380 protein-coding genes, 2 tRNA genes, 3 rRNA genes and 3 pseudogenes (2 of these 388 only partly in view) are annotated in these 461373 nt (G+C 68.7%); 185 read left to right on the top strand and 203 right to left on the bottom strand.

Annotation, left to right across the window (positions count from 1 at the left end):
- A protein-coding gene (locus tag CYFUS_RS02410) for a CheR family methyltransferase (protein WP_095983748.1) crosses the window boundary here: on the bottom strand, positions 1-81 show its start. The gene continues 744 nt to the left of window position 1, outside the view; the window shows 81 of its 825 coding nt (coding positions 1-81); its start codon is at positions 79-81; the stop codon falls past the left edge of the window.
- Positions 82-305: 224 nt separating this feature from the next.
- Between CYFUS_RS02410 and CYFUS_RS02405 the strand changes: the two genes are divergently transcribed.
- A complete protein-coding gene (locus tag CYFUS_RS02405; RefSeq protein ID WP_232537309.1) occupies positions 306-881 on the top strand; it encodes a CAP domain-containing protein in 576 nt (191 codons plus the stop codon).
- Between the two features lie 81 nt (positions 882-962).
- Here CYFUS_RS02405 and CYFUS_RS02400 read toward each other — a convergent pair whose 3' ends face one another.
- Complete coding sequence (locus CYFUS_RS02400) at positions 963-1739, bottom strand: FKBP-type peptidyl-prolyl cis-trans isomerase (protein ID WP_095983746.1); 777 nt, start codon at positions 1737-1739, stop codon at positions 963-965.
- A 305-nt stretch (positions 1740-2044) separates the two neighbouring features.
- On the opposite strand from CYFUS_RS02400, the gene CYFUS_RS02395 reads away from it, so the two are divergent.
- From CYFUS_RS02395 to CYFUS_RS02380, 4 genes are read left to right on the top strand one after another with little or no spacing between them, the layout of a single operon-like run.
- Entirely contained in the window at positions 2045-3283 is a 1239-nt protein-coding gene (locus CYFUS_RS02395) for a hybrid sensor histidine kinase/response regulator (protein ID WP_095983745.1), read from the top strand.
- Positions 3273-4841, top strand: coding sequence for a sensor histidine kinase (locus CYFUS_RS02390; protein ID WP_095983744.1), 1569 nt, complete (start codon positions 3273-3275; stop codon positions 4839-4841). Before CYFUS_RS02395 ends, CYFUS_RS02390 begins: the two co-directional genes overlap by 11 nt.
- Before the next feature lie 26 nt (positions 4842-4867).
- On the top strand, positions 4868-5974 hold the full coding sequence (locus CYFUS_RS02385; RefSeq protein WP_232537308.1) for a GNAT family N-acetyltransferase: 1107 nt from the start codon (positions 4868-4870) through the stop codon (positions 5972-5974).
- A gap of 44 nt (positions 5975-6018) precedes the next feature.
- Positions 6019-7233, top strand: a complete 1215-nt coding sequence (locus CYFUS_RS02380) for a tetratricopeptide repeat protein (RefSeq protein ID WP_095983742.1) — start codon at positions 6019-6021, stop codon at positions 7231-7233.
- 4 nt (positions 7234-7237) lie between these two features.
- On the opposite strand, the gene CYFUS_RS02375 is transcribed toward CYFUS_RS02380, so the two are convergent.
- Positions 7238-8872 carry a sensor histidine kinase gene (locus tag CYFUS_RS02375; RefSeq protein WP_095983741.1) on the bottom strand — a complete coding sequence of 545 codons (1635 nt, stop codon included), beginning with the start codon at positions 8870-8872 and terminating at the stop codon, positions 7238-7240.
- A gap of 167 nt (positions 8873-9039) precedes the next feature.
- Positions 9040-10347 (bottom strand): MFS transporter, encoded by a 1308-nt coding sequence (locus CYFUS_RS02370; protein ID WP_095983740.1) that lies wholly within the window; start codon positions 10345-10347, stop codon positions 9040-9042.
- 134 nt (positions 10348-10481) lie between these two features.
- Here CYFUS_RS02370 and CYFUS_RS02365 point away from each other — a divergent pair, with 134 nt between their 5' ends.
- The gene (locus CYFUS_RS02365; protein ID WP_157758193.1) at positions 10482-11120 is read left to right on the top strand and encodes an AbfB domain-containing protein; all 639 of its coding nucleotides are present in this window, start codon (positions 10482-10484) and stop codon (positions 11118-11120) included.
- 11 nt (positions 11121-11131) lie between these two features.
- Here the strand turns inward: CYFUS_RS02365 and CYFUS_RS02360 are convergent, their stop codons facing one another.
- From CYFUS_RS02360 to CYFUS_RS02315, 11 genes are all read right to left on the bottom strand, one after another.
- On the bottom strand, positions 11132-12064 hold the full coding sequence (locus CYFUS_RS02360; protein WP_095983738.1) for an alpha/beta fold hydrolase: 933 nt from the start codon (positions 12062-12064) through the stop codon (positions 11132-11134).
- 1 nt (position 12065) lies between these two features.
- Positions 12066-12455: a MerR family transcriptional regulator gene (locus CYFUS_RS02355; protein WP_095983737.1), complete on the bottom strand. Its 390-nt coding sequence runs from the start codon at positions 12453-12455 to the stop codon at positions 12066-12068.
- Positions 12456-12503: 48 nt separating this feature from the next.
- Positions 12504-12686 (bottom strand): SDR family oxidoreductase, encoded by a 183-nt coding sequence (locus CYFUS_RS02350; RefSeq protein WP_269770201.1) that lies wholly within the window; start codon positions 12684-12686, stop codon positions 12504-12506.
- A 406-nt stretch (positions 12687-13092) separates the two neighbouring features.
- Complete coding sequence (locus CYFUS_RS50260; protein ID WP_157758192.1) at positions 13093-13644, bottom strand: hypothetical protein; 552 nt, start codon at positions 13642-13644, stop codon at positions 13093-13095.
- Positions 13645-13655: 11 nt separating this feature from the next.
- A complete protein-coding gene (locus tag CYFUS_RS02345) occupies positions 13656-17681 on the bottom strand; it encodes a DUF6531 domain-containing protein (RefSeq protein ID WP_095983735.1) in 4026 nt (1341 codons plus the stop codon).
- A gap of 6 nt (positions 17682-17687) precedes the next feature.
- A complete protein-coding gene (locus CYFUS_RS02340; RefSeq protein WP_095983734.1) occupies positions 17688-19061 on the bottom strand; it encodes a hypothetical protein in 1374 nt (457 codons plus the stop codon).
- 83 nt (positions 19062-19144) lie between these two features.
- Complete coding sequence (locus CYFUS_RS02335; RefSeq protein WP_157758191.1) at positions 19145-21601, bottom strand: type VI secretion system Vgr family protein; 2457 nt, start codon at positions 21599-21601, stop codon at positions 19145-19147.
- A 65-nt stretch (positions 21602-21666) separates the two neighbouring features.
- Complete coding sequence (locus CYFUS_RS02330) at positions 21667-22854, bottom strand: aromatic ring-hydroxylating oxygenase subunit alpha (protein ID WP_095983732.1); 1188 nt, start codon at positions 22852-22854, stop codon at positions 21667-21669.
- Complete coding sequence (locus CYFUS_RS02325) at positions 22851-24500, bottom strand: GH3 auxin-responsive promoter family protein (RefSeq protein ID WP_095983731.1); 1650 nt, start codon at positions 24498-24500, stop codon at positions 22851-22853. Before CYFUS_RS02325 ends, CYFUS_RS02330 begins: the two co-directional genes overlap by 4 nt.
- Positions 24497-25267 carry a hypothetical protein gene (locus CYFUS_RS02320; protein ID WP_095983730.1) on the bottom strand — a complete coding sequence of 257 codons (771 nt, stop codon included), beginning with the start codon at positions 25265-25267 and terminating at the stop codon, positions 24497-24499. The genes CYFUS_RS02325 and CYFUS_RS02320 overlap by 4 nt, the downstream gene beginning before the upstream one ends.
- A gap of 10 nt (positions 25268-25277) precedes the next feature.
- Positions 25278-28118: an FG-GAP-like repeat-containing protein gene (locus tag CYFUS_RS02315; RefSeq protein ID WP_095983729.1), complete on the bottom strand. Its 2841-nt coding sequence runs from the start codon at positions 28116-28118 to the stop codon at positions 25278-25280.
- A gap of 102 nt (positions 28119-28220) precedes the next feature.
- On the opposite strand from CYFUS_RS02315, the gene CYFUS_RS02310 reads away from it, so the two are divergent.
- From CYFUS_RS02310 to CYFUS_RS02305, 3 genes are all read left to right on the top strand, one after another.
- Positions 28221-28856, top strand: coding sequence for a hypothetical protein (locus CYFUS_RS02310; protein ID WP_095983728.1), 636 nt, complete (start codon positions 28221-28223; stop codon positions 28854-28856).
- A 215-nt stretch (positions 28857-29071) separates the two neighbouring features.
- Positions 29072-29206: a hypothetical protein gene (locus CYFUS_RS53760; protein ID WP_269770200.1), complete on the top strand. Its 135-nt coding sequence runs from the start codon at positions 29072-29074 to the stop codon at positions 29204-29206.
- 236 nt (positions 29207-29442) lie between these two features.
- Positions 29443-30999, top strand: coding sequence for a S8 family peptidase (locus tag CYFUS_RS02305; protein ID WP_095983727.1), 1557 nt, complete (start codon positions 29443-29445; stop codon positions 30997-30999).
- 7 nt (positions 31000-31006) lie between these two features.
- On the opposite strand, the gene CYFUS_RS02300 is transcribed toward CYFUS_RS02305, so the two are convergent.
- Positions 31007-31225: a DUF3185 family protein gene (locus CYFUS_RS02300; protein WP_095991751.1), complete on the bottom strand. Its 219-nt coding sequence runs from the start codon at positions 31223-31225 to the stop codon at positions 31007-31009.
- Positions 31226-31422: 197 nt separating this feature from the next.
- Between CYFUS_RS02300 and CYFUS_RS02295 the strand changes: the two genes are divergently transcribed.
- Together CYFUS_RS02295 and CYFUS_RS02290 are read left to right on the top strand one after the other, a co-directional pair.
- Positions 31423-32946, top strand: coding sequence for an ATPase domain-containing protein (locus CYFUS_RS02295; protein WP_095983726.1), 1524 nt, complete (start codon positions 31423-31425; stop codon positions 32944-32946).
- Positions 32943-33299, top strand: coding sequence for a response regulator (locus CYFUS_RS02290; RefSeq protein WP_095983725.1), 357 nt, complete (start codon positions 32943-32945; stop codon positions 33297-33299). Before CYFUS_RS02295 ends, CYFUS_RS02290 begins: the two co-directional genes overlap by 4 nt.
- A gap of 38 nt (positions 33300-33337) precedes the next feature.
- On the opposite strand, the gene orn is transcribed toward CYFUS_RS02290, so the two are convergent.
- A complete protein-coding gene (gene orn / locus CYFUS_RS02285) occupies positions 33338-33916 on the bottom strand; it encodes an oligoribonuclease (protein WP_095983724.1) in 579 nt (192 codons plus the stop codon).
- 51 nt (positions 33917-33967) lie between these two features.
- On the opposite strand from orn, the gene CYFUS_RS02280 reads away from it, so the two are divergent.
- From CYFUS_RS02280 to CYFUS_RS02270, 3 genes are all read left to right on the top strand, one after another.
- The gene (locus CYFUS_RS02280) at positions 33968-34882 is read left to right on the top strand and encodes a ribose-phosphate diphosphokinase (protein ID WP_095983723.1); all 915 of its coding nucleotides are present in this window, start codon (positions 33968-33970) and stop codon (positions 34880-34882) included.
- A gap of 66 nt (positions 34883-34948) precedes the next feature.
- Positions 34949-35698 (top strand): enoyl-CoA hydratase, encoded by a 750-nt coding sequence (locus CYFUS_RS02275; protein ID WP_095983722.1) that lies wholly within the window; start codon positions 34949-34951, stop codon positions 35696-35698.
- Positions 35699-35981: 283 nt separating this feature from the next.
- Positions 35982-38276, top strand: coding sequence for a PAS domain S-box protein (locus tag CYFUS_RS02270; RefSeq protein WP_095983721.1), 2295 nt, complete (start codon positions 35982-35984; stop codon positions 38274-38276).
- 8 nt (positions 38277-38284) lie between these two features.
- On the opposite strand, the gene CYFUS_RS02265 is transcribed toward CYFUS_RS02270, so the two are convergent.
- The 3 genes from CYFUS_RS02265 to CYFUS_RS02255 all read right to left on the bottom strand — a co-directional run bounded on the left by CYFUS_RS02265 (position 38285) and on the right by CYFUS_RS02255 (position 43002).
- Positions 38285-38506 carry a hypothetical protein gene (locus tag CYFUS_RS02265; RefSeq protein WP_157758190.1) on the bottom strand — a complete coding sequence of 74 codons (222 nt, stop codon included), beginning with the start codon at positions 38504-38506 and terminating at the stop codon, positions 38285-38287.
- Positions 38507-38720: 214 nt separating this feature from the next.
- Positions 38721-40220: an AAA family ATPase gene (locus CYFUS_RS02260; RefSeq protein ID WP_095983719.1), complete on the bottom strand. Its 1500-nt coding sequence runs from the start codon at positions 40218-40220 to the stop codon at positions 38721-38723.
- Positions 40221-40275: 55 nt separating this feature from the next.
- On the bottom strand, positions 40276-43002 hold the full coding sequence (locus CYFUS_RS02255; protein WP_232537307.1) for a M1 family metallopeptidase: 2727 nt from the start codon (positions 43000-43002) through the stop codon (positions 40276-40278).
- A 93-nt stretch (positions 43003-43095) separates the two neighbouring features.
- Between CYFUS_RS02255 and CYFUS_RS02250 the strand changes: the two genes are divergently transcribed.
- The 3 genes from CYFUS_RS02250 (at position 43096) to CYFUS_RS02240 (ending at position 45299) form a co-directional block, all read left to right on the top strand.
- Entirely contained in the window at positions 43096-44088 is a 993-nt protein-coding gene (locus CYFUS_RS02250; RefSeq protein WP_095983718.1) for a lysophospholipid acyltransferase family protein, read from the top strand.
- Complete coding sequence (locus tag CYFUS_RS02245; RefSeq protein WP_095991749.1) at positions 44088-44750, top strand: metallophosphoesterase; 663 nt, start codon at positions 44088-44090, stop codon at positions 44748-44750. The genes CYFUS_RS02250 and CYFUS_RS02245 overlap by 1 nt, the downstream gene beginning before the upstream one ends.
- Before the next feature lie 99 nt (positions 44751-44849).
- A complete protein-coding gene (locus tag CYFUS_RS02240; protein ID WP_095983717.1) occupies positions 44850-45299 on the top strand; it encodes a thioredoxin family protein in 450 nt (149 codons plus the stop codon).
- A gap of 3 nt (positions 45300-45302) precedes the next feature.
- Here the strand turns inward: CYFUS_RS02240 and CYFUS_RS02235 are convergent, their stop codons facing one another.
- The 5 genes from CYFUS_RS02235 to CYFUS_RS02215 all read right to left on the bottom strand — a co-directional run bounded on the left by CYFUS_RS02235 (position 45303) and on the right by CYFUS_RS02215 (position 50945).
- Positions 45303-46418, bottom strand: a complete 1116-nt coding sequence (locus tag CYFUS_RS02235) for an isoaspartyl peptidase/L-asparaginase family protein (protein WP_095983716.1) — start codon at positions 46416-46418, stop codon at positions 45303-45305.
- A 91-nt stretch (positions 46419-46509) separates the two neighbouring features.
- A complete protein-coding gene (locus CYFUS_RS52250; RefSeq protein ID WP_095983715.1) occupies positions 46510-47313 on the bottom strand; it encodes a hypothetical protein in 804 nt (267 codons plus the stop codon).
- A 120-nt stretch (positions 47314-47433) separates the two neighbouring features.
- Positions 47434-48903 carry a HAMP domain-containing sensor histidine kinase gene (locus CYFUS_RS02225; protein ID WP_095983714.1) on the bottom strand — a complete coding sequence of 490 codons (1470 nt, stop codon included), beginning with the start codon at positions 48901-48903 and terminating at the stop codon, positions 47434-47436.
- A gap of 147 nt (positions 48904-49050) precedes the next feature.
- On the bottom strand, positions 49051-49830 hold the full coding sequence (locus CYFUS_RS02220; RefSeq protein ID WP_095983713.1) for a hypothetical protein: 780 nt from the start codon (positions 49828-49830) through the stop codon (positions 49051-49053).
- A 44-nt stretch (positions 49831-49874) separates the two neighbouring features.
- Entirely contained in the window at positions 49875-50945 is a 1071-nt protein-coding gene (locus tag CYFUS_RS02215) for a nicotinamidase (RefSeq protein ID WP_095983712.1), read from the bottom strand.
- Positions 50946-51192: 247 nt separating this feature from the next.
- Between CYFUS_RS02215 and CYFUS_RS50255 the strand changes: the two genes are divergently transcribed.
- The gene (locus tag CYFUS_RS50255; protein WP_157758189.1) at positions 51193-51777 is read left to right on the top strand and encodes a head protein; all 585 of its coding nucleotides are present in this window, start codon (positions 51193-51195) and stop codon (positions 51775-51777) included.
- A 36-nt stretch (positions 51778-51813) separates the two neighbouring features.
- Here the strand turns inward: CYFUS_RS50255 and CYFUS_RS02205 are convergent, their stop codons facing one another.
- From CYFUS_RS02205 to CYFUS_RS02190, 4 genes are all read right to left on the bottom strand, one after another.
- Positions 51814-53682, bottom strand: coding sequence for a hypothetical protein (locus CYFUS_RS02205; protein WP_095983710.1), 1869 nt, complete (start codon positions 53680-53682; stop codon positions 51814-51816).
- A gap of 4 nt (positions 53683-53686) precedes the next feature.
- The gene (locus CYFUS_RS02200) at positions 53687-54493 is read right to left on the bottom strand and encodes a protein phosphatase 2C domain-containing protein (RefSeq protein WP_095983709.1); all 807 of its coding nucleotides are present in this window, start codon (positions 54491-54493) and stop codon (positions 53687-53689) included.
- 77 nt (positions 54494-54570) lie between these two features.
- Positions 54571-55260, bottom strand: a complete 690-nt coding sequence (locus tag CYFUS_RS02195; protein ID WP_095983708.1) for an NUDIX hydrolase — start codon at positions 55258-55260, stop codon at positions 54571-54573.
- A gap of 73 nt (positions 55261-55333) precedes the next feature.
- Entirely contained in the window at positions 55334-56347 is a 1014-nt protein-coding gene (locus tag CYFUS_RS02190) for a diacylglycerol/lipid kinase family protein (RefSeq protein ID WP_095983707.1), read from the bottom strand.
- Positions 56348-56740: 393 nt separating this feature from the next.
- Here CYFUS_RS02190 and CYFUS_RS02185 point away from each other — a divergent pair, with 393 nt between their 5' ends.
- The 3 genes from CYFUS_RS02185 to CYFUS_RS02175 all read left to right on the top strand — a co-directional run bounded on the left by CYFUS_RS02185 (position 56741) and on the right by CYFUS_RS02175 (position 60240).
- On the top strand, positions 56741-58228 hold the full coding sequence (locus CYFUS_RS02185; RefSeq protein ID WP_095983706.1) for a PEGA domain-containing protein: 1488 nt from the start codon (positions 56741-56743) through the stop codon (positions 58226-58228).
- Between the two features lie 28 nt (positions 58229-58256).
- The gene (locus CYFUS_RS02180) at positions 58257-59675 is read left to right on the top strand and encodes an IgA Peptidase M64 (protein WP_095983705.1); all 1419 of its coding nucleotides are present in this window, start codon (positions 58257-58259) and stop codon (positions 59673-59675) included.
- 112 nt (positions 59676-59787) lie between these two features.
- Positions 59788-60240 (top strand): DUF2267 domain-containing protein, encoded by a 453-nt coding sequence (locus tag CYFUS_RS02175; RefSeq protein ID WP_095983704.1) that lies wholly within the window; start codon positions 59788-59790, stop codon positions 60238-60240.
- Between the two features lie 73 nt (positions 60241-60313).
- Here the strand turns inward: CYFUS_RS02175 and CYFUS_RS02170 are convergent, their stop codons facing one another.
- From CYFUS_RS02170 to CYFUS_RS02115, 12 genes are all read right to left on the bottom strand, one after another.
- On the bottom strand, positions 60314-61060 hold the full coding sequence (locus CYFUS_RS02170) for an SIMPL domain-containing protein (RefSeq protein ID WP_095983703.1): 747 nt from the start codon (positions 61058-61060) through the stop codon (positions 60314-60316).
- Positions 61061-61204: 144 nt separating this feature from the next.
- Positions 61205-61636 carry a response regulator gene (locus tag CYFUS_RS02165; protein ID WP_095983702.1) on the bottom strand — a complete coding sequence of 144 codons (432 nt, stop codon included), beginning with the start codon at positions 61634-61636 and terminating at the stop codon, positions 61205-61207.
- A 454-nt stretch (positions 61637-62090) separates the two neighbouring features.
- Positions 62091-62441, bottom strand: coding sequence for a hypothetical protein (locus CYFUS_RS02160; RefSeq protein ID WP_095983701.1), 351 nt, complete (start codon positions 62439-62441; stop codon positions 62091-62093).
- Positions 62442-62490: 49 nt separating this feature from the next.
- Positions 62491-63201, bottom strand: coding sequence for a YecA family protein (locus CYFUS_RS52245; RefSeq protein WP_232537306.1), 711 nt, complete (start codon positions 63199-63201; stop codon positions 62491-62493).
- Positions 63188-64351, bottom strand: coding sequence for a hypothetical protein (locus CYFUS_RS02150; protein ID WP_095983700.1), 1164 nt, complete (start codon positions 64349-64351; stop codon positions 63188-63190). Before CYFUS_RS02150 ends, CYFUS_RS52245 begins: the two co-directional genes overlap by 14 nt.
- Before the next feature lie 87 nt (positions 64352-64438).
- Positions 64439-65581, bottom strand: a complete 1143-nt coding sequence (locus tag CYFUS_RS02145; RefSeq protein WP_095983699.1) for a B-box zinc finger protein — start codon at positions 65579-65581, stop codon at positions 64439-64441.
- Positions 65582-65588: 7 nt separating this feature from the next.
- Complete coding sequence (locus CYFUS_RS02140; RefSeq protein ID WP_095983698.1) at positions 65589-66629, bottom strand: chemotaxis protein CheB; 1041 nt, start codon at positions 66627-66629, stop codon at positions 65589-65591.
- Entirely contained in the window at positions 66610-68739 is a 2130-nt protein-coding gene (locus CYFUS_RS02135) for a hybrid sensor histidine kinase/response regulator (protein ID WP_198316433.1), read from the bottom strand. Before CYFUS_RS02135 ends, CYFUS_RS02140 begins: the two co-directional genes overlap by 20 nt.
- A gap of 51 nt (positions 68740-68790) precedes the next feature.
- Complete coding sequence (locus CYFUS_RS02130; protein ID WP_198316432.1) at positions 68791-70209, bottom strand: globin-coupled sensor protein; 1419 nt, start codon at positions 70207-70209, stop codon at positions 68791-68793.
- Between the two features lie 26 nt (positions 70210-70235).
- Positions 70236-70742 (bottom strand): chemotaxis protein CheW, encoded by a 507-nt coding sequence (locus tag CYFUS_RS02125; RefSeq protein ID WP_095983695.1) that lies wholly within the window; start codon positions 70740-70742, stop codon positions 70236-70238.
- The gene (locus tag CYFUS_RS02120) at positions 70732-71133 is read right to left on the bottom strand and encodes a chemotaxis protein CheW (RefSeq protein WP_095983694.1); all 402 of its coding nucleotides are present in this window, start codon (positions 71131-71133) and stop codon (positions 70732-70734) included. The genes CYFUS_RS02125 and CYFUS_RS02120 overlap by 11 nt, the downstream gene beginning before the upstream one ends.
- A complete protein-coding gene (locus tag CYFUS_RS02115; protein WP_095983693.1) occupies positions 71130-71510 on the bottom strand; it encodes a response regulator in 381 nt (126 codons plus the stop codon). Before CYFUS_RS02115 ends, CYFUS_RS02120 begins: the two co-directional genes overlap by 4 nt.
- 245 nt (positions 71511-71755) lie before the next feature.
- Here CYFUS_RS02115 and CYFUS_RS02110 point away from each other — a divergent pair, with 245 nt between their 5' ends.
- On the top strand, positions 71756-72667 hold the full coding sequence (locus CYFUS_RS02110) for a flagellar motor protein MotB (RefSeq protein ID WP_095983692.1): 912 nt from the start codon (positions 71756-71758) through the stop codon (positions 72665-72667).
- Between the two features lie 26 nt (positions 72668-72693).
- On the opposite strand, the gene CYFUS_RS02105 is transcribed toward CYFUS_RS02110, so the two are convergent.
- The 3 genes from CYFUS_RS02105 to CYFUS_RS02095 all read right to left on the bottom strand — a co-directional run bounded on the left by CYFUS_RS02105 (position 72694) and on the right by CYFUS_RS02095 (position 77286).
- Positions 72694-74070 (bottom strand): NAD(P)/FAD-dependent oxidoreductase, encoded by a 1377-nt coding sequence (locus tag CYFUS_RS02105; RefSeq protein ID WP_095983691.1) that lies wholly within the window; start codon positions 74068-74070, stop codon positions 72694-72696.
- A gap of 115 nt (positions 74071-74185) precedes the next feature.
- Entirely contained in the window at positions 74186-75577 is a 1392-nt protein-coding gene (locus CYFUS_RS02100; RefSeq protein WP_095983690.1) for a M24 family metallopeptidase, read from the bottom strand.
- A gap of 38 nt (positions 75578-75615) precedes the next feature.
- Entirely contained in the window at positions 75616-77286 is a 1671-nt protein-coding gene (locus CYFUS_RS02095) for a Kelch repeat-containing protein (RefSeq protein WP_095983689.1), read from the bottom strand.
- Positions 77287-77629: 343 nt separating this feature from the next.
- On the opposite strand from CYFUS_RS02095, the gene CYFUS_RS02090 reads away from it, so the two are divergent.
- The 8 genes from CYFUS_RS02090 to CYFUS_RS02055 all read left to right on the top strand — a co-directional run bounded on the left by CYFUS_RS02090 (position 77630) and on the right by CYFUS_RS02055 (position 89063).
- Positions 77630-79849, top strand: coding sequence for a PhnD/SsuA/transferrin family substrate-binding protein (locus CYFUS_RS02090; RefSeq protein ID WP_095983688.1), 2220 nt, complete (start codon positions 77630-77632; stop codon positions 79847-79849).
- A 31-nt stretch (positions 79850-79880) separates the two neighbouring features.
- The gene (locus CYFUS_RS02085; protein ID WP_095983687.1) at positions 79881-80561 is read left to right on the top strand and encodes a Fe2+-dependent dioxygenase; all 681 of its coding nucleotides are present in this window, start codon (positions 79881-79883) and stop codon (positions 80559-80561) included.
- Positions 80562-80651: 90 nt separating this feature from the next.
- On the top strand, positions 80652-81515 hold the full coding sequence (locus CYFUS_RS02080; RefSeq protein WP_232537305.1) for a TonB family protein: 864 nt from the start codon (positions 80652-80654) through the stop codon (positions 81513-81515).
- 45 nt (positions 81516-81560) lie between these two features.
- Complete coding sequence (locus CYFUS_RS02075) at positions 81561-82844, top strand: PepSY-associated TM helix domain-containing protein (RefSeq protein ID WP_095983686.1); 1284 nt, start codon at positions 81561-81563, stop codon at positions 82842-82844.
- Between the two features lie 116 nt (positions 82845-82960).
- Complete coding sequence (locus CYFUS_RS02070; protein ID WP_095983685.1) at positions 82961-85252, top strand: TonB-dependent receptor; 2292 nt, start codon at positions 82961-82963, stop codon at positions 85250-85252.
- Between the two features lie 714 nt (positions 85253-85966).
- The gene (locus CYFUS_RS02065; RefSeq protein ID WP_095983684.1) at positions 85967-87373 is read left to right on the top strand and encodes an AAA family ATPase; all 1407 of its coding nucleotides are present in this window, start codon (positions 85967-85969) and stop codon (positions 87371-87373) included.
- Positions 87370-88110 carry a hypothetical protein gene (locus tag CYFUS_RS02060; protein ID WP_157758188.1) on the top strand — a complete coding sequence of 247 codons (741 nt, stop codon included), beginning with the start codon at positions 87370-87372 and terminating at the stop codon, positions 88108-88110. Before CYFUS_RS02065 ends, CYFUS_RS02060 begins: the two co-directional genes overlap by 4 nt.
- Before the next feature lie 164 nt (positions 88111-88274).
- A complete protein-coding gene (locus CYFUS_RS02055) occupies positions 88275-89063 on the top strand; it encodes a hypothetical protein (protein WP_095983682.1) in 789 nt (262 codons plus the stop codon).
- A 111-nt stretch (positions 89064-89174) separates the two neighbouring features.
- Here the strand turns inward: CYFUS_RS02055 and CYFUS_RS02050 are convergent, their stop codons facing one another.
- Complete coding sequence (locus tag CYFUS_RS02050; RefSeq protein WP_095983681.1) at positions 89175-89720, bottom strand: hypothetical protein; 546 nt, start codon at positions 89718-89720, stop codon at positions 89175-89177.
- A 308-nt stretch (positions 89721-90028) separates the two neighbouring features.
- Positions 90029-91273 carry a YncE family protein gene (locus CYFUS_RS02045; protein ID WP_095983680.1) on the bottom strand — a complete coding sequence of 415 codons (1245 nt, stop codon included), beginning with the start codon at positions 91271-91273 and terminating at the stop codon, positions 90029-90031.
- 205 nt (positions 91274-91478) lie between these two features.
- On the opposite strand from CYFUS_RS02045, the gene CYFUS_RS02040 reads away from it, so the two are divergent.
- Positions 91479-93341, top strand: a complete 1863-nt coding sequence (locus CYFUS_RS02040) for a glycoside hydrolase family 71/99-like protein (RefSeq protein ID WP_232537304.1) — start codon at positions 91479-91481, stop codon at positions 93339-93341.
- A 97-nt stretch (positions 93342-93438) separates the two neighbouring features.
- Here the strand turns inward: CYFUS_RS02040 and CYFUS_RS02035 are convergent, their stop codons facing one another.
- Positions 93439-94386: a hypothetical protein gene (locus CYFUS_RS02035; RefSeq protein ID WP_095983678.1), complete on the bottom strand. Its 948-nt coding sequence runs from the start codon at positions 94384-94386 to the stop codon at positions 93439-93441.
- 355 nt (positions 94387-94741) lie between these two features.
- A complete protein-coding gene (locus CYFUS_RS02030) occupies positions 94742-95368 on the bottom strand; it encodes a DUF2267 domain-containing protein (RefSeq protein WP_157758187.1) in 627 nt (208 codons plus the stop codon).
- A 237-nt stretch (positions 95369-95605) separates the two neighbouring features.
- On the opposite strand from CYFUS_RS02030, the gene CYFUS_RS02025 reads away from it, so the two are divergent.
- From CYFUS_RS02025 to CYFUS_RS02000, 6 genes are all read left to right on the top strand, one after another.
- On the top strand, positions 95606-96166 hold the full coding sequence (locus CYFUS_RS02025; protein ID WP_095983676.1) for a Uma2 family endonuclease: 561 nt from the start codon (positions 95606-95608) through the stop codon (positions 96164-96166).
- Positions 96167-96231: 65 nt separating this feature from the next.
- Positions 96232-97080 carry an aldo/keto reductase gene (locus tag CYFUS_RS02020; protein ID WP_095983675.1) on the top strand — a complete coding sequence of 283 codons (849 nt, stop codon included), beginning with the start codon at positions 96232-96234 and terminating at the stop codon, positions 97078-97080.
- A 49-nt stretch (positions 97081-97129) separates the two neighbouring features.
- Complete coding sequence (locus tag CYFUS_RS02015; RefSeq protein ID WP_095991746.1) at positions 97130-98134, top strand: cysteine synthase A; 1005 nt, start codon at positions 97130-97132, stop codon at positions 98132-98134.
- Between the two features lie 194 nt (positions 98135-98328).
- Entirely contained in the window at positions 98329-98769 is a 441-nt protein-coding gene (locus CYFUS_RS02010; RefSeq protein ID WP_095991745.1) for a response regulator, read from the top strand.
- Positions 98766-102560, top strand: coding sequence for a bifunctional serine/threonine-protein kinase/formylglycine-generating enzyme family protein (locus CYFUS_RS02005; RefSeq protein WP_095983674.1), 3795 nt, complete (start codon positions 98766-98768; stop codon positions 102558-102560). Before CYFUS_RS02010 ends, CYFUS_RS02005 begins: the two co-directional genes overlap by 4 nt.
- Positions 102561-102678: 118 nt before the next feature.
- Complete coding sequence (locus CYFUS_RS02000) at positions 102679-103668, top strand: ADYC domain-containing protein (protein ID WP_157758186.1); 990 nt, start codon at positions 102679-102681, stop codon at positions 103666-103668.
- 21 nt (positions 103669-103689) lie between these two features.
- Here CYFUS_RS02000 and CYFUS_RS53755 read toward each other — a convergent pair whose 3' ends face one another.
- The 3 genes from CYFUS_RS53755 to CYFUS_RS01990 form a co-directional block, all read right to left on the bottom strand.
- Positions 103690-103812, bottom strand: a complete 123-nt coding sequence (locus tag CYFUS_RS53755; RefSeq protein WP_269770197.1) for a hypothetical protein — start codon at positions 103810-103812, stop codon at positions 103690-103692.
- A gap of 129 nt (positions 103813-103941) precedes the next feature.
- Positions 103942-104928: a ParA family protein gene (locus tag CYFUS_RS01995; protein ID WP_157758184.1), complete on the bottom strand. Its 987-nt coding sequence runs from the start codon at positions 104926-104928 to the stop codon at positions 103942-103944.
- Positions 104925-106112, bottom strand: a complete 1188-nt coding sequence (locus tag CYFUS_RS01990; RefSeq protein WP_095983671.1) for an RNA-binding domain-containing protein — start codon at positions 106110-106112, stop codon at positions 104925-104927. Before CYFUS_RS01990 ends, CYFUS_RS01995 begins: the two co-directional genes overlap by 4 nt.
- Positions 106113-106372: 260 nt before the next feature.
- On the opposite strand from CYFUS_RS01990, the gene CYFUS_RS01985 reads away from it, so the two are divergent.
- The 3 genes from CYFUS_RS01985 to CYFUS_RS01975 are packed head-to-tail and all read left to right on the top strand — an operon-like array spanning position 106373 to position 113182.
- On the top strand, positions 106373-110188 hold the full coding sequence (locus CYFUS_RS01985) for a serine/threonine-protein kinase PknK (RefSeq protein WP_232537303.1): 3816 nt from the start codon (positions 106373-106375) through the stop codon (positions 110186-110188).
- Between the two features lie 46 nt (positions 110189-110234).
- Complete coding sequence (locus CYFUS_RS01980) at positions 110235-111725, top strand: hypothetical protein (protein WP_095983670.1); 1491 nt, start codon at positions 110235-110237, stop codon at positions 111723-111725.
- A 17-nt stretch (positions 111726-111742) separates the two neighbouring features.
- Complete coding sequence (locus tag CYFUS_RS01975; RefSeq protein WP_095983669.1) at positions 111743-113182, top strand: serine/threonine-protein kinase; 1440 nt, start codon at positions 111743-111745, stop codon at positions 113180-113182.
- A gap of 8 nt (positions 113183-113190) precedes the next feature.
- Here the strand turns inward: CYFUS_RS01975 and CYFUS_RS01970 are convergent, their stop codons facing one another.
- Together CYFUS_RS01970 and CYFUS_RS52240 are read right to left on the bottom strand one after the other, a co-directional pair.
- Positions 113191-113961, bottom strand: a complete 771-nt coding sequence (locus CYFUS_RS01970) for a hypothetical protein (RefSeq protein WP_095983668.1) — start codon at positions 113959-113961, stop codon at positions 113191-113193.
- A complete protein-coding gene (locus CYFUS_RS52240; RefSeq protein ID WP_232537302.1) occupies positions 113958-114566 on the bottom strand; it encodes a hypothetical protein in 609 nt (202 codons plus the stop codon). Before CYFUS_RS52240 ends, CYFUS_RS01970 begins: the two co-directional genes overlap by 4 nt.
- Positions 114567-114724: 158 nt before the next feature.
- On the opposite strand from CYFUS_RS52240, the gene CYFUS_RS01960 reads away from it, so the two are divergent.
- The 6 genes from CYFUS_RS01960 to CYFUS_RS01935 all read left to right on the top strand — a co-directional run bounded on the left by CYFUS_RS01960 (position 114725) and on the right by CYFUS_RS01935 (position 124178).
- The gene (locus CYFUS_RS01960) at positions 114725-115438 is read left to right on the top strand and encodes an SDR family NAD(P)-dependent oxidoreductase (RefSeq protein ID WP_095983667.1); all 714 of its coding nucleotides are present in this window, start codon (positions 114725-114727) and stop codon (positions 115436-115438) included.
- 47 nt (positions 115439-115485) lie between these two features.
- Positions 115486-116085 (top strand): TetR/AcrR family transcriptional regulator, encoded by a 600-nt coding sequence (locus CYFUS_RS01955; protein ID WP_095983666.1) that lies wholly within the window; start codon positions 115486-115488, stop codon positions 116083-116085.
- A gap of 77 nt (positions 116086-116162) precedes the next feature.
- On the top strand, positions 116163-117203 hold the full coding sequence (locus CYFUS_RS01950) for a hypothetical protein (RefSeq protein ID WP_095983665.1): 1041 nt from the start codon (positions 116163-116165) through the stop codon (positions 117201-117203).
- A 5-nt stretch (positions 117204-117208) separates the two neighbouring features.
- Positions 117209-117679: a hypothetical protein gene (locus CYFUS_RS01945; RefSeq protein WP_095991742.1), complete on the top strand. Its 471-nt coding sequence runs from the start codon at positions 117209-117211 to the stop codon at positions 117677-117679.
- Positions 117680-117712: 33 nt separating this feature from the next.
- Positions 117713-118240, top strand: a complete 528-nt coding sequence (locus tag CYFUS_RS01940) for an RBBP9/YdeN family alpha/beta hydrolase (protein ID WP_095983664.1) — start codon at positions 117713-117715, stop codon at positions 118238-118240.
- A 226-nt stretch (positions 118241-118466) separates the two neighbouring features.
- Positions 118467-124178, top strand: coding sequence for an AAA family ATPase (locus CYFUS_RS01935; protein WP_232537301.1), 5712 nt, complete (start codon positions 118467-118469; stop codon positions 124176-124178).
- A gap of 74 nt (positions 124179-124252) precedes the next feature.
- On the opposite strand, the gene CYFUS_RS01930 is transcribed toward CYFUS_RS01935, so the two are convergent.
- From CYFUS_RS01930 to CYFUS_RS01905, 6 genes are all read right to left on the bottom strand, one after another.
- Complete coding sequence (locus CYFUS_RS01930) at positions 124253-124750, bottom strand: type II TA system antitoxin MqsA family protein (protein WP_095983662.1); 498 nt, start codon at positions 124748-124750, stop codon at positions 124253-124255.
- Positions 124751-124782: 32 nt separating this feature from the next.
- A complete protein-coding gene (locus tag CYFUS_RS01925) occupies positions 124783-125058 on the bottom strand; it encodes a DUF4258 domain-containing protein (protein WP_157758183.1) in 276 nt (91 codons plus the stop codon).
- A 215-nt stretch (positions 125059-125273) separates the two neighbouring features.
- Positions 125274-125996: a copper homeostasis protein CutC gene (locus CYFUS_RS01920; protein ID WP_095983660.1), complete on the bottom strand. Its 723-nt coding sequence runs from the start codon at positions 125994-125996 to the stop codon at positions 125274-125276.
- Positions 125997-126000: 4 nt separating this feature from the next.
- Complete coding sequence (locus CYFUS_RS01915) at positions 126001-128409, bottom strand: GH92 family glycosyl hydrolase (protein WP_095983659.1); 2409 nt, start codon at positions 128407-128409, stop codon at positions 126001-126003.
- 235 nt (positions 128410-128644) lie between these two features.
- On the bottom strand, positions 128645-129241 hold the full coding sequence (locus CYFUS_RS50245; RefSeq protein WP_157758182.1) for a hypothetical protein: 597 nt from the start codon (positions 129239-129241) through the stop codon (positions 128645-128647).
- Positions 129242-129708: 467 nt separating this feature from the next.
- Positions 129709-131472, bottom strand: a complete 1764-nt coding sequence (locus tag CYFUS_RS01905) for a DEAD/DEAH box helicase (RefSeq protein WP_095983657.1) — start codon at positions 131470-131472, stop codon at positions 129709-129711.
- Between the two features lie 369 nt (positions 131473-131841).
- Between CYFUS_RS01905 and CYFUS_RS01900 the strand changes: the two genes are divergently transcribed.
- Positions 131842-132675 carry an AAA family ATPase gene (locus CYFUS_RS01900; RefSeq protein WP_157758181.1) on the top strand — a complete coding sequence of 278 codons (834 nt, stop codon included), beginning with the start codon at positions 131842-131844 and terminating at the stop codon, positions 132673-132675.
- A 296-nt stretch (positions 132676-132971) separates the two neighbouring features.
- Here the strand turns inward: CYFUS_RS01900 and CYFUS_RS01895 are convergent, their stop codons facing one another.
- Positions 132972-133475, bottom strand: coding sequence for a cupin domain-containing protein (locus CYFUS_RS01895; protein WP_198316431.1), 504 nt, complete (start codon positions 133473-133475; stop codon positions 132972-132974).
- Between the two features lie 209 nt (positions 133476-133684).
- Positions 133685-135052: a hypothetical protein gene (locus CYFUS_RS01890; protein ID WP_157758180.1), complete on the bottom strand. Its 1368-nt coding sequence runs from the start codon at positions 135050-135052 to the stop codon at positions 133685-133687.
- Between the two features lie 67 nt (positions 135053-135119).
- Here CYFUS_RS01890 and CYFUS_RS01885 point away from each other — a divergent pair, with 67 nt between their 5' ends.
- On the top strand, positions 135120-135947 hold the full coding sequence (locus CYFUS_RS01885; RefSeq protein WP_157758179.1) for a hypothetical protein: 828 nt from the start codon (positions 135120-135122) through the stop codon (positions 135945-135947).
- Between the two features lie 6 nt (positions 135948-135953).
- A complete protein-coding gene (locus CYFUS_RS01880; protein WP_095983653.1) occupies positions 135954-136865 on the top strand; it encodes a type VI immunity family protein in 912 nt (303 codons plus the stop codon).
- 25 nt (positions 136866-136890) lie between these two features.
- On the opposite strand, the gene CYFUS_RS01875 is transcribed toward CYFUS_RS01880, so the two are convergent.
- The 3 genes from CYFUS_RS01875 to CYFUS_RS01865 form a co-directional block, all read right to left on the bottom strand.
- Positions 136891-137358 (bottom strand): MarR family winged helix-turn-helix transcriptional regulator, encoded by a 468-nt coding sequence (locus tag CYFUS_RS01875; protein ID WP_095983652.1) that lies wholly within the window; start codon positions 137356-137358, stop codon positions 136891-136893.
- A gap of 76 nt (positions 137359-137434) precedes the next feature.
- Positions 137435-138301: an SDR family oxidoreductase gene (locus tag CYFUS_RS01870; RefSeq protein ID WP_095983651.1), complete on the bottom strand. Its 867-nt coding sequence runs from the start codon at positions 138299-138301 to the stop codon at positions 137435-137437.
- Positions 138302-138473: 172 nt separating this feature from the next.
- Entirely contained in the window at positions 138474-139880 is a 1407-nt protein-coding gene (locus CYFUS_RS01865; RefSeq protein ID WP_095983650.1) for a sigma 54-interacting transcriptional regulator, read from the bottom strand.
- Between the two features lie 94 nt (positions 139881-139974).
- Between CYFUS_RS01865 and CYFUS_RS01860 the strand changes: the two genes are divergently transcribed.
- On the top strand, positions 139975-140310 hold the full coding sequence (locus tag CYFUS_RS01860) for a TerB family tellurite resistance protein (protein ID WP_095983649.1): 336 nt from the start codon (positions 139975-139977) through the stop codon (positions 140308-140310).
- Positions 140311-140322: 12 nt separating this feature from the next.
- Here CYFUS_RS01860 and CYFUS_RS01855 read toward each other — a convergent pair whose 3' ends face one another.
- Entirely contained in the window at positions 140323-141486 is a 1164-nt protein-coding gene (locus tag CYFUS_RS01855) for a hypothetical protein (protein WP_198316430.1), read from the bottom strand.
- A 70-nt stretch (positions 141487-141556) separates the two neighbouring features.
- Positions 141557-142216: a DUF4476 domain-containing protein gene (locus CYFUS_RS01850; protein ID WP_157758178.1), complete on the bottom strand. Its 660-nt coding sequence runs from the start codon at positions 142214-142216 to the stop codon at positions 141557-141559.
- Between the two features lie 339 nt (positions 142217-142555).
- Between CYFUS_RS01850 and CYFUS_RS01845 the strand changes: the two genes are divergently transcribed.
- From CYFUS_RS01845 to CYFUS_RS01825, 5 genes are all read left to right on the top strand, one after another.
- A complete protein-coding gene (locus CYFUS_RS01845) occupies positions 142556-142759 on the top strand; it encodes a cold-shock protein (RefSeq protein ID WP_002629483.1) in 204 nt (67 codons plus the stop codon).
- Positions 142760-142848: 89 nt separating this feature from the next.
- Positions 142849-143031, top strand: a complete 183-nt coding sequence (locus tag CYFUS_RS01840; protein WP_095983647.1) for a hypothetical protein — start codon at positions 142849-142851, stop codon at positions 143029-143031.
- A gap of 483 nt (positions 143032-143514) precedes the next feature.
- Positions 143515-143970: a response regulator gene (locus CYFUS_RS01835; RefSeq protein WP_095991739.1), complete on the top strand. Its 456-nt coding sequence runs from the start codon at positions 143515-143517 to the stop codon at positions 143968-143970.
- 134 nt (positions 143971-144104) lie between these two features.
- Positions 144105-144665 carry a hypothetical protein gene (locus CYFUS_RS01830; protein ID WP_095983646.1) on the top strand — a complete coding sequence of 187 codons (561 nt, stop codon included), beginning with the start codon at positions 144105-144107 and terminating at the stop codon, positions 144663-144665.
- Between the two features lie 158 nt (positions 144666-144823).
- Positions 144824-146164, top strand: coding sequence for an SGNH/GDSL hydrolase family protein (locus CYFUS_RS01825; protein WP_095983645.1), 1341 nt, complete (start codon positions 144824-144826; stop codon positions 146162-146164).
- 6 nt (positions 146165-146170) lie between these two features.
- Here the strand turns inward: CYFUS_RS01825 and CYFUS_RS01820 are convergent, their stop codons facing one another.
- A complete protein-coding gene (locus tag CYFUS_RS01820) occupies positions 146171-147580 on the bottom strand; it encodes a deoxyribodipyrimidine photo-lyase (protein ID WP_095983644.1) in 1410 nt (469 codons plus the stop codon).
- A gap of 83 nt (positions 147581-147663) precedes the next feature.
- Here CYFUS_RS01820 and CYFUS_RS01815 point away from each other — a divergent pair, with 83 nt between their 5' ends.
- The 7 genes and pseudogenes from CYFUS_RS01815 (at position 147664) to CYFUS_RS01785 (ending at position 158658) form a co-directional block, all read left to right on the top strand.
- Positions 147664-148107 (top strand): hypothetical protein, encoded by a 444-nt coding sequence (locus CYFUS_RS01815; RefSeq protein WP_020918301.1) that lies wholly within the window; start codon positions 147664-147666, stop codon positions 148105-148107.
- An 88-nt stretch (positions 148108-148195) separates the two neighbouring features.
- Positions 148196-149539: a GDSL-type esterase/lipase family protein gene (locus CYFUS_RS01810; RefSeq protein ID WP_095983643.1), complete on the top strand. Its 1344-nt coding sequence runs from the start codon at positions 148196-148198 to the stop codon at positions 149537-149539.
- Positions 149536-151500, top strand: a complete 1965-nt coding sequence (locus CYFUS_RS01805) for a serine hydrolase domain-containing protein (RefSeq protein ID WP_095983642.1) — start codon at positions 149536-149538, stop codon at positions 151498-151500. The genes CYFUS_RS01810 and CYFUS_RS01805 overlap by 4 nt, the downstream gene beginning before the upstream one ends.
- 84 nt (positions 151501-151584) lie before the next feature.
- A pseudogene (locus CYFUS_RS52235) lies at positions 151585-152490 on the top strand (serine/threonine protein kinase); the annotation flags it as partial.
- A gap of 641 nt (positions 152491-153131) precedes the next feature.
- On the top strand, positions 153132-153704 hold the full coding sequence (locus tag CYFUS_RS01795) for an imm11 family protein (RefSeq protein ID WP_095983640.1): 573 nt from the start codon (positions 153132-153134) through the stop codon (positions 153702-153704).
- Between the two features lie 227 nt (positions 153705-153931).
- Entirely contained in the window at positions 153932-156394 is a 2463-nt protein-coding gene (locus tag CYFUS_RS01790; RefSeq protein WP_095983639.1) for an acylase, read from the top strand.
- A 269-nt stretch (positions 156395-156663) separates the two neighbouring features.
- On the top strand, positions 156664-158658 hold the full coding sequence (locus CYFUS_RS01785; protein ID WP_095983638.1) for a serine/threonine-protein kinase: 1995 nt from the start codon (positions 156664-156666) through the stop codon (positions 158656-158658).
- Between the two features lie 69 nt (positions 158659-158727).
- Here CYFUS_RS01785 and CYFUS_RS01780 read toward each other — a convergent pair whose 3' ends face one another.
- From CYFUS_RS01780 to CYFUS_RS01760, 5 genes are all read right to left on the bottom strand, one after another.
- The gene (locus CYFUS_RS01780; protein WP_095983637.1) at positions 158728-159354 is read right to left on the bottom strand and encodes a hypothetical protein; all 627 of its coding nucleotides are present in this window, start codon (positions 159352-159354) and stop codon (positions 158728-158730) included.
- A gap of 146 nt (positions 159355-159500) precedes the next feature.
- Complete coding sequence (locus tag CYFUS_RS01775; protein WP_157758177.1) at positions 159501-160964, bottom strand: RCC1 domain-containing protein; 1464 nt, start codon at positions 160962-160964, stop codon at positions 159501-159503.
- Entirely contained in the window at positions 160961-161935 is a 975-nt protein-coding gene (locus tag CYFUS_RS01770) for a hypothetical protein (RefSeq protein WP_157758176.1), read from the bottom strand. Before CYFUS_RS01770 ends, CYFUS_RS01775 begins: the two co-directional genes overlap by 4 nt.
- Positions 161936-162014: 79 nt before the next feature.
- A complete protein-coding gene (locus CYFUS_RS01765; RefSeq protein ID WP_198316429.1) occupies positions 162015-162524 on the bottom strand; it encodes a hypothetical protein in 510 nt (169 codons plus the stop codon).
- A 311-nt stretch (positions 162525-162835) separates the two neighbouring features.
- The gene (locus CYFUS_RS01760; RefSeq protein ID WP_157758175.1) at positions 162836-163660 is read right to left on the bottom strand and encodes a hypothetical protein; all 825 of its coding nucleotides are present in this window, start codon (positions 163658-163660) and stop codon (positions 162836-162838) included.
- Between the two features lie 111 nt (positions 163661-163771).
- Between CYFUS_RS01760 and CYFUS_RS01755 the strand changes: the two genes are divergently transcribed.
- The 4 genes from CYFUS_RS01755 (at position 163772) to CYFUS_RS01740 (ending at position 171698) form a co-directional block, all read left to right on the top strand.
- A complete protein-coding gene (locus CYFUS_RS01755) occupies positions 163772-164182 on the top strand; it encodes a VOC family protein (RefSeq protein ID WP_095983632.1) in 411 nt (136 codons plus the stop codon).
- A gap of 79 nt (positions 164183-164261) precedes the next feature.
- Positions 164262-165353 carry a glycoside hydrolase family 3 N-terminal domain-containing protein gene (locus tag CYFUS_RS01750; RefSeq protein ID WP_095983631.1) on the top strand — a complete coding sequence of 364 codons (1092 nt, stop codon included), beginning with the start codon at positions 164262-164264 and terminating at the stop codon, positions 165351-165353.
- 54 nt (positions 165354-165407) lie between these two features.
- Complete coding sequence (locus CYFUS_RS53750; RefSeq protein WP_095983630.1) at positions 165408-171236, top strand: DUF3320 domain-containing protein; 5829 nt, start codon at positions 165408-165410, stop codon at positions 171234-171236.
- Between the two features lie 18 nt (positions 171237-171254).
- A complete protein-coding gene (locus tag CYFUS_RS01740; protein WP_095983629.1) occupies positions 171255-171698 on the top strand; it encodes a hypothetical protein in 444 nt (147 codons plus the stop codon).
- A 191-nt stretch (positions 171699-171889) separates the two neighbouring features.
- Here CYFUS_RS01740 and CYFUS_RS01735 read toward each other — a convergent pair whose 3' ends face one another.
- The 4 genes from CYFUS_RS01735 to CYFUS_RS53745 form a co-directional block, all read right to left on the bottom strand.
- Complete coding sequence (locus CYFUS_RS01735; protein WP_095983628.1) at positions 171890-172393, bottom strand: hypothetical protein; 504 nt, start codon at positions 172391-172393, stop codon at positions 171890-171892.
- 21 nt (positions 172394-172414) lie between these two features.
- Positions 172415-173347 (bottom strand): hypothetical protein, encoded by a 933-nt coding sequence (locus tag CYFUS_RS01730; RefSeq protein WP_095983627.1) that lies wholly within the window; start codon positions 173345-173347, stop codon positions 172415-172417.
- Between the two features lie 175 nt (positions 173348-173522).
- Positions 173523-174197, bottom strand: coding sequence for a hypothetical protein (locus CYFUS_RS01725; RefSeq protein ID WP_157758174.1), 675 nt, complete (start codon positions 174195-174197; stop codon positions 173523-173525).
- Between the two features lie 51 nt (positions 174198-174248).
- Positions 174249-175127 carry a hypothetical protein gene (locus CYFUS_RS53745; RefSeq protein ID WP_095983625.1) on the bottom strand — a complete coding sequence of 293 codons (879 nt, stop codon included), beginning with the start codon at positions 175125-175127 and terminating at the stop codon, positions 174249-174251.
- Positions 175128-175341: 214 nt separating this feature from the next.
- On the opposite strand from CYFUS_RS53745, the gene CYFUS_RS01715 reads away from it, so the two are divergent.
- A complete protein-coding gene (locus CYFUS_RS01715) occupies positions 175342-175938 on the top strand; it encodes an RNA polymerase sigma factor (RefSeq protein ID WP_095983624.1) in 597 nt (198 codons plus the stop codon).
- A complete protein-coding gene (locus CYFUS_RS01710) occupies positions 175935-176408 on the top strand; it encodes an anti-sigma factor family protein (protein ID WP_095983623.1) in 474 nt (157 codons plus the stop codon). The genes CYFUS_RS01715 and CYFUS_RS01710 overlap by 4 nt, the downstream gene beginning before the upstream one ends.
- Before the next feature lie 10 nt (positions 176409-176418).
- Here the strand turns inward: CYFUS_RS01710 and CYFUS_RS01705 are convergent, their stop codons facing one another.
- Together CYFUS_RS01705 and CYFUS_RS01700 are read right to left on the bottom strand one after the other, a co-directional pair.
- Complete coding sequence (locus tag CYFUS_RS01705) at positions 176419-178269, bottom strand: S8 family serine peptidase (protein WP_095983622.1); 1851 nt, start codon at positions 178267-178269, stop codon at positions 176419-176421.
- A 172-nt stretch (positions 178270-178441) separates the two neighbouring features.
- A complete protein-coding gene (locus CYFUS_RS01700; protein ID WP_232537300.1) occupies positions 178442-180181 on the bottom strand; it encodes a glycerol-3-phosphate dehydrogenase/oxidase in 1740 nt (579 codons plus the stop codon).
- A gap of 231 nt (positions 180182-180412) precedes the next feature.
- Here CYFUS_RS01700 and CYFUS_RS01695 point away from each other — a divergent pair, with 231 nt between their 5' ends.
- The 3 genes from CYFUS_RS01695 to CYFUS_RS01685 all read left to right on the top strand — a co-directional run bounded on the left by CYFUS_RS01695 (position 180413) and on the right by CYFUS_RS01685 (position 182400).
- Positions 180413-180838 (top strand): hypothetical protein, encoded by a 426-nt coding sequence (locus CYFUS_RS01695; protein WP_095983621.1) that lies wholly within the window; start codon positions 180413-180415, stop codon positions 180836-180838.
- A gap of 158 nt (positions 180839-180996) precedes the next feature.
- Positions 180997-181344, top strand: coding sequence for a hypothetical protein (locus CYFUS_RS01690; protein WP_095983620.1), 348 nt, complete (start codon positions 180997-180999; stop codon positions 181342-181344).
- Positions 181345-181488: 144 nt separating this feature from the next.
- Positions 181489-182400 (top strand): tetratricopeptide repeat protein, encoded by a 912-nt coding sequence (locus CYFUS_RS01685; RefSeq protein WP_095991737.1) that lies wholly within the window; start codon positions 181489-181491, stop codon positions 182398-182400.
- Positions 182401-182412: 12 nt separating this feature from the next.
- Here CYFUS_RS01685 and CYFUS_RS01680 read toward each other — a convergent pair whose 3' ends face one another.
- Positions 182413-182709, bottom strand: a complete 297-nt coding sequence (locus CYFUS_RS01680; RefSeq protein WP_095983619.1) for a hypothetical protein — start codon at positions 182707-182709, stop codon at positions 182413-182415.
- A 64-nt stretch (positions 182710-182773) separates the two neighbouring features.
- Between CYFUS_RS01680 and CYFUS_RS01675 the strand changes: the two genes are divergently transcribed.
- The gene (locus tag CYFUS_RS01675; RefSeq protein ID WP_095983618.1) at positions 182774-182977 is read left to right on the top strand and encodes a SlyX family protein; all 204 of its coding nucleotides are present in this window, start codon (positions 182774-182776) and stop codon (positions 182975-182977) included.
- Between the two features lie 27 nt (positions 182978-183004).
- Here the strand turns inward: CYFUS_RS01675 and CYFUS_RS01670 are convergent, their stop codons facing one another.
- The 6 genes from CYFUS_RS01670 to CYFUS_RS01645 form a co-directional block, all read right to left on the bottom strand.
- Positions 183005-183454, bottom strand: a complete 450-nt coding sequence (locus CYFUS_RS01670; protein WP_095983617.1) for a hypothetical protein — start codon at positions 183452-183454, stop codon at positions 183005-183007.
- Between the two features lie 195 nt (positions 183455-183649).
- Positions 183650-183766 (bottom strand): 5S ribosomal RNA (gene rrf / locus CYFUS_RS01665).
- A 168-nt stretch (positions 183767-183934) separates the two neighbouring features.
- Positions 183935-186901 (bottom strand): 23S ribosomal RNA (locus CYFUS_RS01660).
- 249 nt (positions 186902-187150) lie between these two features.
- A tRNA-Ala gene (locus CYFUS_RS01655) sits at positions 187151-187223 on the bottom strand.
- A gap of 65 nt (positions 187224-187288) precedes the next feature.
- A tRNA-Ile gene (locus CYFUS_RS01650) sits at positions 187289-187365 on the bottom strand.
- A 177-nt stretch (positions 187366-187542) separates the two neighbouring features.
- Positions 187543-189078: ribosomal RNA gene (locus CYFUS_RS01645) — 16S ribosomal RNA — on the bottom strand.
- The 16S, 23S and 5S rRNA genes sit together here with 2 tRNA genes alongside, the layout of an rRNA operon.
- A 1208-nt stretch (positions 189079-190286) precedes the next feature.
- Here CYFUS_RS01645 and CYFUS_RS01640 point away from each other — a divergent pair.
- The 3 genes from CYFUS_RS01640 to CYFUS_RS01630 all read left to right on the top strand — a co-directional run bounded on the left by CYFUS_RS01640 (position 190287) and on the right by CYFUS_RS01630 (position 193698).
- Positions 190287-191222: a LysR family transcriptional regulator gene (locus tag CYFUS_RS01640; protein ID WP_095983616.1), complete on the top strand. Its 936-nt coding sequence runs from the start codon at positions 190287-190289 to the stop codon at positions 191220-191222.
- Between the two features lie 71 nt (positions 191223-191293).
- Positions 191294-192865: an aromatic amino acid hydroxylase gene (locus CYFUS_RS01635; protein WP_095983615.1), complete on the top strand. Its 1572-nt coding sequence runs from the start codon at positions 191294-191296 to the stop codon at positions 192863-192865.
- A 152-nt stretch (positions 192866-193017) separates the two neighbouring features.
- On the top strand, positions 193018-193698 hold the full coding sequence (locus tag CYFUS_RS01630; protein ID WP_157758173.1) for a TetR/AcrR family transcriptional regulator: 681 nt from the start codon (positions 193018-193020) through the stop codon (positions 193696-193698).
- Here the strand turns inward: CYFUS_RS01630 and CYFUS_RS01625 are convergent.
- From CYFUS_RS01625 to dnaN, 4 genes are all read right to left on the bottom strand, one after another.
- Positions 193686-194570, bottom strand: coding sequence for a hypothetical protein (locus CYFUS_RS01625; RefSeq protein WP_095983613.1), 885 nt, complete (start codon positions 194568-194570; stop codon positions 193686-193688). The genes CYFUS_RS01630 and CYFUS_RS01625 overlap by 13 nt on opposite strands.
- A gap of 124 nt (positions 194571-194694) precedes the next feature.
- Positions 194695-197820 (bottom strand): sensor histidine kinase, encoded by a 3126-nt coding sequence (locus tag CYFUS_RS01620; protein WP_095983612.1) that lies wholly within the window; start codon positions 197818-197820, stop codon positions 194695-194697.
- Between the two features lie 66 nt (positions 197821-197886).
- Positions 197887-199005 (bottom strand): acyltransferase family protein, encoded by a 1119-nt coding sequence (locus CYFUS_RS01615; protein WP_095983611.1) that lies wholly within the window; start codon positions 199003-199005, stop codon positions 197887-197889.
- Between the two features lie 26 nt (positions 199006-199031).
- Positions 199032-200138, bottom strand: a complete 1107-nt coding sequence (gene dnaN / locus CYFUS_RS01610; protein WP_095983610.1) for a DNA polymerase III subunit beta — start codon at positions 200136-200138, stop codon at positions 199032-199034.
- A gap of 292 nt (positions 200139-200430) precedes the next feature.
- Here dnaN and CYFUS_RS01605 point away from each other — a divergent pair, with 292 nt between their 5' ends.
- Positions 200431-200736, top strand: coding sequence for a DUF6748 domain-containing protein (locus CYFUS_RS01605; protein WP_095983609.1), 306 nt, complete (start codon positions 200431-200433; stop codon positions 200734-200736).
- 73 nt (positions 200737-200809) lie between these two features.
- On the top strand, positions 200810-201310 hold the full coding sequence (locus CYFUS_RS01600; protein WP_095983608.1) for a DUF6748 domain-containing protein: 501 nt from the start codon (positions 200810-200812) through the stop codon (positions 201308-201310).
- Positions 201311-201838: 528 nt separating this feature from the next.
- Here CYFUS_RS01600 and CYFUS_RS01595 read toward each other — a convergent pair.
- Both CYFUS_RS01595 and CYFUS_RS50240 read right to left on the bottom strand, forming a co-directional pair.
- Complete coding sequence (locus CYFUS_RS01595) at positions 201839-203029, bottom strand: cytochrome P450 (RefSeq protein WP_095983607.1); 1191 nt, start codon at positions 203027-203029, stop codon at positions 201839-201841.
- A gap of 99 nt (positions 203030-203128) precedes the next feature.
- Positions 203129-203503, bottom strand: a complete 375-nt coding sequence (locus CYFUS_RS50240) for a transglycosylase domain-containing protein (protein ID WP_157758172.1) — start codon at positions 203501-203503, stop codon at positions 203129-203131.
- 460 nt (positions 203504-203963) lie between these two features.
- On the opposite strand from CYFUS_RS50240, the gene CYFUS_RS01585 reads away from it, so the two are divergent.
- Positions 203964-204731 carry a protein kinase gene (locus CYFUS_RS01585; RefSeq protein ID WP_095983605.1) on the top strand — a complete coding sequence of 256 codons (768 nt, stop codon included), beginning with the start codon at positions 203964-203966 and terminating at the stop codon, positions 204729-204731.
- A 167-nt stretch (positions 204732-204898) separates the two neighbouring features.
- On the opposite strand, the gene CYFUS_RS01580 is transcribed toward CYFUS_RS01585, so the two are convergent.
- From CYFUS_RS01580 to CYFUS_RS01565, 4 genes are all read right to left on the bottom strand, one after another.
- The gene (locus CYFUS_RS01580) at positions 204899-205168 is read right to left on the bottom strand and encodes a hypothetical protein (RefSeq protein ID WP_157758171.1); all 270 of its coding nucleotides are present in this window, start codon (positions 205166-205168) and stop codon (positions 204899-204901) included.
- A gap of 176 nt (positions 205169-205344) precedes the next feature.
- Positions 205345-205659 carry a hypothetical protein gene (locus CYFUS_RS50235; RefSeq protein ID WP_157758170.1) on the bottom strand — a complete coding sequence of 105 codons (315 nt, stop codon included), beginning with the start codon at positions 205657-205659 and terminating at the stop codon, positions 205345-205347.
- A gap of 180 nt (positions 205660-205839) precedes the next feature.
- The gene (locus CYFUS_RS01570) at positions 205840-206871 is read right to left on the bottom strand and encodes a synaptic vesicle VAT-1 family membrane protein (RefSeq protein ID WP_095983602.1); all 1032 of its coding nucleotides are present in this window, start codon (positions 206869-206871) and stop codon (positions 205840-205842) included.
- A gap of 17 nt (positions 206872-206888) precedes the next feature.
- Entirely contained in the window at positions 206889-207986 is a 1098-nt protein-coding gene (locus CYFUS_RS01565) for a hypothetical protein (protein ID WP_095983601.1), read from the bottom strand.
- Between the two features lie 183 nt (positions 207987-208169).
- Here CYFUS_RS01565 and alr point away from each other — a divergent pair, with 183 nt between their 5' ends.
- The 3 genes from alr (at position 208170) to CYFUS_RS01550 (ending at position 212612) form a co-directional block, all read left to right on the top strand.
- Positions 208170-209375, top strand: coding sequence for an alanine racemase (gene alr, locus CYFUS_RS01560; protein WP_095983600.1), 1206 nt, complete (start codon positions 208170-208172; stop codon positions 209373-209375).
- A 177-nt stretch (positions 209376-209552) separates the two neighbouring features.
- Positions 209553-210605 carry an alpha/beta hydrolase gene (locus CYFUS_RS01555; protein ID WP_095983599.1) on the top strand — a complete coding sequence of 351 codons (1053 nt, stop codon included), beginning with the start codon at positions 209553-209555 and terminating at the stop codon, positions 210603-210605.
- Between the two features lie 63 nt (positions 210606-210668).
- Positions 210669-212612: an esterase/lipase family protein gene (locus CYFUS_RS01550; RefSeq protein WP_095983598.1), complete on the top strand. Its 1944-nt coding sequence runs from the start codon at positions 210669-210671 to the stop codon at positions 212610-212612.
- Between the two features lie 81 nt (positions 212613-212693).
- Here the strand turns inward: CYFUS_RS01550 and CYFUS_RS01545 are convergent, their stop codons facing one another.
- From CYFUS_RS01545 to CYFUS_RS01535, 3 genes are read right to left on the bottom strand one after another with little or no spacing between them, the layout of a single operon-like run.
- On the bottom strand, positions 212694-214241 hold the full coding sequence (locus CYFUS_RS01545; protein ID WP_095983597.1) for a class I adenylate-forming enzyme family protein: 1548 nt from the start codon (positions 214239-214241) through the stop codon (positions 212694-212696).
- 31 nt (positions 214242-214272) lie between these two features.
- Complete coding sequence (locus CYFUS_RS01540; RefSeq protein ID WP_095983596.1) at positions 214273-215268, bottom strand: 3-oxoacyl-ACP synthase III family protein; 996 nt, start codon at positions 215266-215268, stop codon at positions 214273-214275.
- Entirely contained in the window at positions 215265-215948 is a 684-nt protein-coding gene (locus CYFUS_RS01535) for a TetR/AcrR family transcriptional regulator (RefSeq protein ID WP_095983595.1), read from the bottom strand. Before CYFUS_RS01535 ends, CYFUS_RS01540 begins: the two co-directional genes overlap by 4 nt.
- A 114-nt stretch (positions 215949-216062) precedes the next feature.
- On the opposite strand from CYFUS_RS01535, the gene CYFUS_RS01530 reads away from it, so the two are divergent.
- Complete coding sequence (locus tag CYFUS_RS01530; RefSeq protein WP_095983594.1) at positions 216063-216809, top strand: SDR family oxidoreductase; 747 nt, start codon at positions 216063-216065, stop codon at positions 216807-216809.
- 461 nt (positions 216810-217270) lie between these two features.
- On the opposite strand, the gene CYFUS_RS01525 is transcribed toward CYFUS_RS01530, so the two are convergent.
- Positions 217271-217561: a hypothetical protein gene (locus CYFUS_RS01525; protein WP_232537299.1), complete on the bottom strand. Its 291-nt coding sequence runs from the start codon at positions 217559-217561 to the stop codon at positions 217271-217273.
- A 170-nt stretch (positions 217562-217731) separates the two neighbouring features.
- Complete coding sequence (locus CYFUS_RS01520) at positions 217732-219153, bottom strand: S8 family peptidase (protein WP_095983592.1); 1422 nt, start codon at positions 219151-219153, stop codon at positions 217732-217734.
- 423 nt (positions 219154-219576) lie between these two features.
- Between CYFUS_RS01520 and CYFUS_RS01515 the strand changes: the two genes are divergently transcribed.
- On the top strand, positions 219577-220395 hold the full coding sequence (locus tag CYFUS_RS01515; RefSeq protein ID WP_095991736.1) for a prolipoprotein diacylglyceryl transferase: 819 nt from the start codon (positions 219577-219579) through the stop codon (positions 220393-220395).
- Between the two features lie 43 nt (positions 220396-220438).
- Here the strand turns inward: CYFUS_RS01515 and CYFUS_RS01510 are convergent, their stop codons facing one another.
- A complete protein-coding gene (locus tag CYFUS_RS01510) occupies positions 220439-220720 on the bottom strand; it encodes a rhodanese-like domain-containing protein (protein ID WP_095983591.1) in 282 nt (93 codons plus the stop codon).
- A gap of 64 nt (positions 220721-220784) precedes the next feature.
- Between CYFUS_RS01510 and CYFUS_RS01505 the strand changes: the two genes are divergently transcribed.
- The 6 genes from CYFUS_RS01505 (at position 220785) to CYFUS_RS01480 (ending at position 230646) form a co-directional block, all read left to right on the top strand.
- Positions 220785-221303, top strand: a complete 519-nt coding sequence (locus tag CYFUS_RS01505) for a GreA/GreB family elongation factor (RefSeq protein WP_095983590.1) — start codon at positions 220785-220787, stop codon at positions 221301-221303.
- 130 nt (positions 221304-221433) lie between these two features.
- Complete coding sequence (locus CYFUS_RS01500; RefSeq protein ID WP_095983589.1) at positions 221434-223974, top strand: sensor histidine kinase; 2541 nt, start codon at positions 221434-221436, stop codon at positions 223972-223974.
- Between the two features lie 127 nt (positions 223975-224101).
- Entirely contained in the window at positions 224102-226936 is a 2835-nt protein-coding gene (locus tag CYFUS_RS01495) for a PAS domain S-box protein (RefSeq protein ID WP_095983588.1), read from the top strand.
- A gap of 106 nt (positions 226937-227042) precedes the next feature.
- On the top strand, positions 227043-228428 hold the full coding sequence (locus CYFUS_RS01490; protein WP_095983587.1) for a vWA domain-containing protein: 1386 nt from the start codon (positions 227043-227045) through the stop codon (positions 228426-228428).
- A gap of 12 nt (positions 228429-228440) precedes the next feature.
- Positions 228441-229523, top strand: coding sequence for a hypothetical protein (locus tag CYFUS_RS53740; RefSeq protein WP_095983586.1), 1083 nt, complete (start codon positions 228441-228443; stop codon positions 229521-229523).
- Between the two features lie 223 nt (positions 229524-229746).
- Complete coding sequence (locus CYFUS_RS01480) at positions 229747-230646, top strand: Virginiamycin B lyase (RefSeq protein ID WP_095983585.1); 900 nt, start codon at positions 229747-229749, stop codon at positions 230644-230646.
- 12 nt (positions 230647-230658) lie between these two features.
- Here the strand turns inward: CYFUS_RS01480 and CYFUS_RS01475 are convergent, their stop codons facing one another.
- The 6 genes from CYFUS_RS01475 to CYFUS_RS01450 all read right to left on the bottom strand — a co-directional run bounded on the left by CYFUS_RS01475 (position 230659) and on the right by CYFUS_RS01450 (position 237027).
- Positions 230659-231783 (bottom strand): FAD-dependent oxidoreductase, encoded by a 1125-nt coding sequence (locus tag CYFUS_RS01475; RefSeq protein WP_095983584.1) that lies wholly within the window; start codon positions 231781-231783, stop codon positions 230659-230661.
- Between the two features lie 75 nt (positions 231784-231858).
- On the bottom strand, positions 231859-233247 hold the full coding sequence (locus tag CYFUS_RS01470; protein ID WP_095983583.1) for an MFS transporter: 1389 nt from the start codon (positions 233245-233247) through the stop codon (positions 231859-231861).
- Between the two features lie 128 nt (positions 233248-233375).
- Positions 233376-234500 carry an FAD-dependent oxidoreductase gene (locus tag CYFUS_RS01465; RefSeq protein WP_095983582.1) on the bottom strand — a complete coding sequence of 375 codons (1125 nt, stop codon included), beginning with the start codon at positions 234498-234500 and terminating at the stop codon, positions 233376-233378.
- 21 nt (positions 234501-234521) lie between these two features.
- Positions 234522-234878: a Rieske (2Fe-2S) protein gene (locus CYFUS_RS01460; protein WP_232537297.1), complete on the bottom strand. Its 357-nt coding sequence runs from the start codon at positions 234876-234878 to the stop codon at positions 234522-234524.
- Positions 234879-234889: 11 nt separating this feature from the next.
- Positions 234890-235843: a VOC family protein gene (locus CYFUS_RS01455; RefSeq protein WP_095983580.1), complete on the bottom strand. Its 954-nt coding sequence runs from the start codon at positions 235841-235843 to the stop codon at positions 234890-234892.
- A gap of 26 nt (positions 235844-235869) precedes the next feature.
- Positions 235870-237027: an alpha/beta hydrolase family protein gene (locus tag CYFUS_RS01450; RefSeq protein WP_095983579.1), complete on the bottom strand. Its 1158-nt coding sequence runs from the start codon at positions 237025-237027 to the stop codon at positions 235870-235872.
- Positions 237028-237137: 110 nt separating this feature from the next.
- Here CYFUS_RS01450 and CYFUS_RS01445 point away from each other — a divergent pair, with 110 nt between their 5' ends.
- Entirely contained in the window at positions 237138-238058 is a 921-nt protein-coding gene (locus CYFUS_RS01445) for a LysR family transcriptional regulator (RefSeq protein WP_095991735.1), read from the top strand.
- An 11-nt stretch (positions 238059-238069) separates the two neighbouring features.
- Here the strand turns inward: CYFUS_RS01445 and CYFUS_RS01440 are convergent, their stop codons facing one another.
- On the bottom strand, positions 238070-239059 hold the full coding sequence (locus CYFUS_RS01440) for a fumarylacetoacetate hydrolase family protein (protein ID WP_095983578.1): 990 nt from the start codon (positions 239057-239059) through the stop codon (positions 238070-238072).
- 176 nt (positions 239060-239235) lie between these two features.
- On the opposite strand from CYFUS_RS01440, the gene CYFUS_RS01435 reads away from it, so the two are divergent.
- The gene (locus CYFUS_RS01435) at positions 239236-240027 is read left to right on the top strand and encodes a cyclase family protein (protein WP_095983577.1); all 792 of its coding nucleotides are present in this window, start codon (positions 239236-239238) and stop codon (positions 240025-240027) included.
- A gap of 7 nt (positions 240028-240034) precedes the next feature.
- Here the strand turns inward: CYFUS_RS01435 and CYFUS_RS01430 are convergent, their stop codons facing one another.
- Positions 240035-241228, bottom strand: a complete 1194-nt coding sequence (locus CYFUS_RS01430; protein ID WP_095983576.1) for a glycosyltransferase — start codon at positions 241226-241228, stop codon at positions 240035-240037.
- Between the two features lie 228 nt (positions 241229-241456).
- Between CYFUS_RS01430 and CYFUS_RS01425 the strand changes: the two genes are divergently transcribed.
- The 3 genes from CYFUS_RS01425 (at position 241457) to CYFUS_RS01410 (ending at position 245302) form a co-directional block, all read left to right on the top strand.
- A complete protein-coding gene (locus tag CYFUS_RS01425) occupies positions 241457-243160 on the top strand; it encodes a lamin tail domain-containing protein (protein ID WP_232537296.1) in 1704 nt (567 codons plus the stop codon).
- 728 nt (positions 243161-243888) lie between these two features.
- A complete protein-coding gene (locus tag CYFUS_RS01415) occupies positions 243889-244269 on the top strand; it encodes a DUSAM domain-containing protein (RefSeq protein WP_095983574.1) in 381 nt (126 codons plus the stop codon).
- Between the two features lie 133 nt (positions 244270-244402).
- Positions 244403-245302 carry a hypothetical protein gene (locus CYFUS_RS01410; RefSeq protein WP_157758169.1) on the top strand — a complete coding sequence of 300 codons (900 nt, stop codon included), beginning with the start codon at positions 244403-244405 and terminating at the stop codon, positions 245300-245302.
- Between the two features lie 4 nt (positions 245303-245306).
- Here CYFUS_RS01410 and CYFUS_RS01405 read toward each other — a convergent pair whose 3' ends face one another.
- The gene (locus tag CYFUS_RS01405) at positions 245307-245663 is read right to left on the bottom strand and encodes a hypothetical protein (RefSeq protein WP_157758168.1); all 357 of its coding nucleotides are present in this window, start codon (positions 245661-245663) and stop codon (positions 245307-245309) included.
- A gap of 283 nt (positions 245664-245946) precedes the next feature.
- Here CYFUS_RS01405 and CYFUS_RS01400 point away from each other — a divergent pair, with 283 nt between their 5' ends.
- The 3 genes from CYFUS_RS01400 (at position 245947) to CYFUS_RS01390 (ending at position 251522) form a co-directional block, all read left to right on the top strand.
- Positions 245947-248640 (top strand): AsmA family protein, encoded by a 2694-nt coding sequence (locus tag CYFUS_RS01400; protein ID WP_095983571.1) that lies wholly within the window; start codon positions 245947-245949, stop codon positions 248638-248640.
- 147 nt (positions 248641-248787) lie between these two features.
- A complete protein-coding gene (locus CYFUS_RS01395; RefSeq protein WP_095983570.1) occupies positions 248788-250851 on the top strand; it encodes an AAA family ATPase in 2064 nt (687 codons plus the stop codon).
- On the top strand, positions 250848-251522 hold the full coding sequence (locus tag CYFUS_RS01390) for a hypothetical protein (RefSeq protein WP_095983569.1): 675 nt from the start codon (positions 250848-250850) through the stop codon (positions 251520-251522). The genes CYFUS_RS01395 and CYFUS_RS01390 overlap by 4 nt, the downstream gene beginning before the upstream one ends.
- 8 nt (positions 251523-251530) lie before the next feature.
- On the opposite strand, the gene CYFUS_RS01385 is transcribed toward CYFUS_RS01390, so the two are convergent.
- Positions 251531-253090 (bottom strand): methyl-accepting chemotaxis protein, encoded by a 1560-nt coding sequence (locus CYFUS_RS01385; RefSeq protein ID WP_095983568.1) that lies wholly within the window; start codon positions 253088-253090, stop codon positions 251531-251533.
- Between the two features lie 229 nt (positions 253091-253319).
- Between CYFUS_RS01385 and CYFUS_RS01380 the strand changes: the two genes are divergently transcribed.
- A complete protein-coding gene (locus CYFUS_RS01380; protein ID WP_095983567.1) occupies positions 253320-254057 on the top strand; it encodes a GNAT family N-acetyltransferase in 738 nt (245 codons plus the stop codon).
- A 133-nt stretch (positions 254058-254190) separates the two neighbouring features.
- Here CYFUS_RS01380 and CYFUS_RS01375 read toward each other — a convergent pair whose 3' ends face one another.
- Positions 254191-256089 (bottom strand): D-arabinono-1,4-lactone oxidase, encoded by a 1899-nt coding sequence (locus tag CYFUS_RS01375; protein WP_095983566.1) that lies wholly within the window; start codon positions 256087-256089, stop codon positions 254191-254193.
- 212 nt (positions 256090-256301) lie between these two features.
- Here CYFUS_RS01375 and CYFUS_RS01370 point away from each other — a divergent pair, with 212 nt between their 5' ends.
- A complete protein-coding gene (locus tag CYFUS_RS01370; protein ID WP_095983565.1) occupies positions 256302-257684 on the top strand; it encodes a sigma-54-dependent transcriptional regulator in 1383 nt (460 codons plus the stop codon).
- 94 nt (positions 257685-257778) lie between these two features.
- On the opposite strand, the gene CYFUS_RS01365 is transcribed toward CYFUS_RS01370, so the two are convergent.
- The 11 genes from CYFUS_RS01365 to CYFUS_RS01315 form a co-directional block, all read right to left on the bottom strand.
- Positions 257779-259107 (bottom strand): hypothetical protein, encoded by a 1329-nt coding sequence (locus tag CYFUS_RS01365; protein WP_095983564.1) that lies wholly within the window; start codon positions 259105-259107, stop codon positions 257779-257781.
- Positions 259108-259226: 119 nt separating this feature from the next.
- A complete protein-coding gene (gene mgtA, locus CYFUS_RS01360) occupies positions 259227-261776 on the bottom strand; it encodes a magnesium-translocating P-type ATPase (protein WP_095983563.1) in 2550 nt (849 codons plus the stop codon).
- Positions 261777-261912: 136 nt separating this feature from the next.
- Positions 261913-262323 carry a hypothetical protein gene (locus CYFUS_RS01355; protein ID WP_420042677.1) on the bottom strand — a complete coding sequence of 137 codons (411 nt, stop codon included), beginning with the start codon at positions 262321-262323 and terminating at the stop codon, positions 261913-261915.
- Positions 262324-262653: 330 nt separating this feature from the next.
- Positions 262654-264498, bottom strand: coding sequence for a HAMP domain-containing sensor histidine kinase (locus tag CYFUS_RS01350; protein WP_095983561.1), 1845 nt, complete (start codon positions 264496-264498; stop codon positions 262654-262656).
- Positions 264495-265649 carry a sensor protein KdpD gene (locus CYFUS_RS01345; RefSeq protein WP_095983560.1) on the bottom strand — a complete coding sequence of 385 codons (1155 nt, stop codon included), beginning with the start codon at positions 265647-265649 and terminating at the stop codon, positions 264495-264497. Before CYFUS_RS01345 ends, CYFUS_RS01350 begins: the two co-directional genes overlap by 4 nt.
- Complete coding sequence (gene kdpC / locus CYFUS_RS01340) at positions 265649-266248, bottom strand: potassium-transporting ATPase subunit KdpC (RefSeq protein ID WP_095983559.1); 600 nt, start codon at positions 266246-266248, stop codon at positions 265649-265651. Before kdpC ends, CYFUS_RS01345 begins: the two co-directional genes overlap by 1 nt.
- Before the next feature lie 14 nt (positions 266249-266262).
- On the bottom strand, positions 266263-268302 hold the full coding sequence (kdpB, locus tag CYFUS_RS01335) for a potassium-transporting ATPase subunit KdpB (protein ID WP_095983558.1): 2040 nt from the start codon (positions 268300-268302) through the stop codon (positions 266263-266265).
- Between the two features lies 1 nt (position 268303).
- Positions 268304-270022 (bottom strand): potassium-transporting ATPase subunit KdpA, encoded by a 1719-nt coding sequence (kdpA, locus tag CYFUS_RS01330; RefSeq protein WP_095983557.1) that lies wholly within the window; start codon positions 270020-270022, stop codon positions 268304-268306.
- An 11-nt stretch (positions 270023-270033) separates the two neighbouring features.
- Entirely contained in the window at positions 270034-270123 is a 90-nt protein-coding gene (gene kdpF / locus CYFUS_RS01325) for a K(+)-transporting ATPase subunit F (RefSeq protein WP_071898131.1), read from the bottom strand.
- A 106-nt stretch (positions 270124-270229) separates the two neighbouring features.
- Positions 270230-271291 (bottom strand): porin, encoded by a 1062-nt coding sequence (locus CYFUS_RS01320; protein ID WP_095983556.1) that lies wholly within the window; start codon positions 271289-271291, stop codon positions 270230-270232.
- Between the two features lie 164 nt (positions 271292-271455).
- Positions 271456-272157, bottom strand: a complete 702-nt coding sequence (locus tag CYFUS_RS01315) for a DJ-1/PfpI family protein (protein ID WP_095983555.1) — start codon at positions 272155-272157, stop codon at positions 271456-271458.
- A gap of 533 nt (positions 272158-272690) precedes the next feature.
- On the opposite strand from CYFUS_RS01315, the gene CYFUS_RS01310 reads away from it, so the two are divergent.
- From CYFUS_RS01310 to CYFUS_RS01300, 3 genes are all read left to right on the top strand, one after another.
- Complete coding sequence (locus CYFUS_RS01310; RefSeq protein ID WP_232537295.1) at positions 272691-273152, top strand: Wall-associated protein precursor; 462 nt, start codon at positions 272691-272693, stop codon at positions 273150-273152.
- Positions 273142-273822, top strand: a complete 681-nt coding sequence (locus tag CYFUS_RS52205; protein WP_232537294.1) for a hypothetical protein — start codon at positions 273142-273144, stop codon at positions 273820-273822. Before CYFUS_RS01310 ends, CYFUS_RS52205 begins: the two co-directional genes overlap by 11 nt.
- A 109-nt stretch (positions 273823-273931) precedes the next feature.
- Positions 273932-275383, top strand: coding sequence for a tetratricopeptide repeat protein (locus CYFUS_RS01300; protein ID WP_157758167.1), 1452 nt, complete (start codon positions 273932-273934; stop codon positions 275381-275383).
- A gap of 12 nt (positions 275384-275395) precedes the next feature.
- On the opposite strand, the gene CYFUS_RS01295 is transcribed toward CYFUS_RS01300, so the two are convergent.
- Complete coding sequence (locus CYFUS_RS01295) at positions 275396-276049, bottom strand: hypothetical protein (RefSeq protein WP_157758166.1); 654 nt, start codon at positions 276047-276049, stop codon at positions 275396-275398.
- Between the two features lie 102 nt (positions 276050-276151).
- On the opposite strand from CYFUS_RS01295, the gene CYFUS_RS01290 reads away from it, so the two are divergent.
- The 4 genes from CYFUS_RS01290 to CYFUS_RS01275 all read left to right on the top strand — a co-directional run bounded on the left by CYFUS_RS01290 (position 276152) and on the right by CYFUS_RS01275 (position 278358).
- Positions 276152-276733, top strand: coding sequence for a GNAT family N-acetyltransferase (locus tag CYFUS_RS01290; RefSeq protein ID WP_095983551.1), 582 nt, complete (start codon positions 276152-276154; stop codon positions 276731-276733).
- 40 nt (positions 276734-276773) lie between these two features.
- Positions 276774-277034, top strand: coding sequence for an acyl-CoA-binding protein (locus tag CYFUS_RS01285; RefSeq protein WP_095983550.1), 261 nt, complete (start codon positions 276774-276776; stop codon positions 277032-277034).
- Positions 277035-277134: 100 nt separating this feature from the next.
- Positions 277135-277815 carry a hypothetical protein gene (locus tag CYFUS_RS50230; RefSeq protein WP_157758165.1) on the top strand — a complete coding sequence of 227 codons (681 nt, stop codon included), beginning with the start codon at positions 277135-277137 and terminating at the stop codon, positions 277813-277815.
- Positions 277816-277887: 72 nt separating this feature from the next.
- On the top strand, positions 277888-278358 hold the full coding sequence (locus CYFUS_RS01275) for an NUDIX hydrolase (protein WP_095983548.1): 471 nt from the start codon (positions 277888-277890) through the stop codon (positions 278356-278358).
- A gap of 14 nt (positions 278359-278372) precedes the next feature.
- Here the strand turns inward: CYFUS_RS01275 and CYFUS_RS52200 are convergent, their stop codons facing one another.
- Positions 278373-278636, bottom strand: coding sequence for a hypothetical protein (locus CYFUS_RS52200; RefSeq protein ID WP_232537293.1), 264 nt, complete (start codon positions 278634-278636; stop codon positions 278373-278375).
- 504 nt (positions 278637-279140) lie between these two features.
- Here CYFUS_RS52200 and CYFUS_RS01265 point away from each other — a divergent pair.
- Both CYFUS_RS01265 and CYFUS_RS50225 read left to right on the top strand, forming a co-directional pair.
- On the top strand, positions 279141-279884 hold the full coding sequence (locus CYFUS_RS01265) for a PP2C family protein-serine/threonine phosphatase (protein WP_095983547.1): 744 nt from the start codon (positions 279141-279143) through the stop codon (positions 279882-279884).
- A gap of 39 nt (positions 279885-279923) precedes the next feature.
- Entirely contained in the window at positions 279924-280082 is a 159-nt protein-coding gene (locus CYFUS_RS50225; RefSeq protein WP_157758164.1) for a hypothetical protein, read from the top strand.
- Positions 280083-280098: 16 nt separating this feature from the next.
- Here the strand turns inward: CYFUS_RS50225 and CYFUS_RS01260 are convergent, their stop codons facing one another.
- Both CYFUS_RS01260 and CYFUS_RS01255 read right to left on the bottom strand, forming a co-directional pair.
- The gene (locus CYFUS_RS01260; protein WP_095991732.1) at positions 280099-281142 is read right to left on the bottom strand and encodes an Rpn family recombination-promoting nuclease/putative transposase; all 1044 of its coding nucleotides are present in this window, start codon (positions 281140-281142) and stop codon (positions 280099-280101) included.
- A 148-nt stretch (positions 281143-281290) separates the two neighbouring features.
- A complete protein-coding gene (locus tag CYFUS_RS01255) occupies positions 281291-282625 on the bottom strand; it encodes a sigma 54-interacting transcriptional regulator (protein ID WP_095983546.1) in 1335 nt (444 codons plus the stop codon).
- A gap of 44 nt (positions 282626-282669) precedes the next feature.
- On the opposite strand from CYFUS_RS01255, the gene CYFUS_RS01250 reads away from it, so the two are divergent.
- Together CYFUS_RS01250 and CYFUS_RS01245 are read left to right on the top strand one after the other, a co-directional pair.
- Positions 282670-283587 carry a serine/threonine-protein kinase gene (locus CYFUS_RS01250; protein WP_095983545.1) on the top strand — a complete coding sequence of 306 codons (918 nt, stop codon included), beginning with the start codon at positions 282670-282672 and terminating at the stop codon, positions 283585-283587.
- 154 nt (positions 283588-283741) lie between these two features.
- Positions 283742-285490 carry a hypothetical protein gene (locus CYFUS_RS01245; protein ID WP_157758163.1) on the top strand — a complete coding sequence of 583 codons (1749 nt, stop codon included), beginning with the start codon at positions 283742-283744 and terminating at the stop codon, positions 285488-285490.
- A gap of 45 nt (positions 285491-285535) precedes the next feature.
- Here CYFUS_RS01245 and CYFUS_RS01240 read toward each other — a convergent pair whose 3' ends face one another.
- Entirely contained in the window at positions 285536-286792 is a 1257-nt protein-coding gene (locus CYFUS_RS01240) for a glycosyltransferase (RefSeq protein WP_198316428.1), read from the bottom strand.
- 223 nt (positions 286793-287015) lie between these two features.
- On the opposite strand from CYFUS_RS01240, the gene CYFUS_RS01235 reads away from it, so the two are divergent.
- Entirely contained in the window at positions 287016-288047 is a 1032-nt protein-coding gene (locus CYFUS_RS01235) for a hypothetical protein (protein ID WP_232537292.1), read from the top strand.
- 46 nt (positions 288048-288093) lie between these two features.
- Entirely contained in the window at positions 288094-290364 is a 2271-nt protein-coding gene (bglX, locus tag CYFUS_RS01230) for a beta-glucosidase BglX (protein ID WP_232537291.1), read from the top strand.
- 84 nt (positions 290365-290448) lie between these two features.
- Here the strand turns inward: bglX and CYFUS_RS01225 are convergent.
- Together CYFUS_RS01225 and CYFUS_RS01220 are read right to left on the bottom strand one after the other, a co-directional pair.
- A pseudogene (locus CYFUS_RS01225) lies at positions 290449-291645 on the bottom strand (serpin family protein); the annotation flags it as partial.
- 125 nt (positions 291646-291770) lie between these two features.
- A complete protein-coding gene (locus CYFUS_RS01220; RefSeq protein WP_095983542.1) occupies positions 291771-292535 on the bottom strand; it encodes an RNase H family protein in 765 nt (254 codons plus the stop codon).
- A 201-nt stretch (positions 292536-292736) separates the two neighbouring features.
- Between CYFUS_RS01220 and CYFUS_RS01215 the strand changes: the two genes are divergently transcribed.
- Complete coding sequence (locus CYFUS_RS01215) at positions 292737-293159, top strand: hypothetical protein (protein ID WP_095983541.1); 423 nt, start codon at positions 292737-292739, stop codon at positions 293157-293159.
- Positions 293160-293182: 23 nt separating this feature from the next.
- On the opposite strand, the gene CYFUS_RS01210 is transcribed toward CYFUS_RS01215, so the two are convergent.
- Positions 293183-293998, bottom strand: a complete 816-nt coding sequence (locus tag CYFUS_RS01210; RefSeq protein WP_095983540.1) for a TIGR02452 family protein — start codon at positions 293996-293998, stop codon at positions 293183-293185.
- A gap of 234 nt (positions 293999-294232) precedes the next feature.
- On the opposite strand from CYFUS_RS01210, the gene CYFUS_RS53735 reads away from it, so the two are divergent.
- Entirely contained in the window at positions 294233-294355 is a 123-nt protein-coding gene (locus CYFUS_RS53735) for a hypothetical protein (RefSeq protein WP_269770196.1), read from the top strand.
- A 214-nt stretch (positions 294356-294569) separates the two neighbouring features.
- Positions 294570-295631 (top strand): ADP-ribosylglycohydrolase family protein, encoded by a 1062-nt coding sequence (locus tag CYFUS_RS01205; protein ID WP_095983539.1) that lies wholly within the window; start codon positions 294570-294572, stop codon positions 295629-295631.
- Positions 295632-295688: 57 nt separating this feature from the next.
- Here CYFUS_RS01205 and CYFUS_RS01200 read toward each other — a convergent pair whose 3' ends face one another.
- Together CYFUS_RS01200 and CYFUS_RS01195 are read right to left on the bottom strand one after the other, a co-directional pair.
- Positions 295689-296126 carry a hypothetical protein gene (locus CYFUS_RS01200; RefSeq protein WP_095983538.1) on the bottom strand — a complete coding sequence of 146 codons (438 nt, stop codon included), beginning with the start codon at positions 296124-296126 and terminating at the stop codon, positions 295689-295691.
- Between the two features lie 182 nt (positions 296127-296308).
- Entirely contained in the window at positions 296309-297238 is a 930-nt protein-coding gene (locus CYFUS_RS01195) for a pirin family protein (RefSeq protein WP_095983537.1), read from the bottom strand.
- Between the two features lie 215 nt (positions 297239-297453).
- On the opposite strand from CYFUS_RS01195, the gene CYFUS_RS01190 reads away from it, so the two are divergent.
- Positions 297454-297867, top strand: a complete 414-nt coding sequence (locus CYFUS_RS01190) for an OsmC family protein (RefSeq protein WP_095983536.1) — start codon at positions 297454-297456, stop codon at positions 297865-297867.
- Positions 297868-297880: 13 nt separating this feature from the next.
- Here CYFUS_RS01190 and CYFUS_RS01185 read toward each other — a convergent pair whose 3' ends face one another.
- The 3 genes from CYFUS_RS01185 to CYFUS_RS01175 all read right to left on the bottom strand — a co-directional run bounded on the left by CYFUS_RS01185 (position 297881) and on the right by CYFUS_RS01175 (position 299522).
- Positions 297881-298387, bottom strand: coding sequence for a PTS sugar transporter subunit IIA (locus tag CYFUS_RS01185; protein WP_157758162.1), 507 nt, complete (start codon positions 298385-298387; stop codon positions 297881-297883).
- Positions 298388-298641: 254 nt separating this feature from the next.
- Positions 298642-299166 carry a DUF6232 family protein gene (locus tag CYFUS_RS01180; protein ID WP_157758161.1) on the bottom strand — a complete coding sequence of 175 codons (525 nt, stop codon included), beginning with the start codon at positions 299164-299166 and terminating at the stop codon, positions 298642-298644.
- Positions 299163-299522 (bottom strand): DNA-binding response regulator, encoded by a 360-nt coding sequence (locus CYFUS_RS01175; RefSeq protein ID WP_232537290.1) that lies wholly within the window; start codon positions 299520-299522, stop codon positions 299163-299165. The genes CYFUS_RS01180 and CYFUS_RS01175 overlap by 4 nt, the downstream gene beginning before the upstream one ends.
- A gap of 370 nt (positions 299523-299892) precedes the next feature.
- On the opposite strand from CYFUS_RS01175, the gene CYFUS_RS01170 reads away from it, so the two are divergent.
- The gene (locus CYFUS_RS01170; RefSeq protein WP_420042676.1) at positions 299893-301866 is read left to right on the top strand and encodes a potassium transporter Kup; all 1974 of its coding nucleotides are present in this window, start codon (positions 299893-299895) and stop codon (positions 301864-301866) included.
- Positions 301867-301876: 10 nt separating this feature from the next.
- Here CYFUS_RS01170 and CYFUS_RS01165 read toward each other — a convergent pair whose 3' ends face one another.
- On the bottom strand, positions 301877-303214 hold the full coding sequence (locus CYFUS_RS01165; RefSeq protein WP_157758160.1) for an FG-GAP repeat domain-containing protein: 1338 nt from the start codon (positions 303212-303214) through the stop codon (positions 301877-301879).
- A gap of 312 nt (positions 303215-303526) precedes the next feature.
- Between CYFUS_RS01165 and CYFUS_RS01160 the strand changes: the two genes are divergently transcribed.
- Together CYFUS_RS01160 and CYFUS_RS01155 are read left to right on the top strand one after the other, a co-directional pair.
- A complete protein-coding gene (locus CYFUS_RS01160) occupies positions 303527-304018 on the top strand; it encodes a hypothetical protein (protein WP_157758159.1) in 492 nt (163 codons plus the stop codon).
- Between the two features lie 2 nt (positions 304019-304020).
- Positions 304021-304761 (top strand): hypothetical protein, encoded by a 741-nt coding sequence (locus CYFUS_RS01155; protein WP_095983531.1) that lies wholly within the window; start codon positions 304021-304023, stop codon positions 304759-304761.
- A 9-nt stretch (positions 304762-304770) separates the two neighbouring features.
- On the opposite strand, the gene CYFUS_RS01150 is transcribed toward CYFUS_RS01155, so the two are convergent.
- The 4 genes from CYFUS_RS01150 to CYFUS_RS53730 are packed head-to-tail and all read right to left on the bottom strand — an operon-like array spanning position 304771 to position 309123.
- A complete protein-coding gene (locus CYFUS_RS01150; protein ID WP_095983530.1) occupies positions 304771-306132 on the bottom strand; it encodes a sigma-54-dependent transcriptional regulator in 1362 nt (453 codons plus the stop codon).
- Positions 306122-308239: a two-component system sensor histidine kinase NtrB gene (locus tag CYFUS_RS01145; protein WP_095983529.1), complete on the bottom strand. Its 2118-nt coding sequence runs from the start codon at positions 308237-308239 to the stop codon at positions 306122-306124. Before CYFUS_RS01145 ends, CYFUS_RS01150 begins: the two co-directional genes overlap by 11 nt.
- 39 nt (positions 308240-308278) lie before the next feature.
- Entirely contained in the window at positions 308279-308671 is a 393-nt protein-coding gene (locus tag CYFUS_RS01140) for a hypothetical protein (protein WP_095983528.1), read from the bottom strand.
- Entirely contained in the window at positions 308668-309123 is a 456-nt protein-coding gene (locus CYFUS_RS53730) for a helix-turn-helix transcriptional regulator (protein ID WP_198316427.1), read from the bottom strand. The genes CYFUS_RS01140 and CYFUS_RS53730 overlap by 4 nt, the downstream gene beginning before the upstream one ends.
- 265 nt (positions 309124-309388) lie before the next feature.
- Here CYFUS_RS53730 and CYFUS_RS01130 point away from each other — a divergent pair, with 265 nt between their 5' ends.
- Complete coding sequence (locus CYFUS_RS01130) at positions 309389-313486, top strand: ELWxxDGT repeat protein (RefSeq protein ID WP_198316426.1); 4098 nt, start codon at positions 309389-309391, stop codon at positions 313484-313486.
- Between the two features lie 56 nt (positions 313487-313542).
- Here CYFUS_RS01130 and CYFUS_RS01125 read toward each other — a convergent pair whose 3' ends face one another.
- The 3 genes from CYFUS_RS01125 to CYFUS_RS01115 all read right to left on the bottom strand — a co-directional run bounded on the left by CYFUS_RS01125 (position 313543) and on the right by CYFUS_RS01115 (position 319176).
- Positions 313543-317217, bottom strand: a complete 3675-nt coding sequence (locus CYFUS_RS01125; protein ID WP_157758158.1) for an FG-GAP-like repeat-containing protein — start codon at positions 317215-317217, stop codon at positions 313543-313545.
- A 253-nt stretch (positions 317218-317470) separates the two neighbouring features.
- Entirely contained in the window at positions 317471-318112 is a 642-nt protein-coding gene (locus CYFUS_RS01120) for an HAD family hydrolase (protein ID WP_095983524.1), read from the bottom strand.
- 26 nt (positions 318113-318138) lie between these two features.
- Entirely contained in the window at positions 318139-319176 is a 1038-nt protein-coding gene (locus CYFUS_RS01115; RefSeq protein WP_095983523.1) for a Gfo/Idh/MocA family protein, read from the bottom strand.
- Between the two features lie 226 nt (positions 319177-319402).
- Between CYFUS_RS01115 and CYFUS_RS01110 the strand changes: the two genes are divergently transcribed.
- Together CYFUS_RS01110 and CYFUS_RS01105 are read left to right on the top strand one after the other, a co-directional pair.
- On the top strand, positions 319403-321760 hold the full coding sequence (locus CYFUS_RS01110; protein WP_095983522.1) for a glycogen debranching protein: 2358 nt from the start codon (positions 319403-319405) through the stop codon (positions 321758-321760).
- A gap of 156 nt (positions 321761-321916) precedes the next feature.
- Positions 321917-323113 (top strand): suppressor of fused domain protein, encoded by a 1197-nt coding sequence (locus CYFUS_RS01105; RefSeq protein WP_095983521.1) that lies wholly within the window; start codon positions 321917-321919, stop codon positions 323111-323113.
- Between the two features lie 1247 nt (positions 323114-324360).
- On the opposite strand, the gene CYFUS_RS01095 is transcribed toward CYFUS_RS01105, so the two are convergent.
- The gene (locus CYFUS_RS01095) at positions 324361-324561 is read right to left on the bottom strand and encodes a hypothetical protein (protein ID WP_095983519.1); all 201 of its coding nucleotides are present in this window, start codon (positions 324559-324561) and stop codon (positions 324361-324363) included.
- 422 nt (positions 324562-324983) lie between these two features.
- Here CYFUS_RS01095 and CYFUS_RS01085 point away from each other — a divergent pair, with 422 nt between their 5' ends.
- A complete protein-coding gene (locus CYFUS_RS01085) occupies positions 324984-325748 on the top strand; it encodes a hypothetical protein (RefSeq protein ID WP_095983517.1) in 765 nt (254 codons plus the stop codon).
- 22 nt (positions 325749-325770) lie between these two features.
- On the opposite strand, the gene CYFUS_RS01080 is transcribed toward CYFUS_RS01085, so the two are convergent.
- From CYFUS_RS01080 to CYFUS_RS01065, 4 genes are all read right to left on the bottom strand, one after another.
- Entirely contained in the window at positions 325771-326670 is a 900-nt protein-coding gene (locus CYFUS_RS01080) for a DUF2381 family protein (RefSeq protein WP_095983516.1), read from the bottom strand.
- Positions 326671-326754: 84 nt separating this feature from the next.
- The gene (locus CYFUS_RS01075) at positions 326755-328593 is read right to left on the bottom strand and encodes a serine/threonine protein kinase (RefSeq protein ID WP_095983515.1); all 1839 of its coding nucleotides are present in this window, start codon (positions 328591-328593) and stop codon (positions 326755-326757) included.
- Positions 328590-329744: a serine/threonine protein kinase gene (locus CYFUS_RS01070; RefSeq protein ID WP_157758156.1), complete on the bottom strand. Its 1155-nt coding sequence runs from the start codon at positions 329742-329744 to the stop codon at positions 328590-328592. The genes CYFUS_RS01075 and CYFUS_RS01070 overlap by 4 nt, the downstream gene beginning before the upstream one ends.
- 108 nt (positions 329745-329852) lie before the next feature.
- On the bottom strand, positions 329853-331046 hold the full coding sequence (locus tag CYFUS_RS01065; protein ID WP_095983513.1) for an XdhC family protein: 1194 nt from the start codon (positions 331044-331046) through the stop codon (positions 329853-329855).
- Positions 331047-331224: 178 nt separating this feature from the next.
- Between CYFUS_RS01065 and CYFUS_RS01060 the strand changes: the two genes are divergently transcribed.
- Entirely contained in the window at positions 331225-331803 is a 579-nt protein-coding gene (locus CYFUS_RS01060; protein ID WP_095983512.1) for a nucleotidyltransferase family protein, read from the top strand.
- Between the two features lie 19 nt (positions 331804-331822).
- Here CYFUS_RS01060 and CYFUS_RS01055 read toward each other — a convergent pair whose 3' ends face one another.
- Complete coding sequence (locus CYFUS_RS01055) at positions 331823-333142, bottom strand: DUF4032 domain-containing protein (protein ID WP_420042675.1); 1320 nt, start codon at positions 333140-333142, stop codon at positions 331823-331825.
- 66 nt (positions 333143-333208) lie between these two features.
- On the opposite strand from CYFUS_RS01055, the gene CYFUS_RS01050 reads away from it, so the two are divergent.
- From CYFUS_RS01050 to CYFUS_RS01020, 7 genes are all read left to right on the top strand, one after another.
- Positions 333209-333970: an SDR family oxidoreductase gene (locus CYFUS_RS01050; protein ID WP_095983511.1), complete on the top strand. Its 762-nt coding sequence runs from the start codon at positions 333209-333211 to the stop codon at positions 333968-333970.
- A 4-nt stretch (positions 333971-333974) separates the two neighbouring features.
- Positions 333975-334697, top strand: coding sequence for an SAM-dependent methyltransferase (locus CYFUS_RS01045; RefSeq protein ID WP_095983510.1), 723 nt, complete (start codon positions 333975-333977; stop codon positions 334695-334697).
- A gap of 52 nt (positions 334698-334749) precedes the next feature.
- On the top strand, positions 334750-335145 hold the full coding sequence (locus CYFUS_RS53725) for a universal stress protein (RefSeq protein WP_095983509.1): 396 nt from the start codon (positions 334750-334752) through the stop codon (positions 335143-335145).
- 345 nt (positions 335146-335490) lie between these two features.
- Positions 335491-336159, top strand: coding sequence for an Abi family protein (locus CYFUS_RS01035; protein WP_157758155.1), 669 nt, complete (start codon positions 335491-335493; stop codon positions 336157-336159).
- Positions 336160-336175: 16 nt separating this feature from the next.
- The gene (locus CYFUS_RS01030) at positions 336176-336817 is read left to right on the top strand and encodes a restriction endonuclease subunit S (protein ID WP_232537910.1); all 642 of its coding nucleotides are present in this window, start codon (positions 336176-336178) and stop codon (positions 336815-336817) included.
- Complete coding sequence (locus CYFUS_RS01025) at positions 336798-338255, top strand: HsdM family class I SAM-dependent methyltransferase (protein WP_095983506.1); 1458 nt, start codon at positions 336798-336800, stop codon at positions 338253-338255. Before CYFUS_RS01030 ends, CYFUS_RS01025 begins: the two co-directional genes overlap by 20 nt.
- Positions 338256-338588: 333 nt before the next feature.
- A complete protein-coding gene (locus CYFUS_RS01020; RefSeq protein WP_095991727.1) occupies positions 338589-339392 on the top strand; it encodes a hypothetical protein in 804 nt (267 codons plus the stop codon).
- Between the two features lie 88 nt (positions 339393-339480).
- Here CYFUS_RS01020 and CYFUS_RS01015 read toward each other — a convergent pair whose 3' ends face one another.
- Entirely contained in the window at positions 339481-340476 is a 996-nt protein-coding gene (locus CYFUS_RS01015) for a YopT-type cysteine protease domain-containing protein (RefSeq protein WP_157758154.1), read from the bottom strand.
- A gap of 202 nt (positions 340477-340678) precedes the next feature.
- Between CYFUS_RS01015 and CYFUS_RS01010 the strand changes: the two genes are divergently transcribed.
- Entirely contained in the window at positions 340679-342571 is a 1893-nt protein-coding gene (locus CYFUS_RS01010) for a glycoside hydrolase family 5 protein (protein ID WP_095983504.1), read from the top strand.
- A 94-nt stretch (positions 342572-342665) separates the two neighbouring features.
- On the opposite strand, the gene CYFUS_RS01005 is transcribed toward CYFUS_RS01010, so the two are convergent.
- Positions 342666-343274 carry a DUF6891 domain-containing protein gene (locus CYFUS_RS01005; RefSeq protein WP_095983503.1) on the bottom strand — a complete coding sequence of 203 codons (609 nt, stop codon included), beginning with the start codon at positions 343272-343274 and terminating at the stop codon, positions 342666-342668.
- Between the two features lie 58 nt (positions 343275-343332).
- Complete coding sequence (locus CYFUS_RS01000) at positions 343333-344040, bottom strand: DJ-1/PfpI family protein (protein WP_095983502.1); 708 nt, start codon at positions 344038-344040, stop codon at positions 343333-343335.
- Between the two features lie 285 nt (positions 344041-344325).
- On the opposite strand from CYFUS_RS01000, the gene CYFUS_RS00995 reads away from it, so the two are divergent.
- The 3 genes from CYFUS_RS00995 (at position 344326) to CYFUS_RS00985 (ending at position 347744) form a co-directional block, all read left to right on the top strand.
- A complete protein-coding gene (locus CYFUS_RS00995; RefSeq protein ID WP_095983501.1) occupies positions 344326-345324 on the top strand; it encodes a hypothetical protein in 999 nt (332 codons plus the stop codon).
- Between the two features lie 201 nt (positions 345325-345525).
- On the top strand, positions 345526-345975 hold the full coding sequence (locus CYFUS_RS00990) for a GFA family protein (protein ID WP_095983500.1): 450 nt from the start codon (positions 345526-345528) through the stop codon (positions 345973-345975).
- 434 nt (positions 345976-346409) lie between these two features.
- A complete protein-coding gene (locus CYFUS_RS00985) occupies positions 346410-347744 on the top strand; it encodes a replication-associated recombination protein A (protein ID WP_095983499.1) in 1335 nt (444 codons plus the stop codon).
- A gap of 5 nt (positions 347745-347749) precedes the next feature.
- Here CYFUS_RS00985 and CYFUS_RS00980 read toward each other — a convergent pair whose 3' ends face one another.
- A complete protein-coding gene (locus CYFUS_RS00980; protein WP_095983498.1) occupies positions 347750-349246 on the bottom strand; it encodes an RluA family pseudouridine synthase in 1497 nt (498 codons plus the stop codon).
- A gap of 758 nt (positions 349247-350004) precedes the next feature.
- Between CYFUS_RS00980 and CYFUS_RS50215 the strand changes: the two genes are divergently transcribed.
- The 8 genes from CYFUS_RS50215 (at position 350005) to nadE (ending at position 357119) form a co-directional block, all read left to right on the top strand.
- A complete protein-coding gene (locus CYFUS_RS50215; protein WP_157758152.1) occupies positions 350005-350154 on the top strand; it encodes a hypothetical protein in 150 nt (49 codons plus the stop codon).
- Between the two features lie 203 nt (positions 350155-350357).
- Positions 350358-351101: a hypothetical protein gene (locus CYFUS_RS00975; RefSeq protein WP_232537288.1), complete on the top strand. Its 744-nt coding sequence runs from the start codon at positions 350358-350360 to the stop codon at positions 351099-351101.
- Positions 351102-351105: 4 nt separating this feature from the next.
- Entirely contained in the window at positions 351106-351648 is a 543-nt protein-coding gene (locus CYFUS_RS00970) for an acyltransferase (RefSeq protein WP_095983496.1), read from the top strand.
- Positions 351645-352295 carry an acyltransferase gene (locus CYFUS_RS00965; RefSeq protein WP_095983495.1) on the top strand — a complete coding sequence of 217 codons (651 nt, stop codon included), beginning with the start codon at positions 351645-351647 and terminating at the stop codon, positions 352293-352295. Before CYFUS_RS00970 ends, CYFUS_RS00965 begins: the two co-directional genes overlap by 4 nt.
- Entirely contained in the window at positions 352292-352543 is a 252-nt protein-coding gene (locus CYFUS_RS00960) for an acyl carrier protein (protein WP_095983494.1), read from the top strand. The genes CYFUS_RS00965 and CYFUS_RS00960 overlap by 4 nt, the downstream gene beginning before the upstream one ends.
- A 6-nt stretch (positions 352544-352549) precedes the next feature.
- Positions 352550-354529, top strand: coding sequence for an asparagine synthase (glutamine-hydrolyzing) (asnB, locus tag CYFUS_RS00955; protein ID WP_095983493.1), 1980 nt, complete (start codon positions 352550-352552; stop codon positions 354527-354529).
- Entirely contained in the window at positions 354526-356127 is a 1602-nt protein-coding gene (locus CYFUS_RS00950; protein ID WP_095983492.1) for a class I adenylate-forming enzyme family protein, read from the top strand. Before asnB ends, CYFUS_RS00950 begins: the two co-directional genes overlap by 4 nt.
- Positions 356124-357119 (top strand): NAD(+) synthase, encoded by a 996-nt coding sequence (nadE, locus tag CYFUS_RS00945; protein ID WP_095983491.1) that lies wholly within the window; start codon positions 356124-356126, stop codon positions 357117-357119. Before CYFUS_RS00950 ends, nadE begins: the two co-directional genes overlap by 4 nt.
- Before the next feature lie 79 nt (positions 357120-357198).
- Here nadE and CYFUS_RS00940 read toward each other — a convergent pair whose 3' ends face one another.
- Both CYFUS_RS00940 and CYFUS_RS00935 read right to left on the bottom strand, forming a co-directional pair.
- Positions 357199-358419, bottom strand: coding sequence for a tyrosine-type recombinase/integrase (locus CYFUS_RS00940; RefSeq protein ID WP_095983490.1), 1221 nt, complete (start codon positions 358417-358419; stop codon positions 357199-357201).
- Complete coding sequence (locus CYFUS_RS00935; RefSeq protein WP_071905296.1) at positions 358416-358640, bottom strand: helix-turn-helix domain-containing protein; 225 nt, start codon at positions 358638-358640, stop codon at positions 358416-358418. Before CYFUS_RS00935 ends, CYFUS_RS00940 begins: the two co-directional genes overlap by 4 nt.
- A gap of 1302 nt (positions 358641-359942) precedes the next feature.
- Between CYFUS_RS00935 and CYFUS_RS00930 the strand changes: the two genes are divergently transcribed.
- The 8 genes from CYFUS_RS00930 (at position 359943) to CYFUS_RS00895 (ending at position 369638) form a co-directional block, all read left to right on the top strand.
- On the top strand, positions 359943-361085 hold the full coding sequence (locus tag CYFUS_RS00930) for a serine/threonine protein kinase (protein ID WP_095983489.1): 1143 nt from the start codon (positions 359943-359945) through the stop codon (positions 361083-361085).
- Positions 361082-361540, top strand: a complete 459-nt coding sequence (locus CYFUS_RS00925; protein ID WP_095983488.1) for a helix-turn-helix domain-containing protein — start codon at positions 361082-361084, stop codon at positions 361538-361540. The genes CYFUS_RS00930 and CYFUS_RS00925 overlap by 4 nt, the downstream gene beginning before the upstream one ends.
- 12 nt (positions 361541-361552) lie before the next feature.
- Entirely contained in the window at positions 361553-361915 is a 363-nt protein-coding gene (locus CYFUS_RS00920; RefSeq protein WP_095983487.1) for a helix-turn-helix domain-containing protein, read from the top strand.
- Positions 361916-362072: 157 nt separating this feature from the next.
- Positions 362073-364181, top strand: a complete 2109-nt coding sequence (locus CYFUS_RS00915) for a serine/threonine protein kinase (protein WP_095983486.1) — start codon at positions 362073-362075, stop codon at positions 364179-364181.
- Between the two features lie 32 nt (positions 364182-364213).
- A complete protein-coding gene (locus CYFUS_RS00910) occupies positions 364214-365170 on the top strand; it encodes a DUF2381 family protein (protein ID WP_095983485.1) in 957 nt (318 codons plus the stop codon).
- A 387-nt stretch (positions 365171-365557) separates the two neighbouring features.
- The gene (locus CYFUS_RS00905) at positions 365558-366763 is read left to right on the top strand and encodes a DUF4297 domain-containing protein (protein ID WP_095983484.1); all 1206 of its coding nucleotides are present in this window, start codon (positions 365558-365560) and stop codon (positions 366761-366763) included.
- Complete coding sequence (locus CYFUS_RS00900; RefSeq protein WP_095983483.1) at positions 366760-368463, top strand: hypothetical protein; 1704 nt, start codon at positions 366760-366762, stop codon at positions 368461-368463. The genes CYFUS_RS00905 and CYFUS_RS00900 overlap by 4 nt, the downstream gene beginning before the upstream one ends.
- A gap of 161 nt (positions 368464-368624) precedes the next feature.
- Positions 368625-369638, top strand: a complete 1014-nt coding sequence (locus CYFUS_RS00895) for a PIN domain-containing protein (RefSeq protein WP_095983482.1) — start codon at positions 368625-368627, stop codon at positions 369636-369638.
- A 594-nt stretch (positions 369639-370232) separates the two neighbouring features.
- Here CYFUS_RS00895 and CYFUS_RS00890 read toward each other — a convergent pair.
- The 7 genes from CYFUS_RS00890 to CYFUS_RS00860 all read right to left on the bottom strand — a co-directional run bounded on the left by CYFUS_RS00890 (position 370233) and on the right by CYFUS_RS00860 (position 375956).
- The gene (locus CYFUS_RS00890) at positions 370233-371465 is read right to left on the bottom strand and encodes an MSMEG_0569 family flavin-dependent oxidoreductase (RefSeq protein ID WP_095983481.1); all 1233 of its coding nucleotides are present in this window, start codon (positions 371463-371465) and stop codon (positions 370233-370235) included.
- A gap of 37 nt (positions 371466-371502) precedes the next feature.
- A complete protein-coding gene (locus CYFUS_RS00885; RefSeq protein WP_095983480.1) occupies positions 371503-371805 on the bottom strand; it encodes an MSMEG_0570 family nitrogen starvation response protein in 303 nt (100 codons plus the stop codon).
- Between the two features lies 1 nt (position 371806).
- The gene (locus CYFUS_RS00880; RefSeq protein ID WP_095983479.1) at positions 371807-372799 is read right to left on the bottom strand and encodes a sll0787 family AIR synthase-like protein; all 993 of its coding nucleotides are present in this window, start codon (positions 372797-372799) and stop codon (positions 371807-371809) included.
- The gene (locus tag CYFUS_RS00875; RefSeq protein WP_232537287.1) at positions 372792-373349 is read right to left on the bottom strand and encodes an MSMEG_0567/Sll0786 family nitrogen starvation N-acetyltransferase; all 558 of its coding nucleotides are present in this window, start codon (positions 373347-373349) and stop codon (positions 372792-372794) included. Before CYFUS_RS00875 ends, CYFUS_RS00880 begins: the two co-directional genes overlap by 8 nt.
- Positions 373349-374461 carry an MSMEG_0568 family radical SAM protein gene (locus CYFUS_RS00870; RefSeq protein ID WP_198316425.1) on the bottom strand — a complete coding sequence of 371 codons (1113 nt, stop codon included), beginning with the start codon at positions 374459-374461 and terminating at the stop codon, positions 373349-373351. The genes CYFUS_RS00875 and CYFUS_RS00870 overlap by 1 nt, the downstream gene beginning before the upstream one ends.
- A complete protein-coding gene (locus CYFUS_RS00865) occupies positions 374448-375410 on the bottom strand; it encodes a Nit6803 family nitrilase (RefSeq protein ID WP_095983477.1) in 963 nt (320 codons plus the stop codon). Before CYFUS_RS00865 ends, CYFUS_RS00870 begins: the two co-directional genes overlap by 14 nt.
- A 63-nt stretch (positions 375411-375473) precedes the next feature.
- Entirely contained in the window at positions 375474-375956 is a 483-nt protein-coding gene (locus CYFUS_RS00860; protein ID WP_095983476.1) for an MSMEG_0572/Sll0783 family nitrogen starvation response protein, read from the bottom strand.
- A 235-nt stretch (positions 375957-376191) separates the two neighbouring features.
- On the opposite strand from CYFUS_RS00860, the gene CYFUS_RS00855 reads away from it, so the two are divergent.
- The gene (locus CYFUS_RS00855; RefSeq protein WP_095983475.1) at positions 376192-378084 is read left to right on the top strand and encodes a sigma 54-interacting transcriptional regulator; all 1893 of its coding nucleotides are present in this window, start codon (positions 376192-376194) and stop codon (positions 378082-378084) included.
- Positions 378085-378815: 731 nt separating this feature from the next.
- On the opposite strand, the gene CYFUS_RS51550 is transcribed toward CYFUS_RS00855, so the two are convergent.
- Positions 378816-378977 carry a hypothetical protein gene (locus CYFUS_RS51550; RefSeq protein WP_198316424.1) on the bottom strand — a complete coding sequence of 54 codons (162 nt, stop codon included), beginning with the start codon at positions 378975-378977 and terminating at the stop codon, positions 378816-378818.
- Between the two features lie 73 nt (positions 378978-379050).
- On the opposite strand from CYFUS_RS51550, the gene CYFUS_RS00845 reads away from it, so the two are divergent.
- A complete protein-coding gene (locus CYFUS_RS00845) occupies positions 379051-379830 on the top strand; it encodes an AAC(3) family N-acetyltransferase (protein WP_095983473.1) in 780 nt (259 codons plus the stop codon).
- Positions 379831-379849: 19 nt separating this feature from the next.
- On the opposite strand, the gene CYFUS_RS00840 is transcribed toward CYFUS_RS00845, so the two are convergent.
- The gene (locus tag CYFUS_RS00840; protein WP_232537286.1) at positions 379850-380956 is read right to left on the bottom strand and encodes an alpha/beta fold hydrolase; all 1107 of its coding nucleotides are present in this window, start codon (positions 380954-380956) and stop codon (positions 379850-379852) included.
- A 239-nt stretch (positions 380957-381195) separates the two neighbouring features.
- On the opposite strand from CYFUS_RS00840, the gene CYFUS_RS00835 reads away from it, so the two are divergent.
- Positions 381196-382299: an AAA family ATPase gene (locus CYFUS_RS00835; protein WP_157758151.1), complete on the top strand. Its 1104-nt coding sequence runs from the start codon at positions 381196-381198 to the stop codon at positions 382297-382299.
- Positions 382300-382441: 142 nt separating this feature from the next.
- On the top strand, positions 382442-382891 hold the full coding sequence (locus tag CYFUS_RS00830; protein ID WP_157758150.1) for a hypothetical protein: 450 nt from the start codon (positions 382442-382444) through the stop codon (positions 382889-382891).
- Here the strand turns inward: CYFUS_RS00830 and CYFUS_RS00825 are convergent.
- A complete protein-coding gene (locus CYFUS_RS00825) occupies positions 382886-383638 on the bottom strand; it encodes a DUF5953 family protein (protein WP_095983469.1) in 753 nt (250 codons plus the stop codon). The two genes, CYFUS_RS00830 and CYFUS_RS00825, sit on opposite strands and share 6 nt — an antisense overlap.
- A gap of 117 nt (positions 383639-383755) precedes the next feature.
- Between CYFUS_RS00825 and CYFUS_RS00820 the strand changes: the two genes are divergently transcribed.
- On the top strand, positions 383756-385093 hold the full coding sequence (locus tag CYFUS_RS00820) for a cytochrome P450 (protein WP_095983468.1): 1338 nt from the start codon (positions 383756-383758) through the stop codon (positions 385091-385093).
- Positions 385090-385719, top strand: coding sequence for a TetR/AcrR family transcriptional regulator (locus tag CYFUS_RS00815; RefSeq protein WP_095983467.1), 630 nt, complete (start codon positions 385090-385092; stop codon positions 385717-385719). Before CYFUS_RS00820 ends, CYFUS_RS00815 begins: the two co-directional genes overlap by 4 nt.
- A gap of 29 nt (positions 385720-385748) precedes the next feature.
- Here the strand turns inward: CYFUS_RS00815 and CYFUS_RS00810 are convergent, their stop codons facing one another.
- On the bottom strand, positions 385749-386573 hold the full coding sequence (locus CYFUS_RS00810) for a class I SAM-dependent methyltransferase (RefSeq protein WP_095983466.1): 825 nt from the start codon (positions 386571-386573) through the stop codon (positions 385749-385751).
- 689 nt (positions 386574-387262) lie between these two features.
- Here CYFUS_RS00810 and CYFUS_RS00800 point away from each other — a divergent pair.
- Positions 387263-387895 carry an aminotransferase class I/II-fold pyridoxal phosphate-dependent enzyme gene (locus CYFUS_RS00800; RefSeq protein ID WP_095983465.1) on the top strand — a complete coding sequence of 211 codons (633 nt, stop codon included), beginning with the start codon at positions 387263-387265 and terminating at the stop codon, positions 387893-387895.
- 153 nt (positions 387896-388048) lie between these two features.
- Here CYFUS_RS00800 and CYFUS_RS00795 read toward each other — a convergent pair whose 3' ends face one another.
- The 4 genes and pseudogenes from CYFUS_RS00795 to CYFUS_RS00780 form a co-directional block, all read right to left on the bottom strand.
- Positions 388049-388807 carry a DUF5953 family protein gene (locus tag CYFUS_RS00795; RefSeq protein ID WP_095991725.1) on the bottom strand — a complete coding sequence of 253 codons (759 nt, stop codon included), beginning with the start codon at positions 388805-388807 and terminating at the stop codon, positions 388049-388051.
- Between the two features lies 1 nt (position 388808).
- Positions 388809-389813: a DUF6310 domain-containing protein gene (locus CYFUS_RS52185; RefSeq protein ID WP_232537908.1), complete on the bottom strand. Its 1005-nt coding sequence runs from the start codon at positions 389811-389813 to the stop codon at positions 388809-388811.
- Positions 389814-389900: 87 nt separating this feature from the next.
- A complete protein-coding gene (locus CYFUS_RS00785) occupies positions 389901-391148 on the bottom strand; it encodes an MFS transporter (RefSeq protein WP_095983464.1) in 1248 nt (415 codons plus the stop codon).
- Between the two features lie 106 nt (positions 391149-391254).
- Positions 391255-392099 (bottom strand): annotated as a pseudogene (locus CYFUS_RS00780) (SDR family NAD(P)-dependent oxidoreductase).
- Positions 392100-392422: 323 nt separating this feature from the next.
- Here CYFUS_RS00780 and CYFUS_RS00775 point away from each other — a divergent pair.
- Both CYFUS_RS00775 and CYFUS_RS00765 read left to right on the top strand, forming a co-directional pair.
- The gene (locus tag CYFUS_RS00775) at positions 392423-393193 is read left to right on the top strand and encodes a hypothetical protein (RefSeq protein WP_095983463.1); all 771 of its coding nucleotides are present in this window, start codon (positions 392423-392425) and stop codon (positions 393191-393193) included.
- Positions 393194-393636: 443 nt separating this feature from the next.
- Positions 393637-394863, top strand: a complete 1227-nt coding sequence (locus CYFUS_RS00765) for an oxygenase MpaB family protein (protein ID WP_095983461.1) — start codon at positions 393637-393639, stop codon at positions 394861-394863.
- A 17-nt stretch (positions 394864-394880) separates the two neighbouring features.
- Here CYFUS_RS00765 and CYFUS_RS00760 read toward each other — a convergent pair whose 3' ends face one another.
- The 7 genes from CYFUS_RS00760 to CYFUS_RS00730 all read right to left on the bottom strand — a co-directional run bounded on the left by CYFUS_RS00760 (position 394881) and on the right by CYFUS_RS00730 (position 402831).
- On the bottom strand, positions 394881-395729 hold the full coding sequence (locus tag CYFUS_RS00760) for a PhoD-like phosphatase N-terminal domain-containing protein (RefSeq protein WP_157758149.1): 849 nt from the start codon (positions 395727-395729) through the stop codon (positions 394881-394883).
- A 157-nt stretch (positions 395730-395886) separates the two neighbouring features.
- Positions 395887-396396, bottom strand: coding sequence for a GNAT family N-acetyltransferase (locus CYFUS_RS00755; RefSeq protein WP_269770195.1), 510 nt, complete (start codon positions 396394-396396; stop codon positions 395887-395889).
- A 4-nt stretch (positions 396397-396400) separates the two neighbouring features.
- Entirely contained in the window at positions 396401-397741 is a 1341-nt protein-coding gene (locus CYFUS_RS00750) for an ATP-binding protein (RefSeq protein ID WP_095983459.1), read from the bottom strand.
- Positions 397738-399567, bottom strand: coding sequence for an ATP-binding protein (locus CYFUS_RS00745; RefSeq protein ID WP_232537285.1), 1830 nt, complete (start codon positions 399565-399567; stop codon positions 397738-397740). The genes CYFUS_RS00750 and CYFUS_RS00745 overlap by 4 nt, the downstream gene beginning before the upstream one ends.
- Before the next feature lie 203 nt (positions 399568-399770).
- Positions 399771-400331 carry a DUF2378 family protein gene (locus CYFUS_RS00740; RefSeq protein WP_157758148.1) on the bottom strand — a complete coding sequence of 187 codons (561 nt, stop codon included), beginning with the start codon at positions 400329-400331 and terminating at the stop codon, positions 399771-399773.
- A gap of 211 nt (positions 400332-400542) precedes the next feature.
- On the bottom strand, positions 400543-401385 hold the full coding sequence (locus CYFUS_RS00735; protein ID WP_095983457.1) for a sterol desaturase family protein: 843 nt from the start codon (positions 401383-401385) through the stop codon (positions 400543-400545).
- Positions 401386-401574: 189 nt separating this feature from the next.
- Positions 401575-402831, bottom strand: a complete 1257-nt coding sequence (locus CYFUS_RS00730; protein WP_095983456.1) for a phospholipase D-like domain-containing protein — start codon at positions 402829-402831, stop codon at positions 401575-401577.
- Between the two features lie 224 nt (positions 402832-403055).
- On the opposite strand from CYFUS_RS00730, the gene CYFUS_RS00725 reads away from it, so the two are divergent.
- Both CYFUS_RS00725 and CYFUS_RS00720 read left to right on the top strand, forming a co-directional pair.
- Positions 403056-403784 (top strand): hypothetical protein, encoded by a 729-nt coding sequence (locus CYFUS_RS00725; protein ID WP_095983455.1) that lies wholly within the window; start codon positions 403056-403058, stop codon positions 403782-403784.
- A 44-nt stretch (positions 403785-403828) separates the two neighbouring features.
- Positions 403829-404284 carry an FKBP-type peptidyl-prolyl cis-trans isomerase gene (locus tag CYFUS_RS00720; RefSeq protein ID WP_095983454.1) on the top strand — a complete coding sequence of 152 codons (456 nt, stop codon included), beginning with the start codon at positions 403829-403831 and terminating at the stop codon, positions 404282-404284.
- A gap of 15 nt (positions 404285-404299) precedes the next feature.
- Here the strand turns inward: CYFUS_RS00720 and CYFUS_RS00715 are convergent, their stop codons facing one another.
- Entirely contained in the window at positions 404300-404893 is a 594-nt protein-coding gene (locus CYFUS_RS00715; RefSeq protein WP_095983453.1) for a DUF2378 family protein, read from the bottom strand.
- Between the two features lie 151 nt (positions 404894-405044).
- Positions 405045-406376, bottom strand: coding sequence for a DUF763 domain-containing protein (locus tag CYFUS_RS00710; protein ID WP_095983452.1), 1332 nt, complete (start codon positions 406374-406376; stop codon positions 405045-405047).
- A 171-nt stretch (positions 406377-406547) separates the two neighbouring features.
- On the opposite strand from CYFUS_RS00710, the gene CYFUS_RS00705 reads away from it, so the two are divergent.
- The gene (locus CYFUS_RS00705; RefSeq protein ID WP_095983451.1) at positions 406548-407552 is read left to right on the top strand and encodes a glycosyltransferase family 4 protein; all 1005 of its coding nucleotides are present in this window, start codon (positions 406548-406550) and stop codon (positions 407550-407552) included.
- Between the two features lie 7 nt (positions 407553-407559).
- Here the strand turns inward: CYFUS_RS00705 and CYFUS_RS00700 are convergent, their stop codons facing one another.
- Together CYFUS_RS00700 and CYFUS_RS00695 are read right to left on the bottom strand one after the other, a co-directional pair.
- The gene (locus tag CYFUS_RS00700; protein ID WP_095983450.1) at positions 407560-409287 is read right to left on the bottom strand and encodes a sensor histidine kinase; all 1728 of its coding nucleotides are present in this window, start codon (positions 409285-409287) and stop codon (positions 407560-407562) included.
- A gap of 92 nt (positions 409288-409379) precedes the next feature.
- On the bottom strand, positions 409380-410033 hold the full coding sequence (locus CYFUS_RS00695; protein WP_095983449.1) for a hypothetical protein: 654 nt from the start codon (positions 410031-410033) through the stop codon (positions 409380-409382).
- A gap of 145 nt (positions 410034-410178) precedes the next feature.
- On the opposite strand from CYFUS_RS00695, the gene CYFUS_RS53720 reads away from it, so the two are divergent.
- Positions 410179-411036: a hypothetical protein gene (locus CYFUS_RS53720; RefSeq protein ID WP_157758147.1), complete on the top strand. Its 858-nt coding sequence runs from the start codon at positions 410179-410181 to the stop codon at positions 411034-411036.
- A 104-nt stretch (positions 411037-411140) separates the two neighbouring features.
- A complete protein-coding gene (locus CYFUS_RS00685; RefSeq protein ID WP_095983447.1) occupies positions 411141-412886 on the top strand; it encodes an aminotransferase class V-fold PLP-dependent enzyme in 1746 nt (581 codons plus the stop codon).
- Positions 412887-412908: 22 nt separating this feature from the next.
- On the opposite strand, the gene CYFUS_RS00680 is transcribed toward CYFUS_RS00685, so the two are convergent.
- Both CYFUS_RS00680 and CYFUS_RS00675 read right to left on the bottom strand, forming a co-directional pair.
- Positions 412909-414546 (bottom strand): long-chain fatty acid--CoA ligase, encoded by a 1638-nt coding sequence (locus CYFUS_RS00680; RefSeq protein WP_095983446.1) that lies wholly within the window; start codon positions 414544-414546, stop codon positions 412909-412911.
- 117 nt (positions 414547-414663) lie between these two features.
- A complete protein-coding gene (locus tag CYFUS_RS00675; RefSeq protein WP_095983445.1) occupies positions 414664-415638 on the bottom strand; it encodes an NADPH:quinone oxidoreductase family protein in 975 nt (324 codons plus the stop codon).
- Positions 415639-416210: 572 nt separating this feature from the next.
- Here CYFUS_RS00675 and epsZ point away from each other — a divergent pair.
- From epsZ to CYFUS_RS00620, 12 genes are all read left to right on the top strand, one after another.
- Entirely contained in the window at positions 416211-417692 is a 1482-nt protein-coding gene (epsZ, locus tag CYFUS_RS00670; RefSeq protein WP_232537284.1) for an exopolysaccharide biosynthesis polyisoprenyl-phosphate hexose-1-phosphate transferase EpsZ, read from the top strand.
- A 220-nt stretch (positions 417693-417912) separates the two neighbouring features.
- Positions 417913-419484, top strand: coding sequence for a flippase (locus CYFUS_RS00665; RefSeq protein ID WP_095983443.1), 1572 nt, complete (start codon positions 417913-417915; stop codon positions 419482-419484).
- Complete coding sequence (gene epsY / locus CYFUS_RS00660; protein ID WP_095983442.1) at positions 419481-420116, top strand: exopolysaccharide export protein EpsY; 636 nt, start codon at positions 419481-419483, stop codon at positions 420114-420116. Before CYFUS_RS00665 ends, epsY begins: the two co-directional genes overlap by 4 nt.
- 4 nt (positions 420117-420120) lie before the next feature.
- Complete coding sequence (locus CYFUS_RS00655) at positions 420121-421365, top strand: hypothetical protein (RefSeq protein ID WP_095983441.1); 1245 nt, start codon at positions 420121-420123, stop codon at positions 421363-421365.
- 12 nt (positions 421366-421377) lie between these two features.
- Positions 421378-421551, top strand: a complete 174-nt coding sequence (locus CYFUS_RS51545; RefSeq protein WP_002631072.1) for a hypothetical protein — start codon at positions 421378-421380, stop codon at positions 421549-421551.
- A gap of 19 nt (positions 421552-421570) precedes the next feature.
- Entirely contained in the window at positions 421571-421969 is a 399-nt protein-coding gene (locus CYFUS_RS00650; protein WP_095983440.1) for a response regulator, read from the top strand.
- 5 nt (positions 421970-421974) lie between these two features.
- Positions 421975-423474: a chain-length determining protein gene (locus tag CYFUS_RS00645; RefSeq protein WP_095983439.1), complete on the top strand. Its 1500-nt coding sequence runs from the start codon at positions 421975-421977 to the stop codon at positions 423472-423474.
- Positions 423475-423518: 44 nt separating this feature from the next.
- A complete protein-coding gene (epsU, locus tag CYFUS_RS00640; RefSeq protein ID WP_420042722.1) occupies positions 423519-424709 on the top strand; it encodes an exopolysaccharide biosynthesis GT2 family glycosyltransferase EpsU in 1191 nt (396 codons plus the stop codon).
- A 10-nt stretch (positions 424710-424719) separates the two neighbouring features.
- Positions 424720-426270: an exopolysaccharide repeat unit polymerase gene (gene wzy, locus CYFUS_RS00635; protein ID WP_095983437.1), complete on the top strand. Its 1551-nt coding sequence runs from the start codon at positions 424720-424722 to the stop codon at positions 426268-426270.
- 107 nt (positions 426271-426377) lie between these two features.
- Positions 426378-427034, top strand: a complete 657-nt coding sequence (locus CYFUS_RS00630; RefSeq protein WP_095983436.1) for a hypothetical protein — start codon at positions 426378-426380, stop codon at positions 427032-427034.
- A complete protein-coding gene (gene epsD, locus CYFUS_RS52175) occupies positions 427031-428635 on the top strand; it encodes an exopolysaccharide biosynthesis glycosyltransferase EpsD (RefSeq protein WP_095983435.1) in 1605 nt (534 codons plus the stop codon). Before CYFUS_RS00630 ends, epsD begins: the two co-directional genes overlap by 4 nt.
- A complete protein-coding gene (locus CYFUS_RS00620; protein ID WP_095983434.1) occupies positions 428635-431445 on the top strand; it encodes a glycoside hydrolase family 44 protein in 2811 nt (936 codons plus the stop codon). Before epsD ends, CYFUS_RS00620 begins: the two co-directional genes overlap by 1 nt.
- Positions 431446-431503: 58 nt before the next feature.
- Here the strand turns inward: CYFUS_RS00620 and CYFUS_RS00615 are convergent, their stop codons facing one another.
- The 9 genes from CYFUS_RS00615 to CYFUS_RS00575 all read right to left on the bottom strand — a co-directional run bounded on the left by CYFUS_RS00615 (position 431504) and on the right by CYFUS_RS00575 (position 439802).
- Positions 431504-432394, bottom strand: a complete 891-nt coding sequence (locus CYFUS_RS00615) for a fatty acid desaturase family protein (protein ID WP_095983433.1) — start codon at positions 432392-432394, stop codon at positions 431504-431506.
- Between the two features lie 181 nt (positions 432395-432575).
- Positions 432576-433856: a carbamoyl-phosphate synthase gene (locus tag CYFUS_RS00610; RefSeq protein ID WP_095983432.1), complete on the bottom strand. Its 1281-nt coding sequence runs from the start codon at positions 433854-433856 to the stop codon at positions 432576-432578.
- A gap of 60 nt (positions 433857-433916) precedes the next feature.
- Positions 433917-435092, bottom strand: coding sequence for an acyltransferase family protein (locus tag CYFUS_RS00605; protein WP_095983431.1), 1176 nt, complete (start codon positions 435090-435092; stop codon positions 433917-433919).
- 168 nt (positions 435093-435260) lie between these two features.
- Entirely contained in the window at positions 435261-436022 is a 762-nt protein-coding gene (locus tag CYFUS_RS00600) for a WecB/TagA/CpsF family glycosyltransferase (RefSeq protein WP_095983430.1), read from the bottom strand.
- 45 nt (positions 436023-436067) lie between these two features.
- On the bottom strand, positions 436068-436442 hold the full coding sequence (locus CYFUS_RS00595; RefSeq protein ID WP_095983429.1) for a hypothetical protein: 375 nt from the start codon (positions 436440-436442) through the stop codon (positions 436068-436070).
- Positions 436439-437857: a M20/M25/M40 family metallo-hydrolase gene (locus tag CYFUS_RS00590; protein WP_095983428.1), complete on the bottom strand. Its 1419-nt coding sequence runs from the start codon at positions 437855-437857 to the stop codon at positions 436439-436441. Before CYFUS_RS00590 ends, CYFUS_RS00595 begins: the two co-directional genes overlap by 4 nt.
- A gap of 72 nt (positions 437858-437929) precedes the next feature.
- Positions 437930-438478 carry a hypothetical protein gene (locus CYFUS_RS00585; RefSeq protein WP_095983427.1) on the bottom strand — a complete coding sequence of 183 codons (549 nt, stop codon included), beginning with the start codon at positions 438476-438478 and terminating at the stop codon, positions 437930-437932.
- On the bottom strand, positions 438475-438969 hold the full coding sequence (locus CYFUS_RS00580; protein ID WP_095983426.1) for a tautomerase family protein: 495 nt from the start codon (positions 438967-438969) through the stop codon (positions 438475-438477). The genes CYFUS_RS00585 and CYFUS_RS00580 overlap by 4 nt, the downstream gene beginning before the upstream one ends.
- A 53-nt stretch (positions 438970-439022) precedes the next feature.
- A complete protein-coding gene (locus CYFUS_RS00575) occupies positions 439023-439802 on the bottom strand; it encodes a crotonase/enoyl-CoA hydratase family protein (RefSeq protein ID WP_095983425.1) in 780 nt (259 codons plus the stop codon).
- A 162-nt stretch (positions 439803-439964) separates the two neighbouring features.
- Between CYFUS_RS00575 and CYFUS_RS00570 the strand changes: the two genes are divergently transcribed.
- On the top strand, positions 439965-440462 hold the full coding sequence (locus CYFUS_RS00570; protein WP_198316423.1) for a TetR/AcrR family transcriptional regulator: 498 nt from the start codon (positions 439965-439967) through the stop codon (positions 440460-440462).
- 33 nt (positions 440463-440495) lie between these two features.
- Here the strand turns inward: CYFUS_RS00570 and CYFUS_RS00565 are convergent, their stop codons facing one another.
- Positions 440496-441266 (bottom strand): hypothetical protein, encoded by a 771-nt coding sequence (locus tag CYFUS_RS00565; RefSeq protein ID WP_095983423.1) that lies wholly within the window; start codon positions 441264-441266, stop codon positions 440496-440498.
- Positions 441266-442093 (bottom strand): hypothetical protein, encoded by an 828-nt coding sequence (locus tag CYFUS_RS00560; protein WP_232537283.1) that lies wholly within the window; start codon positions 442091-442093, stop codon positions 441266-441268. Before CYFUS_RS00560 ends, CYFUS_RS00565 begins: the two co-directional genes overlap by 1 nt.
- A gap of 483 nt (positions 442094-442576) precedes the next feature.
- On the opposite strand from CYFUS_RS00560, the gene CYFUS_RS00555 reads away from it, so the two are divergent.
- Complete coding sequence (locus CYFUS_RS00555; RefSeq protein ID WP_095983421.1) at positions 442577-443740, top strand: GDSL-type esterase/lipase family protein; 1164 nt, start codon at positions 442577-442579, stop codon at positions 443738-443740.
- 43 nt (positions 443741-443783) lie between these two features.
- Here CYFUS_RS00555 and CYFUS_RS00550 read toward each other — a convergent pair whose 3' ends face one another.
- Entirely contained in the window at positions 443784-447080 is a 3297-nt protein-coding gene (locus CYFUS_RS00550) for an amidohydrolase family protein (protein ID WP_095983420.1), read from the bottom strand.
- A 369-nt stretch (positions 447081-447449) separates the two neighbouring features.
- Here CYFUS_RS00550 and CYFUS_RS00545 point away from each other — a divergent pair, with 369 nt between their 5' ends.
- The 3 genes from CYFUS_RS00545 to CYFUS_RS00535 all read left to right on the top strand — a co-directional run bounded on the left by CYFUS_RS00545 (position 447450) and on the right by CYFUS_RS00535 (position 452099).
- Complete coding sequence (locus CYFUS_RS00545; protein WP_095983419.1) at positions 447450-450404, top strand: serine/threonine-protein kinase; 2955 nt, start codon at positions 447450-447452, stop codon at positions 450402-450404.
- Between the two features lie 9 nt (positions 450405-450413).
- Positions 450414-451136 carry a tetratricopeptide repeat protein gene (locus CYFUS_RS00540; protein WP_095983418.1) on the top strand — a complete coding sequence of 241 codons (723 nt, stop codon included), beginning with the start codon at positions 450414-450416 and terminating at the stop codon, positions 451134-451136.
- A 297-nt stretch (positions 451137-451433) separates the two neighbouring features.
- Positions 451434-452099, top strand: a complete 666-nt coding sequence (locus tag CYFUS_RS00535) for a tetratricopeptide repeat protein (RefSeq protein WP_095983417.1) — start codon at positions 451434-451436, stop codon at positions 452097-452099.
- A 49-nt stretch (positions 452100-452148) separates the two neighbouring features.
- Here the strand turns inward: CYFUS_RS00535 and CYFUS_RS00530 are convergent, their stop codons facing one another.
- From CYFUS_RS00530 to CYFUS_RS00505, 5 genes are all read right to left on the bottom strand, one after another.
- Positions 452149-452496 carry a hypothetical protein gene (locus CYFUS_RS00530; protein WP_157758145.1) on the bottom strand — a complete coding sequence of 116 codons (348 nt, stop codon included), beginning with the start codon at positions 452494-452496 and terminating at the stop codon, positions 452149-452151.
- A gap of 1371 nt (positions 452497-453867) precedes the next feature.
- Entirely contained in the window at positions 453868-454554 is a 687-nt protein-coding gene (locus tag CYFUS_RS00520) for a hypothetical protein (RefSeq protein ID WP_095991722.1), read from the bottom strand.
- A gap of 8 nt (positions 454555-454562) precedes the next feature.
- Positions 454563-455537, bottom strand: coding sequence for a hypothetical protein (locus CYFUS_RS00515; protein WP_095983414.1), 975 nt, complete (start codon positions 455535-455537; stop codon positions 454563-454565).
- Positions 455538-455542: 5 nt separating this feature from the next.
- Positions 455543-457078: a pilus assembly protein gene (locus CYFUS_RS00510; RefSeq protein WP_095983413.1), complete on the bottom strand. Its 1536-nt coding sequence runs from the start codon at positions 457076-457078 to the stop codon at positions 455543-455545.
- Positions 457057-457854: a TadE/TadG family type IV pilus assembly protein gene (locus CYFUS_RS00505; protein WP_095983412.1), complete on the bottom strand. Its 798-nt coding sequence runs from the start codon at positions 457852-457854 to the stop codon at positions 457057-457059. The genes CYFUS_RS00510 and CYFUS_RS00505 overlap by 22 nt, the downstream gene beginning before the upstream one ends.
- A 240-nt stretch (positions 457855-458094) precedes the next feature.
- Here CYFUS_RS00505 and CYFUS_RS00500 point away from each other — a divergent pair, with 240 nt between their 5' ends.
- Complete coding sequence (locus CYFUS_RS00500; protein ID WP_095983411.1) at positions 458095-458280, top strand: hypothetical protein; 186 nt, start codon at positions 458095-458097, stop codon at positions 458278-458280.
- A gap of 22 nt (positions 458281-458302) precedes the next feature.
- Here the strand turns inward: CYFUS_RS00500 and CYFUS_RS00495 are convergent, their stop codons facing one another.
- Together CYFUS_RS00495 and CYFUS_RS00490 are read right to left on the bottom strand one after the other, a co-directional pair.
- A complete protein-coding gene (locus tag CYFUS_RS00495; protein ID WP_095983410.1) occupies positions 458303-458674 on the bottom strand; it encodes a response regulator in 372 nt (123 codons plus the stop codon).
- Positions 458675-458788: 114 nt separating this feature from the next.
- The gene (locus CYFUS_RS00490; RefSeq protein ID WP_095983409.1) at positions 458789-459082 is read right to left on the bottom strand and encodes a hypothetical protein; all 294 of its coding nucleotides are present in this window, start codon (positions 459080-459082) and stop codon (positions 458789-458791) included.
- Positions 459083-459287: 205 nt separating this feature from the next.
- Between CYFUS_RS00490 and CYFUS_RS00485 the strand changes: the two genes are divergently transcribed.
- Both CYFUS_RS00485 and CYFUS_RS00480 read left to right on the top strand, forming a co-directional pair.
- Positions 459288-460640 carry an RtcB family protein gene (locus CYFUS_RS00485; RefSeq protein ID WP_095983408.1) on the top strand — a complete coding sequence of 451 codons (1353 nt, stop codon included), beginning with the start codon at positions 459288-459290 and terminating at the stop codon, positions 460638-460640.
- Between the two features lie 50 nt (positions 460641-460690).
- Positions 460691-461373, top strand: partial view of a hypothetical protein gene (locus CYFUS_RS00480; RefSeq protein ID WP_095983407.1) — the 5' portion only. Its footprint extends 622 nt past the window's final position; 683 of the gene's 1305 nt are visible here — the first part of the coding sequence; its start codon is at positions 460691-460693; the stop codon falls past the right edge of the window.

Below are 461373 nucleotides of genomic sequence, written 5' to 3'. Positions count from 1 at the left end.
CACCCGGCGGAAGCCCTCCTCGCGCAACCCCAGGCGCGGCGAGGCCCACCGCAGCAACTCCCGGCACTCGGCGTCCGTCATACTTCCAGGAACAGCCACGCGCTCAGTGAAGGTGACGACACGGGGCTCCCAAGGCTCTCACGGCCGAACGGAGACCAGCGAGGGGGTCGTTCGAAGTGTCCGTTCGAAGTGTCCAAGGTCGACTCGGGGCAGGAGCGAGGCGCTAGGGTGTTCCCATCCTCGGAGTGCACCCTTGCCATGAATCGCCCCTCCACCTGAAGTGCGAGGAGCCCCTGGAGTCCGACATGCCCCTGTTCCGATCCCCCCTGCTCGCCTTGTCCCTGGGCTGCCTGGCCTGGGCCCCCCTCGGGTGTGGCGGCGAGAGCGAGGCCGCGCCCAAGGCCCCCGCGAGGACCGCCAACACCCCGCTGGCCACCGAGATCCTCGCCGCGCACAACGAGGCCCGCCGGGCGGCGAAGCCCACGCCCCAGCCCGCGCTGCCCGCCCTGACCTGGTCGGAGGACGCCGCCCGGGTGGCGCAGGCGTACGCGAAGCAATGCAAGTTCGAGCACAACGCCCACCGCGGCCCCTATGGAGAGAACCTCGCGGCGGCGGCGCCTCCGGGCTCGAAGACGAACGCCCAGATCGTGGCCGACTGGGTGGGCGAGTCCGCCGACTACAGCCATTCGACCAACAAGTGCACGCCGGGCAAGGTGTGCGGCCACTACACCCAGGTGGTGTGGCGCCAGAGCACGCAGGTGGGGTGCGCGACGGTCATCTGCACGAAGAACTCTCCCTTCGGCGCGCAGTTCCCCAAGTGGCAGCTCTGGGTGTGTGACTACTCGCCCCCGGGCAACGTCATGGGACAGAAGCCGTACTAGAACGACGGGCCCCCGCCTCCCCTTCATACCGGGGAGGAACGAGGGCCCGTGAGGGCGGCTCGGGAGGAGCCGTGAGCCGGACTACTTCTTGGCCGGCTGACCCTGCGGCGCGGGAGCCGCCGGCTGACCCGCCGGAGGAGCGGGCGGCGCGGGGGGCGGCTCGTTCTTCTGCACCTCCAGGAGCTCCACCTCGAACACGAGCGCCGAGCCACCGGGGATGCCCGGCGTGCCGCGGTCGCCGTAGGCCAGATCCGACGGGCACACGAGCTTGGACTTGCCGCCCACCTTCATCTTCTGCACGCCCTCGGTCCAGCACTTGATGACGCCGTTGAGCGGGAACTGGGCCGGCTCATTGCGCTTGTAGGAGCTGTCGAACTCCTTGCCGTCCGGCAGCGTGCCCCGGTAGTTCACCTTCACGATGTCGGTGGCCGTCGGCTGCGCGCCCGTGCCCTCGGTGAGGCTCTTGTAGATGAGACCCGACTCGGTGCGCTCGGCGCCGGACTCCTTGGCCGCCTCCTCCAGGAAGGTCTTGGACTTCTCCTTCTCCTTCTCCGCCCGCGCCGTGGAGCGGGTGCGCGCCAGCTCCGGCAGCTTCGGTCCGAAGGCCTGGATGTCCACCACCGGCTCCTTGCCCGTCACCTGCGCCGTCAGGCCCGCCTTGACGTACTCCAGCTCCTCGGGCGACATGTCGAACACCTGGATCTGCCGCGCCAGGGTGACGCCCAAGGCATAGAAGGTCTTCTGATCGTCCGTCTGCGGGTTGGCGCCGGCACCACTGGCCCCCCCGGCATTGTTGGAACCCTGCGGCTGACAACCCGCCACGGCGAACAGAGCCGCCACCACCAGAAACTTCCGCATGTGTCCTGCCTTTCTCTCCAGGGCAGCAAGCGCCACCCGTCCGCGCGCCCTTATACAAAAAAAAGCCAGCTCGGCGGCAAGGCTCGCCGTCCTTAACTTCTCCCTCGGAGAATCCGCCCCGGCCCGGACCCCCCCACGAGGCTGAAGATATGGGAGCCAACCAGCGAAACCCTGGCCGTCAGGAATGAAAGGGGGCAGTCTGGCATGTTGTCCCCTGGACGTGGGCTCCCGCCCGGGGCGACATCACTCCTCGCGGGAGCGGGCCGTATCTGTTACGGCGGCATACCGGAGTTCTTGGAGGCGCCGTGCAAGCAAGGGAAGTCCCGCGCACCAGCGTCTTGCTGGTTGATGACCAACCTGCCGACCTGGTTGCCCTGGAGCGCTACCTGGCCCCCTTCTCCCTCCACCTGGTGAAGGTGTCCTCCGGCGAAGAAGCGCTCGATCAGGTGCGGGACGAGGAGTTCGCGCTCGTGCTCATGGACGTGCGGTTGCCGGGCCTGAATGGGGTGGAAACGGCGCGGCGCATGCGCCAGTTGCTGGCGCTGCGGCCCCTGCCGCTGATCTTCCTCACCGGGGCGAACACCGAGGAGGACATCATCGCGACCGGGTATGCGACGGGAGGGGTGGACTGGCTGAACAAGCCGGTGGATCCCGAGCGGCTGCGCGCCAAGGTGCGCGTCTTCGTGGAGCTCTACCGGGAGCGCGAGGCGCTGCGGCGGAGGGAGGCGGCGCTGCGCGAGCGCGAGCGCGAGGTCCTGGAGGACCAGCGGCGGAGCGCCGAACTGGAGCGCGAGCGCCTGGTGGTGGAGTTGCGAGAGGCGGTGCGCCTGCGCGACGAATTCCTCTCCGTGGCCAGCCACGAGCTGAAGACGCCCCTCACGCCGCTCGCCCTGCGCCTGCAGCTCATGCGGCAGGAGCTGGGCAAGCCGGAGGTGGACGTGCAACGCCTGCGCGGGCACGTGGAGGCGGCGGGCGCGCAAGTGCGGCGGGTGACGGCGCTCATGGACAGCCTGCTGGACGCCACGCGCATCACCAGCGGGCGGCTCACGCTGCGGCGTGAGCAGGACGTCAACCTCGCGGCCATCGTGCGCGACGTGGTCTCCAGCTTCGAGCACCAGGCCGCGCGCGCCAACTGCCCGCTGGAGCTGGAGGCTCCCGCCCGGGTGCTGGGTCAATGGGATGTCTTGAGACTCGAGCAGATCGTGACCAACCTGTTGTCCAACGCGCTCAAGTTCGGCGCGGGCGGCACGGTGAGAGTGCGCGTGGAGGAGAGCGAGGGGTGGGCGCGATTGACCGTGCGCGATGAAGGCATTGGGATGGACGAGTCCGTGCGCACGCGCCTCTTCGGCCGGTTCGAGCGGGGTGTGTCGGAGCGGCACTATGGAGGCCTGGGCCTGGGCCTCTTCATCACCCAGCAGGTCACCGAGGCCCTGGGGGGACACATCCACGTGGAGAGCACTCCGGGAAGCGGTTCCAGCTTCACCGTGGAGTTGCCCTGCTCGACAGGAGGAGAAGACAGCGGAGGCGTCGCGCATGGCGCGTGAGCTTCTCGAGCCCCTCGAGCGGCTGAGGGTTCTCGTCGTGGACGACAACCCCGCGGATCGGCTCATGGCCGTGCGCATCCTCAAGCGGGCGTTTCCCGGCATCACCCTGGAGGAGGTGGGCGAGGAGACCCAGTGGTACCAGGTGCTCGGCCACGAGCGGTTCGATGCCGTGCTCGTCGACTACCTGCTGCCCTGGACCACCGGGTTGGATCTGCTGCACGACGTGCAGCGCACGTGGCCGGGCATCCCCGTCATCATGCTCACCGGCACGGCCGAGGAGTGGCAGGCGCTGCAGGCGGTGCAGGAGGGGCTGGAGGAGTACCTGCCCAAGACGCCCGAGTCCTACGCGGTGCTGCCGCGCGCCCTGCGCTTCGCCCTGGAGCGCACCCGCCAGCGCCAGGCGCTCATCGAGTCCAAGGAGACGCTGCACCTGGTCATCGAGGGGGTGTACGGGCACGCCATCTTCATGCTGGACGCCGAGCGGAGGATCGTCTCCTGGAACGCGGGCGCCCAGGCCATCACCGGCTACTCGGAGCGCGAGGTGCTGGGCCAGCCCTACCGCGAGCTGCTCGTTCCCGCGGAGCTGCGCCACGCGGTGGCCGACAAGGAGATGGAAGCGGCCGAGCACCACGGCGTCTACACGGGCGAGGGCTGGCGTTCGCGCCGGGGAGGAGACCGGTTCTGGGCCGACATCACCGTGAGTGCCCTGCACAAGGAGGGCGGCGCGCTGCGCGGCTTCGCCGTGGTGCTGCGCGACGCCACCGAGCGCCGGCGCATGGAGGAGGAGCAGCGGCGTTCCAACGAGTTCCGCGAGCGGCTGCTGGGCATCGTCAGCCACGATCTGCGCAGCCCCCTGCAGGCCATCATCCTCCATTCGCAATTGCTCTCGCGCCAGGTGAACGAGCCCAAGGTGAAGAGCGCCACCACGCGCATCAACCTGGGCGCCGAGCGCATGACGCGGATGATCGCCGACCTGTTGGACTTCACCCGGGGCCGGCTGGGCGGTGGCATCCCGGTGGAGCGCCGGCCGGATGATCTCTTCGCCATCACCGCCGAGGTCATCGAGGAGCTGCAGCTCACGGCGCCCCAGAGCCCCATCGAGATGAGCACCCACGGCGACGGCCAGGGCGAATGGGACCGGGGCCGCCTCATCCAGGTGGTGCAGAACCTGGTGACCAACGCGGTGAAACATGGCGCCCAGGGACAGCCCGTCCAGGTGACGTTGACGGGAATGGATGAGCTGGTGGTGATGCGCGTGCGCAACCAGGGTCAGCCCATTCCGGCCGAGTTCGTGCCCCACCTGTTCGATCCCTTCCGCCGGGCCGGGTCACAGGAGACGAGCGATCCGTTGTCCGGGCTGGGGCTGGGGCTCTACATCGCGCAGGAGATCGTGCACGCCCATGGCGGCACCATCCACGTGACGTCCGGCCTGGAAGAAGGGACGACCTTCACCCTGCACCTGCCGCGCAAGGCCGCGCACCGGAGCGACTACCGGCGCGCGGGCCTCCGCTCCGAGCACAGGGAGGCCCCCGCCTCGCGGGAAGAGGAGCACACGTGACGCGCGGCCCGGGGAGCGCGGCCCCGGTGTCACCTCGACTCGCCACGCCAGCGGACAACGAGCGGCTGCTCGACCTGTTCGGTGCGGTGCCCATGCAGGGCGAGCTGGTGCTGTCCACCCAGCGCGCCCCGGACTTCTTCCGCCTCTATGACATCCAGCGGGGGACGGCGGAGGTGTGGGTGCACGAGGCGACGGAGGGGCTCTCCGCCATGGGGACCTTCTTCGTGCGCGAGGGCTGGCTCGACGGCCGTGCGTGCCGCGTGGGCTACCTGGGAGATCTGCGCACGCGCTTCTCCGCGCGACGCCACCGGAGCGTGGCGCGCTTCTACGGGCCCCTGCTGGAGGAGGTGGCCCAGCGGCTGGGCGTGGAGACCTTCCTCACCTCGGTGATGGCCACCAATGCCGCGGCGCTCCAGGCGCTGGTGAGACGCCAGGCGCGCCGCGTGGCCCAGCCGGAGTACACGCTCTTGCGCCGCTTCTCCGCGGTGTCCGTGCACTTCACCCATCGCCGCACGCCGCGCCCGGGCCGCTTCCACGTGCGCCGCGCCCGACCCGAGGACGTGCCGGCCATGGCGGCGCTGCTGGACGCGGATCACCGCGCGCGCCCCTTCGGCTACCGCTACGACCAGGGCGAGTTGCAGCACCGCCTGGCGCACTGGCCGGGGCTCGGCGTGGATGGGTGCTATCTGGCCTTCGACGAGCACGGGGCGCTGGTCGGCTGCACCTCGGTGTGGGATCCCCACGAGGTGAAGCGCTACCGGGTGCTGGCGTACCGGGGCTCGATGCGCTGGGTGAAGTGGGGCTACGACGCGATGGCCACCGTGCTGCGCTCGCCCCGCCTGCCCGCGCCCGGCCAGGACTTCCGCTACTTCTATCTGTGCGACACCAGCATCACCGGGGAGGATCCCGCCATCCTGCGCGCCCTCGTGGAGCGCGTGTACGCGGACCACCAGGACCGGGGCTACCACTTCTTCTCCCTCTACATGGGGGAGGAGGATCCGCTCCAACCGGCCCTGCGGGGCTTCTTCCAGCGGCGCCTGGACTTCCACCTCTACGCGGTGACCCCGGCGAGCCTCGCGGGGCGGCCCCCCCCGCCCGGGGGACGAACGGGCTTCGAGATGGCCCTGGCGTGAGCCCGCGGGTTGCGGCACGCACCCGCCGCGCCCATGCTCCGCGGATGCGACGACTCCGACTTCCGGGCGCCCTGCTCGCCCTGCTGCTCATGGGGGCCGGCTGTGCCGCGAGCCGCGCCGCTCGCCCCGTCTCCGAGCAGGACCGGGAGGGCTACGAGGCGCGCCTGAGAAAGGCCCAGGCCCTCCAGCGTGGAGCCCACCAGGACGCCTCGCGCGAGGAGCTGGAGTCGCTCGCGCGGGAAGTCGGAGAGCGGCTCGGGAAACATCCGCGGGACGTGGGGCTGCACGCGGTGCTCGCGCGCACCGCCCTCGCCCTGCGCCAGCCCGACAGGGCCCGCGTGGAGACCGAGCGGGTGCTCGCGCTCGCGCCGGATCAAGCCGAGGCCCACTACCTCCAGGCCTTCCTCCTGGGTGGGGCCCGCCAGCCCGCCGCCGCCCTCGCCGAGGCCCGGAGCGCCACGCGGCTCGATCCCCACCAGGGCCGCTACTGGCAACTGCTCGGCACGCTCCACTTGCAGTTGGAGCAGCCCACCGAGGCGCGCGCCGCCCTCTCCCGGGCGCTCGAAGTGGAGCCACACGACGCCCAGGGCCATTTCCTGCTCGCCCTGCTGTCACTCGACGAGGGCAAGCCCGACGAGGCGCTCACCGCCCTCGAGCGGGCGCGTGAGCTCGAGCCGGACTTCGTCCTGGCCCATACCCAGGCCGGACAGCTCCTCCAGCAACGGGGCGAGTCCACCGCCGCCCTGGCGTGCTTCCAGAAGGCCGCCACGCTGGAGCCCCGGAACTGGAGGACGCGGGAGTCGCTGGTGCAGGTGCACCAGGCGCTCGGGAACACGGCGCGACGGGACGCCGAGCGCGAGGCCCTGCTCGAGCTGCGCCAGGAGGGGCTCGTGGATCAGGACTACTTCATCCGGGAGCGCTGGCGCGAGGGGGAGCACACCGTGGTGGTGGTGGAGGACTTCGAGCTGAAGGGGGACTGGGCGAAGCGCTACGAGTTCCAGGTGTACGCACCAGGAGGCAAGCAGCCCGTGCGCGTCATCTCCCTGGGCTCCTACGCCTTCACCAACGCCTTCGCCCACGAGCAGGACCCCTCGCTCCCGCGCCTGTTCCACCTGGACGCCTACGCCCCGGACGACACCCACGAGACGTATGGCCTCTTCCAGGGCGAGCCCTCCTACGACGACACCCGGGCGAAGGTGCTGGCCATCCTGCGCGGTGAGCTCGAGCCCACGTCCTCGACGAAGCCCGGCGCGGGGTGAGCCCTCACGAGGCCAGGGCCGGACGAGGCTCGGCGAGGCGCGCGTGATGGGGAAGCAGCAGGGAGAAGGTGGTGCCCCGGCCCAGCTCGCTGTGCACCCGCAGCTCGCCGCCCATCTTCTCCACGAGCGCGTGGCTCACGGACAGCCCCAGCCCCGTGCCCGAGCCCGCCGGCCTGGTGGTGAAGAACGGATCGAAGATGCGCGGCAGCACCTCCGGCGCGATGCCGTGTCCGGTGTCCGAGATATCGACGCGCACACGCTCGCCCTCGCGCACGGTGCGCACGCACAGCGTGTGTTGCCGCGGACCGCCGGGCTGCATCGCGTGGATCGCGTTGATGATCAGGTTGAGGAACACCTGGCTCAACCGTCCTCCGCTGGCGAGCACCGGCGGCAGCTCCTCGTCGAGGCTCTTCTCCAGCCGGGCCGTGATCTTGAGCTCGGGCGAGGCCATGCGCAGCGCGAAGTCGAGGCTCGCGTTGACGTCCACGGGCGCGAGCGCCTCGTCGGAGGAATGGGAGAAGAAGCGCATGTCGCGCACGATGTTCCGGATGCGCTGACAACCCTCGATGGACTCGGCCAGCACCTCTCCGGCCTCGCCGAGCACCGACTGCAACTGCTCCGGAACGCCGGGCAGCTCCGCCAGCCGCCGCTCCAGATCCTCGCGCCAGCTGTGCAGGAAGTTCAGATTGGAGAGCACGAAGGCCAGGGGGTTGTTGATTTCGTGGGCGATGCCCGCGGCCAGGGCCCCCATGGACGCGAGCCGATCATTCTGCAGGCTCTGCCGCTCCAGGCGCCGCCGCTCGGTGAGATCATGCCCCACGAGCAGCAGCCTCCGCGCCGCGCCCACCTCCTGGAGTGACACGACCACGTCCATCACCACGCGCTCCCCGCGATGCACGCGCAGCCCCAGGTTCTCCACGCGCGCCGAGCCGTGCGCACGCACCTCCCGGAACGCCCGGAGCACCGTCTCGCGCTCGTCCGGCGCGACGACCGTCTCGAAGGGCACGCCCAGGAACCGGCCCGCCTCGCCGCCCAGCAGCCGCGCCGCCACCGGGTTGAGCTCCAACACGTCTCCCCCCTCGTCGAGCAGCAACACCGCATCCCCCGAGGACTCGAGGAGCTGCTGGTTGCGCGCCTCGGTCTGCTTCACCTTCAGGCGCAGGCGCAAGAGCAGCTCCACCTGTCGCTTGAGCGCGAGCAGATCCCTCCGCTGCGTCTCGGTCAGCTTCCGGGGCACGGAGTCCAGGACACACAGAGTGCCCAGGAGGAACCCGTCCTCGGACTGGAGGGGAGCCCCGGCGTAGAAGCGCAGGAAGGGCGCCCCCGTCACGAGCGGGTTGGTGGCGAAGCGCGCGTCCTCGCGGGCGTCCTCGACGACGAAGAACTCCTCACGCTCGATGGCGAAGGTGCAGAAGGAGACACAGCGCTCCGTCTCCGACACCCCGGGCAGCCCCACGTTCGCCTTGAACCACTGCCGCTCCCGGTCCACCAGGCTCACCAGCGCCATGGGCACACCACACAGGCTCGCCGCGAGCTGGACGACATCGTCGTACTCGCGCTCGGGGGGCGTATCCAGGATGGCGTGGCGATCGAGCGCCTCGAGGCGCTTCTCTTCGTACTGAAGACCGGGGGAAAGCATGCCTCCGATATGAGGAGTCTTCGCCCGGAACGGCACCGGGTCCTCGCCTCGACTGTGTGAAGACAGACAGACCCGCTACATCGGAGGCTTCCCCTCGAAAATCAGTGTGATACTTCCAACCCCACTCCCCGACAACGCTCCGGCGCCCGCGCCCATGGGAGCTGGGATCAGGACTCCGAGGTATCGAAGCGGTGGTGACGCGCCGTGTCACGCATGAGCAGGTAGACCAGGAGCGAGCAGAAGATGCCGCCGGTCACGTACCAGTAGAACCAGGACTCGTGGCCCTGGAGCTTGAACCAGGTGCCCACGTACTCGGCCGTTCCGCCGAACACGGACACCGTCAGGGCATAGGGCAGGCCCACGCCCAGGGCGCGGATGCTCGCGGGGAACAGCTCCGCCTTCACCACGGCGTTGATGGAGGTGTAGCCCGAGACGATGACGAGCGCCGTCATCACCAGGAGGAAGGCGGTGAAGGCATCGCGCGTGCTCGTGAGCGCCGTGAACAGGGGCACGGTGCACAGCGTGCCCAGCAGACCAAAGCCCATGAGCACCGGCCGACGGCCCACCTTGTCGGACAGGAAGCCGAAGGCTGGCTGCAGGAGCATGTAGAGGAAGAGCGAGCCGGCGGAGATGAGCGTGGCGTCGTCGCGCGACAGGCCCACGGAGCTCACCAGGAACTTGGGCATGTAGACGGTGTACGTATAGAAGGCGAGCGTGCCGCCCAGGGTGAGCCCGATGACGAGGGCGATCTCCCGGGGATGGCGGACGAGCTCGAGCATGGGCCGGTGCGCCGTGCGCCTGGACGCCTCCGCCTGGAAGGCCTCCGTCTCCACCATGTTGCGGCGCATGTAGAAGCCGAAGATGGCGAGCGCCGCGCCACACAGGAAGGGGATGCGCCAGCCCCAGGCCTCCAGTTCGGGCCCGGTGAGCACCAGACGCTGGAGCACCAGCAACGTCAGCGTCGCGAGCAACTGGCCCATGATGAGCGTGACGTATTGGAAGGAGCTGTAGAAGCCGCGGTGGCGCGAGGTGGCCACCTCGCTGAGATAGGTGGCGCTGGTGCCGTACTCGCCTCCGAGCGACAACCCCTGGAGCAGCCGGGCCAGGACGAGCACGATCGGCGCCAGGATGCCCACCTGCTCATAGGTGGGGCACAGGGCGATGACGAGCGAGCCCAGACACATCAGGGACACGGACAGTGTCAGCGCGGCGCGCCGCCCGCGCGAGTCCGCGTAGAGCCCCATCAACCAGCCGCCGATGGGACGGATGAGGAAGCCGAGCGCGAAGATGCCCGCCGCGTTGAGCTGCCGCACGAGCGGGTTGTCGCCGGGGAAGAACGACGGGGCGAAGTACAGCGAGAAGGCCGAGTAGATGTAGAAGTCGTACCACTCGATGAGGTTGCCGACCGAGCCGCCGAAGATGGACAGCAGGCGTTGGCGGACTCGGGGTGCGTCGGAGGAAGGGGTCGGGCTCACCGCATCGCTTCTATCCCATCATGGCGCCAGGACGCTGCCCGTCGGCGAGGGCCGCCTGGCGGCCTGCCCTGAATATTCCGCGTTGCGTGGACGTCGGTCCCTCAACGTTTTCCCCCCTTGAAGGAATACACAACATGGCTCGCATGGCGTCCAAGCGGTTCACCTTCTTCCTGGCGATGGCGGTGACGATGACCTTGTCCGGGTGCGTCGTCGAGAGCGGCGGTGGTGGACACGGCCACGTGGACCCCCCGCCTCCTCCCGCTCCCTCGTATCCGGGATGCCCCGCGCTCCTGGGTTCGGGCAGCTCGGGAGTCATCTCCCTGAACGACTGGCGGGGCGACTACGCCTCCCTCGAGTCATACATCGCCCCGGACTTCTTCATCCGGCACTACAACGGCAGCGGGGAGGCCTCGCGCATCTACTCGGACCAGGACATGGACGACGCCACGTTCCGCATCGTCCCGGGCCTGGCGGACGACCGGTGTATCTCGTTCGAGGCCAGCAACTACCGCGGGTACTACCTGCGGCACCTCGGCTCGGACATCGTCCTGGATCCGGACAACAACACCCTGGGCTTCAGCGAGGACGCGACGTTCTGCCCGCGCCCCGGACTGGCGGATCCGCACGAGCTGAGCTTCGAGAGCTGCAACGCCCCGGACTCGTACATCAACATCGACGACTACGACGGGCACACGTATGGGCTCTACCTCGACGCGGAGTACAGTACCGCGTTCGAGGAGGACGCGACCTTCCTGCTCATGCCCCCCTGGTAGTCGCTTCGGGTTCACCCCGCCTTGAGGCCCGCCAGGAGCTCGGCGAGCCGTGCCGGCTGCGACGCGAAGGGCGAGTGGCTCGACTCCAGGGTCTTCTGCTCGAAGGGGTTCGAGGGAGTGAAGGAATCCGCCTCGCGGATCATCAGCTCCTGCAGGGCGGGCGCCATGGCGCGATCCTTCGTGCAACGGATGTAGCTGCGCGGGATGCGGCCCCAGCGCTCGCGCGTCGCGATGACCTCGGACGTCCACAGGGAGGCCGGGAGGTCTGGTGTGAGGGTGAGCGCGAAGGGCAGGAACTCCTGGACGTCCACGTCGTTGTAATAGGCCGCGCGCAGCGCCTCGAGGTACGCGGCATCCCCGCGCGGATTGATGCGGACCGCCCCCAGGGCCGCCGGGTTCCCCACGAAGAGCTTGTCTCCATAGCCGGTCTTCGCCTCGGGCAGATCCCCATAGGCGCTCGGCTTCTTCAGCCGCACGGGGCAATAGGCACTCAGATAGACCAACCGGCCCACCAGCTCGGGGGCGAGCTCACCCGCCCGGGTAATCACGGCCCCGCCCATGCTGTGCCCGACGAGGATTGGCCGGCTCGCTCCTCGCAGTGTCTTGAGCGCGTCGACCACCGCCGAGGCGCACTCCTCGAGGCGGAGGTCCCGTTGCGGAGAGGGCTCCTCGGCGAACTTCGCCCAATCCCCCGAGAGATACGAGGAGGGGAAGCGGGCGTTGAGGCCGTGGCCCGGCAGATCGATCGACACCACACGGTGGCCGAGACCGGAGAGGTGCTGCGCGACGCGGCCCCAGTGCAGGGAGTTGTGCCAGGCGCCGTGCACGAGGAGGAAGGTCTTGCTCTCCGCCCGGGGGGCCGCGTGGGCCTGGGAGCCGGAACCAGCGAGGGACAGGGTGGCGGTGGTAAGCACGGTACTCTTCAGGAGGTCTCTGCGGTTCATGTCATCCTCGTTTGGCGGAGACGACCCTTCGCCAGGGGATGCTGGCGGGGGCCGCGTGTGAGAGCGTTTCGATGAGCCGGGCGCGGCGGGACTCCAGCTCGGCGATCTGACGCTCGATGTCGGCGAGCTTCTCCTGGTGCGCGGCGAGGGCGTCCGGGCAGATGGCGGTCGACTCGCTCCGGAACATGCACGGGGAGAAGGTGGCTATTTCCTCGAGGGAGAAACCCAGACGGATCATGCGGGCGATGTGCTGGACCCGGAGCACGGCGTCGGGACCGAACTCCCGGTAGCCATTGCTCCGGCGGCTCGAGACGAGCAGCCCCGCCTTCTCGTAGTGGCGGATCGAGCGCGCGCTCGCACCCGACAGTCTGGAAAGCTCTCCGATGTTCATTCCTGCCTCGATGGGAAAGGACCGTAGCACCTGACACTGGTGTCAAGGTCAAGCGCTCTTCGCAACCTCCATTCCCGAGGAACGAGAGACGCGCCAGAGCCAGCCGTCGTTGATGGCGAGGATGCTGCCCGTAACGTACGACGCATCGTCGGAGGCGAGGAACACCACCGATCCGGCGAGTTCCTCGGGCCGGGCCAGTCGACCCAGGGAGCACATGATCTGGATGCTCACCTCGAGAGACAGACCCTCCATCGCGGGCGTAATGCTTCGCGTTATCGCGAGCCATGTCGGTGGCGGTTCCACCGGAAGCGAGTGCTCGATGCCCGGTTGCCAACCAGGATATCCAGCCGGCCGAAGGAGGCAGCCACCTCGTCCATGAGCCGCCGGGAGTGAGCCGGCTCGGAAACATCCGCTTGAAAGGCCCGGGGCTGATCCGGCTGGCAATTGCCTTTCCAACCCCTCGACTCCCACCGGCGATGACCACGACCTTTAAAAAGAAGTGCTCCACCCGCTCCCAGGCGTTTGCCTGGCAATGAATTTCCCACCTCATCATTTCTATTGTGAAATCAAATCCAGAATGGGATATCTCGCTCCTCATCCGCGGGACCCGCCCCCCCACCGCGAACGCCGTGACGCTTCATTGATTTTTTGAGGGCCTCTTTGATCGCATTGACACTGCTCGCCTGACAAAATCGAACTCATCTTGAGCCAACAGGTGAAGGACATCTCTGGGAGTACGTTGGTGCATCGCGAGGAGTCCACGTACCGACACGGCACGTTCGTCATCTCCACGGTTTTCATTGAGAATCTCACGAAATCGCTCCGCCGTAGCCATTTCGAGTTCCTTGTATAGGAGCCCCATCTTCGCATGCTCTCGCACACTTCGATAAGTGGACCTGGAGAGCTGCTCCAGTAGCTTCTTTGATGTACGCCCAGAAGTCGCCACTGCGTTGAGCACGCCGGGATCGTTGCTGGCTCGGACAATGAGAGACAGCAGTGCGCCATCTGCGGAAGGATGGATGGCAATCAATTGGAGGAGTGGATTCCAGTGCCGGTATCCCTTGTGCGCCCTGACAAGAGTAGCGAGTTCAGCCGAGGAGATTTGAGGAGCAATCTCGGCGTCCAGCATTCCCGTCTGATCGAAAAGGACCTCAAGGGCATGAGGAGAGGTGCTCGAGTTGACGATCATATCGCTCCCCTTCAACACTTCCCAGTTTCAAATACACTGCGTGTCTTCATCTTCAGTTCATCCAGGTTCTTCTTGACAACCTTCTTCATGTTCTTCGTCATGTCTGGATCACCGGGGTAGACGTCTCCCGCCGAGCCGACCAACTTCCCCTTCTTGTAGTAGTCCTCCATCAAGACACGCGTCTCGAACTTACCCTCGTTGAGATGGGCGTGTAGCGGGCTGTGCTCGACTCCACCAGCGAGCGGACCCGGGTAAGCATTGACCGCGACTGGCCCTTCCGTGTGAATTCGGACCAAGCCTAGTGGATCGATTTCGAGCAGAGGATCTGGACAATATGCGTAGAACTCGGTGCCTCCAGCAAGCCGGATGGGATCAGGCGAGCAGTACATCCCCGATTGCGAATCGAAGAATCGATGACGGTTGTAGGTAAGGCGAGCACCTTCATCTTCATACTGACCCGGCCACCTCCAGGGACAATCCCTTGCCGTTCCTCGCTCGAAGCTCGGCTGACCATATACATTCAATTGCATCCTCCAGACGAGATCCCCACGCTCGCTGTACATCTCGGTAGGAACTCCCAGATGGTCGGAAGCAATGGTCCAAAGCTGTTGTGCTTGCTCTCTGGCGATTGGCGAGAAGCCTCCTGGCTCCCAATACCAAGTAATAGGAGCGGTGTGAGCGGGCACTTCATGCACCAGGAATTGGCCATCCCAAACGAAACGCGTGTCCTCCTCCATGACGTCGGTTCCATCATCACGAGAACGGACGAGGGCACGTCGGGTGCATCGAGCGAACGCATCATATTCAAAGCGGATGTGTGATCCATCCGGCCGTATCACCCTGGACAGGAGTCCTGCGCCGTTCCACAAGTAGCCCCAGCGAGAACCATCCTCTTCCACCTTCTCCTTCCAGTAGCCATCCTCGTCATGGGTGTACAGCGTGCCATCCATCTCCAACAACCGACCTCCTCGCCCATAGCGCCGGTCATCAAACGCCGCGGAGCGATGGATGTTGCCTACGTAATCCATGGCACGGTGGAGAACTCCTCCTGTCGTCTCCTGAGCAATGAGTCGTCCTCGCTGGTCATGCTGGTAGAATGTGGATCCACGCACGGAATCCAGGATGGCGGCTATCTGGTCTTCGCCACGCCACTGATAGGACCGCGTATCCAGAGGATGATCTGTGTCATTTCCCCCGCGGCGTACGGTCCGGCGGTGGGTGGGACGACCGGCCATGTCGCGCTGCCAATCGATACGCACGCCGCCCGGTAACACCCGTGCCGTCTCCATGCCCATTGTGTCCCGCTCGAAGCGCACCGTGGGCTGAACCCAATGAAGTGACTCCTCTCCCACGTGCAACGCAGACACATGCCCAAGCGCGTCACGCAGAACTGCCATGCACCCTCCAAGTGAGGTTTCCAGCAGGGCGCGTTCTCCGTCGATCCCGAAACGGGAAGAGACAGAGAAGTCCCCCTGGATTTCGCGCACAATACGTCCCAATGCGTCACGCTCGAACATGACCACGGCACTTTCGTTCTTCGCTCGCACCAGGGCACCATTTGCCTGGTATTCGAGTTCCACGCATGTACCGTCCGAGTGAGCGGCTTTCACCACACGGCCCGCAGCATCATAAGTCAGCGCTGTCGTTCGGCCACTCGGCATGTACTTCTTTGTCACCCGCCCCGAGGAATCCCTCTCGTACCGCTGCACCCCCCCGTCGAATCCCATCTCCTCGACGACCCGCCCACATGCGTCAAGCGTGAAGGTATATGCCTCATCCACTTCGTTGATGACGCCTGTCAGCCGGCCCTCGGTGTCATAGGTGAAACGGACCGAGGTACCCGCTTCTTCACGTGCAATCATTTTATGGAAGTGGCCGTAGCGGAGTTTCACGTGCCGCGTCGCATCTCGTGCCTCAAGCAGGTTACCTTCCGCGTCGTAGGCCGACTCCTGCAATACACCAGAAGGAGACTCCAGGCGTAGTAGTCGTCCGAGCGCGTCGTAGCGGCAGCGCAACGTCCCGCCCCGAGAATCCCTGACGCGAACCGGTCGACCGAGCCCATCGTGTTCGTACTCGGTGACGGCACCATTGGAGGCGCGCGTGAAGCTCATGTTTTTTTGACGATCATACTCAAAGGTCGTCCGCCGCCCGCCTGAGTCTTCTACCCACGCCAGCAAGCCTTGCTTCCACCCCCACGATTTCTTCTCGCCCGTAGGCATCCTCCTTTCCACGAGGTGCCCTTCGGCGTCATAGGCCCACGTCCAGACGCCCCCGAGGGCATCCATCGCGCGAACCAGCAAGCCGCGAGCCTCATACTCCAGATAGACGGTTACTCCATCTGGACCCTTGAGTGTGAGAGCGTTTCCTCGTGAATCATACGTCGTGGCACGCGTGTGACCGAGAGAGTCCTTTTCTTCTGCCAGTTGGCCAGAAGTGGCATCGTAGGCGTACTCAGTGGACGCTCCGTTCGCGTCCGTTACCTTCACCACCATGCCCAGCTCATCCAACTCATAGAGAGTGGTGCAGCCCAGGCTGTCCTCCACCAACGTCTTCCGGTTGCGCGTGTCGTAGGTGATGAGGTGATCGAAAATCCCACCATCTCCCCACGTGCGAACGCATCGGGCGGAAGGACCGATGCTGTCGTACTGAAAGTAGAAGGACAAGCCATTCCTGTCCTTCTCCTGCACCATCAAGTGGTTCTGGTACTCGAAGGCCCACGAACGGCCCAGCGCATCGACTACCTGCATCAGATCGCCATGCTCGTCGTAGACGTAGCGCATGTACCGGTACCAGCCACTCTCCCGAGAGAGAGGCAGCTTCACCTCGGTCAGACGACCCTTGGTATCATGGACGAAGCCGATCAACCGATCAGCAGAATCGCGCACCATGTCCAGCAGGCCCCGTTCGTCGTAAGCCAGCCGGATATCGTGATGGCCGTCGCGGCTACGGATGCGGGTGAGCTTGGCGCGGTGAGAGAGGCTACTGGGTACCGGAGTGAACGAGAGCACCCGACCATCCGCCATCTCGATCTCCCAATGCGAAGAGCCGAGTGCGCGAAGCGTCAGTCTGTTGGTGGCATCAAAGAGGGACTGGCCCGCTGGGAGGAAGTATCCGGGGAGGGCGTCGGTGTGGAACTCCACCTCGCGCCCATCCTCCGCGAGGTAGATGACCTTGCCACGTTCGACCCAGACTGACTGGTCGAGCGAGTGACTCCATCCGTATCCCAAGGAACCGTTGCGCCAGGAAAGGGAGGAGGAGTAGACGCGCTCGAAGACGAGGGGAAGAGGGCCGGGTAGCTCGAAATCGATATGGTCAGTGAAAACGCGCCCGGTGGCCACGTCCACCGGGTGGCCGGTGACGAAGCACACCACGCGCTTCAACCTGTCGCGGTAGCGCTGAGGGGCGATGCGGTCCACCACGTTGCGCAAAGCGCCGCTGACCTTTGACCAGCCACGGCTCTTGCGTTGGGCGGCTCTCAACGTACGGAAGAGCCGGGCTCCGCCACGAGCCGCCGCCTTGAGGGCCTTCATGCCAGCGGCCATCAGCAATCGCTGGGCGATGCCCTCCATGTCCGGCACCATGGCCGGGTTGTTGAGGACCGGTGGTCCCTTGGGAATGGCCAGGACCAGGCTGGTGGGCAGACGCACCGGGTCGCTGCAACTCAGGGCGATGTCGCCGAGGCGGACGCCCAGGCTTCCCCCGAGGCTGACATTCAGGCTGCCGAAGAAGAGTTCCGCGTCGTTGCCAGGCTTCCCCTTCGCGAAGGCCACGCCAGGCACCGGCAGATGGGGCAGCGTCAGCAGGTTGGTGACGGCTGTACCCGCGTTGGTGACGGGCAGATTGTTCACCAGAACCAGGCCAGGACCGCTTCCCAGCGCCATGCCCATGGCGGCGCCCATCGCCAGACCCACCGGGTCGAACACCAATCCCACGAAGGGCTGGGGAATGGGGGTAGGCACCGGCCCCGCGGGGGTAGGCATCAGCACGATGTGGATGTCGAGGCCCAGCACAGGGTCGAAGTAGGAGCTTTGCAACATGGGATGTCAGGCCTCCTGTGCTCGGGCGACAACTGGGGTTTCCAGGGAGGAGGCTTGCGCCTCCAGCGACTCGGCCTGCGTCTTGAGGCCGTGTTGGCGACAGAGCGCGGCCAACTGACGCGCAGCTTCGGGCGCGGAGGTGGTACGCCGCTCGTCGGGCGAGGCCTTGCTTGCGACGTCCAGCGCCCGCTTCCACACGGTGGCCGCCTCCAACGGCTTGCCCGCCGCGGCCAACAGCTGACCACACATGCGGTAGCCCTCAATGCCCAGCATGGGAGAGGACGCCGCCATGCCCAGCTGTCCAGCCTCGGCGTATGCGAGGGTGGCGTCCTCGATGCGTTGGAGCACAAGGAGCGTGGAGGCCTGAGCCAGCTGCGCCTGGACGGCCATATCCCGAAGCTGGTGCGCCTCGGCGCGCTGGCGGACCTCCCGGAAGATCTCCAGCGCCTGGGCATGCCGACCCGCCTGGAGGACGTAACCTCCCAGCACCAGATCCAAGGAGACGGCCTCCCGGCCCAGTCCCGCCGCGAGGCACAGGTCGCGCGCCTCGCGCTGTTCCTGTACGGCCAGGACCGGATTGCCCTCACGCAGGGCCTGGGCCGCGGAGAACACTTTGCGGCGCAGGGTCTGCTGGAACTCAAGGTCGAGGAGTGCCGGGGCCACGTTCAGCTGCCGGGCCAGCTCCTCACGCTGGGCGGTGGGCATGAGCCGGGCTGCGCCCGGGCGCGGAGGTGGAGCCACTCGCGGGCCCGCGGCTCCCGACAGCCGGGCGCCGGTGGCTCCGACGGGGGCCGAGGCCATGGAGGCGAGCACGCGTGCCATGTCCTCGCGCGCTGCCTTCTCCTCGACGCTCGCGTCCACGCGCTCCGCTTGCTTGCCGAGGGCCTCGGCCACCCGCGCGCAGTGCGCTCCATCCGCCTCCACCACGATGAAGCGCGCCTTCTTCAGCTCAGGACGGGTGAGCAGCGCTTGGAGGTCCGCGACCCAGCGCTTGGGCTGCCGCACCTCGATGGGAGCCAGCACCAGCACCAGTCCGTCGAAAGGAGCGGTGAGGCGCCGCAGTGCCTCGCCTACTTCGAGGCCGAAGCGGACCAATGGGATCTGCGCGCGGGGAGGAGCCCAAGCCTGCGGCAGGGAGATGCCCTCGTTGGCATCGGTCAGCAGTGTACGCAGCTCCTCGTAGTCCGCATGGAGTTCCTCCGCGCGCCCGTCCCATCCATCGTCTCCCTCCGAGGTGGGGGTCTCCAGCACGAAGAAGGGAGCGTGGTTGTCCCCGTGGTGCTCGGCGGCGGCGATATGCTCGAGGGCCGCCAGCCGCAACTCGGGGCTCGTCGTCACGTGCAGCAGCCGCAGCTCCCTGGCGACAATGAACCATTGCATTGCCTCAACGAGCCGTGTCAGCGGTTGTGTGATCGAATCCATGGTTCTCGTTCGTGAACCCTACGAGCGTAGGGGGGCCGTGCTCAGTTGATCTTCACGATGGCGCCAGTGACCTCGTTCAGCGCCGCCGCGGACGAACTCACCTTCGGACCGGACACCGCCGCCCCAGCCATATCCAGCTTCACCGTGCCGGCGCCCCCCGCGAGGCAGACCTCCACCGCGCCGAGGATCTCGATCTTCGTGGGCGTGAGCTTGATGGAGCAGCCGCCGCAGCTCAGCTTGATCTCGGTGCCCGAATCCACCGAGATCTTCCCACTGTCCTCGATGGTCACCACGCCCACGCCGTGGACGAGCTTGATGTAGCTGCCCGCGTTCAGCTCCACGTGTCCGCCCTCGAAGGTGAAGGTGGTGGGGCCCTGAGTAGTCTGGTGCTTCACGTCAGCGGTGACCAGCCGCTCGGCGCTCACGGAGAGCACGTCGTTGGTGGTGACGGTGGTCTGCCGGCCGGCCTCCAGCGTGACGGTCTCCTTGCCCGTCACCGTCTTGGCGCGCGTGCCGCCCACCGAGTACGTCTCCTTGCCATCCACCGTGAGGCTGCGCTCGCCGTGAATGGTGACGGTCTCGTTGACGTTCACCGTCTCGGTGCGACTCTGCTCCACCGTCACCGTCTCGTCCTTCTTCACCGTCTTGGTGCGGCTGCCCGAGACGGTCAGGGACTGGTCTCCGCCCACGCTCTCGGTCTGATTGACCTTCACGGTGTTGGTCTGGTTGTTGTCCACCGTGGTGGCCTGGTCATTCTTCACCTGCGTGGTGTCGTCGTGCTCCACCACCCGCAGCTGGTCCTTCTGGGCGTGGAGGAACACCTGCTCCTGGCCCTTGGCGTCCTCGAAGCGCAGCTCGTTGTAGCCGCTGCCCCCCGGCGAGCTCTGGGTGCGCAGCGTGCTGCGGGTGCGCTCCTCGGGCAGATTCGTGGGGGGCGGGTTGGCGCCGTTGTAGACGCAGCCGATGACCAGGGGGCGGTCCGGGTTGCCTTCCAGGAAGTCGATGACGACCTCCATGCCCACACGGGGAATGGAGAACATGCCGAAGCCGGCTCCCGCCCAGGACTGAGCCACGCGCACCCAGCACGAGGCCTTCTCGTCCGCCTGGCCCACCCGGTCCCAGTGGAACTTCACCTTGATGCGGCCATGCGGGTCGGTGTGGATTTCCTCTCCCGGGGGGCCCACCACCAGGGCCGTCTGCAGACCGGGGACGCGGCTGCGCACCAGCGCATACTCCGGCCGGAAGGGCACGGACAGGGGAATGCACTCGAAGCGGTTCTCGTACCGCTCCGGCTTCGCCTCTCCACCCGAGCCCTCCAGGGAGAACAGGGGCTGCTCCTCGGGCGCCTCACCCAGGTGTTCGACGCGGGTGAGCAGATAGGTCTGGTCCAGTTCGGCGCGTGCGTGACCCCGCAGCTCGAAGGTGAGTCCCGGACAGAAACCCGTCACATTGCCGCGGCCTCGGCCCTTCTTCTGGCCCTGCTGCTGCCCCTCGCGCAGCAGACGGGCCCGGACAGCCGCGTCGTCCTGGGTGTAGCGGACGTTGCCCGTGTCGTAGCCCGACAGGCTGAGTTCCGCCGGGTAGAGGTACGCCTCGCGCCCGCTCTCCTCCTTCGCCCGCGCGTCCTTCGTCAGGTCCAACTTCGGCCGCGTCCAGTCGAAGTCGCGCACCACCACGCCCGTCGGGCGCAGCGAGGTGGACCACTCCAGCCCTCGGAGCGTCTCCATCCGCGCGAGGCCGCCCGCCTGATTCGCGATCCACACGGGGCCACCGTCCATCGTCTGGCACGGCTGGAAGGGCGCGTTGGCATCCACCAGGACGAGCTCCTCGGCCTCTCCCACATGCTCGAAGTAGAAGGCGATGCCCTCCTCCTTCATCAGCCGCAGCACGAAATCCAGGTCCGACTCGGCGTACTGCACGCAGTACTCGCGCTTGGGGTACACGCGCTGGAGCGACAGGCGCACCTGACGCTTGAACGGGGTGAGCCCCTCGGTGAGCACATCCTGGAGCACCTCTGGCACCGTCATCTCCTGGAAGATGTACGAGTCGATGCGCTGGGAGAGCTCCCACAGGGCCGGGACGATGTAGACGCGCACCATGCGCTTGTCGGCCAGGGTGCCCAGGTCCTCCACGTGGCGTGCGATGCCCTGAATCTGGCGCGAGAGCGTGACACGCTCCAGGCGCAGCGTGCACGAGGAGCCGAGCAGCGTGTCGACATCCACCGCGGGCTCCTCGAACACCAGCTCGATGGTGGCCGCGTAGAGCTCGGACAGAGCCTCCCGTGTGTGGACCCGCCGCACGTGCCAGGCAGCCCCCGACTCGACCGAGGAGCTGAACGAGTAGCGCACGTCGGACAGCGGATGGCCGCCCCCCAGCATCGAGAGCACACCCGAGATGGCATTGCCGACGACATCTCCCCCCTCAAGGTCCCTGGCGAGCTGGGTGGCCGTGGACGCGACCTGCGCCATCTGATGCAGACGCTCGTTGATGGTGGACATGGACTCCCCCGGAGCAGATGTGATTAACATTAGAAGGTCATGCCTCGAAGGCCAAGACCTGGACCTCAAATCCAGAAGGCGATGTCCCGCTCCTCGTCCACGGGGCCCGCGCCCTCCCCGCCCTCGAGCAGCCAGCGGCGATACGCCTCGATGTCCGCGTGGAGCAGATCCGCCTCGGTGCCGGAGAAGACGCCGCCCCCGGGCCCGTTGAGCAATCCCTCTCGCTGCACCTTCATCACCTCCACGTCCTGGCGGATGACCTGCGTGGTGTACCAGCGAACCAGCGGCTTGAGCGCCTGCCCCACGAGCGCACGCGGCAGGTCATACGGCAGCCGGTAGCTGATGGCCGTGTACACCAGGCTGTCGGTGGGACTGATGGGAGTGATTTGCGAGTTGATGGCGAACCCGCTGCGCTCTCCCCACATGTAATCCACCCGCGTGACGTTGGGCGCGAAGAAGTGGTCGGTGTGCACCATGGGCAGGCCCCCCGGATTGAACAGGCGCCCGAGCCCCGTGACCGTGTCCTGCTCCTGCTTGTAGGTGACGAGCACGCTGCCCTCCGCGCGCTTCACCGTGGCGGGCACGCGCTTGCGCGCCTTGCGGCGAAACCACCCCTCGTGGACGAAGACCGTGTGCGGCACGTCCATGAAGTTCTCCACGAGGTTCGTCACCCCGTTGGGAAAGCGCGTCACCATGAAATAGACATTCCACTCGGGCTCGCCCCAGAACGGCACCCGGAAGGCGGGACGGCGCGCACGCCGTGAATCGCCTCCCATGAAGACGAACACGAGCCCGTCCTGCTCCAGCGTATCGAAGCGCCGCACCCGGCCCAGGTCGCACGGGCGCACCTGGAGGCCCGCGCGCGCATGCCCCTGCGCGTCCAGCGCCTCGCCACACTGCGACGGTCCGAGCGACGGAACCTCCACCACCGCCCCCGAGCCGTCATACACCCAGCCATGGTACGGGCAGCCCAGCCGTCCCCCGAAGACAGCCCCCGCGGACAGGCGCGCGTTGCGGTGCAGACACCGGTCGAGCAGAGCCACGGGCTGGCCCCGCTCGTCACGGAAGAGCACCACCCGCGTGCCGAAGAAGGTGCGCGCCAGCGGCTCGCGCGAGGTCAGCTCCGAGGACAGACACGCCACGTACCAGTAGTCCTTGAGCGCGCCACAGCGGGACAGGTCCGCCTCGGCCTCGAGGTCCACGGCGGGCGTGGTGACGAGCGCGAGCGGCGAAGCATCGGTGGGATTCCTCATGAAGGCGTTCCTCGTTGCGAGAACCACGCGGTCCAGCCGGACCGGCGATGAAAGTCGGTGGGCTTGATGTCCCCGGCGCGCTGGCCCAGCTCGATGCAGCGGGCCTCATAGTGGCGCGCCCCATCGGTGACGCGCAGGACGCGCACCGGCCCGAGCTGTCCCAGCTCGCGGGCATAGCGGTAGTGATAGCCCTCGCACAGGGCGTCCTCGATCGCCCGGGCACTCGCCTCCAGATGCGCCTCGGGCACGTCGGTGTCGACGAAAAGCCGGTACGCCGGAGGCGCCGGAGCCTCCCACTCGGGCGCCATCATGGCGAAGGACGGATGCTGGCCGAGCACCCGGGACAGTGTGGCGGCGAGCACGGTGGAGACACGGTGGGCGGAGAGCTTCTCACCCACCAGATCGCTCACCGCGTCGGCGCGGCCGAGAAAACGCAGACACGGGGTGGCGTGATGAAAGCCCTCGACCCGGACCAGGTCTCCCAGGTGGTAGCGCAACAGCCCTCCGGACGTGGAGAGCAACACGGAATAGGTGCGTCCCTGCTCCAGCTCATGGGCGAGCCGCGGCCGGGCCTCGGGGTGCTCGGGCTCGAGGAACTCGAAGAAGTGGCTGCGCACGGCGAGCACGGGCGCGGGGGCCGCGAAGAGGGGCAGCGTGACGACGCCCTCGGTGGCGAGCAATCCCTTTCCCTGGATCTCCACCCCCGGAAAGCGCGCGCGCACCGGCTCCACGGCATGCGCGGCCTGGGCGTCGGTCCACATGCTCAGCAATGACAGTCGCGGCCAGAGTTCGGGGCCTCTCAATCCCGAGCGCAAGGCTTCCCGAAGCACCCGGGCCCGCCGGGGCTGGGGCGAGAAGCGCATCCGCGCGAGCACCATCTCCACGTCTCCCCCGCGCCCTCCCGGAGGCCTGCACATCCCGCGCTCCAGGTCATCCGCCAGCCGCTCTCCGTGCCGCTCCAGCGCGTCCATGAGCAGCGTGAGGAAGCTCGGGTTCCAGACGCTCACCAGGGCCAGATCCTCTCGGGCCACGAGGAACCACAGCGTCACGTACCGGCAGGAGTCCACATCGGGCAGGTGGGCCACGGCGCCCGGCACGGCGAACACGCGCGTGAGCAGCGGTTGCAGGAAGCGGGGGAAGTACGCGGAGTCCTCCACGCTGCCCACGGGAATGCCTCCCGGCGTGCGACCCTGTTTGCGGCCGATGGGCGAGATGGACCAGTAGCTCGGACCGGCGCGCAGCGCGGGACGCGCGGTCAGCAGCTCGAACAACATCGGCGCGAGCGCGTGGTGGAACTCGTCGAGCAACCCCTGGGTGACGGGGATGTACTTGGACGCTCCCGATGAGCCTCCCGAGGGCTCGAAGCGAGACACCGGCGCACGGGTGAGGACCCGCGGCGCTCCGGCCTTGATCGCCTCGATGTCCGCGAGCACCGAGTCCGGCGTGGACAGGGGCACGGCGTCCTGGAACTCGCGAGCGGTGCGCACGCGTGGGAAGCCCGGGAGCCGCGCGGTCTGCGTGGTGCCCTCGACGGCGCGCAGGACGCGGGACAGACACTCCGCCTGGGCCCGCTCGGGACGCGAGAGTGCCTGGTGGAACCGGAGCGCCGATGGAGCCAGCGCCACCCGGAGGCCCGACAACATCATGCCCGTGCCCTCACGCCCCGCTTCGAGCCCCGGCCCGTCCACAACCGCCACTGCTTGCGCAGGGCATCCACCAGCGCTCCCACCAGGTCCCTCGACCGCAGCTCGGCGAGGCACACCAACTCCTCGCCCTCGACGTGGCCCGGATTGCGCCGCGCGAAGAAGGCGATGTCCGGATGGGCCGCCGCCTCCCGGTCGATGGGAGACACCCCCTCGCGAACCCGGTAGTGCGCATCCGAGAAGCGCACCGTCCCCCGGACCGGGTCGAACTGCTCACCGAACCAGCGCGTGGCCAGTGCGTTCAGGGACGCCAGCCGCTCGGCGGAAGGTTCCCAGTCGTGGCGCGGCAGGGTGCGCGGCAGGTGGTTCACCGCCAGCAGGTAGGTCTTGTAACCCGCGCTCAACAACAGCCACATCAAGGGCCGCCAGGGACGGCGCAGCTTGCGGTGGAGCAGCAGCCGCGTGAAGCGCATCTGCAACTCCTTCTGCCCCCAGTAGTCCGGGTGGATGACGGTGTCTCCGGAGAAGATGATCTCCGCCGTCCGGCCCTCCATCTCCTCCTCGGCGATGCGCACGGTGCTGAAGCCCACCAGCTCGCCCGTGTGCCGCGCGCTCAGGAGGATGACGTATTGCTTGTCGTCCAGGTCGCGCGTGAAGCGCTCGGCGTTGACGCCCGCGTAACACGTCTGCATCAACGCGAGCATCTGCGCGCGTTGTGCTTCGGTGAGTGCTTCCCGGGGCACGGTGGCCCCCTTCAAGGCGGACAGCATCTCTTTCCTCTCAATGGCTGTCCCGCGCGTCCGCGGTGACGGCGGGCTGATGGATGACGTGGTAGCGATCCACGTCGAGTTGCACGGACTGCGTCTGACCTCCGTACCAATGGAGGGTCGCCGTCACGGGGCCCGTATGGGTCCCCACGCCGAAATGCAGCCGGGGATCCGCCGAGGCGCCCAGGCCGCCCATCAACCCCACCTCCTGAACCTGCTCCACGTGCCGGCCGCCCTCGTCATAGGACACGACGACCCGCGTGCCCACGGCGCTCCGGGAGGTGTGCCGCCCCTCGCCCACCAGGGACAGCCCCACGAAGTGCGCCTGGTCCCGGCCCGCGCCCTCCCGCAGGGAGTTGCGATAGACGGACACGGGCCCGTGCTGATTGGTGATGACGGCGTCCAGATCGCCATCGTTGTCCAGGTCCGCGAGCAACACGCCGCGCGAGTTGTCTGGATCCTCCAGGCCCAGCTCCTTCGCCACGTCCACGAAGTGGCCGGGCATGTCGTCCCCGAGGTTGAGGTACGCCCGCCGCGCCTCGTTCGGGTAGACGGTTCGCCCGCGGATGTCTCCCCACTTGTCCGCGTACGTGTGCACCTCGGGACCGGACTGCATCAGCTTGTGATTGATGTACCAGTAATCCTTGCGGCCCGAGTCGATGAGGTGATCCAACCGATCATCGAGGTGGCCATTGGCCTGCACGATGTCGGGCCAGCCATCGTTGTCGAGATCCCCCGCCGCCGCGCCCCAGCCGAAGCGCCGCTCGTTGAGCGCGCCCCGGAAGGTGGCCTCGTCCTTGAACGTGGGAACGAACGGCTCCTGTCCCGGGGACACCATCCACAGCAGACTGCCCTCGGCCTGAAGGGAGTGGTGCACGTTGGAAACATAGACATCCAGCCAGCCATTGCGGTCGAAGTCCGCCACGGAGGCGTTCATACCCTTGTAGGTATCCTTGCCAATGTCTCCGAACAGCGAGCCCCGGATGCGGCGGAAGTGCTTGCCCTGCTCGTTGAGGTAGATCTCGTCCGGACCGAAGTCATTGGCGATATAGAGATCCGTCCAGCCATCCTGGTTCAGGTCCACGGTGCTGACAGCGAGCGACCAGCGCGTCTCCTTGAGTCCCATCGCCGCGGAGTCCAGCTTCTCGAAGGTGCCGTCGCCCCGGCCGCGATAGAGCGCGTTGAGCCCACCGTTGTCGGCGTCATGCCAGCCGTTGTGCATGAAGCGGAGCATGCGCCGGTCTCCGGGGTACTCGGGCGCGGGCAGGTGGAAGAAGTTGAAGGGCGTGGGCGTGCCGTAGTCCGGCAGGTGCGTGGTGAGCGCGTTGGCCACGAAGAAGTCCAGGTGCCCATCCCGGTCGAAGTCGAGCATCGTCACGGCGAGGCTCACCGAGTGGTCGCCCACGCCCGCGTGCGTGGTGACGTCCTCGAAGGTGGCGCTGCCCGTCTCGCGCAGCAGGTTGCGCAGGAGCCGCGAGGGCCCGAAGGCCACGGCGATGGCCAGGTCCTGGTCGCCATCACCGTCATAGTCCACGAAGGTGCCCCCGGCGGCCGCGCCATCGGTGGTGTAGTTCGCGGCGATGCGCTCCAGGGCGGGCACCTTCACGCGCTCGAAGCGCAGGTCGCCCACGTTGCGGAAGAGCGCCGCGCGATCCCCATCCGACTTGAGCGCGTTGGACAGGAACACATCCAACCGCCCGTCCCCGTCGAAGTCACCCGTGGCCACCGCGTCGCCCACGCTCAGCACCCACTTGGACACATGCAGCACGCGCGGATCCACGTGCGTCAACACATCCCCCATGGTGGAGCCCAGCCCGGTGTGCGAGGCCTCCAGGCGCTCCATGTGGAAGGGCAACGGCCGCATGCTCGCGGAGGGCGCGATGACGAGGAAGTACCCCGCCGCCAGGGCGAGCCCCAGTCCACCCACCGCGCCGAAGCGCTGGAGCGGCTCGCGGGAGAACAGGCCCGAGAAGTAGGCGCGAGGCCCCTGGCGCCACAGCGCGCGGCCATGCAGGAAGAGGAAGCGCGCGGTGGCGCAGGTGAGCGCCGCGTAGAAGAAGGTGAAGACGCTCTCCTTGAGGTGGAGCAGCAGGTCCACGAAGGTGAGGGCGAAGGCGAGGATGATCTGATCCCGGGGCCGCGCGGGGGACGTGCCGGGATCGGTGATCATGTAGAAGGTGAAGATGAAGAAGGGGGGCGCGCCGAGCGTGCCCAGGAAGAGCACCTCGGGGGGCAGGTGGTGGCGCAGGATGTACGCGCGCAGGGCCGTCTGCAGCGCGTAGAAGAAGAGGAAGCTCACCACGAGCCACCCGCGGCCCACGCGGAAGAAGAAGAGCACGAGCGCCGCCATGATGATGAAGGCGCTCAGGGCGATCTCCCCGTTGGCCCACTGATAGGCGGGCGCGGCGGTGATGAGCTCGCGGGTGAAGAGCAGCGAGGTGGCCACGCCGAACATGGACGGGTTGAAGACGTGGCGGCCCTGGAAGGTGAGCACGTACTTCGAGCCGATGGTGAGCCACACCGGCAGGAGCAGCATCCAGCTCGAGTGCGAGTAGTTGAGCAGCAGCGCCAGCGAGCAACAGGAGATGTAGCCGCTCAGGGGCACCACCTTGCGCCGGTGCAGCAGCCAGGTGAGCCCCGCGTCCAGCGCGCTGCCGCTCACGACGATGGCCGCCATCTGCGCCGGGCTGCGGTTGAAGCCGAAGAAGGAGAAGCCCAGCACCCCGTAGAGGGTGAGGATGGCCGCGAAGGGGATGCGCGGATCGCTCCAGGTGGGCCAGACCCAACCCCAGCGGACGGAATGAGGACGCGTGGGCATGGGCACGGCGGGTGCCATGGACGGCTGAGCTGTCATGGGAAGAGCGCCTCCGAGCGCGCGCGGAGCCTGCCGCGCCCCCGCGCGCCTGTCCAGGACACGCGCCCGGGCCTGCCTTTCGGGCTACCGTGCGAGAACGACATGCTCGCCCCCGTCACCCGTGTCCTCATCCTCCTGCTGTTGAGCCTATGCGGGGGACTCGGTGTCCTCTTCTGGCGCCGGCAGAACGTGCGCGCGGCCAAGGGCGGCCGCATCTCCCCGCCCAAGATGGCGTGGCTGCTCTACGCCATCTTCCTCTGGTTCTTCATCTGTCCGCTCGCGGCGCTCGACCCGGGGGTGCCCCCGCGGCTGCGGCTCGTGCTCGGTGGCTTCGGCGCCTTCATGTGGCTGCGCGGCCTCGTGGAGCTGTACATGCTCTACGTCCGCCACAACTGGCGGCCCCCCTATGGCATCGCCCATGACGTGCTGAGCCTCGTCCTCGTGCTCGGCGGCCTCGGCGCCCACTTGATGTCTCCCCCCGGGCCGCCCTCGCCCCTGGACACCTGGGCGGTGTGCCTCGTCGCGCTCGTCGCGGTGAGTCTCGTCATCGAGGTGATCTACGCCGCGCTCTTCTTCCAGGCCGTGGAGGGACGCACCCTGGGCGAGGAGGGCATCTGGTTCGCCGACGAGGAGCAGGCCCGCTTCCGGCGCATCAACCGCATCACGCTCGCCTGCAACATCCCCCTGTATCTGATCCTGGGTGGATTGCTCGCCGTAGCGTTGGGCCTTGGACTGTAGAGTCCGCGCCCGATGACGCCTCGCGCTGGCGCACCTTCACCCCCAGGTTCCGCGACGCGGATGGTGACGACCACACCCAGCCCTCCACCGGCCAGGTCTGCGCGGCCGCCCTCCCCCTCCCCCCTCCCTACACTCCCGCGGCCTCCGGCAACGATTGCGACGACGCCGACCCCACCCGCTTCGTCTGGCGCGTCCTCTACCCGGACCGGGATGGCGTGGGCGCGCCGCCCCGCGTCGTGCAGTGCCTGGACGACGGCCCCCCGCCCGGCCACTCCATCCACGGCTCCGACCCGGTCTCGCACGACCCGGCCGAGGAGTCCGAGTTGGATGAGTTCCTCTTCACGCAATGAGAAAAGGAACACATCGCGAATTTGGGAAATCTTGACTTGGCCGACATATTTCCCAGAGTGAAAATATCTGCTAATACCTTCCACCGCGAATGCATGTGTTGTGGGAGGCCCATTCAGGACAAGCATTGAAGCGGGCCGCCCACGTGACCCCGGGGGGAGGTTCGGGCCCTCGGGCCCGCGTCCCCGCCTCCGAGGTCACGGTCATGTCTCCTCACCTCACACCGGAGTCAGGACGGATGAAGGCCTCTTTCCTCAAGTTCCACGTAACGCCCACGGTGCTGCTCGGCCTGAGTCTGCTGGTAGCGCCCTGTGCGGAGGCCGCCAAGGTTCTGGAGCCGCGGCTGTCCACGGTGAAGCCCACCACGCCCGAGTTGGACGAGGAGACGCCGGTCCAGCGCCTGGTCGTGAAGTTCCACGAGGGGACGCGGGTGCGCCTGCGCGGCGGGGTGATGCAGATCCTCAGCGAGGAGCGCGACGCGGACGAGCGCGGCCGCATGCAGCGCTACCACATCACCGACGTGCGGCTGAACACGGACGTCTCCGAGCTGCAGCGCATGGTGCAGAACGTGGCCCGCGGGCGCCGGCCCGAGCGGCTGTTCCGCGAGCCCGAGTCCACCCTGGCCACGCGCAAGCACCTCGCCGAGGAGCTCAGTGGCAAGGAGATGGCGGACCTGGACCTGTACTACGAGCTGCCGCTGGAGCCCGGCATGCAGGCGGCCGACGTGAACGAGCTGGTCATGCAGCTCAACGCGCTGGACAGCGTAGAGATCGCCTACGCCGAGCCCGTGTCGTGGACGGCCAGTGTGTCGGCGTGGGACGCCCGCGGCAACGTCACCGCGAGCTATGAGCTGAAGCAGGGCTACCTGGACGCGGCGCCCGGCGGCATCGACGCGCGCTACGCCTGGTCGGTGCCCGGCGGCCGGGGCCAGGGCGTGCGGCTCGTCGACGTGGAGGGCGCCTGGAACAACCTGCACGAGGACCTGCCGGCCTTCTTCTACCGGGGAGGCGAGCAGTTCCAGAGCGTGGAGTGGCGAGACCACGGCACCGCGGTGATGGGAGTGATGGTGGGCCAGGACAACGGCTATGGCATCACCGGCATCGCGAACAGGGCCTGGGCGGGACGCCAGGGCATCGCCACCCAGAGCATGGCGGGCGCCATCCAGCACGCGGCGCGCGCCGCGGGCCGGGGCGGCGTGGTGCTGGTGGAGCTGCAAGCCCCGGGCCCCAAGACCCTGAAGGGCTGCGCCTGCAACCTCAGCCAGTGCAACTACGTGCCCCTGGAGTACTGGCGGGCCAACTTCGACGCCATCGCGCAGGCCACCGCCCACGGCGTCCACGTGGTGGAGGCGGCCGGCAATGGCGGCGCGGACCTGGATGATCCCGCCTACCATGGCGCCTTCAACCGGGCGGTGCGCGACTCGGGCGCCATCCTCGTGGGCGCCAGCTCCGCCACCAGCCGCGTCCCCATGTGCTGGACCAACCACGGCTCGCGCGTGGACGTGCACAGCTGGGGCGAGAAGGTCGTCACCCTGGGCTTCGGCGACCTGAGCGCCCTGGGCGAGAACCGGGGCTACACGGACTCCTTCAATGGCACCTCGAGCGCGGCCCCCATCGTGGCCGGAGCGGTGGCCGCCATCCAGGGCGCCGCGTTCGCCGCGGGCAAGGGCCCCGTGCCTCCCCGCGAGATGCGCGCGCTGCTGCGCGCCACCGGCACGCCCCAGGCGCCCTCCTCCAAGAACATCGGCCCCCAGCCCAACCTGCGCCGGGCCATCCAGCAGGTGCTCTCGCGCTGAGCACGGGCTAGCGGCGGCGCTTGCCTCCTCCCAGCGCGAGGAGCAACACGCCGCCCACCACCCCCGCGCCACCGATGGCCAGGTCGCGCTGGGTTTCATCGGTGTAGCGCCCGGTGAGCTTCTGCGCGGCGCGCTCCACCAGGGAGTCGGTGGCGCGCCAAGCGGTCACCAGGAACACGGTGCCAGCGACAAGGAGCATGATTCCCAGGATGCGGACAATCCCCACGGCGTGAGTCCTCTCGGCTTTGGGTGCGACGGGCCGGGAGCCCCCGGCGCCGCGCGGCATTAGCCCGCAACCCCCCAGGAGTGTCCAGAACTCCACGAACCCGGGGGGGTTCGGGCACCTTCGGACATTCGTGGTGGAAAGCACGTCTGAGTACATCTTGACCCAGTAGTGTGGGGCGGGCGAGAGGAGCACGCAGCGTGAGTGACATCGAGCCAACCGAGGAGCCCGTGCGCCGGGTAGTGACCGGTTCGTCCGGACTGGACGCGCTGCTCAACGGCGGCTGGGTCCACGGGGGAACCTACATGGTCTCGGGAGCCCCGGGGACGGGGAAGACCGTGCTGGGCAACCAGCTGTGTTTCTCGCACGTGGCCGGCGGCGGGCGCGCCGTGTTCATCACCATGCTCTCCGAGTCCCACGAGCGGATGATGACGCACCTGCGCGGCATGCGCTTCTTCCGACGCGAGGTGATTGGCCAGTCGCTGCACTACGTGAGCGCCTACGCCACGCTCAAGACCGAGGGGCTCGAGGGGCTGTCGCGGCTGCTCTACCGCGCGGTGCGCGAGCACCAGGCGACGGTGCTGGTGGTGGATGGACTGCTGGCGGCACAGGAGAGCGCCGGCTCGGTGCTCGTCTTCCGCGAGTTCCTCCATGCCCTGGGGGTGCACAACGCGATGGCCGGCTGCACCACGCTGGTGCTCACCAACCGCCAGGAGAACGCGGCGGACCCGCAATTCGCCATGGTGGATGGGGTGCTCGTGCTGGAGATGCACCTGGAGGGCCTGCGCTCCGTGCGCACGCTGGAGGTGACGAAGCTGCGCGGCGAGCCCCAGATCACCGGCCGGCACGTCTTCGAGATCAACGACGAGGGGCTCGTGGTGTACCCGCGCCTGGAGGCGTTCGTGCCGCCCCCGCGCGAGGAGCCAGCGGCCCCCGCGCGGCGGCTGGGCTTCGGGGTGCCGAGCCTGGACAAGATGCTCCTGGGCGGCGTGCCGGAGTACTCCACCACGCTGCTGTCCGGGGCGTCCGGCAGTGGCAGGACGCTCCTGGGGCTGCACTTCCTGGCGGAGGGGGTGCGGCGAGGAGAGAAGAGCCTGTATTTCGGCTTCGGGGAGACGCGCGACCGGCTGCTCGCCAAGGCCCAGGGGGTGGGCCTGAAGCTGGCCCCGGCGCTGGCGGCGGGCGGGCTGGTGGTGGAGACGCGCACCCCGGTGGAGTGTCTGCCGGATGCCCGGGCGCACGAGCTGCTCGCGCTCGTGGAGCACCACCAGGCGCGCCGGCTCGTGCTGGATGGCCTGGAGCTGCTCCTGCATACGATGGACCCGCGGCGCACGCTCGGCTTCGTCACCTCGCTGCTCAACGCGCTGCGCGCGCGCGGCGTCACCCCGCTGATGCTCCAGCGCACGCCCATGCTCTTCGGGCCGCGCGAGGAAGGGCCCTTTCAGGGATTGGAAGCACTCATCGACAACATCGTCTTCCTCCGCTATGTGGAGCTGCGCTCGCGGCTGTACCGGATGCTCTCCATCTTCAAGATGAGCGAGAGCCCCTACGAGTCCACGTCGCGTGAGTTCTCCCTCTCCTCGCGGGGTATCGACGTGGCGGACAGCTCCGAGAGCGCCGAGAACATCCTCCAGGGCCGGCACCGGCCGCGGGCCGCCAAGCGCCCCTCCACCCGGAGCAGGGCCGCGCCCCGGCGGCCCCTCAAGCGCGGAGGCCGCCCATGAGCAAGCTGCTCATCGTGGACGACGAAGTGGCCATCCTCGAGGCCCTCACCGACATCCTGTCCGTGGAAGGCTACGAGGTCTCCACCGCCGCCAATGGCGCCGAGGGGCTGCAGCAGGTGGGCCGCGACCGGCCGGACCTCATCCTGTTGGACTTGATGATGCCGGTGATGGACGGCCAGGAGATGCTGCGCCGGCTCAAGGAGGACCCCTCCCTGCGCACCATCCCCGTGGTGGTGATGAGCGCCGGGCGGGTGACGAAGGCGGAGCTGCAGGGCAGCCGCTTCCTCGCCAAGCCCTTCGAGCTGGACGATCTGCTGGACACCGTCACCGCGGAGCTGAACAAGAAGGCGTGACGCGCGAGCGGGGCGCCGGGCGCGCCCCCCCCCCTGTCTCAGGTGTTGCCGCCCGGTGGCGTCGCGGGGGGCACGAACAGGTGGGTGCGGTAGTGCGTGAGCTCGGCGATGCTCGAGCGCAGGTCCGCCAGCGCCGTGTGTCCCGAGGGCGCCTTGCGCTGGGCCACCTTGTCCGGGTACCACGCGCTCGCCAGCACCTTGAGGCTCGACACGTCCACCTGGCGGTAGTGCAGGTAGCGGTCGAGCATCGGCATGTACTTCACCAGGAAGCGCCGGTCGGTGTGGATGGAGTTGCCGCAGAGGATGCCCTCGCCCACGTCGCAGTGCTGCGACACCAGGGCGGTGATCTCCTTCTCCGCCACACGCAGGGACGTCTGCGACTCGCGCACCCGCTTGGCCAGGCCATTGCGCGTGTGCATCTCCCGGACGATGGGCTCCATGCGCGCGAGCACCTCCTCGGGCTGCCAGATGACGCGCTCCATCTCCGCCCGGGGCACCAGATCCGGGCCGGTGATGATGACACCAATCTCGATGATGGCGGAGTCGTCGGGATCCAGTCCGGTCATCTCCAGATCGAGCCAGACGAAACACGGGGGCGGCGGGGCGGATACGGGCATGGGCCGCGCAGTCTACCCCGAGCCCGGGCGATTGAGAGATGATGCCGCCCCATGGAACTGACCGTCTTCAGTGGCACCGCCAACCGCGCACTGGGTGAGAACCTCGCCCGCACGCTCGGGCGGCCCCTGGGCCGCTGCCACCTGGAGCGCTTCCCGGATGGCGAGCTGTACGTGGAGGTCCAGGAGGACGTGCGCGGCCGCAACGTGTGCCTCATCCAACCCACGGCGCCGCCGGTGGGCGAGCACCTCATGGAGCTGCTCCTGATGGCGGACGCGTGCTGGCGCGCGGGCGCGGCGCGGCTCATGGCGGTGGTGCCCTACTTCGGCTACGCGCGGCAGGACCGGCGCGGCAAGCCGGGGGAGGCGCTCGGCGGCAAGCTGGTGGCGGACCTGCTCGAGCGCGGCCGCTTCGAGCGCCTGCTGGCGGTGCACCTGCACACCCCGGCGCTGGAGGGCTGCTTCGGCATGCCGCTGGAGCACCTGGACGCCAGCCACCTGTTGGCCGAGGCCGCGCGGCCCCACGCGGGAGACGGCGCGGTGGTGGTGTCGCCGGACCTGGGCGCGGTGAAGCTCGCCGAGCGCTACGCGCGCCAGCTCGGGCTGCCCCTGGCCATCGTGCACAAGCGCCGCATGAGCGGCTCCGAGGTGAGTGTCCGGGGGCTCGTGGGCGAGGTGCGCGGCCTGCGGCCCATCATCGTCGACGACATGATCTCCACCGCGGGCACCATCGCCGCCACGGCGGAGACGGTGCTCAAGGAGGGCTGCGCCGAGGACATCACCGTGGTGGCCACCCACGCGCTGCTGGTGGGCCCCGCGGTGGAGCGGCTGGGCCAGGTGCCCATCCGCCGCCTCATCTCCACGGACAGTGTGCCCCTCCAGCGCACGCTCCCCTTCGAGCACTCGGTGGTGGGACTCGCCCCGCTGCTCGCCGACGCCATCTGCCGCGTCACGTCCGAGCGGCGCTGAGCCCGATGCGCACCCGGGGTGCGAGTCGCGCCCCACCTCACGGCCGCCGGGTTAAGGTGCCCGGCCATGTCCGACACGCTGCTCAGCCACCTGGAAGCCGGAGTCCTCACCCTCACCTTCAACCGGCCGCAGAAGAAGAACGCCTTCACCGCGGAGATGTACTCGCTCGCGGCCCAGGCGCTGCGCGACGCGGACACGAATGACGCCGTGCGCGTCGTGGTGCTCGTCGGCGCGGGCGGGACCTTCACCGCGGGTAACGATCTCAAGGACTTCCTGGAGAATCCGCCCACGGGCGAGGACTCCCCCGTGTTCCGTTTCCTGCACACGCTCGCCCACTTCACCCGGCCCATCGTGGCGCGCGTGGAGGGCGTGGCGGTGGGCATCGGCACCACGCTGCTCTTGCACTGTGACTACGTGGCCGCCAGCGAGCGCGCCGTCTTCAGCATGCCCTTCGTCAACCTGGGCCTGAGCCCCGAGGGCGCCTCCAGTCTGCTGTTGCCCCGCCTGGCCGGCATGGCGCTCGCCTCCGAGCTGCTCATGTTCGGCGAGCCCTTCGACGCCGCCACCGCCCTGCGCGCGGGGCTCGTCAACCGGGTGGTGCCCGACGCGGAGCTCGAGGCGCTGGTGAAAGCACGCGCCGCCGCGCTCGCCTCCCGGCCCGTGGAGTCCGTGCGCCTCACCAAGAAGCTGCTGCGCGAGCCCCTGCGCGCCGCCGTGGACGAAACCCTCTCGCGCGAGGGCGCCCTCTTCATGCAACGGCTCGCATCGGCCGAGGCCCGCGAGGCCTTCAACGCCTTTCTGTCCAAGAAGAAATAAATTTCCACCCCACCGCTCATCCAGGCGGGGAAATGCATTCACCTTCACTGGGATTCTGTTGGATTCACGGCGTCGAGGGAGTACCTGCTGGATGACCTGCTTTTTCGGTGTTTATCCTGCAACTATGATGAGCCCTTGAGCGCCGACCTTCCCCGGAGGAAGGCGAGTACGGGGGAGATGACATGCAAAGCGTTGGATTGGCGGCTGCCATGCTGTTGCTGTTGTCCGCGTGCACGCGCGTGCCGGACGGGCCCTCGAACGTCCTGGCCCGGCGGGTGCGCCCATGAGCCCCCTGCGAAGGCCCCCCGCCTTCTGGCACCGCTTCCTGGCGGTGCGCTGGTTCATCCCACTCATCATCCTCGTCGCCGCGTTGTGTTTCTTCCTCTACACCTTCGAGGCGGACGTGGCCCAGGGCGACCTGCAGACGGAGAAACAGGCCGTCGCGGAGATGACCCTGCGGATGACGCACCTGAACAGCATGCTCGAGTACCTGCTGCACAACGGCCAGGTCGACGCGGCGCGCAAGGAGCTCTCCACCCTGAGCGCCAACGCCACGCTGCTGCAGGGCCTGCTCCTCGACGAGCAGCAGCGGGTGCTGGCCTCCATCCGACCCAAGAACATCGGACTGTCCCCGCGGGACGTCTGGCCCCAGCTCGAACCGGCCGAGCATGCCCAGCGCGTCGCCACCGTGCGCGAGCGCGGGGTCGGCGACGTGCGCATCAGCGAGGACCGGCGGCAGGTGGTGGGCTACTACCCCGTCACCCTCCGTCCGGGTGGGCCGGTGGGCATCCTGCTGCTGCGGCAGGACCTGACGGCCCAGAAGCACGCGCGCCAGGTGGAGGCCGAGCGGTGGGCGGCGCGCTCCTGTCTGGTGGTCGCGCTGCTGGTGTGTCTGGTCAGCCTCGTCGTGCACCTGGTGCTCGGCCGGCGCATGCAGCGGCTGACCGCCACCGCGCACCGGCTCGCCCGGGGTGAGCTGCACGCGCGCGCCAACCTCCGGGGCGTGGACGAGGTGGGCCTGCTCGGCCGGGCCTTCGACTTCATGGCCGAGCAGATCGACCGGGGCAACCGCCAGCTCCAGGAGAGCCAGGAGCGAATCCGCTCCCTGCTCGACTCCACCGCCGAGGCCCTCTTCGGCCTGGACCTCGAGGGCCGCTGCACCTTCTGCAACCGCGCCGCCCTGCGCCTGTCGGGCCATGAGCACGCGGATGCGCTCCTGGGCCGCTCGCTGCACTCCATCATCCACCCCGGCCGCGAGCTGTCCGGCGATTGCCGCGTGTGCGAGTCCTTCCGCGAGGAGGGCGCCCTCCATGGCGACGACGAGGTGCTGCCGCACCCACGCGACGGCGAGGTGCCCGTGGAGTACTGGTCCCACCCGGTGACGCGCGGGGGCGAGCGCGTGGGCTCGGTGGTGACGTTCGTGGACATCCGCGAGCGCATGCGCGCGGAGTCCACCCGCCGGCGCATGGAGGAGGGCTTCCGCACCCTCATCGAGCACTCGCCGGATGCCATCTTCCTGCACCGCGCCGGCACCCTGCTGTTCGCCAACCGCGCCGCCGCCACGCTGCTGGGCCATGCGAGCCCCGAGTCCCTGCGAGGCTTGCCGGTGTCGGAGCTGGTGCTGCCCGGCGAGCAGACCGCCCTCACGGTGACGAGCCAGGCGGGGCTGCCCCGCGAGGCGCGCTTCCGTCGCCCCGATGGCCGCCAGGCGGTGGGCGAGGTGATGACCGTCTCGCTGCTCTTCGAGGGCCTGTCCACCGTGGCCTGCATCACCCGCGACGTCACCGAGCGCCGCCAGGTGCAGGAGCACATCCTCGCCACCGAGCGCATGGTGTCCCTGGGCACGCTCGCCGCGGGCGTGGCCCATGAAATCAACAACCCCCTGGCCTACCTGCTCAGCAACCTGCACTTCGTGGACACCGAGCTGCGCGGCATGGCCGAGCACGTGCCCGAGCTGTCCGGAGAACAGGGCCAGGAAATCCAGCAGGCGCTGCACGAGGCCATCGACGGCGGCAACCGCGTGCGCGACATCGTGCGCGACCTGAAGACGTTCTCGCGCGGCGGCAATGACTTGCGCAGCCCCGTGGACATCCACACCGTGCTCGACTCGTGCGCGAACATGGCCCGGAGTGAGATCCGCCACCGCGCCCGGCTGGTGAAGAACTACGGGACGGTGCCACGCGTGTTCGCCAACGACTCGCGGCTCGGACAGCTCTTCCTCCACCTGCTCGTCAACGCCGCGCAGGCCATTCCCCACGGCAATGCCCACCGCAACGAGATCCGCGTCACCACCCGGTACGAGGAGGGCCAGGTGACGGTGGAGATCCAGGACACGGGCGTGGGCATCCCCCCGGAGCACCTCACCCGCCTCTTCGATCCCTTCTTCACCACCAAGCCCGCGGGCGTGGGCACCGGACTGGGGCTGTCCATCTGCCACGGCATCGTCACCGCGCAGGGCGGGCGCATCTCCGTGGAAAGCCATCCCAACCAGGGCAGCACCTTCCGCGTGGTGCTGCCCGCCAACGAAACCACGCTGGAGCACTTCGGCCTCGACGAGCCCGAGCGCGCCGCCTCCTGAGGAGGACCTCAGCCCGTCTTGCCCACCAGCCGCACCCGCGGCTCGGGTTCCCGGACATGTTCGGTGGAGCCCCTCAGCCGCCGCATCGCCCTTCCCAGGTCCGCCTGCGACACCTGCGGCCAGACCCCCGGAGGTGTGCGTGTCACGTTGGGCCGAGGCGCTTCATCCTGAGCGCCTCGCTTGAAAGGCGACTCGGACACGGACAGCTCCCTCAAGTCCTCATCCTTCATGTGCCCCATCTCCACCTCCTGGAAGGGTTCCCCCGTTAGTGAGGCTAATGGGTCAATTGCCATTTGGTCAAGCTTTTCTGGAATTTAACCGATAGGGTGTTCTCCAACGGAAATATGCTGAAGGGTCCTGTCGCGTGGTGGACGGGATCGCACCGGAGGGTGATGGAGCACGACGCGGCGCGACAGACCGCGGAGCGAGCGGCCCTTCGTCAGCTCACGTCCTGTCCCTCGGCACGGGTGGCAGTCCCAGGTCGAGGCCGGCTCCGGTGAGCTTCTTCTGCAAGCGAACCATCTCCACGTCCTCCTCATCCGTGCGCGTCGGATCGCTCGAGAGGTGGGTGTAGCGCCGCAGAGCCTTCCTGAGATCGCTCTGGTAGAGCTTCTGGATGTTGAAGAAGCTCGAGTAGATCTCACCGCCCGTCATCAACTTGGGCAGGGCGGGAGGCGCCTCGGCCACGACGTCGCCGTGCTCGTCCAGGCGGAGCATGACGATCTCGTGCCGTTCGAGCGCGGGCAGGAGCATGGGCGAGTGGGTCGTCACGATGAACTGCATGCGCGGAAACACGCGCTTGAGCACCGGCACGAGCCGCACCTGCCACGTGGGATGGAGGTGGAGATCGAGTTCGTCGATGAGCACCATGCCCTCCATGTCCTCCAGGGCAATGGCCTCACCGACGTCGAGATACATCTGCCCGATGAGATCGGCGATCCACGCGATGGTCGACTGGTAGCCCTGCGAGAGCCAGGTGGCGGGGATCTTCGTCTTCTGACCGGAGAACGCGAACTCGAAGCTATGGGAGCGGACCAGATCTCCCGGCTGCATCACTCCGCCCCGGCCGCGCAATTCGACGGCGTCGACATGGGGCAGGAGATGGTTGTCGACGAACACCTTCTTGAGCGCCTGGATGAAGGGCTCGAAGCGAGGCGTGTCGGCGAACTGGTTGGCGAACCCCGTACCGACGAGGGGTGCCTTGCCGAAGAGCGGCTCGAGCCGGTTGAGCACGCGATCCTTCAGCTCGGACGCGCTGAGCGGTACCGGGAGCTGACGCTGCGTGCCGTAGCCAGCAACGAACCAGCCCGGAAGGGACTTCGCTCGGGCTTCCGCGATGGGGTTTTGAAGAGCGAGTGCATAGCCGCCCAACCAGGACAACAGGGCGGCATCGGAACGCCCGTCCTCCCCCTCGAGCTTCCAACTGAAAGGTGTACCTTCATCCTCCTCGTCCTTGATTTCCGACAACAACCTCTTGAGGCGAGCCACCATCACGTTGGAATCAGAGGGGAGATGGTTGTCATCAGAGGACGCGAGCGCATTGACGGATGCGAACAAGGACGTTCCCCGGAAGGTCGACTGTCGAGGCTCGATGTCCAGGGAACTTCGCAGACCCGGAGAGCGCTGATCCTTGAAGGAGATCTTGGAGGTCTCGGGAAAAACGCGCCACTTCTCCAATCTGTTTCCAAATTCGAAGTCAGCGCGAAGCCGCACGGACTCCTCGGCCGACCGCCTCAAGTCCGGCAGCGAGGGCACATCCGCCAGTTGATTGGCACGATCGGAACCACTCGCCACCAGGGCGATCGCCTGGAGCAGCGTCGTCTTGCACGCCCCGTTTTCCGCGACGAGCACGGTCCACATCCGGGGCCTGCCCTCGTGCGTGAAGTCGAGGGCGAGGTTCCGCATGCGCTTCAGGTTCTTCACGTGCAGCCGGTTGATGTACATGCGTTCCTCCACCCCTCTTCGTTACGCCCCCACGCGGGAGCCGTCGTGTGGATTCCTAGCGCGCGCGCCGGGGCGCGGCGAGGAAGGACTCGATGCCCGGGCCCTGGGCTGCCTTGAAGGCGATACACAGATCGATGGACTCCAGCACCAAGGCGAGGGAGCGGGGGCCGCCGACGGCACGCGCCATACGCTCGGTGAAGAAGGCGGCGGCTTCCTGGCGGTGCACGGGATCGCAGTAGGACGAGGCGACCGACGCGAGGTACGCCACCTGATCATCCGGCATCCGCGCGGCGAGCACGTCGTAGTTCTTCGACACGAAGTCGTAGGCCACGTCCCGCGAGCGCACGTCGTTGGCCGCGCCGAACAACAACCGCCACGCCTCGCGCAGATCCACGGCCGGATCCAACAGCAACGCCAGGTTCCGTTGGACCAGGTCCGCCTGGTGGAAGTCGCTCAGCGCGCCGAGGAGCTCCTCCCGCCGCTTGCGCTCCGTCGCCGCGCCCAGCGCCGTCATCATCCTCGCGTGCAGGGCCGCGTCTCCCCAGGCGGCGGCGGTGGCCAGCGTGGACTCCACCAGCTCGGCGTCGATCGCCCGGATGTCCCCCCCGAGCCACCGCTCCGTCAGGCGCCGGGCCTCCGCCGTGAGCCGCGGCTCCCCGCCCTGCGTCCCGGCGAGTTCCAACAGCAGGGGCCGCAGCAGCCGCGTGTCCACGTCCTCGTTGGCGCGCGGCGCGAAACCGAGCGCCCGGGCCCGCACGCCATAGGTGTCGCGCAGGAAGCGCTGGCGGTCGGCCTGGCGCGGCTCGGACAGCAGGGAGGGATTCATCAGCTCCAACAGCTCCAGCGAGGACTGGAACACCCGCAGGTCCTTCTGCCCGGCCAGCCCCGGCAGCAGGCCGAGCGCGTCCGCGGCGGGCATCGCGCCAGTGCCCGCCAGGGCCCGCACGTCCCCGAGCAGGGCCACGCGCTCGGCGCGCGAGAGATGGCGGCTGTCGGTGGAGAGCAGCCGGCTGAGCATCCGCGCGTCCACGGCGGTGCGGTAGTAGCCCGCGCCATCCGCGTTGGGCTGGAGCCAGGCGGGACAGCCCCGGGCCTCGGGCAGCGGCAGACGGGCCGTCTCGGTCTCCAGGAGCGTACAGGCGCGTCCCGCCCGGGCCCCCGTGCCATGGCGCACGCACACCGGCACCTTCCAACGCTGCACCGTGCCGCCCGCGGAGCCCAGGGGCAGGAAGCGGCGCTGGGAGAGCTCCACCTCGGGCACCCGGGCCGAGCAATCCAGCCGGGCGGTGATGAGCGGCGCGCCGCCCTGCTCCAGGAAGGAGTCCAACACCCCCGACACGTCCCGCTGCGCCTCCGCCGACAGGGCGGCGATGAAGTCGCTCGCGGTGGCGCTGCCATGCTCGTGCGCGCGCAGGTGGCGGCGCACCCCGCGCTGGAAGACGTCCGGGCCCAGCCACTGCTCCGTCATGTACAACACCGCCGCGCCCTTGCCGTAGGTGATGCCATCGAAGGCGTTGAAGATGTCGTCCTCGTCCTGGATGGGCTGGCGGATGCGGCGCGCGGACAGCAGGCTGTCCGCGTGCAAACTGCGCGAGCGGGCGCTCACCCGCGTCAGGGGCTCGTCCCACGAGGGCTGGGTGTCCGCGACGGCGCGGCTCTCGGCCCAGGAGGCGAAGGCCTCGTTGAGCCACAGGTCATCCCACCACTGCATGGTGACGAGGTTGCCGAACCACTGGTGCGCCAGCTCGTGCGCCTGCGTTTCGTAGAAGGAGCGCTGGCGCTCCACGGAGTCCTCCTCCTCCCGGGCCAGTATCAGCTCCGAGTTGAACGTCACCAGGCCCGGGTGCTCCATGGCCCCCTGGAGCATGGGCACGGCGAGCACGTCCAGCTTCTCGTAGGGATAGGGCACGCCGAAGTAGCGCTCCAGGTAGGCGAGCAGTCCGGGCGTCACGCGGGCGGCATGGGCGCCCTCCGCGGCACGGCCCCGGGTCGTGACGATGCGCGTGCGCACGGCCTTCTCCCCCGAGGCCGGGGCCTCCAGGAAGTCGAAGCGGCCCACCCCGAAGGCGACGAGATAGCTGGGCAGCGGCTGCGTCCGGGCGAAGCGCCAGGTGGTGCCTCCCGCGCTGCCCGGCTCCTGGCTCACCAAGGGCGTGTTGGTGACCACCGTCAGGCCCGCGGGCACGTGGAAGGTGAGCTGCCAGGGCACCTTGAATCCCGGCTCGTCGAAGCACGGGAAGACCCGCCGCGCCCCGAGCGGCTCGAAATGGGTGAAGGCATACCAGTCACCCGCCTCGAGCGCGCGGAAGGCCCCGCTCATCTCGCGCTCGGACAGCACGCCCTCGTAGACGAGGCGCAGGTGCGCGGCACCGGGCCCGAGCGCCGCCTCGGGCTGGAAGCCGAGGAAGTCCCCCGTGCCCTTCACCTGGGACACCGCCACCGGCACGCCCCCCACCGTCAGGGCCGCCTCCTTCACCGTGAGCTCATGGCCCAGCAGCCACACCGTCTCCGTGGCCTCCTTCACGTCCAGGTCGATGTCGAGCACCCCCTGGAAGGTGGGCTGGGTGGGGTCCACGGTCAGCTCGGCCGAGTACCCCGTGGGCCGCACGCCCGTGGGCAGGCGCAGGGTGGGCGACACCGGAGGGGAACGCGGGGACGCCAGGGTGGGAGCATGCACGGGCTCGGAGGGGGAGGCGGGTGCAGCGGACACCGCGGGACGGGTGGCGCACGCCGTCAAGGCGGCCGACAGGACGAGCGCCGCGCATCGAAAGGTTCTGAGCATGCGCGCGGATCTAGCCCAAGACGCCTGGACGGTGTAGCGACACGGCGGAAGCGCCCCTTGCCTCGGGCACCTCCTTCCAGGTGGAGTGCCAACGTGTCCAGCTCCCTCTCCCCCGCTTCGAGTGTCACCCGCGTTCCGCCCCCGCCTCGTCTCTCGCAGGTGATGGGTGAGCGCCCCTCACCCATGGTGGGCTGGCTCGCCAACCGGGTGATGGATGTGCTGAGCGCCCTGCCCGCCTCGGTACGCGATGGTCTCGCCCGTTTCGTGGGCTGGCTGGCGTTCACCCTGGGCATCCGCCGCCGGGTAGCGCTGGAGAACCTCGCGCACGCGTTCCCCGAGAAGAGCGAGGCGGAGCGGCGGAGCATCGCGCTCGGGGCCTACATCACCATGGCGCGCGTGGTCATCGAGTCCATCGACACGAGGGATCACGTGGACCTGTCCTGGGTCGCCTCCGAGGCGCCCGGCGGAGACTGGGAAGCGCTCAAGGCCCACGTGGCGACGGGCCGGGGCGCGCTGTTGGTAACGGCACACTTCGGCAACTGGGAGCGGGCGGGAAAGCTGCTCGTCCAGTGGGGCGTCCCCTTGAACGCGCTGGTGCGCCCGTTGAAGGGGGCACTCAACATGCGCATCGTGGACAACCGGGTGGCCGCGGGCGCGGGCCTCATCTACCCCAAGGGCGCCATCGCCCAGGCGCAGGAGGCGGTGGGGATGGGCGAGTCGGTGTTGATGCTGTTGGATCAAGCGCTGCCGGCGAAGGCGGCGGTGTTCGTCCCCTTCTTCGGGCGGCTGGCGTCCACCACGCCGGCGCTGGCGGTGGTGGCCCAACGCACCGGGGCGCCGGTGTTCGTGGTGATGGGCGTGCGGGACGCGAGCGGGCGCATCATGCGGATAGAGGTGGAGGGGCCCATCCCCGCGCCGCCAGCCCGGGAGGGGCAGGATCCCATCGTGGCGCACACGGCGGCGGTGACGGCGGTGCTGGAGCGACACGTCCGGCGCAACCCGGGCCAGTGGCTGTGGCTGCACCGGCGCTGGAAGGTGCAACCCCCCGCGGCGGAACTGGCGCCGGGAGGAAAGGAGCGCGGATGATCCGGACCCTCTTCATCGGAGACGTGCACGGGTGCGCGGAGGAGCTCGACGCGCTGCTGGCGGAGTGCGGCCACCGTCCGGGAGACCGGGTGGTGCTGGTGGGAGACCTCGTGGCCAAGGGGCCGGATTCGGCGGGAGTGGTGCGCCGGGCGAGGGAGCGCGGAATGCTCGCGGTGCGCGGCAACCACGACGAGCACGTGCTGCGCTGGCACAGGGGGCAGATGCCCAAGCACAAGAAGCTCAAGCCCGAGCACAAGCAGGTGCTGGACACCCTCACGGAGGCGGACTGGGCCTACCTGGAGTCGCTGCCCCTGCATCTGCCCTTCCCCGAGTTCAACGTGCGCGTGGTGCACGGGGGCCTGGTGCCGGGCGTCCCGCTGGAGAAGCAGGATCCGGAGCTGATGATCAACCTGCGCAGCATCACCTCGGAGGGAGAGCCCTCGAAGAAGCTGGAGGCCGGGGTGCCGTGGGCGAGCCTGTGGCGGGGACCCGAGTTCATCATCTTCGGCCACGACGCCCTGCGCGGGGTGCAGCGCCATCCCCATGCCATCGGCCTGGACTCGGGCTGCGTCTACGGCCGGCGCCTCACCGCGTACGTGCTGCCCGAGGCCCGTTTCTACTCGGTGGCGGCGAAGCGGACGTACCTGGACATCGACGGGTAGAGGGCCCACCCCCTCTCCGCATGCCCGAGGGGCGGGCGCCCGGCCCCGCCCGCCTGCCTCCGGAGCACTATCTTTCAGCCAAGAACCTGGGAGGTCCTCATGTTCCGCTGCTCCTCGTGTGGTGCCTTCAACCGCGTGCGCCAGCCCGCGCCTCCGGGTCAGCCCACGTGCGGCCGCTGTCAGCGCTCCCTCGATGTGTCGGGCACTCCCCAGGAGGTGAACGGCGAGGCGCTCTGGCGGGCGGTGAAGTCCTCTCCCGTGCCCGTCCTGCTCGACCTGTGGGCGCCCTGGTGCGGGCCCTGCCGTGCCGCCGCGCCCATCTTCGACGCGGTGGGCCGGGCCCAGGCGGGACGGCTCGTCGTCCTCAAGCTCAACACCGAGGCGGAGCCCCACGCGGCCAGCCAGTTGGGCGTCCGGGGCATCCCCACCTTCGTCCTCTTCTCCGGAGGCCGGGAAGTGGCGCGCCGCAGCGGGCTGATGCCCCGTCCGGAGCTGGAGCGCTGGGTGCTCTCGGCCACCCAGGGCTCGGGACCCTCCGCTCCGGTATGAGGCTCAGGGCTCCTTGAAGATGGCGACGGAGGGCTCGCCCTCCGGACCCATGTAGCCGCGGTACATGCCCGAGGTGTTGAACGGCATGGCCACGTTGCCCCGCGCGTCCATGGCGATGACCCCGCCCTCGCCGCCGGCCTGGACCAGCACCTCCATGACCATGTGGTTGGCGGACTCGCTCAGCGGCAGAGCCAACAACTCCACGTGGGCGCAGATGTCGCGCGCCACGCTGTAGCGGATGAAGTACTCGCCATGGCCGGTGCCGGACACCGCGCAGCGCTCGCTGGCGTACGTCCCCGCGCCGATGATGGGGGAGTCCCCCACCCGGCCGAAGCGCTTGTTCGTCATGCCCCCCGTGGAGGTGCCCGCGGCGAGGTTCCCCGCCTGGTCGAGCGCCACCGCGCCCACGGTGCCGAACTTGTGGTCCCCGTCGATCGGGCCCTGGTAGGTGGAGGGGCCCTGGGGCTGGCCGGGCTCGGGAGGCGCCTGCTGCTGCTTCTTCTCGGCCTCGAGCGCGCGCTGCAACGACTGCCAGCGCTCCTCGGTGTAGAAGTAGTCCTCGGACACGAGCTCGAGGCCCTGCTCGCGCGCGAACGCCTCGGCGCCCTCGCCAATGAGCATCACATGGGGGGACTTCTCCATGACGATGCGCGCCAGGGAGATGGGATTCTTCACGTGGCGCAGGCCCGCCACCGCTCCGGCCTCGCGCGTGCGCCCGTTCATGATGGACGCATCCAGCTCGTTCTTGCCCTCGTGGGTGAAGACGGCGCCCTTGCCCGCGTTGAAGTAGGGCGAGTCCTCCAGGACGCGGATGGCGGAGGTGACGGCCTCCACGCTGGTGCCGCCCCGGGCGAGTACGGCATGGCCCGCCTGGAGCGCCTCGGTGAGCGCGGCGCGCACGGCGGCCTCGCGCTCGGGGGTGAGGGATTCGCGGGGGATGATGCCCGCACCGCCGTGCAGGGCGATGCCCCAGCGCGGCGCGGGCCGGACGGTGTCGTCGGGAGCGCGCAAACGAGCCTCGTCTTCCCTCACGGTGGTGAGGGGCGTGTAGCAACCCAGGGGAAACAACAGTGCCGCCACGAGGGCGGAGCCAAGGGCACGGCGGAGCGGAGCAGGCACGGGGCGATGTCTACTCCACCTGCCCGCTGGCCGCAGGAGGCGCCCCGCGCGCGAGACGCCTCCCCGACACTTGGGCCCGGGCCCACGCGTCCTACTTCGCGCAGTAGGCTTCGGCCGTGGTGTAGCCGATCACCTGGGCGATCGCGCCCACCTTGACGATGTACTCGCTGGCGCCCACGGGCGACGTGCTCCCACTGCACCAGTCATAGGTGTAGCCCAGGCCCGTGAACGGGTACTTCACCGCCTGCCAGGGGTTGTGGCTGCCAGCGAAGTAGTTGTTGAGCCAGCTCTTGTGGGGGTCCGTGGCGGTCGCGGGGTACGTCAGGTCACACGTGGTGTCGGTGATCTCCGCGTCCGGGCAGGGACGGAACAGATCCGACGGCTTCACCCACAGCTCCACGATCTGCCGCTTGTTCTCCGCCTCGGCGGGCAGACCCAGGTACTGGTTGATGCGATTGGCGCGATCGTTGCCCGTCAGCGTCGAGGCCTTGCACAGCTCCTGAACCTGGGGCGCCGCGGTGACGAACACCTCGCGGCCGAACGTGTAGTTCCCATTCGCGTCATTCGTGTAGCCCGGGAAGGTGGTCCACACCACCACGCGCACCGCGCTCTTCTCGGCGTCCTTCCACACGAGACGGGTGTTCTCCGGAGAGATGGCGAAGAGCGCGTTGCTGACATCCGACTGGGTGACCGCGGCGGAGTCGTTGTTGGCGCGGTCATAGGCCGCCTGATCGCACACGGGGGGCCGGGTCTGGGGACCACACTCCTCCGGGTGGGCCTGGGCATAGTCGGCCTTATCGCAGGGCTCGCCATCGGTACCATTGGAAGGGCAGCCGGTGAACGCCAACAGGGCCAGGGTGGACGGCAGCAGACGCTTGAGGGTGATGTGCTTCATCGTGCTTCTTCACTCCTGTGAAGGGACAAGGGGCCCGCACAGTCGCGCAAAGAAGCCGTCGCCGTCGATAGGCGACGTACAAAAACCTCCCCACCTCCCGTCCTCCAAGAAGGTCGGAACCTAGGAGAACACCGGGTCCTGAACGAAAGGCCCCGGCCGGGCCTCCCGAGAGGCGGGCACACTGGGAGAGCGAGGCAGCCGGACACGGAAGGTGGAACCCCGACCCGGACTGCTCTCCACCTCGATGCGGCCGCCATGCGCCTCCACGATGCGCCGCGCCACGGACAGGCCAATGCCCACGCCGGGGGCCTTCTCGCGCGCGCTCCCCGTGCGCTGGAAGGGGGTGAAGAGATGACGCTGCTCCTCGGCGGAGATGCCGATGCCCTGATCCTTCACGGACAGCCACACCTCCTCGCCCTCGCGCCGGACCTCCACATCCACGACGCTGCCCTCGCGCGAGTACTTCAACGCGTTGCTCACCAGGTTGTTGAGCACCTGCTCCACGCGCGTGGGGTCGCAGCGCAGCGGCAGCGGCCCTTCCGGCAACAGCAACCGCAGTTCGTGCGCGGTGCCACTGGAGCGGTACAGCTCCACCACGGAGGTGGCCAGCTCACCCGCGTCCCGCTCCTCCAGCTTCAGCTCGATGTGGCCCGCCTCGATGCGGGTGGCGTCGAGCAGGTCTCCCACCATCCGGTCCAACCGGGACACCTGACGGCTCACCAGGGCCATCGTCTTCTGCAACCGCTCCTCGGACACGGGGCCCCGCGAGGTGACGAGCGCGGCGGACATCTTCAGCGCGGAGAGGGGATTGCGCAGATCGTGCGCCACACCGGCGAGGAAGGTGAGCCGTGCCTGGCGCTGGTTCAGGAGGGAGTCGGCCATCTCGTTGAAGGTGCGCGCCATGTCACGCAATTCCTCGGCCCCCTCCATGGGGGCCCGGGTCCGCTCGCCGTGGTCGCCGAAGCGGTGCATGGCCCGGCTGATGCCCAACAAGGGATGGAAGACGGCGCGGCGCATCCACACCAGCAGGACGACCACGCCCAGCACCAGGAGCACGGCGACGCCCAGCCCCGCCAGATCCGCCATCTGGTTCCAGCGATCGGCCTGGGATTCATTCAGGCGCGCCTCCTGGATGTTGAGGGAGATGAGCTGGTTGATGGCCACGATGGCGGTTTCCAGGTGGCGGGTGATCTGCGCGTTCATCCGCCCGGGAGGGGATTGCAGCGCGAGGGCCTGGGCATCGAGGTACTGGGAATACGCCGTGTCCACGCGGGAGAGCAACTCCCCCTCCTCCTCCGTCAAGACCTGGCGCCGGGTCCTGTCCAACTGGGCGGACAGTTGTCGCCTCGCCTCCTCGATGAAGTCGACGGTCACCGCCTCCCCACGCTGTATGCGCGAGCCCAGACGCTGGTGCAGGTCGAGCAGGGACACCTCGAAGTCCTCGGTGCTCTGGATGCCCTCCACGGCTGTCTGCAGGCTCAGGGTGGCCCGATGCAGATAGGTCGTCAGGATGACGAGTGAAGTAGCGGCAACCAGACCCAGGCTCGCGAGCAGGGCGACCGCGAACGTGATGACACGCTTGAGACTCATGTGCAGACCACCCGCGCCGTGCGACCTCTCAGCAAGGAAAGATGCACCTCGAATGAAGCGAGTGCCGCGCGGCGGGCGGTGAAACCCCGAAAGGAGGGAGAGCGGAGCACCGAGCGCCGGCTCTCCTCCCCCCTTCTTCCCGAGGCACTACGCCCCGAAACCACCCAGGGCGCTGGAATGGAAGGTGGCGGCGCCCTGGCTCACCCGGACCGCGGACTGGCTGAACACCTGGAAGGCCTTGCGGATGTCCTGGGCGCTCTGCCCCGGGGTGAGGATCCACTTGTCCTCGATGCCCATGCTCCGGAAGACCTTGCGGAAGTCGGTGCTGCCGTCGTCGATGCCCATGCCCGCGACGATGTGGTTCTCGGCGCGGCGGAGATCCTCCACGAGCGCGGCGACCTCGCGGGCCCGGGCGCGCTGGGAGTGCGCATCGGCGCCGTCGGTGATGAGCAGGGTGACGGTGCGGGCGGCCACGCCGTTGCGGGTGAACTCCTGCGCCTTGGCGAGCACCGTGCCGAGCAGCACCACTGCTTGATCATAGAGGGGCGTGCCCTGGTTGGGGTCGTAGTTCTTGTCGTGCATGCGCACCACGTCCTCCAGGGGCCGGAAGGGATTGAGCACGAAGCCGTTGAGGTAGCGGGTGTGGAAGAGGACGCCGTCCTTCTGCTGGCTGGCGAGGAGCGAGTCGAGCACGAGGTTGTGGCCCTCGCACACGGTGCGCGCATGGCTCGCCATGGAGCCGGAGTCATCCGGCATGACGGTGACGAGCACGACCTCGCTGGACTGCACGTCGTCCACGCTGACGCCCAGACCGGCTTGGATCTGCGCGCCCAGGTCCACGGTGGTGAGGGCCTGAAGGGAGGTGGGGCTGAGGACGCCCTCGGCGTGCGCGTCCTCGAGGAGCTGGGAGATGGGAGAAGAGCTCATGGCTGTTTCCTTTTCCTTTCGAGTCGGAGGGACGGCGAGGGGAGTCAGGCGATGCGCAGATCTGGCCACGAGGCGAGGGGCTGGGTGGACTTGACCAGGTGCATGCCCGCGTCGGCGAAGCGCTGGAGCGCGGCGTCGGCCTGGGGGGTGAAGTCGGCGGCGAGACCGCCCTTGCCATCGGGGACGGTGACGGCGGACATGCAGTCGGTGAGCAGGTACACCTTGCGCGCGAGCGCGGCGTCCTGGGCGAGGATCTCCCCGAGCAGATCATCGATGGAGCTCTTCACGCAGTGGCTGGCGGCCTGGCCGGCGATGACGACGGCGTCGGCGGTGAGGAGCGTCTTGAGGAACTGGGTGTTGCGCTGGGCGAGCGGCTGCCCGTCGTGGCGGGTGAGGACCTCGGGGCGCAGGACGGAGTAGTTCTCGGTGAAGGGGTTGCCGCCCTTGACCTCGGCCCAGGACTGGGCGCCGCGGACGAACGAGTGGAACAGGCGGGCCTCCTGCACCACGCCGGCGAGCGCATGACCATCACCGCCGAGCAGGCAGTGGGGAGGCCACAGGTAGAGGGTGTACTTGCCCGCGCGCTCCAATTCCTCGCAGTAGTACTTCACCTGCTTGAGCAACCAGGGGTAGTTGCCGCCGCAGAGCCACTTGGCCATGGCGGGGTTGGGGCGCACCTGGCCGCGCTCGATCTGCTCGCGGGTGATTTCGCGGTGGGCGGTGAGGGGCTGATCGTCCTGGTCGACCCAGAAGGAGGGGAAGAAGATCTGGTAGGCGAAGTGCGTGTCGAGCGTGGTGGTGACGTTGGTGAGCGCGCCGAGATTCTTGTAGATGAACTCGGCGATGCGGCGGTTGTCATCGATGGCGCCGCGGCCGCTGCGGCCCGCGACGTAGAGCGAGCCCTCGGGGAAGCAGAAGTCCTTCTGCACGTCGATGAGCAGCAGGTGCAGGTTGAACGAGTCGGTGGCGGAGGCAGCGAGACCATGGGTGCCGCGCCAGACGCCCGCCTCGGACTGAAGCCGCGAGGCGTTGGGGCCGTAGGCGAACATCCCCGCGTTGGCGGGCGCGTAGAACGACGGCAGCGGAAGCTCCTGGACCTTCGAGACGGCCTTCATGGTGCGTCCTCCCGACTTCGTGTAACCACGACACCAACATAGTGTCCAAGTTACACGTTGTCAAATCGAAGAGGGGGAAGTGCCGCTGGAGCGATCCAGGTGCCCTGTCGGAAACACCGGATAGACTCCCGACCGGAGGTCCCAAGAGACAGGGTAGGGCGAGCAATGGAGCCGACTCTGGGCCGGACGGCAGCTAGAATGACCCCCTCAGGAGGATCTGACCCATGAAGAGCGCAGTGGCGTCGCCATGAACATCCATGAACTCATCCTCGAAGTACAAGGTCTCCTCGGACGGACCCAGCGGAGTGCTCAGTCGCCCGAGGAGAGGGAACTCTTCAGGGTTGCCACGGCGGCGCTCATGTTCATTTCGGAGACTGGCACGGTCCACTCTTTCGAGGACTACCTTCAATTCCGCAGGGAGGCCCCTCCTTATGCGGTGGCATCCTTCAAGACCCGAGAAGATGCGGACACATGGCTACGGCAGCACCCCGAACCTCCGCACGGCGCTTTCGTATTGATTGCAGACCAATACCACATCGTCATGCATGTCCGTGAAATGAATCACCGTCAGCTCTTCCCGCATCCCATACTCGAAGGCTACCTTGAGCAGATTCAGCAAGCGGCTCTCCCCGCCGCCATTCCTTCCTTTGAGACCCGCGAAGAAGCGGAGGCTTGGTTGGAGGAGAAGAGCGAGCCGCGCCAGGGAGTTCTCATGAGCATCGCGGGTCAACAACATATTGCACTGCATCACCGCCATCTCGCTCGTTATTCTATACACCCGGTCTCGAACCGGGGCCCCACCGCCCAGGGAGAAGAGAAGGGATCCCACTGAAGACCCCTTCAATCAGTTGCATCCATCCCACATGAATCACGTCATCCGCAGCGCCGTCACCTCCTGGCGGCCCACGACCACGAGCCCCTGACGCGAGAGGAGCAGACGGCTGTCGGCATCGACGAAGGGCTCGGTGTCTGGGAACTCACGGACGACCTCCACCCTCCCCTGGCGTACTTCCACCCGGACCAGTCCCGCGTCGGTCGCCGCGAAGAGCGCCTCCCCCGCCGCGCACTTGCCCCGGAGCGTTCCCAGCCACGAGCCATCCCCCGCATCCGCCGTCGCGCTCGCCCGCATCACCCCATCCGCTCCCAGCACCACGCAGTGGTGCACCGTACGCCCTCCCGTCTCCTCCGCGAGGAACAGCCAGCACACCGCCCCGTCGAACACCGCCTCCGCGTCCACCAGCCTCCCCGAGGGCCACGGCAACGTCAGTCCATCCTTGAGCCCCGGGCGCTCGGCATCGAAGACGAACGCGCCGCGCAGCGCTCCCGCCCGGTGGAAGCCCAGCCCGAAGCGCGGCCCCACGAACAGCCGCGTCTGCCCCTCGAGCACCTCCCCCAGGCGCTCGGGACCGAACGCGCCATCCCGCCACAGTGCTCCCCCTTGCGCCCAGTACCGGTGACGCGCGTTGGTCGCGAAGGCCGGACGTTGCTCCGGTGCGTCCACCCCGAGCCGCTCGGGGCGTTGTCCCGGCGCGAGCACGGCGAGTTCCGCCCCCTGCCCCACCAGCGTGACTCCGCCCTGAATCGCCCAATGCAACGCCGGGTTCAACGGTCCCTGGAGCACCACGGAGCCATCCTCGCGCCGGTACGCTCCCCGCTCGTGAAACAGCCAGCGCGCCGCTCCGTCCTCCACACAGGCATGCAAAAGGACGCCCTCCGTGGTGAACAAGCGCGTAGCTACCACCTGGCCGCGCACGGTGGAGACAGGCGTGGCCGCACGCGTCGCGCTCGGCCGGCACGTGGGACAGGACGCCCGCGCGTGCTCCACGCCACACGAGGCGCACACGGTGAAGCGCAGCGCATCCAGCAGCGGCAGGGGAAAAGCGCCCCGCTCGTCCTCGACGAAGACGCGGTGCAACCGGTGCAGCAGGTCATCCGGAAGCACGCCGAGGGGCGTGGCGGGTTTGGGGTACTGCACCTCCGGATGGAAGACGGTGAGGCGCTGGAGCACCCGGGCCGTCGGCGTGGCCTTGGCTCCGGACGCACGCGGGCGGTGGATGCCTCCATACGGCCCCACCCCGAGCAGGCTCTGCATCAGCGTCACGCTGAAGGCATACCAATCACTGTCCGCGGACGCCGGGCGCGAGGGGCTCAATCCCTGCTGCTGTCCTCCCAGGCGCAGCGGATCCAGGAACCGCTCGGTGAAGACGGTGGACAGGTAGGGTCCGAACTGGAAGCTGTCCGCGTCGATGAGCCAGGCGTCGTCACCCATGACGAGGATGTTCAAGTCGTTGAAGTCCCCCACCACCACGCCCCCGCCATGCAGCGCGCCCAGCGTGCGGTGCAGGTCCCGGAAGATCGCCGCCACCCGAGAGGACGGCACGCCCGCGCGGCGGAAGGCGGGATCTCCAAAGCGGCGCAGGGGCTCGGCGCCCTCCAGCTTGCGCATGGCATAGCCCCGCACCTCCTTCCCCCGCCGGTCCGTCGCGAGCGTCTGGGGCGATACCACGCGCGGGGGCAGCGGCCGGGGGAACGCGGGCAGCTTGTGCTGGTGCTCGGCGAGCCGGGCGCGGGCGGCGGCCTGCTGCTCGGGCTGGGCGTCGTAGTCGGGGTGCTCGGGAGGTTTGAAGAGCTTGAGGACCCGTCCATCCCCCAGGTCGAACACATCCGCCTCGCCTCCCTTGCCGAGCGCCCGCGAGGGATCCACCCGGAGCTTCTTCCCTTCCAGATAGACATCCATGGCGTCAGTTCCTCTCCCGCTGGCGGCGCAGGATGACGAGGGTGGTGTCGTCGGCGAGCAGGCCCGGCACGCGCACGAGGCGCCGGGCGGTGAAGTCGGCGCGGACGGACTCACGGTTGAGCAGCGACAAGCGGCGGCGCAGCGCGTCTGGATGGGAGAAGTACCGGTCCTCGGTCCACAACCGCGACAGCGGCCCCACGGGTTCGTCACTGTCGGGGACACACGCCCCGGCGAGCCCGTCCAGGTCCGCGGCCCCGTCCGTGCCGAGCACCAGCGAGTCCACCTCCGCCGTGGGCCTCAGCGCCAGGGAGCACAGCGAGCCCGTGCCTGGTTTGAACAGGCCATAGGCGAGGTAGGGCGGCGCGTTCCCGGGAAAGGGGCCGATCGGATGGACCTCGCCATTGAGGGCCCAGAGCCCATCCCCCGCGCAGAAGACGAGCACCTCGTCCGGCGTGAGCACGGCGCCCACGAGCGTGAAGAGCAGGGCCTCGCCCACGGCCGAGGGCCCCAGTTCCCGGGCGAGCCCTCCCAGGAAACACAGCAGGTCCGCCTCCAGCCGCGCGAGGAAGCCGGGCGAGCCGGGTGCAAGGCCCTCCTCCAGCAGCGCGAGCGCGCCCTCCACCGCGCGGCGGGCACCGAGCTGCGCGCCCAGCTCGCTCTGGCGCCCACTGCCACACCCATCCGCGACGGCGGCGGCGAGGCCCCGGGGGCTGGTCCGGGTGAAGAAGGCATCCTGGTTGTTGCGCCCCGCCCGGGCGTGTTCCCGACCCTGGACGGTGGCGGCGGCGAGCTCGAAGGGCAACGGCGACATGGCGCTCCTCCCCTGACTCCGTGTTCGACGGACACCAAGTTAGTGTCGATAAAACACGAAGTCAACGAGGAGTGGCGTCACAGCTCGAAGTTGAAGCCGGCCTTCTCCAACTGTTTGTATTTCTTGTGGTCGAAGCGGTAGAGGCGCGCGGCGCGGTGGGAGACGTCCTGCTCCACCTCGTCGAGCTCCTCGAGCAGCCCCATGGCGAGCAGCTTCTTGCGGAAGTTGCGCTTGTCGAGCTCGCGCTCGAGGATCTTCTCGTACAGGCGCTGGAGCTGAGTGAGGGTGAACTTGGGGGGAAGCAGCTCGAAGCCCAGGGGCTGGTAGCGCACCTTGCCCTTGAGTCGCTGGAGCGCGGTGGCGGCGATGTCGGCGTGGTCGAAGGCGAGCTTGGGCATGTCCCAGACGGGAAACCAGGCGGCCTCGCGCGCGTCGGTGGCGGCGTGGACGCGGTGGTCGGACAGCTTCACCAGGGCGAAGTAGGCCACGCTCACCACCCGGTCGCGCGGATCCCTCCCGGGGGCGCCGAAGGTATAGAGCTGCTCCAAGAGGCCTGGGCGGATGCCGGCCTCCTCCTGGAGTTCGCGGCGCGCGGCGTCCTCGAGCGACTCGTCCATGCGCACGAAGCCGCCCGGCAGGGCCCACCGGCCCTGGAAGGGCTCCAGGTCCCGGCGGATGAGGAGCACCTTCAAGTCCTCCTCGTCCAGGCCGAACACCACGCAGTCCACCGTCAACGCCGGACGCGGGTACTCGTAGGTATGGCTCACGGCGGCTGCCTCCGCTGGGGTCGTGTCCCGCCGCCCTTAGAGGCTCGGACGGGACGCGGTCAAGCGGAGCGTGTCATGCGCTCGCGACGAGCCGGCCCAACTGCCGCCAGTCCACGAGGTTCACGGACTCCTCGGCGAGGGAGAACTCCAGCGAGCGGCGGATGCCCATGATGTCGCCCCCCATCTGGAAGGGCACGTCGCGGTCGAAGTCCATGCGCAGGCGCTCGACGAAGAAGTCGTGCATGCCGGGCATGGGGTGCTGACCGCGCCACAGCTTGAACACGTTGCGCGCGCCCTCCAGCGCGCCCACGCCATAGACGCGCACGGACAGGCGGTGGGGCACGGCCTGGGCGAAGGGGAAGGCCTTGAAGCCGAAGCCGAACTCGGGCGTGGTGGCCGCTCCGCACACGCCCACGGGCCCGTCGTAGAGCAGCGCGCCCGTCTCCCCGCCCGGCATGGGAATCACCCGGCCCTGCGCGTCCACGGTGAGCGCGGGAGCCCCCAGGTTGAAGACCTTGGCCCGCAGGTCCGCCTTGCCCAGCAGGTGCCGGGGAATGGTGCGGGTGGCCAGGGCGCCCAGGTAGCCGCGCAGGCCCGCGTTCGCCTCGCGCAACGGCCCGGCCGGGAACTTCGCCAGGTTGTCCTTGAAGTCCTGCAGGGCCTCCGCGTCCCACCCCGTCCCGGCGAAGGGCGCCACCCGGCCCTCCAGCCCCACGAGCGAGAAGGGACGCAGCGGAGGCAGGCGCTCGCCACACCGGGCGAGCTGACGCAGGGCGACTGAAGCACTCGGCGCCCCGGTGACGCGCGCCCACGCATTGCCCGTCCCCAGCGGCAGCACGCCAATGGCCGGCAGCGCCAGCCCCTGCGCGCGCATCTCGTTGATGAGCCCGGTGATGGTGCCGTCCCCTCCTCCGGCCAGCAGCAGCGTGGGGGGATCCTGCCGCAGGGTGCCGCTGATCCACGACCGCGCGTCCTCGAGGGAGCGGGTGAGCGCCAGGCGGGCGCGAGGAAAGAGGCGCTTCACCAGACCGCCGACCTTCTCGGAGCCGCGGCGTGCGCGCAGGTTGACCATCACGGCGAGATTCATGGCGCCCCTACTTTTCGCTGATCCATGTCATGGAGTTGTCACGGAGAGCGCGTCCATCCGACATCCGGGGGAAGATGGTCACGCCGTCCCACCGGACAGGGTATGGCCCAGGGCCTCCCCGCCGGGCAAGCAGGACGGCGTCCGGGTCGTTCCACCGCCCAGGATGCGCCGTCCACGATCGGGACGGAGGCTCGAGCAGACGTGCGCCGGGCTCCCGGTCCCCGAGCGGAGGACACCGTGATGGGTAGGCCGCGAGGGACTCGCCCAAGGCCGCGAAATGACAGCGGTTGGGGACGAAACCGGGCGGGTTGTGGGCGGGGCCCGGCGGCTGCTATCTCGGCGCATCGGTTCCCGGTCCGCTCCGGAACGGGCCCTGCAACCGCGCGCCTCACCATGACCTTCTCTTCCAGATTCAACCCGGTGGCGGTGGTGCTCGCCCTCGCGCTCGGTGGCATGACGCAGGCGGCGCCACGCCGGGCGGTCCTCGCCAGCGGCGATTGCAAGGACGCCGCGCTCAGCAGCCAGACCAAGGCCCTCCACGACACCCTGTCGGCCCGCGCGGGCGAGAGCGTGCTGACGCCCACGGACTTCGCCGAGCGCCTGTTCCCCCCACCCACCGGAAGCCTCGCGGACATCCAGCGTCAGTTCGAGGCCGCCCGGGGCCAGTTCTACGAGGCGCGCTACACCCGGGCCGCGCAAGCCCTGGGCGAGGTGCTCGAGCAGGTGGTGCGGCTGCCGGTGGGTGAGACGCGCTGGAAGCTGTTCGTCGACACCTGGTTGCTGCAGGGCATGACGCAGCGCGCGCTCGGCCGGGTGAAGGAGAGCGACGACGCCTTCCTCAACGTGCTGCGCCTGGACGCGCAGTACCAGCTCGATCCCGACTACTACACGCCCTCCACCCGGCAGGCCTTCGACAAGTTGCGCCGTGAGCTCGCCCGGGCGCGCAAGGTGCGGCTCTCGGTGAAGTCCACCGTGCTCTCCTCCGAGGTATTCCTCGATGGCCGGAGCGTGGGGCAGACGCCGCTGACGCTGGAGGTGCCACCCGGCACCTATGCGCTCACGCTCAAGAAGGGCGACGCCGTGAGCTTCCCGCGTCAGTTCTCCGTCCAGGGAGAGGAGACGCCAGTGCACGTGGATCTCGCCTACGAGGGCGCCGTGTCGGCCACGCCCTTTCCCTGCCTCGCTACCCCCGAAGAGGGCGGTGAGCAGGGCCTGTCGCACGCGGTGCGGCTGGGCGGCACCCTGGGCGTGGAGGAGGTCATCGTGGTGCGCCTGGAGGGGGCGAGCAACGGACCCAAGTGGCTCGCCGCCACCGTGCTCAACGTGGAAGGCGGGCAGAAGCTGCGCGAGGGTGGCTTCAAGACGCGAGGGCTCGATGCCCCGACCGAGTCGCTCTCCGCACTGGTGGACTTCATCACCACCGGCAAGGAGCAGCCCAGCGTCGTGGTCGCCCAGCCCAATCTCCAGCCGCCCTGGGAGGCTCCGCTCACCCCCACCGTGAGTGCCACGGAGCCCGTGGCCTCCGGCCCGAGCGCCACGCGCGTGGTGTCGTACGTGACGCTGGGCGTGGGTGTGGCGGCCCTGGCGGCGGCGGGCGGGGTGCGCCTGTCCGCGGAGCAGGAGTGGGCGGAGCTGCAACGCGGCCACCTCAACGAGAACGGACGGGTCGAGGCCGATGACGTCACGGGCCGACAGCTCGTGGGCCAGCTCTCGCGCAAGGGCCAGCTGCTGACGGGGCTGCTCATCGGCTCGGGGGCGGCGCTCGCCACGGGCGCGGTGCTCTTCCTCGTGTCGCCGTCGCCCCGCTCTGCTCCCGCGGTGTCGGTGGACGTCACGGCGGGCCCGGGCGGAGCGGGTGCCTCGTTGTCGGGGACGTTCTGACGGCGGGCTTCGGGTACGGTGTCGGGCCATGAACCTCCTGCTGGCCCTGCTCCTGGCCGCGAGCCCCGCCGCCGCTCCTGGCCCCCGTACCTTCCGCGTCGACTACTTCCATACCGGCAACGCCACCGAGGAGCGCTTCAGCCTCGATCGACTCGTGGTGGAGCCGCTGCCCTGGCCCGGCAGCCCCTCGCGCGCCATCGACGAGAGCAACCTCGGCAAGTACCTCTTCGAGGTGAGGGACCGGGACACCAACCACCTGCTCTACTCGCGCGGCTTCGCCTCCATCTACGGCGAGTGGGAGCTGACGCCCGAGGCGCGCGAGGTGAACCGCACCTTCCACGAATCGCTGCGCTTCGCCGCGCCGGACAAGCCCGTGCAGGTGCTGCTCAAGAAGCGGGCGAAGGACAACTCCTTCCGCGAGGTGTGGAGCCTGACGGTGGACCCCGCGGATCCCTTCGTCGACCCCTCCACGCCCGCCCCGCCCGGAACACTGCTCAAGCTCGTGGACGGGGGCGCGCCCGTGGACAAGGTCGATCTGCTCATCCTGGGGGATGGCTACACGGAGAAGGAGCGCCCCAAGTTCGAGAAGGACGCGCGGCGGCTCGTGGACATCCTCTTCACGTACTCGCCCTTCAAGGAGCGCAAGCGGGACTTCAACGTCTGGGGGCTGATGCCGGCCGCGCGGCAGTCCGGCATCTCCCGGCCCTCCACGGGCATCCATCGGGACTCGCCCGTGGGCTCCACCTATGACGCCTTCGGCAGCGAGCGCTACGTGCTCACCTTCGAGAACCGGCGCTTCCGGGACATCGCCGCGTTCGCCCCGTACGAGTTCGTGGAGATCCTCGTCAATGGCAACACCTACGGCGGGGGAGGCATCTTCGGCCTCTACAGCACCGTGGCCGCCGACAGCCTCTGGTCCCCCTATGTCTTCGTGCACGAGTTCGGCCACCACTTCGCGGGGCTCGCGGACGAGTACTACACCTCCGACAGCGCCTATGCGCCGAGCGAGGAGCGCGTGGAGCCGTGGGAGAAGAACGTCACGGCCTTGAAGGATCCGGCGCGCCTCAAGTGGAAGGAGTGGGTGACACCCGGCACGCCGCTGCCCACCCCCTGGGCCAAGGAGGAGTACGAGGCGCACGCGCGCGAGGTGCTGGAGCAGCGCCGCCGCATCCGCGCCGAGCGCCGTCCCGAGTCGGAGATGGACGCGCTCTTCACCCGCCAGCGCGATTGGGAGGAGGCCTTCTTCCGCGCCCAGCCCGCCGCGAAGCAGACGGGCGCCTTCGAGGGGGCCATGTACGAGGCCCGAGGCTATTACCGGCCCCAGTTGGATTGCGTGATGTTCACCCGTGACCGGGTGCCCTTCTGCTCCGTGTGCCAGCACGCCCTGTCCGAGGTCATCGACCTGTACGCCGGCCCCCCGGGCAAGGCCCCCGCCTCACCGAAGTAGCCTGGCCGCCTGGTCCGGGAGCGGGGATCCGGGCCAGGGCCGCGATTCCACGCCGCCCCGATGCCATTCCGACGCGACGTCTCCAAGCTGACACGAAAGGAGGCGGACACCCATGATGCATACCCAGCAGACGGAGTCCTGGTCTGGTGAGGGCGTTGGAACGAGCGCGGAGTCCTTCCTCGCGCGAATCAACCGCGAGGTCCCCGAGTATCCTCCGACCGATGCGGCCGAGGCCGTCATCTGCGCGCTGTGCGAGCGGCTCCCCGGTGGGCTGGTGCAGGAGATGAAGGAGCAGTTCCCCGAGAGCCTGCGCGAACTCTTCCAACATTGTTGGAAGGAGCGGAGCGCGAACGCGCGCAAGTTCGACAAGGATGACTTCTATCTGGATGTCGCCGAGCACCTGCAGGTCGACGCCGAGCAGGTGCGACTCGTGCTGCACGTGGTCTTCGCGTCCATCCACTCGCAAATCACCGAGCGGCTGGCACAGCGGATTGCCCGGGAGATGCCGCCCAACGTGAGCGGGACGTGGGACGCGGCGCGCCGCGCCGCCGATCTGCCCCGCTGAGGCACTGCGGAGGCAAGGGGCCCCGGGGACACGTGTCTCCGGGGCCTCTTCGCGTTCGCGTGGGGAGCGCGGACTACTTCTCGATGGCGTAGATGAGCGTCACCGTCGCCTGCACCGTCTGCTCCTGCGGCTGGATGGGCGTCGTCACGTCCGCGCTCTCGGCGGTGGCCATCGCGAAGCGCGCCAGGGGCATGGGGCGCACGGGCTCGGAGATGGTGCTCGCGTCCAGCACGGGCCCCAGCTTCACGCCCAGCGCCGTCGCCAGCACCTGCGCCGACTGCCGCGCCCGCGCCACCGCGTCACGCAGCGCCCCATCCCGGCCCGTCTCCGGCTTGCTCAGGCCAAAGCGCACCGAGTCCACCCGGTTGGCGCCCGCCTTGAGCGCCGTGTCCAACAGCGGCCCCACCTTCGTCAGGTCGCGCACGTGCACCTGCACCGTGTTGTTCACCTGGTAGCCGCGCGGCTTGGGCGCCTCCACTCCGGGCACCGGGGGCTCGAACTCCATGGACACCGAGTAGTTGCGCGTCTCCAGGTCCTTGCGCGCCACGCCCGCCTGCACGAGCGCGGTGATCACCTTGTCCATCTTCTTCGCGTTCGCCTCGGCCGCCGCCTGGGCCGAGGGGGCCCGGGTCTCCACGGCCAGGTCGATGAAGGCCTCGTCCGGGGCCACCTTCACCTCACCCTGGCCCTCCACGCGGATGGTGCGCTCCTGCGTCGCCGTCACCGGCACCACGGCGGGCGGCCGGGGTTGGGCCAGGGCGCCTTGCATCGGGAGACCCAGCAGCAGGGCGGACAACAGCACGGCACGGGGCGACAGCATGGCGGAGACTCCTCGTTCAACGGGGTGGGTGCGTCACTTCGGAGGCCAACCTACCCTCGAATGAAGGTGGTCCTCGAAAAGAAGACGCAGCACCCCGGTCCGTCATTCATCGCGACCCGCGCCCGAGCAGGCGCCGGGCACGTCTCACGCCGCCTGACCGGGCTCCATCGTGCGCGCCTTGACCACCCACTCGCGCACCTGCTCGCGCAGTTGCTGCGAGTCGAAGGGCTTGTCCACCCGCGCGTTCTTCACCTGATCCATGAAGGCGCGCGCCGCGGGCGTGAAGGCCCCACCGGTGACGAACACCATCCGACGCGCCACGCCCGGCGCCTTCACGGACAGCTCCGCGTGCAGCTCCATGCCCGTCAGGTCCGGCATCATCAGGTCGCACAGGACGACGTCCACCTCGCCGCCCTTGGGGCCGGACAGCAACTCCAGGGCCTGACGTGAGCTCGTCACCACCTCCACGTCATGCTCGCGTGCCAGCGTCCGGCGCAGCGCCGAACTCACCATCACATCGTCATCCACGATCATTACCCGGCCACGCACGCGTGCACCCTCCTGCTCTCGTTGCATCGGACGCACTCCCAACTGGATTCGGGGCGCCGCCACGCTTCACAGTCTCACACGAAACCCATCCGCCGCGCCCAGACGGTGCCCTCTGTCTGCTTGCCTACCTTCCAGGCAAGCCCTCAACCAGTCGGCGACATCTTCATGCGCCTCGATCAGCCTATACCCACCACACCCCGCCAACGAAAAGGCCCTGAGTGAAGAGCCTTTCTCATTACATCCGCGTACCTCGCGAGAAGATGCGGCGCAACAGGGCTTCGCCCTCGGACCGGGGAGGCGCCGAGGAGACGAACGACGGCAGCGGCCAGGAGGCGGGAAGGCCCGAAGGCAGCTCGCCCCGAGAGGAAAAAACAGGGAGCGTCGGGCCGAACGAAGGGGAAGAACGCGATCCAATCAGTTCGGACATGAAGTCCTCCAGCAAGGAGCCACCCGGACGCAGTGTCGCCCGCCCGTCTGACACTCAGGGGAAGCGCGCCACGAAGGCCCCCAGCTTCGCCCCCGCCTCGCGCGTCGAGGGATCCAACCCCCGAGGTCCCGAGGCGGGCAGGTGCAGCGCCAACTCCACCAGTGCGGGCCGCATCTCCTCCCAGGCGGCGGCCGCTTCCGCCTCGCTCGAGAAGTAGCGGCGGTGCACGAGCCAGCCCGCCACCCCACACGTCAGCGCGTGAAACGAGCGCGACGCATCCTCCTCCAGGGTGAGCCGCAACCCCGCGGGGTGCTCCTCGTCACGAACGATGGTTCCGCCCTCGCCCCCCATCAGCCCCAACGTGCGGCCTCCCTCGGTGGGCCTCCAACCCGGCTCCTCGCTCATCGTCTCGTGTACCTCCCGCTCGGAGTGCACCCTCCCCCACCCAGGCCCCTCACGGCAACCGTCCACGGTCCTCGCCCAGGTGGCATTTCTTGTACTTCACCCCGCTGCCACACCAGCAGGGCTCGTTGCGCCCGGGCCTGCTCCCACGCCAGCGATCGATCGTCTCGCACCACTCCTCGCGCAGGCGCCACGCGGCCTCGAACTTCGCCCGCTGCGACCGCGTCAGCGTTCCCCCCAGTTCCTGGATGGCGAACCCCAGCTCGAGCACCGTCTGCTGGGCGAACACGTCCGCCACGTCCTCCTCCAGCGCGTACGCGTCCAGCGCCCCACTCAGCAGCTCGAGCGCGCGTGGATCGCCATAGGCCGACAGGTTGACCGCCCCCAGGAAGGGCTCCTCCTCGAGCAGCGCCAGCAGCGCCGTGTAGATGCGCTCGTCCCGCGCGCCGCAATGCGCCAGCACATGGAGCAGCTCGAAACGAGCCTCCCCCTCTCCCATGGACTCCAGCACCGCCAGCGTGGCGGGCACCACCGCGGGCCCCCAGTCCTTCAGTCCCGCGATGAGCAGCTCGTACAGCTCCGTCCCGGACTCGGCGCGCGTGAGCCACCGCACCAGGGGAACCAGGGCCTCGGGGGCCCGCCGCCGCAAGAGCCGCCGCGCCGCGGAGACGAGCGCCGCGTCGTCGGACCCCTCCTCCAGGACCCGGATGAGCGACTCCACGCGCTCGCCGGGCGGCTCCCGCTCACCGCTACCGCTCTCCATGGGGCCACCCTCCGCGAAACACCCGGTGCACCTCGTCCACGAGCACGCGATCCCCCGACACCTCGAACTGCTCGCCCAACCCCCCGAGCAGCTCCCACGCCCCCTCCCACCACGTGGCCAGCTCCCCGGCGCCCACCAGACCCAGCCCATGAAGGAACTCTCCCCACGGACGCAGCGCGAGCGCCGTGGCGGCATGCACATGCGGATGCAGCACACGCGCCTCGGCCTGGCCTCGCACCCACTGCTCCACATCCCCGAGCAGCGGCAGGAGCACGTGCGGCGCGCCCGACCCCGTGTCGCCCTGTCCGAACGGGCCGGGCAGCAGGTGGAAGAGCTCCGGGAAGACGAGCTGCGTGCGGCCCCAGGGCCAGCCCTGGCGCAACCGCAGCTCCGGCTCGAAGGCCATCACCAGCGCCCGCTGCGCGTCGAAGAAGCGCTCCGGCGGCAGCGCGAGCACCTCGAACCCCGAGCGCCGCCGCCACGCCACCCGGCCCGTGCGCAACCCCAACGCCTCCGCGGCCCAATGCGGCACCGCCCGATCGAACGGCGACAACACCCCCGCCATCCGCTCCCAGGACACCTCCGGCGCCCGCAGCAGCTCCGCGTCCATGCACGTGAGCACCGCGCGCACCACGTAGTCCACCCGCGTCCACTCCGCGAGCGACTCGTCCTCGCGCACCCGGGGCCAGGCCTCCAGCAGGCCCGCGCGCGCCTCCTCCACCCGACCCCGGTACAGACACCACTCGGCCAGCCGCGTCACCAGCGCGCAGTCCCCCGTGCGCCGCGCCAGCGACACGAGCGCGCCCTTCACGTCCCGGCCCGGCAACCGCAACGCCAGCTCCACCCGCCAGGTCGCCACCGCGGGCTCCGCCTCATGCACCCGCGTGGCCCGCTCCCTCCACGCGTCCAATACCGACTCGAACTCCGCGTACCGGCCGGCCTCCTCCAGCGCCTGCTCCAGCCGGCTGCCCACCTCGAAGGCCTCCTCCTCGTCGAAGCCAGGACTGCTCGCCGCCTCCCGCGCCAGCCGCAGCTTCTCGTCCACGGTGGCCTCTTCCCACCGCGCGTAGAAGCTCAGCGGCAGTCCCGCCGCCTCCCCGTCCTCGGGCCGCGCCCGCCACGCGCGCTCCTGCCGCTCATCGTTCGCCATGCCCGCGTCACTTTAGACACGACTGGAGAAGTCAGCACGAAAAGATGACCTGGAATGTCATGCCGCGGGCACGCGCGCGTGCGGAAGTCACCAGCTCCAGCGCAGCGCCCGGGCCGTGGCGGGTCCCACCCCGACTTCCTCCAGGGACTCCGGCAGCCGCCCCCGCGCCTCGCCCAGCGGCACCTCGCCCACCATCACCTCGGCGGCCGGCTGGGGGTAGAGGGGCTCGCGCCCGGGCTCCACCAGCCCCTCGGGCACGCGCGCGTGGCCCTCGGCGTCGTAGGCGTCCGCCGCGCCCAGGCAGTGGAAGAACTCGTGCGCCACCGCCGTCAGCTCCAGGGTGAGCCCGGTGTCGCCGCGCACGCCGCGCACCAGTCCCATCGTCCCTCCCGCCTCGGCCATCCCCTCCACGAGCCGGGGCCCGTCCTCCCGCGCGTCCTCCAGCACCACGTAGATGCGCGCGTCCCACGGGCGCGAGGACACCCCGGCCTCCTCGTCCACCGCCGCCAGCGCCGTCGACCAGCGGTGCGCCTGGCGCAGCCGCGCCCACCAGCCCGTGTCCTCGGGGGGCTCGAAGCGGAAGTCCCCTCCGCTCACCGGACCCGCCAGGACGAAGCGCACCGGCCGCCCGAGCTCCACACGGTAGCGGCCCGCCTCGCGCGCGGCCCAGTCCCCGAGCCGCTCCACGCCCTTCTCCCAGGCCCCGCGCACCTCGGGCGTCACCTCGCCCCGGGACAGCAGCACCACGGCCACCTCCAGCGGACGCTCCCAGGTGAGGCGCCTGTCCCTCGAGCGCTGACGCGAGACGCCCCAGAGCACCAGCCCCACCAGCACCCCGAGCAGCACGCTCACACGCAGCCACTTCGCCCGGGTGCGCCGCGCCCGCCGCGCCGAGCACCCCGCGCACAGCCCCCGTCCCTCCGCCCCCCGGCACAGCACGCACACCAGGGCGCGACACTCCTCGCACGGCAGCTCCGCGGACAGCGAGGGGTGGCTCCCACACACCGCGCTCGCCCGCCCCACCACCGGCACCGGCGCGCACGTCACGCCCTGCCGCCGCAGCGCCTCCACCAGCCGTCCCGCCTCGGCCTCGTCCAAGTCCCTCGGCAGCACCCGCGGCTCGCCCAGCAGCCGACGCGCCTCCTCCAGGGGAAGCTGGAACGCGCGCGCCACCACCATCGCCGCGCCTCGCGATTCGGACACCTCCACCTGGACGCGAAAGGTGCCCATCGGGGCCTCAGCTCCTCGGGGACATGCGCGCGAGCGCGACCACCAGGGCGCACATGCCCGAGGGCGTGAGCGTCTGGACCGCCGCCCCGAGCGCCCTCGCCGCGCCGGGCATGCCGTCCACCACACAGCTCGCCCCGTCCTGCGCCACCGTCAGCGCCCCCGCCTGACGCATCGCAAGCAGGCCCTCGGCGCCGTCCACCCCCATGCCCGTGAGCAACAACCCCACCGCCCGGTCTCCATAGAAGCTCGCCACGCTCTCCAGGAGCACGTTCACCGAGGGGATCGCCACCCCCCTGGCCGGCTGGGTCCGCAGCTTCCCCGCCCGCACCACCATGTCCCGGTCCGCCGGGGACACGTACACCGCGCCCGGCTCCAGCCACTCGCCACCCCGCGCCACCACCGTGCGGTGCCCCGTGCCCGACAGCCACTGGGCGAAGCCCGGCTCGAAGCCCTGGACGATGTGCTGGGAAATCACCACCGGGAAGGGCGCCGGGGCCGGCAACATGCGCAACAGCTCGTACACCAACGGCGGCGCGCCCGTGGAGCCACCAATCGCCAGCAGCGAGCAGGGCCGGTGCACCACCGGTGTGGCCACGGACGACGCGCGCACCACCGGCACGCGCCGCGACAGCCGCCCCCGTCCCACCACCCGCGCGTGCGCCATCGTGCGCACCGTGCGCAACAGCCGCTCGCGGAAGGCCTGCACCTCCTCCAGCCCGCTCAGCATCGGCTTGGCCAGCACGTCCACCGCCCCCGCGCTCAGCGACTCGAAGGTCCGGTCCCGGCCGCGCGTGTCCAACTGCCCACTGAGCACCACGATGGGACAGGGCGCCGTGGCCATGATGGCGGCGATGGCCTCCTCGCCCCCCATGCCCCCGGGCAGCACCAGGTCCATCAGCACCAGCTGCGGCTTCCAGCGCCGCACCGCCTCCACCGCGTCGCGCCCATTGTCCACGGGCGGCAACAGCTCGATGTCCGGCTCCCGGCGAAGGAGCTGCTCGAGGAAGGCGACGACGGAGCGCGAATCCTCAACCAACAGCAGCTTCAACGCGGTGCTCTCCCGTGTTCGTCAGCTTCCGCACGAGCCCCAGGAACGAGGCCTGCTCGAATTCACCTTTTACCACGTATGCGTCCACACCCACGTCCCGCGCCCGACGCCGCTCCTCGGGGCCGCCCTGCGAGGTTATCAGCAGCACGGGCGTCCGGGGTCGTTCCGAGCGTCGCACGAAGCGGCACAGCTCCACCCCGTCCAGGCGTGGCATCTCCAGGTCCGTCACCACCAGGCCGAACTCCCGCTGGCGCCACACCTCGATCGCCGCCAGGCCATCGTGCGCCACCTCCACGGGGAAGCCGGCGGCTTTTAACACGTTGCGCAATAACGTCCGCAGGGTGGGAGAGTCATCCACCACCAGCACCGCGCACGGCTCGGGCACCGCGCGAGGCACCAGACAGGCGGAGGCGCTCCCCTCCCCGGCCCCCTGGGCCGCGCGCGCGAACAGGGCCGACACCTGGAGCACCGGCAGCACCGAGCCATCCGGCCGCGGCGCCCCCCCGAGCACCAGCGAGGCCCCGGTGAACGCGGCTCCAAGCGGCCTGATGAACAAGCGCTCCTCGCCCGGCACGTCGTCCACCAGCAGCACCAGCCGCTGCCTTCCCTGGCGCACCACCACGCCCGTGCGCCGGGGCGTGCCCTCGTCGCCCTCCAGGCCCAACAGCGCGGACAGGGCCACCAGCGACACCGGCTCCCCCCCCACCCGCACCGTGGCATGGCCCTCCAGGCTCCCCACGTCGCTGGCGCCCACCCGCAACACGCGCTCCACGTGCTGCAGCAACACGCCGAAGCAGTCCTCCCCCACGCGCACCACCAGCCCCCGGTGCGTGGAGGTGGACACCGGCACCTCCAGCAGGAAGGCCGTTCCCCTGCCCGGCACGTACTCCAGGCGCAGCGAGCCCTCCAGCTCGCGCAGGGTGCTCATCACCACGTCCAGCCCCACGCCCCGTCCGGACAGCGCGTCCACCTCGTCACGCGTGGAGAAGCCCGGCAGGCTCAGCAGCGCGAGCAGCCCCTCGGCATCGAGCGCTCCCGCCTCCCCGCTCCACCCCGTCTCGCGCGCGCGCCGCACCACGCGCTCCACGTCCACTCCCGCCCCATCGTCCGCCACGCGCACGAAGGCCCGCGCCCCCTCGCAGTACGCCTCCAGCGTGAGGGTGCCCACCTCCGGCTTGCCCACCTCGCGCCGCCGCTCGGGCGTCTCCACCCCATGCACCACCGCGTTGCGCACCAGGTGCAACAGCACCTCGCGCAGCCGCATCAACACCACCCGGTCCACCTCCGCCCCGCCCGCGCGCACCTCCAGCCGCACCTCCTTGCCACACGCTCGCGCCGCCTCGCGCGCCCCCCGCGCCGATTCCTCCAGGAAGGGCTGCAAGGGCATCAATCGCAGCTCGCGAATCCCCTCCTCCAGCGCCGCGTCCACCCCCGCCTCGTGCGCCAGCAGCGCCGGCGCCTCGCGCGCCACCGCCGAGAGCGCCTGCCACGCCCCCCTCATCGCCGGGCTACACGCGTCCCGCGCCGCCTTCAGTCCGGCCCACTGTGCCCTCGGCAGCGTGCGCTTGCACGGCTCCAGCCGGGCCCCCAGCTCGCGCCACCGGTCCATCGCCTCACCCAACTGATCTCTCGCCTCCACGAGCCGCCGCGCCAGCGCGTCCTGCCGCAGCCGGCCGAGCACCAGCTCCCCCACCAGCGCCTGCAACGCGTCCACCCGCGCGGGTGGCACCCGCAGGAACTCCTCCACCTCGCTCCCCGGCGACCCCGCGACGAAGGCCATGCCCGGTACCAGCGCCACGGCCCCCGCCGCCGCGGGCTCCGGCGCGAGCGCCTCGTAGACGCGCTCGAGGCCCGAGAAGAGCCCCTCCAGCCCCACCCCTTCCAACGTGACGCGGCCCGCCTGGACCCCGTGCACCAGGTCCTCCAGCGCATGGGTGGCACGCGCCACCTCCTCATGGCGCGAGGCCGCCGCCGCGCCCTTGAGGGTGTGCAGTCCGCGCAGCATGTCCCGACAGCGAGGCTCGCGCTCGGACGCATCTCCTCCGGCGAGCCCGTGCAGGGCCCGCTCCACCTGGCGCAGCAGATCCCTCGCTTCGGTGGCGAAGGACATGCGGATGGCCAGCTCCAACTCCTCGCTCGAGGGGGGCATGGGCAGCGGGCCTCACGCCATCCGGTACTCGGCGGACTTGGGCACCTTGGGCCGAGAGAAGGAATCCACGAGCTGGTTGACGCTCCGGGTCAGGTCATTGAGCTGGTTGGCCGACGTCTCCGTCTGGCCGAGACTCGTGAGCGTGCTGTTCATCGCGTCGCTGATGTCCTCCATCGCCTCGGACACCTGCTGCACGCCGGCGGTCTGCTGGCGCGCGGCGCTGGCGATGAGGCGCGCGGCCGCCGAGGACTCCTCGATGGTGCCCCCGAGCTGCTGGATGCTCTGGCCCGCGCGGTTGGCCAGCTCCACCCCGGCCTCCACCTTGCGCGTGCCCGCCTCGGAGGCCACCACCGCCGAGTTCGTCGCCGACTGGATGCTGCCCAGGAGCTTGCGCACCTGCGCCGTGGCCTGCTTGGACTGATCCGCCAGGCTGCGGATCTCCGTGGCCACCACCGCGAAGCCCCGGCCATGCTCGCCCGCGCGCGCCGCCTCGATGGCGGCGTTGAGCGCCAGGAGCTTGGACTGCTCGGCGATCTCGTTGACCGAGGCGATGATCTCCCCGATCTGCTGCGTCTGCTCGCTCAAGGAGAGGGTCTTGTCCGCGATGGCCTCCACCTGCTCGCGGATCTCCCGCATGCCCTGGATGCACGCCTCCACCGCCTGGCTGCCCAGGCGCGAGGACTCGATGGAGCGCTCGGACACGGTGATGACGGCCTCGGCCTTCTCCAGGGCCTGCATCGACGTGAGGCGCAGCTCGCTCAGGGTGCTCGTCACCTGGGCCACGGCGCTCGCCTGCTGCTGCGCGGCGCTGGTCTGCCGGGACGCGGCATCGAGGATCTCCCCCGAGGAGGACGACAGGCTCACGGACAGGCTCTCCAGCGCGCTCACGAAGCGGCCCACCTGGATGGACTCCCGGTCCGTCATCGCCTCGATATAGGTGTCGATGGCGAGCGACATGTCCAGGCAGATGATCTTCACCAGGGACTGGAGCGTCTCGGACAGCTCCTCGTTGCCCGGCTGGCCCCGCCCCAGCACGATGGGGATGAGCGCGCAGAGGTACTGGCTGTAGGAGCCCACGTACCACATGGGCCCCAGGCCGATGCGCTCGTGCGCCCTGCCCACGCGCAGCCGGTCCTCCACATAGGCCGGGTCGTACCTGCCCTGGAAGAGCTCCAGGAAGTACTGGGACTGGGCGCGCTTGAGGGCCGCGATGTGCGCCTCGCTCTGGAAGTGCGCGCGCATCTCGGCGTGCGACATGAGGTGCGCGTAGAAGCGCTCGATGATGGCGTCGTTGCTCGACTCGGCCACGGGGCGCAGCTCCGCCAGGCGCCGGGCATCATCGTCCGAGAAGCCCAGCACGCGCCTGCGCCGCTCGAGTTCATCCGCGGAGGAGCCCAGACGGCCATCATGGGAAGGGGGAAGGGGAGCCATGGGCGGGAGTCCTTTCGGGGTGAGCGCTAGAAGGCCCGGAAGAAGGCGGGCGTGGAGAAGAGCCGTTCGGGCTCGATGAGCAAGCGCTGGGCGCCAAGCACTCCACGAAAGCACACCCCGCGCTCCCCGAGCAGCACCGGCACGGCGACAAGCTGCCCGGCCTCCCGCCGCTCGATCCCCTCCACGGCGTCGGCCACCAGCCCCAGACGCGCCCCCCGGTGCTCCACCACCACCAGCCATTCCCCGAGCGAGCGAGCAACCGGCTCCGGCGCCCACCAGCCCGCCAGGTCATGCGCGCTGAGCAGCTCGCCCCGGAATTGGAAGATACCCACCACCACGGGCGAGGCCCCGGGCACACGCGCGACATGGCCCCGCGGCCGCACCTCGCGCAAGCTCTCCAGGGGGAGCGCGTACTGGCCCGTGCCCCGGCTGAAACACAGGTGCTCGACCACCTCGAGCACCTCGGGCGCGCCGCGCGCCGCGTACCGGGCAGCGCGCCGGCGCAGCAGCGCCTCGTCCGGCTCACCCGCCATGCGCCGCCACCTCGCCGGGCTCCAGCACGCTGAAGACTTCCTCCCCCACCAGCGCCATCCGCCGCGTCCGGCCTCCCCCCACCGGGCGCGGCGCGAGCGCCTGCTCGGGAAGGAAGAGCACCTCGTGGGCCTCGTCCACGATGAGCCCCACCCGCGTACCTCCGGCCTCGCGCAGCACGAGGATGAGCCGCGAGGGCTCCAGGGGGGCCTCGGGCCCGTTGCCATCGAAGACGGGAACCAGCTCGCCGCGCAGGTTGAGCACGCCCCGGCACCCACCCTCCTGCCCCTCCACCCGGGACAGGGTCATCATCGGAACCACCTCCTGCAGATCTTCCACCCGCACGAGCCACCGCCGGCTCCCGGTGGAGACACGCACGAGCGGCTGGTTCATCCCAGCGCCCTGGCCGTGCGGCGCAACGCGCTGTTGATGATGCAGCGCGCGGCGTCCGAGGAGGCGCCCTTGGGGATGATGCCCACCGCGCCCACCTGCTGCGCCGCGGCCTCCATCTCCTGCCACGGCAGGCAGGAGTGGATGATGAGGGACAGGCGCCGCTGCTGGACGCGGCGCATGAACGCCGCCCACTCCACCCCGGGCAGGCTCGGCATCTGCAAGTCCAGGAGGATGAGATCCGGCCGCATGCTGCTCAGGTATCCCGTCAGCTCCGACACGGTGTCGACCGTCTCCACGACATGCCCGTCGTCCATGAGGAGCCGGGACATCGACAAGGCGACCGTGGGACTGTCATCGATGACGAGAATGCGGGCCATGGCTTTCCCTGGAGCGGTTCAACGGGGAGATTCTCTTCCAAAACCGGAAAGGAACTGAAGCTCCGAGAAACTTGATAATGCCCGGGACAATTGTCTGCTGCTCCCGTCCTCCTACCTATCTTGCACTGACCACTGGGGGTCAATCCCGGAGCGGGGCGTCGGAGGTCCGCGGTCGCGAAGTGTTGGCTTGGAGAAACTGGGCGAACCTGCCGAAGATGAGCGCCTCGATCAGGAGACCCGAACCCGTGATCCTCCGATGGGTTGTACCGCTCGCCGTCCTGCTCCTCGCTGGCGTGGGCGAGGCCCAATCACCCCCCACCCTGCCCACCTTCGAGCTGCAACGCCTGCACCTGGAGCCCTCCGGACTGGGCTCGCTCGTGGTGGGCACGGGCCGCACGCTGGCGCCCGGCGTCGTGCGGGTGTCACTCCAGGGCCACTACGAGCACCTCCCGCTGAACTTCCTGCGCACCTGGGATCCGGGCGTCAACACGTCTGGGCTGGTGGAGAACAAGTTCTCCGGGCATGTCGCCGCGGCCGTGGGAGTGCTGCCCTGGCTGCAGTTCGGCGCGCATCTGACCTACATCGTCGGCCAGCGCGGACAGCGCTTCATGGACCTGACACCGCCCGAGGGAGGAGGCCTCGACGAGCCCTGGCTGGTGGTGCGCGCGGCGCTGTGGCGCATGAGCGAGGGGGCTCCGGTGAACGTGGCGGCGGAGCTCGCGTCCGCGCTGCCCGTGGGACGGACGGAGCTGCTCGGCCGGGACCGCTACGCGCTGGCGCCCCGGCTCCAGGCCGGATTCGTGGGCGAGGGCTTCCAGGTGGGCGGCGAGGTGGGTGCCCTGCTGCGCCCCCGGTATGACCTGTCTCCCCTCACCCGCCGGGAGCACGACGTGATGGGCAGCGAGCTGCGCCTGGGTGCCACCGTCACCTCGCGAGGACAGAACGACACCGCCACCCGGCCCGAGGTGAGCGTGCTCCTCAACGTGCCGCTCCAGGGCGGGCGGACCAGCGCCGAGGTGCTCATCGGCGTGCGCAAGCACCTCGGGCCGGGCGTGGCGCTCTACTTCCTGGGCGGCCCCGGACTGGGCAGCGCCATCGACATGCCCTCCCTGCGGCTGCTGGCGGGCGCCGCCTTCGCCACGGGCGAGGCCGACTGACGGGCCCCACCCGGCGTCCTGGCGCTTCAGTGAACGGGAGAAGCCCCCGCGTCGTGCGCGGGTGGAGGGGGCGCCGCCTCGGGGAGCGGGAGCGCGGGAGGCTCGGCGTTCTTGGAGAACGGTGGCAGGTGCGGCGCGTACGCGCCGGTGATGAGCCGCACGTCGCGCCCCCGGGTGAGGAAGGTGAAGGCCCAGTTGAGCATCACCGCCAGGCGGTTGCGGAAGCCCACGAGGTAGGCGATGTGGATGCCGGCCCACATCATCCACGCCGGCAGGCCGCTCATCTTCAGCTTGTTGAAGACGAGGCCCACGGCGTAGCCCCGGCCGATGACGGCGAAGCTGCCCTTGTCCGCGTAGTGGAAGGGTCGCAGGGGCTTGCCCTCGAGGCGCAGGCGGATGTTCCTCGCCACGTGCCGGCCCATCTGCATGGCCGCCGGGGCGATGCCCGGCACGGGCTTGCCGTCCTGCACGAGCGACGCCACGTCCCCCAGCACGAAGATGTCCTCGTGGCCGGGCACCGTGAGCGTGGCATCCACCTTCACGCGGCCCGCCTTGTCGAGCGGCACGTCGAGCGAGCGCACGAGCTTCGAGGCCGCCACGCCCGCGCCCCAGAGCACCGTGCGCGCGGGAATGCGCTGCTCGCCCACGCTCACGCCCCGCTCGTCCACGCCCGTCACCATGGAGCCGGTGTGCACCTCCACGCCCAGCTTCTCCAAATCCTTGCGCGCCTTCTCCGAGAGCGGCTCGGGGTACTGGGTGAGCACGCGCGGCAGGCCCTCCAGGAGCAGCACGCGGGCCTTGGTGGTGTCGATGCGGCGGAAGTCGCGGGGCAGCGAGTGGCGCAGCATGTACGAGATGGCTCCCGCCAGCTCCACGCCCGTGGGGCCACCGCCGATGATGACGAAGGTGAGCCACTCGGCCTGGAGCGAGGGATCCGTCTCGCGCTCGGCGGCCTCGAGCGACAAGAGGACGCGCTCGCGGATGGCCACCGCGTCGTTGAGCGTCTTGAGGCCCGGGGCGACGTTGGCCCACTCGGGGTGGTTGAAGTACGAGTGCGTGGCGCCCGTGGCGAGCACCAGCGTGTCATAGGGCACCTCGCCGCCGTCGCACACGAGCACCTTGCGCGCCGCGTCCACCGAGCGCGCCTCGGCCAGCAGCACCTGGGTGTTGCGACCGCGCAGGATGCTGCGGATGGGCGCGGAGATGTCCGCGGGGCTGAGCACGGCGGTCGCCACCTGGTAGAGCAGTGGCTGGAAGAGGTGGTGGTTGTAGCGATCCACCACCGTCACCTTGACGGGGGCCTTCTGCAGCTTGCGCGCGGCCTGGAGTCCCCCGAAGCCCGCCCCGACGATGACGACGTGATGCTGATCCTTGTGGTCCATGGCCCCAAGAGTGGAGACCATCGGCCAGATCGACCACCTGCCGCGCCGCGTCAGGTTTATTTCCGGATAATCGGGCGTCCGCCCGCCTCCCTGGCTGGCGGGTCCGCCAGGTCCCTCGCCCGGCCCCGGGCGGCCTTCAGCGCACCAGATGGAAGGCCGTCTGCCGCGAATGGGCCCAGTGCACGCGGCCCTCGGCGTCGAGGATGACGTCCTCCTCCTGCGCCGAGCGCACGCGCTGCCCATCCCACTCGGGCACGGGGCTCGTCACCTGGAGCTCGATGGAGAACCACGAGGAGGGCATCACCCGGTGGTCCCCATTGCCCGGCACGCCCTCCTGCCGGTCCCACAGGCCAATCATCGGCCCCGCCCCATGTCCGTTCAGGCCAATGGGGTGCGAGTACACCGTGCCGTCGAGCCCCTCGGCCTTCATGCGCTCGCGCGAGGCGCGGAGGATCTCATTGCCCGTGCGGCCCGGGCGCAGCTCCTCGACGACGATGTCCTGCAGCCGGTTGGAGCGCGCGAGCGCCTGCTTCAGCCCCGCGGGCACGTCCGTCTCGCCCTCGCGCAGCACGTAGCCCATGTGCTGGGTGTCCGTGTTGAGCCGCAGCGCCGTCACCCCGAAGTCGCAGTGCAGCACGTCGCCCCGCTCGATGACGGGCGACTCGCCCAGGTCCTGCTCCGTCCTGCCCCGCCGCTGCACCTCCACCGACGGCTGGAACCACGTGCCCAGGCCCAGGTCGTTCACCCGCTGGCGCATCCACCACACCACGTCGCTCGTGCGCGTCTTGCCCGGCTGGATGACCTCGCTGGAGAACCCCGTCTGGATGATGTCCCACGCGAGCCGGGTCAGCTCCGTGTAGAAGCGCGCCTCGTCCGCGCCGCGCCACCCGAGCACGTCCACCGCGAGCCCCTCGGCGGGCTTCATCCGGGACATCCACTCGGGGCCCAGCGCCCCGGCCATGCCCTCGTACTCGCCATGCGTCAGCCCGTCCGCGAAGGCGAACGTGCGCGACACGTCGATGGCGATGCTCTTCGGCTGCCGCTCCTCGAGCACCGTCTTGAGCATCTGCCATTGATCCGGGCCCCACAGCTCCGCCTGCCGCGTGGTGCCCCCTCTGTCCACCTGCTGGACCGCGCGGCGCGACTCGTACACACCGCCCTGCGTGCCGCCCCCCAACGCGAGCCGCCCCACGCCCCGCTCCGGGCCGCGATCATGGAAGACGTAGATGGTGCGGCGGCGCGCGGCGAACGTCGTGGGCGCCACGAGCGCCGGGAAGACGGGATCCTCGTTGTACTCGCGCATGGAGACCACCCACATCTCCACGCCGTACTGGCGCATGAGCGCGGGCAGAGCCTCGTCCATCCGCTCGCGCAACCACGCCTGTTGCCGCTCGGCCTGCTCGCGCAGGGTGCCAAAGGGACGCTCGGGCGTGGCGGGAGACACCGGGCGCGCGGCGGGCGCGGTGACGGCGCAGGCGGAGGAGAGGAGGAAGAGAGGGGCGAGAAGCCGGAGCCAGGGAGTCATCATGGGCCGCGCAGCTTCGCACGCGGCCCCCGCCCCCGCGCTCACCGCGTGGTGAAGACGAGATCATCCACGTCGTCGAAGACGCCCTCCGGACACGGCTCGGCGCTGCCCGCGTAGCGGAACACGCCCCGGAGTGCCTGCAACGTCCCCACCGGCAACACGTACGTGGCCGTCAGCACCTGGGCCCCCGCGCGGCCCGGCGTGAGCGTCGCCAGGTGCATCCACTCCGGAGCGCGCGCATCCGCCGCGGCGTACAGGTCCAACCGGTTCACTCCCGGCCGCGCGTACGCCCACACCGTGGCCTCCACCCGCACGCGCCTTCCCGGTGACAGCCCCTCCCGCTCCTCGGCGATCACCCGCAGACCATCGAGCGCCTCGTCCCGCGCGTGCGTGCCCCCCTGCCCGTCCGCGCACGAGCCACCCAACGTGTTGGGCGCGTGGGGCTCCGGACCGAGCAGCCCGCGTCCCGCCAACAGGCCCACCGAGTCACACCCGGCGCCCGCCTCGCCACACCGGGGCACGCCCAACACGGCATCGAACACGGCGCGCTCCACGCCACACCCCTCCTCGCCACACCGGGGCGCCTCCTCGCAGGGGCCGCACGACAACGTGCCCCCACAGCCATCCGGCGGCTCGCCACACGCGCGGCCCGCGCTCGCGCACGTCAAGGGCAGACACCGCTCCGGCACATACCGCTCGCTCACGGGCGGGCCCCCCGTCGGCTCGCTCGAGCCACCCACCACCAGCACCGCGCCATCCGGCTGGGGCACCAGCACCGCTCCCCTGCGCGCCGCCCCGAGCGACGGCTCCACGCTCCAGGTGTCCGACACCGGGTCGTACGTCTCCACCGACGCGAGCGCGCCCTTCTTCATGTGGAAGCCGCCCGCCACCCGCACGCGTCCATCCTCCGTCACCATCGCCCCATGCCCCTCGCGCGGCACGCCGGGCGACGCCACCTGCCGCCACTCACCGCTCGCCGGGTCGTACACCTCCGCCGTGGCCGCCGCGCGCGCCGTCGTGCCCCCCACCACCAGCACCCGCCCATCCGGCAGACGCGTCACCGAGTGTCCCGAGCGGTGCGTGCCCGCCGCGCCCCCCACCGGGCCCGCCTTGCGCCACTGGCCGCTGGCCGGGTCGTACAGCTCCGCGAGCAGTCCGCCCACGAAGAGCACCTCGCCGCTGTCGAGCACCACCGCCGTCCCCGCGCCCTGCCGCGACGACGCCGGCGAGCCCGTGCGCGTCCACCGGCCCGTCGCCGGGTCGTACAGCTCCGCCGAGCGCACCGGGAGCCGATCCGCGTCCACACCGCCCGCCACCAGCACCCGACCATCCGGCAACACCACCGCCTCCGCCTCCGCGCGCGCCTCGGTCAGGTCCGCCACGCGCGACCACCGGCCCGTCGCCGGCTCGTACACCTCGCAGCTCGCCAGCACGCCCGAGGCCGACACGCCCCCCACCACCAGCACCCGCCCGTCCGCCATCCGCACCGCGGCGGGGTGGCGCCGGGCGGTGCGCATCGCCCCCGTGGTCCGCCAGGAGCCCGTGCCGGGCTCGTACGCCTCACAACCCGCGAGCGCCCGGCCGCCCTCCTGCCCTCCCACCGCCAACACCCGGCCGCCCTCCAGCGCCACGAGCGGCCCCCCGGCCCAAGCCGGGAGGCACACGAACAGCAGCGCGAAGAGCGCCCACGCGGCGCACCCAACCCTCGTCATGACCTGGTCCTCCCCTCTTCGGGTGAAGGACGGTCGTACCCTCCGGGTCTGACATCTCCGGGGCGGACTTTCCCAGTGATTCCAATGGTTTATCTCCCGACATCCCACCCACTCCGGCGGTGGGACGAGGGGCCCTGCCGCGTCGCGTCGCCTCGCGTCGGAGCAGGGTGGATCCACGGCGGAGCGAGCGTCGTCCGGGCACCGAGGAAGGGAGCGTGGAGGGCTCGGACCCGGCCTGGGGGTGAGATGCGCGCGCCCTGGATGTCCGGCATGATCCGCCGTCTCCGCGCGGAGGGGGACGCTTCCGCTCTCCGATCGGAGTCCATCAGGAGAGATCCCGCCCATGAGCCTGACGGCCACGCCCATCCGCTTTCTTCTCTCGCCCTCGCTGGGAGAGGTGAAGGAGCACGTGCGTGCCGAGCTGTTCAGCCGGGCGCTCGCCCAGCGGCTGGGACGCCCCATCCTGGTGGAGATCGCGCCGTCCTACGAGGTGTTGGAGCGGGAGCTGGCCGCGGAGCGGGTGGAGCTGGTCTGGGGCACCGCCGAGCAATGCACCCACTTCGAGTCGCGCGCCCGGGCGGTGCTGCGCGCGGTGCGGGCCGGACAGGGCAGCTACTACTCGGCGCTGCTGTGCCGGGCGTCGCGGCCGCTCACGTTGGGCACGCTCGAGGGCACGCGCGCCGCCTGGGTGGCCCCGCGCTCCACGGCGGGCTACCTGCTGCCCACGCGCTACCTCACGGAGAGTGGCCATCCTCCCGCGGACACCTTTCGCGAGGAGCGCTTCTTCGGCACCTACCGCAAGGCCCTGCTGGCGGTGCTCGAGGGCGAGGCGGACGTGGCCGCCATCTATGCGAGCCACCCCGAGGAGGACACCGTACGTGCCTACCTCGCCGAGCACCTGGGCGCGGACGAGCGCCAGCTCCTGCCCTTCGCCTACACCCACGCCACGCCCGCCGACGGACTCATCATCACCTCCCGCCTGAGCGAGGCGGACACGGCCACGCTGGTGTCCGTGCTCACCTCGCTCGCCGGCAGCACGGGCGGACTCGAGCCGATGCTGGGCCTCTTCGACAGCGAGGGCTTCGTCCTCGCCTCGGAGGCCACCCCGCGCCCCCACATGCCCCGCGCCGTGCGGCAGACGGACTACCTGGCGGCGGAGGTGGATGCCGAGCAGCGCTGCCTGCGTCTCTGGACGCCCACGGGCAGGGCGTTCGGGCGGGACGTGCGCGAGGCGGAGGGACGGCCCCTGGGGGAGGCCCTCGGCATGGAGGCGGGAGGCGCGTTGGCGGCGCTCGCGCGCTCGGCGCGGCACAGTGGTGGCGGCCGGGTGGAGTACCGCCTGGAGGTGGAGGGGGAGACACGCTGGTTCGCGGCCGAGGCCACCCTGCGGACTCCCACGGACCCCGCGCGGGAGGCCACCACGGCGGTGCTGGTGTGCGACGTCACCGAGCTGCGCGCCCAGGAAGAGCGACTCTACCGCCTGGCCTCCTTCTCACTGCTGCACCCCGAGCCCATGCTGGAGTTGGGCCCGGACGGCGTCCTGCACTACGCCAACCCCGCGGCGCACAAGGCCTTCACGGACTTGTTCCCGCGCGGCCCCCGACATCCGGTGGTGGAGGCCTCGCTCGCGGCGGCCCGGCGCGCCTCGACGGGCGACACGCCGAGCGTCCACTGGGAGGGCCGCCACTGGGAGCTGACGGTGACGCACCTGGTGGACCCCGAGCGCCTGCGGGTGTTCGCCAAGGACGTGACGGTGCGCAAGCAGATGGAGGCGCAGCTCTTCAAGGCGGACCGGCTGGCGGCACTGGGCTCGCTGGCCGGAGCGGTGGGCCACGAGATGGGCAATCCCCTCGCCTACATGCTGGCCAACATCGGCTTCGCGCGCGAGGAGCTCACGCGCGTGGCGGAGGTGCTGCGCTCCCAGGACCATGCCCTGTCCACGGAAGTGGCGGACGTGCTCGAGGCGCTGACCGAGGCGGCCGATGGCGCCCACCGGCTGAAGACGATCGTCCAGGACCTGCGCATGCTGTCGCGCGCACCGCCGGAGCAGCACAAGACGGTGGACGTCATCCCCCTGCTGGAGCACGCACTGAGCCTGGTGCGGGTCGAGCTGCGCCACCGGGCGCGGTTGGAGACGGACTTCCAGCCGGTGCCTCGGGTGGAGGGCGATGAATCCCGGCTGACCCAGGTGTTCGTGAACCTGCTGCTCAACGCGCTGCAGGCCATGGACGAGCCGGACGCGACGAACAACGTGCTGCGGGTGGCGGCGTACACGGCGGAGACGGGCGAGCTGGTGGTGGAGATAAAAGACACCGGCCGGGGCATGTCCCCGGAGGTGGTCGCGCGCATCTTCGAGCCCTTCTTCACCACGCGCCGCACGAGCACGGGCCTGGGGTTGTCGGTGAGCCACGCCATCGTGACGGGGCTGGGCGGCACGCTGCGCGCGGACAGCCGCGAGGGCGAGGGCACGCTGCTGACGGTCATGCTGCCCGCCGCCCAGGAGATGAGCCTGCTCGAGACCGGGTTCGGCGACGAACCGGACCGCGCCGCCGAGGGCAAGTGACGCCAGAGCCGGGGGTGGTTACAACCCGCCCATGCTGGTGCACATCCCCCACGTCCTCACGGCCGCCCAGGTCGCCCACTGCCGCGACGTCTTCGCCCAGGCCCCCTGGGAGGACGGCCGCGCCACCGCCGGCCACCAGTCCGCGCGGGTGAAGCAGAACCTGCAACTGCCCGAGCACAGCCCCCAGGCGCGCGAGCTGGGAGAGCTCGTGCTCCGGGGCCTCGAACAGAGCCCCCTGTTCATCTCCGCCGTGCTGCCCCAGCGCGTCTTCCCCCCGCTCTTCAACCGCTACGAGCCGGGGATGACCTTCGGCTCGCACGTGGACAACGCCATCCGGCCCCTCGCCGGCACGCCCCTGCGCCTGCGCACCGACGTCTCCGCCACGCTCTTCCTGTCCGATCCCGACAGCTATGACGGCGGCGAGCTCGTCGTGGAGGACACCTATGGCAGCCACTCGGTGAAGCTGCCCGCCGGAGACCTCATCGTCTACCCGGCCTCGAGCCTCCACCACGTCACCCCGATCACCCGCGGCGCCCGGCTCGCATCCTTCTTCTGGGTGCAGAGCATGGTGCGCGACGTCTCCCAGCGCTCCCTGCTCTTCGACCTCGACATGGCCATCCGCCAGCTCAACCAGGAGGTCCCTCACAGCCCCACCCTCGTCGTGCTCACCGGCGTCTACCACAACCTCCTCCGCCAATGGGCCGACCCCTGAGCGCTCCTTCTGGGACCGTCAACTTCCGCTCCCTACCCTCGTTGACGCCCCCAGCATCGTGGGATATTGCTCGTGCGATCAGAAATGAGAATGATTCTCAATTTCCCCGTTGAGATGCCCACGTCCGGTACCGACAGCGCGAGCGTCCCTCCGGTCCGTGAGCGGCTCTTCCGCATGGGCGAGGCGCCGCGGAGTGGAGGCGAGCGGGAGCGCTGGGGCTGGGCCCTGCTGCTCGCGGCGCTCGTGCACGGGGGACTCGCGGGAGTGACGGCGGTGGGGCTGACGCATCCCTCCGCGCCCCGGGAGGCAGCGCCCGAGGAGCCGGAGCTGGTGTTCATGCACTTCGCGCCCCCGCCTCCGCCGGCCGCCAGCGCCACGCCCACGCGCGCGGTGCAGCCCGAGCGGGTGAAGTCCCGCCCGCGCACGCCCACCCCGCGCCCGGTCTTCCCGCGCGTCATTCCCCAGGAGACCCTCCCCGAGAAGCCCGTCGAGACGCCCTCCGAGCCCGAGCCGGTCGCGTCCGAGCCGGAAACAGCCGCCGAGCAAACCCCGGCCCAGGAGCTGGCCATGGACGGCGCGGGCGTGGGCAACACCGTGGCGGGGGTGCTCGGAGGCGTGTTGGGTGGACAGGAGGGCGGACTGGTGGGAGCCACCGGGGGCGCGCTCGAGCTGAAGCAGGTGGCGAGCCCGCCGCGGGTGCTCCAGCAGGTCAAACCCCAGTATCCCCGCTCGGCCCGGAACGATGGCATCGAGGGACTCGTCCTCGTGCGCGTCATCATCGGTGTGGACGGACGCATCGAGCCCGGCAGCACGCGGGTGGTGCGCTCCGTGGCGGCGCTGGATGCCGCGGCCGTCTCCGCCGTCAGCCAGTGGCGCTTCTCTCCGGCGCTGGGCCGTCAGGGCCGCCCGGTGCGCGTCATCGTCGAGATTCCCGTCCAGTTCTCCTTGAAGTGAAGCACGCGCAGGAGGGCTCTCCCCCTTCCGCGCGCACGAGCAGCCATGCGCCTCAGTGTCCACACCCTCGTCTTCTGGCCCCACCTGATCGCGGGCCTCCTCGCCGGGCTCATCATCGCGGTCATGTCCTTCACGGGCATCGCGCTCGCCTTCGAGCATGAAATCCTCGACTGGGCGGACCAGGAGACGCGGCGCGTGGAGGTGCCCTCGCCGGGCGCGCCCCGCCTGCCTGTCGACGAGCTGCTCGCGCGCGTGCGCACCGCCCGCCCCGGAGCACAGCCCTCGGCGGTGACGGAGTACCCCGAGCCCACGCTCGCCGTGACGGTGAGCACCGGCCGCACCGGGGGCGTCTACGTGAATCCCTACACGGGCGAGGTGCGCGACTGGGGTGCCACGGGCTGGCGCTCGTTCTTCCACCTCATGGAGGACTGGCACCGGTGGCTGGGCGCGCAGGGCGACAACCGCCCCATCGGCAAGGCCATCACCGGCGCGAGCAACGCCATCTTCCTCGCGCTCGCGGTGACGGGCCTCTACCTGTGGTGGCCGCGCAAGTGGACGTGGCGCACCGTGCGGCCCGCGCTGTGGTTCCGGCGCGGCCTCAAGGGCAAGGCGCGCGACTGGAACTGGCACAACGTGATCGGCTTCTGGCTGCTGCCGGCGCTCATCGTCATGACGGCCACGGGCATGGTCATCTCCTACAAGAGCGTCTCGGACCTCGTCTTCAAGCTCGCGGGAGAGACGCCTCCCGCCACCGGGGGACCACCGCCCGGGCCCACCATCCAGGTGCCCACGCCTCCGCCGGGGAGCACACCGCTGCCGCTCGAGGCGGTCTTCGCCCAGGCCCGCCAGCAAGTGCCCGCCTGGGAGAACATCACCCTGCGGCTGGGCGGTGGCGGACCTCCGCGCGGCAACGCGCCCGCGCGCGGTCCGGGAGCGGATCCCCGGCCCGGCGGCAACGAGGGCCCGGGGGAAGCACGCAAGCCCGCCGCCCCCTCCGCCCTCACCCTCGCCGTGCGCGAGCCGGGCACCTGGCCTCCCTTCGCGGCGACGCAGGTGTCGTTGGATCCCTACACCGCCCGGGTGCTGCGCCAGGACGCCTTCTCGGACCTCTCCGCGGGCAACCGGACGCGCCGGTGGATGCGCTTCCTGCACACGGGCGAGGCGCTCGGGCTGATCGGCCAGTTCCTCGCCGCCGTCGGCTGCCTGGGTGGCCTCTTCCTCGTGTGGACGGGCTTCACCCTGTCCTGGCGCCGCTTCTTCCCGGGCAAGCGCGCCGCCACCGCCGCCGAAGACACCGCGAGTCCCGAGCGGGTCGAACCCACCGTCTGATCGCCTCTCCCCGCCACCCGTCCTCCGAACCCCCTCGCTCCTCCGACGCGCCCTGACCGGCGCGAGCGGCCGGGGTGCGCCTCGAAGCACCGAACCTCCCCACCCAAGGATCCAACATGTCTTCCAAGATTCACCCCCCTGGCATCCGCGCGACGAAGGGCCTCGCGGGAAGTGTCCGCGGCAGGCTCTGGCCCCTGGGACAGGCCGCGGTGGGCCTCGCCTCGGCGCTCGCGACCGGGGGAGCGCTCGCCCAGGAGTCCACGCCCCCCACCGAGACCCCGCGCACCGAGAGCCCCGCTCCCGCCGCGCCAGCCGCCCCGTCCGAGGGCACGGAGAACACCTTCGTGCTGCCGACGGTGAAGGTGCAGGAGGCGGCGGACCCGCGCGAGTACCACACCGAGCAGAGTGGCCTCACGAGGCTGCCCCAGCCGCTCCTCGACACGCCGCAGTCGGTGACGGTGGTACCCGAGAAGGTCATCGAGGAGCAGAACGCGACGACGGTGCGCGATGCGCTGCGCAACGTGTCCGGCATCACGGTGAGCGCGGGCGAGGGCGGGCGCCAGGGAGACACCTTCAACCTGCGTGGCTTCTCGGCGCAGAGCGACACGTTCCGCGATGGCGTGCGCGACCTGGGCTGGTTCACACGAGACACCTTCAACCTCGGTGGCGTGGAGGTCTTCTTCGGTCCGTCCGCCGTGCTCTTCGGCCGCGGCTCGACGGGAGGCGCCGTCAACCTCACCACGAAGCGTCCGAGCAAGCGCGCCACGAGCAGCGTGAGCCTCACGGGCGGCACGGCGCCCTCGGGCCGACTGGAGGTGGACGTCAACAGTGTGATCAGCGAGCGCGTGCAGGCGCGCATCAACGTGCTCGGGCAGCTCGCCAACATCGCGGGCCGCGATGACGTGAGCGAGAACCGCCTCGGGTTCGCGCCGTCGCTGACGATCGCGCTGGGGCAGAACACGTCGCTGGACTTCGACTACTTCTACCAGCACGAGCAGAGCGTGCCGGACTACGGACATCCCTACTACCAGGGCGGTCCGGTGGGCATCACCTACGGCGTGGGGCGCGACGTCTTCTACGGCGTGAGGGGCGAGGACCGCGAGCGCGTGAACGCCCACGTGGCCACCGCGCGCTTCCAGCACCGTTTCGGCGAGGGGCGAGAGGGCAGCCCGCGGCTGACGAACACGCTGCGCCTGGGTGGCGTGGACCGCTTCTCCCGGCCCACGTCTCCCCGCGGGCTCGTGCCGGCCATCCATCCGGAAACGATCGGCCGTGAGCGCTACCAGACGGACACGGACAACCTCTACCTCATCAACCAGACGGACCTGCGGGGCGAACTCCAGACGGGCATCGTCAAGCAGACGGCGAACATCGGGCTCGAGCTGTCACGGGAGTCGCGGGACCAGTACCGGGACAACCTGACCGCGACGGGCGCCTCGCCGAACCTGCCCGCCGACCTGTTCGACCCGGAGCCCACGCCGGACCTGTCCACCGTCAACCGCGTCTTCTCCGGCTCCAACGAGAGCCGCCAGTGGGACGTGGGCGTGTACGCGGCGGATCAGATGGCCATCTCCCGCTTCGTGGAGGTGCTCGGCTCGGCGCGCGTGGACATCTTCCGCACGCGCTATTCGGCGGTGGACCGGGCGGGCGTGCGCACGAACCTGCAGAACAAGGACACGCTCTTCAACTGGCGCGTGGGGCTCGTGCTGCACCCGCTGGACAAGACGAGCGTGTACGCCATGTACGGCACGTCCGCGAACCCGTCGGCGGAGGCCGGGGCGCTGGCCAACAACAACGCCACGCTCGAGCCGGAGACCAACCAGACGTACGAGATTGGCGCCAAGGCGGAGCTGCTCGAGTCGAGGTTGGGATTGAACGCGTCGGTGTTCCGCATCGAGAAGACGAACGCGCGCGTGGCGAACAGCGATCCCACCCAGCCGCAGCTGGTGCTCGAGGGGGCGCAGCGGGTGCAGGGCTACAACGTGGGGGTGACGGGGCAGATCACGAGTGCCTGGAGGGTGCTGGCCAACTACACGCACCTGGACTCGGACATCCTCGAGCACACCAACCCGTACCTGGTGGGCCAGCCGCTGCCGAACACGCCCAAGCGCAGCCTGTCGCTGTGGACCACGGTGAGCCTCCTGGACGGCCTGACGCTGGGTGGCGGCGCCGTGTACCAGGACGTGACGACGGTGAACAACCCGACCTCGGCGGCGCAGAGCTACAACAAGGTGCCCAACTACTGGCGCTTCGATGCCTTCGCCAGCTACACGCTCTGGGAGCGGCTCGACTTGCAGCTCAACGTGAACAACCTCACGAACAGGCTCTTCTACGACCAGTACTACGCGGGCCAGGCCGTCCCGGCCGCCGCGCGCACGGCGTTCCTCACCGCGCGCGTGCACTTCTAGGCCCGCACGAGTAAGGCGGCGGGGCGGAAGACTGCGACCGCCTCGCCCTTCTTACACGTAGTGGTTCAGGCCATTGGAAATCAACGCGGCCAGCAACGTTGAGCCACCGGGTGGGCAGTGTTCGATCTCCACGTCGGGCACGACCACCAGGGCCTCTTCTAGCGAGAGCGGCTCGTAGTTGGCATGTACGGCACCGTGAGATCTCGCACGCGATAGGCTGGCGTGGCTCGTTCCCGCAGAAGAGCCAGCACACGTTGCCAGGGCTCGGCGTTCCGCGATGCGCGCCGCCATGCCTCACGAGCGCGGAAGTACTCGGGGGTCTCGGTGTACCGCTCATCCGCTGGACTGATACCGCGCGGATGGAATCGTCGAGCGGTTTCGATGAGCGAGGCAAGGCGGGCGCTTGTCATTGTCCATCCGGTGAAATGGGGATGAGCAAGATAAAGGACCCCACGGCCCAGCAGGAGAGAGCAGGCTCGTAATGGTCGCGGCGCGGTCGCGGATAACAAGGACCGGCACGATAAGACCGAACTCAGCTACCCGCCTCCCCATCCCGTGCACGGGACGGCACGATGCCGGGCGGGCTCATGGCTCCCTCTTGTAAACCACGAAACCCACCCCATTGACGAGAGTGCAGCCTGGAATGGGACGGTTCCAACCTTCGTGGTACATCTCCTGCACGTAGCGCCGAGATAGGCAGCCGAGAGGGGCGACATGGCCACGAAAAGCCGGGGAAGAGCACAGCAGGCCAAGAGGGTACGAGCGGGCGCGCGCAAACAGGCCCCCTCGAAGCCTCTGCCCGTGTACTTCCTTTCGTTGACCCTTGAGAACGTGCGCTGCTTCGGACCCATGCAAACCCTGCGGCTCTCCGATGAGCAGGGACGTCCGGCGAGGTGGACGGTGATCCTCGGCAACAACGGCATGGGCAAGACGACCCTGCTGCAGGCCCTCACCATTCTTGAACCCACTTTGTCCAATGCCACTGTGTACGACCACGAAAAACAAACCGAACGGACAGACGTCTACACAGCAAAGGGATTCGTACAGCGCAACCAGTTGTCTTGGACAATGGCTCGCCAAGAGTCAGCCGGTGCCTATTTTTCAGCCAACGTCAGGGCTGGAACTCTGACATCGCCCCAAAACAGGGATGAACATCAAAAACGAATATGGTATAAAATCAATTCAGACGAGATACAGTCCGCAAGATCAATCCAAGAACCCTTCCTGAATCTGGCATGTTACGGCTATGGAGCAACACGCCGAATGGGTGCTGGCTCATTGTCTGTCCCCCAAGAGACCCAACCCAGTGACAGCCTCTTCTTCGAGGATGTGCCATTACGCAATGCGGAAGAATGGCTTCTGCAAGCTGACTATGCAGCCAGCAAGGCATCCCTCACGCAAGATGGAGCTGCCAAGAAGCGTGATCGCATCAAACAACTCCTCATCGGAATTCTCCCCGAGGTAAGCGACCTCCGCTTCGCGACTCCTGACAAGAACAACCCGGCAGCCAGGGTGGAGATAAAGACCCCCTTTGGATGGGTCCCAATGCGGAGCCTGAGTCTGGGATACCGGACGCTCGTGGCCTGGATGGTGGACCTCGCGAGCCGTCTGTTCGAGCGATACCCCGAGAGCCCCAACCCGCTCGCTGAACCGGCGGTGGTCCTCGTGGATGAAATCGATCTCCACCTTCATCCGACCTGGCAGCGACAACTCATCTGCTACTTGACCGAGCGCTTCCCTCAGACCCAGTTCATCGTGACCGCGCACAGCCCGCTCGTCGTTCAGAGTGCCACGGATGCGAACATCGTGGTCCTGAGACGAGAGGGCGACCACGTCGTCATCGACAACGACGTGGAATCCATCCGGGGTTGGCGGGTGGACCAGATCCTCACGAGCGACCTGTTCGGACTGGAGACGGCCCGGCCGCCCCAGCTCGAGGAACTCCTCAAGGAGCGGACCGCGCTCCTCTCCAAGCCACGTCTGACCCAGAAGGACAAAGCCAGACTGAACGAGTTGGAGTCCATGATCGGTCCTCTGCCCGCGGGCGAGACGAAGACCGAGCGCGAAGCCCTCGAACTCATCCAACGCGCCGCAGAGCGACTGAAGGATGGCCGGAAGTGATCCGCATCCGCAAGCCAGCCGAGCCGCCCGAAGTCCTTCGAACGAAAGGAGCGCGCGCCCTGCATGCAATGAGGGCGGCATATTCACGCGCGCCCCGGAGCTACGAGAACGGCAAGAAGTCGTTCGAGTTCGACTCGAGTATCTATGGGCATGAGACCGTCAAGGCGGCGCTCCGGAAAGCACAGCACCTCAAGTGCGCTTTCTGTGAATCGAGCTTCGCCCACATCTCCTACGGAGACGTCGAACACTTCCGCCCCAAGGCGGGATGGCGGCAGAAGGAGAAGGAGCCACTCGGTAGACCCGGCTATTACTGGCTCGCCTACGAGTGGACGAACCTCTTCCTTTCCTGCACGCTCTGCAATCAGCACTTCAAGAGGAACTTGTTCCCCTTGAAGACGCCCAGACGAAGGGCTCGAAGCCACAAGGACAATGTGTCCGCGGAAGACCCCCTGCTGCTCGATCCTGCGGCGGACGACCCCGAAACCTTCATCTCCTTCCGGCAAGAAGTCCCCTACGCCGTGGGGGGCAACAAGCGGGGAGAGACGACGATTCGTACCCTGGGGCTCCGTCGGGAGGAACTGGCCGAGCAACGGAGAAAGCACCTGAGCCATGTGAAAGCACTCCGAAGCCTCGTCAGGCTCGGCGCCCCCGAAGCCGCAGAGGCGCAGATTCTACTCCAACGCATGCAGCAGGACTCCGGTGAATACGCCGCGATGACCCGCGCATTCCTGCGCTGACGTCCGCAAGTCGGTGACGAGCATCTACTGCGCCCTGGGGCTGCCCCCTGGAACAGAAGGACACAAGGCGGCCCTCCAGCGTCCGCACCGTACCCGACAGGACCCACCAAGGGCCTTGACTCGAAAGGTCAAGTCCGCTTCTTTTCGCGGGAAAGGAGTGGCACATGGCGGACGAGAAGCACTGGACGAGCGACAGGTTGGGACCCTTCCACCTCGGCGCGAGCCATGACGACCTGGGACCGGGTCTCGGGCGTCTCTACGAGGCGTGGCACACCGACACGGGAGCCCCGGTGCTGCTGTTGCGGCCCGGTGGGGACGTGAACTGGCAACCCGAGGGCCCCTGGCGGGTCCAACTCTTCTTCGACCCGAACTGGTCCTCCGTCGTGGTGAAGGTGGAGGAGGCCCCCGCCCCGCTCGATGTTTCGGACCTGGCCAACCTCCTCGTGATGACCACCGCGGCGGTCACGCGGGTGGAGGACAATCCCCAGGTGCGGGCCCACCTCGCCGCCTCGCGCGGGGGAGATGCGAAGCCCTCGGCACCGCACACGGGCCGGAAGTCTGTCTTCAGGCAAGAAATGGCGCTCGCGGGTCTCGCCATGCTCTCGCTGGGGCTGGGCGTCTGGCTGTACGTCGAGAAGCATCCCAACACTCCACCTCAGCCCACTGCCAGCCTGGATTCCGGTGTCCGCTCCCCGAAGAAGGCCCCGTACTTCATCGACTCGGAAGAGTCCGGTGCGACCGACATTGCCTATCCCTTGCCCGAGAAGCCCTTCCAGAATCAGTTGATCCCGCCCTGCAATGTCAAAAAACGAGGGGAAGTGGCGATCAACAATGGGTGTTGGGTGGCGCTCGAACAGCGTCCTCCGTGCGAGGACGACCAAGCCGAGTACAAGGGCAAGTGCTACCTGCCCGTCGCGCGGAAGGACCGTCCGCCCCAGTCTGTCCAACCTTGAGGTCACTTCCGCTCGCTCAAGAGCAAGGTGCCACGCGGCCCGGGCAACGCCCCCCATTGCCCGGGCCACGTGAGCATCAACGCCGTCGTGCTCCCTGCTCAGCAGAGGTCATCACTGGGCATCGCGAACGAGCACGAAGGACCAGTGGTCGCTCCCGAAGCCCGGGTTGTCGATGCTTCCCGTCACCACCAGCTGGTTCTGCGGGCCGGCGTAGCACACGACGTTCTGCAACTGCAGCCAGCTGCCGCTCCAGGTGACGGAGCGGAGCCAGAAGCTTCCGCCGCGCGCGACCCACAGGGAGGTGCGATCCTCGTCGCCGTTGCCACGGTCGGTGAACACCTCGGTGAAATCCCCCGTGAACACGTCCGACGTCGCGTTGTACCCGAGCGCGAACGTCGCGCTCTGGGCTGCCGCCGGCGTGTGAAGCGGAGTCGTCTCGATCTGATAGCCCTGCGCCATCGCGAAGTGCGTGAAGCCAAGGGCTCCACGGGCGGTCACCGCGGACCCGATGCCCAGGACCCGCTTGCCGTCGGACCGCGAGGCGTTCAGGAAGGAATCGACGCGGGTGCTGCACGCAATGGGCGCGCTCGCGTACGCAGGCGCCGCGGACAGGGCAATGGCCAGAGCAACACCCGAAATGCTCGATACGACGTTCATGTGGACTTCCTCCAGATATTTCATCGACATGGGATGGAACCGCACTCTCACCGAAGACCCACGCGCCCCCCCTCGAAGACGATCCATCGACTCGTGGGTACCGGTGGAGTGGGCGCTTCATACGTTGGCCCACGTGATGGGAGCGTGACGGACCATGGCCTCGTGACGTTGGTCCGCGTGATGGGCGCGTGACGGACCGTGGCCGCGGATGGAGGACTGCTCGAGGGAGCAGCTGAGCCCCTCGAGCAGGTGTAGACGCGACGCGCTGGACGTCGCCAGGCATGTGCTCCGAGCTGAACCGGAGTTCTTCAGGGGAAGAGCGGCGCCGCGAGTTTCGCGGTGCGCGCACGCTGTGGGTGGTCGCCGACGGGGATTCGGGCCACTTCCTGCTCGGTCGCGTAGGAGAGGACCGACACGGTGTCGTCGCCCGCCACCGAGACGAAGCAGTAGTTGCCATCGGCGCTGGTGGTCGCCCAGTAGGTCCGCGCGCCGAGCGGGTGGATGCGGTAGCGGAGCGTCTCGCGTGAGACGATCGCCGCGTAGTTGGACATCGTTCCCGCCACGCAGAGCTTGGTCCCATCGCCGCTCATCGCGAGTCCGTGGTGGGCGGAGTCGAGGACGTACTGGTCACGGCGCAGCGCTTGGACTTCCTCGGGGACCGGCAGGTGGGCAAGCCGCGTCACGAGATCCTCCTGCAGGTCGTACTCCACGAAGCCGTGGAAGAACGACACCTGGAAGTAGAGGAACCGCTCGTCGGGGGAAAGCGCCATCGGCCGGACCGACGCACTCATGTCGGGCATCCCGAGCGCGGCGAGCTTCTGGCGCACGTTGATCCTCTTGAGGACCTGCAGCGTGCGCGCATCGACGATCTGGAGAAAGCGCTCACCCTTGGTGCCGTCCAGGTCCGGGGTATCGAACGGCGTGTAGACGAAGCCGATGCTGGCATTGAAGATCTTGCTGCCGTCGCGGGAGTAGTTGTTCTCGTGCGGGTTGTCCCCCGCGGGGAAGGAGCCGACGAGGTTCCCCGTGGCCGTGTCGATGATGTTCACGCGATTGGCCGTCGAGGCCGAGACGGCGAGCCGGGTACCATCCGGCGAGATGGCCATGTGGTCGGCGCGCTGACCGTCGACCCGCCTCCGCCACTGGATCCTTCCGGTGCCCACATGGATGGCAACGACGTCCGCGAAGCTGGGCCGCGAGACGTAGATGATCTGCCCGTCCTTCGAGGCGAACATGTCATCCACGAACTGATCGTGGCCCTCGCCCACCTGCTCGCGGATGAGCAGGAAGTACGTCAGGCGCGCCGGGTCGAGCAGGATCTCCTGCATCCGCTCGCTCTGGTCCGGAATCACGTTGATGCGCTTCAACCGCTGGTAGGTCCGCACGTCAATGACGTCGGCGGTCCCGTCCCAGTTGTTGCCGACCAACAGGACGTCGCGCATCGGCGTCTGGGCGGCGGCACTGAAAGAAATCAACATCGACACGGCGGAGAACAACGAAACGGCTCGAGCGCACCATCGACACAGGCTCACGCCCACTTGCTGGGTCATCATCGTTGGACCTCTCCAGGAGGAGTCAGCGTTGCAGTCTGAACCGCAACGCAAGGGGAGTTACCAAGCCACGCCGCGACATCGCCCCCACCAAAGGGAGGGGAAACACCCCCAACCCATTCCGCTCATCCACATTAAACGGCTTTATCCAATATTACTTGACAGTCAGGGTGCTGATTTGTACTCCTTCGGGATGAATGCAAGACGCTTGAGCAGGTTGCTGCTGGCGGTGTCCCTGGCGGTCAACGTGGCGGGATGCGTGGAGCAGGATGAAGCCATGCAGCCGCGCCCCACGGAACCAGCGGGTGAGGCGACACAGGCGGTCGTCTCGCAGGGGATCAAGGACAAGGTCATCGCCGGTTACCAGGGCTGGTTCTCGGCCTATGGTGACGGGTCGCCGGTCGAGCGGTGGTACCACTGGTCGGGGGGGACCTACCGGTCCAACCAGGGAATGCCCGCTCCGGGTTATCAGAGCTTCGATTTGTACCCGGACGTCTCGGAGTACCCGCCCGGGTCGCTCTTCCAGACCGGCTATGCGCCGCTGGGAAACGGAGCGCCAGCGAAGCTGTTCTCCTCGTACTCGGCGGACGTCGTGAACAAGCATTTCCAGTGGATGCAGCAGTACGGCATCGACGGAGCCGCGGTGCAGCGGTTCATGACGACGGATGGGGTGTTCATGGAGCACCGCAACAGCGTCGCCACCAAGGTGAAGACCGCCGCCGAGGCGACCGGGCGCCTCTTCTATATCATGTATGACATTTCCGGCATGGACGACGCCACCTTCGTCCAGATGATCAAGGACGACTGGACGAAGACGATCGTCGGCCAGCTCCAGCTCACCTCGTCCTCCCGCTACGCGGTGCAGGACGGAAAACCGGTGGTGGCCATCTGGGGAGTGGGCTTCACGGATCGGTCGAACTCCGCGGCACGCTCCTCGGAGCTCATCGACTGGTTCCGAGCCCAGGGCACCTATGTCATTGGCGGAGTGCCGACGAACTGGCGCACCAGCAGCGGAGACTCGAAGCCGGGCTTCACCGAGGTGTACAAGAAGTTCCACATGATCTCTCCGTGGACCGTCGGGCGCTACAAGCACGACGTGGAGATCGACAGCTACAAGAACACCCACGTGATTCCCGACCGCGACTACTGCGCCACCTACGGCATGGCCTACCAGCCGGTCCTGTTCCCCGGCTTCGCCTGGTACAACTGGAACGGCGGGCCGAAGAACGAGATCCCCCGGCGCGGGGGCACGTTCCTGTGGAGGCAGGCCTTCAACATCCGGAGCGCGGGCATCCCCGCCGCCTATATCGCCATGTTCGACGAGTACGACGAGGGAACGGCCATCGCGAAGGCGGCCGAGGACTCGTCGATGACGCCCACCAACCAGTACTTCCTCACGCTGAGCTCCGACGGCAGCTACATCTCCTCCGACTTCTACCTGCGCCTGGCGGGCAAGGCGACGCGGATGATCGAAGGGCTCGATGCGCTCACGCCGACCGTTCCCATCCCCTACACGAACGGACCCGTCTGGTTCCGCTCGGGTGGGGAGGAAACGGATGCCGCGCTCACGTGGAGCAACACCATCGATCCGACGGGAGGGGGAAGCGTGGGGGTGACAGGCCCTGGAGGCACCGGCAGCGTCGGGTTCGGCGTCGTCTCGGGCGAACGCGCCCACGGCGGAAGCAGGGCCCTGCGAATCTCCGGGCGCGATACCGCGGCCACGGGCTCCTTCGCGTACTTCAAGGCCTACGACGTCCACATCCCGGTGCAGGCGTCGACCCAGTTGTCCTTCTGGACCTACCCACAGAACAGCCTCTCCCAGCACGTGACCGTGGATCTCATCATGACGGACGGTTCGTCCCTGCGGGACTCGGGCGCGACGGACGTCAACGGCGTCGGCATGCACCCGGGAGCCAGCCGCGGCACCGTCAACGCATGGACGCAGACGACATCCCGGATCGGTCAGTGGCTCGCGGGCAAGACGATCGACAGGATCTTGATCACCTACGACTACGGTCCCCTGACGGGTGACTTCGTCGGCTACGTCGACGACATCGAAATCAGAGACTAGGCTCGGATGGGTGCGCGAGGCTGGGGGGCCCCGGAAGGTGCCCCCCAGAAGGTGTCAAACACCTCGTACGGCTTATACGCGCCGTCCGCGCGAGGACTCAGGGCATGGTGCGCAACTCGAGGTTGTCGAACCAGATGTCACCCACACCGCCGTCGGTGCCCTGACCGAAGCGGACCATGACCTGCTTGCCCAGCGGAACGCCAGAGGCAGGGGCGACGAAGGTCACGCCACTGGTCAGCACCCAGTCCGCCCCCACCGTGACGCGGCCCGTGACGAGCGCCACGAAGGAGGTGGGAGTGTTGTCGATCGCGGCGTAGCCGATCTGGTAGGGCACGACGCCCGTGTTGTCTCCCCCGCCCTGGGCATAGCTGCGGAAGGTGTAGCTCTTGTTGGCCTGGAAGCGCAGCCCGGGGATCAGCTGACCCACCGTCTCCTGGGTGCCGGCCGAGTAGTAGCCGAAACGGGCGCCCAGGCCCGAGTTGCCGTTGCGCGGATACTGGGCATGCCACGCCCAGGCTCCGTTGGGGCCCCAGTTGGCGATGGTGCCGTACTGGGCCGTGCTCTGCGTCTCCATGCTGCCGTTCTCGAGCAGGATGATCGTGCCGGTGTTGGGCGTGATGGTGACGGTGGCCGTCTCGGAGAGGTCGCCGCAGGTGGCGGTCACATAATAGGTCCCCACGCTCGGCGGGGTGAGCGTGCCCAGGTTGGCGGGATAGACCAGGTAGCCGTTGGGACCCGTCACGGTGAGGGTGGTGCAGCAGGAGGTGATCTGACCGGAGCCATTCTGGAACGCACCCACGTTGATGCTCCCTCCCAGCGTCATGGAGAGGGACTGCGACCAGGGAATCGTGATGTTCGGCTGCACGCGCGACTGGATCGAGTTGTAGGGACACGTGGCCAGGCTGGCGCCCTCCTCACGGAGTCCGGTGGCCCGCTCCGACAGCTCGGGGGTGGGGCCGCAGCCGGCCAGGCTCCATGCGGCGCCCAACACGGCCAGGGACACGCCGCGCCACGTCTGGAAGAAACTCTCTCGGTTATTGCTCATGGTTGTTGCCTTTCTTTGCCAAGGCTCCTCATGTCGAGCCTGGCGGGGATGGGAGGGGTCTGGCTATCGAGGTGATGCGAGCAGAGTCGACAGCGGCCCAGTGTCCCCTTTTTTCTTTTTCGCTACACACACCAGGACGCCAACCATTTACGTCAGGGCGCCAATGTCCCTTTCAAGCACGCGGCGTCGTTTGGGGATGGCAGGCCCAGCACCAGGACTCGGAAGAGTCCGGTGCGACCGCCATCGCCTATCCCTTGCCCGAGAAGCCCTTCCAGAATCAGTCAATCCCACCCCGCAATGGCAAAATGCCCGTCGCGCGGAAGGACCGTCCGCCCCAGTCGGTCCAACCTCGAGGTCACTTCCGCTCGCTCAGGGGACGGTTCGACCCGGAGTGTCCAGTCGCGAGGGTCTCCCCTTCGCGCTCCTGGGTGAGCCCGGTGGCACTGGAGAGCTTCGTCTCCCCATGGGGGTTGTCCGTGAGCACCACGGACTGGGATTGCGCCCGCTCGGGCCTGGCCTCGGACAGGGGATGCGTGCTTCCCGGCCGTCCCTCCGCGAGCGTCCCGCGGCTCGGCTCGAGGTGGACGGGCTCGAAGCGCTCGCCGGGCGCACGGGGTGAGAAGAGCGCCCCCATGGGCTCGGGGAGCTCCTCGCGGAGCCGGTGCAGCGTCCCCGGGGTCAGCGCCTCCGCGAGGAACTGGCAGACCACGTCCGCGAGTTCCACGGCGCGTCCGAGCGGTACCTGCATCCGGTCCGCGACACGCGCCTGGAACTCCGCGAGGTCGAAGTCCTGGCGGTCCACCCCTTCCCTCAAGCCCGCGGTCAGCGCGCCGGGAAGGTCATCCGCCACGGCCTGGATGACGGGCCAGCTCAAGCACTCGCCCAGGATGTCGAGCACCGCGCGCACGGTGCGCTCGGCGTCCTGGGTGCCAGCCTGTCCGGTGTGCTCGGCCACATCGGACAGAAGTTCCTCGTTCATCATCGCCATCCCTCCTCGCGAGCGGTGGCACCCAGGCAGGCGAGCCGTGAGAGTCACCCGTCGGGAGTGTCCATCTGAAGATGCGCATGGACGTCCGCGACAACACCGCCCGACTCCGGAAGAAACCATCAGCTACCCCATGTCAGAGGTAGGGTATAGCTTGTTCGCATGAATCCCGAATCCAGCGGTGCTCCCCGCCCGGCCCTTGAAGAGACACGCCCGGCTGCCCATGCTCCAGGCATGGGCGGCAGCCAAAAGCGCAAGGCGACCTACGCGGACCTGGAAGCAGTCCCGCCGCATCTCGTGGCGGAGCTGGTGGACGGCGAGCTGTACGCCAGTCCCCGACCCGCTTCCCCTCATGCGCTCGCGCAGAGCGCGCTGCTCGGAGTGCTCTACAACCCCTTCCACCAGGGAAGGGGAGGCCCGGGCGGATGGCTGCTCCTCTTCGAGCCCGAGCTGCACCTGGGCGAGGACGTGCTGGTGCCGGACCTCGCCGCCTGGCGCCGTGAGCGCATGCCGGAGATGCCCGACGTGGTGGGCTTCACCCTCGCGCCCGACTGGGTCTGCGAGGTGCTCTCTCCTTCCACGAAGTCACTGGACCGGGAAAAGAAGATGAAGGTCTACGCCCGCGAGGGTGTGCGCCACCTGTGGCTGGTGGATCCGCTGCGGCAATCCTTGGAGGTCTACGGGCTGCACGGCGCGCACTGGGAGCCGCTGGGCACGCACGGCGGTCCGGCCCACGTGCACGCCGAGCCCTTCACGCCCCTCCTCCTGGAGCTGAGTGTTCTCTGGGCGAGGTGACTCCGCCCCCGCGCCACAGGCCCCGCCCCCGCCCGCCGTATGCTCCGCACAGGAAGGGAAGGCACATGGAGAAGCGCGTCTTGGGAAGCACCGGGGTGGTGGTCCCCGTCATCGGGCAGGGCACCTGGCAGATGGAGGAGGATGATCCGGAGAGCGCCATCCGGGCCCTCCGGGCCGGGTTGGACCTCGGCCTGACCCACCTCGACACCGCCGAGCTCTACGGACAGGGTCAAGTGGAGGAGGACATCGTGTCCAAGGCCATCGCGGGCCGGCGCGACGAGGTGTTCCTCGTGTCCAAGGTGATGCCCTCCAACGCCACCGAGAAGGGCACCGTCGCCGCGTGCGAGCGGAGTCTCAAGCGGCTGCGCACCGACCGGCTCGACTGCTACCTCCTGCACTGGCCCGGCGCCCACCCGCTGGAAGGCACCGTGCGCGCCTTCGAGCGGCTGATGAGGGAGGGCAAGGTGCGCTCCTGGGGCGTGAGCAACTTCGACGTGGACGAGCTCGAGGAGGTGCTGGCGATCGCCGGGCCGGGCCGCATCGCGTGCAACCAGGTGCTCTACCATCTGGAGGAGCGCGCCATCGAGCACGCGGTCATCCCCTGGTGCGAGCAACAGGGCGTGGCCGTGGTGGCCTACAGCCCGTTCGGCAGCGGGAACTTCCCCGAGCCGGAGAGCCCGGGCGGACGCGTGCTCGAGGCCATCGCCCGCGCCCACGGCGTCACCCCCCGCCAGGTGGCGCTGCGCTTCCTCGTGCGCCGGCCCTCGCTCTTCACCATCCCCAAGGCCAGCCGCGAGGCGCACGTGCGCGACAACGCCGCGGCCGCCGCCCTCTCGCTCACCGAGGCGGAGCTGCGCCGCATCGACGAGGCCTTTCCCCTCGGGCCCGAGCCCGTCTCCCTGCCCGTCAGCTGAACGCCCCGCGAGCCGACGCCGCCCGCCACGCGCTATGCTCGGCCTCCACATGGCACCCCGCATTGGCTCGCTCTGGGATTCGGTTGGAAACACGCCGCTGCTGCGCATCGGCTCGCTCTCGCGCCTCACCGGGTGTGAGCTGCTCGGCAAGGCCGAGTTCATGAACCCCGGCGGCAGCATCAAGGACCGCGCCGCCAAGGGGATGATCCGCCGGGCGGAGGAGGAAGGGCGGCTCACGCCGGGGAGCACGATCATCGAGGGGACCGCCGGCAACACGGGCATTGGCCTGGCGCTGCTCGGCCGCGAGCGCGGCTACCGCGTCGCCGTCACCATGCCCGACAACCAGGTGCGCGAGAAGTACGAGTACCTGGAGGCCATGGGCGCGGAGGTCATCAAGGTCCCCGCGGTGCCCTTCTCCAATCCCTCGCACTTCTATCACCGCGCCCGCGCGCTCGCCGAGGAGCGAGGCTGGGTGTGGATGAACCAGTTCGAGAACACCGCCAATGGTGACTTCCACTACGAGACCACCGGGCCCGAACTGTGGGAGCAGTGCGAGGGCCGCGTGGACGTGCTCGTCAGCTCCGTGGGCAGCGGCGGCACCCTTTCCGGAGTGAGCCGCTACCTCAAGGAGAAGAACCCCGGCCTGCGCGTGGTGCTGGTGGACCCGCCTGGCTCGGGGCTCTACTGCCAGGTGCGCGAGGGGAAGATGGAGGGCTCGGGCAGCTCCATCACCGAGGGCATCGGCATCATGCGCCTCACGGAGAACTTCCGCCGCGCGCGGGTGGATGAGGCGATGCGCCTGTCGGATCAGCAGATGATCGAGATGCTCTACCACCTGGCCCGCGAGGACGCGCTGGTGGTGGGTACCTCGGCGGCCCTCAACGTGCGCGCGGCCTACGAGCTGGCCCGGCGACACCTCGGCCAGGGGCTGCGCATCGTCACCCTGCTGTGCGATCACGGCAGCCGCTACAGCTCGAAGATCTTCAACCCGGACTTCCTCGCCTCCAAGCAGCTCGAGGTGAAGCCCCTGCCCCCTCCCGACGCCCCGGTCTGAGAGACGCGTCTCGGCGGGGGCGCTCGCGGGGAATCCCTCTCATGGGTGCTCGCCCGGATGCTGGACGGCCCACGGAGCGTGAAGGCGGGGCGGGTGAATCCCGGAGAATCGCTGGAACTGTTCAAGCTCCACCGATTCTGACAGGATGGGCGCTCGCCCCCCTTCTCCCAGGCATGATGGACTCCGGCCACAAAATGTCCCCATCCGAGCTGGCGGAAACCGAGGTGGAAGCCTCCAGCCCAGAGGGACGCAAGGTCCTCGTGGTCGATGACTACGACGATGCCCGGGAGATGTACGCCGAGTACCTCGAGTATCTGGGCTACGAGGTGCAGACCGCTCGCGACGGGCAGGAAGCAGTCGAGCGAGCGCGCGAGTCCCATCCCGACGTCATCCTGATGGACCTGTCGCTGCCCGTGCTCAGTGGCTGGGACGCCACGCAGCAACTCAAGACCGACGAGGCGACCCGCGACATCCCCGTGATGGCGCTCACCGGCCACGTCTTCGAACCCTCGTCGGAGCGAGCCCGGGAAGTCGGCTGTGATGCCTTCGTCACCAAGCCCGCCCTGCCCGATGCGGTCGCCAGTCACATCCAGGCACTCCTGAAGAAGACGGGCAGCAAGCCACCCTCCCGGTGAGCGAGTCCGCGCAGCAACCTCCGGGTCCTCGCCTCCGCGGCGACTGGCAACCGCCCTCCGAGGTCGATGAGTACCGACTCCTGCGCCTGCTGGGCCAGGGTCGCACCGGGCGCGTCTACCTCGCCCAGGACACGCTCCTGGAGCGCACGGTCGCGGTGAAGTTCATCCCGGCGCTCGACGCGGACGCCCTTCCACGCTTCCTCATCGAGGCACGCGCCGCCGCCCGCATCCAGCACCCCAACGTCGCCACCCTCTACCGCGCCGGCCAGTTCGACGGGCATCCCTACCTCGTCTCCGAGTACATCCGGGGCACGAGCCTGGACCGGCTGCCCCGCCCCCTGCCGTGGCGGCGCGTGCTGGAGATCGGCGTGGGGTTGGCGCGCGGGCTCGCCGCCGCCCACCGCCGCAACGTCCTGCACCGCGACATCAAGCCCGGCAACGCCATCCTCGAGGAGACCGGCACGGTGAAGCTGCTGGACTTCGGCCTGGCGAAGCTCCTCGACGGGCCCGCGACGCCGCCACCCGAGTCCGACGACGACCCGGAGGAAGCACTGCCCGCCCAGGCCCCGCCCGGGCTCGAGCTGCCCTCGCTCACCCGGGGCACGCTCGTGGGCACGCCCTACTTCATGTCCCCCGAGGCCTGGGCGCGCGAGCCCGTCTCGGCCCGCGCGGATCTCTTCTCCCTGGGCGCGGTGCTCTACGAGCTCGCCGCCGGACAGGGCCCCTTCCGCCACGTACCCCCCCGGGAGCTGGCCCGCGCCGTCCGGGAGCAGGACGCACGCCCCCTGCTCCTGGCCCGTCCGGACGTGGAGGCGCGTCTGGCCGCGGTGGTGGACCGCTGCCTGCGCCGCGACCCGCTCGAGCGCTTCGCCTCCGCCGATGCGCTGCTGGAAGCACTCGAGGACGTGCGCACGGGCGACACCGCCCCACGCGTACCCGAGGGCAATCCCTACCGCGGCCTCAACGCCTTCCAGGAAGAGCACCGGGCGCTGTTCTTCGGCCGCCAGCGCGAGGTACGCGCCGTGGTGGAGCGGCTGCGCGCCAACGCCTTCGTGCTCGTCACCGGCGACTCCGGCGTGGGCAAGTCCTCGCTGTGTCTGGCGGGCGTCGTTCCGCGCGTCGTCGAGGGCGCGCTGGAGGATGGCTACACCTGGCGTCCGGCGCGGATGGTGCCCGGACGCCGCCCCATCTCCCTGCTGGCCGCCGCGCTCGCCCCGCACTTCCCGCTCGAGGAGGCGCGCATCGAGCAGCTCGCCCGCGAGGAGCCCACCGCGCTGGTGCGGGCCCTGCGCGCCTCGCTCGGGGAGAACACCCGCCAGGGACTGCTGCTGCACGTGGATCAGCTCGAGGAGCTGGTGACGCTCAGCGAGCCCGGGGAGGCGCTGCTCCTGGCCGAGCTGCTCGCGCAGTTCGCCTCGGGCGTGGCCGGGGTGCGCCTGCTCGCCACGGTGCGCAGTGACTTCCTCACCCGGCTGGGCGTGCTGCCCGGCCTGGGCGAGGCGCTCTCGCGGGCCCTCTACCTGCTGCGCCCCCTGGGCCGCGCCGAGGTGCGCGAGGTGGTGACGGGCCCCGCCCGCCTCAAGGGCGCGCGCTTCGAGTCCGAGGCCCTCATCCAAGAGCTGGTGGACTCCACCCTGAGCGCCGAGGGCGGGCTGCCGCTGCTCCAGTTCACCCTGGCGGAGCTGTGGGAGGCGAGGGACGCGGCCCGGGGCCTCATTCCCGCCTCGGCGCTGGAGGCGCTGGGGGGCGTGAGTGGGGCGCTCGCGCGCTACGCCGACGGCATCATCGCCCAGTTGCTGCCGGACCAGCAGGCGGCGGCCCGGCGGCTGCTCATGCGGCTCGTCACGGTGGACAACACCCGCGCCCGCCGCTCCGAGGCCGAGTTGCTGGGCCAGGAGCCCGCCGCGCCCGCCGCGCTGGAGGCCCTCATCCGCGCGCGGCTGGTGGTGGCCCGCCGCTCCGAGGAAGGCGCCTCCTTCGACATCGCCCACGAGGCGCTGCTCACCGGCTGGCCCACGCTCGCCCAGTGGCTCGCCGAGGCCCACGAGGCGCGCCAGCTCCACGCCCGGCTCGAGCGCGCCGCCTCCGAGTGGGAGCGGTTGGGCCGTCCCCGCGAGGCCCTGTGGGGCGCGAGGCACCTGGCCGAGCTCCAGGCTCCTCCCCAGGAAGCGCTGTCCGCCCGCGAGACGGTCTTCCTCGACGCGTCGCGCGGGGCCCTGCGCCGGGGCAAGCTGCTCACGCGTGCCCTGGCGGTGGGCTTCATCGCCTCCCTGGTGCTCGTGTACGCGGGGCTGAGGGTGAACGCCTGGTACACCCTGGATCGTCAGGTGCGCGCGCGCCTGGCCGAGGCCCGTCCCCTGCTGGAGCGCGCCCACGAGCAACGGCGCGCCCTGGAGCGCACCCGGGCGGAGTCCTTCGCCCTCTTCGACGCGGGCAAGCAGGAGGACGCCTCGACGCGCTGGGCCGAGGCGCTGCGGCTGTCGCGCGACACGGAGCGGGACTATCTGCTCGCCAGCGAGGCGATGGAGAAGGCCCTGGTGCTGGCGCCGGACCGGGAGGAGGTGCGCGAGGCCTTCGCCGACGTGCTCGCCGAGCGCGCGCTGCTCGCCGAGCGCGCCTTCCACCCCGGAGACCGGGACGAGCTGCTGCAACGGCTGAGCCTCTATGACACCTCGGGCACCCGGATGGTGCGATGGAACGCGCCCATGCGCCTGAGCGTGCGCACCCGGCCCACGGGGGCCACGGTGACGCTGGCCCGCTACACGCTCGTGGACGACCAGTACGTCCCCACCCCGGCGCCCGTCCCTGGCCCGACACCGCAGGAGGGACTGTCCCTGGAGCGCAGCTCGTGGCTGGTGGAAGTGAGCGCTCCCGGCCATGCCCCGGTGCGCTACCCCCTGCGCGCCGAGCCGGGCACGGAGCGCGTCCTGGAGCTGGTGCTCCCCGAGGAGCGACAGGTGCCCCCGGGCTTCGTCTACGTGCCGCGCGGCGCCTTCCTCTTCGGCACCGCCGCGGAGGAGAGCATCCGCCGCTTCTTCAACACCACGCCGCTGCACCCGGTGGAGACGGGCCCCTACCTCATCTCCCGCACCGAGGTGACCTATGGCGAGTACCTCGAGTGGCTGGAGACGCTGCCGCCCGAGCGCTTCGCCCGCCATGTGCCCCATGGAGCCTCGGCGACGTCGGTGAACGCCGAGGTGAAGCTGACGCGCTCGCCGGAGGGCTGGTGGCGCCTGCGCATCATGCCCAACGTGGTGGCCTACGAGGCGAAAGAGGGCGAGCCCATCCGCTACACCTCGCGCCCCCGCGACGTGGAGCAGGACTGGCGACGCATGCCGGTGGGGGCCATCGACTACGAGGATGCCCGGGCCTACGCCGCCTGGTTGGCGAGCACGGGCCGGGTGCCCGGGGCGCGGTTGTGCACCGAGTGGGAGTGGGAGCGCGCCGCCCGGGGCGCCGACGAGCGCGAGTTCCCCCAGGGCGACGTGCTCCTGCCGCACCAGGCCAACTTCGACGAGACCTACGGCAAGGTGGGCGCCAACTTCGGCCCGGACGAGGTGGGCCGTCACCCCGGCTCGCGCAGCCCCTTCGGGCTGGAGGACATGTCCGGCAACGTCTGGGAATGGGTCGACTCGGTGCTCGCGCCCGGCCGTCCGGTGGCTCGCGGGGGGAGCTACTACTACGCCGCCAGCACCGCCCGGGTCACCAACCGCGAGTCCCCCGAGCCCAATTTCAGGGATTTGAGCGTGGGCCTGCGTCTGTGCGCGTCGGCTCCACCCGGAGTGCAATGACAGCCAAACGACAGTCGCGGCGTCCAATCAACGACGCCTCACTTGTCGTTGAGTCCACGGATGGCTTCCCTATTGCCCGTCCAGTGGACACTCTCCCTCCCGCCCTCCGAGGACCTCCATGCGTTCCCTCCCGACCTCTCCCTGGCTCCTTGGAGCCTTGCTGCTGGGTGCCTGCGCGGGCCCCATCGAGCCCGACAGCAACCCGGACGCCGAGCTGGCCATCGCCGCGGATCCGCTCCAGGCGGAGAACGGGGGCAACCTCAACGGCGGCAATCTCAACGGCGGCAACCTCAACGGCAACGACCTGTCCAACTTCGTCGTCAGCGTGAACTTCAATCCGGCGCGCAAGAACGGCTACACGGTGGACAACGTGTGGCTCCAGGGCACCACCTTCTATGGCTATGAGGACGGCCGCGTCATCCGCGACCGGGAGTTCATCGGCGTGGACTTCCAGGGCAACCTGGGTGACGGCGCGGGCGGCACCGTGCGCATGCGCATCACCGGGATGAACCAGGCGCCGGCGCCCAACACGGACATCACGCTCTACAGCGTGCAGTACTTCGACACCACGGACTACGGCTGGAAGCCGGCCTGCCGCGATGCCGCGGGAACCGTCGTGCAAGCCATTCCCATCGCGGGCGTGTGGAACTACCAGCAGGACGTGCCCGGCGGGGGCTCGAAGTACAGCGACCCCGAGCGCTTCACCTTCGCCTGTCTGGGGGGCGCCATCGCCAAGTGCACGCTCTGGGGCTACCGGCCCTGGGCCAGCTACAACGGCACCCCGCTCGAGCAGTACCACCAGGCCTGCACGCGGCTGGTGCGCGCGGACTACTGCGGCAATGGCAAGACGTACACGGTCCCCGGCAACCGTATCAACCTCTACGATCCCCTCGGCATCCAGCAGGACACCGAGGGCTGGTTCTTCGAGGCGGCGTGGGACGTGAACGGCGCGAAGTGCTTCTACGCGCTCAACCGCACCCACTCGCAGCTGCCCTGCTTCAGCTCCCGGCAGGACCTGCTGTGCGGTCTGGACCTGGGCTCGAGCAACATGGGCATGCTGCTGGCCAACGAGACGCCCGGTACCCTGGGGATGGATCCGGGCTGGTAGCCCGCCCGGAGCCGGACGCGCTCAATCACAGTCGTACTTGAAGTCGCGGCGCACGGGGCCGTCGTCCAGCCCCGGCGTCCCCGAGTACTCCTCGTGCACGAGCCGTCCCTGGGCATCGCGCTCGTGGGTGCGCCGGGCATCCACGACGCCATCCTCATTGCCATCCCACTCGGTGTGTCCCGAAGTTCGTCCCGAGCTCGAACACCTCGCCACCGCCGCGCTTTCACTGCCTCTACGTGCGTCTCCTCCTCGGAATGACGAACGGACATCCTCTTACGTTGGTTTCTCCACCCCACACTGCATGACGAGCAACGTCGCCAATCCCTCGAAATCCTGGAAACACTCGTGGACGAGAGGAGCGTAGCTGCCGACGGCACCGTCCGCGGGCGTCAGGTCGAACATGGGCTTTCGTGCCTCCTGCGCCATGGACATCAAGCTGCCGTAATTGCGCAGGAGCGCGAGACAGCTCTCGTCATGGTCATCCCGAGGTATCTCCGTCTCCTTCACGCCGAGAACCTCCGTCGCGTAGACAGCGGGAATCTGGTTCATCCATTGCGCCTGGAACCGAGTGCGACGCCCCTGGAAGAAGTTCAGCCGAAGCGCCACATACCCCACGGGAGCCATGCGTCCCTCAGGCAATTCAGCCGAGGAATTCCCGACACGCTGGCGGAGGTGTCGCCACTCCTCACGCCACTGTCTGATAAATGGACCAAGGACCTTGAGGCCGTGCAATGAGAACGTATCGGCCGCCACCGGGAAGACGAGGAAGTCCGCGGCGAGAAGCGCGGTCTGGTTGATGGAGCCCAAGCCACTGCCCAGATCGAGGAGCGCCACCGCGCTCTTCGTCTCCTGGCCGGCCCGCTGCACGACCCGATGGAAGGCGGAAAGTCGCGAGAACGCGGACCGCTCACCCGAGTGACACTCGAACCGAGCCTCCGCCAAGGGTCCATCCAGACTCCAGAGGGCGGGCTCCCCAGCGAGGCCCCAGAGAGACTCCGTGACGACGAAGGGATTGGGTCTTCCGATGTCCTCCTGGCCATCCATCAGTGGAGCGAGGCTCGAAAGGACCGTATGAGTCCCCTCATCCCACATCTCTTCCAGACGTTTGTCGCCAAGAAGCAGGGAGGACAATGTCGCGAGGGGATCCAGATCCACCGCCAGCGTCGGATAACCCAGACGTGGCAGCATATGCGCCAGATGATAGACCAGACTCGTCTTGCCCGCGCCGCCCGTGCCACTGACGAAGGCAATCGTCTTCACGATGCGCTCCGGAGCGTCACCAGCATGTGAGTCGGCTCGATGACGAACTCGGCGGGAGGGTTGCCATTACCAGCCAATGCGGCCTCCGCACGCGCGATCCCCACACCAAAACGTTCCACATACCCCAGGACCTTCATGGCCTCGCCCAGTACCGGGTTGCGGTAGTCACTCACGCTGCGGAAGTTCTGCGGCGTCACCTGCCCATAAAGTCCGCCAGGACTGTGGATCTCCACCTTGCTCGCGAACCAGTTGAGACGTACGGGCGCGCTGGTGTGCTCATAGTTGCGGTGAAGCAATGCGTTGAGGGCCAACTCCCTGACGGCGATGATCGGATAGTCGGAGCGTTCCTCCGCGACCAGACGCGGCCCCTGGACCCGTGCCGTTCGCACCTGGAGGGGCAGCAACGTGTCGAGTTGGATCAAGGTCGTGAAGAGGTTGCCCTTCAGCTCCTTCTGATCCTGCACGGGATCGACCTGGGTATCCCCGTTGAAGCGGACGAACTGGATATACGCGCCCGGGACGAACTCCAGCGGGTTCTTCCCAAAGAGCAGAATGGCGGCGTAGGTGGGCTCTCCCCGGCGAAGATCGAAGAGCCGCAGGGCCGCCAGCTTCTCTTCCACGGATCTGTGATTCTCGGCGAGCACACTCCGGGCCACGGCTCTCGGAAGGTAGTCGTTGAGGATGGAGTCGATCGCCAGGTCATCGAGCCGCGCACCTGGACAGGCCCGCTGGTCGAACGTCCGTGCATTCGCGATGCTCCGCTCGGACAGAACCCGCTCCTCATCCGCGGTGGCGGTCGCCCGGCGTGGCCCCACTCTCACCCAGACCTGGCCCTTGAACCGAACCGGAGGCGCCGCCGCCGGGAACACCTCGACCACGGCCACGGAGGCTCCACGAAAGACGACCTTCTCGACATTCATCCGGGGTGGCGGGAGGATGTTTCCATCCGAGCGCATGTCCGCCAGCGTCAGGAGATTCTGGTCGGTGATGGGCTTGCCCGTCGGCACGCCAGCATCGTCGACCCCCACGAAGAGATAGCCGGGTAGACCCGTTGCGGGCAGGTCATTGGCGAAGGCGCAGATGGCCTGACGAATCTTCTCCGGGTCACTCAGCGACTGCTTGCGCTCGACCCGGTGGGACTCCAGGTCCACCAGCAACCGCTCCAGCTCCTCGACCCGCAGCATCACGCCTCCTCCCAGTGAGGACCATAGAGATGAGCCCCTGGAGGGTCAATGGAGGCACGTCCCTCCTGCACGGGCGTCCTCACAACCGCGAACTCCACGTTGGTCCACTCCAGCACGCGTCCCAGTTCGTGCTGGACCTCGATGTCCACAGCGCCCTTGTTGGACTCGCGAAGAGAGCAGCCCGGCGAGCACCCGCATCCGCTTCCACGCGCCCGCTCTGCTAACCTCACGGAACGGTCCACCACCGCCCCCCCCCTCTCATGCGCTGCCCGGTCTGCTACCGCCGACTCACCCCCGGCACCGCCTGTCCCCTCCACGCGGAGCGGCCCCGGCTCCCTCTCGAGGAGCTCGAGCCCCTCTCGCCTCCCCACGTGCCCGGACTCCCACTCCTCGCCCCCCTGGGCGTCGGAGGCTTCTCCCAGGTCTTCTCCGCCCGCCGGGAGCAGGACGGCACCGAGGTGGCCGTGAAGGTGGCCCTCGCCGCCTCCGCCTCGCCCCGCTTCACCCACGAGGCCGCCGCCCTGCGCCGCGTGGGGCCTCCCACCGTCCCCGCCCTCCTGGGACAGGGAGAGCTGCCCGGAGGCCGGGCCTTCCTCGTGCTCGAACGTCTGCGGGGACAGACGCTCGCCGCCTGGATGGCCGCGCTCCCCGGTTCCGGCGCCGCCTCGCTCCCCCACGTGCGCGAGCTGCTCTCCGGCCTGTGCACCGCCCTGGAGCACGTCCACGGCGTGGGGCTCGTCCACCGCGACCTCAAGCCCGAGAACCTCTTCCTGCGCGAGGGCGGCGCGCTCAGCCTCCTGGACCTCGGCCTCGCGTACTTCCTCGACGCCCCGGACGCCAGGGAGCCCGAGGCCTCCGTCCGCCTCACCCGCACCGGCGAGCGGCTCGGCACCCCCTTCTACATGTCGCCCGAGCAGTGCCTCGCCTCGCCCGGCGTGGACACGCGCGCGGACCTCTACGCGCTCGGTGTCCTCCTCTTCGAGCTGCTCACCGGCACCCCGCCCTTCACCGGCGGGCCGGACGAGGTGCGGCGGGGCCATGTGAGCCTCCGCCCTCCCCTCGCCTCCGAGCGCGCCGCCCTGCCCCGGGCCCTCGACGACGTCCTCCTGCGCTGCCTCGCCAAGGAGCCCGCGGAGCGCTTCGCCTCGGCCTCCGCGCTGCTCGCCGCCTTCGACGCCGCGTGCCTCACCGCGTCCGCCCCCCCCACCGCGCCCGAGCTTCCCCAGCGCCCCACGCCCTCCCAGGGAGTGCGGCCCGTGGCCCTGCTCGGCGTGGCCGGAGACGTGGAGGCCCCATGGCTCGCCGCGGCCGTCTCTCCCGAGGGCGGACTGCTCGCGCGCGTCCACCCGGGCCGCTACCTCGTCGCCTTCCCCGAGCACCCCTCGGCCGAGGCGGGACTGCGCGCCGCCCTGCGCGCCGCGCGTCCCCTCTCCCGAGAGCCCGGCGTGTCCACCGTGCTCCACCTCGCCCCGCTGCGCGTGCGCCCCGGAGTCTCGCAGCTGCGGCTCGCCGGCGAGGCCCTGGACGCGCCCGACACCTGGTGGCCCCGCGAGGGCCTCACCCCCGAGGCCGCGCTCGCGCTCGGCGAGGGCGCCATCACGCCCGGCCCGGAAGACACCTCCCCCGAGGCCGAGCCCCCGCCCCTGTTCGGCCGTGACGCGCTGCTCGACACCCTGTGCGCGGACGCGGCCCGTGCCTTCTCGGGCCCGGGCCCGGGGCTGACCGTGCTCACCGGCGAGCCGGGACTCGGCAAGACGCGCGTGCTCGATGCGCTCGCCACGCGCCTGGAGGCGGAGCCCGGCGTGCGCGTGGTGCGCCTCGCCGCGCCCCCACCCGATTCGACGCCAGGGGATGCCCTGCTCCACGCGCTGTGGGACGCCCTCACCACCCCCCTGCCCTTTCCCGCCCCCACCCGGCGCCAGGCACTCGCCCGCGCCGTGGCCGAGGCCCTGCGCCAATCCGTCACCCGGGGGCCGCTGGCCCTGCTGCTGGACGACGCGCACCAGGCGGACCCCACCACCCTGGACACGCTGGAGGTGGCCACGCTCGCCGCGCCGGGCGTGCCCCTGTGGGTGTGCGCCGCGGCGCGTCCCGAGCTGCGCGGCCTGCGTCCGCTGCTGGGCGAGCGCGCCGGGCACCTCGCGCACCATGTGCTGCCGCCGCTCGCGCCCGAGGCCCAGCGCGCGCTCCTGCGCCACCTGCTGCGCCCCGCCGAGTTCATCCCCGAGCCGGTGCTCGCCCGCCTGGAGCAACTGACGCAAGGCGTGCCCCTGTCCCTGGTGGAGGTGGCGCGGGCGCTGCGCACCTCGGGCGCGCTGCGCGCCACGGCGGACGGCGAGGGTTACGTGGCCGCGGACGAGCTGCTCCACGTCTCGGTGACGCCCCTCTTCGAGCGGCTCGCGGCGCGTGCGCTGGCGGTGCTGCCCGAGGCGCACCAGGGGCTGGCGCGGCTGTGCGCGGTGCTCGGCCAGGAGGTGACGGTGGCGCGGGTGGACGCGGCCCAGCGGCACCTGGAGAAGAAGGAGGACACCGCGCGCATGGCGAACCTGGACGCGGGCACGGGGCTCGCGCGACTGGAACGCGCGGGCCTGCTGCGCGCGGTGGGGCCCGGGCGCCATGCCTTCCGCCAGCCCCAGTTGCGTGAGGCGCTCGAGCGGGCGCTGCCTCCCACCTGGCGCCGGGCCCTGCACCTGGCGGCCCTGCGCGCGCTCCCCGACGGGGAGTCGGAGCCGCGCGCACGCGCGCGTCATGCCGCGGCCAGTGGCGCGCACGAGGAAGCCTTCGCCGCCTGGTTCGCGCTCGGCGAGGCCGCGCGACGCGCCCACCGTCACGTGGAGGCCGAGCAGGACTACACCCACGCGCTCGCGCAGCTCCCCGAGGGAGACCGGGAGCGCCGGGCGCGGGTGCTGGCCGGCCGGGGCCGGGTGCGCTACCGCACCCACCGCTTCCACGAGGCGCTGGCGGACCTGGGACAAGCGCGCGCGCTGGCCCGGGCCCTGGGGAACACCGCCCTGGAGGTGGACCTGCTCCTGGAGGAGGCCACGCTCGTGGACTGGCTGGAGGACGCCGAGGGCTCGGCGGCGCGCACCCGCGAGGCGTTGGAGAAGGCCGAGGCGCTGGATGACCCGCGGCTGTCGGTGCGCTGCTCACTCGCTCGCGCGCGGCAGTCCTGGCGGGAGGGGGACTGGGCGCGCGCCACGCGGCTGCTCACCGCCACGGTGGAGGCGGCCACGCTCGCGCGGGACACGGAGACGCGCATCATCGCGTTGATGATGCAGGGCACGGGACTCGCGCTCGACGGCCAGGAGGCCCCCGCCGCGGCGGCCTTCGACGAGGCGCTCGCGCTGAGCCAGCGAGAGGGGGACGCGCTGCACCGGGCCGCGACCCTCATCAACCGCACCTTCCTGTGGCGCCTGCGAGGGGACCTCGAGGGCACCGAGAGAGATTTGCGCGAGGCCATCGCCCTGGGGCGCGAGCTGGGACATGCGCAGGTGGAGCGCTGGAGCGTGGGGCAGCTCGCCGAGTGCCTGCACTGGATGGGGCGCGACGCGGAGGCGCTGGGGCTCGCGCGACGGGCGCACGAGCTGGGCGTGCGCTTCTTCGGGGCGCACCCGGTGGCGGTGGACGCGGTGTTGCTCGCGCGCGTGGCCCTGGCGCTGGGGGACGCACGGCAGGCGCGCACGCTGCTCGACTGGCTCGACGCCCACTGCGAGCCGGAGCAGACCCCACCCAACACGCGGGCCCTCTGGCGACTGGTGGCGCTGCGCGTGGCGGAGGCGGAGTCCGGCACCCGCGACGCCGCCGCATGGCGCGCGCTCGCGGACGAGGCCACTCCGGACACCTCGGGCGACGAGCTCACGGAGGTGCTGCACCAGGCCGCCGTGGCCGCGTGGGAGGCCGGCGCCTGGGACGAGGCCCGGCAGTGGCTCGTCCGCGCGCGCGACACCGCCCGGGCCTCCCCCCTGTGGCGCTCGAGGCTGGACGCCCTCGCTGTGGACTGGGAGGCAACACCCACACCCGAGACCCGTGGCCTCCCCGGCAACAGCCCTTCACCCCTCCCCCTTTCTCGAAGGTGAACCCCGGGCCCTCCGGCTGGTCCACCTCCTGCATCCGAGGCCGAACATGAATTTCTCGCGAGTCCAACCCTTCCAGAAGCCCATGTCCTTCCCGCTCCGGGCCCTCCTCCTGGGAGTGGCGTTGTCGAGCGGGGCCACGGGTTGTCAGCCGGAGCAGGACAGCGGGCGGGAGGAGGCGACACGCACCGGGGAGCACTCGCTGCGGGTGGCCAACTCACTCACCACCCAGGCCCTGGCGCTCAACGCCATCACCACCAACCCCTCGGCGAGCGCGATGCTCATCGGTGGCGGCTTGCAGAACATGTTCTACCCGCTGGGGGGCAGCTACGCCTCGCTGCAGCGGCAGCTCCTGGACACGGACGCACAGCAGCTCATGTCCTACCTGGTGAGCTGCGCGCTGGACGCGAGCAGTCAGGTGCCGTGGGTGGATCCCACCTCGGGCACGCCGCGCACCTGGAAGGGCAAGCTCGGGCTGTGTCCCGAGTGGAAGACCGGAGCTCCCAGCCCGGAGTGCAAGAACCGGGTGTCGGCCTGTCTGCTCGCGCGCAACAACGCCCTGGGCCGCCGCGTGGAGTTGTCGCTGCGGGGAGAGGATCCCTCGCGGCCCGGACTCTTCGCGCTGGAGGGCGTGACGCTTCCGGTGGAGTACGATCCCGTCACGGATGCGCCGGTGCCCAGCTACACCGCCTGCTCCACGCCGAGCACCGTGACGACGCGCGATTGTGGCTGGAAGGGGGACGGCATCGGGCGGTGCGTGCCGGGGCAGCTCGTACGGCTGGGAGCGGGCGCGCGTGCGCCGGACCAGTGCGGCACGGGCGCGGTGTTGGGCTCGGCGAGCGGCGCCCCGATGATGCTGCGCGCCTGCGAGGGCATCACCGGGTGCGATGACGGGAGCGCGCGGCGTCTGGCGCACGGCGTGGGCTCGTGCAGTACGAACCAGCCGTCGATGACCTTCACCTGTCCGGCCTCGGGCGTCTTCAGCGTGATGAGCCAGGCGGCCAACAGCACGCAGACGGGCGCGGTGTCGGTGCAGGAGGAGACGGGCACGCCGGCGGGCACGGCCTATCCCCTCTCGGAGGCCGAGGTGTTCTCCGTGCGCGAGGGAGCGTACTTCGGCAACATCTTCGAGCCGTCCGCCCTCGGGGCGACGGTGTACGTCGACGACACCGGGAAGATCCACGGCAAGCAGCAGGTCATCCGGGGCTCGGTGTACCGCAAGATGTACTCGTGCCAGGCGGCGGGCTGGAGCGACGCGGCGGCCTACGCGGCGAACCGGCTGTGCGCGCTGCCCTCGAGCGGCTCCAACTGCGCGGCGATCCCCACGGGCACCTGCGTGAACCCGACGGCCCCCACCTATCCGAGCTCCCGGTGCGCGCTCTCGGACGGGCCCGTGGTGGACGGGGACATGGACTTCGAGAAGTGCCGCGACTCGACGACGGGCGCGATGTGGAACGAGCCCATCACCGTGTTCCTGCATGACGCGTGCGCCCTGATGTCCAAGGCGCCCGAGTCCTGCAGGATGAACGGCCAGAAGTAGAGGGAAGAGACACGGCCATGACCCACAAGCGGGACGACGCCTATCCCTGGCCGGACGCCGCCGAGCCGAGCGCCCAATCCCTGTATGGAGAGGAATTGTCACCGGGGGCGCTCGTGGGGGGCTCCGTGGTCGAGGGGGTGCGCTATCGGGGCAGCGCGGCGACGCTCTACCGGGCCCGAGCGGCGCGGACGGGCGAGCCCGTGGCGCTCAAGGTGCTGCACCTCCAGTTCGCCACCGCGCGGGGCGCCCTGCGCCGCTTCCAGCAGGAGGGGGAGACCCTGCGCAGGCTGCGCCATCCCCACATCGTGGACGTGATGGAGCACGGCACGCTGCCGGACGGACGGCCCTTCATCGCCATGGAGTGGCTGGAGGGGAGGGATCTGGCGGCGGAGCTGGCGGCACGAGGCCCCCTGTCGGCGCGGGAGGCACTGGAGGTGCTCGAGCAGGTGGGCTCGGCACTGCGGGCGGCGCACGGGGCGGGCGTGGTGCACCGGGACTTGAAGGCACAGAACGTGGTGGTGGGCGCGGGGACGGCGGGCCCGCATGTGAAACTGGTGGACTTCGGGGTGGCGAAGCTGCTGGCGCCAGAGGACGCGGGCACGGGCGCGACGAGCACGGGGCTGCTCTTGGGTACGCCCCTGTCCATGGCGCCGGAGCAGATCCGCGGCGAGACGCCCGACGCGCGCACGGACCTCTATGGGCTGGGGGTGCTGCTGTACCAGCTCGTCACCGGACAGCCGCCCTTCCTGGGCCCCACGCAGGTGGAGCTGGAGGAGCAGCACCTGCACGCGCCGGTGCCGAGGGCGAGTGAGCGGGCGCCGGTGCCGGTTGGGCTGGACGCGGTGGTGGCGCGGTGCATGGAGAAGCAGCGGGAGGCACGCTACCCGGGGGTGGACGCGGTGCTGGAGGAGTTGCGGCGGGTGGTGCGGGGCGAGGGCGCGGGCCGCATCCGGCAGGTACGGGCGCTGGGGCTGTACGTGGAGGCGCGGCCGTGGGGACGGGTGGACGACACCACCCTGGACACGGTGGACGCGCGGCTGGAGGGCGTGCGCGCGAGGATGGATGCGCAGGGGCTGACGGTGATGGTGGAAGGCAGTGGCTTCCTGTTGGGGGTGGCGGCGCTGCCGGAAGAGCCCGAGGCGGAACGGGAGTTCCGGCGGCGGGTGTTGGAGATGGCGTTGACGCTCGCGGAGGAGCCCGGGGCACGGACGGAGGAGGCTCGGGTCTCCCTGGAGCCCACGCTTCACGTGGACCTGGCGACGCTGCGCTCGGATGGACTGGGAGGAGTGGGCCTGGGCGGTGGCCGGTTGATGCGCCTGTCGGCCTGGACGGGGGAACACCCGGGGCGGGGCGTGCTGGTGACGAGGGAGGCGCTGACGGGTCTGGAGACGGGCCTGCACTCCCGGCCCCTCACCAGCGGCGCGCAGCTGAGTCACGTCTGGCGCGAGGCGCACTGAGCCACGTCTCAGGCGTCCCGCAGGGCCATGGAGAGCGGATAGAGCGCCCGGTGATTGACGTTGGGATGGTACACGGCGAGATGAAACTCCCCCGCGATCAGCACCCACGTACGTAGCGGCGGATGGGATTGCGCACGCAGCCAGGCTTGCGCCTCCTCGCGGGTGGCGAACGAGGCGCTGGCCACCGGCGGGTCATTCATTTCGAGCCAGCCGAGATAGCGCTCGAGATCCCGGTTCCAGGGCAAGCGTCTGAAATTACTTTCGCGATCGTAGGCCACGTCATGATAGCGGTCGCCAATCAAGACATCGGCGAACACGGGCGGGCTCGGATGGTTCCTGAGCCATGATTCCGCCTGAGCACTCGTCTCGAACGCGGCCACGACCATGGGGGGAGCGTTGGATTCGACACGCTCGAGGAATCCCGCCAGGGATTCGTACTGGCAGGTCGAGGAAATGAAACGAAGCGCATCGAGAATGGCGCGGATGGCGTCCTGTTCTCCGGCGGACGCGGGGTCATCGAGAAGACTCCTGAAGAAGCGCTCCGTCTTGCTCAGGAGTTCTCTCAGCTCCGGTGCGCACTCCTCCGGGGTCATGGTGGAAGACCGCACCTCATGGCCTTCTCGAAAGTCCAGGAAGGAATACCATTGGCCCGTGGCGGAGATGAAGTCCAAGGTATCCCGGGCGAGGCCGAAAATCCGCGCCTGCTCTTGAGTCTGCCCCTCGCTCCAACGCCTCCCAATCACCTGCTGGGCATCTGAGAGAACCATGGGGTCCTTCATGGATGCACCGCCAGGAATGAGGACTCGGAAGCCGCTTTGGACGAGGCGAGGACGAGGACGGGAGCGAGCCACAGCGCGCCCCCACCACTCGCCCCGACAACGACGACGAACGACACGCCCGCGATCACGACAACAGCCCCCACCAGCAACTTCTCGCTATTTCGTTCAATCCAATCGACCGCGTCATCCACAGCATGAAACTTCACGGCCTTGCCTTCAGCCAATTCCTTGAGCCTGCTGCAATCGAGATACGGCTGCCTGCACGCCCGACGACAATGCTCTTTCTTGGAGCCAATTTTCATATGGCTCCAATGACGGCCGCTCAATCCCGCGAGGCACATGCTCTCACACGCGACAAGCTCCTCGTCACAGTCCCGGTTGAAGGACACCTGGATGACACGGCTTTGCAAGTCGCGAGAATCCGCCAGATACGGATATTCGACCCGGAATGCCTCGATGGGCTTCCATGAATGGGTCATCTGCCCATCTGCCCCTCTTTCAACGACGAGGACGTGCCTGGCCAATTCCCGAGCATCGCGAGGGGCTGGAGTCACGTGACGGGTCGCGCCACACGACAGCAGCAATACGCAGAGGCTCGAAGCCATGAGCCGTTCGACAGCTGATAAGGGTCGCATAGAAGCCGGTGTTCTCGCACGTCCCACACGCCATTTCCACTGTCCGCGTCCGCAGCGGAGCGTTCATCCACGGACGGAAAAAAGCGTGGGTCTTGAGCCCCGGCCCCTCGAGCATTAGTCCCGAGGCCATGACGACCCAGGTAGCGGCGGTGTTTGGAGTAGGCCCGGGATTGGGCGCGGCGGTGGCCCGGCGTTTCGCGCGCGAGGGCCATGCGGTGGCGTTGCTCGCACGTGGCGAGGCGGCGGCGCGCGAGGTCCGCGCCGATATCCAGAAAGAGGGAGGACGCGCGGAAGTATTCACCGCGGACGCGGGAGACGCAGGCTCGGTCTCGGCCGCCTTCTCCCGCATCAGCGCGGAGCTGGGTGCCCCCGAGGTGCTCGTCTACAACGCGGGCGCCTTCCACGTGGCGAGCGTGCTCGAGCTGGATCCCGCCACCTTCGAGGCCGCCTGGCGCACCAACTGCCTGGGTGGCTTCCTGTGCGCGCGCGAGGTGCTCCCCGCCATGCTCGAGCGCGGACGTGGCACCCTGCTCTTCAGCGGCGCCACAGCGTCCTTGCGCGGCGGTGCGCGCTTCGCGGGACTGGCCGTGGGCAAGTTCGGCCTGCGGGCCCTCGCCCAATCACTTGCACGAGAAGTCGGACCCCAGGGCATCCACGTGGCCCACGTGGTCATCGATGGGATGATCGACACGCCCCGCGTGCGCGGCATGGCCCCGGAGCGAAGCACCGCGACACTGCTCTCCCCGGAGGACCTGGCGGAGACGTACTGGCAATTGCACCGGCAGCCCGCCTCCGCCTGGACACAGGAGCTGGATGTACGCCCCGCGGGCGAGAAGTTCTGAACCCGTGGAACTTGACGAAGCACGACCGGTCGTGCTTTTTCCGGGACATGGCGAAGCGCGCCCCCAAGACGAACGAGCGGATCCTCCAGGAGGGTCTCGCCCTGATGAGCCAGGAAGGCCTGGCGGGAGTCACGATCGGCCGGCTGGCGGAACAGGTGGGGATGTCGAAGAGCGGGCTCTTCGCCCACTTCCGCGGCAAGGAAGACATCCAGGTGGGTCTGCTCGAATACGCCGGCCGCTTCTTCCTCCCGCGCGTCCTCGAGCCCGCGATGAAGGCGCCCGAGGGGCTCCCCCGATTGGAATCCCTGGTGCGGCATTGGCTGGGATGGGCGAAGCGGGCGGGACTCCCGGGGGGCTGCGCCGTGGCCGCCGCGATGTTCGAGCTCGACGACGTGGAGAGCCCCGTCCGGGAGTATGTCCTCGACCTCGAGGCGCAGTGGCGCGCCACGCTGGGGCAGTTCGTCCAGCAGGCGGTTGACCTCGGGCACCTGCGCGCCGGACTCGATGTCGAACAATTCGTCTGGGAACTCTGTGGCATCTACCTGAGCCATCACACCTCGAGCCGCTTCGTGCGGGACCCGCGCGCCGACGAGCGGGCCCGCGTGGCCTTCGAGGCGCTCGTGAACCGGGCCCGTCCCGGGAAGTAGCCGCGCTGTCTGGATTTGTCCGCGAACGCGGGCGGGCGTCGAGCCGACGCTCCCCGCATGCCTTCAGGTGTCTGTTCATGCTCTCCGCACGCGCTGGTGCAGTCCTGCTCATTCTGGGCCTGGGGATGGGGTGTGCCCGGAAGCCCTCGGACACGTGGACCGAGGTGGACGGAGGCGTGCGCTGCGAGGGCGACCCCCGCCACCTGGCCTGCACCGGCCTGTATGGCGAAGGCGGGACGGGGTGGACGGCGAGGCAGCTCGGTCCGGGCGTCCGAGCCTTCACGCCCGGGCTCCAGCTCTGGAGCGATGGCCTGGAGAAGTCCCGCTTCGTGTGGCTGCCTCCGGGGACGCGGGTGGACACCTCGCGCATGGACGAGTGGCGCTTCCCGGTGGGCACGAAGTTCTGGAAGGAGTTCCGCTGGAAGGGCCGGCGCATCGAGACCCGCTTCATGTGGAAGCGCGCCGACGGCTCCTGGCTGCGGACGACCTACCGCTGGAGCGAGGACGAGCGCGTGGCGCTCGAGCTCACCGGGGGCGAGCGAGACGTGCCCGGCACTCCGGGCTTCGAGATTCCCAGTCAGCTCGACTGCCAGGCGTGCCATCGGGGACGGGAAGATGGCGTCCTCGGCTTCGAGGCGGTGGCGCTCGCGCACGAGGCGGCCTCGGGGCTGACGCTCGGGCAGCTCGCCGAGGAGGGACTGCTCACGCACCCGCCTGGCCAGGCGCCCCGCATCCCGGGAACACCCGTCGAGCGCGAGGCCCTGGGCTGGTTGCACATGAATTGTGGCGTCTCGTGCCACAACGCGAACGAGACGGCCCTGGCGAGCTTTTCGGGCCCGCGGCTCCGGTTGGAATCGCAGGAGCTCGCTTCCGTCCAGGCCACGGGGACGTTCCGGACGGCGGTGGGAGTGCCCTCGCAGTTCCGGCCCTCGTTCGGTGCTGGCGGGAAGTTCCTGCGGGTCGCTCCCGGAGATGGCTCGCACAGCTCCCTGCTGTACCGGATCGGCAGCCGCGAGCCGGCGATCCAGATGCCGCCCCTGGGCACGCACGTCGTGGACGAGGTCGGCCGCGCCGCCGTCCGCCGCTGGATCGAGACGCTGCAAAGGACAACCCCGTGAAGGACATGCTCTATCAAGGCGTTCTCTTCCTGCACTCCTGGCTGCGCTGGGGCGTGGTGATGCTGGGCCTCGTCACCTTCGCCCGGGCGGTACGGGGCTGGGCGGGCGGCCTCGAGTGGACCCGGACGGACCAGCGCGTGCGGCTGCTCTTCATCACCCTGCTCGACAGTCAGGTGTTGCTCGGACTGACGCTCTACTTCGTGCTCAGTCCGCTGACGCCCCGGAGTCTGGAGGGCCTGCGGTCGGTCATGTCCATCTCCGTGCTCCGCTTCTTCGGCCTCGAGCACGCGACGACGATGCTGATGGCGCTCGTCATCGCGCATGTCGCCTCCGTCGCGAGCCGCAAGGCCCGGGACTCCAAGGCGAAGCATGGCCGGTGGGTGGTGGGACTGCTCATCGCGCTGCTGTGCATCGCGGCGGGGATCCCCTGGCCCGGGCTGCCCTACGGAAGACCGCTCCTGAGGACCTTTGGATAGCCGTGGCGAGTGGGCTTGCGGCATCATCGCTCCATGTCCACGCCCCTGCTCATCCTTCCCGGCTACGGCGACTCCGGCCCACAGCACTGGCAGAGCCTCTGGGAGCGGCTCCTTCCTGGGGCGACCCGGGTCCAACAGCGTGATTGGGAGAATCCAGCGCTCGACGACTGGGTAGCGGCACTCGATGCGGCGATCTCCACCTGTGCCGGGCCTCCGGTCCTGGTGGCACACTCGCTCGGGGTCAGTGCCACGGCGCACTGGGCGGCGCGCTACCACCGTCCCATCCGAGGGGCGTTCCTGGTGGCGCCTCCGGACCTCGACAACCCCGAGGTCCCCGTGCCCTGCCGCTCCTTCGCGCCCATGCCACGCCAGCGCCTGCCCTTCCGCTCCATCCTCGTCGCCTCACGCGACGACCCCTATGCCTCCTTCGAGTGCTCCGCGCAGATGGCTCATGACTGGGGCAGCAGGTTGGAGGACGCGGGCCACACGGGTCACATCAACTCCGCCTCTGGCCTGGGCGAGTGGCCCTGGGGACAGGCGCTCCTGCGCGAGTTGCTGTGAGCCGATGAACCGGCGCCCATTCGCGCACTTGCCTTGGCTCGGCTCGGGTTCCGGACGAGATCGTGAGGCCCCTGTCCGAGCAAGGGCGCACGGGGCTCGGGGTTGATTCGGTCCGTCGGGGTTCGTACGATCTCCTGGTGTCGTGGCGTTGTCGGCTCGCGCGCTCGCGCGTTGAGAGTGGCCCGGGCGTCGGCCATTCCATGGCCGATGGGGGGCTGCAATGGCCATGACGACGAACACCGCCTCGCCCTACACCATCGTCGAGACCCTCCAGGAAGGCCATGGCACGCGCCTGCTCCGCGCGGTCCGGAACACCGATCATCACCCGGTCGTCCTCAAGGTCATCGACTCGAAGCGCAGCCGCCCCCGGGACCTCGAGCGCTTGAAGCATGAGCTCGAGATTGCAAAGGCGCTGGATGTCCGGAGCGTCACCCGTCCGCTCGCCATCGAGACGTACGAGGGTATGCCGGTCCTCATCCTGGAGGATTTTGGCGGCGAATCGCTCGATCACCTCCTCGGCGCCCCCATGGACACCGAGCGCTTCCTCCTCCTCGCCCTGCACATCGCGGAGGCGGTCGCGGACATCCACCGGCAGAGCGTCGTCCACAAGGATCTCAAGCCCCAGAACATCCTCGTCGGGGCCGCCACGGGTGAGGTGAAGCTGACGGACTTCAGTATCGCCTCACGCCTTCCTCGCGAGCACTCGTCCCCGTGCAGCCCGCGTCATATCGAGGGCTCCCTGCCCTATATGTCTCCCGAGCAGACCGGACGGACGAACCGCGCGATCGACAGCCGCTCCGATCTCTACTCGCTCGGCGTCACGTACTACCAGATGCTCACGGGCAGGCTTCCGTTCGACGCGCGAGATCCCCTGGAGTGGGTCCATTCCCACATCGCTCGCCTGCCTCCGCCTCCTCGCGAGATCGTCCCCGAGATCCCCGAGACACTCTCGCGCATCGTGATGAAGCTGCTGGCCAAGGCGGCGGACGAGCGCTACCAGAGCGCACGCGGTCTCGCCCACGATCTGGAGAGAGGCCTGGAGCAATGGCGCGAGCACGGCACTCTCGAGCCGTTCCCCTTGGGTGAGCGGGACATCGCCGGCCTCCTCCGGATTCCCCAGAGACTCTACGGACGCGAGGCCGAGCTCGCCCACCTGCGCGACGCCTTCGCCCGTGTGGTGTCCCGGGGGATGACAGAGCTCGTGCTCGTGGGCGGGAACTCCGGCATCGGTAAATCCTCGCTCGTGCGCGAGCTCCACGAAACCGTTGTCCGGGCCGGAGGCAACTTCCTGTCGGGCAAGTTCGAGCCGTACGCGAGGAACGTTCCGTATGCCACCCTCGCGCAAGCCTTCAAGGCACTCGTGCTCGACCTGCTGGCCGAGGACGAGGAGCGACTGCGCGCCACGAAGCAGGCGCTCTGGGATGCGCTCGGCCCGAACAGCAAGCTGATCCTCGACGTGATCCCCCCGCTCGAGCACCTCCTCGGAAGGTTGCCGCCCGTCGCCGAGCTGCCGCCCACCGACGCGGAGCGACGGTTCCGCGGCGTCTTCCGGAAGTTCCTGGGTGTGCTCGCGACGCGGGAACATCCCCTCGTCCTATTCCTCGATGATCTTCAATGGGCTGATTCGAGCAGCCTCGGTCTCATCGAGGAGCTCCTCGTCGAGCCCGGGACGAGCCACTTCCTCCTCATCGGGACCTGGCGCGACAACGAGGTCTCCTCACACCCGCTCACGCTGGCCCTCGAGCGGATACGGAAGACCTCCGCGCGGGTGAGTGGGATTGTCCTCGCGCCGCTCCGGCTGGAGCACGTGGTCCAGCTCGTGACGGACACGGTGCACGCGGTGGACCCGGAGCACGCCCGTCCTCTCGCCACCCTCGTCTACGAGAAGACGGGAGGCACCCCCTTCTTCATCCTCCAATTCCTGACGACCCTGTACGAGGAGCGACTGCTCGAGTTCGACGAGTCCTCCGCGACCTGGCGGTGGGACATCGAGCGGATCCGCCAGAAGGGCTACACGGACAACGTCGTCGACTTCCTGCTCGGAAAGCTCGTGGGGCTCCCGGCCACCGTGCAGGACGTTCTCGAAACCGCGGCCTGCATCGGGAGCAAGGGAAGGATCGCCCTCCTCGCGCTGGCCGGCGGGCTGTCCGAGCAGGAGACCCGCCAGGGCCTGGGTGATGCGGTCCGGGAGGGACTCATCCACGCCTCGCGAGAGACCTATGCCTTCGCACATGACCGCGTGCAACAGGCCGCCTACTCCCTCCTGTCCGAAGGGCACCGGCGCGAGCTGCACCTGCGGATCGGCCGTCTGCTCCTGGCGAGTACCCCGCTGGACGAGTTCGAGGAGCGGCTCTTCGAAGCCGTGACCCAGCTCGATCTGGGCGCGGCCATGGTGACGGATCCGCGGGAACGAGTCCGTATCGCGGAGCTGAACCTGCGCGCCGCGCGCAAGGCCAAGGCTTCCGCGGCCTACCGCATCGCCGCCAGCTATCTCGCCACGGGAATGGAGATGCTCGACCGTGACTCCTGGGAGCACCAGTACGGACTCACCCACGAGTTGTTCCTGGAGCGGGCGCAGTGCGAATTCCAGAGCGGAAACTTCGGCGAGGCCAGGCGGCTCTTCCCCGTGCTCCTGCGGCACGCCCGGACCCGCGCCGACAGGGCCGCCGTCTCTTGCATCCAGATCCATACCTCCCTCACCCAGGGGGAACTCGGCGAGTGCATCGAGACCGCGCTCGCGGGACTCCGGATGTTCGGGATCGAGATGTCGCCGCATCCCTCGGCGGGCGAGGTGGAGCAGGTCTATCGCTCCATCTGGAGCCACCTCGGCAACCGGTCGATCGAGGATCTCCTCGCGCAGCCCCCCATGACGGACCCCGACGTGCAGGCCGCCATGAACATCCTGGCCAGTCTGCGCCTGCCCGCGTTCGCCTCGGACCTCCACCTCCTCTCCCTGACCCTCTGCCACGCGATGCTCCTCAGCCTTCGCCATGGCAATGCCGCCGCCTCACCTCCCATCTACGCCTGGTTTGGCCTGATCCTGTGCCACGTGTACCACCGATACGAGGAAGGATATCGGTTCGCCAGGGTCGCCCTCGACCTGGTGGAGAGGCCCGGGTTCACCGCAGGCAAGGCGAAGATGTACTCGTGCCTGGGCGCCGTCTCGTTCTGGAGCCGCCCCATCGACACGAGCCTGGAGCACATGCGTACCACCATCCGGGTTGGCGTGGAGGAGGGAGACGTGCTGGCGAGTTGTTACGCCTGGTACCACATCGTCAGCCAGATGTTCGTGCGGGGCGATAACCTGGCGGAACTCCATCGCGAATCAGAGCGGGGCCTCGACTTCATCCAACGGGCCCGGTTCCAGGATGCCCACGATACCCTTCTCGTCGTGGATCGCTTCGTCCAGGCCTTGCGTGGGAAGACCCGGCACCTCTCGAGTTTCGATGACGAGCACTTTGGCGAGCTGGCGTTCGAGTCTCGACTGCTCGGGGGCCAGAACAAGACGCTGATGTGCCTGTACCACTTGATGCGGCTCGCGGCGCGGTTCATGGCGGGTGACTACGCGGAGGCCCTCGCCGCGGGCAGGCGGGGCAAGGAGCTGCTGGGGTCCTGCCTCGCCCTGGTCCACGTCTACCTCTTTCATTTCCATGACGCCCTGGCACTGGCGGCAGTCTACTCAGAGCTCCCGTCCGAACAGCGGCGAGAAGCCCTGGACGGCCTCTCCGCGCACCGCGAGCAACTCCGGGAGTGGGCGGAGAACTACCCGCCGACCTTCCAGAGCGCCCATCTCCTCGTCTCCGCGGAGCTCGCCCACCTGTCGGATCGGGGTGAGGAGGCCATGCGGCTCTACGAGGAGGCCATCCGATCGGCCCGGAAGAACGGCCTCGTGCAGCACGAGGGGCTCGCCTACGAGTTCGCGGCGCGGTTCTACCGGGCACGCGGGCTCGAGTTGATCGCCGACACGTACCTGCGCGAGGCCCGCGCCTGCTATGTGCACTGGGGGGCCGAAGGCAAGGTGAAGTGGCTCGACCAGCGTCATCCCCACCTCGTGGAGCGACAGCCCCTCGAGCCCCTGGTCACCATCTCCGCCCGGACCGAGCAGCTCGATCTGCTCTCGGTGTTCAAGGCGTCGCAGAGCATCTCGGGAGAGATCATCCTCGACAAGCTCCTGCGCACGCTGCTCGAGGTCGTGCTCGAGCAGGGCGGAGCGCAGAAGGGCTGTTTGCTCCTCTCCAGGGGCGGTGCCCTCTCGATCGAGGCCGAGGCGGCACTCATCCAGGGAAGAGGGGTGGTGACACAGGTCCTGCAGTCACAGCCCCTCTCGTCGTCGACGCGCGTCCCCATCTCGATCGTCCATTATGTGGTGCGGACGAAGGAACGCGTGATCCTCGACGACGCCGCCGCGGCCGTGAAATACGCCTCGGACGCGTACATGGTTCACGCCCGGCCCAGGTCGCTCCTGTGTCTGCCCATCCTCCGGCAGGCCGAGGTGGTCGGTCTGCTGTACCTGGAGAACAACCTCGTCCCTGGCGCGTTCACGCACGAGCGGCTCGCCGCGCTCGAGATCCTCGCCTCCCAGGCCGCCATCTCCCTGGAGAATGCGCTGCTGCTCTCCAGGGAGCAGTCAGCCCGGGCGATGGCCGAACTCGCGGAGCGCCGCTCGAGGTTCCTCGCCGAGGCAGGAGAACTCCTCTCGGAGTCACTCCAGTATGAGGAGACACTCACGAGGCTCAGTCGACTGTGTGTCCGCGCGATGGCCAGCTGGTGTGTGATCGATCTCATGGAGGACGGAGAGCTCCGCCGCCTGGCCGGTGCGCATGTCGATCCCGCGAAGGAACCCCTGCTCCAGGAGCTCCAGCTGCATCATCCGCCTCGCCAGGGTTCGGCTCACGGGGCGACCCGGGTGCAGCGCAGCCACCAGCCGCTCGTCCTGCCGGAGCTGTCCGACGACATCATCCGGAGCATGACCGACAACGAAGAGCACCTGCGGATCATCCATGCCCTGGGGAGCCGTACGGCGCTGGTCGTACCGATCATGATGCGTGGACAGCTGCTCGGGGTGATCAGCCTCGTCTCGGGAGAGCCGGGGTTTCGCTACGGAAGCGCCGAACTCGAGCTGGCGCAGGAGGTGGCGCGCCGCGCCGCGACCGCCATCGACAATGCGCGGCTCTATGGGAAGACGCAGGAGGCCATCCGTGTGAGGGACGAGTTCCTGTCCGTGGCGTCGCATGAGTTCAATACGCCGCTGACCTCCCTCACGCTCTCGCTTCAATCCCTGAGCAGGTCCCTCCGGGAGGGACGGCTCGTCGAGCCACAGGAGCTGAAGAGGCTGCTCGAGCGCGCGCTGCAGCAGGGAGCACGCCTCGGCAGGCTGAACCGCGCCCTCCTCGACGTCTCACTGCTCCATTCGGGGCGCCTTCCCCTGGAGCTCACGGACGTCGATCTCGGGGCCGTCGTCCGAGAGACGGTCGATCACTTCGCACCAGAGCTGGCGCGGGCCCGATGTCCCATCTCGCTCCAGGAGGAGGCCCGAGCGGTGGGCAGGTGGGATCGCACCCGCCTCGGGCTGGTCGTCGCCAACCTCCTGTCCAATGCCATCAAGTTCGGGGCGGGTCAGCCCATCGAGATCCACCTCGGGAGGCTCGACGGAAAAGCACGCTTGAGCGTCACGGACCATGGAATCGGCGTCGAGCCGGACCAACGTGCCCGGATCTTCGGCCGCTTCGAGCGCGCCGTCTCGGAAAGACACTACGGCGGGTTGGGCCTCGGTCTGTACATCAGCCGAGGGATCGCCGAGGCGCATGGGGGGACGATCCAGGTCGAGAGCCAACCGGGAGAGGGAGCGACCTTCACGGTCGAGCTTCCGTGTACCGACCTGAATCCCGAAGGAGGCCATGATCCCATGAGGCGCTCGGCAGGGGCCTGGCTCTCTTGACTGTGAGAAAGTGGCTCTCTGGCATTTTGTGAGATCGCCACGTGAGTGGCGGTCCGCGGTGCCGTGCTACTGATTCAAACCTGCGCGCCCAAATCGGCCGGCTCCCAATGCGTTTGGACCGACTGAAATGCCATCAACTCAGACTGGCGCTTCTCCACATCCACCTCTTCCAGTTCCGCCAGGTGGTAGTCGGTCATCCGCTCCTCATGCACCACCATGAGACGCAGAACCATCTCTGCGGTCCAGCCCATGTCCTGCTTGCCCGTCTCCCACCTCGACACGGTCTCCGGCGCCACGCGCATCCGGCGCGCGAAATCTTCTCCAGAGAACCCCAGATACTTTCGCAGAAAACGGACCTCCTTGGCGGTCAACCGGGCCCGCTTCCTCACCAACGTCAGCGCCAAACTGCGGTGCAGTGCCTCCACGCGCGGCAACACCAGCTCCCATTCTCCGCAGGTCGCGCAGCGGCGAACTTCCACCCCCACCAGCGTCACGTTATCCAGGCCAGACTCGGTGTATCGGTGGTTCTCCCGGCGCGTCTCCATCTTCCCGCCGCAGTTCAGGCACTCCATTGCCTTTCGTCCTTTCCTATGGATGGGGGCACCTACCTCCGCCAAGCGGTCACGACCACCATGTCCAGCTCGGGTCGAAACGCCACCACCACGACGTATCGCGGAGTGGACACGCGATAGCGCCAACTACCTCGCTCCCACTCGGCCTCCGTCTCAATGCGACCGCCACGAAGGACGTTGATCGCGTCCTGCGTGGTCATGTCGTCTGCGTCCAACTCCTCAAGAGCGTGGCGTGAGAAGGACACCTGTCCTTCCTTCAAGCAGCGCTGAACCAGCTTCATCGCTTCGTTCCGGTTCAGCCGATTCACCCCCGCCCTCCTGTCAGCACCTTGCACTTGATGTAACATCAAGGGTTGACGTACGCAAGGTGCGAAGCAGTGGACTGCCTTGCCCATGGGCGCTGTAGGATACGGACATACAGCACTCCGCTGGAGCGGACCAAGTACTTGGGGCCTATTTGCCAAGGGCCTCCCCAGCGCCTTGCCCGGAGAGCAACCTGCCAAGTGTCGTGCCTACCGCAAAGCTACCTCATCTGCTCCAGGATGCTCGCCAACTCCTGTTCATCCGGCAGATAGACGTTCCCGAAGTCCAACACCCTGGGGTTGCCATGCGTCATGGGGTTGGCCGTGGGTCTGCGCACAGAGCCGTGGTATTCCCGTGCACCGGACTCCTCCATCAGCCTTCCAATGTTGGAGGAGCGGATTCCCGCCCCCGGCATGATGATGATGCGCTCGCCCGCGGCCTTCACCAACTCCCCCAGGACCCTTCCCGCTTCGGGCGCGCCACTGGCCTGACCCGACGTGAGCACACGCTCGCAACCCACTTCGATGAGATCCTCCAGGGCCTGGAACATGTCCGGCGTCGCATCGAAGGCGCGGTTGCAGGTGACGCCCATCGGCCCCGCCAGTTCGACGAACCGCTTCATCAAGTCCTTGTCGAGCCGTCCATCGAGCAACTGCGCGCCAATGGAGATTCCATCGCAACCGAGCTCACGGCAGACGCGGATGTCCTGCTCGATGATGGCGATCTCGTCCTCATCGTAATAGTAGTTGCCCGCCCGGGGTCTCACGAGGGGGTACAACTTGATGGAGAGCTTCTCCCGGGTCCGCTTGATGGCACCGTGGCTCGGAGTGGTTCCCCCTTCCGTCGGGTTGTCGCAAAGCTCGACGCGCCAGGCACCGGCCTTCTCCGAGATGAGGCACGACTGGATGTTGAACGAGCAGACTTCGAGGATGGCCTTGGGCATGGGGCTACCGGGTGGAGCGTGGGCCGAAGGACGGCGGAGCATCCGCGGGAGCGGCGCCCCATCCGCGGTCGGGCGTTGATGAGAGTTCGAACTCCAGGACGCCGTCGCGAGCAATGAAGTCCGCCGGCAGCCATGCGCGCTGGGAGGGCTTTCCATTGACCTTGAGGCTCCGCACATAGGGCGCATCGGGTGCGGCGCCGGTTGCCTTGATGGTGAGGGTCGCGCCCTGGCGGGTGATGCGCGCCGACGTGAACAGCGGACTGCCGACGACCAGCTCGGCGCGCCCCGGGTAGACCGGGTACAGCCCCAGGGCCGACCACACGTACCAGGACGACATCTGCCCCAGGTCGTCGTTTCCGGAGATGCCTTCGGGTGCGTGGATCCAGATCTTCCGCATGGCGGCGCGCACGACGGCCTGCGTCTTCCATGGCTCGCCAGCGAACAGATAGAGCCAGGGAGCCGCGATGGACGGCTCGTTGTCCAATTCGGCGTGCAGCGGGCCGGCCTTGGTGACCACCCACTCCCCCTTCCCGTCCTGGAAGAACCCGTCCAGACGGGCTCGCGCCTTGTCGCGTCCGCCCATCAGCTCGAACAAACCGGCGGGATCGAACGGGACCATCCACAGGTACTGAGCCCCCGAGCCCTCGACGAACTCGTCATCGGAGGCCGGGTCGAAGGTGGGCCAGCTTCCATCGGCCTTGCGCGGCTGGAGGTAGCCGCCCGCGCTCGTGGCTGCGGGGTTGTACAGGTTGCGCCACCATCCCGACCTTTCGGTGAAGCGCCGGACGTTCGTCTTGTCGCCAGCCAGGCGCGCCAGCTGTGCCATGGCGAAATCGGCCGCCGCCAGCTCCAGCGTGTCGGACGCGCTGCCCCAGCCGGGCGAGCCGACGGGCATGTAGTGGAGCGACAGCCATTGATCGAGCCCCGGCCGCTGGCCCTGGCAGAGGACCGGACAGCCGACCCGGCCGAGGTCCTTGGGCGTCGGAACCGTCGCGGCCTTGAGGAGCGAGGCGTAGGCGCCCTTCAAGTCGAAGTCGCGTCCGCCGAAGGCGTGGATGGCGGCCACGGTGGGCGGCGAGGGATCTCCGTTCATCACCCCCGTCGCCCCCGTGACGTGCGTCCAGCGATCCCAGACGCCGCCGTTCTGCTGAGCCTGGTTGAGCAGGGACTGGGCGAGGTCGGAGCCGACCTTGGGCTCCAACAGCGTGACGAGCTGCACCTGCGAGCGATAGACGTCCCAGCCGGAGAAGTTGGCGTATTGCGCCTTCTGGGCGCCCGAGACCTCGTGGATCCTCCCGTCCATGCCGAGGTAGCGGCCATCCACGTCGCTGTGCAGGCTGGGATGAATCAGGGAATGGTAGAGCGCCGTGTAGAACACCGTGCGGTCGTCGCGGCTTCCGCCCTCGATGCGGATCTTCCCCAGCAGTTGGTTCCAGGCGTCACGCGTGGCGCCTTGCGTCCCCTCCAGCGTCGCCGAGGCCGGGCTCTCGGCCTCCAGATTGGCCAGGGCGCCCGCCTCGTCGACATAGGACACGCCAATGCGCACGTTGACGACGGGAGAGGTCTTCGGATCGAAGGAGATCCATCCGCCGGAGCCCTTGCCAGCCGGAGGGAAGCCCTGCTCACCATAGGTGGTTCCTCCCTCCGTCGAGGCCGAGCCGGGCATCACCACGCCATCGCGCCACGTGCCGCCCGTCGTGAAGGGCTGGTCGAACACCGCCACGAAATGAAGCGTGTAGTAGCTCTCACGCCGGTCGGTGGCGAGGTAGCCGCAGAAGTTGCCGCTGGTCACCGAGCCGGAGACCGTTCGTCTGTCCGGCGCGATGCGGGTGACGGCGGCGGTGCTGCCGGTCTGCGAGTCGGAGGTGCGGAACAGGACGTTCGCGGGCTTGTCGGCCGGGAAGGAGAATCGGCCCACCGCCGTCCTCGGCGTCGCCGCCAGTTCGACGGTCACACCGTTCTCCATCACCACGCGATAGGCGCCGGGCGAGGCGCTCTCCTTCGCATGGCTCATCAGGCTGGAATAGGCGAAGTAGGCGTCTGGCGAGGACGGAGAGATGCGCACCGGGGTGGTGATGGGCATGAGGGGGATGTCGCCCCCTGCTCCGGCGCAACCACTGCCCGACAGGTGGGTGAGGCTGAAGCCCCGGATACCATTGGAGCGCCACTCGTACCCGCCGGGCGCGGCGATGGGCGCGCGTCTGCCGGGCAGGGGACTCTGGTCGGGGCTGAAGGACACCATGCCGAACGGCGCGACAGGTCCCGGAAAGACGTTGCCTCCGTTCGTCGTGCCGATGAAGGGATTCACCTCCTGGGCTGGTGTCGGAGCCTGGGCCTGGGCGTCGAAGGCCAGGAGAAGGGCACCCAGCACCAGGCCGGCGCCGCGGAGGGGCATGAAGAGATGGGACGACAAGGAGGCCTCCCTCTGGATGGGGCGTGACGGCTCCCCGCCCGAGGCCTCTTACCGCCCTCTTCCGGGTCTGACCACCGGGTTCGCCTCGGCTTCACCCGCCCCGCCGCACGCGGTGTCCTCGTCCCCCTGTTCCTTCCAAGCGAGTCACCTCACCCCGACCAGTTGTCTGGCTCTCTGCTCAGACACTCTTCTGATACGTCGCGGTCCACGGCGCGGCGACCAGAGCACAGCGCCTTCACGTGCCGCAGGCGGGACAGTGGGGGCGGCCGGAGGCCAGGGGAACGCACGTCTCGCACAGCACGTGGAGCCGCTCGTCACAAAGGGCGGGCCGCTCGGTGGTACCCAGACAGCCCTCGCAGGGCAGCCGGTCGAAGACCTGGGCTCCAGCGGGCAGCCGCAGTTCCAGCTCGCGCGAGCCCTTACGCCGCCGCACGCGCATCCTCACGCGAGCCACCGGCGCGGCCACCCACAGCGCCGCCGCCAGCCGGGTGTGCACGCGCAAGGTGAAGCGGTCCGCCAGATCCCCCAGCTTGCAGTCCCGCTCCGCCAACAGGTGTTGCACCTTGGCCTCCATCGCGGCGGCGTCCACCCTCCGCCGGGGCGCCCGCGCCTCCGCCACCATGGCCGCGTAATACGCGGCCATGCGCTCGTAATCCCTCGCGTGCCTCCGGGCCGTCGCCTCCCGCACACCTCGCAGCGCCCGCTCCTCCACCTCTGGCGCGTAGCGCGCCAGCCACTGCTCCGCGCCGGGTACCACCGCTGGCTCCGGCCACGGCGCCAGCGCTCCTTCCGCGCCCACGCCACACGCGGCGATAAATCCCTCCTCTGGCACCGCCCCCGCCTGGGCGTGCACCCCCAACGCCACCACCCCCTCGTGCCGCTCGTCCGCCTCGGCCACGTACGCAAGCCACGCCACCAGATACGTCGCCTCACCCCCCGCCACCTCGAGCACCTCGGCCACGCCGTTGCGGATGACGTAACGCTCGGCCAGGCTGCGCGCGTGCCCCGCCTTGGGCGACGGCTCCCGCTTCATCCGCGCCGCCGTGACCGGCACCTCTCGCCGCGCCGCCCCCACCACCGCCTCCAGCAGAGGCGTCCCCAGACCGCACGCCACCACGTCCCCGCCTCCCACCGCCGACAGCCGCACCTCCTCGGCCAGGCCCATCTCCCGGGAGAGTTCTGGCGGCAGCAGCGCCAGCACCTCCCCCCCTTCCTCCGCCTCCAGCAGCGCCCCTCGTCGCGCGAGCGACCGTGCCGTGAATGAGAGGGGATCCGGCACCCCCCGTGCCTCCTGCACCCTCATGCCTCGAAGTCCTTTCCGAAGAGCGCCGTGTCGAGCGCCCGCGTCCGCTCGTACTGCCCGCGCGCCCGCGCCAGTTCCTCCGCGATGTCATCGAAGGCCCTCATCACCTCCTCCTCCCCCCGGGACTCGGCATAGATGGAGAGGATGCGCTCCTCCAGGTCGCGCTCGTCGGCGAGGTTGCCCAGCACCATGTCCATCTCTCCCACCACCAGCTCGAAGAGATGGATGCGCCGGTCCAGCACGTCCAGCACCCGGTCCTCCGCCGTCCCCTTCGCGCAGAGGTTGTAGACGCGCACCTCTTCCGTCTGTCCGAAGCGGTGCAGCCGGCCGATGCGCTGTTCAATCACCATGGGGTTCCACGGCAGATCGAAGTTCACCAGCACGTGACAGGACTGGAGGTTGTGCCCCTCGCTGCCCACGTCAGTGGCCAGCAGCACGGGCGCACCGGCGCGGAAGCGCGTGAGGGCCTCGTGTTTCTGCGTCTGGCTCATCCCCCCATGCACCACCTCGCGGGGCACTCCCGCCTCCTCCAGCACCTGCTCCACATAGCCGAGTGTCTCGCGGTAGCGGCTGAAGACGAGCACCTGCTCGCGGTGAGCGCGGAGGATGTCCACCAGGGCCCGGGCCTTGGCCGACTCGCGCACCGCCTCGGCCTGGCGCCCCAGCCGCTCGAGTTCGCGAGCGACAGTGGGCGAGCGCCCGTCCTGTCCGGTGAGGTGGCGCTCGCTCTGGCGGCGCAGGGTGCCGCGGACCGCGGCGGGGCTGGAACCCGCCTCCAGCAGCAACGTCGAGGCGGAGAGACGGGCCCGAGCCTCGCCCGCGTGGCGCTGGAGGAAGCCCCGCACCTCGGTGTAGAGGGCGCGCTCGCCCTCCAGCGGCTCCACCGCCACCGTCGTCACGTAGCGCGGCGGCAGTTTCAGCCCGCAGCGGGCCCGGGTGTTGCGGATGAGCACCTCGGACAGCAGGCGCCGCAGCTTCTCCCGGTTGCGTGGAGAGGTGGGCTCCTTCGAGTCCACGTACTGGCGCCGGAAGTCGGCGGGCGTGGCGAGCTGCCCGGGCCGCAGCAGGGTGACGAGGTTGTAGATCTCCTCCAGGTCGTTCTCCACCGGAGTCGCCGTGAGCAACAGGAGGAAGCGGCTCTTGAGCCCGTCCACCAGCTTCCAGGCCAGCGTGCGCCGGTTCTTCACGTGGTGGGCCTCGTCGACGATGACCAGGTCCCAGGGCTGTGCCTGGACGAGCGGCGCGTGCCGGGCGCTCCGGGCCAGGGCCAGCGAGGCGATGAGCACCCCCTCGCTCCGCCAGAAGGACTCGGGCGGCGTACCGGGGGAGAGGTCCGAGGTGGCCTGTGCCTCGAGACCGGCCTTGACGGCCAGCTCGCCCTTCCATTGGAGGACGAGCGGGGGCGGCACCAGCACCAGCACCCGGCGCACCATGCCGCGCAACTGGTACTCGCGCAGCACCATGAGTGCCTCCACCGTCTTGCCCAGACCTACCTCGTCGGCGAGCAGGACCCGGCCCCGGTGTTGGCGCAGCACTCGCCGGACCGTCTCGAGTTGGTAGACATGGGGCTCCACCCCGTGGAGGGAGGAGAAGGCGAGCAGCTCCTCGAACTGCTCGGCGGACGCGAGCGCATGGGCCCGCAGGGTGTGGGCCACGGCGGCCACGGAGTCCCTCGGCCGGGTGAGGAGCGGAGTCAATGCTTGCGGCTCGAGCGGCGCGAACTCGGCGCGCGCAAGGCCTGTCTCCCGCGAGCTGTGCATGACGTCTCCACTGAATTGGGACAGATGTCCTCCAGGACCGATGGGGAGTCCGTGATGGGCCTCGTCCGTGTCGGGGCTGCCCCGTACAGGATAATGCACTACCCGGGAAGTTCAACCCGGAAGGTGACTTCCCAGGAAGGGACCTCCCTCAAGCGGGGAAAAGAAGGGGCCGGAGGAGGAGGGCCCGAGCGGCTGGCGGCTCTGGAGCGCCATGTCGAGCGCGCCGAGCACCAGGTGTCGGCATGGTGTCGTGCCGGGTGTCCGGTAGAGGGAGACATAACGGCCCTCCAGCACAGCGCGACCACGAGCGTGTCCGCGCGAGCACGTGTCCTGAGAAGCTCCAGGCTACAAATGCTCACACGCCTTCTCATGGAAAACTACCGCTGCTTCGAGCAGGCCGTCATCGAGCCGGGCTCGCTTGCCCTGCTTGTTGGCCCGAACGGAGCAGGGAAGAGCACTGTATTCGATGCACTCTGGAACATCCGCCAACTCGTCATCACCGGGGGAAGCGCCTCGGAACTTTTTCCCGACGCAACACGGATGCGCTGGGGGCGCCAGAGCAGGCAACGATTCGAGCTCGGTTTCCGTGGACCTGATGGGGACTACACGTATCGCCTCGTCATCCGCCATGGGAAGGGCGCGCAAAGCGGTCAGCTCGAACGCGAGGAGATTCTGTACGAGCAGCAACCGCTCTACTCCTTCTCTCGGGAAGAGGTCTCGCTCCATGCACATGACAAATCCCCGGCACACCGTTTTCCGGCGGGAACCAAGCTCTCGCCGCTTTCGAACCTGCCACTTCAAGTTCGTTCGAAGCGCCTGGACTGGTTGACGGACCGGATTTCCCGTATCTGGGTCTTCCGTCAAGTGCCTCCGTTCAAGTTCAAGGCGTGCCGGGTGATGGCGCTGGGCTTCCCGTTCCTGAGCTTCTCGCGCGAGGTTGGCTCGAATGAGCATCCGGCGCGTACAGGTGGTGGTGCTTTGCGAGGGGTTGAAGGACTACAACTTTTCCCGCGGGTGCCTGGTGAGATGTGGATGCGCGCGCCCTGCTCGTGCTCGTTGACGCGGATACGGAGCCGGAGGGAGGAAGGGAGCAGGCGCTCGACAAGCGCCTTCGCGACGCGGACCAGGAGCCACGAAAGAAAGGAGAGAGGATTGCGCTCTGGGTTCCGAAGCGCCAGCTCGAAACCTGGATTCATTTCCTGACTCATGGGAAGGCGGACGAAGAGACGGACTACAAGCGCGAGCATGGGCGCAGGCGTCCGGAGTACAAGCCTGCGGCCGAACGGTTCGCTCAACTCCTCGAGAAAAGGCGGCCGCTGCCCTCCCATGTGATGCCCTCTCTAAAGAAGGCCGCGGTTGAATTCGAGCGGATCCGGACGCCTCGAAGTAAGCGGTCCACACCCACGCGCAAGCTGTGAGGGGGACCAGATTGGCCTCGGCTTCACCCGTCCCCACCCCGCGCGCGGCCTGTCCTCGTCCCCCTGTTCCTTCCAAGCGAGTCACCGGGTGATGTTGAAGAAGCTCTTGATGACGTGCTTGCCCTTGACATCCCAGACAACGGTCTGCCCCTGGCGGATGAAGTAGCTGTCACCCTTCTTCAAGGTGCGGGTCTGCTTCGTCTCATCGGTGAGGGTGACTTCCCCATCGAGGATCGTGGCGTGTTCGGTGAAGGGGAAGTGGATCCTCACCTTCCCGGTGGTCGCCTTGAAGATGCCAGCCATCATGCCCTGCTCGCTGAAGTCGATCCGGGCGGAGAGGACGGGATCGCCTTCGAGGACCTCGCCCCCCATGTCCTCCGGGTCCCCCAGCGGGCGCAGGAGCGATTCGTCCACGCGCCGCCGCGGCGAGTAGACGACCATCGCCTGTCCGTCGAGCGCCTCGGGCAAGGACGTGGACCGTTTGAGCAAGCCCGACGCCGCGGGGCTTCCACCAAAGGCCTCCAGAATCCCATCGAGCGTGAACAGCGCCCCCCCCAACGAAAAATGACGATCGAGATGAAACATGGCTCCCCCAGTGCTCGGCTTCGTTCGCGTCCAACATCAGGGACCAACCCCTGACACGCACCAAGGTGCCACACGCTGCCATCCCCGGCTGTGTTTCTCTTCACGTCAGAGGTGTGAACACGATCACACCCGGCCGGGCAATCGTTGGCCGGCATCTCGAGGTATTGTAATTCTGGAGTTGGAGCGGATCCGCGCACCCCAAAGCAAGCTCAAGGCAGGGGGATTTTGCCCGCGAAGGCTCGCATCCAGGTCAGCTCGTCCCGGGCCCTGGGCGCGCAGGACTCCTCCTGCAAGGAAGCCAGGGGCCAACGATAGTAGGCCGCTTGCAGCAAGGACGCCTGCCATCGCCCGACGTCCACCCACACCGTGATGCAGTCGTCGCGCGACGGTGGGTGCTCCATCCATTCACTGCCGAGCATCTGCAACCGAAGCCCCTGTTCCACTTCCAGGCACGAGTGCTGCTCTCGCAAGCGCGCTCCGGCGACCCATAGCAGACGTCCCAGCCATCGCCGATCCTCGTCGTTCAGGTGCGCCTTGCTGGCCCGAGCCCGGTGGTAGAGCCACGCGCCCAGGGAGACCCCCTGAGCCAGGGTGGCCGCCGACCACGCATGATGACCCGGTGGGCGCAACGCCTCGTAATACCCACGCATCTCCACGAAGAATTGCTCGCTGGAGGGCTGCTTCCACTCGGCCAAGGTGACCAGATTCTCGAGCGTTTCCAGCTCCCCTCGGGTGAAGGGCTGAGAGAACGAACTGCCGGTCAGGAAAGGAATCAAGGCGAGCTGGAGGGTGCGGGGAGAGGCTCCGGCGAGCTGCCCGATCCGCTCATCCACGGCTGGCAACAAGCCCGGACGCGGTGGATCTCGTTCCTCGTAGGCGTAGAGGTGCTCGCGAAGTGCCACGAGAATGGGAAGGGAGTCAGAAGAGAGGACCAGCCCACGCACCTCTTCCAGGTGTAACCGAGCCAGGTCTGGATTCAACACCACCAGGGGCAAGCGCCGGGACTCGTGGGTTGCATCCCAGGGTGACCAGGTGTCGGCCATCAGGTGATTCCACTGAAAGGGACTGGGGAGCAGGGTGCTCTGACGGAAGTCAGGCCTTCCGAGCGACTGCCAGGCACCGAAAAAGGCATGACGCCATTGGGACACACCCGGCTGGCGCTCGGCGAGGTGGCGCAACAGGAGTGCCTCCGGTGACTGCCTGATCGCGGCGCCATCGAGGTATGGGAGAGCAAGGTCCCACCTGCCCACCTGCATGAACCAGCATGCCGCCAACAGTTGGGCGGGCGCATGAGTCCTGGCGGCTTTCAGCACTCGGCCAAGCAAGGGGAGCTCGCCCAGAGTGCCGTCAAAGGCATGCTCGGCGGCTTTCTGGGTCAGCCGCGCGGCTCCTTCCGCATCCTTCTTGCGCTCGTCGAACCACTCGAAGGCCGACCACCCCACCCCCGCCGTGAGGGGCACCAGACCCAGACCCCAGAGCAACACCCGGCGGCGTGTCCAGTAATGAGACTGCCCGCCAGCATCCGTGGAGGTCTGTCCGCCATTCCGCCCCGCCTCTCCGCCTTCCGATGTGCCCATGAGCCCCTCGGATCCGCATGTTACCATGAGGCACATGCCCCCCTCCTCCTCGAAGAAGGTGTCCTGGATGCTCGCCCTCCTGGCCCTGCTCCAGGTCGAGTGCCTGGCGGAGTCCGACCCCGTTGGACCAGAAGGCGAATGCGGCCCGCGGGACCTCACCCCCGAATGCTGTCTCAAGCAGTTTCCGGGCGAATGGGAGCGCTGCACGGGCTTCGAGGCGGAGCAGGTGGTGCGCTCGCCATCCCGGGGGATGAAGTTCGCTGCCGCCGGCATGGCGACCATCGTGGCGACGGCGATGCAGCCCCGGATCAATGCCGCCGAACAACGGGGAGTGGAACTGGCGGCGGACCTGCTCGCGAATGTCGAGAAGGCCATCGTACGGTGTACGCGCGAAGCAGACAAGCAGGTCAACGACCACCACTTCCAAGGCCGAAGCCCAAACGCGGAGATCTGCCAGCAGATCAAGGCGGGCGAGCAGGTGACGTGGGCCGTCTATCTGGGGCTGTTCAAGCACGAGCAGGCCTGGCCATGTCTGCGCGAGGCGTTGAACCTGCTACTCCCCGGGCGCTACTGGCTCCATCCTCGTTTCCGGCTTGATGACCGGACCGGCCGGTGGGTGTTCCTGGACAAGAAGGCGGTAGAAGAGATCGTGGCGAAGCAGGGCTGGAAGGGGCTGAAGGGAACCATCGAGCCCGACCTCATCCTGTTGGATGAACAGGGTGTCATCGTCGGCGTGTACGATCTCAAGTTCCCCTGTCCGGAAAGCAATATTGCCCGGTGGGAGAAGTACAGCAAAGGCCCCTGGCAGGATTGGTTTCAAGGAGAGCGCTACGAACAAGCACTCGGGGTCCCTCCTCGCCTCGTTTCCCCCCGGGAGGGGATCCTCCCGGAGTAGGAGAAAATGTTCTCCATGCAATACCCTCGGATACGACACTTCAACGAACGCGGTGAATTGCGCGCAAGCGATGCCCTGATTCTTTGCTTCTACATGCGACACCCCAATGAAAGGATCGCACCGGCCGTCGTGCATGCCTTGGAACGATTTCGTGAAAAAATACGACCCTATTCCTTCGAACGGTTTGATGTTGGCGAAGGACAGGCCCCACCGCTCGATGAACCCTCGTGGGGGCGGATCCGCCAAGGAGCGCTCGCACCAGGACCCGAGGAGGCTGTTTTTTTTGCCCTGGAGGGAAAGACAAATAGAGCGGATGATCTCTACGTAGACTACCGAGGGCTGGACGTCGTCCCACTCCCCTGGCCCGATCGGAAGCATGATGTGAGCGTCTTGTACATCCGCCTGCCCACTGAATACCTGGAAGAGCGAGGCCCGACTCATGTGCAAACCCTGGCTCTCGAGCTGGCGGCGGAATTGCCCTTCAACTCCGGATATGTGGACTTCGCGCTCTGCACGAAACCGTGGTACTTCAGCGAGGTCCTTCCTCTCATCCACCCGCGCTTCCCCGGGGTCCATCTCGCCTCGAAAAGCGCGGTACTGCGCATGGATACCTGGGTGGAGGGAGTGCACTGGATGAACTTTCTCGGACAGCCCGTACTGGGCCAGCTCGGTGGTGTGGCCGCCCTGAAGAAGGCCTTGTCCCTTCCAGGCATCTCCCTCCAGGAGATGAGCGGAGACCGGGTGCTCATCACGTTGGGCGAACGGCCCGAACCGGGAGATACCCAGGCGGGCCAGACGCTTCCCCTGCACCGCGCCCTCGCCCGGCTGCTTGAGCCGCATCTGCATCATTGGGGGGTTCCCGCCACCCGGTTGGACGCGGAGCAGATACTGCGTTGGGAGCGCCGCTTCCTGGAATGAGTCCCCGGCAAGAGCCAGGACTCTCTCAAGGAGGCGGCGTGTTGAAGCGCCGCAAGAGCTCGGCGAAGGTCGCGAGTTCGTCGGTGCTCCAGTGCGCGGTCCGCTGGAGGAACACCTGCCCCTTCTGCTCGAAGGCCTTCTTCATCCGCTTCTCCCCCAGGGGCGTCAGGGACAGGATCGTCGCACGGCGATCCTCCGGGTCCGGTGCCGCGCGAAGAAGGCCCACCTCCTTGAGGTCGCGGATCAGCCGGCTCACGGCGCTCTTGTCCATGGCCACCCCCTCGGCGATCGCTCCCGCATGGGCCGGGCCGAACGCATGGAGCCACCGCACGACATGGAACGCCGCGGGCTGGAGATCGGGATGGACCTGAGCCGCCGAGGCGGCCGTCAAGGTCCTGGCGGCGGAGAGCAGCGCACCGAGCTGCTCTCCCACGGAGGCGAGGAGTTGTTCGCGAACGTCATCGTCGCCACGGTCCCGCTTCAGGCCAGTCACCCCCCGACCATAACCCGTGCGCGAAGACACGTCGCGCGCGTCCGGAAGCAGAGGACGCGACCCGGGCGGCCGGAGTTCAGTTCCTGGCGACCAGCTCGGCGGTGGCCCGCCACAGACGTCGTTGCAGCTCGGCGTCACGGCACAGGGTCGCCGGAGGCTGGGAGCGGAAGCGGCGCGTGGAGGAGAAGAACCCTCCCGTCACCTCCTTGAACTCGGGGTCGGTCGCCAGCTGGACGATGATGCGGGCGCCCCGCTCGGGACTCAGCAACCCCCACCGGGTGAGGAGACCCGCCAGCCCGTTGAACAGCTTCGATTCCCGCCCGAGCCCGCTGGCGTTGAGGCCGGGACAACAGCTATTGACCGTGACCCCGGTACTGGCGAGTCGAAGCGCCAGCTCCTGGGTGAACAGGATGTCCATCAGCTTCGAGCGGGCATAGAGTTCGAACGACTCCGCCATACTGAAGGCGCTGGTGGAGCGCAGATCCCGCTCCGGCTCGAGCGTACGAACCTGCCGGTGGGCATCGGATGCGACGTTGATGATGCGGCACGGCGCCGAGGCGATCAGCTTGTCGCGCAGCAGGTCGGTCAGCAGCCACGGAGCGACATAGTTCACGGCCACCATCTCCGGCAGCCCGTCCCCGGTCACCCGCTGGGAGAAGGCATGCAGGCCCGCATTGTTCACCAGCACGTCGATACGGCCGTAGTGCTCATCGAGCTGTCTGGCCACACGGCGCACGTCGTCGAGCACGGAGAGATCCGCGAGAAAGACATCCACCACGGCACCGGGAGCCTCGCGTTGGATGTCGGCCCGGGCCTGGGCCGCCTTGGTCTCACTGCGCGCGACGAGTCCCAGGTGCGCGCCACGCCGGGCCAGTTCGATGGCGGCGGCACGGCCAATGCCATGGGTGGCACCGGTGATGACGATCACGAGAGCGTCCGACATGCGTCTTCCTCGCGGAGATTCCAGCCACCGGGAATAGTGGACTTTCATCCACCATATCACCTCGCGGACCGTTTGTTGATACTTATCAACCATCCGGGGCGGACAAGGCCCGGGCGCTCCCCCGCGCGAAACGCGGAAGGAGGCAAGAGGCCCGACGAGACGGGAAGAGGCCCTACTTGATGCCGTGGCGCCGGAGCAGGCGGTAGAGGTACACCCGGTCCATGTCCGCGCCCGCGGCCGCCTGGGACACCTTGCCCTGGTGCAGCGCCAGGAGCGCGCGCAGGTAGCGTCGCTCGAAGTCGTCCAGCGCCAGGCGCCGCGCCTCGGCGTACGGCACCTTCGGGTCCACCTCGGCACGGCTGCCCTGGGGGGCCACGTCCGTGAGGTCCAGCGTGTCCTCGAAGACGAGGCAGCGCTCCAGGTAGTTGCGCAGCTCGCGCACGTTGCCCGGCCATGCCGCCTGCTCCAGCCGAGAGATGAAGCCGGGCGAGCGCAGCGCCTGGGTCCGCTCCGGCTCCGCGCCCAGCCCCAGGAGGATCTGCTCCACCAGCAACTGCAAGTCCTCGGGCCGCTGGCGCACGGGCGGCAGCGGCACGCGCAGCACCGCCAGGCGGAAGAACAGGTCCGAGCGGAAGCGCCCCGCGTTCACCTCCGCGCGCAGGTCCCGGTTGGTGGCGGCGATGATGCGCACGTCCACGGGCACGTAGGCGTTGGTGCCCACCCGGCGGATCTCCCGCGCCTCCAGCACCCGCAGGAGCTTGGGCTGAAGCTCGGCGGGCATTTCGCCAATCTCGTCGAGGAAGACGGTGCCCCCATGCGCCTCCTCGAAGGCGCCGATGCGCCGCGTGGCCGCCCCCGTGAAGGAGCCCTTCTCGTGGCCGAACAGCTCGCTCTCCAGCAGGTCCGCCGGAATGGCGCCACAATCCACGGTGAGGAAGGGCCTGTCCCGGCGGGCACTCTCCTGGTGGATGGCCTGCGCCGCCTGGCTCTTGCCCGTGCCCGTCTCCCCCTCCAGCAGCACCGTCACGTCCCGGGCCGCCGCGCGCTCGAGCAGCGCGAAGCACATGCGCATGGGCACCGACACGCCCACGAGCGAGCCGAAGCGCGTGCGCTCGGACACCGGCAGCCGGTTGTTGTCCGGGCTGTAGTCGAAGCGCACCACGGCGCGCCCCAGCCGCAGCAGGCTGCCCCCGCGCAGGTAGCCCTCGGACACCTGCACCCCATCCAGGATGACGCCGTTGGTGCTGTCCAGGTCCTTCACCCGCGCCCCTCGGAGGCCCACGCGGATTTCACAATGGAAGCGCGACACCGTGGGGTCATCCAGGGTGAAGTCGTTGCTCGGGTGCGAGCCGATGGAGCACGCATCCGACACCGAGTCCCACACGGTCCCCGGCCCGGGCCCCTCCACCACGGTGAGCAGGAAGCGGCGGACGGCGGGCACGTCGGGCGCGTTGGGCACGTGCGTGTAGGGCCGGGTCACGCTCAGGTCCTGGGCGTCCTCAACCCCAGGCACCTCCGCGGTCCCCCCGTCCTCCTTGCGCGAAGCAGGCGTTGCTCGAGTCCGATCGGACGAAGTCATGGGGCGCCACGCTAGCACGCGCGCCCCTTCGCCCAGGGTGCATGGACGTGGGCGGAAGAAAAGGCGACCCTGCGCCCGCGGAGACCCCCCGGGAATGACGACCCCCATCGACGACCGCTTCTACATCGAGCTGCTCAAACTGCTGCTGCACGTGGCCTGGAGTGATGACGAGATCGACCCGCGCGAGGCCCAGGCACTCGTGGGCGCGGCGGCGCGCTGGAAGGTGCCCCTGCCCGAGCTGCAACGGCTGGAGCGCTGTCTGGAGCTGGGCGAGCCCCTGCCCGCCCCCAACCTCGGCCTCCTGCGCCAGCACGCCGACGAGGCGATCGCCACCGTGCGCACCCTCATTGAAACCGACGCCTCGGTGCACGTGTCCGAGCAGGAGATGCTCGCGCAGGTGCGCGAGATGCTCGGCCTGCCCCCGGCCTGAGGCGCTCCCACCCTACGCGCCGAGCAGGGCCGCCCAGAAGTCCGCGAGCCGCCAGACGTCCGGGGCGCCCGCCACCCGATCCATCTCGGCGTGGGTGATGAGGGGTGTGAGCAACAGGCGCACCCGCGTCCGGGGCTCCAGCACCCACGCGAGGCGCTCGGACTCGACGGCGGGGATGACGGTGTCATCCGTGCCATGCAGCAGGAAGACGGGCGAGGCAGGGGCGGGTGAGTGCTCGGGAGACAGGGCCCGGGCGCTGGCGAAGTCCTTCACGTGCGGCAACAGCAGCGGCCCGAGCGCGGCGACATTGCGCTCGTTCACGTACCGCAGCAGGGTGGCGGCGGGCTCGGGCAGCGCCGCTTGCAGGCGTCGGGCCTCGGCGAAGGTCTCCGCCGCCCGCCGCGCGTCGTGCATGGCCAGGTGCGAGGCGCGCAGGAAGGTGAGGATGCCCGCGCGCAGCGGCTCCACCTGCTCCGCGGGCACGAGCTGTCCGGCCACGTTGAGCAGGAGGATGACGACGCCATAGTCATGCGGCGCGCGGTGCACGCCATCCGCCTGGACCCCCGTGCACAGGAAGGCGAGCACGCGCGTGAGGTCGCCATGTCCCCCGAGCGAGAAGGTGAAGGCCACCTTGTCCGCGAGCGCTGGCCTCCCCGCGGCCACGAGCGACAGCCCTCCCGAGAAGCTGATGCCCATGAGGCCCACCCGTCCGTCGGGCGCGAGCTCGGGCCGCGCGGAGGCCCAGAGCGCGGCGTCCTCGATCATGTCCGGCTCGCGCGGGGTGAGCTGGTAGCTCAGCAGATCCGGCAGCTCGAGGGTGAGGACGGTGAGCCCCCCGGTGGCGAGCTGCCGCGCGAGCGCGCCCAGGCGGGGCTCGTCGATGCCCTCCGCGTGCACCCCGGGGATGAGCAGGACGGTGCGGCCCTCGGGCCGCGCGGGGCGGAAGACGCGGGCGCGCAGGGGCCCATGGCGCGAGGGCACGGGGGTGTCCTCCACGGTGAAGGACTGGGTGTCCCAGCGCGCGAGGTGCCCGGCCAGGCCCTCGTCCCGGCCGGAGGCGCGGGCCACGAGCGACAACCCCCGGAGCAGGGGATGCAGCGAGAGCGGGACCGAGAGCAGCACCGCTCCCAGCAGGGCCAGGAGCGTCACGCGGCGGAAGGGCAAGGAGGAGCGCATCGGGGGGCGCATTCAACCAGCGAACGCGCACCCGCGAAAACCGGGGACTCGGGGCTCGCCCGCCCCGGGCTCAGCCGGAGATGATGCGCTGCAGTTCCTGCTTGTCGTTGGAGAACGAGAACGAGCCGTTGAGCTGGTAGCCGTTCTGCCGATCCAGCACGCGCGGCCACAGCATGCGCACCACCGACAGCCGATCCGCCGAGAAGGAGAACTGCTCGACCGCCCGCGCCACCTGGCTCACCAGGAAGTAGTCCCCGCGGCTGGCCGTCTCGAGGACGCGCAGCTTCTCCGCGGAGAAGGACTCGCGCGACACGGCGTTGAGGATGTCGCGCAGCCGCTGCTCCGGGATGGCCGAGACCGCGGGCGGGGGCGGGGCGGGCGGACGCGACGGCGGACCGTCGTAGCCCCCACGCGCCTCGGGTGCGCGGGCCACCACCTGACGCAGGGCGGAGAGTTCCTGGTACGCCTCGTTCAGCCTGCCATCGCCGCGCCGGCCGCGCTCGGACTCCTTCAGCAGCGACTCCAGACGGGCCAGGCGCCGCTCCAGGTCCTCGCGCTCGACCACCACCTGCGTGCTCCTACCTCCACGCCAGGACTCGGCGTCACCGGAGCGCGCACTCGCGGACGCACCCGGAGGCGCCAGACCCGTGGCCTGACCCGGGGGCGGAGGGGTCTGGGCGGAGGCGGAGAACGCGGTAAGCAGGGCCAGGGCGGCGAACAGGGCTTTCATGGAATCATCTCTCGGAGGAAAGGCGGAAGCTGCAACTGGCCTGCTCCGACGTGGGCCCCCCGGCTCCATTCAAACCTCTCGCTCCACGGAGCGCTCCAGGGGTCGGCTGGAGAGCAGGCGGACCAGGAAGCCCCACATCCACACTTCCACCAGGAACAGAAAAGGGCCCGAGCGCGTTTTCCAGCAGGTCGTGATTCCCACCCGACTGTCGTGAAAATGCCGCTGGGAGATTTCCTGGCTCGACTTCACGGGGGAGCGGGTTATAGGTCCCGATCAACGCTCGCGAGAGCGAACAGTTTGGCGATTGGACGCCCTGCTGTACCGGAAAGCATCAAGTCAATGGCAACTGGCACCGTGAAGTGGTTCAACGATTCGAAGGGCTTCGGTTTCATCGCGCAGGATGGTGGCGAGGACGTGTTCTGCCACCACACCGCCATTCAGTCGGACGGATTCCGCACCCTGGCCGAGGGCCAGCGGGTGGAGTTCGACGTGAAGCGCGGCCCCAAGGGCCTGCAGGCCGAGAACGTGCGCGTCACCGGCTGATCCGCCGCGCGTCGCACCTTATTTTTCAGTCATGAGGCCCGGCCTCCCCAGAGGTCGGGCTTCTTTTTTCCTCTTTCCCCGGAGCAACCATGCAGGGAAGGTCCACGAAGAGACAGAAGGAAATGGCCCGTCAGCAGAAGCAGCGCGACAAGGAGGCCAAGAAGGCCGAGCGGCAGCGCGACCGGGAGACCAAGCCCGCTCGGCTGCCCGGTGAGGAGGATCCCGATATCGCGGGCATCATCCCCGGTCCCCAGCCGCCGCTGGAGATGTGAAACCGAGTGAAATCGAGTGAAACCGCTTGATGGGCGCCGGTGGCGGCGACCGGGCTGGAATCGATTGAAGATTCCGGTCCCCCGCTGTCCCGGGAGCCCTCGGCATCTCTCCCCCCACATCGCCCCCTACACCGCGGCGCGTCGCGCGTGGCCCGCTCCTCGAAGGTGAAGAGCCGAGGGCCCGCGACCCCCGCCGTCCCAGGGAATCGTCCCAGGGAGTCCTTGTCCGCCCGGCTGTCCTGTCCTCCCGTCCATCCTCGGGCAAGGGACTTGGCACTATGCCCCCAGACCCTTCCGCCTCCACCGGCGGGGCAAGCGGGCCTCCGGGTGGAAACGCTGGTCTTTCAACCACCTGCGTACCAAATCATACATGTCACCCAGTGAGCGGACGAAGAACCGGTCATGAAGTGGTGTGCCCGGACGGCCCTCCTGGTCGAGGCGAAACGTTCTCACCGCTGCGACGTGAAAGGGACCGGTGCGGCCATGAGCACCATTTTGCTAGTGGATGACGAGACCGAACTTCTCGATCTCTATACAGAGGTCCTGGAGCTGATGGACCATCGGGTGCTGCGCGCCCGGGATGGACGCGAGGCGCTGCACCTCGCCCAGCAACGGCATCCGGATCTGGTGGTGACCGACTGGCAGATGCCGCGCATGACGGGAGTGGAGTTGTGCCAGCACTTCGTCCAGGACGAGGAGCTGCGCGGCATTCCCATCATCATGCACAGCGCCGCGACGGATCCCCACGCCCCCGGGGTGATCGCCTTCCTCTCCAAATGCGCGGAGCTGAGCCACTTCGAGGAAGTGGTCAACCAGGCCCTCGTCGACTCCGGCGCCGAGGCGCAGGGCCCGCCCCACGGTCCCCGTCCGGGCGACCTGTCCCGTGCATCCCGAGAGACCCTCTGGCAGCGCGACGAGGCGTGCTCGCTCATGCACTGAACCCGAGGGGCCGCGCTGATCCACGCCGGCTCCTGCCTCGCCCACCAGGCGAGCCGCTCTCGCTGCCCTGCCGACATGTGGGGCGTGTGTAGCTTCAGCGTCACACCACACACGCAGTACGGAGGGGTTCTCCCATGACGACACCCGTTCTCACCACCAGCGCCTATGTCCTCCACAACCTCGGCCTCGCCGTGGGCTTTGGTGGCTCGCTCTTCGGCCAGGCGGCCCTCAATCCGTCGGTCAAGCTCATCAGCGACAAGCAGGAGCGCGCCAGGCTCGTCAACACGGCGTGGAATGGCTACAACATCATCAATGCCCTGAGCATCGGGACCGCCGCCATCACCTGGCTGGTGGGCCGCACCGCCATCAGCGGCCGTTTCATCTCGCCCGAGACGCGCAGGCTCGTCATCGCCAAGGACTTCCTGATGGGCGCCACGCTCGTCAGCGGCTTCGTCAACCTGCTGAGCGGCGGCTTCCTCGCCAAGCGCGCCCTCAAGGAGGGCATCCCCATGGACTCGGGCTACAAGGCCTCGCCCGAGGCGCCGCAAGACGTCAAGAACGCCACCCGCCTCGTCAACGGCCTGGGCCTCTTCAGCATCATCAGCATGGCGGGTCTGATCGGCGTGTCCACCTGGCTGGACAACCAGGCCGCCACCAGCAGCAAGTGGAACCTGCTCGCCCGCATCCTGCCGTGAGACCCCGGCACACCTGAGGCCATCCAGCCTCCTCCCGTCCACGTGATGGGGGGAGGCCGTCTCGTTTTCCGGGTTCCCAGGCCGCGATTCCGACGCGGGTGCACCTCCCCATCGGCCGGGAGCGTGCACACCCTCTGGGCGCGATCGGAGGGGTGGGTATGGGCGGATATGGACGAACGCGGTGGGCGGTGTGGACGTGGGCGTTCCTGATGGTGGGATGCGGGCCGTCGGACGGCCCGGCCGTGGAGCCCCCCGTCGAGGAGCCTCCCGCGATGGAGGTCCCCTCACCCCAGGAGCAGCCCCCGCCGGATGTCATCGTCGTGGCCCCGGTCCGGCCCGATGACGAGCAGGCGAGCGAGCCCCGTCCGGCCCCACCGATGTTCCAACCCGGCTTCCACCAGGCGCTGCGCTGGTCCTACAGCACGTCCCAGGCGACCAGTGGCACCCTCACGGTGCGCCTGCGCGTGCCGGTGGGGCGTCCGGGCCAACGCGTGCGGCTCACCTTCCGCTCGGGAGACGGCTCGCTGACGCTGAGCAAGGCCACGGTCGCCAAGGCGGGCGCCAATGGCGCGCTGGCCTCGAGCCCGGTGGCGGTGACGTTCGCGGGCTCCGCGGGCTTCTCCGTGGGCGCCCGCGCGCTCGCGGTGTCCGATCCCATCCCCTTCACCGTGGGCTTCCGCGACGAGCTCGCCATCTCCTTCGAGGTGAAGGGCGCCCTGGGCGCCAGCGCCATCGAGACGCTGCCCGGCAGCTACCTCCGATCGGGCTCCTACGCGAGCACCTCCGGCGCCCTGGGCGGCACGGCGTCGGGGGTCGGCCTGGGGCTGGCCACCGTGGACGTGGAAGGCCCGCCTTCCCGCGCCTTCGTCGCGATCGGCGACAGCATCACCGAGGGCTACATCTCCGAGCGCGACGACACGCGCAAGGCCTGGCCCTCGCTCGCCGAGGCCCAGCTCGGCGTCCCCGTCGTCAACTCGGGCGTCTCCGGCCAGGGCTTCTACGAGGAGCTCGAGAACCTGGATCAAGAAGTGCTCTCGCTCCAGGGCATCACCGACTGCGTCGTGCTGCTGGGCACCAACGACTTGAGCTCGCTGGACATGGCGGGGTTGCAGAGGCGCATGGAGACACTCGTCACGCGCCTCCAGCCGCGGTGCCGCACGTGGGTGAGCACCCTCCTGCCCAAGGAGAAGAGCAACCACGGCGACTACGAGGTGGTGAAGCGGGATCGGCTCACCTTCAACGCCTGGCTGCGCACCACCTACAGCACCTCGCTCATCGACCTCGAGGCGGTGACGCGCCAGCCCGACAACGTGCACCTCTTCCTCGACGGGCTGGAGGTGGATGGCATCCACCCGAGCGTCAAGGGCCACCAGGTCATGGCCACCGAGGTGGCGCGCGTGTTGCGCGCGGCGGGTGTGCAGGCCGCGGCGGGCGTGCAGGTGCAAGCGCCCACCGAGGATGCCTCGAGCGACGCTCCGCCCTCGCCGTCCGCCCCCTGAGGCACCTCAGTCCCCGTCGAAGCGGACTCCGGCCGCCTTCGCCTCGGCCACACGGGCGTCCACCTCGCGGACATAGGCGTCCATGTCCGCCTTGCGCTCCAGGCCACCCGCGGACATGTACCGCACGGTGCCGAAGATCTCCCGCCGACCCCAGGGCCGGTCATGCAGGCCGAACACCCAGCCCACGTTGGTGTAGGAGTTCGCGTCACGCCCATCCAGGAAGTAGGTGTTGTTGAGAGTGAGCAGCGTGCGGTACGCGTGCTCGGGGGTGCTGCTCCACTCGAGGACCTTCTTCCCCCAGTACATGCGCATCGCGTTGTGCATGTAGCCCGTGTAACGCATCTCCCGCATGGCGGCGTTCCAGTACGGGTCATGCGTCCGCGCCCGCTCGAGCTGCGCCAGGCCGTATTGGTGCTGCCGCTCGTCACCGCGGTGCTGGTGCAACGTCTCGCGCGCCCACTTGGGTAGACAGTCGTAGGTGTCGTAGTGGGGCGTGAACTCGCAGAAGTTCTGCGCCAGCTCGCGCCGGACGATGAGTTCCTCCAGGAAGCTCTCGCGCTGGGGGTCCGCCGCCTTCGCCGCACGCGCCGCGAGCGCCACCACCACCGGGCTCACCTGCCCGAAGTGCAGGTACTTGCTCATGTGCGACACGTGCCCGCTCTCCGGATGCGGCCGGCTCTCCTCGTACTCGGGCAGATGCTCGGTGACGAACGCACGCAACAGGCGGAGGGCCTCGCTCGTGCCTCCCCGGAAGCGGTGGTGGACGGGAGGCACGCCGCGCTCCAGCTTCAGCTTGCCGAGCAGCGCGTCCACGTCCTCCAGGTCCAGGCCCTTCACTCCCAGGCGCATCGAGTCCGTGCGGAGCGGCGTGGGCGCGAGCGGCACCAGGTAGGCGTCCCACGCCCGGTGGAGCTTCGGCCGCAGGGTGCGCGCGGCCCACTCGGCCTTGTTGGAGGCGATGTCCACGGGCACCACCACGTCGCCCTCCACCTGGAACACCGGACAGGTGGCCTTGTCCGCCAGCGTACGGCGCCACTGCTTCTGGTGACGCAGGTAGCCCCGGTCCGCCACCACGAGCGCCGCGCGCCGCGCGAGCTTCAACGCCACCGCCTCCGGACTGCCCCGCTGGACGACGAAGGGAATCTTCCGGCGCGCGAGCGCATGCGCCGTGTCACGCAACCCCTCCAGCAGGAAGCGGTAGTGGCGCGCGTTGGCCTCGGGGTAGTCATCCATGAGCCCGAAGCCCACGAGCAGCGGCAGCTTCGCCTCGTTGGCGCGCTGGACCGCGAACTCCAGCGCCGGGTTGTGCTCGGCCCGCGCGCTCTGCTGCATCCAATAGAGGACGTAGTCGCCCCCGCTGGACTCCCGGGTGTTGAGCCGTTGGATGCGTCCGGCCTCGATGCGTGTGTTCGCCATGGTCCTCTTCCTCGCCCCGCCACGGCCATCGACCCACAAAACCCCCCGGAGGAAAAGCGTTCCGCGCGCTAGACTGCCGCGGCATGGCTCGCCGCAAACAAGCCGATGAAACCACCCTCCGCGTGCGCAACCTGATCGCCCTGGATGCCGCGGGCCTCATGCGGCGACTCGAGGCGCGCCGCGGCGAGATGTTCGTCCTCTTCTCGCGCCTGCGCAGCCGCGAGCCCATGCTCCAGACGCTCGCCACACGCTACACCAGCGCCACCTTCCAGGAGCTCGTGCACCTGCCCGTGCGCGAGCAGTCCGTCGTGGACCACTTCTACGAGTGCCTCGACACGATGCGTTGGTACTTCACCTACACCGAGGACATGCCCAGCACCGCCCAACAGACCTTCACCACCCTGCACCGCCGCCTGGAGGAGGCCCACCGCAAGCTCGTCGCCACGCTCGGCCCGCCCGCCTCGCCAGATGGGGTCACCGTGGTCGAGGGCGAGGTGCTGCGCCGCGAGGACAAGGCCCTCCCCTGAAGGGCGGGGAAGCAGGCGACACCCGAGGCCCCGCGCCCTGGCCGCTTCCTGTGTCGGCCCGGGGCTTTCGTCTAGAGTTCGCGCCCGAATGATCGACGCATCCCGTGACCAGCGGTGGAGGCTCCTCCCGCTCGTCCCCCTTCTCGTGGGCGTGCTCGCCTGGGCGCCCGCGCTGCCCAAGCCCTCGCCCCGCGCGCTCCAACTGGCCGCGCTCGGCAAGAAGCTCGGCACCCGGCCGCCGCGGCTGGAGAACCCCTGCGTCACCCCGGCGGACGGCACCTGCGAGCGCACCGCCCTCGCCCCCTTCTTCGAGTCGCTCAACGCCCTCGCCACGGGCACCGCCTCCGCCCCCACCGTCATCGCCGCGTTCGGCAACTCGCTCATCGCCGGAGACCGCATCGTCGACATCCTGCGCGAGGAGCTGCACGCCACCTTCGGCGACGCGGGCCGGGGCGTGCTGCTCGCGGATCGACTCGCGCCCTATGGGCCCCGCGTCCGCTCGGGCTTCGCCCAGGGAGGGTGGGAGCCGCGCACGCTCGGGGAGATGAAGCTCGCGGAGCTGCCCTTCGGCATCAGCGGCGTGTACCACCAGGCCGAGTCCAAGGCTCGGAGCCGCTTCGCGCTGGAGGGTGAGGCCCAGGCCACCCTGTGGTGGTTCGATGCGCCCGGCAGCGGCCCGCTGTACGTCCACGTCGATGGCCAGCCCCTCACCACCACCCTGCCCCTGGGCACCGGTGAGGCCCACTCCCTGCGCTTCCGGCTCCCCGAGGGCGCGCGCTCCCTGGAGCTGGTCGCCGAGGGCGGAGGCGCCGTGGTGCAGGGGCTCGTCCTGCAGCACTCCCGCCCCGGCATCGTGCTCGACACGCTGGGCGTGCCCTCCGCGGACGCGAACCTCTTCCTGCGCGCGCGCGAGGACCTCTTCCGCGCCCAGCTCGCCGAGCGCGCCCCGCGCCTGCTGCTCTTCATCCTCGGCGGCAACGAGGCCAAGCGCCTGGAGTGGCGCCGCTCGGAGCTCGACGAGGTCGAGGCGGGTCTGCGCACCCTGGTGCGCCGCTCGCGCGCCGCCGTGCCGGAGGCGGCCTGTCTCGTGGTCGGCCCCATCGACGCGGTGCGCGGAGGCACCGGCCCCCAGCGGCTCGTGCAGCGGCCCTTCCTGGACGAGGTCATCACCCTGGAGCGGAAGATCGCCCTCGGCGAGGGCTGTGCCTTCTTCGACATGTTCTCCGCCATGGGCGGCTCGGGCTCCATCTCGCGCTTCGCCCAGGCCGGGCTCGTCCACGACGACCTCGTCCACCCGCGAGGCAAGGGGTTGGACCTGCTCGGACAGCTCCTCACCGACGCGCTCCTGCACGCCTGGGTGGACGCGGGCACGGCCCCGGAGCGCCCTTCAGAGCAGCCCTCTTCAGAGCACACCACGGAGAGCCTCCCATGAAGAAGACGTTGCTCACCGCGCTGCTGCTGCTGAGCGTCCCGGCCCAGGCGGCTCCCCGCGTGGCCCCTCGCGTGGCCCGTGCGTCCGCCGAGCCCGCCGCCGAATCCATCCTTCCCCCGGCACCGCCCTTCTCCGAGGACATCCAACGCGCGCTGGATGAACTGGTGCGCGCCGAGCTCGCCCGCGGCCCCCACGCGGGGCTGTCGGTGGGCGTGCTGCACGAGGGCAAGCGCTGGACACGGGGCTATGGGTGGAGGGACCTGGCCCACCGGCTGCCCGCCACGCCCCGGACGACCTACCGGATGGCGTCCATCACCAAGTCCTTCACCGCCGTGGCCGTGCTCCAGCTCGCCCAGCAGGGCAAGCTCGGGCTCGACGCGGAGCTCCAGTCGCTCGTGCCGACCGTCCCTCCGAAGGAGTGGCCCGTCACCGTGCGCGAGCTGCTCGGACACCTGGGCGGCGTGCCGAACTACGACGGGCCCGAGGCATCCAACAACGTGCGCCACCTGGACACCGCGGGAGCCCTCGCGCTCTTCGTCCAGAAGCCCCTGGTGGCCGAGCCCGGCACGAAGTTCGTCTACACCACCTGGGGCTACAACCTGCTCGGCGCCGCCGTGGAGTCGGCCTCGGGCCAGGGCTATGGCGACTACCTGCGCGAGCACGTCTTCGAGCCCGCCGGCATGCGCCACGCGGCCATGGACGACTACCGCACGCGCGACCGGCAGCACGCCGTGGGCTACCGCCTGGAGAAGCGGCAGCTCCTGCCCTCGCAGTACCTGGATGTCTCCAGCCGCTTCGCCGGCGGAGGCACGCGCGCCTCGGTGGAGGATCTGCTCGCCTTCGGGCAGGCCATGCTCCAACACAAGCTCGTCACGGCGGACACCGCGCGCCTCATGCAGACGTCCATGAGCACCCGCGAGGGCCAGCTCACCGACTACGGCATGGGCTTCGCCACCTACCCGCTGCGCGGCCACTACACGGTGACGCACGCCGGCGGGCAGCCCGAGACGAGCACCCTGCTGGTGCTGCTCCCCGCCGAGGACGTCGTGCTCGCGCTCGCCACCAACCTGGAGAACGACGCGAAGCGGCTGCGGCGTGTGTCCAGCCGCATCCTCGAGACGCTACTGGAGGACGGGCAGGTACGCCGCGAGGCCGCGCTGGCCGACCCCGTGGATGCCGTGGTGCACGAGGGCCTCGCGCGGCTCTTCTCCTACGGGCTCGCCTACCACCAGTGGGCGACGCACGGGCCTGGCGTCCTCCCCGAGCCGGGTGACCTGAGCACGGCCTTCACCCAGATGGGCACGCTGCTCGACCGCGCGCGCATCTCCGAGAACCCCCAGGAGGCGATGGTGCGCGTACGCGCGGGCCATCAACCTCTCGCGGACTCGCTCCTCATCCGCGTGGGCGCGCACATGGCCCGCACGCTGGAGCAGGTGGAGGGAGCCCAGGCACTGCGCGACTACCCCCGGCGGGGCCCACTCGCCTTCTTCAACGCCTATGTCGCCGCGTGCGAGCGGGTGGACTGCCCCGCGCCGCTGCGCTTCACCGAGTCCCTGCGCGAGGACGCGCGGCGCTACGAGCAGGATTGGCGGCGCTCGCAGGTGCCCGAGTTGCTGCGCGTCCGACTGGACGAGGTGGCCCGCCCCGAGACGCTCTGGCCCACGTTGGAGGCGACCACGGCGGGCGTGTCGACCCACCCGGACTACGTGGAGGAGATGCTACAGATCGCCACGATCCAGGGCCGCGTGGGACGGCGCGAGCAGCAGCGGCGCTGGCTCGAGCGCGCCGTGGCCCTCCACCCGCGCTCGGACGAGGCCCGGCAGGCGCTCGCGAAGCTCTTGGGGCAGGACAAGCCGGTGCCCCGGAGCACCCCTCCCCGCGCGCCTCCGGTCGCGGGCTCCGTGGATCCCGTGCCGGACAACGCCGGGCGCCTGCCGAAGCGCGCCGCCCAGCAGGAGTAGTCCGGCGAGCCGGCGACGACAAGGCGCCACGGGACTGATATCCACGAGGCTTCTCCGCGGGAACGGAAACGAGGGACTCAGCGCGTGAAGCAGCAGGTCGGCAAGTACCAGCTCATCCGCAAGCTCGCCACGGGAGGCATGGCCGAGGTGTATCTCGCCAAGGCCGCCGGGCCCATGGGCTTCGAGAAGACCCTGGTGCTCAAGCGCATCCTGCCCCAGCTCGCCGAGGAGCCTTCCTTCGTGAAGATGTTCCTCTCCGAGGCGAAGCTCGCCGCCCGGCTCACCCATTCGCACATCGCGCAGATCTTCGACTTCGGCGAGGCGGACGGCGCGTACTTCCTCGCCATGGAGTACATCGACGGGCCCAGCGTCGGCGAGCTCATCAAGAAGGCCGCACAGCGACAGCAGGCACTGCCGTTCACCCTGTGCGCCCGCATCATCTCCCACGCCTGCGAGGGGCTCGCCTTCGCCCACGGATTCAAGGATCCAGAGACGCGGAGGCCCCTGCACCTCATCCACCGGGACGTCAGTCCGGACAACCTGCTGCTGTCGCACCAGGGCGAGGTGAAGGTGGTGGACTTCGGCATCGCCAAGGCCGCCGGGCAGAACCACCAGACACAGGTGGGGCTCATCCGGGGCAAGCTCGCGTACATGGCGCCCGAGCAGCTCCGGGGAGAGACCCTGGACCGGCGCGCGGACGTGTACGCGCTCGGGGTGGTGCTCTATGAGCTGCTCACGGGACACCGGCCCTACGAGACGAAGGCCCGGGCCGATCTCATGCGCGCCATTCTCCAGGACCCGCCCACCCCCGCGGTGACATTCCGGCCCGATCTCCCCGAGCCCCTGCGGCGCATCCTCGACCAGGCGCTCGCTCGAGACCCCGGGCTGCGCTACCAGGACTGTGTCGCCTTCCAGGCGGACCTGGAGGAGTTCATCGTCGAGTCCGGCAAGCCGGTGACGGCGCAGCACCTCGCCCAGCTCATCACCCAGCTCGACGCCGAGCCCGAACTGCCGCAGTACCCCCGGCTCGACACCGCGGTCCACCCCAGGCCCGCCCCCGAGATTCCAGGGCTCGTGCCGCGCCCCGGCGCGACGGCTGGCGACGCACTCCCGGAACTCCCTCCCCTGCCCACGGGGATCCACGAGCCCGGCCCCCGGGTCGCCCTGGGAGAGGACTCGACGAACGAGACGATGGTCGCGCCCCGGACCCAGGAGACACGGGCCCCCGAGGAGCCTTTCGGAGAGGCCCCCGTGCACAGCCGCCCGGTGATTCCCCCCGCGCCCTTGTCCCTGAAGGTCCGCTCCGCCGCGAGAGCCGTCGCTGAGGCCCACACTCCTCCGAGACGAATCCGCCCGTGGATGCTGGCGCTGGCGGCGGTCGCGCTGCTCGTGGTCGTGGAGCTGATCCTCTGGTGGGCGACGCTTCCTTCCTGACATCAGATGATATCGCGTATCTCGGCACTGGCTCCGTGTGGAACCTTGGACAGGGATTCCCGCGACTCATCGAGGAATCGAAGAACGCCCCTACCCTTTCGGATTGGTTGAAGAGTTGGTGAAGGCTGCGCAATACCTCACAACAGAGGGTACCAGGCTGCGTAAACTCATCACGAAGAGTCCAAAAGGGCGACATCATGGAACGGCGCTTCTTTGATCTGAATATCGACGTCTACGTACCGGGGCGTTGGTATCTCACTGAGCCAACGAATCTGGCTGGGCAGGAGGTCCCTGACATCTGGGAGTTCATCACCGGGAGGCCAGTCGCGCCCCCTGGACCTCTTCGAGTCCCCCTTTCCCGTCCTGGCAAACCGCTAGACTTCGATAAAACGACAGTTGCCGGAACGCCTATTGTCAGCGCACGGGTTTCGTCTGTGTTCCAGGAGATGGCATCCCGGGACGTCCAACTCTTCCCAGTCGAGGTGCAGGGGCAGGCCGAAACCTTCTTCTTGCTGAATGTCGCGCAGACGGTTCGGTGTATCGACGACGCGGCATGCGAGGAAGTGCAACTCTACACTCCAGCGGATGGGCGGCTGGATCGAGTGGGCGAATACCACTCCGTTTCCGGCCTGCGTATAGACAAGACGAAGGTGGGTGATGCTCGCGTGTTCCGGCTCTGGGGCTGGCACCCGCCGATCATCGTCGAAGGGGAGATCAAGGAAGCGCTGGAGCGAACCGGCATCGTGGGTGGGCGGTTCGACGAGGTCTGATGTAAAGAAACGGGGTCGCACGGCCTGGTACACCGCGACGCGTCGTGCAAGGCGCATTCACGAGCGGGCACCTCACCACGAGTGTGTGGGGGCGGCTGGCGTGCCGGCGTACGGATGACAGCAGGTCGTGTACACTCGCGCGCCGGTCCATTCGCAAACCGGGCACCGGGCCGGTCAGGTGTTCGCCGCGTGGACTGATGTGCCATCCCCCTTCATCTGGTTGCTCCATGTCCGAAACGAACCGCTTCACCCCCCGCGCCACGCGCTGGCTCTCCGTGTTGGCCCTGCTGCTCGCCACAGGCTGCGAGGAAATCCCGCCCGAGCCCCCGCCCGAGCCCGAACCCCAGCAGCCGCCAGCCCCCCGCTACCAGGCGACCATCTATCGCACCGAATATGGCGTGCCCCACATCCGCGCCGACAACCTGGCCAGCGTGGCCTTTGGTCAGGGCTATGCCTTCGCCCAGGACCAGGCGTGTGGCCTCGCGGAAGCCGTGCTCCGGCTGCGCGGCGAACAGGCGCGCTACCGGGGTGCGGAGTTCGTCGGCATCGACATCGCCCACCGGTTGCTGGATCCGCTGGGCCGGGCCGAGCTGCTGCTGCCCCAGCAACCGCAGCCCGTGCGGGAGCTGCTCGGTGGCTTCGTGGCCGGCTACAACCACTACCTGGCGCGCGTGGGTCCGGCGAACGTGCCGGGCTGGTGCCACGGCGCGCCGTGGGTCGCTCCCATCACCGAGACGGAGTTGATGGCGCATCACCTGACGCTGGGGATGCTCGCCAGCGGCCTCCAGCTCCTGCCCGGCATCGCCGCCGCGCAGCCGCCCGGCACCACCACCCCGAGCCAGACTCCGCCCCCGGCCCTCGACTCCCTGGCGCTCACCAAGGGCAAGGACTTCGGCAGCAATGGCTGGGCCCTGGGACGCGAGCGCACGCAGAGCGGCCGCGGCATGCTCGTCGCCAACCCGCACTTCCCCTGGGAGGGTGAGCTGCGGCTGTGGGAGAGCCACCTGAGCGTCCCGGGCACGCTCGATGTCTACGGCGCCTCGCTGCTGGGCGTTCCGGGCATCCTCATCGGCTTCAACCCGAACGTGGCGTGGACCCACACCTTCTCCTCGGGCCAGCGCTTCAACCTCTACCTGCTGCCGCTCGTGCCCGGCAAGCCCACCCGCTACTACTACGGCAACGAGGAGCGCGAGATGGTCGCCAAGACCATCACCGTGAAGGTGCAGCAGCCGGACGGCTCGCTCGTGGACGTGACGCGCACCACCTACAGCAGCCACTACGGCCCCATCCTCTCCCTCGAGGGGCTCGAGTGGAACCCGCAGTTCGCCATCTCCTACCGGGATGCCAACCGCGACAATGGCTCGATGGTGGCGCAGTACCTGGCCATGGCCCAGGCCGACTCGCTGCAAGCGCTCCAGCAGGCCCACGCCACCTATCAAAGCCTGCCCTGGGTCAACACCATGAGCGTGGATCGCCAGGGCCACACCTGGTTCACGGACTCGTCGCGCACGCCCAACCTCAGCGCCGAGTCCCTCACCCGCTGGCAGCAGCAGGTGAGCGCGGGCAACACCCCGGCGGCGCTCGTCTACCAGAGCACGGGCGCGGTGCTGCTGGATGGCTCGGATCCCTCCAACGAGTGGCTCGTCGAGGCCGGCGCCGCCCAGCCCGGAGTCATTCCCTTCGCGCGCTCGCCCCAGTTGTCGCGCGACGACTTCGTCTTCAACTCCAATGACAGCCATTGGCTCACCAACCCGGCGGTCCCGCTGGAAGGCTTCTCCCCACTGCAGGGCATCGAGCGCACGGCCCAGGCGCCGCGCACGCGCATGAACCTCACGCTGCTCACCGAGGTGCGCGAGGGAGGTGCCTCGGGCGCGGATGGGAAGTTCACCCAGCCGGAGCTGAAGGAGGCCATCCTCGGCAATCGCGCCTTCACCGCGGAGCTGCTGCGCGAGGAGCTCGCCGCCCGCTGCCAGGCCCATCCCTCGGCCACCGTCGAGGGCCAGACCGTGGACCTGACGCGCGCCTGCGCCACGCTGGCCGGCTGGGAGGGGCGCTTCGACCTGGGCAGCACCGGCGCGGTGCTCTGGCGCGAGTTCCTCGGCACCTTCTCCTTCTCGCAGACGCTCGACGCCGGGGCGCTGTTCGCCACGCCGTTCGATCCGGCCCACCCCCTCACCACCCCCGCGGGGCTGCGGCCCGCGCCCGCCACCGGGGAGGATCCGCTCCTCACGCGGCTGGGCCGGGCGGTGCGCATCCTGGAGAAGGCGAACCTCGCGCTCGACGTGCCGCTCGGCCGGGTGCAGAACGCTCCGCGCGGAGGCAGGCGCATCCCCCTCCACGGAGGCCATGACATCGAGGGGACGGCGAACATCGTCGGCCGCAACGGCTCCATGCTGTCGCAGGAACCCCGGGCCCCCCAGGGCACGGTGATCAACCGCTCGACGGGCCTGACCACCGAGGGCTACGTCGTCAGCCTGGGCACCAGCTTCCTCATGGCCCTGGAGTACACCGAGAACGGCGTGCACGCCGAGGGCCTGCTCTCGTATGGCGAGTCCGAGAACTCCCAGTCGCCCCACTACAGCGACCAGACGGAGCTCTTCCTCGCGAAGCGGTGGCGCCCGATGCGCACCGACTGGCAGGACATCATCGACCACGCGGGCTCGAGCGTCGAGACCATCTCCCTGCCGTAGCAGCCTCCTTCCCCGGCCGCGCCGGCCCTGGAATGCCCCCCAACGGGGCGTCCCGGCCGGCGCGGACCCGGGAGGGAGTCCCGAAGGGTCTGGAAGTGGAGGAAACACGGCACAGGAGCCCCCGCCCCACCGCCCTCCGCTCCAGCCGGAAAACGACAAGAGCGGCGCCGCCTGCTATTCATTCGTCCCATCCGCACGCGGCACGGACGACACTCCGTGATGCTCCGCGGGCCGCCAGACCGGATGTGGCGGAGGGGAGTGCGCTCGTGATGCAACAGGTTGGCAAGTACCAGTTGGTCCGCAAGCTCGCCACGGGCGGCATGGCCGAGGTGTACCTCGCCAAGGCCGCGGGTCCGCGAGGCTTCGAGAAGACCCTGGTGCTCAAGCGCATCCTGCCCCACCTGGCCGAGGAGCCCACCTTCGTGGAGATGTTCCTCTCCGAGGCCATGCTCGCCGCCCGGCTCACGCACCCGCACATCGTGCAGATCTTCGACTTCGGCGAGGCGGACGGCGCGTACTTCCTCGCCATGGAGTACATCGACGGGCCCAGCCTGCGCACGCTCATCAAGCGCGCCGCGGCCCAGGGCCTGCCGCTGCCCACCACGCTGTGCGCGCGCATGGTCTCCCACGCGTGCGAGGGACTCGCCTTCGCCCACGACTTCATCGACCCGGACACGGGCAAGCCCCTGGGGCTCATCCACCGCGACATCAGCCCGGACAACATCCTGCTGACGCGGCAGGGGGCGGCGAAGGTGGTGGACTTCGGCATCGCCAAGGCGGCGGACCAGGGGCACCGCACGGCCAGCGGCGTCATCAAGGGGAAGATCTCGTACATGCCGCCCGAGCAACTGCGCGCCGAGGAGCTGGACCGGCGCGTGGACGTGTACGCGCTCGGGGTGGTGCTCTACGAGCTGCTCACGGCGCGCAAGCCCCACCAGTCGACCTCCGATGTCGGCCTGATGCAATCCATCCTCTTCGAGCCCGCGGTGCCCGTGACCACGCACCGGCCGGACCTGCCCGAGGCCCTGCGCCACATCCTCTCCCGGGCGCTCTCGAAGGAGCGCGAACAGCGCTATCCGGACTGCCTCGCGTTCCAGTCGGACCTGGAGGACTACATCCTCTCGGCGGGCAAGCCCGTGACGGCGCAGCAGGTGGCCCAGCTCATCACCCAGGTCTTGAGCACTGAACTGCCCTCGGTTCCACTGGCCACCCCGACCCCGAATGGGCCCCAGGCGCCCGGCACGCCGACCCACACGCCCCACCCCGCCCGGCTGGGCCTCGACCACGACACCTCCGACATCGAGCCCACGATGCAGTCGCCCCGGTCCATCCCCACCCGGATGGAGACTCCCCGGCCGAGTTCCCTCGAGGCGTCCCTGCTCGCGGCCATCACGCCGCCCTCGGAGCACCTGCCCTCCGGGACGAGGATCCACGCGGCGGCCCCCGCGCCGGTGACCGCGAAGCAGGCGCCCGATTCCCAGACGACGAAGGTCCAGACCCCCCGCCCGCTGCGCTCCCCGGTGCAGCCGCTCCCGGTGGCGAAGCCCTCCGCATCCAAGGCAGTGGAGGCACGGCGGGAGACGGCGCCCGACAAGTCCCACGGGGCGGGCCGATGGGTCCTGGGAGTGTGCGTGGCCGCGCTGCTGCTCGGCGGAGGGGGCGTCCTGCTCGTGAAGACGAGCTCCGCTCCCGAGCGGCAGGGGCCGCCCGCCGTGGCCTCGCGTCCCGAAGTCCCCCCCGCTGCGGAAACGACGCCTCCGCGACAGGCCGAGCCCCCGACGGAGTCACCCGGTGCCGGGAACAACCCAGCACCGGCCGTGGCGGAGGCCCCACCCGCTGGAACCCAGGATGCACCGGCCGAGCAGCGCCCCACCCCTCCCCCCGAACCCCAGGTGGCCGCGCCTCCCGAGGAGCAAGCGAAGCTCGTGAGCCCGGAGCCGGAGGCGGAGCCCACTCCCGCGACTCCGGAGCCGATCGCGGAGAAGACAGTCCCCGCCCCCGCGAAGCCAGCGGCGCAGGACCCCAAGCGCGCCGCGCCTCGCGCGAAGTCCACCGCGAAGGGCATCCTGGAGCTCCGCATCCGACCCTACGCCGTCGTCTACGTGGACGGGAAGAAGGTGGGGGAAACGCCCCTGGCGCCCCTCGAACTGCCCGCGGGGCGCCACAACGTGAGGCTCGTCAACGAGGAGTCCGGGGAGAAGAAGTTCGAGGTCGAGATCGAACCCAACAAGCCCTATCTCCTCAAGTTCAACTTCCTCGATTAGGCCGCTCGAGCGGAGCCAGTGCCCCTCATGGGGAGCACACCTTCACTCGACGCCGAGGTCCGCTCTCGTCTAGGGCTGCGAGGAGACGTTCCTCGGAGAAGTAGAGACCGGCGGCGCGGCGGACTCCACGGAGACAGGCGTCCGCGCCTCCGGCACGGCTGGAACGGTGCGCTTCTCCGAGATGGGAGCGGCCCCCGCCTCGCCATCCGCCTGAACGAGATCGTCCTCCTCCTCCTCCTCGGTCTCCTCCTCCTCTTCCGCGGACTCCTCATCCTCGAGAGCCGGTTTACTCGGAGCCGGAGGAACAACCGTCTTCCCGACGACCTCCAGCCGGATGGCCTCGAAGAAGAGAGCAACCTTGGGGGCAACGTCCTCGGGAAGATCCACGTCGGGCCGCATCAAGAGTGCTTCACGGAACGCCGCCCGTGAAGGAGCCAGGAGACCCATCTCACACAAGATGACCCCCTCATACAGCGACAGCGTCACCTCGCCCTCCACGCTCCGAGGCAGACGCCGTGCTCCCTGGATCGTGGCGAAAGCCTGCTCATACTCGAGTTTCTCGTAGAGCTGGCTGATCTTGAGGACGGCGTCCCAGATTCTGTCGTCCTCCTCCGCGTGACCTACCGCGGGGGGCAGCACGACCAGGGCAAGACATGGAAATCCAACCAGAAAGGACTTCCAGAAGGAGTGGCGCATGTGGGGTGACCTCGTTTTCTCAACCTAAGCACACGGCATGAGTTGCGCTCAAGTAGAGAAATCGGGTGCCAGCAGATGTTGCAAGGGAAAACAGGTAATGGCCGCCAGACACGAGCACGGCCACGAAGCAGGGCAAACACTTCAATTCATGGAATTGAAACCCGCTCTGGGGAAAGTCTGACTCCCCCGACGCCGTCGTCACCCCAAGTCCAGAAAACTCCGTTAGAGTTCATGGCCGACACATGGCGCTCGCCAGCGGCGACAAAAGAAACAGGGGCCAAACCAGGTACCTTGGCGGGAACATCCCGAGGTGACGTCGTTCCATCCCCCATCTGACCAGAAACATTGAGCCCCCAGGCCCAGACCTCTCCCTGGGACCCCAAGGCTATTGAGAAATCAGAACCCGCGGCGATCGCGCGGATTTTGCTAAGTCCCGGAATCCGCTTTGGCGAAGACTGAAAGCCGTGCCCCCCAAGACCCAACTGGCCAGAATCATTGTTCCCCCAAGCCCAAACTGTCCCGTCAAAGCTCAGCGCCAATGCATGACGCCGTCCAGCGGCGATTGCGACGATCCCGGGCAAACCGTACACTTTATCTGGGAAATGAGAACCGGATGGCGTGGGTGACATTCTGCTAAAATCATAGCCCCACACCCAAACATCTCCATTGTAACAGAGCGCCATGGAGTAAGACCATCCCGCTGCCAAAGAAGCAATACCCGAAACATTATTTCTCAAATTGACCACCATAGGGCTCTGTCTGATGGTAAGTGCGCCATCACCCAACTGACCGTAATCGTTGCTCCCCCAGGCCCAGACAGTCCCGTTTTGTCCCAGGGCCAACGAGTGAGACGCCCCTGCGGACAGGGAGACGATCTCTCCCAAAGCGGGAATCTGCACTGGCATGGTTTGCGCCCCACCTCCGCCGAGTCCCAACTGCCCGTAGTCGTTGCTCCCCCAAGCCCAAACTGTCCCATCATCGCGCAATGCAAGCGAGTGACCATAGCCCGAAGAGATGGCAGCTACTTTCCCCGGAATGGAAAGCATCCAGGGCGAGGTGCGACCCTGGACCGTACCGTCGCCCAGTTGGCCAGATTCGTTGGCGCCCCATGCCCGGAGGATCAAACCGATGCTCGACAACGCCAACGAGTGGTGTCCAAGGGAAGAGATCGACGGCGTGGGCGTGAGCGGAAATGTCGGCGTCGGCTTCGGGCAAGCCGCAACTGACACCTTGAATTCCTTCGATACCTCACCATGACTGTTCTCAACGGAAACGGAAACAGTTCCTGGCTGAATCATTGGCAAACATGCGGGAGATTTCCAGAGCACCACACTGGAGGTACTCGTAGTCCTAACCGTCTCCAGGGTTCCGATGCTAGCCTCCCATTTGAATGCGAGCCGTTCGGCTGCTCCGTCCTTCGCCGTGACACGAAAGGAGATATGACCGGACGGCTGAGCGGACTCCTGAACAACATCCTCGATGGAAGGAACGCACTGGCCAGGCCGCTTCTCGCAGAAGCCCACCCCCTCCTGCTCGAAATCCACGCAGCCCAATCCAGGGGCAAGCAACAAGAGACCAAGCAGCACCCAAAGCATCCGCGAACTCTTCACGGCCACCTCCCCTGAACAAAAGCGGAAGACCCGTCTACGCTCAGCCCAAGAGATAGAGGCTTGGGAGCAGGCTCGCCCCAGAGGATCATGCCCGCCGCGGAGACAAACGCCAGGGCACTCGCCCCGAAAAGCACGCTGCTCAGTGTTTGCATCGAGCGTCCTGATGAGACGACGTTCTGGACATCCACACTCGAATGAAGGCTGGAATCACCATTACGCAACTGCTCCAGGCGGTGCTGCGAAACCGACCATGAAACAGCCCCCGCGCCCACAAGGAGCACTCCGGCCACGGTGGGAATGAGCGAGAGCTTTCGAACCGTTCCGCTCGCGGGACTCTCGCCTGAATCCGTCAATGGACGTCCCGAGGCAGGCACGAGTCCCGTGCTGACGGGAGACTTCGCCACCACCCGACCCACGTCACTCCTGGCGAGCTGGGCAACGCCTGAAGGAACAGGGACCACTAGAGGAACATCCGGTTCTATTGGCGCAGGCGAATGAGCCGCATCCCCTGGAGATGAGGCCTGGGGGACCTGTTCGCGCTGGAGTGGTGGGCTCCCCTCCGCCAACACCACGATGGAGGGCGAGGTCTTGAGCGCCAGTTCCTGCCTGATGGAGCCGAAGAGCGCATCAATCTTGGGCGCGACCCGCACGGGAAGGCTCACGCCGGGTTTCATCAACAACGCCGTCCGGAAGGCGGTCTCGCCCTTCGCGAACTGCCCTGTCTCACACAGCAAAATTCCCTCGTAAAGGGACAATGCTGATTCATCCTCCGGTCCGCGAGGCAGGCTCCGGGCAAGCTGAAGCATCGCCAAGGCCCTCTCGTACTCGAATTCCTCGTAGAGACGGCTGATCGCGACGATGACGGCCCGCACTTCACCTTCGTCCGAGGCATGACCCGTCCGGGGCAGCAGCAGGCCCAGGACAACAAGAGGAACTCCGAGCCAGGCAACGTTCCGCGACGAGTGTTTCATGTTCGCTGACCTCTTTCGCCCCGAGTGGAACCATGGGTGGAAAAGAGATCAAGTAAAGAGCCAGGTCAGCTTCGAACCATCACGGCTGCGCGTACTGTTGCTCCCAGGCATCTATGGACTGAGCGGCCGCTTGAAGATCCTTCTCGGTACCAGCGGTCCTGATCTGTCGAGCGATGCCCACCAGTTCCCGGAGCGGAACGAGCGTGGAAGAACCATTCGCCTTGAGCAACCGCTCCCTGAGCTGGAGCAACCTCGCCAGGAGAGAGTCACGAGCGGAAGCAGTGGCGGGTCGCGCCTCGGCCTCGCGGACCTCCCTTGAAGGGGCATCCGCGCGAGGAGTGCTCGGCGGGAGGGGCACGGACTCCTGCCGGAGCGGGGACGAGACAGTCATGCGCTCCCGCAGAAGAAGTGACTTCTCGCGGGCAATCCGCTTCTGGATGACCTCGAACTCCTTTTCGACCTTGGGAGCAACGTTCTCGGGAAGCTCCACGTCGGGCCGCAGCAGGAGCGCCTCGTGGAACGCCGTTCGTGCGGGTTCGAAGCGGCCCATCTCGCACAACAGGATTCCCTCATAAAGCAACAGCGTCACTTCCCCGTCCACTCCATGGGGAAGGCGCCGGGCCTTCTGGATCAGACCGAAAGCCTGCTCATACTCGAGTTTCGAGTAGAACTGGGCGATTTCGTGAACGGCTCCCCAGATCTCCTCGTCAGCCTCCGCATGCCCCACCCCGGGGGACAGCAGGACAAAGGCAACACATGGAAATCCAACCAGAACGGACTTCCAGAATGGGTGGCGCATGTTCGGTGACCTCTTTCACCCACCTAAGCACACGGACGAAGACAGGCTCAAGCAAAGAGCGCGAAGGTGGAGCCGGAGGCTCCTATCCTCATGGGCAAGAGTCACGGAGTCGACTGGGCGCTGCCCAGGTTCCGCATTGCCCATGCATCAATGGCGGAAGAGGCCGCCAGGAACTCCGCCCTGGAGGTGGCGGCCCTGATTTGCCGCCCAATGGCACTGAGTTGCTGAAGCGCACTGAGCGGCAGAACGGAATTCATGTCGCGAAACCGCTCGGAAACACTGCCCAGGCGTTTCATGAGAGCAGCCCGCTCGGAGGCGACATCAACCGCGACCTCCTCGCTGGGTTGCTGGGAAGTGGTCTCCACGGGAGCGGACGTCGGCGGCGGTGGCGCGGAGGCCACGGGGACAGGAGCCGCACTCTGATTGACGGCCTGAGCAGCGGCCTTTTTCGTATCCTCCGCCTGAGCAGGTGCCCCGCGCGCTCGTGGCGCGGGTGGCTCTTCCACCGCGGCGGGTTCACGCAACGCGGCAAGCAGGGCCTTCTCGTGGGCGACCGCCAATCGCGTGGCCTCGAAGGACTTCTCGACCTTGGGGGCGACCTTCATGGGCAGCTTCACGTCGGGCCGCACCAGGAGTGCTTCGCGGAACGACACCTGTCCCAAGACGAAGTTCCCCATCTCGCACCACAGGATTCCTTCGTAGAGCGACAGCGCCACCTTCCCATTCACATCCCGGGCGAGGCTCCGGGCACGCTGGAGCTGGACGAAAGCCTGCTCATATTCCAAATCCGCGTATAACCGACCAATCTCCCGGAGGTCATCCAGCGTCTTGTCACCGCCCGCAGCATGTCCCGTCCCAGGAGACAACGAAACCAGGGCAATGAATGAAACTCCCACCAGAGCGGACTTCCAGAATGGATGGCGCATGTTCGGTAACCTCTTCCGCTTCGGGTGAAATCACGGCCGAGGCAGCGGTCAAGTAAAGGCTCCGGAGATTGCCCAGGCCCTGAAGGCAGTGCACCCTCCCCGCCCACGACCATGCTCCCACTGCGTGTCTGCATCGATGTCGCCGATCTCGACCGGGCCCTCGCCTTCTACACCCAGGCCCTCGGTCTGACGCCGGGCCGCCGCCAGGGCTCCGACTGGGCCGAGCTGCTCGGGGCCTCCTCCCCCATCGATCTGCTCGCCAGGCCCTCCGGAAGCCCACCCCACCCGGGCGCTTCCTCCCCGCGCGACTACCGCCGGCACTGGACCCCCGTCCACCTGGACTTCACCGTCACCGACCTCGACGCCGCCGTGCTCCGCGCCCAGGCCGCCGGAGCCACCGTCGACACCGGCATCCAGGCGTTTCCCTGGGGCCGCATGGCCAACCTCGCGGACCCCTTCGGCCATGGCTTCTGTCTCCTGGAGTTCCACGGCCGGGGCTATGACGCGCTCGCCGACCCCTGAACGAGGAGCGAGCACCCATCCAGGCCCCGCCTCGCCCTGGATTGCCCGAACCCGCGCTCCTGGACTATCCCCGTCCCCGATGCCCGCCGTCCCGGCCCTCCTGCTCACCCTGTTCCTGGCCACCGGCGCCGGAGCCACGCCCCCTCGCCCCCCCGCCTTCCCCGAGCGCGCGCCCGATGAGGCCCGCGTGGAGCGCGTGCTCGGCTCCCTGTCGCTCCGGGACAAGGTGGGGCAGTTGCTCCTCGCCTACCCCCAGGTGGGCAAGGACACCCCCGTCGAGGTGGGCGGCGTGCTGTTCGTGGGCGGCACCCTGCGCAAGCCCGACTCGGCCCGGGAGCGCATCCGCTCGTCCCGGGAGCGCGCCCGCGTGCCTCCCTTCTTCGCCGTGGACATCGAGGGCGGCGGCTTCAACCGCCTCTCCCGGCACGCCTCGCTCAAGGAGCTTCCCCTGGCTCGGGACATGGCCTCCCTGGAGGACGCCCAGGTGGAGGACTGGGGCCGGCGCGTGGGCGAGGTCATGCGCCAGGTGGGCCTCAATATGAACCTGGCCCCCGTGTTCGACGTGGCCCCCTCCGGGCACATGTTCCGCAACGGGCGCGCCTTCTCCGGCGAGCCCGAGGTCGTCCAGCGCAAGGCCACCGCCTTCGCCCGCGGCCTCGCCCGCGCCGGCGTGGTCTCCATCGGCAAGCACTTCCCGGGCTATGGGGACCTCGACGCGGACTCAGACCATGTGCACGCCCTCGCCGACTGGAGCCAGGAGCGTGTGCGCCGCGAGGCCTCGGCGTTCCGCGCCGCGGACCGGTTCCTCGGCGGGGTGATGCTGTCGAACATCGTCTACACCGCGTTCGGCCCGGCCCCCGCCATCCTCGAGCCCTCGCTCGTCGCGCTGGCCCACGAGGGCGGTGGCCTCTCGGTGACGGACGACGTGGCCATCCAGGCCCTCGCCGCGCACCTGGGCACCACCCGCGAGGAGGTGGTGCGGCGCGCCTTCCTCGCGGGCAACGATCTCATCCTCACCACCGAGCCCCCCGACTGGTCCGGCGGCCTGGACTACTTCGGCATCCTCACGGAGCTGGTGGGGACGGACGAGGAGCGGCTCGGACGCCTGGACGCCGCGGTACGGCGGGTGCTGCGCCTCAAGGACCGGATGGGGCTCTTGGACGGACGCTGAAGTCCCAGGGGGAGTCCCGTGACGGGCGATGCCGACATGGCATGATCGCCCCACATGTCGACTTCCGCACCCGCCCCGACGCCGTCCCCGGTCCAGGTCGAACTGCTCACCGCGCCCACGCTCACCTTCGCCATGGAGCAGAGCGGCGTGCCGCTCATCCGGGACGTGCTCCTGCGCAACACGAGCGACACGGCGCTCGGCCCCACCATGCTCGAGGTGCGGCTGGAGCCGGACCTGGGCGAGCCCCTCCGGGTACCCGTCCCCCCGCTGCCCGCGGGAGAGGAGACGAACCTCGGGGTGGTGGATCCCCGCCCGCCCCCGGGGCGGCTGCGCTCCGTCATCGAGACCGAGCGCGCCCAACTGCGCTGGACGCTGCGCCGGGAGGACACGACGCTCGCCGAGGGCGCGTCGGACGTGGAGGTGCTGCCCTACAACCACTGGCCCGGGGCACGCGCGCCGTTGGGGCTGCTGGCCTCCTTCGTCACGCCCAACCACCCCGTCATCCCCGAGCTGCTCCAAGACGTGCGGCGGCTGCTCGAACAGGCGGTGGGCGACGGCGCCCTGTGTGGCTACCAGAAGCGAGACCCCCTGCACGTGCACACCCAGGTGGCGGCCCTCTACGAGGCGGTGCAGGCCCTGGGGCTCGGCTACCGGGAGAGTCCCCCGAGCTTCGAGGAGCGGGGCCAGAAGGTGCGCCTGCCGGATCAGCTCCTGCGCGAGCGCGCGGGGTGCTGCCTGGACCTGACGCTCTTCTTCGCCTCGGCGCTCGAGGCCATGGGCCTGCACCCGCTGCTCGTCCTCATCGAGGGTCATGCCTTTCCCGCGGTGTGGCTCATCGACGAGCGCTTCCCCGAGGGCCTCGTCGAGGACGCCGCGCGCCTGCGCAACCTCATCGCGCTCGGCCACCTCCTGCCCTTCGACTCCTCCACGGCCGTGGACGCGGGCCGGCCCATGCTCGACCAGGCCATCACCGTGGCCAGGGAGCACCTCCAGGACGACGCGCGCTTCACCGCCGCGCTCGACGTGCGGGTGCTCCGGCTGGACCGCTACCGGCCCCTGCCCCTGCGCGTCATGGAGACCCCCGCGTCCCAGCTCGCGACCTCCCCCGGGGAGGCCCACGCCCGCATCCGCACCCTGCTCGAGCGCGCCGCCACCACGCCCCCCGTCACCGAGGACAAGCCCGCCTCCGCCCAGGTCGTCTCGCGCTTCAGCAAGTGGAAGGAGAAGCTGCTCGACCTCACCCTGCGCAACAAGCTGCTCAACTTCCGGCTCGACACCCAGGGCGCCCTGCCGCTGCACGTGCCGGACCTCGCGAGCTTCGAGGACCTGTTCTCCAGCGGCGAGCCCTACGAGCTGCTGCCCGCCCCCGAGGAGGACCCCCGGGACGGACGCACGGCGAAGTTGCAGCGCGTCCGGGGCACCGAGGAGGAAGTCGCCGCGCGCCGCCTGGAGGATCTGGGCAAGGGGCGGCTCCACTCGCCGCTGCGCGAGGCCGAGCTGTGGAACCGCGCGCGCAACCTGGACCGCACCGCGCGCACGGACCTGGAGGAAGGTGGAGCGCAGACGCTCTACCTGGGCATCGGCATGCTGCGCTGGCTGGCGGAGGGAGATCCGACGCCGCGGCTCGCTCCGCTGCTGCTCTACCCCGTGGCCTTCCGGCTCGACCGCGATCGCCAGCGGCTGGGCCTCTTGCGCCTGCCGGAGGAGCCGCTGGGCAACGTGACGCTCGCGGAGAAGCTGCGGCGTGACTTCGGCCTCGACGCGAGCTTCCTCACCCAGCTCGAGCCCGACGAGAAGGGCCTGGACGTGGCGGGCATGCTGCGCGCCATGCGCTCGGCCATCCAGAGCCGGCCCGGCTGGGAGGTGCTGGACGAGGCGCACGTGGGCCTCTTCACCTTCACCAAGTTCCTCATGTGGAAGGACCTGGAGGACAACGAGTCCGTCCTGCTCTCCAACCCGCTCGTGCGCCACATCGCCGCCGCGGGCACCTCGGCTCCGCCAGTGCAGGGGCGCGAGTTCCACCCCGAGCTGCTCGACACCGAGCTGCCCGCCGCCGAGCTGCCCTGCGTCGTCAACGCGGACTCCACGCAGATGGCCGCCGTGGCCTCGGCGCTCTCGGGACGCTCCTTCGTGCTCCAGGGCCCGCCCGGCACGGGCAAGTCGCAGACCATCACCAACCTCATCGCCGCCGCGCTCGCCCGGGGCAAGAGCGTCCTCTTCGTCTCCGAGAAGATGGCCGCCCTGGACGTCGTCCACCGCCGCCTCGAGGACGTGGGACTCGGCGACTTCTGCCTGGAGCTGCACAGCCACAAGAGCAACAAGAAGGAGGTGCTCGCCTCCTTCGGCCGCGCCTACGAGCGCACCCGGCGCACGCCCGAGCCTCCCTGGCAGGCACGCTCGCGCGAGCTCTCCACCACGCGCGAGGACCTCAACGCCTACGTGCGCGCGCTGCACCACCCCTGGCCGCTTGGCCTGAGCCTCTATGGCGCCACCAGCCGGCTGCTCTTCCTGCGCGATGCCCCCGAGGTGCGCCTGTCCCTGCCCGCCCCCCAGGAGCTGACCGAGGCGCGCTTCCGCGAGGCCCGCGCCGAGGTGGAGTCCCTGGCGAGCACGCTGCGCGCCGTGCAGGCACTCGGGGAGCACCCGTGGGGCGCCGTGCGCGGCCTCACCTGGTCCAACGCTCTGGAGGAGCAGCTCGAGCGCGCCCTGGACGAGGCCCGAGCCGCGCTCGACGGCGTGGAGAAGACGGCCGCGCCGCTCGCCGCCAGCCTGGCCCTCGAGGTGCCCGCCTCCACCCAGGCGCTGCGTCCGCTGCTCGAGCTGGCCGAGGTGCTCGCCAGTGGGCCCGTGCCCGCCGTGGCCCTGCTCGATGACGCCTGGCCCGAGGTGGCGCGGCGCACCCAGGAGCACGCCCTCGCCCTGCGCGAGCAGTCGTCGCGCGAGAGCCAGCTCGCCGCCCGGTGGAAGCCCGAGCTGTTCACCCTGGAGCTGCCCTCCCTGCACGCCCTCTTCCTCAAGTGGGCCCGGGCCTTCTTCCTCTTCGCCCTCTTCTTCCTGTGGAGCGCGCGCAAGCAACTGGCGGCGCTCGCCACGCGCGGCCTGCCCGGCAACCCGGAGATCGAAAAGGACCTGTCCACCGCCCTGAAGGTCGTGGAGAGCCGGCCGGTGCTCGCCGCCCAGGCCCGTTCGCTCTCGGGCACCCTGAGCGGCGTGCCCCCCGAGTTCATGGACCGCCCCGAGGCGCTCGAGACCCTCGACCAGCGCGTGCTCCAGGTACGCGCCCTGCGCGAGGCCCTGGGCGTGAAGCGCGTGCAACTGCCCTCGGACGCGGCGTCGCGCGAGGTGCTGGCCGCCCAGGCCCTGGCGCTGCGCACCGCCCTGGGGAGGCTCGCCCAGGCCGAGGAAGCCCTCGCCGGACTGCTCCAGGCGCGCCCCTGGGAGCCCCTCACCTCGCCCCGCCATCGCGAGTCGCTCCGCCAGCAGGTGGACGCGTGGAAGTCGGGCCTGCGCGGCCTGCGGCCCTGGTGCCTGTACCAGGCCCAGGCCGAGAAGCTCCGGACGCTCGGCCATGGACGGTTCGTGGACGCGATGGAGGACCAGGGCCTGCCCGCCGACACCCTGGAGCGCACCTTCGAGCGCGCGGTGCTCTCGGCCTGGACGCGGGCGCTGCGCGACGCGGAGCCCGTGCTGCGCGACTTCGAGGGCAGTACCCACTCGGGGCGCATCGAGCGCTTCCGCCGGCTCGATGGGGAGCACGTGTCGCTCTCACGCCAGCATGTCATCGCCTCGCTGGAGCAGAAGCTGCCCACGGGGCTCGCCGCCGCCGCCGACAGCTCCGAGCCCGGCATCCTCGCCCGCGAGCTGCGCAAGAAGGCGCGGCACATGGCGCTGCGCAAGCTGCTCGCCTCCATTCCCCAGCTCTCGCGGCGGCTCAAGCCCTGCTTCCTCATGAGCCCCCTGTCCGTCGCCCAGTACCTCCCGGCGGACGGGCGGCGCTTCGACCTGCTCGTCTTCGACGAGGCGTCGCAGATCGGCACCCATGACGCCATCGGCGCCATCGCCCGGGCCGATCAGGTCATCGTGGTGGGCGACTCGAAGCAGCTCCCCCCCACCACGTTCTTCACCCGCGGCGAGGACACCGAGGCCGTCCCCGACGAGAACGACGTGCTGGAGCTGGAGAGCATCCTGGAGGAGGCGCTCGCCAAGCAGTTGCCGCAACAGATGCTCGGCTGGCACTACCGCAGCCGCCACGACAGCCTCATCGACTTCAGCAACCGGCAGTACTACGAGGGCCGCCTGCACGTGTTCCCCGCCGCCCGGGCGCGCGTGGAGGACCTGGGCGTCAAGTGGCACCCCGTGCCCGACGGCGTCTACCAGTCGCGCACGAGTGGCAAGACGGCCGCCATCAATCCCCGCGAGGCCAGGGTGCTGGTGGACGAGCTGGTCCAGACGCTGCGCCGCCATGCGCCGCACGAGCGCACCTTCGGGGTGGTCACCTTCAGCGTGGTGCAGCAGCAGCTCATCCTGGAGCTGCTCGACGCCGAGCGCGCACGCTTCCCGGAGATCGAGCCCCACTTCAGCTCGGCCGAGCCGGTGTTCGTGAAGAACCTGGAGAACGTGCAGGGCGACGAGCGGGACGAGATCTTCTTCAGCATCTGCTACGCGAAGGACGACACGGGCAAGCTGCGCATGCACTTCGGCCCGCTGAGCCGCGCGGGTGGAGAGCGGCGGCTGAACGTGGCCATCACCCGCGCGCGCTGCTGCCTGCGGGTGTTCTCCACGCTGACGCACGATCAGATCGATCTCACGCGCACGGCGGCCGTGGGAGCGCGCCACCTGCGCGAGTTCCTGCGCAAGGCGGCCGAGGCGGCGGCCCCGGTGGCCCACGCGGCCGAGCGCAAGCCCGAGGGCGCGCTGGAAGCCGAGGTGGCCGAGGCGCTGCGGGGCCTGGGCCACACGGTGCACGCGGACGTGGGCAGCGGGGGCTACCGGGTGGACCTCGCGGTGGCGCACCCCGAGCGGCCGGGCGAGTACGTGCTGGGAGTGGAGTGTGATGGGCCGCACTACCGCTCGGCGGCGAGCGCGCGGGACCGGGACAGGCTGCGCGCGGAGGTGCTCCAGGGGCTCGGCTGGCGGCTGCACCGCGTGTGGTCCTCCGACTGGGCCACGAACCGCGAGGCCCAGGTGAAGGCGCTCGGGACGGCGGTGCGGGACGCGTTGGAGGCCAGCAACCAGCCCGCGGCGCCACCGCCTCCCGCGCCCGTGCCAGTCACCGAGGCGGCGCCCGCCGAGGAGGCTCCGCCCGAGCCACTGGCGCTCCAGGACGAGGCCCGGGCCGTGCGGCCCTACGTGCCCACGAAGCTGCCGCCGGTGAAGGCCGGCACGGACTTCTTCGCGCCCACGGCCTCCGCGCGCCTGCGCGAGCAGATCCACCTGGTGTTGGAGCAGGAGGGGCCGGTGCACGAGGAGCTGCTCGCGCGGCGGCTCTTGGAGTCCTGGGGGCTGCAGAAGCTGACGCCGCGGGTGCGCCAGCGCATCGAGGAGCAGGTGGCGGAGCTGACGAAGCGGGGGGCGGTGATCGAACGGGGAGACTTCCTCTGGTCGGGAGCCAACGGCCCCGAGCGCTACACGGACTTCCGGGGAGCGCACCCCGAGCGCGAGGCGGCACAACTACCCACCGAGGAGGTGGCCAACGCGGCGGCCTGGGTGCTGTCACAGGCGCTGTCGCTCGGCCAGGAGGATCTGCTGCGCGCGACGGGCAAGCTCTTCGGGGTGCAGCGGCTCACGCGCACGGTGCTGCCGGTGTTGCAGGGGGGCCTGGCGCTGCTCGCGAGCCAGGGCCGGTGCGTGGTGGAGGACGAACGCGTGGTGTGGAAGGGTTAGGCCTCGAGGGGAACCAACATGTCATTCCAGAGAGAAGAGCGTGAGGGCGGAGAGGTCTGGCTGAAGAGCGAGCGGTGCACGTTCATCTACTGGCGGCCACGGCCGGGCGTGGTGGTGCTCCGCATCGTGGGGGAGGACCGGGGCGAGTTCGGCACCACCCCCATGGACGAGCTGCGCGGGGACATCAGCCGCTACGCCCCCATCGAGCTGTTCATCGAAATGGAGAACTCGGCGGAGGCCAGGCTGCCCGTGCAGGAGGCGTGGACCGAGTGGTTCAACACCCACCGCTCGGCGCTCAAGAGCGTGAGCATCCTCACGCGCAGCAAGTACATGCACTTCACCGCCGAGATGGTGAAGTTCTTCTCCCGCACGGGCGAGCTCATCCGCGTCTATCTGGAGGAGGCCCCCTTCGAGGAGGCCCTGCAGCGCGCGGCCCCCAGCGCCCGGAGGCCGCGCACGTAGACGTCAAGGCGTGGCGGCGCGGATCTCCGTGAGCGCCTGCTCGAGTGCGTTGCGCAAGGCGGCCGGGTCGTCGGCCCGGAAGAAGCTGACCTGGTCGAAAAGTGCGATGCTTTGGAGCATGATTTGAAAGGAATTGAAGCCCGGGAAGGCGTGCCTGGCGGGCTCCCCCGGCGAGGGGAGCCCAGGCCGGCTCAGCGCTTCTCGAGTTCCTCGGGGTGGAAGACGCGCGAGGCGACGCGATCGAGCACCTCGTCGCCCCACACGAGGCTCGCCTTCGCCAGGCGCTTCATGTCCCGGGCGAAGGCGGCGCCCTCGGGCACCACGGAGTACTCGCGGCTGAGGAACAGGCCGCGATTCTCCCGCTCGTAATCCACCGAGCCACCGCCCGTGTCCGTGCCCTCGCGCGCCTCGGCCTCGAAGCCCTCGATGACGCCCGGCCTGGGCGGCTCATTGAAGCGGTACACGAGCGCGCTGCACTCGAGCGCCCCACGGTCCTCGTGGTACTCGAAGTACACCTGGGCACCGCCCACGGCGAAGCCCCCGAACCCCTGGGGGTTGAGGCCGGGGCCGGGCGCGGCGCCCAGGGTGCGCATGAACCAGCGCACCAGCTCGCCGGCCGTCTCCCGCGTCAGGGGGCCTCCACTCGCGGGTGGGGGCGGACCGAGCCCCACCGCGGACATCAACCATTGGAGCATGCTGTACGCACCCTTTCGTGACTAACGGCCCGCGCGCGCCTGCTCGAAGGGGACGCGTTGCTGCAGGTAGACGTTGTCGAACGAGTGCGTCCCGTCGATACCCGAGCCCTGCTCGAAGCGGCGGATGACGGCGCCCTTGCCCCCGTCGCGCGCCCACTCGTCCACGCCATCTCCGTCTCCCTGGCCGAACCACGTGGGCACGATGTCGTTCTTGTTCACGTAATGCACGTACTGGGGGCCATCCGGGAAGTGGGCCGCGGCGCCGCCGAAGGTCTCCACCTTGATCTTGCTCATCGCCTTCTCCACCTGGGCCGAGGACAGTCCGTCCTCGATGCGCAGGCGGTTGGCCACGTCGTTGAGGGCGCGGCTGGTGACGAGCGCGCCCTGGCTGTGCGCCATCAGGTGCACGCCCCGGCCCGCCTTGAGCTCCGAGTAGACGGTGTCCGCCATCGTGTCCACGGCCGGGTTCTTGCCCTTGTCCAGCTTGTCATTCACACACTGGGCCAGGTCGGCGATCATGCCCTCGGTGGCGTTGTGCACGCCGATGACCTTCGCGCCCGTGCGATCCGCGAGCTTCTGCATGCTCGCGAACTGCGTGTCCTTGTTGTTGTTGATGCCGTTGACGTAGAGGAGCGTCTCGGTCGGCTGGGCGTTGTTGCGCGGGGTGACGCCCGGCACCTGGTTCAGCGGCGTGCCCGGCGGGAACGTCGCGCCCTTGGCCCCCACCAGCACCCCGTCATACTTCTTGTCCCCGCCCCCGAAGATGCCGCCGAGCAGCTTGTTCGCCGGCCCGCTACGTGCCGCGCCCGACTTCTCGAAGCCGTCAGCGCGCACCTCCGTCGTCGGGGGCGTCACCAGCGCTCCTGGCGTGGGCACGGGCTGCTTCTCGGCGGGAGCCGCTGACGGGGCCGTGCGCGAGGAGGGGGAGGCGGAGTTGCGGCCGATGAGCGTCATGAAGGACTCCCGTCTGTCTGGAAAAAGTGAACGGCTTTGAAGAAGTTATCGTAAAAATCAGAGAACATGTTGCGCCTACTGTCCTACTTTTTCCCACGAATACGGACAGCCCCCTGGCGCGGGAAGCGCAGGGGGCGGCGAGAGAAGGGCTGAACCCCCAACCCGGAGGAGCGGCTCACCGGGTGGGGAGGATCTCGATGCGCGTCACCGGGTTGCCCGGGGAGGACAGGTTCGCGGAGGTGCGCACGCGCGTTCCCTCCTCGAGGCTTTGCAGGGACACCCGCTGTCTGCCGCGCAGGACCTGGACGTTGCTCGCGAGGGGCAGGGTGGTGGAGACGCCCCCTTCCTCCACGAGGACGAGCTGCTGGCCGGACACGGAGCGCACACGGCCGGTATGCAGGACATTGGCGAGGGCGTAGCCCGAGTCGTCCGCCGAGGGCCCCGAGCCCGTGGGGGAGCCGATGCTCGTGGGGGAGCCGATGCCCGTGGCGCCCTCGGGGGCCTCGGCATTGGGGTTTCCGATGGCCGAGGTCCGACCCGTGCCGTCACCGGTCGTGCCCGTGCCGCCCGGGCCGCCCGGGCCGCTGCCGCCCACGCCCTGCTCCGAGGAGGACACGGGCGCATTGGACTGGGCCTGCGCGAGCTGGGCGCGCATCCTCGCGAGTTGCTGCTGGAGCTGGGCCACCTGCGTGCGCAGCCGGGCCACTTCCAGGCGCTGTTGGGCCTCGGTCTCGGCCTGCGACTGCGTGCCGCCGTCCTGCTCCGTCTGGGCGGCCCCCTGCTCCGCGCCCAGCACGAGGGCCATGCCGAGCGCCGCCACGCCCAATCCCATCCAGGTCTGTCTTGCCATTGGACTTGCGCTCCCTTCTTCGCGAAACCCGGGGTGGCCCCGGGGGTGGGCCTACTTCTGGGACTTGCGCGGCGAGGACCGCACGACGATGTCGCGCGCACGCTCGACACCGTCGACGTACGCGAACGAGGTCCGCACCCGCGCGCCCTCGGAGATCTGTTTGAGGGGGATCTGCTGGCGCGTCGAGCCCTTGAATGCCCGCGTCTGATCATCGATGGCGAGCCGGGAGACAGTGCCATCCGTGACGTCGACGACGTCGATGTGCTGGGGCGTGACGTCGCGCACGCGCCCGTCGAACTCCACGGTGACCACCGTGACCGGCTGAGCGTCATTGCCCCGGGAGGTGTTCGCCGTGTCGTTCGTGCCTCGGGGAGCCGAAGCCGAGCCCCCCGTGCCGGAGCCCCCTGCCCCGCCCGTGCCTCCCGTCCCGCGCAGATTGGACACCTCGCGCTCCAGGGCCTCCACGCGCCGTTGGAGGTCGGAGAGAGACGCTCCCTGCCCGCCGCTGCCTCCCGTGGCGCTGGCATTGCCACCCGAACCGCCGGTTCCACCTGAGCCCCCCGTTCCCGCCGCCCCCGTGCCCGTCTCCGGGCTCAAGAACGGCGAAGCGGAGGGCATCTCTGGAGTGGTCCCCCGATAGGTGGGCCCCCCGGGTCCAGCCGTTCCGGTGCCGCTCGTTCCCTGCAGCCCCGAGCCTCCCGTCTGGGTGTTGTTCTGCAAGGGCACGCCATTGAACCCCCCGTTGCCCTGCAGCCAGAACGGCCCGAAGGTGCCCGGGCCCGCCGTGTCTTGTCCTTGCTGGATGCTGGCCGCGCCCGTCGGTCCCGCCGCGGGCTGCTGTTGCTGCCCCACCGCGCCCTGCTGCTGCGCCAGGGCCACCAGAGGGGTGCTCCCCAGCAAGGCCAGCGCCATCCACATGGCTCCGCGCATCTCACTCCTCCTCGTCGTGAACCCCTACCTGCCCGCAAGGTGGGAATCGTTCACCAAGACACCCACCCGGACGCGGGGAAGGGCTGGCTCCCAGGCTGCTCTTGGGGCGGGGGAACGGGCCGGACGGCGGAAAGCGGAATGAAAGGAGGGGACGGGTGAAACTTCCGGCGGCTTCGTGTCACGGTGAGGCGTGGCCCATCTCTTCGCGATCCGAATGCCCTTCACGGGCAGCGCGGTACCGGCCGTCGACACCGAGCGACGGCTCGTCGCCCGCTCGCGGCGAGGAGACCCGGCCGCCTTCCGTGGCCTCTTCGAGCAGCACTCGCCCGCCGTCTGGCGCTTCCTGCGCGACCTGCTGCGGGACGAGGCCGCCGCGGACGAGGCCACCCAGGAGACGTTCGTGCGGGCGCATGCGCGGCTCGGAGCGCTGCGTGACGACACGCGGTTCGTCTCGTGGCTGCTGGGCATCGCGCGCCATGTCTATCTGGAGTCGCGCCGCGGCCAGGCCACGCACCTGGACGTCGCCTCCGAGGAGAACGAGCCCCTGCTGGAGGCGATGCGGCCCTCGCCCACCCCCGAGACGTGGTTGTTGGATCGCGAATTGGAGGGCCTCTTGAGCGAGGCCCTCGGCGAGGTGCGCGAGGAGCGCCGGGCGGCGCTGCTGCTGCGCATCGACCATGGGCTGGCCTACGAGGACATCGCCCAGGTGATGGGCTGGTCACTGCCCAAGGTGAAGAATGAGATCCACCGGGCCCGGTTGCAGTTGCGCGAGCGGCTGGCCGGGCACGTGGGAACAGGAGGTCGGCCATGAGTCTCCCCTGCCGCGAGTCGGACCTGGACGCCCTGCTCGCCGGAGAGTTGTCCGCGGAGGAAGCCGGTCGCGTGGGCGCGCATGCGGCCGCGTGTGACACGTGCGCGCGGACGCTGGAGTGGCTGAGGGTGGAGCGCGGGTGGATGGCGCGGCGGGCGAGGCGTCAACCCGCGCGGCGGGCGTTGGAGACGGGAGCGTGGGAGGCCCGGCTGCGGCCCGCGCCGTCGCGCTCCTGGCTGAAGGAGTGGCGCGGGGGGATGTGGGCCGCGGCGGCGCTGGTGTCGTGCGTGACGCTCGGCCTGCTGCCCATGGCGCGCCCCACGGCCCGCCCCGAGGAGCCCTGGGGAGACGGGCTCGTGTCCATGGCCCGGGTGGAGATGTGCACGGATCCGGGCATCGAGGCGGTGGCCCGAATGGAGGCCCGGGTGGGAGCATGCCTGTTGGCTTCGCCCACCCAGCCTCCCTGGTGAGCCAGCCGTCTCAGGGGGACGACGGGTACACGAGGGCCCGTTCCACCGCGGCCCTGGCCTGCACGAGACCGTAGCCGAACACCTCGTTGTGGCCCGTCTGCGCGGGCTGCGCGGGGTTGGGGATGTACCGGGCGGACTTCTGGAGGATCTCCAGCACCTGGTCGCTCTGGAGGTCCGGGCGGGCGCTCCACACCAGCGCGGCGACGGCCGACGCATAGGGCGTGGCCATGGAGGTGCCCGTGCTGAAGGCGTAGTCGCTGCCCTGGATGCCCAGGCGCACGTTCTGGCCCACCTGGGCGAGGAAGGTGGGAACGAGCGTGGTGGTCACCGCCGTCACCGGGGGCCAGCTCGCATTGGAGCCGAGCGTGAAGAGCAGCGACTCGTCATCCTCGGGATCGTTGTTGCCGATGATGACGGCGCGCGCGCCCTGGGAGCGCACGTTGCGCACCTTTTCGGCGAAGGTGATGTCGCCCCCGCGATCCACGTAGGCGACGAAGCCGTCGCAGGTGGCCTCGGGGCAGGAGCGCAGACCCTTGCCCTGACCGCAGTGGAGGAGCTTGCCCTCGTACTCCTCGAAGGGCACGTAATCCAGGGCCGACGAGGCGTAGAAGGTGCCGCCGATCGACAGGTTGGCGTAGGGCGCCTTGCCGCGGGGATAGGTGGAGTAGATGTTCACGCCCGGGGCCACGAAGTCCAGGTGGGGGCCCGTCTGGGAGAACTTGGGGTGCTCGGCCTTCTCGTCCACCGCGCCCACGGCGATGACGGAGTCATAGGCGGCCGGGTAGACGCGCGACTCCTCGGTGGCCGTCTCGCCGCCGTTGCCACTGGCCGCGAAGGACAGCAGCCCCGCGGCCTTCGCCTTGTCGAAGGCCTCCTTCTCGAGGTCGCTGCTATCCTGCGAGCCCAGCGAGAGCGAGATGATGTTCGCCTTCTTCTCCACGCACCACTCGACGGCGGAGATGACGTCGGACACCCTGCCGCTGCCGTCCGTGTCGAGCACGCGCGCGACGAGCAACCGCACGCCCGGCGCGGCCCCCACCACGCCCGAGGGGCTCAGGGTGGGGTCATTGGGATTCACGTTGCCGTGCACACCGGGCTGCGCGGCGATGATGCCCGCCACATGGGTGCCATGGCCTCCGCCCCACACGCCCTGCGCGTCCTTGTCCTCGGGCTCGTCGTCATCATCGACGAAGTCCTTGCCCCCGGCGTAGACGACCTGGAGCTCGGGGTGTTGCAGGTCCATGCCGCTGTCGACGACACAGACGGTCCGGCCCGAGCCGTTGGGCGCCCCCTCCTGGAGCGAGCCCTGGTTGTTGGGGTCCCACACCTCGTTGGCCTGCGTCATGCGCAGGGCCTGGGTGTACTCCGAGGGGATGCCACCACCCTCGAGCCTCGGCGTGGACGACGCCGCCGCCGTGGGCCGCGTCCAGGTGGAGACGTTGCCGAGCGCGAACACCTCGTGATCCGGCTCGATGGAGAGCACGTCGGGATCCTTGGCGAGCCGGGCCTGGACCTCCGGGGTGAGGGAGAGGGCCATGGCATCCAACGAGGGCCAGTGGCGCTTCACGCGGGCGCCCAGGGAGCGCACGCGAGCCTCTCGGCCGCGCAGCGCGGCGGCGGTGCGCAGGCCCGACTGGGGACGGAAGCGCACCAGCATGGGCTGGGCATCGCCGGAGGAGGACAGGGCGGAGGAGGCCGAGCCCGTGGCGAGGGAGGACGCGGTGGGCACCGCCTTCGATTGGACGACGAGCTCCGGGCACAACGGCTGCTCCTGTGGCTCGACGACATCGTCATCCGGGGGCTTGAGCCCGCAGCCGCCCCCCGCGATTCCCAGCAGGCCCAACAGAACCAGTCGCCTCATGTCGTGACGTCTCCTTGCACCCCGTTAGCGACGGGGGATCGCACCACGCCGGTGCTCCGCGCCTACGGGCCGGGCATCACCAACGGTGAATGCGCCGAGCCCATTCCTGGGGAGCGAGGCTAGGCCGTCTACTCGCCCGGCGATAGGGCCTCGGGGTGGGGGAGTGTGACCGTCAGCGCGAGGCGGGCTCGATTCCGAACAACCGCTCCACGTGACGTGAGTACTCGGCGAGCTGCCGCTCGACGTCCTCGGGGCTCCAGCCCAGCAGGGGGGCCATGTCGGCGGCGGCGATGCGGGCGGCGGCGCGGCCGAGGTCGCGCGTCTCGAAGGCCAGCTTGAGGCGGCGCACGAGCAGATCATCCAGGGAGTGGACGAACTCGTGGGTGACGCCGTGGACGGCCTCGGCGCGCAGGTAGGGCAGACCGGGGGCGAGGGGCTCGGCGAGCGCGGGCCGCTCGCGGGTGAGGGCCCAGGGCAGCCGCCAGCGGTTGCCGTAGGAGCGCACGAGGTGGAGGGCGACGTCGTCACGGCCCACCTCGGCGCGCGCGGCGGCGAGCTCCGCGTCGAACGAGGCGAAGTCCCCGCCGGGCAGCGCGAGCGAGCCGGTGCGGGCCTTCTGGTGGGACACGCCGAGCACCTTCTCGACGGCGTTGACCATGTCACTGGCCATGACGCGGTAGGTGGTGAGCTTGCCGCCGGAGATGGCGAGCACGCCCGAGGGGCTCGTCTGGATGGCGTGTTCGCGGCTGGCGCTGTTGGCGTCACCCGAGCCGGAGTAGGCGCTCGCCACGAGCGGGCGGATGCCGGCCCAGGCGCTCACGACGTCCTCGCGCACCAGGCGGGCGTCGGGAAAGAGGCCGTTGGCGGAGGCGAGGAGGTAGTCCAGGTCGGACACGCTGGCGCGCACCTCGGCGGGGTGGGCCTGGGTGGGGGTCTCGGTGGTGCCGATGATGGTGTGGGTCGCGGCGGGGAGGATGAACATCACCCGACCATCCACGGGCGACAGGAGGGTGATGGCGGTCTCGGGGGGCGTGGGCAGGCGCTCGCGGGGCACGGCGATGTGCACGCCCTTGGAGCCGCGCACGGCGGGCGAGCCCTGCGAGCCCTCCTGGGTATCGAGCTTGCGGATCTCATCGCTCCAGGGGCCGGTGGCGCTGACGACGGCGCGGGCGCGCACGGTGTGCTCCTGGCCGGTGAGCATGTCGACGACGGTGGCACCCTGGGCCTTGCCGTTCTCGAGGAGGAGCGCGCGCACGGAGGCGTGGTTGAGGATGACGGCGCCGGCCTCGGAGGCGGCGATCACGTTGGCGAGCGTGAGCCGGGCATCATCGGTGGCGGCGTCGTAGTAGCGGGCACCGCCGGTGAGGCCCTCGGAGCGGATGCCGGGGAAGGTGTCGGAGACCTGGCGCGGGTTGAGCAGGCGCGAGTTGCGCACGTTGCGGAAGAGGGCCAGGGCGTCATAGAGCTTGAGGCCGGCGGCGAGCTTCCAGCGCTTCAGGCGGGCGCCCTTGTAGACGGGCCAGACGAAGGCCAGGGGACGCACCAGGTGGGGCGCGAGCCGCAGCAACCGGTAGCGCTCGATGCTGGATTCGAAGACGAGGCCGAGGTGGCCATGCTCGAGGTAGCGCACGCCGCCGTGGATGAGGCGGGAGGAGCGGCTGGAGGTGCCGGAGGCGAAGTCCTCGCGCTCCACGAGCGCCACACGCAAGCCCCGCAGGGCGGCGTCGCGCGCGATGCCGCAGCCGGTGATGCCGCCGCCGATGACGAGGACATCGAAGGCCTGGGACGACAGGGCGAGCAGGCGCTCGGAGCGAGGAGCGGGCGGACGGGGAGCGGGCAGGGAAACGAGCGACTGGAGCTCCTGGCGGGAGAGGGGAACCAGGGCACTCGGGGCGGCGGATTCAGGAGTCACGGAGGGAGTCTAGCGGCGAAGGGGATTGGGTGGCAGTGGGAACGAAACGCGGCGCGTCAAGGGGGTAACGAAGGGGCGACGAAGAGGCAATGAGGGGAGGGAGGGTGAGAAGCAACGGACACTGCACCGGGAGGGAGCGTCGGGGAGTGTCGTGCGGACGAGGGGGAGAGGTGCCTGGAAGACGGGGCATGAATACCTCCACCACTGGAGCGCGAAGTGGGGAGGTGGCGCGTGAGCACGTTGACGTACGAGCGCAGCGGGAGGACGAACACGGGGGCGCAGGCGGTGCGGATCGAGGGCATGAGGAACCTGCGCATCCTGGTGCAGGGGGAGACGGTACTGGAGCGGGCGCTGACCGTGGAGGAGCAGGAGCGGCTGGGTCCACTGGTGGAGGAAGCCAGACGCCAGCCGGCACCGGTCATCGTGCTGCCCACGCCGGGAGGCCCGACGGGGATGGCGGTGAGCCTGGCGTTCGAGGGGGAGGAAGCACCGCGGGTGAGAGCGGGGGCCCATCCCGGGCAACCCATACGAGGAGTGGGCTCACCCTACGACGCGCTGTTGGAGGATCTGGACGAACTCCTGACGGAGGAGTTGCACGCGCGCTCGCCGAGGCACGCCTACGCGGTGTTGCCCCACGAGTTGCGGCAACAGGAGTGAGGGGGGCCGCGACGGACGTCCCCCCGGAGGGGACCGGGGGATGTCTGGCGCCTGAGCGGCTGCTTTCCTGGGGAGGAAGACCGGGGGCGGAGGGGGCCTGGGTATGGGGGGGCGCACGTCGGGTTGCCGGCGGCGGGCGACCATGCCAGAGAGACGGCATGAAGCGAGTGCGGTTCTCGGTCCACCGGACGGTGGGAGAGGCGAGACTTCGAGAAGGCCTGTTGTCGGGCTCGGGGTTCTCGGTCGAGGTGCGAGGCGAGGCCCTCTCGCCGCTGGGCGGGGAGATTCCCAACACGGAGACGTGGGTGGAGTTGTGGCTTCCGGAGGAGGAAGTCGCGCGCGCGAGGGAATTGGAAGCCGAGGTGGAAGAGGGCAAGGAGAAGGCGGAGCGGATCGTGGACTGTCCGTGCTGTGGAGAGGGCAGCCCGGGGAACTTCGAGCTGTGCTGGAACTGCGGGGAGGAACTGCCCGCCTCGCCCCGGCCGCGACTCCGGGCGGTGTCCTGAGCAGGACCCGCGGATACAGTGAAGCCCCTACCCTCGAGGGAACGAGTGTTGAACGAGCCACGCGCCGAAGAAGCCCGAGAGGATCCGGGAGCCCCCCGAGCAGAGAGTCAGGACCGAGCCCGTCGCTTCGGGATGGATCCAGGCGTGCGCAAGGTGCTGCTCGTCTGCCTGGCGGCGCTGGTGTTCCACCTGTTGTTGCTGTTGTTGCCGAGGAACATGCCCGAGCAGGAGCTGGCGATCGCGCGGGCGATTCCCGATTCGGCGAAGCGGGTGGCGCTGTTGAAGCCATTGAAGGACCACCCGAAGGCCACGGGAGCGGACCTGAGGGAGGCGGCGGAGCTGCTGCGCGAGGGCTCGCCGATGGATGCCTACGAGCTGACGAAGGAGTCGGAGCGCAGGGAGCCCGATTCAGTGGAGACGCAGCTGCTGATGGCGAGGATCTGCCATGGGCAGCGGATGAACCGGTGCGAGGAGGAATCCCTCCGGAAGGCGGAGGAAGTGGCACCGGGGGATGCCCGATCGGCGTTGTTGCGGGCGGACTTCCGGGAGGCGGAGGGCGACCTCGCGGGGGCGCTGAAGTCGGTGGAGGAGGCGTACCACAAGGAGCCCGGACGAAAGGGAGTGGGCGTGAGGTACGCGCGGCTGCTGAGCGCGGCACACCAGGGAGAAGAGGCCCTGGAAGTACTCAGGACGCAGGGGGAGAACCTGGGGAAGGCGCGATTGTGGCTGGAGGAGGGCCTCGTCCGGGTGGACCAGGGGCGGCTCGAGGAAGGGCGGCAACTCTTCTCGAAGGCGGTGGAGGCGGATCCGAAGCTGGCGATGGGGTACTACCACCTGGGCGTCACGGCGTTCCGGCTGGGGGACATCCAGGGGGCGGAGGAAGCATTGAGGATGGCGGACCGCCTGGACATGACGGACATGAAGGCCCTGTCGGCGCTGTGTGCGATTCAGCGCAGCATGGGGAGGACGGACGCGGTGACGGCGACGCGGATGGACCTCGAGCGCCGGTTTCCCGAGCGGCTGGACGCGGTGCGGACCGCCTGCATCACCCCCTGAGGACGGAAGCGCCTACTCGGGGATGCCACGAATGCGCCGGAGCAACTGCGCGGCGGCCTTCACTTCAGCGTCCACGGAGCCATCGGCGATCTCGGTTCGCACGACGGCCTGGAGGAAGGCAATCGCCTCCTCCTCACGGTGCTGCTCGACCAGGAGACTGCCGAGCGCCATGCGCACGCGCGTGAGCACGACCAGATCCTCGGCGAGCACCGCGGCGTCGATCGCATCACTCAAGGCGGACTCGGCGAGTTCGGGCCGACCCCGCTCGAGGAGCTCACGGGCGCGCTGAAGGTGACGGGACGCATCCATGGAGGGGACTCCCGGAGACACGAGGGAGGGACAACATGGCCGGGGCCGGGTTATCCCAGGGAACATGGACGACGAATCGCGAATCGTGGAGTTGGAGCTGCGCTACATGCAGCAGCAGGAGTTGCTGCAGGAACTGAGCGAGGTGCTGTACGCCCAGGGGCGCGAGCTGGAGGGAGTTCGAGTGGAACTCGCCCTCATCAAGAAGAAGCTCGAGGGCGAGCCCGGCCTGGTGGATGCGCAGCGGCAGGAGAAGCCACCGCATTACTGAGCGGCGGCCACTCCGCCAGCCGTGGGGCTACAGACGCCAACCGATTCGCAGACCGACGTGGGGACTGGGCGTGAGCCAGCCCACTTCGAGGCCGAAGGTGAACGACCTGTTCTGGTAGCCGAAGCCAAAGGCGCCGTGGGCGCGAACGAACTCGCCGGAAAAGCGCAGCCACGGGCCGACGAGCGCCTCCAGGTAGATGGGCGCGCCCCGGGGGCTGATGCGCAGATCCAGATCGATGGGGATTCCGAACGACGTGGGGCTGGTCGCCAGCATCGCTCCAAAGCGAGCGCCAATGGACAGGGGCCCGAGGAAGATGAAGTCAACCGCGCCGGTGAGGTCGAAGAAAGCACCCTGGTTGATCTGATAGTCGGCGCCGAGCGTCAGACGGAATTCTGATCTCGCCTCCGACTCAGTCGAGGCGAGGCACACGGCAAGCGCGAGGAGGACGGCGACGAGAGGACGCGACAGCTGCTTCATGAGCAAAGCGCTCCGGGTTGAATGGATGAACGCCAATCAACCAAGCCTGGAGCAGCACTGCCAGTACGAAAGCACGAAGAAGCAACGCGTGTCGCCCAGCGGACGGGCCTTGGGCGCCCGCCGGGAGGAAGCCCGCAAAAGGCGAAGGCCCCGAGTCGACACCTGACGGTGCGGACTCGGGGCCTTCAGAAAAAAATCCGGCAGCGACCTACTCTCCCGCGCGGTTTCCCGCGGAGTACCATCGGCTCTGGAGGGCTTAACTTCCGTGTTCGGGATGGGAACGGGTGGGACCCCTCCGACATTGCCACCGGAAAAACAGGACAGTTCATACGAAGGGTATGTGAAACCAACTTCCACTGCGAAGTGCTCGTGCCTTCTTCCGGGCCCGGCGTCGCGCTGTCGCGCTCGCTCGGGGCCTCGACCCTGGCCTCGACTCTCGTACCACCCACCGCTCCCGGTGGGGCTGTTGAGAGATTGAGGTAAAGTAAGCCTCTCGACCTATTAGTACCGGTTAGCTCAACGCGTTACCGCGCTTACACACCCGGCCTATCAACGTCGTCGTCTTCGACGGGTCTTCGGGGGCTTGCGCCCGGGATACCTGTTCTTGAGGTCGGTTTCCCGCTTAGATGCTTTCAGCGGTTATCCAATCGACACATGGCTACCCAGCGATGCCTCTGGCGAGACAACTGGTACACCAGCGGTGTCTCCAACCCGGTCCTCTCGTACTAAGGTCAGAGCCTCTCAAGTATCCTACGCCCACAGCAGATAGGGACCAAACTGTCTCACGACGTTTTGAACCCAGCTCGCGTACCGCTTTAATTGGCGAACAGCCAAACCCTTGGGACCTGCTCCAGCCCCAGGATGCGATGAGCCGACATCGAGGTGCCAAACCTCCCCGTCGATGTGAACTCTTGGGGGAGATAAGCCTGTTATCCCCGGAGTACCTTTTATCCGTTGAGCGATGGCCCTTCCATTCAGGACCACCGGATCACTATGACCTGCTTTCGCACCTGCTCGACGTGTCCGTCTCGCAGTCAAGCTCCCTTATGCCATTGCACTCGCCGCCCGGTTTCCAATCGGGCTGAGGGAACCATCGCGCGCCTCCGTTACGTTTTGGGAGGCGACCGCCCCAGTCAAACTACCCACCAGACAGTGTTCCAACTCCCGGTGAGGGAGCATGGTTAGACACCAGAATCCGACAGGGTGGTATTTCACCGTTGCCTCCACCGAACCTAGCGGCCCGGCTTCAAAGGCTCCCACCTATCCTACACAGTCGAACCCTAGTGTCACTGTCAAGTTGTAGTAAAGGTTCACGGGGTCTTTCCGTCTTGCTGCGGGTAAACTGCATCGGCACAGCTATTTCAATTTCGCTGAGTCCCTCTCCGAGACAGCGCGGAAGTCGTTACTCCATTCGTGCAGGTCGGAACTTACCCGACAAGGAATTTCGCTACCTTAGGACCGTTATAGTTACGGCCGCCGTTTACTGGGGCTTCGGATCATCGCTTCACCTTGCGGCTGACGAATCCCCTTAACCTTCCAGCACCGGGCAGGAGTCAGACCCTATACGTCGGCTTCTTGCCTTCGCAGAGTCCTGTGTTTTTGGTAAACAGTCGCTACCGCCATTTCTCTGCAACCTCTCTCGGCTTCGGCTGTACGCCTACACCTGGCAGAGGCCCACCTTCTTCCGAAGTTACGGTGGAAATTTGCCTAGTTCCTTGGAGGAGAGTTCTCTCAAGCGCCTTAGGATTTTCTCCTCACCCACCTGTGTCGGTTTGCGGTACGGACACCCTGTAGACTCCCCGCGGAACTTTTCTTGGAAGCCGAGCATCAGCGACTTACCCCGTGAGGGGTGCCATGGGGTCTCGGGGATGACTGCCGCGCCTTTAGTCGTACGCGACACCCCTACGCCTTTGGACTGACACAACCACCGGTCAGCTCGCCTAGCTTTCTCCGTCCTTCCTCGGTTCAACGTCTACAAGATGGCGCAGGAATATTAACCTGCTTGCCATCACCTACGCCTTTCGGCCTCGGCTTAGGTCCCGGCTAACCCTGGGAAGATTAACTTGACCCAGGAAACCTTGGGTTTACGGCGAGGGGGTTTCCCACCCCCTTTATCGCTACTCATTTCGGCATCAGCACTCGCAACCGCTCCACCAGCCCTTGCGGTCTGGCTTCACTGCTGTTGCAACGCTCCCCTACCACTGCATGCGCCTGACGCATGCAATCCGAAGCTTCGGCGCTAGTCTTGAGCCCCGTTACATTTTCGGCGCGGCCTGTCTCGACCAGTGAGCTATTACGCTTTCTTTAAAGGATGGCTGCTTCTAAGCCAACCTCCTGGTTGTCAATGACTTGCCACATCCTTTCTAGTGTTCACTTAGACTAGACTTGGGGGCCTTAGCTGTCGGTCTGGGTTATTCCCCTCTTGCCAATGGACGTTATCACCCACTGACTGCTTCCCGAGCTAACAATTGCTGGCATTCGGAGTTTGGTACGGTTTGGTAATCTGGTGAGACCCCTAGCCGTTCCAGTGCTCTACCTCCAGCATTGAATTACTCGAGACGATACCTAAATATCTTTCGGGGAGAACCAGCTATCACGGAGTTTGATTGGCCTTTCACCCCTACACACAGCTCATCCCAGAAATTTTCAACTTTCATGAGTTCGGTCCTCCATGAGGTGTTACCCTCACTTCAACCTGGCCATGTGTAGATCACCCCGCTTCGGGTTATAATGCACGCAACTCATTCGCCCGTTTCGGACTCGCTTTCGCTCCGGCTCCACCTATCGGCTTAGCCTCGCTACGTACATTAAGTCGCCGAATCATGATGCAAAAGGTACGCCCTCGCACTGGGTTGCCCCGTAGTGCTCGGACTGCTTGTAGACATGCGGTTTCAGGTTCTTTGGACTCCCCTCACTGGGGTTCTTTTCACCTTTCCCTCGCGGTACTAGTTCACTATCGGTCGCCAAGGAGTATTTAGCCTTACCGGATGGTCCCGGCAGATTCAGGCAGGATTGCACGTGTCCCGCCCTACTTGGGTACCCCGCTCGGCTCCAGTTCGTTTTCGCGTACGCGACTGTCACGCCCTTTGGTCCACCTTTCCAGGTGATTCCGCTAACAAACCAGAGTCCTACCGCGGACCCGCAACCCCGATGCCATTTTCATGACACCGGTTTAGGCTCCTCCCATTTCGCTCGCCGCTACTCTGGGAATCACTCGTTGTTTTCTTCTCCTCAGGGTACTGAGATGTTTCACTTCCCCTGGTTCGCTCCTTCAGCCCTATGGATTCAGGCTGAGGTAACGCGGCTTTCACCGCGCTGGGTTTCCCCATTCGGACATCTCCGGCTCAACGTTCGGTTGGCAACTCCCCGGAGCTTTTCGCAGCCACCCACGTCCTTCTTCGCCTCTTGGCACCTAGGCATCCACCGCACGCCCTTAGTAGCTTACTTACCTTAATCCCTCACCAGCCCGCCTCCCGGCGAGTGGCCTTGAAACTCGAGACCAAGATCCAGGCCCCGGCTCTTCGCCGCGGACCCGAAAGAATTCACTTGATTGCGTCGTGAGGTTCACCGCCAGGCCGCTATCGCAGCCGAGCTGTCACCTCAATCGACGCTGAGAACTTCTCAGCAGAAATTGATTTCTACCCTTCGTATGAACTTGTCAAAGAACGTCCTGACTCCAACTTCGTCAGTAAACTGTGGAGCTGGACGGGATCGAACCGACGACATCCAGCTTGCAAAGCTGGCGCTCTCCCAACTGAGCTACAGCCCCTGAATGTGTCACTGTCCCTCCACCTGCCGGCTGTCGTCGCGTCCCCAATCTCCCCGGTGGGAAATTGGTGGGCCTAGGTGGACTTGAACCACCGACCTCGCGCTTATCAGGCGCGCGCTCTAGCCAGCTGAGCTATAGGCCCAGTGGATTTCCAGCTACCGTCTCTTTCAAAGAACCGAGCCTCTTCGCTCGGCCTCTCAAAACCAGACAGCAAACCCTCGACAGTTGCAGAAACGTTGACCTGGTTGACCTTACGCGACTTGCGTCGCTGGTGCACCCTGTGGCGCCGAAGCGCTCACCGTGCACCCGGTCTCCTTAGAAAGGAGGTGATCCAGCCGCAGGTTCCCCTACGGCTACCTTGTTACGACTTCACCCCAGTTACCGACCACTCCTTGGGCACCTCTTGGTGAGATGACTTCTGGAGCAATCGACTCCCATGGTGTGACGGGCGGTGTGTACAAGGCCCGGGAACGTATTCACCGCGGCGTGCTGATCCGCGATTACTAGCGATTCCGCCTTCATGGAGTCGAGTTGCAGACTCCAATCTGAACTGAGACCGGTTTTATGCGATTAGCTCCCTCTCGCGAGTTGGCAACGCTTTGTACCGGCCATTGTAGCACGTGTGTAGCCCTGGTCATAAAGGCCATGAGGACTTGACGTCATCCCCACCTTCCTCCGGTTTAACACCGGCAGTCCCTCTAGAGATCCGCTTGCGCGGCAACTAAAGGCGAGGGTTGCGCTCGTTGCGGGACTTAACCCAACATCTCACGACACGAGCTGACGACAGCCATGCAGCACCTGTCTCTCGGTTCCCTTGCGGGCACCGCCTCATCTCTGAGGCCTTCCGAGGATGTCAAGACCAGGTAAGGTTCTGCGCGTTGCGTCGAATTAAACCACATGCTCCACCGCTTGTGCGGGCCCCCGTCAATTCCTTTGAGTTTTAGTCTTGCGACCGTACTTCCCAGGCGGAGAACTTAATGCGTTAGCTACGGCACCGCGGGGGTCAACACCCACGACACCTAGTTCTCATCGTTTACGGCGTGGACTACCAGGGTATCTAATCCTGTTTGCTACCCACGCTTTCGCGTCTCAGCGTCAGTGACCGTCCAGGTGGCCGCCTTCGCCACCGGTGTTCCTCCCCATATCTACGAATTTCACCTCTACTTGGGGAATTCCGCCACCCTCTCCGGTACTCAAGCTCTGCAGTTTCGAACGCACTTCCTCGGTTGAGCCGAGGGCTTTCACATCCGACTTGCAAAGCCGCCTACACGCGCTTTACGCCCAATAATTCCGAACAACGCTTGCACCCTCTGTATTACCGCGGCTGCTGGCACAGAGTTAGCCGGTGCTTCTTCTCCCGGTACCGTCAAGCCCTGGAGTATTAGCCCAGGGGTTTTCGTCCCGGTCGAAAGTGCTTTACAATCCAAAGACCTTCATCACACACGCGGCGTTGCTGCGTCAGGCTTTCGCCCATTGCGCAAAATTCCCCACTGCTGCCTCCCGTAGGAGTCTGGACCGTGTCTCAGTTCCAGTGTGGCTGATCGTCCTCTCAGACCAGCTACCCGTCGTCGCCTTGGTGGGCCATTACCCCGCCAACTAGCTGATGGGCCGCGGACTCATCTGGATGTGATAGCTTGTATACAGAGGCCACCTTTTCCCTCAAGAGCCGAAGCTCCCGGGGGCTTATCCGGTATTAGCCAATCTTTCGACTGGTTATCCCAGACACCCAGGCAGATTATCCACGTGTTACGCACCCGTGCGCCGCTCTACTAGGATTGCTCCATTCGCGCTCGACTTGCATGTGTTAGGCACGCCGCCAGCGTTCGTTCTGAGCCAGGATCAAACTCTCCAATTGAATTTTTGAAGGGTTGAACCGGCTTGGCCAGGGCCCGGCTAAGGGGACACCTGACTTCGCTGTTCATCGGATTCTCGCCAATCGACTCCCGCCGACTCGCTGAAGAACCCGTCTTAGAATTGACTGCGGTTTCCGCAATCTGTCTTCTTTGGGTTTGCTATCTGGTTTTCAAAGACCGAGCCGCTTGTACCGGCTGTCCTGCTGTGCTACTGTCCTGCTCGACCTCACCGCTTCGACTCAGCGGGGCGGCTCTTGTATTCTGAACCGTTTCGGCTGTCAAGCGGCCGTTGCCGCTTCGCTTTTCCGGTTCACCGCGAAGGAGAGCTGCTTTTCTCTTTCGTGGGGCGCGGAACCTACTGCCGTTCCGCCCGTCGTGTCAACTCGCTTCGTCGACTCGTTTCTTCCCACCCACCGCGTCGGGTCGCCTGCGCGACTTCTTCGGCTTCGGGGGAGGCGGCTTCTACCACCACCGCGTTTCGAGTCAACCTCGCTGCGTCGACTTTTTATTTCGTCTCTCTCTGCTGCGCTCGTCCGGAGGTCCCCACCGCCAGTGCGGTTTCGCCTTCCCGTCCGAGGGGGCGCGGCTTCTATCGCCTCGTCCCAGGGGAGTCAACATCCTTCGTCGACTTCCTCTTCCCCGCTCTCCGTCTTCTGTCGCCTGCGCGACTTCGCCGGTTCGTGGGGGCGCGGCTTCTACCACCGCCGCGTCTCGAGTCAACATCACTTCGTCGACTCCCTATTTCTTCTTTCTCGCCCAGGTGTCCCACCGCCAGCGCGGCTTCGCCTTCCTGTCCGAGGGGGCGCGGCTTCTACCACCGCCGCGTCTCGAGTCAACACCGCTTCGTCGACTCCTTCTTCCCACGTTCCGCTTCCGCCGCCTGCGCGACCTCGCCGGTTCGTGGGGGCGCGGCTTCTATCACCGCCGTGTCTTGAGTCAACAGGCGTCTGCCCACTTCTTCTTCCCCTCCGCACCGGCATGTTTCACGCCCCCCAACCTCTTCTCTTCTCGCCGTCCTTGGTCTCCAGGACTCCGCGCCCCGAAGAGCCGCTCCATGCGCCATCCGCCCCACGCACGGCCTATCCTTCTTGGGCCTTCAACCGTGGGCCTTCAACGTTCATCGGCCGTTCGGGGAAGCGAGCCCCAATGCCCCGCCCCGGCGCTCCCCCGGCCCGGCGGACACATGTTCCCCATGACAAGGAAGGGCTGAATGCCTCCCCGAAAGCTCCCACGACACCTCGTCTGGCTCGAGTCCTTCGCGGCCGCAGTCGAATCCGGCAGCCTGGAAGCCGCCGCCGAGCACCTCGGCGTCGCCCGCTCCGTCGTCAGCGAGCACCTGCGCGCCCTGGAATCCACCCTCGCCGACGGCCAGCCCCTCCTGGAACGCGGCCCCGGCCGCCGCCTCCACCTCACCGCTCGCGGCGAAAAGCTCTACGAGGGCACCCAGACGCCCCTCCACCAGCTCGATCTCAAACGACTGCGCGACCTCGCCAGCACCGAGCCGAGCCTGCGGCTCGGCCTCAACCCCACCCTCTCCCACTTCCTCCTCGCCGGCATCGCCGGAGACGTGGCCCGCGCCCACATCAAACTGGAGGTCAGCTTCGGCGGCACCTTCGAGCTCGTGCGACAGGTGCAGACCCGGCAGCTCGACCTCGCCGTGGACTTCACTCCCCTCCCGCCCCATCGCGGCGTCGAAGCGGAATCCCTCCTCCATCTGCCCTTCGTCGTGCTCTGCGGCCCCGGCAGCGAGCTGGCCACCCGCCACCGCTCCCGTCGCTCGCTCCATGTGCGCGACCTGGCCGGCCAATCCTTCATCGATTGGCAGCGCGATGACCCCTACGGCACCGCCAACAGCGCCCGCTTCAACGCCCATGACGTCTCCGTGCGCGAAGTGGCCCGTGTGCAGAGCTTCCTCCTCCTCTTCGATCTGCTGCGCGCCTACCAGGCCTGCGCCATCGCTCCCGACCTCCGGCTGCTGCGCTCCTTCCCCGAAGACCTCTCCGTCTGGCTGCTGCGCGAGGAAGAGCCCCAAGCCGTCGAGGTCGTCGCCCTGCGCTCCTCCAGCGGCCCCAGTTCCGAAACCGCTCGACTCGTCCTCGACGGATTGCGTCAGCGCCTCGCGTCGAAACGGCGGAAAATCGACTAGGACGTCGTTTTTTATCGGATTTCCGTCCCGCTCCTTCCTCCCTAAATTTGGTTCCTCCGGGAGGAACCACGATGACCCCCACTGAACGGACCCTCGCCCGTCTGCCCGCCCACCTGCGTCGTTACGTGGTGAGCCAGGACTATGCGTCCTACACGCCCAGGGACCAGGCCGTCTGGCGGCACATCCTCCGGCAACTGCGCGGCCAGCTCGCCGGCAAGGCGCATCCCATCTACCTCGAGGGCCTGGAAGCCACGGGCATCGGCACCGAGCGCATCCCCAGTCTGGATGAGATGAACGAGCAGCTCTCCAAGCTGGGCTGGGGCGCGGTGAGCGTGCGCGGCTTCATTCCCCCCGCCGTGTTCACCGAGCTGCAGTCGCTGGGCGTGCTCGCCATCGCGGCGGACATCCGCACCCACGAGCACATCCAATACACCCCCGCCCCGGACATCGTTCACGAGAGCGCGGGTCACGCTCCCATCATCGCCAACGCGCGCTACGCCGAGTACCTCAAGCGCTGCGGACTCGTGGGCTTCAAGGCCATCTCCACCGTGGAGGACGAGGCCGTCTTCCAGGCCATCCGCAACCTGAGCGTGGTCAAGGAAGACCCTTCCGCCACCCCGGAGCAGATCCACCACGCCGAGGCCCGTCTGGACGCCGCCAACCAGAGCCGCCGCTATGTCAGCGAGAGCACCCGCGCCTCCCGGCTCTACTGGTGGACGGCCGAGTACGGCCTCATCGGCTCCCTGGACGCTCCCCGCATCTACGGCGCCGGGCTGCTCTCCAGCATCGGCGAGGCCCGCCACTGTCTCACGTCCGAGGTGAAGAAGGTCCCCCTGAGCATCCAGTGCGCGGACACCGAGTACGACATCACCCGCATGCAGCCCCAGCTCTTCGTGGCCCGTGACTTCGAGCACCTCTTCGAAGTGCTCGAGGAATTCGAGGCCACGCTCGCCTGGAAGCGCGGCGGGGACTTCGGTCTCCAGGAGGCGCTGCGCGCCGGGACGGTCAACCACCTCGTGCTCGCCGATGGCCGCGAGGTGACCGCCCGCGTCGTCGAGATGCTCCCCGGCCTCCACCCCGTCGCCGAGGGGCTCTCCACCGCGCTCGTGCGGCTCGATGGCCCCGTGCTCGTCTCCCGCGGCGGCAAGGCCGAGGGCAAGCCCTGGCCGGGACTCGCGCTCGTGGCCTTCGGTGCCGGAGCGCTCCCCGACCGGGGTCCCTTCCAGCTCGAGCTCGCCAGCGGGCTCAAGCTCCAGGGCTTCGCCGCGGGCGGGGGCGAGGTGCTCAACCTGCGCGGGCAGCTCGCCGGCCGACCCGTGGCCCTGCCCAGCGTGGCTCAACTCTTCCTCTCCTCCCGTCTGCCTTCCGTGGCCGGCGGCCCGGCGGACCCCGGCACCTGGGACCGCTGGTTCGGCGAGCTCAACGCCTTCACCGAGGGCGAAGGCGAAGCCCAGGCCCGCGCCAAGAAGGCCTCCGCCCTGCACCCCTCGCTCGCGGCGCTCTACCGCGAGGTACGCGCCCAGCGCGAGTCCAAGAACCTGGATGTCCGGCGGCTCGAGCAGATTTCCCGGGCCGCCTCCGATTTCCCCGAGGACTGGTTGCTCCGGACGGAAGTCGACGAGCTGAAGGCCGCGCGCGCCTGAACCCTGGATTCCCGGGGGCCTGGCACGACCGGCCCGTCACTCTCTTCCTCTCCGCGAATGGCGTGGGATAGTCCCCAGACGAAGCGCGAGCGGCATGACCGCCTCGCCTCTGTCCCGCCATGCGCCGCAAGAGCCCAAACGCTGATCCCCCGGTGAAGACCCCTCCCCCTCGCGCGGGCAAGCCCCCCGCCCAGGGCCTGCGCGAGCGTATCCGCCGCGAAGCCACACACCTCATCGCCTCGCGTGGCTTTGGCGCCATCTCCGTCAATGACGTGGCGCTCGCGGTGGGCATCAGCAAACAGGCCCTCCTCTACCACTACCCCTCGCGCGAGGCCCTGCACGCCGCCGTGCTCGACTCCCTCATCGAGCACTCCAACCGCCACCTGCTGCTGCTGCTCGGCGCCTTCACCGACAAGAGCGCGGAACGGCTGGAGCGCGTCATGGAGCAGCTGCGCGAGTTCTTCGACACCGAACAGGACGCCGCGCGGGTCTTCCTGCGCGAGGTGCTCGATGCGGACAGCCCCCATATGTCCGTGCTCATGCAGGGCATGGAGCCCTGGATTCGCATCGCGGTGGACGTGCTGCGCCAGGGCCAACGCGAAGGCCACGTCCGCCCCGAGCTGGACCCCGAGGCCGCCGTGGGCCACGTGGGCCTGCTCCTGCTCACCTCCTTCGCCATGCGCCGCTCCACCTCCGGCTGGCCCGAGAGCGACGAGGCCGCCTGGCGCGAGCGGTGGCTCGGCGAGGCGGGACTCATCATCAAGCGCTACCTCTTCGCCGAGCCCCGCCCCCCCCCGGCCCGCCGCAAGCGCCCCCGCCGTCAGACGAAGTAGGAGCGGCGCCGCACTTCCTCGGGCAGGTGGTGCAGGTCGAAGCGCTCCATCTCCTTGAGCACGTTCTCGTCGAACCCGAGCGCCCGGTACTCGGGCGTGGTGCCAATCACCCCCCGCATCACCCCAGGCGCCATGCTGCGCGCCGCCGCCAGGCCCCGCGCCCCCACCGCCATGCGGTTGAAGGCCACGTGCCCCACCTCGTCCACGAGGATCTCCGTCAGCCGCTGCTCCATGGACTCGCGCACCGCGGGTTGATCCCGGAAGATCTCCCCCACCCGCTTGAGCATCCACTGGAAGACGAAGACGCCCGAAATCTCCGACGCCAGCAGGATGGGATGGAAGAACACTCCCGGCGCGTAGGCCAGCGTCCCGATGAGCAGGCGCAGCTGCAGGTTCGGCTTCCACGCCCCCTTCACCTGGACCCCGAAGTGCTGCGTGGCGCCAATGAGGATGCGCGTGTGGTACGTCTCCTCGTAGCTCAACAGCCGCTCGATTTGATGGAAGAGCTGGGTGCTGTCCTGGCGCTTCTGGCGCACGCGGTTGACCACCTCCACGCCGTAGGCCTCGCCCGCGTTGGCCTTCACGAAGGTGAGCAGCGCCAACACCGGCAACGGCAGGTTCTTCACCTCGCCGAAGTCCGTGTACGCCCGATTGAAGGACTCGGCGTCCACCGCCCCCGCGAACCGAGCCTCCCAGCTCGCCGCCTCGCCCAGCCACGCCTCGCGCCGCGAGAAGCCCTTCGTGAAGTCCATGTCCCCGTTGCGCTGCTCGAGGAACTCCCGGTACGCCTTGAGGAGATCCTCCCGGGGCGTGTCCGCCACGGAGGAGTACAAGCCGGGTCGCAGGGAAGTGGGCAGCAGGGCGTCAGCCATGGGGGCCTCGGGAGCGAAGAGGGGAGTCTGACCGTTCGGTCAGCCCCAATTTGCCTCCTGGTCATCATTTCGTCCAGCCATCCCGGCCCCGATTGTCGTCCGCCAACGCCTCGGCGTGAGGACGTCAGGCCGCCTCGCGGCCCTCCTGGACGAGCGGCAGCCCCACCCGGAAGCACGCCCCCCGAGCCGTCGACTCGTCCAGCTCGAGCGAGCCCCCGTGGTTCTCCGCGATGATCTGCCGGCAGATCGCCAGCCCCAGGCCCGAGCCCTTCCCCACGTCCTTCGTGGTGAAGAAGGGCTCGAAGATGCGCGAGCGCAGCTCGGGGGGAATTCCCGGGCCATTGTCCGCCACCACCAGCTCCACGCGGCCCTCGCGCACCGCCGTGCTCACCCACACCTCGCCTCCGTCCCCCAGCACGTCGAGCGCGTTGCGCAGGAGATTGAGCAGCACCTGGCCGAGCTGCCCCGCGTGGAACGCCAGCGGCGGCACCTCCCCACACCGCAGCTCCACCCGGATACCCGGCGGCAACGAGCGCCGCACGAACTCCACCGTGTCCTGCACCGTCCGGTTCAAGTCCCCCACCTCCAGGCGCGGACGGTCTCCCCGCAGGAAGGCGCGCAGATCCTCCTGGATGGAGCGGATGCGGTCGGTGGCGAAGCGCATCGCCTCCAGCGCGTCGGGCGTGTCCTGGAGCACGTAGTCCAACTCCAGCTCACGCCACACCCGCGCCACCGCCTCCACTTCCTCCGGATGCGTCTCCAGCCGCTCGCGCAGACGCCGCAAGCCCTCGGCCTGCTGTTCGAAGTACTCGCGCACCGGCGGCAGGTTGTTGTGGATGGCGGTGAGGGGGTTGTTGATTTCGTGCGACAGCCGCGCCAGCAACTGCCCCATGGCCGAGAGCTTCTCGGCCTGGGCCACCTTCGCGCGCACCCGATCCAGCTCGGAGGTGCGCGCCGCCACCAGGCGCTCCAGCTCGACGTTGCGCCGCCGCAGCGTCAGGTTGCGCCAGCGCACCACGCCCGCCACCACCAGCCCCAGCCCCAGCACGACCAGGCACCGCCCCCACCACGAGGCCCACCACGGAGGAAGCACCCGCAGGGCGAAGCCCGTCACTGGCCCCCACGGCCCCTGGTCATGGCGCGCGCGCATCTCGAAGCGGTAGTCCCCCGGTGGCAACATGCTGTAGTGCACCGGCTGCTCCGTCACGGTGTGCCACTCCTCCATCCCCACCAGGCGCACCTGCCGCTCCAGGCTCTCCTCGTCCACGTCGCCCAGGACCGCGAAGCGCACCTCCAGGTTCGTCTCCCTCGGATGGGTCTCCAGGCCTTCCTCCGGCGGCCGCGACCACGTGCGCGGCCCCAGCTGGGTGCTCAGCAGGACGACACGCGGAGGCGGCACCGGACCGCGGTAGCGCGTCCCATCGAAGCGTCCCAGTCCACTCGCGGACCCCACCCAGACCGTGCCGTCCGCGTCCGCCAGGAAGGAGTTGCCAGTGGCCTCGTTGCCCGGGGCCCCGCCACTCGCGCCGAAGTGCTCCGGCACTCCGTCCGGCCCCACCACGTGCACCCCCGCCCCCGTGCCCACCCAGAGCCGGCCCGCCGCGTCCTCGCCCAACTGGTAGACGACGTTGCTGTGCAGCCCGTGGCCTCGGTTCAGGTGCGAGAAGTCCGTGAGGCGCCCCTCCCGGTAGCTGAAGCAGCTCACCCCCAGGGGCTCCACATAGGACACGCACATGCGGCCATCGCGCCGCACCAGGATGTAGCGCAGCTGATCATCCAACAGACCCTCGGCCACTCCGAAGGTCCTGGAGGACTCCCCCTCGCGCACGACGAGCCCGTTGCCCGGCATCCACAGCCGCCCCGCCGCGTCGAGCGCCAGGTCCATGGCGAGCACCCGCTGGTTCATGCGCAGCACGAACGTGAAGGATGGCACGCCGTCCTCGAACACCCCCCGCGCGAAGCCCGAGGGCGTGGCCACCCAGAGCGAGCCATCGGGCATCCACTGCATCGCGAAGGTGTAGCGGAACAGGTAGCCGGACTCCGGGCCGAACGTCCGCAGCCGTCCGCTCCACGGCTCGTAGCGGTGCAGCCCCGCCGGGTTGCCCGCGGCCCACACCACCCCGTCCCGGTCCACGCTCACGGCCTTGAGCGAGTAGCCCTCCAACCCCGGCACCGGCACCCACCCCGCCGCCGTGCTCCGCACGAGCCCCTTGTCCGTGCCCACCCACAACGTCCCGTCCGCGCCCCGCGCCAGCCCCCACACCATGTTCGAGGGCAGCCCCGTGGTGATGTCGTGCACGCTCCACAAGCCCCGCCCCAGCGAGCGGTGCACCCCCATGCTCGCGGCCCACAGCGTCCCCTGCCGATCCTCCAGCACGTCCCGGATCCGCGCCGACTGGTTGGCCAGCCCCAGCCGCAACAGCGTCGAGCGCTCACCGCGGATCTCCAGCAGGCCACCATAGTGGGGCACCAGGAGCTGCCCCTCGTTGCCCACGCGCAGGCGGGTCCCCGCCCCCGTCAGGCCGCGCAGCAGCGAGGAACGGTTCACCAGGGGCGCGCCCGGCCGCGGCTGCATCGCCAACCACCCCTCGTAGCCCAGCCACAAGCGGCCCTCGCCATCACGCACGAGCGAGCTGATGACGGTCGGCCGGTCCGGCACCTCGTGCACCGACCACTTCCCCTCGGGCTCGCGGCTCACCAGCCCCAGCTCGGACACGACCTGCATCGCACCCGAGCGATCCGCCCACAACTTGAACGCCGAGCCGCCCGGCCAGCCGGGCGCCGGAATGAAGTGCCCCGGCTGATCCTCCCAGTACAAGCCCTTGTCCGTCCCCGCCCACATCCGCTTGCGCGCGTCCACGCGCAGGCTCCACACCCGCTCGGCGACGCCAGGCATCGGCACGTCGACGAAGCGCTCCCCCGCCCAGCGCACCACCCCCCCACGCGTCGCCACCAGCAGGTGGCCTCGCGCATCCAGCGTGATGTCACTCACGCTCGTCGAGGGCAGGCCGGCCTCCCGGCCAAAGCGCTCGAAGCGCCCGCCATCGAAGCGGTACACCGCGTCCGCGGCACACACCCAGATGAAGCCGTCCGCGTCCTGGAGAATCCACGACAGATCGTAATTGTCGACCCCCGCCTCCGTGCCATAGCTGCGAAAGCCAAGGCGTCCCGGAGGCTCGGCGGTCCAAGCGGGTGTGCCCAGGAGGGAGACGAGGCCCACCAGGAGCACGGCGAATCGATTCAACGGCATGACTCCATGGCCCTTGAACGACGAGGCCGCACAACCCTGGAAGTCATCCTACCACGAATGGACACATCACTCCGAGACTGGCGGCCTGGGGGACAGGGCCCCGGCACGCTCCGCGGAAGGCCGCGCGCGCTTGCGCCAGCGCCCATACAGCGTCTTCGCGGGCAGTGCGATCACCAGCGAGGTGGCCAGGACAGCCAGAGCGAGTCCCAGGGCAGCGGGAGCCGTCTGTGAGTGGCCCAGCCGACTGCCCAGGCCGGGGAACGTGGACCAGCCATAGGCGAGCGGCAGGTGCACCACGTACACCCAGAGCGACGCGCGCCCCACGGGCCCGAGCCATCCATCCAGCCGGGCGGGCAACAGCATGGCGCATCCCGCCGCCACGCCCAACAGGCCTACCCGCCAACAGACCAGCGTGACATCTCCCCAGCGGGAGGCCACGATTCCACTCCACAGCGACACCGCGCCCAGCATCCCCGTGCCCCCGCCCAGGAGGATCAACCAATGCGGGACGCGCTTCACCCCCGCGAGCCCCAACCCCGCCACGCAGCCCACGAAGAAGTAGGCCGACCAGGGGAAGAGCGGGAAGTTGGACGTGCGGCCCACCAGGGCCTGCTCCAGCACCAGGGGCCAGTCCCCCGCGGCCACCACCTGGCGCATCCACGGGCTCACCCAGGGAAAGAGCAGGGCCAGCCCCGCCATCACCGCCATGCGCGGCCCGCGTCCGGCCACCACCGACAACACCCCCGAGCCGATCAGCAGCGCGCCCGCCACGCCGTGCAATGCATCGAAGGCGAGGAAGTGCCGCCAGATCTCCACACGACCCGCGAGCAGCCCCTCGAGCGCCCAGCCCGGCCAGCGCAGCACGTAGCCCCACAGCAGCAAGAGCCCCACGCGCGGTAGATAGCGGCGCCACACCGGCAGGCCCCGGACACCCGTGCGCTGCACCGTCGTCGCGAAGGCCCACCCGGCCACGAAGAGGAACAACGGCGCCGTGATTGCCCGGAGCGACCAGTAGGCCAGCATGCCCGTGCTCTGCCGGGCCGTGTCCGACAACACCGCGTCCAGCGTGTGCCCCATCACCATGGCGATGACCGCCACCGCGCGCGCCCGGTCCAGGCCGGTGTTGCGCGGGGTGGGGGCCACAACGGGCGGAGCGACGCTCACGTCCTGGGAAGTGACACCCATCACGAGACGCTAGAGGCTCGGCGGACTCAGACGCGCATCGGCATCACCACGGCCGTGAAGCTGCGGTCCCCCGGCGCGTGCAGCACGCCCGGGCTGTGCTCATCCCCCAGCTCGAACGCCACCTCGTCCGTGTCCGTCACGCCCAGCACGTCGATGAGGTAGCGCGCGTTGAAGCCGATGGTGATGGCCGCCCCCTGGTAGGCGATGTCCAGCGCGTCCTTGGCCTCGCCCAGGTCCGGGTTGTTCGCCGTGATGAGCAGCTGGTTCTCCGTCAGCCCGATACGCACCGCGTAGCTCTTGTCCGCGCTGAGCAGCGCGATGCGCTTGAGGCCCTCAAGCAGGCGCGTCTTGGGCACCAGCACCGCCTTGTCCCCCTCCTTGGGGATGACGCGCTGGTACTCGGGGAACTGCCCGTCGATGAGCCGCATCACCATGGTGAGGCCCGTCTTCTTGAAGAGCGCCGAGTTCTCCGCGAACCCCAGGTGGCACTCGGCGTCGGGCGCCTCGTCGAGCAGGCGCTTGAGCTCCATGAGGCCCTTGCGCGGAATGATGACGCCGCCCTTGAGCTTGAAGTCCCCCGGCAGCTCGCGCTCCACCAGCGACAGGCGGTGCCCGTCCGTGGCCACCATGCGCACCTTGCCGCTCGCCTGCGGCTCGAAATACACGCCGTTGAGGATGTAGCGCGTCTCGTCCGTGGAGATGGCGAACTGCGTCTTCTTGATCATCTCCAGGAGCGTGTTGCCCGTCACCTGCACCAGCGGCGCGCTCTCCTCGCGCGGCAGCTTCGGGTACTCCTCGGGCGCGGTGCCCACCAGCTTGAAGTGCGCCGGACCGCTGGTGATGTCCACGTAGTTGTTCGCCAGCTTCTTGAGCGTCACGTGCGCGTCCGGCAGGTTCTGCACGATGTCGAACACGTACTTGGCGCTCAGCGTCACCGCGCCCGGCTTGATGACCTCGGCGGCGTGCTCGGAGACGATGCCGATCTCCAGGTCGAACGCCGTGACCGTCACCCCCGTCTTGGTCGCGGTGAGCAGCACGTTGGCCAGGATGGGCATCGTCGTCTTGCGCTCCACGATGCCCTGGGCGCGATAGAGGGCCTTCTTCAGCTCGTCGGCGGCGATGCGGAATTCCATCTCGGGGGACCTTGAAGAACCAGTGGTGCGGGATAAGAGGTGGCGGCCCGGGAGGCCGCCTCGGTTCGGATGTAGCCCGGCCCTCTCGGGTCGTCAACGAACGTGACGTCCGGAGTCATGCCGACTTGTCCGGCATCCGATCAAAGCGTCTAGCGCCGGGGACTCCCGCCTGCCCGGCATGTAGGACAGGACGGGCGCCCGGAAGGCACCACCCCCCGCGTCACCTCTCTCTTCAGGTTGGAACTTTGGGTTGGAATCCGCCCGGTGGGACGGCGAGACTGCCTGTCCCCTCATGACCACCCAAGAGTCCAACCAAGAGACCGTCGTCTACATCGTGAAGGACAGTGGCGTGCGCTGCATCACCACCCCCTGCCCCGTCTACCTCGCCCTCCGGGCGGACCGGCCCGACGAGGCCGGGCTCAAGGTCACCGACCTCGACCTGTCCGCGCTGAACCTGGGCGACGAGCAGCGCTCCTCGCTCCTCAAATCCACCCACAAGCCGGGCCCCGGCCTCAAGGTGGAAGCCACCGTGCGCACCGTCCCCCACGCGGGCCCCGGGGGCACCGCCACCATCCTGCGCGTCAGCCGGGTCCTCTGAGACCGAAATGGAGGTGGCATCCGTTCAGGGAGAGGATGAGACTGCGCCTCTTCCTCTCGCGAGACCTCCTGCCATGACCTCACGCTCGTCGTTGCTCGCCCTTCCCCTCGCGCTCGGCCTGCTCGCCGGGTGCACCAGCAACACCCGCCCCCCCGTCGAGGCCCGACCCGCCGAGTCCGGTGGCACGCCCGCCGGCGCCGAGGCCCCTCCTCCTCCTCCCCCCGCGCCCACCGACACCGCGCCGAGCGAGGACATCTCGGGTGGCACCACGGCCGCCAGCGACAGCAAGCCCGTCATCTACATCGTGAAGGACAGTGGCGTGCGCTGCATGGCCGCTCCCTGCCCTTCCCTGGTCGCCCGGCCGGCGGATGACCCCAAGGCGGAGGGCCTGCGCATCACCGACCTCGACCTGTCCGCGCTCGGCCTCACCGACGAGCAGCAGGGACGCCTCATGGAGAAGGTCCACCAGGGGGCGGGCCTCAAGGTCGAGGCCTCGGTGGGCAACGTGCCCCACGCGGGTCCCGCCGGCACGGCCACCGTCCTGCGTGTCAATCGGGTGGTCGAGGGCAAGTAGCCTCGAGAAGACCCTGGGCACCCCGGCACCCACCCGGGCCATCGCCTTCTGAACACCCCGATCGGCTCCTGGAACGGGAGCCGCGAATTCACCCTCCAAATCCCTTCGCGGTCCGGGAAGTCGTGATCACATAGAATCCACGGAATCCAACTTCGGAATGGAGAGTCCGACGCCGGGTTGTGGGTGACGAACGGCATTCACGGAGGTGTGGGTCATGATGGCGCTGCGACTCGGTCTGCTGGCCGTGGTGGGCCTCCTCATCGGGGCACCCGTGGGCATGGCGTGGCGGAACGAACCGCCGTGCCCTCCTGACGCGCGGGAGTGCGCGCCCCCCGAGCCCCTCGACGAGCCCTCCGCCCCCCGCGCGGCCCGTGCCGAACAGCACCCCTGTGACTGGGTGGAGACATGTCAGTTTCCCTGCGGGGAGGGGAGCGTCTGTTGTCAGGCCGATTGGAATTGCCCCGCCGACGCCACGCTTCCCCGCTGCTGAGTGGAAGCCGTCCCACGGCATGAAGCGGGGGGCGAGTCCTACGCGGACCCGTGCGCGATCACCGGCAGGACGCGGGGGCCGCGCACGGTGAAGGAGTGGTTCCACTCCAGGGGACCCGCGGGCGTGAAGCGCTCGAAGCGAGACAACAGCACCTCCAGGCCGATACGGGCCTCCAGCCTCGCGAGCGGCGCGCCCAGGCAGAAGTGGATGCCGTGACCGAAGGGCAGGTTGTTCACCCCCTCGCGATCCATGTCGAAGCGGTCCCCATCCGGAAAGCGCGCGTCATCGTGGTTGGCCGAGCCGATGAGCAGCATCACCTTCGCGCCCGCCGGAATGCGCACGCCGCTCAGCTCCGCCTCGGCGGTGGTGAGGCGACCGAAGGCCTGCACGGGCGGCTCGTAGCGAAGCACCTCCTCGATGAAGCGCGGAAGCAACGAGCGGTCCGCCCTCAAGCGCGCGAGCACGTCCGGACGCTCCATGAGGACACGCACGCAGTGGCCGAGCAGGTGGATGGTGGTCTCCAGACCCGCCACCAACAGCAGGAACATGAAGCTCATCAGCTCCGCGTCGCTCAAGGACTGGCCGTCCACCCGCGCCTGGAGCAGCTCCGAGACCAGGTCCTCGCGAGGCTCCGAGCGGCGCAGGGCCAGCACCCTGGCCATCTCCGCCTCGGTCTCGCGCACCGCCGCGCGAATCTCCTCCCGGCGCTTCTCGTCCTGGGGGTTGGCGCTGATGCTGGTGAGGTCGTCCGCCCAGCGCTTGCAGTGCGAGTGCAGGGAGGGCTCCAGCCCGATGAGCTCGCCGATGACGCTGGCGGGCAGCGGGAGGGTGAAGGCATCCACGAAGTCCACCTCCCGTCCCTCGGGGATGCGCGCGACGATGGCCTCGGCGTAGTGGCGCACGCGCCCCTCCAGCCGGGCGAGCGCCGGGGGCCCGAAAGCCCGGTTGACCAGGTTGCGCAGCCGGGTGTGCCGCGGCGGATCCTGTCCGATCATCGAGTCCGCGAAGGGGTTGTGCCCCAGCCATTCTGGCTTGGTGGCCATGCGCACCCCCGTGCTGGAGAAGAGCTGGGGATTCTTGAAGGCCGCCACCACGTCATCGTGGCGGGTGATGACCCAGTAGCCACCGGGGTCCACCTGGCACACCGGCGCGTGGCGCCGCAGCTCGGCGTAGACGGCATAGGGATTGGCCCGGACCTCGGGCGCCAGCAGGTTGATGCGTCCACTCATCAGACAGTCCTCCGAATGGAAGGCGCGTGGGTGTTACCGGCCTCTCCCCACTCCCCCCCGTTGGAACTGTCCCCGATTCGGGCCCGCGGGGCCAGACGGTCACTGCGCACGCACGGGAAGTGGCTGCTTCCGTGCATCCTCACGCTGGGCCTCGGAGATGAGTCCCGCGGACTGGAGGCGCGAGAGGACGAAGTCCCTTCTCCGGAGCGCGGCCTCGGGGTGAACCAGGGGCGAATAGCGGCTCGGCGATTGGGGCAGGCCCGCGAGGAGCGCGGCTTCGTGGAGCGCGAGCCGCTCGGGCTCCACCCCGAAGTAACTTCGCGCGGCGGCCTCGAGACCGATGAGGCCCCGTCCGAACGGGGCGCGCTGCGCGTAGGCCGTCAGCAGTTCCTCGGCCGACCAGTGGCGCGAAATCCAGACGGTGAGCGCGAGCGCCTGGAAGGTCCGGTGCAGAGGCCGCTCGCCCTCACGCAAGGGCCGGGACGCCAACCACTCGCGCGCCGTCCACGAGGCGAGGAACTCTCCGGCGGGGCGTCGTGCCCATCGGACGCCGGGGACATAGCCCGCGAACCACCAGGGCCAGAGGGGCTCGAGTCGCGGGGGCCCGCCCTCCTCGGCGAGCCAGAGCACCTGGTAGACGAGACCCGTCCGGGGTGGAGGTGGCCGAGGCAGCTTGCCCACACGGGCGAGTCCGTAGCGATACACGGCCTCCATGCTCCCGAGCAACAGCACGGGAGGAAGGAGCAGGACGGCGAGGGCCCACCGGACGAGACGACCGTGGCTGCGGGGAGCGAGGCCGGTGGCGGGCTCGGGAGCCGGGCGCATCAGCACAGGAGCCACCAGGAGAACGCCAGGACGTTTGACGCTCTCCCATTCCAGCACGCCTGACTTCCGAGGTAAGCTCTCCGGACTCACCTCTGAAGGAGAGGCAGGCATGAGCAACACTTCCCCACGGGAAGGCAGCAGGTTGGGACCGTACCTCCTTGATAGGCGCCATCCGGACTCGGACCCGGCCCTGGGCCATATCTACGAGGCACACCATGTCGAGACGGGAGCCCCCGCGCTCGTGCTGGTACCCAACGCCTCGACCCGCGCGCCCCGCACCGCATGGACCGTGCGCTCGCGGAGCGAGGTCTCTCCGCCCTACTTCGCGGTGGAGGTGGAAAGCTCGCCTGGAGCGAGTACCCGGGCGCTCCATGAACTGACGTTGCTGTACATCGGGCTGTCGGGCGCGATGGCCAGCGTCGAGGACCGCGAGGACACGGCCGCCTTCCTCTCCCGCGCGCCCCGCTCCACGCCTCGGCCGTCGCCGCGCCGACGCGCGCTCACGGTGGGCCTCGTCACCCTCGGAGGACTGGCCCTCGGCATGGGGATGATGCTGCTCTGGCTGCGGACTTCCGCGCCGATGGAGGCGACGCTGGGGGAGCAAGAGGGGATCACCGTGTCCGGTGAAGCCGTGAACTGGGCCACCCTGACCGCGTCCACCGGCTCCACCACCATCGGCTATCCCCTGCCACCCGCGCCGCTCAAGGGCCAGCACAAGCCGCCGTGCACCGAGGAAACCGAGGTGGAGATCAACGGGGGCTGTTGGGTCACACTCGAACGACGTGCCCCCTGCGGGCGGGGTTACGCCGAGTACCAGGGCAAATGCTACATGCCCGTGAAGGACCCACCGCCTGAGCCCCGCTCCATCCAGCCTTGAGGCACCTCGCCATGGCCCGTGCAGTTGTCTCGCAAACCCATTCTTCGTGGATGGTCCGAAGGGTCCACTCGCGCGGTTCGCAGACTGCTTTCATGTAACCGTCGGCAGTTCTATCACCCCATGTCTACAGCGCCGGGTCGGAACGGAACCGGACCGCTTGGCCACTGTCAACCCTGCTCGTCCTCACGAGTCCAGGCCCCAGCCGATACCGCGAATTGGGACTGAGCTTGATGCATTGCTCCCTCAAGAGTCTGGTGCCACGTGTCGCCCATCATGTTTCCAGCAGCATCGTAGCTGAACAGGAAGAAGGCCCCCTCCTCTTCTGAAATCTCGAGCGCCACTGTCTGCAAGTCTCGACTGAGCGAGGAATCTTCCGGAGCAGAGGTCTTGGGTGGGAGTTGTTTCTCTCTGCCTGGAATCCGAGCAACGAGCTTCATGGGCTCACCGGAATGTGGTCATTATCGAGTGCATCACCCGTGATGGGATCAATCGACTCTAGCAGGCTGCTGAAGGGTTCTGCCCCCAGATGGGACAGGCTCGGTACACCAAGAGCGACCTGCACACATCCGTGCTCTTAGTGTGACAGAAGCGCTCTCCGGCGACTCATGTCTCGTCAGAAGTCGTGCGGGTCACTCCATTCAAAGTCATCTGGCTTGAATCGCTCACCGGAGCCAAGCATCGCGCCTACCTGGACGACGGCATCCTGACGCGCTTCTACATCCGTGCTTCCGTAACCACCAGTCCAATCCGGAGTACCAGCACTGGTCTTTACGCAAACATTAGGGATGGCGAAGAAACTACCTTGACCTCGTTCGAGGACCTTGACGCGGTACTTGCCCCCCGGAACACGGAGATCTTGAACCTCATAAATGTTCACGACTCGCGCGATGTTCACGGCACCATGCAATGCTATCTCTCTCCAATTCATGCCTGCTCCTAGCGTCCGAACGAGATAATCCTGCCATCGGGCGCGATGTCGATGTAGAGCCCACTCTTTCGGTAGCGAATGACGCCCGGCGTGGCGCCATCGACCGGGTAGCTTTGTGTACGCTTGAGGTTCGAGGAAGGCGGGCCGTCACGGACCGCGACGGTCCCGAGGCCGTACCCCTCACGGCACCAGCACGAGCTTGCCCACGGTGGCACCGGACTCCAGCGCCCGGTGCGCATCGGCGACGCGGTCGAACGCGAAGCGGGTGACGGGAGGCGGCGTGATGCGGCCCTCGTCCAACCAGGTGAGCAGCCGGTCCATGGACTCCGCGAGCACGTCCCGCCGCTCGAAGAGATAGGACAGGTTGAAGGCCAGCACGCTCGCGTTGTCGCCCGTGAGCTGCAAGGGATTGAAGCGGGGCGTGCGCAGGAAGTCCGCCGCGAGCTTCACCCAGTTCGGCCGGCCCCCCTGGCGCGGCAACATGGAATGGAAGCCATAGAGGACGAGCTTGCCGGGTTGGGCGAGGTGCCGATAGCTCTCGCGCAGCGTGGAGACGCCATTCGCATCGAGCACCACGTCATAGCCGTGGGGAGCCGCCCGCTCGGCAGCGCGCCACAAGTCCTCGCGGCTCTTGTCGATGACGACGTCGGCGCCCAGCGCTCGCGCGGTCTCCACCTTGTGCGAGGCCCCCACCACGCCCACGGTGCGGCAGCCCGCGATGCGCCCCAATTGCAGCAGGGCACCGCCCACCCCACCTGCGGCCGAGTGCACGAGCAACGTATTGCCCGGGCGGGGATGGGCCAGCTCGAAGAGAGCGAAGTACGCGGTGAGGAAGACGGTGGGAAACCCGGAGGCCTGCGCCATGTCCAGGCGCGCGGGCAGGGAGAACACCTGGTGCCGGGGCACGGTGACGTGGGTGGAGTAGCCTCCGAAGCGCGTGACGCCGAACACCCGATCTCCCGGCTTCAAGTCCGTGACGGAGGCGCCCACCGCGTGCACCGTCCCGGCGAACTCGAAGCCCGGGGTGATGGGCCAGCCCACGTACTTCCTGGCGGACGCGTACAGCCCCATGCGGACGACACAGTCGGCGTAGTTGACGCCGATGGCCTCCGAGGCGACGACCACCTCTTCAGCAGCGGGGGTGGGCTCGGGCCGCGTCTCGAACGTGAGCCGATCGTAACCACCGGCCCGGGGGATGACCACCTGGCGCATGGAACCAGGACCTCGCGTCAGCGCGAAGTGTCTTCGTCATCGAATGGAAGCACCACGGCGGCCTCGGCCTCCGGTAGTGGCTCCGGCGAGACAGTCGCCTCGGCGCCCTCGTCCTCGAACGGAAGCATCACGGCTGGGGACTCCGGCGCAGGGGCGACGTCGGCCTCGACCACGTCCTCGTGCGGGACGGGCCCCTCCTCCACCTCGACGACGAAGTCCGCCTCCCGAGCGGACACCTCATAGGAGCCCTCTTCTTCCGCGGCGGCCTCCCTCTCCTCCTCGGATGCCCACTCCTCGGACCCCTCATCCGCGAGTTCAGCGTCCGCCTCCGCATCGGACCCGGGGACGAGCTGGGCGATGTCATCGAGGCTCGCGAGGAAGCCTCCCGCGTGAGGATCCTCGGCCGGTGCCTGTTCCAGGTTCTCGACGTCCTCGAGACTCGCGAGGAACGAATCCGCCTCGGGATCGACGTACTCCTCCTCCTCGGAGGCGTCGGACTCGCCGTCCTCGTCCTGGAGCATCGCGAGTTCCTCGGCCATCCAGTCCACCTCTCCCTCCTCCTCCGCCTCCTCTGGGAGCGCCTCCTCGTCCAGCATGGGAACGCTCTCCCGAGCGGCCGCTTCGGCCTCCTCGGCCGCGGCGAGTTCCGCCGCGATCCGCTCCGCCTCGGCCCGCTCGAGCTCGGCCCGCTGCGCCGCGGCGCGCTCCTCGCGGGACACGCGCTCATACACATTGGCCCGTGCCAGGTGCGCGAGGGAGACCCCGGGCTTGTTCGCCTTCTCCCGGGCCTGGAGCTCCAGGAGATCCCTCTCGTAGGCCTCGCGCGCCCCTCCCGTCAGATCCACCAGTTCCTCGGAGCGGGCCTCATACCCGTCCCGGAGCACCAACTGAGCGCGCAGGGACTCGGTCTGCTTCGCCTTCTGCTCCCGCTCGGCCTGGAGGGCCTCCATCTCGGAGTGGTGCAGTTGGTTGAGGGCGTCCAGCGCCTCTTCCTCGGTCTTGAGCTCGGTGTCCTCGGCCCCGATGTGCTTCTCCACCCGCTCGATGCGCCGCTGGGACTGGATGAGGCTCGCGGTGTTGACGAAGGGGTTGGGACCGATCCTTCGGATGGACATGGCCGGGGCTCGCTGGACACACGGGGGAGGAGGCTGCGGACGCGGATTGTCGCAGAAAGCGGCGGGCTCCGGAACGAGGCATGCCCTTCCCCGCTCGCCTGGTCGAATGGCGCGTGCAATGCGGGGGTTTCTGACGCACAACCCGGGAGCGCCGGACGGGCGCGCAGGAGGAACGAGCGGCAGATGCACGAGAACATCGCGGGAGGCACGGGCAAGGTGGCGTCGTGGTTGGAGCTGTCGGCGGGAGCGCTCGCCGCGAACGTGGCCACGCTGCGCGCGGTGGCCGCGGAGACGGGAGGGCCTCGAGCCCTGGGCGCGGTGCTCAAGGGCAATGCCTATGGCCACGGCCTCGCGCAGATGCTGCCACTCGTCCACCCGCTGGTGGACCTGCTCTACTTCATCACCGCGGCGGACGCGCTGGCGGCGCGGGCCCACGAGCGCGGCCAGGGCCTCGCGCCCAAGCAGATCCTGGTCATCGGCGCGCTGGACGCCGAGGAGGCCGTGGCCCTCGCGCGAGAGGGCGTGGACGCGGTGCTGGCCGACAGCTCCTGGCGGGACATGGTGGCCCCGCTGCGCCAGGCGAAGCTCGAGCGCCCGCTCCGGGTGCACGTGCACGTGGACACGGGGTTGGGCCGCGAGGGCTTCACGCCAGGGCAGCTCACCTCGGGCGAGCTGGACTTCCTGCGCGACGCGGGGGACGTGCTCCAGGTGGTGGGGGTGCTGAGCCACTTCGCCAACACGGAGGACGTGACGGAGCAGATGTACGCCCAGGCCCAGTTGGACGCGTTCGAGAGTGGGCTGAAGGCGCTGCGCACGGCCGTCCCGGTGCACGAGCCCCTGCAGCGGCACATGGCGGCGAGCGCGGCGACGCTGGTGCTGCCCCAGGCGCGCTATGACGCGCAGCGCGTGGGCATCTCCCTGTATGGGTTCTGGCCCTCCACGGAGACGAGGCTGTCGGCGCGGCTGGTGCTGGGACGGGTGCCGGACTTGAAGCCGGTGCTCGCCTGGCGCAGTCCGAGCCAGGTGGTGAAGTGGCTGCCGGCGGGCAGCTACATCGGCTACGGATGCACGCACCGCTGCTCCGAGGCCACGCGCGTGGCGGTGCTGCCGGTGGGCTATTTCGATGGCTACCCGCGGCTGCTCTCGGGCAAGGCGCACGTGCTGGTGAACGGGCACCGGTGCGCGGTGCTCGGCCGGGTGATGATGAACCACATCATCGTGGACGTGACACGAGCCACCCACTCCGAGCGGCCGCTGACGGCGACGTTGCTCGGAGTGGACGGCGACGAGCACCTGCACGCGGAGACGCTCGCCTCCTGGGCGCAGACGATTCACTACGAGTTGGTGACGCGGCTCGGCGCGCACCTGCGGCGCGTCGTCGTGCCCTGAAGCCCCGCGCCATCACGCGTCGCGTCACGTCCGGGGAACGACCTCCGAGGAGGGCCTTCGTTTGACCCGTGCAAAAGTTCTGGGCTATCAAATCTGACAGTTGAATCAGTCGTCACCTCGACGAGGAAGCGGGCGGTGCTTTCGGGGGGGACGAGATAGCCCAGAGGAGCGGCGCAGATGAGTGACCAGGCCCGGGCCGTGGAGGCCCGTAGCATCCAGACGAAGCGGCTGAGCATGCACACGCGCATGGCGGGCGAGGGCTTCCCCGTCCTGTTCGTGCATGGCAATTGCTCGTCCTCGGCCTTCTTCCAGGGCCTGCTCACGCGCCTGCCACGGGGGCTGCGCGGCATCGCGATGGACCTGCGCGGCTACGGCGACACCGAGCCCAAGCCCATCGATGCCACGCGCGGCATGCGCGACTCGAGCGACGACGTGGCGTCGCTGATGGACGCGCTCGGGCTGACGCGGGCGCTCTTCGTGGCGCACTCGGCGGGGGCGGGCGTGGTGATGCAGCTGGCCATCGACCATCCGGAGCGCGTGGCGGGCCTGGTGCTGGAGGCGCCCATCTCGCCCTTCGGCTTCGGGGGCACGCGCGACGTGGACGGCACGCCCTGCTGGGATGACTTCGCGGGCTCGGGGGGCGGCACGGCCAACCCGGACTTCACACAGCGACTGAAGAACAAGGACCGCTCGGCCGAGGGCAACACGGCGCCGCGCGCGGTGCTGAAGGGCAGCTACGTGAAGCCTCCGTTCAAGATGGAGGACGAGGAGGCGATGCTCGACTCGGTGCTCTCCACGCGCGTGTCGGACGTGCACTACCCGGGCACGTTCTCCCAGAGCGCGCACTGGCCCGGCGTGGCCCCGGGCGACACGGGCATCAACAACTCGTTCTCGCCCAAGTACTTCAACCTCTCCGCCTTCGCGGGCATCTCCCCCAAGCCGGACGTGCTGTGGATCCGCGGCACGGACGACGTCATCGTCTCGGACACATCGCTGTTCGACTTCGGCTACCTCGGCAAGCTGGGCTTCATTCCCGGCTGGCCCGGCGAGGCGCAGTACCCGCCGCAGCCCATGGTGAGCCAGACGCGCCGGCTGCTCGAGCGCTACGCGGCCCAGGGCGGACGCTTCCACGAGGAGGTGTTCGCGGAGACCGGCCACAGCCCGCACGTGGAGAAGCCGCGCGAGTTCGAGCGCCTCGTCTTCCCCTTCCTCCAGGAGCACGCCCGCTGACGAGCCCCTGAAGCCCCCCTACCCCGGTCCTTGCCCCCCAGCCGTAACCCCAAGGAGTGTTGGATGACCCCGACGTGGAAGCTGTCGCTCCCGACCCTGGCGTTGCTGTACGCCCCCCTGGCCACCGCCGCGCCGCCCGCGGACCTGGCCCCCTACTTCGACACCAACGCGGCCCCGGCCAACACCTACCGGGTGGTGGGCACGCTCACGCCGCCGAGCTGGTCCTGGGGGCAGATCGAGCTGCTCGAGGGCCAGCAGCTCTTCCGCGGGGAGTACTACAACCGCCGGACGGAGAAGCTGCGCTCGCAGGACACCTTCCAGTCGTCCGACTATCCGCTGCGCACGTACTACGGCTCGCTCAACCAGCAGCTCGTGGACGCCTTCAACCTGTACTACCAGAACAGCTGTGCCACGGCGGCGGGGAGCACCTGCCCGGTGCCGGGGCCCACGCGGCCCGAGGCGCGCTTCGCGCTGTTGCACAAGGGCCGCAAGACGGCGGCGCGCACGTGCAACGTGAACCTGACGCCCACGCTGCTGGTGCACGGCGCCATCCAGGACGCCAACGTGTGGCTCTTCCCCAACGGCAACGATGGGACGGGGAGCGCCTATGGGGGCGCGGCGCAGGTGACGGGCTTCGTGCAGGACCTGGAGGCCAAGAACCGCTGCGTGTACGCGCTCACCTTCGGCAACTTCCACGGAGACAACTTCAACCAGGCCATCCACGTGTCCAACGCCGTCAAGCGCATCAAGGCGCTGCACGCGGGGGTGGCGCGGGTGGACGTGGTGGCGTGGAGCAAGGGCGTGCTGTCGGTGGACGCGTGGCTGACCAACGCGCCCACGTGGACGGGCTTCAGCACCACGCGCTTCTTCGAGCGGCTCGCGGCGGAGCAGGCCAAGGCGGTGCCGGCGTATGACGATTCGGTGCGCAGCTACGTGGCGCTGTCGGGGCCGCACAAGGGCATCGACCTGAACTTCCGCCACCCCATCCACACGCTCACCATCGCGAGCACCTCGTACAACGCGCCGGTGGGCCGCGGCCCCATGCCGTGGACGTACTTCTCCGCCTTCCAGTGCGTCACCTGGGGCACGGACGTGCCCTGGTACAACAACCCCTACGCGGAGAGCGTGTGCGAGGGCGCGGGCGGCACCTGGCTGGATTACTTCCGCCGCATCTACGTGTCCAACCTCACGGGCCTGGACTCCACGGGCAAGCCCGTGTCGAGCAGCACGCTCCAGGCGCTGAACGTGAACCAGGGCCTGTCCTCGAGCGCGTTCAGCTTCGACGAGTACAACCTGAGCCTGTTCGGCAGCGTGAACGACAGCGGCAAGTACGTGAGCGCCTACGTGGGCCAGCTGCAGACGGCGGATGACCTGCGCGGCACCTACCCGATCCCGGACCGCTCCTCCTCCACGTGGTCGAGCGTGGACCCGGACGAGTCGCGCTACTTCTCGTGGGTCTCCCAGAAGCTCGTCTACAACCCGTACAACATCTACGTCGCGGCGGGCTACCTGGACAGCACCCATCCCCAGTGCAAGACGACGGCGTATGACCCGGCAGGCAGCCCCTGCTTCGCGTACCACGCGTACAACACGAACCAGAACCGCGAGGGGTACGACTCGCTGAACTACGGCAAGTACCGCATCATCAACGGCCTGGGCATGGCGGCGGCCAAGGAGATGGGAGGCAAGTTCATCACCCGGCTGTCCGAGCGCGGCCTGGACTCGCGTCTGCCCTCGCTCTACGTGCTGTATGGCAACTCGTACGGGGCGAGCACCGACGCGCGCTACGAGACGGATGGCATGACGTGCACCACCTGCTCGGTGCGGGGTGATGGCGTGCTGTTCGAGGCGAGCATCGCCGCGGTGGATCAGCTCACCCAGGGCTGGACCACGACCAAGAAGAGCGCCTCGGCGAAGCAGGAGGGCATGGCCTACGGCCACCTGGAGATGGGCGTGACCCCGGCGGTGTGGAACAAGATGTCCGCGCACTTCGGCTCGCTCGACTGACGCGGAGCACGGGCAAGCGCGACGGCCCCGGTTGCCCTCTCGGGTGACCGGGGCTTTTTCATGGGGCCTCGCCGACGGTGCTCAGCGGTCCCGTGCCGCGAGGGCCCGCTCGCGCAGCTCGCGCTTGAGGATCTTCCCCGCCGCCGACATGGGCAGGGACGCCACGCACTCCACCTGCTTGGGCACCTTGTAGCGGGCCACCCGTCCGCGCAGGTATTCCAGCAGCTCCTCGGCAGTGGCGTGCGCGCCCGGCTCGAGCACCACGAAGGCCCACCCCACCTCGCCCCATCTCTCGTCGGGCAGGCCGACCACCGCGCACGATCGCACCGCGGGGTGCTCGTGGAGCACCGTCTCCAGCTCGAGCGGGTACACGTTCTCCCCGCCGGAGATGAACATGTCCTTCTTGCGTCCGGCGATGAAGTAGAAGCCGTCCGCGTCGCGGCGCGCGAGGTCCCCCGTGTGGAACCAGCCGTCCGCGTCGATCGCCTCGGCCGTGGCGCGTGCGTCCTCGAAGTAGCCCGAGCACATGGCGGGCGACTTGAGGAGCAGCTCGCCCGTGGCGCCCTCGGGCACGTCCCGGCCCGCGTCGTCCACCAGCCGCGCGTCGACGAAGTAGTTGGGCCGGCCGATGGAGCCCGCCTTGGACACGGCGAACTCGGGGCCCATGCTGAAGATGCCGGGGCCGAACTCCGTCATTCCGAAGCCCTGTTTGAAGGGCACCCGGTGCACGTCCTGCCACGCCTGGAGCAGCGGCACCGGCAGGGGCGCGCCGCCGCTCGTCATGAAGCGCACGTGGGACAGGTCCGCCGAGCGGAAGCGCGGCGCGTCGTGCATCTGCTGGTATTGCGTGGGCACGGCGAAGAAGAAGGTCACCTTCTCCTGCTCCACCAGCCGCAGCATCTCGTCCGCGTCCCAGCGGCGCAGGAGCACCACGGTGCCACCACAGGTGAGCAGGGGCAGCGTGTACACGAGCAGGCCGCCCGTGTGGAACATGGGCGTGTGCGTCACGGTGATGTCGCCGGGGCGCAGCTCGTGGAGGAGCGTGTTGAGCGTATTCCACGCCACCATGCGGTGGCTGATGCGCGCGCCCTTGGAGCGACCCGTGGTGCCCCCGGTGAAGAGCAGACAGAGGATGTCCTCCTCGCTCACCGCCTCGTTCGTCACCTTCGTGGCCGGGACATGCGCGAGCGCCCCGGCATACGCGTGGCTGTCTTCCACGCCCGGCCCATCCAGATGGACGAGCGTCAGGGAGCCACCGACCCGCCGCCTCACCTCCACGAGGGTCGGAGCGAACTCGCCGCTGAAGAAGAGCACGCGCGGCCCGGTGTCGCGCACCAGCTCCGCCAGCTCCTGGGTGTGCAGGCGCCAGTTGAAGGGCACGAAGATGGCGCCCAGCTTGCCGCAGGCGAAGAAGGCATCGAGGAACTCCACGCCATTGAGGGCCACCACCCCCACTCGGTCCCCTCGGGACACGCCGGCCACGTCGCGCAGCCAGCCCGCGAGCGCCTCGGCGCGCGCGTTCATCTCCCGATAGGTGAAGCGGCCGGCGTCTCCCCGGGCCACGTCCACCACCGCCGTGTGCTCGGGCCAGTACATGGCCCCCCGGCCCATCCAGTCACCGATGAACATGGCGCGCGCGTTCCTCCAGGAGCGAGGGGGCTCAGGCCGTCCAGCGGTAGAGCGCCGAGGCCATGGCGAGACCGCCCCCACTGGCGCACAGGGCCACGAGGTCGCCCTTCTTCACCTTGCCCTGCTCCACCGCGTCATCCAGCGTCATCGGGATGCAGGCCGAGCCGGTGTAGCCCCACTTGTCCATCGTCCAGTGCGTCTTGGACATGGGCTGCCCGAGCACCTGCATGGTGGCCTCGATGGCGCGCAGGTTGAGCTGGGTGAAGACGAACACATCCACGTCGTCGAGCGTCAGCCGGGCACGCCCGAGCAGTTGCTGGAGGAGGACGGGCCAGCGCTCGGTGTTGAAGGTGGCGGGGAACTTGCGCAGGAACTGCACCGCGGGCCGGCCCTGGGTGAGCGCCAGCGTCTCCGAGGTGGCGGGCCGGTACGTGCCGCCGGTGTAGATGCCCAGGGCGTCATGGTACTCGCCCGCCGCGAGCAGCCTGGCACCGAGGAAGCCCGGCGTGTCGCCCGCGCCGAGCACCACCGCGCCCGCGCCGTCCGCGAAGAGCGTGCAGGTCCGCTTGTCCTTCCAGTTGACGAACCGGCTCATCCCGTACGCGCCCACCACGAGCACGCGCTGGTAGCTGTCGTCCGCGGCGATCGTCTTGCTCGCCACGTCGAGCGCCGTCACCCAGCCCGCGCACGCGCTGTTGAGATCGTAGGTGCCCGCGTTGCGCGCGCCCAGCTTCGCCTGCACCACCGAGGCCGTGGCCGGGCTGAGGTAGTCCGGCGTGTCGGTGGCGATGACGAGGAGATCCACCTGCTCCGGCGTCACGCCCGCGCGCCGCATCGCCTGCTCGGCCGCATGCACGCACAGGTCGGACGTCACCTCGTGGTCCGCCATCACATGGCGCTGCTCGATGCCCACGTTCTGCCGCAGCCACTCGTCCACGGGCTCACCGAGCACGCGCTCCACGTCGGCGTTGGTGAGCACCCGCTCGGGCACGTAACGGCCCGTGGAGAGGATGTGGGCGTATCTCATGACGTCTTGCTCCGGGAGGCACGGGGCTTGCGCGCCCGCTTCTTCTCGGGAGCGGGCACCCCGGCCGCGCGCGCGTCCAGGCCGTGGCGCAGCAGCGCCATCGCGGTATCCAACACGTGCTCCAGGCCCGCGTCCCCTTCCCAGAGCACCCAGCGCATGCCCAGGAAGTCCCCCATGCCCATGAGGCAGTAGGCGAGCACCTCCGGATCCATCCGCCGCACCTCGCCCGCGTCCATGGCGCGCTTGAGCCCGGACACGTAGCCGCGGGCGAAGCGCTCGTAGTAGCGCCGGTAGCACGCCTCATCCACGAACTCCGCCTGGCGCACGATGCGGTACAGGTGGCGCTCGCGGCTGGCGAACTGGAAGAACGCGCGCAGACCCTCGCGCTCCACCGCGAGCCGATCCTCGCAGCGCGCCACCGACTCGGCGAGCAGCCGGCGCAGTCGCGCGCCCAGCTCGTCCACCACCTCCACGAAGATGGACTGCTTGTCGGGGAAGTAGACGTAGAACGTCCCCAGCGCCACCTGCGCCTCGCGGGTGATGTCCGCGATGGAGGCGTGCTCGTAGCCCTTGTCGCCGAACAGTGTCTCCGCCGCCCGCAGCAGCTTCTCTCGGGTACGCTGCCCACGAGGGGTCAGGGGCACGACGCGGGGAAGGGCCGGAGTTGAAGACCGATTCATCCTTCACCTTGCGTAACATCCCCCTCACGATATTGTCAAAAACCCCCAATCCACACTCATGCGCTGGCGCCCGGCGGAAGCGAACACGAGGCGCCGGCCTGGAGCGCCAGACACATGCAACTCAAGGACTTGAAGGTCATCGTCACCGGAGGAGCCCAGGGGATGGGCGCTCACTTCGCCGCACGGCTGCTCGAGGCGGGCGCGCAGGTGGCGGTGGGTGACGTGAACGAGGAGAAGCTCGCCGCGCTGCCCTCCGCCATCCACCGCCGCCGCCTGGACGTGGCCAACGAGGAGGACTGCGCCTCCTTCGTGAAGTGGGCCCACGAGCGCATGGGCGGCCTCAATGGCCTCATCAACAACGCCGGCATCCTGCGCGATGGCCTGCTGGTGAAGAAGGACCGCGCCACCGGCGAGGTGAAGACGCTGTCCACCGCGGACTGGAACGCCGTCGTCGGCGTGAACCTCACGGGCGCCACCCTCATGGTGCGCGAGGTGGTGGCCCACATGGCGCGCACGGACCAGCGCCCCGGCGTCATCGTCAACATGAGCTCCATCGCCCGGCACGGCAATCGCGGGCAGACCAACTACGTGTCCGCCAAGGCGGCGCTCGCGGCCAACACCGTCACCTGGTCGCGCGAGTTCGCCCCCTTCGGCATCCGCGTGGGCGCCGTGGCCCCGGGGATGATCGAAACGCCGATGACCCAGGGCATGAACCAGAAGGCCCGTGACGCGCTGGTGGCCCACATCCCCGTGGGCCGCATCGGCGAGCCCGAGGACATCTGGCTCGCGGTGAAGTTCGTCCTCGAGTGCGACTACTTCAACGGCCGCACCATCGACGTGGATGGCGGCCTGAACATGTAGGCTCGCCCCCCGGTCCGACTTTCCGGACTGTCAGACCCTTCTGGCCCACTCGTTCGTTGAAGAGAGCAGTGGGCCCTCGGGGCCCGGGGCCTCGAGGGGCCCCTCAGCGAGCGAGCGGGAGAGCCCCGGCTCGCCTCTCCCCAGGGAGAGGGAGCAGGCGGTTGTTCCACGGCGCGAGAGTGCGGACAAAAGGGGTCCAAGTTGGGACGTCCGCGCACAATCGCAAGCTGAACGGGCGTTCAGGGGGTTGCCGCATGGCCGTCAAGTGAGTAAATCATTTCCAGTCGAGAATAGATGGGAGGCTCGGAAGTTCGGGTCTGGTAGGAGAAACGGGGATTCACGCCGCACACCCGTTTCGCGGTACGCAGCACACCGGCGGGGGGGCCGGAGGACAGGACAGACCGGGGAACGAGGGAACCCAGATTCCCGCTCGGATGTCCAAATAAGAAGAAGCGCTCAGCTCAGGTATACATCTCGCAGCTCGCGGTGCGACCAGCTTCGAACAGGGACGAGCCCTGGAGCTGCTCCAGCACACGCTGCGTACACAAGAGCGTCACCATGGGCGTGGAGCCCGGATCGCTCATCCATCGCACGCCACCCAACAACTGGTTGGCCTGGAGGAAACTCAAGACCGAATCCCGGAACTGCTTGCCCTGCTCGCAGGCCGTGCGATGCACGACGGACCGGTCCCGCTGAATGGAGGGCTGCCAGGCAGCCTCCATCTCCTCGCGGGCCATGACCAATACTTCCATCCACCCGCCCTCTGAGCCCTCGTTGCGAGAGCCCGGCAAGGGAGTGACCGAATGGATCTTCGGAAATCGGCCGGAGGCCGGGCGCGGCGATGTCGCTATCTTCCTGCTCATCCGACTTCCTCCTCCCAGGCCCGGCGCTCGCACGGCGCCGACCCTGGTAGCCGCCATCCCTACTTGTAAACCGCCAGACCCCTACCCGCACGTCCTTCAGCGGTCTTGGGCAGTTTCAGCACATTGGCGAGAATCAAATCCCTGACCTCGAGCGCCGTCAAGTCGGGGGACCGGCAGCGATATAGCGCCGCCAGACCCGCGACGTAAGGGGCTGCCATGCTGGTTCCGCTCATTCGTTCATAGAACGCCTGGTTGTTACACCTTCGTTCTGTGCTCGAGTAGACATTCACCCCATAGCCCATCACGTCCGGAATGGAGCGCTGATTCACCACACCACTGGCGGAGAAACTGGCCACGCGGCGTGCGAAGTCCACTGCCCCCACGGCCAGGGCCTCTGGGAAGGCCGCTGGGTAGCCAGCCGTGCCGGCGCCACCATTGCCGGCGGCCACCACGGGCAGGACGTTGGAGTCCACCAGGCGGCGCACCAGGGTCTGCAGGGCGCGGATGTTCAAGCGGTACTCCATGTCGCTGACGCCCGGCGGCGGCTGCACCGGGAAGCCCAGGGACATGTTCACCACGGCGGGGCGCATGGCGTTCTCCGGACGGGAGAACTGGTGCAGCAGCCACTCCATGCCGGCGGCCACCCGCCCGAGGCTCGTGCGGATGGTTTCCGATTCGATGACCGAGGCGACGTAGAGGTCCACCTCCGGGGCGACGCCATGGAAGGAGCCCGCGGCGATGCCGGCCACGTGGGTGCCGTGGCCGTCCGGATCGAAGCCGCGCACGTCGCGCGCGGGGTTCTGCGGCGAGTTGGGAAAGAGCGAGACGTAGCGGAACTGGATGAGGCGGTCCTGGTGCTCGGGATGGTCCGCGTCCACGCCGGTGTCGAGGATGCCGAGCATCACGCCCGCGCCCTTGATGCCCTGGGCATGGGCGGCGGCGATGCCGCTCTCCTCGGGCCACTCGCGGTTGACGAGCGAGGACAGGCCCCGGTTGCGCGGACCAATCTGGCCCGCGGCCACCGGCCCCGGGAAGGTCAGGTGCACGGTGTCGGGGATGAACTCGAAGTCGCCCCCGAGTTCCTCGCGCGCGATGCGCTCGGCCTTCTCCGAGACGAAGTGGGCCATGGTGGCACCGATGAGCGGCATGTGGCGGTAGGTGCCCACCTCCGAGGCGGACGCCAGCTCCATCACCGGACCATCACTGGCCGCGACGCTCACCTCGTTGGACTTGCGGCCCCGCCTGCCCGCCGCCGTCTTCTTCTTCTTCGCGACAACGGGCACGCTCACCTGGGGCAGGCGTCCGGGCAGCGTGGCGGAGTGCAGGCCGAGGTCCCGCAGCATGTCCGGCGCCCGCCCGCTCATCATGAACTGAAGGGCGGTGGTGCGCTGCAACACGCGCTCTCCCTGCTCCGTGCCCCGCACGCCGGGCTTGGCGTGGGTTTCAATCGACTCCTTCGGCACCAGCAGATAGGACTTCATGGTGGGTCTGCTCCTTGACTGAATACCGACTGCACCGGCTGGGCACGCCAGACCACGGGTGGGCGCCAGCCGCGCCCGGTGGGAGCCAGAGTGGGACAACGTCGTCCCCACACCCGGACCCCATAGTGTGACTAGACCGCCTCCCCCTGACATCCCCCCTGCCGTCCATGCTCTGGACGCCGGGGGATACGCTCGTCGTTCCCCGGAATGACGCTCTCAACGTTCGAAACCGGAAAACATTCTCTTCCGCGAGTGTAATACGAACCCGGAGAGCACGGAAAACAACGGTCCGGCGGTAGCTCCCCCCCTCGCCAGGGCCCGAATCGGAAAACCCTCGGGAAAGCCCGGGGGGCCATCATTGTTCGCCACCTCGTGGCCAAGGCGGACTATGGCTGGCGTGCCATCCGCCCGCCGGAGAGATTCGTGATTCCCTACCTGTACGTTCCCCCCCTCAAGCTCGGTCCCCTCACCATCGAGCCCTTCGGCATCTTCGTGGCGATGGGCATCTTCCTCGCCGCCCGCTTGCTGGCCAGTCAGGCCGAGCGGGAAGGGCGCGACCCCACCCCGCTGCTCGACTACGCGCCCTGGGGGGTGGGGGTGGGCATCGTCACCGGCCACCTGCTCCACCTCTTCGCCTACCACCCCGAGGAGCTCTCCAAGAGCCCCTTTCAAATCTTCAAGGTGTGGGACGGCCTGTCCTCCTTCGGAGGGCTCATCGGCGGCATCCTCGCCGCCGTCGTCTTCTTCCGGGTGCGCAAGCTGCGCTTCCGCGACTACGCGGACGCCTTCGCCCTGGCCGTGGCGCCCGGCTGGGCCGTGGCTCGGCTCGGCTGCTTCGCCGTGCATGATCACCCCGGCGCGCGCACCGACTTCTTCCTCGCGGTGAACTTCCCCGAGCGCTTCTACGGCGGCCCCCGCCATGACCTCGGCCTCTACGACGCCGCCTACCTCTTCGCCCTCACCGCGCTCTTGTGGGCCCTGCGCAACACCCCCGCCATGAAGGGCAAGCTGCTGCCCCTGCTCTCCCTGCTCTACGCCTTCGGCCGCTTCTTCTTCGACAGCCTGCGCGCCACCGACCTGTCCTATGTGGACGCGCGCTACTTCGGCCTCACCCCGGCCCAGTACGGCTGCTTCGCGCTCGTCCTCTTCGGCCTGTGGGGCCTGGCCACGTGGAAGTCCTCCGCCCCCGGGCCCCGGGCCGCGTCCGGACCGCCCGGCAACGTCCAGCCCCAGACCCGCTAGGAGCAGGCCCGCCAGCAGCGGCGCCTGCTGCCGTGAGGGCCCCCTACCAGTTGCTCACCGAGCGCAGGTCGAACAGATCCGGGTAGCCCGCCGCGCGCAGGATCTCCACCGCGCGCGCGCTGCGGCCTCCCGCCTGGCAGTACACCACCACCCGCGTGCCCGGCGGCCCCACCTCGGCGAGGCGCTGCGGCAGCTCCTGCACCGGAATGTTGCGCGCGGGTTCCGGGTGCCCCTGGCGGTACTCCTCCGGCGTGCGCACGTCCAACAACACCCACCCCTGGCCCACCAGCTCCCGGGCCTTCTCGGACAGCTCTTTCGGCGTCATGGGCCCCGGACTGTAGCCGGAAACTGGAGCCCGCGCGGCGCGGCGCTACAGTCCTGTCACTCGCATGCCATTGCTGGACAAGAACGCCCTGCTCGCCCAACTCGTCGACCGGCTCCACCAGAGCGACCGGCTCGCCCACCGCGCAGAGGCCGACGCGCGCGAGGCCGCCCGCTCGCTCGCCACCGAGTCCGAGAAGAAGGAAGACGGCCGCGCCGCCATCGAATACGGCAGCCTCGCCACCGGCCAGGCCCAACGCGCCCGCCGCGTCCACGAGGAGCTCCAGGCGCTCGCCGATCTGCAGAAGACGGGACTGCCGCGCCAGCCGCCCAAGGGCCCCGTCGCCCTGGGCGCCATCGTCGACATGTCCACCGAGGACGAAGAGGGCTTCGCCGAGCGCACCTTCTTCCTGCTGCCCGTGGGCGCCGGCACCGAGCTGACGGGGCCCGATGGCGATGGCTTCCTCTCCGTCATCACCCCCTCCTCCCCCGTGGGCCGCGCCCTGCTGGGACGTCGGCCAGGAGACACCATCGAGGTCACCCTCGCCGGAGAGGTCCGTGAGTGGACGGTCCTCGAGATCGCCTGAACGCGCCCGCTTGCACCCACCCCTCGGCTGCTCCCACGCTGGGAGGAGGGCCGTCGCACGTGTCCAACGATGGACGGTCCTCCCCGGGGCGGTGGATTTGATCGCGGCAAGCTGATTTGGAAGGGTCATCATGAGCTCGTCCACCGAGCCGGGCCTGGCGACCGAGCCCGCGCGCACGCCCTCCCTGCCCATCACCTGGCCCGCCGCCCTCTTCGGGCTCATGTTCGGCGTGGCGATGACGTACGCGCCCTACGAGTTCCACGCGACCTCGTTCCGCCCGCTCTACCCCTACGTACGCCCCCTGGGCATGGCCTACCTCATCAGCAGCATCGTGCTGATGGCCACCATGCTCTACCCGCTCGCGCCGCGCTGGCTGGACGTGCTCGGGCGCGTGGGCTTCGGCGCCGTCACCACGCTCTACTGGTGGGTGCTCAACGTGCGCACCGGCGGGCTCACCGGCGCCGTGCTCTACCCGCTGCTGCTCACCGGCGTGGCCCTGGAGGCGAGCCCCCGCTGGCGCAAGCGCGAGGTGCTGCGCAGCATCGTCGCCCTCATCGCGCTCGCCTTCGGCCTCATCATGCTGGTGGCCCACCAGCGCTTCCCCTCCGTCTTCTACGCCGCGCTCGCGCCCCTGCTCGTGCCCATGGGGCTCGTCTTCCTGGCGTGTGGCGTGGGCCTGCTCGCGCCCCCCATCACCCGGCGCTACCCCCGCCTGCCCCGGCTGCTCTTCGCCCTGCTCGCGGTGGACTTCTGCCTGCTCGCCTGGGGCTTCGGCCGCATCGGCTCGGGGCCCGCCGCCAGCATCTACGTCATCCTCACCCTGGCCTGCATCGCCGCCTCCACCGGCTTCCGTCCCCGCGCGCCCCGCACCGTGGGCTTCAAGCTCCTGCGCGGCCTGGCCTTCGCCGGCCTCGTGCCCCTGCTCGCCCTGGGCGGCTTCGCGGCCTGGCTCGCCCAGAACGCCATCGAGCGCCAGGTGCGCGACGACACCCTGCGCGCCGCCGCGGGCGAGGCGGACTTCCTCGTGCGCTACCTCGACGACTCGCGCGAGTCGCTCCAGCTCATGCTCGAGGCGCCCGGCTTCCGCTCCGCCTTCGCCGCGCGCGACCGGCAGCTGCTCGAGCTGTACCTGCGCAACCTCCCCGCCCAGGCGCGCGCCTTCGACGCCGCCATCGCCGTGGACAAGGACGGCCTGGGCATGGCCGCCTCCTACCGCAAGGAGGACCTGGGCACCTTCGCCCACCGCGACTTCCACGCCGGGGTGCTCAGCACCAACGCCCCCTACGTGTCGCGCCCCTACATCAGCCAGCTCGGCCTGCCCCACGTCGCCGTGGCGCTGCCCTTCAAGCAGGACGGCAAGGTGGAGGGTCTGCTCGTGGGCCTGCTCTCCCTGGAGCGCCTGAGCGCCGCGGTCACCCCCGCCGCCCAGCGCTTCCGCGTGCAGGTGCTCGACCGCAGAGGCTTCCTGCTCCTGCGCGACACCCAGCCGGGGGCACCCCTGCTCAGCGTGGCGCAGCTGCCCGAGGCCCTGCGCCTGCACCTGTCCAACAGCGACGAGGGCGTGGTGGAGACGTTCGGCCAGGACAACCAGCGCATCCTCCTGGCCGCCGACGCCCCCGTGCCCGGCACCGAGTGGAGCGTCGTGGTGGCCCAGGACATGGGCGTCGCCTACCGCGCCATCACCCGCACGAGCGTGGCCTTCATCCTCATGCTCGCGCTCGGCGTGCTGCTCATGCTCGGCCTGTCCCAGTTCGTCGCGCGCGACATCATCCGCCGCCTGGACACCCTGCACGCGGCCACCGCCGCCATCGCCCGCGGCGAGCTCAGCCAGCGCGTGCCCATGGGCGAGGACGACGAGCTGGGCGAGCTGTGCCGGGGCTTCAACGAGATGGCGCTGCGCACCGAGCTCGCCCAGGGCGAGCTGCGCGAGGCGGTGCGTCTGCGCGAGGAGTTCCTCTCCGTGGCCAGCCACGAGCTGCGCACCCCGCTCACCCCCCTCAAGGGCTTCGCCGCCCTCACGCTCAACCGCGTGGAGAAGGGCGGCGACTTCCCCGAGCGCGAGCGCACCCTCAAGGCCCTGCGCTCCATGGCCCGGCAGACCGACCGGCTCACCCGCCTGGTGGATGATCTGCTCGACACCTCGCGCATCCAGGCGGGCCGCTTCGAGCTGGAGTGCGCCCCGGTGGACCTGGTGCCGCTGGTGCGCGAGGTCATCGAGCGCTTCGAGCTGCGCGGCACCGAGGGCCTGCGCTTCTTCTTCGACTCACCCGAAGAGCCCGTGGAAGGCGTATGGGATGGCCCACGCCTGGAGCAGGTGGTGACCAACCTGCTGTCCAACGCCGTGCGCTACTCCCCCCACGGCGGCACCGTGCGCGCCAGCTTCCACTTCACCCCCGAGTGGGTGGAGCTGCGCGTGCGCGACGAGGGCATCGGCATCCCCCCCGAGAGCCTCGCCCAACTCTTCCAGCCCTTCGCCCGCGCCTCCAACGCCACCGCGCGCCACTACGGCGGCCTCGGACTCGGCCTCTTCATCTGCCGTGAAATCGTCCAACGTCACGGTGGCACCATCTGGGCCGAGAGCCCCGGCGCCCAGCAGGGAAGCTGCTTCCACGTGCGCCTCCCCCGCCAGGTTCCCGCCGCCGCCCCCATTCCCTCCGCCGCCGCCAGCTAGGAAGTGGCACACGGGAAAAACCCGTTTAGTGTGAGTGGGATGTACAAGTCTGGTGGGCAGGCTATCGTAATTCTTTAGCGAAGCGGTTCACGGCTGATCCTGTCCGTGGATACGGCGCCTCTTTCCCATGTCCTTGAAGCCCCAGCCGACCCTTTCCCTCTCCGCGCCCCTCGCGGCGCGCCCCCGGCTGACGCTCGAACGGCCGGGAGAAGTGGTGTTCCAGCTCGACACCCAGGGGCGGCTCACGCACCTCACTCCGGTGTGGACCGAGCTCACGGGCTTCCCGCTGGAGGAGTGCCTCGGGCAGCCCAGCCGACAGTACGTGCACCCGGCCGATCGCTCGCTCTACGACGAGCAGGGCTGTCCGCGGTTGGGCGAGGTGCACGAGGTGCGCAAGCGCGAGCTGCGCTACCTCACCCGCGAGGGCGGCTTCCGCTGGGGCGAGGTGCTCGTACGGCCAGTGCTCGAAGACGGCAGCGTGGTGGGCCTGAGCGGCACGCTCCACGACATCACCGAGCGGCGCCGGGCCCAGGAGGCACTGACGCGGCGCGAGCGCTACCTCAGCGCGCTCGTGGAAATCCAACAGCGGCTGCTGGGCACGTCCGCCTCGGAAGATCTCTTCACCCGGCTGATGGCCCCCTTGGGCGAGGCCTCGGGCGCCAGCCGCGTCTACACCTTCGAGACGCACCGCAGCCCCGACGGTGAGCTGCTCATCAGCCAGCGCGCCGAGTGGTGTGAGCCCAGCGTGAAGAAGGAGATCGACAACCCGACCCTGCAGAACGTGCCCTTCGAGAAGGCCATCCCCCGCTGGTACGAGCTGATGTCTCGCGGCCAGGCCATCAGCGGACTGGTGAAGGACTTCCCCACCGAGGAGCAGGCGCTGCTCGATCCCCAGGGCATCCGCTCGCTCCTGGCGCTGCCCTTGTGGGTGCACGGCACGCTCGCGGGCTTCATCGGCTTCGACAACTGCGTGGAGGAGCGCGAGTGGGACCGGCTGGAAGTGGACCTGCTGATGGCGGCCACCGGTGCCATCTCGCTCGCCCTGGAGCACCGCCACGCCGAGCGCGCCCTGCGCGAGCGTGAGCAGCGCTTCCGCGCCATGGCGGAGAACTCCTCGGACGTGCTCTACCGCTACCAGCTCGCCGGCACGCGCAGCTTCGCCTTCGTGAGCGGCGTGGTGACGCGCAACCTGGGCTTCACCCCCGAGGAGCACTACCGCGACAGCCTGCTGTGGCACCGCCGCGCGCACCCCGACGACGTGGAGCTGCTCGAGCAACTGCTGTCCGAGCCCCGGCGCATGGCGGACGCCCCCGTGGTGGTGCGCTTCCTCAAGCCGGATGGCAGCACGGTGTGGCTGCAGCACGCGGTGACGCCCGTACTGGACGGCGCGGGCATGTGCGTGGCGGTGGAGGGCATCGCGCGCGACGTCACCCAGCACCGCCACTTCGAGGAGGCCCTCAAGCACTCCGAGGCGAGCTTCCGCATCCTCCTGGAGGGCGTGCCGGAGCCGGCCGCCATCCAGCGCGACGGGCACATCATCTTCGCCAACATGGCGCTCGTCACCTCGCTGGGCTTCGAGCGCCCCGAGGAGGTGCTCGGTCGATGTCTGCGCGAGTTCATCAAGGACGATCCCCCCTCGGCCCCGGACACGCTGGTCACCGGGGAGCGGCGGCTGCTGCGGCGTGACGGCCAGGTGCGCGTGGCGGAGTTCGCCTCGCTGCCGCTGCTCTTCGACGGCAAGCCAGCCGTGGTGTCCATCGCGAGGGACGTCACCGAGCAGCGCCAGTTGCAGTCGCGCCTCAACCTCGCCGACCGCATGGCCTCCATGGGCACGCTGGCCGCGGGAATCGCCCACGAAATCAACAACCCGCTCGCCTTCGTCATCTCCAACCTGGGCTTCCTGTCGGACGAGCTGCGCCGCATGCCCTCCTTCGTGCCCGGGGGCGTGGCGTCGCGCCCCGAGGTGAGCGAGTGGCGAGGCGTGCTGAGCGAGGCGCGCGAGGGCGCCGAGCGCGTGCGGCAGATCGTCCGCCAGCTCAAGTCCTTCTCCCGGCCGGACGAGGAGCGGGTGGAGGCGGTGGATCTGCACGCCGTGCTGGACTCGGCGGTGATGCTGGCGGCCAACGAAATCAAGCACCGCGCGCGGCTCCGGCGCGAGTACGGGACCATCCCCCGTGTCATGGGCAACGAGGGCCGCCTGTGCCAGGTGTTCCTCAACCTGGTGGTGAACGCGGCGCAGGCCATCGCCGAGGGCGCGGTGGACAAGAACGAGATCGTCCTGCACACGTGCCCGGACTCGGATGGCCGGGTGCTCGTCGAGGTGCGGGACACCGGCGGCGGCATCCCCCGCGAGGTGCTGGGGCGCATCTTCGATCCCTTCTTCACCACGAAGCCCGTGGGCGTGGGCACCGGGCTGGGGCTGTCCATCTGCCATGGCATCATCACGGGCCTGGGCGGCGACATCCTCGTGGAGAGCGAGCCCGGACGTGGCACCACCATGCGCGTGGTGTTGCCCGCGGCCGCGGAAGGCACGCCCCAGCAGACCCAGCCGACGGCGCCGCCCGTGGCCCCCGTGACCCAACGCGGCCGGGTGCTCATCGTGGACGACGAGCCCGCGGTGGGCCGCGCCCTCAAGCGCATCCTGCGCGATCATGACGTGGAGCTGGCCACCAGCGGACGCCAGGCGCTGGACCTGCTCCAGCGGGACTCGAGCTTCCACGTCATCCTGTGCGACGTGATGATGCCGGACCTCGGGGGCAAGGATCTCTACGAGGCCATGCAGCACGCGGGCGCGGGAGTCGAGCAACGGTTCGTCTTCGTCTCCGGCGGCGCCTTCACCCCCGGGGCGCGCGACTTCCTGTCGCGGGTGTCCAACCCCACCCTGGAAAAGCCCTTCGACGAATCCGCCGTCAAGCGCGTGGTGCGCGAGCTGGTGCTCAAGGCCATGCCCTCGAGCCGCTGACGGCATCCGCCGTTTGACGGACCTCCTCCGGGTGACCGATGCGGCGCCCGGGACACCTCGGTCAGGCTGTGCGCACCCGTTGCCCACCGCCACGAGGTCTCCCCGCATGAACCGCACCCACCTGCTGCTGGCCCTCACCACGCTGCTCGCCCTCGGCGCCCTCGTCATCGGGCTGCCGTCTCTCCAGCCCCCCGCGGCGAAGACACCTTCCGGCACGGTGCGCCCGCCCGTCACGGCCCACGAGGGCGTACTCACCCTGGAGGGCAAGCTGTCCGGCGCCTACGTGCGCACCGGACCGAGCGAGGCCCATGCCCTGTTCACGGTGCGCGCCAACTCGCTCCCCACACAGCGGCGCATGCCCGTGAACCTGGCGCTCGTCATCGATCGCTCGGGCTCCATGCGGGGCCAGAAGCTCGCGGACGCGCGGCGCGCGGCGCGCATGCTCGTGGGGCGGCTGGAGACCGGAGACCGGCTGGCGCTCGTGCACTACGGCTCGGACGTGCACGTGCAGCCCAGCGAGGAGATAACGCCCGCGTCTCGCGACCGGATGATCTCCTTCGTGAATTCCATCGACGACGAGGGCGGCACCAACCTCAGCGGCGGCCTGGAGGCGGGCGCCGAGGCGCTGCGGCCCCACGTGAAGGACTACCGCGTGAGCCGCATCATCCTGCTGAGCGATGGCGAGCCCACCGAGGGCATCGTGGACGAGGCCCGCCTCGGACGCCTGGCGGCCGACTACCAACACGAGGGCATCGCGGTGAGCGGGCTGGGCGTCGGCGAGCAGTTCAACGAGCGGCTGATGCGCGGCCTGGCCGAGCAGGGTGGCGGCTTCTACGGCTACCTCCAGGACTCGGAGCGTCTGGCGGAGATCCTCGGGCGCGAGCTGAAGCAGGCCACGGGGACGCTCGCGCGCGGGGTGCGGCTGCGGCTGGAGCTGCCCCAGGGCGTGACGTCCGCGGAGGCCCTGGGCGTGGCGGCGGTGCAAGAGGACAGCGCGCTGCTCATCCCCCTGTACGACCTGTCCGGAGGCCAGGAGGTGCGCGTGGTGGTGAAGCTGAACCTGGCCATGGAGGTCCCCTCCCCCGCGCGAACCCTGGTGAGTGCGCGGTTGGACTACAATGATCTGGTGGCGGACAAGCCGGTGCGGATGGAACTCGAGCTGGGGGCGGCAGTGACCGAGGACGAGGAACTCGTGCGCGCACGAATGGACCCGGACGTCGGGGTGGCCGTGACGCGGGCGCTCGGGGCGAGCCAGATGCAGGCGGCCGCCGAGGCGATGAAGCAGGGCGACCGCACGCGCGCGCTGGACATGCTCGGCAACGTGCGCAGGCTCTTCGGCGCCTCGTCCTCGGCGCTCTCCGGGGAGATGCACGAGGTGGAGCAGACCGAGGCCGCCTACCGCGACGCCCAGGATGAAACTTCCGTGCGGCGTGAGGCGTTGAAGCTCCATCGCAAGTCGCTCCAGTCCTTCGGACAGAACAACTCCTACTAGGAAAGACGGCCCATGCCTCTGTTGGTACAACTCCAGGAGCGCGAGGACTTCGAGAAGCGCACGCTGCTCGCCCTGGCGGGGGCGGCCGCCCTCTCCCCGGTGTTGGCGTTGACCACCCACCTGTACCTGCCCGTGAACACGGCCTGGCTGGCGCTGCTGGGCGCGGGAATCGCCAGCACCCGGGGAGGCTGGAAGACCCGGCTGGCCATGGGGGTGGGACTGATGGTGGGGCTGACCGTCATCTGGCAGGTCCGCGCTCCAGCGGCCCTGACGCAGTTCTGCATGGGCCTGCTCGCGGCCGGCGCGGTGGACCTCTGGCGGGTGGCGCGGCGCCCCTACGGGGTGCTCGCGGGGATGGTGGGCGCCGGGGCGCTCGTGCCCCTGGGGATGTACGTGAAGGCGGTACTGGACGCGCGACTGTTCTCCCCGCGCCCGGGGATGGTGAGCGCACTCGTGGGCCTGACGGTGGTGGCGCTCTTCTGGGGCGTGGGCCGGCTGGCGTCCTATGTGCGGGTGCACGGCAACAAGATCGAGGCCCGGGGCGCCGCCCTGGAGGGCCAGTTGACGGGCGAGGCGCAGGGCCTGGTCATGCGCACGGTGAAGCTCCACAAGGAGTGCCGGCGGGAGGTGGGACGGATGGAGGCGGGGCCCGGCAGGAAGGAGCTCACGGGGGTGCTGGACAAGCTGGCCACCGGGGTCTTCACCCTCGCCGAGGAGTACGCGGAGCTGCTGGCGCGGCTGCAGGGGGCGCGGGCGGCGGACGTGAGCACCCAGGTCCAGGAGCTGCGGGCCAAGGCGGCCGCGGCGACGGACGCGGTGGCGCGCCGGCAGTTGGAGCTCGCCGCCTCGTCACTCGGCGAGGAGTTGAACCACCTGGATGTGTTGGATCGCAAGCGCGAGCGGCTGCTCGCGCAGTTGCACGCGCAGGTCGCGCTGGTGGAGCGGGCGCGGGTGTCGCTCGTCGGAGCGCGGGGAGGCGACGCGGCCGCGAAGGGCGCTCAGGCGGCGCATCTCGCGCAGCGGCTGGCCGAGCTGGGCCAGGAAGACGCGGGCACGCCGAGGCCTCAACCAGACTCCAGCCGCGTGGTGAGCTGAATAAAGTCTGCTCACGCAACCTGCCGACGCGATGAGTCAGCGGCTCATGGCTGGGGCGCGGCGGGCGTCTGCTCGGAGGTGGGATTGGCAATGAGGGCGCCGTTCGCCGAGCCCCGGGCGACACACCGGTAGGTCAGCCGCTCCTCGATGCATTCCTGGAAGGGATCGCACTCTCCGCGACAGGGGAGCTGTTCGCACAGGCCAGTTTCAGGACGGAAGAAACATGCAGGAAGTCTCGAGCAACACCATGACGGAGCATCCCCTGAACAACCCGTCCGCGGGTCCGTATGGCATCGTGGGCGGCCCGGACGGAGCGCTCTGGTTCACGGAGATCCACTCGGGCCGGATTGGCCGCCTCCGCGTCGACGGCGAGCTGGCCTCCTTCCCGCTCCCGACGCCCGACGCGGGGCCGTCCCTCATCGTGGCCGGGCCCGACGGTGCGCTCTGGTTCACCGAGTACAAGGCCAACCGCATCGGGCGGATCACGACGGAAGGCGCGGTGACCGAGTACGTGCTGCCCGCCGCGAACGCGGGACCCTTCGGCCTCACGGTGGGACCCGATGGCGCGCTCTGGTTCACCGAGTCGACGGCGAATCAGCTCGGCCGCATCACCCCGGACGGGACAATCACCGAGTTCCCGCTCCCCTCCCCTGACGTGTTCCCGTCCACCCTCACCACGGGACCGGATGGCGCGCTCTGGTTCACCGAGAACAAGGCCAACCGCATCGGCCGGATGACCACGCAGGGACATGTCACCGAGTACGCACTGCCCACCCCCAACGCCGGACCCGTGGGCATCACGGTGGGGCCGGATGGCGCGCTCTGGTTCGTGGAGATCCTCGTGGACCGCATCGGCCGGATGACCACGCAGGGACACGTCACCGAGTACCCGCTCCCCAGAGCCGGCGCACGGCCGCACGCCATCGTCACCGGGGCCGACAGCGCCCTGTGGTTCACGCAGTGGGGGAGCAACCACATCGGCCGGATGACCACGGAGGGACACGTCACCGAGTACGCCATCCCCACTCCACAGGCGGAACCCCACGGCATCACCTCGGGTCCGGACGGCGCGCTGTGGTTCGCGGAGGAAGCGGGAAGAATCGGCCGTCTCGCTCCGCGGTGAGTCGTTCACGCTTCAGAGGGGTTGGGCGATGACGTCCATCACCTTCTTCACGAGCCCGGACCGGTCGGCTCGGGACGCGCCCTGCATCTCCCAGTCGCCAATCTGGATCGCACTCTCCACGATGAACTTGCAGCGCTCGTAGCGCCGCTGCATGAAGCGCGACAGGAGCGCCTCCACGGATGCATCCTCCGCGAGCAATTCCGAGAGCACCACCGCGTCCTCCACGGCCATGCCCGCCCCTTGCGAGACGTGTGGCGTCATCGCATGGGCCGCATCGCCCATCAGCACCACCCTCCCCCGGTACCACGAATCGGGGACGAAGATGACCTCCATGGGCTTGTAGACCACCTGCTTCGGGTCGGTGATCTGCTCGCGCAACCGGCCGAGGATGCCGCCAAACTCCGCCAGGCGATCCCTCATGAGCTCGGCGAGCTGGTCCTCCGGCATTCTCGGGTTACCGGGCTCCTCGGACGTCACGAACATGTACATCAGGTCCTTGGAGAGCGGGCAGAGCCCGGCGTTGTGATTCTTCCCGTAGAAGACCACCAGGTGATCGATCTCGGGTGGGCGCGGGAAGTTGTGACGGAACACCGACTGTCCCGTGAAGCGCGGCTTCAGCTCCTTGCCGAAGATCATGCTCCGGACCCTGGAGTAGAGCCCGTCGGCGCCCACGACCAGGTCGTAGCGGCCCCGCGAGCCGTCGGTGAACACGACGTCCACGCCGTTGGCGTCCTGCGCGAGGTGCTCGATGGTGAGACCCAGGCGGATGCGCGTCCCCTTCTCCTCCGCCGTGGAGCTGAGCACTTTGTGGAGCGCCAGCCGGGAGATGCCCAGGTTGGCCGGGTACTCCGGCCCCGCCGAGCGTGCCCCGGGCAGCATCTGCACGAGCTCGCCCGCCGCCGTGTAGATGCCCATGTTCTCGTAGGCGAATCCCGCATCGAGGACACGGTCCATCAGCCCCAGCCGGGCCATGGCCCGGATGACGTTGCATTGCTGGATGATGCCCACGCCGTAGACGGTCCACTCGTCCTTGACCTCCACGAGATCGACCTCGATGCCACGGTTGCGCAGGCCCGAGGCCAACGACAAACCACCAATCCCACCACCGACAATCAACACCTTGTTCACACGAGCCATCTTGGCTGTCTCCTGGATATCAGGGCGTGCGCCCCCCCATGGGTGCTGAAACACGAAGCGTCTGGACGACGAGCGCTACGGTACCACCTGGACGTCGACCTGCCGATGATGCCGGAAGGTGCTGACCACGGCCGACACGGCCGCGACACACGCACCGAGCCCCAAGGCCATGGTGGGCCCACGGCTCTCGAACGCCCTGAAGCACACGGCGACCAGGGTGGCTCCGCACGTCTGCCCCAGGAGACGGGCCGTCGCCTGCATGCCGCCCGCGCCGCCACTGCGCGCCTTCGGAGCCGAGGAGAGCATCGCGCGGTTGTTCGGCGACTGGAAGAACCCGAAGCCCACGCCACAGAGGACCATGCCGCAGACGATGGCCCCGCTCGCCACATGCGCGGGCAGGAGCGCGAGCAGCGTCAATCCCGCCGCCATCACGACCGACCCCACGCCGCACAGCAGGGCCGCCGAGAAGCGATCCGCCAACCGCCCCGCGATGGGCGCCATGATGGCCACCGCGACCGGCCAGGGCGTCATCAACAGCCCGGTCTCCACCTGACCGCGTCCCAGGACGTTCTGGAAGTAGAAGGGCAGGGAGACGAAGGCGAGCATCTGCGCCGAGAAGGAGCAGAGGGAAGCCACCACCGAGAAGGCGAAGACGGGGATGCGCAACAGGTCCACCGGCACGAGTGGCGCGGTCCGAGAGAGCTGCCGCCGCACCATCACGCTCCCCGCGGCGAGGCCTCCGGCGAGCAGGAGGGCGGCGGGTAGCGCACCGGTCGTCAGGGTCTCGAAGCCAATGAGCAGCAGCCCGAACGTCAGGGCATTGAGCAGCGCGCTCGTCAGATCGAAGGGGAGACCCGAACGACGGGTGTGCGGCAGGCTCCGGTACGCGATGAGCAGCGCGACGATACCCGTCGGCAGGTTGATGGCGAAGAGCCAGGGCCACCCCGAGACCGACAGGATGACCGAGGCGAGCGTCGGTCCCATCGCGGAGGAGACCGCGACCACCAGGGCGTTGATGCCAATGGCCCGGCCCAGCAGCCGATTCGGGTAGGTGAAGCGGATGAGGGCGGCATTGACACTCATGAGCGCGGCCGCGCCGAAGCCCTGGAGGACTCGTGCGAGCGTCAAGCCCACGAGGGAGCCCGACAGCGCACAGGCCAGCGAGGCCAACGTGAATACCAGGAGGCCGGCCTGGAAGACCCGGCGGTAGCCCACGATGTCTCCCAGCGAGGAGAACGGGAGCAGCGAGACGACGATGGCGAGCTGGTACGCGTTGACGATCCAGATCGACGCGGCGGGCGAGGCGTTCAGGTCCCGCGCGATGGCGGGCAGCGCCACGTTGGCGATCGCCCCATCCAGAACGGCCATCGTGATCGCGAGAAGGATGGCGGCGATCGCCCAATACCGGCGCGGTGTGGGAAGACCGTCGGAGGCCTCCAATTCAGTCTTCTCGCTGCCACCCATACAGGACTCCGTTCAGAGGGGCTGGGCCGATCCCGGTCCGGTCGGCGCGGGACGCGCCCTCCACCTCCCCGTCACAGATACATCGGCGGTGGCGACAAGCGCCAGTACGCTCAGGGAAGCGGCTCCGTTCAGAGGGGCTGGGCCGTGACCTCCATCATCTTCTTCACCACCCCGGTCCGGTCGGCGTGGGACGCGCCCTGCATCTCCCAGTCGCCAATCTGGATTGAATTCTCCACGATGAACTTGCAGCGCTCGTAGCGCCGCTGCATGAAGCGCGACAGGAGCGCCTCCACGGATGCATCCTCCGCGAGCAGTTCCGAGAGCACCACCGCGTCCTCCACGGCCATGCCCGCCCCCTGCCCGAGGTGTGGCGTCGTCGCATGGGCCGCATCGCCCATCAGCACCACCCTCCCCCGGAACCAGGGCTCGGGGACGAAGATGACCTCCATGGGCTTGTAGACCACCTGCTTCGGGTCGGTGATCTGCTCTCGCAGCCGGCCGATGATGCCTCCGAACTCCTTCAGACGATCCCTCATGAGCTCCGCGAGCCGGTCCTCCGGCATCCACGGGTTGCCAGGCTCCGCGGACGTCACGAACAGGTACATCAGGTCCCTGGAGAGCGGGCAGAGCCCGGCGTTGTGATTTCTCCCATAGAAGGTCGCCAGATGGTCGATCTCGGGCGCGCGCGGGAAGTTGTGACGGAAGACCGCCTGCCCCGTGAAGCGTGGCTTCAACTCCTTTCCAAGGATCATGGTCCGCACCTTGGAGAAGAGCCCATCGGCGCCCACGACGAGGTCGTACCGGCCCCGCGAGCCGTCGGTGAACAGGACGTCCACGCCATCGGGATCCTGCTGGAGATGCTCGACCGTGAGGCCCAGGCGGATCATGGTGCCCCGCTCCGCGGCCGTGGAGCTGAGCACCTTGTGCAGGGCCAGCCGGGAGATGCCCAGGTTGGCCGGGTACTCCGGCCCCGCCGCTCGCACCCCAGGCAGCATCCGCTGAAGCTCACCCGCCGCCGAGTAGAGCCCCACATTCTCGTAGGCGAACCCCGCGTCGAGGAAGCGGTCGACCAGCCCCAGCTGGGCCATGGCCCGGATGACATTGCATTGCTGGATGATGCCCACGCCGTAGACGGTCCACTCCTTCTTGACCTCCACGAGCTCGACCTCGATGCCACGGTTGCGCAGACCCGAGGCCAACGACAAACCGCCAACTCCACCACCGACAATCAATACCTTGTTCACTCGGGCCATCTTGGCTATCTCCTTGGCTCTTCAGGCTTGTTGCGTCTGGAGCACGACATGGACGTGGTCGTCGGAATCCAGCAGCACGGGCACGCGGGTCAGCGCCTGCCCCAGGCAGGGCCCCAGCGTGCAGACGCCGGTGGCGATGTCGAACCGCGCGCCGTGGGCGTGGCAGACGATGCGGCTGCCATCGCGGTTGAGGTAGGCGTCCTTGCGCCAGGCCATGGCCGTACCGGGCTGGTGCGGGCAGTCATCGCGCCAGGCGTACAGCTCGCGTCCCCGACGCACCACCAGCACGGAGTCCTGGCCGGACCGCAGCGGATCGAAGCCGCGCGACTGCCCATCGGGCAGCTCGTCGAGCCGGCACAGGAAGACCCCGCGTTCCATGGCCAGAGGTGTCAGTGTTTGCCGGGCGCGCCAGCCGGCGGCGGGCCGACGGGTGCCCACCTGGCCCGGTGCTGAAACAGGAACAATTGCGAGGCGTCCGCGCTCATCGGCACTTCACGCGCGGTCCAACGCTCGTCGTGCTGGTCCATGTCGGCGTCGTACTCCACATGGCAGCCGAGCGGGCTGTTGAAGTACCAGAACCAATTGGAGCCAAAGCGGTGCCTGCCCGGACCCCAGAACGACTGGTAGCCCTTCTCCACGAAGCGGGTGCCGGCCAGCATCACCTCGGTCGGGCCACCGAGGTGGAAGGTGAAGTGCTCGATGCCCTTCATCCGCGGCGGGGTCTGGATCATGAACAGCGTGTGGTGGTCGGCCGTGCCGGCCGGGCGCAGGAACGGGCCCACGCCGGTGAAGCGATCCGTGCAGATGAAGCCGAGGCGCTTGACGTAGAAGGCCTCGGCCTTGGCGGCGTCGGGCACGAAATACACCACGTGAGACAAGGTCCGCGGCCGCACCTCCCGGGCCGGATCCACTCCGAGCGCGTTCACCGGGCGCTGCGCGGCACTGCCCGGAGCATTGACGGTTTCGCCCACCAGCGTCAGCGGCCGCCGCACCGTCACCTGGAAGGCCAGCGCGAAGCCCAGGTCGTCCACCGTGTGCAGGCGGCCATGAGCATCGCGGCGCACCTCGCGGTCCCGCCCGAGCTCGGCGGCGATCGCGTCCAGGGTGGCGTTATCGGCCACGCCGTAGACGGTCTCGCGCAGCTGGCTGGCGGTGCCCAGCGAGGGCGGCAGGGTGGAGTCCGCGTGGTGCTTGATGACGATGTACGTGCCATCGAGCGCCTCGAAGCGACCGCCCTGCTCGTTCACGTCCACGCCGCGCAGGCCGTAGTCGAGCAGGTACTGGCTACAGGCGGCCACGTCATCCACGCCAAAGACCAGGGCATCGGGTCCGATGATGTTCATGAGGGAGTCCTTGCTGAGGAAACAGGTCAGGCCGTGCGACCGCCCAGGGTTTCAGCGACCCAGTCGGCGATGAAGGCGCCAGCATTCGCGCTGTTGTCGAAACTGCTGTGCTGCACACCGCCTTCCCGCGCGGTGAACACCTTGAGTTCACGCTTCGGGCTGTTGATGAGTTGTTCGTAGGTGCGCTCGGCCCACTTGAGAGGGATTTGCGAGTCCTTCTCGCCGTGAGTCACCAGGAAGGGCACCCGGATGCGCTCGAGCACGCCATCGAGGTGCACGTTCTCGGCGATGCGCATGAAGTCGTCCATGTCCTTCGCGCCCCAGACCCAGCGCACGTGTTCCCAGTAGTGAGGCACCGGGAAGCTGCCTTCCTTCTGCAGCCGCTTCTTCTGCACGTCGCGCCAGTCGTGGTTCGCGCCCCAGACCACGCCCATCGCGAACCGCGGCTCGAAGGCCACCGCCCGCGGGCAGTAGTAGCCACCGAGCGATACGCCCTCGAGACCGATGCGCCGCGCATCGATGTCTTCCCGGGTCTCCAACCAGTCGACCACCTTGCTGGCCCAGCGCTCGCTGTCGTACACCGCCTTCATGTCATGCAGGCGCAGCGCCTCGCCGGTGCCGGGCTGATCGATCACCAGCGACGCCACCCCCCGCTGCGCCAGCCAGCGCGGCAGGCCCACGAAGTATTTCATCTCCTTCGTGCTGTCCAAGCCGTTCACCTGCACCAGGATGGGCTGGCGGCCCCTCACGCCCTCGGCGCGGACATAGAGGCCCGCGATGTGCTTGCCTTCATATGGGATCTCCACCCGCTCGCAGTTGGCATGCGACAGCGCCGTGCCCTTCTCGAAGGTCTCGAGCACGCGGGCGTACAGCGGTGCGCGCTCGGGATTGCCATGACCCTGCATGCGCTCGGCGGTGAGGTAGTACACCGAGGCGCGCTGCAACTTGTCGCCCGCGGAGATCAACCGGCCGGCGCGCTCGTCGTCCTCCGCCAGCGCGCGCAGCTTGTCCCCCATCGCGACCCAGGTCCGCATGAAGGCACGCGTGCCGTCGGCATCCGGCTGCTCCGAAGCGGCGAGCAACGGCGCGCACATCTCCTCGATCTCCCCGATGCGCGCGCCCATCTCGATCGCGAGGTCGACCGACAGATTCCAGACATAGTTCTTGGGGAAGTATCGAAACATGGATCCTCGGCTCCGCGGCGATTCTGGGTTCTACTTAGGGATGTCCGAGATATCGGGGAAGGCGTATTTTCCGATACGATGTATCGATCCCGTCGATGCATGATGACGCCATGAGGTTCCAGAACCTGGACTTGAACCTGCTGGTGGCGCTCGACGTCCTGCTCGAGGAGCGGAATGTCTCTCGGGCGGCGGCCCGGTTGCACATGAGCCAATCCGCCATGAGCGGCGCGCTCGGGAGGCTGCGAGAGTTCTTCGGCGACGAGCTCCTGGTGCAGGTCGGACGCCAGATGGTTCCGACACCCCGGGCGGAGAGCCTCGCGCAGAGTGTCCGGGACATCCTGTTGCGCATCCAGTCAGCGGTCGAGGCGAAGCCCAGCTTCGACCCGGCGTCGGCCCGGCGCACGTTCCGGATCGTCACCTCCGATTACGTCACGGAGGTGTTGCTCGCGGACGTGGTGCGCCGGCTCCAGCGCGTGGCGCCGGGAATCTCGCTGGAGCTCACCGCCCCGGGGACGGCCATGGGCGAGGCGCTCCAACGGGGAGAGCTCGACTTCATCATCACGCCCGACACGCACACCCAGGATCTCCATCCCAAGGAAGCCCTCTTCGAGGAGACCTACTGCTGCGCCATCTGGACGGGCAATACGCGGCTCGGCGACACCCTGTCACTCGAGCAGTACCTGGAGTTGGGGCATATCGGCGTCACGCTCAGCAAACAGGCGCCGTCCGCCGAACAGGGCTTCCTGGAGCGGTTCGGCCACGAGCGCCGGATCGAGGTGACCGTCCCCAGCTTCTGCACCGTGCCCCACCTGCTCGTCGGCACGGACCTGGTCGCGACGATGCATTCCCGCCTGGCCCGGCTCTATGCGCGGCTGCTGCCACTGCGCCTCCTGCCACTGCCCATCGAATTCCCACCCCTGGTCGAGATGCTCCAGTGGAGCCGCTACTTCGAGGACGACCCCGGGGTGCGCTGGATGCGCGAGCTATTCCAGACATGTGTGGCCGGGCAGAGCCCCAACCCGGGCACCTGAGCCCCGCCGGCTCAAGGCGTAGGCGTAGCGGAGACCATCTTCTGGTCGATCGCGCCAAAGACACTGTGGCCATTGGCGTCGAGGACCTCCATGTGCACGGTGTCCCCGAAACGCATGAAGCCGGAGACCGGCTTGCCGTGCGCGATCATCTCCAGGGCCCGGCGCTCGGCGATGCAGGCGGAGCCCACGCTGGAATCGGCGTTGGAAACCGTCCCCGAGCCAATCACCGTCCCCGCTCCCAACCGGCGCGTCGCCGCCGCATGCGCGATGAGCTGGTGGAAGCTGAAGTTCATCTCCCCACCGTTCGGGTGCCCGAACCACGCGCCGTTCCAGCGCACGCGCAACGGCAGGTGCACGCGTCCATCCGTCCAGGCACCGCCGAGTTCATCGGGAGTCACGGCGACGGGCGCGAAGCTGGACGAGGGCTTGGCCTGGAGGAAGCCGAAGCCCTTCTTCATCTCGATGGGGGTGAAGACGCGGAGGCTGACGTCATTCACCTGGAGCAACAGCTTGATGTGACCCGGAGCCTGTTCGGCCGTGCAGCCCATGGGCACGTCGTCCACCATGATGGCGAACTCGCCCTCGAAGTCGATGCCGTGAGCCTCGCTCGGAAGTGGGACATCGTCCCGGGGCCCGAGGAAGTCATCCGAGGCGCCCTGGTACATCAAGGGGACGGTCTCGAAGTCGGGGACAGGGGGAATGCCGAAAGCCTTCTCCATGAGCCGGCCATGGTTCAGGAAGGCCGAGCCGTCGCACCACTGGTAGGCCCGAGGCAGGGGAGCCGCCGCGGCCGCCGGGTCGAAGTCGAACGCCTTGGGCGCGCTCCCCGCGTTCAGCGCGTCATAGAGCGCTCGCAGGGCGGGCTCGACCTGGGCCCAGTTCTCGATGGCGTCCTGCATCGTCGACACGATGGAACGAGCGTGCACCGCCCGGCGCAGGTCGCGCGAGACGACCACCAGCATCCCGTCCCGGGTTCCGTTCTTGAGCGTTCCCAGTTTCATGACGGAGTGGCATAGACCGCCGCCAGGAGCCCGGGAAGTCGGATGTACCGATTCCACCCATCGGCGCCGCCGATGCTTCGTATCGCGACAACCGCGTTCCCTCTCGCACTCGAAGTGAGCGATCTTCCCGGCCGGACAGGGCTCGGACGTGAGCCATCCGCTTGAAAGGCCAGGACATGAACACGCAGGGGCTGCGCTTCGTCGATCTCTCCGTCACGCTCGAGAACAGTGAGTACACGGACCCGCCCACGCTCCTGCCGCACATCGAGTATTCGGATCATGCGGAGGGCGCGAAGGAGATGGCCACGATGTTCCCGGGCCTCACCCCCGAGCACCTGCCGGCGGGAGAGGGCTGGGCGGGCGAGCGGATGAAACTCATCGCGCACAATGGCACGCACATGGATGCGCCCTGGCACTACGCCTCGACCACGGATGGTGGCAAGCCGGCCTACGGCATCGAGGCGCTGCCACTCGACTGGTGCTTCCGTCCGGGCGTGAAGCTGGACTTCCGCGACAAGCCCAACGGGCATGTGGTCACGGCCGCGGAGGTCGAGGCGGAGCTCGAGCGCATCGGCCACACGCTCCGGCCCCTGGACATCGTGCTCGTGAACACCTCCGCGGCGGTGCTCTACGGCAAGCCCGGCTATCTGGAGGCCGGATGCGGCATGGGCCGCGAGGCGACCCTCTACCTGCTGGAGCGAGGAGTGCGCGTGGTGGGCACGGACGCCTGGAGCTGGGACGCACCGTTCAAGTACACGCGGGAGCGGTTCGCGAAGACGGGCGACGCGTCCATCATCTGGGAAGGCCACAAGGCCGGCCGCGACATCGGCTACGGCCAGATGGAGAAGCTCACGAACCTCGACCAACTGCCACCCTTCGGCTACACGGTCGCCTGCTTCCCCTACAAGATCAAGAATGGCTCGGCGGGCTTCACGCGCGCCGTCGCCATCTTCAACGCGCAGGCTTGAGCAGACTTCAGCTGCCAGCGGGCAAGGTCTTCTCCCGAGCCAGCCGCTCCAACAAGGCCACGCCATGCTCCAGCCCCGGCAAGGCCAGGGCCTCGGACTGCAAGCGCCGCGCACGCTCGCGGTACGTGCCGTCCGCGAGCATCTCCCGCACCTGCTGGCGGATGAGCTGCGGCGTGAGCGTGTCCGGCATCACCACCCGCGCGATGCCGATCCGTTCGCACGCCTGGGCGTTGAGCGGTTGATCCGCCGCGATCGGCATGATGATGCCCGGCAGCCCCGCGTACAGCGCGCTCATCACGCTGTTGTAGCCCCCGTGCATGATGGCCAGGTCACACCGCGGCAACAGGAGCGACTGGGGAATGTAGCGCTCCACGTGCACGTGCGCCGGCTGCGGCCCGAGCACCGCCGGATCCAAATCCCTCCCCACCGTGATGATGAGCTCCACCGTTTCCTCCCGGAGTCCCTCGGCGATGGTGCCCAGCAGGTGGACCAGCTTGTTGAACGCCGTGCCCAGCGTCGCGTACACCACCGGCTTCCCACCCAGCCTGGACACCCACTCGGGCAGCCCCTCGGAACCCGACTGGTCGAACACCTCCAGCTTCAGGTAGCGCGTCGTCGGTGGCAGCCGGTTCTCGAAGTAGGAACCGGGCATGAACGACAGGTGCAGGTGGCGGAAGGGCTCGCGCAGCTCCGGATCCGGCTTCAGGCCGAACTCCACGCGCACCGCCTCCATGCGTTGGACGAAGAGCGGCTGATCGGCACCGCCAATCAAACCGCCTCCCACCTGGATGGAGGCGTGCGGAATCCCCAGCTTCTCGCCCACCAGGGCCCCCGCGAGATCCATGGACTCGCGGACGATCAGCTCCGGCCGCCAGCGCTCACAGAGCGCCATCAGGTCCGGCAGCTTCCGGCGCGCGAAGCCGTCGACGAACATGCGCGTCATCATCTCCAGCCGCGTGGAGGCATCCGCCCTCATCATCATCTCCTGCCGCTTCTGGATCTCCTGGGGATCCGTCCCCACCACCGCGTCGAAGCCGACACCCGCCGCGAAGGAGCCAAACCCATTGGCCTCCACCACCGGCTGGAACGGCGCGGGGACGGCGAAGGCCACTTCGTGGCCGGCTTTCTGGAGCGCCCGGGCCGTGGGCACCAGCGGATGGAAGTGACCCGTTCCGGAAAGAGAAGAGAAGAGCACGCGCATGGATGCGACACCTCGTGGAAGGAAGGCGCGCATCTAACCCCTCGCCACCGACAGTGCACTTCCAACCACGGTGGCCCCACTCAGGGTCCGGGCGCTTACAGCCCCCTTGTTAATAAACCGTAATGCAACAGTTCCTTCTCAGGCGGCGATAATCTGAGAGCGGAGCGACTCGCGCTCCGTTCTCCCCTCACCGCATCCGGACGCCGGAGCAGGATCCCCCTCGTGCGCATGACGAAAACCTCACACTGGTACACGCCCCTCGACCGCCGTTGGCTCTCCAGCGCCCTGGCTTTCACCCTGATGGCGTGCGGAGCCACACCCCAGGAGGAAGCGCAGGAGGGCGCCACGAGCATCCAGGAGGCGGAGCTGGCCGGCACCACCCGGGTGCGGTTGATGGCCGCCAACATCTCCAGCGGCAACAACCAGAGCTATGACCCGGGCGAAGGCATCCGCATCTTCCAGGGCACCAGGCCCGACGTGGTGATGATCCAGGAGTTCAACTACGGCGACAACTCCGCCACGTCCATCCGCTCCTTCGTCAACTCCGCCTTCGGCTCGAGCTTCTATTACTACCGCGAAGCCGGCGCGCAGATCCCCAACGGCGTCATCAGCCGCTACCCCATCATCGCCTCGGGCGAGTGGGACGACAACCAGGTGGACAACCGCGACTTCGCCTGGGCGCGCATCGACATCCCCGGCCCCAAGGATCTCTGGGTGGTGAGCGTGCACCTGCTCACCTCGAGCAGCACCGTGCGCAACACCGAGGCGACCAACCTCGTCAACTTCATCAAGGCCAACGTGCCCACGGGGGACTTCCTCGCCATCGGCGGCGACTTCAACTCCGACTCCCGGAGCGAGGCGCTCTTCTCCACCTTCTCCTCCGTGGTCTCCACCGCGAGCCCCTACCCGGCGGACAAGAATGGCAACGTCAACACCAACGCCAGCCGCGCCAAGCCGTATGACCATGTGCTGGTGAACAGCGCCCTGCGCACCTACCAGACGTCCACCGTCATCGGCTCCAGCTCCTTCAGCGCGGGCCTCGTGGTGGACACGCGCGTGTACTCGCCCCTGTCGGACATCTCCCCAGCGCAGAGCACGGACAGCGGCGCCACCAACATGCAGCACATGGCCATCATCAAGGACTTCCTCGTCCCCTCGGACACCACCACCGCGGGCATCACCGTGCTCTCGCCCAATGGCGGTGAGAGCTGGACGACGGGCAGCACGTACGCCATCTCCTGGTCCGCCTCGGGCGTGACGAACGTGAAGCTGGAGTACACGCTCAACGGCTCCACCTGGACGACCCTCACTTCCAGCACCCCGGCCTCCGCGGGCAGCTACTCCTGGACGGTGCCCACCACCGCCACCACCACCGCCCGCGTGCGCGTGAGCGATGCCTCCAACTCCGCCCTCACCGACTCGAGCGACGCGGCCTTCACCCTCACCTCGTCCGGTGGCGGCGGCTCCGCCAAGGTCATCATCAACGAGGTGCTCGCCAACGAGGCCGGCTCGGACGTGAACGGCGAGTTCATCGAGCTGGTCAACACCGGCACCGCCGCCGCGGACCTCTCCGGCTGGACGCTCTCGGATGCCACCGGTACGCGCCACACCTTCGCCAGCGGCACGAGCCTCGCCGCGGGCAAGGCCATCGTCGTGTTCGGCGCCGCCGCGGGCATCCCCTCGGGCGTCACCAACGCCGTGGGCGCCTCCACCGCCCAGCTCAACCTGAGCAACAGCGGCGACACCGTGACGCTCAAGAACTCGGCGGGCACGACCGCGGACACCGTCACCTACGCCTCCTCGCTCTCCGGCACGGATGGCGTGTCCTTCAACCGCAACCCGGACGTCACCGGCACCTCGTACTCGCTGCACACGAGCGTGGCCAGCACCTCCTCCTCCCCGGGCAAGCGCGCCAACGGCACCGCCTTCTGAACCGCGTCACCCCGCCTCCCCCTTTCTCCATGGAAGGGGGAGAGAAAGTACATCCCCAGTCGTTTAGGGGACCTGTCCCGGATTGATGCATGGCGAAAAGCATCAATCCGGGCTTCCCTTTGTGATGGCCGACCCTGTCACGGCCAAATCAAGAACATGGCACGTTGACACAGCACCACCTCTGCATCACACCAATCCGCATCGGCGATTGACGCGGCACGGATTTTTTATGTTCGACACGACCACTTCCAGCGAGTCCACCGCTCGCGTCATTTACGGTGCGCGCCAACAAGAGGCCATCGTTCTCGGAATGGCTGTGATGTGGAGCGTGCTCGTATTGGGTTGCTCAACTGGTACTGCCGCTGTGGGCCTGAGCGACTGTGGAAACAACACCATGACCTGCTGCATTCAAAAGCATCCATACGATCCGGCAGGAGCGTGCGGTGCCACTGCCGCGGACATAGAGGAAGCGATAGGGGCCGGGGTGGTGATAGGGGTCGGGGTAGTGGTCGAGAACGCTCTACGACGAGGGGCAGAGGAGGGAGCGGGAGAAGAGGCGGATGACCCAGACGAGGGATGGCGGGAGCACTGCCGAGACCTCTTCGTTCAGTGCAGAGATCAGAAGAAACCGCGCTGGGTCGGTAACTGCTATGACTGCTTCCGGTGGTGCGAGGGACAGCACCAATGGCCCTTTCAGATGTGCTGGCAGAAAACGAGGTGAGGCAGGAATGGATGAGCCCCACGATTGGGACAAGGTTCTTGGGTTGTATGCCAGGCTCGAGCGGAACGAGGGGATAGAACCAAACGCCGAAGTGCACGATCTCTGTCGGCGAGTGGCGCGGGATGTCGCTATCAGCCATGACGACGCGGAACGCGCATTGCGCACCTCCTCCGGAGCGGAAACACTCATACGAGAGATGCGTCGCCGGATTTTCGAGGGAAGTCGGCGGCTATCCCGGGCGCTCGTTGATTCCGCCCGCCGCAAGAAAGCAGGAGATGTGGCCGGAGCGAAAGAGATGCTGGAAGCAGTGTTGGCTGTTGAGGTCGTACCCCTCTACCGGGAACAGGCCGAAATCGCACTTGATTACGTGGATGACCCAGAGGATTAGCGCCCCATAGCGCAACCCTGAGAGGGCGGCTGTTGACGGGTGGGCACGCATCCCGAACCCCGGGGCGGGTGTCCACCCGTGACCGGGAGGGCAATCGTACGGGGCCTGGGTTGCTCGCTTCCCTGGAGGTGCCATGCGTGCCCGCCCCGCTCCCCGTCTCTCCCTCGTCCCCCGCCCCGAAACCCCCACCGATTCCCCGGTAGCCGCCCGGGGTGATTCCTCCCGGCAACACCTCGCCCCACCTCACCGCGCCACGCGCCGCCCCACCTTGCCCGGCGAGGGGCTCGGCGCCCTGCTACGACAGGGATTGGTGAGCGCGGGCATCGGCGCCCTGAAGAACTCCGGCGAGGCCCTGCGCTGCTTCGGGCTCGGACTGGGTGCCCTCGCCCGGGGCCACCTCCTCCTGGGCGGCGCGCGGTTGAGGCAGGGCATCGCGAGCCTGATACGACTCGCGCTCGATGCCCCGCTGAGCGTGGGCGGACGGCTGGTGAGCGGCGTGCAGACGAAGCTCGGCCTCGAGACGCCGGGCTGTCCCCTCGGCGCGCGGCAACTCATGGAGCTGCGCAAGGTGTTCGGCGGCAGCATCGACTACGAGCGGGTGTGCATCAAGACCGGGCGCCTGGGCCTGCTCGCGCTCCCGCGCCGCCCCTTCGTCCTCGGCTACACCCTGTATGTGCCCTCGGGGGAGCCCCTCCCGTCCACGGGCGGGGTGCAGCGGCCCCTCCACCTGCTGGTGCGCGAACTCACCCGGGTCTGGCAGTACCAGCATGGAGGAACCGACTACACCTGCCAGACGTTGGGCGGGCGCTGGTTCGCGAAGAAGGCCCACTGGCGCCAGGCCCTCCGGCAGGGCCGGAGCTGGCGGGAGCTGGACCCCGAGCAGCAGCTCCGCTTCCTCCAGGACGCCTACACCCGCTCCTCGTACTTCCGGGTGCCCGGCCATCGCTTCATCGACGACGACTCGGGCGAGGACTACACCGCTCAGCTCGAGGCCGCGCTCCAGCAGATCCGCCTGGGCCTGGGCGCTCCCTGAGTGTCTACTTCTGGGCCCGGGCGCGTCCCGGGCTCCCCGCTCTCGTCGAGGACACGACACCCGTCCGGGCCGGAAGGACACGGCGGGGCTGGTCCTCGTGCAGTCCCAGCTCGATGCGCTGCTCGATGTCCTCGCGCATGCGCAGGGCCTCGAAGAGCGCCGCTTCGATCTGCTCGCGCACCTGCACCGAGTGCTCGTCCAGGGCCAGGGGGGGCGCCGGGGTGTCCACCGGGTCTCGACGCCGGGCGATGCGCCCCGCGGGTGCCTGACGCCGACGCTTGACCGCCGGGCGCTGGGGCGCCGACTCTGCCTTTGCTTCCTTGCGCTTGTTGGCCATGTCCGCCTCGCGGGCTGCACACATCCACCCGCCTTCAAGGTGGGGTGAATGGTTCCCGAGGGGAAGTCCCCTCGCTCCGACTGTCCCGTCCACTGGACAGCCGGGCGGGCGGGGCCCCCGGCCGTGTTCATGCATGTTTCCGGGCCGGGCGCGTCCTGGGGTGTATGTCATCTTCCCCGTTCCCGGCCCCGTCTCCGTGCATGCGACACGTGCGGGCGCGGCCCTCCTGGGCTAAGGCGTCCCCTGCTCGCCCGCTGGAGCTTCGAGCATCCCCCCGATTCCCGCTCGCGGGAGGAGGAACCGAGTGATGTCGCAACAACCGCCGAAGAAGAAGCGCTGGCCCTACATCCTGGGCGGCGTCGTCCTGTTGTTCGTCGTGGCCGGAGCCATCGCCCTGTGGCGGCTCGACGCCTTCCTGCTCGAGCGCGCCCGCGCCGAGGCCGCCACCTACGCGAAGCAGCTCGGCCGGCCCATCGAGATTGGGGACGTGTCCACCCGCCTGCTGCCCTCCGTGGGCGCCGAGGTGGAGAACGTCGTGGTGGGCGCCGCCGAGGGCGAGCCGGTGCCGCTCGTGGAGATGAAGCGCCTGGAGGTGGCGGTGGCGCTCTGGCCCGCCATCACCTCGGGGGGCAAGGACATCCAGGTGAAGAACGCCGAGGTGTCCGGTCTCACCCTCAATTACGTGCGCCTGCCGGACGGCACCACCAACGTCTCGCGCGTGCAGGACAAGCTCGCCGAGCAGCCCCCGGCCGAGGAGCCCGCCCCCACCGACGACACGCCAACGGACCTGTCCGGCGTGCGGGTGGACCGGGCGGCGATCACCGACGCCACCCTGCGCCTCATCGACCGCACGGGCGAGCAGCCGCGCGAGCTGGCCATCAACGACCTCGACGTGGAGGTGAAGGACCTGCGCGCGGGCCAGCCCCTGGAGGTGGTGCTCCACGCCGCGGTGCTCGCCGACAAGCAGAACTTCCACGTCACCCTGAACGCGGCGCCGCTGCCCGCTTCGCTCATCCCCGTGCCCGAGCGGCTGATCATCCAGTCCGAGCCCATCGATCTCACGCCGCTGGGGCCCTTCCTCGGCCCCGAGGTAGGACTCCAGGCGGGCTCGTTGCGCGCGGACTGGAAGGCGGAGCTGGGCGCGGCGGTGCCCGGGGGCAACGGCCCCACGTCGCTCCAGGGCGGACTCCAGGCCCGGGGCCTGCGCTTCGCGGGCGCCGAGGGCGGCAAGGCGCTCGACGTGGTGGTGGACACCGACGTGTCGGGCGACATGAAGGCGGGAGATCTGTCGCTCAAGAAGCTGCTCCTGGAGCTCGGCCCGGCGCGCCTCACCGGCAAGGGCGAGGTGAAGGGACTGCTCTCGGAGACGCCGTCCATGAAGGACTTCGAGCTGGTGGGAGAGAACCTCGATCCCGAGCTGCTCGCCGAGTACTACCCGCCGCTGCGCAAGTCACTGGCCAACCAGGTGGCGGGCCCCGTGGGCCTGGTGGTGAAGGCGGAAGGGACGCAGCAGGAGCAGGCGCTGAACGTGGACGTGGACCTGACGCCGGTGCGGCTGCGCATCCCCGAGCAGCTCTCCAAGGAGAAGGGCGGCCCCATGCGGCTGACGGCCCGGGTGACGGGCGCCGCGGCCAGCGGGGGCGCGCTGCGCTTCGAGGCGAAGACGGACCTCGGGGGCGTGGACATGCGTCCGGGCGGCCTGCTCAACAAGCGCCCGGGGCAGACCTTCACCGTGGACACCGCGGGCACCTACCAGCCCGAGAGCGGCAAGTCGCCCCTCAAGGTGGACCTGAGCCGGCTGCACGTGGCGCTACTCGACGCCACCATGTCGGGCACGGCGTCGGTGGCGCTGGCGGGGGAGGGCGCGAAGCAGACGACGACATTCGCCCTGTCCATGAAGAGCCCGCGCCTCAACGCGGACGAGCTGATGGTGGAGGACGAGCCGGCCGCCGAGGGCGAGGACAAGAAGCCAACCGAGGAGCCCCCGTCGGATCCCCAGCGCTTCAAGGGCATGCGCGGCGACGTGCACCTGGAGATTGGCGCGCTGCGGATGAGCGACATGGACTTCTCCAACATGTTCGTGGACGTGAAGATGGTGGATGACCTCATCACCGTGGAGCGCTTCACCACGGGGGTGTACGGCGGCACGGTCTCGGCGAGCGGCAGCTCGGTGCGGCTGGGGCCCGCGGCGGCGCAGCGGCCCTTCGATCTGAAGGCGGAAGTGAAGGACATGGACATGGCGGAGGCACTCTCCTCGCGCGTGCCCAAGAAGGTGCTGGGCGGCAGGTTCAACGGCCAGATGAACCTGCAGGGCGTGGGCTACGAGTCCGAGAGCCTCAAGGAGCGGCTCGCGGGCGCCATCGAGGGCAACCTCGCGGGCGGCGTGTTCTTCGGCGCGGACCTGCCCGCGGTGGTATCCGGCCCGCTCGTCAAGGCGCTGCCCTTCGCGGGCAAGGCGCTGAGCAGCGAGGGCGTGACCCAATTGGCCGAGCAACTGCCCTTCGGCGTGAAGATCGCCAACGGCGTGGCGCAGCTGTCCAAGCCCATCACCTGGACCAGGCCGGAGGCGGCGATGAGCTTCGATGGCGGCATCCGGCTGGATGGCACGCTGGACCTGGCGGGCTCGGTGAACCTCCAGCCACCGCTGGTGCAGAAGCTGACGCTCGGCAAGGTGACCCCCCCCGAGGCCCTGCCGGTGGCGATGAAGCTCACGGGCAAGGCGTGGAGCCCCGAGGTGACGGGGCTGGACGTGATGCCGGCCGTCACGACCCTGGCGAAGCTGGCGGCGGCGGGCGCGGCCACGGGCCTGCTCGGAGACAAGGGCAAGCAGGTGGGCCAGATCATCACCGGCGGTACGGACGCGGCGAAGGAGGCCGCGCGCGCCGAGGCGGAGAAGCGCAAGCAGGAGCTGGAGGAGAAGGCCCGCCAGGAAGCGGAGGCCGCGCGCAAGAAGGCCGAGCAGGCGGCGAAGGACAAGCTCAAGGGCATCTTCAAGCGCTGAGCCGCTCGGGTCTCAGGAGCGGCCGGAAGCGATGACCGGGAGGGGTGCCAGCCGTCGAGGCCCCCCACCGGTCGCGGTCATGGGGGACGCGCAGGCGGGGCAAAACGGGGACGAGCGCGTGAGGTGCCATGTTAGGGTGCGCTCCCCGTGAACGCGAACCTTCAGCAATTCCGCGATGACGCCGAGCAACTGGCGCAAGCCTCGGGATACGACGGTATCCGCCTGGGGGTGGTCTGGAGCCAGGCGGCGCCCATGATGGTCATCGCGCTCAGCGCGGTCCTCGTCCGCAAGGCGGCAACACCGCCTGTATTGGATCCACTGGACACGAGTCTCGTCTCCGCGCGCCAATGGCTCGGCTCCATGAAGGACCTCGGAACCCTCCTCGCGAGCATTGACTCCGGGACAATCGAACAACCTTTCAGCGAACAACCCCGCCTCTCCACACCCATCCACTTGACGGTCTCGAGCCAGTCCGTCGCCTGGTGGGACACGGATTCCTCGCGGAGGGAGTTTGGCCTGGGCACATACACCGAGGGACGCGGAGCAGCGATCAAACAATTGCTGGGTCCCGCCACCAAGAATGTGGACAGGGAGATCGCCGTCGAGTCGGAATATGCCTATGCCTCTCTCCACCGACTGATTCGAGCGTTCACGGGGCTCAACAGCGAGAAGAGCGAACATGCGGTGCTCGCGCTCTGTGCACCATGGCCGGTGCTCTCGATGACAGCCCAAAGCGAAGCATCACGACTGCGCGTCGAGGTCGAGGGACTCCCTGGCCTGGATACGTCTCGCTTCATTCTCAACATCGAGGGAACGCAGCAGGATCAGCGGCTCGACTCCAAGACACTCCGGTGGCTGTCTGGTCCCGAATCCACTTCGGGGACATGCACCTACACATCCGTCTTCGAGTTCAAAGACAAGAGACCCCTCTTCATCAATCTCTACCTCTCGGGCGCACCCGCGATATCCCTGCGAGCGGAAGTCCAACACCAACACGGCGCCCAGATCGTCAGTATCCTCGGAACTCCAGCCCCGGACATCGGTCCGGAGATTGCCGAGGACACCCGGCTCACCGCGTTCCGGGTCCAGTCCTTTCGCCTGCTGCGTTCGGCGGAACTCCGCTTCGACCCGCCCCTCTCGGTCATTGTCGGACCCAACCAGAGTGGCAAGAGTTCCCTGCTCGATGCGCTCCAATTGCTCTCGGAGGCCGCGCGCGGGGAGCTCGCCACCGGGCTGGTCCAGCGCCGAAGTGGCATCCGCGCCCTCCAATCACGAGGAGCCATGGCGCCCCTCCTCCTGGAAGCGGAGCTGCGAACCGCAACAGGCCATGCGTTGCGATTCCGGCTCCAGCTCGGTGCGGTGGGCTCCTATGACTTCGCCGTGGAGCAGGAAGAACTCGCCGAGTACGTCCAGGGCGCGTGGGTGCCCGTTCTCTCCCGGGTGGCCACCCAGGCGAAGCTCTCGGGGACGGCAGTACCCGTGTCCAACGAGCGTGAGGCGCTGATCTCCCAGTTGGGAGGCATCCGCAATCCGCTGGTGCAGCAGGCGCGGGCCGCACTCGCGGCCATCGCCGTGTACCCCTATTTCCGCACGGGCGCATCCTGGGCGGATCCGGAATCGGTCCCCATGCGCCGGCCCGTGAGGCTCGAGCCCGGCGCACGTCTGGAACGCACGGGCAACAACCTCCCCGCGGCCCTCTTCGCCCTGCGTGAGGAACGACCCGAGGACTGGCAGGACTTCGTGAACATCGTCCGCCTCGCCTTTCCCTCGCTGAAGGATCTGCGTCTTCCCGCCGTGGGCCGGGGAACCGTCCAGCTCTTCTGGGACGAGGTGAATGGCGGGCAATTCGATGCCTCGGAATTGTCCGATGGAACGCTCCACTTCCTGGCCAGTCTGTGTGCGCTCTTCCAGCCGGGCAGCGCGCTCATCGCCCTGGATGAACCCGAGGCCCATCTGCACCCCGACGCGCTCATGCGCCTGATGGGCGCGGCGCGCTCCCTGTCCGAGCGACACCCCATCCTGCTCACCACCCAATCCGATGCGCTCATCGGGCTCCTGGACGATGCACCGGAGTGCGTCGTGGTGGCCAGACGAGAGGAGCAGGAAGCACGCCTCGTTCGTCCCGAGGCGGATCAACTCCGCGAGTGGCTCAAGAGCTTCAGTCTCCGGGAGATGCGTCGCGAACTCGAAGGGTGGGACTCCACCCCATGACGAGCGTCCACATCATCACCGAGGATAAAACCGGTGGTGGCTTGGAAGCCGTCCTCCGAGCCGAAGCGCAACATCGACGTCGGTCCCAGGGAAAGCCACCCCTGCATTTCCCGCTCCAGCGCTCCACCGTCAACGGCAACACCCAGTTGCTCGACCAGCGCCGCAAGTACGAGATGTTCCGGTTCCATTACAAACCGCGAATCGACCACGTGTTCTATGTGATTGACGCGCGCAATGCCTGGAACCTGCCCCAGCTCGGCGTTCAAGCACCTCGCGAGCCGTACGACCACTCCCTCCCTCCGTTCATCACCACCATCCAGGCGAGCATGAGAACCCTCGCGCGGGGAGGCAAACCCGAGGAGCAATGGGCCACCATTCGTGATGGCTTCCATCCCCATGTCCTCGTGTGGGAGCAAGAGACCCTCATCCTCCCCGTCACCGATCGGCTCGGGCTCGGGGAGTCCATCCCCGATGTCTGCGCCAGACGGGACGCGGCCGAAATCGTCAAGGAACGTTTCAGTCGGACCCGGACCAGGACCCGTGGCTACGCCAAGGCCATCGACGGTCCAAAATATCTCCAACACATCGCCCAGGAAGAATCGCTCCGGAGCGTCGTCTTCGAGTCCAACCGCTACCTTCGTGACATCGTGGAGGATCTCGCCTCGATCTGAAGGCCCGCTCAGTCGTGGAAGCGGGCCGCCACCTGCTTGAGCTTGTCCAGGGACTGGTTCACCTGGCCCACCGCCGCTTCCGCGTCCCGCGTCGACTCGGACACCGCGCTCATCCGGTCCGTCAACGTGGCGATCACCTGGTGGAGCTGCTCGATGCCCACGTTCTGCTGCTTCACCGATGCGACGATCTGCCGGGCCGCCTTGCCGCTCTCGTTCACCACCGTGGTGATTTCCTTCAGCCGGTCCGCCGACGTCATCACCTGGGAGATGCCCGCCTCCACCTGCTGGCTGTCCTGCTCCGCGATCGACACCGCGTTGCGGATGGCCTGGTTGATCTCCAGCAGGATCTTCCCGATGCGCTGGGTGCTCTGCAGCGACTGGCCACTCAACGCTCGCATCTCGCGCGCCACCACCGCGAAGCCCCGCCCCTCCTCGCCCGCGCGCGCCGCCTCGATGGAGGCGTTGAGCGCCAGCACGTTCGACTGGTCCGCCAGGTCGCGCACACTGCCGATGATCTCCCCCGCGCGCGCCGCCTGCTCCGACAGGTTCGCCACGCTGCGCATCATCTCCTCCACGCGCGTGCTCAACTGCTGCAACCCCCGCGCGCTGGTCTCGATGGAGCCCCGCCCCAGGGCGCTGAACTGATCCGCCTGCCCCGCCACCTTCAGCACCACCTCGGCCCGCCCCGCCGCCTGGCTCGCCGTCTGGGCGATCTGCTGCGTCATCCCCTCCACCTCGGCCAGGGAGTTGGACAGGTGGCCCAGGAACGTCACCTGTCGCTGGCTCGCCTCGGTGAGCCGCCCGGCCGCCCACGTCAGCTCGTCCACCGTGCCCCGCAGCGTCACCGGCACCGTGCGCAGCCGCATCACCAGCGCCTCGATGCCCCGCGCCAGCTCGCCGAGCTCGTCCCGCGAGTCCACGTCGATGCGCTGGGACAGGTCTCCCTCGGTCGCGATGCGCGTGGTCACCGCCGTCAGGCGCGTGAGCGGCCCCACCACCCCGCGCGCCAGCCAGACCGACAGCCCCCCCAACACCAGCACGCACAGCAGCCCCAGACTGAGCACCCAGCCCTGACGCCAGCGGTGCAGCAGGGCCACCTCCTCCAGCGAGCGCTCCAGCCCCGCCTGGGCCCAATCCCCCGCGCCGCGCAGCACCTGGAGCAGCGCCGCGTGGCGCTCCATCACCAGCTCCATGTCCCCGGGCCCGGCGCGCTGGGACACCATCCAGAACGCCTCGAAGGCCTCGCGCATCATCCGCAACCGCCCCGGCTCCATCACCGGATTGTCCTGCACGCGCGTCAGCTCCCGCTCGAACTCCCCCGCCAGTTGCAGCATCGCCGCCCGGCGCGCCGCGTCTCCCTCGGGGGACTGGTCGCGCAGGTGCCAGCGCAACAGCGACGCCAGCGAGTCGAACTGCCGCATCGAGGCGATCGCGGGCGAGTAGCCATGGATGATGCGCGCGTTCAGCCGGTACACGTCCCGTCCCACCAACAAGACGATCGCCAGGATGAGCAGGAGGAAGAGCGTGGCCACCATGGGCAGGATGGAAGCCTTCTGCTTGAACGTCATCCGTTCACCCTCGTGCTCGACATGGAGTCCGGACGGACGCTCCGAACCGGGGGCGTACGACGCCTGGGCATGAGACCCCTTTCTTGGCGGGCCAGGGTGGCCGCGTCCTCAAGGATAGCGGATGCCCACGCCCGGAAAAGCCCCCTCCCCGAACGGCCGTACGCCCCTCGCCTGCCCTCTCATACGGTTGTTCGCGCATCGCCACGACGAGTCGGCTAGGACGTGGATCATGGCCGAGACGAAATCGCCCGCTCCCTCCCACAAGGGGCCCCTGGAAGTCCGCGTGCGCCGCATCCACCGCCGCGACCTCAACCGGGCCTGGGAGTTCCTCAAGCTCGTCTTCCGGGACGTCAACCGGGAGACAGTGGAATACCAACGGCCCCGCTCCAAGCGCCGCTTCCTCGAGGTGTACTCCTCCGAGTGGATCGAACAGCTCGTCTACGAGGTGCAGGGGGAGATCGTGGGTTACTCCGAGTGCGCCTTCGAGGCCTCGGGGGACGACAACTGGGTCAACCCGCGCTGGTTCGAGAAGCGGGGCATGCGGCCGCTCTTCGTCGAGGAGCTCGCCGTGCACCCGGACTACCAGGGCCGGGGCGTGGGCAGCTTCATCCTCGAGCAGCTCCAGCACCTGGCGCGCACCCGGGGGTGCACCCACCTGGTGCTGGAAGTCGCGGAGAACAACGAGTCCGCGCTCACCTGGTACCGCACGCGCAACTTCACCAAGCTGGATGCCGCCATCTTCCTCGCCCAGAAGGTACCCGGCGAGCCGGACCTGCTGCCCCCGCGCCGCATCAAGCCCCGTCCCACCAAGCCCGTCGAGGGCACGCCCAACGCCGGCCCCCTCCCCCAGGAGGGCGACGCCCCCACCCTCACCTCTGGCCGCAAGGCACGCCTGGTGCGCGCGGTTTCCGGGGGAAGCCGGAAAAAGACGGCCGCCAAGGGAGCACCCAAGCCAGCGGACGACTAGCCGGCGTGCCTTGGCCCCGCCGAGTGTCCTCTACGCAACGCGGCAAGGGGTGGGTGGCGTAGGCCCCGCCCTCAGCTCGCGCGGGACCGCAGCAGCAGGGCGGTCTCGAACGCGAAGAAGACGAGGTTGACGTTCACCGCGAAGCGCAGCAGCGATTGGAAGCGGCTCGCGGTGAGCACCCACGGATGATCATGATGAGCGGCGTCCCGACGTCCTCGCGCGGCTGGGGCGCGGGCAGGTGCGACAGATCGAAGCGCTGGCGCCAGTAACGGGTGAGGAAGATGTTGTTCGGATCCAGCTTCCGCCGGCGCTCGAGGAAGTCATCCCACCGGGCGTACTGGCCGCGGAAGAAGGCGGCCCAGTCCGCCAGTTCCTCCTGACTCCCCACGGGCTGGCCCTTGCCCCAGTGCAGACGGAAGGGGATGCCATTGTCCCGGAACAGCTTCCAGAACTGGGGATAGAAGACCTCGGCCGGATCGCCCGCGTTCCCCTGGAACCAATAGAAGTCGATGCGCAGCACGCCGTCGCGCCACACGTCCTTTCCATCACTGTAGGACATGCTCATCCACGCCGGATTGGGAGGAGCGCCGTAGAGTTCGATGGCATACGTGCCCGTGCGCCGCAGGGCCTCCCGGGCCGAGGCCGGCTCGTCGAAGTAGTCCTTCAACAGCTTCATGGCCCGCTGGGTGTACGAGAGGGGAATCCACAGCTCCGTGAACGTGGTGGGCATCAGCGAGCCGATGACCTGGTTGTCCATGGGCAGGCCCCGCCAGCTCCAATCGCGAAAGCACTGGGGCTCGCCCTTGTCCCGACCCTTCTTGCGCGAGTCCAGCGGCAGGAACGTGTCGAGCGCCATTCCCATGAGGTTCGGCAATTCCTTGCGCAGCAGTGGGGCCGCGAGCGCGAGCACCTCGATGGCCGCGTCCAGGGCCCCCTCCGACGCCAGGGTGAGGGCCTCGACCAGGGGCTGGCCCACCCGGCCCAGGCACGCGAGGCGTTGGATGAGCTCCTCGTCCACCTGCTCGAAGATGGGCTCCAGCTTGGAGCGGGCCGCCCGGAGGTCATCCAGATTGCCCAGCAGGGTGAAGAACAAGCAGACGAAGACCTGGGACAGCTCGGGGTCGCCGCTGAACTCCTGATAACGGACGGGCCGGAAACCCGGCTCCGGCTCGATGCGCTGGACCTGCCAGACGACGAGCCGCTCCCCCTTGCGCTGCGGGAACCACTCCAGGCGCGCGTACTCCGTGCGCTCCAGGAATCGCGCCAGCGAGGGACGCTCGGGGCTCCCCTCTCCGAACAAGTCCACCGACGCGTCCGCCACGCGGGTGATGGCCTCCTGGCCAGTGATGTTGAACGTCGGCACGCAGCGCAGGACCACCTTGGAGATGATTCCCAAGAGACCCATGGACGTGACGGTGGCCTGGAAGTCCTCGGGCGTCCGGTCCCGATCCACCTCGTACACCTCGCCCCGTCCGTCGATCATCCGCAAGCTCTGGATGTCGTCATAGACGGACCAGCTCAGCGAGCCGCCACTCGAGCCCGTGGAGAAGAAACCGCTCACGGTCTGGTGGGTGATGCCGCCCAGGTCCGACAGCGTCCAGCCCAGCCGCCAGAGATTGAAGAGCAGGCTGTTCTCCTGGGTGGACGTGCCGCTGGGGTCCTCCGGATCCACCCCCAGGTTCACGCCCGCCTCCACCTCCACGAGCCGCTGCCCGGCATCCACCACCCGCATGCCCCGGTAGTTGTTGAGCAGGACATGGATGGCGTCGGAGGCAGGCGCGCTCGCCGGATCGATCGCGCCGTCCCCGGTGACGAGCGGATCCGCGTAGATGGCGGCGGCGACCGAGTGCGCCGAGCCCCGGACCCGCAGTTGCTTGCCCTCGGCATGGGCCTTCTTCACCAGGGCGATCAACGCCTCCTCGCTGGCGGGCCGGTAGAAGCCGTCCGCATCCCTCTCGATGGTGACGATCGCGCGGGTGACTCGGGTGCTCCTCGTCGCTCCGGACTCTTCCCCCAGGCTGATGGCTACCATGTCTTTTCCCCTCCGGTTGAACGCCTCGCGAGAAGGAAGACTAGGGGATGTCATTAGCCCATGCTGTGATCCGACTCACACACTCCTCGTGAAGCATTTCACACAGACACTGGCCCGAAACGCATTCGTGACGAATTGAACACTCGTCTGGCTTCACCGCCCGGAAGCCTTCCGCCCCCCCGAGACCCCGGCGCGGGCATAGGATGGGCCGCATGGAGACCGGACCTGTCACGCCCGTGGTGGAGCCCCGCCCGATGCGGGTGCTGGTGGTGGATGACGAGCGCAACATCCGCACCACCCTGCGCATGTGCCTGGAGGGGCTCGGGTGCGAGGTGCGCGAGGCCGCCACCGCCGACGCCGCGCTCGCCGCGCTCGCCCAGGCCCCCGCGGACCTGGCCTTCGTGGACCTGCGCCTGGGCACCGCGAGTGGCCTGGACTTGCTGCCACGCCTGCTCGCCGAGTCCCCCACCCTGGACATCGTCCTCATCACCGCCTACGCCACCTTCGACACCGCCGTGGAGGCCGTACGGCGCGGGGCGCGTGACTATCTGCCCAAGCCCTTCACCCCGGCGCAGATCCGCCACCTGGTGGACAAGACGCGCGCCCACCGCGAGCGGGGCTTCCAACTGGACGCCCTGGCCGAGCAGCTCGCGCAGTCCGTGCCCGAGGCCACCCTGGAGACGGCCTCGCCCCTCATGCACGCCGCGCTCGCGCTCGTCACCCGGGCGGCGGCCTCGGACGCGGCGGTGCTCCTGCGCGGCGAGAGTGGCACTGGCAAGGGCGTGCTCGCGCGCACCCTGCACTCGCTGAGCGCGCGGCGCCGCCGCCCCTTCGTCACCGTCAACTGCCCCACCCTGTCCGAGCAACTGCTCGCCAGCGAGCTGTTCGGTCACGTGCGCGGCGCCTTCACCGGCGCGGTGAGGGATCAGCCGGGCCGGGTGGAACAGGCCGAGGGCGGCACGCTCTTCCTCGACGAGGTGGCGGAGATGAGCCCCGCGCTCCAGGCCCAATTGCTGCGCTTCCTCCAGGAGAAGCAGTTCGAGCGCCTGGGCGAGGGGCGCACACGCCGGGCGGACGTGCGCGTGGTGGCGGCGACCAACCGCGACCTCGAGAAGGACGTGGCCGAGGGGCACTTCCGCGAGGATCTGCTCTACCGGCTCAATGTCATCGAGGTGAAGCTGCCGGGCCTGCGCGAACGGCCCGAGGACATCCTGCCCCTGGCCCGACGCTTCGTGACGTTCTTCGCGCGAGCGGCCCAGCGCGCCGTGCCCGAGCTGTCCCCGGCGACGGAGGCGATGCTGCGCGCCTATGCGTGGCCGGGCAACGTGCGCGAGCTGAGGAACGCCGTGGAGCGCGCGCTCATCGTCTGGCCCGCCGGGGTGCTCGAGCCCCAGGCCTTCCCCGAGCGCATCGCGGCGGCCATGGGCTCACATGTCACATTGGGCGGGCCGCATACGCTGGAGGAAGTGGAGCGCGAGCACATCCTCCGGGTGTTGGCGAGCGTGCCCACGCTGGACGAGGCCGCGCGGGTGCTGGGCATCGACGCGTCCACGCTGTGGCGCAAGCGCAAGCGGTACGAGGCCCCGCCGGACTAGAACGCCCAGCCCGACCGACAGGCGCGGCTCCACGCTCCAGCCCTCCTGAGGCGACGAGTCTGAGCTGCGGGTTGTGGGTCGTGTACCCGCGGCATCAGCGGCCATGCCCGGGTGCGCCCCTCATCACGGGCGCCAGCCGCACGTACACCATGCCGCCCAGGGGCGTACGGCTCCCGTAGAGGGCGGCGAGGTCCTCGGGGACGAGGTTCAGCGCGCCGCGCGCGCCCACGCCCGCCTTCACGGGGCCCCAGGGATTGAATTGGTAGAGATAGCCGAGCGCCAGGACGCCCACGTCGAAGGTCTCGTGCTCCAGGATGCCGGACAACGCCAGGTCATGCCCCGTCTTGCGCACGTACTCCACCCGGCCAAAGACGGCGTGGTGGCCGTCCAGGTCCACGTTGCTCTCCAGGAGCGCGGAGTTCGTGGGGGGCTCGTCGCCCTCCACGTTCCGCCCGAAGACGGCCGTGGTGGCCCAGAAGCCGTGCGCGCCCACCGGCGCGTGGTACATGGCCGACGCGGTGAAGCGGTGCACCGGTACGCCTGGATGGAGCGCCTCGGGGCTCGGCAGGTAGCCGTAGGACACCTGGGTGCTCACGCGCGACGTGGGGTTGACGGACAGGCGCGCGGAGAAGGAGTCGGGCAGCCGCAGGTCCAGGTCGTAGCGGAACTCGTCGGGCTCGCGGCCGTTGAACGCGGAGACCTCCAATCTGGCCAGGGGGGTGACGAGGCCCGCCGTGACCACGCCAAAGGAAATGTGGGTCGAGTCCTGCCAGTGGTGGCCCAGGACGGCGAGCGGATCGAAGCGGGCGGAGGCGCGGTGCGGGAAGGCCACGGGCCCCAGCGCCGGCTCGCCCGCGGGGGCCACGTAGAGCATCAGGCCCCAGGTGTCCGAGAAGTAGTGGGTGTAGGACGCGGCCAGCTCCATGAAGAGGTCATGCGGGTGCTGACGGTCATGCAGCGGCTCACCCCGGTAGGACTCGCCGGACTGGAGCAGGAGCGGGTAGCCGCCGTTGGCACCAGCGGTGAGGGGATCGGGGCTGAGCATCACGCTGAGGACGAGCTGCCCCGAGGACAGTTCCCGGTTGGCCATGAGCATCAACCAGCCGAGCGCCTCCGGAGCGCTCGCGCCCCGGGGTCCGCCCTGCACGTCGTAGCCGCCGAAGAGCAGGCCCTGGAACATGAGACCCCACCCCGCCACCTGCGCGTGAATCATGGACGGAGGGAAGCGGTCCGGCTGCCACGACGTGCCCGAGCCCCGGCGCATCAGGGGAATGTCCCGGAGGGAGCGGACCTCGGAGTCGTCGGAGCCCATGCCCATGTTCCTCATGGAGGACTCGTGGGCGTGCTGGTGCCCGGACACCGGCTCCTGGGCTCGGGCGAACGGAGACAGGAGCAGACAGAGAGCGAGAAGCGGAGCGCGCATGTCCTGGCACTGTTCCGGGAATGCGCCTCACGACTCAAGGGATGACCTCGGGCGCCCGCGCGCTCCTGGACAGAAGGTCACCCCGCCGAGGGTGGATGTGTATGGAACACGCCAGGGCCTCAACCCGCGGCGTAGCGGCGGAAGAACCAGCGCTTGAGGAGCTCGGCCGACAGCAGATAGCCCATGACCAGCATCGCCAGCGCGCCCAGCAGCGCGGGGGGAGGGGGCTCGAAGCCAAACCAGGCGCCTGGCGGGGTGAAGGGCAGCACGTTGGCCACCACCACCACGCCGAGCGAGCTGGCCAGCAGCCACCGCGAGGGACGGCTGCGCAGGGAATCGCGGCGGGTGCGGATGACGAAGATGACGAGCACCTGCGTGGTGAGCGACTCCATGAACCAGCCGGTCTGGAAGAGCGCCGCGTTCGCGTGGAAGAGGAGCAGGAGCACGCCGAAGGTGGCCGCGTCGAACAGCGAGCTGAGCGTGCCGAACGCCGCCATGAACTGCCGCACGAAGCGCAGGTCCCACCGGGTGGGCCGCTCCAGTTGCTCCGCATCCACCTCGTCCAGGGGGATGGCCAGCTCCGACACGTCGTAGAGGAGGTTGTTGAGCAGGATTTGAATGGGCCGCAGGGGAAGGAAGGGCAGCAGCATCGACGCTCCGGCCATGCTCAGCATGTTGCCGAAGTTGGAGCTGGTCCCCATGCGGATGTACTTCATCACGTTGCCGAAGGCGCGCCGGCCCTCGAGCACGCCGTCATACAGCACGGCCAGGTCGTGGCGCAGCAGCAGGAGGTCCGCCGCCTCGCGCGCCACGTCCACCGCGCTGTCCACCGAGATGCCCACGTCCGCCGCGTGCAGCGAGGGCGCGTCATTGATGCCATCGCCCAGGTAGCCCACCACGTGCCCGCGCAGGCGCAGCGCGCGGATGACGCGGCTCTTCTGCCCCGGGGCCACGCGGGCGAAGAGCGTGGTGCGCGCGGCGCGCATCTGCAACGCGGGGTCATCCAGCGCTCCCACCTCCGCGCCGGTGAGCACCCCCTCCACTTCCAGCCCGAGCTGACGGCAGACATGGAGCGCCACCCGCTCGTTGTCACCCGTCACCACCTTCACCTTCACCCCGGCGCGGATGAGTGCCTGCAGCGCGGGCCGCGCGCTTTGCCTCGGAGGATCCAGGAAGGAGGTGAAGCCCGCGAACACCAGCTCCGCCTCATCTCCCAGGTGGGCCACCTGCATGTCCGGGGACTCCTCGCGCCAGGCCACCGCCAGCACCCGGAAGCCCTCCGCTCCCAGGGCCTCGAAGCGCGCCCGCACTCCCGCCCGGGCCTCCGCGTCCAGCGCGTGCGGTACCCCCTCGCGCTCGTACTGGCTGCAGCAGGCCAGCACGTCCTCGGGCGCCCCCTTCACCACCAACACCCGTCGGCCCTCGTGCTCCAGGAGCACGGACACCCGCCGACGCTCGAAGTCGAAGGGCACCTCGTCCACCTTGTGCCAGCCTCGGCCGTCCACCTCCTCGTGCGCGAGGATGGCCTCGTCCATGGGGCTGCGCAGCCCGGACTCGAAGTGGCTGTTGAGCCAGGCCCACCGCAGCACCTGCTCGCTCTCACGCCCCGAGGCGTCCTCGTAGCGCTCGAGATGGATGCGGGCCTCGGTGAGGGTGCCCGTCTTGTCCGTGCACAGCACGTCCATGCTGCCCAGGTCGTGCACCGCGCTCAGCCGCTTGACGATGACCTGCCGGGCCGCCATCCGCATCGCCCCGCGCGAGAGCGTCACCGAGAGGACCATGGGCAGCAACTCGGGCGTCAACCCCACCGCCAGGGCCACCGCGAAGAGAAAGGACTCCAACAGCGGCCGGTGCGCGTACACGGACACCATCAGGACGAAGAGCACCAACAGCACCGTCAACCGCATCAGCATCATGCCGAAGTGGCGCGTGTCCCGCTCGAAGGTGGTGGAGGGCGTGGGCCCGGCCAGGGCATGGGCGATGTCCCCCAACGTGGTGCGCGCCCCCGTGGCGAAGACGAGCGCCCGCCCCGTGCCGCTGATGACGGAGGTGCCCATGAAGACGGCATTGCGTGCCTCGGAAGGCTCCGTTCCCGCGGGAGCATCTCCCGGTTGCTTCTCCACCGGGTAGGGCTCACCGGTGAGCAGGGTCTGGTTGACGAACAGGTCGCGCGCCTCCAGCAGCCGGGCATCCGCCGGCACCAGGCTGCCCGCCGCCAGCAGAACCACGTCGCCAGGTACGATCTCCCGGGCCGGTACTTCCCGCTCGGCGCCGTCCCGCACCACGGTGGTCTTCTGGGCCACGGAGCTTCGCAACCGCGCCGCCGCGTCGTCCGCGCGCCGCTCCTGGACGAAATCCAGCGTCACGCTCATCAGGACGATACCGACGATGATGGCGGAACTCGTCAGCTCATGCGTGAGAACCGACACCCCGCTGGCCACCAGCAGCACCAGCACGAGCGGATTGGCGAAGCGCGTGAGAAAGTCCACCCACGCCGGGCGCCGGGTGTGCTGCTCCGGCGTGTTGGGCCCGTAGCGCACGAGCCGTTCCCGGGCCTCGGCCTCGGGCAGGCCGCCGGACGAGCACGCCAGCCGAGACAGCAGGGCGTCCTGCGTGCCGCACCAGGCGGGTGGTTCCTCCGGGTGCGTCCTGGGACTGCGATGTTTCATGTCCGGCTCCTCATGGACCTCGCTCGGGGCTCCTGGACATCATGGCGCTGTTCGGCGTTCAGGAAGATCCATCATGCCGGAGCGCCAGAACACTTCCTGGCTGCTCAACGCATGCTTTGGTCTGGGTAGAGGCCGCCTACTTTTTCTCCGGGTCGTTGGGTCTCTTCTTCGCCAGCTCGTCGGGCAGTGGGGTTTGAAGGAATCTAAATCCCTGCCCGCCTCGCTGGGGAATGACTTGGAATCCCTGGCCAGCGATTCTGACAAGCTCGCCATCCCGGGGCGTGGCACTGGCGAGCCATGCATCCGCTTCTTCTCTCGTTGCGAACGTCTGGGAAACGGTCACGTACTCGGCGGCGGGGGTGTAGAACTTGCGAAAGAACTCGCGGTAATCTTCCAGTTTCTTGTTTTCACGGACGTAAAACAGCGCCACGGCAGCGACGCGGATTGCCTCGTCTTCTGGTGAGCCCTCTGTGTATTTCTCGTTGATGGTGCGCAGCGTGTTCAATATGGAGTCAACGTCAAAGTTTGAATTATATTTCATCGGCATATTCAATCAGGAGGCAGCAGCGGCGATAGGAACCAGGACCAACCAACCCAGAGGATTCACCGCCAGGGCGAAAAGGCAACCAGCTTCATCTGTTGTCCTCCTGATTCTGCCCCTACGGTCTCGCGTGGCTGCTCCAGTCCGGCGGTTCATTTGGCCTGCAGACTCGGCTTCACGCTGAGTATAACGAAGGGGCCCGCCCACATCGTTCCCCCTCTTCTTGGCTGTCTCGTGGAGCACATTCCAGCGGCAGCCGATGCTCGGATCTGTCAGCGACACGGCACCGAACACACCAGCACCTCGGGCGCGGAGAGAGGGACCAAGGCGTCCCTCTCAGCCCTGTTCGTCCCGCCGTGAGCGGGGAAGCGAGAACCCGAAGGTGCTCCCCCGGCCCACTTCGCTCGTCAATCCCAGCTCACCTCCATGTGCCTGGACGATCTCCTGGGCAATGGAGAGGCCCAGTCCCGCGCTGCCCGTGCCGGCGCCCGGTACCCGGTAGAACTTCTCGAAGACCCGCGCATGGTGCTCCGGGGCGATGCCCTCGCCCGTGTCCGCCACCTCGAAGCGGATCCGCGCCTCGCCGTCCCGCCGCGCCCGCACCACCACCTCGCCCTCGCGCGGCGTGTGCCTCACCGCGTTGGCCACCAGGTTGGAGAGCACCAGTTGCAGCCGCTCGGGATCCGCCTCCACCCGCGTGTCCTCCACCTCCAGCTCCAGCGCTTCCCGCAGGCGCACGCCCTTCTCCTCCGCCGTCATGCGATGCGGGGCGAGCGCCGCCTCCAACACCTCACGCGTGGACACGGGCCGCAACTCCAAGACTTCCCGGCCCGATTGCAGCTTGGACAAATCCAACAGGTCATCCACGATGCCCTGCAATCGCTCGCAGTCCTCGCGCGCCGCGTGGAGCAGATCCGCCTGCTTCTCCGTGATGGGACCCGCCGCCTCCTCCACGCACAGGTGGATGGCCATGCGCAGCGACGTGAGCGGCGTGCGGAACTCGTGCGCCACCGTGGCCACCAGGTCGTTCTTCAGCTCGTCGAAGCGCCGCAGCCGCGTCACGTCCTGGAGGATGACCGTCGCGCCCACCACGCCGCCCCCCTCCCCATACACCGGGCTGCCCCGCGGCAGGAACCAGCGCGCGCCCTCGGGTGCCTCCAGCCGCACCGCCTCCTCGTAGCCGGTGGGCAGGTACACCCCCTTGCCGCCCAGCACGTGCGCGCGCACCCGTTCGAGTACCGCGCGCACCTCGGGCTCCACCTGCCCCAACGTCCCGCCCCCCTCCAACGACAGACGCAACGCCTCCTCCGCCGCGCGGTTGACGTTGAGCACGCCCCCCTCCACGCCAAACACCACCACCAGGTCCGGAAGGCTGTCGATCGCCGCCTGGGCCGACGCCTGCGCCTGGAGCAACTCCCCCAGGGAGCTGCGCTGGTAGCGCTGGAGCGCCTCGGCCATGGCGTTGAAGTCCCGCGCCAGCCCGGCGATCTCATCCCCGCCCTCCACCACCGCGCGCGTGCCCAGGTCCCCCTCGCCCAGCCTCCGCACCGCTCCCGACAACACTCCCACCGGTCGCAGCGCCCGCTGGGTGAGCGAGGCCGAGGCCAACAGTCCCCCCGCGAGCGCGCCCACCACCGCCAGCCCCATGAGCACGTTCACCCGCTGGCTCTGCCGCTGCTGGGCCTCGCTCTTGCGCACCATGGCGTCCTGGTTGAGCACGAGGATGCTCCGCGCCGCCGCCCTCGCCATCTGGAAGTCCGGCGCGAGCGTCTCGAAATACACCCCGCGCACCGCGCCTTCCTCCAATCCGAGGAAGCGCTCGTATCGGGTCTGGTAGCGAGACCAGGCCTCCCGCAGCCGGCGCGTGGCCTCGGCCTCACCGGGCTCGGTGATGTTGCCCTCCTGGATGCGCAGCGTCGTCTCGAGCCGCGCCCGGTGGGTCTCCGCCTGCTCCAGGCCCCGTTGCCGCTCGCCCGCCACCATGAAGAGCGCCGCGCTGTCCAGCCGCTCCAGGTGCTCGATGATGTCCTGCATGGCCAGCACGCTGCGATAGTTGTCCGCGAGGATGCCCTGGCCGGCGCGCCCCAGCTCGCGCAGCGTGTTCACGGCCACCACGCCCACCAGCAGCAGGGCGAGCGCCAGGGGCACCTGGGCCAGCAGCAGCTTATGACGCAAGATCATGGCCGCCGCTCCTCCCGCGGGGGGTGGAAGGACACCACGTGGATGTCGATGCCGTCCCCCTCGCGCAACAGCCGCACGTCCGAGGCGAGCCCCAACATGCGCCGCCACCACGGCTGCCGCGAGCGGCCCACGATGATGTGCCCCACCCCGTGCGAGCGCGCGAAGTCCAGCAGCGCCCCCACGGGGTCTTCCGACTTGAGCCGCACCACCTCCGCGCCCAGCTCCCGCGCCAGCTCGATGTTCGTCAGCAGGTGGCGCTGCGCCTCGGCGTCGATGAGGTGCGGGGCCTCGCGCGGCGTCTCCACGTACACGACGAACCAATCCGTGTTCAGCCGGCCCGCCATGCGCGAGCCCCGGCGCAGGAGCGTGGCCGCGTGCGGCGGATTGCTGCTGAGCGCCACCATCAACCGGCCCCAGCCCCCGGGCTTCGGCGAGTCCTCCCCCGTGCGCGCCCGCGTGCCCGTGGCCCGGTCCAGACTCTCGGCCACCTCCCGCAGCGCCAGCTCGCGCAGCGTGGACAGGTTGTCCTGGCGGAAGAAGCTCTCCAGCGCGCCCGATACCTTGTCCGCCGCGTAGATCTTCCCCGCCCGGAGCCGCTCGTGCAGGTCCTCCACCGCCAGGTCCAGGTTCACCACCTGGTCCGCGCTCTTGAGGAAGCTGTCCGGGATCGTCTCGCGCACGCGCACGCCGATGTTGCGCTCGAGCAGATCATTGAGGCTCTCCAGGTGCTGCACGTTGAAGGCGCCAATGACGTTGATGCCCGCGGCGAGCAATTCCTCCACGTCCTGGTAGCGCTTGCGATGACGGCACAGGGGCACGTTGGAGTGCGCCAGCTCGTCCACCACCACCACCTGGGGCTTGCGCGCGAGCACCCGGTCCAGGTCCATCTCCTCCACGGACACGTCGCGGTAGGTGAAGACGGCACGGGGCACCCCCTCCAGCCCCTCGATGAGCGCCTGGGTCTCGGCGCGGCCGTGCGTCTCGACGAAGCCGAGCACCACGTCCACGCCCCGCTTGCGCAGGGCATGGGCCTCCTCGAGCATGCGATAGGTCTTTCCCACGCCGGCGGCGAAGCCGATGTATAGCTTCAGCCGCCCGCGCCGGCCCCGCTCGACCAGCTCCAGGAAATCTTCCGCGCGCCCTCGGGGCATCAAGACCCTCCGGCCAACGTAGCCGTCCCCAGACGGCGATCCAACGCCAGATTGAGCAGGAGCACGTTCACCCGGGGCTCGCCGAGCACGCCGAGCGTCCGCTCCTCGACGAGCGAGTCCACCACCGCCTGGACGCGCTCGGGCTCCACGCGGCGCGCCCGGGCCACCCGGGGCACCTGCCAGCGCACGGCCTCGGGCGACAGGTGGGGATCCAACCCGGAGCCAGAAGTCGTGACGAGCTCGGTGGGCACCGGCCCCGGGGCCTCGGGGTTTTCCTGGCGCAGGCGCTCGGCGTCGGCCGCGACGCGCTCGCGCAGCTTCTGGGAGGTGGGCCCCAGGTTGCTGCCCGAGGAGGCGGAGGCATCGTACCCGACACCCGCCGCGGAGGGACGGGGCTGGAAGTAACCCTCGCGCGAGAAGCCCTGGGCGAGGAGGGCGCTGCCCACCACCTGACCCCGATCGTCGGTGACGAGCGAGCCCTGGGCCTCGTGGGCGAAGAGCACCTGGGACAGGCCGGTGACGGCCAGGGGGTAGAGCAGGCCGGTGAGGGCGAAGGTGACGAGCGTGGCGCGCAGGGCGGACAACAGGGTGGAAGACATGGAGAAGTCCTTTCTCAAGCGAGGCCCACGGCGGTGAGCACCACGTCGATGACCTTGATGCCGATGAAGGGCACGAGCACGCCGCCCACGCCGTAGAGCAGCAGGCTGCGGCGCAGGAGCGCGGCCGCGCCCAGGGGGCGGTAGCGCACGCCCCGGAGCGCGAGCGGGATGAGGGCGATGATGATGAGGGCGTTGAAGATGACGGCCGAGAGGATGGCGCTGTAGGGCGACGTGAGGCCCATGACGTTGAGCGGGCGCATCTCGGGGAAGACGCCGAGGAAGAGCGCGGGGAGGATGGCGAAGTACTTGGCCACGTCGTTGGCGATGGAGAAGGTGGTGAGCGTGCCGCGCGTCATGAGGAGCTGCTTGCCCACCTCCACCACCTCCAGGAGCTTGGTGGGGTTGGAGTCCAGGTCCACCATGTTGCCGGCCTCCTTGGCGGCCTGGGTGCCGGTGTTCATCGCCACGCCCACGTCGGCCTGGGCGAGCGCGGGCGCGTCGTTGGTGCCATCGCCCGTCATCGCCACGAGCTTGCCCTTGGCCTGCTCGGCGCGGATGAGGGCGAGCTTCGCCTCGGGAGTCGCCTCGGCGAGGAAGTCATCCACTCCGGCCTCGCGGGCAATCGCCCCCGCCGTGCGCGGGTTGTCGCCGGTGATCATCACCGTGCGGATGCCCATGGCGCGGAAGCGCTCGAAGCGCTCCTTGATGCCGCCCTTCACCACGTCCTTGAGGTGGATGAGGCCCAGCACCCGTGCCCCATCCGCCACCGCCAGCGGCGTGCCGCCCGCGTCACCGATGCGCGCCGCCGTCTCGCGCAGCTCGGACGGCACGGTGGCGCCCTGGGACTCCACGTACCGGATGACCGCGTCCACCGCGCCCTTGCGGATGGCGCGCGGGTGGGGATCCACGAGGTCGCACCCGCTCATGCGCGTCTGGGCGGAGAACGCCACGAAGGTGGCCTGGTGCGCCTGGAGTTCGCGGGGACGCATCTTGTAGGTGTCCTTCACCAGCACGACGATGGAGCGGCCCTCGGGCGTCTCGTCCGCGAGGCTCGCGAGCTGCGAGGCCTCGGCCAGCTCCTCCATGCGCACGCCCGGCAGGGGGAGCAGCTCCGTGGCCATGCGGTTGCCCAGGGTGATGGTGCCCGTCTTGTCGAGCAGCAGCGTGTCCACGTCTCCCGCCGCCTCCACCGCCCGGCCGCTCATGGCGAGCACGTTCTTGCGCAAGAGCCGGTCCATGCCCGCGATGCCGATGGCCGACAGCAGGCCGCCGATCGTCGTGGGAATGAGACACACGAGCAGCGCCACCACCGCCGTGCCCGACAGCCTCACCCCCGAATAGAGCGCGAGCGGCACCAGCGTCACGCACGCGAGCAGGAAGACGACCGTGAGCCCCACCAGGAGGATGTGCAGGGCAATCTCGTTGGGCGTCTTCTGCCGTGCCGCGCCCTCCACCAGGCCGATCATCCGGTCCAGGAAGGACTCGCCCGGATTGGTGGTGATGCGCACCACGATGCGGTCGGAGAGCACCTTGGTGCCTCCCGTCACGGACGAGCGGTCTCCACCGGACTCGCGGATGACGGGGGCGGACTCGCCGGTGATGGCGGACTCGTCCACGCTGGCGATGCCCTCCACCACCTCGCCGTCGCCGGGGATGAGGTCTCCCGCCTCGCACACCACGAGGTCGTCCTTGCGCAGGTCCGGCGCGGACACCTTCTCCTCGCGTCCGTCCACGAGCCTGCGCGCGGGCGTGTCCCGGCGCATCTTGCGCAGGGCCCCCGCCTGGGCCTTGCCCCGGCCCTCGGCCACGGCCTCGGCGAAGTTGGCGAAGAGCACGGTGAACCACAGCCAGAGCGTCACCCCCACGGTGAACCACGCGGGCGTGGCGTCGGGCCCCGGGGCCACGAGGTCCTTCACCACCAGGACCGTGGTGAGCACGCTGCCCGCCCACACCACGAACATCACGGGGTTGCGGGCCACGTCCCGGGGGTGCAGCTTGCGCAGACTGTCCAGACTGGCCTGCTTGAGGAGTGCCGGTTCGAGAAGCGAGGACATGTCAGAACGCCTTTCCGGCCCCGGCGAGGAAGTGCTCGACGATGGGACCGAGGGAGAGAGCGGGGAAGAAGGTGAGCGCGCCCACGATGACGACGACGCTCACCAGCAGCCCCGTGAAGAGTCCGCCGTGGGTGGGGAAGGTGCCGGGGCCCGCCGCCACGACCTTCTTGCCCACCATGCCGCCCGCGAGCGCCAGCACCGGGACGATCATCAGGAAGCGCCCGGCGAGCATGGACAGGCCCAGGCTCACGTTCCAGAAGGGCGTGTTGGCGTTGAGGCCGGCGAAGGCACTGCCGTTGTTGGCCGTGCCGCTGGTGAAGGCATACAGCAGCTCGGACAGGCCATGGGGCCCGGCGTTGTTGAGCGAGGACACGCCCTGGGGCAGCACCGCCGCCACCGCGCTCAGACAGAGGATGACGAGCGGGAAGATGAGCACGTACAGCATGGCGAGCTTCATCTCGCGCGCCTCGATCTTCTTGCCGAGGTACTCGGGCGTGCGGCCCACCATGAGGCCGGCGATGAAGACGGCGAGCACCACCATGACGAGGATGCCGTAGAGGCCCGCGCCCACGCCGCCGAAGATGACCTCGCCCAGTTGCATGTTCACCAGGGGCACCAGCCCCCCGAGCGGCATGAAGCTGTCATGCATGGCATTGACGGCACCGCACGAGGCATCCGTGGTGACGGTGGCGAAGAGGGCCGAGGCGGCGACACCAAAGCGCACCTCCTTGCCCTCGAGGTTGCCGGCGGGAGCCACCTGGGCGGCGGCCACGGCGGGGTTGGAGGCGGACTCGGCGGCATAGGCCACGGTCACGCCCACGAGGAACAGGAGGCTCATCGCCGTGAAGAGCGCCCAGCCCTGGCGCGTGTCCCCGGCCATCCGCCCGTAGGTGTACGTGAGGGCCGCGGGAATGAGGAAGATGGAGAGCATCTGCACCAGGTTGGCGAGCGGCGTGGGGTTCTCGAAGGGGTGGGCGCTGTTGGCGTTGAAGAAGCCACCACCATTGGTGCCGAGCATCTTGATGGCCTCCTGCGAGGCCACCGGCCCGAGCGCCAACGTCTGCTTCACGCCCTCCAGCGTCGTCAGCTCGCGCGAGGGGGCGAACGTCTGCGGCACGCCCTGGGCCACGAGGAAGAGCGCGTAGACGAGGCACAGCGGCAGGAACACGTAGAGCAGGCCGCGCACCAGATCGACCCAGAAGTTGCCCAGGGTCTTGGAGCCCTCGGGACCGGGCCGCCGGGTGAAGCCCCGGGCGAGTGCCAGCGCCACCCCGAGGCCCGCCGCCGCGGACGTGAAGTTGTGCGTGGCGAGCCCCAGCATCTGGCTGAGGTAGCTCATCGTGGACTCGCCCGCGTAGGACTGCCAGTTGGTGTTGGTGGTGAAGCTCGCCGCCGTGTTGAAGGCGAGCTCCGGCCCCACCGTCGGCAGGCCCTGGGGGTTGAGCGGCAGCACGTGTTGCAGGCGCAGCACCACGTAGGTGGCGAGCATTCCCACGAGGCTGAAGGCCAGGAGCGCCAGCGTGTACTGCCCCCACGTCTGCTCGCGTGCCGGGAAGGCTCCGCACAGCCGCAACAGCAGGCGCTCCACGGGGCCGAGCACCCGGGGAAGGGGTTGCACGGGTCCCTCGAAGACCCGGAAGAGGTAGGCGCCCACGGGCCGCGTCAACGCGAGCACCAGGGCGAGGAAGAGGAGGATCTGCGACCAACCGAGGAGACTCATGGCTGTCCTTCCTAGAAACGCTCGGGCCGCAGCAGGGCGTAGACGAGATAGATGGTGAGCAGCACCGCGAGCACGGCACCGGCGACGTAATCGAAGGTCATGGGGAATGTCTGCCTTTCACAGATGCTCACAGCCAAGGGCATACGCCCCCGTGAGCGCGAAGAAACCAACGGTCACCAGCAGCAGGACGGCATCCATGGGTGGCTCCTAGAAAAACGCGGTGGCTCCGGCCACCACGAGGGTCTGGGTGGGACGTGGCGCGGAGCCGTCAAACACCTCCGCGCTGGAGCGGTCATGCCGCGCCTCCAGCTTGAGGACGAGGTGCTCCACGGGCCGCAACTCGAGGGTGAGGGTGCCCTCCACGAGCCGCTGCACGGTGCCACTGATGAGGCCGCCCCGGTCATCGAAGAACTCAGCGCGCGCGGCCACCGCCACGGGCCCGGCCACCTGGAAGCGGCCATTGAGCGCGGCGGCGTACCAGACAGCGGCGGATTGGCCGGGGCGCCGCTGGGTGCCCACGTCCGCGGTGGCCGCGAGGCTCAGCGCCTCCGTCACCCGCCAGGTGGCCACCAGGTCGCCGAAGAGCCGCAGGCCCTCGTCCCCTCCCGAGCCCTCCTCGCCGATGAAGGTGTTGAAGGAAGCCGACAGCCGCTCGCCCGCGTAGGCCACCTGCGTGCCCAGGGCCTTGCCGCGGTTGTTCTCGCCAATGGTCTGCCAGCCATTGAGCACGTGAAGTTGTGCGCTCCACTCCTTCGAGAACGTCCACGTGCCCTTGAGCCCCGCCTGGTAGTAGGGCGACAGCTCCCCCATCCACGAGCGGGTGTACGTCCAGTTGCCCTGCGAGGGCAGCACCTCCAGGCCGATGTGGCTCGGGTAGATGCCCGCCTCCAGCGCGAGGGGCCCATGCACATAGGACACGGACGCCTGCTGGAGCAGCCGCCACACCTCGGGCCCGATACCGGGGGCCTTGGGCTCGGCGGCGTGCACCACGTCCACCGCGGTGCCCAGACCCACCAGGACACGGAAGCCCACGGGCGCGGGCTCCAGACTCACCCCCAGGCTGGCCAGGTTGAGCGTGAAGGCGTTGTCGCGCAGGGCAGTGGTGCCCGTGCCGGGAAGGAAGTTGGCACCGCTCGCCGGGCGGTTGGGGTTGTAGCCGTAATAGACGTCCGCCCCGCCCTCCACCTTCAGGCGTGAGGCGAGGGACCCGGCCGGCGACTGACCGAGCAGCAGGGACGACAACAAGGGTGCGAGGCAGGAAGGAGCCATGGTGTGCTCCTCTCCAGGAGCACGCGCCGTACCCGTCGCCCTGTCCTTTACGCTTCGTGATTCCGGGGACTTGGGCGAAACCCCATCGCTCCCGGATTGCACCTTGCACGATGGGCCCCTCGCGGGCCGTGCGCCCTACACGCCCGGAGCTCCCGAGCAATCGCTCAAGCGCGCGTCGCGCGGAGTGCGACCTCGGCGCTTCGCGACATCTGCTGGTTGGATAGCTCGAGGAAGTCCATGACCTGCTTCACGATGTGAGGCTCGGCGGTCTTGGGCGTGCCCGCATCGAAGGGAGGCTGCGGGTCGTACTCCAGCATGAGCTGCGTGCGCCTGGCGGCCTCCTCCCCGCGCAACCGGGCCAGGAGCACCAGCCCGAAATCGATGCCCGCCGTCACCCCTCCGCCGGAGATCCGGTTCCGGTCGACCACGACGCGTGCCTGGACCGCTTCCGCGCCAAACATCGGCAGCAGTTCGTGCACGGCCCAATGCGTCGTGGCCTTGTACCCACGGAGCAGGCCCGCGGCCCCCAGGATGAGCGACCCCGAGCACACGGACGTCACGTATCGGGCTCGCGCCGCCCGGTCCGCGAGGAACCGGAGAATCTCCGGATCCTCCATGGCCTGAGCCGTGCCGAACCCACCCGGCACGAACAGGATGTCCAGGTCGTCCGGACAGTCCTTGAAGGTCGCGGTCGGCTGGATGCCGACTCCCGAATCGGAGGTGACCGTGTCGAGCGTCTTCCACACGAGGTGCGTCTTCCCATTGATGAAGCCCAACACGGCTTGCGGACCGGTCAGGTCCAGCAGCGTGAAGTCCGGGTAGAGCAGCATTCCAATCTGGAGCGGCGGCGGTTGTGTCTGATTCATTTCGCGTTCCCTTTCATGGGTCATCGCCGAGCCCGATGGAATGTCTGCCTTCACCAGGCGCGGGGATGTTTGTAATCAAGCCTGGACCAGCCCCCCCCCGCGAGTGGCCGGAACGACAACTTCCAACGGATTCTGGCCACGGGGAGTGCACACCCAACCGCCCTCCTGTACCGAGGAGCACGGTGCCGAGGCCCAAGCGAATCCATCTCCCGATCCCCCCTGGTTCGAGGTCACCGGCATCCTGGAAGCGGCTTCCTGGTAGGGTCGCGAGAGCAGCCGTCCCCCGCTGTCGAGAGAGTCCCCATGTCCGACCTACATGCCCGGTTCCAGGAAGCGCAAGTCCAGGTGAAGGCCATGGCCCAAGCGCTGCATGGGTGGAGACATGGACCCGAACTCCGCATCGGATGATACCATCCCGAACCCGGGCCATTATTCTCGGGAGGAAGGCCATCCTCACAATTATATTGATGCTGCTCACACAGATACCGTGCGCTCCGGGCGACCTGTCGACAGTGTGCCACTGTAAGGCCGGTATGCTCACCGCGTGCGAGACGCTGCGACTGAGCGAACCGAAAAAAGCGGCGGAAATCCTCACTCAGTTGGAGCAGATTGCGACGCAGGCCAAGGTGTTGGAGGACGCCGGCCAGAAAATGGAAGCGGCGACCCAGGCTGAAGCCGATTCATCCACCGATTGCTCCGAACCCACGAAGTGCAAGGGACAATTACACCACATCATCTCCAAGCGTATCTCCAGGGAGTTGGAGAAGCATCGAACACTCCAAGGACACTACAAGCTCCGAGACCCACGCTTCGTCACCCGGGCCGTGGATGAACAAGCGCACTGTGGCTACCAGGAGTGGCACCGAGCGGTAGACGAGGAAGTCATCCGCTGGCTCCAGCAGTACCGTCGGGCCACTCCCGAGCAATTCATTGCATTCCTCCGAGAACTCTACAGTCGCGTGGGGATGCGTGCGAGGTTCCCTCATGGGTTCTGAAGTGCTCACCTCCCCGCGCTTCTTCGTCCTGGAGGGAGGCGCAACCCATTCGCATCATGATGTCGAGCTCGACGCGGTCGAGCCCGTCAACCTCGGAGCGGGCGTGGATTGCCCGCGATGCGGAGGCCCCATCGGGATGCGGCAATGGCTCCCTCCCTATCGCGCGAACCTCGTGTTGCACGGCGAGGCGTTCGGCGATTTCATTGGAGCTTCCGGAGACGATATCCTTATCTCCGAGCGCCTCGCCCAGGCCTTCCGCGACGAGGGGCTCACGGGACTCGAAGGCTTCCACCCCGTCGAGATCCTCCGGGTACGTAAGCGAGGGCGAGAACCCAGGCCCTCCGCGAGCCCTCACTACGTCCTCGTCAGGGCCTGCTTTGGTCGCGCAGCAGTGGACCTGGCACACAGCCAACTGCGGGGCGCGCAGCCCCCCGCCTGTGAGGAGTGCCGCTACACGCACTTCGAATCCATCCATGGATTCACCTTGGAGCCTGGCACCTGGAAGGGAGAGGACATCTTCCGTCCCCGGGGACTTCATGGTGTCCTGACCGTCTCCGAGCGCTTCGAGCGCTTCGTGGCCCAGCATGAATTCACCCATCTGCGACTGACACCCAGCGAGAAGTACGTATGGGATCCGCATGCACTCCAGTCCCGACCTGGAGCACGATAGGGCTCGGACAACCCGGGCTATAGAGCGACAGCAGTCATGGTCAATCCGCACCAAGCCCAAGACACGCCCTCAAGCGACGAGTCCCGGCCCAAGAGGTACAAAGCAGGACATGACCCCGAGTTCCGTCCCGAGCCTCCTCCCACTCCGGCTCCTCTTGCTGGTGAGCCTCGCCACCGCCTGCGCCGCGCATCGCGGTCCGGCGGCTCCCATCGCCTCCTCCTCCGCCTCGAAGGGTAACACCGCCTACGTGGTGGGCCTGCTCCCCTTGCACCCCACGTCCCCCGAGGCCGCGGCCGAGGCGAAAGCGCAGCAATCCCTCATCGAACAAGCACTCGCCACCCTGACACCGGGTACCCCCATCGTGGTGGTGCACCCCGACATCCAGCCGCCCACCAGTCCCGAGCAGGCTTCCGCGCTCGTCCAGAGCACGAAGGTGGATGAGCTGTTCTGGGGCGAGGTCTCGCTGGAGAACGGCAAGCTCTCGGTGAGCCTGCGAGGCTTCGAGCGGACCGTGAACGCGCCGCATGGCACCTGGCCCATGGAGTACACGCTGGCGGATCCGGCGCAGCGCGAGGCACGCGAGTTGGACGCGCTGCGCGTCGCGCAGTACCTCCTGGAAGAGTCCCTCCTGCCCCAGATGATGAGGAACCGGCCCACCGAGGTGCGCCAGACGCTCGAGGTGCTCGTCGTCCGGAAACCCAAGGACTGGGTGGACTGGAACAGCGACATCATCCACCGGCGCTGGGGCATGCTGGGCCGGCTGACGCGCGATGGAGTGCTCACCGAGCAGCGCTACCGGGCCGCGCTGGCCGAGGTGGCCGAGCAGGCCTCCTCCCCGCCTTCGAGTGCTACCCTCGCCAGGGAGGCCTTCTTCAGCGCGGGACTGGCGCGTGGCTTCCTGCTCCAGGGCAAGCCCCAAGCCGCGGTGGAGCTGCTCTCGGACGTCGTCCGCCGCGTTCCCGATGAGGCGGACTCGCGGCTCCTCCTGGGCCGCGCGTGGCTGGCCCTGGGCAATCGGGCGGAGGCCACGAAGGTGCTCGAGCCCCTGTCGCGACAGCATGCGAACCTGGAGTCCACCCGACTCTACACGGTGGCCGTCGCGGACCAGCCCGAGCAAGTGAATGCGGCCCTGGCCTGGCTCCAGGAGAAACAACCCGAGGACACCTCGGTCCGGCTGCTGCGCTACGTGATTGCCCCCAGCCCCGAGGCCACCACGGACCTGAAGGCCTTCACGGCTTCGCACCCCGCGGCCTCGTGGCCGCTGCCCGTGATGCGCTACCTGCTGGGCGAGTTGGATGAACAGGCCCTGTGGGCGGCGGCGAAGAACGCCGATGATCATCTGGAGCGCATCCAGAACGGCCAGGCCCACTACTTCCTGGGCGAGGCGGCCCTCTCGGGCGTACTCCCTGGCCACCTGGGAGCCCCCGACCGCGGCGTGGCGCGGCGGCACTTCGAGGCCTCGATCGCCACGAGCGCGTTCCACCAGCCCACCTACAACCTGGCGGACGCACGGCTGGAGCAGCTCGCGCTGCCGGAGGGCACCCCGTCCTCCCAGCAGTGACACCAGCACCCGTCAGAACAACCGGACTCCCGCGAAGAGCACGGTGCCGAGACCCAGGCGGACCCACTGGCGATCCTCCGGGGTGAACACGTACGAGCCTCGCGCGAGGGAGAGGTCGTAGAGGCCAGAGGCGAAGCGGAGCCGGGCCTCGCAGCCCACGAAGAACCTCGGCGAGAGGAAGTAGTTGCCGCCCACGCCGAGGCCGAAGGCCAGACCGCGGCCCCGCCCCTCGTACCGGAACTCCGGAGCGTCGCGGAGGATGCGCGCCTCCATCACGCCCCCGAGCAGGACGACCTGGAGGTCCACCGTGCCCTGGCTCTTGCCCGGCCAGGTGAAGTGGAAGCCCAGGCGACCGAGGACGTGGACATCGCGGGTCGAAATCCGCTCCTGGGCCAGGACCCCGGAGAGAGCGCACGCGAGCAGGCATTGCCGGAGGCCGAGCTGCGCGCCCACGGAGAGCGTTCCGGGGCCGAGCCCGACCACGCCGACGTCCGTACTGGCACCGGCCTCGAAGGAGGGAGGGATGAACGAGAGTCCCCCTTCGGCGTGCACATCGAGCTGCCCCGGACGCATCAACCGGGAGGGCTCCTGGGCCAGGACACTCGTGGGAGCCACCGCCAGACAGCCCAGCAGCAGGCCGCGCACGAGGGGAAGGGAGAAGGTCATGACCGGGTCCTCGCCCGTGAACACGGGGCTGGACAAGTCGGGAGCCGTTCATGATGTTCGCCGCTTGATTTCACACATGCTGCCCCGGGGGTCCGAAACGCCATGCATCTGCCCACGTTGGAAACGAAGAGGCTGCGGATCCGGCCGCTGCGGATGGAGGATCTGGACGACTGCCACCAGCTCTACGTCGACATCGACTGGACGGACAAGGCGGTGAGCGCGGACGAGAACCTGAAGCGGCGCCGCGAGTGGCTGGAGTGGACGGTCCGCAACTACGAGCAGCTCGCGCGGCTGTACCACCCCCCCTATGGGGAACGGGCAGTTGAACTCAAGGAGAGCGGCCAGTTCGTGGGACTGGTGGGCCTCGTGCCGTTGCTGGAGCCCTTCGGCCAGTTGCCCTCTTTTGGTGGAGTGGAAGGCTCGCGCTTCTCCGCGGAGGTCGGGCTCTTCTGGGCAACGGCACCGGCCTGGCAGCGACGGGGATACGCCACGGAGGCCGCTCGCGCACTGGTGGAGCATGCCTTCAGCAGCTTGAAGCTGGGCCGGATCCTGGCGGGGACCCAGCGAGCCAACACCGCCTCGATGGCGGTGATGCGCCAGTTGGGGATGCGCATCGAGGAGAATCCGTTCCCCGAGCCGCCCTGGTTCCAGGTCACCGGCATCCTGGAAGCAGCTTCCTGGTAGGGTCGCGGGAGCTGCCGTCCCCCCTCTCGGGAGAGTCCCCATGTCCGACCTGAATGCCCGGTTCCAGGAAGCGCAAGTCCAGGTGAAGACGCTGTCGAAGCGTCCCGACAACGACACCCTGCTCCAGCTCTACTCCCTCTTCAAGCAGGCGACGGAGGGCGAGGTGAAGGGGTCGCGTCCGGGCATGATGGATTTCACCGGCCGCGCCAAGTACGACGCCTGGGCCAAGCTCAAGGGCACCCCGCCCGACACGGCGAAGCAGCGCTATGTCGAGCTGGTGAATCGCCTGCTGGGGAAGTGAGTCCGCCCCACGCCGTGGTTTGGCGGCACGCGGCTGTTTCCTTGAGGCGAGGGCACACCTGCACCCGGGGCCTTCGCTTTCGTGCACCTGGGGGTGGGCAATGCACACTGAATCGTCGTGGGTCCGGAGGGCGGAGCTGCTGCTCGCCATCGCCCTACTATCCACTGGCTGCGCGACGCTGACACCATCGCATGGCCAGGAGATGAATCCGCGCTACACGCTGCGCGACGCTTTGGGTCCTGCGTTGGCCAAGGGGTCAAGCGAGAAGCATTCGTACACCATCCCTTCCGCATCACCCACTCCGCCCGAATCCGAAGTGCCGGAACGGCTGCTCCGTCGCCGGGTCCCCCGTCAAACCAGACCAAAGGCCGACAGCGTCATGGATGTAGTACCCCTTGATGCTGCGAAGCCCGTGCGGCAGAGCGCCATCGCGGCCCATCTCGCGTTTCTCGGAGCCGTTGGCGACGTGTCCGGCTCCACCCGCCGCATCTCCGGCGAACTCTCCAGGCTCAAGGCCAGCAGGGCTGGCATCGCCGGCCGGCACGCCGCTCTGTTCATGCCTCCCCTCGATTATGGTGTTCAGCAACTGCAACGGATTGACGCTGAACTCGCTGCTGCCGCCAGGCTGTCCAATGTCGCCTCGGAGGTCAATGACCCGGACATGCAGCTCGCCATCCTGAGACTCAATGGACCAAGGCTCCAGTCCGCTCTACTGGGCGTCCTCCTGCTCGACGTATGGCTCGACTTAGATAACGGCTGGCCGGATGCTGACGCGGAATGAGATCTTGGACACCACCGCGGCGGTCATGGAGCGCTACAGCATCCCGATGAACTTCACCCCCTGGAGAGGACGATGAGCGAGGGACGTCCCTGGGAGGGCAACTGGAGGGTCCGCTTGTATGAGCGGATCCGCGAGCGCGGTTATGAATCGCTCACCGCCTTCGCCGAGGCACGCCCCACCGCCTCACTGGTGGCGCTCGCCAAGGAGCTTGGCGAAGACGACCTCAACGCCGTGCAGGTGTTCACCGGATTGGTGGCTGAAGCAGAGCGGACTCATCAGCTCACCCGTCTGGTGCGCGCACAACTCGTGCGCGAACTGTGCGAGTGTCTTCCTGACGGCTGGCCGGCCGTACTGGACGACGCCAGCCGTTTCAAGGTCGCCAAGGCGATCGGCTTGTGGATTGCCTTCACCCCAGAACCCCATAAGGAGCGTGCCAGGCAAGTCAGGACAGCGCTCCTCGCCACGCCGCCTCCCCCCAAATGGCGCCCTCTTGGTCCCGACGATGAACTGCTGCGCACGCTCCTGCCCGATGAGACAGTCTAAGAGCCAGCTTCTTTCTATAGACTCCCGAGCTGCCTGTCCCAGTCATACACATTCTCGAGCAGCACCGCCGTGCAGGCACCGGACACGTGCTCGAAGGACACCGGCTCCAGCGCCAGGAGACGCTCGCGCTGGAATGCCGGATCCGCCACCACGTCCCGGTGTTTCAGCTCACCCGCCAGGGAAACGGCACGGGGCAGTTGTCGGAGGATGGCCTCGAGGCTGTCTTCCCGGGTCGCCCGGGCCATGCGCTTCGCGGCCAATTCCAGACGCGTGAACACCGAGCCCTCCTCCTCCGGACACCACGCACCCATGACCCAATCACAGGAGGCCCTCATCACCTCCTCCAAGGTGAGCACCTCCTTCGTGCGCCACCACCTCCTCCTCCCCGGGAGGCACGTCCTGCATCTGCCCTGGGGCCGGAAAGCCCCCCCCCCGCCGGTACTGCTCGCCACACCGCGTCCCCTCCTCGCGCACCCCCTGACGCACCGCGGGGTAGCTGCCATGCAGGAAGGGCGGCATTCAAAGCGGCATGTGGGAATCCATGACCCACATCGCTTTCCAGGAAATCTGGACTACCCATGTTGTACGAAAAATCTTATAAAGGCGTCAAATTGCAGTTGGGGTGTACGGAAGCAGCGGCGCCGGGGTGGGGTGTGGAGTCCCCGGCGCGCTCGGTCAGGCCTTGGTGCTCCTGGGGACTCGAGACCCCAGGCGCTCGTGTGGTTTCGCGCGGTTGGGGACGGCCTCCCCGTTGCTCTGTGCCCGCCCAGGAGGAATGACCGATGCGAATCGACAGCGCGGGATGGACGCACGTGGGCCGCCGCGCCCACAACGAGGATGCCTGGACGAGCCGGGCCGACCTGGGCCTGTTCGTCGTGGCCGATGGAATGGGCGGTTACGAGGGCGGCGAGGTGGCCAGCCGCTGCGTGGTGGATACCTTCTCCGGCCTCTGTGAGCGCCTCGCCCGGGACCCCGAGGCCACCTGGCCTCACTGCCGCCACTCCCAGCTCAGCCACGAGGAGGATCTGCTCCTCAACTGCACGCGGCTCGCCCAGCGCGCCGTGCGCGCCCGCCGCCAGGGGCCCCTGCACCAGATGGGCTCGACCGTGGTGGCGCTCGCCCTGGGGACCGAGGGCGCCGCCGTGGCGCACGTGGGCGACAGCCGCCTCTACCGGCTGCGCGCAGGTTGTCTGGAGGCCCTCACGCGCGACCACTCCATCCTCGAGGAGCTGCGACAAGCGGGCGTCAAGATGGCCTCCCGCGCCGACAGCATGTATGGCCATCTCATCACCCGTGCCCTGGGCACCGACAGCGCGGAGCCCACCGTGCGCCGGCTCGACATCCAAGCCGGGGACGTGTACCTGCTGTGCTCGGATGGGCTCTATGAGCCACTCGGGCCCGAGCGGCTGGCGGCCCGCCTCGGCCAGGGCGACACGGAGGGACTCGCCGAGCGGCTGGTGGAGGAGGCCTACGAGCTGGGCGGCCGGGACAACATCACCGCGGTGCTCGTCTCCGTGAGGGAGTGAGCCCGGACGCTGCCGGCGTCGATCGGGGAGTTCTCGGAGTTGGAGCGGTTGTGGCTGGGCTCGACGGGGCTCAGGCAACTGCCCGGGGAACTGGGCCGGCCCGAGCGGCTGACGTTCCTCGACCTGCAAGCGACGGAACTCAAATCCCTTCCGGCTTGCCTCTTCCAGATGAAGAGCCTCAAGACACTGGACCTGTAGTGGGGACGCTCTGACGCTACTGCGTCAGGTCGTCCAGCACGTCGGAGAGGGTCGTGGCGTTCTGGGCCCGATCGAACCAGCGGTCGAGGGTCGCCAGATCCGTGCAGGTGAGGATGCGCTGCCGGGCCGCTTCGTCGACGTCCAGACCCCGCGTGGCGAGAACCCGCAGGACGTACTCGGCACGCCCTCGGATCAGACCCTCCTCCCGGCCTTCTTGTCGGCCCTCTTCCCGGCCCTTCGCCAGACCTTGTTGGCGACCACGCTCGATGAGTTCCTCGCTATAGCTCCGCATCAGCTCCTCCGCTCGTTGCTCATCCATCACCGAATGTAACACCCTCCCGGTGGCTTCATGGACGGCCGTGTCCCCGATCCACAGCAGGTAGCGGATGAGCACCACCAGGTGTTCGGCCCCCTCGTGGGCTGTCTGCACCCGCGTGAAGAGCGCCACCCAATCAGGCAACTTCTGGGCCAGCTCCTCGGTACGCCCATAGCGCAGCACCAGCCAGGCCAACTGGGCCAGCGGTGGGCCTGGGCGCGCCCTCAGCGCCTCCTCCCGCTCGGCGGTCAGGTCGTCCAAGAGGTACTCGAAGCGCGGCACCAGCGCTCGCCACCGCGCTCGCTGTTCCTCCTCTTCACCCGGAAGGTCGAAGAGGTCCTCCACCCGGCGCGGCGCCGTCCAGGCTCCGTCTGGCCCGTGGTACATGACGAGTGGGATGACGAGGGGGAGCAGTGCACTTTCCGGATGCTCTTGGCGCCAGCGCTCCACCTGGCGCACCACGTAGCGCAGCATGCGCAGCGCCATCCACCTGTTCACCGTGGACTGATGCTCCAGCAGCACATACAGCAGCAGCGGGCGACCCGTGTTCAATCGAGCCGTGAAGAGCAGGTCACTCTCGGTCTCCCGTAACTCCGGGTCCACCACGCTGCCGGGCTCTCGCCGCAAGGATGCCCAATCCACCTCGGAGACGACATGCGGGGGCAGGACGGCGCGCAGTTCGGCCGCCGCCCGCTCGGGGTGGCCGAAGGTGTAGCGGGCGAAGAGGTCATGCGGTCCAGACATGGCGAGCCGCGCTCCAAGCATGCGGCGGGCCAATGTCTCCGAAACGAGTTCTGTGACACCTTCTTCGGCCTTCTTCGCCTACGAGCTGGGCGGCCGGGACAACATCACCGCGGTGCTCGTCTCCGTGAGGGAGTGAGTCCCCTCCGGACTACTCGGGCTCCTCGGGCAGGAGGCCGTGGCGGCGGGCCAGGGCACGCAGGTGTTTGCGATCCACTCCCGCCTGCCGCGCCGCCTCCGAGAGGTTGCCCTTCGCGCGCGCCAGCACGTCCCGCAGGTAGTGCCGCTCGAAGGACTCCACCACCGCCTGCTTCGCCTCGGCGAAGGGCAGGTCCGTGCGCAACGTCAGCTCCGCCCCCGTCCCCTGGGGCTGGAGCGACAGCCGCAACTGCTCGAAGCTCCCCGCCCCGGGCGAGAGCACCAGCGAGCGCTCCAACACGTTGCGCAGCTCGCGCACGTTGCCCGGCCAGTCGTGCCCGGACAGCAGCTCCAGGCCCGGGCCTCGCACCGCGCCCGGCGCGAAGCCCCGGCGGCGCAGCAGCTCCGCCACCAGCAGGGCCAGGTCCTCGCGGCGCTGGCGCAGCGCGGGCAGCGTCAGCGTCACCACCGCCAGCCGGTAGTAGAGGTCCGAGCGGAACATTCCCTCGGCCACCGCCAGCGACAGGTCCACCCGCGAGGCCGCCACCACGCGCACGTCCACGGCCTGCTCGGCGTCGCCTCCCACCGGGCGTACCCGGCGCTCCTCCAGCACGCGCAACAGCCGCGCCTGCACCGCCGGGGAGATGCCCGCCAGCTCGTCCAGGAAGAGCGTGCCCCCACGCGCCCGCGCGAAGGCTCCCGCCCGCGCCGCCAGCGCTCCCGTGAAGGCGCCCTTCACGTGGCCGAACAGCTCGCTCTCCACCAGCCCCTCCGGCAGCGCGCCACAGTCCACCGCCACGAAGGGCCCCTTGCGCCGCGCGCTCGCCTCGTGGAGCGCCCGCGCCACCCCCTCCTTGCCCGTCCCCGTCTCGCCCTGCACCAGCACCGTCGTGTCCGTGGGCGCCACGTGCTCGAGCACCGCGAACAGCTCGCGCATCGCCAGGCTCTCGCCCACCAGCTCCCCGAAGCGCCGCGCCTGGCTGGGCGCCACCTCCCACGGCTGTCCCTGCGCCTGGATGCGCACGAAGCTGCGCCCCAGCTTGAAGGTGGCCCCCACGCGCACCCGCGCCTCGCCCAGCCGCGAGCCCTCGTAGAGCGTGCCGTTGCGGCTGCCCAGATCCCTCACCCCGAAGCCCGCCTCCTCGGCCCACACCTCCAGGTGCTCGCCCGACACGCGTGGATCGCTCAGCCGCAGCGCGCACCCCTCGCGCGTGCCCACCCGCACCGGCTCGCTCCCGAGCGCCACCGCGCGTCCGGCATCCGGCCCGTCGATGACGACGAGCTGGCAGCGCCGCGGGGTGGGGCCGCCGGGGCTGTCCTGCTGGGTGGAGAGGGCGGTCTCGGACACGGGGCCGCGCTAGTCTAGGCCGGGTGAGGGAGCTGCCGCGACAGTTGGGGCCCTACCGCCTCGTGCGCCGGCTGGGCGCGGGGGGCATGGCCGAGGTGTTCCTCGCCCTGGCCTTCGGCGCCAGCGGCTTCGAGAAGCGCGTGGTGCTCAAGGTGCTCCGCCCCGAGCACGTGGGCAATCCCACCTACGAGCGGATGTTCCTCGAGGAGGGCCGGCTGGGCGCGCGGCTCGGCCACCGCAACCTCGTGGGCGTGCACGACCTGGGCTTCGCCGAGGGCGTCTACTACGTGCGGCTGGACTACGTGGAGGGCGCGGACCTGGCGAGCCTCCTGACGCGCTCGCTCCCCGGGGAGGCGCTGGCGCTCTTCGTGGCGGACGAGCTCGCCCTGGGGCTCGCCGCGGTGCACGGGCTGGAGGACGAGGCGGGCCGGCCGCTCGGGCTGGTGCACCGGGACGTGACGCCCTCCAACGTGCTGGTGTCCCGACTGGGCGAGGTGAAGCTGGCGGACTTCGGCATCGCCAAGGCCACGCTGCTGCGCGACCAGACGCGCGCCGGGGTGCGCAAGGGCACCTACGCCTATATGTCCCCGGAGCAGGTGCGGGGCCGCGCGCTGGGACCCGCGAGCGATCTCTTCTCGCTGGGCATCACCCTGCACGAGCTGCTCACCGGGCGTCGGCCCTTCGATGGGGACACGCCGCTGGAGACGATGGAGCGCATCCGCGAGGCCCGGGTGGGACCGCTGTCGGACGTGGCCGAGGACGTGCGGCCGGTGCTCCGGGCATGTCTGGCACGTGCGCCCGAGGAGCGGGTGGCCTCGGCCGAGGCGTTGCGGCGGATGCTCTCCCCGCCGCGGCGCGCACGACCCGAGGGCGGGCCTTCCGAGCTGGCCCACTGGGTGCGCGAGGGCCTGGGGCAGGGGCCCACGGGCGGCGCTCCCGGCGAGACGGTCCTGGAGGAGTAGACGCGTCCGGCCTCCAGCGGATGGGTGAGCGTGGCGCAGTCGGATTCAGCCTTCCAAGGACACCGTCCATGACGGCCCGGGTGGGTGCACTGGCGAACGCTCACGGTGAAGAAGAAGGTGACTTCGTCCGGCGGGCACTATAACGCGCCGCGCCATGCGTCAGCCCCCGCCTCCTGGAACCTCGCTGGAAGCCCCGAAGCCCCCGGCACGCGCCCGGCTCTCGTGGCTCGTGGACGCGGGCTGTCTGGCGCTCCTGATCGTGACGAGCTGGAAGCTGCTCCATGGGCTGGAGCGCGGCGTGGATCTCACCATGTGGGACGAGGCGGACTACCTGCGCCGGGGGCTGACGCTGTCCTGGTCCCACCTGCCGGCCGCGGAATGGGGGCCGCTGTACTCCCTCTGGTACACCGCCCTGTCGCGCCTCTGGCCGGAGCCGATCGCGCTCCACTCCGCCAACCTCCAGGTGCTCTGCGTCCTCACCTCCGTGGGCGCCTACGTCTTCATGCGGAGGATGGGCGCGCGGCCACTTCTCGCGCTGCTGGGCGCCGCCGTCTACCTGCTGTCCGCGGCTCCGCACGTCACGCCCCGGCCGACGCTGCTCGCCCTGCTCGTGCTGGAGCTCGCGCTCGTGGTGGCCTCCTTCCTCGAGTCCAGGGAGGAGTTCTGGGCCGTCATCGCGACGGGGCTGCTCGTGGCCTCGTTCGCGCGCCCGGAGTTCTTCCTGGCCTTCCTGCTCGCCTCGGCCCTCTTCCTCGGGTGGCTCGTGCGCGGAGCCGTGCGCGAGCACCACACCTGGCGCGGTCGGCGGTGGACCGTGGCCACCGGGTTCGCCCTCGGAGTGGTGCTGTTGCTCCAGGGGCTCGGCAACCCCTTCGGCGACACGAAGAATCGCCGCTTCTATGCCTTCTGCCAGCACTTCGCCTACCAGTACGTTCAGCACACGCACGGCCCGGAGGACCCCTGGAACCAGTGCCCACGGGTGATCCGCTCCGTCTTCGGCGAGGTGGACAGCGTGGGGGCCGCCCTGCGCGCCAACCCCGAGGCCTTCCTCTGGCACGTGGGCACCAACGTGAAGTCCTTCGCCGACGCCTCCCTCGAGCTCTTCGCCCAGGGCCCGGGTGACCTCTCCGCCACACGAGGGCCGTGGGACCTGGCGCGGGTGGAACGGGTGCTGCTGCTCGCGGCCCTCGGAGTGCTGGGGGCGGGCCTGCTCTGGCGGTGGCGTCGGTGGCGGAGCGCGCTGGCCGAACCGCGAGTCCAGCGGATGCTCTGGGTGCTGGCCCTCGTGGAAGTGCCCACCCTGCTGTCCGCGCTGCTGCTCATGCCGCGCAAGCACTACCTCATCATCCAGGGGGTGTTCGTCCTCGCCCTGTTCATGCTGCTCGGCTCCCAGGTGGACGCGGCGGCACCGCGCCACGTGCGGAGGGCCGTGGGCGGGCTGCTGGCGCTCGGCCTCGCGCTCCTCACCCCCAACCTCGCCGAGCGCCTCTCCACGGAAACGGGCGGCGCCCCAGCGCGGCAGGTGCACCTGCAGCGGGTGCGCGCCATCGAGGCACTCGGGCTGGTGGAGCAGTTGCCTCCGGGCGAGCAACTGCCGCTGCTGGAAGCCGAGGGCGGCTACGATGCCTACCTCGGGCCCCGCTCCTACTACGCGGTGCTGCACCACACCCCGGGGGTGTCCTTCGACGAGTTGCTGCGCGAGCACAAGGTGGCGGCGATCCTCCTGACCGATGAGCTGCGCCGGTATCCCCGCTTCCGCGACGACCCGCTCTTCCAGTCGTTCATGGCGAACCCCGAGGACTTCGGCTTCACCCTCCTGCCCCTGGGCGCGCGAGGCGAGGCCCTGGCCCTGCTCTCGCCCGGGCACGTGGAGCCGAGCCGCACCGGGCTGGGGCGGCGCTGACTCGCCACCAAGGCCCCCTTCGAGCTGAACAACGCGCTGCTGCCGTCAGCCCGCTCGGGCCACCTGCTCCTCGCGTCCAGGCAGGGCGCTCTCGAGCCAGGTGACGGCGGCGCGCAAGGGATCCCGGCCCCGGATGCGCTCCCCCGTGACGCGGGCCTGCTCCCGCACCGCCCCATCGCTGGCGAGCGCGCGGAGTCCCTCGGCGAGCCGCTCCACCGTCAGCGCCCGCTTGGGAAGGGGCTTCGGGCCCAGACCGCGCTCGTGGACGTGGCGGGCGAACATGAACTGGTCGAACGCGTGGGGCACCACGAGCTGGGGAATGCCCGCGCGCGCCGACGCCGCGGTGGTCCCCGCCCCACCATGGTGCACCACGCCCGCCAGCCGCGGGAAGAGCAGCCCATGCGACACGGGGCCCAGCACCTGCACGGTGGGACCGAGCGCCTCGCCCTCCCCGAGCCCCGCCCACCCCGCGGACAAGAGCAGCCGGACCCCGGCCTTCCGCGCGGCCTCGAGCACCCACCGCGTGGTCCTCGCGGGATCGTTGTCCGGCATGCTCCCGAAGCCCACGTAGAGGGGTGGAGGCCCCGCGCTCAGGAACGCCTCCGTCTCGGGCGGCAACGGCCGGTCGTCCGGCAGCGCGAAGGAGCCCACCTGGGGGACCTGGGCGAGGTCGGGCGGCGCCGGCATGAGCTCCGGATCGCACGCGAGCAGCGTCTTCTCGGGGGAAAAGATGGAGCCGAAGAGATCCTCGTCACGCGGCAGCCCCCGCCGTGCGCGCTGCGCGTTGTAGGACTCGTCCATCATCCGGTTGTAGAAGCCCCTCGCGGCCCGCCAGATCAGCCGGTTCAGCCAGTGCGGCGCCCGGGTGAGTGGCACCATCAGCATCGGATGGAACGCGGAGGGGAGGATCTGCGGCGTGTAGCCGATGTAGCGGTAGGGCACCCCCGCCGCCCCCGCGAGCAGGTGCCCCGCCATCACCGAGCCTCCACCCACCACCAGCTCCACACCCCGGAGCCACGGCTCGATGTGCGCCACCTGCAGCTCGAACTCGCTGGCGATGATCGAATGGAGCGTCCGGACGAAGCCGAGCGGGGAGCGCGTGTGCTCACGGGTCTTGGCGAGCACCTCCCGCGAGTCGTGGCCGCACGGATGGAAGGGGATGCCGAACGCCTCGGCCTCCCCCTGGAACCCGGGAGAAGCGAGCAGCGTCACCGTATGACCGGCCCGGCGCAGCGCCACCGCGAGCGCGAGCATGGGTTGGAAGTCACCGCGCGAGCCGGAGGCAATCAACAGAGCGTGCATGGGCGCAGGATACGGCACCCGGCCCCTTGCCCGGGTGACTCGTTCCATCAGGCGTCCATGGGCCCGCGGACACACATGGGCTGGACGGACACACCACCAGACAGGCAGGTCGCGGCAAGTACCCGAGGGGCCGGGCGGTGATGCCCGAGATGTCGGCAGGTAGGCAGCTGTCCCCAGTACCTTGCTTGCTGGCGAGCGGAGGTCTGAACACCTTGTAAGAGGAATGGGCCGATTCGCCTCAGCATGGGCGGTGATCCTCACCGTGGCGTTCTGGGCGCTCCCCGCCGGGGCGACAGTCCTCGAGCTTCATCGACCGCTCGCTCCCCCTCCAACCTTGCCGGATCATCCCGCCTTCGAGGAGCTGCTCTTCGCGTTCGCCGACCCCGAGCGCGCCCTGGCCGGAGGGTTGACCGCGCCCTCGCTCGACCTCGCCGTGCGCGCCCGGGCCTGGGGCTTCATCCCGGCGACGCAGTACGAGCAGCGCGCCGCCCTGGACTCGCTCTCCGAGCCCATGAAGAACCTGACGATGTCCGAGCTCCCGGCGGGACGGCAGCTCGTCTCCCTGCTCGCCCTGGGCCCCGATGGAGAGCAGGTGCGCCTGCGCGACCTGGGCCCGAGGCTCAGTGGACCCGACAGCTTGCTGCAGCGAGGACTCAACTCGACGCTCGGCTATCTGCGCGTGCCCAAGCCGGTGGCCATCGTCGCCGCGAGCGCGGCGGCGCTCGGGCTCCTCCACCAGTTCGGCACCCGGCCCGCCGACAACCTGGGCGTGCCCATCTCGCTCAGCGGCACCCTGCTCAACAGGCGCCTGCACACCTCCGTCCGTCTGAGTTCCGAGCGCCATTTCCAGAACGCCCGCGCGGACATCTCGTTGCGATGGAGCCTGCCGGAGATCTCCCTGCACACCTTGCGCCTCGAGCAGCTCGAGGTGGGAGGCGCGGCGGCGCGTACCCCCGAGGGGCTCCTGCTCGACACGCGGTGGGCGAACCTGAGGGGCCGGCTGTCGTGGCTCGAGTTCTGCCTGGGCGTCCACTCCAGTCAGGCCGAGCCGGCCCTGTGGACGGTGCTCGAGACGGGAGTGAAGCGCGAGAGCTTCAGCGTCCACACCCTGATCAGCCACCAGTGGGAGACGGCGCGCTTGCGCTTCATGGCCACGGCCACGCTGCGCACCGGCCAGGTGATGTCCGGCGTCTTCGTCGGCAGCCAGGATCGCGTGAAGCACACCTTCGGGCTGATTGGCATGGGCACCTTCTGAACCTCTTGGCTACGCTGCCGCGCCACAACGACGGCGCGAGGGGCGAATGGCCAAGGGTTTGCGGAAATGGAGTCAGGTGAAGCGCGGCGTGCGGAACCCGGCGCCCTCGAACGAGCAGTTGGCGGGCAGCGGGCTCCAGCGCCGGGTGGAGGCCCTGCTCGCGCGGATGACGCTCGAGGAGAAGGTGGGACAGCTCGCGCAATACTCGGTGGGAACGCCCACGGGACCGGGCACCGGCCGCAGCGACTACGAGACGCTGGTGCGCGCCGGCGCCGTCGGCTCGATGCTCAACGTGGTGGGGGCCCAGGAGACCAATCGCTACCAGCGCATCGCGGTCGAGCAGAGCCGCCTCGAGATTCCGCTGCTGTTCGGCTTCGACGTCATCCACGGCTACCGCACCACGATGCCCATCCCCCTGGGCATGGCGGCGAGCTTCGATCCGGCCCTGGTGGAGCAGGCCATGCACCTGGCCGGCACCGAGGCCGCCGCCGAGGGCATCCGCTGGGCCTTCTCGCCCATGGTCGACATCGCGCGCGACCCGCGGTGGGGCCGCGTCGCCGAGGGCTCGGGAGAGGATCCCTTCCTGGGCGCGGCCATGGCGCGCGCGTACGTCCGGGGCTACCAGGGCTCCTCGCTGTCGGAGTCCACGTCGGTGGCGGCGAGCGTGAAGCACTTCGCCGCCTATGGGGCGGCCGAGGCGGGCCGGGACTACAACACCGTCGACATGTCCGAGCTGAGCCTGAGGCAGGTGTATCTGCCACCCTTCCAGGCCGCCATCGAGGCGGGCAGCGCGACCCTGATGAGCGCCTTCAACACGCTCAACGGGGTGCCCGCCTCGGCCAACACCCACCTCCTGACGGACATCCTGCGCGGGGAGTGGGGCTTCAACGGCTTCGTGGTCAGTGATTGGACGGCGGTGGCGGAGCTGAAGAACCACGGCATCGCCCTGGATGGCCCATCCGCCGCGATCAAGGCGCTGAGCGCGGGCGTCGACATGGACATGGAATCCCATCTCTACGCGCCGGAGCTGCCCCGGCTGGTGCGCGAGGGGAAGCTGCCCGTGGCGGTGGTGGACGAGGCCGTGCGCCGCGTGTTGCGGGTGAAGTTCGCGCTCGGCCTGTTCGAGAACCCCTACGTGGACGAGAAGGCGGCGGCCTACGTCGCCACCCCGGAGAAGCGCGAGCTGGCCCGGCGCATGGCGGAGGAGTCCATCGTCCTGCTCGAGAACAAGGGAGGCGTGCTGCCCCTCGCCCCGGGCCGGAAGGTGGCCCTCGTCGGCCCGCTCGCGGACGCGCCCGTCGACATGCTGGGGACGTGGAATGGCAAGGGCGACCCCAGGGACGTGGTGACGCTGCGAGCCGCCCTGGAGCACCGGCTGCGCGACACCCCGGGGTCCCTGCGCCACGCGAGGGGCACCGACGTGCTCTCGGCGGACAGCTCGGGCTTCGCGGAAGCGGTGGCGGCGGCCAAGGCCTCGGACGTGGTGATCGCCGCCCTGGGCGAGGACACGAACATGAGCGGCGAGGCCGCCTCCCGCACGCGCATCGATCTGCCCGGCAATCAATTGCAACTGCTCGAGGCACTGGCCGCCACCGGCAAGCCCATCGTGCTGGTTGTCTTCAGTGGCCGCCCGCTGGCCCTCACGGAGGCCCAGCGACAGGTGGCGGCGCTCGTGCAGGCGTGGCAGCCCGGCATCGAGGCCGGTCCCGCGCTGGTGAACCTGCTGTGGGGCGACGTGGACTTCAGCGCCCGGCTGCCCATCTCCTTCCCCCGGAGCCTGGGACAGGTGCCCCTCTACTACAACCATCTCAACACCGGCCGCCCGGCGGGACAGACGGACCTGACGCGCCCCGCCGCCAACGGGGTGGAGAAGTACGTCTCGCGCTACCTGGACGAGCGCAACACGCCGCTCTACCCCTTCGGCCACGGACTCTCCTACACCACGTTCGACTTCACCCCGCCCCAGCCGAGCGCCCCATCGCTCCAGGCCCGCGCCGTGCGCGAGCAGCGGGGAGAGGTGCTGCGCGTGAAGACCCGGGTACGCAACGCGGGCGCGCGCCAGGGCACGGTGGTGGCGCAGCTCTATCTGCGCGTCCTGGGCGCGAGCACCGCGCAGCCCGTGCGCCAGCTCGTGGGCTTCCAGCGCGTCACGCTCGCGCCCGCCGAGTCGCGCGAGCTGGAGTTCCCCCTGGGCTTCCAGGAGCTGTCCTTCTTCGATGCTCGCGCGACCCGTACGGTGGAGCCCGGCACCCGCTACGACCTCTGGGTGGGTGACAGCTCGGAAGCCACCCAACACGCGGCCTTCACCCTGGAATGAGGGCACGCGTGCGGGTCCGGCACAGGGATTCACGATGCGTCCGAGGAAGAGCACGCTCTTCGTCTCCACGTCCTCGATGAGGAAGAGGAAGGGACGGTCCACGACATACGGCTCGGGCATGGATGTCACCGAGCCGACGACCGCGGTGGCGGCGGCCGCCTCGGTTCCCTGCTCGTCCACGGCGATGAAGGCCTGATGTCGCGAGGCCGAGATGAACAGCGCCGCCTGCCGGCTCATCCCCGACAGGTCAGCGCGCTCCGAGAAGGCGTCCACCATGCCGAGCGCCTTCAGCGACTCGTCGAGGGCGAACGCCTGCTTCACCTGGAACTTGGGGAACCCGAGGGCGACGCGACTGTTGCGCAGTCCCGCCCGGACTCCGTCCAGGAAGTCCGCCGACAACCGCGACTCGACCTCCGCGAACCGGCCTTCGTGGGGAACGAGGACGAGCATGCGGAAGGCCGCTCCCTTGTACGGGAGCGCCACGGCATCGAAATCCGCGTCCTCGTGGAGCGGAACCGAGATCGTGGCGCTCATCATCTCGACCTGCCGCGTGCCACCCTCCAGCGTGTGGAACGGGGCCTCGCGAGTCCCCCCCTCGAAGGGCTCCTGCCACGCCCCCTTGAAATAGAGCGCGTTGGCGAGCACCAGGCGGGTGTCGGACGTGAGCGTGCCTTGCTGGAGCAGATCCTGGATGCGCCCCATCGTCTGCTTCTCGACCCAGGTGTTGATGTCTTCGCGGATGGACTCGGACTTCGTGACGAAGTCGACCGCGTACATCCCCGTGCCGTAGTGCTGGGCGAGCACGTCGAGGAAGGGCGACTCGAACGCGAGCCCCTTCTGACCCCAGGCGGCATTCACCACGCGAAACGAGGGCGGAACTCCGCCCTCCACCCTGGCCTCGGTATGGGCCTTGAGCGCCAGGCTCAGCGCGTTCACGGCGGGGTGGAGCCGCTCCTGCGGCAGGGTGAAGTGGAGCGCCTGGGCCATCTGCGACCCGGTGTCGCCGCGCGCGCCCGCGTACACCATCGCGAAGGCCTGGCTGATGCTGTGGGGCGAGAAGAGGACATTTTCTCCCGGTCTGGCGATCCGCCGGTACAGGGAGGCGGCGAAGTCGGTGTTGCCGGAGACGAGTGCCGCGAAGTCCTCGGCCGGGACGTTGGGCTTCGTCACCCGCGCCTTGTCCGAGGCGATGCGTTCTCCAGGTGGCTCGTCCGAGGAGCAACCCGCGAGCCCCAGCGTGGCGATGAGTGAGGAAATCAACCAACGGCGAAGTGAAGGCATGTCTTGCTCCTCCAAGGCGTGTTCGCGCGCCGGTAGAGCAAGGAGCGTGCGCGCGGCGGGAGTGAGAGACTTCAAGGACTTGGCATGTCCGCTGGCGGAGGGAGCCTCGGATTTTCGAGGCGTGCTCAGTCCTCCGACTGGACGTCCTGGAGCGAGAAGCCCCACTCCTCGAGCACCTTCACCTCGTCCTGCGCGCTGCGCGTCTTCTTGAAGCGCGCCCCCGGCACGCCCTTCACCCGGCGCTCACACGCGGCCCAGGTCGCATGCCGCTTCACGCTGCGCCCCACCTCGCTCAGGTAGGAGTACGCCTTGGCCGAGCCCTCGCGCTGCCGGGGTTTCTCCTCGGGCAGGGAGGTGTCCTCGGGCACCTGGAGCACGTCCACGCCGTAGCCCGACAAGGGGCCCACGTAGAGCCGCACGCTCCGGCCCTTGGAGTAGGCGACGGCGATCTCATCCACCCGCTCGTTGCCCGGCACGCCCGCGTGCCCCCGCACGTAGCGCCACTCCACGGCGGCGGCCTCGGAGGGGAAGGACTGCTTGCGCTCGGCCAGCAATGCCATCAATCGCTTCCAGTAGACGGCGTTGGCCACGTCGCCGCCCTCGGCCGTCTTCCACCCGCGCCGGCTCCACCCGAACGCCCAGCGGGTGATGCCCTGGATCACGTAGGTGGAGTCCGTGTGGATGAACAGCGGCCCCGGCGTGCGCTCCAGGTGGCGCAGCGCCTTGCCCACCGCCGTGAGCTCCATGCGGTTGTTGGTCGTCTCCGGCTCGTGGCCCCCCAGCTCCGTCACCTCGCCCGCGGGCGTGACGATGATGGCTCCCCAGCCGCCCGGGCCGGGATTGCCGGAACATGCACCATCAGCGAACACCAGGGTGGGACGGCTCTCCATACCGGCACCCTATGCGCCCTGGCCTCCCACCGCCAGGACGACGAACACCGGCCCTCGTGAGGCGTGGTGAAGCGAGACACTACCTCCCGTCATCCACCATTTTGAATACATACATCACATCAGTGAAAAGCCATTCACAAGGAGGCCCGGTTGTCTTAAACTCACCAAGGCCGGATTCCGGCCATGACGAAAGGTAATGAGATGACCAAGTCGATCTTGTCTGCTTTTGCGATCGCGTTGCTGGCAATGGGTTGTGGGCAGCCGTCCGAGGAGATCCTCACGACGGGCACTCAGTCGAAGAACAACGAGGTGGCGGTCGAGGGGGGCCAGGAGGAGGGCCGCGTGTCGGCGATGGCGCTGTGTGGTACCGGCCTCTACTGTTCCGCGAGCGCCGCCAATGGCGCCACGGGGTGTCAGCAGTACACGGGTGGGCCCACCATCTACTGCTGCCCGAGCGGCTATGGGCTCATCAACGGCTCGTGCGTGCCGCCCTGCGGGACGGGCCTGTTCTGCGGCTGGAACTACGTCTCGGGCTCCAACGTCTGCGTCCAGAACCCGAGCAACACGACCGCCATCTACTGCTGCCCGTACGGCAAGAGCTACACCAGCACCGGCTGCATCTAGCCCGCGGGTGTAGCCGCGGCACGTCAGCCGAAGCGCTCGCGGAACGCGCGCAGGTTGGGACCGTCCCCACCCCGCTCGTACACCGCGAACACCACCCGCTCGAAGGCGCCCGGGAGCGCCGCCAGGGCCCGGGCGAAGGCCTCGGCCACCTCCCGGGGGTCATTGCGGAAGACACCGCACCCCCAGGCCCCGAGCACCAACACCCGGTGGCCCTGGTGGGCCGCCACCCGCAGGACATTCAGGGCCCGGGCCTCGAGCACCTCGCGGATGCGGGGGCGCAGGGAGGGGTCGCGCCGCAGGGCCTCGCCCGCGTTGGGCGCGGGAGAGGTGAGGAGCGAGGCCAGGAAGGGCCGCTCCAGCAACGTGCCCTGCTCATCCCGGAAGAAGGGCACCTCGGGCGAGTAGATGAGGTGCTCGGTGTAGAGCATCGACGGCTGCCGCCGGTTCTCGGTGTAGTAGTCGGGCTGACGCAGCAGACAGGCGTAGAGCGCCGAGCACCGGGACAAATCCTCTTCCTGGGCCTTGGCCCCGCCGAGAAAGCCCCCGCCGGGATTCTTCGCGGAGGCGAAGTTGAGCGCGAGCACGCGTGTCACGTCCTCCGCCTCGACGAGCCGGCGCGCCGCCTCCCCCGTCTTCTCGGCGGTCACCTCCAGCCGGGGAGCGCCCCCCACCGGCTCGGGCCGCGTCAGCGCTCCGAAGTCCGAGGGACGGTAGAGCCGCGTGCCCCGCGTGGCCCGCTCCACCTCGTCCCTCAACGACACCTTCCGGCCCGACGGCGCCTCGTACTCCCCCTGCTCCACGATCCGCACCGTCTCGCTCGCGACGCCCACCAAAGACATGACCCGTCCTCCTGTTCCCCTCCGCGATCCACTCGGGACACGCGAAATCATTGTGTCCCATATACACGAAGGGGGCCTGGAACCTGACCAGCGCACCGGACCGGGCGGCCCCTCCGACGTGTGTTCATCTTCTGCATCGCGTTAGAACAGCAAGAAAAGAAAAATATTAATTCATGGAAACTCGAGTACCTCCCGTGCGATAATCAGGTATTCCTTTCTTTTCTGGTGAACCGAATGCAACGACTGAAAGACCTGATGCTGAAGACGGTGGGACTGCCGCTGTGTGCCGTGCTGCTGTGCGCCTCCGGCTGTGCGCCGCCGGCCGTGGCGCCCTGGAGGCGGCCTCGGTGGAAGTAGGCACGCCGAGCACCGGAACGAACTCCCGGCGCTCGCGGTGAAGCAGGTCCCCCGGGCCCCGGACGACAGGGTGTCCGAGGAGAAACCGAGCGGCTCGGACATCCTGTCCCCTGGCGGCGCCACGCGGCGCCTCGTCGAGCGGCGGGACGTCGGTGGGCCCCGAGCACAGGCCTTGCACACGGTGAGGGATGGAAACCGTGCGGAGGCATGACACATGAAACAGGACGCCATCCTGGGAGCACTGCTGGGGACGGTGGTGGGAGACGCGCTCGGGCTGCCGCGCGAGGGCCTGTCCCGGCGACGTGCGTTGCGCATGTTCGGCGGAGCGCCGCTGCGCCACCGCTTCTTCCTCGGCCGGGGCGTGGGCAGTGATGACACGGAACACGCCTGCATGGTGGCCCAGGCGCTGCTCGCCGCACCGGATTCCCCCGAGCACTTCGCGCGCAACCTCGCCTGGCGGCTGCGGGGCTGGCTGATCGGCCTGCCCGCCGGGATTGGCTGGGCCACGCTGCGCGCCACGGTGAAGCTGTGGCTCGGCTTTCCGCCCGGCCGCAGCGGGGTGGTGTCCGCGGGCAACGGCCCGGCCATGCGCGCGCCGCTGCTGGGCGTGTGTCTCGCGGAGCACCCCGAGCGGCTGGAGGCCTTCGTCCGGGCCTCGAGCCGGATGACCCATCGGGATGCCCGTGCCGAGCAGGGCGCGCTGGCCGTGGCGCTGGCGGCGGCCCATGGTGCCCGGCGGGGCGGCGTGGACGCGGAGGAGATGATGCGCGAGTGGGCGGCCCGCATCGACGAGCCCTCGTTGCGCGAGGCCCTCGTCCGGCTGCGCGCGGCCTGGGAACGGGGCGCGAGCGTGCCGGAGTTCGCCGCGGAGCTGGGGCTCGAGCAAGGGGTGAGCGGCTACGTGATGCACACCGTGCCGGTGGTGCTCTACGCCTGGCTGCGGCACGGCACGGACTTCCAGCGGGCGGTGGAGGAGGTCATCCTGCTCGGCGGCGACAGCGACACCACGGGCGCCATCGTCGGAGCGTTGGCGGGCGCGACCACGGGAGCGGGGGCCATTCCTCCCCGGTGGCTCGAGGGCCTCGCCGAGTGGCCCCGCTCGGTGGGGTGGCTGCGGCGGCTCGGGGAGCGGCTCGCGACCCGGTTCCCGGAGCCGGGAGCACTCGCGACCCCCGGTGCCCTGCCGCTCTTCTGGCCGGCGCTCCTGCCGCGCAACCTGCTCGTGCTCGGCCTCGTGCTGGGGCATGGGTTGCGGCGGCTGCTGCCGCCCTACTGAGCCCGAGCCCGAACTCGGCCGCCCCGGGCGCGCACGAGCCCGAGGCGGCCGAGGTTGTTATTGCTTGACGAGCTGACCACCCGGCTGGGCCGTCAGCGTGATGTTCTGGCCCCAGGAGGTGGGGAAGGTCGCGGTGGCGTAGACGGAGCCCCCCGCGGTGGTCGTGCGGCAACTCCAGCCACTCCCCGTACAGGCGTTCAATCCCAGACCGTCATTGAAGAAGCTCGACCACGAAAGGACCGTGGACTGCCCCGCGCCGACCGTCGTCGTGGTCATGTTGACGGCGAAGGAGAGCCCATAGGGCTTGGGGCAGGTACAGCTGAACGTGAGCGCCTGCGTCGTGCTGTTCGTGAGCGTCCACTTCGTCGGGTAACTGGCGAGCTCACGCTGGGACTCGGAGGTCTCCTCCGTCCCGGCTACCTCTTCCGCCGACATCCCACAGGCGGTGAGCGCGAGTCCCGACAACAGGCCGATGAGCAGTCCATTCAGTCGCATTCGTTGCAATCCTCTCGTTGTGGGCTCGGGAATCCAAGCCTATCCACTATTACCAGAAATTCCTGGATGTTGGTTTTATTCCAACGGCTGCGCGATGAATGTCTTTTCTGTCCGTGAACAGCCGGACAACAAGCGTGCCCCTCTCTCTTTTCGAGAAATCGAAAAGGCACCCGATGGAACACTCACGGATAGCGCACGGGCGCGGGCGGATCCGCGGGCAGCGGAATGAACTCCGTCTCCTCGGGGACCGCGGCGAAGCGGCGCTCGCGCCAGTCCGCCTTCGCCTGCTCCAGCCGCTCCTTCGAGCTGGAGACGAAGTTCCAGAAGATGTAGCGCGGACCGTCCATCGGCTCGCCCCCCAGCACCGCCATGCGCGTCGCGCGGGTGGCTCGCACGACGAGCTCACTGCCCGGACGCAGCACGAGCAGCTCGCCCACGCCGAACTCGGTGCCATCCACCTCCACCGAGCCCTCGGCGAGGTAGAGCCCCCGCTCCTCGTGCTCGGCCGGGATGACGAAGCGCGCCCCCTTCTCCAGCGCCACGTCCGCGTAGAACATGTCCGAGAAGGTCTTCACCGACGAGCGCTTGCCATGCAGCGCTCCGGCGAGCACGTGCATGCGCACGCCCTCGCCCTCGAGGAAGGGCATCGTCTCGGCGGGGTGGTGCACGAAGGAGGGCGCCGTCTCCTCGTGCGCCTTGGGCAGCGCCACCCACGCCTGGAGCCCGAAGAGCTTCCCGCCCGCGGCGCGCGTCTGCGGCGCCGTGCGCTCGGAGTGCACGATGCCCCGGCCCGCCGTCATCCAGTTCACCGCCCCCGCGTGGATGGGCTGCACCGTGCCCAGGCTGTCCCGGTGCAGGATGGAGCCCTCGAAGAGATAGGTGACCGTGGCCAGGCCGATGTGCGGATGCGGCCGCACGTCCAGCCCCTTGCCCGCCTCGAACAGCGCCGGCCCCATCTGGTCCAGGAAGATGAAGGGGCCCACCATCCGGCGCCTCGCCGAGGGCAGCGCCCGCCGCACCTCGAAGCCATCCCCCAGGTCCTTCGTCGGGGCGACGATCAGCGTCTCCAGCGCGGGGTGCGACTTGAGGTCCATCGTGTCCTGGCTGTTCATGATCGGCTCCCTGGAGTCCTCGGACTCGCGAGCGGCGTGCTCCCCGCTGTTCGATGGACACATCCTGGGGCCTGGCGCCCGTCCGCACTAGCCGACACTGGCGGGAAGCGTCGTCCCACCCATGGAACAGTTCTTCCAGACCGTTCCCGCTAATTCCCGGCGCCGTCTCCCGCTAGTTTGTTCCGGGTCAACCCCTCACCCCAGGACGACATCCCATGGCCATCCAGAGTCAAACCGAGCAGAGCGGCGCGTTCCGTCAGGTCCTCCATGTCGGCGCCCACACCCTCCACGCCGACACCCCGACCACTCCGGGCGGCGAGGCCTCCGCCCCGGGGCCCCATGACTACTTCGATGCCGCGCTCGCGTCGTGCAAGGCCCTGACGGCCATGTGGTACGCGAAGAAGTACGGCATGGCCCTGGAGCGCGTGGAGACCATCGTCGAGCGCGACGACTCACGCGAGCGCCAGGGCACCTATGTGCTCAACGTGAAGCTCGCCTTCCACGGCGACCTCACCCCGGAGCAGAAGCAGAAGCTCCACGACGCCGTCGCGCGCTGCCCCATCCACAAGCTCATGACCTCGACCACCATCGAGGTCGTCACGGCGCCGCTCGACCCGGCCGGTACCTGAGCGGACCGAGGGGCTAGAGGCTCGTCGACAGGTGGACGCCCTGCCGGGCATGCTGGGCGGACAGGTAGGCGTCCTCGGCCCGGACGAACAGCGAGCGGATGGCCCCGGCCGAGGGCGTCTCCAGCACCGCCTGCCGCAGGTGGGTATCCCTTAGCAGCGCCGCGATGCGGGTGAGCAGGCCCAGGTGCAGGCTCGCGGCCTTCTCCGGTGACACGAGCGTCACCAGCAGCCGCACGGGCCGCCCATCCCGGGCGCCGAAGTCCACGCCCGCCGGGTGCACGGCGACACACACCGTGGTGTGCTTCAGCCGCTCCACCCGGCAGTGGGGAATGGCCACCCCCTCGCCAATCGCCGTGCTGCAGATGCGCTCGCGCACCGCGAGCCGCTCCTCGATGTGCCGCACCGGCGCGTGGGCATGCGCCGAGAGCGTCCGGGCGAGCTCATGCAACACGCCGTGCCAATCCCTCGCCCCCAACGCGGGAATGATGCCGCCTTCTGGCAGGTGATCCGTGAATCGCATCGCCCCCCCCCTCACGGCGCGGCGGCGAATCGCTCGCGCCAGGAAAGCGCGCCTCGCACCGCGGGCCGCGGCGACCGTCGCCCTCTCTGCGCACATGCTCGAAACGGAGTCGCGCATCGGCAAGCCCCCCACCGCCAAGAAGCACGCCTGCCCCGGCGACGGTGTCGGGTGGCGCACCGGAGCGCCTCGACGAGACCCCTCCCCGGGGGACACTCCGCGCGCCGCCCACCCGACATCCCTTCGGAGTACCCGCGTCAGCGCACGAGGACGAGCCGGCGCACCGGGGCCGGGCGCGGGGGCTCGGAATGCTCGAGCTTCTCCCCCAGCTCGCGCACCACCCGCGCGAGCAGCTGGTGATCCTGTCCGCACCACACCTGACGCTCCCCCTCGGCGGTGCGCACCAGCAGCCGGTAGGTGTCCGCGGCGGCCACCACCCGGGCGATGGCGGCGAAGACGAGCAGCGTGGCCACCACCAGCGCGGCCGTCACCCGGAACGAGCCCGGCTGCAACAGCAGTCCCGGCACCAGCAGCGCCGCGCTTCCCCCCACTCCGAGTGGCAGCCACAGCCCCGGGGACTCGCGCCGCGTGCCGAAGCCGCGCAGCTCCTCCAGCCGCCACGAGTGGCCCTCCGCTTCCAGCCGCTCGCTGGTGAGCCGCAAGCCCTCGCCCTCCACCAGCACCCGCTCGCCCGAGGGCGTCTGGACAGGGGCGGGCGAGGAGGAGACCAACCACAACACGGGCCGTGCCCGCGCTCCCTGCCCGGATTCATGCTGCCTCATCGTGCCTCCCCGCCCCAGCCGCCCGGAGCATTTGACAGGCCCACCTCGCGCAGCAGCCGCTTGAGCGCCTCCAGCGGCGTGCCCAGCGCGTAACAACTCCGGGCGCCCAGGCGCATCGCCAGGCACCGCAACCGCTCGTCCTCGAACGGCAACAACACGATGACGGGCGCCGCTCCCGACACCTCCCGCAGCACCCCGCGCACGCTGTCCTCACGCTCCACCAGCGCGAGCACCACGTCCGGACGCGCCCCCCCGCCGTCCTCCTCCAACGGAATGCCCATGTCCCCCAACACGTCGCTCAGCAGCGAGCGCAGCGACTCGTCCGCGCCGTGCAACCGGACCGTCCTTGGCAGCACGCCCTCCATCCGCTCACCTCCCGTCCGTCATGACGCGGACGGCCACCGGCATGACGCGACAAGGCAAGACCCAAGGCATGGACGCGCGGCCTCCTCGGCTCCTGGCTTCAGCAAGCCACATGCCCGGGCCACGCCTCTCTCGAAGACGCAGCCCGCACCCACCGGAGCGTGGCAAGGTGCCAGGGTGCCCTGGCGGATTTCCACCCCGTCCCCCGACTTCCCCAGGCGACGGCGCGCCGCGTCGCTCCACTCCACCGTCCGAGGGTGGAATGGCGGCGCTCCTGGAGCCCCGAAGGGACCGCGCCCGGGCGTGCACGGGGCAACACGCGCGAGGGGGTAGCGCCCGGCGTGCTTGCTCCACGCCACGCCGATGAGCACGCTCGGAGCCGTGGGACACCGAGCAGAGGAGACTCCCCGGGGGGCCGCGGGCACCAGGCGCGACCACCCCGCGAGGCGAGGTCCTTCCCGCCTGGGACAGACGCGCCGGGAACCCCAGGGACTCGCGCTGCTCACCCTGACCGCCCTGGGCGTGGTGTTCGGGGACCTGGGGACGAGCCCCCTCTACGCGCTCCAGGAGAGCTTCCACGGACCGCACGCGGTGGAGGTGACGTCCGGCAACATCCTCGGGGTGCTGTCGCTCATCGTCTGGTCGCTGCTGCTGGTGGTGTGCGTGAAGTACCTCACGCTCCTGTTGCGCCTGGACAACGAGGGCGAGGGCGGCATTCTCGCGCTGGTGGCGATGCTGCGGCCGGCCGGCTCGCGGGGGAGGCGCGCGGTGCTGGTGGGGCTCGGGCTGTTCGGCGCGGCGCTGCTGTACGGGGATGGCGTCATCACCCCATCCATCTCGGTGCTCTCGGCGGTGGAGGGGCTGAAGGTGGCCACGCCCGTCTTCGAGCCCTACGTGGTGCCGCTCACGGTGCTCATCCTCCTGGCGCTCTTCTTCGTGCAGCCCTGGGGCCCGGGACGGGTGGGGGTGGTGTTCGGGCCCATCGTGGCGCTGTGGTTCCTGAGCATCGGGGCCATCGGGGCCTGGGGTGTGCTGCGCGCCCCCGAGGTGCTCGCCGCCTTCAATCCCTGGCACGCGGTGCGCTTCTTCCAGGAGTCGGGCTGGCACGGCTTCCGGGTGCTCGGCTCCGTCATCCTGTGCCTCACCGGCGCCGAGGCGCTCTACGCGGACATGGGCAACTTCGGCCGGCGGCCCATCCGGCTCGCGTGGTTCTCACTCGCCCTGCCGGCGCTCCTGTTGAGCTACCTCTCCCAGGGAGCCTTCCTCCTGCACCACCCCGAGGCCGCCGACGCCCCCTTCTACCGCTCACTGCCCGGCCATGCGCTCTACCCCATGGTGGTGCTGGCCACGCTGGCCACGGTGGTGGCATCCCAGGCGCTCATCAGCGCGGTGTTCTCCCTCACCCATCAGGCGACCCAACTGGGCTATTGCCCGCGGCTGACCCTGCGCCACACGTCCCCGACTCACGAGGGGCAGATCTACCTGCCCGCCATCAACTGGGCGCTGATGACGGCGTGCGTCGCCGTGGTGCTGGGCTTCCGCTCGTCCCAGGCACTCGCCTCGGCCTATGGGCTGGCGGTGTCGGGCACCATGGTCATCACCACGCTCATCTTCGGCTCGGTGGCCCGGCGGCGCTGGCATTGGCCGCCGTGGGCGCTCGGGCTCGTGGTGGCCGGCTTCTTCCTGGTGGATGTCTGCTTCCTGGGCGCCAACCTGCTGAAGATCTCCGAGGGCGGCTGGCTGCCGCTGGTGATGGCCACGGTCGTCTTCCTGCTGATGGCGGTCTGGCGGCACGGGCTGGAGCTGCTGCTCGCCCAGCGCGACACGCACGGCGTGGAGATGGAGAAGCTGCTCCAGGCGCTCTCGCGCAGCCCCCTGCCCCGGGTGCGTGGCACGGCGGTGTTCCTGACCGGCACGAGACACGGCGCGCCGCCGGTGCTCGTGCACCACCTGGAGCACAACCAGGTGCTGCACGAGCAGGTGGTGCTGTTCACGGTCGTCACCGAGACGGAGGCGTCGGTGGAGCCCTCCGAGCGCGTGAGCTGGCAGTCGCATGGCCAGGGCGTCACGCGGGTGACGGCGCGCTACGGCTTCATGGAGCACCCGGACGTGCCCCGGGTGCTGGAGCAGGCGCGCCGGCTCGGGCTGGAGGCCCTGGCGGAGCCCGTGACCTTCTATATCGGGCGGGTGACGCTGAGCGTGCGGCGTGGCCGCGGGGCACCGCTGTGGGTCAAGCGACTGTTCCGGTTGATGCTGCGCAACGCGCCGCCCACCACGGACCACTTCCGACTGCCCGCCCAGCGGGTGATGGAGCTGGGCGCGCAGGTGGAGTTCTAGCGGACGGGCGTCAGCGGCAGATGCCCCAGAGCATCTGCACGCCCGTGCCGGTGAGGACGGCCAGGTCGTTGACGCCATCCTTGTCGAAGTCGGACGAGGCCAGGGCGCGGATGCCCGCCTCCAGATTGCTGGCGGACAGGGCGACCTGCGGCGCGAAGGTCCCACCCGGCTGGCCGAGCAGCACCCCCACCTCGTTGCCCAGCGAGCCCACCACCAGATCGGGCACCGAGTCGCGGTTGACGTCCATGAGCAGCAGGCGCGTGGGCGAGCGGACGGTGGGATAGGAGGCCTGGACGACGAAGGAGCCATCTCCCCGCGCGAGGAGCACGAGCACCTGATGGCGGCGCGAATCGGCGACGATCAAGTCCGGCAGGGCATCCAAGTCCAGCCGGGCCGCCACGAGCCCGATCGGCGTGCCACCCGTCTGGGTGAAGCGCTGCGCCGCGAAGGTGCCATCGCTCTGGCCCAGCAGCACGCCCACGGACTCGCACGTCGTGTCTTGCGTCGAGGCGCAGGTGGTCGCGTGAGCGACGGCGAGGTCGGGGCGCCCATCCCCATTGAAGTCCGTGACCACCAGGGCCCGGGGCTCCGGAGACGCGAGGTAGGAGGTCGCCGTCCCCAACGAACCGTCACCGTTCACCGCGAACACGGAGACCTCCTGGGTGTCCGCCTTGATCGCCGCGACGCGCCGGGTCCCGTTCTCCTCCCACACCTTCAGGTCGCGCAGCAGGGCCGCGGACGGCGAGGAGAGGAGCCGCTCGAAGGAGCCATCTCCCCGGCCCCGGTACAGCCCGAACGTGGAGTTGCCACCGTTGGTGGTGAGCACATCCAGGGACTCGTTCCCATCGAGCTTCGCGAGCGCCATGGACGTGGGCTGCTCGGCGCGCCACAGGCTGGGCGTCTGGAAGAGCCCCTGGCGGCGGTTGAGCAGCACGGAGATCACCTTGCCGCCGGTGTCCGCCGTGACGAGTTCATCGAAACCATCGTTCTGCAGGTCGCCCACCGCCAGGTCCACCTGATCTCCGCCGAGCGCGTAGCGCACCGGGGGCAGGAAGCCGCAGTTGCCGAGACAGACGGCGCCACCATCCGGACAGGAGCCCTGGCACGACGAGCCCCCGGTGCACGAGGGCTTCGCATCGAAGGTGCCTCCATCGCTGGCCTGCACGAGGCCGCCATCCGCGTCGGACCCCGGCCCCGGATCCGGATTCCCCGGCGAGCCCGGTCCTGGATTGCCGCCGAGGGGGGGAGGCCCTGGATTACCGGGGCACGCCACGAGCAACAGACACAACGCACTCAACAGAGGCACCATGAGCAGGGTGGGAACAGTGGAGTTTCTCGTCGACGACACGCGGGTGACCTCCGGAAAGGAAAGGACCCGGAATCTAACCTCCCCGCGCGCGCTCGCAGCAGTGGATGGTGGACACGTCGATGCCGGGATTTCCGCTGCGCGCATCTTGTTTCCACCACACTGCGTTGCTCGAGCCGATCCAGCCAGACCCCAACGCATGATAGGACAAGGCGCGCAGGTGGAGTCCTGACCTCAACAAAGCCGTAAAAGCTCATCCGATTGACTTCAAAGCGTGGTATACCACGCCCTCACATGTCATACATCAGATCGATTTTTATCGTGTTAGTGCTTTGCGGCTGGGCGGGGACTGCCATGGGTGCCCCAGCCATCCCCCGGCTCGTGGCCGGGCAGGTACTGGCGGTGGACTCGATCCGATCGCAGACCTTGCAACTGCTCGCACGCGGGCAGGTATCGGAAGCCATTGACTACTGGGTGCTGGCGACCGGAAAAGACGCTCCCGCGTGGCTGCTGGCCACCAAGACGGCCTTCGAAACCAGCAAGCAGGTGGCTGGAGCGTGCCAGGGGGTGGCGAAGAATATCCATACGGCGTTCACCCAACTGGGGGGCAAGCCCGAGTTCGTGGAACTCACGACCAAGACGCACTTCATCATGTTCAAGATGCCAGGCGGGCGGGACATGCGACTCACCGAGACGGGCTATCATGTCCTGGTGCGGATGAATGGCCGAGCCTACGACGCGTATACAGGGTCCGCGGGGATGCCCTGGGCTGAGTACATGAGCAGAGCCGGCTCCCGCTTGGAAATCAAACAGACAGTGGTCGATACCATCACGAGGGCGCCCTGATCATGTCTTCCCAGGAGAAGACCGCCGTTCCCCTGCTGGATGTGCTCATGACCCTCCGCGAGGACATGACAGCTCGCGGCCGGGGGCCCTATCAATACATCGGCATGCCCGATGTGCAGCACGTGACAGGCTTCATCGTGGGTTACAACGAAGGCCTCGACAACCTCGAGGTCGAGGTGGGGACGGATGCGTTGTTCAGGGATTGGCTGCGCGACGTCAAGATGGCGTTGCCCGGCCAGGGTTGGGCAGCGGCCTATCTGGCGGAGTTCCAGGGCAATCAGGACCGGGCCCTCCGCAAGTACCTGGACTTCGTCGCCGAGTTCCGCGCCCTTCCACCTCAATCCCTGGCGGCCCTTCGTTGGCCCTATCAGGGCCAGCACCCCTCGCTCCGGACGCCCTCCTGGACGTTCTCGCCCCCGCCCTCGCTCACGTTGGATGTCTTGCTGAAGATCCGCCAGGAGGTGGGTTCGGTGCCGGGGCGGCTGGGAATGTTCATCGGCACCATCGACGTGCGGCGGATGGCTGGCTTCGTGAATGGCTACCGGTTGTGCCTTGCCCTCGCGGGGGCACGGGATGAGGAATATCCTCGCTTCGAGCGCTGGCTACACGAGGAGAAATCCCTCCCCGCGGGCCAGGAGTGGCCCCAGCCCTTCCTCCAAACATGCCAGGGAGACGATGAGCAGGCCATCCACCGGCTGCTCGGATTCGCGGCGGAGTTCCGCGCCGCGCGGCCCCATTCCTAGACACCTCCGCTAACCTCCCCGCTCGCGCTCGCGGCGGTGGATGGTGGATACGTCGATGCCGAGGATTTCCGCCGCGCGCGTCTTGTTGCCGCCACACTGAGCCACCACGTAGGCGATGTACTCGCCTTCCAACTGACGCAGCGGCACCAGCCGCGTCTGGGCCTGCACGAGCGGGTGCACGTCCCCCGTCACTCCAGGCGCGTGCAGTTGGAGCGTGGGCAGGTCCACCGTCTCCTTCACGGTGACGACGGCGAGCCGCTCGACGAGGTTCTCCAGCTCGCGCACGTTGCCCGGCCACGGCGCGGCGGCGAGCGCGGCGAGCGCCTCGGGGGTGAAGCCGGTGAGGCGCGCGCGGGGATTGCGCTCGCGCGACTTCGCGATGAAGTGCTCCACGAGCAGCGGAATGTCCTCGCGCCGCTCGCGCAGGGGTGGCACGCGCAGGGGCACCACGTTGAGCCGGTAGAAGAGATCCTGGCGGAACTTCCCCTCGCGCACGCGCGCTTCCAGCTCCTGGTGCGTGGCGGCCACCACGCGCACGTCTACTTTGCGCGCCGCGTCCGCGCCCACCGCGCGCACCTCGCCATCCTCCAGCACGCGCAACAGCTTCGCCTGGAGCTCGGGCGCCATGTCGCCAATCTCGTCCAGGAAGAGCGTGCCCCCGTCCGCCTCCAGGAAGAGGCCACGCCGGGGCGTGGTGGCCCCCGTGAAGCTGCCCTTCACGTGGCCGAACAGCTCGCTCTCCAGCAGCGCGTTGGGAATGGCCGTGCAGTTGATGGCCACGAAGGGGCCCGCCTGGCGCGGCCCCTCGAAGTGCAGCGCCCGCGCCACCAGCTCCTTGCCCGAGCCGCTCTCGCCCCGCACCAGCACCGGCGCGTGCGAGTGCGCCACGCGCTCGAGGAGCTCGTACAAGGCACGCAACGGCGCGCTGCGGCCCACCAGCGCCGCGAACGCCGAGCGGTCTCCCACCGCCTGGCGCAGGGCCCGGTTCTCCTCGCGCAGCCGCCGCTCGGCGATGGCGCGCTGCACGTACAGGAGCACCTCGTCCAGCCGGAAGGGCTTGGTGAAGTAGTGCGCGGCGCCGCGCCGCATGGCCTCCACCGCGTTCTCCACCCCGCCGAAGGCCGTCATGATGAGCACCGGCAGCGTGGGATCCGCCTCGCGCACGGCCGCCAGCACGTCGAAGCCGTCCACCTGCTCCATGCGCAAATCACACACCACCGCGTCCAGCACGCGCCCACGCACCGCGGCGAGCGCCTCCCGCCCACTCGTGGCCACGTCCACCGTGTAGCCCGCGTCCGAGAGGGCATCGGCGAGCAGCCGCGCCATCTCCACGTGGTCATCCACCACCAGCACTCGCCCCTCAGACGGCATGCCGCTCCTCGCTCGGCGGGGGCGTGACGGGCCACCACAACGTCACGCACGTGCCCTGCCCTGGTTCGCTCTCCAACTCGATGCGGCCCCCGTGGTTGCGGACGATCTGCGCCACCATCGTCAGGCCCAGCCCCGTGCCCTGGCCCCGCTTCTTCGTGGTGAAGAAGGGATCGAAGACGCGGTTGAGGCTCTCCGGGGGAATGCCGCACCCATCATCCCGCACCGTCAGGCGCACCCCACTCCACGCCCCCGGCGTCCCCGGCGCCTCCACCTGGGCCGCCAGCCGCACCGTGCCCCCCGGCTCGCACGCATCACACGCGTTGAGCACCAGGTTGAGCACCACCTGCTGCAACTGGTCCGGCTCGGCGAGCAGCGGCGGCAGCCCCTCGGGCACCTCCACCTCCAGCCGCACGCGACGCCGCTCCACCTCGCCGTGCAGCAGCTCCTGCGCGCCGTGCAGCAGCCCCCCGAGCGCCACGCCCCGCACCGCCACCGGCTGCACCCGCGAGAAGTCCAGCAACTGGCGGATGGTTCGGCTCACCCTGTCTATCTGCTCGATGATGACCTGGATGCCCGGGGCCTGGGGATGCTGGGCACCGAGCTTGCCCACCACGTACTCGGCCCGGCCGCGCACCACGCCCAACGGGGTGCCAATCTCGTGCGCGATGCCCGCGGCGAGGATGCCCACCGTGGCCAGCTTCTCCGCGCGCAACAGCTGCGACTCGAGCGCGTGCACGTCGCTCAGGTCCTCCACCACGAGCAGCACCCGCACCTCGGCGTCGTGCCGCTCCAGGGGCACGGCGTGGATGCGGTACTGGCCCTCGGCGCCAAAGAGCGGCAGGGGCTCGCCATGCAGGCTGAGCACGCGCTCGGTGGTGCACGCCTCCTCGACGAGCGACACGAGCCGGTCCACCACCGCGGCGGGCGCGTCCGGGAAGGACTCGGGCAGGCTGGCGCCCACGGCGGTGGGGGGCAGGCGCTCGCGCAGGGCCTGGTTCACCGCGGTGATGTGCCCGTCGGCCGACAGCGCCAGGACGCCCGTGGGGATGTTGTCGAGGATCTTCTGCGTCTTCTCGTGCAGGTGGGCGAGCTGATCCGCGTGGCGGCGGCTCTCCTGGAGCGCGAGGGCACGGCGCGAGGCGATGATGACGTAGGCGCCGAAGACGACGAGGAAGAAGGCCACCAGCGAGGCGCCGAGCGCCACGCGCAGGATGACGCCGCGCTCGTGGGCGCGCAGCTCCTCGGTGGAGGCGAACAGGGCCACGCCCCAGAAGGGACCGCCGCGCATGCGCACGGGGGTATAGGCGGCGATGGCGTCCGCCGCGCCCAGGCCCAGCAGCGCCGCCTCGCCCTCGGGCAGCCGCACCGTGCCGCGCTCGCCCGCGCGCAGGCGCCGCAACAGGGCGGCGAAGCCCGGCACCGCGTCCGACGCGAGGTCCACCCGGTTCACCCACTCCAGCAGCGTGGGCGCGCTCGCGCGGATGGGCAGGCCATGCGTGCCGATGAGCAACAGCCGCACCTCGGGCTGGGTGGTGACGAGCTTGAGCGGGGCGAAGAAGGCCTCGGTGTCCACCAGCACCGCCAGGGCGCCCCCGGGCCCGTCCTCGCCGGGCGCGTACGCCGTGGCGAAGATGCGGTACCAGTCCCCGGGCGCGGCGGCCACGGGCAGCGAGGTGAGGATGTCCCCGGGCGCGCGCGTGAGCGCCTCGCGGGCCTTCTCCGTGAGGGCGGTGCTCACCGCGCCCCGCGTGACGGCCGGCCCCGCGCGCCGGTCCACGACGGTGAAGCGCGACTGTCCCTGCGCGTCCAGCACGACGATGGCCTTGAACTGCCCCACCACCTCCAGGAGCGCGAGCAGCTCGCGCCGGTGCTCGGTGACGGAGCCGGGGCGCGAGAGCAGCTCGCCCGCGAAGCGCAGGTCATCCGCCGCGTCGTCGAGCGCGTCGGACACCTCGCGCGCCGCGGCATCCACCTGGGCGGTGCGCTCGGCGGCGAACTGCTCCACGAGCGCCGCCCGATCCCTCCGGATGAGGTGCACCACGCCCACCACCACGCTCGCGAGCGCGATGCACAGGAGGAGCACGGAGACGGCGGCGTTGCGGTTCATGGCGGGGGCCCCGAGTGTGCCAGGAGCCCGGGCGCCGGGCTACGTCGCGGCCGGATGGCAGGACACCTCCAGCGGGAGCCCGAGCGCGGCGAGCTCCGCCAGCTCCCCGGGAGACAGCGAGAAGTGGCAGTCCCCCGTCCAGGCGACCACGAGCGAGAGGGTGACCTGGGTGGCGCCGAGCGCCCGGAGGCCCGGCAGCGCTCCCTTCAATTCGCGCAGGGGCTCCAGGGCGGAGCCGCCGGGGAGGAGATCATCATCGAGCAACACGAGCAGGGCGCTGCCCTCGGCCAGGGCCTTGCCGGCGTAGCGTCCCGAGGGAGGAACGTCCCCGGGCTCGTTCGCGTCCACGAGGGCGAGTCCGGTGCGCTCGGCGGCGCGGGCGGGAGAGAAGGCGGGGCCCTGGAGGACACAATAGAGGAAGCGCCGGTTCATCCCATGTCCACCACGAAGGCCAGGGGCGTGCCACGCCGCACGAGCAGCAACGCGAGCACCTCGGGGGCCAGGGGCCGGGGAACCCCGAGCACGCTCCACGGGTCGGTGGCACCGAGCGGATGGAGCGGAGACGCGAGAGGTGGGTCCGGGGCGTACGCCGCGCGGGAGGGGGCGCGCACGCGCGAGACGGCCGGGCGCGAGGGACGCCGGCGCCGGGAGGGACGCTCGGCGCGGTGGACGGCGTCGGCGCACCGCGAGCCGACGAGGGACTCCAGGGTCAGACACAGGACCTCGCACAGCTGACGCAGGGTGGCGGGTCCCGGGGCCAGCGTCCCCCGCTCCAGGCGTCCGTAGGTGGAGGTGGCCAGACCGATCCGCCGTGCCATCTGCTCCTGGGTGAGCGCCGCGCTCTGGCGGGCGGTGCGCAGCGTTCCCCGAAGCCTCTGGGCCAATCGTTTCCGGACATCGGCGGGCAGGTGACTTGGCATGGTGGTACGAACCCTACCGACCCTGGACGTCAAGTCAACAGGTCATCCTATTTTGGCGGTCACTTGCCAACTTCCCGCCGTTTCAAGTAGGGCCCTCCTGAACCGGGCGCCCCCGTTTCCCACACGCCCACCTGCCCGTCACGGCGCCGTCACGCCTGCCTCGCTAAACGTCCGCCACTCGCTTGCGGTAGAAGGGCGCCCGCGCGCTCCAGAGGGGGAAACACGCACCATGATGAAGCAACCAGCGCCCATGCGTCTGGCGTTCCTGTGCCTCGTGCTGTCCGCCTGTGCTCCTGGCGATGGTGCGGCTTCGCGGGCTCCAGCGCGGATGGCCCAGGCCACGCTCACGACGACCGACACCCGCCCCGTCCGCCTCATCCGGGACATCCATCCCGAGGAGGACACGACCTTCGGCTCCAGGCCCTCCGGCTTCGCCCGCATGGGGTCGTTCGTCTACTTCTCCGCGGCGGATGCGCAACTGGAGAGGATCGGTCTGTGGCGCACGGACGGCACCGACGAGGGCACCACACGTGTGGCCAGCGTCTATGTGCCCGAGACTCCCACCGAGGTGGATGGGCTGCTCTACTTCTCGAGCGGGAACCCGGACAAAGAGCCGTGGCGGAGCGACGGGACTCCCGAGGGCACCTTCCGGCTGGCGGACCTCCAACCCGGTACCGATGGCTCCTCGCCCAAGGGCTTCACCGGACTGGCCGGAGCCGTCTATTTCTTCACCGAATACGGCACGCCCGCCCTCTGGCGGTACGACCCGGCCACCGGCGTCACCACCGCCCTGCGCTCCGTGTGCGAATCGTATTGCTCGATGAGCAACCTGGTGGTGCACGCGGGCCGCCTGTACTTCACCATCGAAGGCGACCGGAGCGGCTCCGGGCTGTGGACGAGTGATGGGACGGAGGCGGGGACCGTCCGCGTCTCGGAGGTGCAACCGGTGGATTTCCGTCCGAGCGAGCCCGGGCTGGTGTCGCTCGATGGCGCCCTCTACTTCCTCGCCCGGGAGTCGTACGCCTCCGGCCAGTCGCTCTGGCGGAGCGATGGGACCACGGCCGGGACGCGGCCCGTGCTTCGGCTCGACCCCGCGGGCACCACCTCCCGGAGCATGAGCCTGCTCAGGGTGGATGACGCGCTCGCCATCGCCGTCGAGGAGAGTTCCACCCAGTGGAGCCTGTGGTGGAGCGACGGCACCGCGCCGGGCACGGTGCGCCTCAAGGAGTTCACCCTGTCCTATTCGAACGACGGGCTGGTATCGCTGACGGCCGTGGGCAACAGGCTCTTCTTCGTCGTGGCGGACATGGGGAGCTACCCCTCCTTCGACGAGCTGTGGAGCAGCGACGGCACGGCGTCCGGCACGGTGCGCGTCAAGCAGTACAAGAGCACCACCTCCTCCTGGGATGCCGCGGTCCGCGAGCTGACGGCCGTCGATGACATGCTCTACTTCGTCGCCGAGGACCCCACCGTCGGCGTGGAGCTGTGGCGCACCGATGGCACGGAGCAGGGCACGGTGCTCGTCCGCAACATCGACCCGAGGGATGCCCCGGGCACGTCTCCCTCGTCGGGGCCTCGCTTCCTGTCCGCCATCGGGGACACCCTGTACTTCACGGCCGACGACGGCCACTCCGGCTACGAGCTGTGGAAGTCCCAGGGCCAGGCGTGGAACACCGTCCGCGTGAAGGACATCTACCGCGAGTGGTGGAAGGCCGGGGGCACCAACCCGAGCATCCTCGGTACCGCGGGAGGCCTCTGGTTCTTCCATGCGCGCGAGCTACTGGGCGGCGCCACCACCATCTTCACCCACTCCCTCTGGCGCACGGACGGGACGGAGGCGGGCACCTTCGCCGTGAAGTCCCTGGGCTCCGACTGGATCGACCCGCCCTCGACCGAGGGAGCCTCCCTGGGCTCGGACTTCATCTTCTTCTCGACCGATGGGTCCACGGGCGCCCTGTGGAAGACGGCGGGGGCGGCCACCGGGGACGTGGTGCAACTGTGGACGGGCTCCTATCCCGGAGCCCTCGAGGCGGCCGGCGGACAGGTCTTCTTCTACGGGACGCAGAGCGGCCTGGGCGAGGAGCTGTGGCGCACCGACGGCACGCCCGAGGGCACCCGCCTGGTGAAGGACCTCGTGCCGGGCTGGAACTCGAGCGTTCCCCGCTCGTTCACCCCCGTGGGGGAGTGGCTGTACTTCACCGCCCAGGATGGCGTCAGCGGACGCGAGGTGTGGCGCACCGATGGTACGCCCGAGGGCACGTCGAGGGTGGCGGACCTCATGCCGGGAAGTGGCTCGTCCAATCCGTCGGGTCTCACGGACGTGGGCGGCGCGCTCTTCTTCGTGGCCACCACGGACGTGGGCCTGGGGCTCTGGCGCGTGGGGGGGCCCCAGGAGGCGCCCGCGCTCGTCGCGGTGCTCGCTCCTCCCGGGCCGGGCACGGTGGCGCCGACCCGCTTCACCGCGGCGGCGGGCCGCCTCTTCTTCGTGGCCACGGACCCGGAGCACGGCGCCGAGCTGTGGACCAGCGATGGCACCTCCGGAGGCACGCACAGGGTAGGTGACATCTGGCCTGGAACCGGGGGGTCACAGCCGAAGGAGCTCGTGGCGGTGGGCGGGCTGCTCTTCTTCACCGCCGAGGACGGCGTCAGCGGGCGCGAGTTGTGGCGCAGCGACGGCACCGAGGAGGGCACCTTCCGGTTGGCGGACATCCATCCCGGCTCCGGCTCGTCCTTCATTGACGACAACAGCCAGTTCATCCAGGGCTCGCGGCTACTCGGGCTCGAGTCCGAGGGGCTGTTGCTCTTCGCCGCCTCCGCGCCGGACTCCGGCAACGAGTCGTGGCTGTCGGATGGCACCCGGGAGGGCACACGCCGGCTGGTGGACCTCTTCCCCGGCGCCCTCGGCTCGATGCCGCGTAGCTTCGTCCGGCTGGGAGACCGTGTCGCCTTCGCCGCGGACGACGGGTACACCGGGCGGGAGCCCTGGCTGCTGGAGGTCGCGGCCCTCACCAACCGTGAGCCTCCCACGTTGACGTGCCCCGAGGACCTCGTGGTGGAAGCCCTCCAACCCGCGGGCGCGCCCGTCTTCTTCCCCGCCCTCGAGACCCACGACGACGTCACGGCCTCGCCCTCCGTCACCTTCAGCCGGACGTCCGGAGGGTTCTTCCCCCTCGGCACGTCCGAGGTGACGGCGACCGCCTCGGACGATGCCGGCAACCGGGCCTCCTGCTCCTTCCACGTCACCGTGCGCGACCACACGCCTCCGGCCGTGTTCTGCCCGGGTGACGTGACGGTGGAGGGCACCGAGGCCGCGGGTGCCCATGTGGACTTCCGGTCCCCGACGGCCACCGACGGGCGCATGGCCCCACCGCACGTGACGCTCTCCGCCGCGCCGGGCAGCCTCTTCGGCTTCGGCTCGCACACCGTGACGGCGACGGCCACGGACGCCGCGGGCAACACGTCCTCCTGCTCCTTCGTCGTCACCGTCAGCGACACCCAGGTGCCCTCGCTCGCCTGCCCGGATGACCTCGCCGTCGAGGCCACCAGCCCCGAGGGCGCGCGCGTGGACTTCCCTCCCGCGACGGCCTCGGATGGCGTCCGGCCCACGCCCACGCTCACGTCCCAGCCCGCCTCGGGCAGCACGCTCGCGAATGGTGTCCACCGCGTCACCATCACCGCCACGGATCTGGCCGGGCTGAGCAGCACCTGCTCCTTCCGGGTGTCGGTGCGGGACACCACCGCGCCCCAGGTGACGTGCCCCGAGGACGTCCAGGTGGAGGCCACCAGCGCCCAGGGCACCCCGGTGAGCTTCCCGGCACCCACCGCCGTGGACACCGTCTCCACGGCCACGCTCGAGGTGAGCCACGCCTCGGGCGCGCTCTACCCGCGAGGCACCACCCGGGTGAGCGTCTCCTCGAGGGACGAGGCGGGCAACACCGCCGTCTGCCGCTTCACCGTCACCGTGCGGGACACCACCGCGCCCCAGGTGACGTGCCCCGAGCCGGTGGAGGTCCGGGCCACGGCCGGCTGGGGCGCCCAGGTGACGTTCCCGGACGCGGTCGCCCGAGACGGCATCACCCCCGCGCCCACCGTCGTGGCGGACCCGCCCAGCGGCGGCGTCTTCGCGGTGGGTGAGCACTCCGTCACCTTCACCGCTCGCGACGAGGCCGGGAACACCGCGACGTGCTCGCTCCCGGTCCGCGTGCTGCCCGGGGTGGCGGTGACGGAGCCCGGAGGTTGCTCCACCGTCCCGGTGGGCTCGGGCCTGGCCTGGAGCGCGCTCGCCCTGCTGGCGTGGCTGGCCATGCGCCGGCGGCCGGCGCGCTGACCCGGACTGGGGGAGCCGCGACGCGTCCACGCGGCTCCCACACTGGCCCGGGGGTTTCAGTGCTGGAGGAGCAGCGCGGTCTTCCCGGAGAGGCCCAGGCCACTCCCGAGGAGCAGGTCCAGCAGGCCATCCCCATTCGCGTCCAGCACCGCGAGCTCCATGGCGGCGTACTCGTAGACCCCGAAGACCTGAGCCGGAGCGAGCACTCCCTGGCCCACGCCCCGCAGCAGGGACACCGAGTCCATGCCTGGGTTGGCGCACAGCACGTCCCGCCATCCATCCTGGTCGAAGTCCACCACGTCCAGGCCGGAGCAGTTTCCTTCCGCGGGGTACGTGCCGACATGGGCGAATCGACCGGTGCCGGTGCCCTTCATCACGTAGAGGCTGTACGACACGCCGTGGCCGCTGTACACGGCGTCCAGGAAGCCATCGTCGTCCAGGTCGGCCAGGCGCAGTTCGTTCAGGTAGACGTCATACCCGAGCGACAGCGTGGCTCCGTCCGTGAAGGTGCCATCACCGCGGCCCATCAGCACCTTCGTGACCTGGCCATACGACCCCTGCGGCACCACCAGGTCCAGCGTGCCGTTGTGATCCAGGTCTCCCAGTAGCGCTCGCGTCGGGCTGTCTCCGGCGCTCAGGACGACGGGAGGCTCGAAGGTGCCATCCCCCCGGCCGAGCAGCAGCCGCACCTCGTTCAGGTAGGAGTCGCCCTCCACGCGCAGGGTGCGGAAGACGAGATCCAGCCTTCCGTCCCCATTCACGTCACCCGCGTCGGCGTGTAGCACTTGTCCTCCAGGCGAGAGGTCGGGGCCGGGACGCAGGGTGCCGTCACCGTTGCCCAGCAGGAGCCCCACGGTCCCGTCGGTGGAATCGCGCACCACCACCACGTCCAGCGCCGCGTCCGCGTCCACACGCGCGACCAGCAGCTCGTGCACGAGGGACCCCACCGCCACGGCGGGCCGAGGCAACAGGCCCCCGGGGCCACCGAGGCTCACCCCCACCTGGTCCAGGCCCGGCCCCGTGGAGGTGACGGCATCCGTCCAGCCATCCCCATTGAAGTCTCCCGTGGCGAAGTGACTGCCAGGCCCGGTGAGCAGCGCCTGGGTCGTGCGGCCCGGGCCACCGAGCCACACGCGCGCGTCGTCGCTTGACTGCTGGAGCGTCGCCACGTCGGACACGCCGTCCCCATCGAAGTCTGCGGTGGTGACGAAGTAGGGCATGCGTCCCGCGGGCAGCCGCGGGCCGGGCGCGAAGGTTCCATCCCCCAGTCCCCGCAGCAGGGCCAGGGTGTTGTCCTCCTCGACCTTCACCGCGAGGTCCAACTGGCCATCTCCGTCCAGGTCCGCCGCCGCCACGGAGGCATGTTCCCAGTAGAAGGTGTCATCCTGGAGCGAGGCCACGCGCTCCGCCGTGGAGAAGCCGCCCCGGCCGTCTCCCCGGAAGAGGAAGAGCTGGGTGGTGTTGCCCTGCGACGTGGCGGTGATCAGGTCCACGTGGCCGTCCTTGTCGAAGTCCCCCAGCGCCTGGTCGTGCGTCAGGAACGCCCCCTGCACCTGCTGGATGCGGAAGGGGCCCTCCCCGTTGGACAGCACGGCGAAGGCCGCACCGATGCCCGCGGCCAGCAGATCCTGGTGGCCATCCTCGTCGAGGTCGGCCAGGGCGAGCCTGGCTCCCGAGGAGCCCATGCGTCCCAGGGGCTTGAAGTCGCCGAGCGTGCCGTCTCCCTGGTTCAACAGGAGACCCAGGGTGCCATCACTCGCCACCGCGGCCACGTCGGGAGTGCCGTCGCGGTCGAAGTCGGCGACGGCGACGCCCTGGTGCGTGTTCTCGCTCCCCGAGCCGAATCCCAAGCGATAGGCGCGAACGGTGTCGAACGCGCCATTGCCGAGGCCCCTCGCCACGCTCAGGCCCGGGTACATGCCCGCCCAGATGAGTTCCGGCGAGCCGTCTCCGTCCAGGTCCGCGGCGACGGGCCGGGTGTTCACCCCCAGGTAGGAGCCGAGCTCGTGCTGGCGGGCCGGCTGGAAGCCACCGTTGCCCAGTCCCATCAACAGCGTCAGGGAGGAGCCGTGGGGCTGCTCGACGATGGCGAGGTCCAGCTTGCCATCCCGATCGAAGTCTCCCACCGTGCCCGAGTGGGGATGGCCCCGCGTCGTGCTGACGCGGCCGGTGTCCATCCGCGGCTCGCAGCGGGGACCGACCGCGGGCAGGGACAGCGCCACCGTCCTCGAGTCCTGTCCGGTGCCGCCTACCCGGGCGCTCACGCGCACGCGGGCCGTGGAGGCACCGGGTACGTCGACGGCGCGGTTCCACAGGAAGCGGTGGGGGGCGCCCGCCGGCGAGGTGGCGCGCGCGAGCAGGCCCTCGTGGTCGGTGGAGCCGGCCTGGGTGACGCGCTGGAAGGCACCGTCTCCCTTCGCGTCCACCTCCACGATGACGTCGGCGCGCTCTCCATCCTGCTGACGGAGCGTGTAGGAGATGGAGAGGCACCCCTCCTGGGAGGAGGGCACCGAGAGGGCCGTCACCTGCACGGGCATCGGCAGGGGCCGCACCGCGGATGAAGCGGACGACACGTCGCTGGTTCCCACCGCGTTGGTGGCGGACACGGTGAAGGTGTAGGCGCGCGTGCTGGGCAGTTCCGGCAGCGTCACCTCACGCGTCTCCGCGCCCACCCGCGCGTGGGTGCCCGTGGGGTGGACCTCCACGGTGTAGCCGGTGATGGCGGAGCCACCGTCCCCGGCGGGGGCCTCCCAGGAGACCGTGGCCGAGCGCACGCCCCCGGTGGCCTTCACCGCGCCGGGGGCGAGGGGCACATTCAACGTGCGTTGCCTGGACGCGCTCGCTCCAGCGCCCTCGCCCACCTCGTTCCTCGCCGTCACGGTGAAGGTGTACTCCGTGCCGTTGCTCAGCCCGGTGACCGTGGCGCTCCGAGCCTCGGCGCCCTTGAGCAGGCGCATGCCACCTGGCTCGACCGTCACCACGTACTCCTCCACGGGCAGCCCGCCGGTGCTCGCGGGCTCGCTCCAGGTGACGGTGGCCTCGCGGATGGCCGCGGTGGCCTCCACCTCCGTGGGCGCCGAGGGCACGGTCGCGGGCACCACGCGCACCGAAGCGGAGGAGTCGAGTCCCTCACCCACGGCATTGAGCGCGCGCACCGTGAAGGTGGAGGGCTCGCCATTGGTCAGCCCACCCACCACGGCCGAGCGGGCCTCTGCCTCCACTTTCACCCGCACGCCCTGGGGATGCGCGGTGACGAGGTAGCCCGTGATGGGACGCCCTCCATCCGACCCGGGCTCCTTCCACGTCACCTCCACCTCCGCATCGCCGCGCCTCGCGGACAGCAGGACAGGGGCTCCGGGGACATCGGGAAGGGTGACGGCCGCCGATGAGGTGGCCGGCCCCGCTCCCACCACGTTCACCGCCGCCACGGAGAAACGGTAGGTGACACCCGCGTGCAGGCCCGTGACACGGGCCGTGGTTGCCTCGAGTTGGACGGCCAGCGTGGCCTCCCGGGGCTCGCTGTCCACCCGGTAGCCGGTGATGGGGCTTCCACCCTCCTGGGCCGGGGCGCTCCACGTGAGCGTGGCGCCGCCCACCTCGGCGACGGCCTCCACCGGCCCCGGGGCCGAGGGCGCTGCGAGCGGCGTGGGTGGGTTGGGCGGAGGCGGCTGGGGCCCATTGCCAGATTGGCAGGCAGTCCCCACCACCATCCACGCGACAAACAAAGACAAGTGCCGTGACATGACAATCCCCCCGATTGAGAGTGAAAGCAGCGGCGTGCGCCGCGGAAGCAGGCGTGGCGTTATCTCCACTACGTTTTCAGGCACGTCAACCGCATTGAGCCGTCACGGCGCCATCACGCCCGTCTCGCTAGCATGGGGGACGCCTGCCCCCACACCCAGGAGTGGCACCTCCGTCCCGCTGTCCATGACACCCCGTCACGGCAGCGGTGCCCTACTGGATGCTGGAGTAGCCACCTCCGCCTCAAGGGACGGGGGCGCGCTCCAGGAACTCGAGGATGCGCGCCGGGGAGTCGACGATCACCTCCGCACCCGCGTCCCGCAGCGCGGAGAGGGAGTCGAAGCCCCACGACACGGCGATCATCCTCACACCCACCTGCCGGCACGCCTCCACGTCCCGGCGCTCGTCCCCGATGTAGACGAGCTGCTCACGCGACAGGCCGCGCCGCTTCATCAGCGCCCGCAGCGGCCGGGCCTTTCCGAAGACGCGGCTGCCGCCCTGGATGCCCACCACCCAGTCCTCCACGCCGTGCCGCCGCAGCACGTCGCGGATGTTCGACTCCTCGTTGGAGGACAGGATGCTCAGCCGCAGCCCCCGGGCGCGCAGCTCGCTCAACAGCTCGGGGATGCCCTCGTAGAAGCCGAGCCCGGACAGCTCCTTGCGGTAGTTCTGGAGGAACTCGCCCACCAGCCCGGGCACGTGAAAGGGAGAGACGCCCAGGCGCCGGCCCCGCTCGAGCAGCGGCAGGCCTCGCATCTCCTCCAGGTTGCTCGCGGTCAACAGGCTGAAGCCCCTGCGCCGGGCGATCTCGTTGTAGAGCCGGAGGACCAGCGCGCGCGAGTCCACCAGCGTCCCATCGAAATCGAACACGACGTCCGTCACCATCCGCGGCACTCCCATGGCCCGTCCACTCACGGAACGTAGCCAACCTGCCGGCGCGCCGCGTCGATCGTTTCGAGCACGGCGATGGAGCGAGCGAGCGGATGCAAGGGCGATTCGGTGAGGCCCTCGGCGATGTGCCGGGCGATCGCCGTGGCCTGGTAGGCGAGGCCGCCACTGCCGCGCAAGGCGGAGGAATCACTCCAGCGCAGCCGCGTCTCCCCGGTGGGGGACGAGAGCGTGAATCCCCCGGGGGCGATGAACCGCGCCTCCACCTGGAGGCGAGCGAGCGTGCCGCTGATGGCCGCCTCGTTGGGGGTGTCGATGAAGAGCGAGGTGTGCACGAGCGCCTGCGCGCCCGAGTCCGTGGTCAACACGAGCGCGGTCTGCCCATCCACGCCCGTCTTCGCGAGTACGCCCGTCGCGAGCACCTGAGCGGGCGTGCCGAGCACGAAGTGCGCGAACCACAGGGGGTAGACGGCGAGGTCGAGCAGGGCCCCGCCACCGAGCGAGGGACTGAAGATGCGGCCCTCGGGCTCGAAGTCGAAGCGGACGCCGAAGTCCGCCACCACGAGGCGGGGATCGCCGAGCACGCCGTCGCGCAGGAGCCGGTCGATGAGGACGGTCTGCGGCAGGAAGCGGGTCCACATGGCTTCCATGGCGAACACGCCCGCCGCGCGCGCGGCCTGGGCGATCTCCCGGGCCTCGGCGGCGTTGAGCGCGAAGGGCTTCTCCACGAGCACGTGCTTGCCCGCGGCGATGGCGAGCAGGGCCTGCGCCTTGTGCCCGCTGTGGGGAGAGGCCACGTAGACGATATCGATGTCGGGGTCCGCCACGAGCTGCTCGTAGGAGCCGTGGACCCGTGAAATGCCATACGTCGCCGCGAAGCTCCGCGCGCGCTCGGGCTCGCGCGAGGCCACGGCGTGCACGCGTTGGTCGGTGTGCTGGTGGAGCGCCCAGACGAAGGCCCCCGCGATCCGGCCGGGCGCGAGCACGCCCCAGCGCAACACGGGCCCTCCGCGCAGGGGAGTGATGTCGGGCTCGGGCAGGGCGGAGGGAAAGACACTCATGCGCCCGACCCTAGCAGCCGACCCGCGCGCGTGCGCCCCTTCCACGCCGCGCTCAAGCGACCCCGGGTGACGACGCGGCGCGTCCCGACTGCGCGCTGGCCATCACCTCTCCCGAGCCGTGGTCCCCCTGGATTGACTCCCAAGTCAGGGGTGTGCAGGAAAATGGGACGCGGGCAGGCGCGGGCCCGCTGCCTGCCTACCCCTCCGCCGCGCCGGGAGTTCCACCATGAAGCTTCCTTCTCCGAACCGCCTCCCCTGGCGGGCCCTCGTCGCCGCGGGCACCGTCCTGTCCTGCGGCACCCCGCCCCCCGAGCCCACCACGCCCGACTCCTCCGACACCCAGGTGAGCCAGGCGGGGCTGTCCTGGACGCTCGGCGCCCAGTACGACGCGACGCAGAGCAACATCACCTTCAGCGTCTACTCCTCGCGCGCCACCCGCATCGAGGTCTTCGTCTACAACGCCGCCCAGGGCGCGCAGGAGAAGGCCCGCTACACCCTCACCAAGAATGCCACCACCAACGTGTGGAGCACGACGGTGGCCGTCTCCGCGCTGACGAGCGCCGGCATCACCGGCACCGTGTACTACGGCTATCGCGCCTGGGGCCCCAACTGGCCCTACAGCGCCTCCTGGACCAAGGGCAGCTCCGCCGGCTTCGTCTCGGACGTGGACGCACAGGGCAACCGCTTCAACCCCAACAAGCTCCTGGTGGACCCGTACGCGCTGGAGCTCAGCCACGACGCCACCAACCCGAGCAACACGGACGGCACCGTCTTCGCATCCGGCCCCACCCACCGCGCCAAGGACAGCGGCACCCAGGCGCCCAAGGGCATCGTGCTCGCTCCGGACACCACGAGCTTCGGCACCAAGCCCACGCGCGCCCTCAAGGACGACATCATCTACGAGGTGCACCTGCGCGGCCTCACCAAGGGTGACTCGAGCATCGCCGCCGCCTACCAGGGCACCTACAAGGGCGCGGGCCTGAAGGCCGCGTCACTCGCGGCGCTGGGCGTCACCGCCGTCGAGTTCCTCCCCGTGCAGGAGACGGACAACGACGACAACGACGTGGTCCCCAACACCACCCAGGACGACAACTACTGGGGGTACATGACCCTCAACTTCTTCGCGCCAGACCGGCGCTACTCCTCGGACCGTACCCCCGGCGGCCCCACGCGCGAGTTCAAGGAGATGGTGAAGGCCTTCCATGCCCAGGGCATCAAGGTCTTCATCGACGTGGTCTACAACCACACGGGCGAGGGCGGCGCGTGGAGCAGCTCGGACACGAGCACCTACAACGTCCTCACCTACCGCGGCCTGGACAACCCCACCTACTACAGCCTCACCAACGACAAGCAGAGCAACTGGGACAACACGGGCGTGGGCGGCAACTTCAACACGCGCAACGCCGTGGCGCAGGATCTCATCATCCACTCGCTCAAGTACTGGAAGGACGAGCTGGGGGTGGACGGGTTCCGCTTCGACCTGGCCTCGGTGTTGGGCAACACGTGCGAGCACGGCTGCTTCAACTACGACAAGCTGGACAGCGGCAACGCCCTCAACCGCGTGTGGAACAACCTGTCGCCGCGCGCGCCGGGCGGCGGCACGGGCGCGGACCTCATCGCCGAGCCGTGGGCCATTGGCGGCAACAGCTACCAGGTGGGCAACTTCCCGAGCGGCTGGGCCGAGTGGAACGGCTACTACCGCGACACCTTCCGCAAGGACCAGAACCAGCTCGGCTCGGCCACGGTGACGCCGGGCGAGCTGGCCACGCGGCTGGCGGGCTCGTCGGACCTGTTCGGGGATGACGGCCGCAAGCCCGCCCACTCCATCAACTTCCTGGTGGCCCACGACGGCTTCACCCTCAAGGACCTGTACAGCTGCAACAGCAAGAACAACACCCAGCCCTGGCCCTACGGCCCGTCCGACGGCGGCGAGGACCACAACGTGTCGTGGGATCAGGGCGGGGCGGGCGCGGAGCAGCGCCGGGCCGCGCGCAATGGCCTGGCCCTGCTGATGCTCAGCGCCGGCACGCCCATGTTCAACGGCGGAGACGAGTTCCTGCGCAGCCAGAACTGCAACAACAACGCCTACAACCTGGACTCCAGCGCCAACTGGCTCAACTACTCGCTGACGACGGATCAGACGAACTTCAAGACGTTCGCCCAGCGGCTCATCGCCTTCCGCAAGGCGCACCCGGCGCTGCGCCCGGCCAACTTCTTCAGCGGCTCGGACACCAACGGCAACGTGATGGAGCAGCTGCGCTGGTTCCGCCCGGACGGCGGAGTGGCGGACTCGGCGTACATGAGCGATGGCAACAACCACGCCCTCGCCTGGCGCATCGACGGCACCGAGTTCGGCGACCCGGCCGCGGCCCTCTACGTCGCGTACAACGGCTGGAGCAGCGCGGTGAACTTCACGCTGCCCTGGCCCTTCGCCGGCAAGAGCTGGTACCGGGTGACGGACACGTGCAACTGGGCCGAGGGCTCGGGCCAGGTGGCGAGTCCCGGCGCCGAGACGCTCATCGGCGGGGAGAACACCGTCTACGGCGTGTGCGCCCGGGGCCTCGTGCTGCTGATCGCCAGGTAGAGCGGAGCAGCGGGCTCGAGCACGGGGCGCGGCGCCAGCAAGGGCCGCGCCCCGTGGTGTTTCCACGCTTCGTGCTCGCGGAGGGCTGGACTTCTTTGGTAGGTATCCTCGCCATGACTTCAGAAGTCCACTGGTTGGACTGTCAGGGCGCCTCCCATGTCGAAGCGGTACTTCGAACTCACTGACGATCTCTACATCCCCGAGCGCTGGGACCTGGACGCGCCCCTGGACGAGAGGGGCCAGCGGCTGGCGGAGTCGCTGTTCACGGCGGGCGAGCCGGTCACGTGCGAGGGGCCGCTGCGACTGCCGCTCCGGGCGTATGACGGCGTGGCGCTGGACTTCACCGAGGCGGGCGTGGGCATCCCGGTCGTCAGCGCGCGGCTGGCGGCCGTCTTCGCCGAGCGGGCGTCCCGGGACACGCAACTGCTGCCCGTGCAGGTCGAGGCCCATCCCGAGCCCTTCTTCCTCCTGGTGTGCACGCGAAGGGCGGAGTGGGAGGAGCCGAGCCACCGCGCGGGTCCGCCGCGGCTGGATTTCACGCGGGTGGGGGACGCGCAGGTCTTCCGCGCCCGGGGGTGGCAGACGCTGCTCGTCACCGAGGAGTTGAAGCAGGCGCTGGAGGCGGTGGGAGGCACGGGCCTGCGCTTCTGGGAGCTTCCCACGGGCTCGGGCGCTGACGCGGGCGCCGCGGTGGAGACCCAGCGTCAGGTGCAGGAGCGGCGCGAGCGGGCCGAGACGGCACGTCTGGCTTTCTGGCGCACGCTGGGCGCGGAGGATGAACAAGCGCGGATTCCCCTGATGGACCACGGGCTCTGGCCGGGCCACCGTCAGGCGTGGCGTGTCCTGCGCCGCGCCGGGGGCAACACCCTGCTGGTGACGGACGGGCTGTCGGACCCCTTCCCCGAGCATGACGAGCCCTCGGTGGGATTCGGCCTGGAGCTGCTGCTGGAGACGGACTCGGAGATGAAGGAGGTGCACAAGAACTGGCCCCTCCAGCTCCTGCAGCGGGTGGGGGATGAGCTGGCGCGGAGCGAGCCCGTGCGCGAGGCGGTGAAGGCGGGCCCCTTCTGCCTGGATGTGTCGGGCAAGCGGATGCCCACGTTGCTCGTCACCCAGGAGGGCCGGGTGGGCGTGCTGCTGGGCGTGGAGTCGGGGACGCTGCCCGGACACTTCACGCTGCCAGAGGGAGACGTGAGGCTCGTCACGGTGAAGGCACTGCTGCCGGCGGAGTTCGCGTATGTGACGGAGCGAGGAGCCGAGGGCCGGGAGCAACTGGCGCGCTACTTCTCGCACAGCAGCGAGGAGCACCTGTCCCGGGCGAGGAGGAGGTCCGTGCTTCCCAGGCTCCGGTGAGCCGGGCTGCCCGTCCCTGCTCGGACGGTGATACAATGCGGCATCACGTTGGGGGGGACGAGTCCATGATGCACCGAGTGCTGACACTGGTACTCATTGTCACCTGGGGAACAGGGTGCCCACATGCCTGGGTCAAGGGCGGTACCATGGACATGGCCTTGCGCAAGGACATGGAAGCGGAGCGAAGGAGCAGGGGACTGGTGTTCCCTTGCCGCCTGTCCACGGCGGAATGGATGGAACTTTGCTTCGACGAAGACGGACACACGACTTCGCTGGAGTGCCCACGGGAATGCCGACCCCGCAAGTAGGAATTGAGGCGATGCAATCCATGAAATGGCGCATCTTGGGGGTCGTCCTCATCGGCATTCTCCTGCCGCTCCCCTCGCTATGGCTGCTCGCATCCACCTCTTTTGTTTCTGGCGCGCAACCGCCACATCCCCTGCGCCGGATTGTTATTCCCATGCTCACATCAGTCGAGAGGCAGAGCGCACTCACCTACGGCCGGGATTGCGAAACAGACGCGGACTGTGATCCGCGGCTGCGCTGTTTCTTCAGCATGGTGATTCAGGACAGTTACTGTGTGGACAGCAGGTGCATGACGGACTTGCAGTGTCCTGAGGGCTTCGCCTGCCAGACATACACAACCAGGAGCCATGAAGATCTGATCAACGCCTGCTCGCTGGTGGGAGACCGCAAGGAAGGAGAAGTGTGCGCGGGCTTCACTCGCGAGCGGCAGTACGGCTGTGAACAAGGGCTGCGCTGCCATTACCGGTGCGGCCGCCCATGCCAGCCGGACGACCCCGCCAGTTGCCCGGAGGGCTTCTTTTGTAAGGACGTGCCCACCGGTGCTGTGTGTCAGCCCACGTGCGAGGGGCGCACCTGCCCCGAGGGACAGCAGTGCATTTCGGTGGCTCCCCGCATCTCCATCTGCGCCACGGTCCACGGAGAGAACTGTCAGCAGACCCCTTGCGAGCGGGAACAAGTCTGCACCGTCAGCGATTACCCCCTGTCTCCGGGCGAGGTGTGGATGGGCTGCCTGCAACCCTGTGAGACTCAAGCCGAAGGTCCGTTCTGTCCCGAGGACTCGGTGTGTGACCTGTACCGGTGTCGCAAGAAGTGCACGCCCGGGGATTCTTCCGTCTGCGGAGACGGGTACATCTGCAAGCACCGCACCGATGAACTGTGGCTATGCGAGTCCAACCATCGGACCGCGAGTACTGATTGACCTCGATGCTCCACCCGAGCCATCAAAAGGCCGTCCCCGCCCCCAGCACGGGAAAGGCCACGCGGCCCAGCCTCACGGTGCGTGACCCGTTCGCCTCCCACAACTTCAAGACGAAGGGCCCCTCCGTCCGCACGTCCTCGATCCGCGCCTCGATGAAGAGATCGACGGATTTGCTCGGCGGAACAGGTTCCTCGGGCCACACCGAGCTCGGACGGTGATACAATGCGGCATCACGTTGGGGGGGACGAGTCCATGATGCACCGAGTGCTGACACTGGTACTCATTGTCACCTGGGGAACAGGGTGCCCACATGACTGGGTCAAGGGCGGTACCATGGACATGGCCCTGCGCAAGGACATGGAAGCGGAGCGAAGGAGCAGGGGACTGGTGTTCTCCTGCGACATGCCCAGGGAGGAATGGCTGCGACTTTGCTCCAACAAGAATGGACGCACGACTTCGGCCAGCTGCCCAAAGGAATGTCGGCCCAGCGATTGAGCCGAGGCGACGCAATCCATGAACTGGCGCATCTTGGGCACGGTCCTCGTTGGCGTTCTCCTCCCCTCCCCCATGCTATGGCTGCTCGCCTCCGCCTCACTTGTCCCTGGCTGGAAACCAACACACACCCCGCAGCGGGATGTCATTCCCATGCTGACTCCGGTCGAGAGGCAGAGCGCACTCACCTATGGCCGGGATTGCGAAACAGACGCGGACTGTGATCCGCGGCTGCGCTGCTTCTTCAGCATGGTGATCCATCACAGCTACTGTGTGGATAGCAGATGCATGACGGACTCGCAGTGTCCGGAGGGGTTCACCTGCCAGACCTATACATCCGCCAGCGGCAAGGACCTCCTCAACGCCTGCTCCCTCGTGGGAGACCGTAAGGAAGGAGAAGTGTGCGCGGGCTTCACTCGCGAACGGCAGTACGGCTGTGAACAAGGGCTGCGCTGCCATTACCGGTGCGGCCGCCCATGCCAGCCGGACGACCCCGCCAGTTGCCCGGAGGGCTTCTTTTGTCAGGACCTGCCCACCGGTGCTGTGTGTCAGCCCACGTGTGAGGGGCGCACCTGCCCCGAGGGACAACAGTGCATTTCGGTGGCTCCCCGCATCTCCATCTGCGCCACGGTACACGGGGAGAACTGTCAGCAGACTCCTTGCGAGCAGGAACAGGTCTGCACCGTCAGCGACTACCCCCTGTCTCCGGGCGAGGCGTGGATGGGATGCCGACAACCCTGTGATACCCAGGCCGAAGGTCCGTTCTGTCCCGAGGACTCGGTGTGTGACCTGTACCAGTGTCGCAAGAAGTGCACACCCGGGGATTCCTCCATCTGCGGAGACGGGTACATCTGCAAGCACCGCACCGATGAACTGTGGCTATGCGAGTCCAACCATCGGACCGCGAGTACTGATTGACCTCGATGATCCACCCGAGCCATCAAAAGGCCGTCCCCGCCCCCAGCACGGGAAAGGCCACGCGGCCCAGCCGCACGGTGCGTGACCCGTTCGCCTCCCACAACTTCAAGACGAAGGGCCCCTCCATCCGCACATCCTCGACCCGCGCCTCGATGAAGAGGTCAGCGAATTCACCCGGAGCAATGGGCTCCTCGGGCCACACGGCACCGCGCCAGACTTCCCCCTTCGGGCCCACCAGCTTCGCCCCTCGAGCAGCCCAGGGAGTCTCACCCTTGTTCCGCACCCGTACTCGTATGATCGCCCTCATGGAAGTTCGGCAGGTGGAGAACTCCACCATGATCAACACCGAGCCCGACGGTTGGACGGTATCACCGGGCACACAAGACATTCCGCGCTCGTCCATCACTCCAGACACCAACATCCCCGCGAGTCCGAGCGGAGTGTCACGTCCGGCGTTCAACCTCGCGAGTTCCGCGCGGAGCCGGTCATTCTCTTCGTGAACTCGCCTCAACTCCGCTTCCAGTGAACTCGCCGAGCGGGGGTGGCGCAAAACCCGGACCTGCCGTTCGGCCGTCACGGGATGCATGAGCAGCCGGAAGGAGGCACACGCAGGTGCGGCGTCATCCGCGAAGCACACCGTCAACGCACCGGGCTTTTCGCTCCTCTGATTTTCCGCGGGCATGAGCGCCAACGTGTGCCTTCCAAGCTCCGCCACCTCGAATCGACCGGAATCCTCCAGCGTCATTCCGTCCGGACGCACGTCCGAGTCGAAGACAAATGTCGTCATCAATCCCGGACTCAGCTGGACCTCGTGCATCTCCGCCAACGCCCCCACCGACAACTCGATGCATCGACCCTCCACATCCTCCGGAGGAGGACACATCTGGGAGGGAGCGGATGCCCCCATGAAGAGCAACAACATCAGAGGTGAAGTGAACACAGGGCCTTGAACCTCGATGCGAAAGCGGCGGGAAGCGGACCCAGAGCATCCTGACCCGCACTCCCTTCATTTGAATTGCTTCACGGCAACCACATACTCCGAGGAGTAGATCAAGACCGTGTCTGGACTCCTGCCGGGCTCCCGGATGAGCACGCCTCGCCCCCCCTTGAACATGTCCGTCAGCTCCAGGCAGACCGGAAACGGCTCTCCGCCCTGAATGCGCGCCTGGGTGAAACGGCCATACACGCGGTCCCGCCCCAGGGTGAGCATCCCGGAAATGAAGATGCCGCTCTTCCCCGCCCAGCGACCATGTCGCAAGTCGATTTCCAAGTGTGCGAGACCTTCCTGCACGGGGACGTTGTTGACCTGCTCACTGTCAAACAAGACCAGTGTCTTCTCCCCCACGCGCAATGCCAGCTCGTTGGCCATGGCCTCGAGCGCTCCCGCCGGGCACGCGGCCGGCTCCGGAGTGGCCAGCACCTGCCGCTGAGGGGCCGGGCACCCCGTCAAGGCATGGCACACCAGCCCCGCCCCCACCACCCGGGCCGTGCGTCCGAGGGCCTTCTTCGTCTTCGTGTCCTTGTTCAAGCGCGTGTCTTCCTTACCGAGCATCGTGGGAACCACGACGGGCGCGGGGATGAATTCCTCGGGAAAGGACACCGCGCCCCCCTCAGCGTCCATTGGCCTTCCCGGCGGCGCCATTTCCTGGCCCGAGAGGGATTGAATTACCCCGAGCGCCATCCCCAGCACCAGCACCCCGCCGAGCCCCCACCTCCACCCCCCCAGGGAACGCCCGGGCCCCAGGGACTCCTCCCTGGCCACGGGACGGCCCCGCACGGCCGGGTGGTGCTCGGCATGGGCCGCCAGCCGCTCGAGGCGGGCCAGGGCCTCGTCCGTCTCCAGTGGCGCCACCTCGTGCGTGGTGGCGGTGTCCGGTCCATACGCATCACACAAGGGCACCTCCCAGTCCGCCCCCGCCCCCGCCAGCGCCGCGTCCAGGGCCTCGCCCACCGCCTCCGCGTCCGCGAAGCGCTCCTCGGGCGTCTTCGCCAGCAGGCGCAGGCACAGCGCGCTCAGGGCGGCGGGCACCCGGGGGTTGCGCGCACACGGAGGCTCCGGCTCCGGGTGCAGCACCGCCCCCCACTCCGTCCCCTCGAAGGGCCAGCTCCCCGTGAGCAGCCAGTACAGCAGCACCCCGAAGGCCCACAGGTCATCCCCCGGCGGGGACTCGTAGCGCTCGCCCCGCGAGTGCCCCAGCAGGAAGCGCATCGCCTCGGGGCTGCGGTAGCGCGGCGTGCCCGGAGGCAGGAGCACGGTGAGACGCGGAGCGTTCGCGTAGCTCGCGGCGCCGAAGTCCACCAGCACCACCTCTCCCCCCTCCTCGCGCACCAGCACGTTGTCGCCCTTCACGTCCCGGTGCACCACGCCCGCGCCATGCACCGCCTCCAGCACCCCCACCAGCGCCCGCCCCTTCTCCCCCACCTCGCGCGCCGAGGGATTCGTCTCCCGCGCCCAGGCGTACGCCGTGCGGCCCTTCACGTACCGGGTGACCAGGAAGAGAAAGCGCGGGGCCACCGCGGGCCAGTGTCCATGTCCCTCCAGCGCCGCGACACCGGGCAGCTTCAGCCGCGCCATCACCTCCAGCTCACGCTGCCCCCACGTGCGCGCGAGCGCCAGCGGAATGAGCTTCACCGCGAACACCCCACCCTCGCGGCGCGCCCGGTACACGCTGCCCTGTCCTCCCGTCCCCAGCCGCGCCTCCAGGTGGTAGCCGCCCACGTCCACGCCCGGGCGCGGGAACTCGAACGCCCGGGCGCGCTCCCGCCGCCAGCTCCTCGGACGCCGGAGCACGAAGACGCCGCGCGGGTGGACGCCCCACCGGGCCTGTCCTTCCTCCCGGCTCATCGGGTCGTCGTGGAGCGCGCGGAGTCTCCACCGCGAACACTGTAGGAGCCCACGGTCTGGGCCTCGTGCGGCAGGCGGGCCACCTCGCGCTCCAGTTGCCGGACCTCCCGCGCGGCCCGCCAGGCGCCGTACCAGAAGCTCCGGCCCTTCAGGCAGCGCAGCAGCTCCGCCTGCACTTCGGCGGCCGTCACGTAGCGCTCCCCGGGATCCTGGCGCAGCAACGTGTGGACAACCGCCTTCACCGGCTCCGAGACGTTCCGCGCGGCGTACTCCACGTCACTGGGACGGAAGAGCTCGGCCCGGATCGCCAGCTGATCCACCGACCGGGCCTCGTCTCGCGACATGGGGTGGACGGCGAGCCGGAGCAGCAGGAGGATCCGCGCCACGCGCTGGTCCACGGGCGCCACGTAGTAGAGGTGCTGGTGGGTGAGCAGTTCCAGCAGCACGAGCCCCAGGGAGAACAGGTCCATCCGCGCCTCCGGCCTCGTGCGCATCAGCCGCGAGCACAGCCGCTCGGGCGCGGCGTAGTCGGGGTCTCCGAGCGGATCCGACAGCCCCGTGAGCGTCTCGCGCCCCGGCAGGGGACACCCGGCGAGATCGAAGTGGGTGAGCTTGGGCTGGCCGTCGCGGTCCACCCGGATGTTGTCCGGGCTCACGTTCCGATGAACCAGGCCCCAGGGTGGGAAGTCCCCACCCCGCCTGGAATGCGCGGCGTGGAGGGCCCCGGCCACCTGGGCGCAGACATACAGGGCGAACTCCTCGCTCAGGGGCCTGCCCCGCAGCGCCGCGTAGCCGAGCAGTTTGGTCAGGGAGTGGCCCTCGATGAACTCCGACACCGTGAAGTGCTGGGTCCCACGCGAGTGGTAGCCGTGGACGCGGGCGATCCCCGGATGCACGAGCCCCGACAGGAGCCGCGCTTCCTCCTCCAGGCGCCGGCGCGACTTCCAGGGCTGCAGGCCGCCCAGGCTCTTCACCACCACCGGGGTGGAGCCGTGGCGCGCGGCGTGCCGCCAGGCCAGGAAGATGAGTTCTCCGTAGGGGCTCGCCCCCACGCACTTGATCTGCTCGTACTCGACGCCTTCCTCGCGGAAGAGCAGCTGCCCCGTGCCGGGCGGGACGCGCCGGTGCCGGGACGGGATGAAACCGAACATGGGGTGACCTCCATCTGGCGACATGACTCGCCAGGACGGGTCCACCCTACTTTTAATGTGACGTCCTCCGGAATGACCTGGAGGGTCAGGCACCCCTCGGTGGATGCATCAGGACTCCAGGGCGCAGGTGGCCTGGACGATGTTCTCCGCGGCGCGTGGCAGGGGCCGCGCGACGAAGGGCTCCGGGTCCGGATGGATGGGCACCGTGCGCTGGCGCAGCGCCCCGCCCTCGCGTCCGGCGACGAAGGACTGCAGCTCCGAGACGATCGACAGGGCGATCTCGTCCGCCCCCTCCGCCCCGATGTCCAGCCCCACCGGCCCGTACAACCGCGCGAGCTGCGCGGCCGTCGGCCGCACGCCCTGCCCCTCCAGCGTCGTGAGCAGCCGCTCCAGGCGGCGCCGGGGACCCAGCACGCCGATGTAGCGCACGGGCGAGGGCAGCAGCCGCGAGAGCAACTCCTCGTCCTCGGTGAAGTTGTGCGTCATGAGCACCGCGAGCGTGCGCGCGTCCAGGTTCAGCGAGTCCAGCGTCATGCCGGCGCGGGCGCCCACCCATGCGTCCGCCCGGGGAAAGCGCGTCTTCAGGTTGCCCGAGGGCCGCGTGCCCACCACCGTCACGTGCCAGCCGATGTTCTTGGCCAGCTCCACCACCGGGTGCACGTCGAAGCCCGTGCCGAAGAGCACCAGCGGCACCGGCGGAGGCACCACCTCGATGGCCACCTCCACCACGCACGTGTCCGTCTCCCGGCGCTGGTAGCCCGAGCGGCCGCTCGCGAGCGCCTGCGCCAGGTCCTCCAGCAACAGCGCGCGCAGGGCCTCGTCCTGGACGCTCGAGTCCGTACGCCCGAGCGCGTCGCGCATCACCCGCGCCCCCACCCGCTCGCGCCCCGTGCCGGAGACGACCACGGTGGCGATCGCCGCCGTCACCCGCTCGGCCTGGCTGCGCTCCAGGAAGTCCAGCACGTGGGGCCGGGAGCCATCCAACCGCTCCAGGAGCAGCTCGACGAGCCCGTTGCAGCCCAGGCCCATGGTGAAGGCGAACTCGTCATCCGCGCGCGAGTCGTACTGGATGACGACCGCCTCGCCCTGCTCGGTGCGCCAGAGCGCCTTGCGCAGCACGTCGGACTCGAGGCACCCACCGCTGATGCCGCCCGCGAGCTGACGCTCGCCCGTCATCAACATCCGCGCGCCGGGCCTCCGGTACGTCGAGCCCTCCACCCGCACCAGCGTGGCGAGCAGCAGCGGCTCTCCACTCGCCCGGGCCGCCCTGTACGCGGTGAGGACCTCGCTCAACTCTCGCATGGGGCGACCTACCTCCTCGAAGCTCCCGTCCAGCAGGGCGGACAGTGTCGCACACGCCGGGCCGTGGCATGAAATACGGGGGGGTCATACCTAGCTCCCCGGTGTTTTCGACGCCAATCTCATTCAGGCTCCACTCCGAGGGAAGTCCCCCCGCTCCGGGAGGAGGAAGGGTGCGCGCATGGAAGCGGTGACGGTGGTGGTGCTCGCGGCGGGGGCCTCCTCGCGGCTCGGCCGGCCCAAGCAGCTCGTCGAGTGGCGGGGAGAGACGCTCGTGCACCGGGCGGCGAGGCTCGCGGTGGAGTCGGGGCTGGGCCCGGTGCGGGTGGTGACGGGGGCGCGCGCGGAGGACGTCTCCCGGGCCGTGGCCTCCCTGCCCGTCACCTGCGTCCACAACCCGCGCGCCGAGGAGGGAATCGCCAGCTCCATCCGCCAGGGGCTGACGGGCGTCGACACGGCGGTGCTGGTGCTCACGTGCGACCAGCCGTTGCTCACGGCCGAGCACCTGCGCGCCCTGGCCCACACCTGGCGCGACACGGGGGCGCCCATCGTCGCGTCGGCCTACGAGGGCGTCGTGGGGGTGCCCGCCCTGTTCTCCCCGGCCCTGCTCCCGGAGCTGCTCGCGCTCAGGGGGGACCAGGGAGCGCGCGCCGTGTTCCGGGGACGCCGGGTGGAGCCGGTGACGCTCGAGGGCGGCGGCCTGGACGTGGACACCGAGGCGGACGTGGAGCGGCTCGAGCGGGGAGGCGGACCCGGCTGAGCCGCCGCCCGGACGCGCGCTACGCGGACGGAATCCGCAGCGCGGTGGACTCCACGAGCAGGGGGGCGCTCTCCGAGCGCAGGAGCGCGGGGGCGGGCTGCTCGCGGCGCAGCGCCACGTACGCCTTGATGGCGGCATCCAGGCCCACGTCCCGTTTGGCCTTCTCCGACAGGAACCACTTGTGCTCGAGCACCTGGCAGTACAGCTCGGCCTCGTCCGCCGCCGGGCCCAGGTCCTTCTGGAACTTGTTGAGAGTGGGACGGAAGCGCTCGTCGAGCCAGCGGAACGCCGCCACGCTCAGGGGCACGCTGCGGTTGAGCTCGCGCGTGAGCGTGGCCTTCAGCTCACGCACCTCGTTGAGGAGCATCGCCGCCTGGCGCTCCTCGGCCACCAGGCCCGTGAGGTTGTGCAACTGGTGGCGGTGGTACTCGCGATCCGTGACGATGGTGCGCATGCGCAGCTGGCTGCCGTCGCCGCTGGCCACCAGGTCCACCTCGCCCACCGAGAAGCCCAGGTCGTTGAGCGCGCGGATGCGCTCGTGGATGCGGTAGCTCTCGCTGCGCGAGATGGGGATCTCCTTGTTGATCTCCGTCCACAGCCGCTCGTAGCGCTGGCGGATGCTCGGAGCCGTCTCGTACACGTCGAGCGAGGCGGGCAGCTCCACCTCCTCCATGGCCGCCAGGTCCGCCAGGCCCCCGGTGACGTTCTCCTCCATGATCATCAAGTCCAGCTCGCGCTGGCCGTCGGACAGCTTCGTGTGCAGCTCGGACGTCTCGGCGTCCACCGCGTAGGCCTGCAGCTCGCCCGCGTCGCGGCGGAAGAGCACGTTGGACAGGGAGCAGTCGCCCCAGAAGAAGCCACCCAGGTGCAGGCGCACGAGCAGGCTGGCCATCGCGTCGAGGAGCCGCTCGCGGTAGCGCTCCAGACCCTTGTTCATGAAGAGCACGCGGTAGGGCAGCGACGAGCTCAGGTACTGGGTGAAGAGGATGGCCACCTCGTTGCCGGGCTGATCCGGGGCGCGCACGCGCGCGTGCCCCACGGGAGTGACCGAGGGCAGCCGCCGCTCCTCCAGGCCGCGCAGCACGTCGTACTCGCGCTGCCCGATGGGCATGGGCAGCTCCTTGAGCGCGTAGATCTCCGCCCCGTAGCTCACGAAGACGACCGTGTGCCGCGACAGACCGCGCGGCACCTCGACCAGGCGCGGACACACCTCGCGGGTCCAGGCCTCCAGCGGCAGGTGCCAGGGCAGATCCAGGAAGTCGGGATGACCCTGGCGCAGGTGGATCGCGTTGAGAGCACGAGCGGGCGTCATGACGCCCATGTTAACGCGAGAACCCACGGGAATCAGACTCCGGGTGTCATGAGACACGTGCACTCCTCCCCCACACCGTTAGGATCGGCGGCCATGAATACGCTTCAAGGATGGACGGCCCTGGTGACCGGGGCCACCTCGGGTATTGGTGAAGCCTGCGCCTTCTCGCTCTCCCAGGAAGGCGCGCGCCTCATCCTAGTGGGACGCCGTGAGGACAGGTTGCATTCCCTCGCCGCACGCCTCCCTACCCCGTCCCACTGTCTCGTATTGGACGTCAGCTCGCGCGAACAGGTCGAGTCCTCGCTCGCCTCCCTGCCGCCTGGGTTCGCCGACGTGGACGTGCTCGTCAACAGCGCGGGGCTGGGGCTGGGGCTGGCGCCCGCGCACGAGGCGTCACTGGAGGACTGGGAGTCGATGATCGACACCAACTGCAAGGGGCTCGTGTACGTGACGCGCGCGCTCCTGCCGGGCATGGTGCGGCGCAACCGGGGGCACGTGGTGAACCTGGGCTCGGTGGCGGCCACCTACCCCTACCCGGGCGGCAACGTGTACGGGGCCACCAAGGCGTTCGTGCACCAGTTCTCCCAGAACCTGAAGGCGGACCTGGCGGGCACGCGCGTGCGGGTGACGGACGTGCAGCCCGGCATGGTGGAGACGGAGTTCTCGCTGGTGCGCTTCAAGGGAGACACCGAGCGGGCGGGCAAGGTGTACGAGGGCATGGAGCCGCTCACCGCCGCGGACATCGCCGACGTGGTGGTGTGGTGCGTCACCCGCCCCGCGCGCGTGAACATCAACGTCATCGAGGTCATGCCCGCCGACCAGGGCTTCGGCCCCTTCAACGTGAAGCGGCGCTGAGCGCATGGCCACGGAAGAACAGCGAGCGGAGCGGGAGGCCCCCCGGGGCGAGCGCACGGTGCATTGCGCGGATGCGCTCGCGTGGCTGGAGGCGCGGGGCGTGCTCGAGGGGTGCTCGCTCATCACCTCCATGCCCGACGTGTCCGAGTTCCCCACCCTCACCCTCTCCGAGTGGAAGGACTGGTTCGTGCGCACCGCGGAGCTCGTGCTCTCGCGCTGCCCGGACGAGGGCGTCACCATCTTCTACCAGACGGACATCAAGAAGGACGGGACGTGGGTGGACAAGGGCTACCTCGTGCAGAAGGCCGCCGAGCAACGGGGACATGCCCTGCTCTGGCACAAGGTGGTGTGCCGCGCCCCGGCGGGACAGACCACCTTCGGGCGCCCCGCGTACTCGCACCTGTTGTGCTTCTCGCGCGGAGTGCGCGCCGACCTGTCGCGCTCCACCCCCGACGTGCTCCCCCAGGCGGGCGAGGTGACGTGGACGCGCGGCATGGGCGTGGAGGCGTGCCTCGCCGCCTGCCGCTATGTGCTGGAGAACACCTCCACGCGCTGCATCGTGGACCCCTTCTGCGGCCATGGCACGGTGCTCGCCGTGGCCAATGACCTGGGGCTGGACGCGGTGGGCGTGGAGCTCAGCCGCAAGCGCGCGAGGAAGGCCCGCGCCCTGCGCATGCCCCTGGGCGATACGGAGCCCGGCGACACCGGCCCGGACGAGGAGACATGAGGCCGCCTCGCGGTCTTACACCGCACCGTGTCGATGGCGGCGCGGGGCCCGGATGCGCCCATTCCGGCGCTGCCCTCGGTACTGGTCCGAGGCGACCAACCGGGTCATTCTGTGTGCCTTCTCACGGCTGCCCGACGGGGGCACGGTGTACGAGGCCTACGTGGGAGGCCGAGCACGTGACGAAGCAGGAGCGCGAGATCCCCTCAGCGGCTGCACCAATTCCTGCGCCAGGACGCGGACGCCCAGGGGCGCAAGGTGCAGGTGGAGATTTCTGCGGGGCAAGGACGTGGCGACGACGCTCCTGCAGACGGCGCAGCGTCTGGACGCGGACGTGCTGTGCGTGGGCACGCACAGGCGCGGCGGGTTGAAGAAGACGCAGATGGCCTCGGTGGCACTGGCGGTGATGACACGCGCGGACCGGCCCGTGGTGCGCCCGCCCGAGCCGTGAGGCTCCTATCGTCCTCTTTTTAGACGGGTCCGCGGGACGGCGAAAGGCGTTCTCCGTCCATTAGGCATTGACACAGGGAGCCGCTAGCCCTACTGTTCTCCGCACATTAGGCATGCCTGGGACTTTCCGGGCACCGTTACGGAATGCTCCAGCACGGGCAGGGGAGCGCCTTGCTTAACGCCCAGGTTGCGGCGATTGATGCATAGGGAAGCGGCGGACTCGACCCACCAGGATGTGGGCATGCCCGCAAAAAGAAAAACCCCGGGGGTCATACACCAGCACCTACTGGCTGGGAGAGGACTGTCCCGGGGACGGTGAAAGGAAGTTATGTCGAATCAGGCCCCCATGCAACCCATATCTGCCACGCTGCTGACGAGCCTGCTGTCGTCCGCTCGGCTGGAGGCCTACCGACTGCTTCCTACTGATACGCACCGGATGCTGCTGGGGCGCTACCGCTGGAACGTCGCCTTGTGCATGTCGCTCTATCCGGTCCTGGGGTATCTGGAAGTCGCTTTCCGCAACAGCCTCCATATGGCCCTCACGGGGATGTACAGCACTCCGGCTTGGTTCGACGTTTCTCCTTCCGTGCTCAAGTCTGATGAGCAAGAGGCGATCGAAGCCGCGAAGAAAGCCCTGCGCAAGAGAGGGGTCGCGGTGGAGCCCAACCGCATGGTCGCAGAACTGAGCTTCGGCTTCTGGACGGGCCTGCTGCGCACGGAGTACGAGCAGGTGCTCTGGCCCAAGCTCCTCGCCGCCGTCTTTCCTGGCATGCCTCGCAAACACCGGACTCGCCAAGCGGTTTCCAACCGCATGCATACGGTCCGCCGCCTCCGCAACCGAGTCTTCCACCATGAGCCCATCTGGCGCTTGCAGCACCTGCCGCAGCGTAATGACGATCTCCGGGACACCTTGACGTGGTTCGACCGGGACCTGCTTCGTCTCTTCCCTTCATCTCATACCTTCGAGGAAATCCATGCCCAGGGGCCCACGGCGCACGAGCAGGATGTCAAGTAGAGGAGAGGTCGTGGAGATGAACTCCTCCCGGTGGCCGGTGCATCCACTTGGCTCGCTCGTGGAAACGCTCTTTGTCGGGCTTCCCGTTTCCCGCTATCAACCAAAAGAGCGGGAGCCCTTCATCGAGGAACCCGTCCTGAGCGTAGGGGACATCGAGGCAGGGCGTCTTGTGTCCCGGCAGGAGTTGAAGTCCGTGCCGCTGCGTCCCGAGCGGCTCGACCGGTTCCGTACCAAGGTAGATGACTTGCTGGTGGCGTGTCGGGGCACCCTGCTGAAGGCGGCACGCGTGCCGAAGGAAACGGCATCCCTCCTCGCCAGCTCCAACCTCATCGTGGTGAGGTCCAGTGACCAGATACATCCGGCCATCCTGCTGGCACTGTTGCGTGGCCCTGAGTGGCAGGAAAGGCTCCACCTGCGTTCACGCTCCTCCACGGGACTCATGCAACTCACGGCAAAGGATCTGGAAGACCTGCCCGTTCCCGTTCCGCCCATGCCAGTGCAGATGGAACTCGTCGCGCTGATGGAGGCGGAGGCGGAGCATTTCCAGAGTGCGATCCAGGCTGCGGAACTGCGGCGGAGCCTGACGCAAAGGCTGGTCCTGGATGTCCTCTCTCCTTCATCGGGCCACGAGGTGACTTATGCTGGCGAGCACGACTGAGGACGTGTTGGCAGTACTCTGGGAGGCGGTGGGAGTGTTGCGCGCCTCTGTTTCCTCTTCACAATACCCGAGCTACATCCACAGGCTCATGACACTGAAGTTCTTGTCCGATGGTGCGGAGGAAAAGCGTATTCCGTTTTCCGTGCCTCCGTCCGCGTGCTGGACTCTTCTTCAGAAGAAAGCTCAGGCGCTGGGGAGGGCACTGAACACCGCTTGCCACGTCTTGGAGGATTCGAACCCCTCGCTCCGGAATGTTCTCACGAGTCTTGATTTCGATAGCGCGGCGCTCGGTGGGCCCGAACAGCGAAACCAAGTGCTGGAAGCGTTGATCACAAGAGTTTCAATGCTCCCCTCTCTTGGAGGCGAGCACCTACCGATGGATCTCTTGGGTGAGGTCAGTGGTTCGCTGCTCATCAAAGCCGCAGAGGTCGACCACTTGTCGGGGGGCACGCACAGCACGCCCCAATCCATCACGCGGTTGTTGGTCAGTTTGCTGAACCCTCGGGCTGGAATGCGCGTTTGTGACCAATCGTGCGGTACGGGCGGCGCTCTCGTCGCGTGTGCGGAGCATGCCGCGCGCACTACGGCTCCATCCGCGCTCCCTGGCACACTCGAGTTGCATGGCCAGGAGAAGAACCTAGAGGCGTGGGCCCTGTGCCGCATGAACATGCTGTTGCACGGACTGTTCGATGCTCGCATCGAACTGGGAGACGTACTTCGTGAGCCAAAGCTGGTGGAGGGAGCACATCTGCTGAAATACAACAGGGTGATCTCCGATCCTCCTTTCAATTTGGAGATGTGGGGGGCGGACCAAGCGAAGGAGGATCGCTTTCACCGGTTCGAGCCCATCCCGCCCAAGAACAACGCCAGCTATGCATTCATCCAGCACTGCATGGCTGTATTGGATGAAGGGGGAGTGGCTGCCGTACTGAGTACCCAGGGGGTTCTTTTTCGAGGAGGAAACGAGCAACTCGTGCGGCGCGCCTTGTTGGAGGCGGACCACGTGGAAGCAGTCATCGGCCTACCTGGCAACATCCTCTATGGTACGGCGACTCCGCCCATCGTGCTCATGCTCCGGCGCGGCAAGACCGCCGAGCGACGGAACAGGGTCTTGTTTGTGGATGCCTCACAGGGAGGCATCGTCAAGGGGCGGCAGCGTCACCTGCGGCAGCAAGACATCGAAGAGGTTGTTGCTTCCTTTCAGTCATTCGAAGATCGTGAAGGATTCGCGCGTGCCGTCCGACTCGACGAGATTCGAAGCAATGAATGGAACCTGAACATTGCTCGATACGTGAGACAGAAGAGTACCCGGGTATGGATAGATCCCGATGAGCAGATAGCAGCCATTTCCGCTGCCGAGCACAGGAGGGACGAAGCCGCACGCCGTATGGATGCCCTGTTGCAGCGTGTCAGGCGCACCTACCTTCCCGAGTCGTGAATGTCTCCTGATGAAGTACCGCACTTGTCCGAGCCGCAGTTCCCCCACGGCCTGCCCTCCTCCATCCGGCATAAAGTGTCAGACGACTCGTAGGGGATGCGGCACCGAAACGAATTCTTTGACACCTTCCGCGAGGGAAAGAAGCAGAACAGCGCGGTGAAATGGCCGAGCAAGCGCTCCGGGCTGCCTATGAAGGGGGTGAACTCCCCAGCGGCTTCCAAGGACAGGTCTACCTGCCCGTGGACTGCCATTGAGCGGGCGGCAGGTGTCTGATGCCATCGAAAGGAGCCTGGTGCTTGAGGCGTACGTGACCGCCATGGTAGGGCCATGGCCATGACCGTGTCCCAATCCCCAGTGCTCGAGTTTCCAGCGATGCTCCACGGTCCTATAGGCGCCATCCTCCGCGCGGTGAGAGCCGAGGGCCGCAGGTGGGCCCGGGAGTACCTCAAGAGGGGTGCCTTCACCCAGCCCCGGCGGATGCTCCAGGTGCCACCCGGCGAGGTGCTGATCATGCACTCGGGAGCCGAGTTCGACATCACCCCCCACCCCCGCTGGCGGGTGCACCTGTTCGACGACATCTTCATGAGCTTGAATGACGGCGTCCCGAAAGAGGAGCGCCAGCGAATGGAGGAGTCCTTCGAGTCCTTCTGCCTGAGCACCCCATGGGGGGCACTCCACCTTGCCGTGTCCCCTCCCCCGCCACGGAGCGCGGAACGAATGGCGAAGCGTTTCGCCGCGCTGCTGCGCTTCTGGGACGTCCTCCAGGGCCCGCGCTACGCGTTCTGGTTCGATCGAAAGTACACGCTGGATGAGTTGGTGAGGGACATCTACGGTATGACGCTGGAGGCGTGGTGCCCCGGAGGCTCCGCCTCGGTGCGCGAGCACCTGACGCTGACCGTGGAGCACATGTCTCGCGCGACCCAGGAGGATTGCATGGAGGCCGTGCTCCGGGTGATTCCTGTCTTGGTCGAGGTGGACACCGAATTCAAGCACCGCGAGGAACTCAGCGACCTGGGCTTCCTTCGCGAGCACCTCTGCGCGCTTTCCCCGAGAGACTTCGAGGATGTCTCCAGCGCCTACAAATACACGGTGACCATGCAGTTGGCGGCCTGGGACAGGGCGTTGGGACGCCATTAGCATCCCGGATAAGGTGTCAGACGACTCGTAGGGGAAGCGATACCGAAACGAAGTCTTTGACACCCTCCACCCGGACACCCTCCACCCGCTAGGATCTCAGGTTGAGCAACTCCCACGTCCCGCCCTTGTAATCCTTACCGTAATTCTGGTCCATGTACTTGTTCATGAACGGGGTGAATTGGTTGTCGGGGATTCTCGTGAACTCGCCAGTGTTGGGATCGAGCACCGAGTGGCGCAGCTGTCCCCCCATGTTCTCCGTCTTGATACCCACCGCGTGGCCCCCCGACCCGTTCGACAGGCCCATCTTGTAGAAGGCTGCTTGGCCATCCGCGGGCTGATTGTTGTTCAGCTGCTGCTTCAGCTCTCCGGCGAAGCTCGCGTGATCCGTCAGCGGACGAGGCGGCACCGTTGCAGTGCTGGTGAGTCCGGGAACGTTGTTGTTCCGATCGTAGGTCTGGTTCGTGTTGTACAGGCCGACCGCCGAGCCACTCAGCGTGGTGTTTTGGTTCGCGACGATGAACTGCTCGTTCTTGACCATCTGTTGCTGAATGAAGCTGGCGTTGCGCTGGTCCTGGACGAAGGAGGCGTAGTCGTTCGAGTTCAACTTGTTGCGGAACTGCTGCTCCTCCCCGGGGCCTTTCAATCCCTGGCGGCACCAGTCCTCGACCATGACGCTGCAAATGCCGCCGTGCTCAGAGGACTTCTGGACGACAGGATTGCTTCCCTGCTCGACCCACGCGGTGATGACCCCACCGTGTTGTTGCGCGAGCGCCTGGTTGGCCGAGTTGGGCCGAAGGGAGCTGTTCTGGTTCAACCCGGTGGCCAGGGGCTTGGCCTTGGCCCCCAGTTGCATGGACGGCAGCGGCGGAGACTTCTGGCCCTGGACCTGCGGGAAACCGCGGCTGGGAGACTGGCCGAACCCATCTGGAGCCTGACTCCAACTGGGGCTGGTGGCCTTCGACCCAGGAGCCGGCGGGGTCGGGGTGCTCGGAGTCGCCGGAGCGCTCGTTGCCACCTTGTTCGGGGTGCTCGGAGTCGCGGGGGTGAGGGGCTTGGGGGTCGAGCCACTTCTGTTGACAGGCATCTGTTCCTCCGGAACGCAAACTGAGATATCCCAGAATACCAGAAAAATCCGAGGTCTAGAAGCTCGGTCGGGCTCCAAATCCGAGGGGTCGAACGCCCCTTCCGCGCTTCCCTGGTGGGCGACCAACCGGACGTTCTGGCTGGACTCTCGGGGTATTCGGGATTTCACTCCCGGGCTCCCCTCCCACCAGGAGCCGTTCCCGATGAAGAACAGTCCTCTGCTGTTGATGTTGGCGGCGTTCCACCTGTGCGGCACAGCCGCCCTGGCCCGGCCCGGAATGGCCGGCGCCGAGCCAGGCCACCGCGAAGGCCCCGGAAGCGCCGGGCTGGCCGCGGCGCCGTGCAACCCGCGCGTCCCGCTGAGCACCCGGGGCCGGTACGTCGTCGATCGCTGCGGCGAGCGCTTCAAGCTGAAGTCCGTCAACTGGTTCGGCGCGAGTGATCAGCTCGAGGTGGTGGGAGGCCTGGACAAGCAGAAGCTGTCGGACCTCGTCACGGGAATGAAGGCGCTGGGCTTCAACTCCGTCCGGCTGCCATTCTCCAACAACATGCTGCACCCGGACGACAACAAGCCCGCGGCGCAGCGGTGTCTGGAGAAGCACGGCGTCACGTGTATCGACCCCGCGAAGAACCCGGAGCTGCTGAACAAGACGGCGCTCGAGGTCTACGACGCCGTCGTGGCGGAGCTGACGCGGCAGGGACTGGTGGTCATCCTCAACAACCACACGACGAAGTCCATGTGGTGCTGCGGCTGGGATGGCAATGGCTTCTGGGACAGCAGCCAGGCCCTGCAGCGGTGGCAGGACGACTGGGTGATGCTGGCGACGCGCTACCAGGGCAACAAGTGGGTGGCCGGGGCCGACCTGCGCAACGAGGTGCGTCCGGACGGACTGGACAGCCCCAACTGGGGGATGCGCAACCAGCATGACTGGCACATGGCGGCCCAGACGATGGGCAACCTGCTGCTGCGCACGAACCCGGACCTGCTCATCGTCGTCGAGGCGGTCAACTGGTGGGGACTCCTGGACGGCTCGCGCCCGCAGCTCAAGCCCGTGAGGCAGCGGCCCGTCGCCCTGTTGCGCGGAGACAAGCTCGTCTACGCCGTGCACAACTATGGCTACACCGGGCCGAATCAGTCGGGAGGCTCGCTGGGCAGCGGCCCGAAGTACAGCGACATGGACAGGTCCACGCTCCACGGCACGATGGACCAGGAGTGGGGCTTCGTGCTCGAGGCGAATCAGGCGTACACCGCGCCGGTCTGGATGAGCGAGTTCGGCGTCGGCTACAACGACCAGGCGGCCAACACCCGGGCGTGGTTCAGCAACCTCGCGGACTACCTGATCGACAAGGACGTCGACTGGGCCTACTGGGCCTTCAACGCGGCGAAGATCCAGAACACGGTGCAGGGGGAGGACGAGACCTACGGCCTGTGGAGCTATCCGGACTGGAACGGCGTGCGCAACGGGGACTGGCGGCTCGGGACGGGTCCCTTGGGCCGACTGCTCGGGGCGGACGGGCGGACGGGCGCCGTGGATGCGACGCGCTTCCTGTCGATGGCCGTCCTCACGAAGGACGGCGACTCCACCTACTACGTGGACAACAACTCGCTGGATTTCGACTGGCACTCGGGCAAGGCGAAGCTCAGCTGTCCGCGAGGCTATCGCGTGGTGGGGGTGAGCGAGAACTTCTCCATCCTCTGCACCAACGCGGGAGCGGTTCCCGCGCAGCAGGGCACGGGCAGCTACCACACGGTCACCCAGGAGGTCTCACCGCTGCGCTACCCGGGTGACTGGGCCAACCAGAGCATCAAGTTCGAGTGCCCCACGGGCTCCTACGCGGTGGGCATCTCCACGGCGAACCCGTTCACCATCGAGCTGGCGGGCCTGCTCTGCGAGCAGAACACCGGTGGAATTCCTCTCAACGGCAGGTCGGCGAAGGACTTCTGGGGAGGAGACCAGCGCGCATCGCTCTCGGGAGGCGACTGGAGCGTGGGCAAGCACAAGGGACAGTGCGCCGACAACCAATACATCATCGGGGTGGCGCATCGCCGGAGCTGGCTCTCGGACTACGCGTCGGTGGTGCTCTGCTCCAACTGAGAGCGCTCGGGTCCGCGCCCGGTCCCTCCTCGAGCCACGGCTCCCAACCGGGGACTGGGTAGCGGACCCGTGGTCCGACTTCCACACCAAGGGGTCAGGAGCGGGCCACCTGGGTCCACTGGCGCTTGCGCCACTCGAAGGGAGGAATCTGGATGCGCTCCCCGACGGAGCCGTTCCACTCCGTCCTCACCCCGTGGCGTCCGAGCACCTCGCATGCCTCTCGGCCGATGGCGAGGCTCGCGGCCTCGTGCTTCGCGTCGTCATCCTCGTAGGCGCCGAAGGCCAGCAGCAGCCCCTCGCCCGCGACGCCTCGCTCCAGGTCCTGGCCATGGTAGAAGACCGCTCCGCGAGGCAGCGGGTCCTGGCTGCTGGCGACCTCATTCACCTCGGACCAGCCCTCGGACATCGTATAGCCCGCGTCCTCCATCGCGACGATGCCGCGCCCGTTCAGCTCCTCGAAGGCGCTGGCGATGGCGTCGTTCAGCGTCGGCTCGCTCCAGCCCGCCTCCCGGACGCGCTGCTCCTGGAAGAGCTTCCGGGCGTGCGCCTCCAGCGTCTCCACCAGCGCGCTGTCGGACTCGCCCAGCTCGTCCTCCACCCACTGCTCGAACTCCTCGACCAGTTCCTCTTCGCCCTCGAAGCCGCCGCGCACCAGGCACTCGACGCGGGCGAGCAGGTGCTTGCGGGAATCATCGTCGCTCATGCGCGGGTACTCTACTGAAGAGGCCTGGCCGAAACCCCTGAGATCCTTCGGCGGGAAATCAGGCCCGGCTCGCGCGGAGGGCCTCGCCCGCGCGCCGCACGATGGCCTCCTCCTCCGCCGGGTCGAAAACAATGTCCCCCCCCGGCGTGAGCGTGGACATCCGCGCCAGGGCCTCCCCGGGCGCCGTCTCGGGACGCCCGGCGTTGAACGGAGGCGCGGGGGCGTACTCGAGCAGGAGCTGGATGGCCTGGGCCACCACCGGGCCCGCCAGCTCCGCCGCGAGCGTCAGACCGAAGTCGATGCCCGCCGTGACACCGCCGCCCGTCAGGATGTGCCCATCCCGCACCACGCGCCCCGCGTCTGGAATGGCCCCGAAGAGCTTCAGCTGCTCGCGCGCCGCCCAGTGGCATGCCGCCCGCCGGCCCTCCAGCAGCCCCGCCGCGCCCAGGATGAGCGAGCCCGTGCACACCGAGGTGACGAACCGCGCCGTGGACGCCAGCCGGCGCACCCCCTCCATGAAGACCGGATCCTCCACCGCCCGCCCGATGGGCCCGCCCGGCACACACAACACGTCACACCGCGCCACGTCCTCCAGCCGCGTCAGGGGTTGGAGCGTCAGGGCGCCCTCGCGGATGGGCTGTGCGCCCACGGAGGCGAAGATCTGCCGCGCGCCCGGCAGCAGGCCGAACACCGCCTGCGGCCCCATGAAGTCCAGATAGGACACGCCCGGGTAGAGAAGAAAGACAATGTCGAGATTCGCCGCCATGGAAGGACTCCTCGTGTTCGTTTTGATGGCACTACTGTCTCCCGACAGGCTCATGCCCGAAAGGACATAGTTCCCTCGTTTTCCGCCATGACGCGAGCGCAGACGGAGCGAGGCCTGTCGTCGAAGCCCAGATACAAGTCCTTTGCAACTCGTTGCCGTCCAGCGTCCCCACGAATACGCACGAGCCTGTCGAACAAGGACCAACTTGACAGGCACATGCGCCCTTGAACTAGCGTCTCACGGGCGAGCGCCTCGAAAGGCCGTGGCTCGCATGAGGAAAAACCCATGCCCATGTTCGGAAGAGTCAGTGACACGTTCGACAGGCTGTCGGAGACGATGTCACCTCATTTCAGGCAAGCCATCGAGAGCGTCTACAACGGCTTGAGCAACAATGAGAAGAACACGCTCTCGAACCAGTTGAGTATCGGCAGCACGATGGCCAAGGGCGACCACATGCAGGCCCAGAGGCGGGACGAGCGGGTGCGCAGGCTGCTCGCGGCCCTGTTGACGGAGGGTCACTTCGGCAAGTTCGGCCACGCGCTGATGCGGGTCGCCATGGCCCACGCCAAGGCGCACGATCATTGGGACGTCGAGCGGATCATGGTGCACACCTACATAGGCATCCAGAGCGAGCTGCCAGGACTCCTGCCCGCCGTCACCCTCCCCAAATGGAATGCATGGATTGGCGCCCGGGACATGTACGCGAACTCCTGCGGCGGCTGGGCGTCGATGCTGCTGACCCTGCTCGCCCGCAACCGCGATGAGACACTCTGGACCCAGCACGTCGACAATACCCAGCTCACCCGCGACGTGGCGCGCACACACATCACGAATACACTCAACACGAATTGGATGTACTGCTACGTGCGTCTGGGCTGTCACGCCTGGGTCTTCGAGCGTACAGGGGGAGGCGCGGCGAACCTGCGCAACGTCCAGGTGTGGTCGAACATGAACGTCGAGGAGATGGGATTCAATTATGCCTACTCGCTCGACAAGGGCTGGGGACGAACGGTCCGCTCGATCGCCGATTGCCGCCAGGCCATGCACAACCTGATCAACAATACGAATACGGCTGCCGCTTGTCGCATGCTGATCCCCGATCCCGAGGTTACCTGGGGGATCAGCCCGAACGCGGGCGGCGCCGGGGTTGGGCGGGTCAACCTCCGCCTGGCAACGCTGGCGCAAGCCGACGTCGCCCCTGACCTGCAGACCAACATCACCTGGCAGATGAACAGTCAGATCACGGACTACAGAAACAACGGCCTCAACATCCCGGACGCCTGACCCGGGCGCCGTCCCGCTCGCTCGGAGACCGTCCGCGCCGAGGCATGCAACAGAGACAGCACCTCGAGCAGCCGGGCGGAGGTCTGGCTCATGGGACGGCTCCTCACATCGCGGACCGAATCTGTCCGCGAGGCTTCCTACCTTCTCCTGGTCACCGGGGCGAGCCCGAAAGCGCCGCGCCCCCTCTCCAGGAGACCCACCATGACGACCGCTTCCTCCCCTTCCACCGGTGTCCGGACGTACCGGGGCAGTTGCCAGTGTGGCGCCGTGCGCTTCGAGGCCGACTTCAATCCGAGCGCCGGGACGACCCGGTGCAACTGCACCATCTGCACCAAGACGGCCTGGTGGGGCGTGCACATGAAGCCGGAGGCCTTCCGCCTCGTCGCCGGCCAGGAGGTGCTGCGCGACTTCTCGCGCCATGAGGCCCTGCATGCCCTCTTCTGCGGAGTGTGCGGCATCCGCGTCTTCGGGCACGGGGATATCCCGGAGCTGGGCGGCGCGTTCTACTCGGTGAACCTCAACTGCCTGGATGGCGCGGATCTCTCGGGCGTCCCGGTGCGCTACCTCGATGGGCTCCACGACACCTGGGCGGAACTCGCCGTGGCGCCCTACCTGAGCCCGTTCTCCCCCACGGCGCACGCCCGCGCGTAGCTCCGTGACGGAGGGTGCGACATGAAGGCCACGCAGCCTGGGGGTGTCGCGTCACCGTGGTGGCCAGAAGTCATCGAAAGATGGCCTTCTGGCCACTCGTCAGCTGGGGCGCGTTCTTCATAATGGCAGACATCGAACACGTGCCCCCGATGCACGGGAAGGCTCCGCTCGTTCGCTGAAAGCCATGGTCCCCAGATGTCGCAACAGACGAAGAAGCTTCAGGTGGGAATCCTCGTGTGTCCGGGCTTCGCCATCGTGGACACCATTGGAATCCACTCGGTGTTTGGCTTCACTCCCGATGCCGAGGTGCCTGCTGTGGCCGGACGGTGCGGGATTTGCCCTTGCGCCGGGCCAGCTGAGGCGAGCCCCTCACGACGCCCACCGTTGATTCCCGGCGGGCTCCGGGTTCACGTTTGTTAGGCTGCCGCCTCCCGATGCCCGCTGGTCCCGACCTGTTCGCCGCTTCCGTCGATGTGAACCGCTTCGCGCCGCTGGCCGAGCGCATGCGTCCACGCACCCCCGAGGAGTTCATCGGGCAGTCGCACCTGCTCGGCCCTGGCGCGCCCCTGCGCCAGCTCATCGAACGCAAGGCCATCGTCTCCTGCCTCTTCGGAGGGCCTCCGGGCGTGGGGAAGACCACGCTCGCGCGCATGCTGGCGGCCAGCGTCGACGCGGAGTTCGTCATCCTCTCGGCCGTCTCCGATGGCATCCCCCGCATCCGCGAGGTGGTGGCCGAGGCCGAGCGCCTGCGCAACCAGTACCACCGGCGCACCGTCGTCTTCGTGGATGAGATCCACCGCTGGGCCAAGAACGTCCAGGAACAGGCCCTGCCCCACGTGGAGAGCGGTCTCCTCATCCTGCTCGGGGCGACGACGGAGAACATCGGCTTCGAGGTGAGGCCCGCGCTCGTCAGCCGGTGCCGTGTCTTCCTGCTGCGCGAGCTCACCCCCGCGGACCTCCGGACCGCGCTCCTGCGGGCACTCTCCGATGAGAAGCGGGGGCTCGGTGCCCGGCATCTGAGCGTGAGTGACGAGGCGCTCTCCGTCCTGGTGGAGGGGAGCGGAGGGGACGTGCGCAAGGCGCTGGGCGGGCTGGAGCTCGCGGCCCAGCTCACCGCCGACGGCGCGGAGATTTCGCGCGAGACGGCCCTCCAGGCCACCGGGACACGGCTCGCACGGCACAACAAGGACGGGGACGAGCACTTCGAGCTCTTGAGCGCCCTCCAGAAGTCGTGCCGGGGCTCCAACCCCCAGGGGGCCATCTTCTGGGCGGCGCGGCTGCTGCAGACGGGCGACCACGTGGCGCTGTGGCGCCGGCTCAAGGTCATCGCCGTGGAGGACGTGGGGCTGGCCATGCCCGAGGCCATCGGCATCGTGCGCGCGTGCGAGGAGGGCTTCCACTCCGTGGGCATGCCCGAGGGGCGCATCTTCGTGGCCCAGGCGACCCTCTTGCTGGCCACGGCGAAGAAGAGCAACCGGGGCTATCAGGCGATGGACGCGGCGCTGGCGGCCGTGGAGGCCCACCCCAACGCGGCCCCGCCGCTCCACCTGCGCAACGCCCCCACCGAGCTCATGAAGGAGCTGGGCTACAAGAAGGGCTACGAGGCGCCCTGGAACCACAAGGACCACTACGTGCCCGGGCAGACGTATCTCCCCGAGCCCCTCGAGCGCTCCGTCTTCTACCGGCCGAGCAAGGAAGGCCACGAGGCGGAGATCCACGAGCGGATGAGCCACTGGTGGCGCGAGGACAAGGCGTCCCGGGGTGAATGACAACGCTAGAATGGAGCGGGAGCGTCGAGATCGAGCCGCACGCCCGTGCGAGGGTGGGTGAAGCCCAGCCCCTCGGCGTGAAGCATCAGCCGCGTGTCCTCGCGGCCGAAGCGGACGTCCCCGACGAGGGGTACGCCCAGGCCGAGCGGATGCGCGGTGTGAATGCGCAGCTGAAGCGGATGCCAGGTCCGGGGCCAGAGGACCACGCGCGTGCGGGCATCGCTCGCTCCGCAGACGCGCCATTCCGTGACGGCCCGCTTGCCGTGCAGTCCATCGGCGAGCACCTCCAGCGAGCCCGTGGAGGTACCGCGAAGGGCAAGCTCGACGCTCCCGTGCTCACCCCCGAGGCGGCCGTCCACCCAGGCCACGTGACGATGCTCGGCCTCGCGGCGCGCGAATTGACGCTGGAGGGACGCCTGCGTGGCGGAGTCCCGCGCGAGCAACACGAGGCCAGAGGACTCCGGCTCCAGCGGATGGACGAAGAAGGAACGGGAGAGCTCCGGAAACCGCCGCTGGAGCCGGACGAGCACCGAGTCCCGTGCGGGCGAGTGACGACCGGGCACACAAGGCAGTCCGTGGGGTTTGTCGATGACGAGCAGCCACGGATCCTCGTGAAGGACTCGTGGGTCCTCGAGGATGGCCACCGGCCGCGGGGGCCCGGGCTCCACCGGAAGCCCTTCGAGCATGTACGGCAGGACCTTGCCGCATTTGCCGTCACACGCCGGGTAGTACGCGCCGGACTGCCGGGCCCCCTTGAGCGGAGACGCACCCCACCAGAACTCGGCGAGCGCCAGGGGCTTCAGGTGATGGCGATAGGCGAACGCCAGCAGCTTGGGCGCGGCGCAGTCCCCAGCACCTCCGGGGGGTGGCTGGGGCGCGAACAGCGCGGCCAGCGACAGGCGCTCTCCGCGCGCGTTGGAAATCACGTAGCAGTGGGCCATCCGCCGCCATAGCTCCCGGGACCGCTCCGCGCGAAGGTGGGCGATCTCCGCGAGGCGTGCCTCGCACTCCCGCCGGGCCGCCATCCGCGACTCACGCGAGGCCTCGTGAAGCGCTTGCGCGTGACGCTGCTCCAGCGCCGCAAGCTCGGCCTCCCCCTCCGGCCAGAACGCCTCGCGCGCGGCTGCGTCGAACAGCGGTGGGACGAAGCCCTCCACGTTCCAGGCGCCCTCCAGCATTCCGGAGAACGCGCACAGCGAGCCGATGCGCCCGCCGGGTGTCGCGACGACCAGCACCCCGAACATCTTGCCGCCACCGGGACGCCACAGTGCCTCCCACCGTGCGCGCTCCTGGTGCAGGCGCTGCTGGAGCGCCTCCGCCGACCGGCGAGCCAGCCGCCCCGGGGGTCCCGGGTCGAAGGGGCTCGCGAGGCGCGAAGGCACGTCCCCGGGAGCCAGCGGCCCCTCGAAGAACGTCACGGCCCGTGGGACGTCCGCATCGCTCACGCTGTCATCCGACACGTCGCTCGTTCCGCTCCGGAAGGTTCCGTCACGGCCCACCATACCCCGAGGCATCTTGGCATAGAGCCGCCTCCTTCATTCCCTTCTTCATCCGTGCGAAGTCTGTCCAATCCAAGGCGACGGCCGCGCTCCTGGATGTACTTGTCGATGCTGGCGTTGATGCGGTTATAGACGGCGTCGGCGTTGTCCAGGTTGACGGCCAGGTTGGGCGCGGGGATTGCGGTACTGCGCGGATTGCATGGGCCGGCGTGTGCCTGAAGGGGGCTGCGCGGCCTCTCCACCGGCCTGACGCACAGCCCGGGGGTCGCCGTCAGCAGCCCTCCACCCTCAACACCGCCTCTCTCCGCGCCTATCACGGTGCCTTGCGCCCGACAAGTCCGAGATGCGCTCGCCCCGCCTCACGAAAAAACATCTGCATAATTTGCCTCGAGCCCTCCTCCTTATTGTTGTTGAAGACCGGACGTTGGGAGAAGCCACGGAACAGATGGCTAGCGGTTTCCTCTGGCAGGTCCATGAGAAGGCTCTCGAAACGGGGAACCCTCGTGGACACGGCGGAAGAGCCGCGTCCAGGGTGTGGTGTGCGGGGAAGCGTACGTCGCCGGCCCGCGCTGAGTCGCTGCAAGCCACTGAAACGGGAGACATCCCGTGGGCTTGCCCGCAGGGTGGATGCGAGCCTGACCCCAGCAGGGGGGCCACCCTCCTCCGCCCCTGTGCACCAGCCCATTCCCTCACCAGTACCCCACCCCCATTCGTCCTATGCATTTCAGCCCGAATCACCCGTGAGCACTGGAGCTTGGAGAATGGCTCGCCTCTTCCCCGAGCGGGAAGACAAGGAAGAACGGCAATCCACCAAGTGCAGGAGCGCCGTCTGGGACAACGACTATCTGACGGTCGTCCTGAAATCCAAGGCTCCCAATATTTGGATGTTTTCGCTCGACATGAATTCGTAGGAATCCCTTACTTCCTGGTAGGAGAAACGCAATTGAGTGACCGTTGGGTGTTTGACGTTTGGCTCGGAAAGGGTTTAAACGCCCTTATGGACTCTAGCTGGACAATTTTCATACGAGTGCGTGCCCTGGTCCTTCCGGGGGTACTGTTCCTGGCCAGCCCTGCGGCGAACGCGATGGAGCCAACCACTTCCGAGGAGACTCGAGTGGGCCTGGAGAAGCTGACCCGCCGCCGCGTCTTCTTCGGGCACCAGTCCGTGGGGGGTAACATCCTGGATGGAGTACGGCTGCTGTCGACCCAGGGGGGCCCGGCGCCGCGCATCATGGAGGTGAGCGACCCCTCCACCCCCCTGGCGCCCGGCACGCTGGCCCACACGATGGTGGGCCATAACGAGCAACCCGAGACGAAGATCGCCCACTTCGAGAAGCTGATGGACGGTGGGATGGCGCAGGGGGCGGACGTGGCCTTCTTCAAGTTCTGCTACATCGACTTCAACAGCACGACGGACGCGAAGGCTCTCTTCGAGAAGTACCGCGCCACCCTGGCCGGGCTGAAGGCACGCCACCCGGGTGTCACCTTCGTGCACGCCACCGTGCCACTCACCACCGTGCAGCGTGGCGCCAAGGCGTGGCTCAAGGAGTTGATGGGCCGCCCTGTGTGGGGCATGGGAGAGAACGTCACGCGCGAGGCCTTCAACGCATTGCTGCGCCAGACGTACACCGGCAAGGAGCCACTGTTCGACCTGGCCGCGCTGGAGTCCACCCGCTCCGACGGCACACCCGAGACGTATGAGCTCAACGGCCGCCGCTACCCGGCGATGGTGCCCGAATACTCGGACGACGGCGGCCACCTCAACGCCGCGGGGCAGGCGCGCCTCGCCTCGGCCTTCGTCACCTTCCTGGCAACACTGCCGCAGCCCTCGCAGGTGGCCGCTCAGACCGGACCGTGATGCCATGACCCTGTCCCTTCCACTGACGCAAGAGTTGGACACACTCATCTCGCGCCTGAAGCTGCGCCGCTGCCGCATGGTGGGCGCCTCGCCCACGGTGTTGGGCAGGGTGTGGATCCACGGCGAGGGCGAGGTGTGCGTGGGCACCCGCGTGGTGCTCGACGGCCGCATCGCCCCCATCGAGTTGCACGCCCAGCGCGGGGGCCGCATCGTCCTGGAGGACGAGGTGACCATCGAAGGAGGCACCTCCATCGAGGCGCAGGAATGCATCACCGTGGGCGCCCGGAGCCGCCTGGGCTCCTGGTGCAAGGTGATGGACAACCACTACCACCCGCTGCGTGGCAACCGTCACGAGCGCCCGTCGTCCATGCCCCTGACCATCGAGGAAGCCGTGAAGGTAGGCAGCCGCGCCATCCTGCTGCCGGGCACCCACCTGCAAAAAGGGGCCAGCGTGGCGCCGGGTACCGTCGTCTCGCGACGCATTCCCGCCGACACAGCGGTCGGGGGATGGCCCGCGCGGATGATCCGCCGGGAGGTGGTTGGATGATCGCCCAGCCCCTGCTCACCCGGTCCGCGTCCGTGCTGGCGCAGTTCTCGGAGATGCGCGCCCAGCTCCAGCCCCTCCCCATGTACGCGGTTGGCATGGTGCGCGCGCAATGGATCTTCCGCTCCTGCCACATGGGATGGGGCGTGCGCGCTTACGGCCACGTGCAGGTGAACAACCAGGGATGGATGGAGTTGGGCCAGAAGCTCACCTTCAAGGGTGGCATGCTGCCCACCACCCTCACCTGCCATCCCGACGCCCGGCTCACCGTGGGCTCCCGCTCCCACTTCAACTACGGCGTGTCCCTGGAGGTCTGGGACTCCGTGCGCATTGGCGAACGGTGCATGTTCGCCTCGTTCGTGCGCATCAGCGACCGGGATGACCAGCGCACCGCGCCCATCATCATCGAGGACGATGTCTGGATTGCCCATGGCGCCATCATCATGCCGGGCGTGCGCATCGGTGCACGCTCGGTGGTCGCCGCGGGCAGCATCGTCACCCAGGATGTGCCGCCCGACTCGCTGGCCATGGGAAACCCGGCGCGCAACATGAGCCTGGATCTGGTGTCGCGCGCACCAGGCGCTCCTGACTCACACACGCCTCCGCCCCGGGTTCCGCACTCCTCGATTTCAAACAGGATTGAATCGTGAGCGTTCGTGATCGCATCCGGAACTTCATCGTCGAGACCTTCTTCGTGGACGACTTCGGGGACGACGACTCGTTCCTGCGCAGGGGCCTCATCGACTCCACGGGCATGATGGAGTTGGTGGCGTTCATCGAGACGGAGTTCGGCATCAAGCTGGAGGACACGGAATTGGTGCCGGAGAACCTGGACTCGCTCTCGCGCGTGGTGGCCTTCGTGGGCCGCAAGCAGTCGAGCCCGCGGAAGGAGAGCTGACCCGGCATGTGCGGCATCGCGGGTTTCACCTTCCCGGCGGGCGGGGGCGCCGGAGCCGCGCGGAGCATGCATGCCGGGCGGCTCCGCCGCATGACCGCCAGCATCAAGCACCGGGGGCCGGACGCGCAGCGGGCGCTCCTCCTGGATGGCGTGGCCTTGGGGCACGCGCGACTGTCCATCGTGGACCTGGCCAGCGGCCACCAACCCATGCGGGACGAGGCCACCGGCCTCACCGTCGTCTTCAACGGAGAGATCTTCAACCACGTGGAGTTGCGCGAGCAGCTCTCGGGCGGGTATGCGTTCCGAACCCGCTCGGACACGGAGGTCATCCTCGCGGCGTATCTCCAGTGGGGCATCGACTGCGTGCGCCGCTTCGAGGGGCAGTGGGCTTTCGCGCTGTGGGATCCGCGTGATCGCACGCTGTACCTGTCACGCGACCGCGTGGGCATCTGCCCGCTGTACTACGCGTGGCTCCCGGACGGGCACGTGGCCTTCGCGTCGGAGGCCAAGGCCCTCTTCGCGGGCGGCCTGGTGACGCCGACGCTGGATGCGCGAGGCCTCAAGCAGACATTCCAACTCTGGTCGCCGGTGGCGCCGCGCACCTGCTTCGAGGGCGTGTCGCTGCTGCCGCCCGCGCACACCGCGCGGCTGAAGGACGGGGCGCTGGACGTCTCCCGTTACTGGGACCTGGACTTCGGCGTGACGCCGGAGCCGGTGGAGGACGCGCCGCGCCTGCTGGAGGAGCTCGGCGCGGTGCTGGAGAAGGCCGTGCGGCTGCGGCTGCGCGCGGACGTACCGGTGGCGGCGTACCTGTCGGGCGGCCTGGACTCCAGCCTGCTGTGCGCGCTGGCGCAGCGGCAGCTGGGCGGCACGCTGCGGACCTTCTCCGTGGGCTTCGCGCACGCGCGCTTCGACGAGCGGCAGCACCAGGCCACGGTGGCGGAGCAGCTGCACACCGAGCACCGCGTGGTGGAGATTCGGGACGGCGACATCGGCGCGCTGGTGCCCGGGGTCATCTTCCACGCGGAGCAGGTGATGATGCGCACCGCGCCGGCTCCCTTCCTGCGGCTGAGCGGGTGGGTACGGGAGAACGGCATCAAGGTGGTCCTCACCGGTGAGGGGTCCGACGAGATGTTCCTCGGCTACGACCTCTTCAAGGAGACGAAGGTCCGCCAGTTCTGGGCACGCCAGCCGGGCTCGAAGTACCGGCCGCTGCTGCTGCGCGAGCTCTACCCCACCCTGTCGGTGAGCCAGCAGAACGTGGAACTGCTGCGCGAGTTCTTCGGCATGGGGCTGGACACGCCGGACAGCCTGGCTTTTTCGCACCAGGTGCGCTGGTCCAACAGTGGCCGCATCCTGCGCTTCCTCGCGCCGGAGTTCGCGGCGAAGGTGGCGCACGAGGATCCGGTGGCGTCGGTGCTGGCGTCGGTGCCAGCACATGTGGCCGGGTGGCGGCCACTGGCGCGGGCGCAGTACCTGGAGGCGCGCACGCTGCTGTCCGGCTACCTGCTGTCCGCGCAGGGCGACCGGATGATGCTGGGCAACGCGGTGGAGGGGCGCTTCCCGTTCCTGGACACGGCGGTGATGGAGTTCGCCGCGCGCGTGCCCGAGCAGCTCCGGCTGCGCGGACTGGATGAGAAGCATCTCCTCAAGCGCTTCTCGCGGGGCAAGGTGCCGGCTTCCATCCTGGAGCGGAGCAAGTTCCCCTACCGCGCCCCGATCGCCGGCGCGCTGGTGGGCTCCGAGGCCCCCGCGTGGGCTCGGGAGCTGCTGGCCCCGGACGCGGTGACGGCCACGGGCGTCTTCGACGCGCGCAAGGTGGAGCGGCTGGTGGCCAAGCTGCGCGCTCCCAACGCGGCCGAGAGCGAAGCGGACACCATGGCCTTGTTCGCCGTGGCCTCCACGCAGCTCCTGGCCCACCACTTCCTCCACCCGCGCCCGCCGCCGGCCGCGGACGTGGAGGCCGTGCAACTGGAGGCCGCATGAGTGAGCAGACTGACTCCGCGTCCGCCTGGGTTCTGGCTCACGCGAAGGCCATGCCGGACGCCCCGGCGGTGGACTCGCCCTGGACGCGGCTCTCCTACCGGCAGCTCGCCGAGCGCATGCTGTCACTGGCGGGGCACCTGCGCGCGGCGGGCGTGAAGCGTGGCGAGCGCGTTCTCATCGCCCTGCCCCTGGGCTGCGCGGCGGTGGTGGCGGGCCTGGCCGTGCAGGCGCTGGGTGCGTGCGCGGTGGAGCTGGACCGGGAGACGAGCGCCGCATCGCTGGATGCCATCCTCGCGCAGACGGGCGCGCGGCACGCCTTCCTCTTCGGTCAGGATACGCGGCGCTGGACGGCGCGGACGCAGCTCACGCACCTGTGGGTGGTGCACTCCGCGCGTCCGCCAGAGCGCATGCGGGGGCTGCTGGCGCCCGCGGCATGCACGTGGGTCCAGGAGGACGGCTCGGTGGACCCGGAGGCACGCGCGGAGGCACTGGAATCGCCGCCGCCCACGCCCCCGGAGGCACACGCGTCCATCGTCTACACCTCCGGCAGCACGGGCACGCCTCGCGGCGTCATCCAGACGTTCGGCAACATCGCCGCGAACACGCACTCCATCGTGGAGTACCTGGGGCTCACCCCGCGCGACCGCGCCATGCTCATCCTCCCGCTGCACTACTGCTACGGGAAGAGCGTGCTGCAGACGCACCTGCGGGTGGGCGGCTCGGTGTTCCTGGACCCGCGCTTCATGTACCCGCGCGTGGTGCTGGAGGCGATGGCCACGGAGGCGTGCACGGGCTTCGCGGGCGTGCCGCTCACCTTCGAGCTGTTGCGGCGTCAGGCCACCCCGGAGTCGCTGGCGAAGCTGAACCTGCGCTACCTCACACAGGCTGGCGGTGGCATGGCGCCGGAAACAGTGCGCTGGACACGCGAGGTCTTCCACCCGGCCGAGCTGTTCGTCATGTATGGCCAGACGGAGGCCACCGCGAGACTGAGCTACCTGCCCCCCGCGCGCGCCCAGCAGAAGGCGGGCTCCATCGGCATCGCGATTCCGGGCGTGGAGCTGCGCGTGGTGGGCGAGGAGGGGGCGCCGCTGCCCGTGGGCGAGACGGGTCACCTGGTGGCTCGCGGCGCCAACGTGACGCCGGGTTACCTGGGCGCTCCCGAGGACACGCGGTCCATCCTGCGCGACGGCTGGCTGTGGACGGGCGACCTGGCGTGGCGCGACGCGGACGGCTTCTTCTTCCTGGAGGGGCGTGCGAAGGAAATCCTGAAGATCGGCGGCCACCGGGTCAGTCCCGCCGAGCTGGAGCACACCCTCGCCCGGCACCCGGCGGTCCTGGAGGTGGCGGTGGTGGGCGTGCCGGACGAGCTGGGTGGCGAGGCGGCCGTCGCGGTGGTGGTGATCCAGCCGGACACGCCGCTTCGCGAGGAGAGCCTGCGGCGCTTCTGCCGCGAGTCGCTTCCCGCCCACAAGGTCCCTCGCCACGTGATGTTCACGGAGGCGCTCCCGCGCGGGCCCAACGGCAAGGTCCTCAAGGCAGAGCTGCGCATGCACGTCATGTCTCCTGTTTCTTCCCTTGAATCGAGGCCATCGAGATGAAGTTCTCCAAGCAGGTATTGGAAATGGACTGGGAGGCCAAGGCGGCCTCGCTCTCCGAGGGGCTGCGCGAGGCGGTGCTGAAAAAGCTGCGGCGGCGCGGGCTGGTGGTGGCCGTGTCGGGCGGCATCGACTCGGCCTGCGTGGCGGCGCTGGCGGTGCGCGCGCTGGGGCCGGACCGCGTCTTCGGCTTGCTGCTGCCGGAGCGGGACTCCAGCGGCCTCTCCTCCACGCTGGGCCGTGAGCTCTGCGAGAAGCTGGGCATCCAGTACACCCTGCAAGACATCGCGCCCATGCTGGAGGCGGCCGGCTGCTACCAGCAGCGGGACGACGCGGTGCGCTCGGTGTTCCCCGAGTTCCAGCCGGACATGAAGTGGAAGATTGTCATGCACGGCGATCGGCTGAACACGGACGCGCTGAACGTCTCCTACGTGGTGGTGCAGGTGAACGGTGAGGAGAAGCGCTTCCGGCTGACACCGCGGGCGTATGTGCAGATCGTCGCGGCCACCAACTTCAAACAGCGCGTGCGCAAGATGATGGAGTACTTCCACGCGGACCGGCTGAGCTTCGCGGCATCCGGCACGCCGAACCGGCTGGAGTACGATCAGGGCTTCTTCGTGAAGCTGGGGGACGGCTCGGCGGACGTGAAGCCCATTGCCAGCCTCTACAAGACGCAGACCTACAAGCTGGCCCGCCACCTGGGTGTCATCGACGGCATCCTCAACCGCGAGCCCACCACGGACACGTTCAGCCTGGAGCAGTCGCAGGAGGACTTCTACTTCTCCGTGCACTACGCGCAGTTGGATCTCCTCATGTGGGCGAAGAACCACGGCCTGTCGCCCGAGGAGGTCTCCGCCGAGATGGGCCTGACGCCCAAGCAGGTGCAGCGCGTGTTCGACGACATCGACCAGAAGCGCCGCACCACGGCCTACCTCCACTCGGCCCCGTTGCTGCTGGAACCGGTGCCGGAGCTGACGCCGTACAAGATTTCCTGAGCGAAAGAGTCCCTTGGGACTCACTGAGAGTGGAGGCGGCAGGTTCGATTCCCGCCGCCTCCACTTTTTTACGCCGTGCTTACGGGTGGTTAGCAGCTCCTTCCATCCGTGTTGCACGTATGTCGCACGCGGGCGCAGAGGGCCGGTCGAGAACCCCGACCGCCTCTCTGCGCGTGTCCGGGCTCAGGTGGGCGTAGCGCTCCGTCATGTCGATGGTCGCGTGCCCCATCAGCTCCTTGATGACCGTCAGCGGTATCCCCCTCATGGCGAGGTGGCTGCCGTAGGTGTGCCGCAGGTCGTGCCAGCCGATGCGGCCCTGCTCGCGCGTGATGCCCGCCCGCTGGAGGGCCCGGCGCAGCGGCAGCTTGAGCAGCCCATCAGTAAGCGGCCGACCGTCCTCCTGACAGAACACGTAAGGGCCGCGCAGGTGCCGGTGTCCCTTGAGTGCGTCCACTGCCGAGCCGGGCAGTTCCACCGTCCGCTCGCGTCCGCCCTTGGGCAAGCCCGAAACACCGCGCCAGATGGTACGGCGGACGTGCAGCTTGCCTCGCTGGAAGTCCACGTCTCCCCACTGGAGCCCGATCAGCTCCCCTTGCCGCAGCCCCGCCTTGAGCGCCACCAGGAGCAGTGCTCGCCATTCCGGCTCGGCGGCGTTGCTCAGGCGCTCGGCTTCCTCGAAGGTGAGGAAATCAAAGGGCGGCTTCGGCAGCTTCGCGAAGAGCCTCACGCGCGGGGCCTGCTCGATGACCCGCTGCTCTTCCGCGACCGCCAGCAGCTTGCTCAGCACCGTCAACACGTTGTTGATGGTTTTGAGGCTCAGCGGCTTCGGTTCCTCACCGCTGCGCTTGCGGATGGCTGCCCGCGTGGGGGCCTCCTTCCGGGCGCGCGCTGCCGACTTCTTCTTGCGCATGGCAGCTTTGAAATCCTCGATCTCCGCCGGACCAATGGCAGTCAGCGCCATTTCACCGAAAAACGGCAGGATGTGAGCCTCTAGGATTTGGCTCTTGCTGACGACGCTGGAGTGTTTGTTGTTGTTCTCGCTGTAGGTGAGGAAGCGCGGGGCAAACTCCGCCAACGTCATAGGGCGCTCCCCGGTGTTGCTCTCCTTTCCGAAGGTTCCATTGAGGAGGGAGGCACGCAGTTCGCGCTCGTACTGCTCGGCACCCCGGCGCGTCTGCACAGGCGAGAACTTCACGACTCGCTGTCGCCGTCCGTCCGGGTGGTGGAACATGAAGTCCACTTGCCAAGCCTCCTCGACCTTCCCTGCATTGTTCTGCCACTTCCGCAATCTGACGCTCATTTCCGACTCCCGAGCGCAGAATCACGGCCCTTACCGGCTGTCCACTCTAGCAGGGCAGCGCGGCGGATGCGGAGGGTTTTTCCGATACGAGCGACGCCGGGAACCTGCTCAAGCCGGATCGCTTCGTAGAGGGTTTTCCTGTTCACGCGCAGTATTTCGGCGGCTTCCTCCACCGTGAGAAACGCGGGCGCGGCGTCCGCAGCAACGGGGGGCGTGCTCATGGCTGGCTCCCCTCCTGCATGGACGTTGCTCTCCGGGTTGCAGAACGGGCCGCACTCCAGAGAATGCCGTGCCGCTGGTGCATGGACACGCGAACTTCCCGCCGATCCCCAGCGCTGGCGCCCAGGAAGGTGACCACAGGCGCGGCCCGGAGTGACCACAGGCGCCGCCTGGAGAGACTACCGGCGTTTTTCCCGGCGTCCTCACCTGTCAGCCAACAACGGCGCACGAATGCGCCACACACGGAGGGTTTCCCCTCCAGGGATTCAATCTTGTTCATCACCGACCCGCCCTGAACGACACGCCCAACAGCCCAAGAACTACCCAAATCAGCAGTGACACAGCGCAAAGCCGTGTGTCCAGGCCACGAACAGAGCGCGAGTGGTGACCGGCAAGAGTGCAGCCGGTCAACCAAGGGCCGCACAAGCGAGCGAATGGAGCACGGCCCGCATCGACCGCGACCACGAAGCGTGCGGCGAATGGCCGTCCGGCCTGCCTGGATGCTCGCCACGAGGCCGCGTCGACGTGGCCTCCTGTCCGGACCGCACGGACGTGCCAAAGCACAGCGCGCATCCAGACGGGCAGGCAAGGGAGGCGGGTAGCCACAGCGTGGCCACCACCGGAGCCACCACGCGGCCACCACCGCCACCACTCAGAGCAACCAGCGGCGCCACCACCGAGGCCACCACTCGCCACCACCGAGGCCACCACCGGGCACCGTTACTCGTAGAACCGGTCCAGCAATGACGGGCCATGCCGAACCGTCGCCCGTGCGTGCACAACAGGCCCGCGCCGTGCCGAGTCATGCAAGGGCACATGCCGCACGCCACCGGACGGAGCTAACACATACATGTGGGGAACAAATCTGTACTGATTTCCCCGACTCGGGCCTAAACGCGCAATCTCTGCAATATTTGTTTCGCACTTCTTTGGTAGTCCCGGGCTTCCCACGCTCGCATGGCTGTGTTACCTATCCTGCCGCATCACATTCTTGCCAACGTCTGCACTGGAGGTGCCCCATGCCGAGCGAACGGGTTTCGCGTCGGAGGTGGATTCGTGTTGCCTGCTTTTCGGCTCATGCGCCGCTGAGCTTGCTTGTGTTGCTGGCGGTGCTCGCGTCCTGCCCGGTCGCGTGCGCGAGCCATCCTTCCCCGGATGCGCTCGCCGCTACCCGTGACGTGATGGTGCGGGTGTGGGTGGGTTTGAAATCGGTGAGTTCTACACGCGCGGCGACGGCGAGAGCTGGCGGCGTGCAGACCGCCCCACTCTCGACAAGCTGTAGGGCTTCGTGAGGAAAACGCACCATGACCGACAACTCCGGCCCGCGCCTTGTCTTCAGTTTCGAGGGCTTCCGTTACGAGGTTTTCCGCACCCAGGTTGATCACCGGGATTACGACAAGCTTCTTCTCGCTTGGAGGCAGCCCCTTGGCGGGGGCCCTCGCTCGCAAGTCATTCTCAAGCCCTTGCAGATCGGGGCCTCGGACCACGAGAAGCGCGAGCGCGCTTGGGAAGAGGTGCAACTTGCGACGTATTTGGAGCACCACGGCATCGCCAAGGCTTACGGCTTCACTTTCTGTGACGATGTTTCTTATGTCGTCATGGAGCACATGCGCGGCTGTTACCTGCTGACGGCGATGGATTTTGCCTTGCTGGTGGGGCGCAGGTTGTCCCCGGCCTTTGCTGCCTATGTGGCGGCGGAAGTAGCCGACGCGCTTGACTATGCGCACCGGCGCACGGCTGGCGAGCGCGACCCGCTGCACATTGTCCATCGCGCCGTGGGTCCCATGCGGATCCGTCTCGGGTTTGATGGCCGCGTCAAGCTCATGAATTTTGGCGCCGCGTACTCGGAGCTGCGCGAACGCCTGAAGACGCCGCCCGGCCTGCTGCGGGGCGATCCTGCCTACTGCGCACCCGAGGTTCTGCGCGCTGTGATGAAGTCCAACGGGAACCGTTCCGCACCAGTCATCGCAGGAGCGGTTGACGGCAGAGCGGACGTTTTCTCTCTCGGCCTCGTTCTGCTGGAAATGCTGCTCGCTGAATACCCGCTCGACCCGAGCGAGGCCCCCGTGCAAAGCGCTCCCCAGGGGTTCGCATCCGGTGTGCGCGCTGAGCGGACGGCACAATTGAGCCTGGATGTGTTGGCTTACCGTCTGCTGCGCTTCGACCCTGCGGCAGCGGAACTTCAACTTGAGTTCGCGCCCGCGCCTTTGCGGTCCATTATCAGGCGTGCGCTTCAGCCAGAGCCCTCCGAGCGCTTCACGGCCGGGCAAATTCGTGACGAGCTGCATGCCTACCTCTTGACCCTGGACCCGCTGGTCAGCGGTGCGGAGATCGCGGCGGAGCTGAAGGCAATCATGGAGGCTGCCGCGAGGGTCAAGCGGTTGACGGCAAACCCCATCGAGCGAACGGCTCTGACGCCGGACGAGGAAGGAGACTCGCGCGAATGAAAGGGAAGCAAGGCACAAAATCGGCCGCCAAGAACGGGCGAGCCCGAACCGATCTCAGTATCCAGATCGGCAAGGCTGCACGCAAAGCCCGATTGCGAAAGGGACTGACACAGGCGGATGTAGCCGAGCGGGTCAAGCTCACCAACGAGGTGTATGGAAGGCTAGAGCGCGGCGATATGACCCCGAGCACGCCAACTCTTGCCAAGCTCAGCGCGGTGCTAGGAATTAGAGCGGACGTTCTGCTGGGGCTTTCCGGGCCGGACACCACCCAAGCCCAATCCGTGCCTAGCGACGAACTGCCGCCGGAAGTTCGGCGGTTGCTCCGGACGGTGCGAACGTTGGACGACGTGCAGCTCAACGTTTTCAAGGGAACGGCGTCAGGGTTTCTCAAGCTCAAGAGGAGACGACGGCAGCAGCAGCGCAGGCGTGATAAAGCGAGTGGCGCTGACACCTGAGAGGCACATCGCATGGAAGACGACCTGCTACAGAAAACAATTGGCGAGGCTGCCCGAACCGCGCGCGAGAGTCTCGGACTCACACAGGCCCAAGTAGCCAAAAAGGCAAGCATAAGCGCGCAGGTCTACGGGCGCATTGAGCGCGGCGGAATGATGCCCTCGGTGCCGACGCTTCGGCGGATAGCGGTTGCGCTCGGCATGGACCCGGGCGAGCTGCTCGGTATGAGCGCGCGAGAGGTGCCAACCACGGACAAGGATCTGTCACCCGAGACCCGGAAGGTTGTTGGGCTCTTGCGGACGTGGCCAGAGGCAAAGATCGCGGTCGGCAGCGGGCTGCTGCGGGTCCTCGACGCCGTGCCGATGGGCGAGAAATAGGCCCGTCTCGGATTAGGGACTGGGGCGGTGGGTGGGGCAGGCCGCATTGGAGCGGTCGCCAGACTCTTGGAGGGTCCACCTGCCGCCCCGGTCCCGCCGTTTCAGCCGTATCCCTTCGGTTATGCTACGCTCCCCCATCTTGGAGGTGAGGTAGAGCGTGGGACTGGTACTCAGACACCCGGGCATCGACGAGATGATCGGGGACTACAAGGTCGTCGGGTTCTTGGGAGCTGGGGGCCTCGGGATCGTCTACAAGGTGGAGCGGGGGAGCCTCTTCTTTGCGTTGAAGCTTCTTCTAGTCCCGAGCCTGGATGGCAGGGCCAAGCGAGAGATAGGCATTCTCATCCACCTGGAGAACCCTTGCGTCGTGCGCTACGTGGGGTCGGACTTCTGGCCGGACCCTGCCGGTCATCCTTACATCGTGATGGAGTATGTGCCGGGGGCTACGCTTTGGGCGTTTGCCTACAAGCAAAACCCATCGGCGCGGAAGGCGACGCGGATCATCCTGGATGCGGCATTGACGCTCGGCGAAGTACACGCGGCGGGTGTGTTTCATCGTGACGTGAAGCCCGATAACATCCTCATTCGGGGAGAGAGCGAGCGCCCAATCTTGATCGATTTCGGGATTGGCTCTCTTGCCAGTGCCCCGACTGTCACCGGCTCGCAGCTCCCGCCCGGAACAGAGGAGTTCCGCTCCCCCGAGCAGATACGCTTTCAGCGCGCCAACCCGGACGGCGCGGGTCAATACGAGTACGGGCCGACCGACGAGATGTGGGCGTTGGGGGTGACTTATTACTGGCTGCTGACGGATGTTTTGCCCTTTGGCGAGCGCACGGATGAAGGGGGCCTGGATGGGCTGCGCGAGCGCATCTTGATTCAGCGGCCGATTGCACCGCACGTCGTCAGTCCGCGCGTTCCGCTGGCTGCCTCTCTGCTGTGCATGAGGATGCTTGCTGAGCGGCCCGAGGAGCGCTTCCCTCTTGTTGCGTTACTGTGCGCGGAGCTGCGTGAGTCCCTGTCCAACGCCCAGAACGACGCTGCCTGGGATCCGCCGCTCGTGGATCCGCTCGATCCGCAGACGACAACGACCATCGGGGACCCGGAACGGCAAGAGCCGAACGATCAGCGGCGCATGTTTCTAAAGCTGGCGAAGCGGCGCCCCCGGCGCGGACAGCCCCTGCCGGACGGCGCACCTGTCCTTCCCCCTGTGCCCGCTCAGGTGGGAGCGCCACCGGCCCCCGCCGCAGAGGCAGAGCAGGACGAGCCCCCCAAGGTGGATGAGCCGGGCGTGGGCGCGGCCCCTGGGGAGCACGAGCAGCCCGTTGAAGGCGCTCCGGTGCCGCCAGTTCGCGAACTCGAGCCTGCCGCCGCAGTTCCCCACCCGCGGCGTGCCGCGTGGCGCGTGGGGCTCGCTGGGACCGTGCTGCTGGTGGCCGTCGTTGCCCTGTCCGTGGGCGCGAACCTGGGGGGACCTGGCTCTACGGGGCGCACCAGCGAGGCAGGGCTAGAACTGCCGCTACCGTCCACGTCCCCCGCCCCCGGCGCAACCGACGCAGGCGTGAGCGGCCGTGAAGTAGCGCCCGCTCCAAAGCCGCTGGAATCTCTCTCTGGAGGAGACGCGGCGCCCGTTGGGGCTCAACTTCCCGCGTCTACCGCTAACGCCATGCTTCGCACGCCCGCTCAGACGCCCAAGGACGAAACGCCGAAACCGCAGACGCAAGGTGCAGGACTCCGCTTGCCGGTGAAAACTGCCGTTGCAGCCGTCACAGCTTGCTCGCTGCTCGACGGGGGATGCACCGCGCCCGCTTCCCAGGTGCTCACCGAGCCCCCTGCAATTACGTGCCCCCAGCATTGGCAGGAGACCCACGAGAGGTTCGGCATTGGCTGGAGCGGCTATGCCACGGTGAAAGGGTACAAGGGGGAGCCCGGAGAGTTGGCCAGGGTGAAGGATGGTCCCGCTACCCTCCAAGTAGGTGGCCAGACCTTAATCGGGCTATTGCCTGACGGCACCCTGTTTCTGGGAAAGTGGCAGCTTGGGGACGACCGCCTTTTCGGCACCTTCACCGAGGCGAAGGTTCCAGGCGTGGGGAGTCTCCCCGTGTGTTTGGTTGTTGGCCTGGAAGCCCAAGCGCCCTATCTGGATGAGCGCGGCAAGGAAGTCCTTTGTCCCCCCGGCTTGGGCCAATGCCTTACTCCCGGAAGCAAGCCCGGCAACGCCAAGACACCTTCGCGCATTGCTCTCGTTCGGCCCACCGGGCAGCCCTGATTATTGCCGTGCTTTTTGGAGGTTGAGTTTCCGTGCTGCCTTCGTCTCCTGGTGCCCTCCTGGTGGTTGCCCTTCTCACTGGCGCCGCGCAAGCCGCAGAGCCGCCCCCCGTCTCTCGCTGCGCCGCGACGGCGCGATTTGACTTGGCGGCGGGCTCCCCGCAGGGGGTACCGGACGTGTGCGCGAGCGCGGACGAGCCGACGACCTTCGTCTTTGACTCCCGCGTCGCTGCGGGCACGGTGGAGTTTCAACCGGGGGGCCGCCTTGCAGATTGGGCACCAGGGCAAGAGGGGCTGAGTCTCCACGTCATTCCCAAGGCGGATTATCTGCCAGGGGAGCGGATAAAGGTGACGGTGCGCTTCGCCGATGGCGCGGCACCGGCGAGCGCGAGCTTTTGGCTCGTGGGCCATGCGGCAAAGGGGACACGCCGGGTGGAGGTGTTCCGGCAGCCGCGCCCGCCAGAGGTGCTCAAGAAAGAGCGTGACGAGGCACAGGCCGAAGCGCGCCAGTGCCAGGAGGACAAGGCGCGGCTTCTGGCCGAACGAGCGGGGCCGGGCGGGCTCATGGGGGCCGCATGGATGGAGCGAGCTGGGAGCCTCGTGTCTGGGGACGTTAGCGGGCAGTTGAAGCGCCATCTGGCAGACGCGCTCAGGTGGGATGAAGCCCGGAGCTACAGCTACACGCGCAAGGGTGAGGCCCAACCGGCAAGCGTGGCAGTGCGGCTGCGCCTCGTAAACCCCGGCGCCGAGCCCTGGACGCTGGCAGGAGCGGCGCTCGTGGACTCGACGGGGGAAGAGGTGGAGCTTGCTCGGTGGCAAGAGGCGCCCATTCCTACGGGGCCGATAGGGGGCTTTGTCGTGGTCGGCACCGAGAGGGCACCGGAGCAGCTCGGCTGCCCCTGTACCCTCAAACTGTGGGAGTCAGGCGGGCCGCGCACCGTCACCATTGGGAACGTCACGTTCCCAGTGAGCCAAAAGGCGGCGCCCTGAGCACGGCTACTGTGAGCGGTGCCGAGCCTCACGGGGCCGAGCGCCCGCCAATTTCCGGGAATCGCTCGTAGGCTGGGCTTTTTCTTTGCCCTCTGTGCCTCATGTGCCCCCAGTGTACCCAGCCGGCATCTCTGCCAGGTGCGGCGTGGAACTGGGGGACGGGTCGATCTAGTTGCGGTACTGCGCTCTCCCGGGCCTCCGGCGCGAGGTAGGCGTACCGCATGGTCATCTCGGGCAGGCGCACACTGGCGCGGCAGGGCCTGACACGCTGCGTCAGCCTCGCGTCGACCTGAGTGCGCGCAAATCCTTTTGCGCTGCGCCTCTCATAGGTGATGATCCCTCACCTAGGTGCTTCTTCTTGACTTCCCTTAGCATCCCATCCTCCCGATGACGCACGAGCAACTTGACCTTGCGAACGTCAAGCCGTCCGAGACGGGAGGTCCTCGTGCCTCCAACCGACTCGATTTTCAGAAAAACTGGACCCTTTGCCATCTTGTAGCGCGCCACAAAGAGGGCGAAGACTACGTCGTCGTCTGCGACTACCATGATGACGTTGTCGTACTTATCGGGGTGCCCACGGCTGCCAAACTTCACTTTTACCAAGTGAAGACGCGTGAGGGGAGCCCTTGGACAATGGGTCGCCTCACTTCGGCCAAGAAGAAAAAAAAGAAGAAGGTCAAAGGGCCGACAGAAACGACGAAGCTGGCCGACGACGTAGTCGATACCAGCACCGAGGATGAAGAAGAGGGTGGGTCGATTCTCGGCAAACTCTACAATCACAAACTAGACTTCCTCGATCGTCTAGGGAGCCTAAACCTCGTGTCGACCTGCTGTTTTAAGTTGAAGCTGTCGAACGGGACGAGCAGCGAGTCGAAACATCACATTACCTTCGTAGAGCTTGATGCCGACGAGCAGAAGGTCGCAGCCGACCGAGTCCAGGCAGAGCACAGCCTCACCGAGCAAGCCGAGTTCCCTGAAGCCACGCACTTTATTGTGTCTGACATGACGCCAACGGGGCACGATCAATCCGCCATCGGCGTCATCGCCACATACCTTGAGCATCGCTACGGCACTTCGGAGAGCTTTCCAGTGGCCGCGATTCACCGGTCACTCTTCGATGAGATTCGCCGACGCTCCAACAGGGAAGGAACCTGGGACGATCTTGACCTTCTTTTAAAGCAGAAGGGAGTGAGCCGTTCCGACTTCGAAAAACTGCTGAGCAAGGTCCATCCAAGACGCGACGCGGAGAGTCAGTGGTTAGAACTAAGCAAGGAACTTGAGTCGGCAAGCATTCCAGTTCGTCGGCGGATTCGCATCGGCAACTTTTGGCACCGCTATCGCGTCGAGCGAATTGATGAGTCGAACGAAATCCTTCAGCGACGCAGAGATGCAGTCGTAGCCGTCATTGAACAACTGATTATGGCCGGTATTGAAGACGTATCGACAGTATTGTCAGAGGTGTCCGCCAAAATTCCAGCGGACCAATCTTTCGACTCCGACTACACCTGTGCCATGGCTCTATATGAATTCTGCAATATCGAAGACCCGGTCGTACAAAAAACTCATCCGCAACCTTCGGAAGAAGCGCCATGAAGGCTTGGAAGCTTCGCGAGATGCTCGTGGTGTCGCCAGTCCAAAAGGCGGCCAGACGTCTAAAGTTCGACCCCGAACTGACGATAATCCGCGGCAAGAATGATACGGGCAAGTCCTCCCTTATCAAGACGATCTTCAATACATTTGGTGCTCGCCCAGCCAAACTAAGCGACCAGTGGAAGAAGTTAAATGTAACGTCGCTCATTCGATTCTCTATAGGGCCCAAGGAGTATTGTATCCTGCGAGCAGGAGACCTCTTCGGGGTCTTTGATGATGAAGCAAGGCCGTTGCACAGAGCTGCTTCGGTGGGAGAGCTTTCGCCCTATCTGGCTCAGCTTTTTGACTTCAAGCTGAAGTTGCCGGACAGAATCACCGGCAAACCTATCGTGCCCCCGCCGGCGTTCTACTTCCTGCCCTTCTACATTGACCAGGACGCTGGTTGGACCGCCACTTGGTCGTCGTTCGCCAATCTCCAGCAATTTCCCGGCGCAAAGAAAGATTTAGCTGAGTATCACGTCGGCATCTTTCCTAACGAGTATTACCAACGAAAAGCAGCGAAGGCCGAGGTTCAACAACAATTGGAAGAACCTCGAGTGAAGGAGCGCGTGCTGCGCGGCCTTCAGGCCGACATCGAGCAACGAACGAAAGAAATGACTGTTGAACTTGACGTCAAGGAGTTCAAGCTAGTCATCGACAGACTGCTGAAGCGGGCTGAGTCTCTCAAACAGCGGGAAGACGAGTATCGGACTGCAATTGTTGAATTAAGGAACCGCCTTGACGAGGTGTCAGCACAGCGAGCAATCGTCGAAAGGACTCGCGACGAACTCAGGCTTGACTACAACTATGCCAACGCGGCGCCAGATGAGGTCCAATGCCCAACATGCGGCGCCGGATATTCCAATCACATTTCAGAGCGATTCGAATTTGCAAAAGACGAGCAGCAGTGTATTGAGTTGCTTGCTGAACTCGCGAACAAAACAGTGAAGCTAGAGCGAGAGATTGCCACGGAGCAGGAGCGGTTGACGCAGTCAACGGCCGAACTACGTGAGGTAGAGGATCTCCTCGCAGCCAAGAAGAGCGAAGTAACACTCGGCCAACTCATTGAGAGCGAGGGTAGAAAGGGGTTCAGAAAAGCCCTCGAAGCCGATGTGTCTATCGTTCAAAGGCAAATCGGAGAACTCGAAGCGACGGTCCGGGGACACGATGAAGAGATGAAGAAGTTCGCGAGCAAGGAGCGTCGACAAAGCATTGTCAACGACTACCGGCACCGCATGGAACACCACTTCGCATGGCTGAACGTCAACAGCAGCGATTCCACGCTGCTCAAGCGAATCGACGCGAAGGCCAACGAGACAGGGAGCGACCTGCCACGTTCCATCCTCGCCTACACCATGAGCATCTGGGGAGTAATGAGCAAATACGGATCATCGGAAGCCTTCGCCCCAATGGCCATTGACGCGATCAATCAGCAAGAGCAGGACGACCAGAATCTCGTCAAAATGCTTACGCTCATCCGAGACCATCGTCCTCCGGGCACCCAGTTGATTATGGGTGTGGTTGACACTAAAGACGTCGAGTTCCCAGGGACGGAAGTGCGCATGACCAAGAAGTACAGCGCCCTGCTGGCAAGCGAATTCCAATCTGTCAACGATGAACTCTCCCCGTATTTGGACGCTCTTATTGCGAGCCCTCGGTTCTAGTACTACGGTGTCATAAACGTCTGGCTTCCCCTCGGATCCCTCTGCTCCACCGGCTCTGCCAGCACGTCGTTTCCCGAGGGAGAACGAACTTTATGACACCGTAGTACTAGAACGTTCCACCCACGTCCCTACTTAAGTCGACCTCCTCCTCCGGAACTAATGTGATCGTCATTCTGGATACCAACGTTCTTCACAACGACTACTTGTTCAAACAGGCGTCGCTTCAAGCGATTATTCGAGAGAGGATTCTCGGCTACCGTGTAGCCATCTCGACGGTGACGCTCTTCGAGCATGCGTCGCATTATCGAAAGGACCGCAAAGAGGCGGCAAGTATGCTACGCCGACTGGGGGTCGACGAGAGGGCCGTGTTGCCAGTCGACGACAATGACGCACGGGCCATTATCCGTAAGAATTTGGAGGCTGAGGGAATCGAGATTCTTCCGCTTCCCGCCGTTGCGCACGAGATACTTATTGACCGAGCTATTCGGGGGCAGCGCCCCTTCACCCAGGACGGCAAACAGGGCTATCGCGACGCCCTCATCTGGGAGACGGTCAAGGCAAATGCCATCAGCGAGGATGTTACGCTCATCGCTCAGGACAACGACTTCGGCAAGAAGGACCTTAGCCCGGAGTTGCGCGAGGAAACCAACGCTCTCACCCACTCGGTGACTCGGTACAAAGGGTATGACCAGTTTCTCAAAGAGTTCGTTGCCCCGAAGCTCAAGGCGTCAAAACTCGAGAATGAATTGAAAAATGGAAAGCGCCAGCTCAGCACGACAGCGGAGTTCTTGCGGCTTCTCAATTTGGAACTGGAATTCTACTCTTCTGGAGCGTCGCCCAAAGAGCTGAGGCTGCCAAACAACGCCCATTTATTTCGGATCGAGCCTCTAAATCGCCCTCCTGAACTTGTCGACGTCTCTGCGCGGCTTCTTGGCGATGGTGATGTTCTTCTCCGCCTTACATTGAGCACTCGTGTGGATGTGCTTGCGGAGTATCGGGTATACATGGGGGAGGATTACTTTGAGCCAGACTATGAGGTCTACGATATTCCCGTCACTCTAGACGTGACCGCCATTACAGCGAGCGACCTCACTTCCATCAATTCACTTAGTATCGAGCGAGTCGAGCAGAACGAGGATGCTGACGAGCCTCCTCACGAGCACGGGCGGTTGTAGACATGAGCCTCCCCAGTGCTTGGATCTTCTGAACCTTGGCGCGCCGACGGCACTTGCCCACGAAGAGGAAGACATCGCCCTTGAGGAACTGTCCTCCCAAGTGGTGCTCCACCAGGGCGGTCGGCCAGTCAAACCCCTTGTGTATGTTCACGGGGACAGTGCCGGAATAGGCAACCGCTTGCCGGTAGCTGGAGGGATGCCGGGCATCCAGGCAACTCTCGCCTCGACTGGCGACCGAGCATCGCCCGGCTGAGCCCTCGCAGCCGTCGGAAGTGATGCCCCTGTGCCGCAGCCGCTTTCGGCACAGGCACCCGGCAGTGGGAGCGGCCTATACGTTCAGGACGGCGATGGGAGCGGCGAGCGACTCGGGATCACCCAACGGTGGGAGGTAGGTAGCTCCAAGCCATGTTGCGCGTATGTCGCAGGAGCCTGCGGAATGACCTGGAACGGGACGGGACAGGAGGGGACGCGGCGGGATATCGACTCTCAAGCATTCCGGGCGGTTACGAGGTAAGGGCGCGATTCTGCTGGGAGTTTCGCACCGCCCGGCGCGGGTTCGCTTCCCGCCGCCTCCACTCGCGCTCGAGGCGAAGCTCAGTTCAGTGCACCGCTGCGTACCGCCGCGATGCGGTCCACCAGATACTCGGCATCCTGCGCCACGCCGGAGAAGCGTCCGGAGCCCCAGGTGTACAGCCAGGGCAGACCGAGGAAGTACAAACCGCGCGTGGCGGTGACGCCGCGCACGTGGCTCGGCTGGCCACGGCCGTTGAAGACCGGCAGATCAATCCAGGTGAAGTCCGGGCGGAAACCAATGCACCAGATGACCGCGGCGAGGCCCTCCACCGGCAAGGTGGTGCGCTCCTCGGACGGCCGCCAGACCGGCTGGTAGACCGAGCCCGGCGGTGCCGAGATGCCGTGCTCCAGGATGTACTTGTCGATGCTGGCGTTGATGCGGTTATAGACGGCGTCGGCGTTGTCCAGGTTGACGGCCAGGTTCGGCGCGAAGCGCAGTGTTCCGCCCTCCAGCTCCTCCAACTGCCCATGGAGTTGCATTCCCTGCATGGCGAACACACGCAGGTCGATGTCGCGCCCGCCATCCCGCCCGGTGACGTAGTGATTGGTGTTGTCTCGCACCCCCTCGCGCAAGGGGTGCCGGTCCACGCCCATGGCGTAGTAACCCATGTCCTCCAGCCAGGCGACCACGTCCCTGCCCCGGTAGAAGCGCGCACAGCGAGGTGCCTCACCCACCGCCAGGTGCACCTGACGGCCGGCCAGGTGCAGATCCTCGGCGATCTGCGCGCCGGATTGCCCGGAGCCCACCACCAGCACGGGACCGTCTGGCAGGCTCTGGGGATTGCGGTACTGCGCGGACTGGATTTGGAGCAGGGACGGTGGCAGCCGCTCGGCGAAGCGCGGGATGATGGGTGTGTGGTAGCCGCCGGTGGCGACGATGACCTGCTCGGCGCTGAACTCCCCGGCGCTGGTCACCACCTGATAGCCACCCTCGGCGCGAGTGGCGAGCCGCCGCACCGTGACACCTTCGCGAACCGGTGGCCGTACCGTCGCGATGAAGCCATCCAGGTAGGCGATGATCTCCTCCTTCTTCATGAAGCCATGCGGCTCCGCCCCCCGGTAGGGAGCGCCGGGGAGCGCACACTGCCAGTTCGGAGTGACCAGGGTGAAACTGTCCCAGCGTTGCTCGCGCCAGGTATGGGTGAGGGTGCGGCTCTCCAACACCAGATGGTTGATGTCTCGCTGCTGGAGGTAATAGCTGGCGGACAGACCGGCCTGCCCGCCACCGACGACGATGACGTTGTGATGGGACATGGGATGTATACCTCTGGGACAAGGCCTCGCGACCGTGTCAGGACTGATCGGCACCTTGGGTGAGCAGGTCGAGCACCTCGACGCGAGCGTCGCGGGCTGGGTATTGGCGGGCCAGCAGGCGGAGGCCCGCGAGACTGTCCATCGCCGAGCTGCAATAGAATCCGCGGACCTGCTTGACGCGCTCGGACGCCGCGTTGAATGCGGTCTCGGCGAGGGAGAGGAAGTCCGCCAGCGGGTAGCTGTGGCCTGCCTCGAAGTGCTCGTAGACGACCGTGGAGGGAGAATAGGCGGTGCTGACCTTGCCATCGGGCCAGCGCAGCTTGATGTTCACGGCGGGCATTTCAGTGCTCCTCGGTTCGGGGCGGGCAAGCGAAGCCGGTGAAGGGCTTCTCACGCAGGTTCCAGAATTCAGCGCGTTGGCCGGCGTGCTCGACCCACAGTCGGGCGCTGGCATCGAGCTGGCCAATGACGGCGCAGTGCACGCCCTCGGCGACGAAGGCGGCCTCCACGTATGGCCAATCCGCGGCGTCCAGGGTCATCAGGAAGCCGTAGCTTGGGAAGACTTGCAGCCAGCGCTCCAACGGGGCTCCGGCCGGACGTGGCAGGGCATCGAGCTCGACCCGGGCGCCACAACCGGTGGGTTCCAGCAGCATCAGCAGGGTGCCAAGAATGCCGGCGTTGCTGATGTCCTTGGCGGCACGCAGGCGGCCCGCCTCGGCGAGGGTCGGCAGCAGCTCCAGTCTGGCCCGCAGACACTCGCCCGGCACCCCTTCGAAAGCCTTCCAGTAGGGCGCGTCGCCATGCCAACGGCCATCGAGATCAACGGCCATCGCCAGCAACTGGCCGGGCTCCGCGTGGAGGGTCGAGAGCAACGCTCGCGCCCAACCGGTGATCGCCACCGCGAGACAGGCGGGATTGCCCGGCGCCTGATGGGTGTGGCCGCCAGCGAGGAGCACGCCATAGGCGGCACAGGCCGCTTCCATTCCGGCGAGCAGTTGATCCGCGGCGGCCGCGTCGTGGTGCCAGTAGGCATTGACCACCGCCTGGGCCCGGCCTCCCATGGCGGCGATGTCGCTGACATTGGCCATGACCGCGGACCAGCCAGCGAACCAGGGAGCCTGCTCCACGAAGGCCGGCAGCATGCCTTCCATGGCGAGGAGCTGGTAGCCATCGCCACAGCGGAACGCGGCGGTATCGTCCCCTGGTCGCGTGTAGCGCTCCTCCCCCTTCGCGGGCGGGCCAGCGAGGCGCCGGGCCGGATGCTGGATGGCTTGTTTGGAGCGCATCGCCGGCGTCTCGCGCAGACCCGCCAGCAGCGTGGCGAGCTCAGTCATGACGGTGCTCCTCGCGGAACAGCGAGCCACTGTGCCGTGGCAGGAAGGGATAGCGCTCCAGCTCCGCCTGCATCAGCACATGGGGCTGGCCGAGCAGCTCCAGGCGTTCCAGGCTGCGCCAGTGCAAGCGCTGGAACCAGCTCTCGTTGGCCGCTTGCACGGTGGCGCGGAAGGTGTGGCAGCCAAGCTCCCTGGCCCGTGCCACCGCTTCGTTCACCAGCGCCTGGCCGATCCGCGCGTGGCGGCGGTAGTCGCGCGCCACACAAAGCCTGCCGCCGTACCAGAGGCCCTCCTCGTCCTCGTAGATGCGCACCGCGCCAACCACCCGGTCGGCCATGCCGCAGGCGTGGGCCACGGCGACGATGGGGATGGCCTGAAAATCCCGGGTGTCGCGGTCCTGTTCCAGCAATTGCTGCTCACCGACGAAGACCGCGCGGCGCAGAGCATAATAGTCAGCGCGCTCCCAGGCCTCGCTGGCGGGCTTGACCCGCAGATCGTCGGCGCGCCAGGGCTCGAAGGTGTCCGGGACCAGGGCGAAGGAGGCACTCATCACTCGTACCCCTTGAGCGCCGAGCAGGCTCCACATCGGGCGCAGCCGGCCTTGATGCGTTCCGAGTGCAGCCCGTGACGGCGCAGGCTGACGCCCAGACGTGAATAGAGCCGCTGCATGAACGCGCTGTCGGGCTTGGGGTGATGGGCGAGCGGTGTGCCGTCGATGGGGACGAAGGGCACCACGAAGGGATACACCCCGAGCGCGACCAGGCGCTCGCCCATGGCGGCGATGGCGTCTTCGCTGTCGCCCAGGCCCGCGAGGAGATAGGTGCTCACCTGGCCGCGGCCAAAGACCGAGACGGCGGCGGCGAAGGCATCGAAGTAGCGTGTCAGCGGCACTCCGGCCTTGCCCGGCATGATCCGCTGGCGGACCTCGTCGGTGACCGCCTCCAGATGCATGCCGAGCGACACCACGCCACTGTCCGCCAGACGTTGGAACCACGCGTCGTCGTCCGGCGGCTCGCATTGGGCCTGGATCGGCAGATTCACCGCGGCGGTCACCGCGGCGGCGGATTCACAGAGGATGGCGGCGCCGCGATCCGGCGTCTGGGGCGTGCCGGTGGTCATCACCATGTGCTTGACGCCGTCCAGTTCCACCGCCGCCCGGGCCACTTCGGCGAGCTGGGCCGGGCGCTTGCGGGCGATCGTCTTTCCGGCGGCCAGCGACTGGCCGATGGCGCAGAACTGACAGGCGGTGGCGGCCTCGTTCATGCGCACGCAGTGCTGGAGCACCGTGGTGGCCAGCACGTCGCGGCTGTGCAGGGTGGCGATCTTCCAGTAGGGCGTGCCCTCCGCGGTGGTGAGACCGTAGAAGCGAGGGACCCCCGGCAGTTGGACTTCGCCCACGGGAAGGCCCTCGCGGAAGAGCCGCGCCCGCGTACCGCTCTCGTCGGGCACCGCGGCGTAGGGCGAGTCCAGCGAGGCGCGGTTGAGCATCGGCACCATGGCCGTGCGCTCGCCCAGACCGAGCGCCTTGTGATCCGAGGGCCCGGCGCCCCCCTTTCGAGACAGGCCGTCGGCGCCCTGCCAGCGGACACCATGGCATTGCAGCTCGAGGAGCAAGTCATTGGTCGGCAAGGGCACGACCGGAGGGGTTTCACTGCCGGACATGGGGAGTCTCCTCGAGGTTCTCATGCCGATCATGGACGTGCGCGGTGGCCCGGCGGTCGATCAGCAGGCTGAGCAGCTCCGGACGGCTGTAGTGGCCGACCGAGTCCATCATGCGTTTGCGCTTGTCGATGAGCGTGAGGTCGAGGTCGGCGATCACCACCCCTTCACCGCCGCGCAGCGGTTCGCCGAGAAGTCTACCTTCCGGCGAGACGATGGCGGTGAAGCAGCCACCGGAGATGGGTCCCATCGCGCAACCCGTGTCCTCCATGAGCCGCGCCTGTTGTTCCGGGCTGAGCCAGGCGGTGGCGTTGACCACGAAGCAGCCGGATTCCAGCGCGTGGTGACGGATGGTGACCGCGATCTGCTCGGCGAAGATCTCGCCCACCAGCGAGCCGGGAAACATCGCCGCGTGGATCTGCTCGCCATCGGCCATCAGCGCGTAGCGTGCCAGCGGGTTGTAGTGTTCCCAGCAGGCCAGCGAGCCGATCCGGCCGACGCGGCTGTCCACCGCGCACAGGCCAGAGCCGTCGCCCTGACCCCAGACCATGCGCTCATGGTAGGTCGGGGTGATCTTCCGGCGGCGCTGGATGAGCCGGCCATCGGCATCGAACAGCAATTGGGCATTGTACAGGGTGCCCCCGTCGCGCTCGTTGACGCCCAGGGACACCACCATGCCCGCCTCGCGACAGGCCTCGCCAATGCGCTCGGTGATGGCGGAAGGCACGATCACCGACTCGTTCATCAAGCGCAGGTGTTCCTTGCCCATGGCCACGGGGGCCTGGACGTAGGAGAAATAGGGGTAGTAGGGCACCACGGTTTCGGGAAAGACCGCGAACTGCACGCCGTCGCGACCCAGTTCGAGGATCTGCTCGCAGATCTTCGCGACGGTGGCTTCGCGGCTGTAGAGCACCGGGCTGAGCTGCACGGCGGCGGCACGAATGCTGGGCATGGCGGAGGGTCCTCGCTGGAAATGACGGCACCCCTCCCGCGTCGCGAGAGGGGTGAAGACGATTCAGGCCGTCCAGGTGTCGATGATCAGCGCGCCCTCGCGGCGCATCAGCAGGCGCAGGTCCATCACGTCCAGCGGATTGATCGGACGAATGCCCTCGATCAACGCCTTCTCGGTCTGTCCGTAGAGCGCCTGCAGGGCGAAGCGGCACGCATACACCTCGCCGCCTTCCTTGATGAAAGCCTTGAGCTGGTTGTTCACCGCCATGTGCCCGGGGAAGGCCTCCGCGCCCAGCGTCGGAAAGCCCCGCTGCACGCCCAGCTGCACGCCGGGGCCGTACAGCAGCACCTTGGTCTCGAAGCCCTTGCGCAACAAACGCTTCGCCTGGAGCATGTTGACCAGGCCGATGGAGCCCTCAAAGGCGATGGTGTGGAAGGTGATCAAGGCTTTCTCGCCGGGTTTGGCCTTGACGTCCTCGAAGACCTTCTCCTCGTAGTTGACGAGGAAATCACCATCCTTATAGGCGGGAATATCTACGCTTGGCATTGCACTGTCTCCAGCAATCGCGGCGCGCCGGGTCCGGCGCTCCAGGGGGTTCGGTGGAGATGATTGCGAGGGACATGCCAGAATGGCTGGCCGCCCTCTCGCCGGGGAGTATCCTCCTGGAATCACTGGGTTTGTACGTCCGGACGGCGGTTCACGTCTTCTGACCCGGTGCTACGAAAGGCCGTAGATTCACGAAATTTCGTAGTGTTTCGTACGAACTCCCGTAGGTGTACGAATGGAAGACCCCGATTACATCTCTGGCGTTACCCTGCTCACGTACCCCGCTCGGCACATGGCCTTCGAACATTGCAGCGCGGCCATTGTGTTGCTCGCGCCCCTCGCCGACCGCTTCGAGGATCTCAACGTCGCCGCCAGCCACCTGCTCGGCTATACACGCCAGGAGTTGCTGACCCTGCCGACGGCGAGAATCTTCGGTCACCAACTGCCGGACCTGATGGCCTTCACCCAACACGCCATGGAGCACGGCAGCGCCTGGAGCGACCGCTTCACCTGCCAGCGGGGGAATGGCGAGGATCTCCCGGTGGAGATCTCCGCGACCCATCTCCCCTTCAAGGGCCGGCCACACCTGGTGCTGACCCTGCGTGAGCATCGCGGCGAACGCGGCCATCAGGACAAGTCACGGACCGAGCAGACCCTGCGCGGTGGACTCATCGAGTGGCGCGATGTCCTCGAGCTGTTCCAGGAAAACGAGCGCGGCAACCAACTGCTGCTCAGCGCGGTGGGTGACGGAATCTACAGCATCGACAACCAGGGCATGGCCACGTTCGTCAACCCAGCCGCGGCGCGCATGTTCGGCTGGAGCGTGGAGGAGATGATCGGCAAGAACGTCCATCGCATCCATCACCACAGCCACGCCGATGGCAGGCCCTACCCTGACGAGGCTTGTCCGATCTACCAGGCGGTCCAGGACGGCCTGGTCCACGAGGGCCGCCAGGAGGTGTTCTGGCGCCGCGATGGCACGGCCTTTCCGGTGGAGTTCACCAGTACCCCGGTGCTCGCGAACGACCGGATCATCGGCGCGGTGGTGGTGTTCCGCGACATCACCGAGCGGCGCAACACCGAATTGCAGCTCCAGAAGGCCCTGGCCGAGCTGCGGACGCTCAAGGAGCGGCTGGAGGAGCAGAACGCCTATCTCCAGGAGGAGATCAGTACCGAGCACCAGTACCGCGATATCGTCGGACGCAGCGCGCCCATCCTGAAGATCATCCACCAGATCGACGTGGTGGGCCCCACCGATGCCAACGTCCTGATTCATGGCGAATCCGGCACGGGCAAGGAGCTGATCGCCCGGGCCATCCATCAGGCCAGCCAGCGTCGCGACCATCCGCTGATCCGGGTGAACTGCGCGGCGATCCCCGCCGAGCTGTTCGAGAGCGAGTTCTTCGGTCATCTGCGCGGCGCCTTCACCGGGGCGGTACGCGACCGCATCGGCCGCTTCGAACTGGCCGACGGTGGCACCCTGTTCCTCGACGAGATCGGCGAGATTCCCTTGGAGTTGCAGAGCAAGCTGCTGCGGGTGCTCCAGGAAGGCCAGTTCGAGCGGGTCGGCGAGGAGCGTACCCGGAGCGTGAACGTCCGCATCATCGCCGCGACCAACCGTGACCTGCGCGCCGAGGTGGTGGCCAGACGTTTCCGCGAGGATCTGTTCTTCCGCCTCAACGTCTTTCCCATCCATTCACCGAGCCTGCGCGAGCGCCGCTCGGACATTCCCCTGCTGGCGGCGCACTTCATCGAGCACATTGGCGCGCGGCTGAAACTGCCGGGGCGGCGACTGAGCAAGGGCGACATCGCGCGGCTGCAAGGCTACGACTGGCCAGGCAACATTCGTGAGTTGCAGAACATCATCGAGCGGGCGTTGATCACCTCGCGGGGCAAGGAGCTGAACATCGACCTGCCCGTGAGTGATACCCAGGTCCACCAGGAACTCGTGGAGCCCCGGAAGATCCTCACCGAGGCCCAGCTCCGCGAACTCGAACGCGACAATCTGCGCGCGGCGTTGGAGGCCTGTGGGGGCAAGCAGTTCGGAAAGGGGGGCGCCGCCGAGTTGCTAGGCATCAAGCCCACCACCCTGGCGTCACGCTTGAAGAAGCTGGGCATGATCAGCTGAACGCTGGATGGATGAGGCGGCGGGTTCGATTTCCGCCGCCTCCACATTCAGACAGAGGGTGTTGAACCAGGGCAATCAGGCGAGCCAGCGGAACGTGAACCGGCTCATGCCCAGATGGATGAGCGCGGCGGAGGACTCCTCTTTCCGCTCGTGGTTCTTGGAGAGACACCGCTCCCGAAAATGGCGAAAGCAGAAAACTCCATGGGACCGGTGAACAAGCTGTAGAGGATTGCACTTCCGTGCCACGCACTTCAAGTTTTTGAGGTGTGGTCACCCATGGAGGGTGAGCTGGAGGGGGATAACATGGAGAGCCAGACCAAAACCGTCCGGATGCAGCGGCGGGTCCTGTTGGCTTTTATCGCGCTGGTGGGGGCCTCAGCTTGCGGTGGTTCTGGCCCGGGCGAATCCGCGGGCACCAGCGAGCCCGCGGAGGGGACGCTGTCCTGTGGTGGCCTTGGGAGCGGAGAAGTGCTCTTCAGGGGGCAGTCGGTCGGTTCATGTAATGGCAGGGCCTTCCTGACCCATCAGGGAGACGGCAACGTCGTGGTTTATGATCGAGTAGGTCCACTCTGGAGCACGAATACGTGGGGCAGTGATACGTCCGCCTTCTTAATGCAGACAGACGGGAACCTCGTCCTGTACGCGGGAAACGGCCAACCCCTCTGGTGGTCCGGGACCTATGGAAACCCTGGTGCACGGCTGGCCATGCAGGATGATTGCAACCTTGTCATCTACAACACTGCCGGCAACCCCATCTGGGCAACCATGACCTTCTGTCGATGATCGACAGGTAAATGCTCGCCGAGCCCCGTGGCCGAGGAGATGAACGACGAGCGCAGGGCAGCCGGGAAGGTGCTCGCCCCTGGAAGGATGTCGATCGAGTTCTTCGACATCCTTCCAGGGGCCAAACTCCCCCGACCTGGTGGATGCTCGATGGCCGGCCGCGCGTGTACCCTTCGGAGCACCATGAGACAGGAACTGAGCGTCGAGCAGGTGGCCACCCAGCTTCGGGCATTGGGCGTGCGTCGGGGAGGCGTGCTGCTCGTGCATACGTCGTTCCGAGCGGTGCGCCCGATTCAAGACGGCCCCCTGGGGTTGCTCCGCGCGCTGCGGCTCGCGCTCGGGGAGGAGGGCACGCTGGTCATGCCGACGATGACCGATGGCGAGTCCCTCTTCGACCCCGCGTCGACACCGACTCACGATATGGGCATCACCGCCGAGCTGTTCTGGAAACAACCGGGCGTCCGGCGCAGCACGCATCCGGGCGGCTCGTTCGCCGCCGAGGGGCCCCTGGCCGAGCGCGTCTGCGCACCCCAGCCACTGTCCCCCCCGCACGGTCCCGACAGCCCGGTGGGCCACGTCCATGAGCTCGCCGGACAGGTGCTGCTTCTCGGTGTGGGCCACAGCGAGAACACCACGTTGCACCTGGCGGAGGCCCTCGCGGGCGTCCCCTACTCCATCGAGCACCCCTGCGTGGTCGAGGTCGACGGCGCCGCACGCACCGTGATGATCGCCGAGACCGATCATTGCTGCCGTCGCTTCCAGCTCCTCGACGCACCCCTGCGCACCCGGGCGCTGCAACACGAGGGCCCCGTGGGCCACGCCCCGGCGCGGCTGTGCGACTCGCGCGACGTCGTCACCGTCGCGCTGGAGCTCCTCGCCTTGAACCCACTCCTGTTTCTCTGTCCTCCCGAAGAGCACTGCGAGGAGTGCGACCTGGCGCGGGCCAGCATCCGCGCCTCGTGATCGCGAGCCTCTCCACCCTTCACCGCGCGCAGCCGGGCGCGGGACCCGGACCCATGCCCACGAGCCGCGTCGACCACTCCTGGGCCACGGCGAACCACCGGGGCGCGTCCAGAATGGTGTTGAGCATATGGCCCGCGCCGGGCAGCACCCACGCCTCCACACACGGCACCCGCGGGCCAAGCCGGGGCGCCTCGATGGCGAGCAGCGTCTGGGCGTTCGCGCACAGGTTGCCGCTGGTGAGGGTGGGACCGCAGAAGAGCGTGTCCCCGGCGCCGTTGGCGAGCAGCACCGGAACACGGATGTCCAGCGGGCGCGCGATGACGGTGGGAAAGAGGGAGAACTCGGTGAGCGTCAGCGTGCTCTTGGTCCGCTCGTCGAGGGCGATCACCGCGGGGTCCGCCTTGCCCGGGGCATAGAAGGTGATCTGGCGCGAGCCGGGCACGGTGCTCAGGTACGTCAGGTCATAGCCCTCACCGAAGAAGGCCGGCTCCAGGGCGGCGGGCCGCAGGGGCAGCAGGACATTCAACGGGGCGGTGGGCTGGAAGGTATGGCTCACCCCGCTGAGGATGACGCCATCGACATCCTGGTAGTCGGTCGCCTCGTACCAGGCGGTGAAGGAGCCGTAGGAGTGGCCGACGAGCACCACCTTCTCGAAGCCGAGCGCGCCCGCGGGGCCTCGCACCGAGCCCGCGCGCAGCGCCTGGACCACCTGGTGGACGACATAGGCGTTGGACTCGATGGTGACGAGGGCGCCCAGGGGACGGGAGCTCGCCCCGCCGCCGATGCGATCCATGGCCAGGGTGGCGAAGCCCGCCTCCAGCGCCGCGTTCACGTACGAGTAGCGCGCGGTGCCTCCCGTGGGATCCGGGAAGTCCCAGTGTAGATGGGTGTAGGTGATGCCGTGCACGAGCAGTTGCACCGTGGCGGGCGGCGGGCCCTCGGGCAAACACAGGCGAGTGAACACCTGTTGATCCCTGGGCAGACCGGGCGCGAGCGCCACCGCGATGAGATTGTCCTGGCAGCCCCGCCCGGCCGCGAGCGCCGGAGCCCCCGGCCCGAGCAGTGCTCCCAGAACGATCAAACCCAGTGCCACGTTGGCGGGCATCCGCCACGTCCACGTCGTCATGTGCATCCCTTCGGGCAGTCAGGTGGATACCCTACCGCCAGGGAGTGACGTTTCACGAGGCCCCCTCCCCACCGGGCCGCCAGGGTTGTCCACGAGGACACCTTGCCCCCATCGCCGGAAGGTGGCGGCGAACCCGAGCAAGAACGCAGGAGGGTGGGGCCGTGTGGAGCGGGTAGTTCCGCCATCGGGTTCGCTTCTGGTCGAGCCCTACCAGAAGCACTATGGTGGAGCGACCCACGATGATCACGCGCATCTTCGCCGACAACTATCGCTGCCTCGAGCGGGCCACGCTCGAACCGGGCGCCCTCACGTTGCTCCTGGGCCCGAATGGTGCAGGCAAGAGCGCGGTGTTCGAAGTCCTGTTCAAGCTTCGGCAGCTCGTCGTTGACGGTAGCTCCGTGGCGTCGCTGTTCCCGGACTCGACGCGAACCCGTTGGCTTGGCAAGAGCATCCAGACGTTCGAGCTCGGGATGAAAGGACCGGATGGCGCCTACACGTACCGGCTGACCATCCATCACGAGCGAGGTCAGGACAGCGTCATCGAGCGTGAGGAGATCCTCCACGAGAACCAGGTGCGCTACTCGTTTTCTGGAGAAGAGGTGAAGGTCTGGCCCTGGACTGGAGGTGTCAACTTCACCTTCCCGGCGGGGTCCAAGGTGTCGCCATTGTCGAACCTGCCGAGCAAGTACCGTTCGGAGGCATTGACCTGGGTCAGGGACAGGTTGGCTCGTATCTGGGTCTTCCGTCCGGTGCCGCAGACCCTGGATGCCGTGGCCCAGGAAGACAAGGGAAGCTTCCTGGAAAGAGACCTGTCCAACTTCGCCTCCTGGCTTCTGGCCATGCACGACGCTCGTGCGACGTTCCCACGCAACCTCAAACGAAGCCTGCGCATCGTGCTCGAAGGGTTCCGGGACTACGAGTTCGAGCAGCACGGGCGTGGCAGTCATCTGCTCCTGTTCTCGTTTGCCTCACCGCGACGGCGTGGGCGCGTCGTCTTCGCCTTCAACGAACTCTCAGAGGGGCAGCGCGCGCTGGTCGTGCTCTACGCGTTGCTGCACGCGGTTTCCGGTGAGGCGAGCACGCTCTGCATCGACGAGCCGGAAAACTTCCTCTCGCCGCGAGAGATACAACCCTGGCTCAATCGCCTGATGGACGAGACGGAGGCGGGTGGCCAGGCGCTGCTCATCTCCCACAACCCCGGGTTGATCGACCTCCTCGCCCCCACGCAGGGTCTTCTTCTCGAGCGCGAGGGCGGTGGGCCAGCGCGGGTACGCCCGGTTCCTGTCAATGGCGCGGGATTGCCCGTGTCCGAACTGCTCGCGCGGGGGTGGGTCGATGGGTAGTCGGCGCGTCCGAGTGGTGGTCCTCTGTGAAGGCATGGCTGACTATCGGTTCGCTTATCGGTGTCTCCGGCAGTGTGGATGGAGAGAGGACCAGATCACCGCCAACATCTCTCGGAGTGGACGGGGCTCGGCATACGACCACGTGCTTGACGCCTATCCGGCGGAGGTCCACGCCAACCGCAAGGGTATGGGGCAACGGGATCTTCTCGTGGTCATTGATGCGGATACCCAGCCAGAAGGGGGAAGGGAGCGACAGCTCGCCGAGCGCTTGCGCGTCGCGGGTGAGTCGGCGCGAGGGAGAAAAGAGCGGATCTCCCTCTGGGTACCCCGGCGCCAGATGGAGACCTGGGTTCGCTTCCTGAAGCACGGAAAGGCGGACGAGCAGACCGACTACAAGAGGATCCATGCGGTTCGGGACGAGGATCGCCAACCCGCGGCGCAGAAGTTCGCGCGGATGCTGGCGACGCGGCAACCGATGCCTCATGGCGTGGTGCGCTCGATGCGCAAGGCCGTGGACGAGTTCGAACGAATCCGGGCCGCACCGGCCGGGCAGAGTCCGGTGCGGCGTAAGCGCAAGGGGCCCCGTTCATGAGGCGCCGCTGAAGGTGCGGTCGACAGGCGCTCCGCCCATCCGTGGAAATCGCTTGTATCCGCGCAGGAGCGCGTCGATGTGGTTGGGATTACCCAGGTCGAGCGGCGTCTCCGTGAGCCGCACCATCCAACCGCCTGTCGCGGTGCGCTTCGCCCGCGAGAGCAGGTCCGCGTCACGCGTGGGATCCGGAAAGCCGAGGGTCCGTGCGGCGGCGGCCGACCAGTAGTTCAGCCACCCCAGGTGCCATGGAATCTCAGGGGAGCGGGTGTCCTCCGAGCGCTCGAGCATGGGCCGCCCCGGTGGAGGAACTCGCGGCTCCATCCCCGCCACCATGTCGTTCGGCGTCGCATGCCCCCAGTACGCACGGACCCCTTCCGCCACACGCTCCAGCAACTCCGCCGCCGCCCCGATATCGACCGCGCCCAGGGGCCACTTCGCATGGATTTCGAATTGGTCCCGCCCACTTGGAGAAAGCGCCGCCGGCCGTTCCCACCCAATGAGTGTCACCAGGTGGCCCGCGCCCGCGACGCGAGGTCGCGGAGGTTCCTCGTGCACGGCTTCCTCGCCGAGCCAGGCATCGCGCTGAGGCGAGGGGATGAACCGCCCCCCGTCGGAGACCGACCAGGCCAGGCGCAAGCCAGGAGGCGTGTGTCCCGGCCCCGACGCAACGGAGAGAAGACGCTCGTCATTGCTCTCGAGCGCTGGGGCGTAGACACCGAAGATGATGGAGTTGCGCGAGGCCGTCATCCAGGCACCAGACCATGGCGACGACGCCCAGGCGTAGGGGAATCGAGAGGTTGCAGGAAACTGGGGAAACTTTTATAGTTTCCTGAGTTTCCCGCGTCGTTCCCAGGAGGTCGAGCCATGACCACCCCGCAGTTGCCGTCCGGACCCCGCATCACCCCGGTGCAGACGTTCCGCTTCCTCCGGGACACCACCCGCTTCTTCCTCGACTGCCGCGCGCGCTACGGGGATCCGTTCACCGCGCCGCTGCCGGTGGGCAACGTGGTCGTCACCGGAGACCCGGAGGGCATCCGCGACATCTTCAGCGCGGACCCGGCCCTCTTCGAGCCACTGGGCCAGCTCCCCCTGGCCCCCGCGGTGGGAGACAACTCGCTGCTGCTGATGGCCGGGCAGCGCCACAAGCGCGAGCGCAAGCTGCTCATGCCCCCCTTCCACGGCGAGCGCATGCGCGCCTATGGGCAGCTCATGAGGGAAATCACCCTGCGCTCGGTGGAGACGCTGCGTCCGGGAGGCCCCTTCCGCGCCCAGGAGCTCACCCAGTCCATCTCCCTGGAGGTCATCATCCGCGCCGTCTTCGGCATCGAGGAGCCGGCGCGCATGCGGCGCTACCGCGAGGTGCTGGTGGGCTACATGGAGTCCTATACGCCGCTGCTGATGATGGCGGTGCCGCTGCGGCGTTCCTTCGGAGGCGTGGGCCCCTGGGCCCGCTTCCAGCGCTACGTGACGGAGCTGGACCAGTTGCTGACCGAGGAGCTCTCCACCCGGCGCGGGCACGAGGTGGGCCACACCGACATCCTCAGCCTGCTGCTCGCCGCGCGGGACGAGGAGGGCCAGCCCATGACCGACGCGGAGCTGAAGGACGAGCTGCGCACCCTGCTCATCGCCGGCCACGAGACGACGGCCATCGGCATGGCCTGGGCCCTCCATCACCTGCACCGCGCCCCCGGGACGATGCAGCGGCTGCTGGAGGAGCTCGCCCCGCTGGGTCCGGAGCCCGAGCCGGAGGCGCTCGTGAAGCTGCCCTACCTCACCGCGGTGTGTGACGAGGCGCTGCGCATCCACCCCATCGTGCCCGTGGTGGGCCGCCGCACCGTGGCCCCCTTCACCCTGCGCGGGCGCGAGCTGCCGCCCGGCACGGGCGTCATGGCCGCCATCTGCCTGGCACACGTGGACCCGGTGCTCTACCCCGAGCCCGACAGCTTCCGTCCCGAGCGCTTCCTGGAGCGCAAGTACTCGCCCTTCGAGTACCTGCCCTTTGGTGGCGGGGCGCGGCGCTGCATCGGAGCGGCCTTCGCGCAGTACGAGATGCGCACCGTCCTGGGCTCGCTGCTGGCCGCGCACCGCTTCTCGCTCGCGAACGACACGCCGGAGCGCCCGGTGCGCCGCAACATCACCATCGGCCCCGCCAGGGGCGTGGAGATGGTGTACGAGGGGCCGCGTCGGGGAGCCCTCGCATGACGGAAGTGGACGATGCGCGCGCGCGCATCCTGGAGAAGGCCGAGCAGAGCTTCCTCGCCCACGGCTACTCGCGCGTGACGATGGATGACATCGCCACCGAGCTGCGGATGAGCAAGAAGACGCTCTACCGGCACTTCTCCAGCAAGGAGGAGCTGGGCGAGGCGGCCATCGTGGCCATCCTCGCCCGCATCGGCGAGGAGCTGCGGGCCCTCCTCGAGGACGAGCGGCGGGACTTCGGCGAGCGGCTGGAGGCCTTCACGCGGACGCTGGCGGGCCACTACGGACGCGGGGCCGCGGTGCTCCGGGACTTGCAGCGGGACGCCCCCGCGCTCTGGCACAAGCTGCTGGAGCTGCGGCGCCAGGCGGTCCAGGAGCGCTTCGGTGCGTTCGTCGCCGCGGGGGTGAAGGCGGGGGTGCTGCGCTCGGACGTGGAGCCCCGGCTCGTCATCCGCATGGTGCTCACCCTGGTGGACCAGCTCCTGCGGCCCGACGTGCTGGTCGAGCTGGAGATGACGGCGGAGCAGCTCTACCCCCGCATGCTGGGCGTGGTGCTCGATGGCATCCGCGCGAGGCCGGGAGGCCCCCCTCCCCCTGCGAACAAGCCGCGCGGCACACGGTCCAGGTGAGCAGCCCCTGGGAGAAACTTGTCGAGGGCCTAAAACGCATAGCGCAGGTGACGGATCAGGTGCCGATAGAACGGCAGCCGGCCCATGACCCCGTGCATCGCCCCGGAGAACCAGTTCCTGGACAGCCGTTCGACCAGCTCGGGCATCGTCAGGAACTCGACTTCCTCGGCGAGGTGGAGCTTCGGGACCTGCTTCTCGAGTTCGCGCGGATCGTCGACTCCCCAGACGAGCTCGACCTTCGCGCCGCGCACCGTCGCGAGGCGGGAGACCAGGCGCACCATTGCTCCGCTGTAGCCGTCGAACGCGAGCTGCCCGCTCGGAAACTGCTCGGTGATCCGCCGGAACAACGCCGTCCCGTCCTTCTCGTGCAGGTACATCACCAGTCCCTCGGCGACGACGAGAACTGGCGTGTCTCCAGGGATCGCGTCGAGCCAGGAGAGCTCGGTCACCGAAGCGCCCATCCGGCGATAGCCGTCGCGCTCCGGATACAACTGCTCGCGCAGGGCGATGACGTCGGGAAGGTCGACGTCGAACCAGCGGACCTTCGGCCCCGGGTCGATCCGGTACACGCGGGTGTCCAGGCCGCAGCCAAGGTGCAGGACCGTCGACTCGGGGTTCTCGGAGAGGAACGCTCGCGTCCACTGGTCGAAGTGCCGAGCCCGCATCGGCAGGGTGATCTCGCCCCCCTTCGGGAGCTTCAACGCCTTGAAGTCGTAGTCGATGCGGGCCGTGGCGTCCGCCGCGAATCGATCCCCGAGGATTGGATTCTCGACCGCGGCATCCATCGCCTTGCCGTACAGCGTGGCGAGATACGTCTCCTTTTCCCTGGCCAGACGAATCTTCTTCGTTTCCATCGTTGCCTCGAGCCCGTGGCGGCGCCAATCGCCGCCAGCCAAACAAATAAAGCCCGAGCGCCGACGCTGATCAATCCACGTCTCCGCGTGCGGTGCCCGAGTTGGAGCAACCTCCATTGGCCTGACCGGTACTTTTGCTCTCCAGCCCTAACGGAGATGTCTCCGTCCGTGCTCCCAACACGGACGTCGAGGTCGATGCCCAGGACTCGTCCGGACCGTGAAGCCCTGGGTTCCAAGTTGATATGGAAAACTCGTTCACTCACATTGGCAATCATTGGCGCGATCTCCCTGCCCCTGCTGGCGATCGCTCACGCGAACGGACACTCCGGTACGGTCACGCCCATCTTCTCCCAACCCATCCCCAACATTCCTGGCAAGTCGGTGAAGGCCCTCGTGGTGGAGTACCCGCCCGGTGGTTCATCGCCCGCCCATCGGCACGCGCCGTCGGCCTTCATCTACGCCCATGTCCTGTCAGGAGAAATCCGCTCACGGCGTCAGCGAAAACACCAGCGCGACCAAGCCCGCCAGGCTCCTGGCCGTCTTCGTCGTCGACACCGATGACAAGGAGCTGACGACCCCCGATAAGGAATAGGGCAACGGACGGGCCACCGGGGTCTGTCCCATGGACACGGATCCTGTACCATCCGGTGCGTGCCCCCCAAACTTCGGCCACCGTGTGGGCTCGAGTCATGGCGAAGGCGGCACGAGCGTCCGCCTCGGCGCCGGTGAGCTATCCCGACCCGCGCGGCCGCCTCGAGCTGCGCCGCGAGATCGCCGCCTATCTGACCATCGTCCGTGGCATGCGCTGCGATCCTTCCCAGGTGTTCGTGACGGCTGGCTTCTCCGGCGCCCTGGGTCTCACGCTGCAGGTCTTGCGGCCGCACGGCGAGGTCTGGATGGAGGAGCCCGGCTTTCCCATCACGCGCAGGGCGCTGGAGTTCACCGGCCTGACGGTGGTCCCGGTCCCCGTCGACGAGGAAGGGATGGTCGTCGCCGAGGGCATCCGCCGCGCGCCGCACGCCCGGCTGGCGGTCGTCACGCCGGGTCAACAGGCTCCGCTCGGAATGACATTGTTCCTGGCACGCCGTCTGGCCCTGCTGGACTGGGCGCGAGCGACCGATGCGTGGATCATCGAGGACGACTACCTCGGCGAGTTGCAGCTCGAAGGCCGCGCCGCCCCCGCCCTGGCGTCGTTCGAGCCGGAGGGCCGGGTGCTGGGCGTCACCAATCCGGTCGAACGTCGCCTCGCCTCGGACTGCGACCGCTTGCTCGAGCTGATCCGGTGTGCCCGGCGCCCTCCCTCTTCCCGTGGACCCCAGTGAAACAACCGAATCACAGCGCTCAAGTCGTTTGCCTCCTGGTTGAGGGAGCAAGGCGCGCTGTCCCAGGCGGAGGACCCCACCGTGTCCCTCAAGGTGCCGGTGACGCGGCCCGAGAAGGCCATGCGGGAAGAAGCTGGACAAGGTGCCGAGCCCTCAAGAGGTGGCGCGCCCGCCAATCGCCGGGAAGCGCTCGTAGGCCCGTTTGAGCGCGTCCAGGTGCATGGGGTCATCCAGGTCGAGTGGCGCATCGGTGAGCCTGACAACCCACCCACCCGTTGCGGTGCGCCGCGCCCGTGAGAGCAAATCCGCGTCGCGGGTGGAGTCCGGAAAGCCGATGGCCCGCGCGGCAGCATCCGACCAGTAGTTGAGCCACCCGAGGAAGTGCGGAATCTCAGGCACGGGGATGTCCCATGGGAGTTTGAGCGAGGGCAGCCCTTCAGGCGGGACGTGCGGCTCATCCCCCGGGTGGCGAAACTGCTGCGCCACTGTCTCGGCCACCCCATCCGGATCCATGTGTCCCCAGATCGCGCGAGCGCCCTCCGCTACGGCCTCCAGCGCATCCGCTGCCGCCGCAATACCTGCTTCATCGTGTGGAAGCCTCGCGTGGACTTCAAAGTGTGGCGTCATGTCCGCGGCAAGACCTCTCGCGTTCTCCCATCCGGTAAGCGTCACGACGCGATTCTCGTCGTCATTGCAGAGGAACGGAAACCCGTTGTCTGTCCTATCTGTCGCGACCCACTCATCACGGTGCGGCAATGCAATGAGGTCGTCCCTTTCAGAAGTCGTCCACCCCAGCCGCAAGCCGGGAACCGCGCGCTCCATTCCATGGACGATGACAAGAGGGCGCCCATCGTCGCCCACAAGCGCAGGTGCGTAGACGGTAAGGTGTAAAGATTTTTGTGTGGCTGCCATCTCAGCACCAATCCATGACGACAACCTTGAGGGTACGGTCTAGTTTAAACAACACGGCTTTGTGCGCGGCGCTTTTGACGCCAACGATGAAGTTATACCCACACGGTCTGGCGAGCCTGTCCTCGCGTTGTAATTCCGGCAACTTCACTCTGGCAAGAAAGTCCTGGGATCGAGACGAGTGCTTGTCGAAGTCATCCGTTTTGACGTCCCACAGCGTACGCGTGGCCAGTTGCAGCGCGTCGAAGTTCTTCCCATTCACAAACACATCCCAGCCGGGGAAGCTGTTGTTCGGCATCAGGTCGGCGCATTTGTTGTGCGGGTCATTACCGCCCAAGTGTGGCACCGGGACGGGCTTGCATCTCGGGTCGTCTTCATCCACGACAGCGGACGTGAGCTGCTTCTGCTGCGAGGGCTCCCGAACCGGTGCTTTCGCCGCACGAGGCTGGGCCGCAAGCTCCACCATGAGTTGCCGCGAGGACTCCGAGACGTCCCGCAACCGTGCCTCGAACTCCCGTTGAGCGTCGACCCAAGGCGGGCGACGGTCGATCTCCGGCCCGGCGGTGCTGGAAGGATAGAGCAGGCCGAGGACCGCGAGCACCTGGCCCACTCGGGGGAGCGCTTCAGCCAACGTCCCGGTGCGTCCAGCCCACGTGAGGCCCTCGGCTCCCCTCGCCACCTCTGCGACTTGCCCGCTCGTCCTCGCGGCGCGCGCGAAGCGCTCGAAGGCCCGCTCCGCTGCGGTGAGCCTGAGATCCAACTGTTCCCACTGACGCGGCTCGATGTCTTTATGTGCCCGAGACAGCAGGGCCCTGGCCTTGTCCAGGTCCGCCTTTCCAATCCACGACCGTTCCGGTGTCGGCTCCATCGGCGCGGAAACGAGCCGGATGCGCGGGCCCGAGGTGGGAGTCGACGCGAAGGCGTGGGGCCGTGGCATCAACTGCGGGGCGGGCGCGCTCGCGCAGGCGGTGAGCAGCACCAGGAGCGCGCTCCAGGCTCGCAAGCGCATCGTCACGTCCTTTCATCAAGCGAGGGGGCAGGCTCAAGTCGGACCCATTGGGGAGTATGCCGGCATGTTGTCCTGCCGCTCCCCCTCCTATGCGCCCCGCGGGCGTCCGCGGAAGAACAGCAGGCCGGCCACCGCCACGAAGGCCAGGGCGGACACGGCGAGCGACGCATGGGTGTTGGTCACGCTCCCCAGCAGCCCCACCGTCACGCCGCTGAACGCCCGCAGGCCGGAGGCCGACATGCTGAAGAGCCCCAGCACGCGACCTCGAATGGCGTCCGGCGCATTCAGTTGCACGAGCGCCTGGGTCATGCTGCTGAAGGACAGCTCGAAGAACCCGGCCAGGAACAGCACGGTGATCGCCGCCGGATACGAGCGCATGAACGCGAACGTGAAGAGCGAGCAGCCCCAGAGCAATGCAAGCTTCATCGCGGAAGCGGCCTCTGTCGGCAGCCATGTCCCACGTGTCTCGAGCAGGATGCCCGCGAGCAGGGCACCGGCCGCATCCGCCGCCAGCAGGAGCGTATAGGCCGTGCCGGGGTCTCCATGGCCCAGATCATGGGCGAAGCCCGGCATCTGCGCATGGTAGCTGTTGCCGATGAAGAAGGAGGCCGCCCCCGCCAGCAGGATCATGGCCGCGACCATGGGCAGCTCACGCACGTCGCGGATCGTCTGGACGATGTCGGCGAGGCCCCGGACGGCCCGCTTGGGGCCCGCCGTCACCCCGCGAAAGTGCCGGCCATAGGGTGCGCTCATGAGCCAGAGCAGCAGGGGCAGATAGAACAAGACATTGACGAAGATGCCCTGGGTGGGCCCGAGCGTCTTCATGATGAGGCTGCCCACGCCGGGACCCACCAGGACCCCGAGATAACGAGCCGTCGCGTTCAGACGGACCGCGCTGGTCAGTGAGCCCGAGCCCACGATGTCGTAGAGCAACATCTGGCTGGAGGTGCTCCAGAGCACCCCCGCGCAGCCGTGAATCGTGAGGAGCACCATCGCGTGCCATAGCTGCAAGGAGTCCGTGACGAAGAAGTATCCCCATCCCACGGAGGCGGTGATGAAGAGCACCATCCCGGCCTGGATGAGGCGCCGGGAGTCGAACCGGTCATTGAGCGCCCCCACCGGCACCGAGAACAGCAGGAAGGGCAGCCAGTGGGACACCACCGCGAACCCGCCCAGCGCCGCCGAGTGGAACTTCTGGAACGCCACCCAGTAGCTGATCACGTGCTCGATGTTGTCGGCCATCATCGCCAACATGAACGTGATGAGGAAGGTCCGGTACCCAGGGATACGGAGCGCGCTCGAATCCGCAGGGGGAGAGGCCGCGACAGAGGTCATGGATGTTCACACACGGGGCTGAGGGATGCCCACCCTTCTTACATCAGGCCTCCACACGTCGAGGGAAAGAACCCGCACCTCCCCCTAGCGAGCCGCCGTGCGCCCCTCACCGCGCGTGGCCGCTCCCCATGCGCGAGCGCACCAGCTTCTCCAGCAGGCGCCCTCCCTGGGCAATGCGCTCGGGAGACAGCCGCTTGAGCCGCCACAGCCACCGGCCCAGCCGCATCGGCACCACGTAGAACTCGTCCTCCTCCACCCCGCGCACGCACGCCCGGGCGATCTCGTCCGGCCCCACCGGGGACTTGTCCACCAGCATCGTCGCCAGCTCTCGCAGCCGATGGCCCTCCCCGTCCGGCTCGACATTCCAGGCCGTCGCGATGTTCGTGCGGAAGAACGTGGGACACACCACCGACACGCCAATGCCCGCCGGCTTCAGCTCCGCCAGCAACGTCTCCGACAGCGCCACCACCGCCGCCTTGGACACGTTGTAGGGCGCCAGGAAGGGCGCCGACAACAGCCCCGCCGCCGAGGCCACGTTCAGCACGTGCCCCGAGCCCTGCCGGCGCAACAGCGGCACGAAGCTGTGGCAGCCATGGATGACGCCCCACAGGTTCACGTCCAGCACCCGCTTCCACTCCGCCAGCGACAACCGGCCCACCTCTCCCGCCACCGCCACGCCCGCGTTGTTCACCACCAGGTCCACCCCGCCCAGCACGCGCTCACACTCGCGCGCGAGCGCGTCCACCTGCTCGGGCTTCGTCACGTCGCAGGCCACCCCCCACGCCTCCCCCCCGCCTGCCCCACGCGCCGCGCCGTCTCCCGCGCCTCGGCCTCGTTCACGTCCGACACCAGCACCCGGCCCTGGCGCTGCGCCAGCGCCAGGCTCAGCGCCCGGCCCAGTCCACTGCCCGCTCCGGTGATGACCGCTCGGGGTCGTTCGGGAAGGCGCATCTCGTCGATTCCTCGCAGCGCGGGCCCCTCGCCCACGCGGGCCCAGTATGCCCCGAGCCGCCCGTTCTCCGATGGGGCCCGCCCCCGTCAGCGCTCGCCCGGCGCTGCCTCGTTCCAGCAAGCGCCAGCAAGCAAGCGACTGTCTCGAAAAACGTCGTGAAATCAGCATTTTCCGCACCAGATGCGCCCCTGTGCCCCTCAGTCGTTCGTGTCGCGAGGAGACGGGCGGCTTCCCTGGATTACTCACTTCCACACCACCGCCGCATGGTGCATTCTGATCCACCGCGCCGCCCGGTACGGGCCTCCCCATCCAGGACCGCTCCATGATTCGTCTCTCCACCCTGGTGACTGTGGTGACTCTGCTGCTGGCCCCCGCGCCCCTGTGGGCGATGGAGAGCCCCCTCGTGCCCAAGGACGCCGAGGCCCTGGCGCGGCGCCTGGGAGAGACCACGTGGGGGATGGAGGAGCTGCTCGCCGGCAAGGTGGAGCAGGTGGTGGTCACCCTGCGCGTGGAGGAGCTGGACGGGGATGGCCAGGTGAAGCACGTCCAGGAGCGGGTGGACCGCTTCCGGTTGAAGGATGGCCAGCAGCACCGGGAAATCCTCCAGGCGCGCAAGGACGGCGAGGACGCCACCGCGGCGCTGCGCAAGGACCTGGAGGAGCGCCAGCGCAAGGGACAGGGGCGCGCGGAGTTCAGCTCGGTGAACCTGCCCTTCGCCTCCGCGTCGCTGGCCCTGCACCGCTTCTCGCTCGCGGGGCCGGATCCGAAGGATCCCCAGCGGGTGCGCCTGCGCTTCGAGCCCCGGAACGACAAGGCACCCTGGGTGCACAAGGGCGAGGCGCTGGTGAACCCGAGCACCGGCCAGCTCGTGCGGCTGGACTACAGCCCGTCCATCCTCCCGGACATGGCCGAGCGCGTGGACGTGCGCATGGAGTTCCGACCGCAGCCGGGCGTGGGCCAGGTGCTCGACACGCTGCACGTGGAGGCCGAGGGCGGCTTCCTCTTCTACAAGAAGCGCCTGCGCATCACCGCGCGCTACTCCCAGCTGGTGCTGCCCAGTGGGACGACGGCGCTCGTGTCCACCTCGAATTGAGGCGGCACGGGAGCACGGCGGTCCGCCCTGAAGACTCCCATTCCATGGCACTTCGCCGGGCGGGAAGTCGCTGAATATTTGATAAAGCCATTCAAGGATGCAGACATGCCGCGCCAGCGCTCCCCGATGAGGAGCGGGGTCATCTCGCTCGGCGTCCTGACCCAGCTCTGTTCGAAATCGTGGGAACGCACCCGCCAGGCAGCCCCCCCTGGCCGCGCCGCGTGCCTGGAGGTCCCGAGAGTGGGGCTCCTCGTCGCTCTGGGTGCTCACGGGTTGATACAAACCCTCGACGGATGAGACACCCATCGACACTTCCCGCGGCGGCCACGCGGAATCCCCCACGAGCCGGCATGGGCTCACGGCACGGGCGGTAGCACCTGCGTTAAGCTGTCCTGCCGCGGGGGGGGTGCCGTTCAGCAGAGCGCCCGCGAGGAGTGATCTACATGCCGTCGAGCCTCTGGACTCACGACTTCCTGGACGCGATGCGCACGAGGACGGATCCGCTCGCCGACGGAGTCATCGAGACGCTGTTCGCGGATGGAAAGGTCGGCGCGGTCAATCACTTGATGAGCACGCTGGTGAGCAACGGCGACCTCCCCTCGAACCGGTTGCCTGTGTATGTGATGGAATACCTGCTGCGCACGAAGGCGTGCGTGCCACAACTGGACACCCACAAGCTGCGCCGGGGCCAGGAAGTCTTCGAGCGCTATGGCCCCGAGGTGATGATGATCCTCGGCTTCTACTCCCTGCCGGCGGCGTACGCGGCGCGCAAGGGCGTGCAGGTGCTCCACCGCACGGGCTCGCTGCGTCACCGTCCCGTGCGCCGCGTCTTCGAGACCGCGCAGATGGTGGTGGATGTGATGAGCCAGGGAGGCCTGGAGCCCGACGGCCGCGGGGTGCGCACCACGCAGAAGGTACGGCTGGTGCACGCGGCCATCCGCCACATGATCCGCCATGACCGGCGCAACCCCTGGGACACGGGGGAGCTGGGCGAGCCCCTCAACCAGGAGGACATGGCCGGCACGTTGATGACGTTCGCCCAGGTGGTGCTCGAGGGCCTGCGCGCGTTGCGCATCGAACTGGACTCCGCCCAGCAGGAGGCGTGGATCTACGCCTGGAGCGCCGTGGGACGCATCCTCGGCGTGGACGAGCGGCTGCTGCCCGAGGACGTGGACGAGGCGCGCCAGCTCACCCGGCTCGTGCGCGAGCGGCAGATCCAACCCTCCCCCGAGGGCATCGCCATGACGGCCGCCCTCATCGAGGGCATGAAGGAGCTGGTGCCCGACTTCCTCGAGGGACTGCCCGCGAGCATGATCCACTTCTTCCTGGATCAGGACCAATGGGGGGGCCTCAACGTGGCGGACATGCTGCACGTGCCCCGGCCCGACTGGACCGCCAGCATCGCCCAGGCCATCCCCTCCATGGAGGGGCTCACCGAGGGGCTGACCGACTGGGTGGGAGATCACACCTTCCTGCCGGCCCGGCTGCTGCGGCTGCTCAGCAAGGACATCGTCGAGGCGATGCTGCGCGCGGAAGCCCGGGGCCAGCGCACCCACTTCCACATTCCGCAGCAACTGCAGGACCGCTGGAACCTCAAGCCGGTGGGCTTCGTGCCGCCCCCGCCTCCGAGGCGGCGGACCTCGACGGACTCCACCCGCCGGGTCGCCTGAAGCCCTGGCCCCCCGGCTCAGGCCGCGAACGGCAGGCACCAGGAACGTTCGCGGCGTGAGAGCCGCGCCGCGGAGACGACGGGCCGCGCCGCCGGACGAGGCGGTCCGGCGAACACCGTCCAGGACGGGCGGATGGGCAGATAGTCGCACAGGAGGCGCCGCGAGTTGCGCTCCCACCCGGAGCCCGGCACGGCCCCCTCCCAGAGGACGAGGACCGGGTAGTGCGCGTACACCTGCCGCATCACCGGGTGGGCGCGCCAGGCACGGCACCAGTCCCGGCGCGCCCGTGCCGACAGGCCAGGGAAGGAGCAGTCCTCGAGGAACGAGTCCCCCAACAGGAGGACGAAGTCGAGATCCTCCTCGTGCCGCGACAGGTGTCGACAGGTGTCGTCGCCAAGGCCCAACAGCTCCCGATAGCCGGCCACCACGAAGTGCAAGGGTCTGTCCGAGGCGAGGGCCGGGCCCGTGCGGGTTCGACCGTGGGGAGAGCCCAGGCAGCGGCCGTCCTTCTCCAGGACGAAGCGGTAGTGGTAGCGCGTGCTCGGCGCCAGGTTCGTCACCCGCACCTTCAGGGTGTGGTCGCGCGCGGGCGTGGTGCACAACCCCGGTACCTCCAACACCCGGTGCGCGAAGTGCTCGTCCCAGGCCACCTGGAGGGTGAGCACGAGCGGGGCGCCCGGCTGCGAGGGGTCCACCGCGCGCGTCCACAACACCACGCCATCCGCGCCGGGCTCTCCCGACGCCACCGACTGGGGAAAGTACGCACTCCCGTCCTCCACGGCGCTCGGCGCGCCAGGCGCCCGGAGGCGGCCTTCCGCCGGAGCGACGAGGGTCAGGACACTCGAGTGGGACGGAAACACGGGCACGGCGACCTCCGCTTCTCGGCAGGGCCTGGAAGACCCGGGGAGGAGAACGACGGTACGCACCGCATCCACATGTCCCTCTACGACCGCGGGGCAGCCTGTCCACCACCCGCCAGCCGCCCACCGCGAAGCATCCACTTCCCGGCGGAAGGCGCCGGGCTCACGTCCCGTCCGGCGGCTCCACCTCGCGCGTCATCTCCACCATGGTGGGACGCCAGCCAAGCCGGGCGAAGAGCCGCCGCGCGGACTCGTTGCCCACCGCGGCCATCAGCATCACCCGCGGCACGCCCAGGGCTCGCAGCCGCCGCACCAGCTCCTCGGCCAGCCGCGCCCCCACCCCCGCGCCCCGCGCGGCTTCCTCCACCCACAGGTCGTGCAGCTCGCCATGCGCGTCCCGCAGGGCGTTCCAATCCCGCGACTCCGCGGTGCCATACGCGTAGCCCACGAGCTCGCCCTCCCGCTCGGCCACGAGCACCACCGCGCGCGAGCGCGCGAGCTCCCGGTTCAGCCACCACTGATAACCGGACTCCACGTCCTCTCCCGGCAACATGAAGCGCCGGGTGTCCAGGGCGTGGTGCATCCGCACGAGCCGGCCCCCCATGCGCCCGAGGGCCGGGGCATCCCCGGCCCGGGCGGGACGGATGAGCACCTCGGACGCCGCGCCAGACACCGCGCTACACCGAGGCCGAGGACGACTCGGCGGGCGCCCGGGGCAGCTTCACCCGGAAGGTGGAGCCCTTGCCCGGCGCGCTGTCCACCTCGATGGCGCCGCCCAGTCCCGAGACGATGCCGTAGCAGATGGACAGGCCCAGGCCCGTGCCCGTGCCCGGCGGCTTCGTCGTGAAGAAGGGATCGAAGATGCGGCCCAGGTGCTCCGGCGGAATGCCCACCCCGTTGTCGCGCACCTCCACCAGCACCCAGTCCTCGCGCTGGTGCGCGCTGATGCTCACCTGGGGCTCGGCGCCCTCCTTGATGGCGTAGCCGGCGTTGTTGAGCAGCCCGAGGAAGACCTGCTCCAGACCCTGCTCGCTGCCCCACACCGGGGGGATGTCCTGGAAGTCGCGAATCACCCGCGCCCGGGGCCCCAGGTTGTAGCTCGCCCCGGAGAGCGCGTGGTCGAGCACGTCGCGCAGGTCCACCTGCTTCTGCGGCTCGCCGTCCAGCCGGGAGAAGAGCCGGAAGTCATTGACGATGCGCAGGATGCGCTCGGCGCCGATGAGCGCGTCGGCGCACACGTCGCTCAACTCGCCCGCGTCCACCGGCCGTCCCCCCTTGGTGGACTCGTCCAGCTCCGAGCGCAGGAAGCCCACGCTCGCCATGATGACGCTCAAGGGGTTGTTGATTTCATGCGCCAGCCCCGCCGTCAGCCGCCCGAGGGCCTCCAGGCGCTGGGCCTGTACCAGCCGGGCCTCGAGCCGGGCGCGGTCTTCCATCTCCTTGCGCAGCCGATCATTGGCCACCGCCAGCTCGCGCGTCCACTCCTGCACCTCCTGCTTGAGGTCCTCCATGCGCTTGTGGCTCTGGCGCAGGAGGCTCCACTTCTCGCTGAGCGCGTGCGCGAGCTGACGCACCTCGATGTTGTCGAAGGGCTTGCGGAGGATCAGCAGGCGCTGGCTGATGCCCAACCGCTGCGTCATCTCCTCCCAGGAGTAGTCGGAGTAGGCCGAGCAGAGCACCACCTGCAGGTCCTCGTCCTCCTTCCACAGGCGCAGCGCCGTCTCCACGCCGTCGATGCCCGGGGGCATGCGGATGTCCACGAAGGCCAGCGCGTACGGCTTGCCCTGGGCCAGGGCGGCCTTCACCAGCCCCACGCCCTCCTCGCCCTGGTAGGCCGAGTCCACCACGAAGCCCGCGTCCACGGGCGCCGCCGCCACGTCCCCGAAGAGCGCGGCCTCCATGGCGTCCAGCGCGGCGGTGGCCGGCGGGGGGCAGAGTATCTTGCGGAAGTCCTGGTGGATGGCCTGGTTGTCGTCCACCACGAGGATACGGCGATTGGGGGTGATGGGGGCGCTCATGCCCTGCTCTCCTCTCCCGACATGGGCAGATCAATGGTGAAGGTGGCGCCCTGGCCCCGGCCCTCGCTCGAGCAGGAGAGGAACGCGTCCATCTCCCGGGCCGCCAGCGCGCTGATGTGGAGGCCAAACCCGTGGCCATCCTTCTTCGTCGTGAACCCCTGGGTGAACAAGCGCGGCGTATCCTCCGGCGCAATGCCTATCCCATTATCCGCCACCGCGATACGGACCCGCTCGGGGGGCACCCGTTCCACCCGGATGGTGAGCAGCTTGTCCGGCCGCCCGCTCTCCATCAGGGCATGGCCCGCGTTGGTCAGCAGGTTGAGGAGGATTTGCAAGAGCTTGTGTCGATCCAACCGGACCATCATCGCCTCGGTGTACTCGCGCCGCACCCCGATGCCCTGGCGCTCCAGGGACACGGCGTGCAGCCGCAGCGCGTCATCCAGCAACTCCGTCACGTCCAGGCGCTCCACCACGCCCGAGAAGTGGGCGTGCTCCTGTTGCATGCTCACCACCGACTTGATGTGCTCCACGCTCTTCTGCAGGGTGCGCACCTCGTCCAGGAACTCCTCGCGTTCCTCGGCGAGCTGACCAGCGAGCGCCCCAAGATAGCCGGGCAGCTGCCGCCCGCGCGCATCCAGGAAGAAGGCGCACAGGTCCTCCTCGTGCTCGCGCAAGAGGCCCGTGGCGCGGGTGAGGCCACCGGGCACGCGCGACTGGAGGAGCCGCTCGGCCAGCAGGTTCACCGACACGTTGACGCTGTTGAGCGCGTTGCCCACGTTGTGCAGCACCCCGGTGGCGATCTCCGCCATGCCCGCCCGCCGGGACACGTCCAGCAGGTTGCGGTGCATCTCCCCCAGGCGCGCCTCGGCCTCCTTGCGGTCGGAGATGTCGCGGCCGAACAAGGTCATCCCCACCACGCGGCCCGCGCCGTCGAGCACCGGGGTGAGCGACAGGTCCAACACGCGCGGGTGCTTGAGCGAGGAGGGCGAGGCCTCGAAGCGCACGCGCTTGCCGGAGAACACCTTCGCGCAGCACGTCTCCCAGCGCTTGCGCAGCGACTCGGGCGCGCCGGGCGGCAGCAGGGGCCTGCCCGGCTCCGGCTCTTCCCCGAGCAGCTCCCGGTACACCTCCACGAGCGCCGGGTTGGCCGCGATGAGCCGCCCCTGCACATCCACCGAGCACACGACGTCCTCGGTGTTCTCCAGCAGGCTCGTCAGCTTGCGCTCGTGGTCGCGCTGCGCCCGCAGGGCCTGCTCGAGCGCGCGGCTGGCGTGATCGCGCGCCACGATGAGCAGGCAGCACAGCGCCCACGCCCCGAACATGAAGAAGGCGGTGAAGAAGTTGCGCATCCCGAGCCCCGGCACCCGCGCGTGCACCAGCGGCACCACCACGGCCACATTCATTCCCCCCACCAGCGTGAAGAGCAGGCCCGGGCGCGGTCCCAGCAGGTAGACCGCCAGCAGGGGAATGAGCATGCAGATGGGATGCGCCCCCTCGGGCCCACCCTCCACGCTCAACGAGGTGGCCATGATGCCGCCAGTGAGCATGGTGCACAGCATCAGCGCCGCGGGACGCGTGGCGACGCCCCAGCGCAGCGTCAGCAACGAGGCCCCGTACCCCAGGCCGCACACCACCCCCATGGACACCATCCCGGGGTACGGCACGAAGGGCACGTAGAAGAGCAGGAAAAACACGTCGCACAGCAGCAGCACCCAGAGGGTCGCCACCAGCAGCCGGCCCCGATCCAACTCCTCGCTCGCACCGCCGCGCAGCCGCTCGGACAGCATCGCGTCCAGCACCGCCAGCAGCCGGACCACGAAGCCCACGCGCGCGCCCTCCCGCGGCCGCGACGTTCCGGCTCCCTGTGCTCCCAACATCCTCGTGGACATGCTCGGCATGGATTCGGGCTGCCCCGGCGCCCGCCGCCGGAGTATGCCCCAAACCCGTCAGACCTCGCAGACCGGATCAACCAGACTCCATCGCCGAAGCCGAGACCCGCTGAGTCCTCGCTCACCCATGTGGGTGGACATCACCTCGCCTCGGGCAGCTCCCACTCCACGAGGAAGCGCGCGCCCGGGCCCTCGGAAGACAGGAAGCGGGCGCGCGCCTCGCGGCCTCCGGCGAGCGCGACGAGGGCCTCGAGCATGCCCTGGTGATAGGCCGGCTGCTCCATGACCTCGTTGATCCACACCTCGCACGAGGTGGGGCCGAGCTCCTCGACGCGAGACTCCACGTAGTTGTCCGCGTTGCGCAGGGTGGGATTGAGCCGGCGCAGGAAGCGCAGCGGTCCGAGCAGGGTGGCCACGTTCACCATGGCGTTGCCCACCAGCGTGTGCACCAGGCCGTTGATGACCTCCTGGCCGAGCCGGCGCCAGGACGCCTCGGGCGGCTGACCCGGGAACAGGTCCGCGGCGGCGATGCGCAGGGCGCGCGCCCACGTCTCACTGGAATAGGCGGGCAGCAGCGGCCGGGACAGATCGATGCCCACCTGGCTCAGCGCCTGGAGCGCCGGGGCCGACAACCGGCCCCCCAACGCGCTCCGGAAGAGTCCATCCACCGTGTGCTCGAACACCCACCGCTCCCGTGCCACCGGGAGGCTTGCCTCATCCCGCGACCTCTCGAGCCCCTGCATGCCCCACCCTCTTCCCTCGGCTGGATTCCCGGGGAAGCTAGGAACGCTCCGTTGGGGCTCCAGGGAGGCCCCCCACGGTGGGGCCAGGGGCTGATGACTGCTCAACAGGGAGCAGGACCCGGAGTCCACCCCACGTTCACTCGCGGATGGCGAGGGCGGCCGAGCGCGCTCAGGGCTCCGGCTGGGGTTGGGGCTGGGGCTGGGGCTGGGGCTCCGGCGGGGCGCCATGCTGGTGGGCCCGGCGGTACTCCTCATAACCCTTGGAGTAGGTGCCGCCGAAGAGCTTGTCCAGGTAGGCGAAGAAGCCAGCGTAGTTGCCGAAGAACCGCCGGTGGTGGAAGTCGTGGTAGGCCGAGCCCTTGTAGAAGGGCACGAGCAGTCCCGGGTTCCACGGCACGTCGTAGCCGCAGTGACCATCGGCCGCCTCGAACTGCCGGAAGATGATCCACGCCCACAGCGTCACCACGTGCGCCCCCACGAGCGAGGGCCCGATGAGCACCAGCGTCGAGGTCGCCACGAACTCGACGGCGTGCATGTAATTGCCGGTGAGCGCGAAGGGGATGGTGATGCGGTGGTGCACGGAGTGGACGTGCTTGTACAGCCACGGGGTGTGGAGCGTCCGGTGCATCCAGTAATAGAGGAAGTCATCCAGGACGATGAAGAAGGCGATCTGCGCCACCATCACGTACCAGGGAGGCAGGGCCCCCATGTGGATGCCCGACACGTGGCGCGCGAAGGGCCAGGCGAGCACCAGCCCAAGGAAGGACAGCAGGCTGTTGATGGCCAGGCGGCCCAGCGAGGGCCAGAGCCAGTGCTTGATGGGGAAGTCGCGCCCCTGCACCCGGTAGCGCCGCAGGGACTCGGGGTTCTTGTAGGCCACCCACGTCCAGGGCAGCGCGAAGGCGAGGAAAGCACCCACACTCAAGAGCGTCGAACAGACGCCAACGAGGAAGAAGCGCTCGTCTTGGTACACCGCCAAGAAGCTCTTGAGAAAACCCATGGCGCCTTCCATGTCCGCCCTCCCGCGGTGAAGCGTGTATGGAAGGCGTGAATCCACCGCCTCGCCATCTCGCCCCCCGGTTGATTGACCCAGCTTAACCGGGGAACCGGCCGCGAGCGAGCCGGTGACGAGCCGGCCCGTCCGATGACACGCGAGGCCAGAAGGCCCCCGGCCGCTCGGCTCCTGGGCGGCTTCAGGGCGTCACAGGTACTCGCCGAAGAGGATCGTCACCCGCTCGGACAGACGTTTGAGCAGACCGCGGCGGCGCCAGGAATCCCAGCGGACCTCGACGGAGTGCTTCAAATCCTCCTCGAACGCCTGGGCGAGCTGCCCGGCCATCCGCGCGTCATCCACCACCAGCGAGCCCTCCTCGGCGCTCAGCGCCAGCGGATCCAGGTTCGTCGAGCCCACCATGGACAGCTCGTCGTCCACGAGCAGTGTCTTGGAATGCATCATCGACATCTCGTACTCGAAGATGCGCACCCCCTGCTCGAGCAGCCGGTCATAGATGGCGAGCTGCCCCGCGAGCACCGGGCCCACGTCGTGGTGGCGGCTGGCCGGCGTGAGCACCCGCACGTCCACCCCCGCCTTCGCCTTGGCGATGAGCATGTCCTGCATGGCGCCGGTGGGGATGAAGTAGGAGTTGGAGATCCACAGCCGCCGCTTCGCCGAGGCGATGGCGAGCAGCGTCATGCGCTCGGCGTTGGTGAGCACGGGGGCGCCGGTGTGGGTGACGAAGCCCGCGCGCGCCTGCCCGGCGGAGGGGATGGAGTCGGGAAAGGCCTCGGCCGGCAGCATGCTTCCCCCGGCCTCCTGCCAGTTCTGCGCGAAGGCCAGTTGCATGCCGCGCACCGCCGGGCCCTTCACCAGGAGGCTCGCGTCGCGCCAGTGCTCGGGCTGCCGTCCCTCGCCGAGCCACGACTTCCAGATGCCCCAGCCTCCCGTCACCCCGCTCACCCCGTCGAAGACGGCCACCTTGCGGTGCAGCCGCGACTGGAAGCGCTTGAGGTCCAACGCCGACAGGGTGCCCTGCAGGGGCCGGAAGATGCGCACCTCGCACCCGGCCGCCACCAGGTGCGGCCCCACGGTGTTCTCGAAGCGCATGCTGCCCAGGGGATCCACCAGGATGCGGCACGCCACCCCGGGCTGGCGCTCGCGCAGCGCCTGGATGATGCGGTCCGAGGGGTCTCCCGCGCGCCAGATGTAGACGAGGATGTGGATGCTCGAGCGCGCCGCGCGGATCTCCTGCTCGAGCACGTCGAACACGTGGCCGTTGTTGATGAGCTCCACCTCGTTGCCGGGCTCCAGCTCCACGCCCACCGTCTGGTACCAGGCCAGGGAGCGCCCTTCGGGCGTGACGGGGATGTCGTCGCGGATGCGCAGGGCGAGCCGGTGACCGGGCAGTGGACAACCCGCGAGGAACACGGCGAGGACGAGCAGCGGCCAACAGGTTTTCACCCGCGAAAGCTAGTCACGGCCCCGGCCCCTGGACCCCGGGACACCCCGGTGCGTCCACCCGTCGACACCTGGGCCTCCCTTCTGTCCGCTGACGAGCGCCGCGCCGCGGGCTCCGGGTGGACGGTGCGCCCACCCGGTCCCATCCCTGCCCTGGGGGCCACCCGCGTCCCCCGCGCTCCGGGAGGCCGGGCCGGGGAGCGCCTTCACACCCTCGTCTGGACACCATGAGCCGCCCTGTCTTCACACCTCTCGCCTCGCTGCTCCTCATGCTGTGCCCACTCGTCTCGTCCGCGGCGCGGGAGCCCGCCCTCGACCTCGAGGACGCGCCCACGCGGCTGGCGCTGATGCCGGAGGAAGGAGACGCGCCGCGGAACATCGAGCCGCCACTGCCCGCCCAGCGGCCCCTGGGTCGCAGGCCGGTGAACGCCTCGCCCCAGATGGCCCTGGATGCCCCGGTGCCCGCTGGCGCCTGGGCGGTGTACGGCGCCTTCACGCTGGTGCCGCTCGGGGGCCTCTATGGAGCGAGCCGGCTGGGCGGCGAGCGCCTCTGGGTGACGGCGGCGCAGACGGCGGCGGGGAGCGCGGTGGGGACACTGCCCGGCTCACTGCTCTTCCTCCAGCCCCCGGAGGCCGGCGGCCGGTGGGCGGAAGCGGACGTGGCGGCGTTCGGCGCGGGGCTGGTGCTCACCCCTCCCCTGGCGGCCCTGGGCACCTGGGGCGTGGGCGAGCTCGCCGGCGGGGGCGGTCAGGGCCGGGCCTTCCTCGGCGCCCTGGGCGGCGCGGCCGTGGGCACGCTGCTCGGCGTGGCCCTGCATGGCGTGATGGAGGAAGTGGTGGGCAACCGCGACGCGCTCGGGTCCTTCCGAAAGGCCATCGCGCTGGGCTTCATCGGCTCGGGCGCCACCGTGGGCTACCAATGGGCCGCGGGGGGCCCGCGCGCCCGGCGCCGCTGATAGGGTGGCGCCCGCTTCTGCTCCGCCCAGGAAGGTCCCCGTCCATGACGCGTCCGTCCCCCCTGCTCTCCCTCTGTCTCCTGCTCACCGTGGCCGCGTGCGGCTCGGAATCGGGAGACCCCACCAAGGTCACCTACGCGCCCGCGCTGGGCGTGGACCTGACCGCCATGAACCGCAGCGAGTCCGGCCTCTACACGCAGGACCAGGTGGTGGGCACCGGCATCGAGGCCACCAACGGCCGCCTCCTGCAGGTGAACTACTCCGGCTGGCTGCCCGACGGCACGCTCTTCGACACCAGCCAGGGCCGCACCCCCTTCTCCTTCACGCTCGGCCAGGGCCGGGTCATCCGGGGGTGGGACGAGGGCCTCGTGGGCATGAAGGTGGGCGGCAAGCGCCGGCTCATCATCCCCTCCGACCTGGCCTACGGCGAGCAGGGCAACTACGCCATCCCGCCCTACTCCGTGCTCATCTTCGACGTGGAGCTGCTCTCGGCGCGCTGAGCACTCCGGCCCGCCTCAGGCGGGAGGGCCGCCCGCGTGGGCTCGGGGGGCGGCCCCCTTCTGCGCCCACGTGGCCCGGAACGTCACGCCCCGGGCGTCCGTGTGGAGGATGCCCACCTGGGGCAGCTCGGCGCCGCCCATGCGCATGCCCGCCATCACCAGGCCCGCGGTGAAGTGGCGCAGCACCTCGTGCGTCTCGTTGAACCACAGGTCCATCTCCGTCTCGGAGACGTCGGTGAACTGGACCTCGGTGTAGTTGTTGCCCGAGCGGAAGCTGCGCTTGGCACGCTGCAACATGCGCCGGGGCCCGAGCAGCCGCAGCGAGGCGAACATGGCGCGGCCGATCATCGTCTCCTGGTAGCCGTCGATCATCCGCTCGCCGAGCTTGTGCCACGCCACCGACGGCAGCTCGTTCGGGAAGACCACGGGGGCGCTCAGCGTGATGCACTGGCTCCACGTCTCCACGGAGTAGGCGGGCAACAGGGGCTTGTCCAGGTCCACCCCCGCCGCGCGCAGCTTCTCCTTGAGTGACGCGGGCACACCCTGGGGGAAGGCACGAGAGAACAGTCCCTGGACGGTGTGGTTGAAGACGAGGGGGGTATCCAACATGACACATCGCTATATCGCGCCCACCTCCATGGTGGGAAGTCGCCCTTGTCCGCTTGCACTGGGAGCACCCGTCTCCCGCTCGTACGGCGGCCGGACGGAACATCCCCTGCTCCGGGCTCGGATGCACACCTCCTCCGACATCCCGTGAACCCTATCCCGAGTGGGGGGACGGCTCACCGGAGCCCTCCTCCGACAGGCCCGGCAGCTCCAACTGGCTCCGGGACGAGCGCTGGGGCACCCGCGCCCGGCGCGTGCTGGAGGAGCGCGAGAAGCGGCGGGGCGGCGCGTCGGTGGGCAGCAGCTCCCCGGCATCCGCCCAGCCGGCCTGGACGAGCTCGTCGAAGGAGGGCCCGGTGGCCACGGCCTCGAGGCGGCGCGCCTGCCTGTCCAGCTCGCGGATCGCCTGGAGCCGCTCGTCGTTGCCGAGCCGGGCCGCGTCCACCGCCGCGCGCATCACCCGCAGCGTCTCGTCATAGACGTCCAGCCGCACCGGGAAGGGGTGCCGATCCTTGCCTCCCTGGGCGAGCGAGAAGCGCGCGGGATCCGTGAAGCGCGAGGGCGTGCCGTGGAGGACTTCCGCGGCGCTGGCGAGCGCCGCCACCGTGCGGGGGCCCACGCCGGGGGAGAGCAACAGCTCGGCGAAGTCGCGCGGGCCCTGCTCGGCCGCGGCGGCGAGCGTGCCATGCAGGCGGCGCAGGAGCACATCCTCGTGCGTCACCTCTTCGTGGGCGGGCAGTTGCAGGTGGGGCAGCACCGGGGTGGCGGGCCGGGGCGCGGGCTGGGGAAGCCGTTGCCGCAACGCCCCCGTCACCACGTCCGGCCCCTGGGACACCAGCTCCACCAGCGCGGCGCGCGTGCGCGAGGCGCGCTTGTCCGTGAGGTTGACGATGACGCCCTGGGACGGCCCGTCGATGGCGGCATGGGGCTCCTCCACGAAGCTGGTGAGGCCCTCGGACAACCAGTGGTAGCGCCGGGCCTGCCGGGCCTCCGGGTTCATCCCCTGCTGCACCACCGCCCACGCGTTGTCGTCCGCGAGGATGAGGCTGTGGGAGTACAGCTCGAACCCATCCTGCACCGCGGCGCTGTCCACGCGGGCGGTGAGACGGCTGGCGCGCAGGAGCGTGGGGGCATCGATGCCCACCCGGTCGCCGATGAAGCTCAGCTCCTCGGGCACGCGGCGCGCCTGCACGCCCTTGCCACCCACGACGTACAACCCGAGCTGGCGCCCGCCCGGGGTGAGCCCCCGCTTGAGCGCGCCGAGCACCGTGGTGGTGACGCCCGAGGAGTGCCAGTCCATGCCCATGACGGCCCCGAGCGACTGGAACCAGAAGGGGTGCGCGAGCCGGCGCAGCACCTCGTGACGGCCATGGTGCAGCACGAGCGCCTCCACGAGCACGCGGCTCATGCGCGCCATGCGCTCGGCGAGCCAGTCCGGCACCCGGCCCGAGTGCAGCGGGAGGTCCGCGCTACCGGTGCGCGCCATGGGCCACTCCCAGGCAGACGTCCGAGGAGACGTCCAAGAGAACTCCAAAAGTCACATACTGGAGTCAACCTCGTGCCTCGGGTCCTTGTTCTCCGCAGGCCACCACCCGCCCCTGGGCCGGCCGCCCCCCGGACAGCCCCCCGGCCGCCTGTGTTAGAGATGGCGGCCGCCATGTCGCTCGTCGTGCACCCCCACTTCCACCGGCGCCGCACCGGCGTGACGGCCCATACCGAAGTCGTCGTGTCGGAGCTCGCACGCACCTCGGAGACGCGGGCGCTGGGCCGGCACCTGGCGGCGCACGTGCCGCGCATCGCCTGGGGCGAGCTGTGGCGGCGCCTCCGCCAGGAGCCCGTCGTCTGGCACGCGCACCGCAACAACGAGATGCTCGTCGGCCTGCTGTTGCGGCTGCTGAGCCGCCAGGTGCGGCTCGTCTACACGCGCCATGGCGGCACCAGGCCGGGGCGCCTCACGCGGCTGCTGGCCCGCCAGGCCGAGCGCCTCATCACCCTCAACGCCCAGGGCGCCGAGTGGATGGGCATGCCCTCGGCGCTCATCGGCCACGGGGTGGACCTCGCGCGCTTCGTGCCCCCGGCGGACCGCGATGCCGCCTGGAAGGCACTGGGACTGGGCGGCCGTCACGGCGTGGGCGTCGTGGGGCGCATCCGTCCCCCCAAGGGCCAGGGTGACTTCGTGGAGGCGGTGCGCCCCCTGCTCTCCGAGTTCCCCCAGTGGCGGGCCGTGCTGGTGGGCCAGGCGCGGGGCCGCGGGGACAAGGCGTGGGCGCACCAACTGCGCGCATCCACCGCGGACGGCCTGGTGCTGGCGGGCGAGCACGCGGACGTGGTGCCCTGGTACCAGGGCATGGACATCATCGTGCAACCCTCGCACGCCGAGTCCTTCGGCATGGTGCTGCTGGAGGCCATGGCCAGCGGGTGCTGCCTGGTGGCGACGCGGCTGCCCCACGTGCCCGGCATCGTCGAGCACGGGCGCACGGGCTTTCTCTTCGACCCCGGGGACGTAACGACGCTGCGCGAGCACCTGCGCCTGCTCCTGCGCGAGCCCGAGCGCGCTCGGGCCGTGGGCCGTGCCGCCGCCGAGGAGGCCCGCGCGCGCTTCGGCGTGGCGCACGAGGCCCAGGCGCTCTGGGGCGTGTACCAGGAAGCCCTGGAGCGCTGAGGCCCACTCAGGCCGCGGGCGGGGAGACGCGCTCCTGGGAGTCCGCGGACACGGGCAGCGTGACGAAGAAGCACGTGCCCCGCCCGGGCTCGCTCTCCACGCGGATGCCTCCGCCCAGCGCGGTGATGATGCGGTGGCACACCGACAGGCCCAGCCCCGTGCCCACGCCCACCGGCTTGGTGGTGAAGAACGGATCGAAGATGCGCCGCAGGTGCTCGGGGGGAATGCCGACCCCCGTGTCGCGCACCTCCACGGTGACGTGGCCGGGACCGGACACGCGCGCCACCACGCGGATTTCATTCTCCCGCACCCGCCCCGGCGCGATGGCGTGCGCCGCGTTGATGAGCAGGTTGAGGAATACCTGGCCCAGGCGCGCGGCGTTGGCGTGCACCGGGGGGACCCCATCGCACTCCTCCACCAGGAGCGCCCGGTCGCGCGTCTCGTGCCGCGCCATCTTCACCGCGCTGCGCACCACCTCCGCCACGTTCACCGGCCCGAGTGCCACGTCGTCCGGCCGCGCGAGCGTCTTCAGGTCCTGCACGATGAGGCGCACGCGCTCGGCGCCCTCGCTCGCCTCGGCGAGCGCGGAGACCAGCTCCTGGCGCAGCTCCTCGCTCGGCGCGCCGCTCAGCTCGGTCAGCTCCTGGTGCGCATAGCGCAGGTTGCTGAGGATGAAGGCGAGCGGGTTGTTGATTTCATGGCCCACGCCCGCGGCGAGCCGGCCCACGGAGGCGAGCCGGTCGGCGGACAGGAGCTGCTCCTGGGTGGCTTGCAGCTCCTGGAGGCTCTCGCGCAGGCGGGTGTTGGCCTCGGCGAGCTCCGCGGTGCGCGCGCGCACGGTGTCCTCCAACAGGGCCTGGTAGCGCAGGGCCTCGCGCTCGGAGGACTCGGCCTCGGCGCGGATCATCCGCTGCTTCTCCTCCAGGGACTCACGCAACTCGCGGGCCATGCGGCCGATGGCGTGCGAGAGCATGCCCAGCTCGTCCGGGGGCACGGCGGCGGGGGTCACGTCGATGTCGAAGTCCCCCTGGCCGATGCGCCGCGCCACGTCGGTGAGCTCGCGCAGCGCGCGGCGAAAGGGAGCCAGGATGGCGGCGGTGACGAGCCCCATGAGCAGCAGGCCGAAGGTGGGCACGAACACCGCCACCCACCGGGCCTGCCACACGTGGTCGTCCAGCAGCGCCCCGAGAGACGCCGCCTCGGTGCGCTCCTTGTTCTGTGCCTCCACGATGCGCCGGCCCACCGTCTGCTCGAACTCCGAGTACAGCAACCACTCCACCTGGGGCTCCAGGGGCACGGAGGCGGGCAACTCACGCACGCGCCGCTCCGCCAGGGCCGCCCAGTCCAGCAACAGCTGTCGGATCTCCTGCTGAGCCTGCTGCTCCTGCTGCTCCGCCACCACCTCCGACCAGTCCACGCCGGCCAGCACGCGCCCCTTGAGCTCCAGGGTCTGACCTTCCAGGAGCCGCGCCGATGCCGCCTCCACCAGGGCCGTCATGTCCCGGAGCACCGGCCCGGTGTCCTCCTGGCCCTGCCGCGCCTGGGCGAGCTGGTTGAGAAAGGGCCAGGCGAACGAATGCAGCCGCTCGAGGCTGTCGATCTGCTTCTGGATGGACACCAACTGCTGCCGCAACCGCTGGCCCCGGCGCGCCCCGGAATACAGGAGCAGGGCCATGAGGCACACCAGCGTGACCGCCACCCCCGCGACCAGCAGGATCCTGGCGCGAATCGTCATGGCCACTCCTCGGAGAGCCCCCGCACGCCCCCCATGCTCTCACGGAGCACCACCGGCAGGCGAGGGGGGCTCCCCGCTCACCCCGGGCGCGCTCATGGACGAGCGGCGCCGACCACCCGCCTCTGCAGGCGCGCGTACAACTCCAGCACCAGCCGCAGCTCCTCCACGGTGCGCTGCTCGATGGCGCCATGGTCACCACGCTCGTAGCTCTCCCACACGCCCTTGCTCGAACCCTTGCGCTCGCGCAGACCCAGGCGCCCGGCCATCTCCCGCGTCGTCTTGGGATAGAGCACGGGCTCCTCGGGAAACAGGAAGCTCGCCTCGTGGGCGAGGTCGATGGGCCGCGCCTTGAAGAAGAGCTCGAACCAGTCGGCCGCGCGGGCGGTGTCGTGCAGGAGCGAGCGGCAGTAGAGGGCGGGCAGGTCGAACTTGGTGATGCCCGCGCCACAGACGACCAGGTCCACCGCGGGCTTGCCCAGGATGCGCGCGTTCTCCGCGCGCTGCCGCTCCCACTCCTCCTCGAAGCGCCGCTGGATGGCGCCGAGCAGCGCCGCCTCGGAGCCGAAGTGCCACAGCCACAACCCGTCGATGCGCGGCGCCTCGGGGATGGGGTCCGCGAAACGCTTGCTGTAGAAAGCACCCCCCAACAACACATGCCCCGGCCGCGCGGGGTTCACGATGAGCGAGCTACGACTCGCGGTGCGGTCGTCCGGAGGGGCATAGGCCTCCAGGTCGAAGAACAACATCGGGTCACCTCACCGCGGAGCATCTCATGTGCCTCCCCGCGAACGTTGTCCGCGGCGCGGTGTTCATGAGTGGGACATCGCGTCATCCGGAGGCAACGAGGGGCACCGGGGGCGTGGTGAGATGCGCGGGCTCGGAGGTCCGCCCATGCCGTCGTCCAGACCCACGTGGTGCGCCGCGCTCGCGGCGGGATGCTTCTTCACCGCCCCGCTCGCCGAGGCGCGCTTCGGCGGGGCGAGCGCCTCCACCCCGGAGGACGCCCGCGCCTCGGAGACCCGGAGCCCGCGCACCCATGACGCCTCGCCCGTGCGGACGGAGCCGGAGAGGCCGGCACCAGCGCCCCGGGCCGAGCCCCCGGCGACCCGTCCCCGGCGGGGGCTGCTCGTCCCGAGGGCCGGGTGGGTGCCCGGGGCCACGTTCATCGCCGCCTATCGTCAGCACCGCGACTACCCGGCGCACCGCCCGGAGCAACCCGGGGAGGAGTCCTCCACCCACCTGGTGCGGATGGGAGTGGAGGCCCAGTCCGCGAAGCAGGGCCACGCGCTGGGCCTGAACTTCGGGCTGGAGGAGGAGCGCTGGGGCATCGCCACGCGGCTGGGAGGGCTGTCATTGAAGGCGGAGGGCGGCTCGGACGGAAGGGACCGGCTGTATCTGGCGGACGCCCACGTGACGTACGCCGCGGCCGTGAGCCACCGGGGCCGGCTGCGCATCGAAACGGGCCTGGCGGCGGTGCGCGCGCCGGACGCCACCTTCGTGGGGCCGAGCCTGGCGCTGTCCTTCGAGCGCTGCCTCCTGGGCGCCCTGGATCTGGAGGGGCGGATCCAATGGGTGCCCCTGCCGCACCTGCAGGTGGACGGACAAATGGGCCTCGCGCTGCACCTGGGCGCGCTCACCGTGCGAGGGGGCTGGCGGGGGCTGTACCTGGATGATCGCGGGCTGGTGGACCGCGTCGTCCACAGGGATGGAATGGGCGGTCCGTTCGCCGGCGTGGGCCTGAGCTTCTGAGCCATCGGCCTCGCGCCGCGCCTCCCACGTGGTATCAGGAACCCACCCCGACGCCCTCTTCCGCGGGAGCGGACCACCCTCGAGGGCCCCACTGGGAGACACCGATGACACAGCCCTGGACACTCGAAGATCTCGTCAAGGACGCGCTCGGCCGCGTGCCGGAGATCGCCGCCGAGGAACTGCACCACGGCACGTCCCGCCAGGAGATGGTCCTGCTGGACGTGCGCGAAGCGGAGGAGACGGCGGGGGGAGCGCTGGAGGGCGCGGTGCACCTGCCGCGGGGCCTGCTGGAGCTGCGGGTGCAGGAGCACGTGGCGCGGCGCGACACGCCGGTGGTCGTCTACTGCGGTGGGGGCAACCGCTCGGCGCTGGCGGCGGACGTGCTGCTGAAGATGGGCTACACGCGGGTGCGCAGCCTGGCGGGTGGCTTCGAGCGCTGGCGGCGGCTGGGCCTGCCCATCACCAGGGGCCCTGGGGTGCGTCCCCCGCCGGGGAAGAAGCTCGGCTGGGACGAGGTGCGGCGCGAGTTCGCCATCGTGGCGCGCTGCGTGCCGGTGCTGGGCGAGGGGGAGAGGCCGCTGGTGTACATGGATCACGCGGCGAGCACCCACGCGCCCTCGTCGGTGCTCGGGGCGTATACCGAGTTCGTGGCGCGCGAGTACGCCAACATCCACCGGGGCACGCACCACCTGTCGCGCAAGGCCACCGAGCGCTTCGAGGAGTGCTACGGCATCATCGCGCGCCACGTGGGCGCCGAGTTGCAGCGGGGCACCATCTGCTTCACGGGCAACACCACGCAGGCGATCGACCTGTGCGCGCACGTGCTGGCGGAGCGGCCGGGCCAGGTCATCACCACGGAGATGGAGCACCACTCCAACGAGCTGCCCCATCGCCGGCGGGGCCCCACGCTGCGCGCGCGGGTGACGGACGAGGGCGAGCTGGACCTGGGGCACCTGGAGGAGCTGCTGCGCGGCAACCGGGTGAAGCTGGTGGCGGTGACGGCGGGCTCGAACGTCACCGGGGTGATGCCGGACCTGCGCCGGGTGGCGCGCCTGGCGCACGAGCACGGGGCGCTGGTGCTGGTGGACGCGGCCCAGGCGCTCGCGCGCATGCCCATCGACGTGAAGGACCTGGACCACCCCGAGCACATCGACTTCCTGGCGGGGGCGGGGCACAAGGCCTATGCGCCATTCGGGGCGGGCTTCCTGTATGGACCGCGCGCGCTGATGAGCGAGGTACCGCCGTACATTCCGGGGGGAGGCACGGCCTCGCGGGTGACGGCGAGCGGCGCCGAGTACCTTCCCGCGCCGGACCGGCATCATGGAGGAACGCCCAACATCGCGGGGGTGGTGGGGATGGCGCGGGCGCTCGCGTTCCTGCAAGCCATTGGGATGGAGGAGGTGCGGGAGCACGAGGTGCGATTGATGGAGCGCATGCTCCGGGGGTTGCGAGAGCTGGAGGGCATCACGCTCTACGGGCCGCCGGACGCGCACAAGCGCCTGGGGGTGGCGACCTTCAACGTGGACGGGGTGTCGGACCTGCTGGCGGCGGCGGTGCTGTCCGAGGAGGGAGCGATCGCGGTGCGCAACGGACGCTTCTGCTCGCACCTGTACATGGACAAGCTGCTCGCGGCGCGGGCGAAGGCGGCGGGCGGGGAGGTGCCCACGGGCGCGGTGCGCGCGAGCGTGGGCCTGTACAACGACGAGAGCGACGTGGACCGGCTGTTGGAGTACGTGCGGAAGGTGAGGGACCGGCAGTGGCGCGGGCGCTACCAGGTGAAGGGAGACGTGGTGAGCGCCGAGTTCGCCGGCCGGTGCGCGGACAAGTGGATGGAGGCCACGAAGGACTGAGGCGCCCTCCAGGTCCGCCGCTTCAACTCCCTCCCTGTGACGCCTTGAGCAGGTAGTCGCCCAGGTCCTCGCGCAGCTTCGTCTTGAGGAACTTGCCGGTGGAGGTGCGGGGAATCTGCGGCAGGAAGACGTAGTCCTCCGGCAGCCACCATCTGGCGAAGTGCGGCTCCAGGTGGGCGATGAGCTGCTCCCTCGTGGCCGACTGGCCGGGCTTGAGCACCACCGCGGCGAGCGGCCGCTCGTCCCACTTGGGGTGGCGCGCGGCGAACACCGCCGCCTCGAGCACCGCCGGGTGCGCCATGAGGGCGTTCTCCAACGCCACCGAGCTGATCCACTCGCCACCGGACTTGATGACGTCCTTGGAGCGATCCGTGATGCGCACGTAGCCCTCGGCGTCGATGGTGACGACATCGCCCGTCTTGAACCAGCCATCCGCGGTGAACCGGTCCGCGCCCTCGTCGCCGTAGTACGAGGAGGCCACCCAGGGACCGCGCGCCTCCAGCTCGCCCATGGTGGTGCCATCCCAGGGCAGCACCTGCCCCGAATCACTCACATGGCGCAGCTCCACGAAGGGCACCGCGTAACCCTGGGTGGCGCGCAGGGCGAGCCGCTCGGCCTGGGGACGCTGCTCGTGCTGGCGGCGCGGCCGGGCAAGCGTCCCCACGGGATTGAGCTCCGTCATGCCCCAGGCATGCGTGACGACGAGGCCATGGCGGTGGAGGAAGCCCTCGATCATCGCCGGGGGCGCCGCCGCGCCGCCAATCAGCATCGAGCGGATGGAGCGCAAGTCCCAGCGCTTGGGCTCCTGATCCAACAGCGCGAGGATGCCCAGCCAGATGGTGGGCACGCCCGCGGCGAGCGTGACGCGCTCCTGGGCCATGAGGTCCAACAGGGACGTGGGATCCAGGTGCGGACCCGGGAAGACGAGCTTCGCGCCCGTGAAGAAGGAGCTGAAGGGCAGGCCCCAGGCGGCGGCGTGGAACATGGGCACCACGGGGAGCAGGGTGTCCGCCTCGCCCACGCCGATGGTGTCGCTCATGCACTCGGCGAGCGAGTGCAGCACGATGGAGCGGTGCGAGTAGAGCACGCCCTTGGGGTGGCCGGTGGTGCCCGAGGTGTAACAGAGCATCGCCGCGGAGCGCTCCTCGAGCGGAGGGAAGGCGAAGGAGTCCGGCTCGGCCGCGAGCAGCGCCTCGTAGTCGAGCCGACCCTCGGGCACGGGACCATCGTCCGCGATGACGACGACGTGCTGGACACTGGGCACCGTGGCGATGAACTTCTCGAGCAGTGGCAGGAGCGAGCGGTCCACGACGAGCACGCGATCCTCGGCGTGCCGGGCGATATAGGCCAGGTCGTTGGGGTGCAGACGCAGGTTGAGGGTGTGGAGGACCGCGCCCATGGAGGGGACGGCGAAGTAGAGCTCCAGGTGCTGCTGGTGGTTCCAGCACAGCGAGGCCACCCGGTCCCCCGGCTTCACGCCCAGCCGGGTGAGGGCATGGGCGAGCCGGGCCGCGCGCCGGCAGAAGTCGGCGTAGGTGGAGCGCTGGAGCGACTTGTCGGGCCGCCGGCTGACGATCTCCGAGGAGCCGAAGTAGGTCCGGGCCCGCTCGAGGAAGTGGGTCAGCGTGAGCGGGAAGTCCATCATGCGTCCGGTGAGCATCGGTGCACCTCGCTGCGGAAGGAGGGCCCTCATGCTACCCGCGCCCCCGAGCCCCGGAGTACCCACGAGAAGGTGCCGTGGGAGATAACGCACGAAGTCACACGGGCGCGGAGGGCCTCACGCCTCGCGCAGCCGCAGCACCACCTTGCCCGTGGCCTTGCGCGCTTCCAGCTCGCGCAGGCCCTGGGCCGCCTGCTCCAGGGGGAGCACCTGGCCCACCACGGGCTCCACGAAGCCCTTCTCCGCGAGCACCGCCAGCGCCTTGGCGATGTCCGCCGAGATGCCGGGCTCCTGCACGAGGAAGCCGCCCCAGGCCACGCCCACCACGTCCACGTTCTTGAGCAGCAGCCGGTTCACCTTCACCTCGGGGATGCGCCCGCCCGCGAAGCCCACCACCAGGAGCCGGCCCTCGGGCGCCAGGCACTTGAGGCTCAGGTCGAACATGTCCCCGCCCACGGGGTCCACCACCACGTCCACGCCCCGCCCCCCTGTCGCCTCCTTCACCTGGGCCACCCAATCCTGGGTGGAGAGGAAGGCCCGGTCCGCGCCCGCGCTGCGCGCCACTTCCGCCTTCTCCTCGCTGCTCACCACCGCGAGCACCCGCGCTCCCGCGCCCCGCGCCACCTGGAGGCTCGCCGTGCCCACCCCGCCCGCCGCGCCGAGCACCAGCACCGTCTCTCCCTCCTCGAGCCGGCCCCGGCGGTGCAGCGCGAAGTGCGCCGTGTGGTAGTTCATCACCGTCCCCGCCGCCGCCTCGAAGCTCCACCCCTCGGGAATCGGAAACGTCAGCGAGGGGGCCGCCGCCGCCACGTCCGCCCAGCCCCCCAGCATCGTGAAGGCCATCACCCGCTCTCCCACCTTCACCGACGCCCCCGGCGGAGCGCTGCGCACCACCCCCGCCACCTCCACCCCGGGCACGAAGGGCAGCGCGGGCTTCATCTGGTATTGGCCTCGCGACAGCAGCAGATCCGGAAAGCTCACCCCCGCCGCCACCACGTCGATGAGCACCTGATCTCCCGCCTCGGGCTCGGGCAGCTCCACCAGCTTCAATCCCTCGGGACCCTCCAACCGCTCGAGCTGCAACGCGCGCATGGTGTTTCTCCCCGGCCCGCGCGCCGCGCGGACCGCGTGGGTGTGGGCCGGCGAGGCTACACGATTCCAATCGCTGACAAGGAACCTCGGAAATGCCAGTGATTCCCGGCCGCACCTCCCCCTGACGACTTCCCCCGACGGATGACCACCTCCCCCGCATGTGCATGCGCATGTACGTGCGCGGGCGCGGGCCTCGCCCATGGACATGCTTGGAACCCATCACGTCCCATCCGTCGGAGCCGCCCCAGCGGTTCCTCCAGAGGGGTGGAATGGGCTCGAATGCTCGCCTGCCCCGGTGCCGACTTCAGTGGGAGCGGATGAGTTCAGATAGAGTTGACGACTTTCCGCCCGACCTCTTACCCTGTCGACAGAAGAAATCTTGGAGCCCGCCGTATCTGAACAGACGGGGTGATCCCCGCTTCTGGCGGACGGTGCGATCCTCTATCATCAGGCCGCCTCGATCCCAATTCATGACAGGCTCAGCAATGCGACCCGCCTCACCAGTCGGAGCCCCCTCCAGCGAGCCACACACCACCGGCGAGCCCGCGGGAGCGGACGCTCGTTCCAATGTGATGGCTTCCGCGGTGGATCCGTTCGCGCCCGGGTCGGGCAGCGCGCCCAACGCTCCGGTGCCGCTCTCGGTGGTGCCCCCGCCTCCGGCCACCGTTGCCCCCTCGCGCCTCGCCCCCGGTTTCGCCGCCAAGCTGAACATGGTGACGGACGTGGTGCTCGTGGTGACGGCGCTGCTCACCGCCACGACGCTCATGGGGCATGACCTGCGCCTGGAGCGCACGGACGTGTGGGTACTGATTGGCGTGGGCGTCGTCTCCTGGTTGGTGGTGGGCACGGCGCTGTGCCTGTATGACGCGCGCTTCGCGGAACGCGAGCGCCTGGACGATCTCGCGCTCATCTCCATCCAGGTGCTGGCCGTCACGGTGGTGCTCTTCCTCACCCGGCTGCTGATGGGCACCGAGTCGTGGATCGTCGCGCTCAGCCTGTTTCCGCCGCTCTTGTGGCCCTCGGTGGCGCTGCTGCGCCTGTTGGTCTTCCGGCGGCTGTCGGTGCGCGAGGATCCGTTGGACGAGGTGCTCATCCTGGGCGTGGGCGCCATGGGTCGGCTCACCGGAGAGGATCTCCGCCACAAGCACCGCCGCAAGGTGGTCGGCTACCTGAAGTTCAGCGGCGAGTCGTCGGTGGAGACTCCGGCGCCCGTGCTGGGCACGACGAAGGACCTGGAGGGCGTGCTGAGCACGGTGCCGGTGAACGAGGTCTACATCTCCGGCAACATCGTGAAGAACCACACGGAGATGCAGGCGGCGGTGAAGGTGTGTGAGAAGTTCGGCATCCCGTTCGCGCTGCCGGCCTACCAGATGCGCTTCGACCGGGCGCGGCCGGTGGATGACAACGCCATCTCCGACGGCTACCTGCACTTCGTCACCCACGCCTTCCTGCCGCACCAGATGGCGCTCAAGCGGCTGTTCGACATCGTGAGCTCCGCGGCGGCGCTGCTGGTGCTCTCGCCGCTGCTCATCCTGGTGGCGCTGGCGGTGAAGCTCACCAGCCGCGGCCCCATCTTCTTCAAGCAGGAGCGCGTGGGGCTGCACGGCAGGAGCTTCGGGATGCTCAAGTTCCGCTCCATGGTGGTCAACGCCGAGGAGCTCAAGGCCAAGCTGGAGGCGCTCAACGAGCAGACGGGCCCCGTCTTCAAGATGAAGAACGACCCGCGCATCACCCCGGTGGGCCGCTTCATCCGCAAGTACTCCATCGACGAGCTGCCACAGCTCATCAACGTGCTGCGCGGCGAGATGAGCGTGGTGGGACCGCGTCCGCCCATCCCCAAGGAAGTGGCCAAGTACGCCGCCTGGCAGCGCCGCCGTCTGTCGGTGCGCCCGGGCCTCACCTGCATCTGGCAGGTGTCCGGCCGCAACCAGATCTCCTTCGAGAACTGGATGTACCTGGACATGCAGTACATCGATCATTGGAGCCTCAAGAACGACATCAACCTCATCCTCAAGACGGTGCCGGTGGTCATCACCGGCAGCGGCGCGAGCTAGCGTCCGCCAGGCCGCGAGGGAGCCTCGACACGCGCTCCCCCGGCCCGGAAAGAGGCGCGCTCCCGAGGGAAACAGGGCGCGGCGAGTCCGCCCACCCGCCCCGGTCGAAGCGAGCCCGGGCCCGCCCGCCGGCCCTACAGACCTGTAGCCGTTAGTTTGACGAGGGGGCACTGCTGTCGTTCACTGCACGGACTTTCTCATCGAGGAATCCGTCATCGACATGCCTCCCACGAGCGCGGCACCCACCGGGGCCGAGCCCGTCCCTCCCCAGGTGGATGCCCATACCTCCCTGCGCAACGCCCTGAAGCTGGGCGGCTCGCTGCTGGTGACGTATGGCATCGCGCTGGTGATGCGCATGGTGTTGCCGCGCTACCTGGGGCCCGAGGGTTTTGGCCGTTACAACTGGGCGGACGGCTTCTCCGGGGCGTTCTTCGTGCTCAGCGCGTTGGGGCTGGATGTCTACATCCGCAAGGAGGTGTCCGTCCGGCCCGAGCACGCCAGTGAGTTCTTCGGCGGCACGCTGCTCTTGCAGGTGGGGATCGCGCTGGGGCTGACGGGGGCCATGTGGTGGGTGATGCGCGCGAGCGGCGAGCCGCCCGAGGTGCAGCGCCTGGCCCTGCTGCTCGGCGGCTACCAGTTCTTCTACCGGCTCAACGCCATCCTCGCCGCGGTGTTGCACGCGCGCGAGCGGGTGGACGGGCTGTCGGTGGCGCACGTCGCCATGAAGTGCATCTGGGGAGGCGGGCTGGTGCTGGTGCTGCTCTTGAGGCTGCCCCTGCCCTGGCTCGCCGCGCCCTTCATCGGCGCGGAAATCTTCAAGGCCGTCTACCTCTTCCAGCTCACGCGCGCGCACGCGGGGCTGAAGCTGCGGCTGGACGTGCGCTCCACCCTGGCGGCGCTGCTGGCCGCCCTGCCCTTCTTCCTCAACGACGCGGCGCTGGCCACCAATGGCCGCGTGGACGTGAGCCTGCTGGGCCTCGTGGCCAACAAGACGGAGGTGGGCTACTACGGCGCCGTGTGGGGCATCGCCGGCATGACGATGCTGCTCTCGCCCATCCTCGGCTGGGTGCTCCTGCCGATGATGTCGCGCGCGGCGGCGAGCTCGCCCGAGGAGTCCACCCGCATCCTGCGCCGGGGCCTGGAGGGCATCGTCGTGGTGTCCGTGCCGGTGACGCTGGCGCTCGCGCTGGGCGCGGAGACGTGGGTGCGGTTGATGATTGGCGAGGCCTACCTGCCGGCCGCGCCGGTGCTGCGGCTGCTCGCGCCCATCTTCGTGCTCACCTACGTGGCCACGGTGTGTGGAAGCTGGCTCATGGCCGCGGGCCGCACCTGGACGGTCACCCGCACCTCCATCCTCGCCGCGCTGATGAACCCCGCCCTCAACCTGCTGCTCGTCCCCCTGCTGCTCGAGCGGCTCGGGCCCGCGGGCGGCGCGAGCGCCACCGCCCTGTCGCTCGCCTTCTGCGAGGTCGTCGTCACGATCATCCTCGTGAGCGCCATCGGCTCGCGCGCCTTCGACGCCCGGGGGCTTGGCGTGCTGGGCAAGACGCTCGGGGTGTGCGCCGCCGTCACCGCCGTCCATCTGCTGCTGGGCCGCGTGGGGCTGGACGCGCGCGACCTGGCGCGCGGGCTCGCCCGGCTGGTGGTGGATGGCGCCATCTATGTGTCCCTCGTCCTCGTCACCGGCGCGGTGCGCCGGGACGAGGTGCTCGCGCTGGTGCGCCGGGTGAAGGCTCACCGCGAGTCCGCCCCCACCGCGCAGTCCCCCCTCCCGGAGGAGCGCGTCGCATGAAGACCCTTCCGCCCAGTCCCGCCCGTTCCCGCCTCCCGCGTCTGGCCGCCCTGGCCGCGCTGCTGTTCGTCTCGGCCTGCTACCACCCCGGCCGCTTCGTCTGGGTGGATGACTACCGCGAGCCCCCGCCGTCGCAGCAGGACGACAGCTACCTCATCCGCAACGGGGACCTGCTCGACGTCAACGTGTGGAACCAGGATCGCATCTCCAGCCGGCCGCGCGTGCGCGACGACGGCCGCATCAGCCTGCCGCTCATCAACGACGTGGATGCCGCCGGGCAGACGCCCGCGGCGCTCGCGCGCGCGGTGGAGCAGAAGCTCAAGGAGCTGGTGGCCAACCCCGTCGTCACCGTCATGGTGCAGGAGGCGCAGCTCATCCGGGTGTCGGTGCTGGGCGAGGTGCGCAACGCGGGCCAGAAGAAGCTCGAGTGGGGCGCGGGGCTCTTGCAGGCCATCTCCGAGGCTGGCGGCTTCACCGACTACGCGCGCGAGGACGCCATCTACGTGCTGCGCCGCGAGTCCGGCTACCAGGAGCCGGTGCGCATCCGCTTCACCTGGGAGAACCTCAGCCGCAACGAGGGCGGTGCCGCCACCTTCCGCCTGAAGACGGGCGACGTGGTGGTGGTGGAGTAGACGCATGGCGCTGCCCGCCCTGGCGCTCGGCTGGCTGTTGGTGGCCTCCGTTCCGGCCGTCAAATACAAGACCCAGGTGAGTCTGAACTCCGTCGTCCGCACGAAGCTGCTGACCGAACAGGCCAGCAGCGAGGTGGTGTCGGACCTGCTGCTCGCCCCGCGCCTGGACAGCGTGCTGTACACCAACCGGCTGGAGGTGAAGTTCGTCGCCGAGCCGCAGTTCTTCCTGCGCCAGGTGCCCCTGCGCCCCACCTTCGAGTTCCTGCTGTCGGCCTATGCGTGGGTGGAATACAAGCTGCGCCGCGACTTCTCGCTGGTGGCCGTCCACACCACCACCTTCGGCACCTTCCCGCTCAGCGACTTCCGGGGCGCCGGGGGCAGCGATCTGCCAGTCGGTCGCGGCGAGTCCGCGGGATTCCTCCTGAGCAGTTCCTACGTCTACACGGAGACCCTGGCGGGCTTTCAGGGCTCGTTCGGCGTCAAGCGCCTGATGGTGGCGGGCACCCTCGGGTGGATCGTCAACGGCTTGTTGGATTACCCGGTGCGTCCGCTCAAGCGCGGCGAGGCCGCCTATCCCCAGCAGCGCCTGCCCCAGCTGCGCCTGGAGGCCAACTACGGCGCCACCCGCCGCGACTACCTCACCCTGCTGGTGCTCGGCCAGGATGTGTCCTTTTCCACCGCCAACCGGGACTCCGTCCTCCAGGTGGCGCCGGGAATCAAACACGCCTTCAGCCCGCTGGTGGATGTGAGCTTCGCGCCGGGCATCGCGCTGGGCCGGGTGTACTCACGTCGGGCGGAGGTGGAACCGTACAACGTGACCATGCCCACCCTGGAGACCACCCTCGAGGCCCCCGTGCCCCTGGGCCATCACTGGCCCGTGGCGGCCCGGCTGCGCGCCCGGTACCTGCCGTATATGGATCCGCTGACTACCCAACTCGTACCGCGGGGTGAGCTGGGCGTGGATCTGAAATGGGAGGGCCGGCGGGATGCCAAGGTGACCGGTGGCATCCGCTATGCCCATCCACTTACCTCTGGGCTGCACCGGAACGATCAGGAAGTGCGGGCGGAAATGGAGGCGCTGCTGCCTCTGCCGCTCACCCGCTACCTCTTCATCCAAGCGAAGGGACAATTCAGCTGGCGACACCATGCCGTCCTGTCGTTCCAGCCCGATACCGGGTTGTTCACACCGGTTGTCCAGTGGTTCACGAGCGTTGGATTGGTCGTGCGCTATGACCGTGGTAGGCTTTGAGATCATCAGGCCATGAAGAAGTTCTTGTTGATGTCCGTGTTGTACGCACTGCTCGTCCTACCGAGTCTGGCGGCGCGGGAGCCCAACGCGGCGCGCGGCGTAAAACGCGCGGTGGCGATGTTCGTGGCGTACAACTTCTTCTACATCTTCGTCGTCCTGGTCGTCTGGATGTCGATGGAAGGCTGAAAAGGCCAGAGAGACGCGTATGGAGCAGCAGCAAGGAGCAGTTCTCGTCGTCGAGGACTCACCCATGTTCCGCCGGATGGTGAGCGATCTGCTCCAGTCGATGGGCTTCTCACGGGTGCTGGAGGCGGGCAGCGGACAGGCCGCCCTGGAGTTCCTCGCCGAGCACCGCCCGATGCTGGTGTGCCTGGACCTGACGCTGCCGGATATCTCGGGTTACGAGGTGTGCGAGTTCATCCGCTCCACGCCGGTGCTCCAGGACATCCCGGTGTTGATGATCTCCGCGCGCACGCAGACGATGGATCGGGCCCAGGCGGAGGAGGCGGGGGTGAGCGGCTACCTCATCAAGCCCTTCACGCCCGAGGAGTTCCGTCACCAGTTGGAGCGGGTGCTGTCGGCCCGTCCTCGCAGGGAGGCATGAGCGATATGCCCTCGAACGAAGAGCACCCCGAGCAGGAGCGCGCCCAGTCGCAGCTCTTCGACTGGGAGGCGATGCACGACTACTTCGGGTACGTGAAGAACGCCGTGCTGCGCCACAAGCTGCTGGCGCTGGGAACCTTCGTGGTGACGGCGGCGCTGGGACTGGCGCTCGCCAAGTTCCTGCCGCGAACGTTCTACTCGGAGTCCATCCTCCTGACCAAGCGCACCGCCACCATCGCCGCGCTGGTCAACCCCGAGCGCATCGCCGCCCTGGAGCCCGAGGCCCCCAGCCCGGTGCGACCGCCGGGGGAAATCGACTCGGTGACGCGCTCGACGGCGCGCGCGGTGATGAAGCGCGAGAACATCGTGTCGCTCATCAAGCGGGTGAACCTGCTGGACCGCTGGGAGGCCACGCGCGCCCCGCTCTTGCGCCTCAAGGACACGCTGGTGCACCTGCTCTCCGGCCGTCCCACCGAGGACATCAAGCTGGACGCCATGGTGGGCATGCTGGAGAAGCAGCTGAGCGTGAACACGGACGATGGCCGGGTGAGCCTGTCGGTGACGTGGCCGGATCCCCAGCTCGCCTACGAGCTCGCCGACGCCGCGCAGAAGAACTTCCTCGAGTCGCGCCAGCGCGAGGACATGGCCGCCATCGACGAGGCGCTGGAGATCCTCGAGGGCTACGAGAAGACGGCGCTGGAGAACTACAAGACCTCCGTGCTCGAGTTCGACAAGATCTTCGCGCAGATCATGATCGAACGCCGGCGCGCGGTGGGAGACCCGCGCGTGGGAGGCTTCAACACGAACGAGCGCATGGCGGAGATGCGCTTCCTCATCCGCGCCAAGCGGCGCGCCATCTCCGACGCCGAGGAGAAGCACAACCGGCGCCTGGAGGAGATGCGCGCGCAGATGAAGGCCAACAGCCGGCTGTACGGGGAGAACCACCCGTCCATCATCGAGCTGGAGCAGAGCGTGGCGGCGCTGGCGGCCAACGGCTCGCCCCAGGTGCACGTGCTGCAGAACGAGGAGGATCAGATGGCGCGCGAGTACGCGCGCATGGGAGGCGGCTCGGTGCCCTTCCCCGACGAGCCCATGCCGGATCCGTACGGCCTGGAGCGGGTGCTCATGGGCATCCTGCCGGGCATGCTGGAGAATCCCAAGGTGCGCACGGCGATGGACGACGTGCAGGCGCGCACCATCACGCTGCAGCAGGTGCGCAAGCGCATCGACGCGGCCCGGCTCGAGCGCGACATCGCCCGGGCGAACTTCAAGTACCGCTACACCGTGCTCACCCCGGCCGAGTTCCCCAGAAGCCCCATCAAGCCCAACGCCAAGGTGATCGCCCTGGGTGGAATCCTCGCGGGGCTCATGCTGGGCGTGTTCGCGGCGATCGCCCGCGACGTGCTCAGCGGCCGGCTGTTGCAGTCCTGGCAGGTCAAGCGTGGGCTGGGTCTGCCCGTGCTGGCGGAGATGGAAACCCTTCCCCTGGAGAGTCAGTCCCGCTAGCGCGGCGCCTCGCCCGTGCCCTCTTTGGAGTTCCCCGCCCCGTGATGTTGCTCGATCTGACGCTCCTCGTCCTGGCCCTGCCGGTCCTCGCCGCCGCGGGGTACCTGTTGCTGCTCACGCTGTTGTCCGGGCAGAAACCAGCGCCGCCCCGGATGGCCCCGCGGCTCAAGTTCGACATCATCATCCCCGCCCACAACGAGGAGGCGGGCATCGCGCGCACGGTGGCCAACCTGTCGCGGCTGGACTGGCCGGAGCAGCTCCGGCGCATCCTCGTGGTGGCGGACAACTGCACGGACGCCACGGCCGAGCGCGCGCGGGAGGCCGGCGCCACGGTGCTCGTGCGGCACAACCAGGAGCTGCGCGGCAAGGGCTATGCCCTGCAGCTCGCCTTCGACAAGAGCCTCGAAGAGGGCTTCGCCGACGCGGTGGTGGTGGTGGACGCGGACACGGAGGTGACGCCCAACCTGCTGCACGCCTTCGCGCTGCGGCTGGAAGCGGGAGCGCACGCGGTGCAGGCGCACTACGGCGTGCTCAACCCGGAGGCCTCGTGGCGCACGCAGCTCATGGCCGTGTCCATGGCGCTCTTCCACAAGGTGCGCTCGCTGGGCCGCGAGCGCCTGGGCGTGTCGTGCGGCCTGCGCGGCAACGGCATGTGCTTCACCCACGCCATCATCCGCCGGGTGCCCCACGAGGCGTTCTCCATCGTGGAGGACCTGGAGTACGGCATCCGCCTGGGCCAGGCGGGCGAGCGCGTGCACTACGCATGGGAGGCCGAGGCGCTCGGGGAGATGGTGTCCGGGGAGAAGGCGTCGCGCTCGCAGCGCCGCCGGTGGGAAGGCGGCCGCATGGCGATGATGCGCCAGTATGGACTGCCGCTGCTCGCCGAGGGGCTCGGCAAGCGCGACCGCGTCCTCGTGGACCTGGCGATGGACCTGCTCGTGCTGCCGCTCACGTGGGTGGTGCTGGGGGCGCTCGCGCTCACGGGGGCCTCGGTGGCGCTGTCGCTCGTGCAGGGGCACCTGGCCTGGTCCGTGTGGGCGGCGGCCTTCGCGGCGGTGAGCCTGGTGCTCTACGTCATGCGCGGCTGGTGGGTGTCCGGCATGGGCGCGCGCGGCCTGCTGGCGCTCGCGCGGGCGCCCTTCTACGTGGGCTGGAAGCTGTGGCTGCTGACGACCCGCCCCGAGGAGAAGAAGGGCGAGTGGGTGCGCACCACGCGCGAGACGCCCAAGACCTGAGGCGGTGACGATGGAGGCCTTCCTCTCGCGCACGCCCGTCTTCCTGTCGCTCCTGGCCCTGCTGGTGGCGGCCACGATGGGGCTCGTCATCTTCGCGCCGAAGGTGGCGGTGCTGCCCATGGTGCTCGCCGCCGCGCTGTGGTGGGTCTGCCAGCAGCCGGTGCGCAAGCTCACGCTCGGCCTGTTCGTCATGGCCGTCACGGTGGACCTGGTGCCGGAGGTGCCCTACGACGGTGAGTGGAAGTCCCCGCTGTACTTCCCCGGCAAGCTGCTCTTCATCAACCTGAGCAACGTCATCGGCGTGCCCGGCCTGGGCTTTCCCCTGCTGGACATCGCCACCCTGGGCTTCCTCGCGCTGTATGCCTACCGGCGCGCCAACCGCATCAACATCGACGAGTACACGACGCCGCTGCCCAAGCCGCTCGTCATCGGGTTGCTGGTGCTGCCCGCCACCATCCTCTGGCTGCAGGTGTTCGGCATCTACATCAACGGGGGCAACTCGCGCGTGGCCACGTGGCAGTGGCACCAGATGGCGGCGCTGCCGCTCCTGGTGCTGCTCTTCAACGTCGCGCTGCGCGGGCCCGAGGACTTCCGCACCATCGGCCGGATGCTCGTGGTGGGCTGCTGCACCAAGGCCTTCCTGGGCGCCTTCTTCGTCGTGACCATCGCCCGGCCGCGGGGCCTGTACTTCGAGTACGCCACCACGCACTCGGACTCGATGCTGTACGTCGCGGGCCTCATGACGGTGATGATGTCGTGGTTCGAGCAGCCCACGCGCAAGCACTTCTGGCGGATGGTCATCGTGAGCGCCGTCATCTTCATGGGCATGCACTACAACGACCGGCGCCTGGGCTACGTGAGCTTCGTCTTCTCGCTCATCGCCGCCTTCCTCATCACGCCCCGCAGCCCGCTCAAGGTGAAGTTCCTCCGGATAGGGCTGGTGCTGCTGCCCTTCTTCCCCTTCTACCTGGCGGTGGGCTGGCAGACGCCCACGGGCATCTTCGGGCCGGTGGGCATCTTCCGCTCGGTGCTGGAGGGAGAGAACCTGGAGAAGGGGCAGATGGACTACCGCGACATCGAGAACCTCGACGTCATCCACACCTGGCAGAGCAACCCCGTGCTCGGCCGCGGGTGGGGCCACGAGTTCGACGAAATCATTCCCCTGCCGGACATCTCCCACGCCTTCGCCGACTACCGCTACCACCCGCACAACTCGGTGCTGGGCATGCTCGCCTTCGGCGGGGTGGTGGGCTTCAGCGGCCTGTGGGGCTGGATTTCCGTGGCCGTTTTCTTGACGGTGCGCACCTACCACCGCGCCCGGGAACCCATGCAGCGCGCCGGCGCTTTGGTGGCCATGGCCGTCATCGTGGCCTATACCAACCAGTGCTTCGGCGACATGGGCAGCATCAGCTGGCTCGGCACCCTCCTCATCGCCATGGCGGCCACCTGCGTGGGCAAGATGGCCACCTTGACGGGTGCCTGGCCGAGTCCCCATGCCGCGAAAACGCCTGAACTCGTTCCAGTTGGGGGAACTCGCACCCAAACGGGAAATCTTGTATGATACCGCACCGAAAGCCCAAGCGGCCACGGAAATATGACACTCCGCGCATTGGTCCGGCATCTTCGGGGGTGCCAACCGCCCCAGGACGCGGTAGTATAGTTCCGGCCATGTTCGAGCCTCACGACAAGAAGACGAAGGGTGGCTCGCGCACGGGAGGCCCCACGTCACCTGACACGCGGCGCGTGGTGCAGCCGCTGTCCGTCGTGCGTGGGAGCCGGCCGCAGCCTCCGCCTCCCAGCCCGGAGCGAGAGCAGGAAGCCGATGGCACGGTGGCCACGGCCGCGGCGGAGACGGCGCAGCCGCAGTATGCCCCCACGCCCAGCGTGCCGTCGAGCACGCTGTTGCAGCTCTGGGCGATGCTCAACCAGCGTCACCGCTGGTCCTCGCTGGTGGTGGTGCCCTCGCACGCGGGGGGCTCGGGGTTGCAGGCCGTCCAGGCCATTCTCGAGGTCGCCAGCCGGCAGAGCAGCACGCCCCTGCACTTCCTGGACGCCGAGGGCCTGGAGCTGGGCGCCTCGCAGCACGTGGTCAGTGAGATGAGGGCGTACGTGGAGCAGGGCGACCGGGTGGTCGTCCTCATCGACTCCGTCGTCGCCAACCCCCTGGGGCTGGAAATCGCGCTGGCGGCCGAGAAGGCGCTCTTGAGCGTGACGCTCGGCACCTCGGATTACACCTCCGCCCGCCGGACGCTGGACCTGATTGGGAAGGAGCGCTTCCTCGGAAGCGTTACCCTCCAGCCCCCGTCCGGAGCCCTGAAGAAATGAACGCAGCTTCCGGCGCCCCTGGCGCCGTTGTTCCTCCTCGGCCCGAGGCCTCGCGCCCGCGGCTGAGTGTGGTCGTTGCCACCTACAACCGCGCGGATCTCATCCAGCGCCTGCTCCACCATTTCGCCCGCCAGACGCTGCCGCCCTCGGACTTCGAGGTGGTGGTGGTGGACGATGGCTCGCGCGAGCCGGTGGCGCCCGTGCTGGAGAAGCTCTCGCTGCCCTACACCCTCCGGGTGGAGACACAGGCCAACGCCGGCGCGGCGGCCGCGCGCCACCGGGGTGTGCTCGCGGCCCGGGGCGACATCGTCCTCATCACCGATGACGACATGCAGGTGGCCGAGGACTTCCTCGCCCGGCACCTCGCGCGCCATCCCCCGGGCTCGCGCAACGTGGTGCTGGGCGGCATCCGCCCGGACCCCGCCATCTCCGACATGCCGCTGTTCGAGCGCTGGTACGCCTGGCTCAACAACCGCATCGCCGCGAGCATGAGCGGCCCCAAGCGGCGCGCCCACGGCTGGCAGCTCTTCACCGGCAACGTGTCCTTCCGGCGCGCGGACTACGTGGCCGCGGGCGGCTTCGACAAGAGCCTCGGCCAGTCCGAGGACATCGAGCTGGGCGTGCGCCTGGAGAAGGCCGGCTGCCGCTTCGAGTTCTGCGCCGCCGCGCACGTGCTGCACGGCTCGGATCACACCAGCTACGAGAAGTGGCTCAAGCGCGCCCACCGCTATGGGGTGTTCGACTCGCGCGTGGCGGACAAGCACCCGGACGTGCCGCAGGTGGACCCGTGGCGCTTCCTCTTCGAGATGAACCCACTGGCCCGGCCGCTGCTCGCCGCCGCGGTGGTGGCGCCCGAGGCCACGCGTCCGCTGACGGAGGCGGTGATGGGCGCGGCGCGGCGGGCCGACGAGGCGGGCTACCCGAAGCTGGCCTTCATGGGCACCTCGGTGACGTACGCCATGGAGTACCTGCGCGGGGCGCGCGCCGAGGCGGGCTCGCTGGGCCAGGCGGCGCGGCACGTGGCGCGCTTCGCCCTCTCCGCGGGCGGGCCCGGTCAGGTGCGGCGGCTCGTCCAGGCGCTCCAGGAGGACGCGCTGGAGGCAACGCGCTCCGAGCACCACGGCCACGCGGGCCCCAAGGCCGTGGCCGCCATGGTGCTCACGTCGGACGGCTACCGGGTGCTCGCGCTGCAGCGGCTGCGCGAGGCGGCGCGGGGCCTGGGCATTCCCATGGGCAACCACGCGCTGCGCGTGGCCCAGACGGCGCTGCTCGGCGTGGAGATTGGCAAGGACGTGCAGCTGGGCACCGGCGTCTACTTCGTCCACAGCCTGGGCACCGTCATCGGCGGCGACGCGAAGATTGGCAACCGCGTGCGCTTCTACGGCAACAACACCGTGGGCACCGCCAAGGATGATGGCTACCCCACCATCGAAGACGATGTGTGGGTGGGCGCCGGCGCGCGCATCCTCGGCCCCATCACCATCGGGGCCCGCTCGCGCATCGGCGCCAACGCGGTGGTGCTCCAGGACGTGCCGCCCGACAGCGTGGCCGTGGGCATCCCCGCCCGCGTCTTCCCGCGCCGGGACGTGGACAGCGAGTGATGCGACCCGTCTTCTCGTCATGGCGCGGCCGCTGGTCCCGCGTCGTCCTCCTGTCCGGAGTCTGTCTGGGCGCGCCCCTGCTCGCCTCGTGCAAGCGCGGCTCCTCCTCCCAGGAGGCCAGTGCCGGCTCGGGCGTCTATGACATCCCCGCCATCACCGAGAGCCTCTGGAGCCAGGGGTACCTGATGGAGGGATGGATCGACGAGGGCTGGTCCGAGCGGGAGCTCAAGCCCCCCGGCCCGGCCCGGCTGCGCATGGACAAGATGGGCGGCTGGATGCTGCGCAAGAAGGGCCTCCAGGGGGAGTTCGGAGGACTCGCGCTGCGCTACCGTGCCCCCGCGGACTTCGGCGATTTCCTCGAGGTGCGGCTGGAGACGGAGGGCGAGACGCTCTTTCCCCGCGTGAAGGTGAACGCGAGCCACGTGGCGCGCCGCGACGGAGACCAGGTCCAGCTCTTCATCCCGCTCGAGCAGCTCAACCCCCAGCGGGTCGAGTTCAGCGGCGTCGTGCTGCGCGCCTACAAGCAGGTGGGCTCGGACTGGGTGGAGATCGATCAACTGGGCCTCACCGCACCCGGCGGCATGACGCCCGCCGCGGACACCCCCAGCGCTTCCCAGGGGCTCCAGGTCAGCGAGTCCCCGTCCGGCGCCGTCGTCGAGCCCATGGACCTGGCCTACGACAACGGCCTGCTCCCGGGCTGGGAGGATCGCGGGTGGGCCGAGCACGAGCTGGAGGGCGCCTCGCCCGCGAAGCTGCGCCTGCACAAGCAGGGCGGGTGGATCCTGTCCAAGAAGGAGCTCGGGACCGACTACGGTGGCCTCACGCTGCGCTACCGCGCGCCCAAGCGCTTCGGGGACTTCCTCGAGGTGCGGCTGGACTCCGAGGGCGAGACGCTCTTCCGTCGCGTGCGCGTGACCGACGCGCACGTCGTCGCCCGCGACGGGGATTGGACGCAGGTGTTCATCCCCATGAGCGAGCTCAACCCGCGCAAGGAGGCCTTCACGCAGCTCGTGCTGCGCGCCTACAAGCCGGTGGAACCGGACTGGGTGGAGATCAGCCAGCTGGGCCTCGCGCGGCTCGCCGACCGCGCCACCCCGCTGCCCTCCCGGCCCCTTCCCGCCCCTCCCGCCGTGGCCCAGGCGGCAAGCCCTCCCCGTCCGCCTCCTTCCTATTCCGCTCCCACTCCCGCGCCCGCTCCCACCGGCACGGGGGGCGGAGCCCGCCCGGGCTCGAGCTTCGGCAACGCCAAGGGCTCGCGCGTGGTGGTGGACTGCACCGCGTCCGGCCACCGCATCAGCCCGCTCATCTACGGCATCGCCTTCAGCAACCTGCGCGAGCTCAAGGAGTCCCACCAGTGGGAGCTGGGCGCCACCGCGCGCCGCTGGGGAGGCAATGCCAGCTCCCGCTACAACTGGAAGCTTGGCAACGTCTGGAACACGGCCAACGACTGGTACTTCCGCAACGTCGTCCTCGGCACCCGCCCCGACTACACCGCCGACAGCTTCCTCCAGGCCAACCTCCAGCACGGGCTCCAGTCCGCCCTCACCGTGCCCCTCATCGGCTGGGTGGCCAAGGACGCCACCTCCACGAGCTTTCCCCGCTCGCTCTTCGGCCCCCAGCAGAAGATGGATCCGGACGTGCCCGAGGCCGGCAATGGGCTCACGTCCTCGGGCGAGGCCCTGCCCTCGCCCGTGCCCACCCAGACGAGCGTCGAGGCCCCTCCCTCCTTCATCCACGAGTGGGTGCGCTCGCTGCGCGAGAAGGACAAGAAGCGCGGGCGCAGCGTCCAGATGTACATCCTCGACAACGAGCCGATGCTCTGGAACACCACGCACCGCGACGTGCACCCGGAGCCCGTCACCTATGACGAGCTGCTCGAGCGCACCATCGCCTACGGCTCCGCCGTGCGCAAAGCCGACCCCGACGCCGTCATCGCCGGCCCGGCCGAGTGGGGCTGGACGAACTACTTCCACTCGGCGGCGGACGTGGCGCCCGGCGGTGGCAAGAAGGACATCAAGGCCCACGGCAACCTGCCGCTCCTGCCCTGGTACCTCAAGAAGCTGCGCGAGCACGAGCAGCAGTCGGGCACCCGCATCCTCGACGTGGTGGACGTCCACTTCTACCCCCAGGGCGAGGGCATGGGCATGGACGAGCGCGGCGCCACCGATCGCGACACCGCCGCGCGGCGCATCCGCTCGGTGCGCGCGCTGTGGGATCCCACCTACCGGGACGAGTCGTGGATCGACGACACCGTCGAGCTCATCCCCCGCCTCAAGCGGTGGATCTCCGAGTACTACCCCAAGCGGGGCATCTCCATCGGGGAGTACAACTTCGGCGCCACCACGCACATGAGCGGCGGGCTCGCGCAGGCCGAGGCGCTCGGACGCTTCGCCGAGCAGGGCATCACCTCGGCCTTCATGTTCACCTACCCGCCCCGCAACAGCCCCGCCTTCTGGGCGTTCCGCGCGTTCCGCAACTTCGATGGCCAGGGCGGGCACTTCCTCGACAACTACGTGCCCTCGCGCTTCGACAAGCCGGCGGACGCCAGGACGACGTCCCTGTTCGCCTCGCGCGATGACAGCGGCGAGCACCTGGTCTCCGTCGCGCTCAACCTGGACGCGGACACGGCGCGCACCACCCAGGTGGAGTTCAAGGGGTGCGGCAACGTCGAGAGCGTGCGGGTGTTCGGCTACCGGGGCGGGCCGGCGGGCTTCTCCGAGAACCAGACCTTCCTGACGTCGGGCAACAGCGTGCAACTGGTGTTGCCGCCCTGGTCCATGTCCGTGCTGGACCTGAAGCTCGCGCGGTAGGCGGCCGCCGCGCGCCCGGCGGGAGAGAGGCCCCTCGCGAGGCCCCTCCCCGGGTGACTCAGGCCGCGGCGCGCTTGGGCGCGGGCGACACGGCGGAGGCCGCGAGCGCTTCCACCTGCTCGTCGCTCAGCACCAGCTTGGCCTCGGACTCGCGCCACACGAACGGGATGCCCGGCTGGCGGTAGAGATGGGGGGGGATGTCGCGCGCGAGCTGCGCGTGCAGCTCGGGCAGCTTCGACCAGTGCAGGCCGTGCCGCGAGTGGTGCGCGGTGTGGTAGCCCAGGTTGCCCGTCATCAGGTTGTAGCCCCGGTGGAGGATGTTGTACGAGGCCTGGTTGTGGTCGTCCGTCTCGAGGCCCACGTGGTGGAAGTAGGTGGCCCACACCGTCACGTAGAGCGACACCGCCATGGGCAGCAGGAAGACGAAGAGCGCGTTGTACCAGTTGTGCCAGAAGAGCACGCCCAACAGCGCCACCTGCAGCGCGGCCATGCCCACGAAGATGCGCAGCGCCTTGCGGTGCTGGGGCTGCTCCAGGCCCACGCGGAAGGCCCGCGGATAGGCCGTGAGCGCCGTCTTGAGCGAGTACTCCACCTCGCCCATCGTCGACCCGTCATCGCGCTTCCAGCGCGACTCGTCCTTCTGCTGGTCCAGGTAGTTCTTGTGGTGGCCCACCACGTGGTGCAGGAACCAGGCGTGCGAGGTGATTCCCGTCTGGAAGCCGAACACCACCTCCAGGAGACGGTTGGGCAGCGCGTGGCGGAACATCGGCAGGTGCTGGTGGTTGTGGTTCCACGAGCAGATCCACCCCTTCGGGATGATGAGCGCGCCGAACCACAGGATGGGCAACCACCAGTTGCTCGCCAGGAAGTACACCGTCAGGTCCAGTGCGAACACGCACAGGAACAGCAGGACGGGGATGCGATCTTCGCGATACCGGAACAGGGTCATGCGCTTTCCGTGAAGGAGCCGTCCGAGCCCCCCTCCCGGAGGAGGACGGCGCGGCAGCGGCGGGAAATGACGCGGAGCATACAGGAAAGCCCCGCGCTCCCGGGATGGGCAAAGCAACATCCTCCCCAGGTGGCCCGGCGGCCAGGGAAGCACCCCGGTAACCGCCGCGGACCCGGAGGACCTACTTGTCCAACACCATGGTGCGGATGAAGCTCTTGGGGTGGCGCGCGTAGAAGCGCAGGTGCATGGCCACGTCCACCACCCACGGCACCCAGTCCCCGATGTCGATGACGGCGTCCACCGCGCGCTCGCTGTGACGCGCGTACCACTCGCGCCACTGCCGCACCTCCTGCTCGGACAGCCGGCCCGACAGCCCCTGCGCGCGCAAGAGCAGCTCGAAGATGCCCCGGTGGCAGTAGATGTACTGGCCCGTGCCCTTCCACGCGAGCGCCTCGCGCGCCACCTGGGCCAGCCGCTCCTCGTTGCCACCCGCCGCCTCGTAGACGAACAGCGGCAGCGGCATGCCCCGCGCGACGTCGAAGCCCATCTGGCTGAAGAAGCGCGGGTTGAAGTCGATGAGCAACTGCCGCCCGCCCACGCGGATGAACTCCACCTCGAACGTGCCGTAGTAGCCGAGCTTCTTGCACAGCCGGCGCACCTTCTCCGCCAGCTCCTCGTCCACCGGCACCTCCTCGAAGCACAGGCCGATGCCCAGCTTGCGCGGCCGCTGCAACACCTTGAGCGACCCGCGCGCCACGAACAGCTCGCCCGTGCGGTCCACGAAGCCGCTCATGCTGAAGATGTTCTGCGCCGCCTCCGTGTAGAAGGCCTGCACCATGGGCCGGTTGGCCCGCGAGTCATACGCGAGCAGCTTGCGCCCGTACTGGTTGCGCTCGAGGAACTCGCGGTAGCGCGGCAACAACTCGCTCGCGCGCTCCACCTGCGCGCCCTTCACGTGGCTCTCGAAGAGGATCTGCGTCTGCGGCTTGAGCAGCACCGGGAAGCGCGCCTGGGCCGCCACGCGCTCCACCGCGGCCTCGTTCTCGGGGAACCAGGTGTCCGGCACGTCCAGCCCCACGCCCTCGCACAGGTCGTGCAGCCGCTGCTTGTTGAGCAGCCCGTAGATGGCGCTCACGTCCGGCTGGTACATGAGGAAGTGGCGCGCGAGCTCCTCGCGGTGCAGGGCGAACAGCCACGCCATGTCGTCGCTCGTGGGGTAGAGCACGTGGCCGGGCTCGCGCTCGCCGAAGCGCACCAGCCACTCCATGAAGGCGTCCGAGTCCCCCACGCTCGGGCAGCTCACCCGCCGCGTCACGTAGCGGCTCCAGCGTGCGGGCGCGAGCAGCTTGGACTCGGCGATGGTGATGGGGATGCCGAGCCGGCCCAGGCTGCGCACCGCCGCCAGCGTGCCGTAGTAGTCGGCCATCGTCAGCAGGATGGGTGGCCGAGCGGGTGTCGTCATGATGGAGCTCCTCGTCGAGGGACCCATGTCCCCCCCGGCGAGCAACCTACCCCAACTCGCCTACCCCGGGCTCACCGGAGCACCCACCCCGGATGGCGCCACCGGGGCCCGAGCCGCCGGACAAGGGGACGCCTCGCCGCGCCAGTCGAAGCGATTCTTGAGCCTCAAAAAAGGCGTCTCGAAATAGCGGTAGCTCAACGTGGCCAGGCCGATGCTCACGGCCAGCGTCAGCACGTAGTGCAGCACCAGCGGGAACGGCACCAGGTCGTGCGGCACCAGACGGCGCACGAGGTGGAGCGAGAGCATGTGCATCAAATAGACGCCGTAGGTGATGGAGCCCACGTAGCGCAGGGCCGGGTGCTCCACGAGTGGCGCCAGCACGTGGCGGGGCCGGATGCACATGGACACCACCAGGGCGGTGAACAGCAGCGAGGACACCAGCAGCGGCGTCTCCCGGTAGCGCACGGCGACGGCCGCCAGCACGACGAGCACCGGGACGCTCCACCACTGGCCGAGCACCTTCCACGTCCACTCGAAGGAGCGCGGGAAGTGCGTCAGGTACGCCGCCAGACACCCCATGCAGATGGAGATGGAGATGCTGTCGAGCATGCGCACCCACAGCGAGCGGGTGTCGAGCACGCCGGAGCGCACGCCCCAGTCGGCGAACAACCCCACCAGGAGCAGGCCCGACATGAAGACCACCGGGCCGCCGCGGCGCTTGAAGTGGCGCACCACGCACGGCCACAGCAGGTAGAACTGCTCCTCGGTGGCCATGCTCCAGGCGAAGTAGAAGATGATGCGGCCCTCGCCCAGCGGGATGAACCAGTTCGACGTGTACGTGAGGTAGTAGCGCACGTTGTCGAAGAACATGGCGCGCACCCGCACGTCCTGCTCGAGTCCGGCCACGAGCACGATGTAGAGCGTGCACACGGCGTAATAGAGCGGAAAGATGCGCAGCGAGCGCCGGGCGTAGAACCTCGTGAGCGCGATGCCTCCGGTGGCGTCGCGCTCGCGCAGCAGCAGCGTGGTGATGAGGAAGCCGCTGATGGCGAAGAAGAGCGAGACGCTCAAATAGAAGCGGCCCACGAAACCCTCTCGCCATTCGGACACGTGGTAGAAGACCACGGCGAGGATGGCCAGTGCTCTCAATCCATCCAGGGCCTTGAAGGACCGGGTGCGCAGGAACACCTGGTGGGACAGGAATGCCTGACGAGCGGTGTCGGTGGAGGAGGGCATGGGAAGCGTTCCAACAACGCAGACTTCCCAATCCCTCACAACGCGCCCGGGCTCGCCCTCCCGTTCATCCCTTCCGTCCGCCGCGCCACGCTGTCCCGCCCCGGGTCCTTCCCGTGTCTGTCAAAGACTCCCACCTCGCGCGCGGGTCTCCCCCCGGTGTCTGGCTCATCACTTCCGGAGCGATGACAGGCGAACCTCGGCCACGTGGGTGAAATAGACGGGAATGCCCACCACGTAACGGCGGAACAACCGCCGGGGTTCCACTGCCAGACGGAAGAGCCACTCCATGCCCGTCTGACGCATCACGAGCGGCGCCCGCGGCACCTTGCCCCCGATGTAGTCCAGCACCGCGCCCCCGTTGACGATGAGCACCGGGTGCGACAGGGCCTCGCGCAGCTTCACGGAGATCTCCTCCTGCTTGGGCATGCCCATGGCCATGAGGATGAGGTCCGGCTTGGACTCGGCGGCGAGCCGCAAGTAGGTCTCCGGCGGATCAAACCCCTCGTGACAGGCCACCACCTTCAGGCCCCAGCCCTCCAGCGTGCGCCGCGCGTTGTCCAACCACGGCGAGCGCGTGCCGAACAGCGCCACGCTCCGCCCCGCGTACGCCCGGGCGAGGCGCGGGATGAAGTCCGTGCCATTCATGTTCAGCCCGTAGCGCCGGTGGAAGGCCCGCAGGCCCAGCTTCACCCCGATGCCATCGCGCAGCAGCACGTCCGAGCGCAGCAGCCCGTCCAACATGCCCGGCTGCTCCCACCCCAGGTTCACCGCGTGCGCGTTGACGAAGGAGAGGATGAGGGGACGGTCGACGCGCGTGAGCTCCTCGAGCAACGCCTGTTCCGCCGCCTCGTCCTCGATGATGCGCAGCCCATCCATCAGCGCCATGAAGTCCCGCGCCCGCGCGGCCCGACGACCCTCCTGTCTCGCCATGCTTCCTCCTCAGGAGCGGGGAGGATAGTGAACTCGGGGCGGACTTCAATCCACCTCCAGTCCCGGCTCGCCCTCCTCCAGCGCCGCCAGCACCAGGTCCGCCGCCTTGCCCAGCGAATAGCCCGGCGCCAGCTCCTGCGCCGCCACCAGCACCGGATGCAGCCGCTCGGCCAGCTCGCGCGCGCCCAGCGTGTCGCCCCGCATCAGCTCCTCGCCCACGCCCAGCACCAGGTCCAACAACAGCAGCCGGCGCCGATCCACCCAGCCCTGCGAGAGCTGCGGACTCTTCTCCTCGGGCCAGGCGGACTGGGCCCGCGCACGCACCTCGTCGAGCGCCTCCAGCACCTGCTCGCGCCGCTCCGGGTGGATCCGGCCCCGGCGCGAGCCCCGCTGATTCTCGGCCTCGGGATGATCGCTCATGGGAGGGGGGCCGCGGGGGCTTCGGGACGGGGCAGCACGCCGGGCACCTCGGCCAGCACGTAGCTCACCCACGCGAGCGCCGCCGTGCTCCGCGCGAGGTCCTTCGGGTCCACCTTGTCCAGCGTGTCCGCCTCCGAGTGGTGCACGTCGAAGTAGCGGCTGGCGTCCACCCGCACCCCCACGAAGGGCACCCGCGCCGGCAGCAGGGGCGAGATGTCCGCGCCACTCGCCTCGCCCGGCAGGAGCACGCCCGCGCCCAGCGCCTCGAGCGGACGCAGCCAGGGCTTCACCAGCGCGTCGCCACCGGGGCCCGCGCGCAACACCACGCCCAGGGGCCTGCCGCCCCCCGAGTCCATCTCCAGCGCGGCCACGTGCTCGCCCAGCTCCGCCGCGTGCGCCTCGGCATAGGCCCGGCCGCCGCGCAGCCCGTTCTCCTCGTTCATGAAGAGCACCACGCGCACCGTGCGCCGGGGCGCGGGCTTGAGCCGGGCGAGCAGCCGCGCCGTCTCCATCACCATCGTCACGCCGGCCCCGTCATCGTGCGCGCCCGTGCCCACGTCCCACGAGTCCAGGTGCGCGCCGAGCAGCACCACCTCGCGCGGCTTCTCGCGGCCCTTCACCTCGGCCACCACGTTGAAGGAGTCCGCGTCCGGCAGCGTCTGGCACGACAGCTTCAGCTCCACCTTCACCGGGCCCGAGGCCAGCAGGCGGTGCAGGAGCTCCCCGTCCTCCACCGACACCGCCGCGGCGGGAATGGCCGGCACGCCCTCGTCGTAGCGCAGGGCGCCCGTGTGCGGCGTGCGCAGCGACGCGGTGGCCAGCGAGCGGATGAGCATGCCCACCGCCCCCGCCTTCGCCGCCACCGACGCGCCCCGGGTGCGCAGTCCGGCCGCGGGGCCATAGTCCTTCGTCTCCGCCATGGAGTGGTTGAAGAAGACCACCTTTCCCTTCACCTTGTCCCCGAGCGCGGCCACCTCCTCGAGCGAGCGCACCTCGATGACTTCGGCGGTGAGGCCCTCGGGGGGAGTGGCCACGCTGCCGCCCAGCGCCAGCACGGCGAGCTTCTGCTCGCGCCGGGTGTCCGAGGCGAGCACGCGCGCGGAGCCCTCGCCGCGCACCCAGTGGGGAACCTTCACGGGCTCGAGCCAGACCTTCACTCCGTCCGCCTCGAAGCCACGTTTGGCCCAACGCACCGCGGCGTCCGCGCCCTCCGAGCCGGAGAGCCGCTGGCCGATGTCGTCGGTGAGCTCGGCGAGGCGCGCGTAGGCATGGCCGTCGGTGAGCGCCGCGCCGATGAGCTGCTCGGCCACCTGGGGGGAGGGGCCCGAAGGCGCGGGGGCCGCCTTGGCGGGGGCCTTGGGCGGCGCGGAGAGAAGACAGAGCAGGGCGGCGGAGAGCGGCAGGGCGGCGGGCACGGCGAGACTCCAACGGCAAGAGGAGGGCTCGCACTCTCGTCCTCGGAGCGGCGGCTCGCAAGCCCCGCTTCGTCAGGTCGGATGCCTTGGTACACCGCGAACGGGTCGGGCATCCCATGACCCTTCCATGTGGCGCTCCGCGAACCAGTCGAGCACGCGATCCCACAGTGGGCTCGCGTTTCGCCGGAAGTAGCCCATGTGCCCGATCGGTCCAAGGTCGTGCGGATCGATGTCGATGCGGTCGACGTGGGTGTTTCGATAGGCGTTGAGGAGAAACGCGTCGCGCGAGCGCGGCGGCGCCCAGGCGTCATCCAGGGCGTTCGCCGCGGCGATCGGAGCACGCACGCGCATGCACAGCTCTCGCAGCTCCGGTACGGCCGGGTCGTCGAGAGACGCGGGCTTCGACTGCCCGATGCCGCGATAGTCGAACGTGAGCGTGGTGAAACCACGGCTCGCCACGTACCCGGCGAAGCGTGCGTAGAACGTCTGCGGAACACCGGTCGCGCCGGCCACGACGATGTGGCCACGGAGCGGAGAACCCGCTCCAAATCGTGTAGCGGTCAGCGAATAGCCGTCCGATGCGAGGAGCGTCGTCCGTTCGCCACGGGGCAGCGTCCTCATCGCCGGGGGACTCCTGCTCGTGCGAGCACCGCCCGGATTTCCGCGGCCCGCTCGGGGGAGAACACGCCCGTCTCGAGCAGGTCGAGGATGGACATCGCACGCCCGCGAGAGCCCCAGCTCCCTTCGTCGATGACCTGGAACTGAACCCACCAGGCCGGCGAAGGAGACGGCATTCCGCACGCGTCGGCGAGACACCGCAGGACGTTCTCGATCACCTGCCGTCGCACGTCAGGCGGCCAGGCCGCGTTCATCACCACGATGCCAACCGTCATGACGTCCGGCGCGGGCGAGTAGTCCGCGAGCAGCTTGCCGCCGATGGCGATGTTGTCGAGGCTCCGCTCGATGAAATGGACCTGGAAGCCAACGCGGGCAGCAGGAGCCAGCTGACCGACTTCCGGTTCGAGCACCGCATCCGTCAGTGTCTCGGCAAGCACCCGGCGTTGCGCCTGGGACAGGCGCCCTACCGGGGTGGTGACCGTGATGACAGTCATGAGTGTCCTCTTTTTTCTCGGGTGCCGGGCGCGCTCGGCGTCACGGGGAACGGTCAACGACCGTGGAAGGTCGCCGGGCGTCGCTCCATGAAGGCCATGATGGCCTCCTGCGCATCCTGGGTCGCGGCGAGTTGCATGATGGCGGGCAGCAACTTCGCGGCGGCGGCGCGCTCCCCGTCGAGCACCGCGGTCCGTGCGCTCTCGAGCGTTGCCTTGATGGCGAGAGGAGCCTTCGACGCAACGCGGGCGGCAATGCCCATCGCCGTGTCCATGAGCGCGTCGCGCGCCACGACACGCTGAACGAGGCCCAGGCGATGCGCCTCGCGTGCATCCAGCGCATCACCGGTGAGGAGGTATTGCATCGCGTTTCCCCAGCCCGTCGTCTGGACCCAGCGCGCCGTGCCTCCGCCGAACGGGAAGATGCCGCGGTCGATTTCAATCTGCTCGAACGTGGCGTCTTCCGAGGCGATCGTGATGTCGCCGGCGAGCATCAGCTCGATCCCGAGCGTGAGGCACTTGCCATGCACCGCGACGATGAGCGGCTTGGTACGCACCGGCCCGTGGGTTCCCCAGGGGTCGAGCCCCGCCGAGCGGAACAGCGAATCCGCTTCGCCGAGACGCGGAAAGACGTCCATGAGGTCCAGGCCCGCGGTGAACATCGACCCGTGCGCGAACAGCAGCATCACTCGAATCGCTTCGTCGGCCTCGGCGCGCGCGAACGCGGCGGACAGCTGCTCGATGAGCGCGATGTTCATCGCATTGCGCTTGTCGGGGCGGTTCAAGCCGATCTTCCGGACAAATCCATCCGTCTCTTCAGTGACGAGCGTGGACATGACGAGCCTCCAGCGTGTGTGGGTGGGCCAATGGGTGAACGACCGTTAAGTTAAAGGTCGTTTGCCAATCGCCGGGCTCGATGTCAAGCTGGCCGCGTGAGGTATTCGAAAGAACACGCTGGAGAGGTCAGGCAGCGCCTCATCGCCGAGGGCGGCCGCCACGTGAAGGAACGAGGGGTACAAGGGGCTGGTGTCGACGGCATTGCCCGCCGCGTCGGGCTCAGCGGTGCCGCGCTGTACACCCACTTCGAGTCGAAGCAGGACTTCCTTTGCACCGTTCTCCGCGAGGAGCTGGGGGCGAGTGCACGGCGCTTTCTCTCGGCGAACGCGACGTTGGACGAGGTGCTCGCGCGCTACCTCAGTCTCGCGCATGTACGCAACCCCGCGTTGGGCTGCGCGCTTCCCGCGATCACGTCCGAGGTGGGGCGCAGCGACGAGAAGGTTCGGCAGGCGTTCGAGGCTGGACTCGCGGAAGTCGTCCGCGCGCTCGGCGAGAAGCTCGGGAGCCACGACAAAGCGCCTGGTGTCCTCGCGGCCGCGCTTGGGGCCGTGGCACTGGCTCGAGCACTGCCGGACGACGCGAGCGCGCTCGCCGTTCTCGAGTCGGCACGCGCGCTCATTACTTCAGCGCTTCAAGCGGATGTATCGAGCAGGCGGTAACGACTGGACGAACCGCTCCCCGGGTCGGACGCCTCAAAATGCCGCGAACAGGTCGACGACGGACTGAGCCAACAACTCCCGCTGCTCGGGCTCCAGGGTGTCTGCGTAGGACAGGACATCCTGAACCCCAGGCGACGAGCGGTCATAGAAGAGCGCCAGGAGATTGCGGCGGATCTCCCCGCCCTCGGGGGTCGCCTGATTCAATGCATCCAGGACCGCATCGGCGCCCACCAGCTTGACGTAGGCGAAGATGTCGAAGCTGTCCTTGTTCCCCTCGGGACGCAGTTGCAGCTTGGCCCGCGTCTTCATGGCGAGGAATCCCACCGCGTCCGGAATCGAGATCCTCAAAGGTGTGCCCTGGATGTTCAACGTGATGGGCTGCGCCCGTCGCAGGACCAGCCGCGCGTCCGGAAGAGGCGTCATGGCAGTGGGAAGATCGTCCGGTTCGACCTCTTCGGGAGCAAAGAGATCGAGCTGTACCCACGAACCACGCAGCTTCTTGGACCAGCGGAACTGCCGAGCGCGTTCATAGCCCCGTTCCTTCAGGATCTCCGGCAACCGGCCCGCCATGAACTCCGTGCCATCCAGATCGAAGAGCAGATCGGGCTCGAAGGTGAACCCTCGGGTGACCTCTTCTCCTGTCTCAATCTCGACGGCGATGACTCCAGAATGGCCTCGCCGTCTCGACTCCAGGGCGAGCACCTGCCCTCCAATCAGCACGACCGAGGAGGCGAGATCTCCCAGATCGATCATCAACTCCCCAAGTTCCCGAAGGACCGCCTCGAACTGCTCCACTTCTTCCATCACGCAGGGCTCTCCGGCAGAAGCGGCAGCGCTTTGAGGTAGCGCTCTTGCAAGACCTCCGCCTGCTCCTTTCCTCGCCCCGCGCTGAAGTGGAAGTCGACGATGAGCTGAGGCAGTGCCACTCCGGGGCCATGCGGCAGCCCGCGAGGCATGAAGTAGACCCCCCCCGCTTGCGTGTCGGCCGCGACGTCCGGGCGCATCACCCAGAAGTTGTGCGGAGTCATGCGGCGCAGACCAAACGCCTGGATGAGGGAGTCCACCGGCCCGCTCGAATAGACGCCATGCGGCAGTCCCGAGGCGAAGCGCTCCTCGGGCCGCAGTCCGCTGGCCAGGGTGAAGACCGACCTGATGCCCAGGGAGGTCAGCGCGGAATGTCCCCGCTGGAGCGAGTCGGCGGTCGTGGAGGGAGCGTTGAAGGCGTCTACCACCGCCGCGGTGCGCTTGCCCCTGTCGAGCCATGCACGGATCAGACCCGCGGAATCCCTCACCCGGAAGCCAGACTTCCTGGAGGCACGCTCCAGATAGCCGTCCCGTTCCAGGAGGGTCATGACTCCTTGTGCATAGCCATAGCCCGTCTGGGTCAACTCCTCCATTTGACGAATGCTCCAGGTCCGCCCCGGCTCACTCAAGAGGACTCGAATCAGGCGGCTCCCCTTGCCGTGGAACACCGGAGCCCGCGGAGTCCGTTGGAAGCGCCCCCGTCCCTGGATACGGATGAAGGCGCTCCCGGAATTGAGCACGAGCGTGCCACGCAGATCCACGAGCGCGACGTCCTCACGCTCACAGGCCTCGATGAGACCCGAGCTGGCCACATCGGTGGCGATCATCGGCACGCGGGGCGGTGGCAACCCCCGCCCCGCTGATCCCCGTCTCCTCAGTTCCTCATCGAGTCCTCGGAGGCGCTCGCGCAGGCGCGGAACATCCACCGGAAACAGGGGCGCTCGATACGCCATCAGGACGGGAACCCCACCCTGCGGAAGTCTCACCTGCACGAGGTCATAGATCGCCTGGCCGCCTGGTCCCCGCTGCGGCACCACGAGCGAGTCCTGGCGGAGCAACTCCACCCCGCGAGGCAGCGGAAGGGGGTCCTTCCAAAAGGATTCCTGGAAGCTCACGGTGGGGAGCCCTCGCTCAATTCTGTCGATTTATAGCGTCCGACGTCGCTGAAGACCACTTCTCCAAGGATTCAGGCCATTTATCGACAGAATTGAGTGCTCCACCCCCAGGGGAATCTGTCGCCGCTCCCCGTCCTTCGACAGGAGGAGAGGCTGGGGGCGATACTCCACCCACCGTCCGAGGAGGAACGAGGAATGAACCGCTTTCATGGGGCCGTGCTGCTCGCGGCGCTCGTCCTGGTGAGTTGCGAGCCGTTCGAGGCGTGGGACGACTACGGCGCGACGGACCCGAAGCTGCAATTCATCGGGCGCATGCAGTTCGTCGATGGCGATGACACTGGCCCCCGGTATGCCTACCCCGGCACGGCCGTGCGCTTGCGCTGCGATTGCACCGGCGTGGACGTGGCCTTCAAGGACGAGGGCTCGGGCGACGACAAGCACACCAACTTCGTCAATGTCCTCGTCGACGGCAAGCAGACCGCCGTGCTCCAGCTCCCCCGGTCGGATGATGGCGCGTTGGTCAAGGGCGTCCGCGGACTGAAACGGGGCGAGCACACCATCGAGTTCGTCAAGCGCACCGGGCCCTACGCGGGCACCATCCAGTTCCGGGGCATCAGCGTGCAGGGCGTCCTGTTGGATCCCCCTCCCTTCCCCGAGCGGCGCATCGAGATCATCGGCGAGACCGTCTCCTGTGGCTACGGCAACGAGGTGCGCATCATGGCACCCACCTACACCGAGCCCAACACCGGCTACCACTCCAAGAACGAGAACAACTCCAAGGCCTATGGCGCGCTGCTCGGCCGCCGGTTCAACGCCCAGGTCGTCACCACGTGCATGTCCAACCGAGGCGTGTACCGCAACCCCGACGGCACCACCGAGGACACCTTCCCCAAGCGCTACAAGCGCATCTTTCCCGACGACGACAAAGAGGAGACCGTCTGGGACACCCGCAACTACATCCCCGACGTCATCATCCTCAACCTGGGCGCCAGCGACTTCACCGCGCGCGATGCGAACAAGGAACCCATCGACCCGGACCCCGACCTCTTCAAGGCGGCCTACAAGGGCTTCGTCCAGCAGCTGCGCAAGGCCTACCCCTCCGCGAAGATCATCTGCACCGTCGGTCCGACGATGAATGACAACTACCCCGCGGGCCGCAAATACTGGACGCGCATCCAGCAGTACGTGGAGGACATGGTCTGGGATCTCGAAGAGCCCGACGTCGTCTTCTACATGGCCCATCAGCCCATCAAGAGCGACCCCTACGGCGAGGACTGGCACCCCACCGCGGAGGAGCACCAGCGCCTGGCCGAGGAGCTGGGCACCTTCATCGAGACCCAGGTCAACCCCGTGTGGTGACGCGCCGGGAAGCAGCCCGGCGCGCCCACCGCTCGCGCCAGGCTCAGTCCTGGTGGGTGCTCCAGGACGAGGACGGACCCCAGGCGCCCTCCCCCTCGCGCTGGAAGTAGAGGGGCTCGCGCTTGCGTGAGGCACCCACCTCGTCGAGCGTCTTCGCGTCATAGAGCCGTCCGCCCACCATGGTGTAGCGGATGGACAGGCTCTGGTGCAGATCCTCCAGCGGGTTGGCCTCCAGCACCACCAGGTCCGCGAGCTTGCCGGGCTTCAGCGAGCCGAGGTCCTTGTCCAGTCCGAGGTAGCGCGCGCCCGAGAGCGTCGCCGCGCGCAGCACCTGCATGGGCGTCATGCCACCCTGGGCGAACATCCACATCTCCCAGTGCGCGCCCAGGCCCTCGCGCTGGCCGTGCGCGCCGAGCTGCACGCTCACGCCCCGATCATTGAGCGCCTTGGCCACCTCGGCCGTGTGGACGTGGCCGTACTCCTCGTCGGGCGCGTCCACCCGCCGCCGGCTGCGCGCGTCCACGATGCGCCGGGGCACGAACGAGAGCAGCCGCTCGTCCTCCCACACCTTCGTCTTCGCGTACCAGTAGTTCTCCCCCATGATGCCGCCGTAGGCCACGATGAGCGTGGGGGTGTAACCCACCTGGGTGCCCGACCAGAGCTGGCGCACGTCCTCGTAGGCCTGGGCCACCGGCAGCGAGTGCTCCACGCCCGTGTGCCCATCCACCACCATGCTCATGTTGTGGTGGTAGAGCGAGCCGCCCTCGGGCACCACCATCATCTCCAGCTCGCGCGCCGCCTGGAGCACCTTCTGCCGCTGATCTCTCCGCGGCTGGTTGTAGCTCTTCACGCTGAAGGCCCCCACCGCCTTCATGCGCCGCAGGTGGCTGCGCGCGTCCTCCAGCGTGTCGATGGGCGCGCGGAACGCTCCCGAAGCGCCGTAGAGGATGGTGCCCGTGGAGAACACGTGCGGCCCCACCATGCCGCCCGAGCGCACCAACTCGCTCGTGGCGAAGATGGCGCCCGTGTCGTTGGACGGATCGTGGATCGTCGTCACCCCGAAGGCGAGCGAGGACAACAGCTTCCAGTTCTGCTCCGGCAGGATGCCGTCGTCCTCCATGGAGCCGTGCCAGTGCACGTCCACCAGGCCCGGGATGATCGTCTTGCCCTTCACGTCCACCACGCGGGCGCCCGCGGGCACCGTCACCTGGCTCCGGGGACCCACCGCCACCAGCCGGTTGCCCTTCACCACCACCACGCCATCCTCGATGACCTCGTCCCCCTCGAGGGTGATGACGCGGCCCCCCACCAGCGCCACCGTGCCCTGGGGCACGTCCGTCTTCGCCTGGAAGGCGATGTCGAGCCCCTTGTCCGCGAGCTCCGGCAGCGTCTGGGGCGCTCCCGCCATGAAGCGGAAGCTGTCCTTGAGCTCGCGCGTGTACAGCTCGGGGCCGAGCGCCCAGTGCAGCCGCTTGCCGTCTCCGGACCAGTGCAGCCACTCGCCCGCGTCGCGCGACACGCGGCTCACCGGCAGCGCCTTCGTCTCGGGGCTCGCCACCGCGGCCTTCGGCCCGCGCGGCAACGGCATGAGGAACGCGTTGAAGTTCTCCCGGAAGGCCACCCACTTCTCGTCCGGGGACACGCGGTACTCCGTCGCCTCGTCGCTCGTCAGGTGTGTGCGCGGCTCGGTGCCATCCAGGCGGATGCTCTTGAGCGCGCGCTCGTCGTCCTTCTCGCGATGCGACACCTCCAGGAAGAACACCCGCTCCGAGCCCGCCCCGAAGTGCGGCTGCTCGCCGTCCTCCGCCAGCCGGCGCGGCGTCCCCCCGGCCAGCGGCATCACGAACAAGCCCCGCTCCCGGCTGTAGAGGCCGCTGCGCAGATAGCCTCCGCCCAGCGCGCGGTAGACGAGTGACTTGCCATCCGGCGACAGCGCGGGCTCCGCGTAGTGCCCCGGTCCCGAGGGCACCACCCGCCCCTCACCGCCCGTCACCGGAACCACCCGGATGGAGCCGAACTTCTCGTCGTCCCACGTCGTGTAGACGATGCTCCGGCCGTCGCGGGAGAACGACGGGTAGAGCTCCGCGTGCTCCGTCTGCTTCGTGAGCCGCCGGGGCGTGCCATTGGGCAGGTCCCTCACGTACAGGTGGCCCAGCGCCTGGTACACCACCTTGTCGCCCCTGGGCGACACCTGCACCCAGCGCAGCATCTTCACCGGGAAGGTGTCGGGCGCCACCTGCTGGGGAAAGCGCAGCGCCTCGTAGACGGTGCGCGTGCCCTTCACGTGGAAGGGAATGGGCGTCACCTTCTTCGTCGCCACGTCGATGCGCCGCAGCCCACCGCCCGCCCAGAACACCAGCGAGCGGTTGTCCGGCGTCCACGCCATCGCCGGGTAGACGCCGTGAATGGCCCACGTCTCCTGCATGTCCCGGTCGAGCCCGTCGAACAGGGGGCGCTCGGCGCCGCTCGCCACGTCCGCCACGTACAGCACGCTCTTGTTCCGTACCCGGCGGATGAAGGCCAGGGACTTGCCATCCGGCGACGGCGTGGGCCGGATGGAGCCCCCCGGCCCCGACACGAAGCGCTCCGTCTTGCGCGTGTCCAGGTTCAGCCGCTGGATGACATAGATTTCGCCGCTCGGGTCCTTGTTGTACTCGAACACCGGGCCCGGGGTGATGTCCTGGCTGTAATAGATGGACTTGCCGTCCGGGGAGAACGCGGGCTCGCCCACGTCCTTCTGATCATTGGGACGCTCGGTGAGCTGCACGCCCTCGCCGCCCGAGCGGTGGTACATCCAGATCTCTCCCGCGCCCAGCGAGCGCCGCGCCGTGTAGTGCTTGCGCGCGATGAGGAACTGGCCGTCCGGCGACCACGCGGGGCTGTTGAGCAGACGGAACGACTCCTGCGTCACCGCCGTGGGCTCGCTCCCGTCGCGCTTCATCACGACGAGGTTGTCCCCGCCGCCCCGGTCGCTCGTGAAGGCGATGAACTGCCCGTCCGGGCTGTAGCGCGGCTGCATGTCCCAGGCGGCTCCGCTCGTGAGCGCCCGGGCCTCGCCCCCCGCGAGGGGCAGCGCGTAGAGGTCGCCCAGCAGGTCGAAGACGAGCTCGTCTCCCTTCGGGCTCACGTCCACGCTCATCCACGTGCCCTCGGTGACGTCGAGCGGCACCTCGTGCGCGGGGAAGCCCGGGGCGTTCACGTCCCAGCGGGGCGCGTCGGGCTTGCCCGGCAACGGCAGGGGAAGAGGAACGGGGACGGGGGCCGGCGCTTGCGCGCGGGCGGACAAGGGCAGCGTGCTCGTGAGCAGCAGCGCGAGGCAGGACAGACGGGTTCGAATCACCACGGCTCCTCGGAAGGGTCTGGCGCGGAGGAAGGGGGGCGCAGACTAGATCGCGCGCTCAACAGCGGCCGCACAACCTCACTCCCAACCCTCCGCGCCCGCCCGACACTCAGTTGCCCTTCGGGTTGCCATCTCGCCCCCTAACGGGTTTGGCGAGCGGGCCCGTCGACCTCCCATTAAAAGTAGGGTGTGCTGGGGGGCTGTCACTGGGAGTCCATACGCTGGCCACACGCGGTGGATACATCCTGGGTTCTGAATGTGCCGCGCTGTAGAACGTTCCTTCTTCCCAGGCCTTTGTCTTCCATAGTTTCGTAAGAATTCAATGTAGCCGTCCTCATGGGGACACCTTCCGTTCCAAGGGAGAGCCGCGTGGAGCGCCTTGAACCGTCACAGCCAGAAGAGCAGGGGGCCCGGTCCGGAGCCGAGAGCCCCGAGCGCCTGGATGACGCCAAAGGTCATCTCGACAGCGCGCTGGACGTGCTGGAACAGGAGCTGGAGCGCGCGCAGAAGGCGATGCGACTGGGGGAAGAAGAGCCCACACGCGTGGTCGGCCCTCCCGAGCCCCTGCCCCCGACGCGCACCGAGCCCGAGCCGCTCACCCGGGGCACCAGCGTGGGACGCTACCTGGTGCTGGAGCGCCTGGGCACGGGTGGCATGGGCGAGGTGTACGCGGCGTTCGATCCCCAGCTCAACCGGCGCGTGGCGCTCAAGTTGCTCCTGCCCGGGGGCGAGGGACAGGACCCCGGCCAGGCCCGGCTGCGGCTGATGCGCGAGGCGCAGTCCATGGCGCGCCTGTCCCACCCCCACGTGCTGCCCGTGTACGACATCGGCGAGCACGGAGATCGGGTCTTCATCGCCCTGGAGCACGTGGAGGGCAGCACCCTGCGGCAGTGGCTCAAGGAAGCCAGGCGGCCCTGGCGCGAGGTGCTGCGGGTGCTCGCCCAGGCCGGCGAGGGGCTCGCCGCCGCCCATGCCGCGGGGCTCGTCCACCGCGACTTCAAGCCGGACAACGTGCTGGTGGGCCGCGACGGACGCGTGCTCGTCTATGACTTCGGGCTCGCGTGCGAGCAGGGCACGGGCTCCTCCCGCGCCCCCGTGCCGGTGGACCTCGGCGCGCTGCTGGGCACCGAGCCCCCCGTGCCCGACACGGACGCCTTCGCCTGTCTGAACACCCGCGAGCCCCTGGAGACGCCCGTCACGCGCGCCGGCCTCATCATGGGCACCCCGGGCTACATGGCCCCCGAGCAGTACCGCCACGAGCCCCTCACCGGCCACGCGGACCAATTCAGCTTCTGCGCCACGCTCCACTACGCCCTGTACGGGGAGCACGCCTTCGAGGGCAGCGGCGCCGCCGCGCTCGCGCGCTCCACGCTGGAGGGCCGCCTGCGTCCGGTGCCCCGGGACTCGGACGTGCCGGGCTGGGTGCGGCAGGTGATTCTGCGGGGGTTGAGCCCGCGGCCCGTGGATCGCTACGCCTCCATGGAGGAGCTGCTCGAGGTGCTCCAGGGCGAGCCGCGCGTGCGGCGCTGGCGCCAGGTGCTCGCCGCCGTGGCCGCGGTCTTCCTCGGCGCGGTGGTGGCCGGAGCCGTGGGCCAGTGGCACCAGGAGCAGAGCATCTGCCGGGACGTCACCAGCCGGATGCACGACGTGTGGGACGCGCCGCGCCAGGAGGCCGTGCGCCGCGCCCTGCTCGCCACCGGCCAGCCCTACGCGGCCGATGCGTGGACCGGTGTGAAGGGCGCGCTGGACACCTATGCCTCGGCCTGGGTGGACCAGCAGCGCCGGGCCTGTGAGGCCACGCGCCTGCGCGGCGAGACGTCCGAGGAGCGCTTCGCCGTGCACACCGCCTGCCTCGAGCGCCGGCGCTCCGAGTTCAAGGCCCTCACCGGGTTGCTCGCCGAGGCGGACAGCGCCGTGGTGGAGCACGCCGTGGAGGCCGTGCGCGGCCTGTCCGAGCTCGGCCCCTGCGAGTCGATGGACGGCGGCCTCGCGCCCGCGCCGCCCCCCCGGGACCCGGGCCGATCCGCCCACCTGGAGGGTGGCTATGCCCAGCTCGCGCGCGCCCGCGCGCTGCGCCTCGCCGGCCAGTACGCCGCCGGGCTCTCCGCGGCCACCACCCTGGCGAGCGAGGCCCGTGTCCAGGGGGATGCGCCCTTGAAGGCCGAGGCCCTGCTGGAGCTGGGACGGCAGCAGCTCGTCGCGGGAGATGCCCAGGCCGAGCACTCCCTGCGCGAGGCGGCATGTACGGCGGACGAGGTGGGCCTGGACGAGGTGCGCGCCGAGACCCTGGTGACCCTCACCCGGCTCGTCGCCTATGACGCCGCGCGCGCCCAGGACGGGCATGACTTCTATCAGCAGGCGCGCGCCCTGCTCGCGCGCACCCGGCGCCAGGGCCGGCTGCTCGCGGAGCTCGAGAGCGCCCACGGGCTCGTGTACGCCGCCCAGGGGGATCCGCTCGCCGCCGAGGCCTCCCAGCGCAAGGCCCTCGCCGAGCTGGAGAAGGCCTCCGCCCTGGAGAGCCCCGAGGGCGCCATCGTGCTGCGCCGGCTGGGGCTGGCGCTCTCGGCCCAGGGGCGCCACGCGGAGGCGCTGGCGGAGAACCTGCGCGCGCACGCGGCCTTCCTCCAGACGCTCGGCGCGGAGCACCCGCGCGTGGGCAGCGCCCTGGTGAGCATCGGTGGCTCCCTGAGCGCCCTGGGCCGCCCCACCGAGGCGATCACCGCGCTGAGGCAAGGCGTGGACATCGTGGCGCGCAGCCTGCCCCCCCACCACCCCTTCCAGGCGACGGCGCTGGACGCGCTGGGCGCGGCCCTGTGGCGCGATGGGCAGGGCGAGGAGGCGCGGCGGGTGCTGCGCCGGGCGGTGGAGGCGTCGGAGCGGGCGCGGGGGCCCGAGCACCCCGACACCGCCCAGCCCTGCACCACGCTGGGGCGGGTGCTGGTGGACCAGGGACGCCCCGGCGAGGCCCTGACGCTCTTCACCCGCGCCCTGCGTCTGCGCGAGCGCGCTCTGGGCTCCCAGCACCCGGAGCTGGCCGCGCCCCTCACCGGCCAGGGCGAGGCGCTGTTGCGGCTCGGCCGCGCCTCCGAGGCCCTCGCGCCCCTCGAGCGCGCCCTCGTGCTGCGCGCCACCCACACCGTGCCCCCCGAGGCCCTCGCCGAGACCCGCTTCGCCCTCGCCCGCGCCCTGTGGGACACCCACCCGGACTCGGCCCGCGCCCGCCTGCTGGCCCGCGAGGCCGAGCTCACCCTGGAGCGCTCGGGCACCGAGGCACTGCGCGCCCAGGTCCAGGCGTGGCTGGCCGAGCGCTCCTCCGACGGGTAGAGGGAGGGCATGACCCAGGAGCGCAACGGACGCGAGGCGTGGCCCCCGGAGCTCACCGAGCTGCTGCGCAAGGTGGATCGGTTGCGGCGCGGCGGCCGGTACGGGGAAGCACTCGCGCGCATGAGCGCGCTCACCGAGAGCTATCCGCGACAGGTGCGCGTCCTCTTGGAGATGGGGATGACGCTCGCCATCTGGGGAGGACGGCCCGCCGAGGCCCTGCCCTGGTACGAGCGCGCGCTGGAGCTGGCCCCGGGCCACGCCTCGGGGCACCTGCACCGCGCGCTCGCCCTGGCGCGGCTCGGCCGCCACGCCGAGGCCGTGGCCGACTTCGACGCGCTCGCGGCGGGGGAGTTCCGCAAGGCGCTGGTGCTGTACATGCGGCGCGCCGAGTCCCTGGAGGTGCTCGGCCGGGACGAGGACGCCGAGCGCGACTGGACGCGCGCGCTCGACGAGGACGCGGGCAACCCGTGGCTCTTGCACCGGCGCGCGCTCGCGCGGGCCCGGCTGGGGCGCACGCGCGAGGCCGTGGAAGACCTCACCCGCGCGCTCGCGGCCTCCGAGGGAGACCCGGTGGACGCGGAGTTGCTGCGCGACCGGGGGGAGTTGCGCGCGCGCCTGGGGGACGTGGAGGGAGCCCGGGCGGACTTCGAGGCGGGACGGGCCGCGCTGCGCGAGGGGGATCCCGCCGAGCTGGTGGAAGCACTGCGCCGCGGACTCGGGGAGACGGCCTGACGCGCATCAGGGCGCGGGGCCCCACACGCCCGGGCGTTCACTTCTCATGACTCTCCGGCCAGGGAGAGGGGGGAAGACATACACCGCAGCCTGAAAGAATGACGGCGTCAAAAGGAGACGTTTCCGTCATCCTTACAGGGTCCGAGAAGGCGGCTTGAACGGGAAGAAGACAATATTCAGGTGTTCGCAAGTACGAGATCCCACCGGATGCCCGGAGGCGAACAAATCCAGAGTGCGTGATCGGACAAAGAGCGGCGGCGTCCGGCGAGGGAGAACAGCGGGCGCCCGGCACGGCCCGTGCTTGCTTGGAGTGAGTCGTTCGCGGCGGAAGCCGAGGGAGATGGGACGGTGGGTGTGAGGGAATTGAAGGAAGAAGCGCTGGACCTGTATGCCCAGCGGCGGTTCACCGAGTGCGTGCAGACCTATGAGCGGTTGCTCGAGCTCAACCCGAGGGATCCTTCCCTGTATATGGGCCAGGCCGAGGCGTACCGGGGCGCGGGCTCGCGACGCGAGGCCCTCAACGCGTTCCGGATGGCGGCCGAGCTGCTGTTGGATCAAGGAGACAAGACCGGGGCACGCGCGGCGCTGAAGGCAGCATTGGAGTTGAATCCCCGGAACAAAGAGGTGACGCGGGCGCTGGAGGCACTGCCGTCCGCGGACGAGGAGGAAACGCAGCCCACCGCGGTGACAGCGCCCGAGGCACTGTTCGAGTATCCCCAGGAGAGGGAGCAGCCGCGCACGTGGCAGAGGAGCGCGCCTCGGAGTGAGCCGCTCAAGGCCGTGCCGCCCCAGCCAGAGCTGAGGCGTCTGTCGGACAATGCCCTGGCGGTGCGAGTGGGGCCGGGCATGCCCTGGTACGTGGTGTCCTCGCAAACGCCCCTGCTCACCTACGAGGTGGATGACCTCGAACAGGTGGCGGAGCGAAGCTACCCGCGGGAGGTGATGTTCCAGCCCGGTGTCTGAGACTCACCTCCTGAAGCCAGTCAGCTGAAGCCAGACATCCCGGCTCACCTCACGGCGCGGTGGCGGGCTCGAGGGTATCCAGCACCTCCCAGCACGCCACGCACCCCGCCAGGCAGCACTCGTAGCTGCCGTAACACGAACACGTGGTGGCGTTGCACGAGCCGGAACAGGTCTCCGCCAGGGTCGCCTGCTGCACCTGCTGCGCGGACACCTGTCCCTCCACCTGGGTGTTCTGCCCGTCGGAAATGAAGCCTCGCGACTGCTGGGACGCCAGGGCCGCAGTGCCCACCTGTTCCCCCGGCCGCGACAGCTCATGCTGCTCGGCTTCGACGCCACCACAGCCCACCACCGACATCATCACCACCGTGAAGACAGCCACGACAGACAAATTGCGCATGGAGTTCTCCCCTCGGCCGGGTGTGAAGCGGATGGTTCGCATCCGCACGGCAAGTGAACATTATCAAGTTTTGATTCCCAAGAAAAGCCACCCCTGCTGAATTTTCCTCCCTTCCTTCAAGGAACGGAGTGATCGGCTCCCGGTAACGAAGACTCAGGTCTCTTCATCGAAGACACAGGCCTGGAGCCCGCTGGCCCGGAGCCGCGCGCATTTCTCGCCCGGTCCACAGGTTCCCGGCGCGTCTGGCTCACAGGCGCGCACGCAACGCGACAGGTGACAGAAGAAGCCTTCCGGGCAGGACGAGCCATCGCTCGTGCATGGAAGCTCGCACCGCATCCAGACCGCTCCCGCCTTTTCCGGCACGGTATGCGTCACACACACCTGCGACTCGGGACAGGTGGACTGCTGGCAGTTCGTGCCATGGACCACCGAGCAGACCGAAATCCCCTGACGGAAGCGGATGCAGGCCTGACCCGGAGGGCAGCCACGCGCCTCGCAGGTGGGAAGACAGGAGGAGCCCTGGGGGCCCCCCTCCGGCGGGCAGAAGAAACCCTCGGGGCAACTTCCTGGTTCCTCGGGTTCGCATGGCCGGCCACACCAATCGGCGCAGAGCAATCCCGCCGCGCAGGCGCTCGCGTATTTTCTCGACTGGGGCTTGCAGCGCTCTCCCTCCCGCCGATCTCCCTCCAAGACGCACCGATTCAGAACCTCACCGCCCCAGGTCTCCACGCTCCTGCAAACAAACCCCGTCTGACATTGGGAATCAGTCTCGCACTCGCTGTCCGTGCAGTAGAAGCCATGAACGTGCGTGTCGAGAAAGCAGGCCAGGGGCGAATCACAGTCAGTGCTCCGCCGGCAAGCCTGTCGCCAGGTCGGGCGCTGGCTGCGCTGCTCCCACGAAAGCATCGGAACCACGGCCTTTGCCTGCTCCGCTACGCGCTTCGTGAGGGGTTCAAGCCAATGAATGGAGATGATCGCCATGATGGGCGCTGGCAGCAACACTGCCACCAGGATCGCGGCTGGAATCCGCCACCTCACCCTTCCTCCTCTTCATTGCTCGCCGCAAGGTCCTCTTTGCATTGCCGCTCACAGTCCACGAATTTTTCCGGGAGACACACGGTCCGAAGGGTTGCTGGCTCACAATCGGTGCGAGTCATCGGTCTGAAGGACTCGTACATGTCCTTGAGTATGGACTGATCGATCGCGCCTCCCTTACGAAAGGCATGCGGACAGGCGGCACTGGCGAAGAGGACCCACAGCAAGACGAGAATGTGACCACGGTGCATTGCTCCCCCCCGGAGTGACAGGCTCAGCCTAGCACACCCAGGGAGAACAATCCCGCTCCGCCAGTAAAACAGCGAGGGCCCTGACTCAGCGCGCGCGTGCCTGGAGCAGCAGCACCACCGTGCGCTGGCCACCCTCGCCGGGCTCGTGCACGAGCCGCAATTCCTCACCCGCCCGTGTGTACACACCCGCCTCGTCCCCGCGCTTCCACCCGGCCTTGGCGAGCGCACCGTCGTAGAACGTCCGCACCTGCTCGCCCGTGAGCGGCACATGGAAGGTCAACGTGCGCGAACCCTCGCTGTTGATGCGCAACACCCCCTGCGCTCCCGGAGGCAACGGCGCGAAGTCCGTCTCCGTGCCGGGCGCGCGCGCCAGCGCATGGTTGGCCTCGCCCAGGTACAGCGTGGTGGTGCCGTCTGGTTGGGGCTGGAGGATGACCGTGTACGTGATGCGGCGGCGGGGATCGACCGCGGTGAGCATGGCCGCGTTGCTCGCGAGCTGCGGCTGCTCCTTCCCCGGCGGCACGTAGAGCCCTCCGTCCCGAAAGGCATCCGCGAAACGCTGCACCAGTTCGCGCGCGGACTCCTTCACGTGCACCGCGCGCAGCGCCACCGGCACGCCACCCGCCTCCACGATCTCATTCGACTCCACCTGCTCCAACACCTGGAGCTTCGGCCATGCGAAGCGCGCGGGCACCGGAGTCCCCCCGTCCCCCGCCAAGGCCGGCAGCGACAGCGCCACGAGCAGCGCCCACGCACGCCCCACCGTTCGCACGGCCCGGCTCAATGCGGTACGCCTCCGAGCCAGCGGTTGTCCCGGTGGACCGTGTAGTTCTGACCTCCATTCGGAACGCGGAAGGGCGTCACCTCCCAGCGCGTCTGGTTGCCCGCGTGCGAGGCGCCGATGTCCTGCTCGTACTTGTCCTCCTCGCCCCGGAAGCTCATGAAGAATTGATCCTCGTTGATGCCCGCACCGGCCCGGGTCGCGGACGCGAGTGCACTGCCCGCGCTCCCGCCCCCGCCGTTACGCTGGTAAACGCGCTGCACCCAGTCGTGGTAATCGAGGTTCTGGCAGTTCCGCCTGTTATTGATGTTGAGCGCGCACGAGCGCCCCTCGTCCACCCCGGCCAGTCCCCAGTCATCCAACAGCAGCGAGAAGCTCCCGCCGCAGGTGCCATCCGAGGCCCGCCCCGCGGCGCACACCGTGAAGAGCGCGCTGGCGCGACGCTGGGACACCTTGAAGAACCCCGGCTCCAGGAAGCGGCCGATGCGCGCGCCTCGCAGCGCGGAGGACGCCGTGCACGACATGCCCGGCGATTGGATGTCCATCGCCTGCGCCAGCGCGGCCGAGCCCCCGTTCGCGTCCGAGGGCCGGATGCCCGCGATGAGCGGATCCCCTCCGGGCAGCCTCGGCTCGCACACCACCCGCGGGGACCTGGCGCGCGCGATGGCCAGTTGAACCGTCATCGCGCCACCCCCCTCACTGGAGCGTCCGTCGAAGTCGCGATAGCGCCGGTTGGCCTCCGCTTCCGCCTGCGCCACCGCGCCCCGCCGCTGGAACGCCCCCTCCCGGGGATCGTGCTGCACGTGGCCGGTGGCCTCCCAGAGCGCGAAGTTGGCCGCCTCCTGCACCTTGAGCGTCAACGCGCCCACCTCGGCGAAGTAGATGCCGAACACGAGAATGGTGACGAACACCATCGTCCCCAGCGCCGTTTCCACCAGCGCCTGTCCCCGCCGAGCCGCCGCGCGCTTCGCCATGGCCGTCAGTACCTCGCGCCCTCGGGGCTGCCACCCCGGAAACCCACTCCGTCCAGCCGGCGCAGCGCGCCCGCGTGCTCCGTGAAACCCGCCTGCTCCAGACTGTTGGCGGGCTTGTCGTCGTCGGCTCCCTCGGGGCTCACCAGCGTGGCGCGCCAGAAGGGGTTGAGGAAGTTGGGAGGCTCCCTCCAGCCGCCGCCCTCCGCCGCTGGCCGGGGCCGGTGGTAGTAGGCGAGCCCCGCGGACAGGGCCACCTGGTTGCGCTGCACGTCCCCACGGCCGGTGGAGCGGATGCGCCCTTCGGAGCTGGCGTTGTCGAACTCGACGGTGTCGTTGGCGAAGCGGAAGCGGAAGAACAGGTTCCATGGATCCGGCCGCTTGCGGCGCGAGGGGCTCGCGTAGTCGCGCGACAACACGGTGTAGAGCTTGGGCTGGCCGAAGTCGTTGCGTGCCGCGTTGCCCTGGAGCAGCCCCACGTTGAAGCCCACCGAGTACGGCCAGATGCCGGGGCAGACGACGCAGGCGCCCAGCGTGTGCCGCTCGTCCACGGTGGTGTCGCCCTCCGAGCCCTGGCCGGGAGGGGGCTTGGCGCCATACACGTGCTGGTCCTGCTTCGACTGCTTCTCGTCGGACATCACCCACGTGTCCGTCGCCTCGATGTCCGGCACGGTGGAGCCGTCCGGGCAGATGATGGGCACCGCCCGTCCATGATCGTGCGCCCACGAGTTGCGTCCGGACACGGTGCTGTAGGTGGACGAGTCCATCTGGGACGCGGAGCCGTAGTGCTTGAAGGAGGGGTTCTGCGCGGCGCCACCGGTGCCGAAGCCCGCGCTGCCCGACTCGCGGTTGTGCACCCACGTCCAGCCCAGGCTGCCCATGGTGGCATTCAGGGTGACGCGGCCCTGGTTGCCGCCGGTCGGCAGCACCGCGCCACTCGTCTTCGGCACCGTGCCGTCACGCTCCTGATCCATCAGGTCGTCGTAATCCAGCGAGCCATTGCCACCGTTCACTTCCGCCAATGACTTGCGGTCGCCCTCCGGGAGGGCGCGCAGCTCCGGGTTGACTTCCCGGGCCATGCGCGCGGCGAGCTGCTGCCCCGCCAGGTGGTTGCCGAGCAGCTTGCCGTAGAGCGCCAGGGACGCCCGGTACATGGCGCCCGCGCGTCCCTGGAGCTGCTGCACCTGGGTGGCCGCGGCCTCGTCGAGGCTGGACCATTCCGCCGTGGGAATCGGGCAGGGGCCGTGCATCATCGCCGCGTACTGCTGGCTGCCGTAGCTGATGAGGGATTGGGTGCCGGCCATCGCCACCATGTGAGCGACCTGCGCGCGGTTCATCACCGCGATGGCGTTGAACGTGCGCGCCACCGACACCGCCTGGCTGTAGGCCGCCGCGTCCGCCGCCATCTGGATTTCCACGCGCTCCTTGGCGCGCATGCCAAAGCCCAGCGTCATCAGCACCATCAGCGTGAGCAAGAGGAGCGTGAGCGCGAACAGGACCATCGCCTGTCCCCGCTCGCGTCTCAGAAGGAGTGCAGACGGCATGCGGCACCTCCCTGGAAGTGGGTGGCCTTCACCGGAGTCATCATCCTCATGGCCGCGTGTACCTGGATGGGGAACAGGTAGTGGCCCTGTGCGCTCCATTCCACCATCCGATCGCCCAGGTCACCGCCGGGCCAGCCACCCGACGGCAACGTCACGCCACCGTCGTCCCAGCCCCCCGCGTTCCTCTGCGCGGGCATGAGCGGATTGGCGGCCGTGTAACGCTTGAGTTTGAAGTGGGCGAGGAACATGCGGTTCAGCACCCAGTCCGCGAACGGAATGCGCATGTAGTACCAGGCCACCATGCGGATCTCGAGCGTGCGCCGCCGCAGCTCCGCCGCCGAGTCCGTGGGCGCGTCGAACAGCAGATCCTCGCCCCCGGACAGCCCGCGCACCCAGCCCACGTCGGGCGACTCGCGGACGATCTCCACCACGGGGCCCTCGGTGAACAACTTCCCGGACGAGCCGCGCGCGTACAAACGGTTATTCCGACGATCCCGAAAGGCCTCCGCCAATTGCGCGCCCGACGTGGTGGCCGACACCGTGGGCAGCATCGTCACCACGGCCGCATGCGTCATTGCCTTGCAGTTGGCGTGATTGAGGCTGCCCGCGCGCACCGCCCGGTACACCGCCACCTCGGCCAGGATGCGCGCCTGCAACAGCATGAACAGTTGCAGCGTGCCCAGGATGAGGAACACCACCAAAGGCAGGCACAAGGCCGCCTCCACCGCGGCCTGACCGGATTCGTGACGCCGTCGTGGAAAGGGGGAAGAAGCCATGGGGGAAAGGCTTCCTCTTAGATTCTTGGCAAATTGGATATCGGTCAAATGGTCGCCGCCCCGCCTGCCCGGGTTCCCTCCAGGCGTGACCATTCACAAATGGACGCTCGGGGCTCGCACGCTCAGTGAACGGGAGAAGCAGCCGAGCCCCCCGCGGGTGGGGACGCACTGGCTGCCCGGCGGAGCCATGTCCACGCTTGGCGCGGAGTGCTCCCCGTACCACTTCGAAAGGAAGGGCTCATGTCACTGGATGTTTCCGTGAGAAGCGTGGCGCTCCGAATCGAGGACACGGAGCTCAAGAAGGCCCTGGGCCATCCGGAGCCCACGAAGTCCGGACTGGTGGTGTTCGATCCCTCGGCGCCCGAGGCCGATGAGACGGACCCCGCCTCCGAGGAGCCCAACGTGGAGCCCGTGGCCCACCCATGAGTCCGCGCGCCGCCGCTCCCCGTCACTCGCACGTGCCGGAGCGGCAGTACGTCTTCACCACCGCGAGCAGCCGGTCCACGTCGATGGGCTTGGGCACGTAGGCACATGCCCCCTCGGGCGGCTTGTGGCTCGCCGACGTCACCACCACCGGAATGTCCGCGAGCTGTCCGTCCGCCCGCATCCCCCTCATGAACGCATAGCCATCCATGACGGGCATCATCACGTCCAGCAGGATGAGACAGGGGCGCTTCATGTGCTGCAACTGCTCCAGGGCCTCCTGCCCGTTGGGGGAAGTGACCATCTGGTAGCCTTCCAGCTCCAGCAGCTCGGACACCGTGTCGCGAATGTCCGGATCATCCTCGACCAGCAGGATGCTGGAAGTCGATGCACTCATGCAGCACGGCCCTTCATGTCGGGTCTTTTCCTCCATGATGGAAGATGGAGGCCCGAAGGTGGGTCGGCAAGGGGTCGGGAGCCCTTTCACCGCCCGACAGACCTGGCGGACGACTCAGAGTGTCGCCGTGTCCTCGTGCTCGTGCGCGGCGGTGTCGGGCAGCGTGGAGAGGAAGTCGTCCACCTGGGAGGCGCCGCGCTGGGAGGCATCGTCCACCCGCACCATGCCCTCGCAGTGCTCGCTCTGCCGCTTGCTGTGACAGTGACGCACCCCGTAGACGTGATGGCAACCGCACGAGTCCACGCGCTTCTTCGCGCACAGCGAAGGGTTGAACACCGGCGCCGCCTTCACTTCGACCGGACCCGCCTGCACCGCCATCGCCACCACCAACGCTCCGAAAAGCCCCATCTCCCTACCCCCTTGATGCACCACGCCACCACTCGCGAAATAAGTGGGAATTCTCCCGCGCCGGTGCAACTGGCGCTCGCGTACGGTGCCATGCGGTGCACGCGGGCATGGGACAGGCGCACGGCTGGCCGCTCGCCTTCGTCAGGACCCCTGGACGCTCGCGTCGCTGGCGGGTGTTGAAAAAGGCCCAGGGAGGGAGAACGCCATGAGTTGGACGCAACAGTTGGAGAAGGTCGCGCCGGGGCACTTCGTGCTGCCAAAGACGAAGACGATGCGGGTGGAGGCCCACCTCTTCCTCTCGGACAAGCTCTTGTGGGGCGAGGGCCCCGAGTCTCCCGGGCTCGAGGAGGCCGTCTTCAACCAGGTGGTCAACGCCGCCTCCTTCCCGGGTGTCACGCGCGTGGCGGTGACGCCGGACTGCCACGTGGGCTACGGCGTGCCCATCGGCACGGTGGTGGAGACCGAGGGCGTGCTGCTGCCCACCGCGGCCGGCTACGACATCGGCTGCGGCATGGTGCAATTGCAGACCACCCTCACCGCCGAGGACGTGGCCGACCCCGCCAAACGCCGCCAGTGGATCGACGAGGTCACCCGGCGCATCGCGGTGGGCGTGGGCGCGTCACGGGTACAGAAGCAGCGCCGCATCGACGCGCGCACCTTCGCCGAGGTCGTGCGGCACGGGGCCCAGGCGCTCGGCCGTCACGCGTCCGCCACCGAGCGCGACTTCCTCCCGGTGGAGGACGATCGGGTGGACATCCCCACGCGGGCCTACGAGAAGCGCGAGCAGCTCGGCAGCCTCGGGGGTGGCAACCACTTCACCGAGATGCAGGTGGATGAGTCCGGGCGCGTGTGGGTGATGCTGCACACGGGCAGCCGCGGCTTCGGCTGGAACATCGCCAAGCACTTCTTCGTGGAGGGCGCGGCGGCGCTGGGGCTCGGCAAGCACAGCGAGGACTTCATCTGGCTCGACGCCAGCAGCCGCCTGGGCAAGGAATACTGGAACCTGCACAACATGGCGGCCAACTTCGCGGTGGCCAACCGGCTGCTCATCGGCGAGGCGGTGTGCGGCGCGCTCGAGGACGTGTTCGGCGGCACGGCGAGCATCTACTACGAGATCTCCCACAACCTCATCCAGAAGGAGTCGGGCCGGTTCGTGGCGCGCAAGGGCGCCACGCGCGCCTTCCCCGGCGGCCACCCCGCCCTCACCGGCACGCCCTGGGCCAAGAGCGGCCATCCCATCCTCATCCCCGGCTCCATGGAGACCGGCAGCGCCATCCTCTTCGCCGAGAAGGGGGCCGAGCAGTCCATCTACTCGGTGAACCACGGCGCGGGGCGGCGGCTGTCGCGCGGCGAGGCGCGACGGGTGTTGGATCAGGACGAGACGGACCTGCGCATGATGGAGGCCGACATCCTCCTCAACACGCGCACCACGCCGCTGGACGAGTCGGGCCCCTGCTACAAGAACCTCGACGACGTGTTGAACACGGTGGAGATGGCGGGCCTGGCCACGGTGGCCCGGCGACTCAAGCCGGTGGCCTGCATCAAGGGCGCGGACTGACGGGAGCTTGCCCCTGCTGCCCGGTTTGGGGGACGCTCGCGGCCCGTCCCGTGCGCCCTCCCCGCTACTTCGTCCCCCACGCCACCAGCCCCGCCGAGCCCCTCGCGCTCGACCTCTCCGCCGTCGTGCACGCCGTGGACGCGTTCCGCCTCGCCGGGCCCTCGGGCGAGCGGGAGTGGCTCGTGTGCACCGACATCACCGGAGACCTCGTCTGCGTGCCCGCCGAGGAGCGTGAGCACCTGCCGGCCAGTACCCGTGCCCAGTTCACCCACCACGAGCTCGTCTCCGGCCGCACCCCCCGGCGCATCCTCGCCCCCGCCCTCTTCCTCTTGTCCGTGGAGCTCGTCGAGCACCCCGCGGACGCCCAGGGCGTGAATGATCCCGTCTACCTCTACGGGCGCCTCTCGGGTCCCCATCCCGGCGCCACGCCCGAGCGCGTCCCGGGCCAGCTCACCGTGACGCGGGGAGATTTGCTCGCCGGGCTCGTCCACGGCGCCGCCGACGCCCTGCACTACGCGCATGATCCCGAGAGCCGGCTGCCCCCGCGCGCCTGGCACGCGCTGCTGCCCGGCGATCGGCCCGAGCACCTCGCCCAGGGCGAGGGACTGGTGCTCGCCTATCCCGCGGTGCCCCTGGACATGCAGACGCGCCACGCCGGCAATGGCCCCCTCGTCGCGACGCTCCTGCACGAGGTGCTCGAGGCGCTCCAGCACGCCGCCCGCGCGCACGGGGG

The organism is Cystobacter fuscus, from assembly GCF_002305875.1.
In the GTDB taxonomy this organism is placed as follows: Bacteria; Myxococcota; Myxococcia; order Myxococcales; family Myxococcaceae; genus Cystobacter; species Cystobacter fuscus_A.
The sequence above is the reverse complement of the archived record's forward strand: the minus strand, read 5'-3'. Positions and strand labels throughout refer to the sequence as shown.

What these genes read in the sequence shown, in the direction of transcription:
- CYFUS_RS01840 (WP_095983647.1), top strand. Translation starts at nt 142,849, where the DNA reads ATGCAGGGAAGGTCCACGAAGAGACAGAAGGAAATGGCCCGTCAGCAG.
- CYFUS_RS01500 (WP_095983589.1), top strand. Translation starts at nt 221,434, where the DNA reads ATGAGCTCGTCCACCGAGCCGGGCCTGGCGACCGAGCCCGCGCGCACG.
- CYFUS_RS01430 (WP_095983576.1), bottom strand. Translation starts at nt 241,228, where the DNA reads ATGCGCGTGCTCTTCTCTTCTCTTTCCGGAACGGGTCACTTCCATCCG.
- CYFUS_RS00980 (WP_095983498.1), bottom strand. Translation starts at nt 349,246, where the DNA reads ATGGTGGGCCGTGACGGAACCTTCCGGAGCGGAACGAGCGACGTGTCG.
- CYFUS_RS01835 (WP_095991739.1), top strand. Translation starts at nt 143,515, where the DNA reads ATGAGCACCATTTTGCTAGTGGATGACGAGACCGAACTTCTCGATCTC.
- CYFUS_RS02320 (WP_095983730.1), bottom strand. Translation starts at nt 25,267, where the DNA reads ATGCTGTCCGCCTTGAAGGGGGCCACCGTGCCCCGGGAAGCACTCACC.
- CYFUS_RS01830 (WP_095983646.1), top strand. Translation starts at nt 144,105, where the DNA reads ATGACGACACCCGTTCTCACCACCAGCGCCTATGTCCTCCACAACCTC.
- CYFUS_RS00490 (WP_095983409.1), bottom strand. Translation starts at nt 459,082, where the DNA reads ATGGGGCTTTTCGGAGCGTTGGTGGTGGCGATGGCGGTGCAGGCGGGT.
- CYFUS_RS01600 (WP_095983608.1), top strand. Translation starts at nt 200,810, where the DNA reads ATGACCTCACGCTCGTCGTTGCTCGCCCTTCCCCTCGCGCTCGGCCTG.
- CYFUS_RS01155 (WP_095983531.1), top strand. Translation starts at nt 304,021, where the DNA reads ATGTCTTCCCAGGAGAAGACCGCCGTTCCCCTGCTGGATGTGCTCATG.
- bglX (WP_232537291.1), top strand. Translation starts at nt 288,094, where the DNA reads ATGGCCAAGGGTTTGCGGAAATGGAGTCAGGTGAAGCGCGGCGTGCGG.
- CYFUS_RS00485 (WP_095983408.1), top strand. Translation starts at nt 459,288, where the DNA reads ATGAGTTGGACGCAACAGTTGGAGAAGGTCGCGCCGGGGCACTTCGTG.
- mgtA (WP_095983563.1), bottom strand. Translation starts at nt 261,776, where the DNA reads ATGAAACATCGCAGTCCCAGGACGCACCCGGAGGAACCACCCGCCTGG.
- kdpB (WP_095983558.1), bottom strand. Translation starts at nt 268,302, where the DNA reads ATGTCCTCGCTTCTCGAACCGGCACTCCTCAAGCAGGCCAGTCTGGAC.
- CYFUS_RS02310 (WP_095983728.1), top strand. Translation starts at nt 28,221, where the DNA reads ATGCTCGCCCCCGTCACCCGTGTCCTCATCCTCCTGCTGTTGAGCCTA.
- CYFUS_RS00870 (WP_198316425.1), bottom strand. Translation starts at nt 374,461, where the DNA reads ATGTCCGGCAGTGAAACCCCTCCGGTCGTGCCCTTGCCGACCAATGAC.
- CYFUS_RS00580 (WP_095983426.1), bottom strand. Translation starts at nt 438,969, where the DNA reads ATGACTGTCATCACGGTCACCACCCCGGTAGGGCGCCTGTCCCAGGCG.
- CYFUS_RS01705 (WP_095983622.1), bottom strand. Translation starts at nt 178,269, where the DNA reads ATGAGGCGACTGGTTCTGTTGGGCCTGCTGGGAATCGCGGGGGGCGGC.
- CYFUS_RS51545 (WP_002631072.1), top strand. Translation starts at nt 421,378, where the DNA reads ATGAAGAAGTTCTTGTTGATGTCCGTGTTGTACGCACTGCTCGTCCTA.
- CYFUS_RS02030 (WP_157758187.1), bottom strand. Translation starts at nt 95,368, where the DNA reads ATGATGAACGAGGAACTTCTGTCCGATGTGGCCGAGCACACCGGACAG.
- CYFUS_RS01345 (WP_095983560.1), bottom strand. Translation starts at nt 265,649, where the DNA reads ATGCCCCGAGGGCGCGCGGAAGATTTCCTGGAGCTGGTCGAGCGGGGC.
- CYFUS_RS00585 (WP_095983427.1), bottom strand. Translation starts at nt 438,478, where the DNA reads ATGAGGACGCTGCCCCGTGGCGAACGGACGACGCTCCTCGCATCGGAC.
- CYFUS_RS01985 (WP_232537303.1), top strand. Translation starts at nt 106,373, where the DNA reads ATGCGCTGCCCGGTCTGCTACCGCCGACTCACCCCCGGCACCGCCTGT.
- CYFUS_RS01990 (WP_095983671.1), bottom strand. Translation starts at nt 106,112, where the DNA reads ATGCTGCGGGTCGAGGAGCTGGAGCGGTTGCTGGTGGACCTGGAGTCC.
- CYFUS_RS01880 (WP_095983653.1), top strand. Translation starts at nt 135,954, where the DNA reads ATGTTCTCCATGCAATACCCTCGGATACGACACTTCAACGAACGCGGT.
- alr (WP_095983600.1), top strand. Translation starts at nt 208,170, where the DNA reads ATGCACGAGAACATCGCGGGAGGCACGGGCAAGGTGGCGTCGTGGTTG.
- CYFUS_RS00515 (WP_095983414.1), bottom strand. Translation starts at nt 455,537, where the DNA reads ATGGCGAAGCGCGCGGCGGCTCGGCGGGGACAGGCGCTGGTGGAAACG.
- CYFUS_RS01235 (WP_232537292.1), top strand. Translation starts at nt 287,016, where the DNA reads ATGGGCCGATTCGCCTCAGCATGGGCGGTGATCCTCACCGTGGCGTTC.
- CYFUS_RS00835 (WP_157758151.1), top strand. Translation starts at nt 381,196, where the DNA reads ATGATCACGCGCATCTTCGCCGACAACTATCGCTGCCTCGAGCGGGCC.
- CYFUS_RS00665 (WP_095983443.1), top strand. Translation starts at nt 417,913, where the DNA reads ATGCCTCCCACGAGCGCGGCACCCACCGGGGCCGAGCCCGTCCCTCCC.
- CYFUS_RS02055 (WP_095983682.1), top strand. Translation starts at nt 88,275, where the DNA reads ATGGCGGACGAGAAGCACTGGACGAGCGACAGGTTGGGACCCTTCCAC.
- epsY (WP_095983442.1), top strand. Translation starts at nt 419,481, where the DNA reads ATGAAGACCCTTCCGCCCAGTCCCGCCCGTTCCCGCCTCCCGCGTCTG.
- CYFUS_RS01085 (WP_095983517.1), top strand. Translation starts at nt 324,984, where the DNA reads ATGCTGACTCCGGTCGAGAGGCAGAGCGCACTCACCTATGGCCGGGAT.
- CYFUS_RS01065 (WP_095983513.1), bottom strand. Translation starts at nt 331,046, where the DNA reads ATGCGAGAGTTGAGCGAGGTCCTCACCGCGTACAGGGCGGCCCGGGCG.
- CYFUS_RS01215 (WP_095983541.1), top strand. Translation starts at nt 292,737, where the DNA reads ATGACCAAGTCGATCTTGTCTGCTTTTGCGATCGCGTTGCTGGCAATG.
- CYFUS_RS01750 (WP_095983631.1), top strand. Translation starts at nt 164,262, where the DNA reads ATGCCCGCCGTCCCGGCCCTCCTGCTCACCCTGTTCCTGGCCACCGGC.
- CYFUS_RS00875 (WP_232537287.1), bottom strand. Translation starts at nt 373,349, where the DNA reads ATGAGTGCCTCCTTCGCCCTGGTCCCGGACACCTTCGAGCCCTGGCGC.
- epsU (WP_420042722.1), top strand. Translation starts at nt 423,519, where the DNA reads ATGTTGCTCGATCTGACGCTCCTCGTCCTGGCCCTGCCGGTCCTCGCC.
- CYFUS_RS02400 (WP_095983746.1), bottom strand. Translation starts at nt 1,739, where the DNA reads ATGCGGAAGTTTCTGGTGGTGGCGGCTCTGTTCGCCGTGGCGGGTTGT.
- CYFUS_RS01195 (WP_095983537.1), bottom strand. Translation starts at nt 297,238, where the DNA reads ATGAACAGCCAGGACACGATGGACCTCAAGTCGCACCCCGCGCTGGAG.
- CYFUS_RS00510 (WP_095983413.1), bottom strand. Translation starts at nt 457,078, where the DNA reads ATGCCGTCTGCACTCCTTCTGAGACGCGAGCGGGGACAGGCGATGGTC.
- CYFUS_RS01115 (WP_095983523.1), bottom strand. Translation starts at nt 319,176, where the DNA reads ATGAGTGTCTTTCCCTCCGCCCTGCCCGAGCCCGACATCACTCCCCTG.
- CYFUS_RS00800 (WP_095983465.1), top strand. Translation starts at nt 387,263, where the DNA reads ATGGCGAAGGCGGCACGAGCGTCCGCCTCGGCGCCGGTGAGCTATCCC.
- CYFUS_RS50230 (WP_157758165.1), top strand. Translation starts at nt 277,135, where the DNA reads ATGCACACTGAATCGTCGTGGGTCCGGAGGGCGGAGCTGCTGCTCGCC.
- CYFUS_RS00710 (WP_095983452.1), bottom strand. Translation starts at nt 406,376, where the DNA reads ATGGCGCGCACCGGTAGCGCGGACCTCCCGCTGCACTCGGGCCGGGTG.
- CYFUS_RS01865 (WP_095983650.1), bottom strand. Translation starts at nt 139,880, where the DNA reads ATGACTTCGTCCGATCGGACTCGAGCAACGCCTGCTTCGCGCAAGGAG.
- CYFUS_RS02000 (WP_157758186.1), top strand. Translation starts at nt 102,679, where the DNA reads ATGCGTTCCCTCCCGACCTCTCCCTGGCTCCTTGGAGCCTTGCTGCTG.
- CYFUS_RS01290 (WP_095983551.1), top strand. Translation starts at nt 276,152, where the DNA reads ATGCATCTGCCCACGTTGGAAACGAAGAGGCTGCGGATCCGGCCGCTG.
- CYFUS_RS01920 (WP_095983660.1), bottom strand. Translation starts at nt 125,996, where the DNA reads ATGCCCAAGGCCATCCTCGAAGTCTGCTCGTTCAACATCCAGTCGTGC.
- CYFUS_RS01950 (WP_095983665.1), top strand. Translation starts at nt 116,163, where the DNA reads ATGCTCTCCGCACGCGCTGGTGCAGTCCTGCTCATTCTGGGCCTGGGG.
- CYFUS_RS02190 (WP_095983707.1), bottom strand. Translation starts at nt 56,347, where the DNA reads ATGAATCTCGCCGTGATGGTCAACCTGCGCGCACGCCGCGGCTCCGAG.
- CYFUS_RS00500 (WP_095983411.1), top strand. Translation starts at nt 458,095, where the DNA reads ATGTCACTGGATGTTTCCGTGAGAAGCGTGGCGCTCCGAATCGAGGAC.
- CYFUS_RS01465 (WP_095983582.1), bottom strand. Translation starts at nt 234,500, where the DNA reads ATGGCCCGAGTGAACAAGGTATTGATTGTCGGTGGTGGAGTTGGCGGT.
- CYFUS_RS01400 (WP_095983571.1), top strand. Translation starts at nt 245,947, where the DNA reads ATGTCGCAACAACCGCCGAAGAAGAAGCGCTGGCCCTACATCCTGGGC.
- CYFUS_RS01595 (WP_095983607.1), bottom strand. Translation starts at nt 203,029, where the DNA reads ATGAGTGGACGCATCAACCTGCTGGCGCCCGAGGTCCGGGCCAATCCC.
- epsZ (WP_232537284.1), top strand. Translation starts at nt 416,211, where the DNA reads ATGGCTTCCGCGGTGGATCCGTTCGCGCCCGGGTCGGGCAGCGCGCCC.
- CYFUS_RS01740 (WP_095983629.1), top strand. Translation starts at nt 171,255, where the DNA reads ATGTCATTCCAGAGAGAAGAGCGTGAGGGCGGAGAGGTCTGGCTGAAG.
- CYFUS_RS02275 (WP_095983722.1), top strand. Translation starts at nt 34,949, where the DNA reads ATGTCCGACACGCTGCTCAGCCACCTGGAAGCCGGAGTCCTCACCCTC.
- CYFUS_RS01860 (WP_095983649.1), top strand. Translation starts at nt 139,975, where the DNA reads ATGACGACCCCCATCGACGACCGCTTCTACATCGAGCTGCTCAAACTG.
- CYFUS_RS01890 (WP_157758180.1), bottom strand. Translation starts at nt 135,052, where the DNA reads ATGGGCACATCGGAAGGCGGAGAGGCGGGGCGGAATGGCGGACAGACC.
- CYFUS_RS01390 (WP_095983569.1), top strand. Translation starts at nt 250,848, where the DNA reads ATGACGAGCGTCCACATCATCACCGAGGATAAAACCGGTGGTGGCTTG.
- CYFUS_RS00810 (WP_095983466.1), bottom strand. Translation starts at nt 386,573, where the DNA reads ATGGAAACGAAGAAGATTCGTCTGGCCAGGGAAAAGGAGACGTATCTC.
- CYFUS_RS02290 (WP_095983725.1), top strand. Translation starts at nt 32,943, where the DNA reads ATGAGCAAGCTGCTCATCGTGGACGACGAAGTGGCCATCCTCGAGGCC.
- CYFUS_RS01535 (WP_095983595.1), bottom strand. Translation starts at nt 215,948, where the DNA reads ATGAATCGGTCTTCAACTCCGGCCCTTCCCCGCGTCGTGCCCCTGACC.
- CYFUS_RS52240 (WP_232537302.1), bottom strand. Translation starts at nt 114,566, where the DNA reads ATGGCTTCGAGCCTCTGCGTATTGCTGCTGTCGTGTGGCGCGACCCGT.
- CYFUS_RS01450 (WP_095983579.1), bottom strand. Translation starts at nt 237,027, where the DNA reads ATGTTTCGATACTTCCCCAAGAACTATGTCTGGAATCTGTCGGTCGAC.
- CYFUS_RS00965 (WP_095983495.1), top strand. Translation starts at nt 351,645, where the DNA reads ATGATCGCCCAGCCCCTGCTCACCCGGTCCGCGTCCGTGCTGGCGCAG.
- CYFUS_RS01425 (WP_232537296.1), top strand. Translation starts at nt 241,457, where the DNA reads ATGACGAAAACCTCACACTGGTACACGCCCCTCGACCGCCGTTGGCTC.
- CYFUS_RS00675 (WP_095983445.1), bottom strand. Translation starts at nt 415,638, where the DNA reads ATGCGCGCGTTGCAGCTCGAGCGGTTGGAGGGTCCCGAGGGATTGAAG.
- CYFUS_RS01570 (WP_095983602.1), bottom strand. Translation starts at nt 206,871, where the DNA reads ATGCGCCAGGTGGTCATCCCCCGGGCCGGTGGTTACGATCGGCTCACG.
- CYFUS_RS52185 (WP_232537908.1), bottom strand. Translation starts at nt 389,813, where the DNA reads ATGCGCTTGCGAGCCTGGAGCGCGCTCCTGGTGCTGCTCACCGCCTGC.
- CYFUS_RS02120 (WP_095983694.1), bottom strand. Translation starts at nt 71,133, where the DNA reads ATGAACCAGCCGCTCGTGCGTGTCTCCACCGGGAGCCGGCGGTGGCTC.
- CYFUS_RS01930 (WP_095983662.1), bottom strand. Translation starts at nt 124,750, where the DNA reads ATGGAGTGCCTGAACTGCGGCGGGAAGATGGAGACGCGCCGGGAGAAC.
- CYFUS_RS01480 (WP_095983585.1), top strand. Translation starts at nt 229,747, where the DNA reads ATGCAGGAAGTCTCGAGCAACACCATGACGGAGCATCCCCTGAACAAC.
- CYFUS_RS00630 (WP_095983436.1), top strand. Translation starts at nt 426,378, where the DNA reads ATGTTCGAGCCTCACGACAAGAAGACGAAGGGTGGCTCGCGCACGGGA.
- CYFUS_RS01075 (WP_095983515.1), bottom strand. Translation starts at nt 328,593, where the DNA reads ATGAGCCGGGAGGAAGGACAGGCCCGGTGGGGCGTCCACCCGCGCGGC.
- CYFUS_RS02020 (WP_095983675.1), top strand. Translation starts at nt 96,232, where the DNA reads ATGGAGAAGCGCGTCTTGGGAAGCACCGGGGTGGTGGTCCCCGTCATC.
- CYFUS_RS01015 (WP_157758154.1), bottom strand. Translation starts at nt 340,476, where the DNA reads ATGCCTGTCAACAGAAGTGGCTCGACCCCCAAGCCCCTCACCCCCGCG.
- CYFUS_RS02280 (WP_095983723.1), top strand. Translation starts at nt 33,968, where the DNA reads ATGGAACTGACCGTCTTCAGTGGCACCGCCAACCGCGCACTGGGTGAG.
- CYFUS_RS01285 (WP_095983550.1), top strand. Translation starts at nt 276,774, where the DNA reads ATGTCCGACCTGAATGCCCGGTTCCAGGAAGCGCAAGTCCAGGTGAAG.
- CYFUS_RS01445 (WP_095991735.1), top strand. Translation starts at nt 237,138, where the DNA reads ATGAGGTTCCAGAACCTGGACTTGAACCTGCTGGTGGCGCTCGACGTC.
- kdpF (WP_071898131.1), bottom strand. Translation starts at nt 270,123, where the DNA reads ATGACCTTCGATTACGTCGCCGGTGCCGTGCTCGCGGTGCTGCTCACC.
- orn (WP_095983724.1), bottom strand. Translation starts at nt 33,916, where the DNA reads ATGCCCGTATCCGCCCCGCCGCCCCCGTGTTTCGTCTGGCTCGATCTG.
- CYFUS_RS01380 (WP_095983567.1), top strand. Translation starts at nt 253,320, where the DNA reads ATGGCCGAGACGAAATCGCCCGCTCCCTCCCACAAGGGGCCCCTGGAA.
- CYFUS_RS01185 (WP_157758162.1), bottom strand. Translation starts at nt 298,387, where the DNA reads ATGCGATTCACGGATCACCTGCCAGAAGGCGGCATCATTCCCGCGTTG.
- CYFUS_RS02405 (WP_232537309.1), top strand. Translation starts at nt 306, where the DNA reads ATGCCCCTGTTCCGATCCCCCCTGCTCGCCTTGTCCCTGGGCTGCCTG.
- CYFUS_RS01030 (WP_232537910.1), top strand. Translation starts at nt 336,176, where the DNA reads ATGAACTCCTCCCGGTGGCCGGTGCATCCACTTGGCTCGCTCGTGGAA.
- CYFUS_RS50235 (WP_157758170.1), bottom strand. Translation starts at nt 205,659, where the DNA reads ATGAATTGGAGAGAGATAGCATTGCATGGTGCCGTGAACATCGCGCGA.
- CYFUS_RS01060 (WP_095983512.1), top strand. Translation starts at nt 331,225, where the DNA reads ATGGAAGCGGTGACGGTGGTGGTGCTCGCGGCGGGGGCCTCCTCGCGG.
- CYFUS_RS01365 (WP_095983564.1), bottom strand. Translation starts at nt 259,107, where the DNA reads ATGCGCGCTCCGCTTCTCGCTCTCTGTCTGCTCCTGTCTCCGTTCGCC.
- CYFUS_RS01625 (WP_095983613.1), bottom strand. Translation starts at nt 194,570, where the DNA reads ATGGCTGACGCCCTGCTGCCCACTTCCCTGCGACCCGGCTTGTACTCC.
- CYFUS_RS02360 (WP_095983738.1), bottom strand. Translation starts at nt 12,064, where the DNA reads ATGAACCGCAGAGACCTCCTGAAGAGTACCGTGCTTACCACCGCCACC.
- CYFUS_RS01105 (WP_095983521.1), top strand. Translation starts at nt 321,917, where the DNA reads ATGTCGAAGCGGTACTTCGAACTCACTGACGATCTCTACATCCCCGAG.
- CYFUS_RS00655 (WP_095983441.1), top strand. Translation starts at nt 420,121, where the DNA reads ATGGCGCTGCCCGCCCTGGCGCTCGGCTGGCTGTTGGTGGCCTCCGTT.
- CYFUS_RS01585 (WP_095983605.1), top strand. Translation starts at nt 203,964, where the DNA reads ATGAGCAACACTTCCCCACGGGAAGGCAGCAGGTTGGGACCGTACCTC.
- CYFUS_RS00815 (WP_095983467.1), top strand. Translation starts at nt 385,090, where the DNA reads ATGACGGAAGTGGACGATGCGCGCGCGCGCATCCTGGAGAAGGCCGAG.
- CYFUS_RS01785 (WP_095983638.1), top strand. Translation starts at nt 156,664, where the DNA reads ATGCAACAGGTTGGCAAGTACCAGTTGGTCCGCAAGCTCGCCACGGGC.
- CYFUS_RS00530 (WP_157758145.1), bottom strand. Translation starts at nt 452,496, where the DNA reads ATGCGCAATTTGTCTGTCGTGGCTGTCTTCACGGTGGTGATGATGTCG.
- CYFUS_RS00575 (WP_095983425.1), bottom strand. Translation starts at nt 439,802, where the DNA reads ATGTCCACGCTCGTCACTGAAGAGACGGATGGATTTGTCCGGAAGATC.
- CYFUS_RS02315 (WP_095983729.1), bottom strand. Translation starts at nt 28,118, where the DNA reads ATGACAGCTCAGCCGTCCATGGCACCCGCCGTGCCCATGCCCACGCGT.
- CYFUS_RS01475 (WP_095983584.1), bottom strand. Translation starts at nt 231,783, where the DNA reads ATGGCTCGTGTGAACAAGGTGTTGATTGTCGGTGGTGGGATTGGTGGT.
- CYFUS_RS53725 (WP_095983509.1), top strand. Translation starts at nt 334,750, where the DNA reads ATGCGCCCATTCCGGCGCTGCCCTCGGTACTGGTCCGAGGCGACCAAC.
- CYFUS_RS01670 (WP_095983617.1), bottom strand. Translation starts at nt 183,454, where the DNA reads ATGAAGCAGCTGTCGCGTCCTCTCGTCGCCGTCCTCCTCGCGCTTGCC.
- CYFUS_RS01295 (WP_157758166.1), bottom strand. Translation starts at nt 276,049, where the DNA reads ATGACCTTCTCCCTTCCCCTCGTGCGCGGCCTGCTGCTGGGCTGTCTG.
- CYFUS_RS01385 (WP_095983568.1), bottom strand. Translation starts at nt 253,090, where the DNA reads ATGACGTTCAAGCAGAAGGCTTCCATCCTGCCCATGGTGGCCACGCTC.
- CYFUS_RS02255 (WP_232537307.1), bottom strand. Translation starts at nt 43,002, where the DNA reads ATGCTCAGAACCTTTCGATGCGCGGCGCTCGTCCTGTCGGCCGCCTTG.
- CYFUS_RS02170 (WP_095983703.1), bottom strand. Translation starts at nt 61,060, where the DNA reads ATGCTGTCGCCCCGTGCCGTGCTGTTGTCCGCCCTGCTGCTGGGTCTC.
- CYFUS_RS00695 (WP_095983449.1), bottom strand. Translation starts at nt 410,033, where the DNA reads ATGTTGTTCTTCGACCTGGAGGCCTATGCCCCTCCGGACGACCGCACC.
- CYFUS_RS02260 (WP_095983719.1), bottom strand. Translation starts at nt 40,220, where the DNA reads ATGTACATCAACCGGCTGCACGTGAAGAACCTGAAGCGCATGCGGAAC.
- CYFUS_RS00615 (WP_095983433.1), bottom strand. Translation starts at nt 432,394, where the DNA reads ATGACCCTGTTCCGGTATCGCGAAGATCGCATCCCCGTCCTGCTGTTC.
- CYFUS_RS00935 (WP_071905296.1), bottom strand. Translation starts at nt 358,640, where the DNA reads ATGAGCACGCCCCCCGTTGCTGCGGACGCCGCGCCCGCGTTTCTCACG.
- CYFUS_RS01455 (WP_095983580.1), bottom strand. Translation starts at nt 235,843, where the DNA reads ATGAACATCATCGGACCCGATGCCCTGGTCTTTGGCGTGGATGACGTG.
- CYFUS_RS01080 (WP_095983516.1), bottom strand. Translation starts at nt 326,670, where the DNA reads ATGTTGTTGCTCTTCATGGGGGCATCCGCTCCCTCCCAGATGTGTCCT.
- CYFUS_RS02390 (WP_095983744.1), top strand. Translation starts at nt 3,273, where the DNA reads ATGGCGCGTGAGCTTCTCGAGCCCCTCGAGCGGCTGAGGGTTCTCGTC.
- CYFUS_RS00920 (WP_095983487.1), top strand. Translation starts at nt 361,553, where the DNA reads ATGGAAGACGACCTGCTACAGAAAACAATTGGCGAGGCTGCCCGAACC.
- CYFUS_RS51550 (WP_198316424.1), bottom strand. Translation starts at nt 378,977, where the DNA reads ATGTCGAAGAACTCGATCGACATCCTTCCAGGGGCGAGCACCTTCCCG.
- CYFUS_RS01000 (WP_095983502.1), bottom strand. Translation starts at nt 344,040, where the DNA reads ATGGCGGCGAATCTCGACATTGTCTTTCTTCTCTACCCGGGCGTGTCC.
- CYFUS_RS01530 (WP_095983594.1), top strand. Translation starts at nt 216,063, where the DNA reads ATGCAACTCAAGGACTTGAAGGTCATCGTCACCGGAGGAGCCCAGGGG.
- CYFUS_RS02145 (WP_095983699.1), bottom strand. Translation starts at nt 65,581, where the DNA reads ATGGGCACCTTTCGCGTCCAGGTGGAGGTGTCCGAATCGCGAGGCGCG.
- CYFUS_RS00705 (WP_095983451.1), top strand. Translation starts at nt 406,548, where the DNA reads ATGTCGCTCGTCGTGCACCCCCACTTCCACCGGCGCCGCACCGGCGTG.
- CYFUS_RS01415 (WP_095983574.1), top strand. Translation starts at nt 243,889, where the DNA reads ATGGATGAGCCCCACGATTGGGACAAGGTTCTTGGGTTGTATGCCAGG.
- CYFUS_RS52250 (WP_095983715.1), bottom strand. Translation starts at nt 47,313, where the DNA reads ATGAAGCACATCACCCTCAAGCGTCTGCTGCCGTCCACCCTGGCCCTG.
- CYFUS_RS01970 (WP_095983668.1), bottom strand. Translation starts at nt 113,961, where the DNA reads ATGAAGGACCCCATGGTTCTCTCAGATGCCCAGCAGGTGATTGGGAGG.
- CYFUS_RS01435 (WP_095983577.1), top strand. Translation starts at nt 239,236, where the DNA reads ATGAACACGCAGGGGCTGCGCTTCGTCGATCTCTCCGTCACGCTCGAG.
- CYFUS_RS01405 (WP_157758168.1), bottom strand. Translation starts at nt 245,663, where the DNA reads ATGTGTGCAGCCCGCGAGGCGGACATGGCCAACAAGCGCAAGGAAGCA.
- CYFUS_RS01350 (WP_095983561.1), bottom strand. Translation starts at nt 264,498, where the DNA reads ATGATCTTGCGTCATAAGCTGCTGCTGGCCCAGGTGCCCCTGGCGCTC.
- CYFUS_RS02125 (WP_095983695.1), bottom strand. Translation starts at nt 70,742, where the DNA reads ATGGCGGGTGAGCCGGACGAGGCGCTGCTGCGCCGGCGCGCTGCCCGG.
- CYFUS_RS01620 (WP_095983612.1), bottom strand. Translation starts at nt 197,820, where the DNA reads ATGCCGTTGAATCGATTCGCCGTGCTCCTGGTGGGCCTCGTCTCCCTC.
- CYFUS_RS00700 (WP_095983450.1), bottom strand. Translation starts at nt 409,287, where the DNA reads ATGACGATTCGCGCCAGGATCCTGCTGGTCGCGGGGGTGGCGGTCACG.
- CYFUS_RS01565 (WP_095983601.1), bottom strand. Translation starts at nt 207,986, where the DNA reads ATGTCCATCCGAAGGATCGGTCCCAACCCCTTCGTCAACACCGCGAGC.
- CYFUS_RS01460 (WP_232537297.1), bottom strand. Translation starts at nt 234,878, where the DNA reads ATGGAACGCGGGGTCTTCCTGTGCCGGCTCGACGAGCTGCCCGATGGG.
- CYFUS_RS01810 (WP_095983643.1), top strand. Translation starts at nt 148,196, where the DNA reads ATGATCGACGCATCCCGTGACCAGCGGTGGAGGCTCCTCCCGCTCGTC.
- CYFUS_RS01275 (WP_095983548.1), top strand. Translation starts at nt 277,888, where the DNA reads ATGAGCGAGGGACGTCCCTGGGAGGGCAACTGGAGGGTCCGCTTGTAT.
- CYFUS_RS02065 (WP_095983684.1), top strand. Translation starts at nt 85,967, where the DNA reads ATGGCCACGAAAAGCCGGGGAAGAGCACAGCAGGCCAAGAGGGTACGA.
- CYFUS_RS02070 (WP_095983685.1), top strand. Translation starts at nt 82,961, where the DNA reads ATGTCTTCCAAGATTCACCCCCCTGGCATCCGCGCGACGAAGGGCCTC.
- CYFUS_RS00925 (WP_095983488.1), top strand. Translation starts at nt 361,082, where the DNA reads ATGAAAGGGAAGCAAGGCACAAAATCGGCCGCCAAGAACGGGCGAGCC.
- CYFUS_RS01205 (WP_095983539.1), top strand. Translation starts at nt 294,570, where the DNA reads ATGAAACAGGACGCCATCCTGGGAGCACTGCTGGGGACGGTGGTGGGA.
- asnB (WP_095983493.1), top strand. Translation starts at nt 352,550, where the DNA reads ATGTGCGGCATCGCGGGTTTCACCTTCCCGGCGGGCGGGGGCGCCGGA.
- CYFUS_RS01245 (WP_157758163.1), top strand. Translation starts at nt 283,742, where the DNA reads ATGCGTCAGCCCCCGCCTCCTGGAACCTCGCTGGAAGCCCCGAAGCCC.
- CYFUS_RS01210 (WP_095983540.1), bottom strand. Translation starts at nt 293,998, where the DNA reads ATGTCTTTGGTGGGCGTCGCGAGCGAGACGGTGCGGATCGTGGAGCAG.
- CYFUS_RS50255 (WP_157758189.1), top strand. Translation starts at nt 51,193, where the DNA reads ATGAACATCCATGAACTCATCCTCGAAGTACAAGGTCTCCTCGGACGG.
- CYFUS_RS00860 (WP_095983476.1), bottom strand. Translation starts at nt 375,956, where the DNA reads ATGCCAAGCGTAGATATTCCCGCCTATAAGGATGGTGATTTCCTCGTC.
- CYFUS_RS00885 (WP_095983480.1), bottom strand. Translation starts at nt 371,805, where the DNA reads ATGCCCGCCGTGAACATCAAGCTGCGCTGGCCCGATGGCAAGGTCAGC.
- CYFUS_RS01130 (WP_198316426.1), top strand. Translation starts at nt 309,389, where the DNA reads ATGATGAAGCAACCAGCGCCCATGCGTCTGGCGTTCCTGTGCCTCGTG.
- CYFUS_RS01975 (WP_095983669.1), top strand. Translation starts at nt 111,743, where the DNA reads ATGACCCACAAGCGGGACGACGCCTATCCCTGGCCGGACGCCGCCGAG.
- epsD (WP_095983435.1), top strand. Translation starts at nt 427,031, where the DNA reads ATGAACGCAGCTTCCGGCGCCCCTGGCGCCGTTGTTCCTCCTCGGCCC.
- CYFUS_RS00825 (WP_095983469.1), bottom strand. Translation starts at nt 383,638, where the DNA reads ATGACGGCCTCGCGCAACTCCATCATCTTCGGTGTCTACGCCCCAGCG.
- CYFUS_RS01790 (WP_095983639.1), top strand. Translation starts at nt 153,932, where the DNA reads ATGTCCGAAACGAACCGCTTCACCCCCCGCGCCACGCGCTGGCTCTCC.
- CYFUS_RS02050 (WP_095983681.1), bottom strand. Translation starts at nt 89,720, where the DNA reads ATGAACGTCGTATCGAGCATTTCGGGTGTTGCTCTGGCCATTGCCCTG.
- CYFUS_RS02345 (WP_095983735.1), bottom strand. Translation starts at nt 17,681, where the DNA reads ATGTTGCAAAGCTCCTACTTCGACCCTGTGCTGGGCCTCGACATCCAC.
- CYFUS_RS02090 (WP_095983688.1), top strand. Translation starts at nt 77,630, where the DNA reads ATGAGCCTGACGGCCACGCCCATCCGCTTTCTTCTCTCGCCCTCGCTG.
- CYFUS_RS01005 (WP_095983503.1), bottom strand. Translation starts at nt 343,274, where the DNA reads ATGAGCGACGATGATTCCCGCAAGCACCTGCTCGCCCGCGTCGAGTGC.
- CYFUS_RS00785 (WP_095983464.1), bottom strand. Translation starts at nt 391,148, where the DNA reads ATGACCTCTGTCGCGGCCTCTCCCCCTGCGGATTCGAGCGCGCTCCGT.
- CYFUS_RS01770 (WP_157758176.1), bottom strand. Translation starts at nt 161,935, where the DNA reads ATGAAACACTCGTCGCGGAACGTTGCCTGGCTCGGAGTTCCTCTTGTT.
- CYFUS_RS00610 (WP_095983432.1), bottom strand. Translation starts at nt 433,856, where the DNA reads ATGACGACACCCGCTCGGCCACCCATCCTGCTGACGATGGCCGACTAC.
- CYFUS_RS01070 (WP_157758156.1), bottom strand. Translation starts at nt 329,744, where the DNA reads ATGTTCGGTTTCATCCCGTCCCGGCACCGGCGCGTCCCGCCCGGCACG.
- CYFUS_RS01555 (WP_095983599.1), top strand. Translation starts at nt 209,553, where the DNA reads ATGAGTGACCAGGCCCGGGCCGTGGAGGCCCGTAGCATCCAGACGAAG.
- CYFUS_RS01265 (WP_095983547.1), top strand. Translation starts at nt 279,141, where the DNA reads ATGCGAATCGACAGCGCGGGATGGACGCACGTGGGCCGCCGCGCCCAC.
- CYFUS_RS01495 (WP_095983588.1), top strand. Translation starts at nt 224,102, where the DNA reads ATGTCCTTGAAGCCCCAGCCGACCCTTTCCCTCTCCGCGCCCCTCGCG.
- CYFUS_RS01675 (WP_095983618.1), top strand. Translation starts at nt 182,774, where the DNA reads ATGGACGACGAATCGCGAATCGTGGAGTTGGAGCTGCGCTACATGCAG.
- CYFUS_RS02365 (WP_157758193.1), top strand. Translation starts at nt 10,482, where the DNA reads ATGGCTCGCATGGCGTCCAAGCGGTTCACCTTCTTCCTGGCGATGGCG.
- CYFUS_RS00890 (WP_095983481.1), bottom strand. Translation starts at nt 371,465, where the DNA reads ATGTCCCATCACAACGTCATCGTCGTCGGTGGCGGGCAGGCCGGTCTG.
- CYFUS_RS01780 (WP_095983637.1), bottom strand. Translation starts at nt 159,354, where the DNA reads ATGCGCCACTCCTTCTGGAAGTCCTTTCTGGTTGGATTTCCATGTCTT.
- dnaN (WP_095983610.1), bottom strand. Translation starts at nt 200,138, where the DNA reads ATGGAATTCCGCATCGCCGCCGACGAGCTGAAGAAGGCCCTCTATCGC.
- CYFUS_RS01955 (WP_095983666.1), top strand. Translation starts at nt 115,486, where the DNA reads ATGGCGAAGCGCGCCCCCAAGACGAACGAGCGGATCCTCCAGGAGGGT.
- CYFUS_RS01145 (WP_095983529.1), bottom strand. Translation starts at nt 308,239, where the DNA reads ATGAACCGCAACGCCGCCGTCTCCGTGCTCCTCCTGTGCATCGCGCTC.
- CYFUS_RS53745 (WP_095983625.1), bottom strand. Translation starts at nt 175,127, where the DNA reads ATGCGCGGAGCCATGTGGATGGCGCTGGCCTTGCTGGGGAGCACCCCT.
- CYFUS_RS53750 (WP_095983630.1), top strand. Translation starts at nt 165,408, where the DNA reads ATGTCGACTTCCGCACCCGCCCCGACGCCGTCCCCGGTCCAGGTCGAA.
- CYFUS_RS00995 (WP_095983501.1), top strand. Translation starts at nt 344,326, where the DNA reads ATGCCCATGTTCGGAAGAGTCAGTGACACGTTCGACAGGCTGTCGGAG.
- CYFUS_RS02025 (WP_095983676.1), top strand. Translation starts at nt 95,606, where the DNA reads ATGGGCGGCAGCCAAAAGCGCAAGGCGACCTACGCGGACCTGGAAGCA.
- CYFUS_RS02240 (WP_095983717.1), top strand. Translation starts at nt 44,850, where the DNA reads ATGTTCCGCTGCTCCTCGTGTGGTGCCTTCAACCGCGTGCGCCAGCCC.
- CYFUS_RS02355 (WP_095983737.1), bottom strand. Translation starts at nt 12,455, where the DNA reads ATGAACATCGGAGAGCTTTCCAGACTGTCGGGTGCGAGCGCGCGCTCG.
- CYFUS_RS00820 (WP_095983468.1), top strand. Translation starts at nt 383,756, where the DNA reads ATGACCACCCCGCAGTTGCCGTCCGGACCCCGCATCACCCCGGTGCAG.
- CYFUS_RS00735 (WP_095983457.1), bottom strand. Translation starts at nt 401,385, where the DNA reads ATGGAAGGCGCCATGGGTTTTCTCAAGAGCTTCTTGGCGGTGTACCAA.
- CYFUS_RS01160 (WP_157758159.1), top strand. Translation starts at nt 303,527, where the DNA reads ATGGGTGCCCCAGCCATCCCCCGGCTCGTGGCCGGGCAGGTACTGGCG.
- CYFUS_RS02160 (WP_095983701.1), bottom strand. Translation starts at nt 62,441, where the DNA reads ATGAGCGAGGAGCCGGGTTGGAGGCCCACCGAGGGAGGCCGCACGTTG.
- CYFUS_RS01885 (WP_157758179.1), top strand. Translation starts at nt 135,120, where the DNA reads ATGCTCGCCCTCCTGGCCCTGCTCCAGGTCGAGTGCCTGGCGGAGTCC.
- CYFUS_RS00555 (WP_095983421.1), top strand. Translation starts at nt 442,577, where the DNA reads ATGAACCGCTTTCATGGGGCCGTGCTGCTCGCGGCGCTCGTCCTGGTG.
- CYFUS_RS02325 (WP_095983731.1), bottom strand. Translation starts at nt 24,500, where the DNA reads ATGATGTTGTCGGGCCTCCGGGTGGCGCTGGCTCCATCGGCGCTCCGG.
- CYFUS_RS02330 (WP_095983732.1), bottom strand. Translation starts at nt 22,854, where the DNA reads ATGAGGAATCCCACCGATGCTTCGCCGCTCGCGCTCGTCACCACGCCC.
- CYFUS_RS01510 (WP_095983591.1), bottom strand. Translation starts at nt 220,720, where the DNA reads ATGACGCCGAAAGAGCTGTCCGAGAAGGCCCGGGAGCTGGTGGGCCAG.
- CYFUS_RS02175 (WP_095983704.1), top strand. Translation starts at nt 59,788, where the DNA reads ATGATGCATACCCAGCAGACGGAGTCCTGGTCTGGTGAGGGCGTTGGA.
- CYFUS_RS00540 (WP_095983418.1), top strand. Translation starts at nt 450,414, where the DNA reads ATGACCCAGGAGCGCAACGGACGCGAGGCGTGGCCCCCGGAGCTCACC.
- CYFUS_RS01725 (WP_157758174.1), bottom strand. Translation starts at nt 174,197, where the DNA reads ATGGCAAGACAGACCTGGATGGGATTGGGCGTGGCGGCGCTCGGCATG.
- CYFUS_RS01900 (WP_157758181.1), top strand. Translation starts at nt 131,842, where the DNA reads ATGGAAAACTACCGCTGCTTCGAGCAGGCCGTCATCGAGCCGGGCTCG.
- CYFUS_RS01825 (WP_095983645.1), top strand. Translation starts at nt 144,824, where the DNA reads ATGGGCGGATATGGACGAACGCGGTGGGCGGTGTGGACGTGGGCGTTC.
- CYFUS_RS01300 (WP_157758167.1), top strand. Translation starts at nt 273,932, where the DNA reads ATGACCCCGAGTTCCGTCCCGAGCCTCCTCCCACTCCGGCTCCTCTTG.
- CYFUS_RS01550 (WP_095983598.1), top strand. Translation starts at nt 210,669, where the DNA reads ATGACCCCGACGTGGAAGCTGTCGCTCCCGACCCTGGCGTTGCTGTAC.
- CYFUS_RS01050 (WP_095983511.1), top strand. Translation starts at nt 333,209, where the DNA reads ATGAATACGCTTCAAGGATGGACGGCCCTGGTGACCGGGGCCACCTCG.
- CYFUS_RS02380 (WP_095983742.1), top strand. Translation starts at nt 6,019, where the DNA reads ATGCGACGACTCCGACTTCCGGGCGCCCTGCTCGCCCTGCTGCTCATG.
- CYFUS_RS00950 (WP_095983492.1), top strand. Translation starts at nt 354,526, where the DNA reads ATGAGTGAGCAGACTGACTCCGCGTCCGCCTGGGTTCTGGCTCACGCG.
- CYFUS_RS52205 (WP_232537294.1), top strand. Translation starts at nt 273,142, where the DNA reads ATGGGTTCTGAAGTGCTCACCTCCCCGCGCTTCTTCGTCCTGGAGGGA.
- CYFUS_RS00795 (WP_095991725.1), bottom strand. Translation starts at nt 388,807, where the DNA reads ATGGCAGCCACACAAAAATCTTTACACCTTACCGTCTACGCACCTGCG.
- CYFUS_RS00990 (WP_095983500.1), top strand. Translation starts at nt 345,526, where the DNA reads ATGACGACCGCTTCCTCCCCTTCCACCGGTGTCCGGACGTACCGGGGC.
- CYFUS_RS01540 (WP_095983596.1), bottom strand. Translation starts at nt 215,268, where the DNA reads ATGAGATACGCCCACATCCTCTCCACGGGCCGTTACGTGCCCGAGCGG.
- CYFUS_RS02105 (WP_095983691.1), bottom strand. Translation starts at nt 74,070, where the DNA reads ATGGTCTCCACTCTTGGGGCCATGGACCACAAGGATCAGCATCACGTC.
- CYFUS_RS01635 (WP_095983615.1), top strand. Translation starts at nt 191,294, where the DNA reads ATGACCCCCACTGAACGGACCCTCGCCCGTCTGCCCGCCCACCTGCGT.
- CYFUS_RS00495 (WP_095983410.1), bottom strand. Translation starts at nt 458,674, where the DNA reads ATGAGTGCATCGACTTCCAGCATCCTGCTGGTCGAGGATGATCCGGAC.
- nadE (WP_095983491.1), top strand. Translation starts at nt 356,124, where the DNA reads ATGAAGTTCTCCAAGCAGGTATTGGAAATGGACTGGGAGGCCAAGGCG.
- CYFUS_RS01940 (WP_095983664.1), top strand. Translation starts at nt 117,713, where the DNA reads ATGTCCACGCCCCTGCTCATCCTTCCCGGCTACGGCGACTCCGGCCCA.
- CYFUS_RS01545 (WP_095983597.1), bottom strand. Translation starts at nt 214,241, where the DNA reads ATGTTCATCGGTGACTGGATGGGCCGGGGGGCCATGTACTGGCCCGAG.
- CYFUS_RS01310 (WP_232537295.1), top strand. Translation starts at nt 272,691, where the DNA reads ATGCTCACCGCGTGCGAGACGCTGCGACTGAGCGAACCGAAAAAAGCG.
- CYFUS_RS00560 (WP_232537283.1), bottom strand. Translation starts at nt 442,093, where the DNA reads ATGATCGCCACCGATGTGGCCAGCTCGGGTCTCATCGAGGCCTGTGAG.
- CYFUS_RS53735 (WP_269770196.1), top strand. Translation starts at nt 294,233, where the DNA reads ATGCAACGACTGAAAGACCTGATGCTGAAGACGGTGGGACTGCCGCTG.
- kdpC (WP_095983559.1), bottom strand. Translation starts at nt 266,248, where the DNA reads ATGTCTTCCACCCTGTTGTCCGCCCTGCGCGCCACGCTCGTCACCTTC.
- CYFUS_RS02075 (WP_095983686.1), top strand. Translation starts at nt 81,561, where the DNA reads ATGCGCCTCAGTGTCCACACCCTCGTCTTCTGGCCCCACCTGATCGCG.
- CYFUS_RS01905 (WP_095983657.1), bottom strand. Translation starts at nt 131,472, where the DNA reads ATGCACAGCTCGCGGGAGACAGGCCTTGCGCGCGCCGAGTTCGCGCCG.
- CYFUS_RS00985 (WP_095983499.1), top strand. Translation starts at nt 346,410, where the DNA reads ATGCCCGCTGGTCCCGACCTGTTCGCCGCTTCCGTCGATGTGAACCGC.
- CYFUS_RS01755 (WP_095983632.1), top strand. Translation starts at nt 163,772, where the DNA reads ATGCTCCCACTGCGTGTCTGCATCGATGTCGCCGATCTCGACCGGGCC.
- CYFUS_RS01710 (WP_095983623.1), top strand. Translation starts at nt 175,935, where the DNA reads ATGAGTCTCCCCTGCCGCGAGTCGGACCTGGACGCCCTGCTCGCCGGA.
- CYFUS_RS01020 (WP_095991727.1), top strand. Translation starts at nt 338,589, where the DNA reads ATGACCGTGTCCCAATCCCCAGTGCTCGAGTTTCCAGCGATGCTCCAC.
- CYFUS_RS00595 (WP_095983429.1), bottom strand. Translation starts at nt 436,442, where the DNA reads ATGAGCGATCATCCCGAGGCCGAGAATCAGCGGGGCTCGCGCCGGGGC.
- CYFUS_RS01935 (WP_232537301.1), top strand. Translation starts at nt 118,467, where the DNA reads ATGACGACGAACACCGCCTCGCCCTACACCATCGTCGAGACCCTCCAG.
- CYFUS_RS01025 (WP_095983506.1), top strand. Translation starts at nt 336,798, where the DNA reads ATGCTGGCGAGCACGACTGAGGACGTGTTGGCAGTACTCTGGGAGGCG.
- CYFUS_RS01870 (WP_095983651.1), bottom strand. Translation starts at nt 138,301, where the DNA reads ATGTCGGACGCTCTCGTGATCGTCATCACCGGTGCCACCCATGGCATT.
- CYFUS_RS02205 (WP_095983710.1), bottom strand. Translation starts at nt 53,682, where the DNA reads ATGGATGTCTATCTGGAAGGGAAGAAGCTCCGGGTGGATCCCTCGCGG.
- CYFUS_RS01980 (WP_095983670.1), top strand. Translation starts at nt 110,235, where the DNA reads ATGAATTTCTCGCGAGTCCAACCCTTCCAGAAGCCCATGTCCTTCCCG.
- CYFUS_RS01795 (WP_095983640.1), top strand. Translation starts at nt 153,132, where the DNA reads ATGGAACGGCGCTTCTTTGATCTGAATATCGACGTCTACGTACCGGGG.
- CYFUS_RS01850 (WP_157758178.1), bottom strand. Translation starts at nt 142,216, where the DNA reads ATGAAAGCCCTGTTCGCCGCCCTGGCCCTGCTTACCGCGTTCTCCGCC.
- CYFUS_RS01605 (WP_095983609.1), top strand. Translation starts at nt 200,431, where the DNA reads ATGACCACCCAAGAGTCCAACCAAGAGACCGTCGTCTACATCGTGAAG.
- CYFUS_RS02220 (WP_095983713.1), bottom strand. Translation starts at nt 49,830, where the DNA reads ATGAGCTCTTCTCCCATCTCCCAGCTCCTCGAGGACGCGCACGCCGAG.
- CYFUS_RS00505 (WP_095983412.1), bottom strand. Translation starts at nt 457,854, where the DNA reads ATGGCTTCTTCCCCCTTTCCACGACGGCGTCACGAATCCGGTCAGGCC.
- CYFUS_RS00775 (WP_095983463.1), top strand. Translation starts at nt 392,423, where the DNA reads ATGATTCGTCTCTCCACCCTGGTGACTGTGGTGACTCTGCTGCTGGCC.
- CYFUS_RS02375 (WP_095983741.1), bottom strand. Translation starts at nt 8,872, where the DNA reads ATGCTTTCCCCCGGTCTTCAGTACGAAGAGAAGCGCCTCGAGGCGCTC.
- CYFUS_RS01525 (WP_232537299.1), bottom strand. Translation starts at nt 217,561, where the DNA reads ATGGAAGTATTGGTCATGGCCCGCGAGGAGATGGAGGCTGCCTGGCAG.
- CYFUS_RS02225 (WP_095983714.1), bottom strand. Translation starts at nt 48,903, where the DNA reads ATGAGTCTCAAGCGTGTCATCACGTTCGCGGTCGCCCTGCTCGCGAGC.
- CYFUS_RS01580 (WP_157758171.1), bottom strand. Translation starts at nt 205,168, where the DNA reads ATGAAGCTCGTTGCTCGGATTCCAGGCAGAGAGAAACAACTCCCACCC.
- CYFUS_RS00930 (WP_095983489.1), top strand. Translation starts at nt 359,943, where the DNA reads ATGACCGACAACTCCGGCCCGCGCCTTGTCTTCAGTTTCGAGGGCTTC.
- CYFUS_RS01320 (WP_095983556.1), bottom strand. Translation starts at nt 271,291, where the DNA reads ATGGCTCCTTCCTGCCTCGCACCCTTGTTGTCGTCCCTGCTGCTCGGT.
- CYFUS_RS01140 (WP_095983528.1), bottom strand. Translation starts at nt 308,671, where the DNA reads ATGAACCGGCGCTTCCTCTATTGTGTCCTCCAGGGCCCCGCCTTCTCT.
- CYFUS_RS00900 (WP_095983483.1), top strand. Translation starts at nt 366,760, where the DNA reads ATGAAGGCTTGGAAGCTTCGCGAGATGCTCGTGGTGTCGCCAGTCCAA.
- CYFUS_RS01370 (WP_095983565.1), top strand. Translation starts at nt 256,302, where the DNA reads ATGGAGACCGGACCTGTCACGCCCGTGGTGGAGCCCCGCCCGATGCGG.
- CYFUS_RS02045 (WP_095983680.1), bottom strand. Translation starts at nt 91,273, where the DNA reads ATGATGACCCAGCAAGTGGGCGTGAGCCTGTGTCGATGGTGCGCTCGA.
- CYFUS_RS50215 (WP_157758152.1), top strand. Translation starts at nt 350,005, where the DNA reads ATGGCTCGCCTCTTCCCCGAGCGGGAAGACAAGGAAGAACGGCAATCC.
- CYFUS_RS01200 (WP_095983538.1), bottom strand. Translation starts at nt 296,126, where the DNA reads ATGCGACTGAATGGACTGCTCATCGGCCTGTTGTCGGGACTCGCGCTC.
- CYFUS_RS01520 (WP_095983592.1), bottom strand. Translation starts at nt 219,153, where the DNA reads ATGAAGTCCTATCTGCTGGTGCCGAAGGAGTCGATTGAAACCCACGCC.
- CYFUS_RS00620 (WP_095983434.1), top strand. Translation starts at nt 428,635, where the DNA reads ATGCGACCCGTCTTCTCGTCATGGCGCGGCCGCTGGTCCCGCGTCGTC.
- CYFUS_RS00605 (WP_095983431.1), bottom strand. Translation starts at nt 435,092, where the DNA reads ATGCCCTCCTCCACCGACACCGCTCGTCAGGCATTCCTGTCCCACCAG.
- CYFUS_RS02270 (WP_095983721.1), top strand. Translation starts at nt 35,982, where the DNA reads ATGAGCCCCCTGCGAAGGCCCCCCGCCTTCTGGCACCGCTTCCTGGCG.
- CYFUS_RS01960 (WP_095983667.1), top strand. Translation starts at nt 114,725, where the DNA reads ATGACGACCCAGGTAGCGGCGGTGTTTGGAGTAGGCCCGGGATTGGGC.
- CYFUS_RS02015 (WP_095991746.1), top strand. Translation starts at nt 97,130, where the DNA reads ATGGCACCCCGCATTGGCTCGCTCTGGGATTCGGTTGGAAACACGCCG.
- CYFUS_RS01355 (WP_420042677.1), bottom strand. Translation starts at nt 262,323, where the DNA reads ATGCCGATGAAATATAATTCAAACTTTGACGTTGACTCCATATTGAAC.
- CYFUS_RS02035 (WP_095983678.1), bottom strand. Translation starts at nt 94,386, where the DNA reads ATGAGCAATAACCGAGAGAGTTTCTTCCAGACGTGGCGCGGCGTGTCC.
- CYFUS_RS01150 (WP_095983530.1), bottom strand. Translation starts at nt 306,132, where the DNA reads ATGCCGTCTGAGGGGCGAGTGCTGGTGGTGGATGACCACGTGGAGATG.
- CYFUS_RS01180 (WP_157758161.1), bottom strand. Translation starts at nt 299,166, where the DNA reads ATGAGGCAGCATGAATCCGGGCAGGGAGCGCGGGCACGGCCCGTGTTG.
- CYFUS_RS01895 (WP_198316431.1), bottom strand. Translation starts at nt 133,475, where the DNA reads ATGTTTCATCTCGATCGTCATTTTTCGTTGGGGGGGGCGCTGTTCACG.
- CYFUS_RS01110 (WP_095983522.1), top strand. Translation starts at nt 319,403, where the DNA reads ATGAAGCTTCCTTCTCCGAACCGCCTCCCCTGGCGGGCCCTCGTCGCC.
- CYFUS_RS00750 (WP_095983459.1), bottom strand. Translation starts at nt 397,741, where the DNA reads ATGAGCGCCCCCATCACCCCCAATCGCCGTATCCTCGTGGTGGACGAC.
- CYFUS_RS02180 (WP_095983705.1), top strand. Translation starts at nt 58,257, where the DNA reads ATGAACCTCCTGCTGGCCCTGCTCCTGGCCGCGAGCCCCGCCGCCGCT.
- CYFUS_RS00720 (WP_095983454.1), top strand. Translation starts at nt 403,829, where the DNA reads ATGACGCGTCCGTCCCCCCTGCTCTCCCTCTGTCTCCTGCTCACCGTG.
- CYFUS_RS01760 (WP_157758175.1), bottom strand. Translation starts at nt 163,660, where the DNA reads ATGCGCCATCCATTCTGGAAGTCCGCTCTGGTGGGAGTTTCATTCATT.
- CYFUS_RS02305 (WP_095983727.1), top strand. Translation starts at nt 29,443, where the DNA reads ATGAAGGCCTCTTTCCTCAAGTTCCACGTAACGCCCACGGTGCTGCTC.
- CYFUS_RS01690 (WP_095983620.1), top strand. Translation starts at nt 180,997, where the DNA reads ATGAAGCGAGTGCGGTTCTCGGTCCACCGGACGGTGGGAGAGGCGAGA.
- CYFUS_RS01735 (WP_095983628.1), bottom strand. Translation starts at nt 172,393, where the DNA reads ATGCTCCAATGGTTGATGTCCGCGGTGGGGCTCGGTCCGCCCCCACCC.
- CYFUS_RS00905 (WP_095983484.1), top strand. Translation starts at nt 365,558, where the DNA reads ATGACGCACGAGCAACTTGACCTTGCGAACGTCAAGCCGTCCGAGACG.
- CYFUS_RS50260 (WP_157758192.1), bottom strand. Translation starts at nt 13,644, where the DNA reads ATGATCGTCAACTCGAGCACCTCTCCTCATGCCCTTGAGGTCCTTTTC.
- CYFUS_RS01045 (WP_095983510.1), top strand. Translation starts at nt 333,975, where the DNA reads ATGGCCACGGAAGAACAGCGAGCGGAGCGGGAGGCCCCCCGGGGCGAG.
- CYFUS_RS02150 (WP_095983700.1), bottom strand. Translation starts at nt 64,351, where the DNA reads ATGGCGAACGATGAGCGGCAGGAGCGCGCGTGGCGGGCGCGGCCCGAG.
- CYFUS_RS00970 (WP_095983496.1), top strand. Translation starts at nt 351,106, where the DNA reads ATGACCCTGTCCCTTCCACTGACGCAAGAGTTGGACACACTCATCTCG.
- CYFUS_RS00680 (WP_095983446.1), bottom strand. Translation starts at nt 414,546, where the DNA reads ATGCTCACCGGACGCATGATGGACTTCCCGCTCACGCTGACCCACTTC.
- CYFUS_RS01615 (WP_095983611.1), bottom strand. Translation starts at nt 199,005, where the DNA reads ATGGGTGTCACTTCCCAGGACGTGAGCGTCGCTCCGCCCGTTGTGGCC.
- CYFUS_RS00725 (WP_095983455.1), top strand. Translation starts at nt 403,056, where the DNA reads ATGAGCCGCCCTGTCTTCACACCTCTCGCCTCGCTGCTCCTCATGCTG.
- CYFUS_RS00645 (WP_095983439.1), top strand. Translation starts at nt 421,975, where the DNA reads ATGCCCTCGAACGAAGAGCACCCCGAGCAGGAGCGCGCCCAGTCGCAG.
- CYFUS_RS02335 (WP_157758191.1), bottom strand. Translation starts at nt 21,601, where the DNA reads ATGTCCACCATCAACGAGCGTCTGCATCAGATGGCGCAGGTCGCGTCC.
- CYFUS_RS02185 (WP_095983706.1), top strand. Translation starts at nt 56,741, where the DNA reads ATGACCTTCTCTTCCAGATTCAACCCGGTGGCGGTGGTGCTCGCCCTC.
- CYFUS_RS01945 (WP_095991742.1), top strand. Translation starts at nt 117,209, where the DNA reads ATGCTCTATCAAGGCGTTCTCTTCCTGCACTCCTGGCTGCGCTGGGGC.
- CYFUS_RS00650 (WP_095983440.1), top strand. Translation starts at nt 421,571, where the DNA reads ATGGAGCAGCAGCAAGGAGCAGTTCTCGTCGTCGAGGACTCACCCATG.
- CYFUS_RS01315 (WP_095983555.1), bottom strand. Translation starts at nt 272,157, where the DNA reads ATGAATCAGACACAACCGCCGCCGCTCCAGATTGGAATGCTGCTCTAC.
- CYFUS_RS01260 (WP_095991732.1), bottom strand. Translation starts at nt 281,142, where the DNA reads ATGTCTGGACCGCATGACCTCTTCGCCCGCTACACCTTCGGCCACCCC.
- CYFUS_RS01855 (WP_198316430.1), bottom strand. Translation starts at nt 141,486, where the DNA reads ATGCGCTCCTCCTTGCCCTTCCGCCGCGTGACGCTCCTGGCCCTGCTG.
- CYFUS_RS02085 (WP_095983687.1), top strand. Translation starts at nt 79,881, where the DNA reads ATGCTGGTGCACATCCCCCACGTCCTCACGGCCGCCCAGGTCGCCCAC.
- CYFUS_RS01190 (WP_095983536.1), top strand. Translation starts at nt 297,454, where the DNA reads ATGGCCATCCAGAGTCAAACCGAGCAGAGCGGCGCGTTCCGTCAGGTC.
- CYFUS_RS01805 (WP_095983642.1), top strand. Translation starts at nt 149,536, where the DNA reads ATGAAGAAGACGTTGCTCACCGCGCTGCTGCTGCTGAGCGTCCCGGCC.
- CYFUS_RS01680 (WP_095983619.1), bottom strand. Translation starts at nt 182,709, where the DNA reads ATGGATGCGTCCCGTCACCTTCAGCGCGCCCGTGAGCTCCTCGAGCGG.
- CYFUS_RS01730 (WP_095983627.1), bottom strand. Translation starts at nt 173,347, where the DNA reads ATGACGCTCATCGGCCGCAACTCCGCCTCCCCCTCCTCGCGCACGGCC.
- CYFUS_RS00840 (WP_232537286.1), bottom strand. Translation starts at nt 380,956, where the DNA reads ATGACGACGTGGACGTGGCGGATGCCCGCCAACGTGGCACTGGGTTTG.
- CYFUS_RS00565 (WP_095983423.1), bottom strand. Translation starts at nt 441,266, where the DNA reads ATGGAAGAAGTGGAGCAGTTCGAGGCGGTCCTTCGGGAACTTGGGGAG.
- CYFUS_RS00855 (WP_095983475.1), top strand. Translation starts at nt 376,192, where the DNA reads ATGGAAGACCCCGATTACATCTCTGGCGTTACCCTGCTCACGTACCCC.
- CYFUS_RS01490 (WP_095983587.1), top strand. Translation starts at nt 227,043, where the DNA reads ATGAACCGCACCCACCTGCTGCTGGCCCTCACCACGCTGCTCGCCCTC.
- CYFUS_RS02115 (WP_095983693.1), bottom strand. Translation starts at nt 71,510, where the DNA reads ATGGCCCGCATTCTCGTCATCGATGACAGTCCCACGGTCGCCTTGTCG.
- CYFUS_RS01505 (WP_095983590.1), top strand. Translation starts at nt 220,785, where the DNA reads ATGCCATTGCTGGACAAGAACGCCCTGCTCGCCCAACTCGTCGACCGG.
- CYFUS_RS01820 (WP_095983644.1), bottom strand. Translation starts at nt 147,580, where the DNA reads ATGGCGAACACACGCATCGAGGCCGGACGCATCCAACGGCTCAACACC.
- CYFUS_RS00845 (WP_095983473.1), top strand. Translation starts at nt 379,051, where the DNA reads ATGAGACAGGAACTGAGCGTCGAGCAGGTGGCCACCCAGCTTCGGGCA.
- CYFUS_RS00685 (WP_095983447.1), top strand. Translation starts at nt 411,141, where the DNA reads ATGACACAGCCCTGGACACTCGAAGATCTCGTCAAGGACGCGCTCGGC.
- CYFUS_RS02135 (WP_198316433.1), bottom strand. Translation starts at nt 68,739, where the DNA reads ATGTCCTTCGCCACCGAAGCGAGGGATCTGCTGCGCCAGGTGGAGCGG.
- CYFUS_RS01715 (WP_095983624.1), top strand. Translation starts at nt 175,342, where the DNA reads ATGCCCTTCACGGGCAGCGCGGTACCGGCCGTCGACACCGAGCGACGG.
- CYFUS_RS01170 (WP_420042676.1), top strand. Translation starts at nt 299,893, where the DNA reads ATGAGCACGCTCGGAGCCGTGGGACACCGAGCAGAGGAGACTCCCCGG.
- CYFUS_RS02340 (WP_095983734.1), bottom strand. Translation starts at nt 19,061, where the DNA reads ATGCAATGGTTCATTGTCGCCAGGGAGCTGCGGCTGCTGCACGTGACG.
- CYFUS_RS02080 (WP_232537305.1), top strand. Translation starts at nt 80,652, where the DNA reads ATGATTCTCAATTTCCCCGTTGAGATGCCCACGTCCGGTACCGACAGC.
- CYFUS_RS00765 (WP_095983461.1), top strand. Translation starts at nt 393,637, where the DNA reads ATGCCGTCGAGCCTCTGGACTCACGACTTCCTGGACGCGATGCGCACG.
- CYFUS_RS01440 (WP_095983578.1), bottom strand. Translation starts at nt 239,059, where the DNA reads ATGAAACTGGGAACGCTCAAGAACGGAACCCGGGACGGGATGCTGGTG.
- CYFUS_RS01845 (WP_002629483.1), top strand. Translation starts at nt 142,556, where the DNA reads ATGGCAACTGGCACCGTGAAGTGGTTCAACGATTCGAAGGGCTTCGGT.
- CYFUS_RS00865 (WP_095983477.1), bottom strand. Translation starts at nt 375,410, where the DNA reads ATGCCCAGCATTCGTGCCGCCGCCGTGCAGCTCAGCCCGGTGCTCTAC.
- CYFUS_RS02095 (WP_095983689.1), bottom strand. Translation starts at nt 77,286, where the DNA reads ATGACGAGGGTTGGGTGCGCCGCGTGGGCGCTCTTCGCGCTGCTGTTC.
- CYFUS_RS00940 (WP_095983490.1), bottom strand. Translation starts at nt 358,419, where the DNA reads ATGAGCGTCAGATTGCGGAAGTGGCAGAACAATGCAGGGAAGGTCGAG.
- CYFUS_RS02010 (WP_095991745.1), top strand. Translation starts at nt 98,329, where the DNA reads ATGTCCCCATCCGAGCTGGCGGAAACCGAGGTGGAAGCCTCCAGCCCA.
- CYFUS_RS00715 (WP_095983453.1), bottom strand. Translation starts at nt 404,893, where the DNA reads ATGTTGGATACCCCCCTCGTCTTCAACCACACCGTCCAGGGACTGTTC.
- CYFUS_RS02165 (WP_095983702.1), bottom strand. Translation starts at nt 61,636, where the DNA reads ATGCAACGAGAGCAGGAGGGTGCACGCGTGCGTGGCCGGGTAATGATC.
- CYFUS_RS00600 (WP_095983430.1), bottom strand. Translation starts at nt 436,022, where the DNA reads ATGGCGAGACAGGAGGGTCGTCGGGCCGCGCGGGCGCGGGACTTCATG.
- CYFUS_RS01375 (WP_095983566.1), bottom strand. Translation starts at nt 256,089, where the DNA reads ATGGTAGCCATCAGCCTGGGGGAAGAGTCCGGAGCGACGAGGAGCACC.
- CYFUS_RS01240 (WP_198316428.1), bottom strand. Translation starts at nt 286,792, where the DNA reads ATGCACGCTCTGTTGATTGCCTCCGGCTCGCGCGGTGACTTCCAACCC.
- CYFUS_RS01220 (WP_095983542.1), bottom strand. Translation starts at nt 292,535, where the DNA reads ATGGAGAGCCGTCCCACCCTGGTGTTCGCTGATGGTGCATGTTCCGGC.
- CYFUS_RS02265 (WP_157758190.1), bottom strand. Translation starts at nt 38,506, where the DNA reads ATGAAGGATGAGGACTTGAGGGAGCTGTCCGTGTCCGAGTCGCCTTTC.
- CYFUS_RS02200 (WP_095983709.1), bottom strand. Translation starts at nt 54,493, where the DNA reads ATGTCGCCGTTGCCCTTCGAGCTCGCCGCCGCCACCGTCCAGGGTCGG.
- CYFUS_RS02130 (WP_198316432.1), bottom strand. Translation starts at nt 70,209, where the DNA reads ATGGCTCCCCTTCCCCCTTCCCATGATGGCCGTCTGGGCTCCTCCGCG.
- CYFUS_RS02100 (WP_095983690.1), bottom strand. Translation starts at nt 75,577, where the DNA reads ATGATGACTCCCTGGCTCCGGCTTCTCGCCCCTCTCTTCCTCCTCTCC.
- kdpA (WP_095983557.1), bottom strand. Translation starts at nt 270,022, where the DNA reads ATGAGTCTCCTCGGTTGGTCGCAGATCCTCCTCTTCCTCGCCCTGGTG.
- CYFUS_RS02215 (WP_095983712.1), bottom strand. Translation starts at nt 50,945, where the DNA reads ATGAAGGCCGTCTCGAAGGTCCAGGAGCTTCCGCTGCCGTCGTTCTAC.
- CYFUS_RS00880 (WP_095983479.1), bottom strand. Translation starts at nt 372,799, where the DNA reads ATGACTGAGCTCGCCACGCTGCTGGCGGGTCTGCGCGAGACGCCGGCG.
- CYFUS_RS01815 (WP_020918301.1), top strand. Translation starts at nt 147,664, where the DNA reads ATGGCTCGCCGCAAACAAGCCGATGAAACCACCCTCCGCGTGCGCAAC.
- CYFUS_RS01410 (WP_157758169.1), top strand. Translation starts at nt 244,403, where the DNA reads ATGCGTGCCCGCCCCGCTCCCCGTCTCTCCCTCGTCCCCCGCCCCGAA.
- CYFUS_RS01120 (WP_095983524.1), bottom strand. Translation starts at nt 318,112, where the DNA reads ATGGTGACGGACGTCGTGTTCGATTTCGATGGGACGCTGGTGGACTCG.
- CYFUS_RS53740 (WP_095983586.1), top strand. Translation starts at nt 228,441, where the DNA reads ATGCCTCTGTTGGTACAACTCCAGGAGCGCGAGGACTTCGAGAAGCGC.
- CYFUS_RS01010 (WP_095983504.1), top strand. Translation starts at nt 340,679, where the DNA reads ATGAAGAACAGTCCTCTGCTGTTGATGTTGGCGGCGTTCCACCTGTGC.
- CYFUS_RS01035 (WP_157758155.1), top strand. Translation starts at nt 335,491, where the DNA reads ATGCAACCCATATCTGCCACGCTGCTGACGAGCCTGCTGTCGTCCGCT.
- CYFUS_RS01640 (WP_095983616.1), top strand. Translation starts at nt 190,287, where the DNA reads ATGCCTCCCCGAAAGCTCCCACGACACCTCGTCTGGCTCGAGTCCTTC.
- CYFUS_RS01470 (WP_095983583.1), bottom strand. Translation starts at nt 233,247, where the DNA reads ATGGGTGGCAGCGAGAAGACTGAATTGGAGGCCTCCGACGGTCTTCCC.
- CYFUS_RS52245 (WP_232537306.1), bottom strand. Translation starts at nt 63,201, where the DNA reads ATGGAGAGCGGTAGCGGTGAGCGGGAGCCGCCCGGCGAGCGCGTGGAG.
- wzy (WP_095983437.1), top strand. Translation starts at nt 424,720, where the DNA reads ATGGAGGCCTTCCTCTCGCGCACGCCCGTCTTCCTGTCGCTCCTGGCC.
- CYFUS_RS53720 (WP_157758147.1), top strand. Translation starts at nt 410,179, where the DNA reads ATGCCGTCGTCCAGACCCACGTGGTGCGCCGCGCTCGCGGCGGGATGC.